General features: G+C 38.1%; 459 protein-coding genes, 12 tRNA genes, 1 rRNA gene, 1 other RNA gene, 13 pseudogenes, 2 riboswitches and 2 other annotated features (1 of these 490 only partly in view). Of the genes and pseudogenes, 110 read left to right on the top strand and 376 right to left on the bottom strand.

Translation table 11 applies throughout. The annotated features are described in order from the left end of the window. From FRX54_RS02400 to FRX54_RS02355, 10 genes are all read left to right on the top strand, one after another. Positions 1-696 carry the 3' portion of a phosphate ABC transporter substrate-binding protein PstS family protein gene (locus FRX54_RS02400; protein ID WP_146460627.1) on the top strand. Its footprint begins 171 nt before the window's first position, so the window shows 696 of its 867 coding nt (coding positions 172-867); the start codon falls outside the window, past its left edge; the stop codon is at positions 694-696. Position 697: 1 nt separating this feature from the next. Beyond that, entirely contained in the window at positions 698-1,633 is a 936-nt protein-coding gene (gene pstC, locus FRX54_RS02395; RefSeq protein ID WP_146460625.1) for a phosphate ABC transporter permease subunit PstC, read from the top strand. Further along, positions 1,623-2,507 (top strand): phosphate ABC transporter permease PstA, encoded by an 885-nt coding sequence (gene pstA, locus FRX54_RS02390; protein WP_146460623.1) that lies wholly within the window; start codon positions 1,623-1,625, stop codon positions 2,505-2,507. The genes pstC and pstA overlap by 11 nt, the downstream gene beginning before the upstream one ends. 9 nt (positions 2,508-2,516) lie before the next feature. After that, positions 2,517-3,320: a phosphate ABC transporter ATP-binding protein PstB gene (pstB, locus tag FRX54_RS02385; protein WP_146460620.1), complete on the top strand. Its 804-nt coding sequence runs from the start codon at positions 2,517-2,519 to the stop codon at positions 3,318-3,320. 12 nt (positions 3,321-3,332) lie between these two features. Then, positions 3,333-4,091 carry a phosphate ABC transporter ATP-binding protein PstB gene (pstB, locus tag FRX54_RS02380; RefSeq protein ID WP_146460618.1) on the top strand — a complete coding sequence of 253 codons (759 nt, stop codon included), beginning with the start codon at positions 3,333-3,335 and terminating at the stop codon, positions 4,089-4,091. 15 nt (positions 4,092-4,106) lie between these two features. Beyond that, positions 4,107-4,763, top strand: coding sequence for a phosphate signaling complex protein PhoU (phoU, locus tag FRX54_RS02375; protein ID WP_146460616.1), 657 nt, complete (start codon positions 4,107-4,109; stop codon positions 4,761-4,763). 69 nt (positions 4,764-4,832) lie between these two features. Further along, entirely contained in the window at positions 4,833-7,379 is a 2,547-nt protein-coding gene (locus tag FRX54_RS02370; RefSeq protein ID WP_146460614.1) for a M1 family metallopeptidase, read from the top strand. Positions 7,380-7,466: 87 nt separating this feature from the next. Then, positions 7,467-8,141: a response regulator transcription factor gene (locus tag FRX54_RS02365; RefSeq protein WP_146460612.1), complete on the top strand. Its 675-nt coding sequence runs from the start codon at positions 7,467-7,469 to the stop codon at positions 8,139-8,141. After that, positions 8,131-9,438 (top strand): cell wall metabolism sensor histidine kinase WalK, encoded by a 1,308-nt coding sequence (locus FRX54_RS02360; RefSeq protein ID WP_146460609.1) that lies wholly within the window; start codon positions 8,131-8,133, stop codon positions 9,436-9,438. Before FRX54_RS02365 ends, FRX54_RS02360 begins: the two co-directional genes overlap by 11 nt. Positions 9,439-9,491: 53 nt before the next feature. Continuing rightward, positions 9,492-9,686, top strand: a complete 195-nt coding sequence (locus tag FRX54_RS02355; protein WP_146460607.1) for a DUF3272 family protein — start codon at positions 9,492-9,494, stop codon at positions 9,684-9,686. Here the strand turns inward: FRX54_RS02355 and FRX54_RS02350 are convergent. Then, positions 9,661-10,422, bottom strand: coding sequence for a biotin--[acetyl-CoA-carboxylase] ligase (locus FRX54_RS02350; protein ID WP_146460605.1), 762 nt, complete (start codon positions 10,420-10,422; stop codon positions 9,661-9,663). The genes FRX54_RS02355 and FRX54_RS02350 overlap by 26 nt on opposite strands. A gap of 167 nt (positions 10,423-10,589) precedes the next feature. Here FRX54_RS02350 and metK point away from each other — a divergent pair, with 167 nt between their 5' ends. Together metK and FRX54_RS02340 are read left to right on the top strand one after the other, a co-directional pair. Further along, on the top strand, positions 10,590-11,777 hold the full coding sequence (gene metK, locus FRX54_RS02345) for a methionine adenosyltransferase (protein ID WP_146460603.1): 1,188 nt from the start codon (positions 10,590-10,592) through the stop codon (positions 11,775-11,777). 113 nt (positions 11,778-11,890) lie between these two features. Next, entirely contained in the window at positions 11,891-13,150 is a 1,260-nt protein-coding gene (locus FRX54_RS02340) for a UDP-N-acetylglucosamine 1-carboxyvinyltransferase (RefSeq protein WP_146460601.1), read from the top strand. 76 nt (positions 13,151-13,226) lie between these two features. Here FRX54_RS02340 and FRX54_RS02335 read toward each other — a convergent pair whose 3' ends face one another. Further along, positions 13,227-13,460 carry a GlsB/YeaQ/YmgE family stress response membrane protein gene (locus tag FRX54_RS02335; protein ID WP_146460599.1) on the bottom strand — a complete coding sequence of 78 codons (234 nt, stop codon included), beginning with the start codon at positions 13,458-13,460 and terminating at the stop codon, positions 13,227-13,229. A gap of 28 nt (positions 13,461-13,488) precedes the next feature. Next, complete coding sequence (locus tag FRX54_RS02330) at positions 13,489-14,730, bottom strand: aminopeptidase (protein ID WP_146460597.1); 1,242 nt, start codon at positions 14,728-14,730, stop codon at positions 13,489-13,491. A gap of 141 nt (positions 14,731-14,871) precedes the next feature. On the opposite strand from FRX54_RS02330, the gene FRX54_RS02325 reads away from it, so the two are divergent. From FRX54_RS02325 to FRX54_RS06310, 3 genes are all read left to right on the top strand, one after another. Beyond that, positions 14,872-15,003 (top strand): DUF4044 domain-containing protein, encoded by a 132-nt coding sequence (locus FRX54_RS02325; protein WP_146460595.1) that lies wholly within the window; start codon positions 14,872-14,874, stop codon positions 15,001-15,003. Between the two features lie 81 nt (positions 15,004-15,084). After that, entirely contained in the window at positions 15,085-16,395 is a 1,311-nt protein-coding gene (obgE, locus tag FRX54_RS02320) for a GTPase ObgE (protein WP_146460593.1), read from the top strand. Between the two features lie 14 nt (positions 16,396-16,409). Then, positions 16,410-16,562, top strand: coding sequence for a hypothetical protein (locus FRX54_RS06310; protein WP_186603316.1), 153 nt, complete (start codon positions 16,410-16,412; stop codon positions 16,560-16,562). Positions 16,563-16,628: 66 nt separating this feature from the next. Here the strand turns inward: FRX54_RS06310 and FRX54_RS02315 are convergent, their stop codons facing one another. Together FRX54_RS02315 and FRX54_RS06410 are read right to left on the bottom strand one after the other, a co-directional pair. Next, on the bottom strand, positions 16,629-17,264 hold the full coding sequence (locus FRX54_RS02315) for a copper homeostasis protein CutC (RefSeq protein ID WP_146460591.1): 636 nt from the start codon (positions 17,262-17,264) through the stop codon (positions 16,629-16,631). A gap of 13 nt (positions 17,265-17,277) precedes the next feature. Beyond that, positions 17,278-17,919 carry a hypothetical protein gene (locus FRX54_RS06410; RefSeq protein WP_261379610.1) on the bottom strand — a complete coding sequence of 214 codons (642 nt, stop codon included), beginning with the start codon at positions 17,917-17,919 and terminating at the stop codon, positions 17,278-17,280. A gap of 68 nt (positions 17,920-17,987) precedes the next feature. On the opposite strand from FRX54_RS06410, the gene FRX54_RS02305 reads away from it, so the two are divergent. From FRX54_RS02305 to radC, 6 genes and pseudogenes are all read left to right on the top strand, one after another. Then, complete coding sequence (locus FRX54_RS02305) at positions 17,988-18,539, top strand: GNAT family N-acetyltransferase (protein WP_146460589.1); 552 nt, start codon at positions 17,988-17,990, stop codon at positions 18,537-18,539. A gap of 61 nt (positions 18,540-18,600) precedes the next feature. Further along, positions 18,601-18,990 (top strand): annotated as a pseudogene (locus FRX54_RS02300) (family 1 glycosylhydrolase); the annotation flags it as partial. Positions 18,991-19,113: 123 nt separating this feature from the next. Next, positions 19,114-19,728, top strand: coding sequence for an SGNH/GDSL hydrolase family protein (locus FRX54_RS02295; protein ID WP_146460587.1), 615 nt, complete (start codon positions 19,114-19,116; stop codon positions 19,726-19,728). A 63-nt stretch (positions 19,729-19,791) separates the two neighbouring features. Continuing rightward, a pseudogene (locus tag FRX54_RS02285) lies at positions 19,792-21,180 on the top strand (6-phospho-beta-glucosidase). A 111-nt stretch (positions 21,181-21,291) separates the two neighbouring features. After that, positions 21,292-22,401, top strand: coding sequence for an AI-2E family transporter (locus tag FRX54_RS02280; protein ID WP_146460581.1), 1,110 nt, complete (start codon positions 21,292-21,294; stop codon positions 22,399-22,401). Between the two features lie 76 nt (positions 22,402-22,477). After that, on the top strand, positions 22,478-23,167 hold the full coding sequence (gene radC, locus FRX54_RS02275; RefSeq protein ID WP_146460578.1) for a DNA repair protein RadC: 690 nt from the start codon (positions 22,478-22,480) through the stop codon (positions 23,165-23,167). On the opposite strand, the gene FRX54_RS02270 is transcribed toward radC, so the two are convergent. From FRX54_RS02270 to FRX54_RS02245, 6 genes are all read right to left on the bottom strand, one after another. Then, the gene (locus tag FRX54_RS02270; RefSeq protein WP_146460575.1) at positions 23,154-23,864 is read right to left on the bottom strand and encodes a gamma-glutamyl-gamma-aminobutyrate hydrolase family protein; all 711 of its coding nucleotides are present in this window, start codon (positions 23,862-23,864) and stop codon (positions 23,154-23,156) included. The genes radC and FRX54_RS02270 overlap by 14 nt on opposite strands. Further along, complete coding sequence (locus tag FRX54_RS02265; RefSeq protein ID WP_146460775.1) at positions 23,851-24,501, bottom strand: redox-sensing transcriptional repressor Rex; 651 nt, start codon at positions 24,499-24,501, stop codon at positions 23,851-23,853. Before FRX54_RS02265 ends, FRX54_RS02270 begins: the two co-directional genes overlap by 14 nt. 115 nt (positions 24,502-24,616) lie before the next feature. Continuing rightward, complete coding sequence (locus FRX54_RS02260; RefSeq protein WP_146460572.1) at positions 24,617-24,964, bottom strand: DUF1831 domain-containing protein; 348 nt, start codon at positions 24,962-24,964, stop codon at positions 24,617-24,619. Position 24,965: 1 nt separating this feature from the next. Beyond that, positions 24,966-26,084 carry a cysteine desulfurase family protein gene (locus FRX54_RS02255; RefSeq protein ID WP_146460570.1) on the bottom strand — a complete coding sequence of 373 codons (1,119 nt, stop codon included), beginning with the start codon at positions 26,082-26,084 and terminating at the stop codon, positions 24,966-24,968. A gap of 4 nt (positions 26,085-26,088) precedes the next feature. Next, positions 26,089-27,069, bottom strand: coding sequence for a ribose-phosphate diphosphokinase (locus FRX54_RS02250; RefSeq protein WP_146460566.1), 981 nt, complete (start codon positions 27,067-27,069; stop codon positions 26,089-26,091). 76 nt (positions 27,070-27,145) lie between these two features. Continuing rightward, complete coding sequence (locus FRX54_RS02245) at positions 27,146-27,715, bottom strand: CYTH domain-containing protein (protein WP_146460564.1); 570 nt, start codon at positions 27,713-27,715, stop codon at positions 27,146-27,148. Positions 27,716-27,917: 202 nt separating this feature from the next. On the opposite strand from FRX54_RS02245, the gene FRX54_RS02240 reads away from it, so the two are divergent. From FRX54_RS02240 to FRX54_RS02220, 5 genes are read left to right on the top strand one after another with little or no spacing between them, the layout of a single operon-like run. Beyond that, entirely contained in the window at positions 27,918-28,592 is a 675-nt protein-coding gene (locus FRX54_RS02240) for a GTP pyrophosphokinase family protein (protein WP_146460560.1), read from the top strand. Further along, positions 28,567-29,409 (top strand): NAD kinase, encoded by an 843-nt coding sequence (locus FRX54_RS02235; protein WP_146460557.1) that lies wholly within the window; start codon positions 28,567-28,569, stop codon positions 29,407-29,409. Before FRX54_RS02240 ends, FRX54_RS02235 begins: the two co-directional genes overlap by 26 nt. After that, positions 29,399-30,295 carry an RluA family pseudouridine synthase gene (locus FRX54_RS02230; protein WP_146460555.1) on the top strand — a complete coding sequence of 299 codons (897 nt, stop codon included), beginning with the start codon at positions 29,399-29,401 and terminating at the stop codon, positions 30,293-30,295. The genes FRX54_RS02235 and FRX54_RS02230 overlap by 11 nt, the downstream gene beginning before the upstream one ends. Before the next feature lie 3 nt (positions 30,296-30,298). Next, positions 30,299-31,288, top strand: a complete 990-nt coding sequence (pta, locus tag FRX54_RS02225) for a phosphate acetyltransferase (RefSeq protein ID WP_146460553.1) — start codon at positions 30,299-30,301, stop codon at positions 31,286-31,288. A 51-nt stretch (positions 31,289-31,339) separates the two neighbouring features. Beyond that, positions 31,340-32,095: an SDR family oxidoreductase gene (locus tag FRX54_RS02220; RefSeq protein WP_146460551.1), complete on the top strand. Its 756-nt coding sequence runs from the start codon at positions 31,340-31,342 to the stop codon at positions 32,093-32,095. Here FRX54_RS02220 and FRX54_RS02215 read toward each other — a convergent pair. Then, a complete protein-coding gene (locus FRX54_RS02215) occupies positions 32,080-32,631 on the bottom strand; it encodes a TetR/AcrR family transcriptional regulator (protein WP_146460549.1) in 552 nt (183 codons plus the stop codon). The two genes, FRX54_RS02220 and FRX54_RS02215, sit on opposite strands and share 16 nt — an antisense overlap. A gap of 130 nt (positions 32,632-32,761) precedes the next feature. Here FRX54_RS02215 and FRX54_RS02210 point away from each other — a divergent pair, with 130 nt between their 5' ends. Beyond that, positions 32,762-33,115: a DUF1304 domain-containing protein gene (locus tag FRX54_RS02210; RefSeq protein ID WP_146460547.1), complete on the top strand. Its 354-nt coding sequence runs from the start codon at positions 32,762-32,764 to the stop codon at positions 33,113-33,115. Positions 33,116-33,216: 101 nt separating this feature from the next. Here FRX54_RS02210 and rpsT read toward each other — a convergent pair whose 3' ends face one another. Further along, the gene (rpsT, locus tag FRX54_RS02205; protein WP_146460545.1) at positions 33,217-33,468 is read right to left on the bottom strand and encodes a 30S ribosomal protein S20; all 252 of its coding nucleotides are present in this window, start codon (positions 33,466-33,468) and stop codon (positions 33,217-33,219) included. An 85-nt stretch (positions 33,469-33,553) separates the two neighbouring features. Further along, positions 33,554-34,471 carry a type I pantothenate kinase gene (gene coaA, locus FRX54_RS02200; protein WP_146460543.1) on the bottom strand — a complete coding sequence of 306 codons (918 nt, stop codon included), beginning with the start codon at positions 34,469-34,471 and terminating at the stop codon, positions 33,554-33,556. Positions 34,472-34,699: 228 nt separating this feature from the next. On the opposite strand from coaA, the gene FRX54_RS02195 reads away from it, so the two are divergent. From FRX54_RS02195 to nox, 9 genes are all read left to right on the top strand, one after another. Further along, positions 34,700-35,278: a class I SAM-dependent methyltransferase gene (locus tag FRX54_RS02195; protein ID WP_186652427.1), complete on the top strand. Its 579-nt coding sequence runs from the start codon at positions 34,700-34,702 to the stop codon at positions 35,276-35,278. Next, positions 35,278-36,555, top strand: a complete 1,278-nt coding sequence (locus tag FRX54_RS02190) for a pyrimidine-nucleoside phosphorylase (protein ID WP_146460773.1) — start codon at positions 35,278-35,280, stop codon at positions 36,553-36,555. The genes FRX54_RS02195 and FRX54_RS02190 overlap by 1 nt, the downstream gene beginning before the upstream one ends. Positions 36,556-36,574: 19 nt before the next feature. Continuing rightward, positions 36,575-37,237 (top strand): deoxyribose-phosphate aldolase, encoded by a 663-nt coding sequence (gene deoC, locus FRX54_RS02185; protein WP_146460539.1) that lies wholly within the window; start codon positions 36,575-36,577, stop codon positions 37,235-37,237. After that, the gene (locus FRX54_RS02180) at positions 37,143-37,613 is read left to right on the top strand and encodes a cytidine deaminase (protein WP_146460537.1); all 471 of its coding nucleotides are present in this window, start codon (positions 37,143-37,145) and stop codon (positions 37,611-37,613) included. The genes deoC and FRX54_RS02180 overlap by 95 nt, the downstream gene beginning before the upstream one ends. A 65-nt stretch (positions 37,614-37,678) precedes the next feature. Continuing rightward, complete coding sequence (locus FRX54_RS02175; RefSeq protein WP_146460535.1) at positions 37,679-38,728, top strand: BMP family protein; 1,050 nt, start codon at positions 37,679-37,681, stop codon at positions 38,726-38,728. 124 nt (positions 38,729-38,852) lie between these two features. After that, positions 38,853-40,385 carry an ABC transporter ATP-binding protein gene (locus FRX54_RS02170; protein WP_146460533.1) on the top strand — a complete coding sequence of 511 codons (1,533 nt, stop codon included), beginning with the start codon at positions 38,853-38,855 and terminating at the stop codon, positions 40,383-40,385. Next, a complete protein-coding gene (locus tag FRX54_RS02165) occupies positions 40,378-41,439 on the top strand; it encodes an ABC transporter permease (RefSeq protein ID WP_146460531.1) in 1,062 nt (353 codons plus the stop codon). The genes FRX54_RS02170 and FRX54_RS02165 overlap by 8 nt, the downstream gene beginning before the upstream one ends. Before the next feature lies 1 nt (position 41,440). After that, positions 41,441-42,406, top strand: a complete 966-nt coding sequence (locus FRX54_RS02160; RefSeq protein WP_146460528.1) for an ABC transporter permease — start codon at positions 41,441-41,443, stop codon at positions 42,404-42,406. A 127-nt stretch (positions 42,407-42,533) separates the two neighbouring features. Then, entirely contained in the window at positions 42,534-43,904 is a 1,371-nt protein-coding gene (gene nox / locus FRX54_RS02155; protein WP_146460525.1) for a H2O-forming NADH oxidase, read from the top strand. A 91-nt stretch (positions 43,905-43,995) separates the two neighbouring features. Here nox and FRX54_RS02150 read toward each other — a convergent pair whose 3' ends face one another. Next, complete coding sequence (locus FRX54_RS02150; protein ID WP_146460522.1) at positions 43,996-44,976, bottom strand: L-lactate dehydrogenase; 981 nt, start codon at positions 44,974-44,976, stop codon at positions 43,996-43,998. Between the two features lie 180 nt (positions 44,977-45,156). Here FRX54_RS02150 and gyrA point away from each other — a divergent pair, with 180 nt between their 5' ends. From gyrA to FRX54_RS02130, 4 genes are all read left to right on the top strand, one after another. Next, positions 45,157-47,604: a DNA gyrase subunit A gene (gyrA, locus tag FRX54_RS02145; RefSeq protein WP_146460519.1), complete on the top strand. Its 2,448-nt coding sequence runs from the start codon at positions 45,157-45,159 to the stop codon at positions 47,602-47,604. Between the two features lie 8 nt (positions 47,605-47,612). Then, entirely contained in the window at positions 47,613-48,350 is a 738-nt protein-coding gene (locus FRX54_RS02140; protein WP_146460516.1) for a class A sortase, read from the top strand. A gap of 75 nt (positions 48,351-48,425) precedes the next feature. Next, positions 48,426-48,827, top strand: a complete 402-nt coding sequence (locus FRX54_RS02135; RefSeq protein WP_146460513.1) for a VOC family protein — start codon at positions 48,426-48,428, stop codon at positions 48,825-48,827. Positions 48,828-48,894: 67 nt separating this feature from the next. Continuing rightward, on the top strand, positions 48,895-49,857 hold the full coding sequence (locus FRX54_RS02130) for a DUF1002 domain-containing protein (protein ID WP_146460510.1): 963 nt from the start codon (positions 48,895-48,897) through the stop codon (positions 49,855-49,857). Positions 49,858-49,867: 10 nt separating this feature from the next. Here FRX54_RS02130 and FRX54_RS02125 read toward each other — a convergent pair whose 3' ends face one another. After that, entirely contained in the window at positions 49,868-50,815 is a 948-nt protein-coding gene (locus FRX54_RS02125; protein ID WP_146460508.1) for an FAD:protein FMN transferase, read from the bottom strand. A 127-nt stretch (positions 50,816-50,942) separates the two neighbouring features. On the opposite strand from FRX54_RS02125, the gene FRX54_RS02120 reads away from it, so the two are divergent. From FRX54_RS02120 to FRX54_RS02090, 7 genes are all read left to right on the top strand, one after another. Next, entirely contained in the window at positions 50,943-51,521 is a 579-nt protein-coding gene (locus FRX54_RS02120; RefSeq protein ID WP_146460505.1) for a thymidine kinase, read from the top strand. An 18-nt stretch (positions 51,522-51,539) separates the two neighbouring features. Then, entirely contained in the window at positions 51,540-52,619 is a 1,080-nt protein-coding gene (prfA, locus tag FRX54_RS02115) for a peptide chain release factor 1 (protein WP_146460502.1), read from the top strand. Beyond that, complete coding sequence (gene prmC / locus FRX54_RS02110; RefSeq protein WP_146460500.1) at positions 52,619-53,473, top strand: peptide chain release factor N(5)-glutamine methyltransferase; 855 nt, start codon at positions 52,619-52,621, stop codon at positions 53,471-53,473. The genes prfA and prmC overlap by 1 nt, the downstream gene beginning before the upstream one ends. Continuing rightward, positions 53,442-54,062, top strand: coding sequence for an L-threonylcarbamoyladenylate synthase (locus FRX54_RS02105; RefSeq protein ID WP_146460498.1), 621 nt, complete (start codon positions 53,442-53,444; stop codon positions 54,060-54,062). Before prmC ends, FRX54_RS02105 begins: the two co-directional genes overlap by 32 nt. 78 nt (positions 54,063-54,140) lie before the next feature. Beyond that, positions 54,141-55,394 carry a serine hydroxymethyltransferase gene (gene glyA / locus FRX54_RS02100; protein WP_146460496.1) on the top strand — a complete coding sequence of 418 codons (1,254 nt, stop codon included), beginning with the start codon at positions 54,141-54,143 and terminating at the stop codon, positions 55,392-55,394. A 1-nt stretch (position 55,395) separates the two neighbouring features. After that, the gene (locus FRX54_RS02095) at positions 55,396-56,370 is read left to right on the top strand and encodes a nucleoid-associated protein (protein WP_146460771.1); all 975 of its coding nucleotides are present in this window, start codon (positions 55,396-55,398) and stop codon (positions 56,368-56,370) included. Next, entirely contained in the window at positions 56,367-56,981 is a 615-nt protein-coding gene (locus tag FRX54_RS02090) for a lysozyme family protein (RefSeq protein WP_146460494.1), read from the top strand. The genes FRX54_RS02095 and FRX54_RS02090 overlap by 4 nt, the downstream gene beginning before the upstream one ends. A gap of 25 nt (positions 56,982-57,006) precedes the next feature. Here FRX54_RS02090 and FRX54_RS02085 read toward each other — a convergent pair whose 3' ends face one another. The 4 genes from FRX54_RS02085 to FRX54_RS02070 all read right to left on the bottom strand — a co-directional run bounded on the left by FRX54_RS02085 (position 57,007) and on the right by FRX54_RS02070 (position 60,601). Then, entirely contained in the window at positions 57,007-58,725 is a 1,719-nt protein-coding gene (locus FRX54_RS02085; protein WP_146460492.1) for a phospho-sugar mutase, read from the bottom strand. 89 nt (positions 58,726-58,814) lie between these two features. Beyond that, on the bottom strand, positions 58,815-59,381 hold the full coding sequence (locus tag FRX54_RS02080) for an ECF transporter S component (RefSeq protein WP_146460490.1): 567 nt from the start codon (positions 59,379-59,381) through the stop codon (positions 58,815-58,817). Continuing rightward, a complete protein-coding gene (gene coaC / locus FRX54_RS02075) occupies positions 59,374-59,919 on the bottom strand; it encodes a phosphopantothenoylcysteine decarboxylase (RefSeq protein ID WP_146460488.1) in 546 nt (181 codons plus the stop codon). Before coaC ends, FRX54_RS02080 begins: the two co-directional genes overlap by 8 nt. Then, the gene (locus FRX54_RS02070) at positions 59,912-60,601 is read right to left on the bottom strand and encodes a phosphopantothenate--cysteine ligase (RefSeq protein ID WP_146460486.1); all 690 of its coding nucleotides are present in this window, start codon (positions 60,599-60,601) and stop codon (positions 59,912-59,914) included. The genes coaC and FRX54_RS02070 overlap by 8 nt, the downstream gene beginning before the upstream one ends. Before the next feature lie 129 nt (positions 60,602-60,730). Between FRX54_RS02070 and FRX54_RS02065 the strand changes: the two genes are divergently transcribed. Beyond that, positions 60,731-62,401, top strand: coding sequence for a formate--tetrahydrofolate ligase (locus tag FRX54_RS02065; protein WP_146460484.1), 1,671 nt, complete (start codon positions 60,731-60,733; stop codon positions 62,399-62,401). A 347-nt stretch (positions 62,402-62,748) separates the two neighbouring features. Here the strand turns inward: FRX54_RS02065 and guaA are convergent, their stop codons facing one another. Continuing rightward, positions 62,749-64,311, bottom strand: coding sequence for a glutamine-hydrolyzing GMP synthase (gene guaA / locus FRX54_RS02060; protein WP_146460482.1), 1,563 nt, complete (start codon positions 64,309-64,311; stop codon positions 62,749-62,751). A 162-nt stretch (positions 64,312-64,473) separates the two neighbouring features. Between guaA and FRX54_RS02055 the strand changes: the two genes are divergently transcribed. The 4 genes from FRX54_RS02055 (at position 64,474) to FRX54_RS02040 (ending at position 67,644) form a co-directional block, all read left to right on the top strand. Then, positions 64,474-65,172, top strand: coding sequence for a GntR family transcriptional regulator (locus FRX54_RS02055; protein WP_146460480.1), 699 nt, complete (start codon positions 64,474-64,476; stop codon positions 65,170-65,172). 54 nt (positions 65,173-65,226) lie between these two features. Continuing rightward, positions 65,227-65,559, top strand: a complete 333-nt coding sequence (locus FRX54_RS02050) for a putative DNA-binding protein (RefSeq protein WP_146460478.1) — start codon at positions 65,227-65,229, stop codon at positions 65,557-65,559. Between the two features lie 9 nt (positions 65,560-65,568). Further along, positions 65,569-67,131, top strand: coding sequence for a signal recognition particle protein (gene ffh, locus FRX54_RS02045; RefSeq protein WP_146460476.1), 1,563 nt, complete (start codon positions 65,569-65,571; stop codon positions 67,129-67,131). A 174-nt stretch (positions 67,132-67,305) separates the two neighbouring features. Beyond that, positions 67,306-67,644 (top strand): ATP cone domain-containing protein, encoded by a 339-nt coding sequence (locus FRX54_RS02040; RefSeq protein ID WP_146460474.1) that lies wholly within the window; start codon positions 67,306-67,308, stop codon positions 67,642-67,644. 43 nt (positions 67,645-67,687) lie between these two features. Here the strand turns inward: FRX54_RS02040 and pepF are convergent, their stop codons facing one another. Beyond that, positions 67,688-69,481: an oligoendopeptidase F gene (gene pepF / locus FRX54_RS02035; protein WP_146460472.1), complete on the bottom strand. Its 1,794-nt coding sequence runs from the start codon at positions 69,479-69,481 to the stop codon at positions 67,688-67,690. Between the two features lie 130 nt (positions 69,482-69,611). Here pepF and FRX54_RS02030 point away from each other — a divergent pair, with 130 nt between their 5' ends. The 5 genes from FRX54_RS02030 to topA all read left to right on the top strand — a co-directional run bounded on the left by FRX54_RS02030 (position 69,612) and on the right by topA (position 75,308). Beyond that, positions 69,612-70,322 (top strand): CPBP family intramembrane glutamic endopeptidase, encoded by a 711-nt coding sequence (locus tag FRX54_RS02030; protein ID WP_146460470.1) that lies wholly within the window; start codon positions 69,612-69,614, stop codon positions 70,320-70,322. Between the two features lie 149 nt (positions 70,323-70,471). Beyond that, the gene (gene ylqF, locus FRX54_RS02025) at positions 70,472-71,326 is read left to right on the top strand and encodes a ribosome biogenesis GTPase YlqF (protein WP_146460468.1); all 855 of its coding nucleotides are present in this window, start codon (positions 70,472-70,474) and stop codon (positions 71,324-71,326) included. Then, positions 71,316-72,074 carry a ribonuclease HII gene (locus tag FRX54_RS02020; RefSeq protein WP_146460465.1) on the top strand — a complete coding sequence of 253 codons (759 nt, stop codon included), beginning with the start codon at positions 71,316-71,318 and terminating at the stop codon, positions 72,072-72,074. The genes ylqF and FRX54_RS02020 overlap by 11 nt, the downstream gene beginning before the upstream one ends. An 81-nt stretch (positions 72,075-72,155) precedes the next feature. Continuing rightward, positions 72,156-73,010 carry a DNA-processing protein DprA gene (dprA, locus tag FRX54_RS02015; RefSeq protein WP_146460463.1) on the top strand — a complete coding sequence of 285 codons (855 nt, stop codon included), beginning with the start codon at positions 72,156-72,158 and terminating at the stop codon, positions 73,008-73,010. A 180-nt stretch (positions 73,011-73,190) separates the two neighbouring features. Beyond that, entirely contained in the window at positions 73,191-75,308 is a 2,118-nt protein-coding gene (gene topA, locus FRX54_RS02010) for a type I DNA topoisomerase (protein ID WP_146460461.1), read from the top strand. Positions 75,309-75,387: 79 nt separating this feature from the next. Here the strand turns inward: topA and FRX54_RS02005 are convergent, their stop codons facing one another. After that, the gene (locus FRX54_RS02005; RefSeq protein WP_146460458.1) at positions 75,388-76,287 is read right to left on the bottom strand and encodes a transporter substrate-binding domain-containing protein; all 900 of its coding nucleotides are present in this window, start codon (positions 76,285-76,287) and stop codon (positions 75,388-75,390) included. A 157-nt stretch (positions 76,288-76,444) separates the two neighbouring features. On the opposite strand from FRX54_RS02005, the gene trmFO reads away from it, so the two are divergent. Further along, positions 76,445-77,779, top strand: coding sequence for a methylenetetrahydrofolate--tRNA-(uracil(54)-C(5))-methyltransferase (FADH(2)-oxidizing) TrmFO (gene trmFO / locus FRX54_RS02000; protein ID WP_146460456.1), 1,335 nt, complete (start codon positions 76,445-76,447; stop codon positions 77,777-77,779). Positions 77,780-77,831: 52 nt separating this feature from the next. On the opposite strand, the gene FRX54_RS06305 is transcribed toward trmFO, so the two are convergent. From FRX54_RS06305 to FRX54_RS06405, 10 genes and pseudogenes are all read right to left on the bottom strand, one after another. Next, positions 77,832-78,551 (bottom strand): PASTA domain-containing protein, encoded by a 720-nt coding sequence (locus FRX54_RS06305; protein ID WP_186652425.1) that lies wholly within the window; start codon positions 78,549-78,551, stop codon positions 77,832-77,834. A 126-nt stretch (positions 78,552-78,677) separates the two neighbouring features. Next, on the bottom strand, positions 78,678-79,748 hold the full coding sequence (xerS, locus tag FRX54_RS01990; protein ID WP_146460454.1) for a tyrosine recombinase XerS: 1,071 nt from the start codon (positions 79,746-79,748) through the stop codon (positions 78,678-78,680). A 372-nt stretch (positions 79,749-80,120) separates the two neighbouring features. Then, positions 80,121-81,719 carry a cardiolipin synthase gene (gene cls, locus FRX54_RS01985; RefSeq protein WP_146460768.1) on the bottom strand — a complete coding sequence of 533 codons (1,599 nt, stop codon included), beginning with the start codon at positions 81,717-81,719 and terminating at the stop codon, positions 80,121-80,123. Between the two features lie 554 nt (positions 81,720-82,273). After that, a complete protein-coding gene (locus FRX54_RS01980) occupies positions 82,274-82,537 on the bottom strand; it encodes a type II toxin-antitoxin system RelE/ParE family toxin (protein WP_146460451.1) in 264 nt (87 codons plus the stop codon). Beyond that, positions 82,527-82,766, bottom strand: a complete 240-nt coding sequence (gene relB / locus FRX54_RS01975) for a type II toxin-antitoxin system RelB family antitoxin (protein WP_146460449.1) — start codon at positions 82,764-82,766, stop codon at positions 82,527-82,529. The genes FRX54_RS01980 and relB overlap by 11 nt, the downstream gene beginning before the upstream one ends. A gap of 529 nt (positions 82,767-83,295) precedes the next feature. Further along, the gene (locus FRX54_RS01970; protein WP_146460447.1) at positions 83,296-84,480 is read right to left on the bottom strand and encodes a site-specific integrase; all 1,185 of its coding nucleotides are present in this window, start codon (positions 84,478-84,480) and stop codon (positions 83,296-83,298) included. A gap of 14 nt (positions 84,481-84,494) precedes the next feature. Then, positions 84,495-84,722, bottom strand: a complete 228-nt coding sequence (locus FRX54_RS01965) for a DUF3173 family protein (RefSeq protein WP_146460445.1) — start codon at positions 84,720-84,722, stop codon at positions 84,495-84,497. A gap of 54 nt (positions 84,723-84,776) precedes the next feature. Continuing rightward, positions 84,777-85,645, bottom strand: a pseudogene (locus tag FRX54_RS01960) (replicative protein). Between the two features lie 231 nt (positions 85,646-85,876). Beyond that, positions 85,877-87,229 carry an ATP-binding protein gene (locus tag FRX54_RS01955; RefSeq protein WP_186652414.1) on the bottom strand — a complete coding sequence of 451 codons (1,353 nt, stop codon included), beginning with the start codon at positions 87,227-87,229 and terminating at the stop codon, positions 85,877-85,879. A gap of 47 nt (positions 87,230-87,276) precedes the next feature. Continuing rightward, a complete protein-coding gene (locus FRX54_RS06405) occupies positions 87,277-87,513 on the bottom strand; it encodes a hypothetical protein (protein ID WP_261379609.1) in 237 nt (78 codons plus the stop codon). 485 nt (positions 87,514-87,998) lie between these two features. On the opposite strand from FRX54_RS06405, the gene FRX54_RS01945 reads away from it, so the two are divergent. Then, positions 87,999-88,598, top strand: coding sequence for a hypothetical protein (locus tag FRX54_RS01945; protein ID WP_146460439.1), 600 nt, complete (start codon positions 87,999-88,001; stop codon positions 88,596-88,598). 238 nt (positions 88,599-88,836) lie between these two features. On the opposite strand, the gene rplL is transcribed toward FRX54_RS01945, so the two are convergent. The 6 genes from rplL to FRX54_RS01910 form a co-directional block, all read right to left on the bottom strand. Beyond that, the gene (gene rplL / locus FRX54_RS01940; RefSeq protein WP_146460436.1) at positions 88,837-89,205 is read right to left on the bottom strand and encodes a 50S ribosomal protein L7/L12; all 369 of its coding nucleotides are present in this window, start codon (positions 89,203-89,205) and stop codon (positions 88,837-88,839) included. A gap of 71 nt (positions 89,206-89,276) precedes the next feature. After that, the gene (rplJ, locus tag FRX54_RS01935; RefSeq protein ID WP_146460434.1) at positions 89,277-89,777 is read right to left on the bottom strand and encodes a 50S ribosomal protein L10; all 501 of its coding nucleotides are present in this window, start codon (positions 89,775-89,777) and stop codon (positions 89,277-89,279) included. A 26-nt stretch (positions 89,778-89,803) separates the two neighbouring features. Then, positions 89,804-89,932: a sequence feature (ribosomal protein L10 leader region), on the bottom strand. 85 nt (positions 89,933-90,017) lie between these two features. Then, on the bottom strand, positions 90,018-90,614 hold the full coding sequence (yihA, locus tag FRX54_RS01930; protein WP_146460432.1) for a ribosome biogenesis GTP-binding protein YihA/YsxC: 597 nt from the start codon (positions 90,612-90,614) through the stop codon (positions 90,018-90,020). 9 nt (positions 90,615-90,623) lie between these two features. After that, positions 90,624-91,835 carry an ATP-dependent Clp protease ATP-binding subunit ClpX gene (gene clpX, locus FRX54_RS01925; RefSeq protein WP_398586610.1) on the bottom strand — a complete coding sequence of 404 codons (1,212 nt, stop codon included), beginning with the start codon at positions 91,833-91,835 and terminating at the stop codon, positions 90,624-90,626. 208 nt (positions 91,836-92,043) lie between these two features. Further along, a complete protein-coding gene (locus tag FRX54_RS01915; RefSeq protein WP_146460426.1) occupies positions 92,044-92,547 on the bottom strand; it encodes a dihydrofolate reductase in 504 nt (167 codons plus the stop codon). A gap of 13 nt (positions 92,548-92,560) precedes the next feature. Further along, a complete protein-coding gene (locus tag FRX54_RS01910) occupies positions 92,561-93,400 on the bottom strand; it encodes a thymidylate synthase (protein ID WP_146460424.1) in 840 nt (279 codons plus the stop codon). Between the two features lie 186 nt (positions 93,401-93,586). Between FRX54_RS01910 and FRX54_RS01905 the strand changes: the two genes are divergently transcribed. Both FRX54_RS01905 and FRX54_RS01900 read left to right on the top strand, forming a co-directional pair. Next, positions 93,587-94,756, top strand: coding sequence for a hydroxymethylglutaryl-CoA synthase (locus FRX54_RS01905; RefSeq protein WP_146460422.1), 1,170 nt, complete (start codon positions 93,587-93,589; stop codon positions 94,754-94,756). A gap of 1 nt (position 94,757) precedes the next feature. Next, positions 94,758-96,044 carry a hydroxymethylglutaryl-CoA reductase, degradative gene (locus FRX54_RS01900; protein ID WP_146460420.1) on the top strand — a complete coding sequence of 429 codons (1,287 nt, stop codon included), beginning with the start codon at positions 94,758-94,760 and terminating at the stop codon, positions 96,042-96,044. Between the two features lie 73 nt (positions 96,045-96,117). Here the strand turns inward: FRX54_RS01900 and FRX54_RS01895 are convergent, their stop codons facing one another. From FRX54_RS01895 to udk, 31 genes are all read right to left on the bottom strand, one after another. Then, positions 96,118-96,576, bottom strand: a complete 459-nt coding sequence (locus tag FRX54_RS01895; protein ID WP_146460417.1) for a hypothetical protein — start codon at positions 96,574-96,576, stop codon at positions 96,118-96,120. A gap of 86 nt (positions 96,577-96,662) precedes the next feature. After that, positions 96,663-97,121: a hypothetical protein gene (locus tag FRX54_RS01890; RefSeq protein WP_146460415.1), complete on the bottom strand. Its 459-nt coding sequence runs from the start codon at positions 97,119-97,121 to the stop codon at positions 96,663-96,665. Between the two features lie 10 nt (positions 97,122-97,131). Beyond that, positions 97,132-97,287, bottom strand: a complete 156-nt coding sequence (locus FRX54_RS06455) for a DNA/RNA non-specific endonuclease (RefSeq protein WP_186652435.1) — start codon at positions 97,285-97,287, stop codon at positions 97,132-97,134. An 82-nt stretch (positions 97,288-97,369) separates the two neighbouring features. Then, positions 97,370-98,368, bottom strand: coding sequence for a type 2 isopentenyl-diphosphate Delta-isomerase (gene fni / locus FRX54_RS01880; protein WP_146460412.1), 999 nt, complete (start codon positions 98,366-98,368; stop codon positions 97,370-97,372). Next, a complete protein-coding gene (locus tag FRX54_RS01875) occupies positions 98,365-99,366 on the bottom strand; it encodes a phosphomevalonate kinase (RefSeq protein WP_146460410.1) in 1,002 nt (333 codons plus the stop codon). The genes fni and FRX54_RS01875 overlap by 4 nt, the downstream gene beginning before the upstream one ends. After that, positions 99,359-100,303, bottom strand: coding sequence for a diphosphomevalonate decarboxylase (gene mvaD / locus FRX54_RS01870; RefSeq protein ID WP_146460408.1), 945 nt, complete (start codon positions 100,301-100,303; stop codon positions 99,359-99,361). The genes FRX54_RS01875 and mvaD overlap by 8 nt, the downstream gene beginning before the upstream one ends. Further along, positions 100,285-101,160: a mevalonate kinase gene (mvk, locus tag FRX54_RS01865; RefSeq protein ID WP_146460406.1), complete on the bottom strand. Its 876-nt coding sequence runs from the start codon at positions 101,158-101,160 to the stop codon at positions 100,285-100,287. The genes mvaD and mvk overlap by 19 nt, the downstream gene beginning before the upstream one ends. Positions 101,161-101,309: 149 nt before the next feature. Further along, positions 101,310-103,718 carry a phenylalanine--tRNA ligase subunit beta gene (pheT, locus tag FRX54_RS01860; protein WP_146460404.1) on the bottom strand — a complete coding sequence of 803 codons (2,409 nt, stop codon included), beginning with the start codon at positions 103,716-103,718 and terminating at the stop codon, positions 101,310-101,312. Positions 103,719-103,741: 23 nt separating this feature from the next. Next, on the bottom strand, positions 103,742-104,251 hold the full coding sequence (locus FRX54_RS01855) for an N-acetyltransferase (protein WP_146460402.1): 510 nt from the start codon (positions 104,249-104,251) through the stop codon (positions 103,742-103,744). An 8-nt stretch (positions 104,252-104,259) separates the two neighbouring features. Beyond that, the gene (gene pheS, locus FRX54_RS01850) at positions 104,260-105,300 is read right to left on the bottom strand and encodes a phenylalanine--tRNA ligase subunit alpha (protein WP_146460400.1); all 1,041 of its coding nucleotides are present in this window, start codon (positions 105,298-105,300) and stop codon (positions 104,260-104,262) included. Positions 105,301-105,604: 304 nt separating this feature from the next. Continuing rightward, the gene (locus FRX54_RS01845; protein ID WP_146460398.1) at positions 105,605-106,480 is read right to left on the bottom strand and encodes a DNA/RNA non-specific endonuclease; all 876 of its coding nucleotides are present in this window, start codon (positions 106,478-106,480) and stop codon (positions 105,605-105,607) included. 5 nt (positions 106,481-106,485) lie between these two features. After that, a complete protein-coding gene (locus FRX54_RS01840) occupies positions 106,486-106,671 on the bottom strand; it encodes a DNA-directed RNA polymerase subunit beta (protein ID WP_146460396.1) in 186 nt (61 codons plus the stop codon). After that, positions 106,664-107,944, bottom strand: a complete 1,281-nt coding sequence (murA, locus tag FRX54_RS01835; protein ID WP_146460394.1) for a UDP-N-acetylglucosamine 1-carboxyvinyltransferase — start codon at positions 107,942-107,944, stop codon at positions 106,664-106,666. The genes FRX54_RS01840 and murA overlap by 8 nt, the downstream gene beginning before the upstream one ends. Positions 107,945-107,970: 26 nt before the next feature. After that, positions 107,971-108,204 (bottom strand): DUF1146 family protein, encoded by a 234-nt coding sequence (locus tag FRX54_RS01830; RefSeq protein ID WP_146460392.1) that lies wholly within the window; start codon positions 108,202-108,204, stop codon positions 107,971-107,973. A gap of 84 nt (positions 108,205-108,288) precedes the next feature. Then, the gene (locus tag FRX54_RS01825) at positions 108,289-108,708 is read right to left on the bottom strand and encodes a F0F1 ATP synthase subunit epsilon (RefSeq protein WP_146460390.1); all 420 of its coding nucleotides are present in this window, start codon (positions 108,706-108,708) and stop codon (positions 108,289-108,291) included. 12 nt (positions 108,709-108,720) lie between these two features. Beyond that, on the bottom strand, positions 108,721-110,127 hold the full coding sequence (gene atpD / locus FRX54_RS01820; protein WP_146460388.1) for a F0F1 ATP synthase subunit beta: 1,407 nt from the start codon (positions 110,125-110,127) through the stop codon (positions 108,721-108,723). A 25-nt stretch (positions 110,128-110,152) separates the two neighbouring features. Next, the gene (locus FRX54_RS01815; RefSeq protein WP_146460386.1) at positions 110,153-111,034 is read right to left on the bottom strand and encodes a F0F1 ATP synthase subunit gamma; all 882 of its coding nucleotides are present in this window, start codon (positions 111,032-111,034) and stop codon (positions 110,153-110,155) included. A gap of 11 nt (positions 111,035-111,045) precedes the next feature. Further along, positions 111,046-112,551, bottom strand: coding sequence for a F0F1 ATP synthase subunit alpha (gene atpA / locus FRX54_RS01810; RefSeq protein ID WP_146460383.1), 1,506 nt, complete (start codon positions 112,549-112,551; stop codon positions 111,046-111,048). 15 nt (positions 112,552-112,566) lie between these two features. Then, positions 112,567-113,091: a F0F1 ATP synthase subunit delta gene (locus FRX54_RS01805; protein WP_146460380.1), complete on the bottom strand. Its 525-nt coding sequence runs from the start codon at positions 113,089-113,091 to the stop codon at positions 112,567-112,569. A gap of 3 nt (positions 113,092-113,094) precedes the next feature. Then, the gene (gene atpF / locus FRX54_RS01800) at positions 113,095-113,589 is read right to left on the bottom strand and encodes a F0F1 ATP synthase subunit B (RefSeq protein WP_146460377.1); all 495 of its coding nucleotides are present in this window, start codon (positions 113,587-113,589) and stop codon (positions 113,095-113,097) included. A gap of 14 nt (positions 113,590-113,603) precedes the next feature. Next, a complete protein-coding gene (atpB, locus tag FRX54_RS01795) occupies positions 113,604-114,317 on the bottom strand; it encodes a F0F1 ATP synthase subunit A (RefSeq protein ID WP_146460374.1) in 714 nt (237 codons plus the stop codon). Positions 114,318-114,350: 33 nt separating this feature from the next. Further along, on the bottom strand, positions 114,351-114,551 hold the full coding sequence (locus tag FRX54_RS01790) for a F0F1 ATP synthase subunit C (RefSeq protein ID WP_146460371.1): 201 nt from the start codon (positions 114,549-114,551) through the stop codon (positions 114,351-114,353). 187 nt (positions 114,552-114,738) lie between these two features. Continuing rightward, complete coding sequence (locus FRX54_RS01785; protein ID WP_146460367.1) at positions 114,739-115,752, bottom strand: diacylglycerol kinase family lipid kinase; 1,014 nt, start codon at positions 115,750-115,752, stop codon at positions 114,739-114,741. A gap of 1 nt (position 115,753) precedes the next feature. Then, positions 115,754-117,712, bottom strand: coding sequence for an NAD-dependent DNA ligase LigA (gene ligA / locus FRX54_RS01780; RefSeq protein ID WP_146460364.1), 1,959 nt, complete (start codon positions 117,710-117,712; stop codon positions 115,754-115,756). 106 nt (positions 117,713-117,818) lie between these two features. Further along, complete coding sequence (locus tag FRX54_RS01775) at positions 117,819-118,964, bottom strand: mannitol-1-phosphate 5-dehydrogenase (protein ID WP_146460360.1); 1,146 nt, start codon at positions 118,962-118,964, stop codon at positions 117,819-117,821. A gap of 27 nt (positions 118,965-118,991) precedes the next feature. After that, positions 118,992-119,429 carry a PTS sugar transporter subunit IIA gene (locus FRX54_RS01770; protein WP_146460357.1) on the bottom strand — a complete coding sequence of 146 codons (438 nt, stop codon included), beginning with the start codon at positions 119,427-119,429 and terminating at the stop codon, positions 118,992-118,994. A gap of 1 nt (position 119,430) precedes the next feature. Then, complete coding sequence (locus FRX54_RS01765) at positions 119,431-121,392, bottom strand: BglG family transcription antiterminator (RefSeq protein ID WP_261379617.1); 1,962 nt, start codon at positions 121,390-121,392, stop codon at positions 119,431-119,433. Between the two features lie 18 nt (positions 121,393-121,410). Further along, complete coding sequence (locus FRX54_RS01760; protein WP_146460353.1) at positions 121,411-123,153, bottom strand: PTS mannitol-specific transporter subunit IIBC; 1,743 nt, start codon at positions 123,151-123,153, stop codon at positions 121,411-121,413. A 148-nt stretch (positions 123,154-123,301) separates the two neighbouring features. Further along, the gene (gene dnaX, locus FRX54_RS01755) at positions 123,302-124,966 is read right to left on the bottom strand and encodes a DNA polymerase III subunit gamma/tau (RefSeq protein WP_146460351.1); all 1,665 of its coding nucleotides are present in this window, start codon (positions 124,964-124,966) and stop codon (positions 123,302-123,304) included. Next, on the bottom strand, positions 124,966-125,463 hold the full coding sequence (locus tag FRX54_RS01750; protein ID WP_146460349.1) for a GAF domain-containing protein: 498 nt from the start codon (positions 125,461-125,463) through the stop codon (positions 124,966-124,968). Before FRX54_RS01750 ends, dnaX begins: the two co-directional genes overlap by 1 nt. A gap of 13 nt (positions 125,464-125,476) precedes the next feature. Beyond that, the gene (udk, locus tag FRX54_RS01745) at positions 125,477-126,100 is read right to left on the bottom strand and encodes a uridine kinase (protein ID WP_146460347.1); all 624 of its coding nucleotides are present in this window, start codon (positions 126,098-126,100) and stop codon (positions 125,477-125,479) included. A 94-nt stretch (positions 126,101-126,194) separates the two neighbouring features. On the opposite strand from udk, the gene FRX54_RS01740 reads away from it, so the two are divergent. Beyond that, entirely contained in the window at positions 126,195-127,277 is a 1,083-nt protein-coding gene (locus FRX54_RS01740) for a DEAD/DEAH box helicase (protein WP_146460345.1), read from the top strand. A 34-nt stretch (positions 127,278-127,311) separates the two neighbouring features. Here FRX54_RS01740 and FRX54_RS01735 read toward each other — a convergent pair whose 3' ends face one another. The 4 genes from FRX54_RS01735 to FRX54_RS01720 all read right to left on the bottom strand — a co-directional run bounded on the left by FRX54_RS01735 (position 127,312) and on the right by FRX54_RS01720 (position 132,202). Continuing rightward, a complete protein-coding gene (locus FRX54_RS01735) occupies positions 127,312-128,565 on the bottom strand; it encodes a polysaccharide deacetylase family protein (RefSeq protein WP_146460343.1) in 1,254 nt (417 codons plus the stop codon). A gap of 71 nt (positions 128,566-128,636) precedes the next feature. After that, positions 128,637-130,064 (bottom strand): NADP-dependent glyceraldehyde-3-phosphate dehydrogenase, encoded by a 1,428-nt coding sequence (locus FRX54_RS01730; RefSeq protein ID WP_146460341.1) that lies wholly within the window; start codon positions 130,062-130,064, stop codon positions 128,637-128,639. Positions 130,065-130,199: 135 nt separating this feature from the next. Next, positions 130,200-131,933 (bottom strand): phosphoenolpyruvate--protein phosphotransferase, encoded by a 1,734-nt coding sequence (ptsP, locus tag FRX54_RS01725; RefSeq protein ID WP_146460339.1) that lies wholly within the window; start codon positions 131,931-131,933, stop codon positions 130,200-130,202. Positions 131,934-131,938: 5 nt separating this feature from the next. Further along, on the bottom strand, positions 131,939-132,202 hold the full coding sequence (locus FRX54_RS01720; RefSeq protein ID WP_146460337.1) for a phosphocarrier protein HPr: 264 nt from the start codon (positions 132,200-132,202) through the stop codon (positions 131,939-131,941). Positions 132,203-132,534: 332 nt separating this feature from the next. On the opposite strand from FRX54_RS01720, the gene nrdH reads away from it, so the two are divergent. Genes nrdH through nrdF form a run of 4 tightly spaced genes read left to right on the top strand, consistent with a single transcriptional unit; the run spans position 132,535 to position 136,246 of the window. Continuing rightward, the gene (gene nrdH / locus FRX54_RS01715; RefSeq protein WP_146460335.1) at positions 132,535-132,759 is read left to right on the top strand and encodes a glutaredoxin-like protein NrdH; all 225 of its coding nucleotides are present in this window, start codon (positions 132,535-132,537) and stop codon (positions 132,757-132,759) included. Further along, positions 132,756-133,124 carry a class Ib ribonucleoside-diphosphate reductase assembly flavoprotein NrdI gene (gene nrdI / locus FRX54_RS01710; protein ID WP_261379608.1) on the top strand — a complete coding sequence of 123 codons (369 nt, stop codon included), beginning with the start codon at positions 132,756-132,758 and terminating at the stop codon, positions 133,122-133,124. Before nrdH ends, nrdI begins: the two co-directional genes overlap by 4 nt. Continuing rightward, on the top strand, positions 133,114-135,273 hold the full coding sequence (gene nrdE, locus FRX54_RS01705; RefSeq protein WP_146460331.1) for a class 1b ribonucleoside-diphosphate reductase subunit alpha: 2,160 nt from the start codon (positions 133,114-133,116) through the stop codon (positions 135,271-135,273). Before nrdI ends, nrdE begins: the two co-directional genes overlap by 11 nt. A gap of 13 nt (positions 135,274-135,286) precedes the next feature. Further along, a complete protein-coding gene (gene nrdF / locus FRX54_RS01700; protein WP_146460329.1) occupies positions 135,287-136,246 on the top strand; it encodes a class 1b ribonucleoside-diphosphate reductase subunit beta in 960 nt (319 codons plus the stop codon). Positions 136,247-136,320: 74 nt separating this feature from the next. On the opposite strand, the gene ftsY is transcribed toward nrdF, so the two are convergent. From ftsY to cdaA, 23 genes and pseudogenes are all read right to left on the bottom strand, one after another. Next, entirely contained in the window at positions 136,321-137,613 is a 1,293-nt protein-coding gene (gene ftsY / locus FRX54_RS01695) for a signal recognition particle-docking protein FtsY (protein ID WP_146460326.1), read from the bottom strand. Between the two features lie 2 nt (positions 137,614-137,615). Further along, positions 137,616-138,437, bottom strand: coding sequence for a Cof-type HAD-IIB family hydrolase (locus tag FRX54_RS01690; protein WP_146460324.1), 822 nt, complete (start codon positions 138,435-138,437; stop codon positions 137,616-137,618). A 13-nt stretch (positions 138,438-138,450) separates the two neighbouring features. Further along, positions 138,451-141,993 (bottom strand): chromosome segregation protein SMC, encoded by a 3,543-nt coding sequence (gene smc, locus FRX54_RS01685; protein WP_146460323.1) that lies wholly within the window; start codon positions 141,991-141,993, stop codon positions 138,451-138,453. A gap of 2 nt (positions 141,994-141,995) precedes the next feature. Beyond that, a complete protein-coding gene (gene rnc / locus FRX54_RS01680; protein WP_146460321.1) occupies positions 141,996-142,688 on the bottom strand; it encodes a ribonuclease III in 693 nt (230 codons plus the stop codon). Between the two features lie 122 nt (positions 142,689-142,810). After that, the gene (locus tag FRX54_RS01675) at positions 142,811-143,620 is read right to left on the bottom strand and encodes an MBL fold metallo-hydrolase (protein ID WP_146460319.1); all 810 of its coding nucleotides are present in this window, start codon (positions 143,618-143,620) and stop codon (positions 142,811-142,813) included. After that, the gene (gene vicK, locus FRX54_RS01670; protein ID WP_146460317.1) at positions 143,620-144,984 is read right to left on the bottom strand and encodes a cell wall metabolism sensor histidine kinase VicK; all 1,365 of its coding nucleotides are present in this window, start codon (positions 144,982-144,984) and stop codon (positions 143,620-143,622) included. The genes FRX54_RS01675 and vicK overlap by 1 nt, the downstream gene beginning before the upstream one ends. Beyond that, the gene (yycF, locus tag FRX54_RS01665) at positions 144,977-145,687 is read right to left on the bottom strand and encodes a response regulator YycF (protein WP_146460315.1); all 711 of its coding nucleotides are present in this window, start codon (positions 145,685-145,687) and stop codon (positions 144,977-144,979) included. Before yycF ends, vicK begins: the two co-directional genes overlap by 8 nt. Before the next feature lie 81 nt (positions 145,688-145,768). Further along, a complete protein-coding gene (locus tag FRX54_RS01660; RefSeq protein WP_261379607.1) occupies positions 145,769-146,785 on the bottom strand; it encodes a DUF3114 domain-containing protein in 1,017 nt (338 codons plus the stop codon). Positions 146,786-146,853: 68 nt separating this feature from the next. After that, entirely contained in the window at positions 146,854-148,797 is a 1,944-nt protein-coding gene (gene thrS, locus FRX54_RS01655) for a threonine--tRNA ligase (protein WP_146460313.1), read from the bottom strand. Positions 148,798-148,811: 14 nt separating this feature from the next. Continuing rightward, positions 148,812-149,132, bottom strand: coding sequence for a MazG-like protein (locus FRX54_RS01650; RefSeq protein WP_146460312.1), 321 nt, complete (start codon positions 149,130-149,132; stop codon positions 148,812-148,814). Between the two features lie 267 nt (positions 149,133-149,399). After that, entirely contained in the window at positions 149,400-150,731 is a 1,332-nt protein-coding gene (locus FRX54_RS01645) for a glycosyltransferase family 4 protein (protein ID WP_146460310.1), read from the bottom strand. A gap of 95 nt (positions 150,732-150,826) precedes the next feature. Next, complete coding sequence (locus FRX54_RS01640; protein WP_146460308.1) at positions 150,827-151,366, bottom strand: restriction endonuclease subunit S; 540 nt, start codon at positions 151,364-151,366, stop codon at positions 150,827-150,829. Then, positions 151,341-152,003, bottom strand: coding sequence for a restriction endonuclease subunit S (locus FRX54_RS06400; RefSeq protein WP_261379616.1), 663 nt, complete (start codon positions 152,001-152,003; stop codon positions 151,341-151,343). Before FRX54_RS06400 ends, FRX54_RS01640 begins: the two co-directional genes overlap by 26 nt. 672 nt (positions 152,004-152,675) lie before the next feature. After that, positions 152,676-153,320, bottom strand: a pseudogene (locus FRX54_RS06395) (class I SAM-dependent DNA methyltransferase); the annotation flags it as partial. Positions 153,321-153,332: 12 nt separating this feature from the next. Continuing rightward, entirely contained in the window at positions 153,333-154,574 is a 1,242-nt protein-coding gene (locus FRX54_RS01630; protein WP_146460304.1) for a type I restriction enzyme HsdR N-terminal domain-containing protein, read from the bottom strand. 122 nt (positions 154,575-154,696) lie between these two features. Continuing rightward, positions 154,697-156,526: a translation elongation factor 4 gene (lepA, locus tag FRX54_RS01625; protein WP_146460302.1), complete on the bottom strand. Its 1,830-nt coding sequence runs from the start codon at positions 156,524-156,526 to the stop codon at positions 154,697-154,699. Between the two features lie 82 nt (positions 156,527-156,608). Next, positions 156,609-157,229 (bottom strand): TIGR01906 family membrane protein, encoded by a 621-nt coding sequence (locus tag FRX54_RS01620; protein ID WP_315897722.1) that lies wholly within the window; start codon positions 157,227-157,229, stop codon positions 156,609-156,611. Then, positions 157,216-157,992: a TIGR01457 family HAD-type hydrolase gene (locus FRX54_RS01615; RefSeq protein ID WP_146460300.1), complete on the bottom strand. Its 777-nt coding sequence runs from the start codon at positions 157,990-157,992 to the stop codon at positions 157,216-157,218. Before FRX54_RS01615 ends, FRX54_RS01620 begins: the two co-directional genes overlap by 14 nt. After that, positions 157,982-158,716 carry an acyl-ACP thioesterase domain-containing protein gene (locus tag FRX54_RS01610; RefSeq protein ID WP_146460298.1) on the bottom strand — a complete coding sequence of 245 codons (735 nt, stop codon included), beginning with the start codon at positions 158,714-158,716 and terminating at the stop codon, positions 157,982-157,984. The genes FRX54_RS01615 and FRX54_RS01610 overlap by 11 nt, the downstream gene beginning before the upstream one ends. A 6-nt stretch (positions 158,717-158,722) precedes the next feature. After that, complete coding sequence (hemW, locus tag FRX54_RS01605; RefSeq protein WP_146460296.1) at positions 158,723-159,856, bottom strand: radical SAM family heme chaperone HemW; 1,134 nt, start codon at positions 159,854-159,856, stop codon at positions 158,723-158,725. Positions 159,857-160,466: 610 nt separating this feature from the next. Continuing rightward, a complete protein-coding gene (glmM, locus tag FRX54_RS01600) occupies positions 160,467-161,816 on the bottom strand; it encodes a phosphoglucosamine mutase (RefSeq protein ID WP_146460293.1) in 1,350 nt (449 codons plus the stop codon). Positions 161,817-161,866: 50 nt separating this feature from the next. Continuing rightward, positions 161,867-162,829 carry a YbbR-like domain-containing protein gene (locus tag FRX54_RS01595; RefSeq protein ID WP_146460291.1) on the bottom strand — a complete coding sequence of 321 codons (963 nt, stop codon included), beginning with the start codon at positions 162,827-162,829 and terminating at the stop codon, positions 161,867-161,869. Next, positions 162,822-163,673 carry a diadenylate cyclase CdaA gene (cdaA, locus tag FRX54_RS01590; protein WP_146460289.1) on the bottom strand — a complete coding sequence of 284 codons (852 nt, stop codon included), beginning with the start codon at positions 163,671-163,673 and terminating at the stop codon, positions 162,822-162,824. Before cdaA ends, FRX54_RS01595 begins: the two co-directional genes overlap by 8 nt. Before the next feature lie 105 nt (positions 163,674-163,778). Here cdaA and murT point away from each other — a divergent pair, with 105 nt between their 5' ends. Both murT and gatD read left to right on the top strand, forming a co-directional pair. Beyond that, a complete protein-coding gene (murT, locus tag FRX54_RS01585; RefSeq protein ID WP_146460287.1) occupies positions 163,779-165,122 on the top strand; it encodes a lipid II isoglutaminyl synthase subunit MurT in 1,344 nt (447 codons plus the stop codon). Then, positions 165,123-165,911, top strand: coding sequence for a lipid II isoglutaminyl synthase subunit GatD (gatD, locus tag FRX54_RS01580; protein WP_146460285.1), 789 nt, complete (start codon positions 165,123-165,125; stop codon positions 165,909-165,911). A gap of 44 nt (positions 165,912-165,955) precedes the next feature. On the opposite strand, the gene FRX54_RS01575 is transcribed toward gatD, so the two are convergent. From FRX54_RS01575 to dnaG, 14 genes are all read right to left on the bottom strand, one after another. After that, on the bottom strand, positions 165,956-167,971 hold the full coding sequence (locus FRX54_RS01575) for a hypothetical protein (protein WP_146460283.1): 2,016 nt from the start codon (positions 167,969-167,971) through the stop codon (positions 165,956-165,958). Next, positions 167,968-168,912: a glycosyltransferase family 2 protein gene (locus tag FRX54_RS01570; protein ID WP_146460281.1), complete on the bottom strand. Its 945-nt coding sequence runs from the start codon at positions 168,910-168,912 to the stop codon at positions 167,968-167,970. Before FRX54_RS01570 ends, FRX54_RS01575 begins: the two co-directional genes overlap by 4 nt. 9 nt (positions 168,913-168,921) lie before the next feature. After that, positions 168,922-171,345, bottom strand: a complete 2,424-nt coding sequence (locus tag FRX54_RS01565) for an LTA synthase family protein (RefSeq protein WP_146460279.1) — start codon at positions 171,343-171,345, stop codon at positions 168,922-168,924. Next, positions 171,342-173,096, bottom strand: coding sequence for a rhamnan synthesis F family protein (locus FRX54_RS01560; RefSeq protein WP_146460277.1), 1,755 nt, complete (start codon positions 173,094-173,096; stop codon positions 171,342-171,344). The genes FRX54_RS01565 and FRX54_RS01560 overlap by 4 nt, the downstream gene beginning before the upstream one ends. Further along, on the bottom strand, positions 173,096-174,502 hold the full coding sequence (locus tag FRX54_RS01555; protein WP_146460275.1) for a glycosyltransferase: 1,407 nt from the start codon (positions 174,500-174,502) through the stop codon (positions 173,096-173,098). Before FRX54_RS01555 ends, FRX54_RS01560 begins: the two co-directional genes overlap by 1 nt. A 12-nt stretch (positions 174,503-174,514) precedes the next feature. Continuing rightward, positions 174,515-175,738: an ABC transporter ATP-binding protein gene (locus FRX54_RS01550; RefSeq protein ID WP_146460273.1), complete on the bottom strand. Its 1,224-nt coding sequence runs from the start codon at positions 175,736-175,738 to the stop codon at positions 174,515-174,517. Further along, complete coding sequence (locus tag FRX54_RS01545; RefSeq protein ID WP_146460270.1) at positions 175,738-176,538, bottom strand: ABC transporter permease; 801 nt, start codon at positions 176,536-176,538, stop codon at positions 175,738-175,740. Before FRX54_RS01545 ends, FRX54_RS01550 begins: the two co-directional genes overlap by 1 nt. Continuing rightward, positions 176,538-177,470 carry a glycosyltransferase family 2 protein gene (locus FRX54_RS01540; protein WP_146460268.1) on the bottom strand — a complete coding sequence of 311 codons (933 nt, stop codon included), beginning with the start codon at positions 177,468-177,470 and terminating at the stop codon, positions 176,538-176,540. The genes FRX54_RS01545 and FRX54_RS01540 overlap by 1 nt, the downstream gene beginning before the upstream one ends. Beyond that, on the bottom strand, positions 177,460-178,617 hold the full coding sequence (gene cps2T, locus FRX54_RS01535; protein ID WP_146460266.1) for a beta 1-4 rhamnosyltransferase Cps2T: 1,158 nt from the start codon (positions 178,615-178,617) through the stop codon (positions 177,460-177,462). Before cps2T ends, FRX54_RS01540 begins: the two co-directional genes overlap by 11 nt. A gap of 100 nt (positions 178,618-178,717) precedes the next feature. Next, entirely contained in the window at positions 178,718-179,569 is an 852-nt protein-coding gene (gene rfbD / locus FRX54_RS01530; RefSeq protein WP_146460264.1) for a dTDP-4-dehydrorhamnose reductase, read from the bottom strand. Positions 179,570-179,621: 52 nt separating this feature from the next. Continuing rightward, positions 179,622-180,548: a glycosyltransferase family 2 protein gene (locus FRX54_RS01525; protein ID WP_146460262.1), complete on the bottom strand. Its 927-nt coding sequence runs from the start codon at positions 180,546-180,548 to the stop codon at positions 179,622-179,624. 6 nt (positions 180,549-180,554) lie between these two features. Continuing rightward, positions 180,555-180,887 (bottom strand): metal-sulfur cluster assembly factor, encoded by a 333-nt coding sequence (locus FRX54_RS01520; RefSeq protein ID WP_146460260.1) that lies wholly within the window; start codon positions 180,885-180,887, stop codon positions 180,555-180,557. Positions 180,888-180,928: 41 nt separating this feature from the next. Then, entirely contained in the window at positions 180,929-182,038 is a 1,110-nt protein-coding gene (gene rpoD, locus FRX54_RS01515; protein WP_146460258.1) for an RNA polymerase sigma factor RpoD, read from the bottom strand. Next, positions 182,035-183,810 carry a DNA primase gene (gene dnaG / locus FRX54_RS01510; RefSeq protein ID WP_261379606.1) on the bottom strand — a complete coding sequence of 592 codons (1,776 nt, stop codon included), beginning with the start codon at positions 183,808-183,810 and terminating at the stop codon, positions 182,035-182,037. The genes rpoD and dnaG overlap by 4 nt, the downstream gene beginning before the upstream one ends. 158 nt (positions 183,811-183,968) lie before the next feature. On the opposite strand from dnaG, the gene mscL reads away from it, so the two are divergent. After that, positions 183,969-184,322 (top strand): large conductance mechanosensitive channel protein MscL, encoded by a 354-nt coding sequence (gene mscL / locus FRX54_RS01505; protein WP_146460256.1) that lies wholly within the window; start codon positions 183,969-183,971, stop codon positions 184,320-184,322. A 166-nt stretch (positions 184,323-184,488) separates the two neighbouring features. On the opposite strand, the gene rpsU is transcribed toward mscL, so the two are convergent. From rpsU to FRX54_RS01460, 9 genes are all read right to left on the bottom strand, one after another. Then, the gene (gene rpsU / locus FRX54_RS01500) at positions 184,489-184,665 is read right to left on the bottom strand and encodes a 30S ribosomal protein S21 (RefSeq protein ID WP_000048058.1); all 177 of its coding nucleotides are present in this window, start codon (positions 184,663-184,665) and stop codon (positions 184,489-184,491) included. A gap of 161 nt (positions 184,666-184,826) precedes the next feature. Next, complete coding sequence (locus tag FRX54_RS01495; RefSeq protein WP_146460254.1) at positions 184,827-185,435, bottom strand: superoxide dismutase; 609 nt, start codon at positions 185,433-185,435, stop codon at positions 184,827-184,829. Positions 185,436-185,510: 75 nt separating this feature from the next. Beyond that, positions 185,511-186,545 carry a DNA polymerase III subunit delta gene (holA, locus tag FRX54_RS01490; protein WP_146460252.1) on the bottom strand — a complete coding sequence of 345 codons (1,035 nt, stop codon included), beginning with the start codon at positions 186,543-186,545 and terminating at the stop codon, positions 185,511-185,513. 94 nt (positions 186,546-186,639) lie between these two features. Further along, a complete protein-coding gene (locus FRX54_RS01485; RefSeq protein WP_146460250.1) occupies positions 186,640-187,083 on the bottom strand; it encodes a VOC family protein in 444 nt (147 codons plus the stop codon). Between the two features lie 80 nt (positions 187,084-187,163). Then, positions 187,164-187,364, bottom strand: a complete 201-nt coding sequence (locus FRX54_RS01480) for a hypothetical protein (RefSeq protein WP_146460248.1) — start codon at positions 187,362-187,364, stop codon at positions 187,164-187,166. Between the two features lie 228 nt (positions 187,365-187,592). Continuing rightward, on the bottom strand, positions 187,593-188,258 hold the full coding sequence (locus FRX54_RS01475) for a hypothetical protein (RefSeq protein WP_146460246.1): 666 nt from the start codon (positions 188,256-188,258) through the stop codon (positions 187,593-187,595). Positions 188,259-188,331: 73 nt separating this feature from the next. Next, a complete protein-coding gene (locus FRX54_RS01470; protein ID WP_146460245.1) occupies positions 188,332-190,563 on the bottom strand; it encodes a DNA internalization-related competence protein ComEC/Rec2 in 2,232 nt (743 codons plus the stop codon). After that, complete coding sequence (locus FRX54_RS01465) at positions 190,556-191,203, bottom strand: helix-hairpin-helix domain-containing protein (RefSeq protein WP_146460243.1); 648 nt, start codon at positions 191,201-191,203, stop codon at positions 190,556-190,558. The genes FRX54_RS01470 and FRX54_RS01465 overlap by 8 nt, the downstream gene beginning before the upstream one ends. Before the next feature lie 76 nt (positions 191,204-191,279). Next, the gene (locus FRX54_RS01460) at positions 191,280-192,020 is read right to left on the bottom strand and encodes a 1-acyl-sn-glycerol-3-phosphate acyltransferase (RefSeq protein WP_146460241.1); all 741 of its coding nucleotides are present in this window, start codon (positions 192,018-192,020) and stop codon (positions 191,280-191,282) included. A gap of 94 nt (positions 192,021-192,114) precedes the next feature. Here FRX54_RS01460 and FRX54_RS01455 point away from each other — a divergent pair, with 94 nt between their 5' ends. Beyond that, complete coding sequence (locus FRX54_RS01455) at positions 192,115-192,870, top strand: tRNA1(Val) (adenine(37)-N6)-methyltransferase (RefSeq protein WP_146460239.1); 756 nt, start codon at positions 192,115-192,117, stop codon at positions 192,868-192,870. After that, positions 192,854-193,129 carry a GIY-YIG nuclease family protein gene (locus FRX54_RS01450; RefSeq protein WP_146460237.1) on the top strand — a complete coding sequence of 92 codons (276 nt, stop codon included), beginning with the start codon at positions 192,854-192,856 and terminating at the stop codon, positions 193,127-193,129. Before FRX54_RS01455 ends, FRX54_RS01450 begins: the two co-directional genes overlap by 17 nt. 33 nt (positions 193,130-193,162) lie before the next feature. On the opposite strand, the gene FRX54_RS01445 is transcribed toward FRX54_RS01450, so the two are convergent. From FRX54_RS01445 to FRX54_RS01430, 4 genes and pseudogenes are all read right to left on the bottom strand, one after another. Then, positions 193,163-194,710 (bottom strand): DEAD/DEAH box helicase, encoded by a 1,548-nt coding sequence (locus tag FRX54_RS01445; protein ID WP_146460235.1) that lies wholly within the window; start codon positions 194,708-194,710, stop codon positions 193,163-193,165. Between the two features lie 210 nt (positions 194,711-194,920). Then, positions 194,921-195,514 carry a DUF4230 domain-containing protein gene (locus tag FRX54_RS01440; RefSeq protein ID WP_186652409.1) on the bottom strand — a complete coding sequence of 198 codons (594 nt, stop codon included), beginning with the start codon at positions 195,512-195,514 and terminating at the stop codon, positions 194,921-194,923. Positions 195,515-195,626: 112 nt separating this feature from the next. Next, positions 195,627-196,006, bottom strand: a pseudogene (locus FRX54_RS01435) (PH domain-containing protein). Between the two features lie 10 nt (positions 196,007-196,016). Then, the gene (locus FRX54_RS01430; RefSeq protein WP_146460233.1) at positions 196,017-197,561 is read right to left on the bottom strand and encodes a peptide chain release factor 3; all 1,545 of its coding nucleotides are present in this window, start codon (positions 197,559-197,561) and stop codon (positions 196,017-196,019) included. Positions 197,562-197,720: 159 nt separating this feature from the next. On the opposite strand from FRX54_RS01430, the gene FRX54_RS01425 reads away from it, so the two are divergent. After that, the gene (locus tag FRX54_RS01425) at positions 197,721-197,918 is read left to right on the top strand and encodes a hypothetical protein (protein ID WP_146460230.1); all 198 of its coding nucleotides are present in this window, start codon (positions 197,721-197,723) and stop codon (positions 197,916-197,918) included. A gap of 134 nt (positions 197,919-198,052) precedes the next feature. Here the strand turns inward: FRX54_RS01425 and murF are convergent, their stop codons facing one another. Continuing rightward, positions 198,053-199,423, bottom strand: a complete 1,371-nt coding sequence (gene murF, locus FRX54_RS01420) for a UDP-N-acetylmuramoyl-tripeptide--D-alanyl-D-alanine ligase (RefSeq protein ID WP_146460757.1) — start codon at positions 199,421-199,423, stop codon at positions 198,053-198,055. A gap of 102 nt (positions 199,424-199,525) precedes the next feature. Further along, a riboswitch (THF riboswitch) is annotated at positions 199,526-199,617 on the top strand. 36 nt (positions 199,618-199,653) lie between these two features. Between murF and FRX54_RS01415 the strand changes: the two genes are divergently transcribed. Beyond that, positions 199,654-200,208 (top strand): folate family ECF transporter S component, encoded by a 555-nt coding sequence (locus tag FRX54_RS01415; protein WP_146460228.1) that lies wholly within the window; start codon positions 199,654-199,656, stop codon positions 200,206-200,208. A gap of 39 nt (positions 200,209-200,247) precedes the next feature. Here FRX54_RS01415 and FRX54_RS01410 read toward each other — a convergent pair whose 3' ends face one another. The 16 genes from FRX54_RS01410 to FRX54_RS01340 all read right to left on the bottom strand — a co-directional run bounded on the left by FRX54_RS01410 (position 200,248) and on the right by FRX54_RS01340 (position 213,992). Then, positions 200,248-201,294: a D-alanine--D-alanine ligase gene (locus tag FRX54_RS01410; RefSeq protein WP_146460225.1), complete on the bottom strand. Its 1,047-nt coding sequence runs from the start codon at positions 201,292-201,294 to the stop codon at positions 200,248-200,250. 121 nt (positions 201,295-201,415) lie between these two features. Further along, the gene (gene recR / locus FRX54_RS01405) at positions 201,416-202,012 is read right to left on the bottom strand and encodes a recombination mediator RecR (RefSeq protein ID WP_146460223.1); all 597 of its coding nucleotides are present in this window, start codon (positions 202,010-202,012) and stop codon (positions 201,416-201,418) included. 14 nt (positions 202,013-202,026) lie between these two features. Next, on the bottom strand, positions 202,027-204,096 hold the full coding sequence (gene pbp2b, locus FRX54_RS01400; protein ID WP_398586674.1) for a penicillin-binding protein PBP2B: 2,070 nt from the start codon (positions 204,094-204,096) through the stop codon (positions 202,027-202,029). A gap of 59 nt (positions 204,097-204,155) precedes the next feature. Next, positions 204,156-204,584 (bottom strand): hypothetical protein, encoded by a 429-nt coding sequence (locus FRX54_RS01395; RefSeq protein ID WP_146460218.1) that lies wholly within the window; start codon positions 204,582-204,584, stop codon positions 204,156-204,158. A gap of 76 nt (positions 204,585-204,660) precedes the next feature. Then, complete coding sequence (locus FRX54_RS01390) at positions 204,661-205,353, bottom strand: phosphoglycerate mutase (protein WP_146460216.1); 693 nt, start codon at positions 205,351-205,353, stop codon at positions 204,661-204,663. Between the two features lie 83 nt (positions 205,354-205,436). Beyond that, on the bottom strand, positions 205,437-206,216 hold the full coding sequence (locus FRX54_RS01385; protein ID WP_146460215.1) for a nucleoside phosphorylase: 780 nt from the start codon (positions 206,214-206,216) through the stop codon (positions 205,437-205,439). 15 nt (positions 206,217-206,231) lie between these two features. Further along, positions 206,232-206,375 (bottom strand): hypothetical protein, encoded by a 144-nt coding sequence (locus tag FRX54_RS06300; protein WP_186603308.1) that lies wholly within the window; start codon positions 206,373-206,375, stop codon positions 206,232-206,234. A 69-nt stretch (positions 206,376-206,444) separates the two neighbouring features. Continuing rightward, positions 206,445-206,720, bottom strand: a complete 276-nt coding sequence (locus FRX54_RS01380) for an HU family DNA-binding protein (RefSeq protein ID WP_146460213.1) — start codon at positions 206,718-206,720, stop codon at positions 206,445-206,447. 113 nt (positions 206,721-206,833) lie between these two features. After that, on the bottom strand, positions 206,834-207,673 hold the full coding sequence (locus FRX54_RS01375) for a DegV family protein (RefSeq protein ID WP_146460211.1): 840 nt from the start codon (positions 207,671-207,673) through the stop codon (positions 206,834-206,836). A 212-nt stretch (positions 207,674-207,885) separates the two neighbouring features. Further along, complete coding sequence (gene recN / locus FRX54_RS01370; protein ID WP_146460209.1) at positions 207,886-209,544, bottom strand: DNA repair protein RecN; 1,659 nt, start codon at positions 209,542-209,544, stop codon at positions 207,886-207,888. After that, positions 209,545-210,375: a TlyA family RNA methyltransferase gene (locus FRX54_RS01365; protein WP_146460207.1), complete on the bottom strand. Its 831-nt coding sequence runs from the start codon at positions 210,373-210,375 to the stop codon at positions 209,545-209,547. Further along, on the bottom strand, positions 210,368-211,231 hold the full coding sequence (locus FRX54_RS01360) for a polyprenyl synthetase family protein (protein WP_146460204.1): 864 nt from the start codon (positions 211,229-211,231) through the stop codon (positions 210,368-210,370). Before FRX54_RS01360 ends, FRX54_RS01365 begins: the two co-directional genes overlap by 8 nt. Continuing rightward, positions 211,232-211,444, bottom strand: coding sequence for an exodeoxyribonuclease VII small subunit (locus tag FRX54_RS01355; protein WP_146460202.1), 213 nt, complete (start codon positions 211,442-211,444; stop codon positions 211,232-211,234). Continuing rightward, positions 211,422-212,762, bottom strand: a complete 1,341-nt coding sequence (xseA, locus tag FRX54_RS01350; protein WP_146460199.1) for an exodeoxyribonuclease VII large subunit — start codon at positions 212,760-212,762, stop codon at positions 211,422-211,424. The genes FRX54_RS01355 and xseA overlap by 23 nt, the downstream gene beginning before the upstream one ends. Positions 212,763-212,858: 96 nt before the next feature. Further along, positions 212,859-213,713, bottom strand: coding sequence for a bifunctional methylenetetrahydrofolate dehydrogenase/methenyltetrahydrofolate cyclohydrolase (locus FRX54_RS01345; RefSeq protein ID WP_146460197.1), 855 nt, complete (start codon positions 213,711-213,713; stop codon positions 212,859-212,861). A 48-nt stretch (positions 213,714-213,761) separates the two neighbouring features. After that, positions 213,762-213,992 (bottom strand): YkuJ family protein, encoded by a 231-nt coding sequence (locus FRX54_RS01340; protein WP_146460196.1) that lies wholly within the window; start codon positions 213,990-213,992, stop codon positions 213,762-213,764. Positions 213,993-214,234: 242 nt separating this feature from the next. On the opposite strand from FRX54_RS01340, the gene FRX54_RS01335 reads away from it, so the two are divergent. The 3 genes from FRX54_RS01335 to FRX54_RS01325 all read left to right on the top strand — a co-directional run bounded on the left by FRX54_RS01335 (position 214,235) and on the right by FRX54_RS01325 (position 217,366). Continuing rightward, positions 214,235-216,481, top strand: a complete 2,247-nt coding sequence (locus tag FRX54_RS01335; RefSeq protein ID WP_146460194.1) for an ATP-dependent Clp protease ATP-binding subunit — start codon at positions 214,235-214,237, stop codon at positions 216,479-216,481. A 74-nt stretch (positions 216,482-216,555) separates the two neighbouring features. After that, on the top strand, positions 216,556-217,002 hold the full coding sequence (locus FRX54_RS01330; RefSeq protein ID WP_146460192.1) for an NUDIX hydrolase: 447 nt from the start codon (positions 216,556-216,558) through the stop codon (positions 217,000-217,002). Between the two features lie 64 nt (positions 217,003-217,066). Beyond that, complete coding sequence (locus tag FRX54_RS01325; protein ID WP_146460187.1) at positions 217,067-217,366, top strand: DUF1827 family protein; 300 nt, start codon at positions 217,067-217,069, stop codon at positions 217,364-217,366. Positions 217,367-217,440: 74 nt separating this feature from the next. Here FRX54_RS01325 and ileS read toward each other — a convergent pair whose 3' ends face one another. The 18 genes and pseudogenes from ileS to FRX54_RS01240 all read right to left on the bottom strand — a co-directional run bounded on the left by ileS (position 217,441) and on the right by FRX54_RS01240 (position 234,454). Then, positions 217,441-220,230 carry an isoleucine--tRNA ligase gene (ileS, locus tag FRX54_RS01320; protein ID WP_146460184.1) on the bottom strand — a complete coding sequence of 930 codons (2,790 nt, stop codon included), beginning with the start codon at positions 220,228-220,230 and terminating at the stop codon, positions 217,441-217,443. A gap of 242 nt (positions 220,231-220,472) precedes the next feature. Then, positions 220,473-221,252, bottom strand: a complete 780-nt coding sequence (locus tag FRX54_RS01315; RefSeq protein ID WP_146460182.1) for a DivIVA domain-containing protein — start codon at positions 221,250-221,252, stop codon at positions 220,473-220,475. A gap of 10 nt (positions 221,253-221,262) precedes the next feature. Beyond that, the gene (locus FRX54_RS01310; protein ID WP_146460180.1) at positions 221,263-222,054 is read right to left on the bottom strand and encodes an RNA-binding protein; all 792 of its coding nucleotides are present in this window, start codon (positions 222,052-222,054) and stop codon (positions 221,263-221,265) included. Then, on the bottom strand, positions 222,054-222,305 hold the full coding sequence (locus tag FRX54_RS01305) for a YggT family protein (RefSeq protein ID WP_146460178.1): 252 nt from the start codon (positions 222,303-222,305) through the stop codon (positions 222,054-222,056). The genes FRX54_RS01310 and FRX54_RS01305 overlap by 1 nt, the downstream gene beginning before the upstream one ends. Before the next feature lie 3 nt (positions 222,306-222,308). After that, positions 222,309-222,878, bottom strand: coding sequence for a cell division protein SepF (locus FRX54_RS01300; RefSeq protein ID WP_146460176.1), 570 nt, complete (start codon positions 222,876-222,878; stop codon positions 222,309-222,311). A gap of 9 nt (positions 222,879-222,887) precedes the next feature. Continuing rightward, positions 222,888-223,559, bottom strand: a complete 672-nt coding sequence (locus tag FRX54_RS01295; protein WP_146460173.1) for a YggS family pyridoxal phosphate-dependent enzyme — start codon at positions 223,557-223,559, stop codon at positions 222,888-222,890. Between the two features lies 1 nt (position 223,560). After that, on the bottom strand, positions 223,561-224,859 hold the full coding sequence (gene ftsZ / locus FRX54_RS01290) for a cell division protein FtsZ (RefSeq protein WP_146460170.1): 1,299 nt from the start codon (positions 224,857-224,859) through the stop codon (positions 223,561-223,563). A gap of 28 nt (positions 224,860-224,887) precedes the next feature. After that, positions 224,888-225,115, bottom strand: coding sequence for a cell division protein FtsA C-terminal domain-containing protein (locus FRX54_RS06450; RefSeq protein WP_398586672.1), 228 nt, complete (start codon positions 225,113-225,115; stop codon positions 224,888-224,890). After that, positions 225,091-226,282 (bottom strand): annotated as a pseudogene (gene ftsA / locus FRX54_RS01285) (cell division protein FtsA); the annotation flags it as partial. The gene FRX54_RS06450 and the pseudogene ftsA, both read right to left, overlap by 25 nt. A gap of 141 nt (positions 226,283-226,423) precedes the next feature. Next, positions 226,424-227,509, bottom strand: coding sequence for a cell division protein FtsQ/DivIB (locus FRX54_RS01280; RefSeq protein ID WP_146460164.1), 1,086 nt, complete (start codon positions 227,507-227,509; stop codon positions 226,424-226,426). Positions 227,510-227,517: 8 nt separating this feature from the next. Next, positions 227,518-228,579, bottom strand: coding sequence for a UDP-N-acetylglucosamine--N-acetylmuramyl-(pentapeptide) pyrophosphoryl-undecaprenol N-acetylglucosamine transferase (locus FRX54_RS01275; protein ID WP_146460162.1), 1,062 nt, complete (start codon positions 228,577-228,579; stop codon positions 227,518-227,520). Then, the gene (murD, locus tag FRX54_RS01270) at positions 228,576-229,937 is read right to left on the bottom strand and encodes a UDP-N-acetylmuramoyl-L-alanine--D-glutamate ligase (protein ID WP_146460158.1); all 1,362 of its coding nucleotides are present in this window, start codon (positions 229,935-229,937) and stop codon (positions 228,576-228,578) included. The genes FRX54_RS01275 and murD overlap by 4 nt, the downstream gene beginning before the upstream one ends. A 103-nt stretch (positions 229,938-230,040) precedes the next feature. Continuing rightward, entirely contained in the window at positions 230,041-230,298 is a 258-nt protein-coding gene (locus tag FRX54_RS01265) for a DUF3165 family protein (protein ID WP_146460155.1), read from the bottom strand. Positions 230,299-230,322: 24 nt separating this feature from the next. Next, positions 230,323-232,164 (bottom strand): translational GTPase TypA, encoded by a 1,842-nt coding sequence (gene typA, locus FRX54_RS01260; RefSeq protein ID WP_146460152.1) that lies wholly within the window; start codon positions 232,162-232,164, stop codon positions 230,323-230,325. Positions 232,165-232,337: 173 nt separating this feature from the next. Further along, positions 232,338-232,730 carry a rhodanese-like domain-containing protein gene (locus tag FRX54_RS01255; protein ID WP_146460149.1) on the bottom strand — a complete coding sequence of 131 codons (393 nt, stop codon included), beginning with the start codon at positions 232,728-232,730 and terminating at the stop codon, positions 232,338-232,340. A 22-nt stretch (positions 232,731-232,752) separates the two neighbouring features. Next, entirely contained in the window at positions 232,753-233,718 is a 966-nt protein-coding gene (locus FRX54_RS01250; protein WP_146460148.1) for an ROK family glucokinase, read from the bottom strand. Beyond that, positions 233,693-233,917, bottom strand: a complete 225-nt coding sequence (locus FRX54_RS01245) for a YqgQ family protein (protein ID WP_146460146.1) — start codon at positions 233,915-233,917, stop codon at positions 233,693-233,695. Before FRX54_RS01245 ends, FRX54_RS01250 begins: the two co-directional genes overlap by 26 nt. Positions 233,918-233,998: 81 nt before the next feature. Continuing rightward, positions 233,999-234,454 carry a DNA starvation/stationary phase protection protein gene (locus tag FRX54_RS01240; RefSeq protein WP_146460144.1) on the bottom strand — a complete coding sequence of 152 codons (456 nt, stop codon included), beginning with the start codon at positions 234,452-234,454 and terminating at the stop codon, positions 233,999-234,001. A 98-nt stretch (positions 234,455-234,552) separates the two neighbouring features. On the opposite strand from FRX54_RS01240, the gene FRX54_RS01235 reads away from it, so the two are divergent. Then, positions 234,553-235,203: an A24 family peptidase gene (locus FRX54_RS01235; protein ID WP_146460142.1), complete on the top strand. Its 651-nt coding sequence runs from the start codon at positions 234,553-234,555 to the stop codon at positions 235,201-235,203. Between the two features lie 33 nt (positions 235,204-235,236). Here FRX54_RS01235 and trpX read toward each other — a convergent pair whose 3' ends face one another. From trpX to tgt, 3 genes are all read right to left on the bottom strand, one after another. Then, a complete protein-coding gene (gene trpX, locus FRX54_RS01230; RefSeq protein ID WP_261379615.1) occupies positions 235,237-236,226 on the bottom strand; it encodes a tryptophan ABC transporter substrate-binding protein in 990 nt (329 codons plus the stop codon). 127 nt (positions 236,227-236,353) lie between these two features. Continuing rightward, positions 236,354-237,544 (bottom strand): MFS transporter, encoded by a 1,191-nt coding sequence (locus tag FRX54_RS01225; RefSeq protein WP_146460139.1) that lies wholly within the window; start codon positions 237,542-237,544, stop codon positions 236,354-236,356. 186 nt (positions 237,545-237,730) lie between these two features. Further along, positions 237,731-238,873: a tRNA guanosine(34) transglycosylase Tgt gene (gene tgt / locus FRX54_RS01220; protein WP_146460137.1), complete on the bottom strand. Its 1,143-nt coding sequence runs from the start codon at positions 238,871-238,873 to the stop codon at positions 237,731-237,733. A gap of 129 nt (positions 238,874-239,002) precedes the next feature. Here tgt and FRX54_RS01215 point away from each other — a divergent pair, with 129 nt between their 5' ends. Then, entirely contained in the window at positions 239,003-239,770 is a 768-nt protein-coding gene (locus FRX54_RS01215; RefSeq protein WP_186652404.1) for a DUF975 family protein, read from the top strand. A 17-nt stretch (positions 239,771-239,787) separates the two neighbouring features. Here the strand turns inward: FRX54_RS01215 and FRX54_RS01210 are convergent, their stop codons facing one another. From FRX54_RS01210 to FRX54_RS01160, 11 genes are all read right to left on the bottom strand, one after another. Continuing rightward, on the bottom strand, positions 239,788-240,216 hold the full coding sequence (locus tag FRX54_RS01210) for a Fur family transcriptional regulator (protein WP_146460754.1): 429 nt from the start codon (positions 240,214-240,216) through the stop codon (positions 239,788-239,790). A gap of 127 nt (positions 240,217-240,343) precedes the next feature. Further along, positions 240,344-242,983, bottom strand: coding sequence for a DNA polymerase I (gene polA, locus FRX54_RS01205; protein ID WP_146460133.1), 2,640 nt, complete (start codon positions 242,981-242,983; stop codon positions 240,344-240,346). Between the two features lie 66 nt (positions 242,984-243,049). After that, positions 243,050-243,379, bottom strand: a complete 330-nt coding sequence (locus FRX54_RS01200) for a zinc ribbon domain-containing protein YjdM (RefSeq protein WP_146460132.1) — start codon at positions 243,377-243,379, stop codon at positions 243,050-243,052. Positions 243,380-243,392: 13 nt separating this feature from the next. Beyond that, the gene (gene glmS / locus FRX54_RS01195; protein WP_146460130.1) at positions 243,393-245,207 is read right to left on the bottom strand and encodes a glutamine--fructose-6-phosphate transaminase (isomerizing); all 1,815 of its coding nucleotides are present in this window, start codon (positions 245,205-245,207) and stop codon (positions 243,393-243,395) included. A gap of 175 nt (positions 245,208-245,382) precedes the next feature. Further along, positions 245,383-245,937, bottom strand: a complete 555-nt coding sequence (gene lepB, locus FRX54_RS01190; RefSeq protein ID WP_146460127.1) for a signal peptidase I — start codon at positions 245,935-245,937, stop codon at positions 245,383-245,385. Between the two features lie 164 nt (positions 245,938-246,101). After that, a complete protein-coding gene (gene pyk, locus FRX54_RS01185; RefSeq protein WP_146460125.1) occupies positions 246,102-247,604 on the bottom strand; it encodes a pyruvate kinase in 1,503 nt (500 codons plus the stop codon). Positions 247,605-247,637: 33 nt separating this feature from the next. Next, the gene (pfkA, locus tag FRX54_RS01180) at positions 247,638-248,651 is read right to left on the bottom strand and encodes a 6-phosphofructokinase (RefSeq protein WP_146460123.1); all 1,014 of its coding nucleotides are present in this window, start codon (positions 248,649-248,651) and stop codon (positions 247,638-247,640) included. A 70-nt stretch (positions 248,652-248,721) separates the two neighbouring features. Continuing rightward, a complete protein-coding gene (locus FRX54_RS01175) occupies positions 248,722-251,826 on the bottom strand; it encodes a DNA polymerase III subunit alpha (RefSeq protein ID WP_146460121.1) in 3,105 nt (1,034 codons plus the stop codon). A 90-nt stretch (positions 251,827-251,916) separates the two neighbouring features. After that, positions 251,917-252,651: a hypothetical protein gene (locus tag FRX54_RS01170; RefSeq protein ID WP_146460119.1), complete on the bottom strand. Its 735-nt coding sequence runs from the start codon at positions 252,649-252,651 to the stop codon at positions 251,917-251,919. 11 nt (positions 252,652-252,662) lie between these two features. Next, positions 252,663-253,361, bottom strand: a complete 699-nt coding sequence (locus FRX54_RS01165; protein WP_146460117.1) for an ABC transporter ATP-binding protein — start codon at positions 253,359-253,361, stop codon at positions 252,663-252,665. Further along, a complete protein-coding gene (locus FRX54_RS01160) occupies positions 253,358-253,729 on the bottom strand; it encodes a GntR family transcriptional regulator (RefSeq protein ID WP_146460115.1) in 372 nt (123 codons plus the stop codon). Before FRX54_RS01160 ends, FRX54_RS01165 begins: the two co-directional genes overlap by 4 nt. 109 nt (positions 253,730-253,838) lie before the next feature. Between FRX54_RS01160 and FRX54_RS01155 the strand changes: the two genes are divergently transcribed. Next, positions 253,839-253,910: transfer RNA gene (locus FRX54_RS01155), tRNA-Arg, on the top strand. A gap of 49 nt (positions 253,911-253,959) precedes the next feature. Here the strand turns inward: FRX54_RS01155 and FRX54_RS01150 are convergent. After that, entirely contained in the window at positions 253,960-254,595 is a 636-nt protein-coding gene (locus FRX54_RS01150) for a DUF3862 domain-containing protein (protein ID WP_146460113.1), read from the bottom strand. Positions 254,596-254,621: 26 nt separating this feature from the next. Then, positions 254,622-254,968: a transfer-messenger RNA gene (gene ssrA / locus FRX54_RS01145) on the bottom strand. 74 nt (positions 254,969-255,042) lie between these two features. Here ssrA and FRX54_RS01140 point away from each other — a divergent pair. Next, positions 255,043-255,636, top strand: coding sequence for a TVP38/TMEM64 family protein (locus FRX54_RS01140; protein WP_146460111.1), 594 nt, complete (start codon positions 255,043-255,045; stop codon positions 255,634-255,636). Between the two features lie 65 nt (positions 255,637-255,701). Here FRX54_RS01140 and rpsA read toward each other — a convergent pair whose 3' ends face one another. The 8 genes from rpsA to parE form a co-directional block, all read right to left on the bottom strand. Continuing rightward, complete coding sequence (gene rpsA / locus FRX54_RS01135; RefSeq protein ID WP_146460109.1) at positions 255,702-256,910, bottom strand: 30S ribosomal protein S1; 1,209 nt, start codon at positions 256,908-256,910, stop codon at positions 255,702-255,704. A gap of 123 nt (positions 256,911-257,033) precedes the next feature. Beyond that, a tRNA-Gln gene (locus tag FRX54_RS01130) sits at positions 257,034-257,105 on the bottom strand. Positions 257,106-257,130: 25 nt separating this feature from the next. Further along, positions 257,131-257,211: transfer RNA gene (locus FRX54_RS01125), tRNA-Tyr, on the bottom strand. 59 nt (positions 257,212-257,270) lie between these two features. Further along, on the bottom strand, positions 257,271-257,501 hold the full coding sequence (locus tag FRX54_RS01120) for a DUF2969 domain-containing protein (RefSeq protein ID WP_146460106.1): 231 nt from the start codon (positions 257,499-257,501) through the stop codon (positions 257,271-257,273). 216 nt (positions 257,502-257,717) lie between these two features. Continuing rightward, positions 257,718-260,132 carry a DNA topoisomerase IV subunit A gene (gene parC, locus FRX54_RS01115; RefSeq protein WP_146460104.1) on the bottom strand — a complete coding sequence of 805 codons (2,415 nt, stop codon included), beginning with the start codon at positions 260,130-260,132 and terminating at the stop codon, positions 257,718-257,720. Between the two features lie 14 nt (positions 260,133-260,146). After that, a complete protein-coding gene (locus FRX54_RS01110; RefSeq protein WP_146460102.1) occupies positions 260,147-261,292 on the bottom strand; it encodes a hypothetical protein in 1,146 nt (381 codons plus the stop codon). 33 nt (positions 261,293-261,325) lie between these two features. Continuing rightward, entirely contained in the window at positions 261,326-262,507 is a 1,182-nt protein-coding gene (locus FRX54_RS01105) for a hypothetical protein (RefSeq protein ID WP_146460100.1), read from the bottom strand. A gap of 38 nt (positions 262,508-262,545) precedes the next feature. Further along, a complete protein-coding gene (gene parE / locus FRX54_RS01100) occupies positions 262,546-264,489 on the bottom strand; it encodes a DNA topoisomerase IV subunit B (RefSeq protein ID WP_146460098.1) in 1,944 nt (647 codons plus the stop codon). A 101-nt stretch (positions 264,490-264,590) separates the two neighbouring features. On the opposite strand from parE, the gene plsY reads away from it, so the two are divergent. Next, entirely contained in the window at positions 264,591-265,232 is a 642-nt protein-coding gene (plsY, locus tag FRX54_RS01095; RefSeq protein WP_146460096.1) for a glycerol-3-phosphate 1-O-acyltransferase PlsY, read from the top strand. A 73-nt stretch (positions 265,233-265,305) separates the two neighbouring features. Here the strand turns inward: plsY and FRX54_RS01090 are convergent, their stop codons facing one another. The 10 genes from FRX54_RS01090 to add all read right to left on the bottom strand — a co-directional run bounded on the left by FRX54_RS01090 (position 265,306) and on the right by add (position 272,693). After that, positions 265,306-267,618 (bottom strand): 5'-nucleotidase C-terminal domain-containing protein, encoded by a 2,313-nt coding sequence (locus tag FRX54_RS01090; protein ID WP_146460094.1) that lies wholly within the window; start codon positions 267,616-267,618, stop codon positions 265,306-265,308. 86 nt (positions 267,619-267,704) lie between these two features. Further along, positions 267,705-268,358 carry a uracil-DNA glycosylase gene (locus FRX54_RS01085; protein ID WP_146460093.1) on the bottom strand — a complete coding sequence of 218 codons (654 nt, stop codon included), beginning with the start codon at positions 268,356-268,358 and terminating at the stop codon, positions 267,705-267,707. A 104-nt stretch (positions 268,359-268,462) separates the two neighbouring features. Then, complete coding sequence (locus FRX54_RS01080; protein ID WP_146460091.1) at positions 268,463-269,674, bottom strand: FtsW/RodA/SpoVE family cell cycle protein; 1,212 nt, start codon at positions 269,672-269,674, stop codon at positions 268,463-268,465. Between the two features lie 133 nt (positions 269,675-269,807). After that, positions 269,808-269,879 (bottom strand) — tRNA-Arg (locus FRX54_RS01075). A gap of 50 nt (positions 269,880-269,929) precedes the next feature. Then, positions 269,930-270,277 (bottom strand): 50S ribosomal protein L19, encoded by a 348-nt coding sequence (gene rplS, locus FRX54_RS01070; RefSeq protein WP_146460089.1) that lies wholly within the window; start codon positions 270,275-270,277, stop codon positions 269,930-269,932. A 122-nt stretch (positions 270,278-270,399) separates the two neighbouring features. Next, a complete protein-coding gene (locus tag FRX54_RS01065; RefSeq protein WP_186652399.1) occupies positions 270,400-270,729 on the bottom strand; it encodes a CrcB family protein in 330 nt (109 codons plus the stop codon). Continuing rightward, positions 270,729-270,920, bottom strand: a complete 192-nt coding sequence (locus tag FRX54_RS01060; protein ID WP_146460085.1) for a hypothetical protein — start codon at positions 270,918-270,920, stop codon at positions 270,729-270,731. Before FRX54_RS01060 ends, FRX54_RS01065 begins: the two co-directional genes overlap by 1 nt. Then, complete coding sequence (locus tag FRX54_RS01055) at positions 270,917-271,096, bottom strand: hypothetical protein (RefSeq protein ID WP_146460083.1); 180 nt, start codon at positions 271,094-271,096, stop codon at positions 270,917-270,919. The genes FRX54_RS01060 and FRX54_RS01055 overlap by 4 nt, the downstream gene beginning before the upstream one ends. A gap of 58 nt (positions 271,097-271,154) precedes the next feature. Beyond that, positions 271,155-271,598: a flavodoxin gene (locus tag FRX54_RS01050; RefSeq protein ID WP_146460081.1), complete on the bottom strand. Its 444-nt coding sequence runs from the start codon at positions 271,596-271,598 to the stop codon at positions 271,155-271,157. A gap of 63 nt (positions 271,599-271,661) precedes the next feature. Next, positions 271,662-272,693 (bottom strand): adenosine deaminase, encoded by a 1,032-nt coding sequence (gene add / locus FRX54_RS01045; protein ID WP_146460080.1) that lies wholly within the window; start codon positions 272,691-272,693, stop codon positions 271,662-271,664. 141 nt (positions 272,694-272,834) lie between these two features. On the opposite strand from add, the gene FRX54_RS01040 reads away from it, so the two are divergent. Continuing rightward, entirely contained in the window at positions 272,835-273,758 is a 924-nt protein-coding gene (locus FRX54_RS01040) for a bifunctional oligoribonuclease/PAP phosphatase NrnA (protein WP_146460078.1), read from the top strand. A gap of 99 nt (positions 273,759-273,857) precedes the next feature. Then, positions 273,858-274,100, top strand: a complete 243-nt coding sequence (locus FRX54_RS01035; RefSeq protein WP_146460076.1) for a type B 50S ribosomal protein L31 — start codon at positions 273,858-273,860, stop codon at positions 274,098-274,100. Positions 274,101-274,227: 127 nt separating this feature from the next. Here the strand turns inward: FRX54_RS01035 and FRX54_RS01030 are convergent, their stop codons facing one another. The 8 genes from FRX54_RS01030 to FRX54_RS00995 all read right to left on the bottom strand — a co-directional run bounded on the left by FRX54_RS01030 (position 274,228) and on the right by FRX54_RS00995 (position 283,665). Continuing rightward, positions 274,228-275,187 (bottom strand): metal ABC transporter substrate-binding protein, encoded by a 960-nt coding sequence (locus tag FRX54_RS01030; protein WP_146460074.1) that lies wholly within the window; start codon positions 275,185-275,187, stop codon positions 274,228-274,230. A gap of 100 nt (positions 275,188-275,287) precedes the next feature. Continuing rightward, a complete protein-coding gene (whiA, locus tag FRX54_RS01025) occupies positions 275,288-276,199 on the bottom strand; it encodes a DNA-binding protein WhiA (protein ID WP_146460072.1) in 912 nt (303 codons plus the stop codon). Then, on the bottom strand, positions 276,177-277,172 hold the full coding sequence (locus FRX54_RS01020) for a YvcK family protein (protein WP_146460070.1): 996 nt from the start codon (positions 277,170-277,172) through the stop codon (positions 276,177-276,179). Before FRX54_RS01020 ends, whiA begins: the two co-directional genes overlap by 23 nt. Then, entirely contained in the window at positions 277,169-278,056 is an 888-nt protein-coding gene (rapZ, locus tag FRX54_RS01015; RefSeq protein ID WP_146460068.1) for an RNase adapter RapZ, read from the bottom strand. Before rapZ ends, FRX54_RS01020 begins: the two co-directional genes overlap by 4 nt. 92 nt (positions 278,057-278,148) lie before the next feature. After that, entirely contained in the window at positions 278,149-279,495 is a 1,347-nt protein-coding gene (asnS, locus tag FRX54_RS01010; RefSeq protein WP_146460752.1) for an asparagine--tRNA ligase, read from the bottom strand. Between the two features lie 21 nt (positions 279,496-279,516). Continuing rightward, the gene (locus FRX54_RS01005) at positions 279,517-280,698 is read right to left on the bottom strand and encodes a pyridoxal phosphate-dependent aminotransferase (protein ID WP_146460066.1); all 1,182 of its coding nucleotides are present in this window, start codon (positions 280,696-280,698) and stop codon (positions 279,517-279,519) included. Next, the gene (locus tag FRX54_RS01000; RefSeq protein ID WP_186603304.1) at positions 280,695-281,168 is read right to left on the bottom strand and encodes a DUF5590 domain-containing protein; all 474 of its coding nucleotides are present in this window, start codon (positions 281,166-281,168) and stop codon (positions 280,695-280,697) included. Before FRX54_RS01000 ends, FRX54_RS01005 begins: the two co-directional genes overlap by 4 nt. A 37-nt stretch (positions 281,169-281,205) precedes the next feature. After that, entirely contained in the window at positions 281,206-283,665 is a 2,460-nt protein-coding gene (locus tag FRX54_RS00995) for a bifunctional DnaQ family exonuclease/ATP-dependent helicase (RefSeq protein ID WP_146460062.1), read from the bottom strand. A gap of 60 nt (positions 283,666-283,725) precedes the next feature. On the opposite strand from FRX54_RS00995, the gene FRX54_RS00990 reads away from it, so the two are divergent. Continuing rightward, positions 283,726-284,364, top strand: a complete 639-nt coding sequence (locus FRX54_RS00990; RefSeq protein ID WP_146460060.1) for an MBL fold metallo-hydrolase — start codon at positions 283,726-283,728, stop codon at positions 284,362-284,364. Between the two features lie 70 nt (positions 284,365-284,434). Here the strand turns inward: FRX54_RS00990 and FRX54_RS00985 are convergent, their stop codons facing one another. From FRX54_RS00985 to FRX54_RS00845, 30 genes are all read right to left on the bottom strand, one after another. Then, positions 284,435-285,667 (bottom strand): ABC transporter permease, encoded by a 1,233-nt coding sequence (locus FRX54_RS00985; protein WP_146460058.1) that lies wholly within the window; start codon positions 285,665-285,667, stop codon positions 284,435-284,437. A gap of 14 nt (positions 285,668-285,681) precedes the next feature. Continuing rightward, positions 285,682-286,368: an ABC transporter ATP-binding protein gene (locus FRX54_RS00980; RefSeq protein ID WP_261378946.1), complete on the bottom strand. Its 687-nt coding sequence runs from the start codon at positions 286,366-286,368 to the stop codon at positions 285,682-285,684. Between the two features lie 13 nt (positions 286,369-286,381). Beyond that, positions 286,382-287,608: an efflux RND transporter periplasmic adaptor subunit gene (locus FRX54_RS00975; protein WP_146460054.1), complete on the bottom strand. Its 1,227-nt coding sequence runs from the start codon at positions 287,606-287,608 to the stop codon at positions 286,382-286,384. Positions 287,609-287,767: 159 nt separating this feature from the next. Beyond that, positions 287,768-289,543, bottom strand: a complete 1,776-nt coding sequence (locus FRX54_RS00970) for a DUF262 domain-containing protein (RefSeq protein ID WP_146460052.1) — start codon at positions 289,541-289,543, stop codon at positions 287,768-287,770. A 71-nt stretch (positions 289,544-289,614) separates the two neighbouring features. After that, complete coding sequence (locus FRX54_RS06390) at positions 289,615-289,737, bottom strand: hypothetical protein (RefSeq protein ID WP_261379605.1); 123 nt, start codon at positions 289,735-289,737, stop codon at positions 289,615-289,617. Positions 289,738-289,886: 149 nt separating this feature from the next. Beyond that, positions 289,887-291,752 carry an ABC-F family ATP-binding cassette domain-containing protein gene (locus FRX54_RS00965; protein ID WP_146460050.1) on the bottom strand — a complete coding sequence of 622 codons (1,866 nt, stop codon included), beginning with the start codon at positions 291,750-291,752 and terminating at the stop codon, positions 289,887-289,889. After that, positions 291,745-292,953 carry a CCA tRNA nucleotidyltransferase gene (locus tag FRX54_RS00960; protein ID WP_146460048.1) on the bottom strand — a complete coding sequence of 403 codons (1,209 nt, stop codon included), beginning with the start codon at positions 292,951-292,953 and terminating at the stop codon, positions 291,745-291,747. The genes FRX54_RS00965 and FRX54_RS00960 overlap by 8 nt, the downstream gene beginning before the upstream one ends. Before the next feature lie 13 nt (positions 292,954-292,966). Then, complete coding sequence (locus FRX54_RS00955; protein ID WP_146460046.1) at positions 292,967-293,821, bottom strand: DegV family protein; 855 nt, start codon at positions 293,819-293,821, stop codon at positions 292,967-292,969. A 2-nt stretch (positions 293,822-293,823) separates the two neighbouring features. Continuing rightward, complete coding sequence (locus FRX54_RS00950; RefSeq protein ID WP_146460044.1) at positions 293,824-294,198, bottom strand: DUF1149 family protein; 375 nt, start codon at positions 294,196-294,198, stop codon at positions 293,824-293,826. Positions 294,199-294,281: 83 nt separating this feature from the next. After that, complete coding sequence (locus FRX54_RS00945; RefSeq protein ID WP_146460042.1) at positions 294,282-294,803, bottom strand: hypothetical protein; 522 nt, start codon at positions 294,801-294,803, stop codon at positions 294,282-294,284. A gap of 201 nt (positions 294,804-295,004) precedes the next feature. Further along, on the bottom strand, positions 295,005-295,841 hold the full coding sequence (locus FRX54_RS00940) for a hypothetical protein (RefSeq protein WP_186652378.1): 837 nt from the start codon (positions 295,839-295,841) through the stop codon (positions 295,005-295,007). Positions 295,842-295,950: 109 nt separating this feature from the next. Then, positions 295,951-297,213, bottom strand: coding sequence for an MFS transporter (locus FRX54_RS00935; RefSeq protein ID WP_146460038.1), 1,263 nt, complete (start codon positions 297,211-297,213; stop codon positions 295,951-295,953). A 290-nt stretch (positions 297,214-297,503) separates the two neighbouring features. Beyond that, a complete protein-coding gene (locus tag FRX54_RS06295; protein ID WP_186652374.1) occupies positions 297,504-297,674 on the bottom strand; it encodes a hypothetical protein in 171 nt (56 codons plus the stop codon). 493 nt (positions 297,675-298,167) lie between these two features. Beyond that, entirely contained in the window at positions 298,168-299,523 is a 1,356-nt protein-coding gene (rlmD, locus tag FRX54_RS00925) for a 23S rRNA (uracil(1939)-C(5))-methyltransferase RlmD (RefSeq protein ID WP_146460034.1), read from the bottom strand. Positions 299,524-299,610: 87 nt separating this feature from the next. Further along, positions 299,611-300,381, bottom strand: coding sequence for an acetyl-CoA carboxylase carboxyl transferase subunit alpha (locus tag FRX54_RS00920; protein ID WP_146460033.1), 771 nt, complete (start codon positions 300,379-300,381; stop codon positions 299,611-299,613). Then, on the bottom strand, positions 300,378-301,244 hold the full coding sequence (accD, locus tag FRX54_RS00915) for an acetyl-CoA carboxylase, carboxyltransferase subunit beta (protein WP_146460031.1): 867 nt from the start codon (positions 301,242-301,244) through the stop codon (positions 300,378-300,380). The genes FRX54_RS00920 and accD overlap by 4 nt, the downstream gene beginning before the upstream one ends. Before the next feature lie 8 nt (positions 301,245-301,252). Beyond that, positions 301,253-302,623: an acetyl-CoA carboxylase biotin carboxylase subunit gene (locus FRX54_RS00910; protein WP_146460030.1), complete on the bottom strand. Its 1,371-nt coding sequence runs from the start codon at positions 302,621-302,623 to the stop codon at positions 301,253-301,255. Positions 302,624-302,654: 31 nt separating this feature from the next. After that, positions 302,655-303,077 (bottom strand): 3-hydroxyacyl-ACP dehydratase FabZ, encoded by a 423-nt coding sequence (gene fabZ, locus FRX54_RS00905; protein ID WP_146460028.1) that lies wholly within the window; start codon positions 303,075-303,077, stop codon positions 302,655-302,657. Beyond that, the gene (locus FRX54_RS00900; protein WP_398586669.1) at positions 303,074-303,514 is read right to left on the bottom strand and encodes an acetyl-CoA carboxylase biotin carboxyl carrier protein; all 441 of its coding nucleotides are present in this window, start codon (positions 303,512-303,514) and stop codon (positions 303,074-303,076) included. The genes fabZ and FRX54_RS00900 overlap by 4 nt, the downstream gene beginning before the upstream one ends. Positions 303,515-303,542: 28 nt before the next feature. Beyond that, on the bottom strand, positions 303,543-304,775 hold the full coding sequence (fabF, locus tag FRX54_RS00895) for a beta-ketoacyl-ACP synthase II (RefSeq protein ID WP_146460024.1): 1,233 nt from the start codon (positions 304,773-304,775) through the stop codon (positions 303,543-303,545). Positions 304,776-304,814: 39 nt separating this feature from the next. Further along, positions 304,815-305,552, bottom strand: coding sequence for a 3-oxoacyl-[acyl-carrier-protein] reductase (gene fabG / locus FRX54_RS00890; RefSeq protein ID WP_146460022.1), 738 nt, complete (start codon positions 305,550-305,552; stop codon positions 304,815-304,817). 3 nt (positions 305,553-305,555) lie between these two features. Continuing rightward, the gene (gene fabD / locus FRX54_RS00885) at positions 305,556-306,485 is read right to left on the bottom strand and encodes an ACP S-malonyltransferase (protein WP_146460750.1); all 930 of its coding nucleotides are present in this window, start codon (positions 306,483-306,485) and stop codon (positions 305,556-305,558) included. A gap of 1 nt (position 306,486) precedes the next feature. Continuing rightward, positions 306,487-307,452 (bottom strand): enoyl-[acyl-carrier-protein] reductase FabK, encoded by a 966-nt coding sequence (gene fabK, locus FRX54_RS00880; protein ID WP_146460020.1) that lies wholly within the window; start codon positions 307,450-307,452, stop codon positions 306,487-306,489. Between the two features lie 93 nt (positions 307,453-307,545). Then, the gene (locus FRX54_RS00875; RefSeq protein ID WP_146460018.1) at positions 307,546-307,770 is read right to left on the bottom strand and encodes an acyl carrier protein; all 225 of its coding nucleotides are present in this window, start codon (positions 307,768-307,770) and stop codon (positions 307,546-307,548) included. Positions 307,771-307,832: 62 nt separating this feature from the next. Continuing rightward, a complete protein-coding gene (locus FRX54_RS00870) occupies positions 307,833-308,807 on the bottom strand; it encodes a beta-ketoacyl-ACP synthase III (RefSeq protein WP_146460016.1) in 975 nt (324 codons plus the stop codon). After that, on the bottom strand, positions 308,807-309,241 hold the full coding sequence (locus FRX54_RS00865; RefSeq protein WP_146460014.1) for a MarR family winged helix-turn-helix transcriptional regulator: 435 nt from the start codon (positions 309,239-309,241) through the stop codon (positions 308,807-308,809). Before FRX54_RS00865 ends, FRX54_RS00870 begins: the two co-directional genes overlap by 1 nt. 90 nt (positions 309,242-309,331) lie before the next feature. After that, a complete protein-coding gene (locus tag FRX54_RS00860; RefSeq protein ID WP_146460013.1) occupies positions 309,332-310,123 on the bottom strand; it encodes an enoyl-CoA hydratase in 792 nt (263 codons plus the stop codon). Positions 310,124-310,306: 183 nt separating this feature from the next. Further along, the gene (locus tag FRX54_RS00855) at positions 310,307-311,053 is read right to left on the bottom strand and encodes a 2-keto-4-pentenoate hydratase (protein WP_146460011.1); all 747 of its coding nucleotides are present in this window, start codon (positions 311,051-311,053) and stop codon (positions 310,307-310,309) included. 192 nt (positions 311,054-311,245) lie between these two features. Then, positions 311,246-311,518 carry a hypothetical protein gene (locus tag FRX54_RS00850; protein ID WP_146460009.1) on the bottom strand — a complete coding sequence of 91 codons (273 nt, stop codon included), beginning with the start codon at positions 311,516-311,518 and terminating at the stop codon, positions 311,246-311,248. Positions 311,519-311,672: 154 nt separating this feature from the next. Beyond that, positions 311,673-312,662: a rhodanese-related sulfurtransferase gene (locus FRX54_RS00845; RefSeq protein ID WP_146460008.1), complete on the bottom strand. Its 990-nt coding sequence runs from the start codon at positions 312,660-312,662 to the stop codon at positions 311,673-311,675. 179 nt (positions 312,663-312,841) lie between these two features. On the opposite strand from FRX54_RS00845, the gene FRX54_RS00840 reads away from it, so the two are divergent. Continuing rightward, the gene (locus FRX54_RS00840) at positions 312,842-313,150 is read left to right on the top strand and encodes a hypothetical protein (protein ID WP_146460006.1); all 309 of its coding nucleotides are present in this window, start codon (positions 312,842-312,844) and stop codon (positions 313,148-313,150) included. Positions 313,151-313,178: 28 nt separating this feature from the next. On the opposite strand, the gene addA is transcribed toward FRX54_RS00840, so the two are convergent. From addA to FRX54_RS00820, 4 genes are all read right to left on the bottom strand, one after another. Continuing rightward, a complete protein-coding gene (gene addA, locus FRX54_RS00835; protein ID WP_146460004.1) occupies positions 313,179-316,766 on the bottom strand; it encodes a helicase-exonuclease AddAB subunit AddA in 3,588 nt (1,195 codons plus the stop codon). Then, positions 316,756-319,929: an ATP-dependent nuclease subunit B gene (rexB, locus tag FRX54_RS00830; RefSeq protein WP_146460002.1), complete on the bottom strand. Its 3,174-nt coding sequence runs from the start codon at positions 319,927-319,929 to the stop codon at positions 316,756-316,758. The genes addA and rexB overlap by 11 nt, the downstream gene beginning before the upstream one ends. Before the next feature lie 70 nt (positions 319,930-319,999). After that, the gene (locus tag FRX54_RS00825) at positions 320,000-320,365 is read right to left on the bottom strand and encodes an OsmC family protein (protein WP_146460000.1); all 366 of its coding nucleotides are present in this window, start codon (positions 320,363-320,365) and stop codon (positions 320,000-320,002) included. Positions 320,366-320,371: 6 nt separating this feature from the next. Then, on the bottom strand, positions 320,372-320,884 hold the full coding sequence (locus FRX54_RS00820; RefSeq protein ID WP_146459999.1) for a QueT transporter family protein: 513 nt from the start codon (positions 320,882-320,884) through the stop codon (positions 320,372-320,374). After that, positions 320,882-320,980: riboswitch (PreQ1 riboswitch) on the bottom strand. It overlaps the preceding gene by 3 nt. Positions 320,981-321,008: 28 nt before the next feature. Between FRX54_RS00820 and FRX54_RS00815 the strand changes: the two genes are divergently transcribed. Beyond that, the gene (locus FRX54_RS00815) at positions 321,009-321,452 is read left to right on the top strand and encodes a GtrA family protein (protein WP_146459997.1); all 444 of its coding nucleotides are present in this window, start codon (positions 321,009-321,011) and stop codon (positions 321,450-321,452) included. 32 nt (positions 321,453-321,484) lie between these two features. Here the strand turns inward: FRX54_RS00815 and FRX54_RS00810 are convergent, their stop codons facing one another. The 7 genes from FRX54_RS00810 to FRX54_RS00780 all read right to left on the bottom strand — a co-directional run bounded on the left by FRX54_RS00810 (position 321,485) and on the right by FRX54_RS00780 (position 328,737). Then, positions 321,485-322,396, bottom strand: coding sequence for a YihY/virulence factor BrkB family protein (locus FRX54_RS00810; RefSeq protein WP_146459995.1), 912 nt, complete (start codon positions 322,394-322,396; stop codon positions 321,485-321,487). A 7-nt stretch (positions 322,397-322,403) separates the two neighbouring features. Continuing rightward, positions 322,404-323,264, bottom strand: a complete 861-nt coding sequence (locus FRX54_RS00805; RefSeq protein ID WP_146459993.1) for a methionyl aminopeptidase — start codon at positions 323,262-323,264, stop codon at positions 322,404-322,406. Positions 323,265-323,279: 15 nt separating this feature from the next. Then, positions 323,280-324,542 carry a DRTGG domain-containing protein gene (locus FRX54_RS00800; RefSeq protein WP_146459991.1) on the bottom strand — a complete coding sequence of 421 codons (1,263 nt, stop codon included), beginning with the start codon at positions 324,540-324,542 and terminating at the stop codon, positions 323,280-323,282. Further along, on the bottom strand, positions 324,535-325,089 hold the full coding sequence (locus FRX54_RS00795) for a GNAT family N-acetyltransferase (protein ID WP_146459989.1): 555 nt from the start codon (positions 325,087-325,089) through the stop codon (positions 324,535-324,537). Before FRX54_RS00795 ends, FRX54_RS00800 begins: the two co-directional genes overlap by 8 nt. Before the next feature lie 86 nt (positions 325,090-325,175). Next, on the bottom strand, positions 325,176-326,390 hold the full coding sequence (gene thiI / locus FRX54_RS00790) for a tRNA uracil 4-sulfurtransferase ThiI (protein ID WP_146459987.1): 1,215 nt from the start codon (positions 326,388-326,390) through the stop codon (positions 325,176-325,178). Then, a complete protein-coding gene (locus FRX54_RS00785) occupies positions 326,390-327,532 on the bottom strand; it encodes a cysteine desulfurase family protein (protein ID WP_146459985.1) in 1,143 nt (380 codons plus the stop codon). Before FRX54_RS00785 ends, thiI begins: the two co-directional genes overlap by 1 nt. Positions 327,533-327,591: 59 nt before the next feature. Further along, entirely contained in the window at positions 327,592-328,737 is a 1,146-nt protein-coding gene (locus FRX54_RS00780) for a glycoside hydrolase family 3 protein (RefSeq protein WP_261379604.1), read from the bottom strand. 116 nt (positions 328,738-328,853) lie between these two features. On the opposite strand from FRX54_RS00780, the gene FRX54_RS00775 reads away from it, so the two are divergent. Further along, complete coding sequence (locus FRX54_RS00775; RefSeq protein WP_146459983.1) at positions 328,854-329,267, top strand: DUF6556 family protein; 414 nt, start codon at positions 328,854-328,856, stop codon at positions 329,265-329,267. A 34-nt stretch (positions 329,268-329,301) separates the two neighbouring features. Here the strand turns inward: FRX54_RS00775 and gorA are convergent, their stop codons facing one another. From gorA to FRX54_RS00745, 6 genes are all read right to left on the bottom strand, one after another. Beyond that, complete coding sequence (gorA, locus tag FRX54_RS00770) at positions 329,302-330,654, bottom strand: glutathione-disulfide reductase (protein ID WP_146459981.1); 1,353 nt, start codon at positions 330,652-330,654, stop codon at positions 329,302-329,304. Positions 330,655-330,802: 148 nt separating this feature from the next. Further along, entirely contained in the window at positions 330,803-331,144 is a 342-nt protein-coding gene (locus FRX54_RS00765; protein WP_146459979.1) for a YlbF/YmcA family competence regulator, read from the bottom strand. Positions 331,145-331,161: 17 nt separating this feature from the next. Further along, entirely contained in the window at positions 331,162-332,325 is a 1,164-nt protein-coding gene (locus FRX54_RS00760; RefSeq protein ID WP_146460744.1) for a class I SAM-dependent rRNA methyltransferase, read from the bottom strand. Between the two features lie 84 nt (positions 332,326-332,409). Continuing rightward, positions 332,410-334,134, bottom strand: a complete 1,725-nt coding sequence (gene ezrA / locus FRX54_RS00755; protein WP_146459977.1) for a septation ring formation regulator EzrA — start codon at positions 334,132-334,134, stop codon at positions 332,410-332,412. A 91-nt stretch (positions 334,135-334,225) separates the two neighbouring features. Then, on the bottom strand, positions 334,226-336,178 hold the full coding sequence (gene gyrB / locus FRX54_RS00750) for a DNA topoisomerase (ATP-hydrolyzing) subunit B (RefSeq protein WP_146459975.1): 1,953 nt from the start codon (positions 336,176-336,178) through the stop codon (positions 334,226-334,228). 148 nt (positions 336,179-336,326) lie between these two features. Next, positions 336,327-338,180 carry a heavy metal translocating P-type ATPase gene (locus FRX54_RS00745; protein WP_261379613.1) on the bottom strand — a complete coding sequence of 618 codons (1,854 nt, stop codon included), beginning with the start codon at positions 338,178-338,180 and terminating at the stop codon, positions 336,327-336,329. A 182-nt stretch (positions 338,181-338,362) separates the two neighbouring features. On the opposite strand from FRX54_RS00745, the gene FRX54_RS00740 reads away from it, so the two are divergent. Next, on the top strand, positions 338,363-339,145 hold the full coding sequence (locus FRX54_RS00740) for a MerR family DNA-binding transcriptional regulator (RefSeq protein WP_146459970.1): 783 nt from the start codon (positions 338,363-338,365) through the stop codon (positions 339,143-339,145). Positions 339,146-339,624: 479 nt separating this feature from the next. Here the strand turns inward: FRX54_RS00740 and FRX54_RS00735 are convergent, their stop codons facing one another. From FRX54_RS00735 to FRX54_RS06270, 48 genes and pseudogenes are all read right to left on the bottom strand, one after another. Next, positions 339,625-340,128, bottom strand: a complete 504-nt coding sequence (locus FRX54_RS00735) for a PBECR4 domain-containing protein (RefSeq protein WP_146459966.1) — start codon at positions 340,126-340,128, stop codon at positions 339,625-339,627. A gap of 359 nt (positions 340,129-340,487) precedes the next feature. Then, entirely contained in the window at positions 340,488-341,237 is a 750-nt protein-coding gene (locus FRX54_RS00730) for an SH3 domain-containing protein (protein WP_146459963.1), read from the bottom strand. Between the two features lie 141 nt (positions 341,238-341,378). Next, positions 341,379-341,603: a phage holin gene (locus FRX54_RS00725; protein ID WP_146459961.1), complete on the bottom strand. Its 225-nt coding sequence runs from the start codon at positions 341,601-341,603 to the stop codon at positions 341,379-341,381. Beyond that, complete coding sequence (locus FRX54_RS00720; protein WP_146459958.1) at positions 341,596-342,024, bottom strand: hypothetical protein; 429 nt, start codon at positions 342,022-342,024, stop codon at positions 341,596-341,598. Before FRX54_RS00720 ends, FRX54_RS00725 begins: the two co-directional genes overlap by 8 nt. Positions 342,025-342,037: 13 nt before the next feature. After that, positions 342,038-342,403 carry a hypothetical protein gene (locus FRX54_RS00715; protein ID WP_146459955.1) on the bottom strand — a complete coding sequence of 122 codons (366 nt, stop codon included), beginning with the start codon at positions 342,401-342,403 and terminating at the stop codon, positions 342,038-342,040. Beyond that, positions 342,403-342,627, bottom strand: a complete 225-nt coding sequence (locus FRX54_RS00710; RefSeq protein WP_146459953.1) for a hypothetical protein — start codon at positions 342,625-342,627, stop codon at positions 342,403-342,405. Before FRX54_RS00710 ends, FRX54_RS00715 begins: the two co-directional genes overlap by 1 nt. An 11-nt stretch (positions 342,628-342,638) precedes the next feature. After that, complete coding sequence (locus FRX54_RS00705; protein ID WP_146459950.1) at positions 342,639-345,296, bottom strand: gp58-like family protein; 2,658 nt, start codon at positions 345,294-345,296, stop codon at positions 342,639-342,641. A gap of 90 nt (positions 345,297-345,386) precedes the next feature. Further along, complete coding sequence (locus tag FRX54_RS00700; RefSeq protein WP_146459947.1) at positions 345,387-347,597, bottom strand: phage tail spike protein; 2,211 nt, start codon at positions 347,595-347,597, stop codon at positions 345,387-345,389. Next, positions 347,598-348,320, bottom strand: coding sequence for a phage tail protein (locus FRX54_RS00695; RefSeq protein ID WP_146459943.1), 723 nt, complete (start codon positions 348,318-348,320; stop codon positions 347,598-347,600). Between the two features lie 3 nt (positions 348,321-348,323). Then, entirely contained in the window at positions 348,324-350,996 is a 2,673-nt protein-coding gene (locus FRX54_RS00690) for a hypothetical protein (protein ID WP_146459941.1), read from the bottom strand. Next, complete coding sequence (locus tag FRX54_RS00685; protein WP_146459939.1) at positions 350,956-352,590, bottom strand: phage tail tape measure protein; 1,635 nt, start codon at positions 352,588-352,590, stop codon at positions 350,956-350,958. Before FRX54_RS00685 ends, FRX54_RS00690 begins: the two co-directional genes overlap by 41 nt. A 66-nt stretch (positions 352,591-352,656) precedes the next feature. Beyond that, the gene (locus FRX54_RS00680; RefSeq protein WP_146459937.1) at positions 352,657-352,992 is read right to left on the bottom strand and encodes a hypothetical protein; all 336 of its coding nucleotides are present in this window, start codon (positions 352,990-352,992) and stop codon (positions 352,657-352,659) included. A gap of 90 nt (positions 352,993-353,082) precedes the next feature. Further along, on the bottom strand, positions 353,083-353,235 hold the full coding sequence (locus FRX54_RS06290; protein WP_186652365.1) for a hypothetical protein: 153 nt from the start codon (positions 353,233-353,235) through the stop codon (positions 353,083-353,085). A 35-nt stretch (positions 353,236-353,270) separates the two neighbouring features. Next, positions 353,271-353,576 carry a phage tail assembly chaperone G gene (gene gpG / locus FRX54_RS00675; RefSeq protein ID WP_146459935.1) on the bottom strand — a complete coding sequence of 102 codons (306 nt, stop codon included), beginning with the start codon at positions 353,574-353,576 and terminating at the stop codon, positions 353,271-353,273. 47 nt (positions 353,577-353,623) lie between these two features. Then, the gene (locus FRX54_RS00670; protein WP_146459933.1) at positions 353,624-354,208 is read right to left on the bottom strand and encodes a major tail protein; all 585 of its coding nucleotides are present in this window, start codon (positions 354,206-354,208) and stop codon (positions 353,624-353,626) included. 11 nt (positions 354,209-354,219) lie between these two features. After that, positions 354,220-354,609 (bottom strand): hypothetical protein, encoded by a 390-nt coding sequence (locus tag FRX54_RS00665; protein ID WP_146459931.1) that lies wholly within the window; start codon positions 354,607-354,609, stop codon positions 354,220-354,222. Then, positions 354,609-355,025 carry a hypothetical protein gene (locus FRX54_RS00660; protein ID WP_222430368.1) on the bottom strand — a complete coding sequence of 139 codons (417 nt, stop codon included), beginning with the start codon at positions 355,023-355,025 and terminating at the stop codon, positions 354,609-354,611. Before FRX54_RS00660 ends, FRX54_RS00665 begins: the two co-directional genes overlap by 1 nt. Next, positions 355,012-355,371 (bottom strand): phage head-tail adapter protein, encoded by a 360-nt coding sequence (locus FRX54_RS00655; RefSeq protein ID WP_146459929.1) that lies wholly within the window; start codon positions 355,369-355,371, stop codon positions 355,012-355,014. Before FRX54_RS00655 ends, FRX54_RS00660 begins: the two co-directional genes overlap by 14 nt. Beyond that, the gene (locus FRX54_RS00650; protein WP_146459927.1) at positions 355,349-355,561 is read right to left on the bottom strand and encodes a hypothetical protein; all 213 of its coding nucleotides are present in this window, start codon (positions 355,559-355,561) and stop codon (positions 355,349-355,351) included. Before FRX54_RS00650 ends, FRX54_RS00655 begins: the two co-directional genes overlap by 23 nt. After that, entirely contained in the window at positions 355,530-355,841 is a 312-nt protein-coding gene (locus tag FRX54_RS00645; protein ID WP_146459925.1) for a phage gp6-like head-tail connector protein, read from the bottom strand. The genes FRX54_RS00650 and FRX54_RS00645 overlap by 32 nt, the downstream gene beginning before the upstream one ends. 4 nt (positions 355,842-355,845) lie before the next feature. Next, a complete protein-coding gene (locus FRX54_RS00640; protein WP_146459922.1) occupies positions 355,846-356,967 on the bottom strand; it encodes a phage major capsid protein in 1,122 nt (373 codons plus the stop codon). A gap of 20 nt (positions 356,968-356,987) precedes the next feature. Then, positions 356,988-357,707, bottom strand: a complete 720-nt coding sequence (locus tag FRX54_RS00635; RefSeq protein WP_146459920.1) for a head maturation protease, ClpP-related — start codon at positions 357,705-357,707, stop codon at positions 356,988-356,990. After that, positions 357,694-358,836 (bottom strand): phage portal protein, encoded by a 1,143-nt coding sequence (locus tag FRX54_RS00630; protein WP_146459918.1) that lies wholly within the window; start codon positions 358,834-358,836, stop codon positions 357,694-357,696. The genes FRX54_RS00635 and FRX54_RS00630 overlap by 14 nt, the downstream gene beginning before the upstream one ends. Before the next feature lie 115 nt (positions 358,837-358,951). Further along, a complete protein-coding gene (locus FRX54_RS00625) occupies positions 358,952-359,356 on the bottom strand; it encodes a type II toxin-antitoxin system death-on-curing family toxin (RefSeq protein WP_146459916.1) in 405 nt (134 codons plus the stop codon). Continuing rightward, positions 359,353-359,613 carry an acyl-ACP desaturase gene (locus FRX54_RS06385; RefSeq protein ID WP_261379603.1) on the bottom strand — a complete coding sequence of 87 codons (261 nt, stop codon included), beginning with the start codon at positions 359,611-359,613 and terminating at the stop codon, positions 359,353-359,355. Before FRX54_RS06385 ends, FRX54_RS00625 begins: the two co-directional genes overlap by 4 nt. Positions 359,614-359,677: 64 nt before the next feature. Next, positions 359,678-361,324, bottom strand: a pseudogene (locus FRX54_RS00615) (terminase large subunit domain-containing protein). Beyond that, positions 361,317-361,646, bottom strand: coding sequence for a P27 family phage terminase small subunit (locus FRX54_RS00610; RefSeq protein ID WP_146459914.1), 330 nt, complete (start codon positions 361,644-361,646; stop codon positions 361,317-361,319). Before FRX54_RS00610 ends, FRX54_RS00615 begins: the two are co-directional and overlap by 8 nt. Before the next feature lie 138 nt (positions 361,647-361,784). Continuing rightward, positions 361,785-362,114: an HNH endonuclease gene (locus tag FRX54_RS00605; RefSeq protein WP_146459912.1), complete on the bottom strand. Its 330-nt coding sequence runs from the start codon at positions 362,112-362,114 to the stop codon at positions 361,785-361,787. 212 nt (positions 362,115-362,326) lie between these two features. After that, positions 362,327-362,917: a tyrosine-type recombinase/integrase gene (locus FRX54_RS00600; protein ID WP_146459910.1), complete on the bottom strand. Its 591-nt coding sequence runs from the start codon at positions 362,915-362,917 to the stop codon at positions 362,327-362,329. Positions 362,918-362,983: 66 nt separating this feature from the next. Beyond that, complete coding sequence (locus FRX54_RS00595) at positions 362,984-363,400, bottom strand: DUF1492 domain-containing protein (protein ID WP_146459908.1); 417 nt, start codon at positions 363,398-363,400, stop codon at positions 362,984-362,986. Positions 363,401-363,490: 90 nt separating this feature from the next. Next, the gene (locus FRX54_RS00590; RefSeq protein ID WP_146459906.1) at positions 363,491-363,784 is read right to left on the bottom strand and encodes a helix-turn-helix domain-containing protein; all 294 of its coding nucleotides are present in this window, start codon (positions 363,782-363,784) and stop codon (positions 363,491-363,493) included. Positions 363,785-363,889: 105 nt separating this feature from the next. Next, positions 363,890-364,135 carry a hypothetical protein gene (locus FRX54_RS00585; RefSeq protein WP_146459904.1) on the bottom strand — a complete coding sequence of 82 codons (246 nt, stop codon included), beginning with the start codon at positions 364,133-364,135 and terminating at the stop codon, positions 363,890-363,892. Positions 364,136-364,137: 2 nt separating this feature from the next. Beyond that, complete coding sequence (locus FRX54_RS06285) at positions 364,138-364,305, bottom strand: hypothetical protein (RefSeq protein WP_186652361.1); 168 nt, start codon at positions 364,303-364,305, stop codon at positions 364,138-364,140. Beyond that, complete coding sequence (locus FRX54_RS00580; RefSeq protein WP_146459902.1) at positions 364,298-364,639, bottom strand: YopX family protein; 342 nt, start codon at positions 364,637-364,639, stop codon at positions 364,298-364,300. The genes FRX54_RS06285 and FRX54_RS00580 overlap by 8 nt, the downstream gene beginning before the upstream one ends. A 130-nt stretch (positions 364,640-364,769) precedes the next feature. Further along, positions 364,770-364,928, bottom strand: a complete 159-nt coding sequence (locus FRX54_RS06280; RefSeq protein ID WP_186652357.1) for a hypothetical protein — start codon at positions 364,926-364,928, stop codon at positions 364,770-364,772. Next, a complete protein-coding gene (locus FRX54_RS00575; RefSeq protein WP_261379602.1) occupies positions 364,925-365,182 on the bottom strand; it encodes a DUF3310 domain-containing protein in 258 nt (85 codons plus the stop codon). Before FRX54_RS00575 ends, FRX54_RS06280 begins: the two co-directional genes overlap by 4 nt. Next, a complete protein-coding gene (locus FRX54_RS00570; protein ID WP_146459900.1) occupies positions 365,183-365,461 on the bottom strand; it encodes a DUF1372 family protein in 279 nt (92 codons plus the stop codon). A gap of 42 nt (positions 365,462-365,503) precedes the next feature. Then, positions 365,504-366,253, bottom strand: a pseudogene (locus FRX54_RS00565) (DNA-methyltransferase). 121 nt (positions 366,254-366,374) lie between these two features. After that, positions 366,375-367,469: pseudogene (locus FRX54_RS00555) on the bottom strand (DNA cytosine methyltransferase). Positions 367,470-367,697: 228 nt separating this feature from the next. Then, positions 367,698-368,198, bottom strand: a complete 501-nt coding sequence (locus FRX54_RS00550) for a MazG-like family protein (RefSeq protein WP_146459898.1) — start codon at positions 368,196-368,198, stop codon at positions 367,698-367,700. Beyond that, entirely contained in the window at positions 368,179-368,400 is a 222-nt protein-coding gene (locus FRX54_RS00545) for a hypothetical protein (protein ID WP_146459896.1), read from the bottom strand. The genes FRX54_RS00550 and FRX54_RS00545 overlap by 20 nt, the downstream gene beginning before the upstream one ends. Positions 368,401-368,403: 3 nt before the next feature. Further along, positions 368,404-369,211 (bottom strand): annotated as a pseudogene (locus FRX54_RS06440) (ATP-binding protein). After that, on the bottom strand, positions 369,212-369,961 hold the full coding sequence (locus FRX54_RS00530) for a conserved phage C-terminal domain-containing protein (RefSeq protein ID WP_146459890.1): 750 nt from the start codon (positions 369,959-369,961) through the stop codon (positions 369,212-369,214). Between the two features lie 3 nt (positions 369,962-369,964). Then, positions 369,965-371,296: a replicative DNA helicase gene (gene dnaB / locus FRX54_RS00525; RefSeq protein WP_146459888.1), complete on the bottom strand. Its 1,332-nt coding sequence runs from the start codon at positions 371,294-371,296 to the stop codon at positions 369,965-369,967. 2 nt (positions 371,297-371,298) lie between these two features. Then, on the bottom strand, positions 371,299-371,469 hold the full coding sequence (locus FRX54_RS06275; RefSeq protein WP_186652441.1) for a hypothetical protein: 171 nt from the start codon (positions 371,467-371,469) through the stop codon (positions 371,299-371,301). Further along, on the bottom strand, positions 371,466-371,756 hold the full coding sequence (locus tag FRX54_RS06435) for a DNA-binding protein (RefSeq protein ID WP_146459886.1): 291 nt from the start codon (positions 371,754-371,756) through the stop codon (positions 371,466-371,468). Before FRX54_RS06435 ends, FRX54_RS06275 begins: the two co-directional genes overlap by 4 nt. 103 nt (positions 371,757-371,859) lie before the next feature. Then, entirely contained in the window at positions 371,860-372,042 is a 183-nt protein-coding gene (locus FRX54_RS00515; protein ID WP_146459884.1) for a hypothetical protein, read from the bottom strand. A gap of 10 nt (positions 372,043-372,052) precedes the next feature. Continuing rightward, on the bottom strand, positions 372,053-372,226 hold the full coding sequence (locus FRX54_RS06270; RefSeq protein ID WP_186652352.1) for a hypothetical protein: 174 nt from the start codon (positions 372,224-372,226) through the stop codon (positions 372,053-372,055). Between the two features lie 427 nt (positions 372,227-372,653). Here FRX54_RS06270 and FRX54_RS00505 point away from each other — a divergent pair, with 427 nt between their 5' ends. Further along, positions 372,654-373,145, top strand: a complete 492-nt coding sequence (locus FRX54_RS00505; RefSeq protein WP_146459882.1) for a hypothetical protein — start codon at positions 372,654-372,656, stop codon at positions 373,143-373,145. Here FRX54_RS00505 and FRX54_RS00500 read toward each other — a convergent pair. Then, positions 373,117-373,269, bottom strand: coding sequence for a hypothetical protein (locus FRX54_RS00500; RefSeq protein WP_146459880.1), 153 nt, complete (start codon positions 373,267-373,269; stop codon positions 373,117-373,119). The two genes, FRX54_RS00505 and FRX54_RS00500, sit on opposite strands and share 29 nt — an antisense overlap. 80 nt (positions 373,270-373,349) lie before the next feature. Between FRX54_RS00500 and FRX54_RS00495 the strand changes: the two genes are divergently transcribed. After that, entirely contained in the window at positions 373,350-373,538 is a 189-nt protein-coding gene (locus FRX54_RS00495) for a hypothetical protein (RefSeq protein WP_146459878.1), read from the top strand. Here the strand turns inward: FRX54_RS00495 and FRX54_RS06265 are convergent. After that, the gene (locus tag FRX54_RS06265; RefSeq protein WP_186652349.1) at positions 373,535-373,690 is read right to left on the bottom strand and encodes a hypothetical protein; all 156 of its coding nucleotides are present in this window, start codon (positions 373,688-373,690) and stop codon (positions 373,535-373,537) included. The two genes, FRX54_RS00495 and FRX54_RS06265, sit on opposite strands and share 4 nt — an antisense overlap. Before the next feature lie 99 nt (positions 373,691-373,789). Between FRX54_RS06265 and FRX54_RS00490 the strand changes: the two genes are divergently transcribed. Next, complete coding sequence (locus FRX54_RS00490; RefSeq protein WP_146459876.1) at positions 373,790-374,047, top strand: hypothetical protein; 258 nt, start codon at positions 373,790-373,792, stop codon at positions 374,045-374,047. 213 nt (positions 374,048-374,260) lie between these two features. Here FRX54_RS00490 and FRX54_RS00485 read toward each other — a convergent pair whose 3' ends face one another. Beyond that, a complete protein-coding gene (locus FRX54_RS00485) occupies positions 374,261-374,467 on the bottom strand; it encodes an XRE family transcriptional regulator (RefSeq protein WP_146459874.1) in 207 nt (68 codons plus the stop codon). A 508-nt stretch (positions 374,468-374,975) separates the two neighbouring features. Here FRX54_RS00485 and FRX54_RS00480 point away from each other — a divergent pair. The 6 genes from FRX54_RS00480 (at position 374,976) to mnmE (ending at position 380,593) form a co-directional block, all read left to right on the top strand. Continuing rightward, the gene (locus FRX54_RS00480; protein ID WP_146459872.1) at positions 374,976-375,767 is read left to right on the top strand and encodes an XRE family transcriptional regulator; all 792 of its coding nucleotides are present in this window, start codon (positions 374,976-374,978) and stop codon (positions 375,765-375,767) included. A 412-nt stretch (positions 375,768-376,179) separates the two neighbouring features. Then, on the top strand, positions 376,180-377,106 hold the full coding sequence (locus tag FRX54_RS00475; protein ID WP_146459870.1) for a hypothetical protein: 927 nt from the start codon (positions 376,180-376,182) through the stop codon (positions 377,104-377,106). 10 nt (positions 377,107-377,116) lie between these two features. Continuing rightward, a complete protein-coding gene (locus FRX54_RS00470; protein ID WP_186652346.1) occupies positions 377,117-377,461 on the top strand; it encodes an STAS-like domain-containing protein in 345 nt (114 codons plus the stop codon). Further along, complete coding sequence (locus FRX54_RS00465; RefSeq protein ID WP_146459866.1) at positions 377,451-377,975, top strand: type II toxin-antitoxin system VapC family toxin; 525 nt, start codon at positions 377,451-377,453, stop codon at positions 377,973-377,975. The genes FRX54_RS00470 and FRX54_RS00465 overlap by 11 nt, the downstream gene beginning before the upstream one ends. A 122-nt stretch (positions 377,976-378,097) precedes the next feature. Further along, on the top strand, positions 378,098-379,159 hold the full coding sequence (locus tag FRX54_RS00460; RefSeq protein ID WP_146459864.1) for a tyrosine-type recombinase/integrase: 1,062 nt from the start codon (positions 378,098-378,100) through the stop codon (positions 379,157-379,159). 66 nt (positions 379,160-379,225) lie between these two features. Continuing rightward, on the top strand, positions 379,226-380,593 hold the full coding sequence (gene mnmE / locus FRX54_RS00455) for a tRNA uridine-5-carboxymethylaminomethyl(34) synthesis GTPase MnmE (protein ID WP_146459862.1): 1,368 nt from the start codon (positions 379,226-379,228) through the stop codon (positions 380,591-380,593). 802 nt (positions 380,594-381,395) lie between these two features. On the opposite strand, the gene dhaM is transcribed toward mnmE, so the two are convergent. The 3 genes from dhaM to dhaK are packed head-to-tail and all read right to left on the bottom strand — an operon-like array spanning position 381,396 to position 383,344. Further along, positions 381,396-381,770 (bottom strand): dihydroxyacetone kinase phosphoryl donor subunit DhaM, encoded by a 375-nt coding sequence (dhaM, locus tag FRX54_RS00450; RefSeq protein WP_146459860.1) that lies wholly within the window; start codon positions 381,768-381,770, stop codon positions 381,396-381,398. After that, a complete protein-coding gene (gene dhaL, locus FRX54_RS00445) occupies positions 381,763-382,344 on the bottom strand; it encodes a dihydroxyacetone kinase subunit DhaL (protein WP_146459858.1) in 582 nt (193 codons plus the stop codon). Before dhaL ends, dhaM begins: the two co-directional genes overlap by 8 nt. Positions 382,345-382,357: 13 nt before the next feature. After that, a complete protein-coding gene (gene dhaK, locus FRX54_RS00440) occupies positions 382,358-383,344 on the bottom strand; it encodes a dihydroxyacetone kinase subunit DhaK (RefSeq protein WP_146459856.1) in 987 nt (328 codons plus the stop codon). A gap of 169 nt (positions 383,345-383,513) precedes the next feature. Here dhaK and dhaS point away from each other — a divergent pair, with 169 nt between their 5' ends. Further along, positions 383,514-384,041, top strand: a complete 528-nt coding sequence (gene dhaS, locus FRX54_RS00435) for a dihydroxyacetone kinase transcriptional activator DhaS (RefSeq protein WP_146459853.1) — start codon at positions 383,514-383,516, stop codon at positions 384,039-384,041. Positions 384,042-384,050: 9 nt separating this feature from the next. Further along, positions 384,051-385,040 carry a DhaKLM operon coactivator DhaQ gene (gene dhaQ, locus FRX54_RS00430; protein WP_146459852.1) on the top strand — a complete coding sequence of 330 codons (990 nt, stop codon included), beginning with the start codon at positions 384,051-384,053 and terminating at the stop codon, positions 385,038-385,040. Between the two features lie 30 nt (positions 385,041-385,070). Here dhaQ and FRX54_RS00425 read toward each other — a convergent pair whose 3' ends face one another. After that, positions 385,071-386,066, bottom strand: coding sequence for an NAD(P)/FAD-dependent oxidoreductase (locus FRX54_RS00425; protein WP_146459851.1), 996 nt, complete (start codon positions 386,064-386,066; stop codon positions 385,071-385,073). A gap of 193 nt (positions 386,067-386,259) precedes the next feature. Here FRX54_RS00425 and lctO point away from each other — a divergent pair, with 193 nt between their 5' ends. Next, positions 386,260-387,396, top strand: a complete 1,137-nt coding sequence (lctO, locus tag FRX54_RS00420; protein WP_146459849.1) for an L-lactate oxidase — start codon at positions 386,260-386,262, stop codon at positions 387,394-387,396. Between the two features lie 32 nt (positions 387,397-387,428). On the opposite strand, the gene trmD is transcribed toward lctO, so the two are convergent. The 7 genes from trmD to FRX54_RS00385 form a co-directional block, all read right to left on the bottom strand. Beyond that, positions 387,429-388,151 carry a tRNA (guanosine(37)-N1)-methyltransferase TrmD gene (gene trmD, locus FRX54_RS00415; RefSeq protein ID WP_146460735.1) on the bottom strand — a complete coding sequence of 241 codons (723 nt, stop codon included), beginning with the start codon at positions 388,149-388,151 and terminating at the stop codon, positions 387,429-387,431. Next, entirely contained in the window at positions 388,141-388,659 is a 519-nt protein-coding gene (gene rimM, locus FRX54_RS00410; RefSeq protein WP_146459847.1) for a ribosome maturation factor RimM, read from the bottom strand. Before rimM ends, trmD begins: the two co-directional genes overlap by 11 nt. 99 nt (positions 388,660-388,758) lie before the next feature. Then, positions 388,759-389,004, bottom strand: a complete 246-nt coding sequence (locus tag FRX54_RS00405) for a KH domain-containing protein (RefSeq protein WP_146459845.1) — start codon at positions 389,002-389,004, stop codon at positions 388,759-388,761. Between the two features lie 10 nt (positions 389,005-389,014). Further along, positions 389,015-389,287, bottom strand: coding sequence for a 30S ribosomal protein S16 (gene rpsP, locus FRX54_RS00400; protein ID WP_146459844.1), 273 nt, complete (start codon positions 389,285-389,287; stop codon positions 389,015-389,017). A gap of 172 nt (positions 389,288-389,459) precedes the next feature. Further along, positions 389,460-390,296, bottom strand: a complete 837-nt coding sequence (locus FRX54_RS00395; protein ID WP_146459842.1) for an amino acid ABC transporter substrate-binding protein — start codon at positions 390,294-390,296, stop codon at positions 389,460-389,462. A 15-nt stretch (positions 390,297-390,311) separates the two neighbouring features. Beyond that, positions 390,312-390,941: an amino acid ABC transporter ATP-binding protein gene (locus tag FRX54_RS00390; RefSeq protein ID WP_146459840.1), complete on the bottom strand. Its 630-nt coding sequence runs from the start codon at positions 390,939-390,941 to the stop codon at positions 390,312-390,314. 9 nt (positions 390,942-390,950) lie between these two features. Continuing rightward, positions 390,951-391,592, bottom strand: coding sequence for an amino acid ABC transporter permease (locus FRX54_RS00385; protein WP_146459838.1), 642 nt, complete (start codon positions 391,590-391,592; stop codon positions 390,951-390,953). A 416-nt stretch (positions 391,593-392,008) separates the two neighbouring features. Here FRX54_RS00385 and FRX54_RS00380 point away from each other — a divergent pair, with 416 nt between their 5' ends. Both FRX54_RS00380 and FRX54_RS00375 read left to right on the top strand, forming a co-directional pair. After that, positions 392,009-393,130: a PTS sugar transporter subunit IIC gene (locus FRX54_RS00380; RefSeq protein WP_146459836.1), complete on the top strand. Its 1,122-nt coding sequence runs from the start codon at positions 392,009-392,011 to the stop codon at positions 393,128-393,130. A 20-nt stretch (positions 393,131-393,150) separates the two neighbouring features. Continuing rightward, positions 393,151-394,182 (top strand): branched-chain amino acid aminotransferase, encoded by a 1,032-nt coding sequence (locus FRX54_RS00375; RefSeq protein WP_146459833.1) that lies wholly within the window; start codon positions 393,151-393,153, stop codon positions 394,180-394,182. A 39-nt stretch (positions 394,183-394,221) separates the two neighbouring features. Here FRX54_RS00375 and FRX54_RS00370 read toward each other — a convergent pair whose 3' ends face one another. The 4 genes from FRX54_RS00370 to FRX54_RS00355 all read right to left on the bottom strand — a co-directional run bounded on the left by FRX54_RS00370 (position 394,222) and on the right by FRX54_RS00355 (position 398,862). Beyond that, positions 394,222-395,967, bottom strand: a complete 1,746-nt coding sequence (locus FRX54_RS00370; protein WP_146459832.1) for an ABC transporter ATP-binding protein — start codon at positions 395,965-395,967, stop codon at positions 394,222-394,224. Then, the gene (locus tag FRX54_RS00365) at positions 395,957-397,723 is read right to left on the bottom strand and encodes an ABC transporter ATP-binding protein (RefSeq protein ID WP_146459830.1); all 1,767 of its coding nucleotides are present in this window, start codon (positions 397,721-397,723) and stop codon (positions 395,957-395,959) included. Before FRX54_RS00365 ends, FRX54_RS00370 begins: the two co-directional genes overlap by 11 nt. A 118-nt stretch (positions 397,724-397,841) precedes the next feature. After that, positions 397,842-398,351: a VanZ family protein gene (locus tag FRX54_RS00360; protein ID WP_186652341.1), complete on the bottom strand. Its 510-nt coding sequence runs from the start codon at positions 398,349-398,351 to the stop codon at positions 397,842-397,844. Position 398,352: 1 nt separating this feature from the next. Then, positions 398,353-398,862 (bottom strand): YutD-like domain-containing protein, encoded by a 510-nt coding sequence (locus FRX54_RS00355; RefSeq protein ID WP_146459827.1) that lies wholly within the window; start codon positions 398,860-398,862, stop codon positions 398,353-398,355. A 181-nt stretch (positions 398,863-399,043) separates the two neighbouring features. On the opposite strand from FRX54_RS00355, the gene FRX54_RS00350 reads away from it, so the two are divergent. Continuing rightward, positions 399,044-400,264, top strand: coding sequence for a mechanosensitive ion channel (locus tag FRX54_RS00350; RefSeq protein ID WP_146459825.1), 1,221 nt, complete (start codon positions 399,044-399,046; stop codon positions 400,262-400,264). Between the two features lie 52 nt (positions 400,265-400,316). Here the strand turns inward: FRX54_RS00350 and FRX54_RS00345 are convergent, their stop codons facing one another. Together FRX54_RS00345 and ccpA are read right to left on the bottom strand one after the other, a co-directional pair. Continuing rightward, the gene (locus FRX54_RS00345) at positions 400,317-401,315 is read right to left on the bottom strand and encodes a glycosyltransferase (RefSeq protein ID WP_146459823.1); all 999 of its coding nucleotides are present in this window, start codon (positions 401,313-401,315) and stop codon (positions 400,317-400,319) included. Between the two features lie 63 nt (positions 401,316-401,378). Then, on the bottom strand, positions 401,379-402,383 hold the full coding sequence (gene ccpA, locus FRX54_RS00340; RefSeq protein ID WP_146459822.1) for a catabolite control protein A: 1,005 nt from the start codon (positions 402,381-402,383) through the stop codon (positions 401,379-401,381). 175 nt (positions 402,384-402,558) lie between these two features. Here ccpA and FRX54_RS00335 point away from each other — a divergent pair, with 175 nt between their 5' ends. Next, positions 402,559-403,638, top strand: a complete 1,080-nt coding sequence (locus tag FRX54_RS00335; RefSeq protein WP_146459820.1) for a Xaa-Pro peptidase family protein — start codon at positions 402,559-402,561, stop codon at positions 403,636-403,638. A gap of 123 nt (positions 403,639-403,761) precedes the next feature. Here the strand turns inward: FRX54_RS00335 and smpB are convergent, their stop codons facing one another. The 15 genes from smpB to rplU form a co-directional block, all read right to left on the bottom strand. After that, positions 403,762-404,229 (bottom strand): SsrA-binding protein SmpB, encoded by a 468-nt coding sequence (gene smpB / locus FRX54_RS00330; protein ID WP_146459818.1) that lies wholly within the window; start codon positions 404,227-404,229, stop codon positions 403,762-403,764. Further along, positions 404,192-406,489, bottom strand: a complete 2,298-nt coding sequence (gene rnr, locus FRX54_RS00325; protein ID WP_146459816.1) for a ribonuclease R — start codon at positions 406,487-406,489, stop codon at positions 404,192-404,194. Before rnr ends, smpB begins: the two co-directional genes overlap by 38 nt. A 75-nt stretch (positions 406,490-406,564) precedes the next feature. Next, positions 406,565-406,801 carry a preprotein translocase subunit SecG gene (secG, locus tag FRX54_RS00320; RefSeq protein WP_146459814.1) on the bottom strand — a complete coding sequence of 79 codons (237 nt, stop codon included), beginning with the start codon at positions 406,799-406,801 and terminating at the stop codon, positions 406,565-406,567. 46 nt (positions 406,802-406,847) lie between these two features. Beyond that, positions 406,848-406,994 carry a 50S ribosomal protein L33 gene (gene rpmG / locus FRX54_RS00315; protein ID WP_146459812.1) on the bottom strand — a complete coding sequence of 49 codons (147 nt, stop codon included), beginning with the start codon at positions 406,992-406,994 and terminating at the stop codon, positions 406,848-406,850. Between the two features lie 15 nt (positions 406,995-407,009). Next, the gene (locus FRX54_RS00310; protein ID WP_146459810.1) at positions 407,010-408,470 is read right to left on the bottom strand and encodes a helicase HerA-like domain-containing protein; all 1,461 of its coding nucleotides are present in this window, start codon (positions 408,468-408,470) and stop codon (positions 407,010-407,012) included. Between the two features lie 4 nt (positions 408,471-408,474). Next, the gene (coaE, locus tag FRX54_RS00305; protein WP_146459808.1) at positions 408,475-409,068 is read right to left on the bottom strand and encodes a dephospho-CoA kinase; all 594 of its coding nucleotides are present in this window, start codon (positions 409,066-409,068) and stop codon (positions 408,475-408,477) included. Beyond that, positions 409,068-409,892, bottom strand: a complete 825-nt coding sequence (gene mutM / locus FRX54_RS00300; protein ID WP_146459807.1) for a DNA-formamidopyrimidine glycosylase — start codon at positions 409,890-409,892, stop codon at positions 409,068-409,070. The genes coaE and mutM overlap by 1 nt, the downstream gene beginning before the upstream one ends. Before the next feature lie 134 nt (positions 409,893-410,026). Further along, positions 410,027-411,262, bottom strand: a complete 1,236-nt coding sequence (locus tag FRX54_RS00295; RefSeq protein ID WP_146459805.1) for an MFS transporter — start codon at positions 411,260-411,262, stop codon at positions 410,027-410,029. A gap of 166 nt (positions 411,263-411,428) precedes the next feature. Continuing rightward, the gene (locus FRX54_RS00290) at positions 411,429-412,295 is read right to left on the bottom strand and encodes an Rgg/GadR/MutR family transcriptional regulator (protein WP_146459803.1); all 867 of its coding nucleotides are present in this window, start codon (positions 412,293-412,295) and stop codon (positions 411,429-411,431) included. 51 nt (positions 412,296-412,346) lie between these two features. Beyond that, positions 412,347-413,246 carry a GTPase Era gene (era, locus tag FRX54_RS00285; RefSeq protein WP_146459801.1) on the bottom strand — a complete coding sequence of 300 codons (900 nt, stop codon included), beginning with the start codon at positions 413,244-413,246 and terminating at the stop codon, positions 412,347-412,349. Between the two features lie 9 nt (positions 413,247-413,255). Beyond that, a complete protein-coding gene (locus FRX54_RS00280; protein ID WP_146459799.1) occupies positions 413,256-413,663 on the bottom strand; it encodes a diacylglycerol kinase family protein in 408 nt (135 codons plus the stop codon). Continuing rightward, positions 413,644-414,141, bottom strand: a complete 498-nt coding sequence (gene ybeY / locus FRX54_RS00275; protein ID WP_146459798.1) for an rRNA maturation RNase YbeY — start codon at positions 414,139-414,141, stop codon at positions 413,644-413,646. The genes FRX54_RS00280 and ybeY overlap by 20 nt, the downstream gene beginning before the upstream one ends. 307 nt (positions 414,142-414,448) lie before the next feature. After that, a complete protein-coding gene (gene rpmA / locus FRX54_RS00270) occupies positions 414,449-414,742 on the bottom strand; it encodes a 50S ribosomal protein L27 (RefSeq protein WP_003032879.1) in 294 nt (97 codons plus the stop codon). A gap of 21 nt (positions 414,743-414,763) precedes the next feature. After that, entirely contained in the window at positions 414,764-415,108 is a 345-nt protein-coding gene (locus tag FRX54_RS00265; RefSeq protein ID WP_146459796.1) for a ribosomal-processing cysteine protease Prp, read from the bottom strand. A 15-nt stretch (positions 415,109-415,123) separates the two neighbouring features. Beyond that, positions 415,124-415,438, bottom strand: a complete 315-nt coding sequence (gene rplU, locus FRX54_RS00260) for a 50S ribosomal protein L21 (protein WP_146459794.1) — start codon at positions 415,436-415,438, stop codon at positions 415,124-415,126. A gap of 33 nt (positions 415,439-415,471) precedes the next feature. Beyond that, positions 415,472-415,545, bottom strand: a sequence feature (ribosomal protein L21 leader region). Between the two features lie 81 nt (positions 415,546-415,626). Here rplU and FRX54_RS00255 point away from each other — a divergent pair. After that, on the top strand, positions 415,627-415,953 hold the full coding sequence (locus tag FRX54_RS00255) for a DUF4298 domain-containing protein (RefSeq protein WP_146459792.1): 327 nt from the start codon (positions 415,627-415,629) through the stop codon (positions 415,951-415,953). Between the two features lie 23 nt (positions 415,954-415,976). On the opposite strand, the gene FRX54_RS00250 is transcribed toward FRX54_RS00255, so the two are convergent. Next, complete coding sequence (locus FRX54_RS00250) at positions 415,977-416,966, bottom strand: lipoate--protein ligase (RefSeq protein WP_146459791.1); 990 nt, start codon at positions 416,964-416,966, stop codon at positions 415,977-415,979. Between the two features lie 76 nt (positions 416,967-417,042). Beyond that, on the bottom strand, positions 417,043-417,426 hold the full coding sequence (locus FRX54_RS00245; RefSeq protein WP_146459789.1) for a helix-turn-helix domain-containing protein: 384 nt from the start codon (positions 417,424-417,426) through the stop codon (positions 417,043-417,045). A gap of 126 nt (positions 417,427-417,552) precedes the next feature. Between FRX54_RS00245 and FRX54_RS00240 the strand changes: the two genes are divergently transcribed. Beyond that, a complete protein-coding gene (locus FRX54_RS00240; RefSeq protein WP_146459787.1) occupies positions 417,553-418,878 on the top strand; it encodes an NtaA/DmoA family FMN-dependent monooxygenase in 1,326 nt (441 codons plus the stop codon). A gap of 41 nt (positions 418,879-418,919) precedes the next feature. Here the strand turns inward: FRX54_RS00240 and lpdA are convergent, their stop codons facing one another. The 15 genes and pseudogenes from lpdA to FRX54_RS00170 all read right to left on the bottom strand — a co-directional run bounded on the left by lpdA (position 418,920) and on the right by FRX54_RS00170 (position 435,633). Next, entirely contained in the window at positions 418,920-420,626 is a 1,707-nt protein-coding gene (gene lpdA / locus FRX54_RS00235; RefSeq protein ID WP_398586665.1) for a dihydrolipoyl dehydrogenase, read from the bottom strand. 91 nt (positions 420,627-420,717) lie between these two features. Beyond that, positions 420,718-421,788: pseudogene (locus FRX54_RS00230) on the bottom strand (dihydrolipoamide acetyltransferase); the annotation flags it as partial. A 68-nt stretch (positions 421,789-421,856) separates the two neighbouring features. Next, positions 421,857-422,106: pseudogene (locus FRX54_RS06445) on the bottom strand (biotin/lipoyl-containing protein); the annotation flags it as partial. A gap of 42 nt (positions 422,107-422,148) precedes the next feature. Then, positions 422,149-423,144, bottom strand: a complete 996-nt coding sequence (locus tag FRX54_RS00225) for an alpha-ketoacid dehydrogenase subunit beta (protein WP_146459781.1) — start codon at positions 423,142-423,144, stop codon at positions 422,149-422,151. Between the two features lie 49 nt (positions 423,145-423,193). Further along, complete coding sequence (locus tag FRX54_RS00220) at positions 423,194-424,162, bottom strand: thiamine pyrophosphate-dependent dehydrogenase E1 component subunit alpha (RefSeq protein WP_146459779.1); 969 nt, start codon at positions 424,160-424,162, stop codon at positions 423,194-423,196. Between the two features lie 230 nt (positions 424,163-424,392). Continuing rightward, positions 424,393-425,193, bottom strand: a complete 801-nt coding sequence (locus tag FRX54_RS00215) for an ABC transporter ATP-binding protein (protein WP_146459777.1) — start codon at positions 425,191-425,193, stop codon at positions 424,393-424,395. Positions 425,194-425,202: 9 nt separating this feature from the next. Then, positions 425,203-426,096, bottom strand: a complete 894-nt coding sequence (locus tag FRX54_RS00210; RefSeq protein ID WP_146459775.1) for an ABC transporter permease — start codon at positions 426,094-426,096, stop codon at positions 425,203-425,205. A gap of 76 nt (positions 426,097-426,172) precedes the next feature. Continuing rightward, a complete protein-coding gene (locus FRX54_RS00205) occupies positions 426,173-427,150 on the bottom strand; it encodes an ABC transporter substrate-binding protein (RefSeq protein ID WP_146459773.1) in 978 nt (325 codons plus the stop codon). Positions 427,151-427,167: 17 nt separating this feature from the next. After that, on the bottom strand, positions 427,168-428,130 hold the full coding sequence (locus FRX54_RS00200; protein WP_146459771.1) for an ABC transporter substrate-binding protein: 963 nt from the start codon (positions 428,128-428,130) through the stop codon (positions 427,168-427,170). Positions 428,131-428,559: 429 nt separating this feature from the next. Beyond that, on the bottom strand, positions 428,560-430,449 hold the full coding sequence (locus FRX54_RS00195) for an ABC-F family ATP-binding cassette domain-containing protein (RefSeq protein ID WP_146459769.1): 1,890 nt from the start codon (positions 430,447-430,449) through the stop codon (positions 428,560-428,562). Positions 430,450-430,514: 65 nt separating this feature from the next. Further along, complete coding sequence (locus tag FRX54_RS00190) at positions 430,515-431,228, bottom strand: M57 family metalloprotease (RefSeq protein WP_146459767.1); 714 nt, start codon at positions 431,226-431,228, stop codon at positions 430,515-430,517. Positions 431,229-431,332: 104 nt separating this feature from the next. Beyond that, positions 431,333-432,115 carry an alpha/beta hydrolase family protein gene (locus FRX54_RS00185; protein WP_146459765.1) on the bottom strand — a complete coding sequence of 261 codons (783 nt, stop codon included), beginning with the start codon at positions 432,113-432,115 and terminating at the stop codon, positions 431,333-431,335. 55 nt (positions 432,116-432,170) lie between these two features. Next, on the bottom strand, positions 432,171-433,832 hold the full coding sequence (locus tag FRX54_RS00180; RefSeq protein ID WP_146459763.1) for a ribonuclease J: 1,662 nt from the start codon (positions 433,830-433,832) through the stop codon (positions 432,171-432,173). A 176-nt stretch (positions 433,833-434,008) separates the two neighbouring features. Then, positions 434,009-434,767, bottom strand: coding sequence for an ABC transporter ATP-binding protein (locus FRX54_RS00175; protein WP_146459759.1), 759 nt, complete (start codon positions 434,765-434,767; stop codon positions 434,009-434,011). Continuing rightward, a complete protein-coding gene (locus tag FRX54_RS00170) occupies positions 434,764-435,633 on the bottom strand; it encodes an ABC transporter permease (protein WP_146459757.1) in 870 nt (289 codons plus the stop codon). Before FRX54_RS00170 ends, FRX54_RS00175 begins: the two co-directional genes overlap by 4 nt. 130 nt (positions 435,634-435,763) lie before the next feature. Here FRX54_RS00170 and FRX54_RS00165 point away from each other — a divergent pair, with 130 nt between their 5' ends. Next, a complete protein-coding gene (locus FRX54_RS00165; protein WP_146459754.1) occupies positions 435,764-437,428 on the top strand; it encodes an NFACT family protein in 1,665 nt (554 codons plus the stop codon). 17 nt (positions 437,429-437,445) lie between these two features. Here the strand turns inward: FRX54_RS00165 and FRX54_RS00160 are convergent, their stop codons facing one another. From FRX54_RS00160 to FRX54_RS00105, 11 genes are all read right to left on the bottom strand, one after another. Continuing rightward, positions 437,446-438,675 carry a tetratricopeptide repeat protein gene (locus FRX54_RS00160; RefSeq protein ID WP_146459750.1) on the bottom strand — a complete coding sequence of 410 codons (1,230 nt, stop codon included), beginning with the start codon at positions 438,673-438,675 and terminating at the stop codon, positions 437,446-437,448. After that, entirely contained in the window at positions 438,665-439,825 is a 1,161-nt protein-coding gene (locus FRX54_RS00155; protein WP_146459746.1) for an AI-2E family transporter, read from the bottom strand. Before FRX54_RS00155 ends, FRX54_RS00160 begins: the two co-directional genes overlap by 11 nt. Before the next feature lie 52 nt (positions 439,826-439,877). Further along, entirely contained in the window at positions 439,878-440,351 is a 474-nt protein-coding gene (locus FRX54_RS00150) for an 8-oxo-dGTP diphosphatase (RefSeq protein ID WP_146459744.1), read from the bottom strand. Positions 440,352-440,445: 94 nt separating this feature from the next. Beyond that, positions 440,446-441,363 carry an aldo/keto reductase family oxidoreductase gene (locus FRX54_RS00145; protein WP_146459741.1) on the bottom strand — a complete coding sequence of 306 codons (918 nt, stop codon included), beginning with the start codon at positions 441,361-441,363 and terminating at the stop codon, positions 440,446-440,448. 73 nt (positions 441,364-441,436) lie between these two features. After that, positions 441,437-442,522, bottom strand: coding sequence for an MmcQ/YjbR family DNA-binding protein (locus FRX54_RS00140; RefSeq protein WP_146459738.1), 1,086 nt, complete (start codon positions 442,520-442,522; stop codon positions 441,437-441,439). Between the two features lie 219 nt (positions 442,523-442,741). Further along, the gene (locus tag FRX54_RS00135) at positions 442,742-443,611 is read right to left on the bottom strand and encodes a response regulator (RefSeq protein ID WP_146459736.1); all 870 of its coding nucleotides are present in this window, start codon (positions 443,609-443,611) and stop codon (positions 442,742-442,744) included. 2 nt (positions 443,612-443,613) lie between these two features. Further along, the gene (locus tag FRX54_RS00130) at positions 443,614-445,713 is read right to left on the bottom strand and encodes an ATP-binding protein (protein WP_146459735.1); all 2,100 of its coding nucleotides are present in this window, start codon (positions 445,711-445,713) and stop codon (positions 443,614-443,616) included. Positions 445,714-445,728: 15 nt separating this feature from the next. Beyond that, a complete protein-coding gene (locus FRX54_RS00125) occupies positions 445,729-446,904 on the bottom strand; it encodes a DNA cytosine methyltransferase (protein ID WP_146459733.1) in 1,176 nt (391 codons plus the stop codon). Positions 446,905-446,971: 67 nt separating this feature from the next. Continuing rightward, the gene (locus FRX54_RS00120; protein ID WP_146459731.1) at positions 446,972-449,620 is read right to left on the bottom strand and encodes a valine--tRNA ligase; all 2,649 of its coding nucleotides are present in this window, start codon (positions 449,618-449,620) and stop codon (positions 446,972-446,974) included. An 11-nt stretch (positions 449,621-449,631) separates the two neighbouring features. After that, positions 449,632-450,342 carry a competence protein gene (locus FRX54_RS00115; protein ID WP_146459730.1) on the bottom strand — a complete coding sequence of 237 codons (711 nt, stop codon included), beginning with the start codon at positions 450,340-450,342 and terminating at the stop codon, positions 449,632-449,634. A 269-nt stretch (positions 450,343-450,611) separates the two neighbouring features. Next, the gene (locus FRX54_RS00105; RefSeq protein ID WP_146459728.1) at positions 450,612-450,866 is read right to left on the bottom strand and encodes a DUF1912 family protein; all 255 of its coding nucleotides are present in this window, start codon (positions 450,864-450,866) and stop codon (positions 450,612-450,614) included. Between the two features lie 90 nt (positions 450,867-450,956). On the opposite strand from FRX54_RS00105, the gene FRX54_RS00100 reads away from it, so the two are divergent. Beyond that, a tRNA-Thr gene (locus FRX54_RS00100) sits at positions 450,957-451,027 on the top strand. Between the two features lie 105 nt (positions 451,028-451,132). Here FRX54_RS00100 and FRX54_RS00095 read toward each other — a convergent pair. The 9 genes and pseudogenes from FRX54_RS00095 to rlmD (FRX54_RS00055) form a co-directional block, all read right to left on the bottom strand. Then, positions 451,133-452,128 (bottom strand): NAD(P)-dependent oxidoreductase, encoded by a 996-nt coding sequence (locus FRX54_RS00095; RefSeq protein WP_146459726.1) that lies wholly within the window; start codon positions 452,126-452,128, stop codon positions 451,133-451,135. Between the two features lie 18 nt (positions 452,129-452,146). Then, positions 452,147-453,217 carry an AEC family transporter gene (locus FRX54_RS00090; protein ID WP_146459724.1) on the bottom strand — a complete coding sequence of 357 codons (1,071 nt, stop codon included), beginning with the start codon at positions 453,215-453,217 and terminating at the stop codon, positions 452,147-452,149. A gap of 124 nt (positions 453,218-453,341) precedes the next feature. Continuing rightward, a pseudogene (locus tag FRX54_RS00085) lies at positions 453,342-454,190 on the bottom strand (VOC family protein). Position 454,191: 1 nt separating this feature from the next. After that, positions 454,192-455,034, bottom strand: coding sequence for an alpha/beta fold hydrolase (locus FRX54_RS00080; RefSeq protein ID WP_146459722.1), 843 nt, complete (start codon positions 455,032-455,034; stop codon positions 454,192-454,194). Positions 455,035-455,043: 9 nt separating this feature from the next. Next, positions 455,044-456,045 carry an NADP-dependent oxidoreductase gene (locus FRX54_RS00075; RefSeq protein ID WP_146459719.1) on the bottom strand — a complete coding sequence of 334 codons (1,002 nt, stop codon included), beginning with the start codon at positions 456,043-456,045 and terminating at the stop codon, positions 455,044-455,046. Continuing rightward, the gene (locus FRX54_RS00070) at positions 456,017-456,475 is read right to left on the bottom strand and encodes an Rrf2 family transcriptional regulator (protein WP_146459717.1); all 459 of its coding nucleotides are present in this window, start codon (positions 456,473-456,475) and stop codon (positions 456,017-456,019) included. Before FRX54_RS00070 ends, FRX54_RS00075 begins: the two co-directional genes overlap by 29 nt. Before the next feature lie 31 nt (positions 456,476-456,506). Then, entirely contained in the window at positions 456,507-457,271 is a 765-nt protein-coding gene (locus FRX54_RS00065; RefSeq protein WP_186652336.1) for a hypothetical protein, read from the bottom strand. A 123-nt stretch (positions 457,272-457,394) separates the two neighbouring features. Beyond that, positions 457,395-457,688, bottom strand: a complete 294-nt coding sequence (locus FRX54_RS00060; RefSeq protein WP_146459715.1) for a bacteriocin immunity protein — start codon at positions 457,686-457,688, stop codon at positions 457,395-457,397. 20 nt (positions 457,689-457,708) lie between these two features. Further along, complete coding sequence (rlmD, locus tag FRX54_RS00055; RefSeq protein WP_146460731.1) at positions 457,709-459,064, bottom strand: 23S rRNA (uracil(1939)-C(5))-methyltransferase RlmD; 1,356 nt, start codon at positions 459,062-459,064, stop codon at positions 457,709-457,711. A 55-nt stretch (positions 459,065-459,119) separates the two neighbouring features. Here rlmD (FRX54_RS00055) and recX point away from each other — a divergent pair, with 55 nt between their 5' ends. Together recX and FRX54_RS00045 are read left to right on the top strand one after the other, a co-directional pair. Continuing rightward, entirely contained in the window at positions 459,120-459,896 is a 777-nt protein-coding gene (recX, locus tag FRX54_RS00050; RefSeq protein ID WP_146459713.1) for a recombination regulator RecX, read from the top strand. 79 nt (positions 459,897-459,975) lie between these two features. Then, positions 459,976-460,509, top strand: coding sequence for a DUF402 domain-containing protein (locus FRX54_RS00045; protein ID WP_146459711.1), 534 nt, complete (start codon positions 459,976-459,978; stop codon positions 460,507-460,509). 121 nt (positions 460,510-460,630) lie between these two features. On the opposite strand, the gene FRX54_RS00040 is transcribed toward FRX54_RS00045, so the two are convergent. The 8 genes from FRX54_RS00040 to rrf form a co-directional block, all read right to left on the bottom strand. After that, positions 460,631-460,702: transfer RNA gene (locus FRX54_RS00040), tRNA-Glu, on the bottom strand. An 8-nt stretch (positions 460,703-460,710) separates the two neighbouring features. After that, positions 460,711-460,784, bottom strand: a tRNA-Ile gene (locus tag FRX54_RS00035). 28 nt (positions 460,785-460,812) lie between these two features. Then, positions 460,813-460,885: transfer RNA gene (locus tag FRX54_RS00030), tRNA-Thr, on the bottom strand. 16 nt (positions 460,886-460,901) lie between these two features. Beyond that, positions 460,902-460,983 (bottom strand) — tRNA-Leu (locus tag FRX54_RS00025). Positions 460,984-460,988: 5 nt separating this feature from the next. Beyond that, positions 460,989-461,061, bottom strand: a tRNA-Lys gene (locus FRX54_RS00020). Positions 461,062-461,093: 32 nt separating this feature from the next. Then, positions 461,094-461,166, bottom strand: a tRNA-Asp gene (locus tag FRX54_RS00015). Between the two features lie 4 nt (positions 461,167-461,170). Next, positions 461,171-461,243, bottom strand: a tRNA-Val gene (locus tag FRX54_RS00010). Between the two features lie 3 nt (positions 461,244-461,246). After that, positions 461,247-461,362 (bottom strand): 5S ribosomal RNA (rrf, locus tag FRX54_RS00005). Between the last annotated feature and the right edge of the window lie 11 nt (positions 461,363-461,373).

The following is a 461,373-nucleotide window of genomic DNA, read 5'->3' as shown; positions in this document are numbered from 1 at the left end:
GGTAAATACATCAATGTCCAAGGTGGTGGCTCTGGTACAGGTTTATCACAAGTTCAATCGGGTGCAGTAGATATTGGGAATAGCGACCTTTTTGCTGAGGAAAAGTCAGGAATTGACGCAGCTGCACTGGTGGATCATCAAGTAGCGGTTGTTGGAATAGTGCCAATTGTTAACAAAGCTATTACTGTTGACAATCTGACTGTTGAACAACTTAAACAAATTTTTACGGGTCAAATTAAGAACTGGAAAGAAGTTGGAGGTCAAGATTTGCCGATTACGGTTATCAACCGTGCTTCTGGTTCTGGTAGTCGAGCGTCTTTTGATGCAACAATCATGAAAGATGCCCAACCTCTTAAAGCACAAGAGTTGGATTCAAATGGTATGGTGCGTAGTATTGTAGCTCAGACTCCTGGAGCAATCTCTTATTTAGCTTTCTCTTATACAGATGATACTGTTAAAAAGATTAAGCTGAATGGCTATGAACCAACTTCAGAAAATGTTCAAGTTAATAATTGGCCAATTTGGTCTTATGAACACATGTACACCAAAGGGCAACCAACAGCCTTAACGAAGGAATTTTTGGACTACATGATGAGTGAAGAAGTTCAAAATACAGTGATTAAGGATATGGGTTACATTTCCATTAACGATATGAAAGTGAAAAAAGATGCCAAAGGTGTCGTAACGGAGAAATAAAATGTCTAATGAAATTTCAAAACGTTTATTATCAACTTCAAAAAATTCCAAACTGGAGAAGTTTGGTAAGACCATTACCTTTTTCTGCCTCCTTTTAATTGTTTTTGTGGTTGCTATGATTCTCCTTTTTGTCGCTCAAAAAGGTTTAGCAACTTTTATCAAGGATGGTGTCAATCCCATTAGCTTCTTATTTGGTACAGATTGGAATCCGTCGCAAACAGGTCCAGATGGTTTGCCGATCTTGGGAGCTTTACCTATGATTTTAGGCTCTTTCTTTGTCACTTTCTTGTCAGCCTTGTTGGCGACCCCATTTGCGATTGGAGTGGCTCTCTTTATGACAGAAATTTCACCTAAGCGAGGGGCAAAAATCATGCAACCAGCTATCGAACTTTTGGTCGGTATTCCGTCGGTTGTTTACGGTTTTATCGGCTTAACAGTTGTTGTGCCTGCCGTTCGTTCGGTATTTGGCGGTTCAGGATTTGGTATCCTATCAGGTGTCTTTGTACTCTTTATCATGATTTTGCCAACAGTCACTTCAATGACGGTTGATTCACTAAAAGCAGTTCCACGTCACTATAAAGAGGCGAGTCTGGCTTTAGGAGCAACTCGTTGGCAGACAATTTCTCGTGTCATTTTACAGGCAGCTAAGCCAGGGATTTTAACAGCAAGTGTCTTTGGCATGGCGCGTGCTTTCGGAGAAGCTTTGGCTATTCAAATGGTAGTAGGAAATGCGGCACTGATGCCAACTAGTTTAATCAGTCCGGCTTCAACCTTGACTTCTGTTTTGACTATGGGAATTGGTAATACGGTTATGGGGACTGTCCGTAATGATGCCCTTTGGAGTTTAGCCCTAATTCTTTTATTGATGAGCTTGTTCTTTAATAGCATGATTAAACTAATTACACGTCCGAAAGGTAAGAAAAACTATGTACGCTAAAAAAACTGATAAAATTGCCACAGGTGTTCTCTATGGTATTGCTGGCTTTGTCTTACTTATCTTGATAGGTTTAATTGGCTATATTCTAGTTCGTGGTTTATCACATATTTCATGGTCTTTTGTAACAGGTCAATCGAGTGCCTACAAGGCAGGTGGAGGCATTGGGATTCAGCTCTACAATAGTATTTTTCTCTTAGTGATTACACTTCTGATTTCTTTCCCCTTATCACTGGGAGCAGGTATTTATCTATCTGAATACACAAAGGCAGGTCCAATCACAAACTTGATTCGTAATGCCATTGAGATTCTTAGTTCGTTACCATCTGTTGTGGTTGGTCTCTTTGGTTTCTTGGTCTTTGTTGTTCAAATGGATTATGGCTTTTCAATTTTGTCAGGTGCTATGGCTTTGACTATTTTCAATCTACCAATGATGACCAGAAATGTAGAAGAAAGTTTGAAAGCTGTTCACCATACTCAACGTGAAGCAGGCTTGGCTTTGGGACTTTCTCGTTGGGAAACCATTATTTATGTGGTTGTGCCAGAAGCACTACCAGGTATCATAACTGGGGTAGTCTTAGCGAGTGGTCGTATTTTTGGTGAAGCGGCAGCTCTCATCTATACGGCTGGTCAATCAGCTCCAGCACTTGATTGGTCTAACTGGAATCCTTTAAGTGTAGCTAGCCCAATTTCTATTTTCCGTCAAGCAGAAACCTTGGCAGTTCATATTTGGAAGGTTAATGGTGAGGGGCTGTTACCAGATGCAGTACAAGTGTCTGCGGGAAGTGCAGTTATCCTATTATTCTTTATCCTTATCTTTAATTTTTCGGCCCGTTATCTTGGTCGAAAACTTCATGCCAAATTGACATCACAATAGAGGAGAATTATGGTCGAATATAATTGGAATGAAAAGCATATCATCACCTTTGATAAAGATAATGTCGCTCTAGAAACCAAAGATTTACATGTTTTTTATGGGACAAAAGAGTCAATCAAAGGCGTGGATATGCAGTTTGAAAAAAATAAAATAACTGCTTTAATTGGTCCATCTGGTTCAGGAAAGTCAACCTTTTTAAGAAGTTTGAATCGAATGAATGATACCATTGACATTGCTCGAGTGACAGGAGAAATTTGGTATGAGGGCTTAGATGTGAATCGTCCTGAGATCAACGTTTATGAGATGAGAAAACAAATTGGTATGGTTTTCCAACGCCCAAATCCCTTTGCTAAGTCTATTTATCGTAACATCACTTTCGCTCATGAGCGTGCAGGGGTCAAAGACAAGGCATTTTTAGATGAGTTGGTGGAAACGTCACTCAAACAAGCAGCTCTTTGGGAGCAGGTTAAGGACGATCTTCACAAGTCAGCATTGGCACTTTCAGGTGGCCAACAACAACGCTTGTGTATTGCAAGAGCGATTGCTGTTAAACCAGACATTCTTTTGATGGATGAACCAGCTAGTGCTCTTGATCCGATTTCAACCATGCAGGTAGAAGAAACCATGATGGAGTTGAAAAAAGATTATACGATTATCATTGTGACTCATAATATGCAACAAGCAGCTCGTTCAAGTGATTACACGGCGTTTTTCTATAGTGGTGACTTGATTGAGTATGATCAAACCAAGAAAATTTTCCAAAATGCAAACTGTCAGTCAACGAATGACTATGTTTCTGGACGTTTTGGATAGAAGGGGGATAAGATGCAAGATCCAATTTTACATATCAGCGATATTTCCCTTTACTATGGGAAGAAAAAATCATTAAATAATATTTCCATGGATATCTTCCCAAATGAGATCACGGCTTTTATTGGTCCATCAGGATCAGGGAAATCAACACTTTTGCGTTCTATTAACCGGATGAATGACTTGATTCCAAGCGTTACCATTACTGGATCGATTATGTATAAGGGACATAACATTTACAGTCCTCGGATGGATACGGTTGATTTGCGTAAGGAAATTGGCATGGTCTTTCAACAACCCAATCCGTTTCCAATGTCGATTTACGAAAACGTTGTTTATGGCTTACGTTTGAAAGGTGAAAATGACAAACAAAAGTTTGATCAAGTTGTAGAAACGTCACTCAAACAAGCGTCAATTTGGGACGAAGTTAAGGATCGCTTACACGATTCAGCCCTTGGCTTATCAGGTGGTCAGCAACAGCGGATTTGTATTGCTAGGGTACTAGCAACCAGTCCTAAAATTATCCTACTGGATGAACCGACATCTGCTCTTGATCCGATTTCCTCAAGTAAGGTTGAGGAAACCCTTTATGAATTGAAGTCAGATTATACACAGATTATTGTCACCCATAGTATGCAACAAGCCAGTCGAATTTCAGACAAGACAGCCTTCTTCTTGAATGGTGATTTGGTTGAATACGATGATACGAAAAAAATCTTCCTTAATCCAAGTAAGCAAGAGACAGAAGATTATATTACTGGTAAATTTGGTTAGAAAAAGGAGAATACTATGTTACGCACTCAGTTTGAAGAAGAACTAGAAAAATTACACAATCAATTTTATTCGATGGGAACAGAAGTACTTGCTCAAATCAATAAGACAGTTCGTGCTTTTGTGAGCCATGATGTTGATTTGGCCCAAGAAGTCATTGCAGAAGATGATGTGGTCAATGATTATGAGGTTAAATTGGAGAAAAAATCGCTTGAAATTATTGCCTTACAACAACCTATCGCTCAAGATTTGCGTAATGTCATTACTGTTTTGAAAGCGTCAAGTGATGTGGAGCGTATGGGTGATCATGCTGTTTCAGTTGCAAAAGCAACCTTGCGTATGCAAGAGGAAAGTAACTACTTGCCAGCTATTGAAGCAGAAATCAAGAAAATGGGACGTGCCGTTAAGGCCATGGTAGAAGATGCCCTAGATGCTTACGTCACAGGTGATGCAGATAAGGCTCGTGATGTAGCAAAAATTGATGCCGATATTGACAATTATTTCCGTAATATTCAAAGTCAAGCTATCGAAGAAATTCGTCAAAATCCAGACACTATTTTTGCTGGTAAAGAGTATTTCCAAGTCTTGCTGTATTTAGAGCGCATTGGTGATTATGCTAAAAACTTGTGTGAGTGGGTTGTTTATTTGAAAACTGGTAAGATTATTGAATTGTGATATAATAAAGACAAGTAAGGAAGTACAGTGGTTACTTCCTTTCAGTCTATATTAAAGAAGGAGAAAAAGATGGAAACCGTTGAGCATTTAGTCAAACGTTTTGTCCCTGAGCATTATGATATTTTCTTAAATATCAATCGAAAAGATAAAAGCTTCTCAGGTCGAGTTGCGATTAAGGGACAGGCAATTAAAGAAACCATTGCATTTCATCAAAAAGATTTGAAGATTGAAACGGTTCTTGTAGCAGGCAAAAAAGTGGAATTTGAAGTTAATCACGATTTGGAAGAGCTTCGTTTCCAGGTGGAGCAAGTTGGTCAACAAGAGCTTGAACTTACTTTTTCAGGTCATATTACAGATGGTATGACAGGAATGTACCCATCTTATTATACAATCGATGGGATTAAAAAAGAGGTGCTTGCTACTCAATTTGAAAGCCATTTTGCAAGACAAGTTTTCCCATGTCTTGATGAGCCAGCGGCTAAGGCGACTTTTAGTTTATCAATTAAATTTGATCAAGGCCAAGGAGAAGTTGTTCTCTCCAATATGCCTGAAATTGATATAGAAAAGCGTCAAGAAACAGGTATCTGGAGCTTTGAAACAACCCCACGTATGTCAACTTATCTACTAGCTTTTGCGATTGGTGAACTTCAAAGCAAGTTAACAACCACTAAGAGTGGTGTAGAAGTTGGCATTTTTGCCACCAAGGCACATAAATCCTCTTCGTTAGATTTTGCACTTGATTTTGCCAAGCGAGTTTTGGAGTTTTATGAAGACTACTTTGGTGTCCTTTATCCTTTGAAACAGTGTTATCATATTGCTTTGCCTGATTTTTCAGCAGGAGCAATGGAAAATTGGGGCTTGATTACTTATCGTGAAATTTATCTCTTGTCAGATGAGAATTCAACCTTGATGAGTCGTCAGCTTATTGCATTAGTGATTGCGCATGAAGTAGCTCATCAATGGTTTGGTAACCTTGTGACAATGACTTGGTGGGATGATTTATGGCTCAATGAAAGTTTTGCTATGATGATGGAAAATCTAGCTGTTGATAGGCTAGAACCTACTTGGCAAATTAGCAATGATTTTAAAATTAAAGAAATTCCCTCTGCTCTTAATCGTGATGCCATTGATGGTATCCAATCTGTTCATGTGGCTGTCAATCATCCAGATGAAATTCAAACGATTTTTGATGGTGCCATTGTTTATTCTAAGGGTAGCCGTTTGATGTTTATGCTTTATCATTGGTTGGGTGAAGAAGCCTTTGTTGCTGGTTTGCGAGATTACTTTGAGCAACATCAATATGGTAACACGGTTGGTCAAGATTTGTGGAATGCTTTATCTGGTCATTCGGACAAGGATGCAGCTAGCTTTATGGAGAGTTGGCTAGAACAGCCAGGTTTTCCAGTTGTTACAGCCAAGGTAGAAAATGATACCTTAATCCTTAGTCAAAACCAATTCTTTATTGGTCAACATGAAGCAAAAGGTCGTCTGTGGCATATACCACTTAATAGTAACTGGTCAGGTATTCCAGACACCTTGTCAAAAGCTGTTATTAAAATTCCTAATTTTAGTCAGTTAGCAGCTAAAAACAAAGGTGCTTTTCGTCTTAACCTAGGTAATACGGCTCATTTCATTAGCTATTATGATGGGCAGTTGCAGACTGATTTGATGGCTGATTTAGCTGAGTTAGATCAGATGAGTAAATTGCAAATTATCCAAGAGTATCGTTTACTTGCAGCTAGTGGCTTGATTTCCTATACCCAATTGCTACCATTTTTGACTGTTTTTAGTCAGGAGAGCTCTTATCCTATGCTATCAGCCTTGCAAGGACTTGTCTATAGCTTAAGAAATATCATTGATGAAGGCTCCGAAGCTGAGCAAGTTCTCAAACAACTTGTTATTAAAAGTTTTCAAACCAGCTATGAGCAACTAGGTTTGGTGGCTCAAAAAGATGAAGATGACGCTATTGAAAAAAGCCGTCATATCATGTTGAGTATGTTATCATGGGCCAATCATGCGGAAGTTGCGACTCGTTTGCAAGAGGTTTTTAACCAATATGCAGATAAATTGGATGAAATTCCAGCAGGGATTCGTCATGCTGTTTTGTCTAATCAATTAAGACGAGCTGAAAGTCAATCCCTTGTGGATCAATACTTAGAGCAGTATGTTCAAACAAGTGATGGTGTATTGCGTGTCGAATTACGAGCAGCTCTAGCCTTGACTCAATCAAAAGCTAGTCTTGATCAGTTAGTGACATCTCTAAACAATAAAGACATCATCAAACCACAAGATTTATCGAGTTGGTATTTGGCGTTATTGCAGTCAAACTTTGCTCAAGAACGCCTATGGACATGGGCAAAAGAAAATTGGTACTGGTTGAAGAAAACCTTTGCTGGTGATATGAGTTATGCTGATTTTGTTAGTGTTGCTGCTGCTTGCTTTAAGTCAGAAGAACGCTTGGCAGAATTCAAAGCTTTTTATGAACCAGAACTATCTGACTTGGCACTAACTCGTGAGATTGAAATGGGTATGCGTGAAATTCAATCACGAATTGATCAAGTGACTAAAAATAAACTCGAGTTAGAACAAGCTATTTTAGCTCACATAAGGGCCTAGTAGAAGAAGAGAGAGTTTGACTTCTGAACTCTCTCTTTAGTCTAGCTTAAGAAAAGTTTGTTAAACTTCTCGTTAGAAGGAGATACCATGATTAAAATTTTATTAGTTGAAGATGATTTAAGTTTGTCCAATTCAGTTTTTGATTTTTTGGATGATTTTGCTGATGTCATGCAGGTTTTTGACGGTGATGAAGGTCTTTACGAGGCTGAAAGTGGTGTTTATGATTTGATTTTACTGGATCTTATGTTACCTGAAAAAGATGGCTTTCAAATGCTGAAAGAGTTAAGAGAAAAAGAAGTCTTGACACCAGTTATCATCATGACAGCCAAAGAAAGTCTAGATGATAAGACCAATGGTTTTGAGTTAGGAGCAGATGATTATATTACCAAACCTTTTTACTTAGAAGAGTTGAAAATGCGTATTCAAGCCTTGCTCAAACGTTCTGGTAAATTGACGGATAATAATCTGAATTACGGCAATCTTGAAGTCAATACAAGTACCAATACCGTTTTAATTGGCAACCAAGAAGTTGAGTTTTTAGGTAAGGAATTTGATTTGTTAATTTATTTCTTACAAAATCAAAATGTCATTTTACCAAAATCTCAAATTTTTGATCGGATATGGGGATTTGACAGTGATACCACCATTTCAGTGGTTGAAGTCTATGTTTCCAAAATTCGTAAAAAGCTAAAAGGAACTGATTTTGTGAATAATTTACAAACACTAAGGAGTGTGGGGTATATTTTAAAGAATGCTGAGTAGAATTAAAGGGTTATCCAAATCTGAAAATTTTCCCTTTTTTCTCCACTTTTTAGGTGTTTTTACAGGGATATTTTTGGTCATGACGGTCATTATCTTACAAGTCATGTCTTTTGGAATCTATACCACTGTTGATTCCAATCTCAGAACGGCACAAAAGGATATTTCGTCTTATGTGACTTTGGCTATGATAAAAAATAGCTTTAACGCCATTACTGACAATAATAAAACAACAGCTGACGATCAGTCTAAGTTAATCCCACCTAGCGAAGTGATTGCTAATACCGATGTTATTTTATATAGCTCTGATGGTAATATCTTAAATACACTTGATACCTTATCAGGTCTTGAATACGTCAAATTGGACAAGAAAAATTTAGATAGTATTGTCAAAGTGTCCCTAACCAATATTTTGGGAGAAACCCTTGAGTATCGGACTTTGACGGTGCCAGTGAAGAACGTGATTTATCCTGAAGTGGCCTATGCTATGATTGCCATTAACACCAATCAGTTAGAAGAAGCTAATGATCGCTATACTAAAATGATTGTTATTGTCATGATAACTTTTTGGGTAGTGTCAGTGGGAGCCAGTGTTTACCTAGCCAAATGGAGTCGTCGTCCAATTTTGGCCAATTATGAAAAACAAAAAGCCTTTGTTGAAAATGCTAGTCATGAGTTACGTACGCCTTTAGCAGTTCTGCAAAATCGCTTAGAAACTCTATTTCGTAAGCCCAATTCAAGTATTATGGATAATACGGAAAATATCGCGTCAAGCCTAGATGAAGTTCGTAATATGAAATTGTTAACAACTAATTTACTTAATTTGGCTCGACGTGATGATGGCATAAAACCCGACTTAGAAACCTTATCATCAGACTTTTTTAATGACATTTTTACTAATTATCAAATGATAGCAGAAGAACAAGGTAAATTGTTTAAGGTAAATAATCAAGTCAAACATCAAGTTGTTTCAGATAGAACCTTATTAAAACAGTTGATGACGATTCTTTTTGACAATGCCATGAAATATACCGATAAAAATGATGAAATTGTTTTTGAAGTAAAATCAACAGATAAACATTTTTATTTGAGTGTGGCTGATCAAGGAATTGGGATTAGCTCAGAGGATAAAAAGCATATTTTTGATCGTTTTTATCGAGTCGATAAGGCTAGAACAAGGCAACAAGGCGGTTTTGGCTTAGGATTGGCTTTGGCTAAGCAAATTGTAGATTCGTTGAAAGGAACGATTACTGTTCAAGATAATGAACCTAAAGGCACCATTTTTATCGTTAAATTCTAGTAAAAAAGTAACTGGTTTTTGTTTTCCAGTTACTTTTTTGTTAGAATAGGATTATGACAATTTTACAATTTTTGTTGGTGGCATTTTTTTGTGCCTTAGAAACCATTTTTTTCAATCAAGCCTTATTTAATGGAGAGTATTTGATTGCAGCCTTTTGGGGATTTTTGCTCTATCGTGATCTTAGACGGGTTTATTTTGTGACAAAATTAACGGAAAGCCTGTTCACATTTCCCAAGAAGAAAGACTAATGTGATGACTGGAGAGACGTTTTTGGCTGTTATCAGTTAGTTGAACCACTAATTCTCCTTTTTGACTAATGTCAATCACAAGTCCTTCATAGCTTTTACCTTTGTCGGTAAAGCTTATTTTTTTATCCAAAACTAAAGATTTATCACGATAAACCCTAATTAAATCACGTTTTGGTGTATTAAAGAAAATTTGCCAAATCTCACTGATGAGCTGATTGCGACTAATGGGTGGTGTTTCTTGGAAAAGTGAATGAGCAATTTGGTTCAATTCAGAAGGAAATTCACTAATGAAAAAATTGATTCCGACTCCAATTAAGAGGTCAGTTACCACATCTTGTTCTGAGGATAAACTTTCGGTCAAGATACCTGCGATTTTTTTACCCTGGTAGTAGATGTCGTTGACCCATTTGATACCACAATCAATCCCAGTCAGACGCTGAATAGCCTTGACAATACTGGTTGCTGTCATCATAGTATAGACGGGTAAATCATCGTAGGAACAATTTGGTTTGAGGTGTAAAGTCATATAAATGCCACCTTGATTGGTATAAAAAGGACGACCAAAACGTCCAACAGCTTGTTCTTGTTGGGGAGCAAGGTAGAGAACTGGTAGCTGTTCTGCACTTTTTAGGTTTAGTTTGGCATCTAATTGGGTGGATTGGCTGTTGGAATTGATAGAGACCTGAAGCCCAGTAGCCTGACTAATTTCTTTGGCTGATAGATAATCCGTTTTCATATTCTAAGTATAATAAAAAATGACCGTAATAGGCAACTAAGAAAGCTAAATTTTGATAAAATATGTTAAAATAGTAGAGTTAATGAGTCCCGAAAAGGTAGTTGTCTAGATAGACAGCTAGTACTTTGTAACTTTTTAACAAGATTTATTAAAAGGGGGACATTTTTATGTCAGAACGTAAACTATTCACTTCTGAATCAGTATCTGAGGGACATCCTGATAAGATTGCTGATCAAATTTCAGACGCTATCTTGGATGCGATTTTAGCAAAAGATCCAGATGCTCATGTAGCAGCCGAAACGGTTGTTTATACAGGATCCGTTCATGTTTTTGGTGAAGTTACGACATCAGCTTATGTTGATATCAATCGCATTGTTCGTGATACCATTGCAGAGATTGGCTACACCAAAACGGAGTATGGTTTTTCAGCTGAAACGGTTGGTGTTCATCCGTCATTGGTTGAACAATCTCCAGATATTGCCCAAGGTGTTAATGAAGCCTTAGAGGCTCGTCAAGGTCAAGAAGATGCCCTGGATCGAATTGGCGCAGGGGATCAAGGTTTGATGTTTGGGTTTGCCATTGATGAAACACCAGAATTCATGCCCTTACCGATTTCTCTTTCTCATCAATTGGTTAAAAAATTGGCTGATTTGCGGAAGTCAGGTCAGTTGAGTTATTTAAGACCAGATGCCAAAAGTCAAGTAACGGTTGAGTATGATGAAAATGATCAGCCAATCCGAGTAGATACGGTGGTGATTTCAACACAACATGACCCAGACGTCAGTCAAGACCAGATCGCCAAAGATGTCATTGATAAGGTCATTAGAGCAGTAATTCCAGCTCATTATTTGGACGATAAAACTAACTATTTGGTTAATCCAACAGGCCGATTTGTTATTGGAGGTCCTCAAGGAGATTCTGGCTTGACAGGTCGTAAGATTATTGTGGATACTTACGGTGGCTATGCTCGTCATGGTGGTGGTGCTTTTTCAGGTAAGGATGCAACAAAGGTTGACCGCTCTGCTTCTTACGCAGCTCGTTATATTGCAAAAAATATTGTTGCAGCAGATTTGGCTAAAAAAGTAGAAGTTCAATTGGCCTACGCTATCGGTGTGGCAAAACCTGTTTCGATACGTTTAGACACTTTTGGAACTAGCCAAATGTCTGAAGAAAAACTGCAAGAAGCCGTACGTCAACTGTTTGATTTACGACCAGCAGGCATTATCAAGATGTTGGATTTGAAGCGTCCTATTTATCGTCAAACGGCTGCCTATGGTCACATGGGACGAACAGATATTGAGCTACCATGGGAGCGTTTAGATAAGGTTCAAGCTTTGCAGAATTATTTTCAATAAATAAAACAAGGAGGTATAGAACCTCCTTTTATTTTAGATAAATCATTTGTAAAAATTAGTGAAATATGATAAACTAGTAAAGTTGAATATAGTGTTAAGAAAGAATAGAACGTATGCGTAAGATTGTAATCAATGGTGGTAAACTTCTAAGTGGAGAAGTAGCGGTTTCTGGTGCCAAAAATAGTGTGGTGGCCTTAATTCCAGCTATTATTTTAGCAGATGATATTGTCACTTTGGATGGTGTACCAGCCATTAGTGATGTTGACAGTTTAGTAGAAATTATTGAAATTATGGGCTGTGTGGTCAAACGTGATGGTGAAACCCTTGAAATTGACCCACGAGGTGTCAAAAATATCCCTCTGCCTTATGGTAAAATCAACAGCTTGCGTGCCTCTTATTATTTTTATGGGAGTTTGTTAGGTCGTTTTGCAGAAGCCACAGTTGGCTTGCCAGGTGGCTGTGACTTGGGTCCTCGTCCGATTGATCTTCATTTGAAGGCTTTTGAAGCCATGGGAGCTAAGGTTTCTTATGAAGGTGAGTCTATGCGTTTGGCGACAGATGGTAGTCCACTTCAGGGAGCTCATATTTATATGGATACAGTGAGTGTTGGAGCAACCATCAATACCATGATTGCAGCAGCTAAGGCTCAGGGGAAGACTGTTATTGAAAATGCAGCGCGTGAACCTGAGATTATTGATGTTGCAACGTTGTTAAATAATATGGGGGCTAATATCCGTGGCGCAGGTACAGATGTCATAACCATTGAAGGTGTTAAACGCCTACACGGCACACGTCATCAGGTTATTCCAGATCGCATTGAGGCAGGAACCTATATTGCTATGGCGGCAGCTATTGGTCAAGGTATTCGTGTCACAAATGTTTTATATGAACATTTGGAAAGTTTTATTGCTAAACTGGAAGAAATGGGTGTGCGAATGACCATTGATGAGGATAGTGTCTTTGTTGAAAAACAAGATAATCTCAAAGCAGTGTCAGTTAAGACATCGCCGTATCCAGGTTTTGCGACCGATTTGCAGCAACCAATCACTCCTTTACTTTTGACAACTCAAGGTCGTGGTAGCATTATTGATACGATTTATGAAAAACGAGTTAATCATGTGGCTGAGTTAGCACGTATGGGTGCAGATATTTCAGTTGTTGGTGGAAAAACAGTTTACAATGCCCCAGATCAACTAACAGGTGCAGCAGTTAAGGCAACGGATTTGCGAGCGGGTGCGGCATTGGTAACGGCTGGTTTGATGGCTCAAGGAAAAACAGAAATTACCAATATTGAATTTATTTTGCGAGGTTATTCTAATATTATTGAAAAATTGACAGCTCTAGGAGCAGATATTCAATTGGTTGAAGATTAAAAAACTAGGATGAATTATCCTAGTTTTTTATTTTGTCATAAAAAAGATCAATGCGTTTTAACATCGACCTTTTTGGTTAGCGATTATCCTTAGGAATAAAGATACTTAGAATAATCACAGCACCAAGGATTGCTGGAAAGATTGGTCGTCCAGCAAGATATGGCCCCCAATCTCCTAAAAGCCATTGACCTAGACTAGCACCAATTAAACCGACTAAAATGCGAGTTAGACATCCGATACGATGGTTACGTTTGGTAATCAAACCAGCCAGTCCCCCAATAATAGTACCAACAATAATTGCTTGAATCATAATATTCTTATCTTTCTAATCTTTGTGTTTAGATAGCCCATTCGCCACCACGGAAGATTGGGACACGCTGACCATCAGCTGTAATCCCATCAATATCCATCTGTTCAGAACCAATCATAAAATCCACATGTGTTGTTGAACGGTTAAGACCAGCAGTTTTCAGCTCATCTTGGGTCATGTCAACTCCACCTTCAACACTGTGAGCATAGGCTGAACCGATGGCCAAATGATTTGAGGCATTTTCATCGAAAAGGGTATTAAAGAAGGTCAATCCTGAAAGAGAGATTGGTGTTTTATGAGGGACTAGGGCAACTTCCCCAAGAGAACGAGCTCCATCATTTTCTTCAATCAAGCGTTTAAGAGTTTCTTCGCCTTTTTCTGCCTTGACATCAACAATTTGACCATTCTTGAAAGTAAACGTCATGTTTTCAATGACAACCCCTGCATAGCTTAGTGGTTTGGTGCTAGTGACAACCCCATCAGCACGACGATAATCTGGAGCAGTAAAGATTTCTTCAGTTGGCATGTTGGCAATGAATTTTTCACCTTGAGCATTGAAACTACCCGCAGCTTCCCAAATGTGATTTTTTGGCATACCAAGAGTTAGATCGGTCCCTGGTGCGAGATAATGAAGGGCGTCAAACTGCATGTCATTAAGGATTTTTGCTTTTTCTGTTAATTTAGCTTCATGCTCATCCCAAGCCTTAACTGGATCTGCTTCATAGATACGATTCATCTTAAAGATAGCATCCCAAAGGGCATCCACTTGTTCTTCACGGGTTTCTAGATCAGGAAAGACCATCGCAGCCCATTCAGGACTAGAAGCTGCAGCTAAGTTCCAGCTAATTTTATTAGCTTGAGTAGCAATTCGTTGTTTTTCAAGAGCGGTATTGATGGCTTTAGTGGCGGCTGCTAGACGTGTTGAATCTACACTAGCATAGGCACTTGGGTTATTTGATAGAACAACTAAACGACTAGCCTTTTTGTCTAAAAAATAGTTAGATTTATCCACTAGGTATTGTGGGACAGTCGTCAAGCGTTCTTCAGCGGCATGTAAATAACGTTCTCGAGTAATGGCTTCATCAGTAAAGTCAACAATGACCTCACTCGCTCCTTTGGCATAAGCTTCCTTTGTCAATAGACGAGCCAACTCGTATTGACGGACATCAATGGTTAAACAAAGGGTATGTCCTTTTTGAACATTGACTCCTTTTGCGATTAGTAATTTTGCATATTTTTCGAGTAATTGATCAAAATTTGCTAGTGTCATAAGCATCTCCTTTTATGTGATAGGCTTAATATAGCATAATTTGGTAGAAATCTCAATTAAGAAAGCGTTGGGTAAGGCTTGAAAAAAAGTGTCATTCATGATAGGATAGTTAAAGAGTAAATTAAGAAAAGGTGAGAAATTATGGCTTTTGGCGATAATGAAGTAAGAAAAAAAACGCTTTTTGAAAAAATCACATTGGTTGTCGTTGTCATCATGCTTTTGATTACAATTGGTGCTGCTGTATTGACAGCTATTAGTGCGATTTCAGCCTAGTTTATCTAGGCTTGTTTGAACAAAGGGTGACAAATTGACCAAGTGATGTTTTGTCCCTCTTTTTTTGTATAGGAGAAATAAATGAGTATGTTTTTAGATACTGCCAAAATCAGCGTTAAGGCTGGTCGTGGTGGTGATGGTATGGTGGCCTTTCGTCGTGAAAAATATGTCCCAAATGGTGGTCCTTGGGGTGGTGATGGTGGCCGTGGTGGCGATGTTATTTTCATCGTTGATGAGGGCTTACGCACCCTGATGGATTTTCGTTACAATCGGAAATTTAAGGCTAAATCTGGCGAAAAAGGCATGACTAAGGGCATGCACGGACGAGGAGCAGACAATCTTTATGTTCGTGTGCCTCAAGGCACAACAGTGCGTGACGCCCAAACAGGTAAAGTGATTACGGATTTGGTGGAACATGGTCAAGAATTTATCATTGCCAAAGGTGGTCGTGGTGGTCGTGGAAATATCCGTTTTGCAACGCCTCGTAATCCAGCACCAGAAATTGCTGAAAATGGTGAACCAGGAGAAGAACGTGAACTGGCTCTTGAGTTGAAAATCCTAGCTGACGTTGGTTTAGTAGGTTTTCCATCAGTTGGAAAATCAACCCTTTTAAGCGTGGTCACGGCAGCCAAACCTAAGATTGGGGCTTATCATTTTACAACCATTGTACCTAATTTAGGAATGGTAAGAACCAAATCTGGTGATGGTTTTGCCATGGCTGATTTACCAGGTCTGATTGAAGGCGCCAGTCAAGGTGTCGGTCTTGGTACCCAGTTTCTTCGCCATATTGAACGAACTCGTGTTATTTTGCATGTCATTGATATGTCAGCAAGCGAGGGGCGTGACCCTTACGAAGATTACTTGGCCATCAATCATGAATTGGAAACTTATAACTTACGTTTGTTGGAACGGCCACAGATTATCGTTGCCAACAAGATGGATATGCCAGAATCTGAAGAAAATCTAGCCACGTTCCGTGAAAAATTAGCTGCTATTTATGATGAGTTTGATGAGCTACCACTGATTTTCCCTATTTCTAGTATTGCCCATCAAGGCTTGGATAATCTATTGGAAGCTACAGCAGAATTACTAAATCAAACTGATGAATTTCTGCTTTATGAAGAAGCTGATTTGGAAGAAGAAGTTTATTATGGCTTCAATGGTGAAGAAAAAGCCTTTGACATTTCTCGTGATGATGACGCCGCCTGGGTTCTATCTGGTGAGAAGTTAGAGAAACTTTTTGTTATGACCAATATGGAACGTGATGAGTCTATCATGAAATTTGCTCGTCAGTTGCGTGGTATGGGGGTTGATGAGGCCCTTCGTGAGCGTGGTGCTAAAGATGGCGACATTGTTCGTATTGGCAATTTTGAGTTTGAATTTGTGGATTAAAAAGGAGGATGATTATGGGTGATAAGCCAATATCTTTCAAGAATGAGGAAGGTCAATTTATCTCAGCAGCAGATATTTGGACGACTGAGAAACTAGAAGAACTGTTTAATACCCTTAATCCTAATCGCCAATTACGTTTGGCAAAAAATCATCAAGATAAAGAATAAGTAAAGCACCTAGAATAGTTATTCTAGGTGTTTTACTATTATCAGATATGATAGTTAAGACAAGATTTAGATGATTTTTGTGCCATGAACGATAGGTGTCCCAATTTGTGAAGCTAACCTGTGACAGTTTTGAGCAGTAACGCCACCCCCAATCATGATTTCAATTCTATTATTGGCATAATCAACTAAGGATTTGAGATAGTTAATATTATCAGTAATTGGCTGTCTAAGATTGGCTGAACCATGCATTAAGACACGAGTAAAGCTATAATCAATCAGTCGTTCTAAGGCTTGAAGCTGATCTGCTTTAGGAATAAGGTCAAAGGCCATGTGAAAAACCAGGGGCAATCTTTGAGTGCTTGGGAGTAAGGATTCAATGGCTAGGCAATCAAGTTGATTGTCTAGAGTTAGTAATCCCATGACTAGAGCGTCACTTCCTAACTTGATTGCTTTCAAAATATCAGTTCTCATCAGCTCTATCTCTTCTTGAGTATAGACAAAATCTCCCCCACGTGGTCGAATCATGGTGGCTAATGCAATACCCTTACTATGTAGAATTTTAGCAGCATATTCAATAGTTTGAGCAAAAGGCGTGACACCACCAATGGCTAAATGTTGGCACAACTCGACACGCGCTACTTGATGAGGGCTTAACTCCAAAAGATTTTCTACCGTTTCGGTACAAAGTTCCTTGATTAACATATTTTTTCCTTATTTAATTATCATCTTGGTTAGAAATAGAGGCTCCAGATGTCACATCAGACCATCCGACCAGTGCTTGTCCGCTATCATCTAAATAGGCTTTTAGAAGTGGTGAAATATCTTGGGTGTATTGAAAGATGCCTCGTAGTTTTTTTTGGTCATCATAGAGGGCTTGATAAGTTTGAATCAACCGTTGGTTGAAGCTATCTAGTGGAATTGGCAGATGAAGGCTATCCGTTTGGCTGGTCTTGATATCTGATAAGATCCAAGATTCCAATGGCTCCACATCATCGGCAAAGAAAAAACTACCGTCAGGTTGCCCATTACTGTACAGCACATGTCCTTTTTCATCAAAAATCGTTAGTCGCAAAGGTAGATAATTCAATAGCTCTTGCGTTTGCTTGTCAATAAATTGACGAATTTGCCTTGCGATTTGCCAAGGGTGTTCAGCAGAATTTAGTATAAGCAAAGGCAGTTCAGTTTCAACTGTGCTTGTGCTGAAAATGGCTTGATGAGTGTTAGTTATGTTTTGCGTAAAGTCATCAAGACTAGAAATAGTCAGTTGTAACAAATCATCAAAATAAGTTTGAATGTTTTGCCAAAAGGCCAATGTTTTTTCATCGCTATAAAGGGCGAGAGCGTTCAATCTTTTCATAATCTCATCTTACGTGTTTTTACCCAAAAAATCAACTAAGTGCTATAATAAAGACAAGAGGTGTTAAGATGAGTAAAAATCCTTGGCTTATTTTGGCTGAACATCAGATTATTGAAACACAACGACTGCGTTTGCGTCCACTTTCCCTAGCTGATGCAGAAGATTATCATGAATTTAATATGGATGACGATTTGTTAAAATATAGTTATATGGCCAGTCGCACCAAAGAAGAGAGTTTAGAAGAATTAGTCCTGTGGAATCTCAAAACTCCCTTGGGTCGTTATGGTATTGAACTGCTGAGTGAAGGTAAAATTATTGGTAATTCTAGTATTCGCTTGGACGACACAAACACCAAAGCAGAGATTGGAATTACCTTAAACCGTCATTATCATCATCAAGGCTATGCTAGAGAAACGCTTGCTGCCCTAAGAGATTTGGCGATAAGTATGCCAACGGTTAATTATTTGAAAGCAAGTTGTAACCAAGACAATCAGGCTAGCCGAGCTGTGCTAGAGGCCATTGGCATGAATTTGGAAGAAATTCTTGAGAACACGACCAGTCTTAGAGGTCATCAAATCACCACCTTAATTTATGGCTTAGATGTATCCAAAAACGCCTAGGTTTAGCCTAAGCTTTTTTGATGAGTTGATTTTTTCGATATTGGCTAGGTGTGACTTGATGATAGGCTTACGTCTGGTTTTAAATGATTTTTATGATCGCTATCAGTTGCCACTTTTTATTGTAGAAAATGGACTTGGAGCTAAAGATGTTTTAGTGGCGGGTTCGAATGGTCCAACGGTTGAGGATGACTACCGTATTGATTATTTACAACAACATCTTGTTCAAGTTGGAGAAGCCCTACAAGATGGGGTTGATGTGTTGGGCTATACCACTTGGGGCCCAATTGATTTAGTGTCAGCATCGACTGCTGAATTAAGTAAATGTTACGGTTTTATCTATGTTGACCGTCATGATGATGGCAGTGGTAGCCTAGCACGTTATAAGAAAAAATCATTCTATTGGTATAAAACTGTCATTGCCAGCAATGGAGCTAGTTTGTATCAAGATTAGTCACCAATCAATAGATTTCTTCAAAACTATAAAATGGGTCTTTTGTTTAATAGTGTTTGATATTGTATAATAGAGAAATAACATGATGTCATGTTAATGATTTTATTAAGGAGAGGAAAACTTATGTTAGAAACAGGAAATCAGGCTTTAAACGATTATATCATGCAACGTTTTCAAGGCTTTATACAAGACAATCAGAAAGAGAAAAAAGGCGGCATTGTTTTTGTAGGAGATTCGATTACTGAATTTTTCCCTTTAAAAAAATATTTAGGGCGTGACCATCATTTGATTAACCGAGGCATTGCTGGAACAGATACGGTTTGGTTACAAGAACATTTAGCAGAGCAGGTTTTAGCTGTAGAACCTAGTAAGGTTTTCTTGTCTATTGGTACTAATGATATTGGACGTGGTTATGACAAACAAGATACTATCGAGCGTTTTATTGACATCATCAATCAGCTTAAATCTGAAAATCCCTTTGTTCAAATTTATATCCTGTCAATCTTCCCTGTTAATGAATCAGCAGATTATAAAGAAAAGGTTAAGGTTAGAAACAATCAAGCCATTCAATCTCTAAACCAAGATTTATCCCTGTTGCCAGGTGCTGAGTTTATTGATTTGTATCCATTATTACTAGACCAAAAAGGGCAGTTAGCAGCTAATCTGACAACAGATGGGCTTCATCTGACTATGCCAGCCTATGAGATCATTTCTAAAAAACTAGCTCTGTATTTATAAACCAATTGATTTTTTGATATCAAAAGATAATTTAATCTTTTATCAATTATAAGGAGTAATGAGATGACAATTTATCCAGAATTTCCTAAAAATTTCCTTTGGGGTGGTGCTACGGCTGCTAACCAGTGTGAAGGAGCTTATGATGTTGATGGTCGTGGCTTAGCTAATGTTGATGTTGTGCCAATCGGTAAAGACCGTTTCCCCATCATAGCAGGTCAAAAGAAGATGTTTGACTTTGAAGAAGGCTTGCAAAGGAATCTATTGATTTTTATCATCGCTATAAGGAAGATATTGCCTTATTTGCTGAAATGGGTTTCAAAACCTATCGCATGTCAATAGCTTGGTCACGCATTTTTCCAAAAGGTGACGAATTAGAACCAAATGAAGCAGGTCTTGACTTCTACGAAAAAGTGTTCAAGGAATGTCATCAGTATGGCATTGAACCCTTGGTCACCATTACTCACTTTGACTGTCCAATGCACCTGATTAAAGAATATGGTGGCTGGCGCAACCGTCAGTTAATTGGTTTTTACGAACGTTTGTGTCGCACTCTTTTCACACGTTATAAAGGACTGGTCAAATATTGGTTGACTTTTAATGAAATCAATATGATTTTACATGCGCTATTTATGGGGGCGGGCCTTTACTTTGAAGATGGTGAAAATCAAGAACAAGTCAAATACCAAGCGGCCCATCATGAATTGGTAGCATCAGCCTTAGCGACTAAGATTGCTCATGAAATTGATCCAGAAAATAAAGTGGGTTGTATGTTAGCGGCAGGTCAGTATTATCCCAATACACCCCATCCAGATGATGTGTGGGAGAGTTTGAAATTAGATAGAGAAAACTACTTTTTTATTGATGTTCAAGCGCGTGGTGAGTACCCAAATTATGCTAAAAAAGAGTGGGAACAAAAAGGTATTAAGGTCAATATTGAACCCAAAGACTTGCTACTTTTGAAAGAGAACACGGTTGATTTTATTTCATTTTCTTACTATTCTAGTCGAGTGGCTTCAGCAGATCCAGCAGTCAAGGAAAAAACGGCTGGTAATATCTTTGCCTCAATCAAAAATCCTTATCTCACAGAGTCAGAGTGGGGTTGGCAAATTGATCCATTTGGTCTAAGGATTACCCTTAATACCATATGGGATCGTTATCAAAAACCAATGTTTATCGTTGAAAATGGTCTGGGAGCAGTAGATACGCCAGATGAAACAGGCTATGTGGCAGATGATTACCGTATTGACTACCTGCGTGAGCATATTAAGGCGATGAATGATGTCATTAACCAAGACGGTGTGGAACTTCTGGGGCTACACGACTTGGGGTTGTATCGATCTCGTATCTGCCGGTACTGGTGAAATGAAAAAACGCTATGGTTTTATCTATGTTGATCGTGATAATGAAGGAAATGGTAGCCTAAAACGTTCCAAGAAAAAATCGTTTGATTGATACAAACAAGTTATCGCAACTAACGGCAGTATGTTATAATAATGATAAAGGTGGAGAATACCTCTCACCTTTATTTTTGCTATTTTATTAGAGAGAAGTTTAGGATAAAAAATGATATTCAATCGTTCACGTTTTCTTTTTATTATTGTTAGTTTTGCAAGTTGCTATGCAATAATGACTTACTGGTCTGTGGGAGCCTCTTTGATCAATACCCTAAAAAATGCATTGATGCCTTTTATAACAGGTGCAGGTATTGCCTACGTGATTAACATTGTTATGAGTGGCTATGAAAAACTGTTAACTAAGCTGTTTAAAAAATCTTTTAAGGGGTTACGAGCGCTTAGTTTATTGCTAGCCTATTTAACATTTATTTGGGCCTTTGTTTTTATTTTTTCAATTGTTTTACCAGATTTGATTAGTAGTCTGAAACGACTTTTAGCCATTAAACCGTCTGATATTCAAAATATTTTGATGGAAGTTCAACAAAATGATAAGGTAACGAAACTTTTAGATTATTTAGGTGGCGAAGTCGTTATTAGTCAACAAATTTCTAGTTATAGTCAACAAATTTCTAATCAATTTTTAGGCCTACTATCAAACTTGCTGTCATCTGTGACAAAGTTTGCTTCAGGTTTGATGTCCTTGTTTGTGAGCCTTATCTTTTCTATTTATGTTTTATCAAGTAAGGAAAGTCTAGCGAGACAGGTAAATCTTTTGCTTGATACTTATTTAGGTCGCTTTGCTAAAAGTTTTCATTATGTTCGAGAAATTCTACATAAACGTTTTCGTGGTTTCTTTGTAAGCCAAACCCTTGAAGCAATGATTTTAGGTACTTTAACTACTATTGGCATGTGGATTTTCAAATTACCTTATGCTCCAACTATAGGTATTGTGATTGCCTTTACAGCGCTTATTCCAGTTGTAGGTGCTTATATCGGGGTCACAGTCGGAACGATTTTGATTTTAACCCAATCAGTGAATCAAGCGATTTTCTTTCTTATCTTTGTGATTATTTTGCAACAGTTTGAAGGCAATCTAATTTACCCTCGAGTTGTAGGTGGCTCTATAGGTTTACCAGGAATGTGGGTTCTATTATCCATTACTGTAGGTGGAGCCTTGGGTGGTATTCTAGGTATGCTTTTAGCAGTACCTCTAGCTGCAACCTTTTATCAGTTAATCAAAGATCAGGTGGTTAACATTCAAGCTAGAAAAAATAGATGATATTTGTAAAAAGCGAGCGTCCAAAAAAGGAAGCTCGCTTTTTCTTACGAATAATAAGATAGGAGGTAGATGAGTGATGTATGAGATTAAGTTGAGAAAAGATGTTCTTTTGCCCCGTGAGCGTCTATTAAACGACGGAGCAGCTCAACTAAGTAATCAAGAACTATTGGCTATTTTATTACGTACAGGTACAAAACAATCATCGGTTATTGAGATAGCTACAAAAATAATCAATAATCTTAATAATTTAGCTGAATTCAAAGAATTATCTATTCAAGAATTGCAGCAAGTGTCAGGAATTGGGCAAGTTAAGGCGATTGAATTGAAGGCAATGATTGAGTTGGGAAAACGTATTACTCAAGCAGAATATTTAAAAGAACATCAGATTTTAAGCAGTGAACGTATTGCTAAAAAAATGATGTTGGAATTTGGTGATAAAAAACAAGAGCACCTAGTGGCACTCTATTTAGATACACAAAATCGTGTGATTCAGCAAAAAGTGGTTTTTATAGGGGGAGTGAGACGCTCGATTGCAGAATCAAGAGAAATTCTTCACTATGCTTGTCGAACAATGGCGACCTCCCTTATTATCGTTCATAATCATCCGTCAGGTGCTCCACAACCAAGTGAGAGTGATATTAGTTTTACAGAAAAACTTCATCGTTCCTGTCAAGATTTGGGGATTATTTTACTCGATCACATTATCGTTGGCCAACGTCGTTACTATAGCTTTCGTGAAAAGGAACGCGTGCTTACAGGTGGTTAACAACATAGTCAAAAAGAGCTAAATCTTCTTGACGACTCTTGTGAAGCAATTCTGGATGCCATTGAACACCTAAAAAAGCACAATCAGTTGCAAGAACTGCTTCAATGGTACCATCCTTAGGATCACGAGCAATGACTTTTAGATTTGGTGCTAATTCTTTAATACTTTGATGGTGAAAAGAATTGATACTAGCTGTTTTTCCATAAATATCTGCTAAAATACTATCAGAATCTACCTGCATTTCTTGAGAGAGATAGTCAGAAGGGTGATCTTGCCAGTGATTTTCAATAGCTTGGTTTAAGTTACCACCGAGAGCAACGTTCATCAGTTGCGTTCCTCTACAAACCGAAAAAATCGGTTTTTTCTGAGCTAAGGCCTCTTTGATTAAGGCTAATTCAAATGCATCACGTTCTCTTAGAAAGTCACAATCGTCAGTTTGAATGGTTTCACCATAAAATTCTGGTAGAACATTTTGGCCACCAGTTAAGATAAGTTTATCAATAAGGCTGATATAGTGGGTAGCCTGTTCTGGTTTACCAATGGGTAGAATAAGAGGGAGGCCACCAACTCTTTTCACCCCCTCAACAAATCCAGTTGCCGTATAAGAAATATTGACGCCGTCAGGGGTCATTTGATCCAAGGTAGTCCGTTGATTACCAGTAATACCAATAATAGGTTGTTTGTTATTTATTGTCATTGTCGTCTTGATTCATAAAATAGAGAAGAGTCTGTAATTCGCTTGTTAAATCAACATATTGAACAAAGACATCTTTAGGGAGGTTAAGGTTGATTGGTGAAAAACTCAAAATGCCTTTGATTCCAGAAGCGACTAAAAGATCAGCCACTTCTTGAGCCTTAACACTAGGCACGGTAAGAATAGCTGTATGACTGGCTAAATGTTCAAGTTTTTCTTTGATGTCAGCAATATCATAAATAGGAATATTGTCAGGTGTCGTTTGTCCAATCAATTCATGTTCAGCCGTGTCGAAAGCCGCAACAATTTGCATTTTATTACGTTCGTGAAAACGGTAGTGAAGCAATGCGCGCCCAAGGTTTCCGACACCAATTAAGACAACATTTGTGATGGAGTGATCATTGAGAATGTCAGCAAAGAAATTCATCAATTTTTTGACATCATAGCCAAAGCCACGTCGTCCCAACTCACCAAAATAAGAAAAATCACGACGAACGGTTGCCGAATCAATACCAATAGCGTCAGCAATTTGACGAGAGTTAACTTTTTCAATATTTTCTGCATTAAGTCGTTTGAAGATACGATAGTAAAGAGATAAACGACGAGCAGTAGCATTTGGGATGCTTTTATCAATAGTCATAAATGTCATACGCTTTCTTTGAAATGTAATTTAGTTTAGATTCTATTTTAATGAAAGTTTGTGAATTTTTCAATAAAATAGCTTTGAGTTTAATAAAAAGCGCCGAAACGCTCTTTTAGACTGTGAATTTATCAAAAATCCCACGTTCTACCAAGCTATTCATGAGAAAGTAGAACTTATCTTGAAAAATTTTATGTTGTTCTGACTTGAAAATATTAACAGAACGAAGACCAGATTGATCTGTAATAGTCAATTTGAAACCTGTTAATTCTTTATTGACGATGATTTTTAGTGGGAAACCTTGATTGGAATTGGGGACTTCTTCTAACAATCGAGTCAGTTCATAATGTCCCATTTTATTTTCTGAGAAAGTTGTGTCACGCAGGGTATATTTTTTAATCTTAGAGCTGATTGCATACTTATATTGACAATCAGCCAGATGAATTTCTTGTTTAAATGCCATACTAATTTTTTATCACTTTCTTTAAGGTTTGAGCCAAAGCGAGAACTTCAGCAGAGGTATTGTATTCAGAGAAACTAATTCTGATGACTTCGTTTAGACGTGGGGAGGTCTTGCTATAGTAGCTAGTTATAACATGACTAGGTTCAATATTGCCTGCCGTACAAGCTGAACCTGCCGAGAGTGAAAAACCTGCCAAGTCTAGTTGCGTTAGCAATAGGGCATTGTTGGTGTCTGGAAAACCTAGGCTAAGAACATGTGGCAGACTGTTGGGATTTTGATTTAAGTAGTAGTTGATTCCCAGTTGCTCCAACTGACTCAGAAAACTAGCTTTCAATTCAGTGACATGTTCCCAGCTTTCTTTTTCTCTTGCTAAACTATCAATAAAGGCAGTAGTCATACCGGCAATGCCAATGAGATTTTCTGTACTGGCACGTTTGTTATATTCTTGTTGTCCACCATGTAGAAGTGGAGTTAGTTTGAGGGTATTGTGGTAGAGAAAGCCAGTACCTTTTGGGCCGTGAAACTTGTGAGCTGATGCTGATAGTAGGTCAATATGGAGAGGATTAGGTTGAAGTGACAACTTTCCCATAACTTGAACGGCATCGACATGAAAGACTGCTTGATGTTCAGTCAAGAGTTCTCCGATTTCTTTTATGGGATAAAGGTCGCCAGTTTCATTATTGGCATACATGATACTAACCAAAATAGTATCTGATTGTAAAGCTTCTTTGATCTGTTGAGCAGTAATGGTTTGATTGATGGGTTCTAAGTACGTGACGTCAAACCCACATTCTTCTAAGTAACTCATGGTATGTAAGACCGAATGATGTTCAACACTAGTTGTTATCAAGTGCTTGCCCTTATCTTGATTGGCTAGAGCATAGCCTTTGATGGCAAGGTTGTTGCTTTCTGTTCCACCAGATGTAAAAATCAGTTGATTATCTTTAACTTCCAGAGCTTGAGCTAGTTCTTGACGGCACTGGCGAAGGAGTTGATTGGCCTTACGTCCGTCTTGGTGTAGGCTAGATGGATTTCCAAAAATTTGGGTCATGACCTGGGTCATCTCTTCAATAACTGCGGGAGTTAAGGGACTGGTTGCTGCGTTATCAAAATAAACCATGAGCCTATGCGTCCTTTTCGTCAGCACGATATGAAAAGAGTGGGCTAAGTGGTTGTCGCTCTTGGATACGAATAATAGCTTCTCCAATCAACTGGCTTGCTGAAATGTAAACCAATTGGTCAGGTTTTGGATAAAGACTCTTGATGGAATCAGTCGCGATAATTTCTTTAATTGGAGCAGCATTTAGGACTTCGGCAGTATTTTTCGTTAGATGAGCATGACTAACGGCTGCATAAATTTCAGTAGCTCCACCACGTTCAACAATTTTAGCGGCTTCAGCCAAGGTTTTTCCAGTGTTTAAGATATCATCAATCAAAATGGCTTGTTTGCCTGCAACATCTCCAATGATGTAGCCTTCTTCACGATTGTCATCATTTTTGGCATAATCGATAATGGCAATAGGTGCGTTGAGATATTCAGCTAAACTACGAGCTCTTTTAGTGCCAGAATTTTTTGGACTGACCACGACAATCTCATCTTCAGAAAAGTTTTGGTTGATGTAACGTTTGGCAAAAAGAGGTGTTGTGACTAGATTATCAACTGGGATATCAAAGAAACCTTGGACTTGGACTGTATGTAGATCAAGAGTAAGGACACGATCAACACCAGCTTTAACAAGCATATTAGCCACAAGCTTAGCAGTAATTGGTTCGCGAGAAGAAGCAATACGGTCTTGACGAGCATACCCAAAATAAGGAATAACAACGTTGATAGTATTGGCACTCGCTCTTAGGCAGGCATCAATCATAATCAGTAATTCCCACAAGTTATCGTTAACAGGAAAACTTGTTGACTGGATAATGTATATGTCAGATCCTCGGACGCTTTCTTCAATGTTGACCATGATTTCACCATCGGCAAATTGACGTGAAGAGACCTTGCTTAAGGGAATACCGGCAGCAGTGGCAATTTTTTCAGCAACTTCCGTGTTAGAAGAAAGTGAGAAAAGTTTGACGGTTTTTGTAAAATGATTGTGATCAGACATCAATAAAAGGCTCCTTTTATAAAAAACTTCATTTTATTTTATCAAAAATAGCAAAAGATTTCAGTAAGTAACTATTTTAATTTTTAGGGAGTGTGCTTGCAAAACGAGCGAGTTTACTTTTTGCGAATTTGTAGTTGATGTTATATTTATCTAAAAAAGCTTGGAAATCAGCTTCGCCTTTACTAGCATCGTTAACTTCTAACTCTAATTCATAGTCTTTGATTTGGGCATAGCGATTGCTGTCTAAGGCAATCAACCCAATGTCAATCTGACTTTCACGGCGAATGGTGGTTAGGTTACCGAGTAGATTAAGTTTACTTAAATCAATCCCCGCATCCAAAATAGGTTGAGTGACTGTATTGATTGGAAAATGCCCTGTACGAATGAGTTCTTTAGCTTTTTCTAAGCTTAATTCAGCATTAAATTCTAAATTCCCAACGTCTTGGGGAATTTTAAGTGTTAATTCAGCAGACTGACTAAAGGTTCTAATTCTAAGTGATAGTCGATGTTTTTTGAGTTGAAAATCAGCTGTATCAAAATAATAATTGGTCTGGGTGATTTGAGGCACATGGCTAAATAGCAATTCAAGCCGTTTGAACTCATCTTTGGTTAAGAGGGTCTTATATTCAATTTCGAGATGTTTCATGGGTTTCCTTTCTTTTGAGCTGTTAATCTACTCATATTTTATCTTAAAGTTAAGAAAATATCATGTTTTTACTAGAGAATTATTGATTTGATTTCCAAAACAAGACGATAGAGAAAAAACTTAGACAGAAAGTGTGGTATAATGGTAAAAGTAGTTTGTTGGCTGACAAGACGTTCTGATGTTAAAAGGAGGTATCTACTTAATGGAAATTAAAAATTGGGAAGCCTTTTTAGACCCCTATATTCAGACGGTTGGAGAGTTAAAGATTAAATTAAGAGGCATTCGCAAGCAATTCCGTAAACAAAATCGCCATTCTCCCATCGAATTTGTCACAGGTCGTGTCAAATCAGTCGAGAGCATTCAGGAAAAAATGGTAAGACGCAATGTACCCATGGAGCGAATTTGTGAAGAGATTGAAGACATTGCAGGTTTGAGAATCATGGTTCAGTTTGTGGACGATATTGACGAGGTTTTGACCTTGCTTCGACAACGCGGTGATATGAAGATTGTGATTGAGCGTGATTATATCACTCACAAAAAGGAAAGTGGTTATCGTTCTTATCATGTGATTGTTGAGTATCCTGTTGATACAATTGTTGGTCCTAAGACTGTTTTGGCTGAAATTCAAATTAGAACCTTAGCCATGAATTTTTGGGCAACCATTGAACATTCGCTCAATTACAAGTATGGTGGGGATATTCCCAGTGATTTGCAAAAACGTCTGAAAAGAACGGCAGATATTTCGTTAAAATTGGATGAAGAAATGCGTAAGATTAGAGATGAGATTAAAGAAGCACAGCTTTTATTTGATCCCATTCATAAACGCGTCAATGATGGTGTAGGAAATAGTGATGACACAGATGAATTTTACCGATAAGGTTATTAAAGTAGCTATTATTTCAAATGGCAATTATCAGAGCCGAGGGATAGCTCATAAATTATTTAATATTTTACGCGACGATCAAGATTTTTATTTGACCAAGCGTCATCCAGATGTGGTTATCTCTATTGGTGGGGACGGGATGTTGTTGTCTGCCTTTCACATGTACGAGCGTTCTTTGGATACTATTCGTTTTGTTGGTATTCACACAGGGCATTTGGGATTCTATACCGACTATCGGGATTTTGAAGTTAATAAACTGCTAGATGATTTGCGTTCAGATCGAGGTGAAAAAATCTCTTATCCCATTTTACGCGTAAAAACGACGTTATCAGATGGTCGTGTGTTGACCTCACGTGCCTTAAATGAAGCGACCATCAAGCGTATGGAAAAGACCATGGTTGCCGATGTTTTGGTCAATCAAATAAAATTTGAGAGCTTTCGTGGAGATGGCTTATCGGTTTCAACCCCAACTGGTAGTACAGCTTATAATAAGTCACTTGGAGGAGCTGTTTTACACCCTACTATCGAGGCATTACAATTAACAGAAATTGCCAGCTTAAATAATCGTGTATTTCGTACCTTAGGCAGTCCTTTAATCGTTCCTAAAGGAGAAAAAATAGAAATTATTCCCAAACGTTTAGGAACGTATGTTATCGCTGTAGATAACAAAACTTATAAGCATAGGGATGTTGTTAAGATTGAGTTTGAGTTAGATCAGAAAAAAATTCATTTTGTTGGTTCCGACAGTCACATCAGTTTCTGGGAGCGTGTTCGAGATGCCTTTATCGGAGAGTTAGAAGATGAAGTTTGATTTTACTGCCCATCGTCCCTGTCAAGTTAAGAGTTTACTGAAGGAGCATGATGTTTCAAAGGCTCTTTTAGCTAAAGTTAAGTTTAAGGGGGGCAATATTTGGGTTAATGATGTGGAACAAAATGCCACCTATGTTTTAGCTGTTGGAGATAAGGTAACTATTGAGGTTCCAAATGAAGAAGATTTAGCGGGTAGTTTACAAGCTGTGGCGCGTGATTTGGCGATTGTTTATGAAGATGAACATTTTTTACTTCTCAATAAGCCCCATGGTGTAGCCAGTATTCCAAGTGTACTTCATTCTAATACAATGGCTAATTTCGTTAAATATTATTATGTAGCTAATGATTATCCTAATCGTCAGGTTCACATTGTCACACGATTGGATAAGGATACCAGTGGTCTTATGTTATTTGCTAAACATGGTTATGCTCATGCTCGTTTGGATAAACAATTACAAGCTAAAACAATTAAGAAACGTTATTATGCCTTAATTTCAGGCTCAGGAGAATTGGCCAGTCAAGGTGATATTATTGTTCCAATAGCTAGACCAGAAGATAGCATTATCACACGTTGTGTGCATCCAGATGGCAAGTATGCTCATACTAGTTATCAGGTTGTTGAAGATTTTGGTGAGGTCAAGTTGGTAGATATTAAACTGCATACAGGACGCACCCATCAAATTAGGGTACATTTCGCACATATTGGTTTCCCGCTACTAGGAGATGATCTTTATGGTGGACGTATGGATTTGGGACTAACTAGACAAGCTTTACATTGTCATCAACTAAGTTTTGTCAATCCTTTTACCAAGGAAAAACAAATACACACGAGTGACTTGACAGATGATATGGAAAATTTTATGATAAAATGGAAAATGAAAGGATAAAGAGTGATTATGGCATCATTATTTGAAACATTAAAAGAAAAAATTGTCGGCAAAAACATTAAGATTGTTTTTCCAGAAGGTAATGATTTGCGAGTGGTTACGGCAGCTGGACGCTTAAAAGCTGAAGGTTTGTTAGAACCGATTGTTTTGGGAAATACAAGTGACGTTGAAAAATTATTGGCTGAGGCTGGTTATGAGCAGTCAAACGTCACAATCATTGATCCAGAAAACTATGATCAATTAGCAGTGATGAAAGAAATGTTTCTTGACTTGCGTAAGGGGAAGGTCGAGTCAGAACAAGCTGACCGATTATTGAAAGATGTTAATTATTTTGGTGTGATGTTGGTTCAAATGGGCTTGGCAGCTGGTATGGTAAGTGGTGCGATTCATTCGACTGCAGATACTGTACGACCAGCCTTACAAATCATCAAGACAAAACCAGGGGTTTCAAGAACATCAGGAATTTTCATCATGAATCGTGATAGCACGAATGAACGTTTGGTTTTTGGTGATTGTGCGATTAACATTGAACCAAATGCGCAAGAATTGGCGGAAATTGCAGTTAATACAGCGGAAACAGCTAAAATTTTTGCTATTGATCCTTATGTGGCGATGTTAAGTTTTTCAACGATGGGGTCAGGGAAATCACCTAATGTTGATAAGGTAGTTGAAGCAACACGTTTGGCTAAAGAAATGGCACCTAACCTAAAATTAGATGGGGAATTACAGTTTGATGCAGCTTATGTAGCAGCCACTGCTAAAATTAAGGCACCAGATAGTCAAGTGGCAGGACAGGCAAATACCTTTATCTTCCCAGATCTTCAGTCAGGGAACATCGGTTACAAGATTGCTGAGCGTCTAGGTTCATTTGAGGCGATTGGTCCAATTTTACAAGGTTTGAATAAACCAGTTAATGACTTATCTCGTGGATCAAATTCCGAAGATATTTATAAATTAGGTATCATCACAGCAGCACAGGCTTTAGATAATTAAGCTAACAAAAAACTGGATGAATTTATCCAGTTTTTTCAATAAGGAGAAAAAATGAAAACAATTTTAGTAACAGGGGCATCGGCTGGTTTTGGACGAGCCATTTGTCAAGAATTGGTTCAATCAGGTTATCGCGTTATCGGAGCCGCTCGACGACAAGAAAAGTTAGAAGATCTAAAAAAAGAATTAGGTGAATCTTTTTACCCCTTATCATTAGATCTTACTAATAAAGCAGAAGTTGGTAAGGCATTGGCTCAATTACCTGAAAATTGGTCAATGATAGATGTCTTGATCAATAATGCAGGCTTGGCATTAGGATTGGATAAAGCACAAGAGGCAGATTTCAATGATTGGGAAACCATGATTATGACGAATGTTTTAGGCTTGTCATTCATCACTAATCAACTCTTACCTAAACTTGTCCTTAAACGCGGTCAAATTATCAATATTGGTTCAATTGCGGGTACTTATCCTTATCCTGGTGGTAATGTTTACGGTGCAACTAAGGCATTTGTTAAACAATTTAGTCTTAATCTACGTGCAGATTTAGCTGGAACAGGCGTTCGAGTGACCAATTTGGAGCCAGGTCTTTGTGGTGGCACAGAATTTTCTTTTGTTCGTTTTAAGGGAGATAAGGAACGAACTGAAAAATTATACGAAGGAACAAATAGCATTCAACCCGAAGATATTGCTAAAACGATTATTTGGTTGATTCAACAACCTCAGCACATCAATATCAATCGTCTGGAAATGATGCCAACCTCACAAAGTTTCGGAGCCTTACCAGTTCATATTCAAGAAGATAAGTGATAAGGTTTAATCATTTTAAGGAGAAAGTCTGCCATTTGGCTAGGGCTTTCTTTTTTTCCTTGTGAAATCCATGTTTGACAGACAGTGAAATAAGCACTCGAAAGATAGACGATACAATAATGATTTTCATGTGTTTCAAATCTATCTAAAAATTTAGAGCCTTGTATTTCTAGATCTTCCTGTACAAGTTCCTGAAATTTATAGCGCAAGAAATCATGAATTTCTTTACTTCCATTTGGTAGTAACAGAGTAGAAAATAAGGTTTCTTGATTTAGAATGTCAAAAATTTGGCAAATATTTTGATGTCGATTAGTAGTAAATTGAGCAAAAACAAGTTCTAGTTTTTGAAAAACACGTTGTTGACAGCAATCGATAATGTCATATTTATCTTTATAGTAATTATAAAAACTAGCCCGACTGATTTGGGCTTCTTTAGCGATTTGGCTGCTGGTAATTTTTGTTAAGGTTTGAGTCATCAATAGCAAACTTAGTGCATTTTCGATTTTTTTCTGACTCCGTTGTACTGAATTAATCATTTTATGCTCCTTTAATTAGACAGTTTTTGTTTTTTTGTCTAAAACTAATTGCTTTGTTCTTGTTTAATTCATAGATGCTTGTTATTCTATTATAGCACATCAACTATTTAACCTAAAAGGAGTATTTTTTATGTCAATTATAGCTAATTTTTTTGTTGTCTTAGTAGCCTTAGAATGTTTTTACATCATGTATTTAGAAACCGTGATAACCAGTTCTGCCAAAACTGCTAAAGTTTTTGGCATGTCACAGGAGGAATTGAAACAAAAATCACTCAATACCCTATTCAAAAACCAAGGTATCTATAACGGCTTATTAGGTGTTGGCCTACTATATGGTTTATTGTTTAACATTAGTTTTGTTCCAGCTATTTTAATTTACATTATTTTGGTTGCTAGCTACGGTGCTTTGACTAGCAGTCCTAAAATTATTTTAACTCAAGGTGGCCCAGCGATTTTAGCGCTTATTTTGGCTATTTTTGCTTAATTTTTAACCATTAAAAGCCTATGTATGAATAGGCTTTTTTGTTTCTTAAAATGGTCAAGTGATTCATTTGAATATAAAAAAACAGTCCTATGGACTGTTTTTTAGTTTGCTAATTTTGTAGCAAGACGTGCTTTGTCACGACTTGCTTTGTTTTTATGAATCAAGCCTTTTGACTCAGCTTTATCAATAACTGAACTTGCAGTACGGTAAAGTTCTTCAGTTGGGTTAGCTTCGAATGCTTTGATTGCAGTACGCATAGCTGATTTTTGTGCTGAGTTTTTAGCGTTTTGTTTTACGTTAAGTTCAGCACGTTTGATAGCTGATTTGATATTTGCCAATGTTTTCACCTCCATTTATACTAACCATCTTATTATAGCTGAAAATAATGTACTTGACAAGCAGAAATTATCATTTTCTATAAAATTATCACTGAGAATATTATTTTTTGAGAAAAATTTGTTCAATTTCATGATTATTTGATTTGTATAAAATCAGTTCAGCACGTTGTTTGGTTGGTTCGATAAATTCTTTAAGATTGATGAGATTGATCGATTGCCAAACATTTTTTGAAAAAGCTAAGGCTTCTTGACGAGGCATCTGTGTAAATTGATAATAATAGTTAGTTGGTTTGGTTACTGCTAGATCTAATAATGTTTCAAAACGTTCTAAGTACCAACGTTCAATAGCTTGACGATCAGCGTCGATATAAATTGAAAAATCAAAATAATCACTAATGTATAGATTTTGATTTTCTTGAGTTTGTAAAACATTGATACCTTCGATGATTAAAATATCAGGCACATCAATTTCTTCTTGATGATTGGGGATAATATCATAAATATCATGTGAATAAATAGGGATTGTTGTTTTTTGGTTATTTTTTATCTCATTAAGGAAATGAATTAAACGCTTCATATCATAGGATTCAGGGAATCCTTTACGCTGGAGTAAATGTTTCTTTTTTAAAATAGCGTTCGGATAGAGAAAACCATCAGTAGTTACCATGGTGACTGTACTTTTGGGAAAGGTTCGTTTTAATAGAAGGGTTAATAGACGACTCGTTGTTGATTTGCCAACGGCAACACTACCAGAAATACCGATGATAAAAGGTTTATTGGGAGTATGCTGTTGTAAAAAAATATTTTTCGAAAAATGAAGATCATCAAAATTTTTCTTATAAATTTGAATTAAACTCACCAAAGGAAGGTAGATATCTTTAACATCTGCAATACTAATTTTATCATTAAGACTTTTGATACGTTCTAATTCATCAGTTGTTAGGGGAATATGGTCAGTAGGGGATAGTAATTGTCGCCAACTCTGACGTGAAATTGTAAAAAAATTACTTAAATCCATAGTGTAAGAGAATTCCTTAAATAAAAATCGTATATTTGGTTTGTCTAGGCTTACAAACACTAATATTATAGCATAAATAAAAAGAAAACGCTTGATTGCCGAATGTTATCTCTTTGTAAGCGTCATTAAACTAACGAAAAAATGATTTAAAGCTTGTCAAAATCTTAAGATTATGTTAAGATAATTCTGTAAGAAAAATACAAGAGTGTATTGATAAATATGACAAATATGTATTATACAGAAAATCCAAATAGTCAACACGACATTCAAAAACTAGAAGTTGACTTATTAGGACAAAAATTTCATTTTTTAACAGACTCGGGTGTTTTTTCCAAGCGTATGGTTGATTATGGAAGTCAAGTGCTTCTATCTACTTTAACTTTTTCGCCAGGAGAAAGTGTCTTGGATGTAGGATGTGGTTACGGACCGTTAGGGATTAGTTTGGCTAAAGCTTATCAAGTGAAGTCAACAATGGTGGATATTAATTTACGAGCTCTAGATTTAGCAAGGCAAAATGCTCAGTTAAACCAAGTTCAGCCTAATATTTTTCAATCAAATCTTTATACGGAGGTAACCGGTAACTTTGATCATATCATCAGTAACCCTCCTATTCGGGCAGGAAAAGTAGTCGTCCATACTATTTTATCAGAGGCGATTCATTATCTGAACAAGGGCGGAGATTTAACCATTGTAATTCAAAAGAAACAAGGTGCTCCTAGTGCTAAGCAGAAAATGGAAGAAGTTTTTGGTAATTGTGACATTATTAAAAAAGATAAGGGCTATTATATACTTAGAAGTGTGAAATGATGAGAGCAGTAGATTTAATTCAAAAAAAACGTGATGGCAAAGAATTGAGTACGGAAGAAATCAACTGGTTGATTTCAAATTATGCTCAGGGACAAGTGCCAGATTATCAAATGTCAGCAATGGCAATGGCAATTTATTTCCAAGGGATGTCAGTTAATGAAATCCGTGATTTGACAATGAGCATGGTCAAAACAGGACAAGAAATTGATTTATCTTCTATTGAAGGGATTAAGACGGATAAGCATTCGACAGGTGGTGTCGGTGATAAGGTGACCTTGATTTTAGCTCCTCTGGTTGCCAGCTTTGGTGTTCCAGTTGCTAAGATGAGTGGTCGTGGTTTAGGTCATACAGGAGGAACCCTAGACAAATTAGAGTCGATTAAAGGTTATCAAATTGACCGTACTCAAGAAGAGTTTATTCAACAAGTGAAAGATATCGGTGTTTCTGTTATCGGTCAATCTGACCAATTAGTTAAGGCAGATAAATTACTTTACGCTTTGCGTGATGTGACAGCAACAGTTGATATTATCCCACTGATTGCTAGTTCAGTCATGAGTAAAAAGATTGCTGCAGGAGCAGATAGCATTTTGCTAGATGTGACAGTTGGTGATGGTGCCTTCATGAAAAATCTTGATGATGCTGAAACCTTATCTCGAACAATGGTCGCCCTAGGTAATGAAGTCGGTCGCAAGACAGTTGCAGTAGTAACTAACATGAGTCAGCCTTTGGGGCGTGCTGTAGGTAATCGCTTAGAAGTGTTAGAGGCACTAGAGATTATGCAAGACAAGGGTCGTGAAGATGTGACAGAGTTTATCTGTGAATTGGCTCAAGTTATGTTAGAATTGGCTGGACGTCATGAAGAATTGGCAACGATTAAAGAACATCTAGTCAATGGTCAAGCTTTGAAGAAATTCGAAGAAATGGTGGCTTATCAAGGTGGAGATTTGGAAGACTTGTATCGTCCATCGCAAGCTCAATACATTACTGAAGTCAAAGCTGAAAAAGATGGCTACATCACTGCTTTGCCAGCCTTGGAATTTGGCTTGATTGCTATGCGTTTGGGGGCAGGTAGAGCTGTCAAAACAGATGCTTTAGATTATGAAACAGGTTTGGTTTTCGATAAGAAAGTTGGCGAGTTTGTTTCAAAAGGTGATGTCGTTCTTAAGGTATATTCTAACCAAGAATTAGATCAAGCTGTCTTGGCTGATTGTCAAGCTAATATCACCATTGGTGACGTTCAAGAAAAACCAAAAGAAATTTTGAAAATTATTTCTTAGGAAAGAGGCAAAAGTAACTATGCAACTTAATAAATATATTGATCACACATTACTTAAACAAGATAGTACGGGTGAACAGATTGATCAACTGTTAGAGGAAGCCAAGGAGTACGATTTTGCCAGTGTTTGTGTTAATCCAACTTGGATTTCTCATTGTGCTAAAGCCTTAGAAGGTACAGACGTTAAAGTTTGTACAGTGGTTGGTTTTCCTTTAGGTGCAACTTTACCAAGTGTTAAAGCCTTTGAGACGTCTGAAAGCATTAAAGCTGGTGCTGATGAAATTGATATGGTTATCAACATCGGTGCTTTGAAGTCTGGCGATTTAGACTTGGTAGAGGCAGATATTCGTGCAGTAGTTGAAGCTAGTCAAGATAAATTGGTTAAGGTTATCATTGAAACTTGCCTCTTGACCGATGAAGAAAAAGTATTAGCTTGTCAATTATCTGTTAAGGCTGGTGCTGACTTTGTTAAAACATCGACTGGTTTTTCAACAAATGGGGCAACAGTAGCAGATATTAAGTTAATGCGTGAAACAGTTGGTCCAGAAATTGGGGTAAAAGCTGCGGGTGGTGCTCGTTCATTTGCAGATGCTCAAGCTTTTGTTGAAGCAGGAGCAACACGCATTGGAACCTCATCAGGTGTTGCGATTATCAAAGGAGAACAAGTTGATGGTGGATACTAAATTAGCAGAATTAGCTCAGAAAGCTAGTGGAAAAGCGTATGTTCCTTATTCTAAATTTCCAGTTGGTGCAGCTGTTAAAACAATTGATGGAGAAGTTTTTTTAGGTTGTAACGTAGAAAATGTAAGCTATGGTTTGACAAATTGTGGTGAACGCACAGCAATCTTCAAGGCAGTTTCAGAAGGCTATACTAACTTGTCAGAGATTGCAATTTATGGAGAAACAAAAGAACCAATCTCACCTTGTGGTGCTTGTCGTCAAGTTATGGTTGAATTTTTCGAACCAGATAGTAAGGTTATCTTAGTCGCTAAAAATGGTAAGACGGTCGAGATGATGGTCAAGGATTTAATTCCATATTCTTTCACAGATTTTAATTGATCTGTTTATTGAGTTAACTACTGTAACGTTAAGTTACAAAAAAATATTTAGGAGGGTTCATTCAAATGAACAAGAAACTTATTGGTGTTGGTTTAACGTCAGTAGCTGTACTAGGATTGGCTGCTTGTTCAAATCGTAAGGCAGCGTCATCTAGTGAAGCAGCAACGGATTTGAAAGTTGCAATGGTTACGGATACTGGTGGAGTTGACGACAAATCATTTAACCAGTCAGCTTGGGAAGGTTTGCAAGCTTGGGGTAAAGAGAATGGTCTATCAAAAGATAATGGCTATACTTACTTCCAATCATCAGGTGAATCAGAATTTACAACTAACTTGAGTAGTGCAGTAGATAGTGGTTATCAGTTAGTTTTCGGTGTAGGATTTGCTCTCTATGATGCAGTAGATAAAGTTGCTGGTGATAATCCAGATACTAACTTTGCGATCATTGACTCTGTTATTGAAGGTAAAGATAACGTAGCGAGTGTTGTTTTTGCAGATAATGAAGCAGCATATTTGGCAGGGGTTGCAGCAGCTAAAGCAACGAAAACTAAACAAGTTGGCTTCATCGGTGGTATGGAAGGTGAAGTTATCACTCGTTTCGAAAAAGGTTTTGAAGCGGGTGTGAAATCTGTAGATTCATCTATTAAAATTTCAGTAGAATATGCTGGTTCATTTGGTGATGCGGCTAAAGGTAAAACAATCGCAGCTGCTCAATATGCAGCTGGTGCAGATGTTATCTATCAAGCAGCAGGAGGAACTGGTGCAGGCGTATTTAGTGAAGCTAAATCAATCAACGAAACTAAAAACGAAGATGAAAAAGTTTGGGTTATTGGCGTTGACCGAGATCAATCTGAAGAAGGTAAATACACTTCTAAAGATGGTAAGGAATCAAACTTTGTTCTAGCATCATCTATTAAAGAAGTTGGTAATGCTTTACAATCAATCACAAACGAGACAAAAGATGGTAAATTCCCAGGTGGTAAAACAACTGTTTATGGTCTTAAAGATGGTGGTGTGAATATTGCTACAACTAATCTTGATGATGAGGCTAAAAAAGCAGTGGAAGATGCTAAAGCTAAAATTATTTCTGGTGAAATCACTGTTCCAGAAAAATAATGATGCATAAAGCGACCATTGTCGGTCGCTTTTTAAGAGACTGAGGTATTTATACCTCAGTAAAGCTTAGCAATTTTGCTAAGTTTTACTGACTGATAGATATTATGTTGAAAGGAAGATTCCTATGACTGAAAATGTCATTGAAATGAGAGAAATCACAAAAAAATTTGGTGATTTTGTAGCTAATGATCACATTAACCTAACGGTTAAAAAAGGTGAGATTCATGCTCTTCTTGGTGAAAATGGAGCAGGAAAATCAACTTTGATGAATATGCTAGCAGGTTTGCTTGAACCAACGAGTGGAGAAATTGCGATTAAAGGTGAAGTAGTTAAGATTGATTCGCCCTCTAAATCTAACAGCTTAGGAATTGGAATGGTTCACCAACATTTTATGTTGGTGGAAGCCTTTACAGTTGCTGAAAATATTATTCTTGGTAACGAAACCGTTAAAAATGGCGTTTTAGATTTGAAGAAAGCGACTAAGGAAATCAAGGAACTTTCTGAAAAATATGGTTTAGCCGTAGATCCTTCTGCTAAGGTAGAGGACATTACAGTAGGTGCTCAACAACGTGTTGAAATTTTGAAAACTCTTTATCGTGGTGCAGATTTGTTGATTTTTGATGAGCCAACAGCCGTTTTGACCCCATCTGAAATTCAAGAATTGATGGTAATCATGCGTAATTTGGTCAAAGAAGGTAAATCTATTATCCTAATCACACATAAATTAGACGAGATTAGAGCAGTTGCTAATCGTGTTACTGTAATTCGTCGTGGTAAGAGTATTCAAACGGTTAATGTTGCTGGAGCAACTGCTGAAGATTTGGCTGAAATGATGGTTGGGCGTTCTGTTTCTTTCAAAACGGCTAAAAAAGCTGCTGAACCAAAAGACGTTGTGTTATCAATTAAAGATTTAGTTGTCAATGAAAATAGGGGAATTCCAGCAGTTAAAAATCTATCATTAGATGTGAGAGCTGGCGAAATCATTGGTATTGCTGGAATTGATGGCAATGGTCAAAGTGAATTGATTCAAGCAATCACAGGATTACGCAAGGCGAAATCAGGAAGCATTAAAATAAAAGGACAAGAAATAACAAAAATGACAGCTCGTCAAATTACAGAGCTGAGTGTTGGTCATGTTCCTGAGGATCGTCATCGTGATGGTTTGGTACTTCCTATGACTTTGGCTGAAAATATCGCACTTCAAACTTATTATAAAGAACCTTTAAGTAAAAAAGGTATCTTAGATTATAAGAAAATCAATGATTATGCTAAGAAACTGATGGCAGAATTTGATGTTCGTGGAGCTAATGAACTAGTACCTGCCAAAGGTTTTTCAGGTGGTAATCAGCAAAAGGCTATTATTGCTCGTGAAGTTGATCGTAACCCAGACTTACTAATTGTTAGTCAACCAACTCGTGGCTTGGATGTGGGAGCGATTGAGTACATTCGTAAACGTTTGATTGCTGAACGTGATAAAGGCAAGGCGGTTCTTGTTGTGAGTTTTGAATTAGATGAAATTTTAGATGTTTCAGATCGTATTGCTGTAATCCATGACGGCCATATTAAAGGCATTGTAAAACCAGAAGAAACTAATAAACAAGAGTTAGGTATCTTGATGGCAGGCGGTGCTATTGACAAGGAGGTTAGTCATGTCTAAGAAAAATCAACAAATTATTGTTCCTTTAATTTCAGTTCTACTAGGCCTGTTGCTAGGTGCAGTAGTCATGCTTATTTTTGGATATGACCCACTCTGGGGTTATGAAGGTCTTTTCCAAGTGGCTTTTGGTAGCTTGAAAAATATTGGAGAAATTTTCCGTGCGATGGGACCACTTATTTTAATCGGTCTAGGTTTCTCTGTAGCCAGTCGTGCTGGATTCTTTAATGTCGGTTTGCCAGGACAGGCTTTAGCAGGTTGGATTGCTGCAGGTTGGTTTGCTTTGGAAAATCCTGATATGTCTCGTCCATTGTTAATCCTAATTACTGTAGTAATTGCGATGTTGGCAGGAGGTCTGTCAGGAGCTATTCCAGGTGTTCTTCGTGCTTATTTAGGAACTAGTGAAGTTATCGTAACCATCATGATGAATTACATCATTCTTTACGGTGGTAATGCCATTATTCAAAATGCTTTTTCTAAAGATTTAATGCGTAGTGTTGACTCTAGTATTCAAGTTAGTAGTAATGCTTCTTATCAAACAGAATGGCTATCAGCAATGACTAGTAATTCTCGAATGAATATTGGTATTTTCTTTGCCTTGATTGCAATTGCTGTTATTTGGTTCTTACTGAACAAAACAATTTTAGGTTTTGAAATTCGTTCAGTTGGTCTAAATTCACATGCCAGTGAATATGCAGGTATGTCAGCTAAAAAAACCATTATCTTATCTATGGTTATCTCAGGTGCCTTAGCAGGTCTGGGTGGGGTTGTTGAAGGGCTAGGAACGTTTGAAAATGTCTTTGTTCAAAATAGCTCACTTGCTATTGGTTTTGAAGGGATGGCTGTTAGTTTGTTAGCAGCGAATTCTCCAATTGGTATTTTCTTTGCTGCCTTGCTTTTTGCCATTTTGAGTGTTGGTAAGACAGGGATGACTGTGGCTGGTATTCCACCAGAATTGGTAAGTATTGTAACAGCTTCAATTATCTTCTTCGTTGCATCACATTATTTAATTGAACGATTTATGGCTTCACGAAAAGCTGGAAAAGGAGGAAAATAGGATGCCATCATTAAGTTTAGTAACAATTTTATCGCTCTTAGTATCCTCTATGTTAATCTATGCTGCGCCTTTAATTTTTACTAGTATTGGCGGGGTTTTCTCAGAACGTTCTGGAACGGTTAATGTCGGTCTTGAAGGGATCATGGTTGTTGGAGCCTTTTCTGGAATTGTTTTCAATTTAGAATTTGCTGATAGTTTTGGAAAAATGACTCCTTGGGTAGCTATGTTGGTAGCAGGTTTAGTTGGGTTAGTTTTTTCTCTTATTCATGCCTTAGCGACTATCAATTTTAGAGCCGACCATACCGTAAGTGGTACAGTACTCAATCTTTTAGCACCTGCTCTAGCGATTTTCTTAACTAAGGCTCTTTATTCTAAAGGGCAAACAGATAATATCCAACAATCTTTTGGAAAATTTACTTTCCCAGTTTTGTCAGATATTCCTGTTTTAGGTGAAATTTTCTTTACAAATACGAGTATCTTAGGTTATTTAGCGATTGCTTTCTCATTTGCTGCATGGTATGTTCTATATAAAACACGTTTTGGTTTACGTTTGCGTTCAGTTGGTGAGCACCCACAAGCAGCAGACACTTTGGGAATCAATGTTTACAAAATGCGTTATTTTGGTATTATGATTTCAGGTTTCCTTGGTGGTGTTGGTGGAGCACTTTATGCGCAATCAATTTCAGTAAACTTTGCCATTACAACAATCTTAGGTCCAGGTTTCATCTCCTTAGCGGCGATGATTTTCGGTAAGTGGAATCCAGTAGGTGCTATGTTGGCTAGTCTATTCTTTGGTTTATCACAAAGTTTAGCGGTTATTGGTAGTCAATTACCACTCTTGTCAAAAATTCCAACAGTTTATCTTCAGATTGCACCTTATCTCTTGACTATTGTGGTTTTAGCAGCTTTCTTTGGACAATCTGTCGCACCTAAAGCTGATGGAGTGAACTACATTAAATCAAAATAAAAAATCGGCATAACCGATTTTTTATTTTTTAAATAAATAACGTAAAATCTAGTCAAATTAGTGGAAAGCGTTTTTAAAAAATGGTATAATAAAAGAGTAAGAAAAAAATGAAAGTAGAGATTTTAAAATGAGTAAAATTGTTGTTGTTGGTGCAAACCACGCAGGTACAGCTTGTATTAAAACAATGTTGTCAAATTATGGTAGTGAAAACGAAATTGTTGTTTTTGACCAAAACTCTAACATTTCTTTCCTAGGTTGCGGAATGGCGCTTTGGATTGGTGAACAAATTGCTGGACCAGAAGGTTTGTTCTATTCTGATAAAGAACAATTGGAAAGTATGGGAGCTAAAGTTTACATGAACTCTCCTGTTGAGTCTATTGACTATGACAAAAAAGAAGTTCATGCAGTTCTAGAAGATGGAACAAAACATGTTGAAACTTACGACAAATTGATCTTTGCGACAGGTTCACAACCAATTCTTCCTCCAATCAAAGGTGCTGAAATCAAAGAAGGTTCTCGTGAATTTGAAGCTACACTTAAGAACTTGCAATTTGTTAAATTGTATCAAAATTCAGCAGACGTTATTGAAAAACTAAAAGATGCTGATATTAAACGTGTTGCTGTTGTTGGTGCAGGTTATATTGGTGTTGAGTTAGCAGAAGCTTTCCAACGTAAAGGCAAAGAAGTCATCTTGATTGACGTTGTTGATACATGTCTTGCAGGTTACTATGACAAAGATTTGACTGATATGATGGCTAAGAATCTTGAAGATAATGGCATCCAACTGGCTTTCGGTCAAACGGTTAAAGAAATCGCTGGTGATGGTAAAGTTGAAAAAATCATTACTGATAAAGCTGAGTACGATGTTGACATGGTTGTTTTGGCTGTTGGCTTCCGTCCTAATACAGCTCTTGCTGGTGATAAAGTTGAATTGTTCCGTAATGGTGCATTCCTTGTTAACAAGAAACAAGAAACAAGTGTTAAAGATGTCTATGCAATTGGTGATTGTGCAACAATCTATGACAATGCAACTAAAGACACTAGCTATATCGCTCTTGCGTCAAATGCTGTTCGTACAGGTATCGTAGCAGCACATAACGCTTGTGGTACAGACCTTGAAGGAATTGGTGTACAAGGGTCAAATGGTATTTCAATCTATGGCTTGCACATGGTATCAACTGGTTTGACACTTGAAAAAGCAAATCGTCTTGGTTTTGATGCTGAGGTCACTGAGTTTACTGATAATCAAAAACCAGAGTTTATGGAACATGGTAACTTCCCAGTAACACTAAAAATCGTTTACGATAAAGAATCACGTCGTATCCTTGGTGCTCAAATGGTAGCTCGTGAAGATATGTCTATGGGTATTCATATGTTCTCACTTGCTATCCAAGAAGGTGTAACGATCGAGAAATTGGCACTAACAGATATTTTCTTCTTGCCACATTTCAATAAGCCATACAACTACATCACAATGGCTGCTCTTAATGCAAAATAATTTAATCAATCTCAGCCAAAGAGCTGAGATTTTTTCTGGTTTAATGACTAATAAAAAACATCCTTAATTATTAAGGATGTTTTTTATTAAATTAGTTTTTACTAGCAGATGCAAATTCTTCTTTCGCAAATGCTTCATCAATAATATCTTTTAATTGTTTAGCAGAAGCTTGCATTTTTTGAAGTTCAGAATCGTTTAATGGAATATTGACTGGGTGAACAACACCGTGTGCACCTACAATAGCTGGTTGACCGATATAAACATCTTCAACACCTTCGTATTGTCCATCTTGATAAACTGAAATTGGAAGAACAGCTGATTCATCGTCAAGAATGGCTTTTGTAATACGAGCAAGAGCCACGGCAATACCATAGTAAGTTGCTCCTTTTTTGTTGATGATTGAATAAGCGGCATCACGCACAGAAATAAAGAGATCAATCAAACCTTGCTCATCAACGTCTTGGTTATCTTTTAACCATTGTTCTAGTTTAACACCGGCAACGTTAGCATGTGACCAAACTGCAAATTCTGAATCACCATGTTCTCCCATGATATAAGCATGGACTGAACGTGCGTCAACACCGATTTTTTCAGCCAAGGCCTGACGGAAACGAGCAGAATCAAGTGAAGTTCCTGAACCGAGAACACGTTCTTTCGGGAAACCTGAGAACTTCCAAGTCGAGTAAGTTAAGATGTCAACTGGGTTAGCTGCAACAAGGAAAATTCCATTGAAACCTGACTCAACAATTGCATTAACAACTTCTTTGTTGATGCGAAGGTTTTTTTCTACCAAATCTAAACGAGTTTCACCTGGTTTTTGTGGAGCACCTGCTGTCAAAACAACTAAATCAGCGTCATGACAGTCAGAATAATCAGCAGCATAAATCTTTTTAGGTGATGTGAAAGCAAGCGCATGGCTCAAATCTTCAGCGTCACCTTGAGTTTTTTCTTTGAAAATATCAATAATTCCAAGTTCTTGTGCAATACCTTGAGTAACCAAGGTGAAGGCATAAGATGAACCAACGGCACCATCGCCGACAAGGATAACTTTTTTGTGTTGTTTAGTTGTCATATTCTAAACATCTCCCTTTATATTTTATTGGATTTCTCCATACGAACCTTATTCTATCACTTTTTGTGAAAAATGTCATTAAGAAAATGAAAAATCCTCGATGAGAACGCTTACAGACCGAGGGTTTTAGCTTTTTATGGTATAATAAGAAGGTGAGTTTCGTGAGAAAAGAGGCAGAAAATGCAAGATAAAAATTTAGTAAATGTCAATTTAACAAGTGAAATGAAAACAAGTTTTATTGACTATGCCATGAGTGTAATTGTGGCTCGTGCCTTGCCTGATGTTCGTGATGGCCTTAAGCCCGTTCATCGTCGAATTCTATATGGGATGAATGAACTAGGGGTGACACCAGATAAGCCTCATAAGAAATCGGCTCGTATTACAGGTGATGTCATGGGTAAATACCATCCTCATGGTGATTCGTCTATTTATGAAGCCATGGTTCGTATGGCTCAGTGGTGGAATTACCGACATATGCTGGTTGATGGTCATGGAAATTTTGGTTCAATGGATGGTGATCGTCCAGCGGCTCAGCGTTATACTGAGGCAAGAATGAGCAAAATTGCTTTAGAAATGCTGCGTGACATTACCAAAAATACGGTTGACTTTGCAGATAACTATGATGGTAGCGAGCGAGAACCCTTAGTTTTACCTGCTCGTTTCCCTAATCTTTTGGTTAATGGGGCAACAGGAATTGCAGTTGGTATGGCAACCAATATCCCACCACACAACTTAGGAGAAACGATCGAAGCGGTCAAAATGGTGTTGGATAAGCCAGAGTCAACAACCCGGGATTTGATGACGGTTTTACCTGGTCCTGATTTTCCGACTGGCGCTTTGGTTATGGGTAAGTCAGGCATTCATAAGGCTTATGAAACAGGTAAGGGGTCTATTGTTTTACGAGCTAAGACAGAGATTGAAGAGATGTCCAATGGTCGTGAACGGATTGTCGTGACAGAGTTTCCTTACATAGTCAACAAGGATAAAGTTCATGAGCATATTGTTCGCTTAGCTCAAGAAAAACGTATTGAGGGAATTACGGCAGTTCGTGACGAATCTAATCGTGAAGGTGTTCGTTTAGTGATTGAAGTCCGACGTGATGCGTCAGCGAGTGTTATCTTAAATAACCTTTTCAAGTTAACCAGCCTGCAAACAAACTTTGGTTTCAATATGCTGGCCATTGAACATGGTATTCCTAAAATTCTTTCCTTGCGTCAAATTTTAGATAATTATATTGCCCATCAAAAAGAGGTTATTACACGTCGAACACAATTTGATAAGACCAAGGCAGAGCAACGAGCACATATTTTAGAAGGTTTGTTGATTGCTTTAGATCATTTGGATGAAGTGATTACAATTATCCGAAATAGTGAAACTGACGCCCTAGCTCAAGCTCAGTTAATTAAGCGATTTAATTTATCGGAACGTCAAAGTCAAGCCATTTTAGACATGCGTTTGCGTCGTTTGACTGGCTTGGAACGAGATAAAATTCAATCAGAATATCAGGATTTATTAGCCTTAATTGCTGATTTAGCTGATATTTTAGCTAAGCCAGAACGTGTTATTGCCATTATCAAAGAAGAACTTGAAGAAATCAAACGTAAGTATGCCGATGAACGTCGTACAGAATTGATGGTGGGTGAAGTTCTATCAATTGAGGATGAGGACTTAATTGAAGAAACAGATGTTTTGATTACCTTGTCTAATAAGGGCTATATCAAGCGTTTACCACAAGATGAGTTCCGTAGTCAGAAACGTGGGGGACGTGGTGTTCAAGGAACAGGAGTGAATGATGATGATTTTGTTCGTGATTTAATCTCAACCAGTACCCATGACGTTATGCTCTTTTTCACAAATAAAGGACGTGTCTACCGTCTGAAAGGCTATGAAATCCCTGAATATGGTCGCACTGCCAAGGGGCTTCCAGTGGTTAATCTGCTCAAACTAGAGGAGAATGAAACCATCCAAACGATTATGAATTTGAAGAGTGATGATTTTGCGAATAAGTTTCTTTTCTTCACGACCAAACAAGGTCTTGTGAAACGCTCAAGCTTATCAGCTTTTAGTAATATTCGTCAAAATGGTTTGATTGCCTTGAATTTGAAAGAGAACGATGAACTGATTAACGTTTTGTTGACAGAAGGCCAAGATAATGTTATTATTGGGACTAAATTTGGTTATTCTGTCCGTTTTGATGAAACAAAAGTAAGAAGTATGGGACGTGGTGCTGCTGGGGTCAAGGGTCTTAGTCTGAGAGAAGATGATTGTGTTGTCGGTGCCGCTCGTATTAACGACAGCCAAGAAGTGTTGATTATTACAGAAAATGGTTTTGGTAAACGAACATCAGCTAGTGAATATCCAACTAAAGGCCGTGGCGGTAAAGGAATTAAAACTGTTAACATTACCGAACGCAATGGTCATTTGGCAGGTCTTGTCACGATTACAGGGAATGAAGATGTTATGGTCATGACAACGACTGGTGTGATAATCAGAACCAATGTTCAAAATATCTCTCAAACAGGTCGTTCAACGCAAGGCGTCAAGGTTATGCGGTTGGATCAAACAGCCAAAATTGTCACTTTTACCTTGGTTGAGGCAGAAGAAACCGTAGAAATAAGTGAAGAATAGAGGAAAATATGGCAAAGAAATCAAGAAAAATTAGTAAATGGCTGCGTCCATTACTATTGAGCCTGATGCTAATTGTTGGATTGGCTCTGGTCTTTAACAAATCCATCCGTAATAGCTTAATCGCAGTCAATACCAATAAATATCAAGTTTCTAAGGTAACTAAGGAAAAAATTGAAGAAAATAAACAATCAGAAGGTAACTTTGATTTTTCAACAGTAAAATCTATTAGTACCGAATCTGTACTGGCTGCTCAAATGGAGGCTCAAGAATTACCAGTTATTGGTGGTATTTCTATCCCAGAATTGAATATTAACTTGCCAATTTTTAAGGGCTTAGACAATACTGCTCTGACTTATGGAGCTGGTACCATGAAAGAAGAGCAGGTTATGGGCGCAGAAAATAACTATGCCTTGGCTAGTCATAATGTCTTTGGATTGACAGGGGCTTCTGAGATGCTCTTTTCACCACTTGAGCGTGCAAAATTAGGCATGAAAATCTATCTAACGGACAAGGATAAGATTTATACTTATGTGATTTCAGATATTACAGAAGTGACACCAGAGCATGTTGAAGTTATTGATGATACACCAGGTGTTAAAAATTTAACCTTGGTTACTTGCTCAAATCCTGAAGCAACTGGACGGATCATTGTTCATGCCACTTATGAAGGAGAAGTTGATTTTAGTCAAGCTTCTCAAGATGTTCAGGATTCCTTTACAAAATCTTACAATCAGATTAGTTTGTAAAATCAATAAAAGACTGGATAAATCCAGTCTTTTATTTTGACTTATGATATAATAAAGAAAAGTTGGAGAATAAGAATGAAATTAGATGTAATTCATCATGTGGCGATCATTGTTTCTGACTATGACAAGTCACGAGATTTTTATGTGAATAAGTTGGGATTTGAGATTATTCGAGAAAATCATCGTCCTCATAAGCAAGACTATAAACTTGATTTGAAATGTGGGATGATTGAGTTGGAAATTTTTGGTAATAAGCTATCAGATCCCTCTTATCAATCTCCACCAAAGAGATTAGGCTATCCAGAAGCTGCGGGGTTAAGGCATCTTTGCTTTAAGGTGGTAGATGTCGAGCAAACCAAGAGAGAGCTGGAAGCCATGGGCATTTTTGTTGAACCAGTTCGCTATGATGATTATACTAATGAAAAATTAACCTTTTTCTTTGATCCAGATGGCTTACCTCTAGAATTACATGAGTGATTATTAAGAAAAAGATAAGTTTATTGTGTTATTGTAGTGTTATTTAGAAAGATTAAGGAGAATAATGATGAAATGGCATAAAATTTTGATGGCTAGTGCAGTGATTTTTACAACTAGCATGGCAACCAGTAATGTTCAAGCAAATAGTCAAGTCCAAACGGTTATTGATGAAACTTATGTGCAACCTGACTATGTCTTGGGGTATTCTTTAACTGAAGAACAAAAGGCGACAACGCTGAATTTGTTGGGTTACAATAGTCAAGACCAGCAACTTAAAACCATGACAACCAGTGCTTTTGCTCAAATCATGAATGTTGCTGATGATCCAAGTTTGCAGTTGTATTCTTCGGTGAAAATTCAAAAATTAGGTTCATCAGGCACACTGAAAGTCAATATCGTGACACCAGAAAATATTACCAAGGTAACAGAAAACATGTATCGTAATGCAGCTGTTACTTTGGGGATTGAAAAGGCAGAAATTACAGTGGCTTCTCCTATAGCCGTAACGGGAGAAAGTGCTTTAGCGGGTATTTATTATTCTTTGGAGCAAAATGGTGCTGAAATTGCGACAGAAAATAAAGAACTGGCTCAAGAAGAATTGAGTACTTTGGCTAATATTGCTGCTGAAAATCAAGATAAAGAGAATTTCGATGCTGATAAATTAAATGTGGCTTTGACAGATATTAAGCAGGCTGTTGCAGATGGTGGTTCTAGTTTAACCAAACAAGATATTGAAGAGATTGTTAACAATACTTTAACTAATTATGGCTTGAATACAAGTATGACCAGTAGTCAAATTACTTTAATTGTCAATTTTGCACTTAATCTATCAAAAAGTGGCGTGATTACAGATGCAGCTTTCAAATCAACCTTATCATCTTTGAAAGATAGTATTGTGGCTGAGGCAGGCTCGCTGTTTGACCAGGTGAATTTGAATTTTGATGCCAATGCTAGTATTGAAGAAAGTAAAAATTTCTTGGCTAATATTTGGCAACAAATCATTGCCTTTTTCAGAAACTTAATCAACTAATAAAAAAGTTCTAGACGCTTGGTCTAGAACTTTTTTGATAAGATTTTAGGCGATTTGAAAGATACAGTTGATTGTCTTTATCAATGATAATGCCTTCTAACTGTAGGTGTTGATTGATAAGATTCAGTGCCGTAGCAATAGGTAAACCAAATAAACGCGTACTCCAAATATCTGCTTCAAATGATTGAGGACTAATAATGGTTAGGCTTGCCATGTCACTGTCAATGGGAAAACCTGTCTGCCTATCTAAGAGATGGTGATATAGTTTTCCCTCAACCTGAAATTGTCTTTCATAAATACCAGATGTGACGATAGATAGATTTTTTATAGGTAGGGTCAATAAATGTTGACCACGATCTGCCTTGGGGTCTTGTATGCCAATGAACCAAAATCCACTAGGGTGATTGGGATTAGGTCCGTGAGCCAAAACATTACCACCCAAATTAAGCATGGCAGAAGTGACTTGTTCTTTTTTTAAAAATGCCATCAATTGATCAGCAATGTATCCCTTGGCAATAGCTCCTAAATCTAAAGACATATTAGGACGGTTCAAAGAGATAGTTGAGGTGTTTGAATCAAGCAATATATCACTGGCTTGGCTATTAAGTAGTGCTTTTTTAATACTGTCATGAGTTGGGAGATGGGCATCTGAAAAACCAATCCGCCAAGCATTGACCAAGGGACCGATGGCGATATTTAACTGGCTCTGGGGTGCCAGACTGTGTTGCTTTCCAATAGTAATCAAGTCAAACAAGTCAGGAGCGATAGTAAGTGGGCTCTGATAGGCTTTATTATGAATTGTTGTTAGCTCAGAATGCTTATCATAAGGACTAAACCGTTGGGCATAGTAATGTAATTGTCGGCAAGTTTCTTTCAGTAATTCATCACTATATTTATCAGTAATCATTAAGTCAATTTGTGTTCCCATAAGAGATAAACGAGTTTTAGCGAGTGTCATACATTTTAGTGTATCATAAAATGAATTTCTGTGATAAGCATTTTTTTATTTTATCCTTGCTGACTTATCCCAAAAAGCAGAAAATATGATAAAATAAAAGGAACTATGTTTTAGAATAGGAATGAAAATGGCACAGCTATATTACAAATATGGAACCATGAATTCAGGTAAGACCATTGAGATTTTGAAGGTGGCTCATAATTATGAAGAACAAGGCAAACCTGTTGTTATTATGACGAGTAGTTTGGATACACGAGATGATTTTGGAATTGTTTCCAGTCGGATTGGTATGCGTCGTGAGGCCCTGCCGATTGCTGATGATACTGATATTTATAGTTATATTGAAAATTTAGCAATCAAGCCTTATTGTGTCTTGATTGATGAGGCTCAATTTTTAGGCAAACATCATGTTTATCAACTAGCTCGTGTGGTAGATGAGTTAGGTGTACCAGTTATGGCTTTTGGTTTGAAAAATGATTTTCAAAACCGTTTATTTGAAGGGTCAGAACAGTTGTTATTGTTGTCAGACAAAATTGAAGAAATAAAAACCATTTGCCATTTTTGCAGTAAAAAAGCGACGATGGTCTTACGTACTGAAGATGGCAAACCAGTCTATGTTGGTAATCAAATTCAAATTGGCGGTAATGAAAGTTACACATCTGTTTGCCGCAAACATTATTTTAATCCAGAACCATTAACTATTTAAATTACAAAGGAGAAACGGATGAATATTTATGATCAATTACAAGCAGTAGAAGACCGTTATGAAGAGTTGGGAGAGTTGCTTAGTGATCCTCAAGTGGTATCAGATACTAAGCGATTTATGGAATTATCTCGTGAAGAGGCTAACACTCGTGATACGGTAACGGCTTATCGTGAATATAAACAAGTGATTCAAAATATTGCTGATGCAGAAGAGATGATTAAAGATGCTGGTGGCGATGCAGAATTGGAAGAAATGGCCAAAGATGAATTGAAAACAGCAAAAGCAGAAAAAGAAGATTATGAAGAAAAGTTAAAAATCTTGCTACTGCCAAAAGATCCTAACGATGATAAAAACATCATCTTGGAAATTCGTGGGGCAGCAGGTGGTGATGAGGCGGCTCTTTTTGCTGGTGATCTCTTAGCCATGTATCAAAAGTATGCTGAAAGTCAAGGCTGGCGTTTTGAAGTCATGGAAGCATCAACAAATGGTGTCGGTGGCTTAAAAGAAGTTGTAGCTATGGTATCAGGGCAGTCTGTTTACTCAAAACTCAAATATGAATCAGGTGCCCATCGTGTTCAGCGAGTACCTGTAACAGAAAGTCAAGGACGTGTCCACACATCAACGGCGACAGTTTTAGTGATGCCAGAAGTAGAAGAAGTTGAATATGATATTGACCCTAAAGATCTTCGCGTGGATATTTACCATGCTTCTGGTGCAGGTGGTCAGAACGTCAACAAGGTAGCAACAGCAGTACGTATTGTCCATTTGCCAACTAATATCAAGGTTGAAATGCAGGAAGAGCGAACGCAGCAAAAAAATCGTGAAAAGGCGATGAAGATTATCCGAGCTCGTGTTGCAGATCATTTCGCTCAGATTGCTCAAGACGAACAAGATGCCGAGCGTAAGTCAACTATTGGTACAGGTGATCGCTCAGAACGTATTCGAACTTATAACTTCCCACAAAACCGTGTGACAGACCATCGTATTGGTTTGACGTTACAAAAATTAGATACCATATTGGGTGGTAAGATGGATGAAGTAGTAGATGCCTTGGTTCTTTATGATCAAACTCAAAAATTGGAAAAATTAGCTAACTAATGAATTATGCAAGCTTACTAAATCATTATGGTGATCAGTTAGAGCTGGTTGGTGAAGAAAGAGAAGCTCTGAATTTTGTTTTTAGAGAAATGAAAGCTTGGTCTTACACTGAGTTTGTTCTTAAATTGTCCCAAGAAGTTGAACTTGAAGATGCTTCTATCATAAAAGAAATTTTTGAACAACTTTATAGGCACTACCCAGCTCAATATATTTTAGGAAAAAGTCAGTTTTATGGGCTAGACTTGATGGTGGATGAACGTGTTTTGATTCCACGGCCAGAAACAGAAGAATTGGTGGATTTAATTTTGGCTGAGAATTCTGCTGCTATTTTAGACGTTTTAGATGTTGGAACAGGCAGTGGCGCTATTGCTTTGAGTTTAGCTAAGACTAGAGCTGATTGGCAGGTGACTGCTAGTGATATTTCACAAGACGCTCTTGATCTGGCACAAACGAATGCTCAAAAAAATAACTTAGAACTTACTTTTGTTCGGTCTGATTTACTGACAAATATTGAAGGTAAGTTTGATATTATTGTTTCTAATCCCCCTTATATTGCCTATGAAGATAAGGAAGAAGTTGGGCTAAATGTGCTGACTTCTGAACCGCATTTGGCACTTTTTGCTGATGAGAAAGGACTAGCCTTGTATCGTCGTCTGGCTGAGATCAGTGCTTCTTACCTTAAACCAAAAGGTAAAATTTATCTAGAAATTGGTTACAAACAAGGACAGGCAGTGAAAGACTTGTTTACCAAATATTTTCCCAATCATAGAATTAGAGTCTTAACGGATCAATTTGGTCAAGATAGAATGGTGGTGGTTGATCATGAGTTTATTACTAGAACAACTGGTGACTAAGTTAAAACGAGGTGACGCTCTTGTTTTACCAACAGAGACAGTCTATGGTCTTTTTGCCAATGCCATGAATGAAACAGCAGTCAATCATGTGTACCGTTTAAAAAAACGACCAAGAGATAAGGCCTTAAACCTTAATGTTAGTAGCTTAGAGGACATTTTAGCTTATTCTAAAAACCAACCTGCTTACCTAAAAAAACTCTATCAGGCTTTTTTACCTGGTCCATTGACGCTCATTTTACTTAGTAACGATGCGGTGCCAACATGGATTAACTCAGGACTAGATACGGTTGGTTTTCGACTACCTAGTCACCCAATCACACGAGAAATCATTCAACAAGTGGGACAACCTTTGATTGGGCCATCTGCGAATTTGTCTGGTCAAGTCAGTGGTCGGGTATTTGAACAAATTATTAAGGATTTTTCTAATCAAGTGACTGGTATAGCTGATGATGCTGCAATTTTGGGAGTGGATTCGACAATTTTAGACTTGTCTAGGCCACAGGCTCGTATTTTAAGACAGGGCAGTATTACCAAGCAGCAACTGCTTGAGAAAGTACCAGAACTTGTTTTTGAAGAAGATAGTTTATAAGGTTATGTCATCAATCTAATTTGTGATTACAAGAGTGAACAGCTAAATAGACAATTTTTTAGAATTTAGGAGAAAAAGATGATTTTTGATAAGGAAAATTACCGAGATTTTGATCCGGAACTTTGGCAGGCTATTGATCAAGAAGGACTTCGCCAACAAGATAATATTGAGCTGATTGCCTCGGAAAATGTGGTCTCTAAGGCAGTGATGGCAGCCCAGGGTTCTCTATTGACGAATAAATATGCAGAAGGTTATCCTGCCAAACGTTATTATGGTGGCACAGACGTGGTGGATGTAGTGGAAAATTTAGCTATCGAACGTGCCAAGGAACTTTTTGGTGCTAATTTTGCTAATGTACAGCCCCATTCGGGTAGTCAAGCCAATGCAGCAGCCTATATGGCTTTGCTTGAACCAGGTGATACGGTTTTGGGAATGGATTTATCAGCTGGGGGGCATTTAACTCATGGTTCTCAGGTTAATTTTTCAGGTAAGACTTATCATTTTGTTGCTTATGGTGTTGATAAAACGACCGAACAATTGGACTATGAGGAAATCTTGTCCTTGGCTAAAGCACATCAACCTAAAGTGATTGTGGCTGGAGCATCTGCCTATTCTCGTACGATTGATTTTGCTAAATTCCGTGAGATTGCAGATCAGGTTGGGGCAAAACTCATGGTGGATATGGCTCATATCGCAGGTTTAGTTGCGGCTGGTTTACATCCAAATCCTGTTTCTTATGCTGATGTGGTAACTTCAACTACTCATAAGACCCTGCGTGGACCTCGTGGTGGCTTGATTTTGACCAATGATGAAACCTTAGCTAAGAAAATCAATTCAGCCATTTTTCCAGGTTTGCAGGGAGGGCCATTGGAGCATGTCATTGCAGCTAAGGCAGTAGCTTTCAAAGAAGCCTTGGATCCAGCATTCAAAGACTATATGAAAGCTGTTTTGGACAATAGTCAAGCCATGGCTCAAGTTTTTGAAAAAGACTCTGATTTTCGTTTGATTTCTGGTGGCAGTGACAACCATCTTTTCTTGGTTGATGTGACGAAAGTAGTGGAGAATGGAAAAATTGCTCAGCACATTCTAGAAAGTGTTAATATTACCTTAAATAAAAATAGTATTCCATTTGAAACCTTATCACCGTTCAAAACGTCTGGTATTCGTATTGGTACTCCAGCCATTACCAGTCGTGGTATGGGGATTGTAGAAAGTCAGACAATCGCCCATTTGATGATTAAGGCTTTGAAAGAAGCTGATAATGAAAACACCTTATTTGAAATTCGCCGTGAAATTAAGACCTTAACTGATAAATTCCCTTTATATGACTAAGATAGACGATTTTTACTTAAAAAAAATTATTATTCATCAATTTAGCACAGCTGACACAGACCTAATTTTGTCAGATAAGGAAATTGTTTTAACGCCTAAACTAGATGATTATTTTAGAAAAAAACTTGCCAAGGTTTTTTCTGATGAAGCCAAACGAGGTCGATTTTCATCTGATAGTCCATTTCTTGCTTATTTATCTGATGATTTTTTAATGACGTCAGTCAAGATTAGTGAGGTATGGAAAGAAGAATTTGTCATTAGTGAAGATCAAAAGGTCAACGACTTAATCTTTATTCAATTTGATCGTGAAGGTCAAGCTTATTTTGCCTTTTTACGCCTAACCCTTCGTGAACAATTAGCACATATTGGTCAAGAAGATCAGCCGATTAAGATTAGTCAAAATAACCTTCCTAGTCCTAGTCAAACGCCCGACGAAGCCTTGGTTATTAATCTTGATAGTTTAGACTATTATTTGATTGAGAAACGTGTTAAGTATAATGGGTCATTTGCTAATTATTTTTCTGAAAATCTCTTACAAATAAGCCCACAAGAGTCGGTTAAAAAGTCAATTAAAGTATTGGAACAGACGGCACAAAAAATAGCCAATCAGTTTCAACGAGATGATTTTGCATTTCAATCCAAGATGAAATCAAGCATTTATGATCAACTAGAAGAAAAAGCAGAATTATCACCAGAAGACTTGGCTAATCAACTCTTTGATGATAATTTAACAGCCCGCTTGACCTTTGTTGATCAGGTTAAAGAAAAAATACCAGAGCCAGTTAAACTAGCTGATATTGACCATTCTCGTCAGATTAAAAAGTTGGAAAATCAAAAATTATCTCTGTCTAACGGTATTGAGTTAATTGTGCCAAACAGGGTCTATCAAGATGCAGAAGTAGTTGAATTTATCCAAAATGATAACGGAACCTACTCGATTTTAATTAAAAATATTGAGGATATCAATAATAAATGAAAAAATTGTTTGGACGACTTACTTTCTTGTTCATCTTACTTGTTATGTCAATAGCCTTTGCCATAGTCTATCAAGATAGTCAGCGAGTGCTGTCTTATAGATCTTTGGTGAAAGAAGTTTTGACTAATCGTGAGATTAGCATTGATGAAGAGCTTGTTTTGGCCATGATTTATACCGAAAGTAAGGGAAAAGGACAGGATATTTTACAGGCTAGTGAGAGCCTGACTGGTCAAATTGGTCAGATTAGTAGTCCCAAAGCCAGTTTAGAAGTGGGGATTGATTTATTTGAACAAAATTTAAGCCTGTCCAGTCAGAAACAAACAGACAGTTGGACCGCAGTTCAGGCCTATAATATGGGCACAACTTACATTGATTATGTGGCTGAAAATGGAGGAAAAAGCACAATCTATTTGGCAAGGACATTTTCACAAGAGGTTGTAGCTCCGAGTTTAGGTAATACCAATGGTGACACCTATGCTTACTATCATCCTTTGGCGATTATGTATGGCCAACCTAGCCTCTATCAAGACGGAGGCAATGCCTACTATGCCGAACAAGTCAAACTCAATCGTTCCATTTTGAAAGTGATGGCATTGATAATCAAAAACTAGAAGAGTTTCAACTCTTCTAGTTTTTTTACTTGATAAAATCATTGATTTCTTGTTCAATATTAGCGATTTTTTCTTCAGCTTGAGCTAAACTATCACTCACTGTAGCGATATAGAATTTAATTTTTGGTTCTGTTCCAGACGGACGTACAGCAAACCAAGAATCATCGGCCAAGGTATATTTGAGCACATCACTTGGTGGCGTTGTTAGGCTTGTTACAGTGCCATCTTCATGAGTCGCTGTTTGTTGATCAAAGTCTTCAAATAAGCGAATAGCCGTTTGATTGAACTGACTTGGTGCTTGTTCACGGAATTTAGCCATGATAGACTTGATTTGTGCAGAACCATCAACACCAGAAAGTTCAATAGAAATTGTTTTTTCAGCAAAGTAACCGTACTTTTGATAAATTTGTTCAATACCATCAGCCAAGGTTAAACCTTTTGAACGATAGTAGGCAGCAATTTCAGCAACGAGTAGAACAGCTTGGATAGCGTCTTTATCACGTACAAAAGGCTTGATCAGATAACCAAAACTCTCTTCAAAACCAAACATATAAGTATGGTTATGATTTTCTTCAAATTCTTGAATTTTCTCAGCAATAAATTTGAAACCAGTCAAAACATTGAACATGGTTGCCCCATAGCTTTCAGCAATCTTAGTTACCAAATCTGTTGACACAATTGATTTTGCCAAGGCAGCATTTTCAGGTAGGGTACCAGCTTGCTTATGGGCTTCTAAGATATATTTGGCAATGATGGCTCCAATTTGGTTTCCAGAAAGGTTTTTATAAGATCCATCAGCTTGACGAATTTCAACGCCTAGACGATCTGCATCAGGATCAGTTGCTACTAATACATCCGCATTGACTTGACGACCTAATTCTTCAGCTAAGGTAAAGGCAGCTTGACTTTCAGGATTTGGCGATTTTACAGTTGAAAAATCTGGATCTGGCATGGCTTGTTCAGATACGATTTCAATGGATTCAAAGCCAGCTTGTGCCAATGCACGGCGAGTCAGCATTTCTCCTGTTCCATGCAGTGGGGTATAGACAATTTTCATGTCTTTACCATATTGTTCAATGAGATTTTTGTTAATGTTAACCGATTTGACTTCCTTAAGGTATTCAGCGTCAATGGCTTCACCAAGTATGTCAATCAGTCCTTGAGCTTTAGCTGTTTCAAAATCAGCGATTTTGATGGTAAACGGATCGTCAATAGAACGGATAAAATCAGTTAAGGTGGCTGCATCTGTTGGTGGCATTTGCCCACCATCTTCACCATAAACCTTGTAACCATTAAAAGGTGCAGGGTTATGGCTCGCTGTAATCATAATACCGGCAAAGGTTTTAAGATGGCGAACTGCAAAAGATAGTTCGGGTGTTGGACGTAGGCTTTCAAAAACATAAGATTTGATGCCATGTTGAGCCAAAACACGTGCTGAATCTTGAGCAAATTCTGGTGAGAAGTGGCGTGAATCATAGGCGATGGCAACGCCACGCTCTTTAGCTTCCTGACCTTTACTTTCAATCAATTTAGCTAGTCCTTCAGTTGCTTGACGAACAACATAAGTATTGATACGATTAGTTCCAGCTCCGATATAGCCACGCATGCCAGCCGTTCCAAATTCTAGGTTGGTATAAAAGGCATCTTCTTTTGTTTTTTCATCCATAGCTAGTAGTTCTTCTTTAAGATAGCTTGGTAGGTCGGCAGCAGCCAACCATTTGTCGTATTGTTCTTGATAAGACATGGATTTCTCCTCTATTTTAATATTGTAAATCGCTTACATTATACCATATTTGAGCAAAAAAATCATGGATTTGGCCATGATTTTTCGATTTATTTTAATTTTATTAAGCGTGGGACGATAGTAGCTGTGAAAAAACTAGCGAGTAACATTTCAGCCAAAGAATTGGTTGTTAAGATACTTGCCAAGAGAAGTTTGACATCACCATTATAACGTTCTGCAAAAAACAGAAATATTCCAGATAGGACGAAAACGGTATTGGTCAATGAGCCGAGAGCTCCAGATAAGATCAGTCCAACTTTATTTTTCATTAAACGATAGACTAAATAAGGACTAAGACCGATGAGTAGTCGTGGCACGATGGCAATAATGGCAGAATAGAGGTTTCCTCCTGCCACAAATGGAGAAAAGAGATAGCTAGCTGGAGAAATGACGAGACTATTTGTGATTAAGCTAAGTAAGCCCATGAGACCGCCAAGTAAGACTCCTGTACGCCAACCATAAGCAATAGAGGCAATGATGACTGGAATATGAACCAATGTTGGCTTAATAGGTAGTGGCAAAATACTAAAAACAGTCGTGGTTAAATACTGGATAACAAGCATCAATCCAAAGAAAATAGCAATTCTAGCAATTTGAGATGATTTTTTTTTATTCACTAAGTGTATCTTCAACTTTCTGTAAAATAATGTCAAGGTCAGCTAAAGCTCCCTGACCAATCTCTCCACAGGCTAATAAACTATTGCGTGGAGTGATTTCCTTATAACCAATTTCTTGTAGGATTTTAAGATTTTTTTGGGTAAGGGGATGGCAATACATCTTGGTATTCATGGCTGGAGCAATTAGTTTAGGAGTATCTGCTGGTAAGGCCAAGGCAGTCGCTGTCAACATATTACCAGACAGACCTTGAGCCAGTTGTGCAATCGTGTTGGCGGTTGCTGGAGCGATTAAGAAAAGATCTGCCTCCTTACCAAGATCAATATGATTGATTCGATTAGCCAACTTTTCTTCCATGATATCCAAATGAACAGGTTGTTTGGATAGGACTTGTAGAGTTAAGGGAGTGATAAACTGAGTGGCTGCTTGGGTCATGATGACATGAACCTCATAACCTTTCTTGGTTAGTTGACTGACTAAATCAGCCCCCTTATAAGCTGAAATACTGCCACTTAAAGCTAGAACAATGGTTTTAGCCATTTTGTTTCACCACTCTTTCGTAAATTGCTTTGGCAATCTCCTGTTTAGAATGAACTTCTTGATAACCATCTTTATCTAACAGGTAGGCCTTGTGCTGATCACCTGTAATCTGACTGAGATCATTAGCAACAATCAATTCTGCTTGATTGATTTTCAAACTTTTTTTGGCTATTTGGAGTAGCTCTTCTTGAGAAACATTAACCAAGAGCTTGAAACCAATCAGACGAATGGTAGGATTCCACTCTTTCACTTTACTGATGAGCTTTGGTGTTTTTTTCAAAAAAAGAACTTGATAGTCAGCAGCAGAAGAAATCTTATCTTGAGTATTTTTCTTGCTTAGTAATCGAGCGACATCCGTATTTTGTTTTAGCTCGTCAAGGTCAGTCATATAAATAGGGCTATAATCAGACACTGCCATACTATGAATTAAGACCTCGTGTTTAGCAACCTGTTCTTGTAAACAAACTTGCAAATCAGCGACTGTTTTCACTTCAATCAGTTCTAAGTTAGAATGAGGTTGGGGGCGATGACTATTTGGGCTAGTGATTAAGGTTACCTCATGATCATGGTCTAGAAAGGTTTGGGCAATGAGTTGTCCCAAACGGCCAGTTGCATGATTAGTGAGGCTGCGCACTCGATCAATAGGTTCGCTAGTGCCACCAGATGTTATCAAAATTTTCATATTCCATATTATACAAGAAAAAGCGAGTTTCGTAAATGTAAAACATAGAAAGCAAGATATTATCTAGGCATTTAACTGAGGATATGATAAAATGACAATATTAAATTGAAGGAAAAGGATGGGTTAGACATGAAAACAGATATTGAGATTGCACAAGAAAGTCGTCTGAAGCCTATTAGCCAAATTGCTCATCAGTTAGGCTTAACGGAAGCGGATTTAGAACTTTATGGTTCTTATAAGGCCAAATTATCTTTTGATAAAATCAAGACTTTAGAACATCAAGCCTTGGGTAAATTGATTTTGGTGACAGCCATCAATCCAACGCCAGCAGGGGAAGGCAAATCAACGGTGACCATTGGCTTGGCAGATGCCTTAAACCATCAAGGTCATCAAGCTATGATTGCCCTTCGTGAGCCGTCTTTGGGACCTGTTATGGGCGTAAAAGGTGGTGCAGCAGGTGGAGGCTACGCACAAGTCTTGCCTATGGAGGACATCAATCTTCATTTTACTGGAGATATGCACGCTATTACAACTGCTAATAATGCCTTGTCTGCCTTGATTGATAATCATCTTCATCAAGGTAATTCCTTGAATATTGATCCAAGACGGATTATTTGGAAGCGTGTTCTGGATTTGAATGATCGAGCTTTGCGTCAAGTGACTGTTGGTTTAGGAGGGCATTTGAATGGTATTCCTAGAGAAGATGGTTTTGACATTACCGTTGCTAGTGAAATGATGGCGATTCTTTGTTTGGCGACGGATTTGGTGGATTTGAAAAAGCGTTTGGGTCAGATTCTTATTGCTTATCGTTATGATCAGACCCCTGTATATGTTAAGGATCTAGCAGTTGAAGGTGCCTTGACCTTGATTTTGAAAGATGCGCTTAAACCCAATTTGGTTCAGACAATTTATGGCACACCAGCTCTTGTTCACGGAGGTCCTTTTGCCAATATTGCTCATGGTTGTAATTCCGTTTTAGCAACTAAAACAGCCTTACAACTGGCAGACTACACGGTTACTGAAGCTGGTTTTGGGGCGGATTTAGGAGCTGAAAAATTTCTTGATATTAAAGTCCCCAATCTTCCCAAGGCACCAGATGTTATTGTCATTGTAGCAACGGTTAGAGCTTTAAAAATGCACGGTGGTTTGAATAAGTCTGACTTGACCAAGGAAGACCTAATTGCTCTTGAAAAAGGATGTGCCAATTTGGAACGTCATATTAAAAATATGCAGTCCTATGGCATTCCAGTAGTGGTCGCCATCAATCAATTTGTTTCAGATACTCAAGCTGAACTGGCTTGTTTGAAAGCATTTTGTCAAAAACAAGGTGTCGCAGTTGCCTTAACTAAGGTTTGGGAAGAAGGTGCTAAGGGTGGTATTGAACTAGCTGATCTGGTTGTTCAAACGATAGAACAAGAAAGTAGTTCTTACCAAGCAATTTATCAAGCAGAAGATGACTTGGCAGAAAAGGCAAGAAAAATTGTAACCAAAATTTATGGTGGTCGTTCGGTACAGTTTTCAGCTAAGGCTCAAAAACAACTGGTTCAGTTTGAAAAAGATGGTTTAAGTTATCTCCCGCTTTGTATGGCTAAGACCCAATACAGTTTTTCAGACAATCCCCAATTTCTAGGAGCACCAGTTGATTTTGACATCACTATTCGTGAGTTTGTTCCTAAAACAGGTGCAGGATTTATCGTTGCCTTGACTGGTGACGTTTTAACCATGCCAGGTTTACCCAAAGAACCAGCCGCCTTAAACATGGATGTCACAGTGGATGGTAAAGCACTTGGATTATTTTAAGTGACAGTTTAGACAAAACAATATATAATAAAGAGGGAAATAGAAGTAGAAAAATATTGGGAACTACGCACCCTCAGGGTATCTGAAAAGTGGGGAAGTCCCGTCCCACCTATTCCTAAGCACTTAGAATACTAAGTGCTCTTTTGTTTGTCCAAATTGTACCTAAAAACATTGTATCACTTGGATTAGGCTGAGAAGTAAGAGAAAATTTATCAGTTAACGAAATATGGACTGGAATAAAAAGAGATAATGCAAGTTAGAAACGATTTTGACAAGACAAAAAATCCCTTGAGTTTACTCAAGGGATTAGTAATACGGGCGAATTTCATCGCAGTTCCTAGATAGCTTTATTCCCACTCGACAGTTGCTGGGGGTTTGCTGGTGATGTCATAGACGATACGGTTAACGTGGTCAACTTCATTGACGATACGAACGGAGATTTTTTTCAAAACTTCCCAAGGAATCTTAGCAAAGTCAGCAGTCATCCCATCAACCGAAGTGATTGCACGGATAGCTAGGGTATAGTCATAGGTACGACCGTCTCCCATGACACCAACTGAGCGCACACCAGTATTAACAGTAAAGTATTGCCAAATATCACGATCTAGACCAGCTGCGGCAATTTCTTCACGTAAAATGGCATCAGATTCACGGACAGTTGCCAATTTTTCTTCGGTGATTTCTCCCATGACACGAATGGCTAATCCTGGACCTGGGAAGGGTTGTCGCCAAACAATCTCATCTGGCATGCCTAGGGCCGTTCCCAAAGCTCTTACTTCATCTTTGAAAAGGGTATTTAAGGGTTCAATGAGCTTGAATTGCATGTCTTCAGGAAGCCCACCGACATTATGGTGAGATTTAATGGTTTGAGCAGTTTCAGTACCTGATTCGATAATATCAGTGTAAAGGGTTCCTTGAGCCAAAAAGGCAACATCATCTAACTTACTTGCTTCATCATCAAAGACATAGACAAATTCGTTACCAATGATTTTACGTTTTTGTTCTGGATCAGAAACACCTGCCAGCTTGTCTAAGAAGCGTTCAGCTGCGTCAGCCTTGATGATATTTAAGCCAAATTTACCGCCTAGCATATTCATGACTTGGTCGGCTTCGCCTTTTCGTAACAACCCATGATCGACAAAGATACAGGTCAGTTGGTCTCCAATGGCGCGTTGAAGCAGTACCCCAACAACAGACGAATCCACACCTCCAGATAGACCAAGCAGAACTTTTTTATCACCAACAGTTTGGCGAATTTTTTCAATTTCCATATCAATGAAATTATCCATAGACCAGTCCCCACGCGCACCACAGATATTGATCGCAAAATTGCGGAGAAGATCATTGCCATAAACAGAATGACGAACTTCTGGATGAAATTGGATACCATAGATTTTCTTGTCAGGATTTTCCATCGCTGCATAAGGACAGTCAACAGATTGACCAGTACGAACAAAACCATCTGGAATTTTGGTCACGGCATCGCCATGACTCATCAAGACTAATTGTTCAGCCGGTGTATCAGTAAAGAGCTGAGAGCTTTGATCTTGACTAAGGGTTGATTGACCATATTCACGATTTCCCGCATCACCAGCAGGAAGTACCTGACCACCAAGTGTATGCGTAATTAACTGCATACCATAACAAATACCTAAAATTGGAATGCCGAGCTCCAAAATATCTGGATCAATACTAAACGAACCGTCTGCATAGACAGAGTTTGGCCCTCCAGATAAGACGATACCGATAGGGTTTAGCTCCTTAACTTCCTGAGCTGAAATCTTATGGCTCATGAGTTCAGAAAATACCCCAAATTCACGGATACGTCGAGTAATGAGCTGGTTGTATTGACTACCATAATCCAAAACGATAATTTTTTGTAGCTCTGCTGATTGAGAAAATTCAGTCATGGTTAACCTTTCTTATTTACATCATTTGACGAAATGTCTTATCTCATTGTAACATATTTCATTCAATTAAAAAGCTCTTTTCTTGCTTTTCTTTCATCTCTTTTCTAAATCAAACCATAACATGCTATAATAAGAAGTGGAAAGTAAAGGAGTTTGAGCCAAATGTTACCAGCCTATATTAAAATTCGTGATGAATTAAAATCAGAAATTGATCAAGGAACTTGGAAGATTGGTAGCCGCCTACCTAGTGAACGTGACTTAGCCAGTCGTTTTGCTGTTAGCCGCATGACTTTAAGACAAGCCATTAGCGTCTTGGTCGAAGAAGGAATTGTTGAAAGACGTGTCGGCAGTGGTACCTATGTTGCCAACCAACGTGTACAAGAGCGCATGAGGGGAACCACCAGCTTTACAGAAATCATCAAATCGCAAGGAAAAACGCCCTCGACACATTTGGTGTCTTACCAACGTATTCTTCCCAATGAACAGGAAATAAAACACCTTAACATCTCACCAAATTCCCATATTATCCGTATGGAACGTGTTCGTTACGCAGATGACTTGCCTGTGGTTTTTGAAGTTGCCAGTATTCCAGAAAAGATTGCTAAAAAATTAGATAAACAAGCCATTAGTGAACATTTTTTCCAATCCTTGACTGAAGCAGGTTTTATTATTGGTAAAAGTAAACAAACCATTTCAGCCAAATTGGCTTCCAAAGAGATGGCACATTATCTAAATATTCAACCACAGTCTGCTATTTTAAGCCTCATTCAAACCTCTTACTTGGACGACGGCATTTGTTTTGAATATGTCCGTAGCCAATATGTTGGCGAGCGTTTTGAATTTTATCTTGAAAACCATTGATCCAAGTCACGATAGGAGTTTAATTATCTTGATAAATATGGTAAAATAAGGCTTATGGAAATTGAAAAAACCAATCGAATGAACGCTTTATTTGAATTTTACGCTGCCTTATTAACAGATAAGCAGATGAACTATATCGAGCTATACTATGCTGATGATTACAGTTTAACTGAGATTGCCGAAGAGTTTCAGGTCAGTAGGCAGGCAGTGTATGATAATATCAAGCGAACTGAAAAGATTTTAGAAGACTATGAGATGAAATTGCACATGTATTCGGATTATATCGTCCGTAGTCAGATTTTTGATGATTTGTTAGCCAAATACCCAGACGATTCGTATTTGAAAGAACAAATTATGACCTTGAGTCAAATTGATAATAGAGATTAGGAGAAAAACGTGGCATTTGACAATCTAACCCAACGCCTACAAGGTGTTTTCAAAAACTTACGCCGTAAAGGTAAATTATCCGAAAAAGACGTCCAAGAAGTGACCAAGGAAATTCGTCTTGCCCTTCTTGAAGCAGACGTTGCCCTACCAGTTGTTAAATCTTTTATTAAACGTGTGCGTGAACGTGCTGTGGGCCATGAGATTATTGAAACACTTGATGCGTCTCAACAAATTGTTAAAATTGTCAATGAAGAATTGACTGCCATCTTGGGAGCTGAAACAGCAGAATTAACTGTCTCAGATAAAATTCCAACCATTATCATGATGGTCGGGCTACAAGGGGCAGGTAAGACTACCTTTGCTGGTAAACTAGCCAATAAACTAATTAAAGAAAAGAATGCTCGACCAATGATGATTGCAGCGGATATTTACCGTCCAGCCGCCATTGATCAATTAAAAACTCTCGGTCAGCAAATCAATGTTCCTGTGTTTGATTTGGGAACCGAAGTGTCAGCTGTTGAGATTGTTGCTCAAGGCTTGACCCTTGCCAAAGAAAAACGCCATGATTATGTCATCATTGATACGGCAGGGCGATTGCAAATTGATGAAAAGCTCATGGAAGAATTGCGAGATGTCAAGGCTCTTGCACAACCAAATGAAATCTTGCTGGTTGTCGATAGCATGATTGGTCAAGAGGCTGCCAATGTTGCTTTTGAATTCAACCAACAACTAGATATTACAGGGGTAGTGCTAACCAAGATTGACGGGGATACTCGTGGTGGTGCAGCCCTATCTATTCGTGAAATTACTGGTAAGCCGATTAAGTTTACAGGGACTGGAGAGAAGATTACAGAGATCGAAACCTTCCACCCTGACCGTATGGCCAGTCGTATTTTGGGAATGGGTGACCTTTTAACCCTTATCGAAAAAGCCAGTCAAGAATATGATGAGAAAAAATCATTGGAACTGGCTGAAAAAATGCGAGAAAATACCTTTGATTTCAATGATTTCATTGAGCAATTAGATCAAGTGCAAAATATGGGGCCAATGGAAGATTTGCTTAAAATGTTACCTGGAATGGCCAATAATCCTGCCCTTGCCAACGTCAAAGTAGATGAAAAAGACATTGCCCGTAAACGAGCTATCGTGTCATCAATGACCCCAGCTGAACGAGAAAATCCTGAACTCTTAACCCCAAGTCGCCGTCGTCGGATTGCTGCTGGTTCAGGAAACAGTTTTGTCGAAGTCAATAAATTCATCAAAGATTTCAATCAAGCCAAGGGCATGATGCAAGGGATGATGTCTGGTGATATGAACAAAATGATGAAGCAAATGGGAATCAACCCTAATAATTTGCCAAAAAACATGCCTAATATGGATGGGATGGACTTGTCAGCTCTTGAAAGTATGATGGGGCAAGGTGGTATGCCAGACTTATCTGGCTTAGGTGATATGGACATGAGCCAACTTCTTGGTGGTGGTCTTAAAGGTAAGGCAGGTAACTTCCTAATGAAACAAGCTATGAAACGCCAAGTTAACAAACTCAAAAAAGCTAAGAAGAAACGAAAATAGTTAAATAGGCTCCAATGTAATTGGAGCCTATTTTATTACATAAATAAATCTATGTAATATTCCGCTTGCTTCGATAGCAGACTAGCTTTCTTTCGGGAAATTCTTTGATTATAAGTAAAAACATGGTATAATCAGACTAATAAACTACAAAAGAAATAAAAGGAGGACAATAACATGCAAATTACAAAACGTGATGGACAAATTGTAGAGTTTAATCCAGACAAAATCTACCAAGCAATTTTAAAAGCAGCTAAAACCGTCTATGTGATTGATGATAAATTGGCAAAAGATTTAGCACAAGTGACTAAAAAAGTTGTGATTGACTTAGAAGATGCACAAGTGGAGCGTCCAACCATCAGTATGGTCCAATCATTGGTTGAAAATCGTTTGATGGAAGCAGGCTATATCAATATCGCTGAACATTATATTTCTTATCGTTTACAACGTGATTTAGAGCGTAATGGCTATGGTGATAAGATTATTGTTCATCTTACTTTTGAACAAATTCGCTAATTAAAAAGATTGAGATAAACTATCTCAATCTTTTTTTTATTGATTAGGCAAGTAGATTTTCTAATTGGTCAACCAAAGAAGCCACATAAGCAATGGTTTCAAGTAGTGGTTGGTCAGTTGTGACATCAACTCCTGCATGTTGTGCTAGTTCTTGAGCTGATAGGCTCGCACCTAAAGACAGGGTATCTAGCCATTTGGCAACAACTTGTTCAGGATTCTCTTCCAGTTGTTTAGCCAAGGCTGTTCCAATGGTCAAACCTGCTGAGTAAGTATAAGGATAAAGACCAATGTAATAGTGTGGCTGACGCATCCAAATCAAACCAGCTTCATCACCAATGGCAAATTCATCTCCCCAAAATTGCTTTATCACATCCAATTTGATTTGACAAAGTATGTCACCATTTAGATACTCATTATTATCCAAACGGGTATAGACTTCTCGTTGAAAAGCCGCTTCAAGTAAATGGGTGACCATATTATGAAAATAAGTTCGACTAATCAATTCACTAATCAGGTAAATTTGGAAATCAGGATCTTGATTTTTCTTCAGTAGGCTATTACAAGTTAGCACCTCATTGGCAGTTGATGGGGCTTCAATAAAGTAGAGTGACGGCTCATAACTGAGAATACTCTGCTTTTTAGCCAATTGGAAATGACCTGCATGCCCCAGTTCATGAGCCAATACCAAAACCTCATTCATCAAACCAGTCCAAGACAGCAAAATATAAGATGGCCCACTATAAAGTGTTGCACAAAATCCACCTGTTGATTTTCCTTCATTTTGTGCAAAATCAATCCAGCGTTCATCAAATGATTGCTCAATCATTTTTTGATAATCTGAACCCAAAACACTTAGACAATCTAACAAGAATGCCTTAGATTCTTCTGGAGTAATGCGTTGATTGAAACTTGACGGCATACTGATTTTCAAATCGGCATGGGTAATTTCTTTCAAACCATGGGCCTTAGCAACTAGCTTAACATAGCGTCGCATGTGAGGGGCTAGCTCTTTCATGATAACATCTATCTGACGATCAAACAACTCTCGTGATACCTGTTGTTGGAATAACAAATAATCAATCGTCGATTCAAAACCACGCAGCTTGGCTTGAATTTGTTCATTTTTCATCTGAGCAAGTAAACTTGTGGCAGCGGTATTCTGATAGGTCTTTAAGGTGCGATAGAAGCTTTTAGCCGACTGACGACGAATTTCTTGATCATGACTGAGTTCATAGTCATTTTCAAAATAAACATAGCTGTTTTCATAGGTTTGCCCATTAACTTCAAATGACTCAAAAGTCAAATCTTCAAACTTGGTCGTATTGTAAGCATTATAGGGCTGTTGCCAAACAGTAGCTAGACTCGCTAATAGTTCTTCTTGAAGCGGGGGAAGTTGATGTGGTTTAAAATCAATCAACTGTTGAAAGTAAGCCTTCCATTGTGGCTGTTTGGAGATTAACTCTTCTAAAAAAGTTATTTCCAAAGCCCCTAGCTCAATATCTAAAAAGGCTAAACGAGGCAGGGTGTCTTCCATTAACAAATCAAATTCATTAGATAGACTTGCTGATTCGGTATTCATCCGATCCACTTCTAAGGGAAGAAAAGCATAATGGCTCAGTTGGTCACGCAAAATTGATAAGTTTTCAAAGTCTGTCAAAGCCGCAACAATAGCATCTGCTTGATTTAGTTTTCCTTTATAGTTGCTTTCAAACTCACCAACTGCTTGAGCATAATCTTTTAGTGCTTGTTGATAATCTGCATCAGTCGGAAAAATCAAACTGGTATCCCAAGTTAATTGAGTATCAACTTCTTGACGTTTAAGCATAGCTTTCATAATAGTCTCCTTTTCTCATTTTGCTCTCATTATATCATATTTTTCCCAATTATAATGTGGTATAATAGCATAACAAAGGTATCAAAGACTAGACGCCATATCGTTCATCAAAAATAGAAAGGTCACTCAAGCGATGAATTTTATGAAAAAACTAGCCAAGCAATTTGGCTTATTCCTATTGGTCTTAGTCATTAACAGTACTCCTTTGGTCTTAATGAGCCTCCAAAACACCTTATCTTTTCAACTTCAATGGGTAACTGGTATAGCTTACATACTCATCTCTCTTTTAGTTATCATCCTGGTCTGGAAAAAATATACTATCTATGAATCTGAACACGTTAAACAACTATCGTTTACTTGGAAGGATTTTGGACTTGCTCTGCTATTTTTCTTTGCCACTCGAGTCGTTGCCATTGCAGGTAGTCTGCTTAATTTTTATATCAATGGCAATGACACAACAGCCAACGATGCAGCATTGCTGGCTACGGCTCAGCAGTTGACAGATATGATTCCCCTTTATTTTATCTGTTTTCATCTAGCGATTGGGCTTTTTGCTCCTATTTTAGAAGAGCTAGTCTATCGTGGTTTTATTAGTAAGTACTTCTTCCGTGATAATCAAACTCTTTTACCTTTAATCGTGGTGTCAGCTTTATTTTCATGGCCTCATCTTTGGGCCTTTAATCTCATTGAGTTTATCATTTATTTTGCTCTGGGAGCTATTTTCTATCTGGCTTATGCACGTCGAAGAAATATCAAGGATGCGATTGCCGTCCACATCTTAAATAACAGTCTTTTGATTATTTGGTCGGTTATCAATTACATTCCTTCTCTTTTAGGACAATAATATAGGAAAACTTTCAGAAAGACTAGGAGTTTTCACATTTCTTAATATCAAAAAATAGGATATTTATGTTATAATAGTAACATAAATATTAAAGCAATTTATCCATAATTAGATTTATGGCTATTTATTATTGTGAAAGGAAAGATGTTATGGCAATGATTCAGTGGTTTCCTGGTCACATGTCCAAGGCTAGACGACAAGTTCAAGAAAATCTTAAATTTGTAGATTTTGTGACAATTCTAGTTGATGCTCGCCTGCCCCTATCCAGTCAAAATCCCATGTTGACCAAGATTGTTGGAGATAAGCCTAAACTCTTGATTCTAAATAAGGCTGATTTAGCAGATAAAACACAAACTAAAGAGTGGCAGCAGTATTTTGAAAAACAAGGAATTACCACGCTAGCCATTAACTCTAAAGAACAAGCTACTGTTAAAAAAGTAACTGAGGCAGCAAAGGCCCTGATGGCTGATAGGTTACATAAACTAAGGGAACGAGGCATTAAAAAAGAAACCCTGAGAACGATGATTATCGGTATTCCCAATGCAGGAAAATCCACACTGATGAATCGTTTGGCTGGTAAAAAGATTGCCGTTGTTGGTAACAAGCCTGGTGTCACTAAAGGACAACAATGGCTGAAATCCAATAAAGAATTAGAAATTTTGGATACACCTGGGATTCTGTGGCCAAAATTTGAAGATCAATTGGTTGGTTTGAAACTGGCATTAACAGGAGCTATTAAGGATAACTTGCTCCCAATGGATGAAGTCACCATTTTTGGTCTGAATTATTTTAAGGAGCATTATCCAGAACGGTTGACCCAACGTTTTAAGCAAGTCGATTGGGAAGTAGAAACACCAGAAATCATTATGAACTTAACGCGAAAATTAGGATTTCGAGAGGATTATGACCGTTTTTATCAATTATTTGTCAAAGAAGTCAGGGATGGGAAATTAGGTTATTACACCTTAGATAGAATTGGAGATTTAAGTAAAGATGACAATTAAGGAAGTTAAGGAAGAACTTAAGAAAATCACAACATTGACTGATAAACGTTGGAAAGAATTTGAAGCAGATGAGCGTAAGGGCGTCCAAACAGCCGTTAGTCAACGTAAAAAAGCTATTATCAAAGAAACTGAAGAATTTGAGCGATTAAAGGCTATGATGAGTTATGAGAAATCATACTGGGAAAAAGGCTATGAAATGATTGCGGGGATTGATGAAGTCGGACGTGGGCCATTAGCTGGTCCTGTAGTCGCTGCCTGTGTTGTTTTACCAAAAAATTATCAAATCAAAGGCTTAAACGACAGTAAAAAGATTGCTAAAAAACAACATCAAGCCCTATATCAAGAAATCATGGATCATGCCTTAGTCGTTGGCATTGGTATTCAAGAATCACAAACTATTGATCAACTAAATATTTATGAAGCAACTAAGTTAGCCATGCTAGACGCTCTTAACTCCATTCCACAACCAGATGCTCTCTTAATTGATGCGATGGAGTTGCCAGTTGATCTACCTCAAGAAGCTATTATTAAAGGAGATGCAAAATCCTTATCAATTGCGGCAGCATCTATCGTTGCTAAGGTGACGCGTGATCAGATTATGACCACTTATAGCGAACTTTATCCTGACTATCATTTTGAAAAAAATGCAGGCTATGGCACACCTGAACACCTAAAAGCCTTAGAGCAACACGGTGCTAGCCCAATTCATCGTCGCAGTTTTGAACCCATTAAAAGTATGGTAAAATAAACAAAAAAGACTTTCTAAGAAGTGACTTAGGAAGTCTTTTTCTATTGTTTTCTTACGAATATAAACATAAGGAGGTCAGACATGAATAATTTTGAACTTTATAAACTAAAAAAAGCAGGGTTAAGCAATCTCAATATTCTTAATATCTTAGCCTATCAAAAAAATCTAAACAAATCGCTGTCTTTGCGTGATATGGCAGTAGTTGCCAAGTGTAAACAACCCATTCAATTTATCGAAGCCTATAAAACATTAGAAAGTAAGTCCCTAAGACAGGAATTTAATCAATTTCCTTGTGTTTCTATTTTAGACAAGGAGTATCCAGACACACTGAAGGAAATTTACAATCCACCTGTCTTACTCTTTTATCAAGGCAACTTAGAGCTGTTACAGAAACCTAAATTAGCTATGGTCGGTGCTAGAAACTGTTCAAAATCAGGCACTCAAATTGTCAAAAAGCTGGTCAGCGAACTTGCCAATCAGTTTGTTATTGTGAGTGGTTTAGCGCGTGGTATTGATACTGCAGCTCATCTAGCTTGTTTGAAAAATGGCGGAGCAACCATTGCTGTGATTGGTTCGGGGCTGGATATTTATTACCCAAAAGAAAATCGCAGCCTACAGGATTATATTGGCAAAAATCATTTGATTTTATCTGAATATCCAGTTAATACGCAACCTTTACGCCATCATTTCCCTGAAAGAAATCGCATTATTGCAGGACTAGCCCAAGGGTTAGTCGTAGTAGAGGCCAAAAAACGTTCTGGTAGTCTAATCACTTGCGAACGTGCCTTGGAAGAAGGGCGAGAAGTTTTTGCTGTTCCAGGTGATGTTTTAAGTGGCTATTCAGATGGTTGCCATCACCTCATACAAGAAGGGGCCAAGTGTACCACCTCAGCTAGCGATATTTTAGTAGAACTACAAGTAGGAACATCACTATAACTGGTAGCGAAAAGGTAATTGATTTCAATAAAGAAAACTGATTGATTGCACTTTTATATTCAATAGTAGTCCACACTTTTTAACAGACTTCTTCTATATTAGGGTAAGTCTTGACAGTTTAATAAAAGTGGTATATTATACTATAAGTTTTAATTTTCAAAGAAAGTGTAGTCATACTCTATGGCAAGTACCCTTGCAACAAAAAAGAAAAGCACCGGTCGTAAAAAGACCACACCTAAAAAAAATTTAGTTATTGTCGAATCACCAGCCAAGGCAAAAACCATTGAAAAATATCTTGGCCGTCAATATAAAGTTGTAGCTAGTGTTGGCCATATTCGTGATTTGAAAAAATCAACCATGTCGATTGATTTTGACAATAATTATGAACCAGAATATATCAATATCCGTGGTAAAGGACCACTCATCAATTCTCTAAAAAAAGAAGCTAAAAATGCGAAACAAGTCTATTTGGCAAGTGACCCGGATCGAGAAGGAGAAGCGATTTCTTGGCATTTGGCTCATATTTTAGGGCTAGATAAATCCGATAAAAACCGAGTGGTTTTCAATGAAATTACCAAAGATGCCGTCAAAAATGCCTTTGTTGCTCCCAGAGAGATTGATATGGATTTGGTTGATGCTCAACAGGCTCGCCGCGTGCTTGACCGTATTGTTGGTTATTCGATTTCGCCTTTATTATGGAAGAAAGTTAAAAAAGGACTTTCAGCCGGCCGAGTTCAATCCGTTGCTCTGAAACTCATTATCGATCGCGAGGCAGAAATCCGACAATTCAAACCGGAAGAATACTGGTCTATTGATGGGATTTTCAAAAAAGGAACTAAGAAATTCAAGGCTAATTTTTATGGTCTAGATGGGAAAAAGTTCAAATTGGCAACAAATGAAGATGTTAAGCTAGTTTTAGCACGTCTGACTTCTGATAAATTTTTAGTCGAAAAGGTTGAAAAGAAAGAAAGACGACGTCATGCTCCTCTTCCTTATACAACCTCTTCATTGCAACAAGATGCAGCAAATAAAATCAATTTCCGAACACGTAAAACCATGATGGTTGCTCAACAACTTTATGAAGGAATTAACCTTGGAAGTAGTGGCCAACAAGGTCTGATTACCTATATGCGTACAGACTCTACTCGTATCAGTCCATTGGCTAAAGCTGACGCTGCTAAATTTATTACTGAAAAATTTGGTAAACATTATAGTAAAAATACTAACCAAACTAAAAACACTTCTGGTGCTCAAGATGCCCACGAAGCCATTCGTCCATCAAATGTTTATCAAACGCCAGAATCAATCGCAAAATACCTTGATAAAGATCAATTAAAACTTTATACATTAATTTGGAATCGTTTTGTAGCTAGTCAAATGACAGCCGCTATCTTTGATACGGTTAAAGTCACTTTAACTCAAAATCAAGTTATCTTTACTGCTAATGGTAGTCAAATTAAATTTGACGGTTATTTAGCTGTTTACAATGATTCAGATAAAAATAAGATGTTACCTGAGATGGAAGAAGGAGAAATTGTTCATAAATTATCACTTAATCCTGAACAACACTTTACTCAACCCCCAGCTCGCTACTCAGAAGCAACCTTGATTAAAACCTTGGAAGAAAATGGGGTTGGTCGTCCTTCGACCTATGCACCGACTCTGGAAACCATTCAAAGACGTTATTACGTTAAGTTAGCAGCCAAGCGTTTTGAACCGACTGAATTAGGTGAGATTGTTAATAACCTGATTGTCGAGTTTTTCCCAGATATTGTTAATGTGGCATTCACAGCCGATATGGAAGGGAAATTAGACAAGGTAGAGCTAGGAGAAGCTCAGTGGCAAAAAGTCATTGATCAATTCTATCATCCTTTTGCTAAGGAGCTTTCTAAGGCAGAAGAAGAAATCGAAAAAATTCAAATTAAGGATGAACCTGCTGGCTTTAGTTGTGATAATTGTGGACATGACATGGTCATCAAACTCGGTCGCTACGGTAAATTCTATGCTTGTAGTAATTTCCCTGACTGTCGCAATACCAAAGCTATTACCAAGGAGATTGGTGTAGCTTGTCCAACTTGTCAAAAAGGACAGGTTATCGAGCGAAAGAGTAAGAAAAATCGTATTTTCTACGGTTGCGATCGTTTCCCAGAGTGTGAGTTTACATCTTGGGATAGTCCGATTGACCGTTCTTGTCCTAAATGCCAATCTTATCTGGTTGAAAAGAAAATCCGTGGTGGTAAGCAAATTATTTGTAGTAATACGGAAAACTGCGACTATCAAGAAGCAAAAATAAAATAGGCCTTATTGCCTATTTTTATGTTACATAATTTTATTTATGTTAATAAATAAAAAACAGAGCCATTCTAGGCTCTATTTTTTACTCTGCACTATCAACATCACTGATGTCAATGGTTGGAATTTCTTGATCTGATTCGTAAGGCTTACTAACATCTTCGCCATAATACTGTTCAGCTAGTTTTTTAAGGCTACCGTCTGCTTTCATATCATACAAGACACGATCAATTTCATCAACTAGGCTGTCATCTTTATTACTCATAATAATCCCTTGTTGACTTGGGTTATAAAGAACATCGCTGACCATTACATTAAGATCTGGATTTTCCTTTTTCATTGCCTCAACAAACAATTTTTGAGAAATGTAATCGTTTGGAATAAAATCCGTACGACCATTAGCCACATCGTTTAGATAAACATCACCAGCAACGTTGTCATAAGTCACTAGCTCTGCCCCTTGTTTTTTAGCAATCTTCATGAAGTTTGTCCCAGCAGCACCAGCAGCCTTCTTGCCTTTCCAGTCACTTAAATCCTTAGCTGAAATACCAGAAGAACCATCGGCACGAACAATCATGCCACTAACACTGTATTTGTAAGCTTCACTAATATTATATTTTTCTAGACGATCTGGTGTGATGTCAAGGTTGTTAAGTGATACATCGACACGACCACTGTCAACAGCCGAAAAAGCCTGATCAAAACCAGTTTCAACAAATTTAACCTTGATTTTTAGACGTTGAGCAATCTCTTTCATCATATCAACTTCATAACCAACCAATTCTTTTTTATCATTATAATAAGAAGTTGGCTGATAAGTCATCGGTGTGGCAACTGTTAGTTCTCCTTTTTCTTGGATAAGTTGCCAAGTCGTTTTACTCTCTGAAGCAGTCGAAGTTGTTGACTGGTTGCTTGAGCTTTGGCTAGAGCATGCTGCTAATAGGGCAGTTATCCCTAACATTGCCAAAAAATTTCGTTTTTTCATAATAAGTCCTTTCAAATCTTAAGATAATCCCATTATATCTTAAAATTTAATCGCTTACAAGTTTTTTTAGCAGTTTCTCATTAAAAAACTGTAAAGTAATGGTCTTTTAGATTCAATTTTGCTATAATAAGCCAAGTGAAAACTAGGAGGAAAAATTGTGACTGCAACTTATATCAATGTTATTGGAGCTGGTCTTGCAGGTAGTGAGGCAGCTTATCAAATTGCTAAGCGTGGCATTCCTGTCAAACTCTATGAAATGCGTGGGATTAAAGCAACACCTCAGCATAAGACTGATCAGTTTGCGGAATTAGTCTGTTCAAATTCTTTGCGTGGCGATGCCTTAACCAATGCTGTTGGTCTTTTGAAAGAAGAAATGAGAAGATTAGATTCTCTTATTCTAAAAGCTGCAGAAACCCACCGTGTTCCTGCAGGTGGGGCCTTAGCTGTTGATCGTGACCATTTTTCACAGATGGTCACTGAAGAACTACATCAACATCCTTTAATTGAGGTAATGCGTGAGGAAATTACAGAATTACCAACCGATGCTATTACCGTTATTGCCACAGGGCCTTTAACTAGTGATCGTTTAGCTGAAAAAATTCATGCCTTAAATGGTGGCACTGGTTTTTATTTCTATGATGCGGCAGCTCCAATTATTGATAAATCTAGTATTGACATGAACAAGGTTTATCTAAAATCTCGCTATGATAAGGGAGAAGCAGCTTATCTCAACTGCCCTATGACCAAGGAAGAATTTATGGCTTTTCATGAAGCCCTAGTCAATGCTGAAGAAGCACCACTCAATTCCTTTGAAAAAGAGAAATATTTTGAAGGTTGTATGCCGATTGAGGTCATGGCTAAACGTGGCATTAAAACCATGCTTTATGGCCCAATGAAACCTGTTGGTTTGGAATACCCAGAAGACTATACTGGCAAACGTGACGGAGACTATAAAACGCCTTATGCCGTTGTCCAACTACGTCAAGATAATGCTGCAGGTAGCCTATATAATATTGTCGGATTCCAAACCCATCTTAAGTGGGGCGAACAAAAACGAGTCTTTTCAATGATTCCTGGTTTAGAAAATGCTGATTTTGTTCGTTATGGTGTGATGCATCGCAATTCTTACATGGATTCACCAAATCTCTTAACCCAGACATTCCGTTCAAAACGTCAAGATAATCTCTTTTTTGCTGGACAAATGACAGGGGTTGAAGGTTATGTCGAATCTGCTGCAAGTGGCTTAGTTGCAGGAATCAACGCAGCTCGTCTATTCAAGTCAGAAGCAGAAGTTGTCTTTCCACGAACAACGGCTATCGGTAGCTTGCCTTATTACATCACCCATACAGAAAGTAAACATTTCCAACCCATGAATGTTAACTTTGGAATCATCAAAGAATTAGATGGCCCACGCATCCGTGACAAAAAAGAACGCTATGAAGCAATTGCCCAGCGAGCCTTGACTGACCTCGAAACTTATTTAACTTATTAAGAATCAAAAAGGAGTTGTCACAACAACTCCTTTTATTATCTTCAAAATTAGACTACTTAAAGATTTTCCTTGTTTGTTTAAGAGTCTTTAATACTTTTTCCTGACGGTGTGCCTGTTTTTCTGCCCAAGCTTGTGCCAATGCTTGACTGGCTAATAAATTCTCTTCATTTAAATAACTCAGTTTAACCAAGCTTCCTTTTTTGATTTGATTTTTAACCAAGTTTGGCTTGGGTGACATGTTAATGACTTGATTAGGCTGATATTTAGCATATTCCTTGCTTGCTGGTAATAGCAGTGGAACTGGTTTCAAGTTCAATTCTTCAAGAATATCCTGAGCTTGCTCTAAAGGTAGGCCAATTAAGTCAGGTAGTGTCAGCGTTTCCTTGATTTGAGCTAAAAGATTTTGATCAAGATAGTAGAGTTTAATCAAAGACCCAATTGGTAATTTACCAGATTTGGGCGACATCTCAACCACTTCATTGATTTTTGCTTGTTGATATTTTTTACTAGGTTTGGCTAAAATAGTACTTACAATAAAACCTTGTTGTTCTAAGTGCGCCTTGGCTTCAAAGAGATCCATATGAACTAGATTATCCAAACGAACTAAGCTACGACGATGTTCATGATGACGATCTAAGGCTTTATCAATTAAGGGAATGGTACTATCGGTCACCTTGCTCACAATATCAACCGTATCTAAGAGCCCAAAAACCTTACTAACATTTCCCAATAATTTACCTGAGGTTTTTGTTAAATTTCCTGTTTTTTTCATCTCATTCTCCTCTTTCTATGCCTTGATTATACAAAATATCAGTCTTTTTGTCTTTTCTTGTGCTCCACTTTTAAAAAAAATCAGTCCTAAGCAGCAGATAATTATTTTACATAAATTTTATTATGTTTACAAGTTGTCCAAGGCATTTTTTTGCTCATCATCAACAATATGAGTATAAAGATCTGTGACTTGAGTATTGGCATGGCCTAATTGATGACTAACCAAAACTTGAGATTTTGTCGCATCATACAGTCGAGTAGCTAGCGTGTGACGCAATTTATGTGGGGTAACACGAACCTTAAAGTCAGCAGAGTATTTAGCCACCATTTTTTCAATGCTTGAAGCATCCATGCGGTTCACCTTGCCTGCATATTCTGATAAAAAGAGAGCTAAGTCAGTTTTATCAGCTTTATAACGTACTTGGCGAATCGCTAGGTAATTTTCCAAGTAAGGCTTAGCAAAAGCAGCAATATTAACAGAATCACGTTTCCCACCTTTTCTAATCACATCAATCACCATGATATTCATGTTAAGATCTTTAAGATCAAGATTGACTGCCTCTGACAGACGGACACCAGAAGCGAGTAGAAGGGCTAAAATAGCCAAATCACGCTCCTTGTTTTTTTGAAAAGAAGAACGAGCTCGAGGAGATAACTTGACAGCATAATCGTGTTCCACATGGTCTAAAAAGGCCATTGTTTCGTCTCCCAAAAATAATTTTTGCTTAATTTGTTCAGCCCTAGCTGCTAATGTTTCTTTTTTTTTCTTTGTTGAAACCTTTTTCATGACATTTCGATAGAAATAAGGTTCACCATTTTGATTTTCAACCTCTTCGGTCAAATACTTGTACAAGCTAGATAAGGCTGATAAGCTACGGTTGATTGTCGTTTGGGATAGACCATTTTTGTGGGTATTGGCATTTAACAAAGGACGTTCACGTAAATAAAGGATGAAAGCCTCCATATCTTTTTTAGTCAAATGCTCCAAAGTCTCTAAAGGAATCTCAGAAATAGTCGCTACCTGACTTAAACCAGAATCTAAAATCCAAGCAAAAAAACGTCGGTATTCTTTCAAATATTCATAGAGGGTTGTCAAGCTATAAGGAATTGCCAATTTTGACTGATAGTACTCCAAAACATACCAAGGCATCATCTGTTTCAAGTCATCAATTTTTTCGAGTAGTAGTTCACGACGCATAAGATATCCTCCATATTTATATAGCTAGTATAACATATACTTCATCATTTTTCAAGAAAATTATAGTTTTTCGGAAAGATATAAGGTATAAAATCTACAAAAATTATTTACTGCTAAATTTCCCTTATAAAACAACTGACTAAAACTAGTAAACTTAATCTTAATTTTTCTGCTTGTTATTAACTAATTACATTTTTCGACAATAAAAAATCCCCTCTGATATAGAGGGGATAGGGCATCAAATCATGATGTGATAGGAAGGTTCACACAACCTATCAACGTCGGCTCCTGCCTTATGACGTCCCATGCTCAATAATGATTTATTAACTAAATCATGTATCGACTCATCGCATGCTATTTATCATATCATATTTAAAGTAAAGGTGCAATAGTTTTAACGACATAACCAGTTAGTTTTGTTGCTAAGGGTTCTTCTTTTAAGTTTTCTAAGCTGACTTGACGACAGTGACTTAAGGTTTGCTGAACGTCTTGTTCAATTTGCTTGATTGCTGGGACTTTATAAAGATAGGTTGCACATTCAAAATGGTGATACAAACTACGATAATCTAGGTTAATAGTTCCAACAACAGCTTTAATATGATCACTAACAAACACTTTAGCATGAACAAAACCAGGGGTGTATTCATAGATTTTAACACCAGATTTTAACAAGGTTTTATAATAAGTCTTAGCCAAGGCATAAGGTACTTGCTTATCAGGAATACCAGGTAAAATCAAACGAACATCGACACCACGTTCAGCGGCAAACTTAATGGCATGCTCAAGCTCACTATTTAAGATTAAATAAGGGGTCATGATATAAACATAGTCACGAGCATGATTAAGCAGGTCAATATAGACATTTTCCCCTATCTTATCAGAGTCAAGAGGGGAATCACCATAAGGAATCACATAGCCATCTTCTTTTTTACTTGCTTCTTGATGCCTAGGCAGATAAGCAGAAAAATCAGGATTACTATCTGTGATTGACCACATTTGCAAGAATAAAACTGTAAAAGTATCAACAGCTTTACCTTCTAACATGATGGCACTGTCTTTCCAATGACCAAAACGTTCAATATGGTTAATGTATTCATCGGCTAGATTGACACCACCTGTGAACGCAACCTTACCATCAATCACAACAATTTTTCGATGATCACGATAATTATAATAGGTCGAAATAAAAGGAGAGATACCTAGAAAGGCCTTAGCCTTGATTCCCAAGGTTTCCAAACGTTTTGTGTAATCAAATGATAGCGTTGAAAACTCAATCATGCCATCATACATCACTCTGACCTCTACTCCTTCGCTAGCTTTTTTTTCCAAAATCGCTAAGATTTCCCCCCACATCAGACCTTCATCAATAATAAAGTATTCTAAAAAGATATACTTTTTAGCCTGAAAGAGTTGACGTTTGAGTTCAGCAAATTTAGCTTCACCACTAGGGAAATAAGTCACTTTAGTCCCTTGATAGACTGGAAAACCATCTCGAGTTCGTTGAAAATACTTGACAAGATTATAGGTAGTCGATTTTTCTTTTTTTAATTGATTGGTTACTTTAATATTATCAGATAAATAAGGCTGACTCATGGTCGTTAATTCAGCCAATCGAGTTTTTAAACCACGATAACCCCAATCAACTTTGGTATAAATCAGGAATAAAACGCCTAAAAGTGGCGTCAACATAATCAATAACGACCAAGTCAGACGAGAAAGGGCATCCATCTCACTATTGATTAAGTATAAAATAGCTGCCAAACCTAAGACAATTTCTAAGGCTCGGAAATAAGCTTGATATTGATTAAACCAAGAAAATGTTGCCATAAGAAAAAGAACTTGGATAATTAAGAGAATGGCAATCACGGTTGTTCGACTAAAAATTCCTCTTAATAAACTACGTCGTCCCTTATCTAATAAATACCTGGTCTTTAGTTTGTTCTTGTTTTTTTGATTTTTCTTGGTGCTCATTCTAATCCTTTCCATCATTTATGCTCCATAATATTTTATCATAATTGGACCATTTTTTGGAAAAAGAGGTTAGTAAAAATTAAAATAATCCAAGAATAGAATAGCTAACAATATCATGACTATTAAAACAACCGCAATAATTTGGACAAATAAAAATCACTTAGAATGCTCTAGGTGCTGAATTAAGTTTCCCTTAAAAACTACTTTGCTGTCAGTTGATTATTTTTTCTTAGCATATCAACCAATCTTCCTTCTCTTATTTTATATACTGAATCTCGTTTCGAAGATAGTTTATAGGTTTTTACATAGTTTTCCACGAATTTTTTATCCTTAAAAGTTCTAATCTCATCCGGAAAGAGCACAAATATTGAATAACCTATTTTCGTTAATTATTTATCACTGGCTGATTTTAAAAAAGAGAAGCTAACATTAAACATTGGGTGATGCAAGTATAAATGATTTTTTTACCCTACCCTTTATACTTTTAAACAGTTTTAGAAAACGCTCTTAAATCATTTTGTAACTCTAAACTTATTACATTTAAATGCGAATCCTTAATAAATATCTCGACGATGACCAACCGATATTGCCAAAACAACTAATTCATCGTCTATAATCTCACAAATAACACGATAATCACCAATACGATAACGCCATTGCCCTGAACGATTAGAGGTTAAACCTTTTCCTTTTTGTTTTGGATCAGACTGTCCATCAACATTTTTAGACAAGTATTTTAAAATCAGATTTGCTGTTGCTTTATCTAATTTTTGCAATTGTTTTTGTACTTTTGCAGATAAAATTACTTTATAAGTCAACACCTAACTCCTTAGCCATTTCTTCTAGAGTTATTGGGGCATAGCCATTCTTAATATCTTCAAGATATTCCTGATAAGCAAGCTCACCAACACGAGCATCATACTCATCTTCTAAAGCTTCAAGAGTTTTTGTACGAATCAATTCTGAAAGAGAAACTCCTTCGAACTTAGCCATTGCTTGCATAAATGTTTTATCTGCTTCAGAGACTTTCAAGGTAATTGTTGTCACATCGATTCTCCTTTTAATTTTTTAGTAATATCATTGTATTACCAAATAATCTAAAAAGCAAGCAAAAAAGCACTTAGATAAAATCCAAGTGCTTTAAGAGTAGTGGACGGTATGCCTGTTCCGTAATCTCATGTTATAAAACTGCGTAGCGACACTAAATTCTCTACTTCACTTCTCTTCATTAAGATTGTATCAAAATTACTTTTAATTGTCATAATTTTTCATTAATATCATTCTGATTATCTTATTAGATATTCTTATAGCTGCATATTCTTCTTGTATCAAGTCATTATCGAGTTGAGCAAGATTTGAAAATAAAATTAGTTGTCTGTTCTGTGTTCTTTCTAGTAGTTGATGTTTTAGATAATCTTTATTAATAATTTGCACCTTATCAAACAAAAAGAAAACCCACTACCCCGAAGAATAGTGGATTTATCATTTCAAGCTACTTGAGTAGTCACTCTATTATTTAAGAGTAACATAGGCGTTACTCCTTGAAATCGTTGGTATAAAGCGTTTTTCTGTTTAGTTAATTGAATGTGGGGGTGTCTAACGGGGTGTCAGATTTTAGCCCCTCTTTGTTTAATAAGTCGGTAATTTCAGACCCTATACTACTTTGATGAGCGTAATAATGCGAATACATGTTAAGAGTGGTTGCCTTATCAATCCGTCCTGACCTTTGCGACACCAGTAAGACATCTTTTTTCAATACGTTAATCATGAATGAATCGTGGGAATGGCGAAGCCCTTTGCCAGTGATAACAGGAATTCCTGCTTTTTCTGCGTGTCGTTTCAACATTCTACTCAAGGTACTTTTGACCATTGGCTCTCCGAATCTTGATAAGATGTAATCACTATCTGAATTAGCCACTTGAAGCTCTCGCCACCTGTTTAGGACTTTTACTGTTTCATCATCTAGGTCAACATATCGCATACCTGCTTCTGTCTTTGTTTGCTCTTTTCTGTGATAGATACCACCTTTTTTAGCTTCCAAAGTGGCATGAACAAAGATACGCTTGTTTTCTCTATCATAGTCTGACCAAAGCAATGCAAATCCCTCGCTGACACGGACACCAGTCATATAATAAAGCCAAACCGTGGTATATCGAAGTAAGTCTTCATAATCAGTTAGGTCAAAGGTTGTTAAAACTTTCTTGAACTCGTCAAACGTCCAGAATTTTGTATCAGGTCTAGCACCTTTTGGATTATCAAGACTCTTACAAGGGAAAGTTTTTATATATTCCATTCTCTCAGCGTAACCTAAACATTGTTTAAAACGTATCCAAACACATTTAGCGTAATTAGGGGCATAATTTTCAACCAACTTAAGCCGAAATCTTTCGCAATCTCGTGGTGTGATTTCCCTAAGTCTCTTCTTACCGAATTCTTTGATGAAGCTATCAAAGTGGGTAATAGCAGTACGATAAGTTGATTCCTGAACTGTCTGCTTATAGTATGGGATGAAAATATCTACTATATACTGTTCAAAGGTTAAATTGTAATCGGTATAATCAAATTTATCGTAAAATTCAATACGAGCCCTACACAGCTCGTCATAAGCCTGTTTCTCTGTTTTAAATGAGTTTCCCCATTGATCACGATAACGTTTGAAACGTTGACGTTTTCCAGTTGCTGAAGCCTTGAATTCCGTTTGGCAGTAGATACGACCTTTTTTGTCTCTAAAGACTCCTTTATATTTTTTATTTTTAGTCATTTCAGTTTTCCTCTCTATTGGGTCAACTGAAAACCTAAAAGCTCTTCGACTATTTCAATAGGAGCCAAGTCTAATCGTCGGTTGTTAAATGGCGATTTTTTTAATTTTAGCATATTATCCGAAGAATTACTAGTTTCATTAAATCGCTGGATTGCGATAGCCTTAGCTTCTCGGATAATTTGTTTTGAGCTAGTCATTGAAAAACCAAGTTCCATTAACTTTTTATGATTTATAGTTTTCATTTTTAGACCTCATCTTGTGTTATAATTGAGGTATCAGGAGATACCTACTTTATATCAATCTTCTGCGCTATTTTTAGCCCTGTCAGTTGCTCCGCTAAAAGTGTCTGACAGGCTTTTTATGTTGTCGTAAAACTCAGTCACATATTCCTTTTCACCGTAAGGTGTTTCGTGTCTGGTAGTCCTGGAAAAGTTAGGCGGGCTGTGAATATTAAACTTTTTCATAATTTCTCCCTTTGAAGTGGTTATCTCTAAAGGTTTTTCAATTCCTCTAGAGGTACGGTAAATTCTAACGCCTTTGGGTACATATAAAGCCTAGCCCCTTTCACTATGGATTTTTTATCGGAATTACTAGAGGAATCAAGTTGAAGATTAGAGAGATACGCTACTAGGTAGTTGCCGACCTTATCCGAGCTACGAAGACGCTTCGTTTTAGTGAAGCCTTTCGCCCATAGTTGTGATAATACATCGTTTGGAATAGTGAGTTCGGAATCGTTTTTCATAAGCACGTGCAAATGCCAACGCCGTGAGGCTTGTGGTTCAATTACTGCTATGTAATCAACCTTTCCAAATCCAGTACGAAGACGGCGCATAAATGCTTTGAAATCTTTATAGACAATATCTGGCTTCGTGATATGCTCACGATATGTTAGAGTTATCCAAAGTTGATTGTTTCCTCCAGTAAAATTATGAGCAACTAGACGGCGCAATTTTTTCATAGTTTGTTTCGCTGACTTCAGATTGTCTAAACGGGTGCTATTAGAAGTGTCCATGTCATGAATCTCTCCTGTTTCAAGATTCACGTAGCGTTTGCCCTCAATCACTTTTATAGTCTGTTCTTGTTGACCATTAGCAGTTGTCATTTCAACAGTATCGCCATAGATATAACTCTTGACGATTTTTTCGGAATCAATTATTTGAGTCATGATAGCTCTCCTTTTAATGTAATGTGCTTTTGTGAGACGCTTATCAAGTTAAAGCGTTAAATTTCCGATGATTAAATTCTGATTTATTCCATGATTTTGTTGACAACAGGTTCCCCAAGATGATTAAGCTGATTGTGTCGGCACGGACGAACAGAGTTCGACCGCACCGCCTCAACCAGTCTAAATTTATCTTAGCCTACTGTCCAACAAACTTTCACGGCATAAAAAAATTTAATCATCTGGTATCGCTTCAGCGTTATCCATACTTCTTGCAATGGCCTCCATGACTTGTTCTCTGTCTTTCACATAAGGAATCATGATACGCTGAACTGGTTGACCATATACCTGAGCAAATCCCTTACCAACTGGAGACGATTCAGGTTTGTCTGATTCATCGGTAATTTCAAAAATCATCCTAGCCCCTTCAGCGATGTTCCCACCAAGAGCTACTCTGATACTCAGGTTTCCTCGTCCTTCAGTACCCCCAAAATAGCTTGAATCAGCTTGTTGGAGTCCTACAATAAGCCGGTAGCCACCTTTCCCTGTTCCAAGGCTACGAGAGAGCCGTAGCATATCCTTAAATTGTCTTAAAAATTCGTCACGTTCTTTTTTAGTAGTGTAGCTCTCAACAAGGCTTGCTAGCTCATCAATGATGATATAGACGACTTTATCGCCAATATTCTCTACTCCAGTTTGGTAAGATTTGAACTGTTGATAGAGTTTCTCCCACAATATTTTAGTATCTTCCGCTGAGGCATAATGACTACTGATGCCATAAAATGAAGCCCAGTCCTTTCCCCTCTTGTAGTCAAGGATATAAAGTTCATCAACTTCATTTTTCAAAGAATTTATTAGCCACAGCCAGTAAGCTAAAGTTCCAGTTTTACCTGCGCCAGTACTTCCAACTAAGACTATATGACTCTTAAAATCAATCAACTGATGATTCCCTTTTCGATTAGCCCATAAGGGATATTTACCTTTCGTTTGTTCTCTAAGAGTTTCGCTATTACGATTGAGCAGAGAAATAGGAAGAGATTCCAGCTCTTTTTCACGCTCAACACGAGCTAACTCTGCAACTCTGCTCGCCTCATTCTCTACTATTTTGTCGATAAATAGTACTGGTACTGACCAATTAGAGGTTGTGCCAAAATTGTGTAAATACAATTCTCCGAGATTTCTAAAAGCCCAACCAAAATTCATGTTATAAGATTGGAGCCTCTCTGCGATGTCAGAGAGTTCGTTCTCTTTAGGTCTATACTTGAAATGGAGGACAAGACCATTATTAAACCAATTCCACCCTGCAAGAATACTCTTTAAATCCTCATCTGAATTTAAATCGACACTTAGGACAGCATTAAACCAATTGACAAACGAGTCATACCTTTCTTGTGATGTGGGTTCAGATACTTCTTGCTTATTCACTAACTGATTTTGAATAGAACTAATAATGGTCAGCACAGGTGCTATAGTAGTAGCTGCCAAACTAGCCACAACTTTCCCTAGTAAATCATTGCCTAACTCTTTTTCTATCCACTGATAAGAGGATATCCAGTTCTTTCTAAAGTCAGGAAATGTGATAAACATTATCAAAATGATAACGATAATTATACTCATATTTCTAACCTCTCAAATTACAATTCTATAGAGTCTTCGGCTCTAACCACTTGACCTGTTAAGCTGAGCTGATTCCGGTATTCCCCATAAATTGAAGCTTTCTCCACTTGGGTAATTTCGCAAGGAGTTACCATTGGTTGAAAATCAGAGTAATCACTAATTGAAGCGAATGGCACCTTGACGACGAGAAGCTCTCCTAGATTATTCTTGTCATTCGGATAGCTTGTGTCGTCAGCAAAAATTAGTAAAGACAATTTTACTCCTTTTTCGACCTCGTTCTCACCTTTTTCAATCCAGGGAGTGGCTGATACGAACCTAAGTTCTTTATTCGATAGGAATAAGGGAACGTTAAATTCTGTGAAGTGACTTAAATTTTTTAAAGCCATATATAATCCTCCTTTGGCTTTTAAGTTTTCCAAATAGGTGTAAAACCTGCTGAATTGGATAGTAATAATAGAATCAGCATTCTAAAACAATAAGAAAATGTCCGAGTAACAAGTTTTTGCTTGTTGGCTAGGATATGATAAGTTATACTTAACTTATCTGATTTAATCATAATACAGAAAAGTTTATAATGATAGACGGCAAAAAAAATGTCCGATTTATGGAGGATGAATATGGAGCACTTAGAATATTTTCAGGAACTCATCAATAAGAGATTAGAAAGAGAGTACAATGTAAAGACAGTTAACGGATTTATTAAAAAAAATATTCAGAGATATTAAAAAAACAATACGCTATGGATAAGCAAATCGGAGAGGTAACCAATCTTGAGAAATTTAGAGAAAAATATTTTAATACTGAAAATGATTTATACATAGATGATAGAACATTTAGACGGTGGCGGAAAAGACAGCTTAAAAATGGTTTACCGTCTAAATATTTCGATATTTTTCGTGATATGCCAGCAACTGAAAAATTATTTAATGAGTATTATTTGAAAAATTTTTCAGATTTGGTATTAAACCAAACTGAACAAATGTTCTTAAAAACTTGTTATGATTTAAGAGAAACACGCTTGCTTCAAATTATCGAGTATATATTGCCTATTCTAAAAAAGAAAGAAGATATGCCTTTTGAAGAGTATCTTGCAGAGTTTAAGAGAGCAGTTTGGGAATATGAAATATCTCAAGAGGATTTAAAGGAACATGAATTTGATGATTTACCTAGATATTCTTTTAATCGAAAGAGGTCTTCAATTTTAGTTTCTTATAAAATTGTAGAGGAGAAAACTGTTAAAAATTACATTTTGGAAAATAAAAAACAGCCAACAAATAGATTGGCTGAAATACTAAAACAAAATCATTTTCAAAGAGTCTTGAAAAATGAAAATTTGTGATGTTTACTTAAAGTATTTTATCAATTATTTAATGAAAAAAGATTAAAATAGAAAACCCCACCAAGAAAATTTTTGGTGGGGATATAAGCTATAACTCAAGAGTAAACAAAAACCCCCACAGCAATTTGTGGGAGTGTCTATGGGGGGATTTCAAATGAAACTTCCCATTTTTTAATCGCCTTAACTCAACGAAAAGGCTATAATACTAGGTTTTCAGCTTTAAACAATCAGTAATTGATTATTTAAGAGTAACTGAAGCTCCTGCTTCTTCAAGTTTAGCTTTGATTTCTTCAGCTTCAGCTGCTGGAACACCTTCTTTAAGCATAGATGGTGCACCATCAACGATAGCTTTAGCTTCTTTAAGGCCTTCACCTGTGATTTCACGAACAACTTTGATAACGCCAACTTTTTTGTCGCCAGCAGATGTCAATTCAACGTCGAATGAATCTTTAGCACCAGCATCATCAGCACCACCTGCAGCAGCAACTGCAACAGGAGCAGCAGCTGTTACACCAAATTCTTCTTCGATAGCTTTTACAAGATCGTTAAGCTCAAGGATTGAAGCTTCTTTAATTTCAGCAATAATGTTTTCAATGTTCAATGCCATTGTAATGTCCTCCAAATATGTTTTATAAATATGATAATTGTGGTAACACTAGGCTACCAAACTGCTTATAATTAAGCAGCACCTTCTTTGCTTTCTGCAACCGCTTTGACCGCGTACGCCACATTGCGAACTGGTGCTTGAAGTACAGATAGAAGCATAGAAAGAAGTCCTTCGCGGTTTGGCAATGTCGCAAGGGCAACGATTTCTTCCTTAGAAGCAACAGCACCTTCGATTGCACCACCTTTAATTTCAAGGGCTTCAGCAGTTTTTGAGAAATCGTTAAGGATTTTCGCAGGTGCGATAACATCTTCGTTTGAAAATGCAACTGCAGTTGGTCCTACAAAGACATTTTCCATACCTTCAAGACCAGCTTTTTCAGCAGCACGACGTAGGATTGAGTTTTTAATAACTTTGTACTCAACACCACTCTCACGAAGATTGCGACGTAGAACAGTATCTTGATCTACAGTCAATCCACGTGCGTCAACCACAACGATAGACGCTGCTGCTTTCATTTTCTCAGCAACAACTTCAACCAATTCTGCTTTTTTAGCAATACTTGCTTGACTCATTAGTTTTACCTCCGTTTTTATTTTGGCTAGGCACAAAAAAAGTGCCTAAACCCAGACACGAAAGTACAATACGCTCATAAATATCACGTTTTGTGCCTCGGTAGGATTTACGAGCTAGGCTCACCTACTGTCTTAGGTCAGTTTTATTTTAAAACCTCTATTATTATATCATTCTTTGTAAAAGCTGTCAAGGATTTTTATTTATTTTTTGAAAAAACTTCCTAAAAGATTAGGAAGTTTTCATAATTGCTCTAAAATGCTATCCCAAGCCTGGTCATAACCTTGTTTGGTTTCTGATGAAAAAACGATAAAGGTATCATTTTTATCAAAATCTAATTTTTTCTTAATTTCTGATTCGTGTTTATTCCACTTACCACGAGGAATTTTATCGGCCTTAGTGGCGACGATAATGACTGGAATTTCATAATATTTCAGAAATTCATACATTTGAACGTCTTCTGTTGTCGGCAAATGGCGAAGATCGACTAAGCTAACCACGGCTCTTAGATTATCTCTTGTGACCAGATATTCTTCAATCATTCTTCCCCATTTGGCACGTTCGGCTTTGGACACTTTAGCATAACCATAGCCTGGGACATCGACAAAGCGTAACTTATCATCAATATTATAAAAATTGAGTAACTGGGTTTTTCCAGGTTTACTGGACGTTCTAGCCAGGTTTTTACGACCTAATAAGGTGTTAATAAAACTGGACTTACCGACGTTTGAACGACCAGCCAAGGCAATTTCAGGCAAATCATCTTGGGGATAATGAGATTTATTGGCAGCACTGAGTTGGATAGTCGCATTATGGGTATTCAAATAAACTTCACTCATTCAACTCACCTATGCCGTTTCTAAGATAGGGCTATCAGTACCTTCAACGGCTGATTTGGTAATTCGTACCGTTGTGACATTTTGTTGACTTGGTACCTCAAACATGATGTCTAGCATGGTTTCTTCAATGATTGAACGTAAACCACGCGCACCAGTTTTGCGTTCGATAGCCTTTTGAGCGATTGCTTCTAGGGCAGCTTGTTCAAATTCTAGCGTGACACCATCATAAGATAATAAGGTTTGATATTGTTTAACCAAGGCATTGCGAGGTTCAGTCAAGATGTTAACCAAGTCATCTACTGTTAATTGCTCTAGAGCTGCTGTTACTGGTAATCGACCGATAAATTCAGGAATCAGTCCAAATTTTTGGATATCTTCAGCGATAATTTCTTGCATATAAGAGGCATCGTCAGCAATCTTGCGATTATTTTGACCAAAGCCAATGACTTTTTCACCTAAACGTTGTTTGACAATATCTTCAATGCCATCAAAAGCTCCACCCACGATGAAGAGAATATTTTTGGTATCAATTTGAATCATTTCTTGTTGAGGGTGTTTGCGCCCACCTTGAGGTGGCACACTGGCAACAGTTCCTTCAATGATTTTCAAAAGAGCTTGTTGCACTCCTTCACCTGATACGTCACGAGTAATTGAAACATTTTCACTTTTTTTGGCAATCTTATCAATTTCATCAACGTAGATAATGCCACGTTCCGCACGTTCAACATTATAATCTGCTGCTTGAATGAGTTTTAAGAGAATATTTTCGACATCTTCTCCTACATAGCCGGCTTCTGTTAAGGCAGTTGCATCTGCAATAGCAAAAGGAACATTCAAACTTTTGGCCAAGGTTTGAGCCAAGAACGTCTTCCCAGAACCAGTGGGGCCAATCATCAGGATATTTGATTTTTGTAAATCGACATCATCGTCTTCCCGGCTTTCTGTAAAGGTGATTCGTTTGTAGTGGTTGTAAACGGCAACAGCCAAGGCACGTTTAGCTCGGTCTTGTCCAATAACGTAGTTATTTAGAATCTCTAACAATTCTTTTGGTTTTGGCACTTCTGCCAAGTCGGCTAGAATGTCTTCTGCCAACTCTTCTTTGATAATTTCTTGTGATAAAGCCACACACTCATTACAGATATAAACATGCTTACCTGCAACAATTTTTCTCACTTCATTTTGATTTTTACCGCAAAATGAACAATTAACAATTTCAGTCATCGTATCTCCAGACATTTTTCACTTTCCTAATTAAATAATGTGCCATAAAAGGCATGAATGGTGTTGACAAGATTTGTAAAGGCATTTAATAAGAATAAAGTCCCTAATCCATAGCGTTTTTTCTTGATAGCTACTAGGGCGCATAAAACACAAATGCCACACAAAAAGGCGGTAAAGACACCGAAAACACTTCGTTGCATCCTAAAAATTACTCCTTATTTCTCTCTAAAACAACTATATGAAAATCATAAGCGTTTTTTTCATCTTTTTCATAAAATACATTTGATACTTGCTCAAAGGTAGTTAAATCTAGCTTTGGAAAATAGGTATCTCCGTCAAATTCTCCATCTACCTTGGTTACTATCAACCGGTCGTAATAAGGTTCAAACAAGCGATAAATCTCACTGCCCCCAGCAATATAGAGGTTCTTATCTTGTTTGTCAAACCATTCAAGAACTTCTTCTACGGAATGAAGTATCTGTACGCCCTGAGCTTGAAATGTCTTATCTCGGCTAAGAATTAAATTCGTTCGATTGGGTAAGGGACGTCCTCCCAAACCTTCAAACGTAACTCGTCCCATTAGAATAGCCTGTCCACTTGTTATGGCTTTAAAATGAGCTAAGTCTTTAGGAAGATGCCAAGGTAGGCGACCGTCTTTGCCAATTAGTCCCTTGTTGTCTTCTGCCCAAATAGCGCTTATTTTTTTTGTCATCAAGGCCTCATTTCTAAATTGCCAAGTCAAATGTTAACTGTGGTTTGATTGGGTCATAGTCCAGCAACTCAAAATCTTCTGGTTTGATCGCGAAAAAGTCGGTTTTATCTGGAACATTAAGTACCAATCTTGGTTGACACTGACTTGGTTGACGGCGTAATAGTTCTTCTGCCTGCTCAAATTGATTGTCATAGATGTGGAGATTATTAACAAAATAGAAGAATTTTCCTACCTGCCAACCAAAATGTTTGGCAATCATCATTTGCAAAGCCACATACTGCATGGCATTGATGTGATGAGCAACTAGCATATCGTTACTCCTTTGGGTTAATGTCGCATCCAGATAAATAACATCTCCAACCTGACGTACATCAAACATGGTCTGAAAGGCACAAGGCAAAAGCCCTTCTGATTCTTCAAATGCTTCATAGTCCCAAAGAGAAATCACATTACGGCGATTCCAAGGATTTTCTGCGAGTTGTTTTAGCAGTTTGTTGATAATGTCATGCTTTTTAACGACAGCACCATAACGTTGACCAATCGTACTCGTTTTGCCAACCTCCCAATCATTCCAATACTTGACCCCGTATTTGTCATTTAATAGTGACAAGTCGTTACTCTGATCTTGGTAAATCCAAAAAATTTCCTTGATAGCCGACTTTATCGGAATAGGACGCAAGGTGGTAATGGGAAATTCGCCTTGTGACAAATCATATTTGGCAAAAGCACCTGTGATATATTTAGAATGAGCAACACGTCCATCTTTATATTGGGGACGAGCTTGTTGACTAAAGACACCTGTTGTCATAATTTCTTTGATATTATCTTGAAATATCTGATCTGCTTTTGTCATGATTACCTCGTTTGTATTGATTACTTCTAGTTATTTTACCTAAATTAAATCAAAAAATCCAGTAAAAAAGATAGCTACCAATTAGCTTGACATCTCGAAGTTTTTTCAATGGCAAATGGGCTTTTTTATGTTAGAATTAAGAGCAACTAAATAAAGATAAACCTAAATGAGATAGGAGATAAAATCATGCTAATCGGCATTGATAAAATCGGTTTTGCAACCCCAAAATATCAATTAAAAATGACAGAACTGGCTATGGCTCGAGATGTTGAACCAGCCAAATATAGCGAAGGCTTGTTGCTAGACGCATTGAGCATTGCTCCAATTAGTGAAGATATTGTGACGTTAGCGGCCAGTGCAGCTCAAAGTATGCTCACTGATGAGGACAAAGAAAAAATTGACATGGTGATTGTGGCAACGGAGTCTAGTATTGACCAAAGTAAAGCGGCAGCCGTTTATGTTCATGCGTTGTTAGGCATTCAACCGTTTGCTAGAAGTTTTGAGATGAAAGAAGCTTGCTATAGTGCCACTGCTGCTCTCAATTATGCTAAATTACACATTGAAAAGTCGCCAACTTCTCGTGTCTTGGTTATTGCTAGTGACATTGCCAAATATGGTATTCAATCAGCAGGCGAGCCAACTCAGGGAGCAGGAAGCCTTGCTATGTTGGTCACTGCCAATCCACGAATACTGGCTTTTAAAGATGATAATGTCGCTCAAACTAGAGATGTCATGGACTTTTGGCGTCCAAATTATTCAGAGGTTCCTTTTGTCAATGGTATGTATTCGACCAAGCAATACTTAGATTCTTTGACAACTACTTGGGCAGAGTATCAAAAACGTACTGGTTTGACCATGGCTGATTTTACGGCTTTTTGTTTCCATCTTCCCTTCCCTAAACTAGCACTCAAGGGTTTAAACAAATTGATGACAAAAGACTTAGCTTTACCTCATCAAGAACAATTAAAGGAAAATTTTGAGCATTCGATCGCTTATAGCAAGCAAGTCGGAAACATCTATACCGGTTCACTTTACTTGGGATTACTTTCTCTTTTGGAAAATGCGAAAACACTACAAGCAGGTGACCGTCTTGGCTTTTTCAGCTATGGTAGCGGTGCTGTGTCTGAAATTTTTAGTGGGCTGTTAGTTGAAGGATTTGAGAATCAACTCTCATCGACTAGACAAAATGACTTAGATCAACGCACTCCTTTGTCTATCTCTGAGTATGAACAGCTTTTCTTTGAACAGGCTCAGTTAGATGAAAATGGCTCAGTTAGTTTTGCAGAGCACCAAACCAATACATTTAGATTAACTGGTATCGAGCAGCACCAAAGACAGTATAGCAAGGTGGACTAAGATGAACTGGACTGGATTTGCTAAAAAAACACCCCAAGAACGACAAGAACTGATGAAGCAGTTGCCTCATCTTTCTGACCAAAGTCGTGATATTTTAACCACTAATCAACAACTGCCACTTACTGTGGCCAATCAGATGACAGAACACGTTTTTGGTCAATTTAGCCTACCATTTAGTTTGGTGCCAGATGTTATGGTAGATGGCCACGTTTATCGAGTTCCTTTTGTTACAGAAGAACCTTCAGTGGTTGCAGCCGCTAGCTTTGCTAGTAAAATCATTAAGCGTTCGGGGGGCTTTGAAACGATCTTGCACAACCGCCAAATGATTGGACAGGTGATTTTGTATGATATTCCTGATTTAGCTATTGCCAGTCAGACAATTTTAGCCAATAAATCTGACTTATTAGAGCTTGCTAATCAAGCCTATCCTTCTATTGTCAAACGTGGTGGTGGAGCGTGTGATTTATCTGTTGAAACCTATCAAGTTGAACAATCCTTTTTAGCCGTATTTGTCACCGTCGATACCCAAGAAGCTATGGGGGCTAATATGGTCAATACGATGATGGAAGCTCTAAAACAGCCACTAGCAGACCTTAGTCAAGGTCAGTCTTTAATGGCAATTTTGTCCAATTATGCGACAGAATCCTTAGTCACGACAAAGTGTGCTGTTGACCTACGTTTTTTGAATCGTAATAAGGAAAAAGCTAAAGAAATTGCCCAAAAAATCGTTTTAGCGAGTCAGTTTGCTAAGCTCGACCCCTATCGAGCAGCCACTCATAATAAAGGGATTTTTAATGGAATTGATGCTCTGATTATGGCTTTAGGAAATGATTGGCGAGTGATTGAGGCGGCAGGACATGCTTATGCCAGTCATACGGGAACTTATCAGGGCTTGAGCACTTGGATCTATGAGCCTGAGCTAGAGCAACTCGTGGGAGAAATGACCCTACCTATGCCGACGGCTAGTAAGGGGGGCTCGATTGGCTTAAATCCTAGTGTTCAGTTGGCACATGATATACTTGGGCAAGTTGACGCCAAATCATTGGCTAGACTTGTCGTGTCTATTGGTCTAGCTCAAAACTTTGCTGCCTTGAAGGCTTTGGTTGATACGGGTATTCAAGATGGTCACATGAAATTACACGCTAAATCATTAGCCCTATTGGCAGGAGCTGATGACAAGGAAGTGACGCCGCTTGTCAAACAATTATTAGTTGAAAAACACATGAATCTTGATACGGCTACTGTTCTTTTAGAAAAACTGCGACAACATTCTAGTGAAAGAATTTAGTAAGAGTAATTCAAAAATAGTGAATAGAAAAAGTCTTATTTTTTAATAAGACTTTTTGTGTGATTATACAAAATTACAATCTCTGTGATTTGGCTTGCTCAAACCACTTCTCTATTTCTTCATATGGTGTTATTTGAACATGCAATGGAGCTTTTTCATAACGAGCTTCATAGCTATAAGTTGTTTGCCATTGATTTGATGTATGGTTATAGATAATCCATAACTCTGTTGGATAGGATTGCTCATAGCTCAAACATAATTGTTGTAAATCTTCTCCATACTCAAGACCTTTTGTAAGCATATCAAAGACGGTATCAGAAGAATTATCTATTTGCTTATCTGTATCAAAAAAATGATTTAACTCATGCCTGTCAATATAAGTGTCTTTAATTCGATAAAAAAGATCGAAACTTTGTACATATTTTTCTGTTACACAATAAATATAAACACCATCTACTTGATGATTCGCATAATTTAATGCTAAATCAATCATCTGTTTTTCAATGGATTTGAGTTTTGTTTCTAAAGTCATTGTTTGCTCCTAAGCTATCTCAAAGAAATGATATTTACTAAACTCTCTTGGAATACTATCACAAGAGAGTTTAGATTGATTAGCTTTTACAATCCTTGTGATTTGACTTGATCAAACCATTTGTAAAATTCTTCGTATGGTGTTATTTGGACATGCAATGGAGCTTTTTCATAACGAGCTTCATAGCTATAGGTTGTTTGCCATTGATTTGATGTATGGTCATAGATTACCCATAATTCAGTTAGATAGGGGCTATCGCTTGATTGATGTAAATCAATGATTTTAAAAATTAAATCTAAACCATCTTCTAAAAATTCAAATTGATAATCACTTGATTTATCTATTTGATAGTCTGAACTTAAAAAATCATTTAAAAAATGTCGTTCTACGTAATTATTTTGAATACGGTAAAAAGCATCAAAACTTTGTACCGTTCGTTCTAAAACAGCATAAATATAAATACCATCCACTTGGTGATTTGCAAAATCTAATGCTAAATCAATCATCTGTTTTTCAATGGATTTGAGTTCTGTTTGTAAAGTCATATACTTTCTCCTAGGGTTTTGAGATATTGGGAATATTTTCTAAAAATTCTTGACTATCAATTTTATATCTGATTTTAAACTCTTTAGGTCGTTTAGAGGCACCATCATATCTAAGTTTGATAGAAACTTCTACTTGCTTGCCTGCCTTAAGGGCATTACTCCAGATTCTTTCTAAATATTGTCTAGTATAAAAAAATTTAGTTCTTTCTATTCAAGTAGAACTAAATCTTAGGTTAATCAGTTTTATGCTAATTGGGATTGGCTGAGGCTAACTTACCGTAAAGTAAATAATTAACGGTTTTTAAGTCTTCAATCGTGCGACAATTTAAGGCACACATGATGCGTTTTAGGTCATCTTGCCATTGTTGGATAATCTCAATCACTTCTGCTACGTCTTTTGTTTCAACAAGTTCTAGGATAGGTCGAGATAGCCCGACTCCTTTAGCTCCTAAAACCAAGGCCTTAATCATATCAAGGGGATGACGAATCCCTCCACTAGCCAATAGCTCCACCTTATCAGACAAGTCATGAGCGTTTAGTAAGGCTTGAACGGTTGATTGTCCCCACTGGTCTAGGTAATGACGCCTTTGACTGCGTTGGTTTTCAATATAGGCAAAACTAGTTCCCCCACGCCCTGAAATATCAACGGTTTTAATGCCTAAATCATAAGCCTGTTGGATTGTTTTAACATCCATGCCAAAACCGACTTCTTTTAAGACTATTGGTACAGGGATATTTTTTACATATTCTGCCAAATGGTTTTTCCAGTGTGAAAATTGTCGCTCGCCTTCAGGCATTAACAATTCTTGCATGACATTGACATGAACTTGCAAAAATATAGGTTGCAAGGCCTCTAGGGCTTGTAAACCGGCTTGATACGGTTTATCTAAGCCGATATTAGTCGCTAAGAGTAAATCAGAATTCTCCTTTTTCAATTTAAAAGAAGCATCAGAAGGATTGTTTAAGGCAGCACTGTAAGAGCCTGTCACCAATAGAATCCCACAAGTTTCAGCAATTTGAGCCAATTTTTCATTGATAATTCTTGCTTTTTCGCTACCACCAGTCATGGCATTGATATAAAATGGATAAGCAAAATCATGGCCTGCAAAATGGGTAGATAAATCAATCTCTGCCAAATCATAATCTGGTAAGGAACAATGAATGAGCTCCACATCATCAAAACTATTATAAGGTGACTGATACGCGAGTGCGTGACGAATATGGTCATCTTTACGATTATTGGTCATGCTAACACCTCCTGCCATAATAACTCAATTCCAGCTTGCTGCCACTTTTCAATTAAGCAGCAACTACTTTTTGTATCAAACGTTAGGGCCACGCCACAATCACCCCCACCAGCTCCACTACTTTTAGCAACTGCCGTGAAATTTTTTGTTGCCCCAACCAGTTCTTGTAAAGTCTTTGAATAAATAGCAGGGTGAAGTTTTTCCAATAGTTGCCCAGCTCTTTTTAGCCCAACACTAACCAGTTCTTGATCAGCCTTTTTTAAGCCTTGCTCAATCTGTTCAACCACAATTTGAGTTTGTTCAAGAAAATCTGAACTAATTGATGCTTGAACTAACTCAATCATGTCTTTGGAAATCGCAGGTGTTCCTGTCCAACCAACTAAAAATTCACAAGGAAGTGTCACCTTAATTGGTCTAATCTGATACCCCCAATCTGCCGTCAAAACTGTTAATAATTCGTTTTCAGCAATCAATTTTCTGATTTTCTGACGATTAAAACTAGTAAAAGCAATGAAATCTTCATAGGCAATGCAAGCCAAATCGCCCATAGACCCATTATCTCCACGTTTTAGAAGCACATAGCTGGCCAAACGAAAAAGTAAATCTGCTGAAAGATGGATTTTGTAAAATTCCGCCATAGCTTTGATGGTTAGGATAATCACACTACCGCTAGATCCAATACCAATTTTTTTACCATTTTTTTCAAATTTACCTGAAATTCGAAGACGAAAAGGAGAAAGCGTGTGCCCTAATTTTACCAGGTAATCATTGACAATCGACACGGTTTCTTGTATCAAGGCATACTGTTTATCTGGATATAGATCGACACTATAATCAAACAGATCAGATGACAACTGATAATCTGGATTGGCTTGTATGGTTGCCTCCATCAAAATAGGAATATATTTAATCAAGGCAGTTTGACCAGGTGTTAAAACGGCATACTCACCTGCCAAGTATAACTTACCTCCTGTAGTCACATGATAGGTTTTAGTCATTAGGCAAATCCTTTGTTTTAGACACAATAATACGATAGTGTTTTTCAAAGAGTGGCACTAACTGATCAAGGTCTTTTTCTAGACAAAGAACCTTAACATTAGGTCCAGCGTCCATTGTAAAATAACACTCGTACCCTTTTTGGCGTAAGCTTTTAACAAACTCCATGGCCTGATAAGATTGCTCTGTTAGGTAAGAAAAGGCTGGATGGGCAGTTGTAGTCGTTGCGTGCATCGCCAAAGCATTTTTTTCTGTTAATTGACCAACTTTTGTAAACTCATTGGTTGCCAAAAATTCTAACATCATCTTATAGTCAGTAGTTGATTGCTCAATCCAGTCAGAAAAGTTTGTTGAAGTATCCATACAGCGTTTCATACCGTCACGACTAGAGACTGGTTTTTTCTGATCATTTAACACCAACATAATCATGGCTAATTTCAAATCTGTCTTAACTGGATAAATAGCACCTGTTTCCTTATCCCAAGCTGCCAAAGGACCAAAAAAACTACGAGCAGATGAACCAGAAGCAAACTTGGCTTCTTGGGCCAATTCGGCTCGACTTAAATCAGTTTTAAAAAAATCATTACAAGCCATAACCAAGGCTGATAACCCACTGGAACTTGATGACAATCCTGCTGCAGTAGGCATGTTATTACTAGTATCAACACGAACAAAAACAGGTTGATCTTGACGAAAACGGTCAATAATTTGACTGATTTTTTGATGTTCAAGATCATTTTGCAAAATACCATCAATATAAAATTGATCCGCTGAAGCATTGGAATCCAAGGCAGTCAAGCGTGTTTGAGTGTACATGTTTTCAAGTGTTAAAGAAATGCTGCTGGTCGCAGGCACCATATTTTTAGCATCTTCCTTCCCCCAATATTTGATAATGGCAATATTGGCATAAGACTTGACACTTACAGATTTCGAATCCATGTCTGACAAGCTCCTTCTTTTTTGAGATATTGGCTCAATTTTTGAGCGTTTGTTTTATTTTTTATAAGGGCAATGACACAACCACCTAAGCCACCACCACTCATTTTGGCTCCTAAGCTCCCATAGGCTAGAGCTTTTTCAACCAGATGATCCGCAACCTCGCAAGACACACCTAATTGGGCTAGTTGTTTATGAGCTTTTGTCATACTATGACCAAGTCTCTCTAACTCCTTAGCTTTAATGGCTTTTTCAGCAGTTAAGGTTAAATCACCTAATTGCTCTAAGTAAGGACTAGCTTTTTTCCCTAAATCTGCGATTTTTTGTACTGCTTCACTGGTATGACCATGAATACCCGTATCAGCAATAACTAAATAGGCTTCTAAATCGATTGATAGTGGTTCAAAACCTTGGTTTTTAATAAACTTAATAGCTTGATGACTCATACAAGTTTTAACATCTAAGCCACTAGGATTGCTATGAGCTATTTTTTCTGCTTGATTAGCTAGATTGGTCAAAACATGGTCTGGTAACTCCTCTTGAAAGTAATCAAAAACAGCTCGTATTCCTGCTAAACTAACAGCCGCCGAAGACCCCATACCTCTTTTTTCTGGGACTTGTGACACCAATTCATAACGTAATTGACACTCTGTTTTTCCTAAATAATCCTTGGCTAAGGCGATAGCTCGTGCCAAACTATTTTCTGCTTGAGGAACACTTTGATAAGCTGGTTTGATTTGACAAGTGACGTTAATATCGGTTAGGGGAAGAGCAATAGCTGGATAGCCATAAACAACAGCATGTTCTCCCATTAAAATAATCTTACTGTGGGATTTTCCCACTCCTAGACGTTCTTTCATTGTTACATTCTCTTTATATATGATCTTATCTATTTTAATATAAAAGCTCGAAAAATGCGACTACTAACTATAAAATAGAAATATTCCTTGTTCTTATTATTGTATCACAAAAAACCGAGCGGTTAAGCTCGGTTTAGCAGTTATTTTAACTAGCGGATTTCAGCATCTAGTTCTTCTTTGAGTGATTTAACAATCTTATTCATATAATTGAATACTTCTTCATCTGTCAGACTTGCTTCTGGATTTTGGAAAGTTAAGTTATAGGCCATTGATTTTTTATCCAAATCAATATTTTGTCCTGTGTAAACATCAAAGAGTTTAACCGCTGTAAGACGTTTGACTCCGGCTTTTTCAATGGCTTTGATAATGTCACCATGAGTTATTTCACATTTGACTAAGAGTGCCACATCGCGAGAAATAGCTGGATACTTAGTAATTTCGGTAAAGGTCTTATTGTTAGGTAACAATTGTTCTAACAGGCTAACATTTACTTCAGCCACATAAGTTTCTGAAATATTGTAGGCCTTAGCAGTCTGTGGATGTACTTGACCTAGGAAACCAACTAATTGATCTTGACAATAAATCAAGGCAGTACGACCTGGATGTAGCTCTGCTAACTCTTGACTAGCTACAAAATCAAATGTTAAATTTAATTTCTCAGCCAAGGCTTCAATCATTCCTTTCGCATAGAAGAAATCAACAGGAACTGCTTGTGTTTGGAAATCTTTATCTTGAACTAGACCAGTTAAAGCCAGGGCAAAATGCTCCAACTCAGTTGGTAACTCCTCTTTTACATGACCTGTTTGTTCAAAAACACGACCAAGTTCATAAAGTGACAGATTGGTATTTTTACGAGCGACATTGTAGGCTAGTGTTTCTAACATACCAGCAATCATATTTTGACGAAGAGCGGAACGTTCAGTAGTCATCGGCCACATTAATTCAGTTAATTGGCTAGGTTGTGGGGTGAAACTAATCGCTTTTTCAGGTGTCGTTAAAGAATAAGTAATGATTTCAGATAAACCTAAACCCTCTGCCACCGTTTGTACTTGACGACGCAGTTTTTGCATTTGAGTTAATTCTCCAATTGTGCCATCTGTTTCTGGTAATTTAGTTGGCAACTTATCATAGCCATAGATACGAGCAATTTCTTCAACCAAATCAGCTGGAATACTAATATCCCAACGACGTTTTGGCACGGAAACTGTAAACTCTTTTTCATTATTAGCTGTAAAATCAAAGTCTAGCTGACTAAAAATAGCCACAATATCTTTCATTTTGAGTTTTGTACCTAGACGCGTGTTGACATAGTCTAAATCAGTTGAAACATCAACTGGTTCTAAATCGAGTTGACCTGCTTCGACTCGACCAGCTAATACTTGTCCTTGACTTAGTTCTGCTAACAAACTAGCGGCAAAGTCCAATGCTTCATAAACATCAGCCTGATTGACACCTTTTTCAAAACGAGTTGAACTCTCTGAGCGTAAGCCCAGACGACTGCTTGTCTTACGAATAGATTGTTTTTCAAAAATTGCGACTTCTAGTACCACTCTTTGAGAGTTATCGTCAATTTCAGTATTAGCTCCTCCCATAACACCAGCTAGGGCAACTGGTTTGTCTGCAACAGTGATGACAATATCTTCACTAACTAATTCACGTTCTTCCCCGTCAAGTGTAACTATTTTTTCACCTGCTTTGGCTTGACGTGGTACAATCGTTTGGCCTTCAAATTTATCAAAATCAAAGGCGTGCATAGGTTGACCAAAATAAAGCAAGCAATAGTTAGTCACATCGACAACATTGTTGATTGGACGAATGCCTTGGTTCATCAAGAGATTTTGCAACCATTGTGGGCTTGGTTGGATCTTGACATTTTCAATAACTCGTGCTGAATAAAATGGCACTTTATCAGTTTCAAGAGTGATTGCTAACACTTGATTAGCTGCCTTTTCACTTTCGACAATTTCTCTTTTTGGAAATTTAACAGTCTTGCCATAAATAGCTGCAACTTCATGAGCAACTCCTCGCATAGAAAGAGCATCTGCACGGTTAGGCGTGATTGATAATTCGATAATTTCATCATGCAAATCAAGATAGGCAAGGGCATCATCTCCAACCTTGGCTTCAAGTGGCAAATGATAAATACCATCAGCATAAGATTTCGGAACGACAGAATCAGAAACGCCTAACTCACTCAATGAACAAATCATCCCTAATGATTCAAAACCGCGAATTTTTCCTTTTTTGATCTTGTAATTATCTTTAATTCGAGCACCAGAAAGGGCGACGATGACCTTAATTCCTGCTTCAACATTAGGAGCACCACAGATAATTTGACGTGGCTCATCATCTCCTGTGTCCACTTGGCAAAGATGAAGATGAGTATCAGGAATGTCTTCACAAGTAACAACTTGACCGACCACGATTTTTGATAGGCCAGCCCCTGCTTGACTAACTCCCTCAACTTCAATTCCTGTTGTTGACATTTTATCTGCTAAGTCTTGACTTGATACGTCAATATCAACCAAGTTTTTTAACCATTTATAATTTACTAGCATTTTTTTCCTTTCTTTTAATACAGTTATTTGAGAGGTCGGCGTAACAACCAATCAATATCAACGGTTTCTCCTGTGATAAACTCATGTTGGCTAAATTTTTCAAAACCATACTTGGTATAAAAGGCTTGCGCTTTATAATTATGCTCCCAAACCCCTAGCCATACCCAGTCGCAGCCAGACGCTTTAGCCAAGTCTAAAACAAATTCAAATAATTTTTTACCCAAACCTAGCCCTTGATAGCCTTTTTTCACATATAAACGTTGAATTTCAAAGGCATTGTCTAACTCTTGTTCCGTTTGGGCAGAACCTTGATTGACTTTGACAAAACCAACAGGTTGATGATCGACAAGTATAAAGTAATATTGAGATTCTGGGTTTCTTAATTCTAATGATAGGGTGTCTAAAGATAAGTCTGTTGCAAAGTAAGTTTGTAAATCTTCGTCTTTGATTGACTCTCCAAAAGTATCAGCAAAGGTTTCCATTGCCAATTCTCTTAATATTGACACATCTTTTTCTAAAATGTTAACAATCATCTCAACTCCTAAAATTGTTCAGAAAAACGGCTATCTCCTTGATAAAAACCACGAATATCATTGATACCATAACGTAGCATAGCAATACGTTCTTGCCCCATTCCAAAAGCAAAACCAGAATATTTGTTACTATCAAGACCACTCATTTCTAGAACGCTTGGATGAGTCATACCAGCACCTAAAATTTCAATCCATCCTGTTTTTTTACAAACTGAACAGCCTTTGCCTTCGCATTTAAAACAAGAAACATCCACTTCAACAGACGGTTCTGTAAATGGGAAGTAAGACGGACGCAGACGAATTTCACGATCTTTACCAAACATTTTTTGACTAATCATCAATAAAGTACCTTTGAGGTCTGCCATTGAAATCTTTTCTCCCACAACAAGCCCTTCAATTTGATGGAACTGGTGGCTATGTGTGGCATCATCGGTATCACGACGGAAAACTCGCCCTGGCGAAATCATTTTCAACGGTCCTTTGCTAAAATCATGCTGATCCATGGCACGAGCTTCAACAGGACTGGTATGTGTACGAAGTAAGATTTCTTCTGTAATATAGAAACTATCTTGCATGTCACGAGCTGGATGATTTTTTGGCAAATTCATTCGCTCAAAGTTGTAGTAATCTTTCTCAACTTCAAAACCATCGATAATTTGATAGCCCATACCAAGAAAAATATCTTCGATTTCTTGACAGGTCTGCGTTAAAACATGACGGTGTCCTAGATTTTGTTTGCGACCTGGCAAGGTCACATCAAGGCTTTCTTGCTCTAATTGGGCTTGAATCGCCATTTCTTCAACTAATTTAACACGTTCATCAAAGGCTGTCGTCAAAAGGTCACGCACTTCATTGACTTGTTTACCAACAGCAGGACGCAACTCATTTGGCAAATCTTTTAAGCCCTTTAGTAACTCGGTTAAACTACCTTTTTTGCCCAAAACCTGTACGCGTAAGTCTTGCAAATCACGGACATGTTTATGAGTCATACCAGCTAATTTTTCCTGCGTGCTACGTTTTAACTCTTCTAGTTGTGCTTGTAAATCCATATTTCCTCCAAATATTTAGTGGCTTAAACAAGAAAAACGTGCCAAAACTCCTAAGCGGAGCGTTGACACGCGGTACCATCCGTTTTTATCTAGCATAAAGCCAGACCTTACTTGTTTGATCTTTGATGTGAGTGAATTGGCTAAATTTTCCTTGAGTAAGCTTTCAGTCACGGCTTACACTCCCTAACAAGTTCCCTTTAGTTACTAATCTCACAGACCACTATTAAATTCCTTTTTATTCTATCAAAAAATAGCCAAGCTGACAAGTCAAAAAATCCATTAAAATGCCTAAATATACCCTAAGTTATGAGTTAACACTCACTTGTCCTGTTCGATAGTTAAAGGTCAGACCACTTTGAACATTAGGAATAAAAACATTAAATTCTAAGCTGCCATCTGAAGATTTAGCCTCCAAATGACTACCTGAAGCTAAAATGTTGTTGCCATCATAGATAAGAGTTACGCGATAACGAACTCGCTTATTGTTGTCCAAGGCACGACGAATAAGGGTTTCATAATAATTTTGTCCAGTTGAATCGGCTGTATCAGCTTGATTAGCCCAGGCAGCTTGAGTGGCAATATTTTCAGGATTACTAGCCGAAGCATCAAACCCCTTCAAACCACCAGTAATGGCATAGCCTAATAGATGACCACGATCGACCGCATGACTGTATTCACCAGCTAAATCATATAATTGGTTCCAACCTGCTGGTTTCCAAGAAGTTGACCCATTGCCTGTTTCTTCACGATTTTTATACTGACGCGTAGCTCTTGATAAGAGAGCATTGGCGACAGTTGGAACGGTTTTTCCTTGGACTTTTTTGGTTTGGTTAGTCGCATAGGGTAAACTAGCGACATCTGCTTCTAAAGAGGTTTTATTATCGTTAATGATAAATGCCCCAGCACCATTGAACTTAATTTTTGTTCCTAGCTGCTTTTTAACGGCTGGAGTTAGAACAGATCGAGCTAGACTTTCTGTCGGAGTACTCTCACTAGCTTTTGACCCATTATTTGTAAGGGATTGATTATTGGTTTGTCCTGTTACTTGGCTGATAATGGCTTGAACAGGATTACTAGCACTGTCCGTATTAACACCTAAATAGCCTAATCCCAAACTAGCTAAAACAGCAATAAGCGATAAGGTTGATTTGGCTTTTTTTCCAGATTTCATTTGAACCATTTAATTTATCTCCCTGCAAATTTATCAAAAATCGCTTGCCATTTATCTGGTGATAGAATAGCTAAAGGATTGCGACCTGTTCCTAAGACAGCATAGCCAATCATTAGGCCAATAGCAAAGCATAAAAGACTTAATAAAAACACGAGACCAAGAAGTCGAAACTGTTTTTTGACATACTTTCTTCTAGACATGTTCTACCTCACTAACACGTTCAATTTTAGCTCCCAGAGCCTTTAACTTTTCATGGAATTGGTAGTAACCACGATCTAAATGATTTAACTTAGTGACTTTTGTTTGCCCTTTAGCCACCATCCCTGTCAGAATCAAGGCTGCACTAGCACGCAAATCCGTTGACATTACTGGTGCTCCCTGTAAATCTTGTCCACCATGAATAATGGCTGTGTCACGCAGAATTTCTGAATGTAGTCCCATACGACGCATTTCTTCTAAATGCTGGAATCGATTTTCAAAAACTGTTTCAATCATGGTTGACTCTCCATTAACCACAGCCATTAAGGCTGTAAACTGAGCCTGCATGTCAGTTGGAAAACCAGGATGTGGTAAGGTCTTAACGGTTACAGGTTTTAATTTAGTTAAATCAGACTTGATTCGAATTCCATCTGCTTCTTCGGTGGCCTCAACTCCCATTTCTGTAAGTTTGGCGAGCAATGGACGATTATGTTCCCAAATCGCATCCTTAACTAAAACATCACCAGAAGTCATCGCCGCTGCAACCATAAATGTTCCAGCCTCAATGCGATCTTGTACCACATCATGTTCAGCACCATGAAGTCGTTCTACGCCTGTGATGATTAAGGTTTCTGTACCAGCTCCTTTGACATCTGCCCCCATTTTATTGAGCAAAACAGCCAAGTCAACAATTTCAGGTTCACGAGCAGCATTTTCAATCACAGTCACACCATCAGCCAAGGTAGCTGCCATCATTAAATTTTGTGTGGCTCCAACACTTGGAAAGTCCATATAAATATTGGCACCTTTTAGCTTTTCTGCTGTGGCAGTAATATCTCCACCCACTTGAGAAATCTTAGCCCCCATCAATTCCAAACCTTTAAGGTGCAAGTCAATGGGACGACTACCAATACTGCAACCGCCTGGCATCGATACTTTGGCATGTCCTTGACGAGCTAAAATCGGACCTAAAACGACAATAGAAGCTCTCATTTGACTAACATATTCATAGGGAGCTTCATCAAGAATTTCTCCAGTAGCATCTACTAAAATTTCTTTTTTTTCTTGATTAAATTCAAGGGCAATATTTAACCCTTTAACCACATTGTTCATGGTAAAAACATCTGATAAAATAGGGACATTTCGTAATAATGTTTTACCTTCTTGTGGTAAAATTGTAGCAGCTAGCAAGGGTAAAACAGCATTTTTTGCCCCTTCAATCGTCACTTGGCCTTTGAGACGAGTTGAGCCACCTTCAATAATAATCGTATCCATGATTTCTCCATTCTTTTTTCTTAAAGTTAATTGCGCCACATGATTAAGCGACTAAAACTAAGAACATCTAAAACAAAATTGCTGACTAAATAGCCTAAAGCAATACTTAAAAGCAAAATAAAGAGCCTTAATCTCCAGCCATTATCTTGATTAACCTTGATGATACGCGACCAATCAAATAATTGGTAAAATAATTGATGAAAAAGGCTAATAAAAATAAAATGACTAAAAAGATTGATGGTATTTTCTATTAGTTCCATGTTTTTATTATAGCAGTTTTAGAGAACTTCTCAAAATTTTTGACATTAAAAAGAGTAGGCAACACTTTGCCTACTCTTTTCTTTTTAACGATGATTACCAACACGAATACGGTTAATCGCACGTTGAAGAGCAACCTTAGCTCTTTCCATCTCATCCACTCGATGAGTTTTTTCAGCTTCTGCCAATTCTTTTTCGGCTCTAACTTTGGCACGTTTTGCCCGACTTAAGTCAATGTCGCAATCACGCTCTGCCGAATCAGCAATAATGGTTACCACGTTATCTTTTACTTCAATAACGCCCTTATTCACGGCTACCCAATCGACATGACTATCATGATCAGTTCGACGGATTTTCATCTCATGCACTTCTAACGGTGCAATTAAATTAACATGATTAGGTAAAATTCCCATTTCACCATCTGGTGTTCTAATGGAAATAAAGCTTGCTTTATGGTTGTAACGAATACCGTCTGGTGTGACAATTTGTACTGTCATTTCTGCCATAAGCCTACCTCACTAAAAGCCCATTTTATTGGCTTTTTCAATCACATCTTCAATACGTCCAACATTACGGAAAGCATCTTCTGGAAGGGCGTCATGCTTGCCTTCTAAAATTTCCTTGAAGCCACGAACTGTTTCTGCAACAGGCACATAAGACCCTGGTTGACCAGTAAACTGTTCAGCAACATTAAAGTTTTGTGACAGGAAGAATTGAATACGACGTGCACGTCCGACCAAGACTTTTTCATCATCAGATAATTCATCCATTCCCAAGATAGCGATAATATCTTGTAATTCACGATAACGCTGTAACACACGTTGCACTTCTGTTGCCACTTGATAATGTTCTTCCCCAACAATTTCAGGTGATAATGCACGCGAACTTGATGCCAACGGATCTACTGCTGGATAAATTCCCATCTGTGTTAAACGACGTTCCAAGTTGGTTGTTGAATCAAGATGGGCAAAGGCTGTTGCTGGTGCAGGATCGGTATAGTCATCTGCTGGAACGTAGATGGCTTGGATTGAGGTAACAGATCCTTTTTTAGTTGATGTAATCCGTTCTTGTAGTTGGCCCATCTCAGTCGCTAAGGTTGGCTGATAACCCACTGCAGAAGGCATACGACCCAATAGAGCTGATACTTCTGAACCTGCCTGAGTAAATCGGAAGATGTTATCAATAAATAGTAAGACATCTTGGCCTTCAACATCACGGAAATATTCAGCAATAGTCAAACCAGTTAAGGCAACGCGCATACGAGCACCAGGTGGTTCATTCATTTGACCAAAAACCATGGCTGTTTTTTCAATAACACCAGATTCTTTCATTTCCCAGTAAAGATCGTTTCCTTCACGAGTACGTTCACCAACACCAGTAAAGACTGAAATACCTCCATGTTCTTGAGCAATGTTATGAATTAACTCTTGAATCAAGACGGTCTTACCTACACCGGCTCCACCAAATAGTCCAACTTTTCCACCTTTTAGATAAGGCGCTAAAAGGTCGATAACCTTAATTCCTGTTTCTAAGATTTCTGATGAAGCTGATAGCTCATCAAAGGTTGGAGCTTTTTTATGAATTGCATGGCGCTCAACATCTTCATCAAATGGTTCTTCAAGGTCAATTGTATCTCCCAAAACATTGAAAACGCGTCCCAAGGTTTTAGGACCAACTGGTACACTAATAGCACGGCCAGTATCTAATACTTCCAAACCACGTGTTAATCCATCAGTTGATTCCATGGCAATGGTTCTAACAAGGCCTTCACCTAATTCAAGAGCCACTTCTAAAACAACCTTCTGTGTTTTATCCTTATCTTTATAGACAATTAAGGCATTGTTAATCTCGGGCAATTGATCCCCTGTTTCAAATAAAACATCAACAACAGGACCGACTACCTGAGCAATTTTACCTGAACTCATGTCTTTCTCCTTCTAACTAATACTTCTACTCCAAGGCATTGGCACCTGCTACAATTTCAGTAATTTCTTGAGTGATAGTAGCTTGCCTTGCACGATTATACTGAATGGTTAAATCATTGATAATTTGATGGGCATTATCCGTTGCTGTTTGCATGGCAGTCATACCTGCTGCATGCTCTGCCGTTTTAGCATCAATAATCGCACCATAGATTAAACTTTCTGTATATTGTGGGAGTAATTGTTTTAAAATTGCTTCTCTGCTTGGTTCTAATTCAAAGACAGCTTCTTTATTCTCTCTTGCTTCCTCTGCAATTAAATCAACGATGGGTAACATTTGTTGAACCCTGACTTGACTCGTCAAGCTATTGACATGATGATTATAGCAAACATAGAGTTTATCAAAAATTTCTTCTTGATACATCTCAACAGATTGAGAGATAATTTTTCTGACTTCTTCAAAGCTTGGCTGATCTTCTAAACCACGTAGTTCAAAACTAACATTCATTCCTCTAGCTTTAAAAAAGTCTGAACCAACACTACCAATAGAAATAATGGTATATTCATTAGGATTATTATCATGATAATCTGCAATCATTTCCATAACGGCTTTAAGAATTTTTGAATTATAGCCGCCAACCAATCCCTTGTCAGAAGTAATGACTAAATAAGCCGTCTTCTTAACAGGTCTAGCGACCAACATCGCATTATCAGAACCAAAAATTAACTCGCTTTTTAGCAAATCTGTCGTGATTTGGCGAACTCGACTGGCATAGAGCTGAAAATCTTTAGTCGCCTGCTCTGATTTCACCAATTTAGCAGATGACACCATACGCATAGCACTCGTAATTTTACTGGTTTTTTCAGTAGAAACAATTTTTCCTTTAATTTCGCTAAGAGATCCTGCCATCTGTTACCCCCTTAGTTAAAGTTTGATTGATTCTTAAATTCTTGAATGGCAGCATCCAGCTTGGTTTCTTCAGGCAAATCTTTAGTCTCACGAATTGTCGCTAAAAGATGCTCATAATGAGTATCAAAATAGTCATACAATGCCACTTCAAAAGCTAGAATATCCTGAACAGGAACACTATCTAAGAAACCATGCGTCAAAGCATACAAAATCAAAACTTGTTTCTCAACTGGAAGCGGCTTATGAAGTGGCTGTTTCAAGACTTCAACTGTGCGACGTCCACGATTCAATTTGGCTTGAGTTGCTGAATCTAAGTCTGAACCAAATTGAGTAAAGGCTTCTAATTCACGATAAGATGCCAGGTCCAAACGTAATGTTCCAGCTACTTTTTTCATGGCCTTAATCTGTGCTGAACCACCGACACGAGATACAGAAGATCCGGCATCAATAGCTGGACGAATCCCAGAATTAAAGAGATTTTCTTGCAAGAAAATTTGACCATCTGTAATCGAAATCACGTTAGTTGCAATATAAGCTGAGATATCTCCTGCTTGTGTTTCAATAAATGGCAAGGCAGTAATTGAACCACCACCCAAGGCATCAGATACCTTAGCTGAACGCTCTAACAAGCGACTATGCAAGTAAAAGACATCTCCAGGGTAGGCCTCACGTCCTGGTGGACGACGAAGTAATAATGAGAGTTCACGATAAGCTACCGCTTGTTTTGACAAATCATCATAAACAATTAGAACATGTTGGCCATTATACATAAATTCTTCAGCCATGGCAACCCCAGCATAAGGTGCGATGTAGAGCAATGGCGAAGGCTGTGACGCTGAAGCAGTCACAACAATTGTATAATCCATCGCACCGTACTGACGTAGGGTTTCAACTTGTGAACGAACTGTTGATTCTTTTTGACCGATGGCAACATAAATACAAATAATATCTTGCCCTTTTTGATTGATAATGGTATCAATCGCCACAGAAGTCTTACCAGTCTGACGGTCTCCGATAATCAATTCACGTTGCCCACGACCTATTGGTACCAAAGCATCAATCGCTTTAATCCCTGTTTGTAAAGGCTCTGAAACTGACTTACGTTGCATTACTCCAGGAGCCGGGGTTTCAACAGGACGAGTCGCTTGAGTTTGAATAGCTCCCAAACCATCCACTGCTTGCCCTAAAGGATTCACAACACGACCAATTAGTTCTGGGCCAACTGGTACCTCCATGATTTTGCCTGTCCGTTTAACCATATCGCCTTCACGAATGGCAGAAAAATCTCCAAGTATAATAATACCAACATCCGTTGATTCCAAATTTTGTGCCATACCATAGGTGCCATTAGCAAATTCTAATAGCTCGCCACTCATGGCATTATCTAAACCACGAGCACGGGCAATGCCATCACCCACATAAGTAATGACACCTGTTTCTGTGACATCAAAATTTGGCTTAAAATTCTCTATTTGTTGCTTAATTAAAGCACTAAGTTCTTGTGTGTTAATTGCCAAAAGTCACACCACTTTCTATTTTAATTTTAATTTGAAGTCTTGTAATTGACGACGAATACTTGTATCAAGCACCTTGTTGTTAGCTGATACAATAAACCCTCCAATTAAACTTGGATCAATATGCTCAATCAACTGACGAGGTTCCAGGTCGAATTTATGTTTAACCATTTTCAAAAGACGTTGCTTTTGCTTGTCAGACAAGGCTTGAGCACTGGTTAGATGAACATCAAAACTACCTCTGAGCTGATTAATTTTTGCAAGAGCCGTTTCAAAAATAGGAAAAAGAAGAGCTTCTCGCTCATTTTGTAAAATTACCTCAAGAAAATTTTTCAGATATACTGAACTAGACTCTTGAAATAACCTAACAAGCTTTATCTTAGCTTGACGATCATAAGATTGCCTAGCTAATAAACTCGGTAATTGATGCTCTTGTCCTAGTTGGATAAAGTTCGACAGTTCTTGATCAAGCTGTGACAAGCAATTTTTTTCTGTTGCAACCTCGACGATACTTTTTGCATATTGCTCAATGACCTGTTTCATTCACTATTCTCCCAACTGCTCCAAGTATTGATCAATCAATTGACTTTGTTTTTGCTGATCTAATTGCGTCAACATCATTTTTTCAGCTAAAGCAACGGTTAAATCAGAGATTTCTCCCTTAATATCGGCCAAAGCTTCTGTTTTAGACTGAATAATATCCTGCTCGGCTTGTTCTTTCAGTTGCTTAGCATCTGCTTCTGCTTGCTCAATTATTTTAGCACCTTGAAGTGCACCAGTTTCCTTGGCACTATCAATAATTCGTCCTGCTTCTTGACGTGCAGTAGCTAATTCAGCTTGACGTTTATCTGCAAAAACCTCTGCCTGACAACGTGCCGTTTCCGCACCATCAATATCTTGAGCAATCTTTTCTTCACGTTCTTTAAAAACAGCAGTCAACTGTTGCCAAGAAAATTTCTTGATTAAAACGACTAATAGAAGAATGGAGCCCAGCGTAATGATGATGTTACCAAGACTGGTCGCATTAAACAATAACGACATAGTTTATTCCTTTCTTATTCTTCTTCTGAATTGATTTTATTTCCTAAATAAGTTGACGACAGAATGATAAAGACGTATGCTTGAATGCATGAGATAAAAATCGAAAATCCTGCCCACAGCATATTAAGAATAAAAGCAAAAGGTGCCAAAACAATACTTGCACTTGGCATTTGTAAGATTAGACTGGTCATGACTTCACCAACAAAAATATTACCAAACAAACGTAATGATAGAGACAAAATGCTGGTCACTTCTTCAAGAATATTCATCGGTAACATGGCTGGATGTGGTTGTGTAAAACCAGCTAAATAGCCCTTCAAGCCATTCTTTCGAATCCCTTCCACATGGCAAATTACTGCTATGATACCGGCAAGGGTCAAATCAACTGCAAAAACAGAAGTTGGCGAGGTCCATAAATTAAAATGTTCCGTTTCTAATTTAACTAGTAAGCCTAGATTATTGGCAACAATGAGAAACAAGAACAAGACAAAGAAGAAAAGACTATAATTATCTGTATATTTTCCCAGTTTAGGACTAATGGTTTCACGCACAAAATCATAAAGGTATTCTATGACATTTTGCTTACCCTTGGGTTTGATGGTCAATTTTCTAGTGGACCAAGCAACTAGACCAAAAACGACTAATACTGTAATTAGCGACATGGCTAGAATGGTCAAATCAAACTCAATACCAAACAAGGTCATACTGGGATTGGTTAATGTTTCCAATTGATTCCCTCCTTGTTAATCTAGAAACTTGGTTTACTTGACCAAGAAAGTAAAGACGAAGAGAATGAAGAATGTTCCCTCAATAAAGGCTACACCTAAGAACATCAAGGCACGAAGTTTGTCAAACATCTCTGGTTGACGAGCTGCTGCCTTAGCAATATTGGCTACTAACAAGCCTTCACCAATACTAACACCCATTACTGCAAGCCCTAGGGCTAAAATCGCTAGATTCATTATGAATCCTCCTTTAGATATAATATTTTTTACTCTTTTAAGTCTAGTCCTATTTTTTAAAAATGTCAATCAAAATAGAGAAATAAAAGCCGTTTTTCTTTGATATATTAAACCTTTCCTGACCTTTTGAAAATCAAGGTCTGTAATCTTCTCTTTGATGATAAAAAGACAGAGAACTAGACACTTTCTAGTTCTCTGTCTCGCCTAAGTCTTCTACTTTATGAGCAAATTTTTCAGCTATTTCTTTTAATTCTGGGTCAAAACTGAGAGCTTCGCCAGAAATCTCGTCAGTATTGGCAAAAAAACTAATGTGATTTTTTAAGTTTCTCAATGTAATCGGTGCGTCCCCACCATATTCACCATCTAAGTTAATCATCATTCGCTGGTCACTTTGTGGTTCAATCGTTAACTGACTGGTCTTGATATATTCTACACGAGGATCTTCGATGTGCTTTCCTCCTTGAATGACCAAACTAATCAAGTGACTAATCTCTAAAAAGTTATCTGTCTTAACCAAGATTAAGGTGAAATTCCCATCATCTAATTTAGCATCGGGGGCGATTTGCTCAAAGCCACCAACTGAATTGGTCAGGGCAGCGAAAATCATAGAGACATCTCCTTCAAAAACACCATCATCATAAGTAATCTTGACTGGTGCATTACTAATTTGAGGCAACAGCTCTACTCCTTTTGCCAAATAGGCTAGGTAGCCAAACATGGTTTTCATATTACTCGGCACACTATAGGTCAATTCTGTCAAGCTACCTGTCGCTGCAATATTGATAAAATAGCTATCTTGATAGGCTAAGCCAATATCTTGATACACCAGTTGTTGTTTGCCGATGATTTTAGCGGCTTCAATCGGATTGTTCCGTGGAATTTTAAGGGCACGAGCAAAATCATTGGTTGTTCCAGTCGGTATAATGGCCATATGTGGGCGTTGTTTCAAGGGAGCAATACCATTAACAACTTCATTGATTGTGCCATCACCACCAGCTGCAATCACTAAATCAAAACCTGTCAGAGCTGCTCTTGTCGCTTCATCCATGGCAGAGTTAGGTTCTGCAGTTGTCTGAAAGGCTGACGCTTCATAGCCAAGCTGCTCCAAAATATGTAACACATCTGCTATATGTTTTTTCATGATTTCCTGTCCAGAAACAGGATTGTAGATTAAACGTGCTCGCTTGGTTTCTTGTACCATTTTATAATTCCTCTAACCATAATTCATTTTTAATGACCAGTCCTAGCTCTTGTGCCTTGGCTAACTTACTTCCAGAATCTTCACCAGCAATAACCAAATCGGTTTTTTTGGAAACACTACCAGTAACCTTGGCACCTAGGGCTTGCAACTTATCTTTAGCTTCTTGTCGTGTAAATTTTTGGAGCTTACCAGTCAAAACAACAGTCTGACCAGATAAGAGAGCATCTTGGACTATGCCTTGACCTTTGAAATGAAGATTAACTCCAGCTTGTTCTAATTCAAGTAGTAGTTGTTTTGCTCCTTCTCCTTCAAAATAGGAGACAAGTGCCTGGCCAACCGTTTGCCCCAAGCCATCAATATTAGTAATAGTAGCTTGATCAGCTCGACTAAGGCTTAACAGGTCACCAAAAACTTCTAATAATTGTTGACTAACCTTACTTCCAATATGCCTAATCCCCAAGCCAAATAGTAATTTTTCTGCTGAATTGGTTTTAGAGGCTTGAATGGCCTGATAAAGTTTCTCTGCCGACTTATCTTTTATTCCCTCTAAGCTCATCAAATCATCCACAGTTAATTGATAAAGATCAGCTACATCATGAACCAAGCCAGCTTGGAATAATTTGTTAATCACTGATGGTCCCATACCTGCAATATTCATCGCTTGGCGACTAACAAAATGAATCAAACCTTCCTTGAGTTGACTTGGACAAAGAGGGTTAATACAACGCAGGGCAACTTCATCTTCATAATGAACCAACTGACTTTCACAAGAAGGACAATGCTTAGGAATATCTAACGGTTCTTGATTAGTCCGTTTACTCATCACAACTTGTAGAACTGCTGGAATAATGTCACCTGCTTTATAGACCAAAACAGTGTCCCAAAGGCGAATATCCTTATCTTTAATATAGTCAACATTATGCAAGGTTGCTCTACTAACTCGTGTCCCTGCTAATGAAACCGGACTTAAATTAGCAGTCGGTGTCACAACTCCTGTACGTCCAACTGTCCAGTCAACACTTTCTAAAACAGCTTCTTTTTCTTCTGCCGGGAATTTATAAGCCACCGCCCAACGAGGAGCCTTAACTGTAAAGCCCAGTTCTTCTTGTATGCTTAACTCATTGACCTTAATAACAATCCCATCAATCTCATAAGGGAGTTGACGACGCTTTGTACCAATATCTTGAATAAATTGCCAAATGTCATCCATGGACTGAGAAACAAGATAGTTCTGATTGACTGAAAAACCGTATTGGGCTAACTCAGTGAGTACTGCTTCCTGACTTGATTTTGTGGTTTGACTTGCTTCTTGATATAAAAAACTAGCTAGTTGACGTTTGGCAACAATACCTGTATCCAACTGACGTAAGGTTCCAGCTGCTGCATTTCTCGGATTAGCAAACTCCTGTTCGCCTTGCTCACGACGCTCATTATTCAGTTTTTCAAAAGAAAGTTTGGGAAGATAAGCCTCACCACGCACCGTCAAATTGATCGTTTGAGGAAGTCTGAGTGGAATATCTTGAATACGACGTAAATTCTCAGTGATGTTTTCACCAATGACACCATCTCCTCGAGTCGCTCCTGCCTGTAACACACCGTCCACATAAGTCAAGGAAATCGATAAGCCATCAATCTTTAATTCAGCTAAATAAGAAACCTGGGGGAATTCTTTTTTTATTCGCTGATCAAAAGCGTCTAATTCTTCTCTTGAAAAAGCATCTTGTAAGCTATACAAAGGGTATTCATGAGAATATTTTTCAAAGCCCGTCAAAATAGGGCCACCTACCCGATGAGTCGGGCTGTCTGAGCGTTGATATTGAGGGTAAGCTGCTTCGAGTTCCACTAATTGACGATAAAGTTGATCATATTCATGATCTGAAATACTGGGCTTATCATCAGTGTAATATTCTTTAGCGTAGCGATTTAGTTGAGCTACCAAGTTTGCTATTTTTTTTTCCATAATGTTATTTTAACATAGAAAAAACTGGCAATCAAAAAACAAACGTTAGTTTATCGTCGTAAAAGACAAACCATCGCCCTTCTATGCGAAAGGACGATGATTAACGTTAATTAGCTTCTATTTTAGCAACAATTTCATCAAGTAACTCTTGATCGGCTAAATGAGTGACTTCCTTAACCACTTCTTTTAATGGTTTTTGAACAAGAAGGTTTTGCAATTGAACAGCTTGTTCGTCAGTAGCATCAGTGTAAGTAAAGGTATAAGCCACCGTTTGTAATAATTGTTGATAAGACAATCCTCGTTCCTTGAGTTCGCGAATTGGACGAATAAACCGTTCATCAAACCCAAGTTTTCGAATAGGAGTACGAGCCACTCGACTAATATCATCTACAATAAAAGGATTTTCGAACCGAGTTAGGATAACCTTGTGGTAGTCTGCTAAAGCAGACTCATCAAAATCCCATTTATTAACTAACAAACAACGGATTTCTGCTAAAACAGCTTCCACGTTACTTCTAACAGTGGCATGTTTTAAGGATTCTAAGATTGTCTTAGCTCCATAATAGGCACCTGTATAGGCTGCAGTTGCGTGGCCTGAATTAACAGAAAAAAGTTTTCGTTCAATAAATGGCTCTAAATCTGTCACATAATGAACATTCTCTAATTTTAAATCAGGATTTTTCATGTGATTGGTTTCTACTACCCATTCATTAAAAGGTTCTACAATCACAAATAATGGATCATCGTGGCTCTGAGCTGGAACGATGCGATCCACTGCTGAATTAGGAAAACCAATATAGTCTTTTGCAAAAGCCAACCCATCTTCTGATAAGTGTTTTTGCACTTCTTGATTTAGAAAATCAGACCCACCAATCATATTTTCACAAGCTAAAATATCTAAAGGTGTCGTATTTCCTATTGCTTGACGAGCCTCAATACCTTTTGCAATCAATTCAGCAATAAACGGCAAAATATTGGGGCCAATAGCTGTTGTTACAATTGATGCCTCTGCAATGGCAGCGACAACCTTTTCTGGATGTTTCGCATTATTGATACCACGCACACCAGACACTATAATATGGCGTTGCCCTTCTTCAGCAACTTCAATCTCATAAGTTCCACGTACATTCAAGGCATCAATAATCTTTTCATTAACATCAACAAAAGCGATTTCAAATCCATTTTCAAATAAAATTTCACCAATAAAGCCACGGCCAATATTGCCTGCTCCAAAATGAACTGCTTTTTTCATTTCCCTGTCCTCTTTCTTGGTAATCAATTAAGCGACGCTATTGAGTAGAGCAACCACTTCGTCTGCTGATTGTGCATCAGCTAATTTCACGACATTATCAACATCTGCACAGAAAATCGAAATTTTTTGAATAATTTCCAAATGTTCATCTCCAAGTCCTGCAATACCAAAAAGAATAGTGGCAACTTGGGGATCATCTTCGGTACCAAAATTAACACCTGTTGGAACTTGAACAATGGTAATGCCCGATGATAGCACGTCTTTTTTAGCCGCATCAGTTCCGTGAGGAATGGCAATAAAATTCCCCATATACACCGATAAGTCTTTATCACGCTGAATCATGGCTTCAATATACGATTCATTAACATGACCTGCTTCAAAAAGTTGACGCCCACAGTAACGAATGGCTTCTTCTTTTGTTGCAAAGGCTTGATTTAATTTAACTAGTTGTTTTTGAAATTCCATTTTAATTCTCCAATTTCTTAATTTTTTCAGTAAATATCGTATTGAGTAACTGATAGATAATTTCTTGATTACCGGTACGGTAAATTTCTGTATAAAGATTGCTTTCTATTATAGATTGACTGATCGCAGTCATTAACTCTCGAATTTCTTCTTTTTCTCCCATTTTTGTTAACATGACTAAAATTCGTCGAACGCTCTCATTTTGATAGTTCATCGAAACTGTAGGTACTGAGTCAGTTAAATCAGCAATTAGAAACTGACTTTCTGTCACCGTATGAGATTGGGTATGAATTAGAGCTAGATTGGTGTTTGGAATAGCCATTGGACTTAATTTAAAACGAGATAAAAGTTTATCAACAAGGTACTGACGATCGCCAACAAAATCCAAATGTTGTACAATTCTTTTAACAGATGATTCAAAATCTTTTGGGCTATCTAAAACAAACAGTTTGAAATGCTGTAACAGTTGGCTAGACGCTTCCAAGTATTTTTGCAAATCATAGGCCTGTTGTGGAATAAGATCGTGACGTCTAGAAATTGTCCGATGTTCCTGAATATCTTGAAGCGTTTTTTGTAAAGAGAGAATTTCTTGAGTATTGGGAAATGTAGAAATTAACTCAATGTCATGATTTGGAAGTGGCTTTGTCGTCAACCAATAATCATACTGCTTTCTGTCGATTTGAGATAAACTTGTTGTGCTTTTGACATCAATCAATTCAACAAAAGGGGCAATATTTTTGATTTTGGAAACCAAGACACTGACTGTCAAGGGACGTTCGTCTGTTACAAGTAAAAGCCGAATAGGATAAATATCTGGACTTCTTCTTAAACTGGAAGTAAAATGTAAGGTCACCAACTCATATTCAAATTCATTTTGCAGGAAGTTTGGAAAAATGTCCTGCATGACCAAGCTAATGATATGATATAAAAATTGATTTTGTTGGGTTTCTAAATAAGCGATAGGTAGTCTTACTTGTTCAGGAAATAGAATTGGAACAGCTAGACTGAGACGGAGATGATTGAACAATAATTTGAATAAAAGTTTATCTCGAAAAAAATCAATCTTTGTAAAACGTGAGACGGCATCAATTAGTTGAGACACGCTATAGTAAAACTCGCTATCAAATTTTTCTCTAAATAAAGGTACCTCTTGGCGTTTAATAATTAACTCGTCAAGTAAATTTGCAAAATAAATAATCTCTTGTAAATTGTAAAACTTCTTGGTAGCTTTAGCCAAATCAGCAAAAATTTTCTGTGAAAAATCCAAAGCTTCCTTAGAAACATTGACAGCTGTTAACAGTTCTTTTTGATTATCTGCTAAGCCTAATAGAATAATCAAAAATTGTTTCAACTTAGGATCAATCTCCCCCAGAGCCTGTTGATGTGTTTCAAAAGTAAGACGTGCCTGCTGAATTTGATGACAATCCAAGATTGAAAATCGACTATAGTTATCTTGCCAAAAATCCTGAATAGAAATCGCGTTACTAAGGAGAATGGCTAAACAACGCCGTTTTTGAATAGTTGCCCCTTCAATTTGATAGCCTTTTTTCCGATGGATAAAAAGTTCAAACTCTTTAAATCGCTTTTCAATTTCTGATATATCTTGAATCACTGTCACATTAGAAACACCAAAAAAATCTTGAAGTTCTTCATTGATAATAGGAGCTGAACTCGTCAGCAAACGATAAGTGGTTAAGATTAACCGTTCATGGCTATCATAAACGTCTATCGCTTGTAAATCAGATAACCGACTAACGTCTCCTATCAGATGATATTTTTTTCCTTCCTTGACAATTTTAATGTCTTGACTGGCTAAGGTGTCAGTTAGCTCCGATAGCGTTCGATAAACGGTTCTTGAGGAAACTTGTAAAATATCTGAGATTTCTTTCAATGAAAGCTTCCCTACTTGGAGGAAAGCTTTCACTAGTTGTTCTTCTCTTTTGGTTAGTAACATATTGTTTATTATACTATTTTTATCAAATTATTTGTGCATTCGCTCAACAATTTTATCATATTCTGGTGTTGTTACTAAACTATCTACAACTAAAAGTTGAGCATTTGGGGCAGCGGCTTGTACTTCTGACTGTTTAGCAATCGTTGTGACTACTAGAATATTTTTAGCATTATGCTCGTTTAATTGTTCATAAGGTACCGTAGCTACTGGAATTTGAATGCCTTTATTTTTGAAAATAGCTCGAAGAATTTCTTGTCCCATTGTGGCAGAACCTTGAGCTTTACCGTAAGCAAATACTACCTCATCGATATAATTTAAATCAACCTCTGATACTGACTCTACAGTGGTCACTTCATCTGTCATAAAATGCTGACCCGATAATTTTGCGATGATTTCGTCATATTTTGGTGACGTTAGGAAGTTATCTACTGCCACATGAGTAGCACTTGGTGTACGTTGGGCTGCACGAGCCGCCAATTCTTCTTGGGTAACGATGAGGACATTAGCTTCATCTGTTAAATTTGAAATAGCTTTATTGGTAACAGGAATCGTCAAGCCTGCTTTTTTAACTTTATCACGCAAGAGTGACGCTCCCATAGCTGAACTACCCATACCGGCATCGCAAGCAAAAATAATTTGTTTAACATTATCTGTTGAAATATCTGCTGAAATTGGTACTACTTGACCTTTAGCTTGAGCCTTAGCTGATTTTGTTGCTGCCTGAGCTTCAGCCAGTTTGTCATCATCTGATTTATCTGTTTTCAAAATGATTGAAGCAACTAAGAATGCCACAACTGCACCAACCAATACACCGGAAATAACTGAAAGATAGCTACCTTTTGCTGTCATTCCCAGAATGGCAATAATTGAACCTGGCGATGCAGCACCTGTCAAACCTGAACCCAATAGTTGATTCACAAAGGTACCAGACACCCCACCAGCAATAACAGCTAAAAACATCAAAGGTTTCATCATCACATAAGGGAAATAGATTTCATGAATCCCACCTAAGAAATGAATCACACTAGCTCCCCAAGATGATGATTTAGCAGATCCTTTACCAAATAGACCATAGGCAAGTAAGATACCTAAACCAGGACCAGGATTAGCCTCAATCAAAAAGAGAATAGATTTACCAGTTTTAGCTACTTGTTCTGCTCCCAATGGAGTGAAAATACCGTGGTTAATCGCATTATTCAAGAAGAGAATTTTTGATGGCTCAACCAAAACATTAGCCAATGGTAGTAATTTTGCGTCAACAATAGCTTGTACACCATTACCAATCCATTCAGTCAAGCTTGACACAATTGGCCCAACACCAAGATAAGCCAAAATAATTAAGACAAACCCAATCAAACCTGCTGAGAAATTGTTAACCAACATTTCAAATCCAGCACGGACTTTATGTTGGAAGCTCTCATCAAATTTTTTGATGCACCAACCACCAAGAGGTCCCATAATCATAGCACCAATAAACATTGGTACAGAAGCTCCTGCAATCGCTCCAAAAGTTGCAATGGCCCCTACAACTGCTCCACGTTGACCATGTACCATGTGGCCACCTGTATAACCAATTAAAAGTGGCAGTAAATAAGTAATCGCTGGACCAACCATTGCACCAAGTTGTTCATTTGGTACCCAACCTGTCGGAATGAACAGTGAAGTCAAAACACCCCAAGCAATAAAGGCCCCGATATTTGGCATCACCATGTTTGATAAGGACGTACCGAGTTTTTGAACTCGAACTTTAAAAGAAGATTGTGTTTCCATGTCTTCTCCTTTCTTTTTTCTTGATAATCTTATTATACCGAACCCTTGATGACAAGCAAACTCAAATCTTGTCACTTTTTTTATGACAAATTAAAAAGAAATAGTATCATACACTATTTCTTTCATTTTATTAAAGCGAATCTTCTATCTAATCATCAGTCAGGGTAATCTTATCCTTTAGAAAGGCAAATTCATCTGGAACCGTAGGCGTTTCGTCAACTGATTCTGATTGGTCGTTCATTTTTTCTTGTCGGTGTTTCTGAGCAAATTCCTGTCGAATTTGATTAAAATCTGCTCGAGGAACCGCTAAAATTTGGGGAGAAAAGCCTGCCGCCTGACTCATAATATTACCAAACATCAAATTTAAGTCACTTCTTTTCATCACCTGTTCAGCATTGAATGCCGCGTCAAATGCTAAAATCGCATGGTCTGCATTGGCTAAAACAGGTTCAGAACCTAATAACAGGGCACGTTCTTGAGCCGATAGACTCTCTAATATTTCCTGCCAAGCTCCCTTCAACGCTTCCAAATATTGACGCGATTGCTGACTATTTTCTACCGTTTCAGTCATAATCGTTATGATTTTAGTCTTATCAACCTTGAAAGTTGATAAAGGCAGTTTTTGTGGCGAAGGTGTACTAGTTTTCACTTGTCCTTTAGCAATGTCAACTTTCAACTGAGCTAGCTCTCGACGTAATTGTGTGACTTCTTCTTGAAGTTTTGAGAAGACTTCTTTTTTTTCTATATTAGGCAATTCTTGAGCCAAACGAATGGTCATCATTTCAGCATAAATTTTAGGATGAGAACTGGTTTTTATCTGCTGCAAACTGTCAGTTACTTGTTCAATCATGGCAAAAAGACGGGAATTGCTCAATTGCAAATTAGCTTGAAAACGTTCACTAACAACACCTAAATCTTGACCTTGCTTAACCAAGAGTAAATCCCTAAGATAACCTAATAAATCAGTTGCCAATCTTGTCATACTCTTTCCTTGATCAAAAATGGCTTCTAGTCTTGATAGGGCTGTCAAGCTATCGTTTTGAGCTAAACTAGCTACATATTCATCAAGTGCCAAAAGAGAAATACTTCCTGTTATCTCCTCTGCAACAGATAAGATCAAGCCCTGAGCGTCACTCAAACTCAAGGCCTGATCCAAAATAGATAAGGCATCCCTCATACCGCCTTCTGCTCTTTTAGCAATCATTTCAAGTGCCAAAGGATCATACTCAAGGTTTTCCTTAGCCAAAATCATAGCCAAATGCTGGCTGATGTCCTGACTTTTGATTGACTTAAACTCAAAACGTTGAACACGCGATAAAATCGTCGCAGGAATCTTATGCAATTCAGTTGTTGCTAAAATAAACACCACTTGTTCAGTCGGCTCCTCCAAGGTCTTTAAGAGGGCATTGAAAGCGCCTGTTGACAGCATGTGAACCTCATCAATGATATAAACCTTGTAACTCGCTCGACTAGGAGCATAGGTTGATTTATCTCGAATGTCACGAATTTCATCGACACCATTGTTTGAAGCGGCGTCAATTTCAATAACATCTTCCAAATTCCCTTTTGTAATATCTCGGCAAATATCACATTGATTACATGGCTCTCCCTCAATCTGATTTGGACAGTTCATCGCCTTGGCAAAAATCTTAGCAGCACTGGTTTTACCTGTTCCTCTTGGGCCAGAAAATAGATAGGCATGGCTGATTTTTTCAGTAGCAACAGCTTGCTTTAAGGCTGTTGACACGACTTCTTGCCCCACCATTTCAGCAAAGGTTTGGCTACGATATTTGCGATAAAGGGCTTGATACATTAAGCTTTTTCTCCAAACATTGCAAAATTCCACTCCGTTTTAGCCAAGAGAATATCGATAAATTTTGCCAAATATTCTTGATCTAGTGAATCATAATCAGCAATCTCGTGAGAATCTAAATCTAAAACACCTAATAACTGACCATCTTTGACCATAGGTAAAACAATCTCACTCATAGCCGCTGAATCACAAGCGATATAATTTTCATGCTCTTTCACGTTATCTACAATGAGCGTTTCTCTTTTTTCAGCCGACTCTCCACAAACTCCCTTGCCCATCGCAATACGAGTACAAGACACTTTGCCTTGGAAAGGTCCCAACACCAACTCTTTGCCATCGTAAAGATAAAAACCAGTAAAAACAGAGTTAGGTAAAGTTTGCATTAACATAGCAGACGCATTTGATAAATTAGCAAGGACATTATTTTCTGTATCAAATAATAGGTTCGCTTGAGCTAAAAGCAGGTCGTAATTTTCTTTTTTAACTTGATTTTCCATGTTCTCTCCTTTTTTATTCTGCGAGAATACTTGCAATTTTCGTATTAATCACATCAATAGCTACCACATTTGACACCCCTTCTGGAATGACAATATCTGCGTAACGTTTGGTTGGCTCAATAAATTGATGATACATTGGTTTAACCACACCAGTATATTGCTCAATAATACTATCTAGACTTCTTCCACGTTCTTGCATATCACGCTTGATACGACGAATAATACGAATGTCATCATCCGTATCAACAAATAGTTTAATGTCCATTAAATCACGCAGACGCTTATCTTCAAGTACTAGAATCCCTTCAACAATCAAGACATCTCTAGGTTCTTGACAATAGGTTTCCTCACTCCGAGTATGCTTGGTATAATCATAAATTGGAATATCTACTGATTCTCCCTGAGATAAAGCTGCTAAATGATCAATTAACAAATCCCTATCAAAAGCTAAAGGATGATCGTAATTCGTTTTAATTCTTTCTTCAAAGGTTAAATGACTTTGATCTTTATAATAAGAATCATGCTGAATCATAGCCACTTTAGCATCTGGAAAATTCTCTAAGATAGCATTAGAAACACTGGTTTTACCGCCACCTGAACCGCCTGTCACACCAATGATAATTGTCTTTTTTTTCATGTCTTCTCCATCTCTACACTAAAATCTTTCTCTCTATTTTATCAAAAATCATGATATAATAAAAGAAACAAAATAGAAAAATAAGGATTTTTACATGATTGATACTTTCCCACCTAGTTGGCAAAAGCAAATCCATTCACTCGGTTTCACTCAACTTACTCCTATCCAAGAACAAGCTTTTTCCCCTATCCAAAAAGGACAAAATTTGTTGTTAGTTAGCCCGACTGGTACTGGCAAAACCTTGGCTTATTTATTGCCTAGTTTACTTAAATTACAGCCTAAAAAAAGCCAACAATTGTTGATTTTGGCTCCTAATACAGAACTATCTGGACAGATTTTTGACGTAACTAAAACTTGGGCGGAACTTCTTAATCTAAATGTTCAACTTTTTATTTCAGGTTCTAGTCAGAAACGGCAGATTGAACGATTAAAAAAAGGACCAGAAATTCTTATTGGTACCCCTGGTCGCATTTTTGAGTTGATTAAATTGAAAAAGATTAAAATGATGTCAGTGGATACTATTATCTTAGATGAGTTTGACCAATTATTAGGCGATTCACAAGAACATTTTGTTCAAAAAATTACGCATCATGTTCCGAAAACTCATCAACTCATCTATGTCAGTGCTACACAAGCCATTGACTCAAATAAATTGTCAGAAAATACTCTGACGCTAGACTTATCTCAACAAAAACTAGATACGATTGAGCATTATTACCTAAGCATAGAGAAACGACAACGTCTAGACATTCTCCGAAAATTTTCCAACATCCCGAATCTTCGTGGATTAGTTTTTTTCAATAGTCTAGCAGATTTAGGAGCAGCTGAAGAACGTTTGCAATTCTCTGGAGCTAGTGTGGTATCACTTGCAAGTGACATCAACGTCAAATTCCGTAAAACGATTCTTGAAAAATTCAAAAATCATGAGATTTCCCTACTCCTTGCGACTGATTTGGTTAGTCGAGGAATTGATATTGAGCAACTGGAATTAGTGATTAACTATGACGTTCCTAGAGAGAAAAAAGATTACACTCATCGCTCAGGTCGAACAGGACGCATGGGGAAAAAAGGGATGGTCATTACCTTAATTAGTCATCCAGAAGACTTGAAAAAACTGAAGAAATTTACAACGGTTCAAGAAGTGATTCTAAAAAATCAAGAATTACACATTAAATAAAAAACAATCATGACATGAAGTCATGATTGTTTTTTTAATAACCGTATAACTCACTAATTGTGACAAATTTATAACCTTGCTCCGTCAAATAATCTAAAACGGCAGGCAATGCTTCAATGGTCGTTTGGTGAATGTCATGCATCAAAATCACACTACCAGGCTCTAAACCATTTTTCACATTTTCTAAAATCATGCTCGGATTGCGATTTTGCCAATCGTAAGTGTCAATCGTCCACATCACTGGTGGAAGTTTCAAGGCTGCTTTAACCAAGTCATTATCAGACCCATAAGGAGGGCGTACAAGTTTAGTACCTTCTCCGACAACATCTTTTACGGCATTACTGGTTTCATCTACAGAAGCCTTGATTTGCTCAAAGGTCATTTGGCTAAGATTGCTATGATCCCAACTGTGATTACCAATCTCATTGCCTAATTTTTTCATTCGTTTGAGAAGCTTTTCATTACCAGCGATATTTTTACCGACAAGGAAAAAGGTCGCCTTAGCCTTGTATTTTTCTAAAAGGTCTAAAGTTTTAGCTGTCAATTCAGCATTTGGTCCATCATCAAAGGTTAAAGCAACAATTTTTTCAGTAAAAACCCTGTTTTCTTTCTGATATTGCTGATAGGCTGCTAAATCTTGTTCATTCAGATAGTTACTATTGATGATATCGTAAAGATTTTTCAAAGGAAGCTTACGACCATCTGTAAAATTCAGATTACCTTTATGATAAGAAAATTTGTCTAGTTTAGAAACTGTCATTTCCGTCTCAGGATACAGGATTGCTAGTTCTTCATTAAGACGCTCCATTCCTGTGGTACTATCTGTGAAGAGTTGATCAAGCTGAAACAGTTGATTTTCGCCATTGATTTGATAATTGTCTAAATCTTTTTCTTGGCGATTTTTAACACCGAAAGCCCCAATATCATAGCTTACCTGTTTAACCGTGACCTCTTTGACATTTTTTAATTGAGTCGCCTTGGCTACTGGATAAACCAAGGTCAATTGGGGATTTTTTTTGTTATTTGGTAAGGCATTTTGATCAAGTAAAAGACTTTGATAAACAGAGGTTCCTTTTTTTGTCGGACTGAGATAATAAACTGGATTAATTTTGTCTTTATTTTGCTCAACAAGTTGAATGGGAAAACTCTTACTAGCTTCTACTTTTTCCGTATTGATGATTTGGTTAATCGAATAATTAACCTTCCAAGTAAATAAGGCATTCCATATCAATAAGCCAGCTAGTAATCCTAAAGAACTCACAAGAGCCATATCCAAATATTTTTTCATCTACTTTTCCTTCTAAAATTTCCTCGTCATTCTTTTATTCGCCAAAATCCTCCCTAATGATAAGCAATTTCTTACTGAATATCAAAAACTACTGATTTGACTTGAGTCATCGCTTCAATGGAATACTTGACCCCTTGAACACCGGCACCAGATTTTTTCGCCCCTAAGAATGGGAAATTATCTGTACCACGTTGAGTTTTGTTGTTAATATGAACTGTACCGACCTCAAGTTGTTCAGCAATCGCAAAGGCTTGAGGGTAGTTTTGAGTAAAGACAGAAGCTTGTAACCCATATTCTGATTCATTTGATAAAGCAATAGCTTCTTCAACAGTTGATACACGAATGATTGGTAATACTGGTCCAAAAGGTTCTTCCCAAGCCAAACGCATTTCTCTTGTGACGTTATCAAACAAAACTGGTGTAATCAAATTACCTTCACGTTTAAATTCAGTGAGAGCCTTAGCTCCTTTATCAGTAGCATCTTCCACTAATCCTTGAATAAAGTCAGCAGACGCTGTATCAATCAATGGTGTGATATCAGCATCTTCTTCTGGCATACCGATACTTAGCTTTTCAACTTCTGCCTTAATAAAAGCAGCTAGTTTATCAGCGACACTATCTATGACCAAAATACGTTTAACTGCCGTACAACGTTGACCAGAATAACCAAAAGCACCTGAAACAATGTGCTTAGCTGCTAATTCCAAATCGGCATCTTCTAAAACAATAGCAGAGTCTTTCCCACCCAATTCAAGCATGATTGGACGCATGCCTGCCAAACGACCAATTCGCTCACCAACTGGGGTCGATCCTGTAAAGTTAATAAAATTAACTGCTGGGTGTTCAACAATATAATCACCTATTTCTGACCCACGACCTGTGATGGTGTTAAATACACCTGCTGGTAAACCAGCTTCGACAAATGCTTCAGCTAGAAGAAGACCTGAAATAGAGCCTTGTGTTGGTGGTTTGAACATTACCACATTTCCAGCAATCAAAGCCGGTGCAATTTTAGAACCAGCCAAATTAACAGGATAGTTAAACGGTGAGATGGCTAACACAAGACCAACCGGTTCACGACGAACCATAGCAATTTTTTTCTTACTTGCTGCTTCAAAACTACCACCTTCTAAAACCTCACCAGACAAACGCACGCCTTCTTCTGCAGCATAACGAATAATATCAGCCGTACGTACTACCTCACTGATAGCTGCCTTGTAGCCTTTAGCGACTTCTTTAGATAAGATAGCTCCAATTTTTTCTTGATCACGAACCAAAATATCTGCTACTTTATGAAGGTAGGTAGCACGCTCAACATAAGATAAGGCACGCCAAGCCGGTAGTGCTTCACGAGCTTTGGCCATAGCTTGATCTACTTCTGTCTGGCTCATGGCAGGAACTGTACCTAGAGATTCATTGGTTGCTGGAGCAAAAATCTCAATTTCATTTTCAGAAAGTTTCCACTCGCCATTGACATAATTTTTATATTGTTTTGACATCATTGTCTCCTTTTAGTCATACTACTACCATTATAAAACTTTTTTGATTTGTTTTCAAAAAATAAAATTATGTTTCCTATTTAATGTAAAAAAGTTTAGTTCTAAATTGAGAACTAAACTTTTATAAATTTAAGACTAGTCAAAATTGACATATTCTTTTTCCAAAGCAAGTACTTCTTCTGCTGTTGAACATTCAGTCAAAGCACGACGAGCATATTCTTGCATTTTGCTTGTATCAAGTTTCTTCATCAAGCTACGTGTACGAAGAACAGAAGTTGCACTCATCGAGAACTCATCTAATCCCATACCAACAAGAAGTGGAACAGCTTGTTGATCACCTGCCATCTCACCACACATACCTGCCCATTTACCTTCAGCGTGAGCTGCCTTGATGACATTGTCAATCAAACGAAGAATTGATGGGTTGTAAGGTTGGTATAGATAAGATACTTGTTCATTCATACGGTCAGCAGCCATAGTGTATTGAATCAAGTCGTTTGTTCCGATTGAGAAGAAATCAACTTCTTTAGCGAATTGATCAGCTAGCATTGCTGCTGCTGGAATCTCAATCATGATACCAACTTGAATATCATCAGCAACTGCCACACCTTCTGCTAGCAAGTTAGCTTTTTCTTCATCAAATACTGCTTTAGCTGCACGGAATTCTTTTAGTAAAGCAACCATTGGGAACATGATGCGTAGTTGACCGTGAACTGAGGCACGAAGAAGGGCACGAATTTGCGTACGGAACATAGCATCGCCCGTTTCAGAAATTGAGATACGAAGGGCACGGAAACCAAGGAATGGGTTCATTTCTTTTGGTAGGTCAAAGTAAGGTAATTCCTTATCACCACCAATATCCATGGTACGAACAACAACAGGTTTACCATTCATGCCTTCAAGTACAGCCTTATAGGCTTCGTACTGCTCATCTTCTGATGGAAAATCTTGAGAATCCATGTATAAGAATTCTGTACGGTAAAGACCAACAGCTTCTGCACCATTATCATTGACACCTTCAACATCTTTTGGTGTACCGATATTTGCTGCCAACTCAAAGTGTTTACCATCTGCAGTAACAGTCTGAGCGTCTTTCAAAAGAGCCCACTCTGCTTTTTGTTTAGCATAGGCTTCACCAGCCGCCTTAAAGTCAGCGATTTCTTGTTCACTTGGATTGATAACCACTTCACCAGTGATACCATTAACCGCCAAAACATCACCATCTTTAACAAGTTCAGTAATATTGTTAGTTCCTAGTACCGCTGCAATTTCAAGTGTACGAGCCATAATCGCAGAGTGACTTGTACGTCCACCGATATTGGTTACAAAAGCTTTAACGAATTTCTTATCAAGCTGAGCTGTATCTGATGGCGTCAAATCATGAGCGATAACAATCGATTCTTCGGCAATTGTTGCTGGATTTGGTAATTTAACACCAAGAAGATGTGAAAGAACACGTTTTGCCACATCACGAATATCTGCAGCACGTTCTTGCATGTATGGGTTGTCTTCCATACCTTCAAAAATCATGATGAACATGTCCGTCACTTCTTTTAGACCTGCTTCTGCATTAACTTGCTTAGCACGAATCGTTTCTTTAATCTGACCAATCATTTCTGGGTCAGCAAGAACCATTAGGTGAGCATCGAAAACTGCTGCCGCTTCTTCTCCTAGGCTATCTACTGCTTTTTCACGGATAAGAGAAAGCTCGTTTTGTGAAGCTTCAAGAGCTGCATCTAAACGAGCCTCCTCTGCACTTGTATCTGAAACAGTTACTGTTTCAAATGATAAATCCGGTTGAACCAGTAAATATGCCTTAGCAACAGCAACACCATCAGAGGCAGCAATTCCTTTTAGCATATTTGTCATTTTGATTATACCAAACCTTCTTTTGTCATTGTTTCTTCGATAGCAACAAGAGCTTCATCAGCATCTGCACCTTCAGCTGAAATTGTTACATCTGCACCTTGACCAACACCAAGACTCATAACACCCATGATTGATTTAAGGTTTACTGCTTTACCTTTGTAATCAAGTGTAATATCTGAAGCAAATTTGCTAGCTGCTTGAACAAGCAAAGTTGCTGGACGAGCGTGAATACCTGTTTCTGCCACAATGTGGAAATCTTTTGAAGCCATAATGGTTCTCCTTTAATTATTACTAAAATTTCAGATTATCTATGATAACCCTTACAAAAAAATTATAGCACATTGCTATTTTTTTATCAAGTAGAAAAAGCAAATTATCATCTTAAAATGAAATATTTTCCATTCTTTTACAAGGTGTTTTTTCAAAAATCATAACCTTTGCTAGCAATAAGCATAGTAACGATAAAACACTATATCTTGTGCCTATTTATCTCTCCAACCACAAGATAAGCCAAAAACATTAGTTTTCCTAGTTGATTTTTATTTTTTTTTTAGGTATGATATTAAAGTGCTATCACACCTAACAGAAAGGAATCAATAACATGGCTAAAATTACTGTTTTTTCTAAAAACAATTGCATGCAATGTAAGATGACCAAACGTTTTCTTGAAGAAGCTGGAGCTGATTTTGAAGAAATCAATATTGAAGAACATCCAGATAAAGTGGATTATGTCAAAAGTCTAGGCTTCACTGCTGCTCCTGTAATCGAATCTGGAGATATTGTTTTTTCTGGCTTTCAACCTGAAAAATTAAAAACTCTACTATGATGCAGTTAGTCTTTTATTCACTGACAGGCCAGTGCCAACGTTTCGTCAAAAAACTAGGCTTGGAGCAAGTTGCTCTTGAATTAACCTCAACGACACCCTATCCTACATTTGACACTCCTTTTATTCTCCTTGTTCCTAGTTATGATCAGGGAGATGTTGAAGTGGTTGATGAGTTTTTAGCTGACAACTATCTTCATTGTAAAGGGGTCATTGGTTCTGGTAATCGTAATTTCGGTCCCGATTTTTGTAAAACAGCCCGACGCTATGCTCAAACCTATCAACTACCGCTTTTATACGAATTTGAATTTAATGGTACCGAGCAAGATGTCGAATATGTAAAAGGAATACTATCCCATGAGTCTTAAAAACCTTACTGATGTTTCTTATTTCCGATTAAATAATGAAATCAATCGTCCCATCAATGGACAAATCCCCCTCCACAAAGATAAGGAAGCCTTGAAGGCATTTTTCAAGGAAAATGTTCTACCAAATACCATGACTTTTGCAAGCATGACTGAGAAAATTACTTATCTTTTAGAACATGATTACCTTGAAGAAGGCTTTATCAAAAAATATCAGCCTGAGTTTATTGAAAAGCTCGCTCAAGAACTAAAAAATCAAAACTTCCGCTTCCAATCCTTCATGGCAGCCTATAAGTTTTATCAACAGTATGCTTTAAAAACAAATGATGGTAATTATTATTTAGAAAGCATTGAAGACCGTGTACTTTTCAATGTACTTTATTTTGCTGATGGACAGGAAGAGTTAGCTCGTGACTTGGCGATGGAAATGATTCATCAACGTTATCAACCGGCAACACCAAGTTTTTTGAATGCTGGTCGTAGTCGTCGTGGTGAATTGGTGTCTTGTTTCTTGATTCAAGTCACGGATGACATGAATTCAATTGGACGTTCAATCAATTCAGCTCTACAACTTTCTCGTATTGGTGGTGGGGTTGGAATTTCTCTTAGCAATCTTCGTGAAGCTGGTGCGCCGATCAAAGGATTTGCTGGTGCAGCTAGTGGTGTCGTGCCTGTCATGAAATTGTTTGAAGATAGTTTTTCTTACTCTAATCAACTTGGTCAACGACAAGGAGCTGGTGTTGTCTATCTCGATGTCTTTCATCCAGACATTCTTAACTTCCTTTCAACCAAAAAGGAAAATGCTGACGAAAAAATTCGTGTCAAAACACTTTCTTTAGGAATCACTGTCCCAGATAAATTTTACGAATTAGCTCGTAAAAATGAAGATATGTATCTATTCAGTCCTTATTCTATTGAACGTGAATATGGGGTGCCATATAGCTACATTGACATCACAGAAAAGTATGATGAATTAGTTGCCAATCCTAAGATTAACAAGACGAAAATCAAGGCGCGTGATTTGGAAACTGAGATTTCTAAACTACAACAAGAATCTGGCTATCCTTATATCATCAATATTGATACTGCCAACAAGACCAGTGCCATTGACGGTAAAATCATTATGAGCAATCTCTGCTCAGAGATTTTACAAGTGCAAACACCAAGCGAGATTAACGATTCCCAAGAATTTGTCAAAATGGGAACTGATATTTCATGTAACCTTGGTTCAACCAATGTCTTAAATTTAATGACATCTTCTGATTTTGGTCGCTCAGTGCGTACTATGACTCGAGCCTTGACCTTTGTCACTGACGCATCAAGTATCGAAGCCGTACCAACTATTAAACATGGTAATGAACAAGCCCATACCATTGGTTTAGGTGCAATGGGGCTACATAGTTATTTTGCCCAACACCACATGGAATATGGTAGCCCAGAATCAATTGAATTTACCCATATTTATTTCATGTTATTGAATTATTGGACTTTGGTTGAGTCTAATGCCATTGCCAAGGAACGTGGCCTTACTTTCAATAATTTTGAGCAATCGGCTTACGCTGACGGTAGTTATTTTGATAAATATATCACTGGTCAATTTGTGCCAAAATCTGAACAAGTTAAAGAACTCTTTGCTGGTCACTTTATCCCACAGGCTGAAGATTGGCAAGCACTGAAAAAAGCGATTATGGCTGACGGTCTCTATCATCAAAATCGTTTAGCTGTGGCTCCTAATGGCTCAATCAGCTATATCAATGATTGTTCTGCGTCTATTCATCCGATTACGCAACGTATTGAAGAACGTCAAGAAAAGAAAATTGGTAAAATCTACTACCCTGCTAGCGGGCTTTCAACCGATACCATTCCTTATTACACGTCTGCTTACGATATGGACATGCGTAAAGTGATTGATGTCTATGCTGCTGCTACAGAGCACGTTGATCAAGGTCTTTCGATGACACTCTTTATGCGGAGCGAAATTCCACTTGACCTTTACGAATGGAAAACAGAAACCAAACAGACCACTCGTGATCTTTCTATTCTCCGTCATTACGCGTTTAATAAGGGAATTAAATCGATTTACTATATTAGAACCTTCACAGACGATGGCGAAGAAGTCGGATCGAACCAATGTGAAAGTTGTGTCATTTAAAAAGGAGTTTGTCATGAGCTATTATAATGCAATTAACTGGAATGAGATTGAAGATTCGGTTGATAAATCAACTTGGGAGAAATTGACCGAGCAATTTTGGTTGGATACACGAATTCCTTTATCAAATGACCTGGATGATTGGCGTAAATTGTCAGCGGTTGAAAAAGATTTGGTTGGAAAAGTCTTTGGTGGCTTGACCCTTCTTGATACGGTTCAATCTGAAAGCGGCATGTCTGCCCTAAAAAAAGATGTCAGAACCCCACATGAAGAGGCTGTGCTTAATAACATCGAATTTATGGAGTCTGTCCATGCCAAGTCCTACTCATCTATCTTCTCAACCCTTAACACCAAGTCAGAAATTGAAGAGATCTTTGCTTGGGTAGCTGAAAATCCCTACTTACAGAAAAAGGCTGAGATTGTCAATGAGATTTACAAAAATGGCAGTCCTTTAGAAAAAAAAGTTGCCAGTGTTTTCCTAGAAACCTTCCTTTTCTACTCAGGATTTTTCACCCCCCTTTACTATCTTGGAAATAATAAATTACCCAATGTGGCTGAGATTATCAAGCTGATTATCCGTGATGAATCTGTTCACGGAACTTACATCGGTTATAAATTCCAACTTGGTTTCAATGAATTAAGCGAATCAGAACAAGAAAATCTGAAAAATTGGATGTATGACTTGCTTTATACCCTTTATGAGAATGAGGCAAATTATACCGAGTATCTCTACGACGCTGTTGGCTGGACTGAAGAAGTTAAAACGTTCTTGCGTTACAATGCTAATAAAGCTCTCATGAATCTGGGACAAGAACCACTCTTTCCAGACACAGCTAATGATGTCAATCCGATTGTCATGAATGGTATCTCAACAGGAACCAGTAACCACGATTTCTTTAGTCAAGTCGGCAATGGTTACCTGCTAGGAACGGTGGAAGCTATGAAAGATGAAGATTATTTGATTGGATTAGATTAAAATTAAAGAGAGCCAACAAAGGCTCTTTTCTTCTCTAAACAACAAAACTCCTTGAATGATTCAAGGAGTTTTATTTATACTAAGCCTGCAAGCAAACCTCTCACAAATTCTTCTGAATTAAATTGCCCAATGTCATCAATTTTTTCGCCAAAACCGATAAATTTAACTGGAATGTCTAATTCTTCGCGAATAGCCAAGACCACACCCCCTCGGGCTGTTCCATCTAACTTGGTTAAAATCAAACCAGTCAAAGGTGTCATTTTTGAAAATTCCTTGGCTTGACTCAGAGCGTTTTGACCTGTTGACGCATCCAGTGCTAAAAGGGTTTCATGTGGGGCATTTGGAAGAACACGTTTAATAATTCGTCCCATTTTTTCCAATTCTGCCATCAGATTATCCTTGTTTTGTAAACGTCCTGCAGTATCAATCAATAAAATATCAACGTCTTGGTCAATGGCTTGTTCCATACCATCATAAACCACACTAGCTGGATCTGATTTTTCTTTTCCTGTCACCACTGGAACATTAACACGTTTGCCCCATTCTACTAGTTGGGCAACTGCACCTGCACGGAAAGTATCGGCTGCCACCAACATGACTTTTTTACCTTCTTCCTGGTATTTGTAAGCTAATTTACCTATCGAGGTAGTTTTTCCGACCCCATTCACCCCAACAAACATCATGACGGTTAAGCCTTCTTGCAAGTTGATTTTTTCCTTAAATTGCCCATCTTTTTCATAGATGTCAACCAACTTTTCAATAATGACACGTCGTAGAGCTTCTGGTTTCTTGGCCTTTTCCAATTTAGCTTCAAAGCGTAGCTCCTCTACTAAATTAGTCGCTACTTTTACCCCAACATCTGAAAGAATTAAGAGTTCTTCCAGTTCCTCAAAAAATTCCTCATCTACCTGACGAAATTGGGCAAAAAAACTATTTAATTTTGCTCCAAAACCAGTCCTCGTCTTAGCTAGAGTTCGCTCATACTTTTGACTTTCTGTTTCAGGTTCGGTCATTGTCAATGACGATTCTTCTTCACTAGGTTGAACATCTTCTATCACATCAAGTGCTGCCTGATTATCCGTAGCCCTTCTTGAACTTAGCTCATCTTCAACCACTTCTATTGCTTCTTGAGATGAATTTTCCTGCTCAGATAATGTGCTTACTTCTGTTACTAGACTATCGGTGTCACCTTGAGTTTGTTCTTGCTCTTTTTCTGCAAATTCTTGACGCAGACGAGCCAACTTGGCCATGACATCTTCTGTTTCCACTGGTGTTTCTGCTACTACACTCTCCTCTTGGATAGTTTCGTCCATGTTTGGCACGTCGTCTTGATGACTGCTCCCAAATAATCGATCAAATAATCCCATTATTATTTTCCTTTCAAAATATAGGTTTCAACAGCTTCAGCTACCCCTGATTCTTCATTAGTCTTGGTTGTGACATGATTGGCTTTAACCTTAACTACTTGACTGGCATTGGACATGGCAATTCCTAGGCCTGCCCAGGTTAGCATGGTCAAATCATTTTCTTCATCCCCCATAGCCATCACTTGATCGGAACTTAAACCTAAATGTTTGGTTAAATGTTCCAAACCAACTGCTTTATGGATGCCTTTTGGCATGATTTCAAAAACAATATCGCGTGACTTAAAGAGTTCAAATCGTTCTGACAAATCTGCTGGCAAGTGCTTAATCTGCTGATCCAAGACACTTTGCTCACAAACAGATACCACTTTATTGATGACAACATCTTGAGGCAATTCAGCAAGGCTTTCAATTGAAATAAATTCCAACATTGGATTTGCCGTAGGATAAAGTGTCTGACGTGTGGCACTAGATAAACTATAGACAGTGCCACCACTTAAAATATCCATTGGTAAATCTAAGTCCATCAAGGCTTGATAGATAACGGGTAAATCATTTCTTGTTAAGCCACTCTTTGCTAAAATTTTCCCTGTATTGCTTTGAACCAAACCACCATTAAAGGTAATGCTATACTCATTTTCCCCCAATAAATCAAGTTCAGTCAAGAGATGTTCGATGGCCTTTAAGGGACGCCCTGTCGTGATAACAACCTTGACACCCAACTTTCTTGCTGCCTTTAGGGCTTCGTGATTAGCTTGAGTGACTTCTTTTTTACTGGTCAAAAGAGTGCCATCTAAATCCAAAGCTAATAATTTAATGTCTGTCATCTTCTCTTCCTTTCTACTTGCTCATCATCGTTTCTGCTTCAGTTAGTTTGACAGAAACTAACTTGGAAACACCCGATTCCTGCATGGTAACTCCATAAATACTATCTGCTGCAGCCATGGTGCCTTTACGATGAGTGACAACAATAAACTGACTTGATTTATCAAAACGGTTAAGGTAGTCACCAAAACGTTTAACGTTAGCCTCATCCAAGGCTGCTTCCACTTCATCTAAGATAACAAAAGGAATGGTTTTCACACGAATAATGGCAAAAAGCAGAGCTAGGGCGGTGAGTGCTTTCTCACCACCACTCATCAGGTTCAGTGATTGGATTTTTTTTCCAGGAGGTTGTACCGAAATCTCAATACCAGCCGTCAGCAAATCATCTTCCGTTAGTAATAAATCACTACGACCACCACCAAACATCTGCTTAAAGGTTTGGTGAAAACTATGACGAATAGCCTCAAATCTCTCTCTGAATCGCTCTTTCACTTCGTCATTCATTTCCTTAATCGTATCAGTTAATAGGGTTTTAGCTTCCATTAAATCAGCTTTTTGTTCTGAAAGAAAAGCCAGTCGTTGAGAAATCTCTTCAAATTGTTGAATGGCTTCTAGATTGATTGAGCCTAACTGTTTGATTTGTCGTATCAAATCAGCCAATATCTGCCTTGCCTCAACCACATTATCGAGGGGCTGACTAATTTTTTGAGCTTCTTCAAAACTGATTTGATAATCTTCTGCCAAACTCTTGGCTAGTTGACGTAACTTATCAGAGTAATGTTCAATGGTTAATTCCAATTGTGTCTGTTGGCGAATTAGCCCTTCATGTTGTTGATTGATCTTGGTTAATTGTACGGCCACTTCTTCTAAACTAGCTTCACAATCTTCTAAATTTAACTTTAAGCGAATAATTGCTTGTTCTGTTTCTTCTTTTCGATGACAAGCTTGATCTAAATCTGTTCTTAACTGCTCTAGTTTCTCTGGATTGAGTTTTTGTGTTTTACCACTAAGTTGTCCTTGAAGTTTCAATAACTCAGTGGTCACTTTCTCTAAATCAGCTAACAATCGTTTATAATCCTCTTGTTCAAACCTCAAGGTATTGAGCAAATCACGTTCAGCTAGTCTTGCTGCTGCGACTTGGTCAGTCAGATCATCTAATTGTTTTTGCACATGATTTCGATTTTCTTTAATCTGTTCTAATTGTCGAGAAAGGGCTTGTTTGCTCTCAGCTAGCTCTGATAAATCAGTTTTTAATAACGATTCTCTTTCTCCTAAAGATACTAAATAATCTTGATTCGTAATGGCATCGACATCACCCACAATTTGAGTCAGTTCTTGATGACGTTTAATCAACTGCTCTAACTCCAATTGAGCTTTTTGATGCCCCAAACGTGCTTGTTCTCCCTCTTCTTTAATCAGTTGAAGTTCTTCAGTTAAGGTTGACAAGTTCTCCTTAGCTTGTTTCAATTGTTCTTCTTTAAGAACAAGTTCTTCTTTTTGCTGCTTGATTTTTTGGTCTAATTGTTCTAATTCTGGTTTGATAAAGGTCATATTATTTTGACGCTGCGCCCCCCCAGCAAAAGAACCGCCAGTTCTTAATTCTGTGCCATCCAATGTTACTAGACGCACTTGATAATGGGTAAGTCTGGCTGCTTGATTGGCTTGATCAATCGTTTCAAAAATAGCAGTTGCCCCTAAAAGATTTGCAAAAATATTGGCTAGATTGGACTCATAGGTCACTAAATCATTAGCAAAACCTAAAAATCCTGGGCTTTGACGTAAGGTTTGTTCATGTTGTGGAGCAGGTTTTCTCCCCTTAATCGTTGTTAAAGGCAAAAAGGTAGCTCGTCCTTGACGACTTGTTTTCAAGGCTTCAATAGAGCGTTTTGCAGCTTGTTCATCAGCCACAATAATATGCTGGCTACTAGCCCCCAAGGCAACTTCTATGGCAGTTTGATAAGTTAACTCAAAACTAACATGCTCACTAACTGCTCCAATAATTCCACCTAAACGATCTGCCTGCTGCAAGACATACTTAACTCCTGCATAAAAATTACTATGATTTTTTAAGATACTCACCAAACTTGATTGACGTGCTTCTTTAGCTTTAAGTTGGTCTAAGAGAGCAAAAAAGCTAGTCTGCTCTTTTTCATAACATGCTTTTTTTTGATTCAACTCTTGAGTTAAGACTTGATAGCGATTACGAAGCTCTGTTAAATGATGCTCTTGTTTCGTTAACTTAGTTTGAGCATTAGTTTTCGCAATTTCTACTTCCTTTAATTCTTGACTTAATTTATCTAATTCAGCTGATTTTTGTTGAGAAATTTGAGTTTGACTAGCCCTTTCAGCTTGCAATGCTGTTAAATCATTAGACAGGTCTGCTTCTTTCTCTAGTAAACCAACAAACTCTTCCCGCAGATTTTCTATCAATTGATCTGGACTTATTGCATATTGTTCCTGTTGGTTAACTAGCTTATGCAATTCAGCTTGCTTAATTGTTAAGTTTTGTTTTAATTTGGTAATCAAGGCTTGTTTGTCATCAATCTGTTCTTGTAGCTGACCTTGTTGTTTCGTTAATTTGTCTGTTTGTTCTTGAAGTTGTTCTTTTTGTATGGTTTGTTGACTCTGTTCTAATTGAGCCAAATCAAGTTGACCTTCTAAATGTGAAGTCAGACGTGTCAATTCTACCAAATTATCTTGAAGCTGGTCTTGCTTTCTTGAAAGGGATTGACGCTTGTCTTTCTTTGTCGAATAATCAGCCTCTAGTTCTTCTCTTTCTTGATAATAAACGGCTAACTGATTTTGAACCTTTTCTAACTCATTTTGGGTATGAGTTAAATCCTGCTTGTAAGTAGAAACATCAGCAACCAATAAATCTAATTGAACTTGTTTACGCTTTTCATCCAGATCTAAGAATGCTTTGGCCACCTCAGCTTGCTTACCCAATGGTTTGACTTGCAAGTCTAATTCATAAATAATATCATCCAAACGATCCAAATTATCTTGAGTTTGGTTAAGTTTTTGCTCGGTTTCTTTTTTCCGTGTTTTATATTTCAAAACACCTGCAGCTTCTTCAAAAATAGCACGACGTTCTTCTGGCTTGCTATTAAATATAGCTTCTACTCGTCCTTGTGAAATAATAGAAAACGAGTCACGTCCAAGACCCGTATCCATAAACAGATCATGAATATCACGCAGACGAACCTTTTTACCATCAATGAGATAGTCACTATCACCATTGCGATAAAGCTGACGCTCAATGCGGATTTCTTGACCAGCATCAGCAATAAAACCATCTTGGTTATCTAAAATCACAGCAACTTGAGCATAATTTAAGGCATGACGATTCTCTGTTCCTGCAAAAATCACATCGAGCATCTTGCCACCACGCAAACTTTTAGCACTCGATTCACCTAAGGCCCATCGCAAACTCTCTGTAATGTTACTTTTACCCGAACCATTTGGTCCGACAATAGCAGTAACACCTTGGTCAAATTCAATCTTGGTCTTGTCAGCAAAAGACTTAAAGCCTTGCATTTCAATTGCTTTTAAAAACATGCTCACCCTCGTCCCAAGATAGCAAGAGCCTGTTTTGCGGCTGCTTGCTCAGCTAATTTTTTAGATTTCCCAGAACCACTACTAATCTGTTCTTCATTAACCCAAACTGTCACCTCAAAGGTCTTGGCATGGGCTGGTCCTATTTCTGAAACCACTTGATAATCAATGGATACTTCTCCTTTGGCTTGTAGGAACTCTTGTAAACTGGTTTTATAATCCTTAACCTGTTCAAAATTACCACGTTCAATTTCTGGAATCATCACTTGATTGATAAAGCGGGCAACGGCATCCACTCCCTTATCCAATAACACAGCTCCTAAAAAGGCTTCGAATAAGTCCCCTAAAATCGTCGCACGATCGCGTCCGCCAGAACGTTCTTCTCCTTTTCCGAGTTTAATGTAATCCGCAAAACCTAGCTGACGAGAAAAGCCTGCCAAACTCTCTTCACGAACAATCATTGAACGCAATTTGGACAAGTCCCCTTCAGGTTTTTTGGGATATTTACTGAAAAGGTACTGGGAAATCATTAACTGTAAAACAGCGTCTCCTAAAAATTCCAAACGTTCATTATGTGAAATCTTTAGGAGGCGGTGCTCATTGGCGTAGCTAGTATGAGTAAAGGCTGTTTCTAGCAAGGTTAAATCCGAAAAAACAATACCAAAATCATCTGCAATTTTTTGTTCAAGTGCTTTCATAGCTTATCCTTTCTAAATACCCTATTATTTCCATTATAGCAAAAATCATATAAAATTACTTCTTCTAATTGATTTATTCGTCAGAAAAAACTAGGATAAGTCCTAGTTTTATTAGTCTTTTATTAAATTCTAGTCAATGGACTGGCTGAATCAGGTGACGTGTCATAGATTTTAACATCCTGACCAACTGCAACGTCAGCCTGCATCAAAGCTGTTTTCATCGTCATGTGAGCCAATTCTTTAATATTATTTTCCTTACTCAAATGTCCCAAATAAATCTTTTTAGTCTGTTGCCCCATGGTACGCAAAATACTATCTGCCCCATCTTCATTTGACAAATGACCCTTGTCTGACAAGATTCTTTGTTTGGTTCGCCAAGGATAAGAACCTGCACGCAAAATTTCAACATCATGATTAGACTCAATCAGATAAGCATCTGCATTGGTTAGTAAATCTGCCATCCGATCACTAACATAACCTGTATCGGTTAACATGACAAAGGATTTATTGTCCCTCATAAAGCGATAAAATTGTGGGGCTACTGCATCATGGCTGACGCCAAAACTTTCAATGTCCAAATCACCAAAGGTAATCACCTGTCCTTGTTCAAAGACGTGTTTTTGAGCCACATCAAGTTTACCTAGCATATTATTTTCATCCATAATTTGCCAAGTTTTTTGATTGGCATAAATATCTAAATGATATTTACGAGCCAATACCCCGACACCATGAATGTGATCACTATGCTCATGTGTAATAAAAATAGCATCTAAATCTTCTGGCTTGCGATCGATTTCTGCCAATAACTGAGTGATTTTCTTACCTGACAAACCCGCATCTACAAGGATTTTTTTTTGAGGACTTTCCAAATAAAAAGAATTGCCACTGGAGCCAGAAGCTAAGATACTGTAACGAAATCCTTTTTCTTCCATTAGTCTAATTCTACATCCTCCCATTCCTCAAAACTTGTCTGTGCTTTTTCATAAGGTAGAATAATATTAAACGTAGAGCCCTTTCCTTCTTGACTTTTAGCCCAAATAAAGCCCTTATGTTGTTTGATAATTTCTTTAGCAATTGATAAACCAAGCCCTGTCCCACCTTGAGCACGACTGCGTGCCTTATCAACACGATAAAAGCGATCAAAAATCAATGGCAAATCTTTCTTGGGAATGCCCAGGCCTTGATCGGTAATTGATAGCATCAGACGATTTTCACTGGTTGCCATGGTGACAATAATCTGACCACCATCTGGTGAATACTTAATGGCATTATTTAGCAAATTATCCAAAACCTGTGTCATCTTATCAGTATCAATTTCCAACCAAGCAGGATTTAAGGGATAATCTCTGATGATTTCAAATCGTTTGCCATCACTATTATTTTGATTTTTTATCTGCTCAAAACGGTTAAGAATAGCTGTAACAAAGGCAGTGAAATTAGTCATTTCCACATTTAATTGATTGGCCTTATTATCAATTCGTGACAAGTTTAGCAAATCTGAAATCATTCGCATCATCCGATTGGTTTCATCTAAGGAAACCTTGATAAATTCTGGGGCAACGGGTTCATTTAAGGCACCATCATCTAAGGCTTCTAAGTAAGATTTAACAGAGGTTAAAGGGGTTCGTAACTCATGACTAACATTAGAAACAAACATCCGACGTTCCCGTTCTTCTTTTTCCAAATTGGTGGTATCATGTAGTACCGCAATTAAGCCTGACACAAAGCCATTTTCCTTACGGTTGAGGGCAAAACGAATCCGTAAAGTAATAAATTCGCCATTTTCATCTCGACTATTTAAAACCACTTCTGGTGTTTTTGTGATCAGATCTTGATAACTATAAGGATTATCACGACCTAAAATATCTAAAATCGACAAATCAAAAGCTTTTTCACGAGAAATATTAAGGTATTTTTCGGCTGTGGCATTGATCATGATAATACGACCAGTACGGTTGGTAGCTAGCACCCCATCGGTCATATAAGCCAAAACACTGGCTAGGCGATTACGTTCTTGAGCCAGACTGTCGTGGGTATAACTCAAAACATTAGACAAATCATTGAGATGATTGGCGAGATCTACCATTTCATGATCACCCTTAATTTTAGGCAAAGTATCACTGTAATCTCCAGAAATCATTTGCTTGACTTTAATATTTAGACTCTTAACATTTTGAGCGTGACGGTAATCTCGAATAGCCAACCAAATAAAATAGAAGGCTACAAAACTCAGTAAAAATAGTAAGGCTAGTTCAAACTGCGTTAAATTATTAATAACAAGATTTGTATCATTCATGAATTCTCATATAATAGCCCACACCCCGTCTCGTCATAATATAGTCAGGACGGCTAGGCGTATCCTCCAATTTTTCTCTCAAACGACGAATGGTCACATCAACGGTTCTGACATCTCCAAAATAATCATAGCCCCAAACAGTTTCTAAAAGATGCTCACGCGTCATCACTTGACCAATATGGTTGGCTAAGTGATGCAACAACTCAAACTCACGATGCGTCAATTCTAAGTCTTCTCCACGCTTTTGTGCAAGAAAGGCATTAGGAATAATCTCTAACTCACCTATGGTAATCTTGTCAACGCCAAGTTCACCTTGTTCTTCACTAAGAGCTGTTTCAATATTTTCAGTACGACGCAAATGAGCCTTGATACGAGCAAGTAACTCACGATTAGAGAAAGGTTTGGTGACATAATCATCTGCACCAATTTCCAGTCCAATTACCTTATCAAATTCACTATCTTTAGCTGATAGCATGATAATCGGCACATGGCTTGTTTTTCTGACTTCTTTAGCAACTTCCAAGCCATCCAATTCTGGCAACATCAAATCCAACACAATCAAGTCAGGTTCTTCAGCTGCAAAAATCTCCAAGGCTTCTCGACCATCAAAGGCCGTTAGTGTGTCATAACCTTCCTTGGTTAGATTAAACTTAATAATATCCGAAATCGGTTTTTCATCATCAACGATTAGAATCTTTTTCATCTAAATCCTCATTTCTACTGGATTTTATTTTTTTACATTATATCAAAAATACCGCAAGAAACCTATTATTTAACTAAGTAGTCAATTACTTCTACGTAAGAGCTTGGCAAAATGGCGAGTCGCCTGTTTCACTAATTGATAATTAGAACATCCATTTTCTGCATAAAATCCCTGGGGATTAAAGTAACTATGGCTGTAATTTGCTTGTCGCCTACGACTACGATTAGGGGCTTTGAAACCTTTCTTCATTTGCCTACGAAAGTTTGGGTCATGTGGACTGACAGGGTTAACATCGAGTTCCCAATGCCGTTTATTTGGCCTGCCATAATTAAAACTAGCCCCATTAACCACACCATTTTCAGTGATTGCTTGCGTATCCACTTCATTGAGAAAATTCCCTTGACTATCAAGGATAAACTCCGTATGAAAGTTAATTAGTACCTTAATATTGACTGAGGGATAGCCAGATGGGTACTGCTTTTTACCATCACTCAACTTAATTTTATTATGTAAACGAGCTGAATAAGACAAGCGATAACTAAAGCGTCGCCACCAAGGAAAAGTCGTCTTGAGATAGCTCGCCAGAGCCTCGGCATCTGTTCTTTGAGATTGACCAAAATGGTGACGAATATACTGGGCCTGTTGACTGGAAATAACATAGCGAAGCTGATGAATTTGCCTAGCCAACAAACCTTTTTGAACTAGCTCTTGATTTGGAAAGGCTTGATTGACCAAATTAGCCAAGTCCCACCAGAACGCATTATGGGGGGCTAGATTTATCGAAAAACGATTCACTAACGTCTGATTTTCTAAGATAGTTCCTGACAATTCTGCTGGAAAACGAAGATGTCGAACCAATAAACCCAACAATTCCTTGGCTGACAGATTTTCTTTTTCTATCTGCCACATCGTCATAAAATCAACTGCTCCCACCCTTAAATCCAACAACTCATTTTTAGATGAAAGAAGAGCTTTTAGGCTACTTTCAGACCAGCCCATATCCAAGAGTTCCAATAACTGTTGAGCCAAGGCATAACGCTTTTTCAGATAATTTTGATTAAACTCGTTAAGTCCAGTTTCTGATAGTAAACGCCACATAAACTTCTCCTTTCTATCTTATCTATTATACCATAGAAAAAGGAGCTGATAAATCAGCTCCTTCAAGTCTAGTCAACCACACGAGAATAGTTAGCAATATCTGCCAAAATATTATCAACAAAAGCAACCAACTCTTCTGTATGGGTTTCCTTGCTACCATAGCGACGAACATTAACTGCTTGATCCGCCATTTCCTTATCGCCAACAATCAACTGGTAAGGAATCTTCTTGGTTTGACTTTGACGAATCTTATACTGCATTTTTTCATTACGCTCATCAACAACCGCACGAATACCACGATCTTGCAGTGTCTTAGCCACTTGCCAAGCATAGTCAGCATGAGCTTCATTAGAAATTGGAATCACAGTCACTTGCGTTGGTGCCAACCAAGTTGGGAAAGCGCCTTTATAAGTTTCAATCAAGTAAGCTGTAAAACGTTCCATGGTCGATACAACACCACGGTGAATCATAACTGGACGATGTTCTTCACCATCAGCTCCAACATAAGATAGTTCAAATTTCTCAGGTAACAAGAAATCTAGCTGAATTGTTGATAGGGTTTCATCATTACCAAGAGCCGTTTTAACCTGAATATCTAATTTTGGTCCATAGAAAGCCGCTTCACCTTCTGCTTCATAGTAGTCTAATGCCATGTCATCCATCGCAGCTTTCAGCATAGCTTGAGCATTTTCCCACATCTCATCATTGTCAAAATATTTTTCCTTATCTTCCGGATCACGATAAGATAAACGGAATGAATAATCAGTCAAATTGAAGTCTGCATAAACATCAATGATTAGTTGCAAAGTACGCTTAAATTCCTCACGAATTTGCTCTGGTGTGACAAAGATGTGACCGTCATTAAGGGTCATTTCACGCACACGTTGCAAACCAGATAGCGAACCTGATTTTTCATAACGGTGCATCATCCCAAGTTCTGCAATACGAATCGGCAACTCACGGTAAGAATGAACATGGTTTTTATAAACTTGAATATGGTGTGGGCAGTTCATTGGACGCAAAACGAGATGTTCCCCTTCACCCATATCCATTGGTGGAAACATATCGTCACGGTAATGATCCCAGTGACCAGAAGTTTTATAAAGATTAACGTTCGCTAACGGTGGCGTATAAACATGTTGGTAGCCAGACGCAATTTCTTTATCTGTGATGTAACGTTCTACAGTACGACGAATCGTTGCGCCATCTGGCAACCAGAATGGCAAACCTTGTCCAACTTCTGGATTGACCATGAACAGATCCAATTCTTTACCGAGTTTACGATGATCACGTTCCTTGGCTTCTTCACGCATTTGAATATATTTCTTCAAATCTTTCTTATCAAACCAAGCTGTACCATAAACACGTTGCATCATTGGATTTTCACTCTTACCACGCCAGTAAGCCCCAGCAACATTTAACAGTTGGAATACTTGAATATGGCCTGTCGTTGGCACATGTGGGCCACGGCAAAGGTCTGTGTATTCTCCTTGGCTGTAAATGGTCAAGCCACCCTCATCTTCTGAATGTTCTTCAATCAATTCGAGCTTATAAGGGTCATTTTTGAAGATTTCACGCGCTTCTTCTTTAGACACTTCCTTACGGATACTTGGGAAGTTTTCTTTGACGATTTTACGCATTTCTTCCTCAATCATCGGTAAGTCTTCATTAGAAATTTGCCCTGCTGCATTATCCGTATCGTAGTAGAAACCGTCTTGAATAGCTGGTCCAACCCCTAAGTGAATATCTGGGAAGTGACGACGTGCCGCTTGAGCAAACAAGTGAGCTGCTGAATGACGCAAGAGATCAAATGCGTCTTCATGATCTGGCGTCACAATTTCCAAGCTACCATCTTCTGTAATGGCACGAGTGGTATCAATCAACTTACCATTAAATTTACCTGCAAGAGCTTTTTTAGCGAGAGAATTACTAATTGATTGAGCAATCTCAAACGTTGTTACACCAGATTGAAACTCACGAACCGCTCCATCTGGAAAAGTAATTTGTACCATTTATAGATACCTCCTTAATCTTTTTTAATTTGTAGTAACTGTTCCTTATCGTTCAAGAATGTTTCCATTTCTGTTTGAACATCAATATCTAATCGATCAGCCAAGGTGATCAACCACCAAATATTTTCAACCAGTTTTTGTTCTAGTTGATAAGGCGTTTCATCATAATATCGCCCTTGATGTGTCATAACCAAACGATTTAAGTTTCCGATATCATTCCCCAATGCCAGTAAATCTTCTTCTATCGACCATTCCTGACCATGATGACGTATTTCTAATTGCCGATAGGCTTGACGAATAGCTTGACAACGCTTAATCCAATCATCTGATACCATATCGTCTCCTTTAGTTTTATAAAACAAAAACGTCCTTACAAAAAGGACGTCGTAACGTGGTTCCACCTTAATTTGTGTGAACTTAGTCCACACCTCATTAACGGTTATAAGGTGACCACCCTTTTATGTTTTCATAAAATCAAGGGAAGAGTATTTACTCGCTAAGGTTTACGTCACTCTCAGCAAACGGACGCTCTCTTAGAAACCTAACACAAGAAACATGTTTCCACTTACATTATAGCACACCAATCAAAAAAATGGCAAGAACTAATCTAAAAAATCTTTGATTGAACGAATCATGTGTCTTGGAACTTTGACAACCTTAACAGATGTTCTAGCAGTTTTCTTCACCGCTTTCTTAGGTAAGCTCATGGCTGAACGAACTAATTTTACTGACTTCTCTGTTCGACTGCTTTCAATGGTCAATGAAATCGGAGTTGTTTTTTGCGACTTAGAAATCAAGACATCCAAATAGAACTGATAGATCGACTGACCAAAATGTTGTGCTGAAATCTGATAAAGTTTTTCATCCCACTGGGTCATGTCCTTTTCTGGTTTAACCAATAAAGCCTCTAAAATAGCACCTGCCAAGTCTTCTGGATCGGCATACAAGACACCAAACATTGAATCACTAATCAAGTCATCTAAGTAGGGATTAGTTTGAGCAATAATCGGCGTCCCACTGGCCAGACTTTCTGTATAGGTCAGTCCTTGGGTTTCACTGGTTGACGCACTGATAAAAAAGTCAGCAGCCTTATAATAAAGAGCCGTTTTTTCATGGGATATCATACCAGTAAAGACCACATGCTCCGTAATACCTAGTTCCTTAGCTTGAGCTTTCAGCGTTTCAAGATAAGGTCCATCGCCCACAACGACTAATTTAACAGTTTGAATTTGAGAAAGTACATCAGGCAGACTTGATAAAATCGCTTGGATATTTTTTTCATAAGACACTCTTGATAGGCTAAGCAACATCTTTTCATCAGCTTTTAGATTAAGCTCCGCTCTCAAATCAGCAATCATCTGTGGAGAAATATCATCACGACGATAGTTTTCTAGATAAATCCCTGTCGGAATAATACGTTTTGGCACCTTAATCTCATAATTGTTCATCAGATTAAGCACAATACGACTAGGACAAATCAAACCATCAAGATCCTTCAAATAGCCACGCATAATATACTTAACCATGCTCGGTCTGATAATCATCCCTTTAGCAATATAGTTAACATAATCTTCATACTGGGTATGGTAGGTATGAACTACAGGGATTTTTAAGGCTCTGCCCAATATTTTTCCTAAAACACCCACGTTAAACTCAGTCTGTGTATGGATAATATCAAGTCGATACTTTTTAGCAATCTTATACGATGACAAGAGCCCACGATAAGCCACTCGCCTATCGGTAAATGAAATAAAAGGAACGCTTGGTAAACGGATAATGGTTGGGTCATTATACGAACCTAAATTTTTATCTGTTGTGGTAAAAATATAAACCTGATGACCTGCTTCTTCCAAAACTTGTTTCAAGGTTTGAATACTAGTCGCAACACCCGACACCTGTGGAAAATAAGTGTCCGTAAATAAACCAATTCTCATCTGTCGCTCCTTTCCATTATGTTTATCTTATCATAAAGTGAATGAAAACAAAAGTCACAAAAAGTTTACAAGAAATATCAAAAATCTGATGCTTATTATGATGGATTAAGATAGTTAGATACAACACTTTCTTTTTGTTGTTGAATAGTATTGAGAAAGTCTTCTTCAATTTTTATCAAACTTTCTAAGTTTTCTATTTTAGTAATTATTTGCTCTTGTTTGTCGATCGATGGAAGCTGGATTTTTATTTTTTTTATATTTGGAACAGTTAACTGCGGTGTTAATCCTCCAGTGTTCTCTAAAGAAGTATTGCTTAATACATATTTTAAATATTTACCTTTAACCATATTTTCATTAGGGATAATTGTAATCAATCTTACAATTGGAGTAAACTTCTCTTCTAAATACATGACATGTCCTAAAGTGCCTCTCGCAGAAACTGTTATTGCAGGTTTTTGTTTTACTTTTGCAGTCTTACTAAAACCATAAAGTGCGTTTACTCCTACACCATTAGAATAGATTGGGTATTGATAAATTAGTGTTTTTTCTTTTGAAAAATCTTTTGGAGCATCTCCACCTGCAAAAATCTCTAAACTAATATTTTCTAGGCTATAGGTCCCCCCCCCCCCCGACAATTTCTAATTCTCTAAATATTTCTTCTATTTGTCGACGATAATCTTCGATTTTCATTCGTGAATTTTCATACTGCTCATCTAATTTCTCAACTTCTGCAATCAGTTGTTCTTGAACTTTAATAGGTGGTACAGGAATGAGAACATTATTTTTTAGAAATTTACTATTCAAACTTTTTCCAAATGCTTTATTCCCTACATTTTCCAAATCAAACAATTTAGAACTAAAATAGATAAATATATACTTATCTAGCAATCTACTATCTACTGGAATTAACCCAGCTATAGCTTCATTTGTATATAAGTCAACGCCTGCTATGGCTGTTTTCCCAATACTTAATTTAAAGCTCAGTAGTGTTGTACCCTTAGGTATAAGTTTAACATTTGATTTTTCTACTGCTTCATCAGTTATCATTTCCTTTGTACTAACTATATTATTACCATTCATTTCAGAAATAGAAACCCATGGATTATCCCCGCCTTGATAAAAAGCTCTATTTTTTCTAGACGGCGTACCGCCTATTTTTACATCTACAATATCTCCTAATTTTTCAACAGGATATTTACTATGTAACACTTGTTGTTTCTCTACACTTGTCTTAATCTGTGCATCAAAATTGATTTGAGTAAAATCAAGCATATCCACAAGCGATAATCTTGATACAAATTTTTCCAATTCTGCTGGAATTTCTTGGAATTTTCCTTCAAAATTATTTCTAACGACGGTATTGATTTTAGTTGTATCTTCTAAATCTAGTGGATTAAATAATGGTGTTTGAATATCATTCAATGCTTGATTTTTTGATACTTCCATTTCATCATCAGAAATTGTCACACCTAAATATTTTATCCCTTCACTGCCTTTACGTTTTGACCATTCATAGCCTAAAAATTGTTTAGCTTCATTATTTCCAGTTGGACTTTTTACAATGATAACATCTCTTCTCTGCGAAGTTGCCACTGCAAAATATGTTACTTTATCTTGTTCTCGTTCTTTTATAAATTGAAATTGTTCCTGCTTAAATTCAGCAGCCTGTTGCTCTTTACGATATTTATCCGTTAGCTTTTTCTTTAAAATACGTTTGGCAACCTCTGTTTTCTGAAACTCATCTATATAATCTTTAAATAAATCAACAGTTAATAGTTCAGATAATTCTCCTATTTGTAGTTCTATATACTTATCATAAGCAACAGCAATGTGTTGACAATATTCTTTTACAATATTTGTATCCTCTTCCAATACATCATCATTATTAAACCAACGCTCAATAGCATATTTATAGTTATCAAATTCTTTTGGGGGGTATTTTTTCTTTTGTAAAAATAGAACAACTGTATTCGTGCCAGTTGAACCAAACGTTTTAGAACCAAATTCAGTAATCGCAATAATATCAAAATTTTCTAGGATCATTTTTCTTGCTTTCACATACAAATTACCGTTAGATAAAATAGAACTTGGTACAATAATACCGGCTACTCCTTCTGATTGTAACAATTGCTCTGCTCTTTCTAGGAAAAATAATTCAATACTATTATTTGTATCAAAATTAGTCACTGATTTAGTTAATTCATACTTGTTTTTATCTTTTTCTGGTAAGGTTTCTAAAAAACCTTTAACTGAATACGGTGGATTAGCAATTAAAACTGAAAAACTGTTTGGTGCAATTTGAGAATGTTCTACTAATCCATCCCCATAGATAATATTGATTTCATCTTGACCGTACATAAAAGCTGATACCTTAGACACTTTTGACAGGCGATATTCTTTTTCAATACCATAAAGTTGAGCATAATAGTCTTTCAATTCTTTTTGACTAATCACTGTTTTTAATTGTTCAGCATATTCTGTTAAAAAATGCCCTGCACCACAAGCATAATCAATAACTTTTGGAATATCAGTTGTCTTATTAATATTCTTTATTGGTAAACTGGAAACAATAAATTTAACAATCGGTAATGGTGTAAAAAATTATCCTTCTGACTGTTTTACCCCATTATCTAAAAAACCTTCAAATAAATCTCCTAAAAACTGATTTTGTTCTTCTGTACGTAATTTCATTTCTTGAAACATTTGAACAATTTCAACTAAGACTTTTGAATTTTGGTAAAACAGTTGTTCATTGTAAACATCTAAAAACGTAAAATCATTATTTGAAAAGTATTTTAGTTCTTTAAAATACTTCAAAACAGCATCTTTAGCAGCATCTTTTTTAAGACGGAAAGCAGCTTCCACGTCTTTTTCAGCCACGTAAGAAACTTTCTCATTCAAAAACTTCTCCATACCAACTTGATACAGTTGTTGCAATCTGTCCACCAATGCAAAATAGGTATCATTGGCAACACCTTTCCAACTGAATTGTAAATCATCTTGATTTTGCTGTTCATCTACTATTTTCGCTAAAAATAAATTAACCAGTTTATCAAAAGCATTTTCACGACCACCAATATTATATTTTCTTAATATCGTAGCAAATTCATTATACTTCTTCTGCACTTCATCATGAGTAATCAATTTTAAATCACTTATTTTAGCTTTTTCTTTTAAAATTTTAAAAGGCTCAACCGTTTCTTCTAAAATTCCATTTGTTACATAATCATACTGGTAGGTCTCTCCCCAAATATCAAATTTATCATTTCCACCTTTTGCGTCTTTATAGCCTCTTGGCTTATCTAAGGTTGCTAAATAGTCATGATTATCTTTTAGTGTTATCGCTCGATACGTACGGCTAATGTGATTGCTCTTTATTTCAGAAGCATATAAAACCAATACTTGTGCCTTGTTTTCTTGCTTTTCATAAGAAAATAATTGCCCTCCGTCCCGTAAAGTATTTTTCCACTCTTTCTCAAATTCTTGTCCAAACGTTTTTACTTCAATAATTAAGAATGGATTACCTTCATTATCTTCAACTGTAATATCTGCATTACCTGATTTAGTATTATGCCCTAGCTTATAGCCTTTTTCTATCGAAATGTGATGAGGTAAATACCCTTGCTTCAACAAACCTACGATAGTCTCCAAAACAACAAAATTTTCTTCCGATGAAAAATTTGTTGTTGTTTCCCTACCAATTTCTTTAAGCTTGGGATAAATAATCTTTTTATTGTCGAAGTCAATTTCTATTTTATATGCCCCTATTTTCAATTCATAACATTTATTTTCTTTAACTGTCTCAAATTGTAATGCTTTAAGCCAAGGTTTTATATCTTTCACTTTTTTAGTTTCTCCCTAATTTCCCTCAAATAAATACCATTATATCACATATAACTTTCCCGTTCATTATCAAAAAATCTTATCTAAAATTAAAAAGTCTGAATAAAATCAGACTTTTTATATTATTTACTATCATCATCCATACTAAGCACACTCAAGAAAGCTTCTTGTGGGACTTCTACTGAACCGATTGATTTCATGCGTTTTTTACCAGCTTTTTGTTTTTCTAGAAGTTTACGTTTACGAGAGACATCTCCACCGTAACATTTAGCCAAGACATTCTTGCGAAGGGCCTTAATGTCCGTTCTCGCCACAATTTTATGACCAATAGCTGCCTGAATTGGCACTTCAAATTGCTGACGAGGGATGATTTTTTTCAGTTTTTCAACGATAATTTTACCACGTTCATAGGCAAAATCACGGTGGACGATAAAGCTAAGGGCATCAACCTTATCACCATTTAGGAGAATATCCATCTTAACCAAGCGAGAGGTACGATATTCAGAGATTTCATAGTCAAAGCTGGCATAGCCACGGGTTGATGACTTGAGCTTGTCAAAGAAATCAAAGACAATCTCAGCCAGTGGAATTTGATAAATAACATTGACACGATTATCATCAATGTATTCCATGGTCACAAAATCACCACGTTTACGTTGGGCAAGTTCCATAACGGCACCAACAAACTCCTGTGGCACCATAATTTGTGCCTTAACGTAAGGTTCTTCAATGCTATCAACCTTGGTTGGATCTGGAAACTCACTTGGGTTGGATACTTCAATCTGATTACCATCTGTGGTATTGACATGATAAACCACCGATGGTGCAGTCATGATTAAGTCAATGTTAAACTCACGCTCCAAACGCTCTTGAATAACGTCCATGTGAAGTAAGCCCAAGAAACCACAACGGAAACCAAAACCAAGAGCTTGAGATGTTTCTGGTTCAAATTGCAGACTGGCATCATTCAGTTGTAATTTTTCTAAGGCTTCTCGCAAATCATTGTATTTATTAGATTCGATTGGATAAATCCCTGCAAACACCATTGGATTCATCTGCTTGTAGCCTGCAAGAGCTTCTTGGGCTGGATTGTTGGCTAGGGTAACTGTGTCACCCACTCGAGTATCAGCGACTGTCTTAATAGACGCTGCAATATAACCAACATCTCCTGTTGCCAGAAAATCACGTCCCATAGCCTTAGGAGTAAAAATCCCAACTTCAGTCACATCAAAGGTCTTGTCATTAGACATCATCTGAATCTTATCGCCTGGCTTGACCATGCCATCCATGATACGAACTTGGAGAATAACCCCACGATAAGCGTCATAAACCGAGTCAAAAATCAAGGCTTTCAGCGGAGCTTCCACATCACCAGTTGGGGCTGGTACCTTTTCAACAATCTGCTCTAAAATGTCTTCAATCCCAATTCCTGCCTTGGCAGACGCCAAAACTGCTTCACTGGCATCTAAACCAATCACATCCTCAACCTCAGCTCGAACACGCTCAGGGTCAGCGGCAGGTAAATCAATCTTATTGATAACTGGCAAGATTTCCAAATCATTATCCAAAGCCAAGTAAACGTTGGCCAAGGTTTGTGCTTCAATCCCTTGAGCCGCATCAACGACCAAAATTGCTCCCTCACAGGCAGCCAAACTGCGTGATACTTCATAGGTAAAGTCAACGTGACCTGGTGTGTCAATCAAGTGGAAAATATAGGTTTCCCCATCTTTAGCCGTGTAATTCAACTCAATCGCATTAAGTTTAATGGTGATTCCACGCTCACGCTCCAAATCCATGCTATCCAGGAGTTGATCTTGCATTTCACGACTTGATACCGTTTCTGTTTTTTCTAAAATACGATCAGCCAAGGTTGACTTCCCATGGTCAATATGGGCAATGATGGAAAAATTACGAATTTTTTCCTGCCGTTTTTTCAAATCACTACTATTCATTTCTTATCCTTTACTATATCTTATCAATTCATTTTATTATATCAAAAAACTTACCTAATGACACTCCTTTACACAGTAAAGTCTATCTTTTTCGCCCCCAAAAATACAGTCCCCAAAAGACTAATTCATACAAGACGAAAAAAATGACAAAACAATGTAAGAAAAAGGTTTCTGGCAAAATTAGAATCACTGGATCTGTAAAAGGATTAAATAGCCAGTTGCTCTTGCCTGCAAAAAAGATTTGATGGAAAAGATAAAAGAAGGTTTCAAACCCAACTAACATCACAACAACTGCGATACCCAAAGGCAAAAGTGCCAAGCCTTTTATGGTCAGACGATAGGATTCAAAACTGGTTTGACGCCAATCTTGCCCAAAAAAGCGTATGGCTGGCCAAAGGGTTAACAAAAAAATGCCTTGAGTTAGTAAAAACAATCCTTTCACATCTGCAAAATGCTTTAAGCCTGCTTCTGACGATGGAAAATCCGTCATGCTTAACCTAGGCGACCAAAATTGAGTGAGATAGGTCATCAGTTGATTAAAATTGCTTAAAATCACTGATGGACTAAGCGACACTTGCTTAGGCAAATCTAGCCAACCAATCTCTAACGGAAATATCAGCCAAGCCAAATAAATGGTCGCTAGAACAAGACTCGCCAGTAAACATAGCAAGGTCAGATAAAATCGCCACTTACTCGTCATCATCAATAGACCATTCTGAAAGACTAGCAACCACATGGCTAGGTGCTTGTGGTAGGTTTGGCACTTCTTCTGGCTTAGTAAATCCTGTCGTCACTAAAAGGGTAGGAAAGCCATTATCCAAACCTGCTCGAATATCCGTCAAATAATTATCACCCACCATGACCGTTTCTTCTTTTGGTGTGCCTAAGCGTTGCAAGGCTTTTTCCATAATAATAGCATTGGGTTTTCCAATCACCGTTGGGACAACTCCTGTTGCTGCTTCAAGTAAGGCAAGCAATGACCCACCACCTGGTAAAAGTCCTTGTTCTGTTGGGATATTAAGATCTGGATTGGTTCCAATAAATCTAGCACCTTTTTGAATAGCTAGGGTGGCAAGAGCCAATTTGTCATAGGTGACTTGACGATCTAGCCCAACCACAACATAGGCTGGATTGTCCTTATCCTCTTGATAGCCTGCCTCAAAAATGGCAGACTTTAGCCCGTCTTCGCCAATGACATAGACTGTTTTAGCAAGATTAAGGTCATCCATATAATCCACTGTCGCCAAGGTTGCTGTATAAATCTGATCTAAATCCGTGTCAATCGCAAAGGTCTTGTTTAGCAATTCTTGGACTTGCTTCGGAGTTCGTGTGGTGTTATTGGTTAAAAATAAATGCGGTAGTTGTTTTTCTTGTAATCGATAGACAAAGTCACGACCGGCTTCAATCACTTGATTGCCTGTGTAAATCGTACCATCTAAATCAATTAAATAACCCTTATAGTTCATCTTTTTTCCATTCTATGATTGCTTTGGCGTGAGTTCCTTGATGAGAGGTGATGACATAATGACTGGTCAGCCCATCTTGCTGATAGTGAGTGGTTAGCTCTGTCTGTGCCTGTATTTCCTTTAGATAACTCAAACGAATGCGACTTGGATAATGATGTGTCAGAAAATCAAATGGCAGCTCATCATAGAACCAGTCCAAATAGCGTGTGTTATTAACATGCCCATTCAAATCCAAGTCAGAATACACTACTTGAACCAAGCGTGAGTGAGCTTTGGTTAACTCTGGATAAGTATAAGTTGGCAGACGCTTTTGCAGTTTTTCTGAGCCAAACGGGCTGATGATATCCTCTAACACACGATGAGGACGGCGACTTTGGTAATTCAACAAAACAAAGGTCGCCTGAATACTGACCAATAACTCGCCTGATTCTGATAAGATGTGAAAATCACGGTAACAAGTATAGGTTGTATAAGCCGTCGGCTCCGTCTTTATCCTTAACTGTTCATGATAAGACGGCAAACGATTGATTACCACATCATAAGCTGTCACTACCCAGACTAGACCGTATTCTTGAAATAACCACTGATCGCTAATTCCCAGTGCTTCTGATTGTTGAGTAGATACTTGCAAGGTTAAAGAAATCAGATGAGCTAGGCGCATTCTCCCATGACAATCCATCTGATAAAAAGGCACTTGCAACTGGTATTCAAATAGTTTTCCCATATCTTCTTATTCCAAAATAAATTTTTCAGCAACGGTATCTCCCAGAAAGAGACCCTTTTTCGTCATGCGAATAAACTCTTTGTCTGCTGACAATAGACCATCTGCTCGCAATTCTTCAACAATCTGACCATATTGTGCGTCAAAGGACACGCCAAACTTTTCCTCAAATCGCTTGATGGATACACCAGATTTTTTACGCAAGCCAAGGAAAAATTCTTCTTCCATTTGTTCATTTTTGGTCAAAAACTCTTCGGACAGGCGTGAATGTTTTTCTTCACGAATGGCCTTCAAATAGTGTTGAATTGGCCCACGGTTGCGATAACGCATGCCATTGATGTAGCCAGACGCCCCCGCTCCACAGGCAAAGTACTCGGCATTGTCCCAATAAACAAGATTATGGCGGCTCTCAAAACCTGGCTTGGTGAAGTTAGAAATCTCATAATGCTCAAAACCGTTGAGTTCTAGCTGCTCGATGATATATTCAAACATCTCGGCTTCTAAATCTTCCGTTGGGAGATTGAGTTTGCCCCGACGCATCTTGTTCATAAAGACCGTGTGATGCTCTAAAATCAAACTATATAAACTAAGGTGAGGAATATCCAAGGCCAAGGCTTTTTTTACATTTTCCTTGACATCTTCCATGGTCTGACGTGGCAGAGCATAGATTAAATCAATGGAAATGTTATTAAAACCAGCTTGTTTAAGGCTGTCAATGGTGCTATAAATCTGAGCTTCGTTATGACTACGACCAATCTGTTTCAAATGCTTGTCATTAAAGGTCTGAACACCAAGAGATACTCGATTGACTGCCGAATTTTGCATAACTGCAATCTTGTCAGGTGTCAAATCACCAGGATTGGCTTCAATGGTAAATTCTTCGAGCATGTCAAGATTAAGCTCCTTGGTTAAATTGCTCAACAGATAGTCTAATTGTTCGGCAGAGATTGCTGTTGGGGTTCCCCCACCGATATAAAGGGTTCTTAAATCATGAATATCATAAGTCCTAAACTCAGTCATCAAGGCTTCCAAGTAGTCATCAACTGGCTGATTTTTGATAAATACCTTAGAAAAATCACAGTAGTAACAAATCTGAGTACAAAAAGGAATATGGACATAAGCTGATGTTGGTTTGTTTAACATAGTTCTATTTTATCATTTTTAGAGCTAAATGCTAAGGAATTGTTTGAGTTAATCTCCTTTTTGCCTAAGTTAAGTTCCTAGACTGTCAAAAATAGCCTGAGTTGGCAAACTTGTACTATTGACCTTATCCCAATCACAAGTCTAGACAGTTAAAAAACTTTAGGATTGTTCGGGAATTACTGCTTGAACTGCTCTGCTTTTTTGGGCAAACACCATCACACTTTTAGACAGTAAAAAACCTTTGGAATTGTTCGGAAATTACTACTTGAGATTGTCTGCCCTTTTTGGGCAAACACCATCACACTTTTAAACAGCAAAAAACCTTTGGAATTGTTCGGGAATTACTGCTTGAGCTGCTTTGCCCTTTTTGGGCAAACACCGTCACGCTTTTAGACAGTAAAAAAACTTTGGAAACATTCAAGAATTACCGTTTGAGCTGCTCTGTCCAAAAAAAGGCAGACCTCAGCACACCTACTGAGTAAGCAAGTTCTTATCAAAAACTCTAGCCAGTAACCAGTTTACTCACCTATCTTTTTAAGGTGCTTCAATCTCTCTTTTATCTAGTGACTAACAAAAAATAGCCCACTAGATTTCTCTAGTCGGGCTATGCTTATTTTCCAATTTCAGCTTGAACAACTTGGGCAATGGTATCCACGTAATAATTGACTTCATCATCTGTTGGTGCTTCTGCCATGACACGTAAGAGTGGCTCTGTTCCACTTGGACGTACCAAAATGCGACCGTTACCTGCCATCTCAGTTTCCATTTTTTCAATAATGGCTGCAATAGCTGGCACTTCCATTGCTCGATGTTTCATTTGATTATCAACAGGAATGTTGACTAATTTTTGTGGGTAAATCGTCACCTCAGCTGCTAACTCTGATAAGGACTTACCTGTTTCTTTCATAATTTTGGTTAGTTGAATGGCTGTCAGTTGACCATCGCCAGTCGTATTATAATCCATGATAATCACATGACCTGATTGTTCGCCACCAAAATTATAGCCAGAGCGACGCATCTCCTCAACGACATAACGGTCACCAACTGCTGTAACAACCTTGTTGACCCCTTGACTATCCAAGGCCTTGTGGAAACCTAAATTTGACATAACTGTTGTCACAATGGTATTTTTAGCCAGTTGCCCTTTTTCAGACAGGTACTTACCGATGATGAACATAATCTTATCACCATCCACCAACTGCCCTTTTTCGTCAACAGCAATCAAACGATCACTATCTCCATCAAAAGCTAAACCAACTGCTGCTTGTTCGGCAAGCACCAATTCTTGCAATTGTTCTGGATGAGTTGAGCCAACCGCTTCATTGATGTTAAGACCATTTGGTGTTTCGCCAATCATGCTAAGGTCTGCTCCCAGATCCAAAAAGACATTACGAGCCGAAGCGACTGCTGCACCATTAGCAGCGTCAATCGCCACTTTCATACCATCAAGTGCAACCCCTGTCGAAGTTAGGAATTTTTCATACTTACGAATCCCTTCAGGATAAGCGACCAAGCGACCCAAACCTTGGGCACTTGGACGTGGCAAGTCATCTTGTTCGGCATCTAGGAGGGCTTCGATTTCAAGTTCCACGTCATCATTGAGCTTGAAACCATCACTACCAAAGAACTTAATCCCATTATCCCTAGCTGGATTGTGACTAGCTGAAATCATGACACCTGCACTTGCATTTTCAGTGCGTACAAGATAAGACACGCCTGGTGTAGCTAAAACGCCTAATTGATACACTTCAATGCCAACTGATAACAGCCCTGCAATCAAAGCCGACTCTAACATCTGACCTGAAATACGTGTATCTCGTGCGACAAAGACACGTGGTTGATTCACTTCATGTTGACTTAAAATATAACCGCCAAAACGTCCCAACTTAAAAGCTAACTCTGGTGTTAACTCCAGATTTGCTTCACCACGAACACCGTCTGTTCCAAAATATTTACCCATAATTGTTTACTGTGCGACTTGCACTTCCTCAACTTTCTATCTTACTAAATTTATTTTTTGACTGGTGATAACTTCACTTCAACTTGACTAATAGATGCCGTTATCCCTTCTGGTACTTGTAAAGATGTCATCTGAATAACTTCTTTATTCACACCTGTAATATCTACCTTGGTTGTAATCTCGTTAATCGTATCCAACTGTTCTTGACTACCTTGAATGGTTACCTGTTTCTCTGTTAGTTTATAAAGCACATTGGATAGACTTTCTTCCATTTTTCCAGATAACTCAACCTTGATTGGTACTGTCTTTGTGATAGCTTCTACATTGACGGTCAATTTTGATTTTGACGGCTCAATGATGCTTGGTAAAACCGTGCCATCAGCTGCCACTGCCTGCAAGGTCACTGCACCGCTATATTTTTCTGATAGAGTTACATCTTCTGGTAGTTTAGCAATGACTCGACTGACTTGATCGATTGTATTTTCATCGCTAGTCACTTCTACCTTTTTATCAGCTATATCAACATCTAACAAACGATAACCCTGAGCTAGATTTATGCTATCCATATCAACTTCAACATTGAAAGTTTTGGTTTTCTTCAATCCTAAGGTGACACTCATGCTGGCTGGTATGACCTTTGCTGTCATTCCACTAGGTAGATTTCTAACTTTTAATTCCACCTTACTCGTGCCTTCTTTGACATTAGTTAAATCAGCCACCACCTTAAACTTCCTCGTATCACTGTTGATTTCTGAATCCAATTTCACACGATTGGTCGCTGTTAAATAGACTTCTGCATCATAAGAATAACCCACGATAAAGTACTTACTATTGTCATATTGAATATCAATAGGAACATGTTCAATGGTATAAGTATAGGTTTCTGCTGATTCTTTGGTTGTATTGACCTTATTGCTATAACGTACCGACGTCGCTGTTAAAAAGAGCAAGAAGCTCAAGGCTAGCGATAACAGAACCATACTAAATTTGGTTTGGAAAAATCGTCTAAGCATGCGAACCTCCTAACAAACGAGACAACCAACTTATCTTTTTAGGTTTATCTGTTTTAAAGGTTTCTCGTAAGAGCTCTTCAAACTGTGTCAGAGTCAAATCATGGTAAAACTGACTCATGTGGGTCACTGAAATGCCACCCGTTTCCTCAGACACAACAATGGTAAAGGCATCAGATAGTTCTGACAATCCAATAGCCGCTCGATGTCTCGTTCCAAATGTTTTTGAGATGTCCATAGATTCTGACAAAGGAAGGTAAGAACAGGCTGTGACAATCTCTTTTCCCCTAATGATTACTGCTCCATCATGTAAAGGAGTATTCGGAATGAAAATATTGATTAAGAGCTGGCTGGAAATCTCAGCGTTAAGTGCAATACCAGAGGCAATGTATTCTTGTAGGGTTTGAGTTTGTTCAACTGCGATTAAAGCACCTATCTTACGTGGACTCAGATAGGCCACTGATTTCACAAAAGCCTCAATCATTTGATCCTCATCATTATCTACTTTTTGTTTCATCAAGATATTGGTTGTTCGTCCAAAACGCTCTAATCCAGCTCGAATTTCTGGAGCAAAAATGATTACAAGGGCAATAACCCCATAGGTTAAGACCTGATTCATTAACCAAGCTAGTGTGGGAAACCCAATAATTTCAATGACAAAACGTAACATAACAAAAAGAATAATCCCTTGAATCAAGGACATCAATTTTGTTCCAGCTAGGCTTTTGATAAAACGATAAATCAGCCAGGTTACGATGACAATATCAAATAAGTTTACTAAAATTGTCCATGGATCAGTAACCAAATCAGCCCAGAATCTAGCATCTAGTGCCAATATACTATTCATGCAACCCTTCCTTTCTCTTTTCAATCTACACTATTATGCTTATTATATCATTTTCTATGGAGTTTTTCCTTATCTTAATTCAAGATTTTGTGATAAAATAATGTCATGACAATAAAATCAACTTTTGCAAAATTAGCTGGGCAATCTGCCCATTTTATTCTTAATAAACTTGGTCGTGGTTCGACTTTACCAGGTAAAATCGCTCTGAAGATTGACAAGCATCTCTTGGATGACTTAGCCAAAGACTATGAAATCGTCGTTATCACTGGTTCAAATGGTAAAACCTTGACGACTGCTCTGACTGTTGGCATTTTACAAGAGGCTTATGGTCAAGTCTTGACCAATCCTAGTGGAGCTAACATGATTACAGGGATTACGTCAACTTTCTTGACTGCTAAAACTGGGGCTTCTGGCAAAAAAATTGCCGTCTTGGAAATTGATGAGGCTAGTCTGCCTAAAATTACTCAATATATCAAACCAAGTCTGTTTGTCTTCACCAATATTTTTAAGGATCAGATGGATCGTTACGGTGAAATTTATACCACCTATCGCTTTATCTTAGACGGAGCAAAAAATGCACCGGAAGCAACCATTTTAGCCAATGGGGATAGCCCACTCTTTCACCCTAGTAGCATGACAAATCCTGTCAAATATTATGGTTTTGATACTGAAAAGACGGCTGCTCATCTCCCTCATTACAACACCGAAGGAATTGTCTGCCCAGACTGCCATCAGATTTTGACCTATCAGCTCAATACCTATGCTAATCTCGGGGATTATATCTGTCAACATTGTGGTTTCAAGCGTCCACAACTTGACTATCGCTTGACCCAGTTAACAGAATTAACTCATGTGTCGTCACAATTTATCATTGATGGTCAAGAATATAAAATCAATGTTGGTGGGCTTTACAATATCTATAATGCCCTAGCTAGTGTTGCTGTTGCTGAACAGTTGGGAGTTTCTCCTGAAAAAATCAAGGCTGGATTTGAAAAGAGTAAGGCAGTCTTTGGGCGTCAAGAAACCTTCAAGATTGGCAATACCGATTGTACGCTTATCCTAATTAAAAATCCTGTTGGAGCCAATCAAGCCCTTGAAATGATTAAACTAGCTCCTTATCCGTTTACGCTATCTGTTCTATTAAACGCCAATTATGCTGATGGGATTGACACTAGCTGGATTTGGGATGCTGATTTTGAAAGTATTACTGAGATGAACATCACGCAAGTCTTTGCAGGAGGGGTTCGTCAGGCAGAAATTGCTCGTCGCTTACGTGTCACTGGCTATGATTCAGAAAAAATCCAAGCAACAGACAGTCTGGAAGACTTGGTTAACTTGATTAGCCAACAAGAAACACCAAATGCCTATATCCTTGCGACTTATACGGCCATGTTAGAATTGCGTGAGCTATTGACCAAGAAAAATGCTATCAGAAAGGAGGGGAACTAAATGACTTATACTTCTTTGCAATCACCAACAGACCGTGATTATTCCTACCAACTCAATTTAGCCCACCTTTATGGCAATCTCATGAATACCTATGGTGACAATGGCAATGTTTTGATGATGAAATATGTCGGTGAAAAATTAGGGGCTTCAGTAACGGTTGATATTGTTTCTATTGATGACCGTTTTGACCCAGACCACTATGACCTTGCCTTTTTTGGTGGTGGACAGGACTATGAACAAACCCTTGTTGCCAAAGATTTACCAAGCAAACGTCATGATGTTGCTCAGTTTATTGAAGACAACAAGGTCATTTTAGCTATCTGTGGTGGTTTTCAACTACTCGGCCAGTATTATATTCAAGCTAATGGGGTTAGAATTGAAGGAATTGGTGTCATGGGGCACTACACGCTAAATCAAGAAAATAACCGTTTCATTGGTGACATTAAAATCCACAATGAAGAATTTAACGAAACCTACTACGGTTTTGAAAATCATCAAGGACGAACCTTTCTTTCTGATGATGAAAAACCACTAGGTAAAGTTGTTTATGGTTGTGGCAACAACAAGGAAGACGGCACTGAGGGCGTTCACTATAAAAACGTCTATGGTAGCTACTTCCACGGCCCAATCTTAGCTCGTAATCCTCGCTTGGCCTATCGCCTAGTCACTACTGCACTTCGCAATAAATATGGTCAAGACATCCAGCTACCAGCTTATGACGACATCCTTAAAGATGAAGTTGCTCAAGAATACGCTGATGTCAAACAAAAAGCTGATTTTGAAGGCTAAATAAAATAAAAAAACTTCCCAAGTTAAGACTTGAGGAAGATTTTTTATAGATTGGGCTGATAACGATAGATACGATTCCCATCACTATCTTGATAAATTTCTTGGAAAGATTGACCAAATAAATCAGTTAAATTGCGATTGGTTAAAATATAATCAATCCCCAAATTATTTAATGTTGTCATATTAAGTGAGATCGTCACATTATCAGGTGCAGGATTGCTAAATGTCGTGGTTTCTGTTGTCAACAGATAACGTAGATGAGAATAACGGTTCCACTCTGTTTCATAGAGATTTTGTTCATCTAGCTTGGTCATTAGTTGACGATCAGGATAGAATCTAACACCATCAATAGATTTAGCACCAAAAATTTGTAGGTAATTATAAAAATTACCATTTTCACTCAACCACAAACCATTTGGATCTCGATTAACCAGGTTTTTTACTTGAATTGATAAGGCCTTCTCCTCGATAACGGCTGTTCCTTGCACCAAGGGATTGACTGTCATTCCTGATAAGACAATGAGACACATCAAAGCAAGGCTAGCTAATTTTCTATAGCCAAAAAATATCAAGAAGAAGATAAAAATGAACCAAAACCAAGCCAGACTTAGCAAAATAGAATCAACGTAATCTTGATAAAGCTTATTTCCCAGTAACAAGAAATAAGAGAGAGCTGAACAAATACCTAAAAGTAAGCCTGCCCACAGACTATTGACTTGATTTTTTTGTTCCCAAATATAAGACATAAACCAAATACTTACCCAAACAGAGATTACGGCCATAGCCTGCCACGCTCTACTAGAAGTTACATAGCTAAATAGACTTAATTTTGCTAAGATTTCAGGTAAGCCAATCAAAGCATAAAAGAGTAAGAAACTTGCTAAAACAATCAAGAACAAACCTAAGCGATTTTCCTTGATTTGCCAGAATTTCTTAGACGATTTCAAATAAAAGGGAAGTAATAATAAGATGAAAGGAAGAAAATGATAGGAGCTTGCTAATTCAACCTGATTAGAAAAACTTGGAATATTGAATGGTAGAAACACATTTAAGAGCATTTCAACCAGTTGGCTAAGATTTATTTCACCACCTGTTGAGATGCGACTTCCAGGATAAACTGTTGCTAGACTGGCTTGAATGGCGTCTCTACTTTGGTAAAGAGATAGACCAACGATTCCTAAAGACCAAACTAATGTAATAGCAATCATTAGCCAATCAAATCGTTTTATCATTTGTTTCTTATAGGCAGCTCTGAAACACCATACAGTAAATCCTAGTAACAGATAAGCAAAAGGTACTTGAAAAGCTGGATAAATCACTAGAACATAACCAATAATACCAGATCCTAGACAGGCAGAAAGAAATACTTTTTTCTTTTTACTTTTTACTTCAAAATAGTGATACATGCTGACCATGATCAGTAAGGCAAAAAAGACAATATCTCCTAGGTGCTGCATGAACCACCATTGAATCGTTGGGGTAAAGGTCAACCACAAACTACCAAGTAAGGACAGGTATTTATTTTTACGTGTTAAAATCATAGCAAACTCAAAAGCTAAAAGTAATAGAGCAATTAACTTAAAAGACCAATACCAAGCCAGTCCCCTACTGCTACCCAAGAAAAGAAAGCCCCAGTTAAATGGTTTACCGATTACAGATGGGTGCCAAACAGGTGCATTGTAGGCTACAATCATGTTTTGACCAGAAAGAGCATAACGATCATTGATTAACTGATTACCCGTATTGGCTTGAGATAAATAAAAACTAGTTTGCACAAACCATTCATCACTTCGAATTAATCTTGGTACTCCCAAGATAATCCCATCTTCTGAGTTGAACTGAGGTAACCATAAGTTAGCCTTTTCCCACCCTTTCAAATCACTAATCGTTGTCGTTTCAATTTTTTGACCATTACTGGCTTCTTGTAAGCCAAATTTATTCCAAACACTAATTGAGCTACCGTGCAGATTAAACATTAAACCTAGTAAAAAGGCAAAAACAGCAATATAATACCGCCACTTAATTAGTCCGTCAAGACTTGCTTTCAAATATGTTTTCATGCCTCTTCACTCTGGTACTTTTCATAGTACTCATACACTTTCAATTCATAATGCATGCGATTTTGACGAACAACGGTATCTAAAATGACTCCTGAAATAAAGAAGAGGCCTGCAAAAATCATCAGTCCAGTTGCTAAAATGGCTGAGGGGAATTTAGCAATCAAGCCTGTCCGAGTAAATTCGCTAATGACAGGCAGACCTACCAATAAGCCCAAAATGACAAAGATAAGAGATAAAAGACTAAAGAAAAGTAAGGGCTTGTAATCTTTGAACAGGTTAAAAATAGTGCGTAAGACCTTAAAACCATCGGAAAACGTGCTTAACTTGGATTCACTTCCTTCTGGACGGTCTTGATAGGTGATTGGTACTTCAACCAACTTAAAGCGTTTATCCAAGGCATGAATTGACAATTCTGTTTCGATTTCAAAGCCTGGCGACAAGACTGGAAAGGTTTTGACAAACAAACGATTAAAGCCACGATAGCCAGTCATAATATCTTCGTAATTTCCCTGATAAAGTCGGTTAATCAAACCCTTAACCAAATTATTGCCAAAATCATGGAAGCCACGTTTGTTTTCCTTGGCATAGCTCCCATTGGATAAGCGATCACCAATGGTCATATCAGCTTGCCCTTGTCGCAGAGGATCTAACAACTTGTTGACCTCATCTGCTGGATAAGTGTCATCCGCGTCAACCATGATGTAGTAATCCGCGTCAATTTCACGAAACATCGAACGCACCACATTTCCCTTACCCTGACGAGGTTCAAAACGAACCACTGCTCCAGACGCTTTAGCTAATTGGTTGGTCTTGTCCTTAGAGTTATTGTCATAAACATAAATGGTCGCTTGTGGCAATACCTTTTGGAAATCAGAAATAACCTTTTGAATGGTTACTTCTTCATTATAGGCTGGCAACAAAACAGCAATTTTTTCTTGCATTTTCTCTCCTTATTTAATTTCAAAAAAACTTGGTCTTGCTTTAATATAAGCCTTACCTATAGTCATATCATACTGCAATAGTTTCAGGTCAGCTTCCACTTCTTCTAACTCTTTTTCACTCAACTCCTCACGATTAAGCAATTGGGTCAATAACGCATAATAAGGGGAAACCTTGGCATTAGTATGAGCTAACAAGGCTGCTGGAAAATCATTCGAGCGAATAAGTGGGTACTCTAATTGTTGATTTTCTTGATTGTTCCAAATAAAATAATCGGTTTGATACTTGCTATCTGCTTGCTCACTAAACACTTGTTCTGGATATAAACTTGGCAAATGATCCCCATAAAAAACAACGGTTATCGGCTTGTCAATTTCTTGAAGAGCTTCTAAAAAAGCAATGGTGGCTTCATCTGTCTGTGCTAATAAACGAGCATAACTGGTTAGATTAGCATTTTCTTTTGCAGAAAAATTTTGTCCTGTCGCCATCACTTCTTCTGGTGTGCTAGCTGACCAAGGGACATGATTTTGCATGGTAATGACAGAGAAAAATTGACTGTTTTTTGTATCCAAACGTGCCAAAATATTATCATAAACCGTTTGGTCACTGATATTGACACCAGAACGACTAATGTCTATTAACTTATCTTTGCTATTGGTAAAGACTTGTTGGTCAAATCCTAGCTGCTGATAAATGAGATGGCGGCTATAATTAAGTCTATTTTCTGGATGAATGACCAGTTTATTTTGATCTTGATAAAGGTCACTAAGCGATGGAAATACTTTCATCTTAGGCACCACCTCAGTATAAAGAACAGAAACCGATGATGAAAAATTAGTCAAGGGTAGTCCTGTTAGAGATTGAAACTCCATATTAGCCGTTCCACCACCATAACCATCTGATGTCATTAAGCCAGATGTTGTTTCTTCTTTAATAGCGTCAATATTTGGTAACACACTGGCAGATAAATCAATACCATCTAAACGTTCCGGATTGGCTAAACTCTCACTAAGAACATAGATAATGGTTTGTTGATCAATCGCCTCAGTCCTGTCTTTGTTAATAGTTTCAGCTACTTGACTATATTTTTTAGCCAATTCTTCTATCTTAGCTTGGCTGTATTGACTTGGTTTCTCCATAATAGGTGTCGTCAACTGCTTACTCCAAACATAGGCCAGTGACTTGTAGCGAGCATTACTTGAAAATCCTAACCAGTTAATATTCAAGACCTTATCTAACTTGACCAGACTAGGTAGGGGATTGAGATAACTTGCATTACCAGAAATCAAGGCTACAAAGCTGACAAAGACTAAGCTACTTACCACAAATCGTTGCAACCAAGAAAATATTGGAAAGGATACTAAACATTTTTTTGCCTGATTATAGACTAAAATAAGCCCAAGCAAGGTTAAACAGGTTAGCCAAATCAAGGTCGGATTAACAAAACTCAGCAAGAGTCCTAATTGACGCAACCAAACAAAATCAATCAATAAGAGCGGCTCACTACGCATCGTTTCTTTAAGGGAATTGACCACTGATAAACCACTCCCCAAAGCAAAAATCAGAAAAGTTCCGGTCAAATAGCGATTGACGATGACGTAAATCAGCAAGGCCATACCAAAAAATATCACTAGTTGAAAACTAATCGCTCCAGGTAAAATATAATAATTGGCAATGCTCTCTGATTTTTTTACACCTAACTGAAAAGTATAGTTAAACAATAGGGCGAAAAAGGCACTAGAAGCTATGGCTAGGTAAGGTGTGGTAACAGCCATTCGTAAACTCTGCCAAGCTTTAGAAATAACAACAATCAATAAGGAAAAACATAACAGAGAACTTGTAACCTGTACCAATAACCCTAAATGATAACTGGCTAATTCATCAGCTACAAACAGTGGTCGTAAGGGCAACAACAAACTAGCACGGTATTGACTATCCTGTAGTAAAAAAGATGCACCTAAAAGATAAAACATAATCTTTTCATGACCAGTCTGATCTGGCAACCACTCTTTTTTATTGTATCGCATTAGCAGCCAATTAAGAAGACAGGCAGCCACTATCAGAACAAAAAGTGGTAAAAGAAAATTTCCCTGCCAAAACTGATTTTTTTGAAAATTCCCAAAGACAAAATCCTTATTGTTAAGTTGACGAGTGATTCTTAGAAAATAAGATAAGAAGAGATAGGACACATAAACAAGGCTTAAACTTTTGAAAAATGACCAACTCAACAGCTTTGGTAGATAAAGCACTAAGCCTAGACCTGAAATGTAAAGTAGCAAGTAGCTAAAATTTTTGATGCCAACCAGACCAGAATCCGTATTACTTGCTAAGACCGATAAGTTAATTAGTTGAAGATTGAAGTAAATACTTAGTAGGAAAATAATCAGCCCATGTAAGATAAACACCCAGTCCGTTGATTTTAAGAATTGCTTCATGACGACCACTTCCCAATTAGTCGCTTGACAATGTATTTAACAGCGCGTGCTGGTCCAATCACAATATATTTTAAAGCACCTTTAATCCCACCCATATAGGTAAAGTCAACATAAGTACTTGGAGCACTCCCTTGACGCTCATTGAGTAACTTATTGTCAATGAATGGAGTTAAAGGCATTGGGTTGGCTGCAATTCTAAAATCATAATGCTGATTCCAAGCAATATAAACTAGCAAACGTTCAATCGCATGGAGAATAGAATTTTGTGGTAGGGGTTCAGCTGGCACATCCGTATCTGTTAAATTCAATTCAAAAAGAGGTTGTAAAGCATCATACTTAAACCACACAAACGTCCCATAACTCATCACAAAGGTCTGCATGGCTTGAAAATCAATAGTCTTTTTCATCCCCATTTTTTGCCACAAATTATTCATTTCAGGGGCAATCAAATGCTCATTCCAGGCATCCACAATCTTATTATAACGGAAAAAACTAGGAATATCGGCAATCACCAAACCGATATTTTCCTTGCTTAGTTGAGCTAATATTTGATTGGCTGGTTTGATGAGCATCTCAATCAATTCCTGACGCCAAGATTGTCCTGCCCAAAAATCAGCTTCTTTTGATTTTTTAGTATGAAAATGTCCAACATAATCATAAGCAGATAGTTGCTCTTTTAATTTTAACATCGGTAACACATCACGGCCAATATTGCCAGTCACTATAATCTCAGCTTTTTGATTAAATGCCGCTAACACTTGTTTTATGTCTACTTGTTTTTCTACCTGGTCTGTCGTGATAAACAAATCATAAGAAAAGCTAAATTGCTTAAAGGCTTCTAAAAATTCAGCCAATAAATCAACATAAAAGACATGAAGGTGAACTGCTACTTTTTGATGTTCAAGAATAGGTTCTTGTACATCTGTTAGCTCAAGATATTTACGCCCCAACAAATAGCTACTGTCTGGTAAACCAACGTCAGACATGTGTGTCACAATTAGTTCAACAGGATAGCTTGTTGTTCGTTCAATTTCTGCTAGCAAGTAGGGACTGATATGCTGATTGGCATCAATGGCTTTAACCTTAATAAAGGGCACACGATTGTTCAAAATAGCTGTCGGATGATAGTATGAAAAATCAGGATGCAACATACCAGTCGTGTCTTCTTCCACCGTATCAAAAACGGTCTGATAATTGAAGCCCGCCTTTAATAAGGTCGTGGTTACTTGTGTTTCATAATGACTGATAACATCTGCAACATCTGTAAAATCCTTAATAGAAGACCAAAAATTGCGAAATACTGATGATTCAACGACGGTTTGCTTAAAACTGATAAAATAACTTTGAATATGTTCTGCAAAATCCTTGGTCTCACGATTGTTAGTCATACCCCAAAAATCAATTTCAGAAACTGCTTCATATTTAAGATAATAATCTTTCAAATCCCATAAAGGACCAAAACAAGTATCGTTCATAATGGTCACATTATCATACATTGTCAGATAACCAAACCCTAATCTCAGCATACCATCACGCCAAGCCGCAAAATCAAACCCTTGATTTTCTCGCTGAATAAACTCATCCATCAATCTTTGATCCACTAACTGTTGATAATCCATTTCTTGAATTTGACTATTAGAAATGAATAGAATCTTAGAAAACAACGGACGAAGCTGATTTAATTGATGGTAAACATGTGGGCTAACACGATTGTATTTATTAAAATGCACATATAAAAGCAAACGCTTCATTATTTTCTCCTAAAAAAGTTAATCAGCTTGGTGGGAATACGCCAACGACGAGAATGAACGACAGAATTATAACGAACAACCATTTGCTCCAACTCTTTTTTATAATACTGTTTTTCTGATTCCAACATAAGTAGCTGACGTTGACTGTTATCTAAATTTTGTTTAAGCTCTTGATAAGTCAACAAGTCTGAACTAAGTAATTTGACAATGTAGTCATCTTCAGCCACATCATCGACATTATACATCTGATAAGATAGGCTGAACTGCTTTTGTGGTAAATGACCTACATCATAATAAAGATAGGCATTCCCCTGATTGAAAAAATAAGTTTCTTGAAATCTAACACCATTTGTAAAATTAGGTAGTAGTTCTGTTTGATAACTATCATCAATAACACGAATATAACGATAAAAACTAGGTAGTTTAGATAAATCGATTCGTAAAGTGATAGCATCATCTGGCAAGGTAAAGGTCAAGGTATCCTGATAGGACATCGTGGTGGACAAAATCTGATTAGCATCAGATGCTTCCTTTTTTATATAACTAATGCTGATTTCTTGAGTACTTAGATGAGACACTGGATAGTCTTTTTGAGCCAAGGCCAAACTGAACTCATTATGTCTGTCTAGCAGTAATTTCAACATAGCCACCGTATCTCGCTTAGGGTACTTATCTAAATAATAGTATTGTGTTTGTAATAGGCGATCAAAGCGTTGTTGTAATTGCTTGAAAGTCTTAGGCCGTGAATCTGAGCCTTGATTGACACGATAAGCCACGGTCACTTCTGGCAAAAAGACAAACTCAGTCAGATTGAACAAGTCTAGTTGTAGATTAAAGGTATCATCTGCTGTGTCTTTGTCCTCTAGTAACATTTGATTAGCTTGTCGCATAACTTGGGTTTCTATCAACCAACTAGACGGTGCTGTAAAACCACGGGTGACCAGCATTTTTTCATAAGTGTCTGCCAAATCGACCACACCTTGTTCAAAAACACCTTGAGCTAAGACACGACCATTCTCATCAATGTAGTTAATATCTGTTCCACACCACTTAGCTGCTTGATGTTCAAGTAATTGAACTTGTTTGGCCAATTTTAAGTCATCAATCCAATAATCATCTCCATCACAACGAGCAATGTAATCTCCCCTAGCTTCTTGACAAATCGAAATCCAAGTTTGGTTAATCCCTTGATTTTCTTCATGATAAAAGGCTCGAATCAGCTCAGGGTATTTTTTCGCATAGGACTCAATAATCACTCTTGACCCATCAGTTGAACAGTCATCAACCAAAAGAATTTCATAATTAACTTCGTTTTGACCTAAAAAACTATCAATGGTCTGTTCCAACCACTGGGCTTTATTGTAAACGGTACAAATAATCGAAACTAGGGTAGGTGATGTTTTCATAACTTTCCTCAACTATTCTGACAAGATTTCCCACGAACCGTTGCGTTGAATAATACCAGAAGCAGAATCCAAAGCAGATAAATCATCTAGGGCAATATCATCACGATTAATCATAATAATTGGTGCATTACTAGCATTAGCAAATGCCAACATTTCCTTAGACGGACCAAGTATGGTCACCTGTAATTTCAACTTAATATCGTTAATATTGGGAATGTCACAAGTGTAACGATAAGACTTATGCCCTGTTCCCTTGGTCGGTATATCCCAAGCATTGTCATTATAAATCCAAATTTGGCGGTCAATATCGGTTAGGGAAAAAACAATGTGGGTATCAATATCGGTCAGCACATCATAGGAAATTTCAAAGCTAATCTTATCTTTCGGGGTCATTTGAGCTTGGGACAACAGTTTAACCTTGAGATTATCGACTTGTAAAATCTCTTCTACTGATTCCGTTTCTTCTTCACTGATTTCCACCACTTCAATTTGTACGGCATTGTCAAAACTATACTGATTGGCTACATCATCTGGTTCTCCATTAACCTTGATCAAACCATCTTCAATCAAAATAGCCTTATTACAGTATTTTTTTACTGCTCCCATGTCATGGGTCACTAAAATAGTTGTCTTGCCACTCGCTTTTCGTTCCAAGAAATAATCATTACATTTACGCTGAAAGGCCTCGTCACCTACGGCTAAAACTTCATCTAGAATGAGAATGTCACCTTGGGCCTTAATGGCTACTGAAAATGCTAGACGAACCTGCATACCACTTGAATAGTTTTTCAGCTTTTGGTTCATAAATTCTCGCAACTCAGCAAAATCAACAATGTCATCATACATGGCATCGACTTCTTCTGTGGTAAAACCTAACATGGCACCATTCATATAAACATTTTCGCGCCCAGTCAATTCGGGATTAAACCCAACCCCCAACTCGATAAAGGAAACCAACTTTCCATCAATCGTTACTTGTCCCTTTTCTGGTGTGTAAATCTGTGAAATGATTTTGAGTAAGGTTGATTTTCCTGACCCATTGCGTCCAACAATTCCAAAAAAATCACCCTTTTCTACCTCAAAGCTAATGTCTTTAAGAACATGGTATTCCTTGTAACCCTTAATTCCCTTGAAACGATTAACCAGACTGGTTCGCAAACTATGGGTACTTTCTGTTGGAAGTTTGAAAAACTTACTAACCTGCTCTACTTTTACTGCAATTTGCTTAGTTGTCATTAAAGAATCTCCGCGAATGTTTTAGCGTGTTTATTAAAATACCAAAAACCAAAAGCAAAAATAGCCACTGGTAAAAGGTAAGGAATTAAAAAATAAGGAAGTCTGACAATCTGCCAAACGGTTGTATTGGCTGGATTGATTAGCAGATAACGTAAATCTTGAATAATTTGCGCCATGGGATTGAGCATGACAATCTTGGCTGCCAGCATACTGGTATTTGAAATTTGACTAAGCGGGTAAATAATTGGTGTCGCATACATACCTGCCTGCATCAAGACTTCCCATACTGGACCAATGTCACGAAATTTAACGAAAAGAGCTGATAAAAAGAGAGCAATTCCCATAGCCAAGAGCGCCACTTCAAGCACTAAAAAAATAGATAACATGGCAGGCCATGTGAACTCAACACCGTTAATTAAGGCAAAAAGCATGACAACTAAAAGGTTAATACCGTAGTTAATCAAGGCTCCTACAACTGATGATAAGACAATGATACTTTTTGAAAAATTTAACTTTCTCAACAAATCACCACGGCTAACAATAGACATCATCCCCATGTTCGTCGCTTCAGAAAAGAAAGACCAAGTCACCATACCTAGAAGAAGCGCTACGGCAAAATGTGGCACATCTTGACCAAATCTCAAAAAATGAATAAAAACCACATACATAATAGCGAAAAGCATGACTGGTTTTAGAATAGACCAAAGGTAGCCAATCACGCTCCCTTGATAACGTAGCTTAAAATCAGTTTTGACCAATTCTTTTAATAAAATTCGATTTTCTTTTTTAAAGAAATCCATTATTTTCTCCTGTAAGCAAATTTTGTAACGATTAACATCCTAAAAATAAAGGTATGAAACCACCTGTTCTTAGCAAATTGATATTTTTTCAACAAACCAATGCGTTCTACCAACGGTTTGTCTAGCAACCCAACATACGCTTCAATTAAGTCACGATTGGGTTGAGATAAGTCTTTATCCAAAAGCAGAGCAGCTTGTTTTTGACTAGCTGTAATTAACCACCAATATTTAGTAAAAAACTTATGAGGTTGTAACCAATTTCTCATCCGCTTAGACCAAGTTCTAGCTCCTAAAACATTATCACTATGTTGACGATACAGTTCAGTCGGCGTATCTAGATAGACTAACTGTCCTAAAGCAGCAGCTAGCAGAGCCAAATACCAATCATGCATGAGCAAATTTTCTGTTTCCGTCCAATTCTGAGCCAAGGCATGATTGATCATCATGGTGCCACCTGTGACCGTATTTTCAGTCAATTCTTGTCGCAAGCTGGTGTTGGCATGATGAGATTGTGTCTTTATCATGCTAGGATACAAGACATTTAACTGTTCATCTACCACAGACAAGTCTGTATAAATGAGTAAAGGACACTCCTTGGCAAATTCTTGTGCTTTTTCTAGACAAAGTGATAATTTTTCTGGCAACCAGACATCATCTTGGTCACTAAAAAAATAATAATCTGCCTGTTCCTGTTTTAGCAACCGATGAAAACTCTTAATAACACCTAGATTTTTTTGATTAGGGTTTGGCAATAAACGAATACGTTCATCTTCTGCCATATAAGATTTGACAACATCAAGGGTTTTATCCGTTGAACCATCATCGCGAATCCATAACGTCCAATCGGTAAAGGTCTGTTGTTGAATACTTTCAATCTGTTGACCAATGAAAGATTGACCATTATAGCTGGCAAGAAGAATATTAACCTTCATCTAAAAACAACTCCTCATACTGTTCAACAATTCTTTCCCAAGTGTAAGATTCCCTCATCAACTGCTTGGCTTTTTGTCCCAAGGCTGAAAAATCAAGTTCTTTCTCATAAGCATCCAGTAAGTCTGTCAAGCTATCATTATCTTTTTTCCAATACAAAACCGTATCTTGAGCCACTTGGCGATTAAAATCCACATCTAAAACCAAGTTGAGATTGGTATGGGCGAGAGCCTCTAACAAACCTGGATTGGTCCCACCCACTTCATGCCCATGTAAATAGGCAAAGGCTTCTTGACGAAGATAAGTCAACAATTCTCGGTCATAAACTGTACCGACAAACTTAATTCTTCTATCCATATCAAAGCCTGTTTCTTGTCGCAAACGCTCAAAATATGGACTTTCTTCATGATTGCAAACAATCAAGAGATCACGCTGATTCTTGCTCTTCATAAAAGCCTTTATCATGTGGGCATAGTTGTTTTCTGGCACAAAGCGCCCCACAATCAGATAATACTCCTTCTCCTGACAAGACCAGTCGTCAAAAAAATCTCTAACTGTTTGACTATCTTTTGTCAGGGAACTTGCTGACAAATCTGTTCCATAAGCAATAAATGTCGTTTTAGCCCAAGGATATGCTTGCTTGATATAACTTTCAATTCCTTTATTGTCACAAATGACCAAATCTGCCGCCTGGGTCATCTTTTTCTCAGCATGCTTTAGATAGGCTTGAATAGGCTTAGACCATTTGGAACGTTTCCACTCCAAGCCATCTGAATTAACATAGAGCTGACCACCTACTTTTTTTATCTGGTGTGCAACAGGGCCTATCATTCCTCCTATGGTATTTCCCAAGATATAAAAAATAGGATTTTTGATTGCTTGTTCTTTAATCATATCCAAGGCGTAGGCTATCGCTTTAAGGTCATAGGCAATCACTCGAGCTGGACCAAAAAACTTGGGAACCTTGATGGTGAAACAGTCTGCTCCTTCGTACATAAAATGATGCCCTGTTTTATCATCTGTTAGACAAGCCACATGGTAACGAATCATCGGAGTTTGTTGATGTTTGACTAATTCTTCCACAAAAGTTTCAAAGCCACCATACTGGGCTGGCAACCCCCGACTCCCAATAATAAAAACGTGTTGCATGGCTCACCTCTTTTTCATTACAATCATAGTCTATTATATCATATTTTATCTTGATTCAAACCTAAAAAGCTAGAGCCTAAGCCCTAGCTAATATCACTAATTATTTAAGCTCTTGACGATAAAATTCTTTGAGTGCATCTTGCCAGCTTGGAATCACAAATCCTGTCGCCTTAGCTTTATCAAGATTAAGCGTCGAATTAAATGGTCGCTTGGCTTTAGCTGGAAACTGACTAGAATCAACAGGGGATACCTTGACATCATGATCTTTTAGAATCTCACAAGCAAAATCATACCAAGTCGTGTCTTCCTTAGCATCATTTGACAAATGGTAATAACCATAAGCCTTGCGATTTTCTGCTAAATAAGTCATAAACTCCGCCAGAGTGCGTGTCCATGTTGGACGTCCATGTTGGTCATTGACCACTGTTAATTCCGGGTGTTTGTCTGCCAAGGACTGCATGGTAAAGACAAAGTTTTTACCATACTGACCAAATACCCAAGCTGTACGGATAATGTAGTAATCATCCAAGTATTTTTCAACAAGCTCTTCACCCAAACGTTTGGTACGACCATACTCCGTTTGAGGATTTGGTTGATCTGTTTCCAACCATTCTTGATCAACCGACTTTTCTCCATCAAACACATAATCCGTAGAAATATAAACTAGCGTTGCCTTAAATTTGGCACAAGCCTTAGCCACATTTTCAGTACCCGTCACATTAATGGCATAATTGAGTTCTTTTCCCTCATCTTCTGCCGCATCGACTGCCGTGTAAGCTGCACAATGATAGACCAACGTTGGTTTGACTTGGGCAAATACTGCTTCGACTTTTTCTGCGTCAAGAATATCCATTTCAGCCACATCAACTGCTACATACTCTGCTTGACGTTCATCTAAAAGATGACAAAGCTCTGTCCCTAATTGCCCCTTACTACCTGTTACTAAAATCATGATGTTCTCCTTTAGCTCTTTTTTTCTATTCTACACTAAAAAAAGGATATTTTCATCCTTTTTCTTTAATAATATAGACAGGTCGTTTTTTAGTTTCAAGGAAAATCTTGGCAATATACTTACCAATAATTCCTAGACTGAGTAGCTGTAAACCACCGATAAATAAAATAATGGAAACCAAACTAGCCCAGCCAGTCACACTACCACCAATGGTTAGTTTACGAATCACCACAAATACAATTCCCAAAATAGAGGTCAAGAAAAATAAGGTTCCTGTCCACATTGAGAAATTAAGCGGGGCTTCTGAAAAGTTGATAAAACCATCCAAGGAATATTTGAAAAGACTCCAAAAATTCCAAGAGGTTTCACCTGCTACACGTTCCCTATTTTCATAACTGACATAGGTTACCTTAAAACCGACCCAAGAAAATAGCCCCTTAGAAAAACGATTGACCTCACTCAAAGAAAGGATACTATCGACTACCTGTCTAGTCATCAGACGGAAGTCACGAGCTCCATCTACCATTTCAGTATCTGAAATTTTATTGATTAAAAAATAGAAAGAACGTGCAAAGAAAGAGCGAATAGGTGGTTCACCCTTTCTATCTGCTCGTCTAGTGCCAACCACATCATAACCTTCTTGGATTTTTTGATACATCTCTACCAATAGTTCAGGCGGATCTTGTAAATCCACATCCATGACCGTAATTAAATCACCAGTTGCTACTTCAAGACCTGCCAATAGAGCTGCTTCTTTGCCGAAATTTCGTGAAAAAGATAGATAATGAACATTGTCAAACTGACTAGCTACATCACGCAGAACATCTAAAGTCTGATCTTTTGAGCCATCATTGATGAAAATATAATCAAAAGCCAATTCTTTTTCCATTTTTTTCTCAACCAATTGAGTGGCTGAGAGAAATGTTCTAATCGTTGCCTCTTCATTATAACAAGGCACCACTAATGATAAACGTTTCATCTCATCCTACCTTATTCCTAACGCAATGCGAGCATAGCGACTCAATTTTTCAGTTGACCAAGCTGGTATCCAGACTAATTTTACCTCTGTCTTTGTGACTTCTGGAATTTCCTTCATCACATCATAAATCTGGTCAGTAATCAAATCAGCCAAGGGACATCCCATGGTCGTCAGGGTCATGTCAATTTCTGTTTCACCATTTTGTTCAAAACGAATATCATAAATTAAACCTAGATTAACAATATCAATTCCTAATTCTGGATCTAAGACCAATTCTAATTGCTCTAAAATTCGATCTTTGATGTGAAGAATTTCTTCTTCCGTATATCTTGCTGACATTTTTCTCCCTTAATTTATTGATGATAGCACTAATTAACTGATTAGTCTTCCATAAAATCACGTAATTGCTTGCTACGACTTGGATGGCGTAATTTACGCAAGGCCTTAGCTTCAATTTGACGAATACGTTCACGCGTGACATTAAAGACTTTGCCGACATCTTCAAGAGTACGCATTTTCCCATCATCAAGCCCGAAACGCAAACGCAAGACATTTTCTTCACGATCGGTCAGGGTATCTAAAATCTCATCTAGTTGTTCACGCAAGACGACACGTGTCGTATAGTCTTCAGGATTTTCAATCACTTCATCTTCAATGAAATCACCCAAATGACTATCGTCTTCTTCACCAATTGGGGTTTCAAGAGATACAGGTTCTTGAGCAATTTTCAAAATCTCACGAACCTTATCTGGTGCCATATCCATACGTTCTGCAATCTGCTCCGGCGTTGGATCTTGCCCCAATTCTTGTAGAAGATTACGTTGTTCACGAACTAACTTATTGATGGTTTCAACCATGTGAACTGGAATCCGAATGGTACGAGCTTGATCGGCAATGGCACGCGTAATGGCTTGACGAATCCACCAAGTCGCATAGGTTGAAAACTTAAAGCCTTTTTCATAATCAAATTTATCCACAGCTTTCATCAAGCCCATGTTACCTTCTTGGATTAAGTCCAAAAACTGCATGCCACGACCAACATAGCGTTTGGCAATTGAAACAACCAAGCGTAGATTGGCCTCAGCTAGACGTTGTTTGGCATACAAATCACCCGCAGCAACTGCCACAGCCAATTCTTTTTCCTCTTCATTCGTCAAAAGAGGCACAACCCCGATTTCCTTCAAATACATTCTAACAGGGTCATTAACCTTAGCGGAATTACTCCCCAAAAGCTCTTCGTCTGTTAATTCTTCTGGTTCAACTTCTTCTATGACGTACTTAGTTGAAGGGTTACCTTGCTTATCTGTAATCGCAATACCGCCATCTGTCAAACGCTCTAACAAGTCATCAATTTGATCCGCATTTAAAGCAAAAGGAATGACCAATTTATCCGTGATCTCATCATCAACAGCCATACCAGCTTTTTTATGATGACGAATAAACTCTGCCACCTGCACATTAAAAGTTGTGATTTCTTTTGTTTCTGTCATAAGTCCTCTTTTTCCATTTGTCGTCGTTGGGCAATCATGGCTTCTAAATCCAAAATTGCCTGTTCTTGATTACCATAACGATTAGCCTGACGAATCCGTTCTTCTTGCTCTTTCACCTCTTTTTGTTGACGGTAATAATGCAAACGTTTTTCCAACTGGCTTAATTCTTCTTCACTAGGAGCTACTGGCAACTCTTGATCTAAAATATAATAATACATATCTTGTTCTGCTTGTCCTAATTGTTCCAAACGCAAGCGATCCAATTCACCCTCAGCCAAGAGAATATCATACAAGTGTTGAATTTCTTTAGTTTGAAATAAGTCTCCCTCATGATAACGAAAATCTTGTAACAGATAATCATGATGCAATAAGCGATGAAATAATTGCATTTCTGCTCGAATTAAGGGAGATAGTTGTCGGCTCTTAGGCAGTTCAACAAAGGTGGCTATGTCATTGCTAGTAGATTTACCTTGAGATTTTCGATAGCGCCACCGCTCTTGATTGACTGCCTGCTCTACCTGTTCATAATTAAAATCCGGTAGAAGCTCCACCATTTTGTGAATATAAGTTGTTTGTGCTGTAATGGACTGCTCTTTAGCCAAAAGCCTAGCTAAACGCTCAACATAGGTAATTTGAGCTTGCAAATTATCAATATTGTCAGGTAAGTAATGATGAATTAAAAACTCCATCTGACTAATTCGATTCTGCGTTAACAACTTAGCTAAATCTTCAGGTGAATTTTTTTGAACAAACTCATCTGGATCCATCTGCTCAGGTAAATGAACAACTTCTACCTTAAAACCTTCTAAGATTGGTAGGGCCTTAGCCACTGCTTCTTGACCTGCCTGGTCACCATCATAGGTCAAAATAATCTTTTTTGCATAAGGTTTTAGATGCCTAACATGCTCTGCTGTCAAAGCTGTCCCCATTGAAGCAACACTATTGACCAAACCCGCACGGTAAGCTGCAATGACATCCATGAAGCCTTCCATCAGATAGATTTCTTTTTGCTTTTTAGCCACCGCCTTAGCTCGATCAAGATGATAAAGTTCGTAGGATTTGTTGAAAATAACTGTCGCTCTGGTATTTTTATACTTGGCTTCTCCTGTCTGTTCTGCTTGCCAAATCCGACCAGAAAAACCAATCGTCTGTCCCTTATCATTGGTTAAAGGAAACATAATCCGATTTCTAAAGCTGTCAAAAACCTTGTTTTTATCCGTCAACTGGAACAGACCAGATTGGAAAACAACCTTTTCTTCATACTTTTGAGCAAGGGCTTGATAAAGGTAGTCACTAGCCTTAGGCGATAAACCAATCTTAAAATAAGCCAACAACTCATCAGTCAAGCCACGCTCATAAAGGTAGTTTTTAGCTGCTTGACCTTCCTTGGTCGTCATCAAAATTGCATGATAAAAATTAACAGCTTCTTCATGAATATCATAAAATTTTTGCTGGGGATTGGCTCGAAGTTTGGGTTTTTGTGCTGTAACAGTTGTCGTGATACCAACACGCTCTGCTAAAACTTGAACACTTTCCATAAAAGTAATTTGACGATAGTCTTCTAAAAAACGAAAAACATCACCAGATTTCCCACAACCAAAACAGTGGTAAAATTGTCGGTCTTCCAAAACACTAAAGGACGGTGTTTTTTCTTTATGAAATGGACAATTTCCCAAATAATGACGACCAGAACGAGACAGATTAACCACTTCGCCAATAACTTCTACAATATTGACTCGACTTTTAACCTCTTCAATCATCGCCTTATTCATTAAAAACACCTCCCCCACCCTAGCTTATTTTCATTTTACTTCTCATTATAGCATAGAGCAAAAAACTTGTAAAATAAAACAAACATAGGGCTTGCACACTCTACCAATTTCTTGTATAATAAATAAGAATGTTAAAAGAAAGGAGATTTGCAATCAGTATGTTAAAAGAACTTAAAGATTTTTTGTTCAAAGGAAATATTGTTGATTTGGCTGTCGCTGTGATTATCGGTGCTGCATTTAGCGCTATTGTGACATCTTTGGTAGCTGACATCATCACACCAATCATTGGTATGATTATTGGTCAACCAGATTTCTCAGGAATCATGCTTGGCTCTATCGCAATCGGTAAATTCATCAATGCAGTGGTTAACTTCCTTATTGTTGGTACAGTCATGTTCTTCATCGTTAAGGCTGCTAACAAAGCCATGAAAACTCCTGCAGAAGAAGCTCCAGCTGGTCCAAGTCAAGAAGAACTTCTTGCTGAAATCCGTGACTTGCTTGCTAAAAAATAATCAAGTTTAACTGATTCAAAACTCCCAGTTGTTCTGGGTTTTTTATTTTATCAAAATCAACGCTTAAAACCTCATCAACTACCACTTCATCTGGTATTTTTAGAAAAAACTGATGTTAAGATACAATAAAAAGACAGGGTAATCCTGTCTTTTATCTAACTCATGATTAGAATTTTTTACGTTTACGAGCTGCTTCTGATTTACGTTTACGTTTTACAGAAGGTTTTTCGTAGAATTCACGCTTGCGTGATTCTTGAAGTGTACCAGCTTTAGTAACAGAACGTTTGAAACGACGAAGAGCATCGTCAAGCGATTCATTCTTGCGTACAACTGTTTTTGACATGTGTTTCACTCCCCTCAATTTCAATGTAACATTTTCACGTTCCTTAATAGGATAGCTAATTTTTCATCTTTTGTCAACTATTTTCTATCTTATTTCTGATATTTCTCTCATGTTAAGCAAAAAGAGCTAATCAAAATTAGCTCTTTTAACAAATTATGATTTTAAGCCTTAGCTGCTTCGTAGAGTTCATTAACCTTTGTCCAATTGACTATATCAAAGAAGGCTTTAATATAGTTTGGACGAACATTGCGGTAGTTAAGGTAGTAAGCATGCTCCCAAACATCTAAACCAAGAATAGCTTGTTTGCCTTCCATAATTGGATTATCCTGATTACCTGTTGACATCACTTCCAATTTTCCTTCAGCATTAACCACAAGCCATGCCCAACCCGAACCAAAACGAGTTGTTGCCGCTGTTGTGAAAGCTTCTTTAAAGGCGTCAAACGATCCAAATGTCGCTTCAATATCTGCTTGTAACTCAGCTGACGGACTTGTTTTCTCTAAAGTTAACAAGTCCCAAAACAAAGCATGATTCAAATGACCACCACCATTGTTGATGACTGCTTGACGAATGTCAGCTGGAATACTCTTAACGTCTGCTAGTAAAGTTTCTAGGTCTTCACCAATTTCCGGATATTTTTCAAGTGCTGCATTAACATTGGCTACATAAGTCGCATGATGCTTATCATGATGTAGGGTCATTGTTTCTGCATCAATATAAGGCTCCAAAGCATCGTAAGCATAAGGAAGGTCTGGTAAAATAATCGCCATGTATTAGTCCTCTTTTCTTTTCTGATTTACTCTTTCATACTACCGAAAATTTTCCCATCTGACAAGTATTTTAACTTACTTGAGTTGACTGATCTTCAAAAGGGCCAAGTCAAACAAATAATCTTTTTCATAGCGTCCTTGCTTAATCTGATAATCCGTTTCAATCAAAATTTTCATGCTTTCTTGTAAAAAGTCTAACGAATAGTGCCTCATATCGCGCAAAGCAAATTTGACCTGATAAAGATTAACCTTGCGACCGAGATATTCAGACAAGTCTGAAATCAACTGATTCTCCGCTTCCCCCATTGATTGCAACGTTTTAAGTTGAGCAAAAAAACGAATTTGCCCTAACATAACTGCAATCAACTTAATCACATCTTCACCTTGTAAGGTCAAATCATGAGCCAATTCACGCGCTGACAATAATTTGGCTTGTAAGACAAACTGGGTTAAATCAAAAATATTATCCTGTAAATTCTTTGGTAATAAGTCATTGACATCCGTTGAGGTAATCTTTTCCTGCCCCTTATATGTTTTTAGAAAAAGTAGATTTTTCAAACTCGTACTAAAATCAAAATTCGATTTTAATAGTAACTGTTCTAAGGCTCCTGAAGTAAAAGTTAAACCTAAAGTTTGAGCTTCTCTATCGATATAGGCTCTTAATTCAGGCTCTTTTAGACTTTCTGCTTCAAATACCAAACCATCACGTTTAAGTAATTTGACCAAACGACGCTTACCATCCAACTTTCCTGCACAGCAAATAATCAAACGTGTGCTTACAACTGGATTAGCCAAATACGACTCAAACTGTTTCATTTCCGTATCCGTCAAAATATTTTTCTTATTGGTCGTCATATCAAAAAAATTGTCAAAAATAACAATTTTCTCATCAGCAAAAAATGGAAGGCTTTCCAAATCTAAGACTGCTTGCTCAAAACTTGTTTCCTCCAAATCAAAATAAGAATAGGTCAAATCACTCGCCTCAAAGCCAATACTGGCAAGCAAGGCTGTCTTGCACTCTTGGTATTGTCCCAAATCATCACCAGCTAAAACTAAAATGGGTGGCAATTGACTTGCTTTGAGTTTTTTTATCTTGTCCAATATTATCATAGGGTTCATTATAACAAAAATCAAAACAATTTTCTTCACTAAACCAACAAATTTTATGCAATAAAAATTCCCTCTAATGATAGAGGGAAAGGCTTTATTTATCTGCGTAGTATTCCTGACCAAAATCAGCAACTTCTGCGTTAATCTGCCAAGTGATGCCAAACTGATCTGTTAAGTTGGCATAAGCCGGTGACCAAGGTGTTGCTTGTAATTCCAAGTTAATAGCTTTAGCGTTAACCGATAACTTGCGATAAAGTTCTTCTGCTGTCTGAGCATCATCCGTTACTAGCGCAACCGAAATATTATCTCCCATGGTATAAGGCAGTTTAGGATCATTATCTGATAGCATAAAACGTTGGCCGTTTAGACGGAATTGAGCATTCATGACCAAATGTTGCATCTCAACTGGGCAATCCGGTAAAAAATCTTTGAACAGATTAACTTGTTCAACCGTTGCTCCCAAGGCTTCTTTATAAAACTCAATCGCCTTCAAGCCATCACCATTTGTTACTAAATAAACTTCCATTGCTTTTAACATCATTAATTTCCTTATCTAAATCACTAATTTTTGTTTCATTTTAACATAATTCCAACTCTCGACACAAGTAAAAACACCAACTAATAATCCGTATCTTCTGCAGCATCCCAAACATAACCATCTACAATGGCTGCTCTTTCTGTCATATAAATATAGTCATAAATATCTGTAACGCTTTTGACATCATCATAATAGTAATAATAGCCCGTTTTTGCATCTACATAAACATACTCGTCATAAAACCATTCATAACCCTTGTCAATTGCTTCTGATTCTAGCATGGCAAGATACTTATTACCATTCTCTTCAAATTCCTTATTGTCATCAAAATAATAATAACTAGACTTATCATCAACATAAACGATCTTAACATCATTTTCTGTTTCTGTGTTTGCCGAAACAAAAACCTCTCCTGTAATCTCACCAGTTAGGTAATCAATGGTTAATGTGGTGCGATATTATCAAGTGTGACTGTTGCGATACCATTGGCGTCAAAGTCTTCTTCGCCTTCAAGGTCTATTTTTTTCAAGCTTACCTTTTGGCGCCAAACCAACATAACGAAGCTTCACTTGACGTGGAACAAGCTCTTCCCCTTGATAAATCAACTCTATTTTGTAATCGATCATATAGGATTTGTTTTTGGAGAATTGTTTCTTATCTGAATTCTTTTGCTTCATCCACTCAACAAGAGCTTTTTCATATTGGCTAATACTAAACAAACCTGTTCGCTTATCAAGAGGAAAACCGTTATCTGTATAATTTGTAATTAGAGCATGATTTCTTGTAAGCATGGCTGTTTTGTCAAGATTAAAATCCCTAGTGCTCAATAATGACCTCTTAGACCACACTTCTTGTATATAACCTTGGTCTAATTCGATAGGGATTAGGTAACGATCATTATTGACTTGATATCCTGGCAAATCACAATCTTGCAAGGAAGATTCAGCTGGATAAGTTTCAGCAGCCTTGGACTCAGTATAAATACTTAATTGACCCTGTCCCCAAGTGGGACGACCGAGTTTGTCTAACTCTCCCAACTTAAAATAAGGCTTTGCTTTATAGGGTAACAGCCCCATATTTTCATAATCTTGTGCTGTTAAGGCTGTAACCTTGGTCGATAAGAGCAAACAAGCTATAAAAACGATAAATATCACTGGCTTAATAAACCGTTTCATCAGCATTCTCCGTTATGTTACCTAGTTTATAGCTTTATTTTAACATATTTTCAGTGAGCAAATTAGCAAAAAATTAACAAACGGTGTCAAGTTGCCAGTTATTTTGTCCAGAAAATCGAATGGCTCCCTGTTGGTCAGTGCGATAAATTTTTATAGCTCGTTCATTAAGACGGTCTAGAGTTTCTTGATGAGGATGCTGATACCGATTATTTGGACCAGCTGAAATCAAAGCAATTTTTGGCATCACCTTATCTAAAAAATTCGACGACGATGAACCACGACTGCCATGATGACCAACTTTCAAAACATCCACCTGTAAATTAGGATAGGTTGCCAGTAGCTCTTGCTCCCCTGCCTCTTCTAAATCACCTGTAAACAGAAAAGTCCACCCCAACAAGCGACCATATAAAACCACAGAGTCATCATTGCCGCCATCACCTTGTTTCAATGGAGCAAGAACTTGTAAGGCAGAGTTCATAATTGGTAATTTATCTCCAGCACTTACTGTTTTTACCTTACTATTCAAGCGACCTAAACGATTACGAAAACCTGTTTTTGTTAAACTTCCTTGACTGACCAAGAGTTGATCGACTTTAAGCTCTTTCGTTAACATTTCCAAATCCCCCATGTGATCTTCATGAGCATGGGTAACGATTAACTGATTGATTCGTCCAATTCCTCGACTTTTTAGGTACGGAATTAGACTGTCTTTAGCATTGACTGATTGAACTCCTTGACGCCACACTTCTTTTTTATTTACAGTCAAACGTCCCCCAGTATCAATCAAAATGGTCTTACCTGACATATCTCTGATTAAAATACTATCACCTTGTCCAACATTAACCATAGTAACTTCATTTTCCAAAGGATTTTTAACTAAGAAAAATAGCAGAGCTAATATGATACTAAAAACAATGACAAATTGTTTGTTTCGATAATAATCATAAAGAAAAGCTAAAATCAATAACACAACAAATAATAACCAAGCACTTGGACTTCCTAAAATCAGTGGTTTTGTCAACCAAGAACCAAATCCTTTCAATAGGCTTTCCAAGATGACAAATAATGGATTTAGCCAAGTTAACTTATAAATGGGAGAGATGATAAATGCTAGCGATAGCAGGGGCAAAATGACTTGGTCAAACACAAAGGATAAGAGAGCCGTTAATACAATCGACCAGGGTTGAAAAACGGAAAAATAAGTCAATAAAATAGGGACACTACCTAGACTAATGGTTAGCACTTCTGCTAATTTTTTTCTCATCTGATTTAATTGACTAAAATCCATCATACTGATGATAAACGCATAAGCAAAACTTAAAACACCTGCTGTCGTTAGTAAAACATTGGGCATAGCTAGTAAACAAATCAGTAAGGTCAAGGCAAAATTGTCTAGTTTTTTAAGACCCAAACGTCCTAAAAAAGCTTGCATCAGACTACGAATAACTGAAATTGAAAAACCAGTTAATCCAGCATAAAAGAAAGAAAATGGTAATTGCAACCCGTCAACCCAGTCCTGCCTTAACCCTAAACGCAAACAGATTTTACGAAAATAATGGATAAAAAAGCCCACTTGCATACCAGAAAGTGCAAAAAGATGAATAATACCAAGCTCTTGATAAAGGTCGCTCATCTCTGAAAAATCCTTATCTAAATAGCCAAATAGCAATCCTGTCATGTAATGACTCATAGGAGCTGGAAAACCTTGCTTAATGCTCACGATAGCCTGTCGTCGCCATTGATGCAGGTAATCAAGTAGAGATATCTTTTGTGTAATCATCATTTTTTTAATAGACTGGATACTTAAAATTCGATAAATGCCTTGATTTTTAAGATAGGCACGATAATCAAAACCAGAGAAATTTCTTTTTTCACTAGCTTGGCTCAATTCCCCTTCAACTTCTAGGGTCACTGTTTGACTCAAACGGCTAAAATATTCTTTTTCTTCAACTGATTTTAAAGTATAAAAGGCTTGATAACGCCAGCCGTCTGCTGTGGCTTGAAACGTCAGCCGATCACCATTGATACTCATGGTATCTGGAATCACTTGTACTTGATTGACTTGAATAGAGGCTTGCTTATCATTTAGTTCCATCTGCTGAAAATGATAAACAAAATAAAGTAAAAATCCTACTAAAAGAATTAAATTAGATACAAAAATTTTTAACGGATAAAAATACCATAAACCAATTAGGGCAATAGATAATAGAATACCTAAACCCAAAAAATGATACGCTAAAATAAGGTAACTTAAACACACCAAAAAAGTCAAATAAATCACAGGTAGTCCCAAAGATTTAATCAACGCTAATCAACTCCCTTAATTTTTCAAACGTTTTCTCTCCAATACCTGATACTTTTTTCAAATCATCCACAGTCTGAAAAGAGCCGTTACTCTCACGATAATCAATAATATCCTGAGCTCGCTTAGCTCCGATACCAGAAATGGTCTGCAAGTCACTAAGGCTGGCTTGATTGATATTGACCTTAGATGAAGCTAACTGGCTTTCCTCATCAGTCTTTGTTTGAGGTGTAATAACACTAATATTTTCTCCTTGACTTGCCACATAAATAACACTAGCATCGGTCAACTTTTGAGCTAAATTAACGGATTTTTTATCAGCTAATTCAGTCAAACCACCTGCTGCCTTAATGGCATCATTTACTCGGCTACCTGCGGGTAGTTGATAAACACCTTCTTTTTTAACTGCTCCCTTGACGTCAACCACTAAAACATCTTGCTCACTTTCAGAACTAAGACTGCGGTCACTAGTTAATACTTCCGTTTGTTCAACCACTTGATTACTCGAACTGGTCAACAATAGATCATCTTGTTCTTTTGTAGGTTGAAAAAAGCTAAAATAAGCTAAGAATAAAAAGATGACACCACCTAAGCCTACTAGTAAAAATTTTTTATTTTTGATTTCGGTTAATATGTGATCCATAAGTCCCCTCCTTATCCTTTTATTCGTAATCAAACATACAAAAAAGAACACCTGACATCAGGTGTTCAACAAGGATTTAGTTACGATGCTTATCAGGATTCCAAACAAAGCTAGCTAACCAGCTAAAAACAAGTGTCGACAAGACTAAAATGATTGCGACAAGAGCAGCTGGAATCCGAATCAGATACCATAAAACAGATGGTTTTTTAGGATTATGATAATTTTGATTTTCCTGATCTAATTGATCAAAAGCCGTTTGAATTCGACTAGCCACTTCTTCGACACCTACATTATCCATACGTTTAATGTCTGAAATGTCAATCGGTTCTCCAAAATTCATATCCACTCGCTCACGAGAAATCAATCCCTTTAAGGTCATTGGTCCAAGATAGGCTGATGGTACAATGCGAACCTTTGCCATCTTAGCAATTAAGGCAACACCACCTTTAACATCACTAGAATGTCTGCTACCACTTGGAAACATAATCAAAGAGCGTGAACTTTTTTTCAGCATATTGATAGGATAACGAATGGCTTCTTGACCTGGATTTTCACGATCAATAGGAAAGGCACCACACATACGAATCCACCAACCAAAAATCCGATTGGTAAATAATTCCTTTTTAGCCATAAAGATAAACTGTTTGGGACGAGCAGCAAAGGCCATAAAAACAGGATCCCACCAAGTGCGATGAGGGGCTACTAGGATATAATTTTCCTCGGCATCAGGAATCTTATCTTGATTATGATAATGGACGTTGCCATTGATAATCCAAAGTAAAAAGACCACTAAACCACGAAGATAGGTATAAAACATAGGTTTTCCTTACTTTCTTACTGAAATAACTATTCTTTTATTGTACCATATTTGAAATAAAACAACAATCAAGTAAATATGATATAATAAAGTCATGGAAAATCCGCATTTACTAGAAAATGAACGAATCGATCAACTCTTTTCAACTGATGTGAAAATTATTCAAAATCGTGACGTTTTTAGTTACTCTATTGACTCTGTCTTACTCTCTCGCTTTCCCAAATACCCACAAAAAAATGGTCTAATCGTCGATCTTTGTAGTGGTAATGGCGCAGTTGCCCTTTTTGCCAGCAGTCAGACTAAAAGTTCCATTCTGGCAATTGAATTACAGGAACGCTTGGCAGACATGGCAAAACGCTCTGTTAAACTCAATCAGCTAGACCAACAAGTAACTGTTGTTCAAGACGATTTGAAAAATCTACTTCAACACGTCCCACGTTCGCAGGTTGATTTAATCGTGTGTAATCCACCTTACTTTAAGGCTAGTGACACATCGAAAAAAAATCTATCTGAACACTATCTTTTAGCCCGTCACGAAATCACAACCAACTTAGATGAAATTTGTCAGGTGAGTCAACAAGGGCTAAAATCCAATGGTCGTTTAGCCCTTGTTCATCGTCCTGACCGTTTTTTAGAAATTATTGACACCTTAAAAACATACAAACTAGCCCCTAAACGCGTTCAATTTGTCTATCCCAAAAATCACAAAGAGGCTAACATGCTCTTGATTGAAGCCATTAAAGATGGCTCAATGGATGGCTTTAAGATTTTGCCACCACTGATTATCCACAAGGATAATGGCGACTACACAGATGAGATTTTTGAGATTTATTATGGTAAAAGAAACTAAAGCTTATCTTTATGTGCTACGTTGCCGAGATAATTCGCTTTATACAGGCTATACCACCGATATAAACAGACGACTAAAGACCCACCAAACAGGAAAAGGAGCCAAATACACCAAAAGTAGATTACCAGTGGAATTGATTTATTGGGAAAGTTTTGACAGCAAATCCCAAGCTATGTCAGCAGAAAGCCTGTTTAAACAAAAAACAAGGCGACAAAAGTTAGATTATATTGCTAGCAAAACTGCTTCGTTTAAAGATTAAATAAAAAGACAAGGCCTATTAGACCTTGTCTTTTTATTTATCGCCTTTGTTACGAATAACAAAGCCATTTTTCTTTTCACTAGAAGTACGATGAGGACGCTTATTGCCTTTATTTTCAAAATCACGACTATTTTTATTAGAACGACGTTTGAAATCACGGCGACCACCGTCACGTTGATCTGATTTGCGACCAGAACGTTGTTGATTTCTACCACCTTTATGACCAAAGCCATGACCTGATGGCTTAAATGGCAATGGTTTTTCACGAGCAATCTCAATCTCTGGCATCGTATCTGGGTCTTGAACCGTCAAACTCAAAATATAAAGTGCTAACTCTTCTGGCGTAAATTGACCAGCTAATTTAATGGCATCACTCTTGAATTTATCAAATCCAGCAGTGATTTTTTCATCTGCCAAATCACGAGCAATTTTTTTCAAAGCGACTTTCTTTTTAGCTTGGAAAGCTTCTTGAGCTGTTGCTGGTTTAAGACCTTTCATGCGTTTCTTGGTTAGATTCTCAATGATAGAGAGGTAACCCATTTCATTTGGTGAAACAAAAGTAATGGATTGACCATGCTTACCTGCCCGACCTGTTCGACCGATACGGTGAACATAGCTTTCTGGGTCTTGTGGAATATCATAGTTGTAAACGTGAGTCACTCCTGAAATATCCAAACCACGAGCTGCCACATCTGTTGCCACCAAAATATCTAATTCGTCATTTTTGAAATCACGGAGAACACGAAGGCGTTTACCTTGATCAAGATCACCATGGATACCTTCCGCACGGAAACCACGTAATTTCAAGCCACGAGTCAACTCATCCACACGGCGTTTGGTACGACCAAATACAATGGCTAATTCTGGCTGATCAACGTCCATCAAACGAGTCATGGTGTCAAATTTTTCTTGCTCACGCACACGAATATAGTATTGGTCAACCAACTCAGTTGTCAATTCCTTAGCAGCGATTTTAACATGCTCAGGCTCTTTCATAAAGGTCACACCGATTCGCTTAATCGCTTCTGGCATGGTCGCTGAAAAGAGCAAGGTCTGACGACTATCTGGCACACGGCTGATAATTGCTTCAATATCTTCCAAGAAGCCCATGTTGAGCATTTCATCTGCTTCATCCAAAATCAAGGTTTCAATATCAGACAGTTTCAAGGCCTTGCGTTTAATCAAATCCAAAAGACGACCTGGTGTTCCAACAACGATATGAGCCCCTGAACGAAGAGCCTTGATTTGTTTTTCAATACTAGAACCACCATAAACTGAACGAACCTTAACACCTTTATCACGACCAAAACGGAATAGTTCTTCTTGACATTGTACTGCCAATTCACGAGTTGGAGCAATAATCAAGGCTTGAATCGTATTATCTTCTGTATGAATCTTATTTAAGGTTGGCAAACCAAAGGCTGCTGTTTTACCAGTCCCTGTTTGAGCCTGACCAATGACATCCTTATTAGCAAGTGCAAGAGGGATGGTCATCTCTTGAATTGGTGATGGCTCAACAAAGCCAGCTTTTTCCACAGCAGATAAAATGTCTGCTGATAGGTCTAAATCTGTAAATTTCATAATTTCCTTTTCTAATAAAAGGCAGTGCGAAGCTGCCTTATGACGCTTAATTTTATAATATTCCCTGTCGGCAAAAGAGCTAAACACTCAATCACTAACTAAGTAACCTATCTAGTATAACACAAAGTCAACTAATTTGATAGAAAGAAAATGAGAAAAAGTCAATAAAGCGTTGTCAAAGAAAAAAGCACCTCTAGGGTGCTTGATAACTTATTTGAAAACAAAATCCAGTTCAATACCTGGGTTGATCGATTTGAAAAGAGTTCGATAGTAGTCCTTGGCAGCGATTTGCAACTGTTCTTGGTATTTCTCTAAATACTCTTTTTGCTCCTTATTACTCAGTGCTTTTGTTGCCAACTCACCTGTGTCAACATTTTTGGTAAAAACGCTAAGCAACTCTCCACTCGAATCATAGAGTTTATAAGGATCAACCTTGGCTTGTTCCACACCAATCACTTCAAACTTAGGTACCGTAATCTGATAACGATTATCACTAGTTTGACGAATTGATACAGGTTTTTTAATACCCAACTTAGCCTGGTAATTTAAGATGATAATAGTTTTTTTCTCTGTCAAAGGCAGATTAAACTTGGAAAAAAGCTTAACATTATTTTTTTGGGTTTCAATACGCTGAACACCCACATTAAGAAAGACGGTCTCCTTGACTTTTTCAATATACTGCACCACACTAGACGAGCTATTGTTCGAAGTAGTCCCAATGACACCTGTATAATTGAGAGTAAAAAATCCCCCGATCAATAAAGCAGCTAAAATAAATAAACAAACCATGGCTTTGCGTAACATTTTTTTCTCCCTGTGTCTTTTCTTTCATTATATCACCTTGTTCACGAAAAGTGATTTTTCAACTACAAGCTATTCTTAAAAACCTCAGTCGTATCACTGAGGTTTCTAAATATTATTTCAACACCGCTTCAGCTAAAGCCTGTTGAATTTGAATAACGTTTTTATCACGTTTGAATTGAAGCGTTTCAGCCGGTTCAACCCCTGATGAAATCCAAATTTTTAATTCGGCATCAAGATCAAAATGCCCTGAGGTTTCTACAGTAAAACGAGAAATTGAACGATAAGGTAATGACTTGTACGATGTTTTCTTGCCTGTCATACCCTGTTTATCTACTAAGATTAAACGACGCTCAGTAAAGACAATCAAATCACGCACCAAACTAAAGGCTAATTCAACTGCTCACCAGCCACTAAAATATCAGCCAATTCTCTCTCTACTCGATCATTATCTTTTTGCGAGGCATTGCCTAACAAACCTGAAAATAGTCCCATCTTATTCTCCTTACATTTTTTCTTCTAACTGCACATCTGGATATTTATCGGCAAACCAACGTAGAGCAAAGTCATTCTCAAAAAGAAAAACAGGTTGGTCAAAACGGTCACGTGCCAAGATATTACGACTCGAACTCATGCGTTCATCCAAATCTTCTTCCCTAATCCAACGCACGGTCTTTTTACCCATCGGCGTCATGACCACTTCAGCATTGTACTCACCCTCCATACGATGTTTAAACACTTCAAATTGAAGTTGCCCAACAGCTCCCAGCATATACTCACCTGTTTGGTAGTTTTTATAGAGCTGAATAGCTCCTTCTTGCACCAGTTGTTCAATCCCTTTATGGAATGATTTTTGTTTCATGACATTTTTCGCAGCAACTTTCATGAAAATCTCTGGGGTAAAGGTTGGCAGAGGTTCAAACTCAAATTTGTTCTTGCCGACTGTCAAAGTATCACCCACCTGATAAGTACCTGTATCATAGACACCGATAATATCACCAGCCACGGCATTTTCAACGTTTTCACGACTTTCTGCCATAAATTGTGTCACGTTCGATAACTTAGCTGACTTACCTGTACGAGATAGGTTGACGATCATGCCTTTTTCAAACTGACCTGACACAATTCGCACAAAAGCAATACGGTCACGGTGACGTGGATCCATATTGGCTTGAATTTTGAAAACAAAACCAGAAAAGTCTGTATTGAGCGGATCAATGACTTCTTCATCCTTTGTTCGATGACCGTGTGGTTCTGGTGCAAATTCCAAGAAAGAATCAAGGAAGGTCTGCACACCAAAATTCGTCAAGGCTGAACCAAAAAAGACAGGGGTCAACTCACCACCTAAAATCGCCTCACGAGAAAAATCATTTCCAGCTTCTTCCAATAATTCCACGTCTTCTAAGACTTGTTCGTAGAAAGGGTTATTGGCAAACAGACTAGCCCCTTGGTCAAAAGAAGCAAAGCGTTCATCACCTTTGTATAACTCTAAACGTTTGTTATACAAATCATACAAACCTTCAAAGCTCTTCCCCATGCCAATCGGCCAATTCATCGGATAACTAGCAATACCCAAGACTTCTTCTAATTCTTCCAACAAATCAAGCGGCTCACGCCCATCACGGTCTAATTTATTGATAAAGGTAAAGACTGGAATTTTACGATGCTTAACGACTTCAAATAATTTCTTGGTCTGAGCCTCGATACCCTTAGCTGAATCTACCACCATAACCGCCGCATCTACTGCCATTAAGGTACGGTAGGTATCCTCAGAAAAATCCTCATGCCCTGGGGTATCAAGAATATTCACTCGCTTACCTGCATAGTCAAATTGCATGACAGAAGATGTGACTGAAATCCCTCTTTGTTTTTCAATATCCATCCAATCTGATTTAGCAAAGTTACCAGTCTTTTTTCCCTTGACTGTCCCTGCCTCACGAATTTCACCACCAAAATAAAGCAACTGCTCTGTAATCGTCGTTTTACCAGCATCCGGGTGACTGATAATGGCAAAGGTTCGACGTTTTTTAATCTCATCTTGTAAAGACATCTTTTCTCCCTATTTTACAAATCATTAAATGATGTGTTCTGTATTGTCATTATACCCCAACTCTTAGCTTTTCGCAATAAAATAAAAGTCTTATTGTTGTCACTAACTAACTAACTATAAGATAATGCACTTGATTAATTAGAAAAAGAGAATAACACAATGACCTTAACCAAAAAACAATGGCTCGTTTTAGTCATTTTACTAGCCGTCACTAGCTATGGTATCGATACGAAAGTTGCTATCTTAGCAAGCTACAACGACTCGTTAGATGGTTATTCTCATTTTCTCTTGGTTTATAATTTAATTGGCCTTTATTTTATCCCATTTGTTTATGATCTCAAACCTGAGTTAGCATGATTTTTATTCTGTCATACTAATTGTTTGATTGGTTAATCTAAAACAATCTCTTGAAAACGACAACTTCTACCATTCATGGCCTTGATTTAATCCTTTATGTTCTTTTAGTTGCCAAAAATAAGAGCTAGTTTAATCTAGCTCTTATTTTCTAATACGTCTACAATTTTTGCCAAATTCATCGAGTTGCTACCCTTTAGAAGAATCTGATCATCCCTGTCTAGTTCTGCTACAATAGTTGCCACTAACTGTTCAAAATCATCTTGCTGGTCATTTTTAACAAAGTAATGAACAGTCCCTTGGGGAAACTTAGCAGCCGCCAAGTCAAATAGACCCTTAATATCTTGACCATAAAGATAAATCTGATCAAAATCATCAGGAGATAAACTATCAATCATGCTGTCATGAAGGGCTTGTGATGTTGGCCCAAGCTCTTTCATATCTGCTAAGACAACCAACTTGCGACCAGCTTCATTTTTAGGAATATTAGCAAAGGTTTCAAGAATCAATCGCATGGCAGTCGGATTGGCATTATAGACATCACTGAGAATGTCTGCACCATTACTAGCCTTTTTCCACTCTGTTCGGTTCTTGGTTAAGTTAAGGTGAGCCAAAGCTGAGATAATATTGTCTTGGCTAACCCCTTCTTCTAGAGCAATATAAGCTGCGATCATGGCATTCGTTGCGTTATACTTACCCGTCACAGGAATAGTTAATTCTTCCTCCAAAAAATTCACCTTAAATGTCAAGGACTCTTTTTCTTCAATCAAATCTGTCAAATACAAATCTCCCCCTTGACCAAAACGTTTAACCATCTGACCTTGAGGGATAAACTCATCCACAATCTCATCATTAGGGATTAACAGCAAGCTATCCAATGCCATGCCTTTTGTCAACTGCATCTTACCTTGAGCAATTTTTTGACGTGTACCAAAAAACTCCAAATGCGCTTCACCAATCAAGGTAATGGTTGCCAATTTTGGTCGAGCAATCTCTGACAACAGCGCAATATCACCTAAGTGGTCTTGCCCCATTTCTAAAACTAGCTTTTGAGTATCTTTTGGCATAGAAAGAATGGTATAAGGTAGTCCTATTTCATTATTGTAGTTCCCTTGCGTTTTATAAGTTGGATAAGTCGTTGCCAAAAGGTCAAAAATCATATCCTTGGTCGTGGTCTTACCATTAGAACCTGTCACCGCAATAACGTCAACCCCTGTCTTATCGATATAGTAACTTGCCAACGTTTGTAGAGCCACCAAACAATCATCAACCAAAAGATAAGGAACATCTATCAAATCTTTCTCAGATAGGGTTACAACTGCCCCTTTTTCAATAGCTAAGTCAATAAAATCATGACCATCACGCAAGCCTTTTAAGGGAACAAATAAATCTCCCTTTTCAATCAAACGACTATCAAACTCAATTTTATTGATTCGTAAGTCTGATAGTCGGCTGGTATCGTTTTTAGCTCCAATAACACGAGCAATTTCTTGTAAGGTTAAATTCATCTCAATCATTCTTTCTTTTTCTTTCTCTTTATTATATCATAAACTAGACTTGTCATTGGGCAAATATCTGCTATAATATTAAACGGTAGCCAAAGGCTACCTTACAGAGTAGATGATTCGCGTTAAGTGTGTGTGAATGGGATGTTGTCACACAACGAAACCTATTGGTGCGGTGAATCATTGCATCCGCTGTTATTTCCATAACAGCTCCACTTGTGAAAGGAGCACAAATGAACACTTTATTTTCTAGACCAAAAATGACTAGTCAACGCTTGGTAACCTTAGCCATGTTGGCAGCACTTGCCATTGTCATTAGTAAATTTTCCATTACGGTCATCCCCAACCAACTGGTTGTAGGTTTTACCTTTATCGTTAATACCATTATCGGTATGGTGGCAGGCCCTATTTGGAGCTTTATCACACTTGCTTTGATTGATGTCATCGATAACCTTAGTAGTGGACAAGGTAATTTTATTATTTGGTGGACGCTCATGGAAGCCATTGAAGGCTTACTTTATGGACTCTTCTTCCACGGTCATTTGCTATCAAAAACTAAAAAACAAGACTGGTTCAGAGTGACCCTAGCAGTTTTGGTAATCATGCTTTTTAGCACCTTCTTGATGACACCATTTTTGATTCAAACCTACTTTGGTACCCCTATTATCGCCCAGTATTTAGCTGGTCGGTGGTTGAAAATCTTTGAAATTCCTGTGCGTATTGTAGCCATCATGCTACTTATCCCACAGTTACAAAAAATTCCTGAATTAAGAAAACTCGTTAAATAAAAAACTCAGCGTATCATCCCTACGCTGAGTTTTATTATGTTAAAGCAAATGACTTTCTCGCTTATCAAACATTTCTTGAGCCAGTTGAACCAAGCGTTCAATCAAATCGCTATAAGCCAAGCCCATATTCTCCCAGAGGAGTGGATACATTGACCACTGCGTAAAACCTGGCATGGTGTTTAATTCGTTAAGATAAATCTTACCATCTGTTGTCAAAAAGAAATCACATCGAGATAAGCCGCAGCCACCAATCGCACGAAAGGCCTGTGCTGCATAAGCTCGCATCTGTTCCATAACTTGAGTATCAATCTTGGCTGGGATTTCCATGGTAATCTTGTTGTCAATATATTTGGCTTGATAATCGTAAAAGGCAACATCTTTAACCACTTCACCTGCTTCTGTAGTCTTCACATCACTATTACCCAAAAGACCAACTTCAATTTCACGTGCATCAACCCCTTGCTCAATCAAGATGCGGTTGTCATATTTCAGAGCGAGTGTAATGGCAGCACGCAAGTCAGCTTGATTGTCTGCTTTTGAAATACCAACACTTGATCCCATATTAGCAGGCTTGACAAAAACAGGATAAGTCAAGTTAGCTTCTACTTCAGCCACTTTTGCCTCTATCTCATCTCCTTCAAGAAAGACCACATAGGCCACTTGAGGAATCCCCACTGTAGCTAGAACTTGTTTGGTCACAATCTTATCCATGGCTACTGATGAACTAAGGACATTGGTACCGACATAAGCCATGCCAAGCACTTCTAGAAAACCTTGAACTGAGCCATCTTCGCCCATAGGTCCATGAAGAACAGGGAAAACAACCGCTCCTTCTTCATAAATGTCACTTGGCTTCACTTGTTGGCTTAAATTAACCGTATCATTGGTCATCAATTTTTCGTCTTGACCTGGCTGACTAGTAAATTCTTGCGTTTTGATAAATTGACCACTTTTGGTAATAAAATAAGTTTTTACAGAAAACTTATCATAATTGACTGCTCGCATCACACTTTCTGCCGATAAAACTGAAACGTCACGCTCTGCTGAACGACCACCATATAATAAAATTAAGCTTTGTTTTGTCATCTTTATCTCACTTTCTTTTTTGATTCGACTACCTTTATCATACCATAAAAAAAAAGGATTTTCAAAAATGACTTTTTAAAGCCCTTTCATACTAAATCAAAAAGACTAGGATAACCTAGTCTTACAACTGTGTCCGATTTTCAATAGCTCTCAGAAGCGTTAATTCATCTGCGTATTCAATGTCACTGCCGACTGCAAGCCCACGTGCTAGACGTGTTACCTTGATACCTGCTGGTTTTAATAATCGAGAAAGGTACATGGCTGTTGCTTCACCATCTGCTGTGGCATTGGTGGCGATAATTACTTCTTCCACTTGCTCGTCCATTAAGCGATTGATTAAACTTTTCAAGTTAATATCATCTGGACTGATTCCATTCATCGGTGAAATCAAACCATGCAGCACATGATAACGTCCCTTGTACTCTTGAATTTTTTCCATGGCAGACACATCTTTACTTTCTTCAACCACTAAAATCAAACTGGCATCTCGATTGTGATCTTGGCAAATATTGCAGGGATTTTCATCTGTTAAATTGCCACAAATCTGACAATATGTTAGTTCACGCTTGGCTGATAAAAGATTTTTAGCAAATTCATTGACCTCTTCATCACTCATGTTCAAAGTATAAAAAGCCAGTCTTGTTGCTGTTTTAATTCCGATACCAGGTAATTTTGCAAATGAATCAATCAACTTGGCAACTGGTGTTGGATAAAGCATCTTTTTCTCCTTTCTTAGTCAATCCCATAAGTATTAACATAAAGATTGATGATGTCACGAGTAATCTGATGACTGGTTTTTCCTGTCAAATCATTACTATGAGGTAAAACAACCGCAACGGCAACTTGAGGATTTTGACTTGGGGCATAAGCTACCACATTTAGATTGCTGGTCATGACTGACTTACCAGAAGCGTCAGTGACAAAAGCCTCGGCAGTTCCAGTTTTAGCTGAAATGCTAACATTAGCTCCATAACCAATTTCATTTCCAGTTGTAAAGCCATTGCCACCATAAACCACATTATAGAATCCTTCTTGGATCAGGGCCATTTCTTGAGCTGAAATAGCAACGGTATTAAGATTCTTGACTTCAGTAGCCTGAACTAACTGCCCCAAACCACCATCGTCTGTATTGTCATAAATTCCTTCGACCAAATAAGTCGCCAAGCGATTACCACCATTGGCTACAGTTGCTGCATATTGAGCCAGTTGCATGGTAGTATAATTGTCAAACTGCCCAAAAGACTCGGTCATCATATTAGCTAAGCTATAATCTTGTGGAATAAAACCTGCCGACTCGCCTGGCAAGTCAAGCCCTGTTTTGACACCAAGTCCATACTGAGCATAGGTCGCTCGTAACTTTTCCATAGCCGTTTGATAAACCGAAGCTTTCAATAAATCGCTAGTCATACCATCTTGCCCTGCCAGCTTTAGAGCAACCTGAACCATATAGGTATTAGACGAATACTCTAAAGCCTGAACTGCTGTGATTGGCAAGCTACCACCTGCCAAATCGGTAAACCAAGACTTAATGGTATCAATTTGTTGATCATAAAGGGTTTGATTCTCTGAAATCACCCCATTTTCCCAACCAGCTGACAAGGTAGCTCCTTTCACGACTGAGCCTGGTGTGAACACCTTAGTAATGGTTCCCAAGGCATCTCTTGTCAATTCTCCTGTTTGAATATTATGTTCTAGACCTGCCATCGCTAAAATTGCACCAGTATTGGGATTTAGAGCGACAGCATATATCCCTTCAGAATTAGTGACATTACCTGCCGCTAGCTCTTCCTCATAGTAGGTTTTTAGAATATCTTCAACACCCTCTTGGAAAGACAGGTCAATAGTTAATTTAATATTTTGTCCCTTTTGACCTTGACTCGTTTGCTGATCTGAAACAATTTGACCTGACTTATCTACTGTCACCTGACGAGTTTGACGTTGTCCTTGTAACACCTCTTCATATTGCTTTTCTAAATAACTTGTTCCGACCCGATCATTGAGTGCATAACCTTTTTTAAGGTAAGTTTCAGCTTCTTCTTGAGGCAAACCTGCTTGTTCTGTTGATACACGACCAATGATAGAAGACAAGGAGGTTTCAATAGACTGTCTTTGCCAATTGGTCTGAACTGAAATTCCTGGTAATTTAGCCTTATTGGCCGTCACATAGGCAATTTGTTCAGACGATAGATCACCTGTTGTCAAAAATACGGTGTCAAAAATACCTGCTCCGTTCAGCTGATTAAAGATGTAAATAATTTTCAATTCTTCATCACTATAGACTAAGGCTGACTCTGGCACTGCTGCCAAGACATTTTCATAAATGGTGGATTGGGTCAAGTAATTCCCTAATTGATCAAATTTTTTATCGTTAGGGAGTTGCTCAACCAATTCTTGAAAACGGTCTTGTTCCACTAAATAATAATCTTTTTTAGCCCGGTCTGATACCTGTGTTTCTGTCAAATCAACATAGCTTGACAAGTCCTGAGCCAATTTTTTCATGTCTTGTGCAGTCATGACATTATTCCGAGTAAAGGCTAGTTGCTGCTTGAGCTGATTATTAACCAAGGCCGTTCCCTTAGCATCATAAATCTGTCCCCTAGGACTAGAGGTAGTGACGGTATAGGTGGTTGAAGCCACTAATTTTTTTTGATAAAAAGCCTTATTCAATAACTGCATATCTGCTAAGCGTAAGACCAGTATTGAAAATAAAAAAACAATAACAAAAAAAAGAAGATAAATACGTTGTAATAGGGTGTTAGTTACTTTTGAATGTTTGCTAGCCATATCCTTACTTTCTAGAATTATCGTATGACTATTTTATCATAATTATCACAAAAAAACTTGTCAGTCAGACAAGTTTTTTAAGAATTAGCCAGATAGTTCTCGATAGCTGAAACATCTACTTTTTCGATATTTTCTAAACGTGATTCCTGCTTTTTATTGGCAAAATAGCCCAAATAAACTGGGGCTTTAATCTGATATTTTTTTGAAAATGCTTTATATTGCTTGCTATCAATACCAACAGTTTCAAGATAGTAAATTGGCAACTCCTTCGTATCTGTCGCCTCTTTCAATTTGGGAACAAACTTTAAAGCTGCATCACTATCTGGACGGCCGATTAAAAGATAAAAGGACTCTTTTTGTCGGATTTTGGTTTTTACTTCTCCAAGCTCTATCTTAGGGTAAGCCTGAATCATCTCTTGATAATCTTGATAAAGAGAATCTGCAAACACTTTTTGTGAAAAGATAAGGGTTAAACACGACAACAATAAGAATAAATATTTTTTCATTATTCTACCTCCTATCTTTTTATTCGCAGAAAAATAAAAGAACCTAAGTAGTAACTTAGATTCCTTTATTTTTTAATTATTTACCAAGGTAATACTCAGCTGTTACATTCAATTTATCGTCAAATTCAAAGACAAGTGGTGGGAAGTTTGGAATTTCCACATCCATGATTTCATCATCTGACAACCCTTTGATGTGTTTAACAAGGGCACGGATTGAGTTACCGTGAGCACCAACAAAGACGTTTTGACCTGATTTAAGGGCTGGTGCAATCTTGTCTTCCCAGAATGGAAGTGCACGCTCAAGCGTTACTTTCAAGTTTTCAGCGTCTGGCACAACCGAATCATCAAGAAGAGTATAGCGACGGTCTGCATGTGCTGAATGCTCATCATCTTTAGCCATTTCTGGCGGCAAAGTATCGTATGAACGACGCCAAATGTGAACTTGCTCATCACCGAATTCTGCGGCTGCTTCTGCCTTGTTTTTACCAGTTAAACCACCATAATGACGCTCATTCAAACGCCAAGATTTCTCAACTGGTACCCAAAGTTGATCAGCATACTCAAGTGCCAAGTTTGTTGTTTTAATCGCACGTTTCAGTACAGATGTGAAAGCTACATCAAATTCGATACCAGCTTCTTTGATCAATTTACCAGCATCAATTGCTTGTTGTGTTCCTTTTTCTGAAAGGTCAACATCTGCCCAACCTGTGAAAAGGTTAGCTTTATTCCATTCTGATTCACCGTGACGGGCAAATACTAATTTCACCATGTTATTTCTCCTTTATTTTTTGGTAATCCAAAGTAATACCCTTTCATTATACAAAAAAATTGTGAAAAAATCTACTAAAAATATTAGAATTTCTTGCCTTCAAAATGAGTCAAGGCAAACTCAATCATCAAATGACCAATCTTATCCTTTTTCTCCAAATCATCATGGTTAGACAAGGTTCTAGGATCCCAACTTTCATTGGCTAAACTATCAGCCGAATAAAAACAATGCACATGTTGAATCTGGCGAAAAGCTGCTAAGGCTGCTACTGCTGAACACTCCATATCCACACAAATAGCACCTTCTTGCCGACGCTTGGTGATTTTATTTGCTGTTTCTCGATAAATCCCGTCCGTTGTCCAAGCCTTACCCAGCGTATAGCTAATCTGACCTTGGTCTAAAAAGCTTTCTAGGGCTGATAGATGATCTTGATTGACTGGAATTTCACGACTAGCTGGTTGATAATGGTAGCTTGTTCCTTCATCACGAAGGGCGGCTGTCGGAATGATGAGACTGGTTTCTTCAATTTCTTCCAAAACACCACAAGTCCCAAATAGAACAAGGTTTTCCATACCCATATAAATCAAATCTTCTAGCACTGCCACACAACCTGCCGCTCCCACAAAAGCATTGAAAAAGCCAATTTTAATACCTTGGATGTCCAATTCATAAATAGGGATTTCAATACAGGCTAGTGACAAGCTAAACAATTCACGATGTGGATAGGAATTGAGCAAGCGTGAAAAAGTTTCACGAGCAAAGCAAGACACAAAGGTCTTTGGAAAATCTGGCATTCTCTCCCCCATACTATCAGAAGGATTAAGTACTGCCTGTTGATTCGCGTCAAATTCTTCTAAAATCATCACTGTTTTTCTTTCTTATTTTTCCTTATCATCACACTCTTGAGATTTATCGGTCAACATGTCCTTGGGTTTAATGAGATAGCTAGTAATTCCAACGATAATCATACGAAAGATAAATAAAAAGAGAATAATTGCAATAATCAGTTGTTCTGTGGTCATAATAGAGATAAACCTTTCAGATAGACAAAACAAGCCTAAGCAACGTTAGACTTGTTTTTGAGTTAATCATTATTTAACTGCGTCTTTTAGGGCTTTACCAGCTTTGAAAGCAGGAACTTTAGAAGCTGCAATTGTGATTTCTTTACCGGTTTGTGGGTTACGACCTTTACGAGCTGCACGTTCACGTACTTCAAAGTTACCAAAACCAATCAATTGCACTTTTTCACCAGCCGCAAGGAATTCTTCGATTGCTGCAAAAACTGCATCAACTGCTACTGCTGAATCTTTTTTTGTCAATTCTGTTGCTTCTGCAACTTTTGCGACTAAATCTTGTTTGTTTGCCATTAAACAAATCCTCCATAAATGTAATACATGCTATATCATACATTAAAAAGACTATCGGGTCAAGTATTTAATGCTATTGATTTAACAATATTATCAACCAAGGTAACTAAGGCTTAAGCATAATGAATCATGATAGCAAAGGCTCCTTCACCAGTATGCGTTTGAATAATAGATCCAGTTTCTAAAACAGAAATCTCTTGGGCTACGAATGGTTGTAGTTCTGCCTTTAATTGTTGAGCGAAATCCATATCACCTGCGTAAGAAATGGCAATTTCTTTAATCTCTTTCTCAGCTAGATTTTCCTTCAATTGATTGAGCCATTTTGTAAAAGTTTTTTGACCTCTACCTTTCACCAAAGTGTTCAATTGATGGTCTTTTAATTCCATGACAACCTTGATATTGAGTAGAGAACTAAGTAAACCTGTGACACGACCGATACGACCACCTTTGACGAGATTTTCCAAGGTCGATACCCCAATAAACAACTCTGTTTTATCTTGAATGGCCTTGACTTTTTCTAAAATCTCTTCTCTAATAACTCCTTCTTGTGCTAATCGTGCGGCTTCAATCACTTGAAAGGCCATGGCTTGATCGGTAAACATGGAATCAAGTACTGTCACATCTGCTCCAGCAAGAGCAGCCCCTTGACGTGAAGCCTCACTGGTTCCTGACAAGGTATGGGTTAAATGAATAGCAAGAATGTGTTCACTTCCTTTTTCTTTTAGTTCTTCATACACTTGAGCAAATAAGCCTACTGGTGGCTGACTGGTTTTCGGGAGTTCGCGTGATGACCGCATTAAAGATAGAAATTTCCCAGTTTCTTTCAAGTCATTATCGGAATAAACCGTATGACCAATAGTAACAGATAAAGGAACCACAATAATTCCTAACTGCTCAATTACTTCGGGAGCAATTGTTATAGAAGAATCTGTTACAATCTTGACATTACTCATCTTATCACTCGCTTTTCTTTTATTTTGTTACCCTGTTCATTATATCAAATCTTTTGCCAAACGACTATTATCATATCAGCCTAAAAAGCATTGATTTTAATTTACGAATAATTTCTCTTCAAGAATTTAATTATCAAGTCAAATATTGCTAAAACTGTTGCAAGCAATGGCCTTAATTCAAAAATAAAAGTTAGAGAAAAATTCTCTAACTTTTATTTTTTTAATAATTCTCTGGCTTGAATCCTAGCAGCGTCTGTAACATTTTGCCCTGCCAACATCTTGGCAATTTCTTCGACACGTTCTTCCGTTTCTAAAAGACGAACCACTGAAACAGTTGAGGCCTCACTACTTCTTTTTTCAATAAAGAATTGATAATCCGCAATAGCAATCACTTGTGGTAGATGAGAAATCGCTAGCACCTGCCCATGTTGACCAATTTTATAAATCTTTTGAGCGATAGCTTGGGCAACTCGTCCTGACACACCCGTGTCAACTTCGTCAAAAACAATACTGGTCTTATCTTCCTTACGAGAAAACGCTGATTTAAGGGCCAACATCAAGCGAGATAACTCTCCTCCAGAAGCTACCTTGACCAAGGGTTTAAAACCTTCTCCAGGATTAGTTGAAATGTAAAATTCTACTTGTTCATGACCGTCACGATTGAATTTACCTTTGCTAAAATTAACCTTGAAATCGGCCTTTTCCATATACAAATCTGCCAGTTCTTGCTTAATGTCAAGAGCTAGATCTTCAGCTATCTTGTGGCGTTCTTGGCTTAGTTGACTAGCCGCTGCGACCAATTCTTTCTCAAGACTTTTCAACTGACCTTCCAAGTCATCCGTTCCTAAATCATTACCTGTCAGATGATTATATTCCTTAGAAATACTGCTAAAATAAGTCAAAACATCGTCAACACTCCCACCATATTTACGAGTAATGCTGTTAATGACGTCAAGTCTAGTTTCAATGGTCATTAGTCTTTCAGCATCAAATTCTAAATGATCAAGTGTATCTGACAAACGTTTACTGACATCTTCCAAAACATAATAGGCTTCACTCAAATGGCTAGACATGTCCTTATAAGCCGTATCATAATCTTCCAAACTCATCAAATCATTCATAGCAGAACGGATATTAGCTAGGCTAGAAAACTCTTCATCATCTAAGAGTTGATAAGCACTAGTTAAAGTGTCTGCAATTTGTTTATGATTTAGTAATTTTTCACGTTCTTGCTCTAATTTATCATCTTCACCAGTTTGTAAATCTGCCGTTTCAATCTCAGCCAACTGAAATTCCAACATTTCAATTCTAGCCTTATGCTCTGCTTCGTTTTTTTGTTTATCGAGGACACGCTTACGTAAACGACGGTACTGATCAAACAGTTCTTGGTAATGTTTCTTGGTCTCAACAAACTCTTGATTGTCAAAACTATCTAGGAGAGCAATGTGCAATTGTGGCTTCATCAACTCTTCTTGGTCATGTTGACCATGAATATCTACTAAAAACTGACCAATAGCTTTTAATGTCGTCAAATTAACCATTTGCCCATTGACACGACTAACACTGCGACCATTGGCAAAAATCTCTCGGCGAATAATCAATTCATCACTCAACTCAATTCCATTATCCGCTAAGAGTTGGCTTAGGGCAGGATTTTTATCCAAAGAGAAAAATCCCTGAATTTCCGCCTTAGTCGCCCCATTACGAATGACTTCTGTGCTAGCCCTTGCTCCTAGCATCATATTCATGGCATCAATGATGATTGATTTGCCAGCACCGGTTTCCCCTGTCAGTACCGTCATGCCATTATCAAAGTTTAGGGAAATTTCTTCGATAATCGCAAAATTTTTAATCGAAATGCTTAATAACATCTACTTATCCTCTTCGGCTTGCTTAAATTGGGCATGAGCTGTTGCTACCACATCCTCTATTTGACTAGCTACTTGATTTGTTGGCAAATCTGACTTTTCTAAATGTAGAAGAAACTCAATATTACCATGCCCACCTTGAATAGGAGAAAAATCCAACTGACAGGCTGAAAAGCCCGTCGCCACTGCCAATTCAGTCACTTCTTGTAAAACACGTTCATGGATAGCAGGATCTTTGACAATGCCATTTTTACCAATCTGCTCTCGACCTGCTTCAAATTGAGGCTTAACCAAAGCAACGACTTGACCATCATCAGCTAAAATCTCATGTAAAGTAGGTAAAATCAAGGCTAGCGAGATAAAACTGACATCAATAGAAGCAAAACTCGGTTGTCCTTCAACAAAATCAGTTAACTGGGCATAGCGAAAATTATACTGCTCCATACTAATCACTCGTGGGTCTTGACGTAATTTCCAGACCAACTGATTGGTTCCGACATCAACCGCATAGACTAATTTAGCAGCATTTTGCAGCATGACATCGGTAAAACCACCTGTTGAGGCACCTATGTCTAAAGTGGTCAAGTCAGCAACAGACAAGCCAAAAACATCTAGGGCTTTCTCTAACTTTAACCCACCACGACTGACGTATTTTAATTTTTCACCCTTTAATTTTAATTCGGTATTTTCATCAATTTTTTCACCAGGTTTATCAAAACGCTGACCATTGACGGTAGCAACAACCAAGCCTGCCATGACACCACGCTTGGCCTGCTCTCTCGTATCAAATAAGCCCTGTTTATAGGCTAATACATCTACACGCTCCTTAGCCATGCCATCGTAACCTTTCTATCGTGTTTAAGATATCATCTGCTTGAAAACCTTGTTCTTGCCTTAATTCTGCAAAAATCTCTTGCACCCTATCCAAACTCTCATTTAAGATTTTTTTAGAGTTTTCAAGACCTAACAGACTAGGATAGGTTGATTTATCTGCCAACAAGTCTTTTTTCGGTGTCTTACCTAAGGTGTCAAAATCAGCTGTCACATCAAGGATATCATCTCTTACTTGAAAGGCTAATCCAACCAACTGACCAACCTGTCTTAACTTATCCAAAACTTCTGCTGATTGTTGAGCCATTAAACCAGCGGCAACAAAAGGAAAAGTTAAAAGTTGCCCTGTCTTGTTGGCATGAATTTTTCGCAAGTCTTCCAAATCAGGTCTTTTGCCTTCGCCAAGCATGTCTAAGGCTTGACCTGCCACCATCCCAAAACTACCTGAAGCCCGTGACAACTCACTAATCAAAGTTAAACGAACCTTTTCTGGTAAATCAGTTTCTGCCAATAGGGCAAAGGGATCTAAAAAGAGGGCATCTCCTGCTAAAATCGCCATGGCTTCACCAAACTGTTTGTGATTGGTCGGCATACCTCGACGAAAATCATCATTATCCATAGCTGGTAAGTCATCATGAATCAAACTACCTGTATGAATCAACTCAACACTGACTGCCACTTGATAATGGCTTTTTGTCAACTCAAGTCCAAAACCTTCCAAAACCTGCAAACAAAGCAAGGGACGAATTCGCTTGCCACCTGCCTTAATCGAATAGCCGATGGCTTCTACTAAATGCTCAGACACATTTGCTTGAGCATAGAAATCCAGCATAGCTTGATCAATTTTTACCATCTCCATCTAGTCCATCTCCACCTGACTGCCATCTGCTTGCATGACCTTAACCAAGGTTTTTTCTGCTTCTTGTAGGGTTGTTTGAAGACGTTTTGATAGGCTCATCCCCTTTTGAAATTCAGCCAAGGCAGTTTCCAAAGGCACATCTCCATTTTCTAACTTGGCAACAATACTTTCTAATTCTTGTAAGTCTTCTTCAAATGTTTTTTGCGTTGACATTTTTTACCTCCACTTCTAAATCACCATCTCGCATCACGATGGTCAATGCGTCACCTACTTTTATAGGGGTAACTGAATCAATAAGATCTTGATTTTTTTGGACAAGGGCATAGCCTCGCTCAATAATTTTTTGAGTATCTAACGACAGGAGTGCATCTTGGGCTTTATCAAAGCGTGCCACCTGTCTATCGTACTGATTGGCCATATTACTTTTCAATAGACGCTCTAATTGGGTCACCTTATCTTTTTGACTGGCTAGTTTAGCTGGTAACCCTAAAAAAGTCAAAGATTGATTGAGTTGTTGATAAATCTGCTGCTTGATTTGTAAAGTCTGATCCATTTTCTCAGACAATCGAGTCGTCAAATAATCCACTTTCTGTAAGTAACCATCATACAATCTTTGAGGCTGACGAAAAACAAGAGATTGACTCGAGCTCTGCAAACGCTGATTAGCTTGTTCTAACAGAACTTGCATGGCTTGATATAGGCGTTTTTCCCAATCCAACAAACCTGTAAGCAAATCTGTCTTAGTAACTGGTGTAGCTAATTCAGCCGCAGCTGTCGGTGTGGCTGCTCGTTGATCTGAGACAAAATCAGCCAAGGTCACATCTGTTTCATGACCCACACTAGAAATAATTGGCAAGCGAGATTCAAAAATAGCCTGAACCACAATTTCTTCATTGAAAGCCCAGAGGTCTTCAATTGATCCACCACCACGACCAACAATCAAGAGATCTAAGTCAGTTATTTGATTAGCCAAGGCAATGTTGTTTGCAACTTCTTTCGCTGCCCCTTGTCCTTGCACCTTAGTTGGAAAAAGTAAAACCTCTACTCCGGCAAAACGGCGAGAAATGGTCGTGATAATATCCTTGATAACTGCCCCACTAGGACTTGTGATGACACCTACTCTTTTGACAAAACGAGGAAGGACTTGTTTATGCTTATTATCAAAGTACCCCACAACTGTAAGCTTTTTTTTCAACTGCTCAAATTGAAGAGCCAAAGCTCCCATACCATCTGGCTCTGCCTTTTCAACAATAATGGAATACGAACCAGATGGTTCATAAAGCTGAACTCTTCCGATGATATTGATTTGCATGCCTTCTTCTAACTCAAATCCCAAATTTCGATAAATACCAGACCACATGGTTGCTTGAATGACTGCCTTATCATCTTTAAGCGAAAAATATTGATGATTGGGACGTTGACGAAAATTGGATACTTGACCAGTTAGATAAACCCGATCTAGATAGGGGTCACGGTCAAATTTCAGTTTTAAGTATTTGGTCAAAGATGACACTGATAAATAATCTGCCATGACAACTCCTACGACTTTTATAATCTATACCAGTATAACAAAAAAAGTGCCAAAAGGCACTTGTTGATTCAACTCTCTCAGCAATTTTTAGCTCTATTAGCTAAGCCCCTTATTTTTTGCAATCTGATAGGTCTGCTCCAAAAGCATAGTAATGGTCATAGGTCCCACTCCCCCTGGAACTGGGGTAATTAGACTAGCCACTTCACTAACCTCATCAAACTTGACATCTCCAACAAAACGGCCATCAGCTAGACGATTCATGCCAACATCAATCACGACTGCCCCTTCTTTAACAAATTCTTTTGTAACAAAGCGACCACGGCCAATAGCCACAATTAAAATATCAGCTTGTCTTGCCAATTCTGCTAAATTTTTAGTTCGTGAATGCGCAATGGTCACCGTTGCATTTCGATCTAACAACAGTTGAGCCATAGGCTTACCGACGATATTACTACGGCCAATCACTAAGGCTTGTTTGCCTTCAAGTTCGACCTTGTAAGTATCCAATAACTTGATAATGCCTGCTGGTGTACAAGGTATTAAACTCCCATGTCCTGACCAGAGTTGCCCCATATTCATAGGATGAAAGCCATCAACGTCCTTGTCTGGCGATATTGCCAACAACACGTCTTGATCATTGATATGATTTGGTAAGGGTAGTTGTACCAAAATCCCATGGCAAGTCCTATCTTGATTATAGTTCTCAATCAAGTCCAAAAGGTCACTTTGACTAATAGTTTCTGGAACACGAACAATCTCACTCTCAAAACCTGCTTTCAGAGCAGCTCTTTCTTTATTGCCCACATAAAGTTGACTGGCAGGATCATCACCAACCAAAATTACTACCAGTTTAGGAACAATTCCTGTTTCTGATTTTAATGTAGCGACTTTTTCAGCCAATTCTGCTTGCATCTGCTGAGCAACCGCCTTACCATCTATCAATCTTGCCATTTCCATCTCCTTCTAACAAAAAACACCTAACGGTGTTTTTGTGCGTGCTTAATAAAGTAAGTCATAAATTTCCATTGCAATCAAATCAATGCTATCAAAGGTATAGGTCTCACGCGCTGCAACATCACGCAGGGTAAATACTGCTCCTGTTTCTGGATCATGATTAAATGATACTTCAGCAACCACTACACCTTCACGTTCAAAATTACGTTTTAAATTACCACCATCAGTCGCCATCAATTCCAAGCGATTGATAATTCTTACCAAATGTGATTCCATGGTTTTCTCCTATTTTCTAAATACTACTTCTCTATTTTATCACAAAAATCAATAAAGACGCAAAAAAACAGGCGTTTTTTCCTTATCTTAGCTAAAAATAACTAACCTATCGGTAAGGAATAATCTTTTTACTTGCTTATTTACTTAATTGTTGTATAATAAAACTATAAAAGTTTGACCTTTTTTGACCAATAAAGATTCAGGCTTTTGAAACCAACTTCTATTGAAAAGAGGTACTGATTATGCTATGTAAAAATTGTAATCTAAATGAAGCAAGTATTCATCTCTATACGAGTGTAAATGGAAAACAACAACAAATTGACCTTTGCCAAAATTGCTACCAAATCATGAAAAGTCAACCAAGTCAGCAAGGAATGAGTAGCAATTCACTCAATCCTTTCTTTGATGATTTTTTTGGTGATTTAAATAATTTCCGTGCTTTCAATCAAGATTTACCAAATGCACCTAAAACTCAAGCTGGTGGGGGACGTTCTGGAAACGGTGGAAACAACCGTAACAACAAGCAACAAGCCCCACAACAGCCAAAAGGACTCTTGGACGAATTTGGTATCAATGTGACTGACCTAGCCAAACAAGGAAATATCGACCCTGTTATTGGACGTGACCAAGAAATCGTTCGTGTTATTGAGATTCTAAATCGCAGAACCAAGAATAACCCTGTTCTTATCGGTGAGCCTGGTGTTGGTAAAACTGCCGTTGTAGAAGGTTTGGCCCAAAAAATCGTTGATGGCAATGTCCCTCAAAAACTTCAAGGAAAACAAGTTATCCGTCTGGATGTGGTTAGTCTTGTTCAAGGAACAGGCATTCGTGGCCAATTTGAAGAACGCATGCAAAAACTCATGGATGAGATTCGTCAGCGACAAGATGTCATTCTTTTCATTGATGAAATTCATGAAATTGTCGGAGCTGGCTCTGCAGGCGATGGCAATATGGATGCCGGAAACATTCTTAAGCCCGCTCTTGCTCGTGGGGAGTTACAATTAGTAGGTGCTACCACTCTTAACGAATATCGTATCATTGAAAAAGACGCCGCCCTTGAACGCCGTATGCAGCCAGTCAAGGTCGATGAACCAAGTGTTGAAGAAACCATTACCATTCTTCGTGGTATCCAACCTAAGTATCAAGACTATCATCATGTCAAATACACAGATGAAGCCATTGAAGCGGCTGCTCGACTTTCTAATCGCTATATCCAAGATCGTTTCCTACCAGATAAGGCAATTGATTTGCTAGACGAAGCTGGCTCAAAAATGAACCTTACCCTTAATTTTGTTGATCCAAAAGAATTAGACAAGCGTTTAATTGAGGCAGAAAATCTCAAAGCACAAGCCACTCGTGATGAAGATTATGAAAAAGCGGCTTACTTTAGAGATCAGATTGCCAAATATAAGGAAATGCAGGAACAAAAAATTGATGACCAAGATATGCCAATCATCACTGAAAAGCATATTGAAGCGATTGTTGAACAAAAAACCAATATTCCTGTTGGGGACTTGAAAGAAAAAGAACAATCTCAACTGCTCAATCTCGCTGATGATTTGAAAAAACAGGTCATCGGTCAAGATGAAGCTGTCGATAAGATTGCCAAAGCCATTCGTCGTAATCGTGTCGGCCTTGGTAGCCCTAATCGTCCAATTGGTAGTTTCTTGTTTGTCGGCCCAACTGGTGTCGGTAAAACTGAACTCTCTAAACAACTAGCCATTGAACTCTTTGGTTCGGCTGATAGCATGATTCGTTTTGACATGAGCGAATACATGGAAAAACATGCTGTTGCTAAATTAGTCGGTGCCCCTCCAGGCTATGTGGGCTATGATGAGGCTGGACAACTGACAGAAAAAGTCCGTCGCAATCCTTATTCTCTCATTTTACTTGACGAAGTGGAAAAGGCTCACCCTGATGTGATGCATATGTTTCTTCAAGTTTTAGATGATGGTCGCCTAACTGATGGGCAAGGGCGTACCGTCAGTTTTAAAGATACCATTATCATCATGACTTCTAATGCCGGCACAGGTAAAGTAGAAGCCTCAGTTGGTTTTGGTGCTAGCCGTGAAGGACGAACTCATTCAGTCCTCAACCAATTAGGTGATTTCTTCAGTCCTGAATTTATGAATCGCTTTGATGGGATTATTGAGTTTCAGGCACTTAGCAAGGATAACCTACTCACCATCGTTGACCTTATGCTTGCCACTGTTCGTCAACGCCTAGCCAATAACGGCATTGAACTTGAAGTAACCAACAAGGTTAAAGAAAAATTGGTTGACTTAGGCTATGATCCGAAAATGGGAGCTCGCCCACTTCGCCGAACCATTCAAGATTATATTGAAGACGCACTAACTGACTTCTATCTTGAAAATCCAAACGAAAAACAACTCAAGGCTGTGATGACAAGCAATGGTCAAATCATGATTAAATCAGCTAAAAAAGCAGATAGCACAAAAGTTACTGAATCTTCCGAAATAACTGATTAAACTGAAAAATCTAGTCATTTAGACTAGATTTTTTAACGTTGACAGGTTATAATAAAAGGAAAAGGAGAAATGTAATGACCACAAGACCAACCTTTGGTATAAAAAAAGAAAACACAGACTATACCACACGACATGGTGTTTATGCTATCATTCCTAATAAGACAAATGATCAAATTATCCTTGTTCAAGCCCCTAACGGTTCTTGGTTTTTACCAGGGGGAGAGATTGAAGCTGGTGAAGAGCATCTGACTGCTCTGCGTCGTGAATTGATTGAAGAATTAGGTTTTACAGCTGAATTTGGACAATACTATGGCCAAGCTGACGAATACTTTTATTCTAGTCACCGTGACAAACACTACTACAATCCAGCCTATCTTTATCAAGTGACCCATTTCCAAGTGACACAATCTCCCCTAGAAGACTTTAATCAACTAGCTTGGTTTCCTGTTGACGAAGCGATTAACAAACTCAAACGTGGTAGTCATCAATGGGGGGTTAAAGAATGGCAAAAAAATCACTAATATGTTAACTTATTCACAAAAATATGCTATAATAAAACTATCAAAATCATTCGGAGATTAATTTATGCGACTAATCAATACCACAAGTAGCCATTCCGCTTTGGTTAAAAGCCAACTCACCAATACTGATGCTGAATTAGTTGAAGTCTATTCAGCTGGTAATACAGACGTGGTTTTTACCAAAGCTCCCAAGCATTATGAGTTGTTAATTTCTAATAAACATCGGGCCATCAAGGATGAAGAAATTGTGGCCATTCGTGAATTTTTCATGAAACGTAAAATTGACTCAACTCTCGCTCTTTTTGATCAATTACAAACCTTGCACACTCCTAATCTGATTGAAATTTCAATCCCAATCAAATAACCAAGAATCAGTTAACTGGTTCTTGGTTTGCTATTATCTGCCTAATAAAAAAGAATGACCTTTTGGTCATTCTTTTATTTTTCAAATCCCTGAGCCACTGCATCAACAAAATGTGTTTCTACAATCTCAGCACAATGAGCACAAATGTTGACTTGGTAAGAACGCTCTTGTGTTGACTCGTCAACTCGACGACAACGCTCACACACTTGACCACTTGCCGCTTCTACATTAAAGCTAACATTATCAACGACAACAGCATCTACTGGTGCTGATTGATCACTAAGAGTTAATTGTGACACAATCAACAATTGAGCAATATCTGATTCGAGAGATGTCAAAAGGTTTTTTACAGTTTCATCCGCATAAACCGTCAAATGAGCTTCTAATGATTTTCCGATAACTTTAGCATTCCTTGCTTCTTCCAAAGCTTTTTGAGTTTTGGTACGGAAAACTAAGAAGGCTTCCCATTTCTCTAAAATCTCGTCTTGGTTGTCAAATGTTTCCACTTCTGGCATTTCAGTCAACTGAACAAATTCTGCTGTTTCATGTTCCAGATATGACCAGATTTCTTCTGCCGTATGAGGCATGATTGGTGTCAAAAGTTTTGTGATTTTAACCAAAATATCATAAAAGACGGTTTGCATTTGGCGACGAGCTAGGCTATCCACTGCCTCAATGTAAACGACATCCTTGGCAAAATCCAAATAGAAGGCTGACAAGTCAACTGTAACAAAATTAACAACTGCTTTATAGATAGCTATAAAATCATAAGATTCATAAGCTGCGATGATACTTGCCACTAATTTATTAAATTTGATCGTCATGTATTGATCCACTGAACGTAAATCTTGATAGGCTACTCTATCTGTTTCTGGATTAAAATCAGCAGTATTTGCTAGAAGGAAACGTAAGGTATTACGGATTTTACGATAAGTTTCAGATACTTGAGCTAGGATATCCATTGACACACGAACATCATTATCGGTATCGACTGAAGTTACCCAAAGACGAAGAATCTCTGCTCCATATTGCTTGGCCACATCATTTGGTGAAATGATATTGCCTTTCGACTTAGACATTTTTTCGCCTTTACCGTCAAGAACAAAACCTTGAGAAAGAATTGATTTATATGGGGCATGACCATTAACCGCAACAGAAGTAATCAAAGACGAGTTAAACCAACCACGGTACTGGTCACTTCCTTCAAGATAAAGATCTGCTGGATATCCCAAATTTGAACGCGTATTCATCACGCCATTCCATGATGAACCAGAATCAAACCAGACGTCCATAATATCTGTTTCTTTGGTAAATTGACCGTTTGGTGAACCAGGGTGACTAAATCCTTCTGGTAAAAGTTCCTTAGCCTCACGTTCCCACCAAATAATTGAACCATGTTCTTCAAAAAGATTAGCCACATGGTCTGTTACTTCCTTGGTCATGATTGCCGTACCATCTTCAGCATAAAAGATTGGTAAAGGTACACCCCAGTTACGCTGACGGGAAATGACCCAGTCACCACGGTCACGAATCATGTTATAAAGACGCGTTTTACCCCAAGCTGGATAGAAATTAACCTTGTCAATCTCTGATAAAATATCTTGGCGGAACTGAGAAACAGAAGCAAACCATTGTGGTACCGCACGCCAAATGATTGGCTTTTTAGTTCGCCAGTCAAATGGATAAGAGTGAGAAATTTCTTCTTGTGCTAAAAGTAAATCTCCTAATTTTTCAATAACAACTGGTGTAATTTTATCGTAGAACTGACCAGCAAAACCAGGGCCAGCATTTTCTGTCATCATACCACGTTCATCAACTGTCACAGCAACTTCTAGGCCATACTTGATACCGACATTGTAGTCATCCTCACCAAAACCTGGTGCCGTATGGACAACACCTGTACCAGAATCAAGAGTCACATGTTCACCATTCATAACCAATTCATCCACTTCTTGATCCCATGGATGTTCTGTCACAATACGGTCTAGTTCTTTACCTTGATAGCTAGCCAAAACTTCCACATCTTCCCAAGCAAAACGTTCTACTAAAGAATTAAGTAAGTCAGCAGCAACCAGGAATTTTCGACTATCATTTGCTGATTTAACCACTACATAATCAAACTCAGGACCAACGGTCAACCCACGCGAAGCCGTTACTGTAAATGGTGTTGTTGTCCAAACTACAATATAAGTATTAGTATCAAGAAGACCTTTACCGTCTTTTACACGGTTGGCATAGTACAGCGATGTCGATACTAAATCATGATACTCAATTTCTGCTTCAGCCAAGGCTGATTCAGATGACCAAGACCAATAGACAGGCTTGGCTCCACGATAGATATAACCTTTGTCAGCCATAGCCCCAAAGACACGAATTTGTGCGGCCTCAAAATCTGGTGTCAAGGTGACATAAGGATTTTCCCAATCAGCTGCTACACCTAAACGCTTAAAATCTTCTCTTTGTTTATCAACTTGACTAAGCGCATAATCACGACACATTTTAAGGTACTCAACCAAGTCCATCTCTTTGCGTTTGACACCTTGTTTAGACAAAACTTGCTCAATTGGTAAACCATGAGTATCCCAACCTGGTACAAAGGGAGCTCGATAACCCATCATCGACTTAGCACGAGTGATGATATCTTTTGAAATTTTATTGAGGGCATGACCAACATGGATATTGCCGTTTGCATAGGGAGGGCCATCATGTAAAAAGAAAGTTGGTTTTTCTGCGTTCAATTCTTGACGTTTCTGATAAATAGCTGCTTCCTGCCATTTTTTTTGCCATTCTGGTTCTTTGTTTGGTAGGCCTGCACGCATTGGAAAAGCCGTTTTGCCTAAATTCAAAGTTTCTTTTAATTTCATATCATTCTCCTTTTCATATAAAAAGAGCTCCGTCAAAAAGGACGAAAGCTCGTGGTACCACCTTAATTCAGATAATACACTGATGTATTATCCCTCATCTTGTTGAGTAACGACAACAAACCGTCCTAACTTACTCTGATGTTCAGCTAGAATGCGACAAAATGATAATAATCAGTTGAGGGATTATAGGACTTCCACCATCTCCTATTCGCTAGAAATATCAAAAGATTATCTTGTTTTTGTTAATCAGCAATATTTAATTTAAATGTTTGTGTTTCCCCAAAAGATGGCTTAGGATTTTCCTTAACTTCTTCTACCACCACGTCTTCAGTCGCAACCGGTGTTTTAAGCTCTTGAGTGGTTTCAAGTTGCTTATTACTTTCTTCCATACGACGCTGCAATTCTGCAATCTCATCTGGTGTAAATTGACGTGTGGCATCCAATGAGTCTTCATCGGATTTCATTACCATTTTTTCATCTAAAACACTTTCTACAACTTCTTTAAAAGCCGATGTCGAATCTTGCAAATAAACGGCTGTCGGTTGTAAGAGTTCACTCCATTCTGGCGACATAATCAAACTATGTTGAGCTTCAATGGCAGCCAATAAGCGTTGATGAAAGACTCGACTTTGACGTTTCAAATCTTCAGTCTCAATCGCTACAACTTTTGCTTCATCAGCAGCATCACGAATAATCTGATTGCCTTTTAATTTAGATTCTTCCAACAAATTATTTGCTTGAGCAATAATGTTATCTGCTTCTACTTGAGCTGTTGATTTGATATTTTCAGAAGTTTCTTGAGCCAAAATAACGGACTGACTCAAAGACTCTTTAATATCATCAAAATAAGCTAATTTTTCTTCCAAAGACTTAATTTTATTGGCTTGTTCACGATTAAGACGTACCAAGTCCTCATACTCATCAGTAACCAAATCTAAAAAGTCATTAACTTCGTCTTCACTATAACCACGAAATTTTACTTTAAACGTTTTTTCTTTAATTTCTAATGCTGTTAGCGCCATACATTCCTCCTTATTTAGCAATCATTTGACGAATGATCACCTTATATTTTCCTTGTTTAGTCTGTCCTAAAATTTCTTTTATTTGAAAACGACCATACCCACGAATACTAATCAAATCTCCCAGTTTCAAATCTTGACTTCCACGTTGAAGGAGATGATAATTACACTTCACTTTTTCTTGCTCAATCAATCGTGTAATCGTCGTTCGAGATTCCTTTATCACCTTAGCTAATAGGGTATCCGCTCGAAAACTAATCGTTAAAATAAGTTGTTCGTCACTTGCTCCTTCTCCTACCAAACGTTCTTCAAGAGAAACTTCCCGAAAAGAAACTGGAACAGAAGCAATTTTTTCCACCTGATTTCTTAAATAAATCACTTTGTCTTGGTCCAAAAAAATCTGAACTCTTTTATCAACCAGCAAAATGTCTCCGAGCAGAGAACGTCTGATACCTAATTGATTAAGCAAGGCTCCTAAAACTTGTCGATGAGATAACGTATAAAATTTTCGTGGGTAATCAATCTCTACCAAAGTCAAATTAAAGTCTTCGACAGCTAACTCGTAATAATCAGGAGCAATAATCACTCTTACATATTCCATCGGTGCCATAAGTGTCGAAACAAAATGTTTGACTTGAGCCTGTCCTAAAACACTGAGTGCAATTTGTAACTGCCTTGGATCTAAAAATTCTGTCAATTGATAAGTATAGGTATTCTCCATCTTGGTGATTAAATCGCTAATCTTATCAATAAATACTTTTTCATCCGAATGAAAATGCTGATAAATCAATCTTTTATCTGTCATTACAATAAACTAATCAAAAAGGCACTTAAACGATTCAGTAGGAACATGACTAGAAAAATTGTAAAATCAAGACCTGCAAAAACTAAACGAAACTTTTTGAAGGGTGTTAATAGTGGCTCTACTAAACCAACTATTATTTGTCCCAGTTTCGTTTCATAAGCACCTGGAAACCAAGACATGATCGCGTAGATAAATAGAATATAAGAATAAACTTGAATTAGTCTTAAACTTACTAAAATAACCAAAACCATGTTTTATCTTCTCTTCATGTCATAATCAAAGGACTGATCTTGAGCAGTATTTGGAATTTGCATTTCTTCGACATCAACGACAACTGAAGCTGGTGTTAGTAGATACATTGACGAGCCTACTTTTTGCAAATTACCAGACAAGACTTCACTTGCCCCATCAATAAAATCAAGACAACGTCTGGCTTGAGTTTCCAACATGTATTGAAAATCAATCAAGACACATTCATTACTATTTAATAGAGCCACAATCTCTCGAGCATCTTCATACTTACGAGGATATTTGAGTGCAATTGTTACTGTCTCTCCCATGCTTTGATGTTGAACAGCTCTCAAATCTGCTTTTTGACTTCTTGTTCTGACGGTCTCTTGAGTTGACGTTTTCATTGTTGTTACTGACTCTCTTTGTGGTTGAGATATCTGTGGTCTCGGTGCTTGAGGACGAGGACGTTCTTGAGTTTCTTGACGATAAGATTTTGGAGCGACTTCTCTTTCCTGCTCAAATTCTTCAAGTTCACTGACCTCATCCGTTGAAAAATAAGAAATGATATTATTTGTAAAATCTTTTAGTCTCATTTCTATCTCCTATTCTTTGAAAAATGATTGACCAATTCTAACAAAGGTAGCCCCTTCTTTGATGGCCAGAGCAAAATCGCCACTCATTCCCATACTCAAATGCTCAAACGGCATCTGAGTGATTTTCTTTTTAGCCAAGTTTTCGTTAATCAATCTGGCTTGATGGAAAATCGCTTGTTTTTCGTCATCACTTGCCTCAAAAGGTGTCATTGTCATCAGTCCTACTAGAATAATCTTATCTAATTTTGCTAATTCTTCTAGTAAACCATCTAATTCTTCGACATAGAACCCATGTTTACTTGCTTCTCTTGAAATATTAACTTGCAAGAAACACTTGACTGGCTTAGTTGCACGTTTTTGAATTTCTTGTGCCAATTTAAGAGAATCTAGGGCATGAAAGTAATCAACATAATCAATAACATCTTTTACTTTACGCCGTTGAAGGCTTCCGATTAGATGCCAAGTTAAGGATTTTCCCTTAACTTGATGATACTTTTCGAGAAACTTATCAACACGATTTTCTCCCAGATGCTGAACACCCAAATTAACCAAGACTTGTGTCGTTGCCACATCTACATATTTCGTTACTGCAATCACTTCAACTGGTTGAGCCTTTTGTTCATCAGAAACCAAGACAGCTACTTGCTTCATGATTTCTTGTTTATTTTTAGCAAGATTCATCTTAACGATTTTTGAAAAATGGTGGTATTTCTAATTCATCGTCACCTTCAAAAGTAGTTTGTTGGAAACTAGACATAGTTAATTGACTATCTAACTCTCCTTCTGTAGGACGTGTAATCTGATCACGTTTTAAATCCCAGTTTCCAAATGATGATTGCTCACTTGCAGGTTTTACTTGCTTACTAGAAACAGAACTAGTTGGCATTTCACGAACTTCAGTCATATCAAAATTGTGGCGACGATCAAAGCCTGTTTGCACTGGTTCTTGTGTTTCTAGAGGTTGAGTTTGAGGACCTGAAGTAAATTGACGAGGCTGACGGAAATTAGCCACTGTTTCAACACGGTCTTTACCAACACCGGTTGCAACAACTGTGACACGAATTTCGTCTTTCATGCTATCATCAATCGATGTCCCTAACCAAATGTTAACACCATTACCTGCCGCTTGACCAACAATTTCAGATGCTTCTTCTGCTTCTGTCAAGGTCATGTCCAAACCACCTGTAACATTGACAATGACATCTTCAGCCCCATCAATCGTTGTTTCCAACAATGGAGAATAAATCGCCTTGCGTGCAGCTTCAATAATGCGTTCTTCTCCACTACCGATACCGATACCCATAAGAGCATTCCCCTTATTAGCCATCACGGTTTTAACATCTGCAAAGTCCAAGTTAATCAAACCAGGATTAGTAATCAAATCAGTGATACCTTGAACACCCTGACGCAACACATTATCAGCTTCACTAAGTGCTTCTAGAAGTGGTGTCTTTTTATCAACAATTTCCAATAAATTATTGTTAGAAATAATCAAAAGCGTATCTACTTGCTCACGCAATTCAGCGATGCCTTCGATTGCAAAATTACCACGTTTGTTTCCTTCAAAACCAAACGGACGAGTCACCACTGCTACTGTTAAAGCGCCCAAACTTTTGGCAATACGAGCAATCACTGGTGCAGCTCCTGTACCAGATCCTCCACCCATACCAGCTGTGATAAAGACCATGTCAGAACCCGTCAATGCTTCAACAATGACTTCTTCACTTTCTTCAGCAGCCTTACGACCAACTTCAGGCTGACCTCCAGCCCCAAGACCTCTTGTTAATTTAGGACCTAATTGAATGACTGTTTCTGCCTTAGACGCACTCAAGGCTTGAATATCTGTGTTGGCTGCAATAAATTCGACACCTGCTACACCTTCTTCAATCATGCGGTTGATGGCATTACCACCGCCTCCGCCGACACCAATAACCTTTATCACTGCCCCTTGAACAGACGCAGCATCAAATGAAAATACCATATTTTATTTCCTCATTTCAATCAAACTTTTAATCAAATAAACTTCCAAACACACCACGTACCCGATCGCCTAGTTTATCTTTTGATTTCTTTGGATTAACTTTTTTCGTTTTAATCGGTTGGGGAATGAAATCTTCTGGAGCTTGTAGCGGTGGACGAACACCAGTATCCAAAGTTTCTTCTTGATACATTGTTGGAGCTGGAACAGTCATTGACATCGTCGGACGTCCAACATCAGTTGGTTTACGTCTTAGCAATTCTTCACCCGTTACAGCAGCTTGAGCTAATAATTCTACTTCGCTCATTTTTCCAACATATTCTACCAAACTAATAACATTGGCAAACATTGGATTACGAATACCAACTTGATTAGGAACGTGTAATTTCACCTTTGTCTTAAAAACATCTTGTGCCAACTCAACAATTCCAGGAAGGATTGAGCCACCACCGATTAAAACAACACCACCTGGCAAATCAAGAAGACGACCACGTTCTAAATCTTGTTTGATTCGCTCTAAAATGTGGCGAATACGAGCTGAAATGATTTCTGACAAGTAACGTTCGGTAATTTCAACAGGCTCATCACTACCAATAACATCTACAGGAACAGTTTCTGTCAAACTCGTTGCATTAGTATCAGCACTACCAAAGTTAAATTTCAAGGCTTCTGCAATTTGCATAGAAGTTTTGAGTACCTTAGAAATATCTTTAGTAACATACTCACCACCTTCAGAATAGATGTTTGTATATTGCAACTCTTGTGCTCGCATAGAAGCTACTGTCGTTTGCCCTGCTCCCATATCAATAACAGTCGCACCAAACTCACGTTCCCCTTCATTTAAGACTGATTTCGCCATCGCTAGAGGGGAGATGATAATATTCTCAACTTGAATCCCTGCACGCTCCACTGTTTTTCTCAGATTATGTAAGATGGTATTAGGACCAGTATAAATCAAGCCACGCATCTCCAAACGGACACCCATCATTCCACGAGGGTCACGAATCCCTTGGAAACCATCTACGATGAATTCTTCAGGTACCAATGAGATGACCTCACGCTCAGGAGTAATGCTCTTGGTCAATGCTGAACGAACAACACTTGCCACATCCTCATCTTTGATTTCTTTTGATTCGTTTGGAACAGGAATCATCCCTTGAGTTGGCTCGATTTGTAACAGATTAGCAGGAAGTGCCACATTAACCTTATCAATGGTAATCCCTGCTTTTTCACCTGCCTGTTCAATAGCTGATTTAATCGAATTAGCTGCCGCTTCAATATCAACAATAATACCATCTCTAACACCAGTACTGGTAACATTACTCACACCGATGACATTCATCTCTCCTTGAACAAGCTCAGCAACTAGAACCTTGATTGAACTCGTCCCTATATCCAAACCTGTAAAAAAGCCATTTCTAGCCATTCACTTGACCTCGCTATCTTTTCAAAACTATGATTCGTTTATACTATTCAAAAATAGAATTACTCAGTGATTATTATATCATAAAAAACGTAAAATGATATCATTTTACGTTTTTTATTTCGATAAAATCTCTAGGCAGGCCTATTCTGCACTAAGATTTTCTTCAATTTCTGATATGGCAATCTCTACAGACACCTCTGAACTCATCTCACTTGCGTCACTACTTTCGGTTTCATCTGAAAAAATGCTTGATTCACTAGCCGATGTGTTTTCTTCTTGACGACTTTGACTTTGTGCTTCAAGCTCACTCGTTGTGCGATAAATCCCAACTTCCATATCAATGATACCTACATCAGTCAGCTGAATCATCTTGTTATAATAAGACAACTTCTTGGACAATTCTGATAAAGGAACCCTTACCAAATTACCATCATACATTTCCAACTGTAACAAGTCAGCTGTCGCTTTACTCGGTGTCAAACTCACATTTCTCACTTGACTAACAATTTGCTGGTCAACTTTCAGTAACTCTGCCACTAATTGCTTAATTTGTTTCTTATCTGTCAATTCAACAATTAAGGCCTCCCCTGTTAGGGCACCAGCATCGGTAGTATCAACACGTGTTCCGCTTTCTAAAATCGGTCGATAGCCCTCTTCTGTCAAACCGTAAGCATAAATTTGATATTCCTTGACCTTAATGTTGAAAATATTAGGAAATTGATAGCTAATCTTAGTCTCTTTGACCCACGGATTGTTCTTTGTGATAGCCTTTTCATAGATCTTAGTTTTCAAAAAAACACTGGTTAAATAGTCACTTTCCTTAATCCCACTTGCTTGGTTAACGTCTTGAGCCGTGGTTTGATCAACCCCTATCACTTGCAATACTTTTTGTTGGCTATAAGGTGTCAAATAAAAGACAGAAGCTAATAGCACCAACATAGCAGTCACGATAATGGGAACAACCTTAATGAAGGTTGTTCTTTCTTTTTTGATCGTTTGCTGACTTACTTTTTTGATTTTCTTCTTTGGTTTTAATTGACCAGCAGGCTTTTCTTCAGAAGCTGGCTGATTCATCAAAGATTTTCTTTTGGCCAATAAACCTTTTGCTGCTTTAGCCTTCATCTGCTCTTCTTGCTGCTTCTTCTTTAAAAACTCAATATTTCTTTTTTGCCAATCACTTAATTCTCTCTCAGGTGTTGCCTGATCATGTTTATTTTTTTTTGACATAATATCCCTTAATTTTGGTTAATATCTGCTTCCAACACGTTATAAAAATCAACTATTGATTTCAAATCTTTGGTTGTTGCCATAGCTTCTTGATAACTAGCTTGCTTGGTCAAAAGTTCAGCAATAGCTGATTCCAAGTTCTCTAAAGTCAAGTCTTCTTCAAGTAACTGTTTCGCATAACCTTGTTTCTCAAAATAAGCAGCATTTTCCAGTTGATCTCCACGACTAGCCTCTTTACCCAAAGGAACAATCACATGAAGTTTTTTCATCGCTAACAACTCAAATAAGGTATTGGCTCCCCCACGAGTCACCACAACATCAGCCATTGCCATCAAAGGTTGGTAAAGATCCGTTACATAATCAACACGGTAAAGATTTTTCGTGAGTTGGTTAAGGCTAGCATCACCAGATAAATTGATAACATTATAACGCTTAATCAATTCTGGTTCTTGGCTAATAAACTCATTAAAAACCTTGGCTCCGCCAGAACCGCCAACAAACAGAATGGTTTTTAATTGTGCATCAAACTGGTCGCGGATAAAATCAACTTGGGTCATGTCAGCACTGTCTTGATCAATTTTTGTGATTGCTCCAACATGTTCTTCCTTAGCTAAATTAGCTTGTTTAAAGGTTGTGTACATCTTTGTCGCAAATTTATAAGCGATTTTATTGGCCAAACCCATAGACAAATCTGACTCATGAATAAAGACTGGAACAGACAAAATTTTTGCTGCAATGACTGGGGGAACTGAAACAAAGCCTCCTTTTGAAAAGAGAGCGTTAGGTCGGATTTTAGCTACAATGACTAAAGATTGTAAAATACCATAGGCTACCTTAAATAAGTCTAGAAAATTCTGCCAACTGAAATAACGACGTAATTTCCCTGTCGCAATGCCATGGAAAGTTACTGAAAGACCCGATTGAATAATGGTTTGGTATTCAACACCATTTTTATCACCAATGTAGTGCACTTCCCAACCATCTGACAAAAATTTAGGAATCAGAAGTAGATTCAGGGTAACATGACCAACTGTTCCACCACCTGTGAAAATAATTTTTTTCTTGGTCATGCTTGTTCTCCCTTGATTTTTTCAACTGTTTGGATAAACTCATCTCCACGTTCTTCGAAGTTGAGGTATTGGTCCCAACTCGCGTTAGCAGGACTAAGCAAAACCACATCATCAGCACTAGCTAAATTAAAAGCTAATTCCGTAGCTTCTGCCACATTATCAGCCATTACCCAAGGCAGACCTGTTTTTTCTGCCAGTTCTTTCAAACGTGGAGCCACTTCGCCGATTAAAACTAACTGCTTAATTCCCTGTAAATCTGGCAAAAGCTCATCAAAAGCATTACCACGATCCAAACCACCTAGGATTAAAAGCACCTGCTTGTTATCAAAGCCTGAGAGGGCCTTTTGAGTCGCTTGAATATTGGTTGATTTACTATCATTATAAAAACGCACCTGTTTCACCGTTCCTAAATCTTGCAAACGATGCTTGACGCCAGAAAAACGAGTAATACCTTCTTTAATCGCTTGATTGTCAATACCAGATAATTTAGCCACTGCAATAGTTGCCAAGGCATTTTCTATATTATGAAGACCAGGAACACCAATCTCATCCACTGACATAATCAACTCATCCTTAAAGTAAAGTTGGTTTTCAAATAGATAGGCTCCATCCACTTTTTCAGTAACTGAAAAAGGAATAACCATTGCATTACTACTTTTAGCCAATTCCTTAGTCAACCCTTGTGTGACATTCAAAATCAAAAAATCTTCTTCAGACATTTGCTCTTGAATCTTCCACTTTGCTGCCACATAGTCGTCAAACTCACCGTGATAGTCTAAGTGACTTGCAACAAAATTAGTAATCACGGCAATATGGGGCTTAAACTCTTTGACACCCATGAGTTGAAAGCTAGACAGTTCTGTAATCATCACATCAGACGCCGTTGCTGTTTGAGCTACTTCGCTAGCAGGAAAGCCAATATTTCCTGCCAATAAGCCTGAACGCCCTGCACACTCAAAAACATTAGCAATCATGGTTGTTGTTGTTGTTTTGCCATTTGAACCAGTAATACCAATAATTGACGCCTCAGAAATCAAATAGGCTAATTCAACTTCAGTAAAAATAGGCAAACTCTTCGCCAAGGCAGCTACAACCATAGGATTACTGTAAGGAATCCCTGGATTTTTAACCATCAAGGCAAATTCTTCTTCTAATAATTCAACTGGATGATGACCACAAATCACTTTCATCCCCATGCTTAATAACTCTTTAGCCATCGGATTTTCTTCCAAAGCTTTACCATCATTAACCGTAACTAAAGCACCTAATTGGTGTAACAATTTAGCAGCTGCTAGTCCTGAACGAGCCAAACCCAGTACCAAGACTTTCTGATTTTTAAACCGATTAATCATTTTCATATCGTTTTTATCTCATTCTAATCTTTCTATTTCTATCTATTTTACCTTTAATTAAGGGAATTTTCAAGATTAAAGAAAAAGGAAGACCCGACAAGTCTTCCTTTCATTTCTTCGATTGATTTGATTTAGTAGTCAGAGCAAACATGTCTTTTAAAGCTAAAACACCTACCAAAGTCATTAACAAACCAACAAAAATCTCTGGTGGCGATTGACTCAACTGGGTAAAACTCAAGATAGCTAAAACCACAAAACTACCCACCAAACCCACAATAAAAATGATATTTAGGGTATTCTTGATTGATTTAGGTGCTGCAAAAAAATAGTAACCCAAAATCATCAAGGCAATAATGAGATAAAACATTAGCTCACCTCTTCATAAAAAATCTTATTCAGCAGATTTTTTCTTCTTGTTAGCCTTGTCACGCCCTTGTTTATCAAGAATCTGCTTACGCAAACGAATTGACTCAGGTGTCACTTCCATATACTCGTCATCATTCAAAAATTCAAGTGATTCTTCCAAAGTCAAAATACGTGGGGTCTTAATTACTGACGTTTGGTCTTTAGTTGCCGAACGCACGTTTGTCATCTGCTTGGCTGTTGTAATATTAACTGTCAAGTCATTATCACGAGAGTTTTCTCCGATAATCATCCCTTCGTAAACTTCTGTACCTGGATTAACAAAAATCGTACCACGTTCTTCAATACGCATGATTGAGTACGTTGTTGCTTTACCAGCGTCAATAGAGACCAAGGCACCACGGTGACGTCCACCGATTTCTCCTGGAACGACTGGTAAATATTGATCAAAGGTATGGTTCATAATCCCATAACCACGTGTCATTGATAAGAACTCAGTTGAGTAACCAATCAAACCACGCGCTGGAACAAGGAAAATCAAACGTGTTTGACCATTACCAACCATTTGCATATCAAGCATGTCACCCTTACGCTCTGACAAGGATTGAATCACGGCACCTTGATATTCTTCTGGAGTATCAATTTGAACACGCTCAAACGGCTCCATCTTGACCCCATCAATTTCTTTGATGATAACTTCTGGACGAGAAACTTGCAATTCATAACCTTCACGACGCATGGTTTCAATCAAAATGGACAAGTGCAATTCACCACGACCTGAAACAGTCCATTTATCTGGCGAATCCGTTGGATCAACACGTAAGGAAACGTCTGTCTGCAATTCTGCCAATAGACGTTCTTCAACCTTACGAGAAGTTACCCATTTTCCTTCACGACCGGCAAATGGCGAATTATTAACCAAGAAAGTCATTTGAAGGGTTGGTTCATCAATACGCAATACCGGCAATGGTTCTACTGCATCTGTCGGTGTCACTGTTTCACCAACAAAGATGTCTTCCATACCTGATACAGCAATCAAATCACCCGCCTTAGCTTCTTGAATTTCACGACGTTCAAGACCAAAGAAACCAAAGAGTTTCGTTACACGGAAGTTTTTCGTTGTGCCGTCAAGTTTTGAAAGGGTAACTTGGTCACCAACTTTAACACTTCCACGGAAGATACGACCGATACCAATACGGCCAACAAAGTCATTGTAATCCAATAGTGATACTTGGAATTGTAGCGGCTCATCTGAATTATCCACTGGTGCAGGAATATGATCGATGATGGTATCAAAAATTGGTGCCATCGTCGCTTCTTGGTCAGCCGGATTATCTGATAAAGACGATGTTCCGTTAATCGCTGAAGCATAAACAACAGGGAATTCTAATTGGTCATCATCTGCTCCTAATTCAATAAAGAGTTCAAGCACTTCGTCAACAACTTCTTCAGGACGTGCTGATGGTTTATCAATTTTATTGACTACCACGATTGGTGTTAGGTTCTGTTCCAAGGCTTTTTTCAATACAAAGCGAGTTTGTGGCATAGTCCCTTCATAGGCATCCACAACCAAAACAACACCATCTACCATTTTCATGATACGTTCAACTTCTCCACCGAAGTCCGCATGTCCTGGGGTATCCATAATATTGATACGAACATCATTGTAGGCAACGGCTGTATTTTTAGCAAGGATAGTAATCCCACGCTCTTTTTCTAAATCATTTGAGTCCATGGCACGCTCGTCCAAGGTCGTACGCTCGTCCAAGGTTTGTGATTGTTTCAATAATTCATCAACAAGGGTTGTTTTTCCGTGGTCAACGTGGGCAATAATAGCAACGTTACGGATATCTTCTCTTAATTTTGTCATGTTTTCCTCTTAATTCTTAGATTAACCCCTGTATTATATCATAAATTCTCTTAAATAAGCACTAGAAACCTCTTGTAAACGTTTTTTACTCAATTAAAATACGATAATTTCTTCAATCCTGTCCATTTACTCTCTTCATAAAAATAAAAGCCAGCCGACTAGACTGGACTTTTTCATGATTTAATTTTAGTTTCTTTTACCTTACCATCCCAATAGTCAAAACCATCTTTTAGAACATAAATATCTGTAAATCCTGCTTTTTTCAAAGTTAAAATACTACGAGCAGTATTAGCACCACGGGCATTTTCATACAACAAAACTGGCTTATCTTTTCTAAGAGCCGATAGGGAGTCCTTAAACTGAGCGGCTTGAAAATTCCTTGCTCCTAAAATATGTTTACGTCTAAAACTTTCACCATCACGCAAGTCAATTAACTGCCCCTTAGGCATTAGAGTTTTGAAAGTATCATTATCAACAAATTGAGCTGCTTGACGAACCCTGAAATAATTCCAAAGCAACCAAGCTATAAAACCTAGCAAAATTAACCATACCAATGCTGTTATCATCTTATTCTTCTCTTTCTATTTTCTATCCTAGCTGACGAACTAAACTTGCTGCACCAATGATACCTGCATCATTTCCTAGCTCTGCTAATTTCAACTGAGTGGTTTGACGCACTTGTGGAAAAGCATAACGCTTAAATTGAGTTTCTACACGTTGAAGCAAAAAATCACCTGCTGCAGAAACCCCACCACCAATAACAATGGCACTAGGATTAAGAATATTGCCTAGATTGGCAGCAGCTAAACCGAGATAGTTAGCCACCTTATCCACAATCTGATTAGACAAGTAATCACCTGCTTTAGCTTCATCAAAGATAATCTTACTCGTCACGTCATCACCATTGTCAATCATTGCTTTAATAGGCGATACTCCTTCATATTCTTCTGCTAAAAGCCTAGCCACTCGTACAATACCTGTCGCTGAAGCCACTGTTTCCAAGCAACCTGTATTACCACATGTACAAGCAAAACCTGTTTCAGCCGCTACAATCATGTGACCAATCTCACCACCTGCTCCAGCCACACCATGAATGAGGTTGCTATCAGCGATAATGCCGCCACCAACACCTGTACCAAGGGTCATAAAAACGACATCAGATTGATTATCACCAGCACCGACCCAAGCCTCTCCCAAGGCAGCAACATTGGCATCGTTATCAATAGCAAAAGGTAAGCCTAATTCGGTTTCAATCACTTGACCAATTTCTTGAGTCTTTGCCCAATTCAAATTAAAAGCACCTGTAACCGTTTTTTGCTCACGATTAACTGCTCCTGGGGAACCCATCCCAATACCGATAAAATCAGCCTTGGTCAAGCCATAAAGTTCCCAACGATGCTTAATAGAGGCTATAATATCTGGTAGAATATGACGCCCATCTTCTAAATTATTGGTTTCAATCGACCATTTGTCCTGAACGTCTCCTTCTTGAGTCACGATACCAAATTTAATGCTCGTGCCACCCAAATCAATTCCTAGTAATTTTCTTGTCATTTTCTTGCTCCTTTTCCAATCGATGCTCCCGTCGTAAAATCAACTCTGCTTGCAAATAGTTTTCCCTAGCTAACAAGCCATTTTGATAAAGACGCTCCAATTCAATCTTCATCATCTCAATATCATATAAGCGTTTGCCCAAATAAACAAAGATTCCAAATCGTTTGAGCAACTGTTGAACATCATATAAGTCTTTCATACCCTATTCATTTTAGCAAATTCAAGAACAGTTTTCAATGACCAAAATAGCCAGCTCCTTGTTAGGAACTGACTGCTTTTATTAACCTAATTCAGCTTTAAGCATCCAAATGACCTTATCTGCATCAGCTAGGGCATCTGCAAACAGACCATTAGCAACGGCTTCGCCTTCTTCATCCGTTACTTCTAAACCTTGATGATAAAGTTCTGCTAGATAAGTATAGACTTCAATCAATCGTGTCAAACGATCTGCCATTGGAACATCAAAACTACCTTTAACTTCTTCAAGTTTAGATACTTGATGATATTCTTCAAGAGTTGAGTATGGTGCACCACCCAACATAATCAAACGTTCACTTAATTCATCCAAATGACCATCTAATCCATCAATCAAAGCATCCATCTTTTTATGTAGGTAAAGGAAACCTTGACCACGCATATACCAATGTGCCTGACGAATAATTGAAATAGCCTTATAAATATCAGCTACTGCTTGGTTCAAAACTTCTTTAGTACCATCATAAGATCTTGTTGTCATTTGTTATACCTCTTTCTATTTTATGTTTTAATTATAATCGTTCTAAAAAACTTTGTCAAGCATTTAACTTTTTAAAACGAATTAGCGAATTAAAAAGTATGAAGACTATTTTAATTTTTTTCCTTGGAGCTAGCCTAGGCTCTTTTTTAGGGTTAGTTTTTGATCGCTTTCCAGAAAAATCTATTCTTTTTCCCCGAAGTCACTGCAACCATTGCAAAAAAATATTAACTGTTAGAGACTTAATTCCAATTTTTTCACAATTGATTAATGGCTCTTGTTGTCGATTTTGTCATGCTAAATTCCCCCTTTGGTATGCTGGACTAGAACTAACGTCTGGACTCGTTGCACTAGCTTGCTATACAGACGTCATCAGTCCTGCCCAGACCATCTTAATCTATCTCGGTTTAATCCTGACTTTATATGATTTGAAAGAGCAAGCCTATCCTCTTTGTATTTGGCTTATCGGTAGTAGTCTCCTTTTTTTCTTTCATCCTATTAACCAAATTAGCCTATTCTTTTTATTTTTGGCTCTCTTAGCGACTTTTCTTCCGCTTAAAATTGGCAATGGGGACTTTCTCTTTTTGGCTAGTCTAGCGTTTACTCTCGATTTTTATCAGCTACTTTATTTACTCCAACTAGCTAGTTTACTAGGATTAACTTATTATTTTATTGGCAAAAATAAGCACAAAAGTATTGCTTTTGTTCCTTTTCTTTTTCTAGCCTATCTTGTGGTTTTATGGCTAAGCTAAATAAAAAAGTTGGAACAAATTGTCCCAACTTTTTTATTCAATGATTTGACTAGCTGATGATAACACTTCTTCTGGAATTGAAATCCCTAACTCAACTGCAACCTTTTTATTGATCACTGGCTTACCTTCACTAAAAATCTCCACAGGAAGATTTGCAATTTTTTCACCATCAAGTACCTTGGCAACCATTTGACCAGTTGCTACACCTAATTGATATTGATCAATAACTACGGAAGCCAAGCCTCCTTCTGCAACCATAGTGTCCACACTTGGGAAAATTGGTTTTTTCGCTTCCTTAGTCACTGAAACAACGGTCGCAAAAGCACTAGCAATGGTATTGTCTAAAGGCACCCATAAGGCATCAACCTTGTCTAACATCACATTCAACGTCGTTGCAATTTCATTGGTTGAAGGAACAGCATAGGTTTCAACTTGGTAACCCTTGGTTTGTGCCATGTTAGCAAATTCTTCAACTTGAGATTTGGAATTATCTTCACTACTACTGTATAAAATCCCAATGATTTTAACAGATGGTGTCAAGGTCTTAATCAACTCTAGTTGACTAGCTATTGGTGTCTGATCTGAAACCCCTGTGACATTACCACTTGGTTTTTCCAAATCTTTGACCAAATTAGCACCAACTGGATCAGTGACGGCTCCCATAACAACTGGAATAGTTTTGGTCGCATTGGCCAAACCTTGAGCTGCTGGTGTTGCAATCCCAACCAAGACCTGATTGCCATTATTAACCAAAGTCTGACTCATGGTTTGAACCTTACTTTGATCGCCCTCAGCATTTAAAAAATCAATCGTGACACGTTTATCATCGTAACCCGCCTGTTTCAAACCTTCTTGAATACCAGCATAGATAGTATCTAAGGCCTCATGCGTAACATATTGCAAGACTCCGACCTTGACTTCTTCTTGTGCTGACTCTTGTTTTTTTTGTGAACTGAATACCCCAAAAATAATGAGGGCTAAAAATCCTAAACCTAATAAACTAAACAACCGTTTATTTTTTATCATATCTCTCCCTACTTTCCCTAAGATTATCTGATTAAAGTACAGATGTTTTTCTATTTCTGTTCAATGTATCATAATTCAACTAAAAAGTAAAGGTATTTCAGTTGATTTGAAAAGAAGCTTAAGATTAAGCCTCTTTTTTATAGTTGATGGCTAAATAAAAACCGACAAGTATGGTTAAGGCATTGATAGCAATACCTAAGACCAAGATATTTTGATACACACTTGGAATCAACAGAAATAAAATTCCCCAAAAAGCATACAAACTTGAATTGGTTGAATAAACCACTGCCATCTTATCATGATCATATTCTGCATAAATCAGTTTCTCAAAAATATTACCAGAAATCCCAATAATCACAAAGGTTAGGAAAAAGAGAAAAAGTTTAAGGTAGGGATTGGCTACTAGAAAAACCAATAATAAACACGTGCCTGAGATAATATAGTCCATAAAGAAAAATCGTCTTGGTGAAATCGATAGTTTAGGAGCGATAAAAGCCCCAAGCAAGTCCGCTCCACGCTGAACGGCTAAAACCAGTCCAACTAGCTGAATGGAAATTCCTTCTTGTAAAAGGTATAAGGGCATCAAGGTCAGCAATAAATCTGTTCCTCCACTTAGAAATGACTCTACCATAACAATCAAGGACGCATAAGGAGATGAGCGAAAAATGGCAATCGACTGAGCCAAATTTTCTTTTTTGTTAGGTTCCTTGTCAGCTGCCGTTTCTATCGTTTGCTTTGGTTTGAGTTGTATTCGACAAATAAAATAAATGGCAGCAATAAAAAATGGCAGGCTCAGTTGTAAAAGCACCTTATAGGAAATGACGGCTAACAAGCAAGACGCCAAAAAATTACTCAAAATATCTAACACATTAGACGTTGCATATTGGAGATCAATTGACTTATCAATCAAGTCGTCATCATTATCCAAGGTGTCTGGGATAATTTTCATTTGCATGGTATTTAAGCAAACAGTCACCAGATGAAATAGAAAGTTAAGTCCATACATCCAGGCCACTTGCCACTTAAACGTCAGGCAACAGATGATTGAGATAATCAAAAATAACTGGCTGACTTGAAAGGTAATCAACCAAGTCTTGTCTTGCTTAATCTGGTCAATCACTGGACCATATAAAAAAGAAGTCAACTGAGGAATCAAGCCCAGTAGGGCAAATAGAGATAAACTACCTGCATCAATCTGATAGACTTGAATTAAACCAATTGATAAGGCAATCCAATAAAAACTATCTGCAATATTACGACTCGACCGACTTAATATCAAATGATAAAAATTAGCCGTCAAGGATCTAAATGTCATAGCTTGCCACCTCCAATCAATCCTATCCACAAGATATGTTATCGCTTTCTTTATTATCATTTTAACATCTTACAACTTGTTGTCAATAGAAAAAACCACCCTTTGACGAAAGAGTGGTTTTGGAGATTTATGAAAAAGAAAAGTTTTAGGATATTTACATTATAGCTTCCTTAGCTTAAGTCAACCTTAAAAATTACGCTTAGAACGATTGTAGCCATATTGTTCTATAAAATCTTCTCTAAATTCCAGCAAATTGTCATCTAAAATAGCTTGACGCACACGTTTCATTAAATTAACCAAGAAATAAAGATTATGGTAACTTGTTAAACGAATACCGAAGGTTTCATCTGCTTTTAAAAGATGACGAATGTAAGCGCGTGTATAATTTTGGCAAGTATAACAATCACAGTTTGGATCCAGTGGACTGAAATCTTCCGTAAATTGAGCATTTTTGACAACCAAACGTCCCTGACTGGTCATACAGGTCCCATTACGCGCAATACGAGTTGGTAAAACGCAGTCAAACATATCAACACCACGAATGACACCATCAATCAGGCTATCTGGTGCACCTACTCCCATTAAATAACGTGGTTTATTTTCTGGTAACAATGGCGTTGTGAAATCTAGGACCGCGTTCATTTCTTCATGCGTTTCTCCGACAGCCAAACCGCCAATCGAATAACCTGAAAAATCCATGCTGACTAAATCTTGAGCAGACTGACGACGAAGATCTTCAAAACCAGCCCCTTGCACGATTCCAAAAATACCTTGGTCATGTGGACGACGGTGGGCATTCAAGCCACGCTCTGCCCAACGACTAGTGCGTTCAATAGATTTTTTCACATAATCATAGGGCTGATAAAATTGAGGGCATTCATCAAAACTCATCATGATGTCACTACCAAGATTGTTCTGAATGGCAATCGCCTTTTCTGGCGATAAAAACATCTTAGAGCCATTGAGATGATTCTTAAAAGTCACTCCTTCTTCTGTAATTTGACGACTATCTGCTAAAGAATAAACTTGGAAACCACCACTATCTGTCAAAATGGCTTGATCCCAATTCATAAATTTGTGCAGACCACCAGCTTGAGCCACCAATTCATCACCTGGGCGTAGCCATAAGTGATAGGTATTCGATAAAATAATCCCTGAACCCATTTCTTTTAATTCCTCAGGTGACTGAGTTTTAACCGTTGCTAAAGTTCCGACTGGCATAAACATAGGCGTCGGAAAAGTGCCATGTGGAGTAATAATTTCCCCCAAACGAGCCCCCGTGTGTTTCTCTTTTTTAATCAAACGATATTGAATTGGATGTTGCGTCATCTTATCTCCTTTACTTTGCAACTGGAAAATACAGTTCCAGGCTTTCTTGACTCCCATATTTTACCAAAAAAATGAACTACTGTCATGAGATATGATATAATGAAAATAAGACAAAAGGAGACTACTACCATGATGACCAATAAATCTATTCGCCAAGCAGCTAGGCATCAACTAAAACAAACACCAAATAAATACAAAATTTTCTTAACTCCGATTTTACTTATCCTTATCTATACAGGTATAGAAAGAATACTTTTACAAAACGAAGAAAATCTTACTTTACCTGGTTTTCGTTTTATTCCTTTATTCGCCATTCTTTTTACTCTATCAGCCAGTCTAACTATGTTGGATATTTGGCGTAAGAAACAAACCAGTCCAACATTTACAGATAGCACCAGAAGTTTTTCTTTATCTTATCTAGGGAGATACCTTCTTGTTTCTTTACTACACTATATTTACTTCATGCTTTTTTATCTTTTTTCTATAGTTATCTTAGGACTTATTGCTTTTGTACTCTACTTTATCATATCTAAAATATATCCAGTTGAAATCAATGATACGGTTCTTGATCCTATATTTGTCTTTGTTTTACTAATTGTTGTTATCATAGGATTAATGATGTATGGATTTTGGTACTATACCTTTTCTCAAGTTGAACTAATTCTTACTGATCAACTAGAATCAAATACTTATAAAAATCCACATCACGTTTTAATGACCAGTCGTCGTTTGATGAAAGGCCATCGAAAACAAGCCTTTCTCTTAGATTTATCCTTTATGCCTTGGCTTATCTTAAGTGTAGTAACTGCCAATCTTTTGATGATATATATTCTACCTTACTATACTACTGCCAAAGTGGTCTTCTATGATCAAGTCACAAAACATCACCAATCATAAAAGGCTTAGACAACTGTCTAAGCCTTTTTTTCTTGACATAAGGGACAAATCCCATAAATCATGGTCTGCGTTTTGGTAATCTTAAAACCTGTTTCAGCTTGAATAGCTAATTTCACATCAGGTAGGTTAGTTAACATGACATCAACAATTCTCCCACAATTTTGACAAATAACATGGGGATGATGATGACCTAAAAAGTCATAATAGCTGGTGTTATCTTGTGGTAATTTTAACTCACTAACAAAACCCTCATCAACCAGAACCTTGAGATTGTTGTAAACAGTCGCCAAACTCATACTAGGATAGTCTGGTAGTAAATCCTGATAAATCTTCTCTGCACTTGGGTGTTCATGACTCTCAACCATATAAGCCAAAATCGCCTTTCGTGTATCCGTCAATCGAATATGACGTTCTTTTAGCTCTTCCAATGTTTCTTCATAAATCATACGATCTGTTTCTGATAAAATGATCACAGCCACACCTCCCAACCTCTTTATTTTAATTTCATGTGAAGTAAATCAATCATCGACCAATTTATTGATACCTAAATTTCTTCAACAACTGACTAATGGTCTATTTTGCTTCGTACCAGGTTTGACCATAACTTTGATCAACCAAAAGTGGCACTGCCAGACTAACGGCATTCTCCATAGTATCCTTAACCAAGAGTTGAACTTCTTCTAGTTCTTCTTTAGGCAACTCCAAGACGATTTCATCATGCACCTGCAAAAGCATTCTAGCTTTCAACCCTCTTTCAGTCAGTTGTTTATCTAATTCAATCATAGCTATTTTTAGAATATCAGCGGCACTCCCTTGAATTGGAGAATTGATGGCAGTTCGTTCCGCAAAGCTACGCAGATTAAAATTACGCGAATGGATGTCTGGCAATTCACGCCGACGTTTAAAGATGGTTTCAACATACCCTTTAGTTTTAGCGTCTGCGACAATCTGATCCATGTAAGTCTTAATCCCTGGATAACGTGCAAAATAGGTTTCGATATAAGTTTTAGCTGCTTGGCGGCTAATGCCTAAGTTATTAGACAGACCAAAATCAGAAATCCCATAAACCACTCCGAAATTAACCGCCTTGGCATTGCGACGGTCATTATCGGTCACTTGATCTGGACTGGCAATACCAAAAACCCGCATGGCTGTTGAGGTATGAATATCCACCCCTTGCTTAAAGCCGTCAATCAAATGCTCATCACCAGAGATATGAGCCAAAACTCGCAATTCAATTTGAGAATAATCTGAACTCAACAATAACCAATCTGGATGTGACGGTCTGAATGCCTTACGAATCAAACGCCCCTGTTCTAAACGAATAGGAATATTTTGCAAATTAGGATCAGTACTAGACAGACGACCTGTTTGGGTTAAATCTTGTACATAACGTGTATGAATTTTATGATCGTCTAAAATATAATCTTGTAGACCAAGAATATAGGTGGACTGCAATTTAGTAATTTGACGATAATCTAAAATCTTTCTAACCAAGTCTGACTGATGAGCCAAACGCTCTAAAACATCAGCTGCTGTTGAATAACCCGTCTTGGTTTTCTTGGTAGCTGATAGCGGCAGCCCCATTTTTTCAAACAAGATAATCCCCAATTGCTTGGGCGAATTGATATTAAAAATTTCACCAGCCAAGTCATAGATTTCTTCTGTTAATTGATCAATCACCAACTGATTTTCCAAAGCCATCTCTTGTAAACTGGATTGCTCAACCTTAATACCTGCTATTTCCATCTTAGCCAAAACAAAAGCCAAAGGCAATTCCATCTCGTAGAATAAATCTTCCTGCTGATTATCTTTTAGAGCTTGACTCATTATCGGTTCTGTTTCTATCAGAACTTGAATCTTTCTTGCCAAATGAGCATGGAAGAGTTTATCTTCTGGTAAGGTACGTTTGACACCTTTGCCATAAACTTGTTCATCACTACTTAGTTGCCCCTTGCCGTATAGACGAGCAATGGTTGCCAAGTCATTATCTTCAACGGTGGATAACAAGTACTTGGCCAAGCGGCTATCATAGCTAGCCATTGGCAAATCAATGCCTAATTGATGCAACAAGACTTTGGTTCGCTTACTGTCATAAGTTTTGATCGGTTGCGATAACACTTTTTTAAATAAGTCTGTGTTTAATAAAGAAAGATTTTGACTGACATAAATCCTTTGTTCGTTTCCCCAAGCAAAACCAACAATATCTTCTACATGATAATTGTCATTTAAGATTTCAAAGTAAAAGAATTGGTCCTCTGAAAACATCTCAGTACTAAGATCTTCTGTGACTAATTGATAAGCAATCTTTTCTGCGGCTGGTTCTGGCAAATCCAAGGCTTGACGGAACTGTCTAAAGTCCATTTCCTCATAGAAAGTAGCAAGGCTGGTTAGGTTTGGCCCTTGATAAAGTAAATCATCTAAGCCAATCGTCACTGGTGCTTGGGTGTTGATGGTCGCCAAGGTCTTAGATAAAAAAGCCTGCTCTTTATCTGCGATTAAGTTTTCTTTCATCTTAGAAGATTTTAGCTCGTCCAAACGTTCATATAAATTTTCTAGACTGCCAAATTCATGCAAGAGCTTCAGACCAGTTTTCTCACCAATCTTAGTCACACCAGGAATATTATCCGACTTATCCCCCATTAGGGCTTTGAGATCCACAAATTGTTGCGGTGTTAAACCTAGTTTTTCCTTGAGATAGATCGGTGTGAAAGCTTCAAACTCTGCCACACCTTTTTTAGAAATCTCAACCACGGTATTCAGATCTGTAAGCTGAATCAAGTCCTTATCACCACTAACAATGGTAATCTCAAAAGGTTGATTTGACGCCTCTGCCAACTTGGCCATCGTACCAATAATGTCATCTGCCTCATAATTGGGCAAATCATAATAGGTAATCCCCAAATGGGTCAACATCTCACGAATATAAGGAAACTGCTCACGAAATTCTTCAGGCGTTTTTGCCCGACCAGCCTTATAGTCTTTAAATAAGTCTGTCCGAAAGGTCGTTTTACCAGCATCAAAAGCCACTAGAACGTGAGTTGGCTGCAAACGTTCCATCATGTGATCCAGCATAAGATGAAAACCGTAAATGGCATTTGTATGCAAACCAGTTTGATTTTTGAAACGATCTAATTGATTGTATAGGGCAAAAAAGGCTCTAAACGCGACAGATGACCCATCAATGAGTAATAATTTTTTCTTTTCTAACATGCTATTATTATAACATAATTTACCAAGCAGGAAAAAGAAAGAGAAGCACCTGCTTCTCTTTAACTTTTATAACTTTTTAACAAATTCTGATTTTAATTTCATGGCACCAAAACCATCAACCTTACAGTCAATATTGTGGTCACCCTCAACCAATCGAATATTTTTAACACGAGTTCCTTGTTTAATATCCTTAGGAGCTCCTTTAACTTTCAAATCCTTAATAACTGTTACACTATCGCCGTCTGCTAGGCGCGTACCATTGCTATCAAGAACAACTAATTCATCACTATCTTCTACCGTTTCATTTGGATTCCACTCATATGCACACTCTGGACAGATGTAAAGATCGCGATCTTCATAGACATATTCTGATTGACATTTTGGACAATTCGGCATGATTTTCTCCTTTTTATTCTACTGTAACTGATTTCGCAAGGTTGCGTGGTTTATCCACATCCAAACCACGTTGGAGTGACGCATAGTAAGCCACTAACTGAGTTGGAATAACCATAGCAATGCTAGATAGATAAGGGTGAACGCTACTCACAACAATATCATCATCTTCTTTGTTAATACCTTCTTCAACAATGGTCAACACATGGGCACCACGAGCTGCAACTTCTGCTACATTACCACGAACATGTGGTGCTAGGATTGAATTATTTGACATCAAGGCAATCACTGGCGTTCCATCTTCAATCAGTGAAATTGTCCCATGTTTCAATTCCCCCGCAGCAAATCCTTCACATTGAATATAAGAAATTTCTTTCAGTTTAAGGGCAGCCTCCATAGCGACATAATAATCATTACCACGACCGATATAAAAGGCATTGCGAGCTGTTGAGAGCAATTCTTCCACCTTATTGGCAATCATTTCCTTATCAGACAGACTGGCTTCAATAGATTGTGCCACAAGTGACAACTCATGAACCACATCAAAGGCTGCTGCTTTCGTATTATTGTTTGCTTGACCAACTGCCTTAGCCAAGAAAGCCATAGTCGCAATTTGTGCCGTATAGGCTTTGGTTGAAGCTACTGAAATCTCAGGACCTGCATGAAGCAACATCGTATGACTAGCTTCACGAGATAGGGTTGAACCTGGAACATTAGTAATTGTTAAACTTGGCAAGCCTAATTCATTCACCTTAACCAAGACTTGACGGCTATCAGCGGTTTCGCCAGATTGGGTTAAGAAGATAAACAAGGGTTTTTGACTCAAAAGCGGCATACCATAACCCCACTCAGAAGCAATTCCCAACTCTACTGGTGTGTCAGTCAATTCTTCCAAAAATTGTTTCGAAGCAAAACCAGCATGGTAAGACGTTCCTGCTGCAATAATATACAGACGGTCAGCTTCTTGAACAGCTTTAACGATAGCTGGATCAACTGCCATATTTCCATTTGCATCTGCGTAAGTCGAAATCAGCTTACGCATCACGCTTGGTTGCTCATCAATTTCTTTTAACATGTAGTGAGGATAAGTTCCCTTACCAATATCTGACAAATCAAGTTCTGCCGTGTAGGCCTCACGCTCCAATGAATTACCTGAGTAGTCTTGAACAGAAACACTATCCTTAGTCAATACTACCAACTCCTGATCGTGAATCTCCATGTATTGATTGGTTTCACGAATCATGGCCATCGCATCTGAACAGACCATGTTATAACCCTGACCAACCCCAATTAAAAGTGGTGATTTATTTTTAGCCACATAAATAGTATCCGCATCTTCCTTATCAATCAAAGCAAAGGCATAAGACCCCTTAATCAACTGAAGAGCTTGACGAAAGGCTGACAAGGTATCTAGGCCATCTTCTTCGACAAACTTACCAATCAAGTGAACAGCCACTTCTGTATCGGTTTGACCATTAAAATGATGTCCTGCTAGATAATCTTCTTTCAGTTCAGCGTAGTTCTCAATCACCCCATTATGAACCAAGGTCAAACGTCCTGTTTCTGATTGATGAGGATGAGCATTTTCTTCTAGCGGTTTACCATGAGTTGCCCAACGTGTATGACCAATACCACGGTCTCCCAGCTCTTGATTGCCAACTTTATCACGTAAATCAGCGATGCGACCAACCGACTTAATCAAGGCAGTCTTATCTCCTGCTGTCACAAAAATTCCAGCTGAGTCATAGCCACGATACTCTAATTTTTCTAAACCTTGTAATAAAATATCAGTTGCATTAGAATTTCCAACAACTCCTACAATTCCACACATATCATTCTATCTAGTCACTCGGACTATTTCTCCTTTATAAAATTGGTCTAGTCATTTTTATAATCATAAACTAACCCTTATCAGTATATTACTTTATAAAATCTTTGTCAAGAATTTCACGTATGTACAATTGGTCTAGTCATTTAAAGAAAAAGACCAACTCAGCGTTGATCTTCTATTCTGTCCGAATAAAGCCAAAATCATCCATGGGCCAGAGCCTAAATTCAACCACGCCCTTTATCTGACTTTTTTTGATCAAACCAAATTGACGACTATCTGCTTGATTCTTACGATTATCATTAAGAATGAGATAATAACCTTCAGGAATATTTGTTAGAGATTGTCCAGTCAGTGTCGTCAAATCAAAGTCCTCGGTAAAGCTAGGCGACATGTCACTGGTTACATATTGATTTCTTAAACTGGTTAAATAAGGTTCGTTCTCTGCTTGATTATTACGATAGAAAATATCATCCATATAAACAACAGAATCGCCTGCTTCTGCAATAAGACGACCAATATAAGTCTTACCTTCAACATCATATTGCACAAAATCACGCAACTTTGCTTGTTTCTTTTTATTGATAAGTACCAAATCACCTGTTCTTAAATAAGTATTGCTCTCCGCTTCTGTAATCTTGGCAGTTGAAAAGACAAACGTTCGTAATCCAAGAAAAACACCAGCTATTAAGAGTAAACCAAATATATTTCTGATAAAATCTCGTTTAAGCATCCTAGCCCCCTTATTCTTTTTCCATTTAACCATTATATCATGTTTTAATGGCATATTCTAGCTTATTATTTTTGAAAATAGAATAAACAAATTGTAAAGCAATACCCTTTTATCAATCATAAAAAGTTACCAAAATAAACTTTGGTAACTTTTAGATCATTTTATTATTTCACTGTGCGAATACGCATTGTGTTCGTACCACCAGAACCAACTGGTACACCAGCAACAATAACGATATTATCACCAGTTTCAACCAAACCTGATTCAAGTGCCATTTTCTCAGCCAAGTCAAACATATCATCAGTTGATGCAGGTTTAGCTGTCACAACTGGAATGACACCCCAGTTAATCATCAATGATTTTTGAGTTTTTTCATCAAAAGTCACTGCCAAGATATCTGCATCTGGACGGTATTTAGAAATCGCACGAGCCGTATTACCTGATTCTGTAATGGTCACAACCAACTTGATATTCATTGAGTTAGTTGCATCTTTAACAGCAGAGGCAATAACTTCTGTTTGATTGCTACGATCGTAGCTTGATGGATCAAGACGACCGTATTCGCTAAGTAGAGCTTGACCATTTTTAGCAACAGTTGCCATTGTACGCACTGATTCTACTGGGTATTTACCATTTGCAGACTCACCTGACAACATTGTTGCATCGGTACCATCAATAACCGCATTGAAAACATCTGATACTTCAGAGCGAGTAGCACGAGGTTTTTCAGTCATTGTTTCAAGCATGTTTGTTGCAGTGATAACAGCTTTACCAGCAGCGTTAACTTTCTTGATAATGACTTTTTGATAAACTGGAACCATTTCAAATGGTACTTCGATACCCATATCTCCACGAGCAATCATGATACCATCTGCTGCTTCGATGATTTCATCAAGGTTATCAATACCTTGTTGGTTCTCAATCTTAGCAAACAATTTAACATGACCGTTACCAGTTTCTTCACAGATAGCACGGACTTCTTCTACGTCTTTAGCTGTACGAACAAATGAAATGGCAATAAAGTTCAAACCTTGTTCAAGACCAAAACGAATATCAGCATTGTCACGCTCAGCAAGAGCTGGGAATGGAATTGAGGTATTTGGAATGTTTACACCTTTTTGTTTAGCGATAACACTATCGTTTTCAACTTCTACTTCAAATTCACGAGTGGCATTATCTTTAGCGATAACACGAAGGCCCAATTTACCATCATCAACAAGGATTTGTTGACCAACAGCCACATCATCAAAAATATCCAAACCACCAGCAACGTTGAGGGCAATCACATCACGAGTTGATTTAATACCTTGTTTTGTCGCAACACGGATTTTTTCACCAGTTGTGTAGTCGTACTCTTTTGCGTCACCTTCAAATAATTCCGTACGGATTTCTGGACCTTTAGTATCTAACAAGAAACCAACTTTTTGGTTAGCAATTTCTTCGGCACGACGAACGACTGCCATACGTTGACCTTGCTCTTCGTGGTCACCATGTGAAAAGTTAAAACGGAATACATTGGCACCTTCTTTAATCAACTGAGCGATACGTTGAGCTGACGCTTCAACATCAAGACTCTCACCCCAGTAACCATCTTCACCGAATCTTTTACCACCACGGAATTCCACCGCTGGACCAAGGGTTGCAACAATTTTTACACGCTTATTCATTTATTCTTTACTCCTATTTGATATTTTTATCGCTTAACGCGCCAAACCTTTATTCAATTTAGCAAAATCCAAACGGGCTTTATGTGGGTTATTAACCACAATCTTACCATCTTCAGTTAGGCTAAACAAAGCACCTTCTTCTGCTGTTCCAAGAATTGGACTTTCAATCAATTGCTCATTTTTCACACCAACAGCTAAACCACCTTTACCAGCTTTAAGCAATTCAACTGCATGTGATCCCATCCAAGAAGCTAAGACACGATCACGAGGGGATGGTGTACCACCACGTTGGATGTGACCCAAGTTTGTGATACGAAGATCGCTTGTGTCACCCGCTTCACGCATCTGTTTGGCAAATTCTTCACCACTCATCACACCCTCAGCAAGAACGATAATAAAGTGATCTTTTTTCTTCACTTCATAACCTTCTTTAAGGTTGGCAACAACTTCTTTCATATCAAATGGTTCTTCTGGGATTACAATAATGTCTGCACCAGTAGCAATACCTGCCCAAAGAGCAATATCACCTGCGTTGCGTCCCATAACTTCAACAATAAAGGTACGACCATGACTAAATGATGTATCACGAATTTTATCAATAGCTTCTGTTGCTGTTCGAACAGCTGTATCAAAACCAATCGTATAATCTGTTCCAACAATATCATTGTCAATGGTTCCTGGAATACCAATTGCTGGGAAACCATGCTCTGTCAAACGCATAGCACCATGGTAAGAACCATCACCACCGATAACAACTACACCTTCAATACCATGTTTTTTCAATTGTTCAATTCCAGCTAATTGTCCTTCTAACTTGGCAAATTCAGGATAACGAGCAGATTTTAGGAAAGTGCCACCATGTGAGAGAATATTAGACACACTCTTAGCGTCCATTGGGAAAATATCTCCCTCAACCATACCAGCATAGCCACGATTGATACCGTAAACTTCCATTCCTTCTGAAATTGCTTTACGAACAACTGCTCGAATCGCATTATTCATTCCTGGAGCGTCACCACCACTGGTTAAAACAGCAATACGTTTCATTTATCTTTGTACTCCTTTTTCTTTTTAACTACATCATTATAGCACATTCACAAGTAAAATTCTTCACTTTTTAGTGAAAAATCGTTTTCATCACATAAGTTTTTAATTTTTCTTCCATTTCTTTTGACTTGGAGACACGGTAATTTCGACTTCGTAAGGTTTCTTTCTCCTCCTCGTATCTTAAAATAACAGGAAAATCACCAGGATATTGAGCTAAAATAGCTGATATTTCGCGGTCATGATCATGATTAGCTAATTGAATCCAGAATTTTTCTGTAATGACAGGACTCACTAATTGAGCAATCAACTGCAAACGTTCCTGTCGTTCTTGCACCTTTCCTTTGATATAAACTATCTTTCCTTTTTCTAATTGTTGAGCTAAACGTTGATAATCATTTGGGAAAATAGTCACATCCAACCTTTTCACGCCATCAGTTAAACCAACAAACGCCATCAACTGACCTGTCGTCTTGGTGCGAATCTCTCGGATACTCTCTATCTGACCTAGAACCGTTACTGTGGTTTCATTGACCAAGTCATCAAAAGGGATATAGTGACCCGCTTGTTCTCTTAAAATTTGAAAAACTGGATGGGGACTTACCCCTACACCCAAAATTTCTTGTTCCATCTCGTACTTTTCTTGGCTTGAAAAGTCATTAGCCTCAGTCCAGTGATAAGATGACTGGGCAAATAAACTTCCTAATTGAGTCACAAAATTTAAGAGAGATGGCAAATTTTGTAAAATTTTTTGACGGTTGGGTTCTAAGTCATCAAATAGTCCTGCCTTAGTGATGGTTTCTAACAAATCAATCTTATGATACGACTCTGGCAAACGCATCAGAAAATCTTCAACACTAGTAAAAGGACGATTAGCATACAGCCACTGACTTAAATCTTGTCCAAGCCCCTTAATCCGTTTCAAACCTAAATAAATGCGACCATCTGTAACTGTATCATACTCACTAATATCATTGATTGAAATAGGAGCTAGTGAAAAACCTTGTTGTAAGGCGTCCCTGATATAATCACTATTTGAGTAATTCAACATAATGTGGTAAAAAGCATCTGGATAATGTGCCTTAAAATAAGCTAACTGAAAAGCTAAGGCCGAGTAAGCATAAGCGTGACTACGATTAAAGCCATAACCAGCAAACTTAGCCATGCGTTCAAAAATAGCTTGGGCAGTCTGTTGATCATGACCTTTTGTAATGGCTCCAGTCAAAAACTCACTAGCCATGGCTGCCATTTCTCGTTGATTTTTTTTGGACATGGCTCGTCTAAGCAGATCGGCTTTGCCAAGACTAAAGCCTGCATAGACCTGAGCAATCTGCATGACCTGCTCCTGATAAAGCATAATCCCATAGGTCGATTGTAGGATTGGATCAATCTCTGGTGATAAGGTTTCAACCCGTTCTTGACCAAACTTACGTTTGACAAAATTGCTAATGTAGTCACTTGCTCCTGGACGGTTTAGACTAGTTGTCGCTACAATTTCTTCAAAACAATGTGGCTTCACTTGTTTCAGCAGATTGATAGCTCCTGATTTTTCAAACTGAAAAATCCCCTTGGTTTGACCTTGAGCAAACAATTGCAATGTTTTAGAATCTTCTAAATCAATAGAAGCAATCTTTATTTCCTGACCATAGCGTCTTTTTACTTCTTCTGCCATTTTTTGAGCAAAAGTTAAATTACGCAAACCTAAAAAGTCCATCTTCAACAGGCCATTGGCCTCCACACTATTGGCATCAAATTGCGTGATCATCATTTCGTCACCAGACTTTAGGGGAATATGATTGGTCAATTCATCATCACTCATCACAATCCCTGCTGCGTGAATCGAGGTCTGACGTGGCTGTCCTTCAATGCGTTTAGCAATCGCAAATGCCTTTTGATACTCTTTTTTCTCCAAAATCAACTGGCGAAACGATAGATTATTTTGATAGACTAGAGATAAGGTATCCTTGAAACGAATTTTCTTACTCAGGACAGTCAAATCATACTCACTCGCCCCAAACCGCTTAAAGACATCTCGCAAAGCCTGTTTAGCCCCAAAGGTTGAAAAGGTCACAATCTGAGCCACATGCTCTTGACCATAACGTTCTTTGACATAATGTAAGAACGCATTACGATGAATATCTGGAATATCGATGTCAATATCTGGCATGCTGTATCGTTCTTCATTCAGAAAACGTTCAAACAGCAGTTGATTTTTCACAGGATCAATACCTGTAATATCTAAGGCGTAGGCAACTAAACTACCCGCAGCTGAACCACGGCCCATTCCCATGTAGTACTTTTGACGGCGTCCAAATCGCAAGAGATCCCAAACAATCAAAAAATAGTCATCAAAGCCCATTTTATGAATGACCGACAATTCCTTATCCAGACGCTCTTGGTAAACTGGTTGCCATAATTGTTTGGCTTTTAAGCCCAACTCAGCTTCTTGACGCAACTCTTGATGAGCTGGCACTTGCTGATTAAAACGAGGCAATTTTAGGTGGTCGTTCAACTGATAACTTATCCCTGTCACCAATCCTTTCAAATTGACTAGGCTTTCTGGAAAACGCTCCTGAAAATGCTCAGTCAACTCCTGTGCCGATAGCAAGACCTGCCCAGCTTGTACAGAACCAGCCTGTGCTAGACTGCTATTATCACGAATGGCATGCAGAACCTGTAATACTTCCATTTCTGATTCTTGATAATAGCGAACTGTCTGTAAGGGAATAATAGGCTTAGGATAAACGAGTTGTGGACTATCCAAGAAGACTCCAATCATATAATCAAAAGGCAGCTCCAACTGCTCAATCCCTTCAAAATAAGGAATGATAAGCGTTAACCCTTTTAAATCAGTGACCAAGTCTTCCTGAGTCAAACCACTGGTCATGACCTGAGTAGCCAATTTTAGCAAACGATGGTAGCCACGGGTATTTCGAGCCAATAGATAGACTGCACACTGCCTGCCTTCTATCGTCACGTCTGCCTCCATGCCAATAATAGGACTTAGCCCCAGCTTCTTAGCTTCTTGCATAAATGGATAAGCCCCATAAAGATTGCTCTTATCCATGATACCCACTTGCTGATAACCTAGCTCTTTTGCTCTTGTCAAATAACCTTTTAGGTCAATCAGACTGTCCATAAAACTATAGACGGTCTTTGTATCCAACTGCACAAACATAAGTTTTTCTCCGATTAGTATTTCTTTTATTATACTATGAATTCTCCCTAATTGCAGACAAAAATAGTGGAGTAACCAAACACCCCACTATTACTGTAAATTCAAACGATTTTTAATAATAAAATAAGTCATTCCATAATAAATCCCGATACAAACAACTGTAAACAAGGTCATCACAACCCAGTAGCTCGTTGTATCAAGAATGGCAATTTCCAAGAACTTATTGATTATAGCAGTAAGCACCAAAATCAAAAAATAGGCAAGAAAACTAATCAAAATCTGACGATTTCTAAATAAATGCCCGATAGCAATCGCCAAGTAAATGGTTAAGATTTCCCTACTCATTGCCAACAACCACTGGATTAGACTAACCGTCCAGTTGACAGAACTTATCTGCCCCCACAATAGCGTCCATGTCGAAATGTCAAATAACTCAAAACTAAGTCCAATTCCAATAAAGACCACTACGGCATTGAAACAAGACCAGAGTAAGGCAACCAAAACTTTTGACATCAAGATTTGATGCGTTGATACCGGCAAGGTCAGCGTTAAATAAGCCTGACGACCAAACATATCTTGGCTAAATCGACGACAGATAATAAATATAGTCGCAATCATCACTGCAACAAGTAGCAAAACAGTCGCAACAGCAGAAAAACTATACACCGTGTATAGCCAATTAGGTAAGGTAATAGATTGACCAAGAGTTTGAAATTCCGGCGTCAACCAACGTAAGATAAAAGCCATGACCAAACATAGAGCATAAAGCCCTAGATACCACTTGCTCACAGATTTTACTTCATACTTTAAGAGTTTCAAAAACATGACCGTTCTCCTTAAATCTTAAATCTTTCACGAAAGAGCTTATCCATTGACATGCCATAAGTCTGACGTAAATCATCGACAGCTCCTTGTAAATGAACTTGACCCTTGTCCAAAAAAATGACGTCATCCAAAACAGGCTCGACATCAGCAATCAAGTGAGTCGCAATCAACACAGAAGCGTCCTTCGAATAATTACTAATGATTGTCCTTAAAATATATTCTCGTGTCACAGCATCCACTGCAGCAATCGGCTCATCTAGCAAGTATAATTTCGCCTTACGACTCATCACCAAAAGCAGTTGAACCTTTTCCTTATCCCCTTTGGATAAATTTTTAAGATACTGTGTTTGGTCAATAGCCAAATCCTTCAACAATGCTTTTGCTCGCTCCTTGTCAAAATCCACATAGAAATCAGCAAATAAATTGATAATATCGACCACTTTCATATAATCTTTCAAGTAGGTCTGATCAGGCAAATAAGACACCATGGCCTTGGTTGCCACAGACGGAGCTAGTCCCTTAATTAAAATACAACCTTGATCTGCTGTTAACAATCCCATGATTAACTTCATCATGGTTGTCTTGCCACTACCATTTGGTCCTAATAAACCAATGATTTTACCTTCAGATAATTCCAAATTAAGGTTCGCCAAAACAGGAGAATTCCCATAGGATTTTGATACATTTTGCAAACTTAATAAAGTTGTCATGAATCGTCCCCTCCCAAATAAGATTTAACCTTACTCAAAATCTCAGCTTCCACAAAGCCGAAATCCTTCATCTTCGCTACAAATGATTGAATTTCTGTATGAGCCACATCATGACGAATATCTTTTAACAAGGACTTATTTTCAGTCACATAACGACCAGAGGTCCGTGTCGTAAAGACCAAACCTTCTTGTTCCAATTCCTTGTAGGCTCTTTGTGTCGTATTAGGATTGACTCCTACTTCTTCAGCCAATTCTCTTACTGTCGGTAATTGATCACCACTGGTTAATTGACCACTGATGATTTTCATTTTGATCCGCTGTGCTAACTGGATATAAATTGGCGATTTTTCATCAAAAATCCAAGCCATTTCCTAACCTCCTTTCACACAATTTCTATCTCATCATCTTATAATTTTTTTCATCTTTTATCAAGAGAAATCTCCTTATCCCTTAATTTTATGATATAATAAAAGACAGCCATCCTTAGTGTAATGGATATCACGCAAGATTCCGGTTCTTGAAATGGGAGTTCGATTCTCTCAGGATGGATACGTTTTCCATAATAAAATAAAGTTAGCTATTGAGCTAACTTTATTTTTTATCCTAAACCATTTTGAGTCTTTTTGACCAAGCCATTTTGCTCAAAAATCAATTCGATATTAGCAGCACTAGCATTGCCACCTTTTTTCAGTCCACTAGACCAAATAGCCTGAATACTGGATTTACCAGTTGACACCACTTGAGCCATAACGTCTGGACGACCCAATTTTTCAACAGCCTGATCAAAGCTCATACCTTCTGTTAAGGATTTATAGTCATCAAATGTAACACGTTCTTCTCTGACAAAATTAAAGTTAGAAATAGAGCGTGAAATGGCACTATTTTCAAACTGTTGTACAGAAAGCTCAACTTGATCAAAATTCCAAGTATAAACATCAACTGTCACATTTTCCCCAGCTTCTTTGGTCTCATGTTTGCTCGGTTGACCAAATAGTGCTATCAATTCGTCTAAATTCGACCCACCCTTAAAGTCATTAGCTTCCTCACCAAGTTTAATCTGCTCAAACTTCATTCTGACATCTTCATGATTAGACGTGCTTGGCTCAGTCAACCAAGATTGTTCAACCTGTAATGATTCCTTGGTTGTGACTTTTTGAGTTTGATTACTTGAACAAGCCGCTAATAACATGACTGACAGAGCAAGACCTGCTAAACTCATCACTTTTTTTGTCATATCTATCCTCTATCTTTAATAAAATTTTATGGAGCCGGTGGGAGTCGAACCCACGTCCAAACACCTGCCAACATATTTGTCTACAACCATAGGCCTTGTCTTCATTTAACAAAAAATTGACACAAGGCTCAAGCCTATCTTTTGCGAGTCTAATCATCTCTTTTTGGTTAGTTAGACCCTAACCAAACGTAGCTTGTTAAAATAAGACCTCTAATGAAACACAAGCCATTTCATAGCGGTCACGCCCGCTGGTTTTTAAGCAGCTAAAGCGTAAGAAGTGTTATTTTTTGCAGTTATATTTAACTGAACGGTTACGCCGTCACTCGAGTTGCAAAATATGCCTCATAATGCCTGTCGAATCCGTAACGACCCCAAAACATTACTTAACTAGTATATCAAAAACATTAAAAGATAGCAAAAAAATACTATTTTTGGTATGATAAAAGCATGTATAGATTTTGGCAAAAAGTATTTCAGGTACTTGGTTTTTTGACGTTAATTGCTTCTGTTGCCCTAGTTATCTGGTTATTTCAAAAAGGAATTTTAAATGACCAGAATGCTTTCAAAACATGGGTTCAGCAATATCAGGTCATGGCTCCTGTAATTTTTATTCTCATTCAGATTATCCAAATTGTTATTCCTATTCTACCAGGTGGTGTCACAACTGTGGCTGGCTATCTCATCTTTGGACCGTGGTTAGGGTTTATCACGAATTATATTGGGATTATGATTGGCAGTGTCATTCTTTTTCTCTTAGTTAGACGCTACGGTAAACCCTTTATCCATCTTTTTGTCAAAGACAAGGATTTAAGTAAATATGAAACCAAGTTAGAAACCAAAACCTATGAACGTTTTTTCATCTTTTGTATGGCATCACCTATTTCACCTGCCGATATCTTGGTTATGGTAACAGGTCTAAGCAAAATGTCACTTAAACGATTTATTATGATTCTCTTACTCACTAAGCCCTTATCGATTATCGGATATAGTTATTTGTGGATCTATGGTGGATCTTTCATTCAATATCTTCTTGGCTTATAGCACCAGTTAGCTGGTGTTTTTTATTTCCAACAAAAAAAGCTTGAATAATTCAAGCTTTTTCTTTATTACAATTCGATATCGCCAAACAAGTCTGCCATTGAGAAACCAGTTTGTGTTTCTGGCAATTCGTAATCACGTTTTTCTTGACGGCGTGGACGACGTGGACGAGATTGACGTTTCTCACCGTTGTCACCTTCAGTTTTTTCTTGTGCTGGACGCTCTTCAAGTGCTTTGATTGACAATGATACACGCTCATCAGCAGCGTTCACTTCAAGAACTTTAACAGTTACAGCTTGACCTACTGAAAGAGCATCTTTTGGATTTTCAACACGTTTGTGTGAAATTTGCGAGATATGTACTAAACCATCAATACCTGGCAATACTTCAACAAAAGCACCAAAGTCAGTCAAACGTTTAACAGTTCCTTCAACAACATCACCTGCAGCTAACTTTTGCTCTACGCCATCCCATGGTCCAGGAGTTGTTGCTTTAAGAGAAAGTGATACACGACCTTCTTCTTCATCAATAGCAAGCACTTTAACGTCAACATCTTCACCAACAGTAACCACTGATTTTGGTGAAACGTTACGCTCATGTGACAATTCTGTCACGTGAACCAAGCCATCAACACCACCAAGATCGATGAAAGCACCAAAGCTAGTCAAACGAGCGACTTTACCAGTAACAACTGAACCAACTTCAATCTTAGAAAAGACTTCTTGACGAGCTGCTGCTGTTGTTTCTTCTACAACTTCACGACGTGACAAAATGAAACGGTTTTCTGCTGCATTAACTTCTTTAATTTTTGCGTCAAATTCTTGACCAACGAAACGCTCAGTATTGCGAACGAAACGTGTATCAAGCATAGATGCTGGAATGAAACCACGAAGTCCTTCAAATTCAACTGAAAGGCCACCTTTAACGGCACGAGTACCTTTAACAGTAACAACTTCTTCTTCACGTCCAACAAGTTTGTCCCAAGCTTTACGAGCTTCTAAACGTTTTTTAGAAACTAGGAAAGTTACTGTATCTGTATCTTTACCTACAACTTGACGAAGAACAAGCACTTCTAGTGTTTCGCCAGCTTTAACAAAATCGTTGATGTCTGCATCACGCTCGTTTGTCAACTCACGAAGAGTTAAGACACCTTCAACACCTGTTCCTTCAATAACAAGGTTTGCTTGACCGTTATCAACTGTTAAAACTTCCGCAGTGACAACGTCACCTGGGTTAACTTCGCTAACACTATTTAGCAAATCTTCAAATTCATTCATTCTAAAAAATCCTCCAACAAAAGCTAGCAAAGCTAGCTTTTGATAACACTATATTTTTTCAAGGCAACCCGTAAGGACAATAAACTTTATCGCTGACGGTCTTAGGAAATCCTAATACCTCAACTGGGGTAGCTGGATTCGAACCAACGCATGAGGGAGTCAAAGTCCCTTGCCTTACCGCTTGGCGATACCCCAATACTTTCAGATTTTATCCTGAAAATGGAGAGAGAGGGATTCGAACCCCCGAACCCGAAGGAGCGGATTTACAGTCCGCCGCGTTTAGCCTCTTCGCTATCTCTCCTAAAACAAAATCTATTATAACATAGCTTTTGTTTTTATACAAGCCCTTTTTCAGATTTTTTAATGATTTAAGTTATAAAGTTCGATAATATGCCCAATCCCTTGATCAAAGGTCTTATAAAGACTATCGACTGCTCCATTTTTTAAGACGGCAAATTGTTTATCTAGTTCAACCAGCTCGCCAATGGTCTTTTTACCAATAACCACTTGATAACCTGCTACGTTTTGACCATTAACATCCAATTTGGCATCAAGGACTTGAACCTCAATTTTTTTATCTTTTTTACTCATGCTTGCCCCTTTCGTTTCTCATCCTATTTTACACAAAATAACCGCTACTGACAAGAACGAACTTGCTTTTCTCGTCAGTATCAACTGTTATCAATACCAACCTGTTAGTTGATGAAGTTGATTTTCCAGTCCTGGCAAGTAACGCAAACACAAGAAGAGAACAATGGCAATAAGTAAACAGACTGATACCAATTTTACTAATTTCATCATCTTCTCCTAGTTTAAGTCTAAGTAAGCCTTTACGACTTCATCACTCGCCATACTATCTGCAATAAAACTTCCATTGCTAGTACGATCAGATAAGGAAAGTGCTGCTACATCTACTTGATAAATTTGATTTGATTGGGTATGAATGATTAGTTCTTGTGGACTTGCTCCAACATTTCCTGCCATATAGACACGATGAGGCTTGCTTTTCAGCTCACGCAACACTTGTAAGCCACGCTTAGCTCGACCTGTTACAGCTAATTGCTCCACAGCAACTTTCTTCACACTACCACGTTGGGTTAAGAGATAAAAAGCAGTGGATTGGACTGGAAAGACAGCTTGAACATGATCGTCATCTTTAAGATTCACTCCCTTAACGCCCGCTGCTTTTAAGCCCAAGATTGGTACTTCACTGGCTTCAAAGCGTAAGCCATAGCCCATCCAGGTAAAGAGTAAAATTTCCTCTAATTGAATTGGGGCTAGGCTAAGCACACGGTCGCTTGCGTCTTTTAATTTCATAAAAGTCAACGATTTAGATTTGTAAGTTCGCCAAGGACTCAAGTCTTTTTGTTCAAAGCGTTTAATCTGACCTGCCTTAGTTGCCGTCAAATACAAGGCACCTTCTGCTACTTGATCTAGCAAGTCCACTGCAATAATCTCTTCTTCTGCTGCAAAATTGCTAATGGTTTGCGATAGGTGTTCGCCAATATCTTTCCAACGGCTGTCCGTTAATTCATGCACTGGGCGATAAATGACATTACCAAGATTAGTAAAAAGATAGAGATGTTGTGTTGTTTTGGCTTGGCTAAGGAAAATCAAATGATCATCTTCACGCTTGCCGACCTCTGCCACCGTTGAGGCAGCAAAGGAGCGTGGACTCGTGCGTTTAATATAACCTGCTTTAGTCACGCTGACATAGGTATCCTCAGCCACAATCAAGCTGCTGCTATCAATCTCAATCGTTTCTGCCTGCTCTTTCAACACTGTCCGTCTAGGATTGGCAAAGGTCTTTTTCACCTGACGCAGTTCTTTTTTCATGACTTGATAAAGGGTAACTTCATCGCTGATAATAGCTGACAAATACTGAATCTGCTCTTTTAGGGCCTGACTTTCTTCCTGTAAGGTCACAATATCTGTATTAGTCAAACGATAGAGTTGAAGCGTGACAATGGCTTCTGCCTGTTCTTCTGTAAAGGCGTAGCTGATCTTGAGATTTTCTTTGGCATCTGCCTTATTTTCACTTGCACGAATGAGCGCAATGACGTCATCCAAAATCGAAATCACACGAATTAAGCCTTCAACGATATGGAGACGCTTTTCTGCCTTTTCCTTATCAAACTGAGAACGGGCTAAAATAATCTCTTTACGATGAGCAATATAGGCTGACAAAATCTTATGTAAGCCAACTTGTCGCGGCGTGTAATGGTCAATCGCTACCATGTTAAAGTTGTAATTGACCTGTAGGTCGGTGTACTTGAAAAGGTAGTTAAGAATCGTCTGACTATCTGCGTCCTTTTTCAACTCAATAGCCAATCTAAGACCAGTGCGATCAGACTCATCACGAACTTCCAAGATACCTGGCACCTTGTTATTCAGACGCACTTCATCAATCTTCTTAACCAAACTCGCCTTATTGACTTCATAAGGCAACTCTGTTACCACAATCTGTTCCTTACCTGCCTTGAGTTTTTCAATACTGGTCAGACTTCTTAGCACCAAGCGACCTTTACCTGTTTCATAGGCTTTTTTCAAGTCTTCTGTCCCTTGAATAATCCCACCAGTTGGAAAATCTGGTCCAGGCAGTAAAGTCATCAGCTTGTCTAGGCTAGCTTTAGGATGATCAATTAGATGAATGACAGCATCGATAACTTCGCCCAGATTATGGGGAGGGATGTCTGTCGCATAACCTGCCGAGATACCTGTTGCCCCATTAACCAAAAGGTTGGGAAAGGCCGCTGGTAAGACTGTCGGTTCTTTTTCAGTATCATCGAAATTCCAAGCAAAAGGCACCGTCTTTTTGTCAATATCTTCCAAGAGATAACCTGCCATTTCTGACAGCCTTGCCTCCGTGTAACGCATGGCTGCTGGCGGATCGCCATCCATGGAACCATTGTTACCGTGCATTTCTACTAGAATCTCACGATTTTTCCAGTCTTGGCTCATACGAACCATGGCGTCATAGATAGACGAGTCGCCATGAGGATGGAAATTCCCCATGACATTTCCCACTGACTTGGCTGACTTGCGGTAGCCCTTGTCAAAGGTATTGCCATCTTTATTCATCGAATAAAGAATCCGACGCTGAACAGGTTTTAGTCCATCACGAATATCAGGCAAGGCCCGATCTTGAATAATGTACTTGGAGTAACGCCCAAAACGCTCTCCCATGATGTCTTCTAAAGACATGTTTTGAATGTTGGTCATGAACCCCTCTATTTCTAATTATTATCTGTTTCTTCACAAATTCTTTTTATTTCATTTTTTAAATACTTAGACATGTCTGTTTTCATGTATTGTTCCCAGTATTTAAATAACAAAAATTCACAAATAATTAATATTATGCAATACGGAAACAGGATTCTAATTGCATTAGATATGTAAGCATACACTATTATTATCGTTAAGAAAATTATAACATCATAGAAAAAATTACTACAGGTATACTTTATTATAAATTTATTATCTATTTTTATTTTTTTAGATAAGTTTAAGAATGTACTTAAATATAAAGTTAAATTGAGTAAACCAAACGTAGGCATAATGAGTATTTTCCACTCTGGAAACTTACAAATACATAAAATAAATAGCATAAAAATTATACGTTCAAAAGAAATTTTTATTATAAAATCCCCTATCTTTTTTATGAATTTTTTTATACATTGAGAAATTTTTCCAAATTTAGATAATAGCTTATCAATGATATCTAATACAAATACTATCATGTGAAGATTGCTATTAAAATAATTATCTATTTTTGACTTAGGAATTGAGGGAACCTCAACATCATGCTTTGTATACGAATACATAGAAAAATTTAATATTAACATTTCTATAACCCAATATTTTTGAGCTACTTTCTGTGATCTTTTATTAAAAAAACTCATAATCTCTATATAGAAACATACAATAGCTATTATCACTATAGCAACAACTATTATTCCTACTAATTTCGTATAAATTTGTATGATTTCATTATTCTTTTTTATTCCTTCATAAAACCATTTTAATATATTTGACAACATTGTTGTAAATATTGAAACATTTAGAATAGAAATAAATATATTAAAATATTTATCTTTAGATTTTTTACTTTGCTCTAATATTTCAAAATATTTTTCTAAATCAGATCTTGTAATCTTTTTTTCTAATAATTTTTGTCCTAATTTTTGAATAATATTTTTGATTTGTTCAGCATCTAGTTGTTTATCATTCAACCAATAATATTCGTTATACCACTCATTATAAATTCTATCAATGAGAGTATTAATTGGAGAATTTCCCATTTTTTTTAACTTATATTTTCCTATCCTTAAGGTTATATATACTATTAATAAAATAAAAAATATTATTGTTGCATTAAACATATATATTTATCCCTCCATATATATTTAAAAACATTATAAAGCATCCTTAATTTCTTTTTTTAGATCTTCCTTAAAATATGATATTATGGCTAAAATATCATCCACGATTTCTTTCTCTAATAAAAATACTTTACCTGTCTGCGGTTCTCTTACACTACGTAATAAATCTTTTTTCTTAGGCCAATTAAATTTACGAACTTGAGGGATAAAATAATTAGTTCCCATATATGGAATTCTAATAATGTTAGAATCTGGTATTTTGAATGACTTGTTAATAACAATTAAAGTAGCAATTCCCATGGCCTCTTCTCCTAAAACAACTATAATAAATGGCCTTATATCGTACTCCGACTTTTTATTAGAAAAATAACTGATTTGTTCTGAAATTCGATAAATATATTTACTATCAACGTTCAACTCTTTATTAAGCTTCAATATCTGTATATTGTCTGATTGAATTAAACTTTCAGAACTAGAAAACCTCAGAGGAGTATCATCTTTTGAGTAAATAAGATACAGTGTTGGATCATAACCAAAGTCTCCCTCAAATTCAATACTAGGGAATAAATGATAATTGTTACGATAAGAATTATTAATGGTAAACGTAAGGCTTGATGAAGAAGGTGAAATAATTTTTAAATTTTTCATCTGATACTTAGTAATAGCAGGTATAACTTCTTCCTCTTTAAATCCCTCTTGTTTTAGAAAAATAGCTAATTGATTTAACTCTTGTAGCAAAGTATTGATGTTTTTGCTCGTTTCACTTATTTCGTCCATCATTGCTTCTTGCAATGACTTATAAACAGAAAGATCCGCCTGCGGTAAATTCGAAATATTTCGAACACTTAATTTAATATCATTATTTAATTCATCAAGTAATTCTAAACAAAAATCACTATCGATGTTATCATTCCTAATAATCTCATCTTCCAGATACTTTTTATACTGCTTATAAGTTTGGTATTGACTATTCAGATCATATCTTATTTTTATAATTTCTTCTACAACTTTATATTTCTTCCAAAAATTTTCTATCATTTCAAAATTTGGATTTTCTTTATGACGACTCTTTAAATAATTTTTAAAGTCTTCAATACTCTTTATAAGATTATCTTCATTTTGGTTCTCTTGTAAACCTATTTTCTTTATCAAAACTATCAATAAGCTATCAGCTACTTTTCCAAAAATATATGATGTTAAATCCGACCCAATCATACAATTATCTTCTCTTTCATATAAAATTTAAAACAATACTAAAACACCGTCGCTTCTTCCAAGGTGAACTTGACATTGTCTTCAATCCATTGACGGCGGGGGGCTGGTTTGTCGCCCATAAGGACAGATACTCGGCGTTCAGCACGAGCTAAGTCTTCAATGGTCACTCGGATTAGGGTTCTGGTTTCTGGGTTCATGGTGGTTTCCCAAAGCTGATCTGCATTCATCTCGCCCAGTCCTTTATAGCGTTGGAGAATGGCACCCTTGCCAAAGGCTTGACGCAACTCTGCCAACTCACCATCGGTCCAAGCGTAGGCGATTTGTTGGGTCTTTCCTTTACCTTTACTCATCTTATAAAGTGGAGGAAGAGCGATATAGACACGCCCTGCTTCGACCAAGGGACGCATGTAGCGATAAAAAAAGGTCAGAAGAAGGGTCTGGATGTGAGCACCGTCTGTATCCGCATCCGTCATGATGATGACCTTGTCATAGTTACAATCAACCAGAGAAAAATCTGCTCCGACACCGGCACCAATGGTGTAAATCATGGTGTTGATTTCTTCATTTTTGAGAATGTCAGCCATCTTGGCTTTTTCAGTGTTAAGCACCTTACCACGCAAGGGGAGAATGGCTTGAAACTTCCGATCACGTCCTTGCTTGGCTGAACCACCGGCTGAATCTCCCTCGACCAGATAAAGTTCATTCTTTTGGGGATTTTTAGATTGGGCTGGGGTTAGCTTTCCTGACAATAGCCCCTTGTCTTTCTTGTTTTTCTTGCCATTACGGCTATCATCACGCGCCTTACGAGCCGCTTCACGAGCATCGCGTGCCTTAATCGCCTTGCGAATCAAGTTAGCAGCTAGCTCGCCATTTTCCATAAGAAAGAAAGTCAACTTATCTGTCACGATACCTTCAACCACAGGACGAGCCAAGGGACTACCCAGCTTATCTTTAGTTTGCCCTTCAAATTGCAAGTGTTCTTCTGGCACTAAGATAGACAGGACAGCAGATAGACCCTCACGATAATCAGACCCTTCTAAATTCTTATCTTTTTCTTTCAGCAGACCTGTTTTTCTAGCATAGTCGTTCATGACCTTGGTAATGGCTGTCTTAAAGCCTGTCTCATGAGTACCACCGTCTTTGGTGCGGACATTATTAACAAAAGATAGGATATTATCAGAAAAACCATCATTGTATTGAAGCGCCAAAGCCACTTGAAACTCCGACTGCTCCCCCTCAATCGAAATGACAGGGGTCATGGTTTCCTTATCTTCATTGAGATAGGTCACGAAATCTTCAACGCCTTTTTCATAGTGGAAACGTTCTGTCTGACCAGTTGTTTCATCTGTCAGAATCATGGTGACATTTTTTAGGAGAAAGGCAGATTCTTTCAAACGCTCGGCAATAGTATTGAACTTAAAGGTTATTGTGGAAAAGATACTCGCATCTGGTAGAAAACGTACAGTCGTTCCTGTCTTAGACTTGGCACATGTACCGATTTTTTCCAAGGTTGTCACGGGTTTGCCACCGTGTTCAAAACGTTGGCGATAAATCGCTCCGTCACGGCTGATTTCAACTTCTAGCCAAGAAGACAAGGCATTCACTACAGATGACCCTACACCATGCAGACCTCCTGAAGTCTTATAACCGCCTTGACCGAACTTACCACCTGCATGAAGCACTGTAAAGATGACTTCGACCGTGGGAATACCACGAGCATGAAGACCAACTGGCATGCCTCGCCCTTGGTCTGCTACACTCAGCGAACCATCTGCATGGAGTGTGACTGTAATTTCTTGACCAAAACCTGATAAGGCCTCATCGACAGCGTTATCGACAATCTCCCAAACCAAGTGATGCAAACCTGCTCCGTCTGTTGAGCCGATATACATTCCTGGACGCTTACGAACAGCGTCCAAGCCTTCTAGGACTTGAATCGCCTCATCATTATACGTTGTCATTGTTATGCTTTGCTTAGCCATGCTGACCTCCACTTTTTTCATACTTTCTTATCTTACAGGTTTTTAGCTATTTTTGCAAAGGAATTTTACAGTTTTTAGGAGTACTATGGTATAATAAACCTATGAATACCTTGATTTATCTTTTAATTGCCTATTTACTTGGCTCCATTCCAACAGGACTTTGGATTGGTCAGAAAATTTATGGCAAAAACTTGCGTGAGTTTGGCAGTGGTAACACTGGAACAACCAATACCTTTCGGATTTTAGGTAAAAAAGCTGGGACGGTGACCCTTCTTGTTGATCTCCTAAAAGGAACCTTGGCAACACTGATTCCTGTCTGGTTGGGGGGAAGTTGGTTATCTCCTATTATCATTGGCTTTTTTGCTGTGTTAGGCCACACTTTTCCTATCTTTGCTCAATTCAAGGGGGGAAAGGCTGTCGCTACTAGTGCAGGCGTTATCTTAGGGTTTGCCCCTCAATTTTTCCTTTATCTTTTGCTTGTTTTTCTATCCACTCTTTATCTAACCAGTATGATTTCTTATGCCAGTATCACTGTTGCTATCGCTGGCATACTTGGTATACTAATTTTTCCCATCTTTGGTGCCATTTTATCAAGTTATGATTTAATTTTTTCCTTAGTGATTATTTTAATGTCTGTTGTCATTCTACTTCGTCACAAGGATAATATGAAACGCATTGCAACAAAACAAGAAAACCTTGTTCCTTTTGGCTTAAACCTAACCAAACAAAAACCAAAATCATAAACAGATCACTAGTATTGCTAGTGGTTTTTTTTGCAACTAAAAAAACTAGACGATACCGTCTAGTTTTTTAAAGTTAATCTTCTTTTTTTGTGCGTACTCCTAATAGACCAAAGAGCATTAGACCAAAGCCCGTAACCACACTAATCAAAGAGCTTGGACTTGCTGTCATCGGCAGCATCTTATCTGTTTTATGTTCCTGTGATGGTTTAGCAACTGGGCTAGCTACTTTTGTGACAACCATTGATTTTGGAGTCATTGATGAATTGGCAACAGGACTTGTTGAGCTTGTTGTCATTTGACTTAAACTTGTTGGTTGTTCTGTTACTACTGGAGCAGAAGTAATTGCTTTTTCTTGTTCAACTTTAACGTCTGGCACTTGTTCTGATACTGGTGCTTGAGCTTTGTTAGTTTCTACTTCGACTGTTTCTACCTCTTCAGCTTCTTCTAACAATGCCATAAAATCATCCGTTGAAATTGACACCAATCGTTCGTTTGGATTGATGGCTTCATAAGCTGACCAGTCGATGACATCTGCATAGGTTGAAAGATAGTCTGCAAAAACAGTATCTAGAGATGGCCCTTCTTCACGAGAACCACCCAACATGGTATAGCCATCACCACCGGCAGCCAAGAAATCATTAGTCGCTAGGTAATAACGCTTCGTCATTTCTAACGGCTCATACTCATCTGTTTCAGGATTATAGATCGAAATAGCAAGAATGCGTTTCACTGCCTCTTGAGTGGTATCATAATAAACCAAAGCACCAGAAACATGTAGGAAGCCACCATTTGGCTCCAAGAGTGGTTGACCATTTTCATCTAGGACAGGTTCTTTGGTCTCAGCATTGGTTTGTAAAACAGAACCCAATGACTTGATAAACATAGCTTCAATTTCTTGACCTGTCATTTCAATTTGAGAAATGAAGTTACCAAATGGTAGAACTGCGATGACCCCACCCTTGGTAATTGGCTTATCTTTTTCCAAGGTCTTACGAATACCACCACCATTCATAACGGCTAGGTTAGTTTTATTGCTAAAACCTGTTTGACCATATTCGAGCATGGCATCTGTAATCAAGTTACCGATGTTGGTTTCACGAACACGAACATTCATACGATCAGCATCTAGCTCAACTGGGTTATTCGCGACAATAACTTCTGAATTTAGTTTTTCAAAATCAGCTTTGACTTGTGCCACTTTGTCTGCCACGGCGACATGAGGCACTGTGTCTTTCAAATCATTATAAGACAAAGACGTTGCTGTCATCTTATCTGGTGAAATCGTGATTTTCCCAATATTATTGAGGTAATTTCCTGTTTGTCCATAGACAACATTGTCACCATAATTAGCCGTTGCCAATGTATGAGAATGCCCATCAACAACAATTAAACGCTTGCCTTCTAGCAATTTACTTTGTGAGAAGGCTTCTGCCAACTTACCGCCTTGCCATTGTTCTAGGGTTGTTTGATCAATTCCCAAGTGTGAAAGAACAACATAATTTTTATATTCTTTACCCTCAGCCTGAGCACGAGCCTCTACTTCCGCAATGACTTTTTCTACTTCGGCAATCGGTTCTGTGAATGTGACACCTGGAATATTACGTGGGTGCGTCTTAGTCGTTGCTTCTGGTGTGGTTAGACCGATCACGACAAATTCATCACCAGCAACGGTTTCGTCCTTATCGACAATGGTATAAGGTTGCATCAGACGAACACCATCTACATAGATATTGGCACTAATGATTGGGAAGGTCAATAGTTCTTTGAAACGTTTCAACTGATCTAAACCAAAATCAAACTCATGGTTTCCGACAGTCATCGCATCATAGCCAATCTGATTCATCAGAGCAGCCATTTCTTCACCTTGCGTGCTATTTGTGATTGGCATTCCTTGTAGGGCATCACCACCATCTAAAAGTAGAGTTGGCCCTTGTTCACGGTACTCTTCAACCACGGCTGCTAGCTTAGCCATACCAAGCACACCACGACCTTCTTCCATGTTACCATGCATATCATTGGTATGAAGAATGGTCACATCTTGTGTTGGTTCTGACGTGGTTGTTGTTGCCATCATTTCTTCTTGAGCCGTTTCATCCAGACTAGTTGTCATCATCTCAGGAGATTCTGACACAGGCTCTGTCGTATCAGCTACTTCTTGAGAACTTTCTTCAGAATCTGAACTTGTCATTTCTGTTTCAATTTCAGATGTTTGGTTTGAACTCTCTGTTACTTGACTTTCTTCTGCTACCACTTGTTCCGTTGCCGCACTGGCTACTGGTTCTTCTGGCATCACAGGAGCCACTTCTTCTGCGTAGGTTTTATTAGCAACCAAGGCAGCGGAAAGAACTAACGTTGACAACAAGGGAATCATTCGCTTTTTATCCATCACAATCACCTCTTATAAATCTTAATACGCTTTCATCATACCAAAAACAAACATAGCTTGTCAATTAAAAACAAATCGTTTTACCTTTATTTTAACCAATCAATTGTTGATAGGTTCTGTTGGTTTAAAAAATCGTTGGTCTTAGAAAAAGGACGTGAGCCAAAAAAACCGCGATAGGCTGATAAAGGACTTGGGTGAGCTGATTCTAACACTAGATGTTTGGGATTACTGATTAGATTTTTCTTTCGTCTAGCATAAGCCCCCCAAAGAATAAAAACGACTGGGCTTTTTTTTTGATTGATGACCTTGATAATGGCGTCAGTGAACGGTTCCCAGACCTGATTCGCATGACCATTGGCTTGATGTTGAGGCACAGTTAAACAGGCATTGAGGAGCAAAACGCCTTGCTTAGCCCAACTGGTTAAGTCATGACTGTTGCGTTGCCCTAAATCATCAGCCAATTCTTTGAGGATATTTTGCAAAGAAGGAGGGGCAGACAGACTATCTGGCACGGAAAAAGACAGCCCCTGTGCTTGATTTGGACCATGATAAGGATCTTGACCTAAAATCACCACCTTAACCTCTTCATAAGCAGTGACTTGAATGGCATGAAAGACCTTATCCCTAGGGGGATAGACGATTCCTTCTTGATAAACCTTATCCATAAAGTAATTGATTTTTTGATAGTAACCAATCGGCAACTCTGCCTTGATTAAGTCATGCCAGCTTGAATGTTGCATTTTTTTCTCCAAAAAAATAAGTTTATTTGATGAAAGTATAGCTATTTTTAAATAAAAAAGCAAACTTCCACCAAATAAACTGATGTTATTATTGATAGCCAAGCCTAATACTTGTTAGAACGACGGAATCGCTTGGCAATTTCTTTTTCCGTCAATAATTGATTTTGATAAGACATGGATAAGACAAGGCCAACACCAATTAAATTACTAATCATGGAACTTCCTCCTTGTGAAATAAATGGCAGAGGAATCCCTGTTAAAGGTAGAATACCTAGACTGGCCCCGATATTTTCAAAAATATGAAAGAGAATCATCATGATAAAACCTGTGGCAATATAGGTATAAAAGACATTATTGCATAAAAAAGTGATTCGAATCATCCGATAAATCAACAAGAGATATAGTCCCAAAACAAATACCGAGCCAACAAAACCGAAATTCTCAGCAATCACTGTAAAAATCATATCACTTTCACGAACTGGAACAGCTAAGTCAAGCACATTAAATCCCTTACCAGTTAAGCCACCTGTACCAATCGCAATCATGCCTTGCGTTTGTTGATAAGCAATATCTTGAGCATAATCAAAGGGGTTAAGCCAGGCAGAAATACGGTTAATTTGGTAGGTGCTTATTCCCAAACGATAGAGCCACTCACGCCCAGCTTCAAAAGAAAAGACCGTGAGAAAGAGAGCCACAAAGGCAAACAAGAAACCAAAGATGGCACCAAGAATTTTCCAAGAAATCCCTGATAAAACCGTTAAGCCAAGTAAGATAGCAAGAAAAACAATAGCCGTCCCAAAATCCTTTTGAAACCCTAATAGGACTAAGACTGGCAAAGTTAATAAGGTATAATAACCTAATAAAACCATGTCTTCCTTAATATTTTCTTTGGAGCGTTTTTGATTGAACCATACAGTCAATCGAGAGAGGGCCAAAATGTAGGCAATCTTCATGAACTCCGACGGTTGAAAAAGCGTGATCGATCCGATGCTAACCCAGTTTTTAGCTCCGGTAGCTTCAACCAAACGAGGACTGAAAAAAATCAAAGGTAAAACCATAAGGCCCAGACCCAAGAGATAAAACCAAGGTGTTCCTTTCCAGAGGAAACTGGTACTAAAAAACATCACAATAAAACCAATGACACAGCCTAAAAGAACCCAAATCAATTGTTGCCCCAGTATGAACCAAACCATTTGAGGATAATCTGTATTCGTTGCTACATAAACGGATAACAGCCCAATTAACAACAAACAAAAGACGGGCAATAACAAGGAATAGTCAATACGACTATCCAGCGAAGGTTTTTTTCTCACAATAAGTCCTCATATCTCAATAGTTTAAAACAATAGAATAGTAAACTCGTCAAAAAACAATAAAAAATAGATTAAATCATGCCATGCTATTTTTCAATGATTGATTTAAGCTATTTTTTATTTTCAACTTCTATCATGTCCCCTGCAGGAATCGAACCTGCAACGACTCCTTAGGAGGGAGTTGTTATCTCCATTTAACTAAGAGGACTAAGTAAAAAATCTGCCACAAGAGCAGATTTTATTAGGAAGAAACTCTGATTAACGACGAATTTCTTTGATACGTGCCGCTTTACCTTGCAATGCGCGTAGGTAGTAAAGTTTAGCACGACGTACTTTACCGTAACGTACGACTTCAATCTTATCAACACGTGGTGTGTGAAGTGGGAAAGTACGCTCAACACCGATACCGCTTGAAATCTTGCGGACAGTGTACATTTCTGAGATACCTTGACCTTTACGTGAGATAACTACACCTTCGAAAAGCTGGATACGCTCACGGCTTCCCTCAACAACCTTAGCGTGAACACGAACAGTGTCACCAGGACGGAATGATGGGATATCTGAACGAAGTTGACCTTCTGTCAAACTTTGAATTAATGGATTCATTTAATTTATTCTCCTTCTCTTGCTAATCATTAGGTGCTTGTCCCAGCGGATTAGCCGTTTTTTGTATGTCCATTACATACGCTGATTATTCTATCAAACTATTACTTCATTTGTCAAGAATTTTACAGGGAAAATCCTAAAAAAATCATCAGTAATCCCCCTAGATAAGTCAACAAAAAATAAGTGATCACTTGCTTGTGATGGTCTGATCTATTCGATAATTCTACCTGAACACTTGAATAGGTCCCTAAACCACCAACCAAGCCAACTGTTAACATGGGTAAGTAACTGGCAGATGACAACTGCTTACTGGCATAAGCTAAAACAAAAGTCGCTAGTAAATTCGCCAAAAGGGTACCAAGTGGCAAATTAACTTTTTGATTAAGACCAGACAAATAATAACGCCCCATCGCCCCAAGTCCTGCAAAGACAGCAATGCCTACAAGTAACATCAATCTTCCCACCATTTTCTAACGACATAGCGACCTAAATAACAAGCTAGTAAGCCACCGAAAATATGCACTGTCCAAATTAAAATCATCTGTCCGTATTGATCTTGTTGAAATTGATCATAAATGACTAAAAAGGGACTTGCCATGGTGGTTAAACCACCAAAAAAACCAATTTGTAAGGCTTTAATCATATCTTTTTGGCTAAGAAATAACCTTCCAAACTCACTACTAGAAAAAAGACACCAAAAATGTTAATTAACAAGTTAGTCCAATCAGATACCAGCCACTGATTCAAAAAATAGCGGAGTAAACTTGCTAAAGCTGCTAAAGTAAAGATTGCCAGTAATAATTGTTTAGTATGTTTCATGTTTAATCTAAGTAAAAAGTAACCTCACTCCTTTGAGCCAGATTACTTTTGATTTCTCTTATGCCAACTGTTCAGACAAAAGCTGAGCAAAGTTTTCTAGTTTTTCAATATCTGTATCTTCGGCAGCCAAATCTACCTTGACTGAATCAGCTCCTTTGGTTGCCCCCGTTTGAGCAAAAGCTTCTTCAAAATCATCGACAGCTTTACAAAATTCATCATAGAAGGTATCTCCTGACCCAACGACGCCATAAATTTTCCCTGTCAAATCAAGTTCTTGCAAATCTTCGTAAAAATCAACGATTTCATCAGGTAATTCCCCGTCGCCATAAGTATAACTTGCCACTACCATGATGTCTGCATCTTCAAAATCACTCGCATCAACTGCTGTGCATTCATCAATATCAACAACATGTCCCAAGTCTTTTAACTTATCAGCAACAATATCTGCAATTTCTTCTGTATTGCCAGTCATGCTAGCATACACTATTTTAGCTAAAGCCATTTTATCCTCCTAAAAATATGTTATTTATTATATCATATTTCCATTGACTCAACAAGATCCTGTTTAAGATAGAAAATCTTCGTAACCAGCGGCTAATCGTTCTAATATAATTGCTTTTTCCTCTTGATGGGCAAATGAAGCTTCTATTGCATATCGATTGTATTGATAAAATTCGGAAATACTAGTATCAAAATATTGTGAAAAAGCTAGATATTCTTTATTCAAATTAGTTTGTGATACGGTTCGGTTATCTGTATTAATTGTCAACCTTGCTCCTGCTTTTCTTAGAGTAAGATAAGGAAATTCTTCTAAAGTTTTAGCTGCTTTAGTCTGCAAATTACTTTTCAAACACAATTCCAATGTTACCTCATTATCAATAAGTTCCTGAATAACTTTTGACTGATAATAAGATGCTGTACCATGACCAATACGTTTCAAACCTAGTGCTATAGCTTGACTAATATTACTAGGACATGGGCATTCGCATTCTCCAGCATGAAAGGTCATTGGAAATCCCATTTCTTGTATTTGTTCAATATGATTGGCTAATTTATCTGTTGAATAATCCTTTTCATTTCCAGCAAAATCACCACCAACAACTACCTGTCCTAAATAAGGTTTAGCTTGAGTAAATAATTTTGTCGTATAAACATCTGCAGTTTGCCTTAATCCACAGATTAATAATTTTGCTACTACATTAAATTCTTTTTGTGCAGCAATTAAGCCTAAAGAAACTGCTTCTATTGTATCTGATATTGTTAGACCTTGATTCAATGACAACTCTGGTGCAAAACGAACTTCAATATAGATAATATTATCTAACGCTGCTTGTTTAACCACATCATAAGCTGCTAAAGAAAGAGCTTCTTTAGTTTGTAACAAGGGATAGACCACTTCAAATACTTTCAAATAATCATTTAAACTATGACATGTTTGAGGTGCTGTTACCAATTGTTTCAAACTCTCATTGTCTTGTGGAAGCTCTACTTCTGCTATTGTTGCTAATTGTCGAATACACTCCAATGACAATGAACCATCTAAATGACAATGTAACTCTACCTTAGGTAGTTCTTGTATAATGAATTGATCTAGCATAAAATCCTCCAAAAATATTTTTGCTATTGTACCCCAAAATTAATCTTTTGACAATATTAAATGTTATCTTTTATTGACTACCTTAGTTTTTTGTTTAATCTATGTTATAATATAAAAAATATAGAAAGACTCTAACTTAATATGGAATCTATCCTAAAAAAAATCAAAGCCTACTCAACCATCATTATTCATCGTCATCAGCGTCCTGACCCCGATGCTCTAGGTAGCCAAGTGGGACTGGCTGAACTGATTAAGCATAATTATCCAAACAAGACTGTTTTGACGGCAGGTCTTGATGTACCTAACTTGATGTGGTTGGCACAAATGGACAAGGTTGAAGATAGAAATTATGAACATGCCTTGGTCATTGTCACCGATACTGCCAATACGGCTCGTATTGATGATGACCGTTATCAAAAGGGAGATTATCTCATCAAAATCGACCATCATCCTAATGATGAACCCTACGGTGATTTAGTCTATGTCAACACCCAAGCTTCTTCTGCCAGTGAAATGATCACTGAACTTGCCCTAGCTGCCAACTGGACAATGTCTGATCGTGCTGCTTATTTACTCTATGCTGGTATCATAGGCGATACTGGACGCTTTCTTTATCCTGCGACTAGTAGTCGGACCTTGGAAATCGCCGCCTATCTAAGACAATTCTCCTTTGACTTTTCTGCTCTAGCACGACAGATGGATAGTTTTTCCTTGAAAATTGCCAAGCTACAAGGCTATGTGTTTGAAAATCTAGAAATTGATGAACATGGTGTTGCCTGTGTCACTCTCACCCAAGAACGATTAGCTCAGTTTGGGGTGACCGATGCTGATACTGCAGCTATCGTGGGGAGCCCTGGTAAAATTGATAGCGTGCAGACCTGGGCGATTTTTGTCGAACAACCAGAAGGACATTACCGCGTTCGCTTGCGTAGCAAGGAAAAAGTCATCAATCAAGTAGCAAAAAAACATGATGGTGGTGGACACCCCCTTGCTAGCGGAGCTAATTCAGCCTCAGTCGAAGAAAATCAGCAAATCTATCGTGAGTTACAAGAACTTTTTCAATAAATCTCAGCAAAAATCTTGACAAAAAAAAATAATGTGGTAGAATGAAATGGTTAATAAACTATGGCTTAGAAAAGCTATGGCAGAAAGGAATTTTTTAACATGAAAAAAGACATCCATCCAGAATACCGTCCGGTTGTATTCCTTGACACTACTACTGGTTACCAGTTCCTAAGTGGTTCAACAAAATCTTCAAAAGAAACGGTTGAATTTGAAGGGGAAACTTACCCACTTATCCGTGTTGAGATTTCATCTGATTCTCATCCATTCTACACTGGTCGTCAAAAATTCACTCAAGCAGATGGACGTGTGGATCGTTTCAACAAAAAATACGGTCTCAAATAAGAAACCATATCAAACTAGGTTTGAACTTAACTCCTTTTCGACTTATCGAGAAGGAGTTTTTTGTTAAATAAAAAAGCTATTTTAAGAAGATAATCTTCTTAAAATAGCTGTCTCATCATTTATTTCATTAGTCCTTTTCATCCTCAACAGCTTTACTTGCACGATCCGTTGTTAAACGAAGGGCTTTAAGATTGGCTCGCATGACAGAGAAGTAATCTTGGCCTTTCTTGATTTCTTCTTGGGTTAGACTTTCCAAGGGGTTAAGTACAGCGATATTCAGATTGGCTTCACTGGCAAGTGTTCTAGCTAGATTTTTTGAGGCACTTTTTTCAAAATAAATATACTTAATCTCATATTTTTTGACATAGTCGATGAGTTGGATTAGGCGTTTAGCACTTGGTTCTATATCTGCTGAGATGCCTGTTATGGCAATTTGTTGCAGCTGATAATCCAAAGCTAAATAAGTAAAAGCGGCATGCTGAGTGACAAAGCTTTTCTGTTTGGCTTGTGAAAAAGCCACTTGATAGTCTTCATCCAGTTCTTTCAACTGTTTCAAATACTGGGCTACATTTTGTTCAAATTGAGAAGCTAAATCAGGATGTGCCTTGACTAAACTGTCTTTGATGTTTTCGACCAATTGAATCGCTCGACGTGGTGACAGCCAAAGATGTGGATCAACTTCATGAACATGTTCTTCTTTTTGATGTTCTTCTGGACTTTCTTGACTAGTCGCTAATATCATCTCACCACTAGCCTTAATCATATTCGTTTTTCTGCTACTATTGCTTTTTTCTAACTGAGCAACCCAAGTTTCCATACTTGGATCAAGATAGATAAAATCATCTGTTTTTTCCAACTCTATCATGATTTTCGTTGAGGGTTCAAAGTCATGAATTTCCATTCCAGGTCCAATCAACATGGTCACATCTCCTGTGTTACCAACAACTGCCTTGGTAAAGGTATAAATCGGATAGAAAGTGGTCATCACTTTAATAGGCTGAGTTTCTGCCAAAACTGAATAACTTCTAAAACCTAGGCTCATTAGAAAGAAACTCAATAAGGTACAAAATTGATAGAGGTGTTTCATGGTATTCTCCTTAATTGATTAACCAGTTAAGTATATCATCTTTTGCAAATTTTTCAAGAAAAATAAAAAAACTAGTCAAATTATTGGCTAGTTTTCTTAGTTATAACTCTTCTGCCAGCTTATTGAGCTTACGCAGCCTATGATTGACACCACTTTTGGTCAAGGGAAAATCCAAACTATCGGCTATCTGCTGAATAGAGTAATCAGGATGAGCCACTCTTACTTGGGCGATTTGTTGCAATTCCAAAGGCAAATTTTCCAAGCCAAGATTATCCATAATTTTAATGATATTGTTAATGGTTTTCATGCTGGCTGTGATAGTTTTAGCGATATTAGCTGTTTCAGCATTGTTGGCACGGTTAATATCATTGCGTGTTTCTCGTAACAGTTTAATCTCCTCAAAACTGCTCCAAGCTTCCATGGCCTTAATTACAATCAGAAAATCCATAATGTCCTCTGCTTTTTGTAAATAAGTAATCGCACCGTTTTTATGTTCCAAGACCTTGGCATCTAGCATAAATTTACGCATGAGCTTAGCTAGGTCTTGGGCATGATCCAAATAAACTGAAAATATTTCAAGTTGATACTTACCAGATTCTGGATCCCTTACCGTTCCTGTGGCTAGAAAAGCCCCGCGGAGATAGTCGCGTCCCACATCATCATCAGATAAGACACGTTTTTCAATACCTGTTGACAGACCAAAAAAAGCATCGGCTAATTGTAAATCTGCTAAAATGTGTGACACATCCTGACTCACCACCACCAAATAGACACGATTTTTTTTCAAATTGGTTTTTTGATGATGGGAAACTTCTGGCTCAATGTGGTAATAAGCCACTAACTGTTCATAAATATGACGAGCAATTTTAGCATTTTCAGTCATGATTGAAAGAGTTAAGCCGTCAGCAGTCAGGCTCAAATTACCAGACATTTTTACAAGTGCTGCTAGTTGTGCCTTATCGGGTTGGGGAAGCCCTAAAACTTCTTCTTTAATTCGTGTGGTGAAACTCATCTTGTCTTCCTTTAATTAGCTGCATCAATTCTGCCACAACTCGATTGCCATCATGAAAAGCTCCGCCATTTTTCAAGCGTAGAAAGTTAGAGGCGACTACTCGTTTGGTTAGTTTTTGTAAGCCTGTCAAATCATGCTCCACTTGCACCAAGTATTCATCAAAAGCATGGCTATTCATGTAGCCACTAGGAACAGGCTCGACATTAACCAAGACGGTATCAATAATATCTTGTCCCAAGTGCCGATTCAAGACAGCAACATGGTCACTGTCTTTGAAATGTTCCGTTTCACCATACTGGGTCATGATATTGCAAACATAAGCAACTTCTGCTTGTGTCACCAAAAGTGCTTCACGGATTTCTGGAATCACGAGATTTGGCAAAATGGAGGTAAAGAGTGAACCAGGGCCTAAGACAATCAAGTCACTCTCCATAATAGCCTTAACCACCTGATCGCTGGCTTTTGGTGTGTCATCATTATAAGTGTTAGTGACAAAAACATGATCAATCATGCCTTGATAATCCGAAATGCTACTCTCTCCCACCACTTCGTGTCCATCTTGGAAAACTGCATGTAGGGTCAAGGGCTGGTCGCTAGCAGGATAAATCTTACCTGTTGTATGGAAAAACTGGGTCAAGATTTGCATAGCCTTATAGGTTGACCCCTGCATCTCTGACAGACCTGCTATAATCAAATTACCCAAGGGATGACCTGCCAAGGGCCCATCATTTTCTTGGAAACGATACTGAAAGATTTGCTCGTAAAATTTGGGCATATCACTCATTGCCACTAAAACATTGCGAAGATCGCCAGGTGGTGAAATTTTCATGGCTGAACGCAGTTGCCCTGATGAGCTGCCATCATCAGCAACAGTCACAATAGCTGTAATATCAACATCTTCATGGCGAAGGCTACTCAAAATGACTGGAATGCCTGTTCCACCACCAATAACGGTTACTTTTGGTTTTCTCATGAGCGATTCACCGTTTCCTTACGTCGTTCACGGTCACGATGATTTTCATTAACCAACCAATTTTTCGACAAATCTTGAGCCAGTCTATGAGTAAAAGCCACACTACGATGCTGACCACCTGTGCAACCAATAGCCAGTGTCAAAATTGACTTGCCTTCTGCCTTGTAAGACGGTAAAATCGGCTCTAGCATTGCCAGTAAATGCTGGTAAAATTGCTCGGACTGGGGTTGCGTCATCACATAATCAAACACTTCCTTATCCAAGCCAGTCTGCTCGCGTAAGGATTGTTGATAATAAGGATTGGGCAAAAAGCGAACATCAAAAACCAAGTCTGCATCCAAAGGCAGTCCATACTTAAAACCAAAACTCATCACTTCAATACGAAAACCAGATTGATCATCCCATTGGCAAAATTGATCAAGGATGGTTTGGCGTAATTGACGAGGAGTTAATTCGGTAGTATCAACAACATGTTGACTCAGATTTTTCAAGGGAGCTAGCAACTCACGTTCACGGCTAATCCCATCTAATACCCTGCCGTCTGCTGCCAAGGGATGACTACGTCTCGTTTCCTTATAACGGGCAACTAATTCACTATCTGTTGCATCTAAGAATAGGATTTTGACAGCTAACTGAGCATTACTTTCTAGCTGGTCTAAAATTTGGCTCATCTCCTTGAAAAAAAGACGACTACGCATATCAATGACCAAGGCGACAGACTGGTAATCATCAGTCTGTTGAATTAACTCTAAAAATTTTGGGACCAAGGCCGGTGGCATATTATCAATGGTAAAGTAGCCACGATCTTCGAAGGATTGGATAGCTACGGTTTTACCCGCACCACTCATTCCTGTCACAATCACTAAATCAAGGCCTTTATTCATGACAACACTCCTTTCCTTATCTTTTCTACATTATAGCATAAATCAAGAATATCCGACGATAAGCAACGAAAAAAATCGCCGAAGCGATCTTTTTATGGTTTCAAACGATGTAACATGCGTGGGAATGGAATGGCTTCACGGATATGTTTCGTTCCTGCCACAAAGGTCACCATACGCTCCAAGCCTAGACCAAAACCTGCATGAGGAACTGATCCATATTTACGCAAATCAAGATAGAAGGCATAATCCTTAGGATCTAGTCCTTCTGCTACAATCTTGTCATATAATTTTTGGTAATCATCTTCACGAACCGAACCACCAATGATTTCACCATAGCCTTCTGGTGCCAACAAATCCGCACACAAGACACGCTCAGGATTGCCTGGCACTGGTTTCATATAGAAGGCCTTAAAGCTAGCTGGGTAGTTGACCACAAAAGTCGGAACACCAAAGTAGTTAGAAATCCACGTTTCATGTGGTGAACCAAAATCATCACCATGCTCTAAGTGTTCATAATCTGCATCTTCGTCTGCCTCATGCTCTTGCAAAAGACTGATAGCATCATCATAAGACACACGCTTAAATGGCTCTGCAATGTAGCGTTTAAGCGCTTCAACATCACGTTCTAGAATTTCTAAGGCTTGAGGTGCACGGTCTAATACCCCTTGAATCAAGGCTTTAACATAAGCTTCTTGTAAATCAAGTGACTGTTCATGACTCATGAAAGCATACTCTGCATCCATCATCCAAAATTCAGTCAAATGACGACGTGTCTTAGATTTTTCAGCACGGAAAACTGGACCAAAGTCAAATACTCGTCCCAAGGCCATAACCCCTGCTTCTAGATAAAGTTGACCCGATTGACTTAAGAAAGCTGGATTGCCAAAGTAGTCTGTTTCAAACAGTTCTGTCGTATTTTCAGCTGCATTTCCTGATAAGATTGGGCTATCAAATTTGACAAAGCCATTTTGGTCAAAAAATTCATAAGTCGCATAAATAATAGCATTACGGATTTGCATGATAGCCATTTGACGACGTGAACGTAACCACAAATGACGGTGATCCATCAAGAAATCTGTCCCATGTTCTTTTGGTGTAATTGGATAATCCACACTTTCTCCAACCACTTCCAAGTCCGTCACATCAAGTTCATAACCAAATTTTGAGCGTTCATCTTCTTTAACGATACCTGTTACCAAAACAGACGTTTCTTGGCTAAGGCGTTTAATCACGTCAAACTTGGCTGTTCCGTCTTCTTCACCATATTTTTCAATAAAATTAGGCTTAAAAGCAACAGCTTGGAAAAAGGCTGTGCCATCTCGTAATTGCAAAAAGGCTAATTTTCCTTTACCTGACTTGTTAGCCACCCATGCACCGATGGTCACTTCCTGACCAACATGATCTTTCACATCAATAATTGCAACATAATCTTTTGACATCATTTTTCTTTTCTTTCTATTTTAATTTTCCATAAAAGACTTAATGCGTTTAGCGGCTTCTGTTAAACTCTTTAAGTCTGTCGCATAACTTAGACGAATATGATTTGGTGCACCAAATCCTTCACCTGCAACAAGGGCCACACCTGTTTTTTCAAGTAAATCATTGGTTAAATCAACAACTTGCTCATAGCCTTTTAGTTTCATGGCTTCACTGACATTGATAAAAAGATAAAAGGCACCTTGAGGTTTAATTAAACTAAAACCTGGAATCTCTTGGATAAGTGGATAAATGGTATTTAGACGCTCTTCAAAAGCTTGACGCATCTTTTCAACCTCATCTTGTGGACCAGTTAGAGCTTCAATGGCTGCATATTGAGCAACTGTGGTCAAATTAGATGTGGTTTGACTGACGAACTTACTCATAGCAGAAATAATGGCTGCATTTCCAACTGCAAAACCAACTCGCCAACCTGTCATGGCATAGGTCTTAGACACCCCATTGACCACGACAGTTTGTTGCCGAATGGCTTCAGATAAACTGGAAATTGGAACAAACTCTGTTTCATTATAAACCAAGCGTCCATAGATATCATCAGCTAAAATTAAAACATCTCGCTCCACCGCCCAACGACCAATAGCCAATAACTCTTCACGACTATAAACCATTCCCGTTGGATTTGATGGTGTATTTAATAGCAAAACTTTCGTCCGCGAACTGACCATCTGTTCCAAATCAGCTACCGTAACCTTAAACTGATTGGTTTCATTAGTTTCAATAAAAATAGGATGACCCTGAGCCAAGACGACCTGCTCAGCATAAGATACCCAATAAGGTGTTGGGATGAGAACCTCATCACCTTTATCTAAGACAGCCATAAAAAAGGCATAGAGGATAAATTTAGCTCCAGTAGCGGCTACAATTTCCTTTGACGACACCTCATAACCATAATAATGTTTCATGTAGCTTGCAATAGCAGATTTCAAATCTGGTAAACCACTGGCTACAGTATAGTAGCTCGCTTGACCACTTACAATACTGTCAATGGCTTGTTTACCAATATTTTCAGGCGTTGGAAAATCAGGTTGTCCTAATGTCAAGTCAATAATATCCTTGCCCTGTGCTTTCAAAGCCTGTGCCCTAGCACCAGTAGCTAAGGTGGCACTTTCTTGCATGGTTTGGATTCGCTTGGCTAATTTGCTCATAGCCCCTCCTTCTTCACTAACTCACCTGAAGTAAAATCAATCAGATAGTAGGCTTTGTCTGACTTAACTTCCCAGATTGACCGTTCTTGATAACGACCAAATACTGCTTTATCAATAGTACCTGCACCATAGTCTTGAGCCTTGGCTACTGCCTCTTCCTTACTCAAGCCTGTACTTTGTGGAACCATATAAACCTGACCAGTTTCTTGGTTAATTGTAACAATGACCTCTTGGTCATCTTGAGTTTGACCATAAATAGTGTAATAGGTCATCTCACCACTGTAACGCTCTACCTGATTCGTCTGCTTTAATTGGGCAACTTCTTGGGCCACTTGTCTTGCTTGCTGACTAGCTAGCAAATGAGGACGCATAGCCCAATAAGCCATAATCATCACTGCAAAAAACAAGGAAAACAATAACAAAACAAAACCAAAAAGATACTGTTTATATAAGGGAATCGTTCTGTCCATAGTTTTCCTTTCTTTTTTATGATTGATACTCATTCTATTATATCAAAAATTCTGCAATTACTGGCAGAATTTTGATGAAATTTCCCTGCTCCAGTTGAAAATTATCTTCTAAATAATCTAAGATAGTAGAACTATAAGAACGACTTAACAGCCGTTGATCTAAAATCAAAATAGCTGACTTTTGCTCAGGACGGCGCTGGGAACGACCAAAGGCCTGAATTAAACGCAAGAGCATCATAGGTAGCGTATAACTCATAAAAGGATTCTGTCCCCTTTGTTCCAACTCTCGATAAATTTTTTGACTAAAACGATCCTTAGGGTTCTCAAAAGGCAACTGCGTAATGACCGTTAATAAGCGGTCTTGTTCTTTAAAATCTACCCCTTCCCAAAAGGTTCCCGTTCCTAACAATAGCCCATTTTTTTCACGGTCAAAACGTTTTTTCAAGCCAAAAGGTTGACCATTCTTATATTGACAAAGATGATTAACTTCAACTTCGTCTAATAAGTCAGAAACCTTCAACATCATTTTTTTTGAGGTAAACAAGGCTAGAATAGGGTAATCAAGTTGGACTAACTGGACCAATTTTTCAGCTAAAAATAAGACGTATTGTTCCTGTGATAAGGAGCGAATATCTGGTAAATCTCTTGGTAAATAGATGTGTTGTGTTTTTGTTCGTTCACTAGGCAAACGCTCAAAGTGATAGCTTTCTAGTTGTAACAGATCGGCTAGATTAACGTCCTGACTAATCTGCAAACTGGATGAAATTAAATAAAGTTTCTTTGGTTTGATAAGTTCAGTTAGTCGAACCAGCTCTTTCTGGCTACTATGGAGTATGATTTGGTATGGCTCATTTAGTTCATCTTTTTCCAGCCAAACCAATGGAAAATCTTCGGATAAGGCTTTAGCCAAAGGTTGTAATGCAACAAGATCCAATTCAGACAGATCTTGACGTAGCTTAGGCAAACGTAGTTCCAACTGCTCTTGGCAGTATGACTCGTTGCCATTAACCACTTGTTCCAGTTCGAATTGCAGACTTTCTAATAAGCGTTGTTGCAAATGATTAGTTATTTCGTCTAGTAACAACTTTATTTGACTCAGCAATTGAGTTAAATTTAGACGCTGATGAGTTTGTGCCTCCAAAGTTGCCAACATGGCCTGTGCTTCATCAATCACTAACACTTTGTTCGTGATAAAATTCTGACGCTCTTTACTTTCTTCTAACAAATAAGCATGATTGGTTATCAAAAGACGGCTAGTTTTAGCTTTTTCTTGAGCACGTCGCCAAAAATCCATTTCATAAAAAGGCGAGTACACATCTAAACGCCCATCATGTCGTAAGGCTTCAAAAAATGACTCCATCCCTTGTTGCTGTCTAATTTCATCTAAATCTCCCGTTTGCGTTTCAGCCAACCAAACGAGCACACGCATTTTATAACGATTCAATAAACGGTTGCTCTCAGGAGTTTCCAGACTCTTTTGGAAGTATTCCAGTTTAATATAATTTCTGGCAGCCTTGATGCTCTGACTGCTTAGGTTGAAACAGTTTCTTAGCCATGCTGCCTCTTGATAATAAAGTTGATCTTGTAACGTCTTGGTTGGTACGGCAACAACCAGTTGCTCTTTGAAACCTTGACTAAGTAAGGGAAGAAGATAACCTAAACTTTTTCCGATTCCAGTTGGGGCTTGAATTAAACTTGGCTCTGGCAATGCCAAGCCCTGCTCAATCAATTGAGCAAATGCTTCTTGCTTCGGTCTAACATCTAAGCCCAAAATCTTTAGATTATCAGTAAAATGTCTAGCCAACTCTTTTTCCTTAGCTAGAGATAGACTTTTTTTCAACATCAGATGTTCAACCAACTCATACTGATCAAGATCATCTTCTCTCATCTTCTCTTCCAAAATTTCATCAATAATGAGATGACTTTCATAAAGGAGATGATGTGAAAAAGTCTTTAAGACCTGCAAGGTCTGTTGGGGAAGCTGTCTAATTTTTTCTTGCAGCATTAAAAAAATTTCTGCCGTTGCTCGTGCATCTGCAATCGCCGTATGCGCTTGATTAAGCCTAACCTCCAAAGCACTGGCTAACTGAGCAAGAGAATATTTTTCCAAGGTTGGAAAAAAAACTTGACTTAATTCGACCGTATCAACTCGTGGTTGACGAAGTTCATACCCTTCCCAAAAGAGTTGCTCTGTTAATAGATTGGCATCGAATTTAACATTATGAGCAACAAAAATAGCATCCTTAATCAACTCATAAATACGACTAGCTACTTGCGAAAATTCTGGAGCAACTGACAACTGCTCATCTGTAATGCCTGTCAAACTAATAATATGTTCGTCCAAGGGTTGATGAGGATTAACATCTGTTTCAAAGGTTTCTGTGATTTGTCCGTTTTCAATAATGACAATTCCCACTTGGATAATGGAAGAATCAATCGCCGTTCCAGTTGCTTCCAAATCAACAACGGCGTACTTGCGCAGCTTATTCACTTTCATAGTGCCTCTATTATATCATTTTTAATCGCCAAATTGAGCTTTTTTTGATAGACTAGATGTATGAAAATTATAAAAACAGTTAATACTTTTGCGCGTGAAAACACCTATTATTTAGTCAATGACAAGGCTTGTCTTATTATTGATCCTGGTAGTGATACAGACTTCATCTGTCAAAAATTAAGAGAAATCAACAAACCCGTCGCTGCCATTTTACTCACTCATGCCCATTATGATCACATCATGGGAGTTGATGTGGTTCGAGAAAATTTCAACCAACCACCTGTCTATGTGTCAGAAAAAGAAGCAAGTTGGCTTTATACACCTCATCAAAATCTTTCAGGCCTTAGTCGTCATGATGATATGGCAGATGTTATGATTAAACCTGCTGATTATTATTTTAATTATGAACAGGCCTATAACCTAAGCGATTTTCATTTCTATGTTCTTGAAACGCCTGGTCATTCTCATGGTGGGGTCTCTTTTGTTTTTCCAAAAGAAGAAATCGTCTTTTCTGGCGATGCCCTTTTCAAAGAGTCTATCGGTCGAACCGATTTACCAACTAGTGATTTTGACCAACTCATTGCCAGTATTCAGACCAAACTCTTTACCCTCCCCAACCATTACACAGTCTATCCAGGTCATGGTTGGAGTACAACCATTGGTCATGAAAAAAGTTTCAACCCCTTTTTCGTCAAATAAAAATAAAGTCCTTAACAAATTTGTTAAGGACTTTTTGATATATATTATCTAAACTATCAAACTAAACTTGCTACTCATATCTCAAAGCTTCAATTGGATCCAACTTACTTGCCTTATTGGCTGGTAAAACACCAAAAATGATTCCCACCATGGCAGAAAAAGCAATGCTAACAAAAACAGTAGCCAAGGATATTTCTGGCTTACCAAGATTAGCAACCAGTCCTTCAATATTGCCCAAGGCATAAGTAAACAAATAAGCAATAATCAGTCCAATGAAACCACCTAAAATCGTCAACACGACAGATTCAATTAAAAATTGTACCAAAATATTACGGCGAGTTGCTCCCAAAGCCTTTCGAAGACCAATCTCTCGCGTTCTTTCAGTTACGGATACCAACATGATATTCATGACACCAATTCCTCCGACAAAAAGAGAAATTCCACCAATAAAACCAATAAACATGGTCATGGTGCCAACTTGCTGTTTGATTGATGCTAACATTTGAGAAATATCAAACATGGTAAACTCACCTTCTTTGGCATCAGATAACTCGGTTAAACGCTTAGCGGCCTGAGTTCCTAGCTCACTAGCCTGTAAGACATCTGGCACATAAAAATTAACTGCACCAATCTCATCAACATTAAATTCTGCGGCTAGTTGCGTGTTGGCTAAGATCGCGTTTCCTTCAGAAGTTGCTCCATAACTGGCTGAACCTGCTGCGGGATCTTTATAAACACCGACCACTCGGTATTGCTTATTGCCAACATCAACTGTTTTATTAAGAGCTTCTTCATACGAAGAAAATAATTTTTTTGCCAAGACCTTATCAATCATAATTAAGCGAGAAAACTGACTGTAGTCTGATGCGCCCAGTTGGCGACCTGCTAAAATCTTATATTTCTTTATCCCAAAATAAGTGCTAGTGACTCCTGTTAAAGTTACCTTACTAGATTTCTTATTCTGATAAGAGATAGCTTCTGTTGTCGTATTTGTCGCATAATAACCACTGATACCAGGAATTTCTCGAACAATTTGTTCTAGCCACTCTTCTCGGATCAAAGGGGGTTTGAGAGTTGATGACACATCTTCTGGAAAGAGAGCATTATCCCCTTTTTTCTGGTAAAACAAGCTAACATCATGTTGAAATTGTGACGCTTGTTTGGTAATGCTTTTAGTCACACCTGTACCAATAGCCATAACAACTGACACCGCAGCCACACCAATGATAACCCCCAACATGGTCAAGAAAGATCGCATTTTATGCCCTAAAATCGAGCTAATGGCAAATTTCCAATTTTGCATTGACTCCTCCTTCCCTACTCAATTCTTACACTGTCTGTTGTATCTGCTGTAATCTCACCATCACGAATGACAATTTTTCTAGTTGCATAGTCAGCAATTTCTGGCTCATGCGTGACCATGATAATCGTCTTGCCTTCTCTATTGAGCTGGGTCAATAATTCCATAATTTGATTACTGGTTTTAGTATCAAGAGCTCCTGTTGGCTCATCGGCTAGGATAATTGAGGGATTGTTAACCAAGGCACGCGCGATTGCCACCCGTTGCTTTTGTCCCCCAGACATTTCAGACGGCATGTGGTACATGCGATTTGCAAGCTCGACTTTTTCTAAAAATTGCTCAGCTAGCTCACGTCGCTTTCTTGCTCCTACACCTGCATAAATCAAAGGAAGTTCGACATTTTCTAGGGCATTTAATTTGGATAAGAGAAAAAATTGTTGGAAGACAAAACCGATTTCTTCGTTTCTGACCTGTGCCAACTCCACTTCTGGCAAATCTTCTACTTCATTATCAGCCAAATGATAAAGACCACTTGTTGGTGCATCTAAAAGACCAATAATATTCATCAAAGTGGATTTACCCGAACCAGATGGCCCCATAATCGCTAAAAATTCACCCTCATAAACCGTTAGATCAATTCCCTTAAGTACTTGTAACTCCTCTTCACCACTGCGATAAGACTTCGTGATTTGCTTTAAGGTCATCAAGGCTTTCGGTCTATCCTTCACTTGAACTTCCTCCCTCACTGTCAGCCTGAGCATCGCCTTCTGTGTCCTCAGAAGCGACACTTTCCAACACTTGACCGTCTTTTAATTTATTATCTGGATTGGTTACAACCACTTGACCAACTTCTAAGCCTGTATTGATTTCTTGCGAACGGGCATCAGCATTACCAACGCTGACTTCTTTTTTAGCGACTGTTCCATTATTTTCATCATAAACCCAAACATAAGATTTATCTCCCTCAACGACAAGTGCACCAATTGGAACAACAAAACCTTTCTTATCGTTAATGACTTCAACGGAAACAGTAAAGCCTTGCTTTAAGTCACCTAAATCACTTGTAATATCAGCTGTGTAATTATAAGTTGGGGTCGAATTGGTTGAGCCGCTTTCCGTTGGATTGGGGTAATTCGAAATCGAAGCAATGGTTCCTGTCCATTCTTTATCGCTATAAACCTTAGATTTAATTTTTATAGCTTGACCAACCTTAATATTAGCTAAGTCATACTCCGTCAGTGTTCCTTTGACTTGCAGTTGCCCCTCACTCGTGACATGAACAATGCTCTGACTTGTCTTAGAGGCAGGATCAATATTGTTATTAACCGCAACTACCGTACCAGAAACAGTACTGGTAATCACCGACTCATTCAAGGTAGCTTGAGCTTTATTGATTTCTCCTTGGGCATTAGCATAGGCATCATTAAGGTCTTGGAGTTGCTGCTCATAACTAGCTGTGGCCTGCATGGTTGGTGGTGTTGTCATCGTATAAGTTTCACCCGTTTCTGGATCTGTGGTCGTATTGGTTGTTGGGAGATTACCATAAGCTCTCAAATACTCAATCTGACGAGCAACCTTATTCAAATTACGAATAGCCGTATCATAGTCGGTCTGAGCCTTGGTAATATCATACTGCACCAACTGCTGACCTTCTGTGACCTGATCACCAACAGCTACAGTGGCAGTAGCACTTGTTCCTTTACTTGCATCGTAATAAACATACTGTTCAGACAAGGCCTTGACAGTACCAGATAACAAGGTCGCAGATGCTAAAGAACCTTCTTTAACATTAGCAATCTTATAAAGATTGTCTGAGGCAACATTAGAAGTTTGACTATTTTTAAAATAGGTAACTCCCGCAAAACCAATCAGGCCTAAAAGCCCTAGGCTAACTAAGCCCCACTTTTTCTTCTTCGACGTTTTTTTTCTATGTTTTCTTGACATAAAATCCCTCCTTATCTCGTACCCTTGTATGAGTTATATAATATAATTATAAAGTTTTGAAAAATCCTTGTCAATGATTGGCTGTTAAATTCATTATAAATTTACGCTATCTTTTGCATTCACAAAAAACTTCCCAGTTTTAAACTGAGAAGTTTATTATTAGTTAAATAAGAAATTAACGAAACGATCAGCAATTTTTTCTGTTGCTTTTTCAATATCTTCCTTATCCCAAGTATCTTTTGCATACTCAGATAAAGCCTGTGCTAAATGATAACGACTACCACGGTAGCCCTGACCACTTGTCACTTCGTTTTCTTTTTTGGTTCTAAACCAAGCATCACCAATACCACGGTTAATTTCTGCTTCTAATAAAATCTTGTTACCTAATTTTTCCGCATAGCTATAAAATTCATCTTGGTCAACAAAACCTGCATCTCGCATAATCGACTCACGATTTAGACCACTCTGAGGCATGATATGTTCGACATCAACCAAGCCATCTAATTTGAAAGGTAAGCCTTGCTCTTGACTGTAAAGGTAGTCATTAACAAAGACCAACGTTTTAGGTAGGCCACTCTCCAACAGGCGACTTCTAATATCTTCTGGAGTAAAGTGATGAGCAATGTGGTCTTTAACCTCTTGAATCAAATCAGACTCACTGTAAGTGTCAACTTGGCTATATTTAAGATTGATTTTTTCCAAAAATCCTTTGAAAATAGAGTGACTGTAAGAAAAATCTGTCACATCCAGAAGAATAGCCAGACGTAGTAAATAACTCAAGTAACGACTATCTGTCGAGCGATAAAAGAGGTAAGACGAAACAAAAGGTCTAAAATTACCATAAAATCTTCCCATAATCTGACCTAATTCGGTTTGCTCAAAACTCGACCAATTGCTTATAATTTGGTTTAACTCATTGATAAAGATCTGATCTTCTTTCAAAAGATAGGCACGTTTTTTGAAGAAGGCACGAATCCCTCGGTTATTAGTTTCTTTTTGCTCTTTAGCTAATTTCACAAAAATATAATAAGTCATGAGCAAATTTAAGTCCAAAGATGATTGATCCACCCGTTGAACCAAGTCCTTCCAAGAAGCTTCAAAATCACGTCTATCCTTAGATACTGCCGTTGCTCGAGACACCAAAACTTCGATAGCTGTCAGAGGCAAACCAGTACCGTTTAGGGAATTAAAAATATTGATGGCTTGATCCGTATTAAAACTGGTAATGGTAATAATTTGACAATGAGAGAGTAGATGAGTTGCAAAATCCCTAATTTGGGTGTTGGTCAACGGTTGACAATAATGATAAAAGTAACGGAAGTTTTTATAAAAATTGGTGTATTTATTGTCCTTGCGTCGTCCTTTAATCTTAATCACGCTCGCCTCAATGGTTGACAGGTCTTCACCTCTTAAAATACTATTCAAATCACTAGCATAAAGTTCGGAAATCGAATCATTTTTATACTTGATTTGATGGTCTTGCAAGTCATGTTGACCACGACGATAGTTAAAGGCATCCTCATCTGATAAATTATATAGCATAGTGACCGTTCTAGCTATTAAGCCCTTAAGCTCTTCCAATAATCTAGCATCTGCCAAAGACTCTTCTGATAAATGTGAGATTTCCTGCTTTAATTTCAACAAAACTGCCTTGAGCAATAACATGAAGGTTGTTGTTCGTTGCTGACCGTCAATCAAGGAAATTTCATGCTCTTCCCCAGATTCTTGAGCAATCAATACCGCACCAAAGAAATAGTTATCCTGTTCATCAGCACTAAAGTTTTCTTGATGATTCTTAATATCCTCAATCAACTGCTCACACTGTCCCACCTGCCAAGCATATGGACGCTGATAACTTGGGATATAAAATTCTCTTCGCTTACTAAAATAATCTTCAATATTCTGCAAATCTGGCTTAATATCATTTCTTACCATATCTTTTTCTCCTCAAAATAATTCAATAAAAAAATTCTCACAAAGGAGAATTTTTCATCAGCAAAAACAGCTTATCCTTTATAAACAACAGTGTAAGATGGATTGCCACCAGCCATATTTTCTGCCGTTTGTTTATCCATAAAAGGTCCCATAACTACATTACCAAACTGATCAACAACATACCAATTTCCCATTTAGTTCACCTCCTTTCCCAATAGTGACTTAATCTAAGTAATTGACAAAGTCAATTACTTAGATTAAAAAATACTGTAAATATATTTTAATTTTTTCTTCTTTCAACAATATAAAAAGAACCGCCATTTTGGTGGTTCTTGATAAACTATTATACCAACTCACTCAAATAGTCATAACGTTCATATTTGATTAAGAGTTGTTCATTTTTTTCATCTAATTGAGCTTGTAAATCAGCCAGTTGACCGTAGTCGCTACCACACTTGGTCATGGCTTCTTCAATAGCAGAAATCTCATCTTCTAATTGACTAATGTCTTCCTCAATGGTTTCCCATTCCTTTTGTTCAAAATAAGATAAGCGTTTTTTACTATCCTTACTTTTTTCAGTCTTTGGCTTTTCGAGTTTACTCACGTCTTGTTCATAACTAGTCTCAAAAGCCTTTTCATCCAAGTAATCCGTATAATTTCCAAAAAACTCTCGCATCTGACCATCTTCAAAGGCTAAAATCTTATTGGCAACCTTATCCAAGAAATAACGGTCATGACTGACCGTCAAAACTGACCCAGCAAAATCTGCTAAAAATTGCTCTAACACGGTCAAGGTCGCAATATCAAAATCATTGGTAGGCTCATCCAACAACAAGACATTAGGTTTTTCTAACAAAATTTTCAATAGATACAGGCGTTTTTTCTCACCACCAGATAGTTTCCCAATCAAACTACCATGACTGGCACGAGGAAAGAGAAATTGTTCCAATAAATTCGTGATACTGGTTGTTCCCACATCGGTTTTGACTTCTTCAGCCACTTCTTGTAGATAATTGATGACACGCTTATTTGGATCCATATCCTTGAGTTGTTGTGAAAAATAGCCCACTCGAACAGTTTCCCCAACAATGAGTTGACCACTGGATAAAGTTAAATCGTCATTGATGAGATTCAACAGAGTTGATTTTCCAACACCATTGTCACCGACAATGCCAATACGATCTCGATTTTGAATCAAAAGATTGAACTTGTCCAAAATGACCTTATCTGAGAAAGAAAAACTCGCCTCTTGAAACTCAAGCACTTTTTTACCAATCCGTGTCGTTTCAAAAGTCATACTCAAATCAGTAGCTTGTTGGTTGGTTTGCAAACCTTTTTTCAAATCATGAAAACGATTGATTCGAGCCTGTTGCTTGGTTGCTCGAGCTTGAGGTTGACGTCTCATCCAAGCCAATTCTTGCTTATAAAGTTGTTGACGCTTATGTAAATTAGCAGCATCTCGTTCATCTTGCTCAGCCTTTAATCTAACATAATCTTGATAATTCCCGTGATATTCTGTTAAATCCGCCTGTTCCAACTCAAAAATTCGAGTCGCTACATTATCTAAAAAATAACGGTCATGGGTAATAAAGAGAACGGTTTTTTTACTTTGATTGAGAAAATTAGTCAGCCAAGCAATCGTGTCAATATCTAAGTGGTTGGTTGGTTCATCCAATAGGAGTAAATCTGCCTCAGCTAGTAAGACTTGAGCCAATTGGACTCGACGGCGTAAACCACCAGAAAGATTACCCACCTTTTCTTGCAGATTCATGATACCCAATTTAGCAAGAATGGTCTTAACTTCACTTTCAATCGACCACACATCCAGGGCATCCATTTCTGCCATGAGCTGATCAAGACGACTCTGCTTAGCTTCAGTGTAATCCGCCATTAACCGTTCATATTCCTTAATGAGCTGAATTTCTCTCAGGCTTGACGACAATACCGTATCCAAGACCGTCGCTTGATCATCAAAATTGGGTTCTTGCGTTAGGTAAGCAATCTGATAATCATTGGCCTTACGAAAAGGTGACTGGTCGCCATCAAATCCCAAACGTCCTGATAAAACATCTAAAAGCGTCGTCTTACCTGTACCATTCACGCCAATCAAACCAATCCGATCTTGCTCATGAATAATAAAGGAAATTCGATTAAAAACGGTCTTTTCGCCCACACTCTTGGTTAACTGTTCGACTAAAAAATCACTCATCTAGCTCTCCTTTTACAAACTCAAAAATGGCCACTCGATCATTTGGTAAATTTCCCATAACAATTTGATCTTCAATCCTTGTCAACAATTTCCCTAGAATTGGACCTGCCTTGAGTTGAAATTCTTTCATTAAATCCCCTCCATTGACAACAATTTCATGTTTATCATGAATGATCAAACTGTCATTTAATTGCCAAATACTATCAAAATCAACAACCAACCCCAAGGCTTGTCGGAGTTCTTCTACTAGGATTAACTGAGCATAGCCATAGTCATAAACTTGTCGTTGCGTAAGTGGTTTAGTAGCCCGGTCATTATAAATGTTAATTAGCTGAACAACAGTCTTTTGAAACTGGACTGAGGTTTTCCATTTTTTCAAAAAAGGTTTCACATCTACTTCCAAATTGACCAACAAGTAAGCCCAGGCCTGTTCAGAATTTTTAAACTGAAACTCACTTGGCAGAGCAGCTAGCATCTGAGTCAAAGCCAACTTTTTGTGAGCCAAATCTGGTAAATAAAGATAGGCTTGACTAGCGATAAAAGCTTGCAAACCTTTTTGCCAGTAAGGAGCTGTCAATAATTTATCAAATTCAATGAACGAACGCTCCACCGATATTTTAGTCAAAAGAGGGGCACAGGCCGTCATGGCTGCAAAGGTGTCTTTTTCAATGTCAAAATTAAGATTAGCTGCAAAACGAAAGCCTCTTAAAATGCGCAAGGCATCTTCATTAAATCGCTCACTGGCTTGACCCACAGCGCGTAATAAACCTTGTTCTAAGTCCGCTAGACCATTGAAACGATCAATCAACTGACCGTCTTGATTTAAGGCAAAGGCATTTACCGTAAAATCACGGCGTTTTAAGTCCTCATCCAAAGAGCGAACAAAGGACACCTGACTAGGCCTACGATAATCCACATAGACATCTTCTGTTCGAAAGGTTGTCACTTCATACTCACCTTGATCCGTCAAGACCAAAACAGTACCATGCTCAATGCCTATATCAATGGTTCGCTCAAATATTTTCTTAATTTCTTGAGGATAAGCACTAGTGGCGATATCGACGTCATGAATAGGGCGATTCAAAAAAACATCTCGAACACTGCCCCCCACAAAATAAGCTTCATAACCAGCTTGACGAATCCTCTGTAATATCGGTAAAGCCTTCTGAAATTCAGAAGGCAAATCATTTATAATCTTCATGTTTTATCTTTCACTATAAGATATGTGGTGTTAAAGCAAGAGCAATCGTTCCTTGTCCCACATGGGTGGAAATCACACTATTCAAAAGCACTACTTTTATTTGTTCTATCTTATAACCTTGTTCTCTCAAAAGGCCTTGTAACTTTTCCACCTTGTCTGGTGCATTAGAATGGAGAATAAATAGCTCATAGTCTTGATCAGTCATTTGTTTTTCTAAAATATCAACCAAACGCTTTTGTGCTTTTTTCTCAGTCCTAACCTTATCAAACACCTCAATCTTACCTTCAGTTGTAAAATACAAAATAGGCTTAATATTGAGTAGATTTCCTAACAAAGCACTACCATTTGACAGACGACCACCACGCACAAGATGATTCAGATCATCCACCATGATAAAGGCACCTGTTTGCTCAATTTGTTGTTCCAGACGAGCTAAGATGCTGTCAAAAGTCTGTCCCGACTCAGCCCACATCAAAGCATTGGCCACCAAACTACCCAAGGGGGCACTGGTAATCTTGGTATCTGGAAAGGCTAAGGTTAATTGGTCATAATCCTCTACTAGATATTGGATATTCTGCCAAAAACCAGAAATACCGCTAGATAAAAAGAGTCCAATGACATGTGTGTAGCCTTCTGCTACTAGCTGATCCAAAGTGGCAACTAACTCTGATAAACTTGGTTGGCTGGTCGTTGGCAAATCAGTCGCCGTTGCTAAATAACGATAAAACTCATCCAATGACAAGTTTTTCCCTTCAACATAGCTCTGCTTATCCATGATGATGGGAATATCTAAACAAAATAGATTTTGAGCTTGTTTAACTTCCGGTTCTAAATAAGCTGACGAGTCCGTAATAACGGCTAACTTCATGACTAAAACTCCAATGTGATTCCTGGACGATCCAGTGCAATTTCGGTTACTTCATAGGTCAAACGTTGGAGCATATCCAATAGTGGTGCTGCTAAACTTTGAACCTCTTCTTGTGAAAATTCACTTGGTTCGTTGATGATTCGATTTTTAATGCAATTCATTTGTGACACAACTGCTGTCAAAACAAATTCTTCCTTAACAATAATTGACTGTAATACAGCAACAATTGTTGTTTCATTTTTTTCTTCATCTTTCTTAATCAGTTGGAAAGTCACTTCAGCATTTGTTTCAGGAGTACCATTTTCTTTTTCCCATTCCAAATTACGAGCATCATAATGATACTGGTTTAAGAATACTTTTTCACGAACTAATTCCATCATCTTCTCCTCTTTGATTTCAATATAATCTAGTATAGCATAGGACCGTTTATTCTTCAATCAAGGTCAAAATCCACCCAAGTCTAGTATTTTTTCTGAGGGTGTTTGGCAATAATCTCAGGGTATTTGGCTAGGGTTTTATCGCCCTTATCCGAAAGCGAATACCCACGCAAATCAAACTGCTTGGCCAATTCATCTTCTTGATAAGCAATGATCATGGCTTGATCTAGATCAGCTCGCTTCATTTTTGACAAACCAGCAACCTCTTTTTCTTTTAGCCACTGCTTTAGTTTACCTGCTGGCAAATGGCGCAACGAATCAAACGCACTATCTATTTTGACATAACCCTGCTTGATTAAAAATTCCAACTCTTTTTGAGCGTCAATACCATAGGTTGTCGCAAAATATTTGTGATGAGGGTAGTCTGTCGTGTAGGTGCCAAAATGCACACGCCACAACATAATGATGTGACCAGGCAACAAGCCCTCTTCCGTTCGCTCCATTGCCCATTTGGCAATAGGTTTTTCCAACAATTCTTGCTCATATTCTGGTGCAATATAAGGTTTTTCGGCATGATTACTATAAACTGTTTCAATTGTTTTCATTCCATCATTATACCATAAAAATCATTAAACTTGGTGGAGAGAAAAACTTCTCTTATCAAAATAAGAGAAGTTTTGTTGGCTATAACTTCGCCTGCCATTTTTGTGTCCAAACATGTTCGTTTGGAACACCATAAAAATCATCTTTTCCTTCTAGTTTATCAAGTACTTCATTCCTATACTTAATTCTGTTATCACTTCTTCTCACAAACAAATACCAAAACCATGACGTAAGCGTTGATCAGTATCTAATACTTGACGCTCACTGAATGTTTCAAAATCAGAAGTTGTTATATAATACATCCCTGGCGTTTGTTCTTCATGACCAACATATTGATCCATGTAAATCGTGTAGTCTTTAGTCATCTCATCTTGCAAAATAAAAGCACCCTCAATCCAACGACCTGTATTAGGGATTTGATTATAAACTTTAGACCAATTTATCAGATCTTGACTTTCCCAAAGTTCCAACTTCTTATTCTTTTCATCTTTGATCATCAATTGATAAACATCATCCTTAATAAAAATGTGTCCATCAATATAATTTTTGTCTTCTAAAATTAATTTTTGAGGTTGACCTGCTACCATTGTTTCAAGATTGATTGGAATGATATAAGGACTAAAAGATAATTCTTGCGTGCCTTCATAGTTTGCTTCCTGTCCACGATCATTAAGCGAAACAATAATCCAATCTTGACCAGACAAATCTGTAAAAAAGTCTGGTGCCCAAACATGTGGACTATTGGTATTGGTCAGACCTGCGGCAATTGAAAAATAATTAAAGGTTTCAAAATCTTTTGTTGTATAAATTGTCAAATCTCTTTTATCATCAACACTAGGATCAGTGATAGCAATATAGTAGGTTTCTCCTTTTTTTGTAATAGACGGATCACGACCAACAATACTCAGGGTTTTATACAGATTAAGATTGGTCGGACTATCACCTTGATAAATGAGAAGATTAGCTGGTTTTGTCCAATCCTCATGATGTTCAAAGAAAGTATAAAGATAAGTGCTAGAAACATGTTCTTCCATTTGCATATTTTTCTCCATTTACAATAATCTTATTTATGTTATTTTATATAAATTTATATTTACAGTCAACTAATATAAGAATAATGGTTCCTTATTAATTGTTATCAACATTATTTTAGTTAACGGATTGATCATTTGTTGTGGACTTTTTAGAAAATAATAGATAAATAAGTGCTAACAAAACAATTACTAGATAAAGCAAACTAATCTGCTGCGAAGATAGAGATAAGACTATTATTGAGAACAATGCTTTAGAGATAATATCTCCAACTTGAAAATAGGTTACCATACCACCAAAGATTGTCGCCAATTTATCTTCTTCAATATTATTGAAAACAAGTGCTCCCATTTTGGGGTTTAAGGCACTTACAAACAGGCTTGACAGAAAAGACATAAGTAAAATGCCAACTATATTTTGCAAATAAAGTGCCACAAAGAAGCCTACGACGAAGAAAAGATTGATTTTTAATAGGGTTGATATGGATAGACCTTTGAAATAATTGTTTGTCAAAACCAAAGCTCCACCTAAAATCCCACCTAAAACAGTACTTATCCCCAAAAGTGAAATGGTTGTGGCCTTATTGAACAAAATCAAAGTAGGCGTCTGAGAGAGATTGATGACCACTAAGGAAGTCATAATAGCTAAACTTCCATTGAGAATCGGAATCGTCAGCAAAACACTTTTTATGTCTTTTATCGAAAACAACTGCCTAACCGATAATTTCAAATCTAACACCAAGTCCGAAACGATGGTATTTAATTTGATTTCACTCAAGTTTTTCTCACTAGAAGCATGAGTCAGTTGATTTTTTACCGATAAGATAATCAAAAGACTGCATAAAAAACTCAAGGCATTGAGCATGGCTAAACTTGCATAGCTTATAAGAGTAAGCAAGAGAACACCTGTAACTTGAAACATAATAGCCAAAGTTGACGTCAGTGTTTGCCTAAAAGCAATCACTTCTTCTCTATCTGCTTCCTCTATGATTTGATTAGAAATTGGATAAAACAAACCATTTTCATACTGCCCTAAAATATCCGACACGAAATTCACCAAACTAGCAAATAAGGCAATCACTAAAGACGGTTGGAAGGTCATGGCAACTGCAACTGCCAGATACAATAACATCCTTAGCCATAAGGTTTTAATAATCATCCCGACCTTATTCATGGTTCTATCTGCCAGAAAACCAAACAGTATGGTAAACAATATCGGCAAGGTTTCTGAAAGGTTGATAGCAGATACGGCCAAACTACTATTCTTAATCTCAGTAATATAGGTCATCAAGGCGAGATAGTACACGGCATCGCCAAAATTGGATACCAAATCTGACATTAAAATTTTCATGTATAATCTGTTTCGTAAGATTTTTTTCATCATCTTCTCCTATCTAGACCTAAAGTCAAAGGCCTATACTATTAGCAAGAAAGTATCAACTAATTCCACTATCATTACGGTTTAACTTGCCAAGTCACAAATTTTTCAGCTAAATAGTACCAAATCAAATGATCACAATCTTCTAGAGTATCTCCTAGTTCATTGGTTTCTTCCGCGCCATACCAATCGTCAAATGACTCATCAAGTAGAACTACCTTTTCTTCAATGCCATTTCGCCATTCAAATCTCGATACATAGATACAACTTTCTTCTACTGCATACCATTTGACTTAATAGTCTAACTGGATCGATTTTTCAATGACAGGAATGGGATAGTCTCTTTTTGTCGCAAACTTAACTACATAACGACCATCTGAACACTCACGATAAGTAAAGCCGTATCCATAGTAAATATGTTCTCCATATTTTTCCCTATATTCGCCAATATCTATCACACCCACAATCTTGTTGAAACTAATATATGGCAGATCTCTTCTTTGATCTCCGATAGGATAAACATCAATAAAATATTTTTCTAAAAATTCTTTTGAACAAATCACTTGTTGGTAAGATAATTTATTCTCATATATTCTTGATTATTAGTTATTTTTGAAAAAATATCTTAAAAAAATTAATAACATTAAACATACCCCATTCAACAAAACCGTTTCTGTATTGTTTATAATATGATATCTCCTCAAGAAGAAGAGAATAATTATATACAAAACGATACTAACAATTCCTATTTTTTTAACATATTAAGCTCCCTTACTAAATAATAAAGTTATATAATAAGTAATACACACTATACCTAACATAATAGATACTCACAACATCAAAAACATTAAATAATACCAAATAATACTCTCCATTATCTAAATCATATTTTTCTTAACTTCAAGTGTTGTTTCTTAATATTATAGATATGATTGCTATACCTATCAAAATTTCATTCTAAACCTTCACGAGCAAGCTGACCACCTCTACATGATGTGTCTGTGGGAAGAGGTCAACTGGTTGGCTTTTGATGAGCTGGTAACCTAATTGGTGATAGTGCTTGATGTCACGCGCCATAGTCGCTGGGTTACAAGAGATATAAACAATCTTTTTAGCTCCCATTTGACTACTTGCATCAATGAAACTTTCTGTTAAGCCCTTGCGTGGTGGGTCAACAATAATCACATCTGCTGCAAGACCATCTTTTAACCACTGGGACATAACTTTTTCAGCAGGCCCTGCCTGATAATGAGCGTTACTAATGTCGTTACGTTTGGCATTGGCTTTGGCATCCTCTACGGCTTGCTCGACAACTTCGACACCATAGACCGCCTTAACATGCTTGGCAAAAGATAAGCCAATCGTTCCAATACCTGAGTAGGCATCAATGACCACATCACTCGGCGTCAAATCAGCAAATTCAATAGCTGTTTGATACAGTTTTTCAGCCATAGAGGTATTAACCTGATAGAAAGACTGGGCTGAAATTTCATAATGGTTGCCTATTAGTTGATCGCTAATGGTCGGCGAACCATACAAGGTGCGAAACGCTTTACCTAAAATCACATTGGTCTTTTGATCGTTGATGTTTTGAATAATCGACACCAAATTTGGAAAAGATTTCGTCAAGTGTTCAATCAATTGCTTAATACGAAAAATCTTTGGACGAGTCGTCACCAAGACCAACATGAGCTGACCTGAATAATGTCCACGCCTTACCAAAATATGACGAATCAAACCTGTGTGAGCCTCTTCATCATAGGCTTTTAAGTCCAAACGACGCAATAAATCACGGGTTGCATTGATTAGTTGATCAATCTCTGGATGTTGAATGTAATAATCAGAAAGGGGAATTAAATCATGTGACTGCTTACGGAAAAAACCTGTTTCTAGCTGACCATTGACACGGCGAACAGGGACTTGAGCCTTATTACGATAAGCCAAGGGCTTCTCCATACCCAAGGTGTCTAGGACTAGACTTTCTTTAAGCCCTGCAATTTTCGACAAACTTTTTCTAACCTGTTCTGCCTTAAATAATAGCTGCTGATCATAGGCTAGATGTCCCAAATCCGCAATACCTGTCCGCAAATAAGCCAAAGCCACGTCCTCTTGTCGATAGGGCGATTGACTAATCCAACGCTCAACTTTTCCATAAGAAATGTTCTTAGCTAATTTCAAGATTCGCATGTCAATTTCTTCATTTGGTAGAGCATTATCCACAAAAAAGACCTTGCCTTCATGTCTAACCACACCCAAACCGTCATGGCTCAAATCAGTCACTTGAACACCACAGATAATATCATTTTTTTGCATTTTTTTCTCCTTTTATTCCCCTTATTATAGCATAAAATCAAAAAGACTTTTACGTCAATAAGAAAAGGCTGGCTCTGCCAACCTCTCTTAATATTTTCTAAAGCGTTGATAACGTTCTTCTAAAAGCTGTTCTACTGGTAGTTTTGTTAGATGATCCAATTCTTCAATCAAACTAGCTTTCAAAAAGTCTAAGGTCTCACTGGTAAAATAACCATGCTCTGCAATAATCTTATCAATTACCTTCATCTGAAACAGTTCAGCTGCGGTAATTTTCATTAACTCAGCCGCTTCATTGGCCCGTGTACCGTCTTTCCATAAGATAGAGGCAAAACCTTCTGGGCTGAGTACCGCATAAATGGTGTGTTCCAACATCCAAACACGGTCAGCAACTGCTAGGGCTAAGGCACCACCTGAGCCACCCTCACCAATAATCACAGCGATAATTGGCACTTTGAGGTCACTCATTTCCATCAAATTTCTAGCAATCGCTTCACCTTGACCACGTTCTTCAGCCTCAATACCTGGATAAGCACCTGCAGTATTGATAAAGGTAATGACAGGACGACCAAATTTTTCGGCTTGTTTCATCAGACGCAGTGCTTTACGATAGCCTTCTGGATTGGGTTGACCAAAACGACGATTCAGATTATCCTGTAGATTTTTCCCTTTTTGAATCCCAATCACTGTCACTGGACGACCTGCCAAATAAGCCAATCCACCAATAATAGCTCCATCATCAGCCATCTGACGATCTCCATGTAATTCCATAAAATCATCAAACACTTGGTGGGCGTAATCAAGGGCTGTCAATCGACTTTGGTCTCTGGCTTCTTTTACAATTCTTGCAACTCGACTCATTTGACACCTCCATGAAAGGCTAGCAATTTCGCAATTTGTTCACGCAAGTCCATTCTTGGCACAATAGCATCAACAAAACCATGGGCCAAGAGAAACTCTGCTTTTTGAAAATCTTCTGGCAAGGTTTGACGCACCGTCGTTTCAATGACACGGCGACCAGCAAAACCAATCAAAGCCTGAGGTTCAGCCAGAATAATATCCCCTTCCATGGCAAAACTAGCTGTTACGCCACCAGTCGTTGGGTCCGTTAGAACTGTCAGGTAAAAAAGACCAGCATTAGAATGTCGTTTGACTGCTGCTGAGATTTTGGCCATCTGCATCAAACTCATAATTCCCTCTTGCATCCTAGCTCCCCCAGAGGCCGTAAAAATCACAACTGGCAAACCTTGCTTAGTAGCTAGTTCAAACAATCTTGTTATCTTTTCACCAACAACCGTCCCCATGCTAGCCATGATAAAGCGAGCATCCATGATTGCCAAGGCTAATTCTTGCCCCTTAATCTTAGCAAGACCAGTTACCACGGCCTCATCAAGACCTGTAGCTTTGCGAACCTGACGTAATTTCTCATCATAATTTGGAAAATTTAAGGGATTAGTCGTTTCCAAGCCAGTAAACAACTCTTCAAAAGTTCCCTCATCCACTGTTAAAGCTAGACGTTCTTGGGCTGAAATCCGAAAATTATAACCACAAGAAGGACAAATCTTTGCCACTCCCAAATCTTTTTGGTAGATGATATGCTTACAAGACGGACACTTGGCAAATAGCTCATCTGGAACTTCTGGCACATCACGAGTTTGTTTTTGACGCAAGGAACGGTTAGGACTGATACGAATAGATTTATCTTTTTTACTAAATAAAGCCATAAGACCTCCTAATTATCCTTTTGATTGTAAGCAGGCAAAAAGGTTTCCATCAAGAAAGATGTGTCATAATCCCCTGCAATCACACGTTTGTCGGAAATTAAATCAAGCTGAAAATCACTATTGGTCACCACACCTTCAATCTCTAACTCGTATAAGGCACGCTGCATCTTCATCAAAGCATCAAAACGATTATCCCCATGAACAATGACCTTAGCGATCATGCTGTCATAGTAGGGAGGAATCGTGTAACCTTGATAAACTGCCGAATCCACTCGCACACCCACACCACCACTTGGTAAATAAAGGTCTGTAATCTTACCTGGGCTTGGTGCAAAGTTAAAGGCTGGATTTTCAGCGTTAATACGACATTCAATAGCATGACCCGTCAAGCGAATCTCATCTTGACTGACGTTCAAGGGTTGCCCAGCAGCGATTTTGATTTGTTCCTTGACAATATCAATACCTGTGACAAACTCGGTAACGGGATGCTCCACTTGAACGCGGGTATTCATCTCCATAAAGAAGAATTGACCTGATGATTCATCCAAAAGGAACTCAATCGTTCCTGCATTTTCATAAGAAACGGCCTTGGCAGCCCTTACTGCAGCTTCTCCCATTTGCTGACGCAAAGTTTGACCAATGGCAATCGACGGACTTTCTTCTAACACTTTTTGATTATTTCGTTGTAAAGAACAGTCACGCTCACCCAAATGAACGATATTGCCATAACTATCACCTAAGATTTGCACTTCAATATGACGTGCTGGATAAATCACTTTTTCGATATACATGGCTCCATTGCCAAAGGCAGCTAGGGCTTCCTGGGAAGCCGATTCAAAGGCAGCCACCAAGTCTTCCTTGCGACTAACCTTACGAATTCCCTTACCACCACCACCAGCTGAGGCTTTTAGCATAACTGGATAGCCAACACTTTCTGCAATTTGAAGTGCCTCATCACTTGTTGTGACTTCACCTTCTGAACCAGGGATTACTGGCACATTGGCTTTTAGCATTTCCTTACGAGCATTGATTTTATCGCCCATCTTGTCCATGACTAAGCCACTTGGCCCAATAAACTTGATGTTCATTTCTTCACACATGGTAGCGAATTTAGAGTTTTCACTCAAAAAACCAAACCCTGGATGAATGGCTTCTGCCCCAGTCACAATAGCTGCTGACAAGACACTGTTCATATCGAGATAAGAATGCGTTGACTTGGCTGGTCCAATACAAATAGCCTCGTCAGCCAAAATCGTATGCAACGAATCATTATCCGCTTCTGAATACACTGCTACCGTAGCAATCCCCAATTCTCTTGCTGCACGAATAATTCGCACGGCAATTTCACCACGGTTAGCAATCAATAGTTTTTTAAACATGGAGGATAACTCCCTCTCTTTTTATCTTTGATTAACCACCAATTGCAAAGGTCAAAACACCACTGGCTGCTAATTGACCATCAACTTCAGCCTTGGCTTCAACCACTGCAATGGTACCACGACGCTTGATAAATTTAGCTGTCATGATGAGCTGATCTCCTGGAACCACCTGTTTTTTGAATTTGACCTTATCCATACCTGCATAAAAGACTAGCTTGCCTTGATTACCTGCTTTGGATAATTCTAAGACACCTGCTGTCTGAGCTAAGGCTTCCATAATCAAAACACCTGGCATGACAGGATAGTTTGGAAAATGCCCTTGAAAAAAAGGTTCATTGATGGTCACATTTTTTAGAGCAACAATTTCATCTTCTTTGACCTCTAAAACACGATCCACTAACAGAAAGGGATAGCGATGAGGTAGGGCTTCTTGAATCGCTTTAATATCAATCATTTAATGCGTACCAATCCTTTACCAAATTCAATCACTTCTTCATTAGTAACCAAAATTTCAGTCACCACACCATCACATGGTGCAGGCACTTCATTCATGACTTTCATGGCTTCAATAATCAGTAAGGTTTGTCCTTTGGTGACACGATCGCCAACAGAAACAAAAGCTGGCTTGTCTGGAGATGGGGCTAGGTAAGCCACCCCAACCAAGGGACTTTCAACAACGTCGCCCTCTGCAAATTCTGCCGCAACAACTACTTCTTCTGTCGTTTCAGCAACTGGTTGTTGGTTCTCTTGAGTAGGCACTGATTTTACTTCTTCTACTGGTTGAACAACTTGATTGGCAGTGACTTTAATGTCATTTTTACTAAAGCTTAGCTCGTCTGAACCATTACGATATGTAAATTCTTTTAGACTTGATTGGTCAAATTGTGCCATCAAATCTTTGATTTCTGCAATATTCACCTTAATCCTCCCAACGCTTAAAGGCGGTTACCGCATTATGACCACCAAAACCAAAAGTGTTTGACAAGGCATACTTAATTTCTGCCTCTTGGCCTTGACCATAAACGACATTTGCCTCAATATCTTCTGATAGTTCTTGTGTACCAGCTGTCATGGGAATAAAACCATGACGCATGGCTTCAATGGTCGCAATAGCTTCCACCCCACCTGCTGCTCCAAGTAAGTGACCTGTAAACGATTTGGTTGACGATACAGGAACTTGACGACCAACCACTGCAACAATGGCTTGGCTTTCGCCTTTTTCATTAGCCGGTGTTGAGGTACCGTGGGTATTGACATAATCCACATCTGATGCTGTAATACCAGCCTCTTCAATCGCTAAACGCATGGCCCTAGCTGCTCCAGAACCGTCTGGTGATGGACTGGTTTGATGATAGGCATCACAGGTATTACCGTAGCCAACAACTTCAGCCAGGATGGTTGCTCCACGTTTTTGAGCGTGTTCAAGACTTTCAAGCACCAAGACACCTGCACCTTCGCCCATAACAAAACCATTACGATCCTTGTCAAAAGGAATAGACGAACGAGTAGGATCTTCTGTTGTTGATAGGGCTGTCAAGGCATTAAAACCACCGATACCAATTTCATTGATGGTTGCTTCTGCACCACCCGCTAAGACCACATCTTGCAAGCCGAATTTAATTTCACGAAAGGCTTCACCAATGGCATCATTGGCTGAAGCACAAGCAGTAGTAATTGATTTACAAACACCTTGAGCACCAATACGAAGAGCAATATTTCCTGCCGCCATATTAGACAGTGCTTTTGGCACAAACATCGGCTGAATGCGTTTCATCCCTTTTTCATGCAAACGAATGATTTGCTCCTGCATTTCTTGAAGGCCACCAATACCAGACGACACAATGACACCTGTGCGTTCACGGTTGACACTAGCCATGTCTAACCCAGCATTCTCCAAGGCTTCTAAGGTTGCATAAATAGCGTAGATAGAATACATGTCCATCCGATTTTTGTCCTTGCGAACAAAATACTTATCAAAGGGAAAATCCTTAATTTCACCTGCATTATGAACAGGAATCTCTGATGTGTCAAAACGTGTAATAGGACCAATCCCAATTTGACCAGTTTCTAAACTCTTCCAAAATTCCTCAGGTGTATTTCCAATCGGTGAGGTCACACCATAACCTGTTACTACAACTCGATTAACTGTCATTTCTTTACCTTTTAATTTCTTTCATTCAGGGCTATAAGATTAGCCTTGCATGGTCATGCCACCATCAATAGCAAGGACTTGACCTGTTAGATACTCTTGTTCTGCCAAAAAAGTCACTAAACTTGCCACTTCTTCTGGCTTACCAATCCGTTTCATGGGAATTTGAGTAAGGGCTACTTCCTTGACCTTATCTGCCATAGCATCTGTCATATCTGACTCAATAAAACCTGGTGCCACCGCATTGACACGAATACCACGACCAGCTACTTCACGAGCAACCGACTTGGTAAACCCAATAAGCCCAGCCTTGGACGCTGCGTAATTAGCTTGACCAATATTACCAGTCAACCCAACCACACTTGATATGTTAATAATAGCACCTTGACGAGCTTTTGTCATCTGTTTTAGGACCGATTGTGTCATGTTAAATGCCCCAGTCAGATTGATTTTCAAGACAGCTTCAAAGTCATCTTCTGTCATCTTCAACATCAATTTGTCGTTGGTTATACCTGCATTATTGATCAAAATATCAACGCTACCCAAACTAGCAATAGCTTCTTCAATCATTCGTTTCGCATCTACTCCGTCAGCCACATCACCAGAAATCGCCAAGATCTTAACCTTATAAACCTCAAACTCTTCTAAAAGTTGAGCTGAAATTGGACGACGACCGTTCAAAATTACATTAGCCCCAAGACTAGCAAAACGATGAGCAACAGCCAAGCCAATTCCTCGACTTGAGCCTGTTATAAAAACATTTTTTCCTTGTAATTCCATTTATTAAATCTCCATTTTTGCCAATAAATCCATCAAACTAGACTCGTCTTCCACATGAGCTGACATGAGTTGCTTGTCAATCTTCTTAATAAAGCCACTCAAAATCTGACCTGGACCAATCTCGATAAAACGTGTTGCTCCCATGGCTCTCATTTGTTCAATCGACTCGTAGAAACGAACTGGTTCCATAATCTGCCGTGTCAAGAGTGATTTGATTTGTGATTGTTCCATCACCTTGGCCTCTGTATTACCAATCAAAGGAATAGCAAAGTCAGAAAAGGATACCGTTTCAAGAATCTTAGCTAATTCTTGACTAGCAGGCTCAAGCAAGGCCGTATGAAAAGGACCAGATACATTTAAGGGGATCAAACGTTTAACCCCTTCATTTTTCAGTAGTTCTACAGCTTCATTGACAGCTCCAATCTGACCACCGATAACAATTTGATTAGGGGTATTGTAATTGGCTGGACTAACCACTCCTTTGACTGACGCTTGACGACAGGCTTCTTCAATAGCGTCTACTGGTGTATTTAAGACAGCTACCATCTTACCTGTTCCTTTAGGAGCAGCTGTTTCCATCAGCTGACCTCGTTTAGCAACCAAGGGCAAAGCCTCTTCAAATGCTAGGCTACCTGAAGCGACCAAGGCTGAATATTCCCCCAAGGACAAACCCGCCACCATATCAGTTGACAAGCCTTTTTCTTGCAACAAGCGAAAAATCGCTACTGAAGTTGTGAAAATAGCCGGCTGAGTATAACGGGTTTGATGTAACTTATCTTCTTCACGATCAATTAAAAATCGTAAATCATAACCCAAAATATCATTGGCTTGAGCAAAGGTTTCCTGAACACAAGCGTATTTTTGGAACAGGTCATAAGCCATACCTAGCTTTTGTGCCCCCTGACCAGCGAATAAAAAGGCTGTCTTTCCCATACTACTTCTCCACATCTGACCAGCGACTGGCTTGCATTTGGATAATGTCTGCCGCACCATAATAGAGGTCTTTCAAAATGGCTTCACAGGTTTCTTCTTTATCAATCAACCCTGAAATTTGACCTGCCATAACTGAACCAAAATCTACATCACCATCAACCACCGCATTACGCAAAGCACCCGCTCCCAATTCTTCGATTTCTTGCTCATCTTTTAGACCACGCATATAATCTTGCTCGGCCTTGGCATAGGTGGTTGACAGTTTATTTTTAATGGCACGCACTGGATGTCCAACAATGGAAGCTGACACAACCGTATCAATATCCTTGGCTTTAAGAATCTTGTTCTTAAAATTTTGATGAGCATTGGACTCTTTGGCAACTGCAAAACGTGTGCCTACCTGAACAGCCTCAGCTCCTAGCATAAAGGCAGCCGCAACTCCGTAACCATCAGCAATACCTCCGGCAGCAATGACTGGAATATTAACCACAGCGGAAACCTGACGAACCAAGGCCATGGTTGTTAATTTACCGATATGACCACCTGCTTCCATACCTTCGGCTACAACAGCGTCTGCTCCTAATTTTTCCATACGTTTCGCCAGAGCTACGCTTGGAACCACTGGAATAACCACAATCCCTGCTTCATGGAATCGTTCCATGTATTTGCCAGGATTACCTGCCCCAGTTGTCACGACCTTAACCCCTTCTTCAATGACCAAATCAACAATGTCATCAGCAAAAGGAGAGAGTAGCATGATATTCACTCCAAACGGTTTATCGGTGATTGCTTTAACACGATCAATATTAGCTTTAACCACTTCTTTAGGAGCATTACCACCACCAATGATTCCTAAACCACCGGCATTTGATACTGCTCCAGCTAGATCACCGTCAGCAACCCAAGCCATCCCCCCTTGAAAAATCGGATATTTAATCTTTAGTAAGTCAGTAATTTTTGTTTTCATCTTGTAACATTAACCCTCAATCGGTAATTTGATTATCAAACTATATAAATAAGATTTAAGAATACTCTAAAATTAGAATATTCTTAAGCCACCTTATTTAGTTTTGTCTTCTACATAAGCAACTAGGTCGCCAACTGTGTTAAGACCTTCTTCAGTTTCGATTTGAATGTCAAAAGCATCTTCGATTTCTGAAATTACTTGGAATACATCTAATGAATCCGCATCCAACTCATCGAAAGTTGTTTCCAATTTTACTTCTTCTGTTTCTTTACCAAGTTCTTCAACGATAATTTCTTGTACTTTTTCAAATACTGCCATGTTTCTATTCTCCTTAAAAATAAATAATAATTTTATCTTGTGCTAGGCACAAGTTTTGATAACTACATTTTAACAATTAGACTACCCCATGTCAAACCTCCACCGAAGCCTGACAAAAGAATGGTCTGTGTCCCATCCAATCTGATACGACCATCTGCCACACATTCTGATAATAAAATCGGAATACTGGCGGCACTGGTATTGCCATAAGACATCATATTAGCTGGAAATTTCTCCAAAGCAATCCCCATCTTCTTAGACATTTTCTCCAAGATACGACGATTGGCTTGATGTAACAACAAATAATCTATCTGATTTTTGTCAATCGCCGAGCTATCAAGCAAAGTCATAATGCTTTTTGACACATCACGAATAGCAAAGTCAAAAATAGCTCGACCATCCATGGTTAAATAGGGCTGATTCTCTCCTTGAATCGAGTAAGGCGAGTTCAAAGCTGTCACACTAGATACCAGACCTTGACCACGACTACCATCAGAATTCAGTGATTCAGCTAAAAAATGCTTGGTGTCAGATTGTTCTAACAGTACCCCACCTGCCCCATCACCAAATAAAACAGCCGTGCTGCGATCCGACCAATCTAGCACCTTGGACAAGGTTTCTGCCCCTAAAATCAAGCCCTTAGCATAAGTCCCAGATTCGATTAACTTTTGTCCCATCGACAAAGCAAAGGTGAACCCACTACACGCCGCCGTCAAGTCAAAAGCAAAAGCATTTTTAGCAGCTAAACCAGCCTGAACTCGCGCAGCCGTTGATGGCATAAGAGAGTCAGGAGTAATCGTTGCTACAATAACAAAGTCAAGCTCCAAAGGATCCAAGTTTGCCTTGGCTAAAAGCTGCTTAGCCACTTCTAAAGCCAAATCACTGGTTGACTGTTCTCGACTAATACGTCTTTGCGTAATCCCAGTGCGTGAACAAATCCACTCATCACTGGTTTCCAAAATCTGAGAAAGATCATCGTTCGTCACGATTTGGTCAGGCACATAATGAGCAACCTGACTAATTTTTGCAAAAACCATTAGACTAAATCCTCCAAAAATTGATGAAGATTGCCCAAACCTCTAGTCAAAATATCAATCTCAGCTGGATCAAGATCCTCAATGATGTGAGTGACCATAGACTTGTGGAATTTGGCATGCAGACGATTCAGTAATCTTCCTTTTTTTGTTAGACTAAGGTAAACCACTCGTCGATCAACATCAGATCTGGCCCGTTGAACATAACCCTTTTTTTCAAGTTTGTTCAAACTAGTCGTGACTGTTCCCAATGTGACCATCAGCTCACGCGCAATATCACTCGGTGTCACTTGAGAGCCTTTGCCAATAATTTCAATCGTGTGCATTTCTTTGAGAGAAACATCATTGAATTGACTGGTTCGCAGACTCATCTCTTCAATGATTAGAATCCGATTAAAAATATTAACAAGGTATTCGTTTATTTGATCGTATTCCATGCTGATCTCCTGATTTTTGACAAAATTTGACTCTCAAATTATACCAACTTTTCTAATCATAAGCAACTATATGCTATGGTTTGCCAAAAATTATTGACCTGTAAATCGTGGACGACGACGTTCGGCATAGGCACGAACCCCCTCTTTGAAGTCTTCTTTGAATGCCAAGTTCTCTTGCAAGTCTAATTCTAACTTAGTATAGGCCTGCCAATCTTGAAATTCAGAAGCCCAAACCATCTCTTTGATAGCTCGATAAGAATTGATAGAGCCACGCAAGAGTTTTTTAATCAACTGAGTCGTCGTTTTTTCCAATTTATCAGCCGGACACATCCGATAGACAATACCATAATCAAGAGCTTTTTCAGCCGACAAGCCCTCACCAGTCATGGCTAATTGGGTTGCTCGGTTTGCTCCAACCGCTCGTGTCATCAAAAATAAGCCACCCGCATCTGGAGCCAAGCCAACATTGACAAAGGCTTGAATGAATTTGGTTTGCTCGCTTGCAATCACAAAATCTGCAGCAACAGCCATATTAGCTGCCGCACCAGCCACCGCACCATCAATACTCATGATGACTGGCTTGGGTAATTTTTTAATCGCAAATGAAATCTGATTAACCAAATCAGCAATTAACACCAAGGATTGCACATCGTCTGCCTCAACAGCTCGTTGCATTTCAACCAAATCACCACCGACTGAAAACACTTTGCCATTGGCCTTAATCATTAGGAGGCTGATCTGATCATCTTGAGCCACTTTATCTAAAACATCCAAAATTTCCTGACACATAGGAATGTTAAAACCATTAGAAACGTCTGGACGATTAAAAGTAAGTGTCGCCACTTGATCTTCCACCGTATAAATAATTCCCTTATAGGTCATCTTTTCTCTTCCTCCTTCCCCTTAAAATGATTTGATTTTCAAACCATTTTTCAGATTAACCTTATTCTACATTAAAAAATAAAGATTGGCAAGAAAAAAGTTTTATAATAAAATTATTTAGTTATCAAACAAAAATAGCAAGCGTTTTATCAACACTTGCTATTTTTGTGATTTTTCAAAACCTTATTCTGTCACAACTAGCTCAACTGAACCAAGATTGTCATAAACTGCCTTATATGTTCCAACTTCTAACTTCACTGGCATTACAAAAGTCCCTGATGAAACAAACATGCCTGCTGGGAGAGTCTTACCATGTTCAGCTAGGGTATCAACCAACCATTTAAGTGAATGAACAGGATGCCCCAAAACTTCTGTCGAGCGTCCTTCAGTTACCAACTCATCATTAAAGAAAAGTTGACCTGCCACATCTGCAATATCTTCCAAGCTCACTTTCTTAGCTTCCCCATAAGCTACACCACCATTAACCGCACCATCAGCGATAACCTCATACAAACTAGCTTTAGGGAACCAATCTTGATAACGCGCATCTGGCACTTCTAAACCAGGAGCTACTCTACACTTAGCCATTAGCTCTTCTAAAGAATCTGTTGGCAATAACTCATCTTCGGTTAAAAAGACCAATTCCAACTCTAAAAGCGGCTGATTGTAATCTTTTAGGGAGTAAGTGTGTTTCACAGTAACATCCGTCATCCCACCATAAAGCGGCGAATCACTGTTGAAAAGATCTTGTGTCTTTTGACTAGTTAAACTGATTTTATACCCTTTGAGTGTTTGACCATCTGCTTCTTTAAGAGCAAGAACACCGTCTTGGATAGCATAGGCTTCTTCCTTAGTTGTCGCTTCAACCTGCCCCAAGGGTAATGGTTGATTGGTTTTATAGGCTTGGTATAATTTTTCAACTGTTGTCATCATAATACTCCTTCATTTTGTTTTCATTATTATATGTCAAAAGATTTAGATTGTCAAGTTGTTTTCAGAATAATTAAACAAAAATAATAAATTGAATTATTTTAATAAATAAAAAGACACCAAGTTCTCTTCTTGATGTCTTTAAGGACTTTATTCTATTATGTTTGCTAGGGATGGTTTCATGTCTTTGTTTTATGGGCTACTAAATTTCTTCTTATTGACGAAATAAGCTCCTAGTAGAAAGGCAAGCATCGTCACAAGATAAGAAATCAGTAATCGATCGTGTAATAAAAAGGTTGTGTTTAATTCATTCGGCGTGATTTTACTGATAATCTTTACACCAAAAAGTGTGATAATCGTTCCACTCTTAGTGATCTGAAATAGTTCTATTAGTAAATCAATAACGACTAAAAATAGATAAAAGATACTACCACGCTTGATAAGGTGCAATAACTGCTTGTTCATGACTAGACTCCTTTATATTAGCGACAAAAATTTAGGACAGTTTGAAATCGTTTTCTAAAACTAGTTTACCACTTACACGTTTGCTTGTCTATTATTTCCCTTTGATAGCAAACAAAAAACTAGCTAGCAATAAGCTAACTAGTTAGGATAATGTTTAATTTGATAAACTATGAAACTCCAAAGTTTCACCGATTTCCGCTAAACGAGCTGCCCATTCTTCATGGGTCAATCCGTGCTCAACAACATAGCGGTTTCTTTCATGAGCACGACATTCTGCAGAACAACCACGAACATATTTATGTTCATTTTCTTCTGTTGAGAAGATTTGGCGATTACAGAATGGATTTGCACAATTAACGTAACGGTCACACGATGAACCGTCATACCAGTCCTTACCAATCACTGTTGGATCAACGTGGTTAACATCAACGGCAATACGGTCATCAAAGACGTACATCTTACCTTCCCATAGTTCACCACGCACTTCTGGATCTTTACCATAAGTGGCAATACCACCATGTAATTGACCAACATCTTTATAACCTTCACGAACCATCCAACCTGAGAATTTCTCACAACGGACGCCACCTGTACAGTAAACGACAACACGTTTGTCCATGAATTTTTCTTTGTTATCACGAACCCATTGTGGTAATTCACGGAAATTGCGAATGTCTGGACGAATGGCACCACGGAAATGACCTAAATCATACTCATAGTCATTACGCGTATCCAAAACGACTGTATTTTCGTCAAGGAGGGCTTCCTTAAATTGTTTTGGTGATAGGTATTCACCTGTTGTTTCCAATGGATTGATGTCGCTATCAAAATCATTATCTTCTAAACCAAGATGAACGATTTCTTTTTTATAGCGAACAAACATCTTACGGAAAGCCTGTTCATTTTCTTCGTCAATCTTGAACCACAAGTCAGCGAAACGTTCATCGCTATGTACCCAGTCCATATACTTTTGAGTGGTTTCATAGTCACCAGAAACGGTACCATTGATTCCCTCATCGGCAATCAAAATACGACCTTTTAGTCCGATTGACTTACAGAATGCCAAATGTTCTGCTGCATATTCTTGCGCATTTTCAATTGGCACATACTTATAATAGAGCAGTACTCTAATTTTTTCAGCCATGCTTATCTCCTTTAATCTTTGCAATAGATTGATAGATCAACCACTTTTATTTTACTATCTTTTGGTCAAAATTGCAAAGCCTTGCCAAACTTTTTTATCACTAATTCAAAAGGTGGCAAATCTGTTCGTTTTTTTGATTTTATGATAAAATAGGGGCAAACAAATCCAAAGGAGATCTCATGACCTACGAATTTAGCTTGGAATATGGAACCTATCCTGTCAAAAAGCCTGTTGTTGATTCACTGTTGATGTCTAAATACGAAGTGCCTGGTTTTCTAGTTGACAATGATCAACTTCATCAAAAGCTCCTAAGCATGAATCAACTTTTTCATGAATTGTTTCTAACCTTGGAATGTCAATCCCATTATATCGGACATGAATTTCCAGATAAGATTGCTGACATTCGCAAGCTCTATCAAGAAACCAGCCAAGAATTGATTGACAACTACCCTGACTTGAACTTTAAGATTGAGCATTTTTTACTATAAAAAGACTGAATAACATTCAGTCTTTTTTTTATGGTACTTGAACCACTTCTAATTGCTTGCCACCTAATAAAATGAGATATTTTTCAACGGTTTCAATCTGGTAAGATTGTGATAAGGCTTGGGCGTAGAGAGTCATTTGGTTACGGTAGCGATTGATCAAAACCTGTTTATCACTAAAACGATCGGTTTTATAATCAAATAGAATAATCCGATCATCTAGTACAAGATAACCATCCAAAATCCCACGAATAATATAATCTTCTCCGCTAGCTTCATCTTGATGTAACATGGAAAAAGGGGCTTCACGTTGAACAAGGTGATGATGTCTCTGTAATAACAAGCCTAAATCCGTTTGGAAAAAAGCTGCTAGCTTGCCTAAATCAATGTGGCGTTTCACATTTTTATCAACATCAAGCTGAGCTAAAGTGGTCTTAAGTTGAGATAAATCAACTTGTTCAGATAAAGGTAAGAGTTGCATAAGTTGGTGAGTAGCACTTCCCAAAGCTGCTGGTGACAGAGGTTTAGATGATTTAAAATCTGGAAGTGAGAAGTCAAGACGAATATCTTCCTTATCTAGTATGGCAACCCCCTCTAACTCTGTCACTGGCTGATAAAGGGATTTAAGTTGACTAGGTGTGCGAACACTAGGCAAGGTAATAGCTGCTTCAAATTTCTTATTATAGGTCAAGGCTGCTTCTAAATCTCTAAGTGCTTGAGCGAATTGAGCCTGAGAATTCTCGTTTAGAATTTCGTCAATAGTAAGTGGGCAATCATCTAGTTGACCAATCTTGTCTGGGGTTAAGTCATCCGGACCAACAAAATCTAAATTCAGAGCAAAATCTTTTTGAGGAAATGTGGCTAAGGTTGCTAGCAACAAATCTTGAAAGCTAGATGCACTCTGACGAACATTAACTGCCAAGTAGCCTTCTGCTGTCTTTGGTGAGGCTTCTCGACTGGTAAATTTTTCTTGACTGGCTTGACCAATCAAGTACAGTTTTTTCTTGGCTCTCGTCATTGCTACATAGAGCAGTCGCAAGCGTTCTGATAAATCCGCTAAATCATTTTGTTCTTTGATGACTTGATAAGCGAGGGTATCTAAGCTAACCGGTAAACTAGCCAAGTTGGTATCAAACTCTGCCTTCATATCTGCCACGTATTGTATTCCCAAACCTAAATCACGACTCAAGGTAAAGGACTGCCTTGATGATTGTTTGTTAAATTCTTTGGCAAGATTTAGAACAAAGACATAGTCAAACTCTAATCCCTTACTTTTATGAATGGTCATGAGATTGACGGCATTTTGATTAACAGGCAACTCCACATTAGCCAAATCATGCTGATTAGCTAGAACCTTATCAATCATTTGAATAAAGCGAGTTAGCCCTTTAAAGCCTGTTTGTTCAAATAGATGGGCACGACTGGCCAAAGCATAAAGATTAGCTTGTGCTTGCTGACCTTTTGGTAAAGCACCAACATAATCATAATAAAATTTTTCTTCATAAATCTGCCAAATCAGATGATATAGACGTTTAACCTTAGCAGCTTGACGCCATTTATCAAGGCAATGATTAAATTTTTTCAAGCGTTGTTCTAAATCCACATCAATCAAATCAATGGCTTCTCCCTCATGGGTAATTGCTAACTGTAATTTTTGATAAAAGGGGATTTTTTCCTTGGATTGCAGAGCGATTCTAGCCAAATCATCTTCATTAAAAGCAAACATAGGAGAGCGTAAGAGAGCCACCAAGGGATAATCATTAAGAGGATTATTGATCGTTCTTAAGGTATCGAGCATGACCATGACTTCAATCGACTGGAGGTAATTTTTAGCCTGTTCATCGACAACAACAGGAATACCATACTGGCTTAGAATCTTGGTTAGCTTGTCATTTGCCGTTCTAGAAGGTACTAATAAGCAAATCTGGTCAAAATTGACACCTTGTTGATGAAGTTTGATGATTTCCCTAGCAATCAAGTCAGCTTCGCCCACTTCTGACTGTTCGTCTTTTTGATCAAGGTCATAAAGATAAAACTGGGTCTGAAACTGTTTATCAGTCACCTCTTGGGCAGGACTTCCCACCAATAACTGATGACTTTGGTCATAACGAACATCGCCAATACTCTCATCCATCAAGCGACGAAAGAAAGCATTAGTTGTGTCTAAAACACTGGATTGGCTACGAAAATTTTCTTTTAGAAGAATCAACTGACCTTGATCTGGATTTGTCTGATAACGATCAAACTGTGACTTGAAAATATTTGGATCTGACTGACGAAAACGATAAATAGATTGCTTGATATCGCCCACCATGAAGCGATTACGACCATTAGACAATAAATCAAGTAAGCGTTCTTGCAAGTGATTGTTATCCTGGTATTCGTCCACCATGACTTCAACATAACCATCTTGAAATTGTTGACGTAACTGTTCATGATTTTCTAAAAGTTCAATAGCAAAATGAGAAATATCACTAAATTCTAGGGCATTTTCTTGAATTTTTAATTGTAAGAATTGTTGTGAAAAATCATCAATAAAATCTCGTAAGATGGCTAAAAGTGGGCTTGCTTGTCCTTGATAATTCAAAATCGTCTCTAAGTGACGAAAACGAGCCAGATGAAATTGTATAGCTGTATAGATGGGATAGGCAACTTTATTGACGGTTACTTCTTCGCCAGTTGGCAGTACTTGGGTTAAATGAGCAAGAAGTTGACTAAAGGATGACTTATCACCATTCAACAACTGTTCACGGGTTTCTCTAAGAGTTTGAATTTGTTGTAGGTGATTTTTATATTTCGCTGTTGGTTTGTTGGCTTTAGTCACTTGCGGATAGTCTGGCAGTTGCGTTAAGTTTTCCACAGCATCAGCTGTTTGCTCCAAAGTGGCAAGTAGTTGCTCCACCCAAGATTCTGGTAAGTGATCCAAATTTAAAAACTTGCTATGACCACTTAAAAGGATGTCTTTTATCCAAGCTTTTGGATTGGGCATACTTTGACTAAACTCATAAATGGCATAAACGACCTCTTGAAAAGCCTTACTATCCTTACGATTGGCTGAAAAATTACTAACCAAACGCACAAAATCTCGACTCGATTTTCCTTCTAGATAAGAAGGAAATAACTCACTAAAGACCTCATCTTGTAACAATCTGCGATCACTCTGCTCTTGTAAAATCCTAAAACGTGGCGACAGACCTAAAAGGTAGGCATACCGACTGACCAATTTATTGGTAAAGGCATCCATGGTCCCAATATCAGCTAGGGCGAGTTGTTGAATTTGTGTCGATAGGTGCTGACGCGTTTCTACATCTTCTGTTTCAGTCAAGGCTTGACTCAACTTTTTCTCTAAGCGTTCCTTAAGCTCTCCTGCGGCCTTAACGGTGAAGGTCGAAATGAATAGCTGATCAATCCGATAACCTCGACTGATAATGTCAAAAATTCGCTCAATCATGACAAAAGTCTTACCAGAACCAGCCGAAGCCGATACCAAAATATTTTTACCGTGACTATAAATCGCCTCAATCTGCTCTGGGGTTCGCTTTTGTAACTTATCTGAGCTTGCTTCAATCTGTTGAAGACTAACAATTTCTTCAGTAGTCAAAAATGGTTTAATCTTCATCTTTTCCCTCCATCAATCCTAATAAATAAGATTTACGTTTTTCTCCACGTTCCTTAACTCTCAACAAGGGACGAGCATAACTCATGTGTTGATCAGATGAAAAACGTGTAATATTTTTCAGTTGACGACCAGCCACACTAAGACCATCCTCTGTATAAGGGTTAATCTTAAAATGACCCGTTCGAATTTGCCGCTCTGCTGCTTGATACAGATTTTGATTATAAGCCAATAATCGATCGATATCTTTGGAGCTATATAGGTCTAATTGATAATAACCATTGTCCAGAAATTCTTTTTTATCTTCTAAAAACAGTCCCTTATAAGCCAAGGTTTTATAGGCTTTAACAATCAACTCTTCTTTTTTCTTGATGTTTTTTAATTTTAAGTGTGGTTCTGTTAAATGAAGATACATGGCTCCAAAAGGGTCTTGACCTGTCTGTTTCAAAGCTTGCAAATAAGTCACTAATTGAGTATCTAAACCATTATAAAAATCCAATAAATCAAAAGTCTTAGCACTAGATTTGTAATCAACAATTCCTTGACTGCCATCGAACAAGCCATCAAGACGGTCAATGATTCCCCTAACCTGTAATTGCTGACCCTGATTAAAGTGAAACGGAACTTCCTGTTTTAAGACGTGAATAGCCTTATTTTCTTCTAAGAAATTGGCAACACTGACTGCAATAGTTTCTAAAATACTTCTAGAAAACTGACCTTGAGCAGATTGTTGATAAAATGGTGCTAAAAAGCGATCCTGTCTGGTCTGAGCAAGCGCCTGACTGAAACGCTGATCAAAAGACTGATCCGACTGATCAGCCATAAAGTATTCTAAAACCTTATGCAGATAAGAGCCGTGTTGTCTTGCGTCTGGATAGATACTTTCTGGTTCTTGTAAACCTAATAAATAACGTAAAAAGTACAAATACTGATTATCGTAAAAGGTTCTTAAGGCTGAAACCGATAACTGTAACTGGTCTTTGGGTAACCATCTCTGCATGACTTCTGCTGCTATCGGAACTGTTTCCGGCAAGTCTAGTAGAGTTGTTTTCAAATCATTTTCTGTTAACTTTTGATGTAAAAAAGGAATCGCCTGTTGCCAAAAAGTCTCACGGTCATCTGTTTCAATCTCCAAATGATTGACTGCCAACAAACGAGATAACATCGCTTTGTAAGCACTCGAATCATTTTCGCCACTAAGTTTTTGTTTTTCAAGTCCTAATTCTTCTAAAAACTTCAGATAAGACGATAAGTCATCACTAGAAGCAGCGGATTGGCTAAAACTACAAACTAACTGTTGTCTAGCACTATTGAGTAACGAAAGCGCCAGATAATGATTTCGTGGACCATTTTCATGACTAACCACATCCAGTCCGACCTGATCTTCTTGCTGCTGATTTAATAGTAGCCGTTCGTCATCTGATAAAAGACTTTTATTTTGCTTAATCAAAGGAAAAACACTTTGAGTCATGCCTAAAGCAAAAATGAAGTGATTGTGATGTGGGGTAACTAAGTCGTAAGATTGGACTTTGACCACATCTACTGTAGCAGGAAGGGTACGATAATGACTAGCCTGCATACCACTTGATAAAATGGACAGAAAATCAGACACCGTCAGTTTACTAGACCCAAAGATTGTGTGGACTTGCTCTAATAAGCGACCAAAAGTCTGCCAAACCTGTTCTTGTTGTTCTAATTCTTCTTGACTCATGCCCTGACTTAGCCTTTGCATATTGTCCATGACATCAACTTGATTCAAAAAGTCATTAAACTTAATCAATAGACTAGTCGCTTTTTGTGATCGGCTATTTAAGAAGTTGGCTAAAGGAGTGATGATTCTTGTTCGCAAATCATTCAAAAAATCTAAGTCGTAGCCAACTTGTCCCTTAGCTGTGAAATTTTGCTTAAATTGGCGGTAACCTTTAACATCAGCATAATTAAGATAGACTTCAAATTGATCTAAATCCTCTAAATCAAACTGGCCATAAAGACCTGATTTCAAAAGATTAAGCAAGTCTTCTGCTCGATAATGATAGGTTTTCAGTCGCTCCAGGGCTTCAATAAAATTAACCAAAGGATGATCAACCATAGACTGACTGGCTGCAACATAGTAGGGAATATCAAACTGATGAAAAATTTTTTCTATCTCCAATTGGTAACTGGTCAAATCACCAACTAAAATCGTGACGTCTCGATAGCGCCAACCTTGATCAGATTGGACCAGTTGACGAATCGACTTGGCCACGGCTTCAATCTCATCTTTTGATTGAGCCGCTTGCCAAATTTGTAACTTATCTGGATTAGCTGATAGTTTAGGCAAAGAACCGACAGTGAAACTCGTCTTCATTTCTAAGGCTTGTGTCACAAGCTGACCAGATTTTGATTGAACTGAAGAAGTCAAATAAATTGGTCTAGTTTGATACTGGCTGGATAGGCCTCGTAAAAACGTCACACTAGCTTGATAAATATGACCATCAATATACTGAGCTTGATAGGCTTTTTGACTGGCATACACACCAACAATAACCTCATGACTATTAGCGTCTAAGAGTCTAACTAAGTCAGCTTCTTCTGCTGAAAAACGCGTAAACCCATCAATGATGATCACAAATTGACTCAGGTCAACTCGCCCAGCTAAAATCTCTTGACTAAGAAAGGCCAGCGAAGATTGTTGACTCAGATGATGTTCTACTAAAAAGTCATCAACAGCTTGAAAAACCTTAACCAAATCACTAGCTTTCTCTTTTTCTGCCAATCGCTCTAAATCCAGCCAATCTAAATGAGAGGTCTTGACTTCTTGATAAAGTTCCACCAGTTGCTGAATAAAGGCTTGATCTGTTCTCACTCGATGATAGACCTGCAAGTCACTATCAGAAAAATCCTGCAAAAGCTTATAAAAAATCATGGTCAAGCCCTGATCATCAATCGTCTCTTCTTGCTTGATGTTATTAAGTGTTAAATAACGAGCCATTTGGGCAAAACGGGTCACTGTTATCGCAAAAGATGCTCGTTCAGGTAAGAGCCTTAGCACTTGACCTTCTTTTTCAAATGACAGAGAATTCGGTGCAATATAAAAAACACGCTTGCCAGCCTTTGCAAGTGTCTTGGCTTCTTCTACTAAGAGTGGTGTCAATTCCTGCCAAATATCCGTATAAAGTAACTTCATGAACAACCTCGTTAATCTATTTCCCTTATTATAACAAAAAGAGCAAGAAGTTGGACTTCTTACCCTTAGCTTATACCTTAAAATCAATAACTATGGTCAAGTCTTCTCGCAAAAGTTTTTTCACTCGACAATGTTTATCAATATAGGCTGACAACTTATCTTGCTCGCTAGCCTCTAAAGCCTCTGGCAAATTGACTCTGACCTGAAAAAAATCTGTCTCATAGCGACTATCCACCGTAACAGGAACCTGTTTTTCCTTGTGATAGCGATAAAAGTAGCCCTGAAGACACATGGTAATACAAGCTACTAGGGCTATATTTAACAAGCTCATCGGCGTTTCACCATCCTTGGTTTGACCAAACAACTCAACAGATGTTCCGTAACCTTCTGAACGAACTCGGTAAAGGTCTTGTCCTATTATTTTAGTTTGATACATCTCATCCTACTTTCCAAAATGAAGTCGTTTGGCTAAACGTTCAATGATAATAGAGCCAACTAAGAGTGAGGCAAATTCTCCCAAGGCAGTTGTTAACCAAGTCAATAAGAAAGGCACCTTAGCGAGAATGGTTAATTCAGCTGCGACTGTCACCATAGATAGCGCAAAAAAGATTGAAAAATAGAAAAATGCCTTGTTAAATAGACCATTAAAGACACGCTCGTTGAGATAGCGATGGAATAGCTTAACACCTAAATGAACAAAAATTAGTGTTGATAAACCACCAACCAAGACGTCAATCAGACCATAACTGTAAAAGTTAGCAATCATACAGCCAAGTGTCACGGCATAAAGGTATTTGCGATGGTAGAAAGCTAGAAAGTTAAACATTTCAGCAACCCGAAATTGATACGGGCCATAACTAATCGCATTAAAAGGTGGAAGAATTGTCAAGACGATGTAAAGAGCCGCAATCAATGCAACATCAACATAGTCACGTGTGGTAAGTCGTTGTGTCATTATTATCTCCTTTAGTGGTAAAATCCACGTTTAATATGCTTGGTGAAAGGATAAGAAGCACCAAGGGTTGCCTTGCAACTCGCTCATTATAGCATAATTTAACAAAATATGATAGAGTAGAAATATGAAAAAATTACTACAAACTGAAGCTATTAAATATTTGATTTTTGGTGTTCTTGCTACTGTGGTTTACATGCTGACACGAGAAATCATTTTTTACCTAACCCAAGAACCAATTTTATCAGCCATTGTGGCCAATATCACGGCAGTGCTTTTTGCTTTTGTCACCAATGACCTTTTTGTTTTTAATCAAGCACATCAAGGTCGTCTTAATCGCTTTGGTAAATTCCTTGGAGCTCGCCTAGCTACCTTAATCCTTGATTTATTCTTGGCTTGGTTCTTTGTGACTGCTTTTCCACAGATTATTGGGCAATTTGTCAACGATAGCATTCTTTGGGTTAACCGAATTGAAACACTATTTTCTCAAGTCTTTATTATTGTTTTGAATTACTTCTTGAGTAAATTCTTTATCTTCAAAAATAAAAAACAAACAGAAAATCTCCACTAAACCAGTGGAGATTTTTCTTAATGAAGCAAACTTTAATTTTCGTCCTGCCGAGATTGGATGAGGGTTTTCACGTCTCCTCGACGAGCCTCGAGTTTGCCTTGAGAAAGTTTTTGTGTGGTGGCATTAAGAACAGCTCCTAAAATCAACACACGGGCTAAAACCATAAACCAAACCATAATCACAAGTGCAACAACAGAACCAAAAACCTTAAAATCACTCAACCTGTCCAACTGCTTACTCACATAAAAACCAATCATATTATTTAAAAAAAGTAGAACAAAGCTAGTCAAAAAAGTTCCTGGTAAAATATAGCGTAATTTTTTAATCTTGACATTGGGAAGAATAAAATACAAAGAGGCAATTCCCATCCAAACCAAGATGGCAAGCAATGGCTTGGTCAAGGTTAAGGCTAAATCAGCTAAATCTCCCAAAGGATAATGACGATTGATAACTTGTAAAATAGCTTCTGAAAATGTTGTCAACATCAAGGCAAAGGTCAAGAGAAAGAGAATCAGTAAGCTAGTTAAAATACCAATCAAATGGCTGATAAAAAAATCTCGATTATCTGCCGCTTCATAGACCTTATTGACTGCTTTTTGGAGAGAACTCAGACTTTTCGTCATGGTCCAAAATCCTGTCAAACTCGCCAAACCTAAAATACTACCCGCAGGCTTTGAAAAAATATCAACCACCAAACCCTTGGTCATTTGATAAATTTGTTCTGGAAGATTTTCCTCCATCAAGACCAATAAATCAGTTAGATTGATTGGTAAGTAGGGAAAAATGTTGGCTACGATAATCAACAGTGGAAAGACGGTCAGCATAAGATAATAGGCAACTGCCACACTAGACAGCTCCATTTCGGCACTTTGATAATTGGCTATAAAGACTTGTAAAGGCTGCCAAGAAAGGTAGCCTTTAATTTTATTCAATACTGTTTTCATCGATAGTCTAGTAGGTTTTTTCTTGACCCTGACTGGTTAAAATTTTTGGACCATCTTTAGTAATGACAAATTGATGTTCATATTGGCAAGACAAGCCACCATCTAAGGTCTTATGAGCCCAGCCCGTTTTCAAATCTGTATCAATTTCCCAAGTCCCTGTGTTAATCATAGGTTCAATGGTTAAAACCATGCCTTCACGCAAACGTAAACCACGACCTGCTACACCATAATGGGGAACTAAGGGATCTTCATGCATGGTTGGGCCAACGCCATGACCAACCAAATCACGAACAACACCATAGCCACGACTTTCAGCATAGTCTTGAATGGCTGCACCAATATCACCCAAACGGTTACCAACTTGTGCTTGTTCAATCCCTCTATACAGGCATTCACGCGTCACTTCCATCAAGTCTTTAACGTCATCAGACACTTGACCAACCGCATAAGCCCAACAAGAATCAGCCAAACCACCTGTATAAGACTGGGTATGTTGTTTCATCAAAGTAACATTATCAAAATCAAGTTTAGAAACATCTAAAACCGCTTTATCTAAGGGCTCACTCAAGACCATGTCCACCTTGAGTAAATCTCCTTCTTTTAAGATATAGTGACGAGGAAAGGCATGAGCAACCTCATCATTTAAGCCACAACAAGTGGCATAAGGGTAGTCCATCAGACTTCCTTCTACTCCAATTTGCAAAGGTAGAACATTTTCTTCCTTACAACGTTTACGAACAAATTCTTCAATAGCCCACATATCCAAGCCTGGTTTGATGAGTTGACGTAGAGCGATATGAATGCCTGTCAAAACCTTGCTGGCACGCTCCATAGCTTCAATTTCACGGGCTGATTTAATGGTAATCATCTAAAATAAACTCCTCTAAGTTACTTTACTGGTTATCATGGCTTTGGCAACTAATGTCTCATCAATAAAGATAGACAATTCAATGATATCTTGCCTTGTTGCCATACTAAGATGAGGCTGAATGAAAAGTTTGCTGCCTTGTTTCATCTCTTCTAACCAGTATATCATCATTTGCTCAATAATGATATGTTTTTTTCCGGCATCTTCCATAATTTTCTCAGCTAAGTCATTAACCGCAAGCAGTAAAGTAGCTTTCGACCACTCTCTTACTGAGTCAAAAAGGGAAAAACCATCTTTTTCTTGCAACCATGGAAAGTCAACAACAGAACGAGAGGAAACGATAGAAACTGACCCAGTCCAGTCTAAACTATCCATCACTTGTTTTCTAGTCACCAAGCCTAACAACAACCCCTTATCATCAACGACAGGTAAAAAAGCGAAGTCTTCTGCCACCATTAACTGCCCAATACTAGCTAAACTATCTTCCAGTTCTACACAAACAGGGTATTTCGTCATTACTGTTTTTAAGAACGCTTCTTGAGGGTAGGCAATCACATCACGCAAGCTAACCACCCCAACCAAATTTCCCTCTTGGTTAACCACTGGAAATCGCACACGTTTAGTCGTCTTTTGCAACTGAAAATAATCAGTAATGCGGTCTGTTTCATGTAAATAGCCATAAGTTTTCTTACTTTGATAAATATCAGCGACATGGCAAGTTTTCATAGGAAGATTTTGCTTAATAAAGGCTTGATTAATCAAACTAGCTAGGGTAAATGTATCATGTGAACTAACCAAAAGGGGTAAACCCAAAGAATTAGATAGCGCTTTCATTTTTTCAGAAATAGAATAGCCCCCCGTTACTAAAAGGGCATTGCCACTCTCTAAGACCAAGCTTTGAATGTCCTCACGATCACCAACAATGACTAAATTACCAGGTTTCAAATATTTATTTAACCCCTCAGTTGTCATGGCACCAATTAAAAACTGATTAAAACGTCCTGATAAACCTGCCTGACCAGCAACCACTTCTGCTCCTGTAATCGCCACCACATCTGCAAACCGTAATTGACTAGGGAAAAACTTGGCTTGACGATCAATTCTCACGGTACCACTACGATGATGGGTTTCAACTAGACCACGATTTTCAGCCTCCTTAATGGCACGGTAAGCTGTGCCCTCACTCACTTGTAAACGATTGGCAATCCCTCTGACACTAATGCGTTTGCCTACTTCTAGCTGCGTCAAATAATCTAAAATCTCTTGATGCTTACTCATAATAGTAATCTCCCTTTGTCATGCTAAAGAGCTTATAGGACTTGATTTGGCGGTTGTAACGATCACTCCCCTTGAATTGTTTCAGATAACGAAAACCTGCCTTTTGAGCCACATGTTGACTGGCCACATTTTCAGCATGGGTGATGATGAGCAATTCTGTCAGCAAAAATTCTTGAAAGGCAAGAAAAACCAAGGTTTTTAAGGCTTCGGTTGCATAACCTTGCCCCCAAACCTCTCTATCAATAAAATAACCCACTTCTGCTCGTTTTTCTTCTGGATTGATTTTTTCTAAGCGGATTGAACCAAGTAACTGATTGTTTTGTTTGTCTTCAATCGCCCAAATCCCCAAAGGATGTTTCAAAAAATCATGCACCAAAAGGTAATCACTCTCTTTTTGTGTTAGGGGAGCAGGAAAAATAAACGGCAAAGGCTCTTTTTGACCACTAATAGCGAAAAAAGCTTGTGAATCAGCAAAGGTAAAGGGGCGTAAAATCAATCGTTGTGTTTCAATCAAAGAAAATTTAGCCAAAGATGTCCAGATATCCATGTTTTCATTATAACAAAAAAAGAGAATTTTGTGTCTTTTTTCACAACATTTTAAACAAAAAAACTAGAACTTGTCTAGTTTTCATCTTATAACAATTGAACAATCAAATCTGTCACTTGATCTTGCTCAATTTGAGGTGTGATTTCCGTCACCTTAATTCCTGCCACAGCTCGAGCAACCAAACCCTCTACATCCAAACGTGCCTCATACTGCTCGACATTTTTCAGTTTTGGATTGGTTTTAGGACGATCTGGAGCAAAAATCGTACAACAATCTTCAAAGGGTTGAATTGAGATGTCAAAGGTATCAATGGCTTGAGCCAACTCAATAATTTCCAATTTATCCATGGTGACCACTGGACGAATGACTGGCGTGTTGGTTACCGCATTGATGGCTTGCATGCTTTCCAAGGTTTGACTAGCAACCTGACCAAGACTTTCACCATTGACAATAACCATGCCTTGACGTGCTTCACGAATGGCATCGGTAATTCGCATCATAAAGCGACGAGTCAAAGTCATCAGATAGGCTTCTGGTGTTTTTTCCTTAATTTCTTCTTGAATTTCAGTAAATGGTACCTCGATAAACTGAATATTACCACCAAATTTAGTTAATTGACGTGTCAAATCTTGAGCTTTTTTCAAGGCTCCTGGGCTAGTATAAGGAGGGCTAGCAAAATGTACCGCTTCAATTGCTACACCACGTTTAAGAGCTAAATAGCCCGCTACTGGTGAATCGATGCCACCTGATAACATCAGCATGCCACGACCAGACGTCCCCACAGGAAGTCCGCCTGCCCCTTTGATTTCTTCGTGAGAAAGATAAGCTGCATCGTCACGAATTTCAACTTTAAGATTGACATCAGGAGTCTTCATCTGAGCTTGAATTTTTGGCAAAACCTCAAAAACTGCAGCTCCTAAAAGTTGATTAAGATCACGACTATCTAATTCAAAACTGTGATCACTTCGCTTGGTTGAAATCTTGAAGGTTAATCCCTCATGATACAGGTCTTGCATAATAGTTTGCACAGCTTTTTTCAAAACAACAAGGTCTTTTTCAACCTTATAAACCGGAGAGAAAGCTTGAATACCAAAAATTTTGGTTAAATCTTGAGCCACCAGTTGATAATCTGTTCCATTAAGATAGATGTGGGTCCGATCTCGTGTTGCCCTAATACTAATATCAGGATAACAACTTAGGACATGTTGGATATTACGTCTTAATTGGTTAATAAAGCGCATACGGTTTTTACCCTTGGTGGATAATTCACCATAACGTACCATAATTTCAGCGTATTGCATTAGTTTCTTACCTTTCTTGTCTGCTGATAAATATCGCTAAAAGCTGTCAAAAACTGCTCAACTTCTTCTGTTGTCGTATCATAATCAAGACTGATACGAATAGCAGTTTCTGCTTCTGATTGTGGAATCCCCATGGCAATCAGTGTTCCTGCTGGTTTACCCGCTTTTGAGGAACAAGCACTGGTTGTAGAAACATAAATTCCTCGTTCTTCAAAAGCATGAACCAAGACTTCTCCACGCAGCCCTTTCAAGCCAAAGGTCAAGACATGCGGGGCAAAATGTTTGATACCTGAAAAAATCTGAACATCTTCAAATGTTGCTAGGCGTTCTAACAGGTGATTTCGCAAACCAACAACCTTTTCAAAGTCTGTCAAACGGTTCATGGCTAGACGCAAGGCCTTGGCTGTCGCAGCAATACCTGCCACATTTTCAGTGGTCGAGCGTTGATTATTTTCTTGACCACCACCAGTCAATAGCGGGGTTAATTTTTTACCTTTTTTCTGATATAAAAAGCCTACACCTCTGACCCCGTGGAACTTATGGCTAGAAAATGACGCAAAGTCCACACGTTCTGTCAAAAAACTAGCCACTGGTAACTTGCCCAAGGCTTGAACGGCATCCACATGAAAGGCTACAGTTGGTCTATTGGCCAAGACATCACTGATTGCCTGAATGGGCTGAATACTACCAATTTCATTATTAACAGCCATGACTGACACGAGAATTGTATCTGGTCGGAGCATTTGTTCCAGAGCTTCTACCTTCACAAAACCTGTTCGATCAACAGGAATAAAATCAACTTCAAAGCCCTGTCCTATCAGCCACTTAGCTGACTCCTTAACAGCAGGATGTTCAATGTCTGATACCAAGATGTGCTTACCGTATCTTGCCTTTTCAAAAGCCAAGCCCTTAATTGCCCAGTTATCACTCTCTGTACCACCAGAAGTGAAGAGGATTTCCTCACTTGATTTGCCTAAAAGACTAGCCACCTGTTGACGACTAGCTTCTAGTAATCTTGTTGCTTCTTCTCCCAAATGATGTAGGCTAGACGGATTGCCTATTAACTTTGACGCAACTTCATGATAGGTTGTCAGCACCTCTGGATCTGGGCTCGTTGTTGCTGCATTATCAAAATAAATCATAATTCACCTTTTTAATTTCAATACCTACCATTCTACCACAAGATAGACTGAGGCTCAACTTAGTTTATCTTGGATGACTTAGTCAATAGTCCCAAATCATATTTCCAAGCCAGCACTCGCTTGACCGATTCATCAATGCGTTTTTCTGTCAACTCTCCCTGTTCAATTTTTTCCAAAACATAAGGAATCTGACTTTGATAAGCCGAACTCATGATCATATCATTGCCTGCCAAGATCGCTTGATAGGCTGCTTCTTCTTGACTGATAAAATCAGCCAGACCTGCCATATCAAAATCATCGGTAATTACAACCCCATCAAAGCCTAAATCTTTCCTTAGTAGTTGATTGATTTTTGGTGAAATGGAAGCGGGTACCTCATCAATCTGAGTTAAGATATTATGAGTCACCAAAACACTGTCTGCCCCTGCCTTGATACCAGCAGCAAACACTGTCAAATCATAGGATTTAAGCTCTGTCAGACTGCGATTGTCCCAAATCATACTGGTATGACTGTCACCATTATCCCCATAACCTGGAAAATGTTTCAGCATTGAACCAAACTTATCCTTTTTCATTTGCTCAACTAGTTGCCTGATATAAGTCCTTGTTTTCGACAAATCAGCCCCCAAGGTACGATAATAGATAAAGGAATCACTATATTGTGCAATATCTGCCACAGGATAAAAGCCTGTCATAATCCCAACTGACTTCAACAAGTTAGCCTTTTCTTGACTATCTTCTAAAACCATTGGCAGACCACCTTGTTGATAAAGGCTCATTGGAGATTGAAAGGGAGTGTCCAAAATAGCAGAAATCCTAGTCACTGTCCCCCCTTCTTCATCAGACCCCACCAATAAGGGAATCTTACTTGCCTCTTGAAAACGATCAGTCAGAGCCTTGACACCATCCAAGTCCAACCCCTCATAATCACGAGCAAAAAGCATATAACCACCCAAACCATAGGTTTCCAAGTCTTCCAGGGCATTATAGACAGGCACTCGAGCAAAAAAGAGCTGACCAACCTTTTCTTCTAGGCTCATCTGTTTGAGCAAACGTTCGATTTCTTTTTCCTTTTGAGATTGCTGAGTAACGTCTTGATTGGCTGATTTTTGAGGACTAGCACTGGGCAATACTGCCGCATAAACCAGCAGTAAAAAGGTAAACACAAGTGCCAAACCTATCCTAATATCAATTATTTTTTTCATCATTTCATTATATCAAAAAACTGTGTGCCAACCCAGAAAAACAACCGATAACTTAGGCTTTTAATGGCATTTTTCATCAGAAAATCATATAATAACAGTAAGAAAAGGAGCTAATTATGACTACACAGTATTCACGAAAAGAAAAACAACGTCATGCTAAAACCATAGAGCCTACCAAGCATATCAAGACTGGTTTTACTGCCTTACAAAAAACGCTAGCTTTAATCGGTAGTGTCTTGAGTATCATCGTTGCTTCAATTACCATCAATAATGCCTTAAACGCCAATAAAACAAAACCTGAAACCGAACAGACCACAACTACTGTTATCCAATCTAATCCAGACAATACTGACTACAATAGTCAAGTTATCCCAAATAACAATCAAGCAACCACATCAACTGAAAATCTAGAAAATACCTCAGTATCAAGTGATATTTCTGAAACCGTACCTACATCAGCAGTTGAAACACTGCCAGCAGCTAGTCAGACAGAACCTAGTCTTAGTCAAGCAGACACCCCAGGGCAATAAAAGACTTACCATTTTTATTGGCAAGTCTTTTTTCTTATCTCATAGTGACAAATTCTTCAGAACCAGTTGGGTGAATCGCAACGGTCTGATCAAAATCAGCTTTGGTAGCTCCCATTTTAATCGCAACAGCAAAGCCTTGAATCATCTCATCAACTCCGTAGCCAATTCCATGCAGACCAATCACCCGTTCATTAGGACCTTGACAAATCAATTTCATCAAACAAGCTTGACGATGATCCGTTACAGCCGTGTACATAGACGTAAAGCGAGAACGGTAAACCTTGATGTCATCTTTTCCATATTTTTCAATGGCTGCTTCTTCTGATAAGCCAACCGAACCAATAGCTGGGTGGCTGAAAATAACCGTTGGCACATTGTCATAATCCATTTTTTCATCTGGTTTATGGTTGAACAAACGCTCAGACAGACGGCGACCTGCCGCAACAGCAACTGGGGTCAACTCCAATTTACCCGTCACGTCTCCTAGGGCATAAAGACCTGAGACTGCTGTATTTTCATAAGCATCAACCTGAATATAGCCTTTCTCATCAAGGACAAGACCTATTTTATCCAAACCAAGATTGGCTGTATTAGGACCACGACCAATTGCCCAAATAATCGCATCCACTGTTTCTTTACGTCCATCAGCCAAATGAAGCGTCAAACTACCATCACTTGCTTTATCAACCTGCTTTGGTTCAGCAAAAGTATGCAGGGTAGGCCCATCTTCAACCATTAAATCAACTAATTGGTCAACAATCTCCTTATCAAATGAACGTAAGGGACAATCTTGTCTGACAAAAAGATGAGTTTCACTGCCCAAGGCATGAAGGACACCAGCCACTTCAACGCCAATATAACCAGCCCCCACAACTGCCACACGTTTTGGTAATTGATCCAATTCAAAAAATCCATCGGAAGTCATCCCATACTCAGCACCTGGAATATCAGGAATAAGCGCATGACCGCCTGTTGCAATCAAGATATGAGGTGCCGTATAAATTTTTTCACCGACCTGTACACGTTTGACATCTACAAATTTGGCATAACCTTGCAGATAAGTCACACCATTGTGATTCAGACCATTTTCATAAGACTGATGAATCCGATCAATATAGGCTTGACGATTGGCTTTCAACTGCTTAAAATCAAAATCAATATTTTCCCCACTAAAACCATAAGAAGACGCATAACGGTATAATACATCCGCTACCTGTGCCCCATACCACATGACTTTTTTAGGGACACAGCCACGGTTGACACACGTTCCTCCCAAATCATTAGCTTCAATCAAAAGCACCCTAGCTCCGTACATGGCTGCACGATTAGCTGAAGCGATACCACCACTGCCAGCACCAATGACGATATAATCATAAGCTGTTTCCATTTCTTTCTCCTTATTTCTTTTTATTTTACCTTATCATAAAGACTATAAAATCTCAAAAATCTACTATGACTAAAAAGTTAGGACAAGCCTACTCAAATGCTCTCTTTAGAACACTAAAAATCAGGAAGGATAACTCCTCCCTGTTTTTTTATTTCACAAGATCATGAAGTGGTTTAAAAATGATACGCTCAATATCGGTCATGTAAACAGATAGACGTTGTTGGGCATCAAAATAAACTTTCAAAGTAGCATTTCCTTCAATTTTTTGTCCAAGAGCCTGCATGGTTTCTTGATCTTCTTGCGATGGCATTTGACCAGACTGTAATAAACCTTGCACACGATCTTGCACTTGAGTAAACTCATCCCAAAGAGCTTTTGCTTGACTATCTTTGGCAATTTCTTCCTTAGCTTTAGCGACATCTTGATATTCTGGCAAACTACGGATACCACGTTCCAACTCATTGGCTAAATCATAAACATTAACTGACATATCGTCTCCTTTATTTTTTATTGATTAACTTGTATTGTAAATACTTTAAGATAATTACTAGAGGGATCAGCTGAATTGACCCTAAAATCAACTGGTAGTTGCTGGAGAGCCAGATACTGATGGTTTACACCTACTAATCCCTTATCTAATTGTTTTCTAAATTGCTCAACTGACACATTACTGGCATTGGTTGAAGCGATAATCAAGCCACCTTTGTTCAGTAAGGGCAAAGAATCCTCAATCAAGCGATAGTAATCTTTGGCAACTGAAAAGGTTCTTTTTTTGTTACGAGCAAAACTCGGTGGATCAAGCACAATCACATCAAAAGTCAATCCTTTTCGTTTGGCATAGCGAAAATAATCAAAGACATCCATAACAACAAACTGATGATGTTCAGTGTCTAAGTGATTGGCAACAAAATGAGCAGTGGATAAATCACGAGAACGCTTGGCCAAATCAACTGACGTTGTGGAACTAGCACCGCCCATGGCTGCAGCTACTGAAAAAGCTGCTGTATAGGAAAACATGTTCAATAACGTTTTGCCTGCTGCTAACCCATCTACTAGACTGCCTCTAACCTCATGCTGATCCAAAAAGATTCCTGTCATCAAGCCATCGTTCAGAAAAACTTGATAACGAACACCATTTTCTAACACATGAAAAACATCTGGTGCTTCCTGTCCATATAGGTGGGCAGACTCATAGTTCAAACCTTGAAATCGAATTTTTTCATAACCACCTAGTAAGTTAGGAAAAACTGCTCTAAAAGCCTCAACAACCACTGGAGCCAAGGTATAGACAAAGTCATTATACCATGAAAACAAAGCATAGTCACCATAACAATCAATGGTTAGACCACCAAATCCATCTCCCTCTTGATTAAATAGACGGTAAGCTGTCGTCACGTTTGACTCCAGATAAGACTGACGTCTGACTTTAGCTTGCTCAAAAAGCTGACAGAAATAATCCCTATCCAAATCAATCAATTGCTCTGACAAAAACCAACCCAATCCCTTATTTTGCTTGGCCAAATAAGCCGTGCCCAACAATTGATTATTGGGATCATAAAGACTGACAACTCCATCTTCAGATGGAAGGCGAGGGAAATCTTTTTCTAATAAAAGACATCTTCCTTGTTTCAGTTTTTGAGCGGTCTGTTTACTTACCTGTAACGTTTTCATATTGTTATTATACATTTTTCCAAATCATCCTGCAACTTCAACACCTATCAAAAAAAGGTTAAATCGTTGATTTAACCTTTTCTTTTAGAAAGTAATTGTTTCCCGTGTTTTTTCATAAGATGAAACAAAACGATCGGTAACTCCTGGTTCAACCAGCTCCAAAGCATAAGAAATTTCTTCAAAGGCTTCTTGGTAGGCATAATCAACCTCAAACAATTTCAAGGCATGTTCAAAGCTGTTTTGAACGCTTGGTTCAAAGCTACGGTAGCGATTTGAATACTGCAACAACTGTTCAGTCAAGGTAGCCTGTTGGACTACTTGATAGGCTGTTTCTTCCAAATTAAACATGGCAGATTTGGCAACATCAAGTAAGCGACCAATGGTTTGAATATCCATTCTACCTCGGCTAAGCTCTTCCATCAAAGCTTCAAGCTGTGAACTGGTTGTAAAAAAGACACTTAGGAAATCTTGAGGGATACCTGGAAGATTACGTTTTTCCATATAACGTTTAATTGTATGCAATCTATTAACATACATATCAACGCCCTGACACGCTTCTTTTTCTGTCTGTTCAATTTTTTTCAAATCCTCAAAAACCTCTAGTTGCTCTGCCTCAACATCAGACAAGGTTTTCATGCTGCGAGTCAACAAGACTTGTAAATCGGAAAAAGGTAATTCCTGCTCTTCAAAATTATCAAGCGTTGGCTTAATTGCCTCGTCAATCTTCGTCACTTCCGTAGCAAAGTTACGAATTCTTGCACTATGATTGTCATTCAAAATGTATTTTCGAGATAAACGAGCCAATTCTGTTTCTAATTTCTCGTTATTTCCTTTTACATGAGCTAGATAATCTGGAATAACCTTGATGTCTTTTGTCACCTGCTTATGGGCTTGAATTTCTTTTTCAAAGGTATCATAAAGACTATCAATCTTGGTTTGAATCTCCTCGTTTTCTGAACGAGCACGGTTCAAATCCAAGGTCACCAATTCAGATGCGTTACTCCTAATGGCTTCACGAATTTGACGGAACTGGCTTTCAATGTCTTTTTCAGCAAAATGATAATTTTCTTCCAAAAGACGACCATAACCATTTTCCAGATCATCTAACTGATCAAGGAAGTCATCTTCTAACTTAGCAACAATAGCTGGAATTTGTTCTGTAATTTGACCCAAAGCAATCGTGTGTTCTTCTGCTCGATCAAGAATGACTGAGGCTTCCAAAGGATCCCCTGATGAATTTAGGGTAACAAATTGTGAAAATTCTGCTTCAATATTGCTTAATTGCTTTTGAATTTCAGGCATGGTTGACCCAAAATTGTCTGAATTTTCCTTAATAGATTCTTGTAGATTTTCATATAAATCAAGAGCATGTGTCACACGCGCACTGTTTTTTTCTTCTTGTTCACAAAGAACAGTCAAGCCATCACGAATAGCAGTGATATCTTCTTCAACTAAATCTAGCTGACTCTCAATTCTTGTGATTTCATTTTTGGCTCGAATAAAGTTAAAACTATCATTAAACTTTTCAACCTGAAGGGCGCTGGCATCCACTGTCGCCAAGGAATTTTCGGACAAATCTAACCATTTTTGTTCCCATTCCTTAAAATTAGCCTGACTTTGACCAACTAAATTTAACTGCTTGACCGCTTGTATTTCTTCATTGACTGGCAATGAAAAAAGGGTCTGTTTTCTTTCTTCTAATTTTGCAATCAGCGAGTCATTACGCTTTCGAATAATAACGCTAATTAGGTAAACAATAATGACAACTAGCACTATGGCTACCATTAGCAAAATGATTCCGCTAGACATTCCCTATCTCCTTAAATATTTGTTTTTCACTCATCAGACGACAATAAGCCCATTATAACACACTTGAATCTGATTTTCAAAATAAGCTGAACTAGATATCCAAGGTACTATAAATCGCATTTTCTTCGATAAATTCACGACGTGGTTCAACCTTGTCCCCCATCAACATATCAAAAATGCGATCAGCCTCTGCTGCATCATCTACTGAAACTCTGGCCATCAAACGTCTTTCAGGATCCATCGTGGTTTCCCAAAGCTGATGATCGTCCATTTCTCCCAGACCTTTATAACGTTGAACAGTCGGTTTTGAACGACCTTGACTATATTGGTCTAAAGCCTCTTTCAAATCTTGTTCTTGATTGGCACCAGGCTGAATGTAGGCCTTAATCTCACTACCGACCTTCACTCCATAAATTGGTGGCTGGGCGATATACACATAACCTGCTTCCAAGATTGGTCGCATAAAACGATAAATCAAGGTCAACAATAAGGTACGAATATGAGCACCATCAACATCGGCATCGGTCATGATGACTAATTTTTGATAACGGGCTTTAGCCACATCAAAATCAGCACCGAAACCAGTTCCCATAGCAGTAAATAGACTTCTGATTTCCTCGTTAGCTAGAATTTTATCCATGGTGGCTTTTTCGACATTCAAAATCTTACCACGGATAGGCAAAATCGCTTGAAATTCACGATTACGGCCAGACTTGGCTGAGCCGCCTGCCGAATCCCCCTCAACAATGAACAATTCGTTTTGACTTGGGTCATTTGATGAACAATCTGCCAATTTACCAGGTAGATTGGAAATTTCTAAACCAGATTTCTTTCGGGTCACTTCACGCGCGCGCTTAGCTGCAATCCGAGCTTTACTCGCTAAAATCCCTTTTTCGACAATCTTTTTAGCAATTTGTGGATTTTCTAATAAAAAGCGACTAAAGGCATCACTAAACAAACGATTAGTAATCTTGACCACTTCTGAATTACCTAGTTTCGTCTTGGTTTGCCCTTCAAACTGAGGATTGGGATGTTTAACAGAAATAACAGCTGTCAAACCTTCACGCACGTCTTCTCCTGTTAGATTATCGTCATTTTCTTTTAAAATCTTATTTTTTTTCGCGTAATCATTGATGACACGCGTCAGAGCCGTCCGAAAACCTTGTTCATGAGTTCCACCTTCATGAGTATGGATGTTATTGGCAAAACTAATCACCGTTTCATGGTAGCTGGTAGTGTATTGCATCGCCACTTCGACCGAAATTCCCTCTAGCTCACCATCTGTATAAATCGGAGATTCAAAAATAGTATCTTTATTGGAATTGATATAGTCAACATAGCTAACAATACCACCCTCATAGTGAAATGGTTTCACTTGTTCCTTACCGGAACGCTTATCTGCAATAGAAATCCTCAAACCACGATTAAGAAAGGCCAACTCTTGCACACGCTTAGCTAACTTATCAAAATCATATTCCGTTGTTTCTTTGAAAACCTCTGGATCTGGCGTAAAATGAACGGTTGTTCCTGTACGGTCTGTCTGACCAATCACAGCCAAATCAGCAACAACTTGCCCACGACGGTATTCTTGGAAATAAACCTTACCATCCTTATAGACTTTAACATCTAGTTGGGTTGACAGGGCATTAACCACTGAAGAACCTACTCCATGCAGACCTCCAGAAACCTTGTAACCACCACCACCAAATTTTCCTCCGGCATGCAAGACCGTAAAAACCGTTTCTACTGCAGGACGACCTGTCTTTTCTTGAATATCGACAGGAATTCCACGGCCATCGTCAATGACGGTAATGGAGTTATCTTTCTCAATAATAACTTCTATCTTACTGGCAAAACCTGCCAAGGCCTCATCAATCGAGTTGTCAACAATCTCCCAAACAAGATGGTGCAAACCCTCTTTAGACGTTGAGCCAATATACATTCCTGGGCGAACACGAACAGCCTCTAAGCCATCCAAGACCTGAATTTGACTGGCATCATATTCTTTGGCGAGATCTGCCATTTGTTTCTTTTCTTCTGTCATCTGAACAACCTTTTTTCCTGATAGTTTTACTGTTTATTATAGCATATTTTTAATAAAAATCATAGTGTTTAGTAAGAAGTAGCCACAAAAGCTTGATATTTTCTACAATGAAAAACTGACTACCTAAAACAAGTAGTCAGTTACAAATTTAGTTTCCTTTGAGTAGCAAACGTAGACTATTTAGTAATACAAGTAAGGTTGACCCTTCATGTAGTGTCACACTGGCCACCACTGAGAGATTACCAAAGAAAGTTAAGCCAATAAGTAGAAAGACAACGAGCATTGAAAAGACAATGTTTTGTAAAATAACGTTTTTTAAACGTTTCGATACTTGGTGGGCTTCCATCAGTTTCAACAAATCATTTTTCATCAAAACAACATCTGCTGTTTCAATCGCCACATCTGTTCCTTCTCCCATGGCAATCCCAATATCCGCCGTTACTAAGGCCGGTGCATCATTCACTCCGTCACCCAACATAGCTGTCAAACCATAGTTGGCTTGTTGAGTTTTGATAATCTCAGCCTTTTGCTCTGGCATGACATTAGCAGCGATGTCTGCGATCCCCAACTGACGTCCAATTGCTTCACCAGTCAGTTTAGCATCACCTGTAATCATTACCGTTCTCACGCCAGCTTTATTGAAATAATCAATGGCTGTCAAGGCACTTTCTTGAGGCACATCTTGAATTGCAATAAATCCAACGACTTGATTATCAATAGCCACCATAACAACCGTACGTCCTTGACTCTCTTCTTCCTCTTTAACCGTCAACCAAGTTTGAGAAATTGTTTCAAATGAACTTGGCTTGGCAATGCGGTAACGATACCCTTGATAATCTGCGATAATCCCTTCTCCAAGGCGAGTTTCGATCTCCAAACTTGGCACATCTACCACTAGATTAGGCATAAAATAATTCACAATAGCCGTTGCAAGAGGATGGTTGGATTGCTGCTCCATACCAACCAAGATAGCCTGTAATTCGTCATTACTCACCACATCTTGCTCAAAGCGATAGTCAACCACCTTTGGTTTTCCTTCTGTCAAAGTACCTGTTTTATCAAAAGCAATTGCTTTCAAGTCACTAAGGTTAGACAGATAAGCCCCACCCTTAAACAAGACTCCTTGACGAGCTAGGTTAGAAATGCCTGCTAGGGTCGCTGGCACTGCAGAAACAGCCAAAGCACATGGCGACGCTGACACCATAAAGGTCAAACCGATTGAGAAAGTCTTAGCCAAGGTCCAGTTAAAGACCAGTGGCCCAACAAACATCAAGGCAAGAAACACCAAAAGGACAATATTCACATAAACTGGTTCAAAAGCTCGAATACGACTTGCCGTTGGAGATAGGTTGCTTTGAGAAGCCTCTACCAGTTGCAAAATACGAGAAAAAACCGTGTCTGAACTATCCTTGGTCACTTCCATGACAAAGGTGCTGTTACCATTTATGGTTGAACCAAATACCGTATCACCCACTGTTTTTTCACGTGGAATTGACTCACCATTGATAGTAGATTCATCAATGCTTGTCGTTCCTTCAATGATTACCCCATCCGTTGGCACTTGACCACCATTCAACACCTGAACACGATCTCCGATTGCCAACTGATCCACCGGCACAACCTCCACATTACCATCACCAGATAGACGGCGTGCTTCAGTTGGATTTAATTGTAGCAATTTAGTGATTTCACGTTGGCTGCGTCCTTCCACATATTCTTCAAGGAAATGAGCTCCCGCAAAGATAAAAATCAACAGTGCTGATTCGGTCGCCTCACCCAGTAAAACCGCTCCAATGGCTGCTAAAGTCATCAAAATATGTGTATTTGGAGTGAATTTTCCTTTTTCCTTAGTTTTTTGAATGGTATCTTCAATTCCCTCCCACATAACATGGTAGCCTGACACCAACATAGCAACTGTTGAGAAAATCGCCTTAACCGTATCACTAACAGGTAATAATAATCCTAGAATAAAAATACCAATACCAACGAAAAACAAGACCATTGGTGATACTTTTAGCTTGCTATGGCTATGTTTATGGTTGTGATTATGTTTATGACTATGATTGTGATTATGTTTTTTCTCACTCATAAAAATTCTCCTTTAATCGAATAGCTTGGAAAAGCTTTCTTGATTTGTTATACTCTTATTATAAACTATACTGTAAAGGGAAGGTCAAGCATTTTATGGCAGATTTTCAACATTTTTTAACCATTGGTCAGTTAAGTAAATTTTCAGGCATTCATGTCAAAGCCCTACGCTACTATGAAAAAATCGGCATTCTATCTCCTAGTCATATTAACCAAGACAATGGTTACCGCTACTATTCTCATTCTCATATTCCTTATGTTGCCTTGATTAAGATGTGTGCGGATTATGGCTTGCCACTCAAGGATTTCAACAATTATATTCTTGACGCAGACACCATTGACATGAGCAAAATTATTCAAGAAGCTAGGGAGAAAATTACACAAATCGAAAAACAGGTTGAAAAAGACAAGGCCTATCTGCAAAATCTTCAAGATCAACTCCTACTATCTGAGCAACTTGACAAGACCCACAAGTCCCATTTGCAAGATCAAAATGATGACTTTCTGCTTTTTGATTTTCAAGGAAAAATCCTATCGGCTAACTACCACCAACAGGCTCGCCAAGCCTTACTCAAATTAGAAGAACAAGGCCTCCAATACGACAATCGTCTTGGCTGCTACTACACTTATCAAAATAAGACTTGGCAGCAATATTTAGCCGTCAAAGTCAAGGAATGCTTGAACCAGCCAGAGCGTCTTAGTATTTGCCTTAACCAAAAACATATCCATGCCGAACATATCCATCAGGATCAGATTGACCAACGACTCAAGCAACTACATCGTGACAAGGGCATTCAAAATTTTCTTATTCTAGAAACATTTGAAAATCCCTACCATCTTCGTTTACCACATTTGGAATTGCGTTATATTATGGTTTAGAAGAGTTAACCTAATCAAACTCTAAACTTAAATACATGATATAATAAACTATAACATCTAATCTTACTGATAACATTAAAGGAATACAAATGATCACAAAAGAATGAAATCAAGCAATTTCATTCTTTTTTATCTATTATAAATCTTATAACATCAATACTTTTAGAGTTTTTAATCTAATAAGATTTGATAATAATTATCAACTTTTGGGGCAAATTTGGGGCAAAAACAACAAAAAATTTACTTACTTAAATACTCCCAACATAATCAAGAAACTACTAGTGTTGAATAACACGAATCAAATTATTGTTATAGTAAGGAATATTTATTCTTTATAAAATAAAAAAACCTCGGTTTTAACCGAGGAATTCTGAATGTTAAGTATTTGGATGGTCAGCGTACCCAGCATCTCAGATACCCTTTATAGAGTGCGACAGGAACCTTTTCTGCCCTCAAATATCAATTTTCATTCTTATGTTCTATAACCATTTTATTTGAGTGATTTTTGTCTTTCTAACTCTTGCATATTTTTTGGCTAATGAGCGATGTAATGTCACTAATCTGTAGATACCTTCTTTAGATCTTCTTAATCCTAAAACAGTAACCTCACGCTTATTACCTTCAAAGAAGATTAAATCAAGATTCATTGTGTTACGAGATAAATCTTTACGAATAACACAATAATCTGTTGCCTGATGGATAAAGATATCAATAATAAATGGATACAATGAAATTCTTTCTTTAACTTCTCTAAAATTAGAATTTCCTTTAAAATTTTCAATAATAAAAGTTCCGACAATAATCTGCTCTATCGTCTTACTCGCATAATCATTTGTTAATTTATGAAGTCCTAAAAGATGATGTAAATCTGTAGTTTGAAAACTAACTACTATTTGAGATAGATTTTTGTAATTAGTGGAAACTTGGCATGATTTTCCGACAAATTTTTCTCGATAATCTTCAACAAGGTCTCTTAATTCCACACAAAACTCCACTATAAAATAAAAAAGCACGGAGCAGGTTTCGACCCCTGCTCATAGGTCAACGATTAGTGAAAAGTAATCACTAACTCCCCTTAGTGCTTCTTAGGCTTGTCACCAGGGAACAGTTTTTAAGCTCTGCCAAGCCATATAGCGTGCCTCTGCTATATGTCTATGTCACCATAGATAAATCACTCAGTTTAACGACTGATAGGTCGGAATAAAGGAAAGGGGTACTTACCATTCTTATTCATCCTCATTATGACATATCATATCGTCACCTGTCAAGAAATAGCTAGATAAAATGAGATAAAATAAAAAAGCAGTAGCCATAGACTACTGCTTTTAACCTTTCTATTCTATCACTTAAACGACCCAAACGGTGCAATGTTGCGTCCGTTCTTCTCTTTACCACAAGCGAGATAACGACGCTCTCCTGTATAGCTGACGTAAGAAATCCAAATGTAGCCGTCAGATTGATAAACACTATCGTAGTTGACGGTCATATTCTTACCATAGACTGCTTGAATATCCCCTGATAAACTTGGTTGATTTCGGACATTTAATGCTGCAACTTCTACAGTGAACGTTCCTTTTTCATCTTTGAGCTTTTGTGGATTGCTTGTCATCAACGGTTCATCAATAACTGGTTGAGCTGTGTCATAAGGTGGATAAAACCAACCAATCACACCAGTAAAATCTCGAGTATTATAACGAGCTGGACCGCCAAATTGCAGTTGATCATTGATGCCATCACCATTGACATCAGAATAGCCATCAATGTTTTGTTCAATCGTTCGCATACTATAGCCATCACTATCTTCAATCACTAAACCAGTATGACCAAAACCATGATCTGGCACAGACATGACAAAGACAGCTCCTGTTCGTGGGTTAGCTGCAGTTGGCATATAGTGACACTCAAATTTGTGGCTTTCAGCACTAGCCATCAAATCAATGGCATTGCCCCACAAGGCTTTACCAAAATATTTGGTCGTCACCCAGTTGACAATATCCACACATTGTGTCCCCCACATACCGTCAATATCTGCACCTTGGCCACTATCTGCCAAGCCTTTTGCCCAATTAACAACTTCTACAACACTTGTCATCTTCATATCCTTTCTAAAATTAAAAAACTTATCAGCCACAGGAAGTTCAAAAACTCCCAAATGGCTAATAAGTTACTGACTAAATAAACAATCGCTATGCCTGGCAACACCAAACATAGCATACTTAATATCACTTTGACATCATTTCGGTTTATCATAGCTCATGGCTCGCTCACTATCTGACAATCCTGCTGTCGTTGGATCGTTGATAATCCCAACCAAGACTGCAATAGACAACAAAGTATTGACAATCTCTGAGATATTGTCAGGCAGTTTGACACCCAGTTGTTGAGCCAATAATAGCAACAAGCCAAACAAAGAGAGCCAAAAGCTCTTTCGCCTGCATCTGACTTTCCAGTTAATCATAATGCTCCTCCTTAATTGATAGATGAGTAAAGTCTTCATAAAGTTTAGAAATATAGCCATTACCACCAAGAGCTTGATAATTGGTGTACATGCGACTAATGAAGTTAAACTCCTCACTAGTCGTGTAACCTCGGCTAACGGCTAGACCAATATCTTTTTTTAGACGATTATATAAAACAACCAGGTGACTCTCATCATGAAGCTCCAGCTTATCATTGACTTCTTTAACTTCCTGATTGTTTTGATGACCAATTTCCTTAACCTTGTCCACTTCACTTTTGATAGTGATGAGGTTACTTTTCAATTCTTCAAAACGTAATTTACCCGTACTTTCATTTGAAGAAGCCTTATAGCCAAAAAAAGCAGTCGCAATGACCCCAATAGTTGGGGCATAAGCAGTTATTAAATCTAGTAGATTCATCACATCACGCTTTCTAGTCTTCTGATCCAGTTGTTTCTGCTATTTCTGCTACATTAGGGTCTGACCAATCAGGACTACCGTTTTCATCGAATCGCATAATCCAGTACTCTTCATTCAACATATCTGTAATATTCACATTAGTCGTGATACTTCCCCATTGATTGAATACTGAAATGGTCTCAACTGTAATAAATTGACGTCGACCATTAACGATAGCAGGACGTTTTTGCATGTCAATAAACATATAAAAATCCTGTGTTGATGACTTACAACGAACAAACTCACTATTTTCCTTCATGTAGGTCAAAGCTGTTGCTAGATCAAAAGGTTGAGGTATTTCTGAGATATTAAGTAGTGTGCTTGTATTAGTTTCTTTCATTATTCTTCTCCTTCTTGAGTTGGTGTCGTTGTTTCATCAAGCAGAGCTTCCAACTCATCCACTCTTGCTTGAAGATATTGATTACTATCCATTAAGGACTGTTTAATTTGCTCTGACTCGGATAATTGAATCATAAGTAAATTTTTAGTTGTTAAAGCTGTCGCTAACTGTCCAGTCAAGTCCTCAATCGTTAAACTAAAAGCCTGTTGTGCCTGTTCGTCCATTATTTTTCCTCCTAACCAATTCTATCAACCCAACCATCATTACCTTTATAGCCCACATGTAAAGCTAAATCTTTTAACATTTGTGCTACACGTACACCTTGGACATAAAGATTATCACCATAAATTGACTCACCATAGATCGTCTTAAATTTATTCCCACCAGTCCCCAAGTGATGACGTCTCCCATTATCATTACTAGGATAAAAGTGAATATCTCCTGTTGGAGTATAAGTCTCTAAAATCCAAGGTGAACGTGTTTTACCTGTTGCTGTATCTTGGAAAGCAATTGTATCTCCAACCACGTCAATCAAGTCTGCTGTACTACCATCACTATGATTCATATTCCAGATTCGTAACCCTGCAAAATCACCACCTTCGGCACTTTCTGAGTTGCTTCGATTAGAACCAATAATCGTCTTGTTAGCCCGATAGCCTGTTTTACCATCTCGTGTAAAACCACCTGTCTCAAACTTGATATATTGATTGCCATAACCATTTACTTGTCGTCGTAAAGCAGGCGTTTCAGAAAAGAAATTGATGACTCCGCTATTCAAATCTGCCCGTAAGGCTCCATTTGTCGAAGCTAAAACACCTCCAACAATACGATTAGCTGATAAATCAATGGCTTGTACTTGACTAATAAAAGCATTCTTGGCAAATAGCTGTCCAAGATAGGCTTCGTTAGCCATCAACTTATTGAAAAAAGCTTGGTCTATTTGTAACTGATTAGCTGTAATTGAGTCTGCTGATAAGATAACTCCTGAAATACTGCCAGCTTCAAAGTTAGCTGTTTTTAACTTATCAATCATGGCGGACTTAATAACAGCATTATCAATTAAAGTATCCCCTGTAATCTGAGTAGCTCGTCCACTAATTCGATTATAACCATTAGCTCCAAGATTAATTCCTGAAATCAACGAACCCGCAGAAATCAAATTCCTAATCGCATAAGAACCAGCTAACGTTGTCATCTGCGTTTCTGTGGCAATCTGTTGAGAAGATGTATTATCTACAAAACTCTCTGGTGGCGTATCTCCACGAACAATCATCAACTGCCCAATTGCTACCTGACCATTACGTTCTAACCAAACATGCAAAGCATAGTCATCCGTCGTCACGACCGTACGATTGACAGTAAAGGTACCTGTAAAGATTTGACCACTTCCTGTTCGAGTCGGACGAATGGTGAATGACCCAATAGCTCCACCAGCCTTAATCTCAAAACCTATCGGCCTATCTGGCAAGGTATCTACCCACAAATTAACCCGATAACTCAATTTTTCGCCAGAAACAAACGTTTGAGTATGTAACGGCATTTGAAAACCACGCCAACCACTAGATGTCCGATTGGTTTGAGTAATGCGTAACAATTTATAATTGCTAGTCGTTGGTATCAGTGACAGATTAGAATTAGGCTCTCGTTCTCGATATTTAGAGTAAGAGGTCGGATCATAAACCAGGTTAGATGGACTTAGACTGGCAACTCGGCTCACCAAACCTTGTGCCGTTTGCACCACTTGGCTAATCGATTGACCTTGCTCAGCAATGGTTCGTTTATGGCTATCTACAGTGTCTTTAACTTCATGAAATTTAGTCTCTGTGACCAACTCCTTATAGCTAGGTTCCCAAACAGACAAGGGAATAGACCCCTTAGACAAGGTTGCCCAAGCTGCACTACCTCGACCAGTTGGCTCAATCGTAAAGAAAGACACTACATCACCAGCATTGAGGCTCTTGGTCAAGGTAAAGGTAGCCGTCCATGCGTCAATCTGACGGTCATAAGTCAGGTCAATCCATTGCCAACTATCACTGGCATTTCGACGAATGCCAAAGTTCAGCCGACTATTATCACTTCGCCACCATCTTGACGTAATAGTATAGGTTGACCCACTATACATAGGCTCACTGATCACAAAATCTTTCTGGTGCAGATTAGTCCAGCCACTGCCACTATCTACCAAAAGATTGCCTGAGTATTCTCTTAGCATTCTCGCTTCTGCCTGACTGATACGACTGGTTAAACCCTGTTCTGATTGCTCAAGTCTTGTGGTTAGCGTCCTTACCGTCACAAAATCCTTAGCATTGATTTGGCGTTCAACATCACCTTGAGTCTGATACCCCTTATTAGTGATGGCTTGCTCCACTTCCGTTCGTGATAGCTTAGTAACAATCTGACCTGCCAAGGTATCAATTGAGGTTTCTGCTGTTCTTAAACGGTCTGTTGCTTGATTAAAGTCCGTTTGCGACACCTTAGTCCGAATAGCGTCTGACGCTACTTGTAAATCGGCTTGAGTTTGACGAATACGCTGAGCATTGGCTTGAGCCGTAGCAGCTGCATTATTAGCATTGGTTTGAGCTTGTTCAGCAACTCCTTTTACTTGATCTACAACTGTCTTTTCAGCTTTAAGGGCTAGTGCTTTTTCAGTCTGGGTCAATGTCGTACCATAATTAGTCACCGTCTGACTCAGACGGTCATAATCAGTCCGAGAAACCTTTGAGCTAACTTCTCCCACTAACTGCTTAATCTGAGTATCTGCTTGACTGACCTTATCTTCGGTTTGACTAATCCGTCTTGAGAGTTGTTCCTGACCTTCTGCCGTTTGGGTAATAGTCGTTTTAACTGAACTAATATCCTGTTGAACATCTTCCAAGGCTGGACCAGCGTCCATATACTGGGAGCTTTTCGTTAATTCAACTTTCCTAAATGAAACAGAACCAATGGCAGAATAACCCAAAATAATACGTCGATGGCCAAAATCCTAAGTTTCTTTCAAGGTACCAGTGATACTATAACGTTTCCACTGTCTAGTAGCCGTCATCAGCTGATGACTACCTCCAAAATGCGTCACCGTATTGTTGTAATCAGCTAAGCCATTATCCCGTAATTCTAACCAGAACTGACCACTACCTGAATTGACTTTCACTTCAACAGATAAGGTGTAAGTTTCTCCAACGTCAAGCTCTAAAAGTGCCAAACTATCAGCCTCACCACCAAGGCGACTGCCACTATCTGAATGGATTTGATATTGCTTCCAGGCATTAGTTGTTCCAGAAACGGTATAAACACCATTAACAACTGCCCAATTAGCCTTAGTGGAATCACCTTGAGAGTACTTCCATAACCCTCGTGAAAAATCATAGTCTTCTGCATAGTTGCGACTACCAAAACGATTAGGGATTAACGCCTTTGTCTCACTAATCTCTGTGGTAATACGATTGCCTAATTGTGTTACTGCACTTTCTGTCTGAGAAAGTCGTTGCGTCGTTTGGTCATACTCACTTCTTTTCACACGTTGTGCAATCTGGTCTGCCTGCACACGCACGTCACTTTCAACCTGACTAATGCGTTGCTTAGTGGCATCAACATCCGTCTTTTTGGCCAATAATTGAATAGATTCCTTTGTTTTGACCAAATCCGTCTTAGTTTCTGATAATTGAGCATCTAAGACTGCTCTAGACTGACTAACCAGTCGCTGTGCTTCAGCAATCGCTTGACTCTTAGCAGTTGCTAGCTTGGTTTCCGTCGCTTGACGTTCCGTTGTCACTAATCTTTGAGCTTCAACTACTGCCTCTGTCTTGGCCTGTCTAGCCTTATCTAGGGCTTCTGTGACATCAGCCTTAGCTGACTGACCCAAACGTTTAGCTTCTTCAGCTAGGGATTGACTTGCTTGAGCTTTACTCAGTAATTGATTTAACTGCTGGCTTTGCTGGATGTAATTCGCTTGATAACGTCTATCTGCTTCACTAAATCGTGTTCCCAATTCTTGCTTGACAGCATCTATATATACTTGAGCAGTAGCCCGACTCTGATCAATCGCTTGCCTTAGTTCTTCTTTTTTCTGATTAAAATTAGTATCAAATGCTCTTTCCGCATTTTTAATGGCCCGCTCAAGAACTACTTCTTGACCCATGACCGTTTGATTAAAAATTGCATCTGCTGCTGCAACAACTCCACTTCCCAAACCTAGACCACCTATTCCAGAGTAATCATCAAAAGTTAAGGAAATATAAGTTTTAGTCAACGCATTATATTCATAAGCAATTGCCTTCTTACTCACGTCAATCTGATGTTTACGGCTCTTAATAGTTACCATATCGCCAAGATGGACTTCTTGACCATCTAATTCATAAGCTTCTATCTCTAGGCGGTCACTTACCTTATCAATACCTTCATACTTAAATTTACCCTCTGCCCATTTTCTCAAGTCATCTAGAGTTTTAGCGGTATTATTTTCATACTCTTTCTCATGAATATAAGGATAATGACCAATTAAAGGACTATCAACCGTCACACGAAGAACAGTATCTTCATCGGCTCCATCTTCTCTAAAACTAGATCTCGCATAAATCCGTGTCACCACTTCTTGAGAATTCTTCGTTCGTTGGTAAGATTTTAGATTTTTATGAGTCGTGATAATAACTCCACGATCAGCTCCACGATTTTGCTTAACTGACATGGCAAAATTATCCCGAACTAACTCACCTTCCCAAGTACCAATAATCGAGTGTTTCCCTTCCAACAAGATACTATACAAAGTCTTATCTTCAGTTGTATTAAAAGTATACTTAGTCATGATATCACTAACAAAAGAAAAATCAGCTATATCTGCTTTAGCCTGCTCAATCATTTGTGACAAAGCAACCCCACAAGACTGACTTACTACAGACATTGGCTTAATTGAGCGTTGCATAATATCATCTGAGATATGATACGCTGTAATCTCAACACGATCATCTTGCTCTATAGGTTTTTTAATCCGAAAAAGTTGTTCTCGCAAAATAGGAGTAGGTGCTTTTATCAGCATGTCCTCTTTAAGTAATTGATAAATACCAGAATCTGTAATAGGGTAGGTAAGCGTTAAAACAAAATCACCATTTAACTCCTCCTTAACTACAGCAGAGCTGGCCTCATGTAATGGAATCCCATTCCACTTCACTGTCTTAATAGATTTATCTAATAAAAAAAGCACTCATGCCCACCCCCAAACTGTTTCAAAAGTTAAAGTTCGAATACCTGGTCCCAAAACAACACCAATTGGTTGATTTTGACTAGCATCTATCGTGATAAAATCACCTTTCCACCTAACTAATTTTCCACTACTCGTTTTTAGACTTGGTTGGTCAGGATTATTGGTCATCACAAGCGATTCTGAGAACTTTTCAAGTACAATCACTTGCTCTCCCACCGTAAACGACGTCTCAGACGTGCTCTCACCTCTTACTATAATAGTCGGAAAAGCTAAAGCAGAGCCTTGAGGTCTTAACACGCCGCTTTTCATCAAAACTTGCCTATCTGTCGTCTTAAAAAACTTAGTTGGGTGGCAAATAAAAGTTACTTGACAAACTGTCAACATTGCTGTTTCCCTCACAGTCTTAATGCCCTCTACCTTATAACACCACCATCTAGTTGTCTTGATTTGCTCATTCTCAAGCCAAAACTTTTCTCTTGTAAATAAAGCCATAAAACGATTTAATTCCACTTCACTAGGATTGACCATTTGGAAAGTAAATTCTTTCTTGATTAAAGAACGACGCTTGTTAGTTTGCACAATTGCTCCACTAATACCTTCATGTTCCCACAATTGAGACTTACTTTCACTAAAATCAAATGAAGGAGACTCTTTAATAATAATTTGAAAAGGAAAAGACGATGTTCTCACACCGTCTATTACCAACTCATTAAACGTCGTCATCTTCTAAACTCCTCTCAAACGTGATTGACGTTGCAACTCCTCAGCCAGAAGCTGACCCACTCGCTCAGCCACCTCCTCATAGTCCATTGTCGCATAAGATAGTTGCCCACTTACATCAACTGAAATACGATCACGACTAGCTCTACTATCTTTTAAGATACCTAAGATTGACTTTAACAAAGTTACAATATCTTGATTATCTGACTTCACTAAAATTTGTTGGGATAGCGTTTGTTCAGCTCTATCTAATGACTTAAATAAAGGAGCATCAGCTGAATAACCAACTCCTTTAGCATACCTTGGGATATACTTACCCAGCATCAATGATCGAGTTTGTTTTGCAGGCAAAACCTTAGACCCTTTAGGCAAATCCATCAAGACATCACGTCCCTCTGGGATAAATGATTGTCCTGACGGTAAGGTAATCAACTCTTTATATAGTGAACCTTTTTGGTCATTGACAAGCGATAGACCACCTGGGTGATTAGCTGTTCCTTTAGCAAAACCTAGAGCTTTCCCGATTTGCTTAAAAATTGTTGTAATTGTTACAGTTCTATCTCGAACAGAATTGACCGAACTCCTGGCAGAAGCTACCCCAGAAGCTGTGTTATCACTAGCCCAAATACCAACTGGACTCCCCTGTCTTGGACTATTAACCGCTGCATTAGCAGATGCAACCGCTTGGCCAGTATTATTTTGAGCAAATAAACCAATCGGTGTATTCTGACGTGGACTATTGACTGCTGCTTGCGTTGAAGAAACTACTCCTGCTGTATTATTCTGAGCAAATAAACCAACTGGTGCATTCTGACGTGGACTATTGACTGCTGCTTGTGTTGAAGAAACTACTCCTGCTGTATTATTTTGAGCAAATAAGCCAACTGGTGCATTCTGACGTGGACTATTGACAGATACATTCGCGCTAGTCACTGCTTGACCTGTGTTATCTGTAGCTATCAAACTAGGTACATTCGTCTGCTTTAAACCATTAATGGCTGTACTAGATTCTAAAACCTTAGTCAACACATTATTACTATCAGCTTCTAAACCAACAGATTTCCCTGTCAAAGAGTTGATAGCCTGTTGGGCCTTACCTGCCTCACCACTAGCCAAATCCTTAGCTAGAATTTCTTTTTGAAAAGGTTGCAAAAGATTCCAAGTATCAAGTGCTCGCTTAGCACCATCAGCACTATTTAGAAAACTATTATTTTCTCCTAAAATCTTCTTCACCGACTCAGGTAAAGCATTCCATTGATTCAGCATAGTAGTTGATTCCAAAATCGCTACCAAAGCAGGACGATTATTTGTTACCAATGCTTTCTCACTAGGAGACAAAGACTCCCATTGACCATTAGCCTGTAGAGCTTCACCAACGGCAATCTTAGCAGTTGTTGTCATCCGTCCTTCTTTGAGAGATAATTGCATCGCCTCCCAACCACCTTCTGCCTGTAAAGCCTTAGCAATTTCCTCTGTTGCATTGGTTTTAACCTTTCCTGTCTTAGTATCAAGAACAATACTATTCCAGTAGGCTACTGCTGAACTTGCTTCGTCACTCATACCCTGCCAATAGGTTGACACCATAGAGGAAGACTTACTTGCAGTTGTAGCAGTTTCTTGCATTTTAGTTTGTAGTTGATCATAACTCAAACCAAGTCTAGTCATTTCTTTTTCAATCGTTGACCAATAAGCAGACTCTGCTTGGGCATTACCTCCAAATTTGACATTTTCAGCCATTTTTTTACGAATAGCTATATACTTTTCACCAAAGGCATCCATTCTGGCCGTATGCTCAGCCTGTAATTCCTCTAACTCACGATTATACGTCGCCTGACTAATCTTTCCCTCAGTAAATAAACGTTCTAAAGATGACTTCCGTTTATTGTACTCCTTATTTTCGGCTTCTAACCATTGCTTCGTTGTTGCCAATGCCTTAGTCAACTGGGTTTGATTCAAATCATCCAACTGACCATTCATGGCCTTAGTTATAGCTTCTTTTTCCTTACCCGAATATTTCAACTGACTGAGTTGTTCTTGAATAAGAGCCTGTTGAGCTGACAAAACAATAGCTTTTTCTTCTTCTGATAAGGAACGACGCTGACTATTGGCATTTTTATAGACATTGATAACGTCATCAGACATCTTACTGACCACACTTTTTGTCTGATTAGCCTTGTCTTTCATATACTGAATTTCTTCATCTGACAAGCCCAGCTTCTTGGCCAATTTTATATCCTTAGCTAAGTTTTTATCGACTAACTGATTAACTTCATCTCGTAGTTCAGAGAAAGCACGACGGACATCTCCGACTTCCTGACGTCCTCCATTACCAAAGGCTGCCATAGCTCTAGTACTCTCATCCACCTTTTCTTTAAAGCCAGATAATTCCTTAGCTTGAGCCTCATTGACTGCCGTTCCCCACTCCTCTGTCCTTTTCTTAGCATCTAGAGCCTTTTGTCCAAAATAAGCAATAGTCCCAACTGCAGCAACACCAGCAACAGCTAATGCACCCCAGCCAAGCGTTGCCATACTAAGACCACCAGATAGAACAGTTGAAGCAGTACCCGCTCCTTCCATTGCAACCTTGGCTCCTGTCAAAGTATCCACAGCAGCTTTAGCCTTGCCTATTGCACTTAATTTAGTAGCTAACTTCCCAAAAATAGAAAAAAACACTACCACCTACAGAGACAATATTTCCTAAAATATTTAACACTGGGTAGCTAATTGCCAAAATAGCTCCTATAGCAATTCCCCAACGTTGAGTTGATTCATCTAACTTACTAAACCAATTCACTAATTGGTCTGCTTTCTCTACAAAATAAGTTAAAATTGGAAGTAACTTCTCGCCAATGTTAATTTGGAGCACTTCCAAACTCGCCTTAAAACGTTCGACACCAGATTGGGCAGAACCTGACATTTTCTTTGCCAACTGATCCGTATAACCACCAGCATTCTTGGTTTCTTCAGTCAAACGACGTAGAGCAGCACCACCCTCATTAACCAAAGTATTCATTCCAGATTGAGCTTCCACACCAAAAGCCTGTGCAATTAGAGCAGCCTTTTGAGCATCAGTCATCCCTTCTGTATTTTGTCGAATTCGATCTAATACATCAGGTAACTTAATTGCTCCTGAACGAAATTCCTCTGCTGAAAAGCCTAATTTTTTAAAAGCATCCGCATTGGCTTTAGATGGATTCAAAAGTTTGGATAAAGCTCCACGCAAAACTGTACCTGCCTTTTGTCCTTCAATACCTGCATTAGATAAAATACCAACCGCAGCTGCTGTTTCTTCAACTTCCATACCTACCGAGTTAGCTACAGGTCCTACATATTCCATAGCTAATCCCATATCTCCAAAACCTGCTTTAGTCTTATTAGCTACAAAAGACAGGCTATCTGTTACTCGTTGCGTATTTTTCAACATTTGATTAGTGTCATTAGACACCAATCCAAATTGGCTCATGATAGAAGTAGTCGCTCCCATGACCGTATTAAAATCCTCGCCTGTAGCTTTGGTTGCTCGTAATATTGGTGGCATAGCTCCAACCGTTTGGTTAGCGTCTAAACCTGCTTTGATGAGTTCTTGCATCCCAACATTGATTTCACTAGTTGAAATACCATACTCCTTAGCCCAAGACTTAGATGAATCTCCTAGTTTCTTTGTTGCTGCATTTAGTTCCTGCGAGGTTCCTACCGTATCAGATAAGAGCGACTTAGTCACTTGCATCTGACCTCCAAAATCAAGAGCTTTTTTCGTTGCCAAAGCAAATCCACCTGATAGTAAAGTAGATACCGGAGCCATAGCATTACCCATATCTTGCAAACGACTACCCGCAGATTTAAGTTTATTGCCCCAATCAGTTAGTTTTAAACCTGTCTTGCCCCAAAAACTATTTTGCTGGTGAACTTGCTCCAACGCTCCCTTAACTTGGTTTAACTGTCCTCTTAATTGCTCTAGCTTAACATTTTCTTTCTGAATCTCAGCAGCTGCTCGCTCCCAACGAGATGAGCCTCGCTCTGTCGCATCTAACTTATCAAAATTGGTCTTTAACTGGCCCAAAACCTGTTTTTGTTTATCCAGAGCATTCTGCAAAGCCTTGTGCTTAGCTGAAAGAGCCGTAAAACTCTTACCATTGTTTTTAATAACTCCATCTAGTGCCCTAGCTTCCTTGGAAAAATATTGAACTGCTCGCTTACTAGCATTCAAATTACTGGCAAACTGCGAACTATCCAAACCTAGCTTGATATGCATACTCCCTAAAGGTGTTGACATTTTTACTCCTTTCCTAAATAAAAAACGACATTGTCCTTAGACAATATCGTTCTATTATTTTATTAGTTAATTTCCTTGGGCTGACTTGATTACACTGTCTAAATACAGCTCAGCCATAGAATATTCATGCTGATAACGCTTCACTTGTTCCCATTTTTCTTGTACCGTAGAATAAAGGATAACACCAAGTAGAAAAGAATAGAAAAAAGGTTCTAGTAATACAGGAATAACAAATAACCAAAACAAAAATTTAAAGTCATAAACACTCATTAAGAATGACCAAGAACCCCAGATAAAATTGATGATAAATATTAAACACCAAACACTAAGCCAGATGTAAGCTCTCTTAAGTTCTTTTTCTGTTCGTCTTAAATCTTGAGCTAATAGTTCCAGTTCACCCATTTCCCTTCACCTCGTTTCTTTATCTTTATTATACTACTCAAACTTGAAAAAGCAAGCGATTACTTAGGGTTTTATCAAATTTTTAACAAACTACAATTGACCGATAAAGTCGCCTAAATTCATGACATCTCGTTTGTCCTTCTCGACATCTGTCACTCTTAAAATAGCCATCAAATGTTCATAGTCTGTCGCCATTACATCACGAATACTCATACCATAATCAGAGCAAACAACAGCCTTCAAAAAAGCATCAAACTTAGTTAAACTCTCCTTTGCACTTAATCGCTCCCCTTTGGGTCATCTTCAGCTCCAATTAAACGAACAAAGATTTTACCAATAATCTCATTCAACTCAGCCATCTCCAAACCTTGATACATCAGCTCACTGTCAAGACCAGGAAATAAACTAGCGATAAATACTAATTGTTCATCCAACTTAACAGCCTCTGATAAAGCCAATTTCTCATCCTCATGACGAGCCACCATTTCCAAATACTCACGATACTTAGCAACAGGAATAAAATCATTTTCAAAAACAACCTTTTCTCCTTGTTGATTGCGTACTTTAATTTCTAAAGTTGCCATAAATCCTCCATCTTTCTTCAAAAAAAGAGGTGGAAACCCACCTCAACCTAACCAGCTGCCACCATACCTAGAAGAGCTTTTAACTTATTAAGTTCCGTCTCTTCACGACCGATATAGTAAGCCACATATTGTCCATTAGCTTCACCTTTTTCGCCTGCTAGAGCCGTATAAGTCAGTTTATCTGCACCAGGTTCATCAGTTTTCTCCTTGCGTGTCTCCGCACTAAATTCTTCTGCTGAAAAAGAACCTTTGAAAAATCCTAGATAAACAGGATTGCCTGCCAAATCCTCCGATTCTAGCAAAACAGAACAATAAGGTGCCTCTGTATCTGCTCCAATAAAGGACAGTTGACCCTCTTTCTTATAACCCAATAGTACTTCTCGCATTAAGAACGGTAAATCTAGAATTTCAAAATCCGCTGTCACATCGCCTACTCCCTTACGAGAAACATAATAAGCTATATTAGAACCATAAGCCTTAGTCACATCCGCAGCTAATCCCTTAATGTCAACCTTCTGCGTCGCTCCTTTATGCTCCTTACCTTCCACAACAAACAAGTTTTGGTCTGCTGTCACGGTCTCTTGACCATCTAGCACCCGAACTGTCATTGACTTAAAACCAACAAGTGTCATTTTCATTCCTCCTAAAAATCTTGATACAAGGGACTACTCCCTCGATAAGTCCTCACATCCACATAACGTTGAATGGAGGCAATATAATCTTCCAAATTACTAATAGCATCCGTAACTTGATAAAAACCTGCTTTTTCAAACAGCCCTTCAACCACTCGTTGCAGTTCCTTACACTCCAAGCGGTTACCACTTTCTACATTGACTTGAAATAAATAGCTCTTAGCCAAACTCTGATTAGAACCTCTAGCTGACTGAATTGGTGATTGAACAGGCTTAATGACAATACTGGCTGACTTAGTAGCCAAAGTTTCAGGACGCTCAAAAGATTTGATACACACCCTAGCCAAACGATCATCTGCTACCAAAACATCGTAAAGTTCAGACAACATATCCCTAACCATCAGTCACCTCCAAAACCAGCTCTCAACTTTGTAGCTATCTTTTCAGGGTATTGATTTTCTAAACGATTAGAAAAACGACGAATTACTCCAAAGCCCCTAGGATTTCGATTTCTATCATAACCTAGCTCATTTAGATGGACCAACTGCCATCGACTTGGAAATCCCTTGCCAAAACCAAGTTTGATTTCAGCACGACCACTAGCTCGACTGACTCCTGATACTACCACAGCATTAACCGTAGCACCTGTATCTTGATAACTGGACACTGCCTGCTTAAATTCAGGCTCAAGTTCTTGACCAACTTCACGAAGTGCTTTATTGCTAACTCGTCTTACTTTAGAGTCGCCTAATTTCCGCTCCATATTCGTTAAGACATCCTCTACACCAATCAGCTCAACACCACTAGCCACTACCATCACCTCCCAACACCAACACTAAAAAATCACGCTGATGAAAGTCAGGACGAATCGACACAATCTCCCATAAGTGATTAGAGAATCTTCTATCCATAATCTGGACAAAATGACGATTATCTAGCTGATAAGCCGTTAAGGGATCTCGAATTTTTAGTGTCAGACTTGCTCGAACTCCATGACCAGAAGCTACTTCCATATCTTTCAGGCTAGGATTATAAACTTCTGCAAAGGTTTCAAATAATTTTTCCGATACTTCATCACGACCATCGAGACCAGTCGCCACCTTAGCACCTAAAAAGACTACTGGAGTTCTCAAATCGCCATTAGTCGTCTCCTTGCGTGCCATCATCAGCTACCTTTTTACTAGTTCGACGTCCTTTTTTCACAGGTTCCCCCATATCCACTACCTCAATAAAACCTGGTAATTTTTGCTCTAGCTCAGCCAAACGCTCCTCAGATACGTCAAACTCATCTCCCACTTGACGAATAATTTTTTCCTTCAAGTCACGAAATACTTGCTTCGTTCTTACTCTCATTAATTTCCTCCTTTAATGTATGGGTTACTGCAAAACGATTCAATTCTGAAGCAAAAGCCGTCTCAAATAGCTCTAGTTTATCATTATAAACAAAACGAGAACGTTCTAAGATAAGCTCCTGACCAGACCCTGTTTTTCTAACTTCAAGACCAAACCGCTCATTAAGAGCAGACACAGAACCAGCCAAGATACGCCTTAAATTAGTATCTTCAGCATCATGAAAAATCCGCATCCGCTCCTTAAAAGCAGTTAATAACTCATCACCAATTTCTATAGTCATTAGCCTAAGCCTCAGGTAACTTATCTGGTACGTCCAAAATCCAAACTGCAGCTGCTCGCTCATCACGAGCACGACCATAAGCAAACTGCTTAGCCGTATAAAGAATCATATCCTCCAAAGCTAATGTTTCCATATAACGACCAATTTCGATGCCACCAGCAACATAGGCATCATAACGTCCTTTGACAAAGGTAGTCACTTGTTTTGCCTTCTGAGCAACACTCTCCACTATAGTCACATTATAAGGTAAAGCCGTCACATAAACACCTTGCAAGTTTAATGATGTGTACTGTTTTTTCACATCCCAAGCATCAGCTGGATTGACTACCATGACAATCTTGCCATCTACTTCTACAGACGTGTGACCATCTTCCTTGACCGAATGATGCTTATGAACTTTAGTCAACTCAGTAACTGTTGTTTTAGCATCTGCAAATGTTAAAGTTCCGCTAGGTGCTTTCTCATCATAGACCGCCTTTTCTCCAACCACCTTACCTTGCAATGATCGATTTAAACCAACTGGCTTACTATCTCCATCACCAGTTAGAAAAGCAGCTTCTAGAGCCACTGCAAAGGCTTCGTTGATTTGAGTTGTGACAAAAGTTTGAAGCCAAGCAGGACCAAACTTCTCGGCATCTTTAGGAATAACCACAAAAGCAGTTAATTTATGCTGAATAGATTTCGATTGATTAAACCGAGCAGTTAACTGCCCCTTAATCTCCCCATAAATCTCTCCCCACTGAGCCTGTCCAGCAACTTCAGCATCAATAAATTTCATGCGTAAACCAGCGTTTTTCAAGCCAATCTGTTCTAATAATGGATGTTTTGTTGTTAAATCTTCAAAGATACGGTCAACTGTCTCTTCAGGTAATAACTCAGCCAAACAAGGAGCCACTGTCTTATCAATCTCATTGAAAAACTGACGCTCACGAGCTGTTAATTTAGCTTCTGCTGGACTCATAGCTACCACTGTTTCAACTTCTGTACGAGCCACTTTCTTACTTTCTTCAAACATAGCATCTAACATCTGATTGTAAAGTTCAGCTTGAACTTCTTGTGATTCACCTGCTTGTACCACATTCACAAAACGTTGACGGATTTCATTAAATTTACTAGATAATTTCATTCTTTCTCCCTCTTATTTTTTCAAAACGAATAAGCACCAAATCCTTTATTTGATACTTTGTTAGTTGATTTTTTCTGTCTTTCAACCAATCTATTTTCAACTGCTGTCGCTAAACGATCATAATCAATCTCCTGTTTCTGATTAACTATACTTGCAAACTTAGCAATCACCTCACTAGGAATAATATTTTCTAAACCAGCCACGAGTTGTGGAGCTTTGACTACTTCCTCGAACATGACCACATCTGCAAAACCGTAGGCAACAGCCTGTTCAGATGTAAACCATGTCTCTTTATTCATCAAATCCAACAGTTCAGTCATCTCTAATTTAGTTTTCAACCGGTAACTATTCGCAATCGACTGATTATAATTTTCTAAAACATCTGCCTCATGCAAGAGTTTAATATGATCACCTTGGGTCGTTGTTGACACATTGTGAATCATCAACTGAGCAGTCGGACTGATTTCTACTCGATCACCAGCCATAGCAATAACAGATGCAGCACTTGCAGCAATTCCCACAATCTTAACTACCACTTCACCAGCATAGCTTTTTAACATGGTATAAATTTCACTACCTGCATAAACATCACCACCACCCGAATTGATAATGACTTCAATTGATGAACCATCAACAGGTAAAACCACATCTTTAGGAGCTGTTGCTGGCATATCCATCCAATCATAAAACCAACGGTCACTATCTGACACAATCGGTCCTTTAATCTCAATCTGTTTCATTTTCTCCTCCTTTCTTAGCAGTTTCTGTCACCTCATAATTTTTAGTGCGTATAATTTGATGACCTTCTTCAATCGGCTCATAACCCAACTCATGACGAACCTCGTTGATACGAAAAGCACCACTAGATACCACCTTATCTATATTTGATGACAAGTCCAATAAATCACGTTCAATCACATGACTAATTTCTAAACGATAACCTTGGTGATAATCATAAGCTGAAATAAAGTTAGCTGTCAGCTCATCTACCACCTTCTTAATCAATGGTTTTAAACAATCACTGACAAATGATTGCCGAGCTTGTTCAATACCTGCCACATCTCCATGCAATAAAACAGTGGGAATACCAATAAGATTAGCTACTTCATCTTCAAACTGGTACTTTAGACGCTTTAATTCTTCAACAGATAAGTTTGCCGTTGCTGTTTTATTAGTCAATTCTGCATAATCCACTTGATCAATCATTGGTACAATGGCCACAGACCTATCCTTAAAAGCCGTAAATAATCGTTCACTATACTTTTTCAGAGTCTCTGTTTGCTTAGCTGTAAACTGTGAAGCACCTTTAATATTTAAGGTGCCTCGAATTTGATTATTTCGAGCCAATGACTCTACCATACGATTATGCAATTTATGATAATCATCAAAAAGTTCTCCCAAGTATCTATCTAAATGACCGTTATTGTATTGGATAAAGATAACATCTGACCTAGCAAAAGAACGTTTGAATTGGTAATCTTTAACGACTACCGATTCAAAACGTTCCTCATACAAAGCATATTCACGCCGAATATAAGAATCAGCTACTAATAATTGATCATCATCCGATAAGACGATTAAGACCTCATTGGCCACAATCAAACGATAAACCACTCGTTGCCAAAATCGAGCAGCTCCTTCAGCTAGATTGGGTTTGACATTAATTAAGTAAGACCATGGATTAAAAACTCGCTCGCCATCTTTCAAAAATAGAAACTCAGCCTTTGAAAACAGACGAGCCATCAATTCAGCAGATTTATCAATAGCTAAAGACTTTAAGTAAATCTTCTGTGCTGATTCAATCAAATCATCAAAATCATCAAAAGCTGGACTCTTATTTCGAAAAGTAAACCAGTTCCAAAATCGCACCCCAATACCTCCCTCCTAATCAAAAAAAGAGACCGTGGGCCTCCTTTTCATTCATACTACCATTCTAACATATTAAAAACGACATATACGACAAAACACGACAAGATAGATTAAACTATTCTAATCTTTCACTTTTCTTCTCAATCCACTTTGACCACTTTTTCATATTTTCATCGGATAGAGGTTCCATAGCAACATCGACAGAAAAATCAACCAGTTCCTTTACTTCAGCGACTAAATGATAGCCATTTAATCTTAAAAATTTAATCAACGCATAAACCGCAGTTCGCTTGTTAGCATTAACAAAACAATGCTTCTTAACTAGTTGAACAAAGAAAATCATGGCTTTATCAAAAAGATTTTCGTACATCTCTTGACCAAAAACATCTAGTTGTGGGAGGTTTACAATCATATTCAAACTCGCCTTATCCAGTACTCCAACTGGTTCATTAGGTGAATAACGAGTAATCAATGCCTGATTTAGAAAAATTAAATCTTCCTCACTCAAATAAATTGTCATTTAGTCACAAGCTCCCTAAATACCTGGTCATACTCTGAAAAAATATCTTCCATGTCAACAAGCAATTCATCTTTCGTCACATAACGACTATCTTCCTTGACAACAGGAAAATCTTGAGTTTCCACCATCACTTCTAAAAACTGATTAAGTGCATCAGCCAAGCTAACTCCTTTTTTTTGAGCAACCTTCTTGGCTGCAGTCAAAATATCTCCATTAACCCTAAAATTAAACTGCTGATTTCTTACTAAAGTCCCCATATCAAATTCTCCTTCTTTGTATATACAATTATATCAAATGCCTATACAAAAAACAAGAAATTCGTCAAAACTCCCAATTCTCAATCGCTTCAAGAAAATCAAAAGCATTACCCTCGACAATACAATCTCGTTTATAGAGTGCTGCTAATAAGGCATGAAAACCGTCTGTTTTACGACGCACTTGTTCTTTTTTATCATAACGGATATTACCTGATTTATCCTTACGAACAAAGGTATTGTCCACATACCATAACATCATTGGATCTGTCCCAAAAACAAAACGTTCATTTTCAAAATTATCTTCAATAATCGGTGACATCTTCGCTTGAATAGCACCAGGATTTCTTAAAAATTCAAAAATAAAACCAGTTTCTTCTAATAATAGCTTCAAATAATCCATGCGATGACTATCTGCACAGACCACTTCAATTTGATAACCTTCTTCTCGCCACTTGACCAACTGATTGACCAACAAACTCGCTGAAATACTAGGCTCATCCACAAGTGTCACCAAACCTAGTTTTTCCCACTCCTCCAATGGAGCCTTAATGTTAAAGGTCTTAATAATCTCACGACGAGCAAAACTATGTTGCTTCCATACATACTCATCTCCCACCTTAAACAAAAGACCTACAGAAGCAAAATCTCGAATACTAGCAAAGTCAAATCCGGCCACACAAGACCGACCAGCTAATATTTCAGAAGGTTCTCGCTGAGTTGCTAACAACTTCTCACGACTAGTCACATCTTTTTCCAAATCCAACTCAGGAAAATTCATGTGCTTATTCATGAAATTCTTCCTAGCACTAGGATTCTCCACCAAATCATGATAATCATTCAACCGCTTATTAAACAAACGAGTCGCTCGTCGATTCATTGGCTTGGCAAAAACAGGATTAGCCTTCTCCCATTTTTCAAAATCATCTACCTCACTAGCTTCATCCAACTTGCAAATAAAAGGAAAAATACGTTCCTGACTTTCTCCCTTCAAAAAAGCCACACATTTGGCAAACAACTTGTCATAGTAACCATCACGAACGAAACCATTAGTCGAGATAAAAAATTCTCTTGGATGATCCACCTTACCCAAACCACCAGAAAAGACATTAACAATCGCCTCATCAACCATCTCATGTATCTCATCATAAATTACAGCACCCTCACGGCCACCGTCCTTAGTCTTAGCGTTAGAAGTTGCAAAAGCAAAAGTACTCTTAGTCTTACGATCAACAATCTTAGCCTTACCATTGACAAAAAACTTTTGTAAAACAGGTTTCTCATCGATCTTATAATGAGCCTCAAGAAAGCTCCGTTGAGCCTGATTCTCTGAGTTAGCCACAATCGTCACATCATAAAGTGGAATTCCATGCAAGACACTAATCAAAAAATTAGCCAAAGTTGTGATAAAACAATTCTTACCACCACCTCGTCCCATAGTCACAAAAAACTTCTCAAAAACTAAGTCACCACTCTCTTTGAAAAAACAAAAGACAAATGGAGCAATAAATTTTTCCTACTCATCTAAGGGAAAATAATACTTCTCCGAAAAATTCACATAGGACTCTATCAATTTCTCATCAAAATAAATATCTTCACGAACAAGCAAATCGCTCTTCAAATAGTCATAAAGCAATTTCCGTTCCTTATTGAATAAAATCTCTCCTCGTTCATACCTAGCAAGATAATCATCAATATACTTATGACTAACCATCTAACAATCCTGCACCTTCCTCTTGTTTAACTGGCGAATTTTCCACTGTAAAACTAAAGGATTTCTCAATAGCTAATAATTGAGCACTGATTTTTAGCTGAGTTGCAATAGCTGGATTCTCCTTAAAAAATGTTTGAGAGGCATTTCTCGTCTCAACAATCAGACCCAACTCATCAATTTCTTTTTGCAAGGCATAGTATTGCCTAACCAAATTCATATAACGACGAACCTTTTCTAGTTCCACAGCGTCTTTTCTCTTCTGACTAAATTGGGCTACTTTTGAAAGTAGCTGTTTTTCTAAATCTTGGATAATTTTTTCCATTTTATCCCCCCTCCTTTCAAAAATTTAATATTTATCTTGCTAGTCAACCCCTCCCACCGGTTCCCTGAGAAGTATTTTAACGACATTTATTTTGATGGGGGGTATGTAGGAAAAATAAAAATCACGTTCGAAAACATTTTATCCCCACCATTCATCTTCACGAAAAAATCGTTTTTTCTTAAATTCAAATCTCTGATGTCTTTGATTATGATGATATTTACATAATGTCCTGAGATTATCTATTTCCAAAGCTAATTCTGGATAATATTCTAATTCTTTGATGTGGTCCACTTCTAAAATAATTCTTTCTTGACCTAATGACTGAGATAGATTTGACGTCACCTTACCTTCAGATACACACCACTGACATTCATAATGATCACGTTCTAAAACTTGTTGTCGTAATCGTCTCCACTTTGTTGAATTATAAAACGCTCTACGATTTTCTTTTGATGACATCTCATTCATTTAACTTGCTTATTTCTCCCATAAATTAAATGTTAATTTGTTGTAACACAAGACATAACAACTAGACCAATTGCCTTTTTTAGTTCCTTGTTTTATATAAAGTATTGAACTCACTTTAGGCTTCATTCTCCTACTCTAACAAGGCTTACACTTACCTTCATAAAATGAGTTCACTCTCCTCTTAAAATAATGAACTGAATACAATCAAAAAATTAAAAACCCCCAAACTTGGCTATAGCCTTGTCTTGAGAGTCTTGATTTTTCCCAATATAACGCAATGTAATTGATTGACTAGAATGATTAAGCATATCCATCACAATAGCAACATCTTTTTGTTGTTCATAAATCATCATACCAAAGGTTTTTCTTAAAGAGTGTGTAGCAATATTTTCTAAGCCTAGTTCATTAGCTGCATTCTTAATAATCTTATAAGCTGTATTAGATGTAATATGTTGATGTCTTTTCTTATATTTCCCTTTGCCTTTATTCTCACGACTAGGAAAAAGATAGTCATTAGGTTTCATATCTCCCATATAATGTAATAAACGTTCTTTCAACTTCTTTGTCATCTTTCGTCTAGTATGTTTATCTGTCTTTTGATCATAAAAATCAATATGCCAACCATGCACATGTTTTCGTTGCAACTTAACAATATCACCTATACGAAAACCAGCATTAACACCAATTGCTACAAGCAAAGCATTTCTTTGCCTTACCCTTTCAGACCTAGCACTTTCTCCTAACATGTAATCAATCAATAACTCAACATCTGCTGGATTTCTAATCGGTTCTACTTTTACCACATAACTTCAACTCCTTTCTCAATACAAAAAAGCATTATCTAGCTAGACAATACTTTTAATAATTTCTTAGTTGACTAAGATTTTTTCTAACTTAGCCACTCCATTATCCTTAAAGCGTTGCAGTTGGCGAATGCTCCAATTTAACTGACGGCTAATTTCTAACCAGGTATAATTGTTTAGATAATACAAACGAATCACATTGCGTTCCAAATTATTATCCAAAGAGTCAATGGCTCTAATCAAAATTTGACGCTCACTATAAAGTTCAGCAATCTCCTTATTGATTCTATCTGTATCATCAATAATCTGCAAATTTAACTTTTCAGTAGCATTACCAAAATGAGTTCCTTTAGGCATATTCGTAAACTGAGGACTTTTCAACACCTTAGATCGTAAAGATACAATCTCTTGACGTTTAGACATGATTTCAATATCAATCGTTTTCAAATTTTTTAATCGATTTATGATCGTCATTTTGTTCATTATCAACCCTCTTTCCTAACTTTGGATGCTATCATCATATCAAAGAAAAAACGACATTTGGGACAAAAGACGACAAAATAATATATTACCTTACTTCCAACTAATCAACTTCCCATCGTTGTCATTATTCCAGTAAGGAGGCAAGCGTCCTTTATCAACCTCAATATAAGCTGGCTCTTCAGCCACATCAAGATTATCACTCCAACCAACTAACCATGCTGGATTTACATTATAGGTTTTAGCAATTTTCTCAATCGTATGGATAGATGGTGTTGTCCCTTGATGATAAGCTTCCAAACTACGTATAGATATCCCTGTTGTAACACTCATCTGTCTAACAGTAATACCTAACTGTTGACGTAATTCTCTAATCCTTAGTTCCATATATTCTCCTTTCTATATCCAATACATCCTACTGTCTCAATCATAACGATTAGCTCTGAAAAATTGCTTGACTGCTCTGATTAAAAACATAAGCAATCCCATTAATTACTCCTTTCTAAATGGTACTGGAAGTGGCATCCATGCGATAACATCATCGTCATATTCAGAAAAACCAACCCCACCATAACCATAATCATCAAACATATCAACGTCTATACGTCCATCACTAAGTGTAACAAGTACGTTTTCAAAGACATCTGGCACTTGACAATCAAACATGCAATCTAAATAAGGATAAAGTTCTTGTTCTTCATCAGTAATAGGTCTTGTTTTAATTTCAATCCATTCCATATTTACTCCGCCTTCCTATCTGTACTATCTGGAACATAAACAACCGTGTTAATTTTACGATTGATAATTTCTAGGTATTCTTTACGCTGATTTTCCATGATAGCTAACAAAATAACAACTAATGTCGTTAAAATCGCAATCATAACTTGGTAGATAGTTTCCTTAGTCAAAACCTACCTCCTCTAATAATTCAGGATTTTCATGACGATTTCCCACAATAGTTAACCCTTCCAATTTGTCAAATAAAGAAAAATATGCAGTAGTTTCAGGTTCTAAACTAGTTAGTCTCCATTCCCCAGAGTCACTTGATTTAACTAAATATTTCACAAGTCGATTATCCAAGCCATATGGGATAGTGACTATATCTCCCTCAAAAATCTCTTGACCGTTTTTATCTTGCATGTCCGTAGATTGCATAACACTCATTTCTTCTTCTCTTGCCGAAAAATTAACTCCGACCATTCTTTGTTTATCTTTTAACCACGCTCTAAATTTTGGCAACATCTACTACCACTCCTTTCCATTTTCTACTCGTTCCACCAGATAATCGCTACAGTAGCTTGTCTGATAGATGCTATCGTAGTCCGCAGTGCCTTCACGATACTTACAACCACATTCTTCACAAGATTCAATTTTAATCATTTTCCAATACTCTACCTATATTCTCCTCAAGAAATGTCAACAACAATCCCTCAAAATCATCCAAAGCTTTTTGATAATCAAGATTATCATTTCTACTAGCCAAAAATTTTTTTGCAAGCTTTATATGCCCATTAGTTAGCCCAAAAATCATTCTTCTTTCTCTATTTCTTCAATCAACCAATCTAAATGCTGACGTGCTTTTTTCAAATCTTCTATACCGTTCTTATTCTGAAAACGCAGAAGATATTTAATGACATTCCCCCAACAATAAGCCGACTTACCAGCTAGTCTGCCAATAAAATTATCAACAACTTGTATTGCTTCTAGTCCATGCTTGCCTTGATAGTGTTTTGGGTTTGTAATATCATCGTGTATCTCTATGCGATTAAATTTTCCAACTGTCACTTACTGACCCCTTTCTACCAAAAATCTCAGCACTTTATCGCCAAGCTCTATTTGTTCATATTCTTCCTTGGTCACTAGAAACTTACCGTAGCCCTTGATTGTGACAGTGTGCTTTTGCCCCTGCTGCTCTTTCTTGATAACTGTTCCAACTGGTGCCATAACTTCTATATGACTAGGATTTTTCTTAGATAAATCAACTAAAGCAAAGATAACCACTGCCACTTCAAACATGATCCAAAGAAGTCTAAGATTTGTTTTTGTTTGCTTGTTAAGTTTCATTCTCCCTCCAAAAAATCATAAATCGTTGTCTGTTCCCACTCATCAAAATAAACTGGTTTGAAAGGTTGACAACATCTGTTCCTTCACCGCCTTATAAAATTTCTTTTTAATTTCAAATCCATAAGCAGAACGATTCATTTCGATAGCTGCCCTTAAAGTTGACGCTGAACCAGCTACTGGATCAATAACCACATCACCTTCGTCAGTAAAAATCTCAATCAAACGTTTCAACACCGGGACTGGCTTCTGAGTGGGATGAATAACTGGATAAGAATTATCTTTTTCCCAAGGTGCATGATTAAGCACCATAGCACCACCATTGTTAAATTTGGGTAACTTGTCTCGATAAAGTACCGTTGCTTCTTCGACAGCTCCAACAATTTTCATATTTGCTTTGAGAACTTGTGGACTTGATTTCTTTGTAAAGTACAGCGGGTAAGCCTTATTGAAACCATGTTTTTTGCCACATGCTATAACCATGTCTCGCTATTGCCAAGCATGAAAAACAATCATAGCTGGAGCTTTCCCTTTTTCTTTTGGTTCTTTTCTTAACAAACGGCTACAAAAATCAAAAAAGTTATTGATTTTAAAGTCATTATCAGTATCAAAAAACGATTTTCCAGCTAACTGACTTTCTCCTTTCGAGTTATCCCCATCTTTGTACCATCTAGGGTCAGAAGCGTAAGCATTATTGCCTAGATTATATGGGATATCAGCTATGATAAGCTGTTCTCTCGGAATATTGTATCGCTTGGCATTTTCAAAATGATCATTGAATAATTCACATTTCATTCTCTCCTCCTATTTCAGTTATTACCAATTCAATCCGTGGATTTGGACTATAGACTTTTCTAGTCGTGTGTTCCACAATCAGATTATCATCTACCCATCGGTTCGATGTTTAGAACTAGTTTCATCCTCCTATCTCCATTCTACTTGCTATGGCATAGATTACATTAACTGTCACACTGTTTCCCGCTTGTTTATATAATTGAGCGTTAGAGTTAACTTCTTTTGCTCGATTGAAAGTCCAATCTGGAAATCCTTGCAATCTCCAACATTCTCTAGGAGTCAACTTCCTAATTTTACTACCTTGAGAAATTGCAAAAGTTCCCATTGTACTAAGACTACGATAACCATTTGCAGTTAAAGTGCCAATGTTATCTCTTTTTCTTTTGTTATACAGGTCATAAACAGCCAATAAATTATTTTCATGATAACTATTACTAGTTACTGTGGGTGCAATAGCATGAAAACAACCTTTATTATAGCCTCTAGCTTTTTGAATAATTTGTGGCACATTCTTAAAATAATGAGGAATTAAGATTTTCTGCCCTTCTCCCTTATTTGTTGTGATAGTTGGAGCTAAGCCATTAGCAGAATATATCTCACCATTCATCCCATTTCCTGAAGGATTAACATTTCCTATAGAGATTACTTCATTTCCAGTAACAACCGATTCGCCTTCTCGTCCGATAGGAAAAATTCTTCTGGTACCTGCTCCTCTAAGATGTCCAATAATGAAGACTCGTTCCCTATTTTAGGGGACTCCAAAATTTTTGCTGTTAAGCACTTGCCATTCCACGTTGTACCCCAATTCATCCAAGACTCCGAGGATTGTCTCAAATGTAGCTCCTTCGTCATGACTAAGGAGTCCTTTGACGTTTTCAAGGAATAGATATTTAGGTTTGAGAATAGAGGCGAACCGTGCAATCTCAAAAAAGAGAGTTCCTCGTGTATCTTCAAAACCGTGTCTGTTTCCTGCAATACTGAAAGCCTGGCACGGAAATCCTCCACAGATAATGTCCACACTTCCGATTCTTCGAATAGACTCATCTGTGACTGTTGTAATGTCATGTAGTTCTATTTCTCCTTCTGTACTATGTATTGTTTTATAACTCTTTCTAGCGAATGGATCAATTTCGCAAAAACCAACACATTTATGTCCTGCCGCCTCCATGCCAAGACGAAAACCGCCAATACCAGCAAAAAGGTCTAAAAATTTCATTTCTTTCCCTTTTTTGTCTTACTTATCAAAAAAATGCGACTGCCCTCTTGTGAGTTTCGGCTAAATACAGGCAGTCGCCATTCCTTACATCATTCATCAACAACTGATTCTTGACGCATTTTCTAGTTCGCTTTTAGCGTGGTTCACGGCACGTTAGGTTATTTATTTCTTACGTTGACTATATTTCATTCGTCTAGCTTGTTCTTGCATTCCATGAGACTTTTCATTCTAACCTCCCTTACTTTGTAAATCAGCTTCTTTCACAAAGACACCATCAATCATCTTTCCTTTTCTGTCCTTGATTTCCTTGTAAGCTATCGCCAAGCAAGTACCAGCGTTAGTCATGTTATGAATAGATATACTATGAATAACTGAATGTAACAGACTCAACTCAGGACGGACTTGAGGTGTCTGAGTTTCATTATGATAAATATGTTTGTGAAGTTTCATTGCTAATTCTCCAAGACTAGACACCATAAGCAATAGATCCAATTCCTGTGGACTAGCCTCAATCTGTGCACCATTTCTAACCTGCTGTTCCAAACCAATTAAGACAACCTGCATATCTCCTAACGCATCCTTAATCAACTCAGACTTACCTTTAGCAATACCTTCAAAAAGTTCACCTACTTCTTCCATCAACTTTTCAAATTGCTTAACAGGGTTTGCTTCATGTAAATTACGGTTAATAAACCATTGCTCAACTTTTTCAGTTAATTGTTCTGTCATCTCTTTCTCCTTTCTCAATTAAGTAATAACAATCACTTGATCCATAATCAATCCTAATAATCTCACCACTCCTGCTCTTACGAAAACGAGGTGAACTAATAGCTGAGTAACTTTCTTGATGTTGTTTGAGTTTATCAATAGCGTCACCAATCTTATCAAAGCTACCAATAAACGTTTTACGATAAGACAAAGTAAAGAACAATCATCAATACCTCCTATCTTGCATATCCTTTGGATAGACAAAACTATTACCCATTACACCTTCCAAGATACGACTTGATAAAGCACCATTTCCAAAGTCATCCGCATATAAATTTTTGATTTGTTCACTACTGAGATTAGTATTGATAATAGTGTTGTGCCGATTATCCAGAACTTCATACAGTAATTGATGTCGCCATTCGTTCTTGGCTTTGTTACCATCTTTACGACTTTCTTTACCAAGGTCATCCAAGAATAGATAGTCAACCTTAGTTAGAAGATCTACCATCTTAGCCTTAGAAAATCCATTATCTATACTAAAACTTTCCTCGACTTTGTTGAAAAGACTAACTACTGACACAAAGAGAATACTTCTAGGATTGTCGTAAACCTTAAACTGTTCATTCATAAACCTAGCTAAACCATAAGTCAGATGACTCTTACCAACACCAGAAGGACCAGTAACAATCGCATTACCAACACCATCCCTACGATAAAACTGTTCCATCCGCTTAACAAAGTTAATAAATCTCAGCCTTAATCTCGTAAGTCTCAAGGCTTTTAACTGTTAGCTTATCACTGACTAAACTATCACGATTAAAGACAGCATAAGTGTCAGCTAACTTGCTATTGATTTCTGATTCAGCCTCAAGTTTTTTTCCAAAAACTCCAATCGCTATCTTAGTACACTCAGGACACTGCTCCACTTTTTCTAACCTCCCCTTGATAGATACCAAAGTCATCCAAAGGTTACAACTGTGAATATCACAAACTTCCTCAAGCACTTGCTTGGTTTGAAAATGATTTTCCATCTAAAATCCCAACCTTTCATCAATGCTATCATTTACTTGTTGTGCTTTTTTAGGCATTGGCTTATTCAAATAGTTGTCCATCTTATTTCCAAAAAGCGTCTGCGGTTGCAAATATTGCTCATAGTCAGTTCCTTTCCAACTAGCGGTCATCACATCAACCACCTTTTTGAAATCATCCAAGCTATAACCTTCTTTCAATCTCGCTTGAATAACTTTCTGATGACTACGTGATTTAGCTTGAAAATTCTTACTAGCTACCTTGTTCAAGTACGCAAGGATTTCTTGACAAGTAAACAATATATTATTATTAATATCAGTCTTATTCTTATCAGTCTTTATTGTCTGAACTTTTTGAGGGTAGAGAGCCTTATTTTTTGCGGTTCTGCCTCCCAAATTTTGCGGTTCTGAACCACTTTCTGGCCCTTTGATGTAAAGACGATTTGGTTTAGTTAATCCTTGTCTTTCTTCATGCAAAAGTCCAGCGTCTTTCAGCTCTTTTTTTGTCTTAGTTACCGTATTCTCAGAACAACCCAATTCTTTGCAAAATTCACCATTAGTAAAATACATAAAAATCTGACCTTTAGTATCATGCCAGGCATTATCCAAAGATAAACTTAAACGATTAAAAAGCATAGCATACATGAGTTTAGCATTGCTCGACAAATTCTTGTAAGGTTCTTGAAAAAGCCATTTGGGTATCTGAATATACTGGTATTTCTCAACCTCTTTTTTGAAAAAAGTCTCAGTCATTTATTACTCCTCCTGTACACTGGAAAACTTGGTGTACTCCTTATGAAAATACAACCTGACTGTTCCCAAACCACCATGTCTATTTTTCTTGATAATCAACTCTGTCAGATTACTTTCTGGTTGACCATCTTGCTTATCTTGATAATAATCATCTCGATAAAGAAAAGCCACAATATCCGCATCTTGCTCAATACTACCTGACTCTCTCAAGTCACTCATAATCGGACGCTTATCTTGTCTCTGCTCAACACCACGACTCAACTGACTAAGAGCAATCACAGGAACTTTTAATTCCTTGGCAATAACTTTCAGCTGCCTTGAAATCTCTGACACTTCTTGCTGACGATTATCCGACCTCGAACCAGTAATAAGCTGAAGATAATCAATGATAATCAAACCAAGATTTCCCATTTCTTGAGCCAAACGTCGAACCCTAGCTCTAATATCAGTAATACGAACACCAGCCGAATCATCAATAAAAATGGGAGCTTCTGCCAATTGACTTTGTGCAAAAACCAACCTCTGCCATTCCTCTGTAGAGAGTTGACCAGTCCTAATGTGATGACTCATAATAGCCCCTTCACTAGCAAGCATACGCTCAACCAGACTCTCAGACCCCATTTCAAGAGAGAAAATAGCCACTGGCTTTCTTAACTTAATACCCACATTTTGAGCAATATTCAGTGCAAAAGCTGTCTTACCCATAGCTGGACGTGCAGCAAGGATAATCAATTGATCTTCATGTAGGCCTGTCGTTAATTTATCAAAATCATAAAAACCCGTAGCCACTCCCGTGATAACACTGCTTTGATTAGCACGTTCTGCAATATGTTCATGATTTTCCATCAACACATCATAAATCGGTCTAAAACTACGAGTATTGCTAGAACGACTAACTTCAAGCAACGATTTTTCAGCCTTAGCGATGATATCATCAATAGCCATCTCCTCGTCATAAGCATCTCCAATAGAGTCTGAGAGATTGGCGATAATACTCCTCAATCGTGCCTTTTTAGCCACAATTTTGGCATAATACTCTGCATGAGCACTGGTTGGCACTGCATTCAAAATATCAGTTAAATAAGCAATACCACCAATAGCATCCAAGCCTCCTTGACTATCTAATTCAGCCTTGACGGTTACAACATCAATAGCTTCTCCACGATTAGTCAATGTCAACATCGTCTTAAACAAAAGCTGATGAGCTGGCCGATAAAAATCCGCTGGTGTCAAGTATTCAGAAACTGTCACAAGTACTGCTGGCTTGATGAAAATAGATCCAAATACAGACTGCTCAGCAACGACATCTTGAGGCAATACACTTAAATCATTCATACCTACCACACCTTTTTCTTAATCTCCTGCTGCTTCATATAAGCATGAAAACGATCATAAACTTGACTATTTTCTTCCCAAGTTTGACGAGGTAAAACCACCTCATAGCGTTCCACTTCCTTTGGCTTAGCAAATAACCAATTAAACACTTTTTTCATCTCATTACCCTTCATACACTCAAACGTTGCCAATTTTTGGCATACCATTCAATCACGGCATCTCTTGGATACTTCTCACGACCTTTTCCTGTGATTCTTGGAAAATCAGGAAAACAATTAAATCTAGCGTCAAACGTTGTGACATCCATATTGCCACCAATCATTTGGCAGACTTGCTTTTTAGTTAACTCCAGTGGAAAATGCGTCCGTTCATAATTCAGTGCTGATTCTGAAGCTGATAAAGCTGCTGAGGTCAACCTATCTTGAAACTTCATTGTCAAAGACTCTAACAATTCATCCATAGTTACCACTACCTCTTTCAAAAATACCTACTTTATGCTATAATTAACTTGTTTTTTTTAGTAAGCCCATCACTCTTTGGATTCCCGTCCAAAGGGGCTTTTTTTATTTTGCCGATTGTAGAAACCCCATCATCAAATTATCTGCCGTAGGATTTTCCAAACGATCTAAACGTTCTCTTAATTCCTTATTTTCAGCTTTCAATTCCTTGATATCAGCTAAAATGCTAATAATATCTGATTCTGTAATTTCTAAACGATCTAAAACTGGTAATCTTACCTTATTCATTTCTTCCTCCTTAAAGTGTTATAAGCATATACCATATCAACGCAAGTAACGGCAACAAGCTCACTACTAATGCTAACCACTCACTAAGCTGCCAAACGGCCAAGCAAAACCATAATAGCCCTACAATCAGCCCTGCCAACAATGACGCAATCAGCCAAATTAAAATCAATGTTTCTAATGTCATAACCTTCCCCTTTCTAATGAATTCATAACAGATTTCTCCTTATCTTTCCCAGTATCAATACTGTTTCCCATACATCTAATCCTTCAAGGCTATCAATAATCAATGGACTAAGTGGATGATTTTTCTTTTGCCAGTTGGCTATTAGTTTAGTTGTCATTACTCTTCCTCCAAACTTGTCCAACTTTCTGATATTTTAAGTTTTTTATTAACTTTCAACTTTAAATCATCACTACCATGGCCATCTTTCAAAAGACGACTAACCATTGCCGGACTAACCCCAAGTACAATCGCAAAATCCGTCTGAAACCAAGCACGATCATGTAGCCGTTTTTTAACAATATCAATCCGTTTTTGATGTTATTGACTCATGCTTTATCTTTCTATTTTTGGTACAATTAACCTAGCATTACAGAAAGGAGGATAAACAATGAAAACTAAAGAAGTTCGAATTTTGGAAGCTTGCCATAAATTCTTAATTGGCATCACACAGTTTGAAAAAGAGCTTCAAGACGACTGTCTCGTCTATCAATATCATGGTAAAAATATAGTCTTTAATACTTATCAAGTATATGAAAATCTATCATTTACTGATTACATACCCAAATATAATTATCTTGACGATAAAAGAACTTACCTTGATAATAAACAAGATTTGATAAAAGCATTTCCAAGCAAAGAAGTTCTAAGAATCTTGCAAAGAATAGAGAACCCAGAACAAACTCGGATTCAAATCTTTAAGCTACTATCAGAAGTCACTCTTGAGCCTCTCACTGAACAATATCCAAATGTGAAAGAAGATAATTTTGGATACAATTTCTTCAATCTTGTAACCAAGGAAAGATACCCTATCTATCTTTTTTCAGAAAATGCTAACTTTGAGCTAGTTGCCATCACTCAGAAAGATGCCCTTCAAAATTAAATGTTCTTAGTTCGTGAGCTAACTTCTCAAGCTCACGAGCTTTTTTATTAAATTCATTACTAAGTTCAATAAACTTATCCAAATTTGTAACCTTAACAGTTACTGTCATTGAGTTAAATTCCATCTTCTCCCTCCTTCCATTAGTTTAAGTAATAATCCCTCACTCCCTTTGTGCTATAATGTTTGCAGAAAGGAGGTGGCAATATGATTATTGACGCAGAAAAATTCGCTCTTGCTGTTGTTTCTTCTTCAAGTTCAGAACTATCTATAAAAGAGAAAATCAAACTCTATGAAGATGCCGTCCAAACTGTTAAAGATTACAATCAACCACAGATAGAAAATCAACAGCAACAAAATATTGATAATGCTGAAGCATTCTTAAAAATATTTTAGTGAATGATTCCATGACTTTTCAATTCTTTACCAAGTTCGCAGTACCCTTTAGCAAGTTCGCACCTTGCTAGAGGGTCTTTTTCTATTTTTAGTTGATCTTCAATTTCCTTAAAAAATGTCAATAGGTTGTTCAAATAGACTGAAGCATTCATCTCCCCCCTCCTTTCCATTAGTTATAAGTAATATGTTTTGTCAATCCTTCTTTCTCTTATGCTATAATGACCTTATTATTATAGAAAGGGGGATAAGGTATGGAAAAGCAACATCTTGGCACATTCTTGAAACACCGTACGCAAACAATCGGTAAAACCAGTGTGCAAGCGAACTCTGAAGTAGAATATACTTTTATAGCTGGCAAAGACGAGCAAAGTATGGTTCAAGTATTAACTGTTCATAAAAATGGTTTAGTCATTCTAGCAAATTCTGAAACAGCAGAAATCTGGTCTAATAGAAAGCCTGTATTCTCAGAACAAGCCGACGTAACTGTTATCAGCTTTGAAAGTGAATAGTGCCAGTTTTTAAGTCAATAGAAAACCTATTATTGACTGATTTAAGAACTTGTTTCCGAACAGGTTCTTTTTTTATCTTTCTCATCTTCCCCTCCTTCCCAATAAGACTAAGTAAAGGGTTATGTCAAGACATAAGTCTTTACTTTTGATAGAACTAGTCTATCAAGGATTTTTGCAGAGTTTGGTTATCGTGTGTTATTTATGTCAACTTTTTTATGAAACTAAAATGGCTTCAAAAACCACTTTAGGTTCCACTCCCAAAATTCCAGCAAGTACTAACATTTCATTGCCATCAAATCGCTCTTTTGGTTTGCTTTGTTTTCTATAAAAGCCTGTACGAGTTAATCCCATTTTTTGGGCAATAACTTGTCTCTTTATACCACTGTTATCTAGAAGCTTTTCAAATTCTGTTTTGTCCATTGACCGTCCTCCTTTCTACAAGTATGACTACTTGAAAATACTAAGAAGAAGATTGATGATACTTAATACCGCTATAATAACTAACAATATTGTTCTTTGCTTTTCAGTCATCTTGCTATTCTCCAAGGGTTATGATAAACTTTAAGTAGTAGTAAACCAGCCCCCAGCTTTTCGCTGGGGCGGTTGATTTACTTACTGGCTATTTATGAAAAGTTCTCTTATAAGTCGTATAACTTCGATGACTGCCAAGACTATCGTTGCTATATCGCTTGTTGAGAGCTTTTCTTTTTTATGTTGCCTTCGTTTTTTCATAACCCTTGCTCCTTTCTATTTTTGTTAAGGTCTATCTCAACCTTACAACTATATTATAATCCTTTGTTTCCTTTTTGTCAACTATTTTGTGTCAAAAAAGTCAACTTTTTGAAAAGAAAATATTATCATGTTTGTTGACAAAAAGAAAACACAACTATATAATGAAAACAAGCAATACGATAAAAGGAGCTTTGTTATGGAAACTCAGATAGCTTTTCCTGCTATGGTAAAAGAATATAGAACTGCTAACAATCTAACCATGGAACAATTAGCTGACAAGATTGGCAAGACAAAATCAACAATATCAAAATGGGAAAAAGGAACGCGTTCTCCAAAAATTCAAGAAATCGAAGAAATTGCCAATTTTTTTAACGTTGAACCTGCTATTATGATGTTCGGTGCTATAACCACCGACACCCCCACACAAGCCCCTAGCGAGCTTGTCACGGCGATTACTGACACGGTGGTACAATTACACCCTGAACGCCAAGAAATCGTCCTAGACGTCGCTACAGAGCAGTTGGAGGAGCAAGAAAAAGAAAGCTCAGTTACTTCTATAATAGAAACAACTGAACTTGAAGATGATGAAGATAATTACCTTGACGAAGAACTGGTAGAATACCACGTCTATGAACGCCTATCCGCAGGACTTGGCACAGGCTATACAGATGATGGTAACTACGACATCGTCTATTCAGACCTAGACATCAACCACGACTTTGCCAGTTGGATTTATGGCGATAGCATGGAACCAAAATACCTTAACGGACAAGTCGCTCTCATCAAGCAGACAGGCTTTGACTACGACGGTGCTATTTATGCGATTGAATGGGACGGACAGACCTACATCAAAAATGCCTATAAAGAAGAAAAAGGCTTACGCTTAGTTTCCCTTAATAAAAAATACGCCGACAAATTCGCTGCATGGGAAGAAGAACCACGCATCATCGGCAAGATCGTCGGCCACTTCACCCCAATGGAGAGGTAAGAAATTAGTCCTATAACAACACAACCTAAAAACCATGACAGACGAAGCCATGGTTAAAGAAGAATTTTACAAAGCCGTAGGGGCGGAGTGAAAAGATTGGAAAATAAAAAAACGTTGATTTAACAACGTTTCTAGCTTATTAGGAATTTACTTGGAAAATAAATTATGGACATTTTATTAGAATCATTAATCAGAAGCGAAGATGAGATTATTGAATACAAAAATCAAACCTTCTCTAATCCGCAAAATGAGACAAACATCAGTGACTCGGTTACACACAATCGTCTGATAGACTTTTGGACTCCCGTTAGATATAATTCAAATTACCCACTCAACGTTGTTATTAATTATGGCCATGTTAGGCAACAGATTTTCCTATCTCTTAAGTTAGTCGATTTCTGGAGGTATGGTAATGACTGAATACGAAATCAAAATACCTAAAACATTAGATAATGAATACGATAATTTAAAAGAACTATATTTACAAGTAGATGAAATACTACCTCATGTTCAAACCGAAGACTATGTAACATTCAACTTTGAAAATATCCGTTGGATAAATGCTGAAATGACTGTCTATCTTGGAATGCTTTTTAGTGCTGTAAATAGCAAAGGTGGAAAAGTCTATGCCCTTTTGGAAAATCTATCTCTAAAATCAAAAGAAATCCTATTAAAGAATGGATTCTTGAAAAGCTTCGGATTGGATTACGAACTACTAGATACATACAATACTACCATTCCATTTTACCGCTCATCTATTGAAAAAATTGAACAAATTGACGAATATATAGACAAGGAACTATTAAGACACATCCAAACGAAAACATCAAGCGATTTTTTAGGGGAAATCAAAGAATCATTATTAGAAATCATCCACAATGTTCGTGATCACTCAGGATCTGATGTTATCTATATGTGCGGTCAACACTACCCTAGAAAGCCCTATGGAAGTCAAAAAGGTACAATTTCATTCGCTGTATCAGATAATGGAATCGGATTAATTAAAAACATAAAAACCAAGAAGAAACTGTATTCCACAGATACTGTTGATTATTTTGATTGGGCATTTGATAAAGGAACCTCAACTAAAAATAGATATGATAGTGGAGTGGGCTTATACGAATTAAAAAAGAAACTCTTGGGAAAAGGAGAAATTAAAATTATTTCTAACAACGGCTACTATCATATAGATAAAACTGGTTACACAACTTTCTTAGAATTCCCATTCGACATTGCAGGAACGCTTGTTATCATTACATTCTTTTTAGATGATTGTCAAACTTCCTTATTTTCTGATACAATGGATTTATCAGAACTACTAAATGAATGGTTTATTTAAAGGAGAAAAAATGGAAACACTTATAATACGAGATATCATCAATAGCAATTCTGCTAACATTGACAAAAAAGGAAATTTGGTTTTTCAAGCTATCAAAGAAAGGATAGAAAAAGATCAACCAGTCATTCTAGATTTTACAGGCATTGATACACTAATTACAGCATTCTTAAATTTAGCAATTGGTCAACTCTACGATCTAAGACCAGCAACTGAATTAACGCAATTAGTAAAAATAAAACGCGACACTGTCAGTGACTCCCACTTTCAAAAAATTGCACTGGTATTAACAAATAGTAAAGAAAAAAGGCAAGAGCTTGCAAATCTACAAGATGAGGTTATGGAAGATGGCTATTGATATTAATTTGAATTCATATACCTTATCTAGAGGGGAAACATTTATTGTTGATTCAAATATATGGATCTATTTGTACTCACCTTATTCGACACACAGCCATGGTTATGAAAAGTTTATATCCAATGCCCATACTAACAAGTGCAAACTATTTGTTAATTCACAGATTATCTCTGAATATATAAACGTCATTTGCAAAACAGCATACCGCGGATATCTAAGACAAAACCGCTTGAGTGCAAAGAAGTTCATATTTAAGAGAGATTTTCAGCAAACAAATGACTATAAAAAAATTTTTCAACTCGCATGTGATAGTGTAAAAAATGATATTTTATCTCAAAGTAAAATATTACCAATAAAACTTTGGCACATAAGAGAGAGCTTAAATAATCCTCATCAAATGAATGACTATAACGATTTAGTATATTCTAAAATGTTAATTAATAATATGAAAATCGTTAGTCATGATAAAGATTTTAAAAACCATCCTGAAAATATTGTTTGGTTACACTACTAAAAAAGCCCTACGCTCACTAGGTTTGGCGACTCTGAGCGTAAGGCGAATTCTGTATAGTAAAAACCTGCTTTCAGTAGGTCTCTTTACTATACCCATTTTATCAAGAAATGAGGTAAATAGCAATGGCATACTTTAGAAAGCGTGACAATGGTTGGGAATACCGTATCAGTTATAAAACACCTGATGGCAAATACAAGCAAAAGTCCAAATCTGGTTTTCGTACTAAAGCACTTGCCACGGCAGCTGCTATTGAAATGGAAAGACAGCTCACTCAAACTGTCAGCATCGACACCAACATCAGCTTTATCGATTACTTAAAAAACTGGGCAAATACTTTCAAAAAAAGAAATCTTGCCAAAGGCACTTGGCGAAATTATGAACAAACCTTTAGGATTGTTGAACAACATTTTGGTCAAACTAAATTGACTGCCATCACGACATCTACTTATCAACAATTTCTCAATACTTTAGGCAAACACTACTATCATGGCACAATACGAGTTATTCACCATCGTTTACGTTCTTGTGTCAAATATGCCCTAGCAGACCAACTAATCCCCTACAATTTTACTGATTTAGCTATTATTACTGCCGATAAAAAAGCCAAACCATTGGATGAAAAATTTCTTGAATTAGATGAATACCAGAGGCTACTTCAGCATCTCAAAGAAAATATTACAAGCCATCGCTACATACAACTCTACCTTATTGCCGTCACAGGATTACGCGTTTCTGAAAGTTTAGGATTAACTTGGGCAGATATCGACTTAGAAAATGGTATAATAACTATTAACAAAACATGGGACATCTATGACCAATCAGGATTTATGCCAACCAAAAATCCCCAATCAATGCGTATGATTCCCATTGATGAAACGACTTCCCAACTCTTACGTGATTACAAAAACAATCGTTGGCAGACAAACGATCTTGACCGTGTCTTTCTTGAACCCAACCAAGTTTGGCTTAATCGTGTGATTAAGAAAATTGTCGGAAGAAACGTACATGTTCACTCACTCCGTCATACTTATACAAGCTACCTCATTAGCCAAGGAGTCGAGTTAATAACCATTTCCAAGGTTATTGGCCATAAAGATCTGACTGTTACACTCCAAACCTATGCCCATCTCTTAGAAGATAAAAAAGAAAAAGATTTCCACACCATTCGTCAACTCTTTCAATAATTTGGGTCGGATTTGGGGCATAAAACAACAGAAACACTATAAAATCAAGGATAATTTAAGCATATTATGATAACAAAAGAATTTGATACCATCGCTGCCATTGCTACTCCCTTGGGGGAAGGGGCTATCGGAATCGTCCGTTTGTCTGGCACAGATGCCATTACAATCGCTAGCAAGGTCTTTAAGGGGAAGGACTTAAAACAGGTCACTTCTCATACCATCAACTATGGCCATATCGTAGAAAACAACCAAATCATCGATGAAGTCATGCTCAGTCTGATGCGAGCACCAAGAACGTTTACTCGTGAAGATGTCATCGAAATCAATACACATGGCGGTCTAGCAGTGACCAACCAAATTTTGCAACTCTTGATTCGCCACGGTGCTCGTCTAGCCGAACCAGGTGAATTTACCAAGCGTGCCTTTCTCAATGGTCGAATTGACCTCACACAAGCTGAAGCAATCATGGATCTCATCCGAGCTAAGACAGATAAGGCCATGTCAATTGCGGTCAAACAATTAGACGGCTCACTGTCTGATTTGATCAATAATACACGCCAAGAAATCCTGAATACGCTGGCTCAGGTGGAAGTTAATATCGACTATCCTGAATACGATGATGTTGAAGAAATGACCACGGCTCTCTTACAAGAAAAAACTCAAGAATTTGAAAAGCTGCTGACCAACCTGCTCAAAACAGCCAAACGTGGTAAGATCTTGCGTGAGGGTTTATCAACTGCGATTATTGGCCGACCAAATGTAGGTAAATCTAGCCTACTCAATACTCTGCTGCGAGAAGACAAGGCCATTGTCACTGATATTGAAGGAACCACTCGTGACGTCATTGAAGAATATGTCAATATCAATGGGGTACCACTGAAACTCATTGATACGGCAGGGATTCGTGAAACCGATGATGTGGTTGAGCAAATCGGTGTGGAGCGTTCTAAAAAAGCCCTCAAAGAAGCTGACTTAGTGCTTTTGGTCTTAAATAGCTCTGAAAAACTAACTCCACAAGACCATCAACTTCTTGAACTCAGCCAAGGTAGCAATCGGATCATTCTTCTCAACAAAACCGATCTACCTCAAGCTATCGAAAAAGAACAATTACCAGATGATGTGCTAAGCATTTCTGTCTTAACCAAAGAAAATATTGATTTGATTGAAGAGCGTATCAACCAACTCTTCTTTGACAATGCAGGTATTGTTGAACAAGATGCCACCTACCTGTCCAATACTCGTCATATCAGTCTAATTGAACAGGCTGTGGATAGTTTACAAGCAGTCAATCAAGGTTTAGAACTTGGTATGCCAGTTGATTTACTGCAAATTGATCTCACTCGCACTTGGGAAATTTTAGGGCAAATCACTGGAGACGCTGCACCAGATGAACTCATCACACAACTCTTTAGCCAGTTTTGTCTTGGTAAATAAAAAAACCAGAATCACTAAGTGGTTCTGGTTTTTAGGAGATTTATAAAAAGAAAAGTTTTAGGATGACTATAGTATAAGCCAGCTAGCTTAATCCTAACTTAAACAAATGTTATTTTACAATTGTTAGAAATAAAAATAACTATCAAATCAATCCCTCCACAATTATAATGGTCATAACACCAAAAAGAATTGAACTCTTCACAAGATTCTCCTACTTCGCCCATTTTGGGCACACCCCCTCACAACTGTGACGATGACAACTCCAAAAAGAACTGAACTCATCACAAGGTTTTTCTTCCTTGCCCATTTTGGGCACACCTCATCACAACTGTGATGATGACAACTTCAAAAAAAATTGAGCTCATCACAAGGTTTTTCTTCCTTGCCCATTTTGGGCACACCTCATCACAACTGTGATGATGACAACTTCAAAAAAAATTGAGCTCATCACAAGATTCTCCTACTGCGCCCATTTTGGGCACACCTCATCACAACTGTGATGATGACAACTCCAAAAAGAATTGAGCTCATCACAAGATTTTTCTTCTTTGCCCAATTCGAAGCTGAGTCGCTCATCGCTAGGATGATAATCACTCCGAAGAAAATTAACTCGCTCAATATTTTTCTCTGATTTGCCAAGAAAAACTCTTTTATAGTATAATGAGACTATTAAAAGGAGTAAAGAAAAAAGTTAGTTTGAACACAAACACAGCTACCACTGATTATGTATGCTTTAATCGATAGTCAAAATGATATCAATTAAAAGACGATTCCTAAATAGAAATCGTCTTTTTTGCTGCGTTTATTTTACGATTATCAAATCTTTTAGTTGCTCAAGAATGTCTTCTAAGCCAACTCCAGCTTGTAAAAGTGCTGCTGCAGCATAGGTCCCTTCCAAAACTGGCACATCTTGAATAAGCAAGGTCTTATCTGATAAATCTGCAACCATTTCTAAATTCATCCGAGCTGAACCTAGATCATAAAAAGCTAAAAGTTGCGAGCAAGGATTGTCTGCCACAATCGCTTCAATTTGTTCAAAACTAGTACCGATACTACCATCAAGCAAGCCACCAACATAGGTCACAGGCACATCTTTTGCTACTTGGTTAATGAGATTAACCACACCTTGAGCCAAGTCCTTAGAATGAGAAACCAGTACAATACCCAAATCAGTCATTAGCCACCACCACTTCTAAAAGCGAATCAAATAGCAAGGCTGACGAATAGGAACCTGGGTCAAGATGACCCACAGAACGTTCACCCAAGTAAGAGGCACGTCCCTTGGTTGCGACCAATTCTTTTGTTTGCTCTGCATAAGCATAAACTTTCTCGACACTTAAATCGCCCATTTTTAACGCTTCAATAGTTGGTTGCCACACATCAATCATGGTCTTTTCACCTAGACTCGCTTTTCCTCTTTTGACAATCATCTCAAGGCCTGATGTTAATAATGTGACTAACTGGTCTTCATCACTAGCTTTACTCATGCCAATAAATGCTGAACCATAAAGAGGACCTGAAGCTCCACCAACTTTACTCAACAATTGCATGCCAACGGTCTTAAACACTTCACCTGTATTGGTAAATTCATTTTGATTTAGAGACTCCATGACGGTAGCCATCCCACGCGCCATATTTCCCCCATGATCACCATCCCCAATCGGAGTATCTAATTCACTCAAGTAATCCTTATTCTCTTGAATCTTTTCATTAAAATGAGTCATCCAAGCTAATGCTTCTGCTACTTTCATCCACTACTCCTTTCTACCAAGCTGGTGTATTAACTGGACTGTTCAAGGCTTCTAGCCAGTCAGCTTCTAATTTCATCAAGGTCAAAGATAGGCCTGCCATATCAATGGCCGTCATATAATTCCCTAGTTTCTTATAAACCACTTTAATGCCTTTATCGGCTAAAAGATTAGCAACATCATGAGCAAACACATATTGTTCCATCAAAGGAGTCGCTCCTAAGCCATTGATTAAAAGGGCAAATTCTTGATCTTCTGTCACTTCGAAATCGACCAAGAGCTTATCAACCAATTCCTTAGCTAATTCTTTAGAAGGTTGCATTTTTTCTTTACGATAACCTGGTTCGCCATGAATCCCTACTCCATATTCAAACTCATCATCCGCAAGAACAAAGCCTGGTTTACCAACTTCTGGTACTGTGGCACCTGATAAGGCCAAACCAATCGTTTTAATGTTTTTAACCAAATCATCAGCCAAAGCCTTAATGTCAGACAAAGATTTGCCTTCACGAGCAGCATGTCCCAAAATTTTATGAACAAATAAGGTACCCGCTACCCCTCGACGTCCTTGAGTATATAAACTATCTTCTACTGCCACATCGTCATCAACAACAACGCTAGCCACTTCAATACCTTCTAATTCTGCTAATTCTTGTGCCATTTCAAAATTCATGATGTCACCAGAATAGTTTTTGATAACCATGAAAACACCCGCACCCTCATCAGCAGCCTTAATCGCTTCTAAAATTTGGTCTGGCGTTGGTGACGTAAAGACCGCTCCACAGACCGCAGCAGATAACATCCCTTCTCCAACAAAACCAGCATGAGACGGCTCATGACCTGAACCACCACCAGAAATCAAACCAACCCGTCCTTTTTTCTCTGCCTTACGCACCAGCACATCATAACCATCTAAACGCTCCAACAAATCAGAATGGACAAAACCAATCCCTTCAATCATCTCATTGACAACATCTGTAGGCTGATTGATAATTTTTTTCATGATAAATTCCTCCTTAGCATAAGTAATCATGTATTAACACTTTCATTATACTCATTTCAAGGTCATAAGATAAGGGACAATTTTTTTAATTTGTCCCTTTTAATCTTTTTAGACTGGCTTTTCGTTCAAATTTTGTTAAGATTAAACTAGGTCTTTTGGGAGGTTTGCCATGACATCATCTTTGATTACCAAAAAACGTATTGCTAAAGCCTTCAAAAATCTCTTGGCTACTCAGGATTTCCAAACCATTTCTGTTGTTGATATTATGAAACTGGCCAAGATTAGACGTCAAACTTTCTACAATCATTTTGTAGATAAGTATCAGCTGATGGACTGGATTTTTGAAAGTGAATTGCAAGAACGTATTACTGATAACCTAGACTTCATTTCTGGGCGTCAACTGTTAATGGAACTCTTTTTATATTTTGAACAGGAACGCTATTTTTATCTTCAACTCTTTGATAGCAGAGGGCAAAATAATTTTTACGACTATTTTGTCGGCTACTGTCAGATTTTGGTGACAAAAATTATTAAAGAATATGCCACATCAGCAAAAATGGCTGATCCGCAGTTCTTAGATTTTCATCAACATTATCATAGTCATGCTCTAGCTCAAACCATCAAGGACTTTCTTCATCACAAACAAGCCTTGCCCAAACCAGACTACTTAATTAGTGAAATTTGTGCAATAGATTAGGAGATTATTATGCCCTTTATTCATAATCATAAGGAAAATATTATTTCCGACTACTTGGCAGGTTGTTTAAGTCTTTATCCACACCTAGAAAAACACCCTAATCTGCCTTTGATTTATCATAAAAATCATGATGACAAAACTGTTCCTATTCTATCAGGTGGAGGAACTGGGCACGAACCTGCGCATATCGGCTTTGTTGGACAAGGTATGCTGACGGCTGCTATTTATGGTCCTATTTTTACGCCGCCAAGTGTCAACCAAATCTATCAAGCTATTCGATTCCTTGACAAAGGGCATGGCGTATTTGTCATTATCAAAAATTTTGAAGCTGATTACCTCGCCTTTAAACAGGCCATTCAAAAAGCTAAGGCTGATGGCCATGCTGTCAAATACATTCTTTCACATGATGATATTTCTATTATTCCCAATCATCCCTTTCAAATTCGAGGGAGAGGACTGGCTGGCACTGTTTTACTCCATAAAATCTTAGGCAGTATGGCACATCAAGGAGCAACATTAGAACAATTGGAACAAGAAGGTTTTGAATTGGCAACAAAAATTGCCACCATTGGCTTTGCGACCAAATCATCAACCAAACCACGAGCTGCCCTTCCCTTATTTGATTTAGAAAAAGAATTGATTTCTTATGGTAGTGGTATTCATGGTGAAGAAGGTTATCGAATTGTTCCTTTTGAATCCTCTGAAAAATTAGCTATTGAAATCATCAACAAACTTAAATTGCACTTCCATTGGAATCCACATGATCAATTTATCCTGTTGGTTAACAACCTTGGCACGACTACCGATTTAGAAATGGGAATTTTTCTCAACGACATCAAACAACTACTTGAAATCGAAGATTTGGACATTCCTTTGGTTAAGGTAGGTAAATACATGACTAGCCTTGATATGACAGGAATTTCGGTCAGCCTTTGTCATATTAGTCGGTTAAACTGGTTAACCCATCTACAAGAACCGACGCAGGCATTTGCTTGGTAAATAAAAAACTGGAATAACTTCCAGTTCTTTTTATTTAATCAAAGAAGTGGAATGAACCACTCGATTATCCCTATCAGGATAGATATAGTTGATGGCTTGGTTGACGGCTATCGGAGCTTCACCGAATCCTGTTGCAATCAAATCCACTCGTCCATCATAACTAGCAGCATCTCCAATAGCGTAAATGCCCTCTTGGCTGGTTTCAAACAAGGGTGACACACAAACACTAGAGCGTTTGGCCTCTAAATTCCAATTTTTCAAATTTTTATTTGACGTTGAAAAACCAAAACTGACAATCAAGGCATCTAGGGGTAAATCAAGGACTTCTTCATCCTTAACTTTCTGGACCCTCAAGGATTTAAGTTGTTGACCGTCACCTAGTAATTCAATAGGCAAATAAGGTGTTAAACGCTCAACCTTAGATTGTTCCAAGGCAGCAACGCTATGCTCATGAGCTCTAAAAGCATCTCTACGATGAACCAAGGTCACTGATTTCGCCAAATCTGCCAGACTATTTGCCCAATCAACTGCCGAATCACCACCACCACAAATGACCACATCTTTATCAACAAAATCCTCCAAATGCTTAACATGATAGTAAAGATTTTGTTCAGCATAGTTTTCTTCGCCTTCTAAACCAAGTTTACGAGGAGCAAAGGCACCATTGCCACAAGCTAAAATAATGGCCCTAGATTGATGTTGGTTTTTATCCGTTTCAATTACAAAGTGATCTCCGACTTTTTCAAAACTTTTAACTTCTTCTTTTAGGCAAATTTCAGTTGTTTCCTTGAAGCGTTCCAATTGTTCTAACAACTGTTCCACCAAATCTTTCCCTGAAATTGCTGGATAGGCAGGAATGTCATAAATCAATTTTTCAGGATAAAGGATAGCTGGCTGACCCCCTAGGTCTGCCAAACTCTCAATAATCTTAACTCGTAAACCACGTAGGCCAGCATAGAAAGCCGCAAACAAACCCACTGGCCCACCACCAACAATGGTAATATCAACAATCGTCTTATCGTTCATAATCATCTCCAATTTCTTTATCAACTTCTCTAGTATAACACAAATTCAAAGCCTCATCTTAACTGAAAAATTGTGAAAAAAATAATTTGAAAATTCCATAACCTAATCTGTTGACACCTTTTTTTTTTCATGTTAATATAACAATATAAACGTGAAAGCGTTACCAAATTAAATTATATTAGGAGGAAAGTGTATGACTTTCAAAACAAGTACTGCCGAAGGCCCAGTTAATTTTTATAATGTCTATGATTTAGAAAAAATGGCTCAAAGCGTTATTCCTAAAGGGGCATTTGGTTACATCGCTAGTGGAGCGGGTGACACCTTTACCCTTTATGAAAACATTCGTTCATTTAATCATAAGTTGATCGTTCCAGAAACCTTACGTGGCGTTGAAAATCCTGACACAAGCACTGTATTTGATGGTGATAAGCTAACTTCTCCAATTATCATGGCACCTGTTGCGGCTCAAAAATTAGCTAACGTTCAAGGTGAAGCTGCCTGTGCCAAAGGTGTTAGCGACTACGGTACCATCTATACAACAAGTTCGTATGCTTCAGCAGACCTTCCAGAGATTTCACAAGCTCTTAACGGTGCGCCACACTGGTTCCAATTTTACATGAGTAAAGATGATGGTATCAACCGTAACATCATGGATCGTGTTAAAGCAGAAGGCTATAAAGCCATTGTTTTAACAACTGACGCGACTGTCGGAGGTAACCGTGAAACAGATGCTCGTAACGGTTATGTCTTCCCAGTTGGTATGCCAATCGTTGAAGAATACCTACCACAAGGTGCAGGACAAACAATGGACTTCGTTTACAAATCAGCGAAACAAGCCCTATCTGCACGTGACGTTGAATTCATCGCAGAATACTCAGGACTTCCAGTTTATGTGAAAGGTCCGCAATGTAAAGAAGATGTTAGAATCTCACTTGATGCCGGTGCATCAGGTATCTGGGTAACCAACCACGGTGGTCGTCAATTGGATGGTGGTCCTGCGACATTTGACTCACTTCAAGAGGTTGCTGAAGCTGTTGACAAACGCGTTCCAATCGTCTTTGACTCTGGTGTGCGTCGTGGTCAACATGTCTTCAAAGCCCTTGCTTCAGGTGCTGATTTGGTAGCAATCGGTCGTCCAGCTATCTATGGTCTAGCTCTTGGTGGAAGTATCGGTGTACGTCAAGTCTTTGATAAATTGACAGATGAATTGAAGATGGTTATGCAATTGGCTGGTAAACAAACTATCGAAGATGTTAAGAACACAACACTTCGTGACAATCCATACCCATCTCCACTACCTTCTGAAGCAGCTCCGCTTAAGCTTTACTAATTTTCAGTACAACTAACATAAAAAGAAACCTTTTATTCAAAGGTTTCTTTTTTTATGTCTTCTAATAATTGACTTTCTTCTGCTGTCAGTTGATAATTTTCCAACAAATCCGGACGGCGTAAATAAGTTTTTCTTAATGATTCTTTCAGACGCCATTGACGGATATTTTCATGATGACCACTCATCAGCACATCTGGAACCACCATACCTTGATAATCATAAGGACGTGTATATTGAGGATATTCCAATAAACCAGATGAAAAACTATCATCTTGATGACTAACCTCTTTACCAATAACTGATGGAAGCAAACGAACTGTGGCATCAATAATGGTCATAGCTGCCAATTCTCCTCCTGTCAAGACAAAATCTCCCAAAGAAATCTCATCTGTCACCAAGGTCTTTATTCTTTCGTCATAACCTTCATAATGGCCACAAATAAAAATCAATTCTTCTTCTTGGGCTAATTCTTCAGCGTAAGTTTGATCAAAGGAACGACCGGCAGGATCCAACAAAATCACTCGTGGATTTTTTTTGTCAATAGCATCAAAAGCGTCAAAAATCGGCTGTGCCCTTAACAACATCCCTTGACCACCACCATAAGGCTCGTCGTCCACATGGCGTGCTTTTTCAGCATAATTTCTAAAATTATGATAGGTCACTCTGACCAGTCCCTTATCTCTCGCCTTGCCAACAATAGAATGTTCTAAAGGCGAAAACATTTCTGGAAAAAGGCTTAAGATATCAATCTTCATCATCTAAACCCTCTAACAATTCAACAGCTACTCTACCTGACGCCAAATCCACATCAAGTACCACTGATGGAATATAAGGTAATAACAAGTCACGTTTGCCTTGACGCTTCACCACCCAGACATCATTGGCTCCTGGTTGTAAAATTTCTTTTATTTCACCAATATAATTGTCTTGTTCATAGACTTCAAGACCAATGATTTCATGGTAGTAAAATTCGTCATCTTCTAAATCGGTCAAATCTTCTTCGGCAATTTTAAGAAAATGTTCCTTATATTTTTCCACTTCATTGATATGATAATGGTCTTTGAATTTAATAATGTCAAAATTTTTATGTTTACGATGACTAGCAATTTCCACGGTTTTAACCAAGTGATCATTGGCATCAAAAAGAGCTAACTGACTTCCTTTTTTGAAACGTTCGTCTGCAAAATCAGTCACACTCAAAACCCTTAGTTCACCTTGTAAACCTTGTGTGTTAACAATTTTTCCAACGTTAAAATAATTCATGCCATCTCCTAATATCTGTAAACTATTGTCTTTTTATTCTATCATGATATGCTTAAAAAGACCAGTCTAACCAAGAAAAAACAGCTCACTAGAGCTGTTTTAATTTGTTTTTTCATCAATCACTAGACGAACTTTCTTACCTTGAATTGGCACGGAATAGACAATCGATCTTATTGCAGAAATCGTTCGCCCCTTTCTACCGATAATACGACCAATATCTTGGGCATCCAAATCAAGATGGTATTCCAAAAATTCGGGAGTATCCTGTATTTTGATAACAAGTTTATCTGGTTGTGAAATCAGAGGTTTCACAATCGCAATAATGAGATTTTCAATCGTGTCCATAGGCTAAGAATTATTTAGAAAATTTTTGTTCGTGGAATTTCTTCATCACGCCAGCTTTTGAAAATAGGTTACGCACTGTATCAGATGGTTGAGCACCTTTTGACAACCAGTCAAGAACACGCTCTTCTTTAAGGCTAACTTGATTTTCTTCTACAAGTGGGTTGTAAGTTCCAACTGTTTCGATGAAACGACCATCACGTGGTGCACGTGAATCTGCTACGTTAATACGATAAAAAGGTTTTTTCTTTGAACCCATACGAGTCAAACGAATTTTTACTGCCATGTGTAAAATCTCTTTTCTATTTCTTTATTTAGGGAAAGTTCTCCCTCACTTAAATTAGTATAGCACAAGTAAAAAAGGGTGTCAAGAAAAAAACTTGACACCCTTTTAGTTTTATTATCAGAAAAGCTACCTTCTAAAAATTTAGAAGATAGCTTAAGAAATATTAAATTGACTAATTTTTTACTTGCTCAGTAGCAATGTCTTCACCGAACCACTTATCTGATATTTTTTGGAATTCTCCCGATTGATAAAGATCCTTGAAACCTTGATTGATTTTTTCAACCAAAGTCTTGTCTGCCTGACGTGCACCTACTGCAAAATCTTCACCACTATATTCACTAGCAATGATGTTGTATTGATCCAATTGCTCTTCTTTTTGCAAGTAGTAGTTAGCATAAACACGATCAATCAATAGCCCATCAATACGGTCATTTTTCAAGTCAATCAAGGCTTCTGTAAAGGTGCTGTACTGTGTAGCGTCTTGATCTTTAACTAAGTCTTTCAAGACTTGTGGATTATTTTGAAAGGCATCATAGCCGGATGAACCAGCTTGCACACCTAGAACCTTATCTTTCATATCAGAAAAAGAGGTGATTTTAGATGATTTTTTAGTGACCAAGACTTGTTCGTTATTCATATAAGGATTGGTAAACAGTACTTTCTTCGCACGTTCATCCGTCATTGAATAACCGTTCCAGATCAGATCAATCTTACCGTTTGTCAATTCTGTTTCTTTCAGATCCCAGTTAATTGCCTGCCATTTGACCTTAATCCCGTAAGATTCAAACAAGGTATTGGCTAAATCAATATCAAATCCAACATTTTGACCTGATTCATCTTCAAAGCCCATGGGAACAAAAGTGTTATCAAAACCAATCGTAATGGTTTTTTCTTTTTCATAACGTGACCATTGATCAGTTGTTATAGTCGAGCTTCCACTATTCTTGGCTTGGCAAGCCACTAACAAGAAACTCAAACCTAGAGTTAGTATTGCAAAGAGTTTTTTCATTTTATTGTCTTCTTTCTATTTGGGATAGACCTTGACAATGTCATCAGCAATATGCTGAGCAAAGTCCAAATCATGAGTAATGATTAACTGAGTGATGCCGGTTTGCTTATTTTGCAAAATCAATTGTTCCACCTCACGACGTAATTCAGGATCAAGAGCTGAAGTTGGCTCATCATAACCAATAATTTCTGGATCAATCATCATGGCTCGGGCTAGGGCTACCCGTTGCTTTTGACCACCAGATAAGGCGTGAGGGTAGTTCTTAACTTGATTAGAGAGACCAAGACGCTCTAACAGCTCCAATGCCTTTGTTTCCGCAGCTGCCCTAGACATGCCTTGTGTCTTAACAGGTGATAAGATTAAGTTATCTAAAACGGTCAAATGTGGAAATAATTGAAAATCTTGAAAAACAAAACCTAGCAATTGATTTTTAGTGAAATAATCTCGTCCTACTTCTTTTCCATTATGGAAAATCTGTCCACTATCAATACTTTCTAAACCAGCTAGCATACGAAGCAAAGTGGTCTTTCCTCCACCAGATTGACCAACAATAGCCAAAGTTTTTCCTTTTTCAATGGTTAAGTCAAAATTCTCAAAAATTTGTTTACTGCCAAAACGCTTGGCAATTTGTTTTAACACTAACATGATGTCTCCCTATTTGTAATAGTTATATTTCTTTTCAACTTGTTTAGACACCAAGGTCAATCCACCAATGACAATCAGGTAAATAGCACCTGCAATAAACATCGGTACTAAACTGGCATCACGGTTAGCTGCCGTCCTACTCGCCAAAAGCAAATCACCTACACCTAAGGTATAAACTAAGGCCGAATCTTTAACTAAAGTAATGACTTCATTAAACACACTTGGTAAAACCACCTTGGTCACCTGTGGCAAAATGACATAACGAATAGTTTGTAACTGACTGAGCTTAAGTACTTGAGCCGCCTCATACTGACCCTGAGGAATACTTTCAATACCACCACGAAATATCTCTGCAAAATAAGCAGCATAATTCAATGTGAAGGCTAAAATAGCTGCTGGCATCCGATCAAGTGTAATGCCAACATTTGGCAAAACATAATAGATGAAAATCAATTGCAAGAGCAAGGGGGTTCCTCGCATGATCCAAATATAGATAGTCAATAACCAGTTAAGAAACTTAATTTTCAGTTTCATCACAAAAGCTAGTATCGCTCCTAAAGGGACGGAGAGAACTAACACTAGCACAAAAATTTGCAAAGTTACTAAAGCCCCCTTTAATAAACTGGGCAAAACTTCAAATAGATAAGACATCTTTTCTCCTTCAGTGATAATCTCTACTATTTTACCAAAATAATCCAAACTTTGTAAAGTAAATCTTTTATTGATGCTCGTCAACTGATTTTGAAATACATTTTTTTCTGTACAATTTTCATACTAATCTGATGATTTTTCAAAAAACTCTTGTCATTCTGAAAAGTTTTTGCTAAAATACAATATATATTAAATTTTGATAATAACAAATTTTAGAAAGGAGCTTGCTATGATGCTACTAGTTGTCGCTATTATTCTTATTATTATGGTTGAACACGTTTATATCAGTAGTGGATAGCAACGCTTTTTTCTGTACACTTGTATGATAAAGCCAGTAGCTACTCACTTTGTAGCTACTGGCTTTTCTATTATCAAAATTTAATAGTGAATTTTTTATCAAATGAAAGGAAACTGTTATGACAGCAACAAAATCAACTCTTTCTGTCGGTCAATTTCTAAATAAAGTTCTTAACGGAACTGCTATCGCCGTAATCGTCGGCCTTATTCCAAATGCCATCTTGGCTGTTCTTTTAACCAGTGGCCTATTTCAAGGCAACAGCTTTGTAGCTACTTGGCATTCAGCCAACGTCCTCTTTCAAGCTACCATCCCTGCCTTAATGGGAACCTTAATTGCGCTTCAATTCGGATTTGATGGGCTGAAGGTCGGTGTCGTTGCTGCTGCCACCTATGTTGGTTCTGGAGTAACCAGTAAATCTGCCGTCGCAGCTGGATTATTGAGCCAACTTCAAGATAGTAAAGCAAATGAGGAAGTCATCCAAACTGCCACAACACTAGCTGGCTCTTTCTTTACCGCTGGAACTGGTGATATCATCAATGCCATGTTAGTGGCTAGCTTGACTGTTGCCCTCCTTCTTGCTCTTGGCGACAAATTAGGCTCACTCAATATCATCTTTTTACCAATCTTATCTGCCTTGGTAGGCACAGTTGGTCTTTACACTCTTCCTCATGTCAAAGGCATCACCACTCAAATCGGAGTTCTTATCCAAAACTTTACAGAACTTCAACCCTACTTGATGAGTATGTTAATCTGTATCTCTTTTGCTATCCTTATCGTCTCACCTATCTCAACGGTCGCAATCGGTTTAGCCGTTGGATTGACTGGTATCTCGGCTGGTGCTTCTGCCATGGGAGTAGCCGCAACTACGATGGTCTTAGTCGTTCATTCTTTCACTGTTAATAAACCTGGAGTGACAATAGCTGTTGCCCTTGCTTCGATGAAAATGATGATGCCAAATGTTTTCAAAAATCCTATCGTTTATGTCAATATCATCACTACAGCAGCCCTTTGCTCACTACTTGTTCCTCTTTTTAATATCACAGGAACACCTGCTAGTGCTGGATTTGGCCTTGTCGGTTTAACCGGTTTATTTGCCTCAATCAATGGTGGACTATCGCCTGTCCTAGCACCAGTAGTTTGGATTTTATTACCTTTGGCTATCGCTATCGCCACTCGCTTTGTTTACACTAAATTACTAAAACTTTATTCTGCAGAAGTCTTTAAGTTTGAAACAAAATAACAATCAAGGAGATTTATCTTATGACAACACCTGCTTCACAATTAGACTGGAACAATCTTGGCTTTGCCTATATGAAATTACCTTACCGCTATGTAGCACGTTACAAAGATGGTGCTTGGCAACAAGGAGAACTTACAGAAGAGGCTGACTTTAATATCTCTGAATGTTCTCCCTGCCTTCACTATGGGCAACAAGCCTTTGAAGGCATGAAGGCTTATCGTACCAAAGACGGTTCACTTCAACTCTTTAGACCTGATATGAATGCCGAGCGTCTGCAACGTTCAGCACGTCGTTTGCTCATGCCCCCTGTTCCTACTGACATGTTTATTGATGCTGTCAAAGCTGTCGTAAAAGCCAATGCCGACTATGTCCCACCTTATGGTTCAGGAGGCACCTTATATCTTAGACCGCTTTTGATTGGTGTCGGAGATGTTATCGGCATCAAGCCCGCACCTGAATACATCTTCTGCGTCTTTGCCATGCCTGTTGGCAATTATTTCAAAGGTGGCTTGACCCCAACTAACTTCTTGGTGTCAACTGAATTTGACCGTGCTGCTCCAAATGGTACTGGTGCTGCAAAGGTTGGGGGGAACTATGCTGCCAGCTATCTACCAGGAAAATTGGCTCAAGAACGTCAATTCTCTGATGTCGTTTACCTTGACCCTGCCACTCATACCAAGATTGAAGAAGTCGGAGCTGCCAACTTCTTCGGCATCACAAAAGACAATGAATTTGTCACGCCACTCAGTCCGTCAATCCTACCTTCAATCACCAAATATTCACTGCTTTATCTAGCTGAGCATCGTCTTGGTCTTAAAGCCATTGAAGGAGATGTGCCAGTAGCAGAACTCGATCGCTTTGTTGAAGCTGGTGCTTGTGGAACGGCTGCTGTCATCTCACCAATCGGTGGCCTACAAATCGGTGAGGACTTCCATGTCTTTTACAGTGAAACAGAAGTCGGACCTGTCACTCGTCGTCTCTACGAAGAATTAACTGGTATCCAATTTGGCGATGTGGACGCTCCTGAAGGCTGGATTGTCAAAGTTGACTAAAGTAAAAAATCTTAGATCCTGTGATCTAAGATTTTTTATTTAATTATCCATCATACCTGCTTGTAATTGATACATACGATGATAGGTTCCTTCTAGAGCAAGAAGCTCTTGATGACTCCCTTGCTCAATAATCTTACCTTTGTTTAAGACATAAATGCAATTAGCATCTTGAATAGTTGATAAACGATGGGCAATCGCAATGGTCGTACGGCCCTGTCTCATTTTCTCTAAAGATTTTTGAACAGTTTGCTCCGTTTCAGAGTCAATATTAGCTGTCGCTTCATCTAAAATGAGAATCTTCGGTTGGCTAGCTACTGTTCGTGCAAAAGCTAGTAGTTGCCGTTGTCCTGTTGAAAAAGTCGAACCACGCTCAGTCACAGGGTCATCATAACCTTTGGGAAGTTTTTGAATGAACTGGTCAGCATCAACAAATTTCGCTGAGGCTTTAACGTCTTCATCTGTCAAATCTTGGTACATTTTAATATTAGACTTGATAGTACCATGATATAAGAACGGGTCTTGCAAGACCAAACCAATCGTTTGACGCAAGGTTGCTTGATCGTAAGTTCTGATGTCACGACCATCTATCAAGACTTGACCAGATTGAAAATCATAAAAGCGCATGAGGACATTGATGATTGATGATTTACCTGAACCAGTACTACCAACAAAGGCAATGGTTTCACCTTTTTTCACACGGAAAGACACCTTATCCAAGATTTGATTCTTACCATCATAAGAGAAACTAACATCCTTAAACTCAATATCACCTTGGGTAATAATTGGCCCACTAGCTGATTGGCTGGGTTCGTAATCTTTACGGTCAATGAGGGCAAAAACACGACCAGCTGCTACCATTGACGTTTGTAGCGTTGAAAAGTTTTGGGTTACTTCAATCAAGGGATCAAAAAGACGATTAACATACTGAATAAAAGCATAAATCAAACCTGCCGTCACGCCAGATTCTTGCCAACTTAAACCAAAATAGAGCATAAGCAAGGCATAAGCCAATAATTTTAACAATGACATGGCTGGACGTAAAAATAAACTATCTAGCGCCATTGAACGATTAGCATAGGTCATATGTTCCTGGTTTATGTCTGAGAATTCTTGACGCAGACGCTCTTCTTGGCGAAAGGCTTGAATGATGCTAATTCCTTCAATACTTTCAGATAACTTACTATTGATGTCACTCAAAAGACTTCTAGTTTTCGAGATGACAGGTTCTGACAATTTACGATAAAGAGTTACTAAAATAAAAATACAAGGTAAAAGCATTGACACCAAGAATGTCAAACCATGATTGAGGCCCAGCATGGTATAAAAGGTCACAACAAAGATAAAAATAGCTGAAACAAAATTAGCTAAAATTCCTGAGAACATCTCACTGATAGCTTCAGTATCATTGGTAATTCTTGATACAATAGCTCCTGCTGGTGTTTGATCAAAGTAAGACATGCCTAACTTTTCCATATTAGCAAAAGCGTCACGGCGAATGTCTCTTACAATACTGAAAGAAACTTTGGCAAACAACAGATTACCAAGGTACTGCAAAAGCGTCTGTAAAAGATAAAGACCATAGTAACCCACTAAAATCAGCATGGCTGTTTGATTAAGATTAGCTAAAAAATGATCAATAAAATTAGAAGCCACCAAGGGAATCACGTTTTTAACAATAGTGGTCATCAAAAGTAATAACAAAGCAAAAAACGTTAGCAACTTATAGGGTTTTAAATAAGATAAAAGTCTTTTAAAGGTCTGCCATTGTTGGCTTTTAGAAGTCATCGCTACCTCCTTCTAAATCAAGCTGTTGACTCGCATAGGTTTCTGCATACCAACCTCCTTGGGCTAAGAGGTCTTCGTGACGACCTCGCTCAATAATTTGACCATCTTGCATAACTAAGATCAAATCAGCATGAACAACCGCACTCAAACGATGAGCTGAGATGATAGTTGTTTTTCCTGTACGAGATTGTTTTAGATTATCAATAATGGCGTGTTCTGTCTTAGCATCAACTGCCGACAAAGAATCATCCAAAATCAAAATGTCCGGATCCAAAATCATTGCTCGACTCATGGCAACTCGCTGACGTTGCCCACCAGATAAAGAAACACCTTTTTCACCAAGTAAGGTATCAAATCCTTCAGGCATGGCTTGAATATCCTCATGGACATGAGTCAACTTAGTAATAGCTTCAACTTGAGCCAAACTAAAGTCTGGATTAGCAAAACGAATATTATCGACAATAGACATGGCAAACAAGAATTGATCTTGAGGCACATAACCAATCAAAGAACGTAAATCTGTCAAACGATAGTCTTTAATGTTATGCCCTGCCAATTTAATTTCACCATCCGTGATATCAAATTCGCGCAATAGGGCTTTAATCAAACTAGACTTGCCTGAACCTGTTTGCCCAACTAAACCTAGTGTTTGACCTTTTTCCAAGGTAAAGTAAATATCTGACAAGGTTTTTTGTTCTTCATAAGCAAATTGGGCAATAGCATACTCCAAGCGACCATTTTTGATTTGTGACTGCGGCTTCTCACTTTCTTGCACATCTGACTCTTGAGCTAGGAGCATTTGAATGCGTTCATAAGAAACCTTACCTCTCTGCGTCATATTAAATAAGAAACCAATAGCCATTAGTGGCCAGACCAACATATCCAAGTAGGTAATAAATGTAACCATATCACCAATACTAACTTTTTGTTGGGCAACCATAAAACTACCAACTAAAAGGGTCAAGACATAAGTAGCACCAACAAAAAGTAAGACTAAGGGATCAAAAAGGACATCATATTTCATGGCTGTCATGTTTTTTTCAAACGTGTCCTGATTGATTTTTTGAAAACTCTCAAATTCTGCTGCTTGATAACCAAAAGATTTGGTAACTTTAACTCCCGATACACTTTCTTGAACACTATTATTTAGTTCAGAAAAGGCTGCATTAGCTGATTTGAAACTATCGTGCATTTTTTTTGATAGACGATTAGTTGCAAAAGCCATAAAAGGTAGCGGCAAGATAGCAATCAAGGTCATTTGCCAAGAAATATTGAAAAACATGGTAAATAAGGTAACCAAGGCTGTGACAGACGCATCTACGGCTGACATGACACCGCCACCAGCAAGTCTGGTTAAGGCATTGATGTCGTTGGTGGCATGAGCCATCAAGTCACCTGTTCGATATTTCTGATAAAAGCTAGGCGCCATTTTGGTAAATTGCTCAAATAAACGTTGTCGCATGATTTGACCCAAGCGATACGAAGTCCCTAAAATATACATCCGCCAAACATAGCGTAGCCCATACATCGCAAAAGCAGCTAAAAGCAAATAAAGCAATTGCCACAAAAGTGCTGGTTGGCTCAAATTTCGACTGGCAATCTGATCAACAATTCGCCCCATCACCATTGGTGGAATCAAGTTAATCACAGATACCAAACTCAAGGAAAAAATCCCAATCAGGTAGCGGCGTTTTTCTAACTTGAAAAACCACCAAAGCTGACCAATGATACTGGTCTCAAAAAACTTTCTTTTCATCGTATCTCCTTTTTTCATTTCTAAATAAAAATAGATAACTGACTGATTATACACCAAAGCGTGTCATTTATCAATACATAGAGATAAAAAGACAAACCTCGGTTGTTACGAAAAGTCATCAACGAGATTTGTCTTTCTTGTACCAATAATATTTCGTTAGCATAGCGTAACTTAGAGCTGCTAAAATGGCACCCAAAGTGTTGGTCCAAAGATCATCCACTTCAAAAACACGATTAAAATCAAAAAAAATGTCTAATAAAATCTGCCCTACTTCAATCAATAAACTAAAACACAGTCCCAATCGCCAAGCCTTAGCGTAGGGACTATAAGTTGGATACAAAAAAAAGAAAATTAAGAAAAAAGGATAAAGTAAAAAGATATTAGCTAGATTTTGTCCCAAAACCCACATCAAACTAAAACCATCTGTAATCTCAGAAAAGCGCAATAAGGTATTAAATGGTGTTAAAAGTAGAGGAACACGCCCAACATAAAAAATCCCTGGTGTTTTGACGCCACTAATGGTAGGCTGAGGAATAAAACACATCAAAGCAATGACTATAAGATAAAGCCCCAATAAAAACAGTAGAAATCCTTTTGCCTTTTGACTAATCGGATAGGGCCTTGTCAACTTAACCTTTTTTCTGACGAATAACAAAGTTTTGTTTTCTCTCCTCATATTGCTCTTTATTAGATAATTTATTATCTTTTTTACCAATCTTATTTCTTATCCGTGACCGATAAGACTTTTTGCGAGGCCGTTGACTTATAAAAGCTGGTTCTTCTATTGCTTCTTGAGGTTGATGATTGTAGAGAACAAAGTAGGCGCAACCATAATTACAAAATTCCTTTAGATAATCTTCCAAGTGATTCATATTGTCCAAATGATTTAGGGCCTTTTCTGGTCGATAAAATCCTTTAAGGCGTAGTTGATCATTTCCCCAATCTCCAACAATATAGTCATATCTTAATAAAATTGGCGAAAAACGTTGACTAAAGACCTGAGCATCAAAAGCATCACGATAATTGTCAACCAAATCAAAACTTAAATCGTCTGATTTAACAAGCTGCTCTAGGCAAACAAACTCTGGACCAGGAAATTTATTATAATTGTAAAGTTCAGGAGCAATTTCTTTTTTCATGACTCTTACTTTCTAGACGTTACTTTCGTTCTATTATACCCCATTTTTGATGATTTGTTATCAAGAAACCATGATTTACAAAATCTTTACCATTATATGACAATTAAAAGACAAATCTTTTGAGCTTCTAACTATTTTTTGATAAAATAAAAGTGTATCATAAAATTTTATGGAGGTCATTATGAATACATCTATTTTGGATAACGGTTTTATTCAACAAATCGTTTCTTATGTACCATCCGCTCTTCGTGTGATTGTACTTATTCTATTAGCTCTTATTTTGGCTAATGTTATCAGAAAATTAGTCATCAAAGGACTAACTGCAATTAAACCTATTAGCTATCTTAGCAAATGGGGCTTGGTCAAAGAAGATGCTGATGAAACTGGCTTGAAGAAAACAATTGGTCAAGTTTTCTATTTTGCTACAATTCTTTTCTTCCTACCAGCTATTCTATCTGGACTTGGTGTAGCAAGTGTTGTTGACCCAATTTCAAGCATGTTTGCTGAATTCTTTGGTTTCATTCCAAACATCATTGCAACAGGCTTCATCCTTTTCCTTGGGTTTTACTTCTGCAAGTTCATCAAAAACTTGATTAAAAATCTTATTATCAATCTACCAATTGATAAATGGATGACTAAAGCTCTTGGCCAAGACAGCAACACTGCTCTTACTAACGAAGCACAATTGGCTGATGTTCTTTCAACAATTGTTTATGTGTTGATCTTTGTACCAATCTTGGCTACTGCACTTGACACTCTTGGTGTAGCGGCACTTTCTAAACCAATCGTTGCCCTACTTGATCAAGTTGTTGGTTTCATTCCAAATCTTGTCACAGCAGTTCTGTTACTGGTTATCGGTGGTTTCCTTGCTAAACTAATTGGTAACCTTGTTGAAAAATTGCTTGAAACTTCAGGAATCAACCAATACTCTAAATACCTTAGCTTTGACGAGAAAAAAGCTAGCTACTCACTTTCAAAAATGATTGCTAACCTTGTTCGTGGTATTCTGGCAATCTTCTTCCTTGTACAAGCAATTGCTGTTCTTAACTTGGAAGTGCTTAACACGATCGGCTTCTCAATCATTGCTTTCTTGCCAGCTATCATCAGCTCATTGTTAATCCTTGCTGCTGCTGTTATCGGTGGTAACATCTTGGCTGACTTCTTCGGTAAAGTAACTAACAACAAGTTCTTGGCTGAATTAGTTCGCTACGGTTTAATTGTTCTTGCTGTCTTTATGACACTTGATCAACTTGGTATTGCTCAAACAATCGTTCAATCAGCTTTCACAATCATCTTGTCTGCACTTGCAGTTGCATTTGCTCTTGCATTTGGTCTTGGTGGTCGCGACTTTGCTGCTAAACAATTAGACAAGCTAGACAAAACAATTAACAAAGACAAATAATCCAATCTAAAAATCATCAACCTTAAGGTTGATGATTTTTTATATTATCAATTTATTGGTTTATTACGCTTTGATAAACCTTAACTAATTCTTGACCGATTTTCTCAATTCGCCGTGAACGTGCAACTTGATAACCTGCCTCTGTTTTTTGACTACGACCTAATAAAACCTTATTGATAGCTTCAACAAAACCAGACACATCTCTCGCTAATTCAGCACTCCTCTCATCAATCCACCCTTGATAAACTGGAATGTCACGCAGTATTAAGTGTTGGCGACTTGCTAAGGCCTCTAACACAACAATTCCTTCGGTTTCTTCCTTACTCGGAAAAAAGAAAGCATCTGCCCCTGTCATAGCGCCTTCAAACACATCTCCCTTGATATAACCCGCAAAAGTTACATTAGCTGGATGATGTTTATTGACCAGACGTCTGATTTTAGCTGGAATAACCCATTTATTCGTTTCACCAAACCAAATAAAACGAACATGAGGTAGTTGCTCAGCCACTTTTACAAAATCTTCGATACCTTTCCGTTTAAAGTATAAGCCTGCACAAACAACAACGGCTTGATCCTTAGTTAATTGAAAATAATCTCGGAAAATTGCTTCTTTATTTTGGCTTTCTTGATACCGACTAAGGTCAATCCCATTTGAAACCACAAAAATTGGTGTTTTAATACCATAGCCTGCAATCAAGGATTTAGAATAAGTCGTTGGGGTAATAATGGCATCAGCTTCTTGATAAAATTGACAAAGGTACCATTTAAATAATAGACTAATCAGATTTGAGCCAATAAAAGAATCTCTAAAGTCTTCTTCAGTGGAATGACCGTGCATGATAACTTTTTTACCTGCTCTTTTAGCAGTCTTAATCAACCGCCAAGATTTCCAACCATAAGTATTGATATGAACCAAGTCATAGTCATCGTTTGGATTGGTTGTATAGGCTTGTCCAACTGCCTGCAAGGCTTTTTCTTGATGTTTAATAGCGCGACCAATACCTGACTTGCGTAAATAATGCTCTGCTTCTAAATACAGTAATACTTTCATAGCACCTTCTATTATAACGCTTTTTGTTCCAATGGTAAATAAAAACAGCCAATGTGACTGTCTTTACTCCTTAGTTGTGCCACGTTTTTTAACCCGATGATTAAGAATGATTTCTTTTTGTTCTAATTCTTCTTTATTCATAATCTTGGTTAACATCCGCATAGCAATGGCACCTACATCATAAATTGGTTGACTAATTGACGTCAAATTTGGTCGAGTAAAGTTTACAACTTCAGAATCATTGCTGGTAATCATTTCAAAATCCTCTGGTACTGTTTTACCTGCTGCAAAAAGACCATTTAATAAACCAGCTGCCAAATCATCTTCTACTACATAGGCTGCAGTTGCACCCGACACCAATAAACGTTTAGCTAAATCAAAACCGTCTTGATAACGATAATTGGCTTCAAATACCAAAGCTTCTGTAAAGTCAAGTCCCTTAGCTTTCAAGGCTTCTTTATAACCCTGCAATCGAATCTTACCATTGATATCTTCCATCAAAGACCCAGAAACTAAGGCAATCTTGTCATGACGTTCAGCCAATAATTCAATCGCATCCTTAGTGGCTTGCTTATAGTCGATATTAACGCTTGGTAATTGATCTTCTAAATCAACTGTTCCAGCCAAAACAACTGGAGTTCTTGAACGACGAAACTCTGAGCGAACCTCATCAGTCAGATGGTGACTCATGTAGATAATACCATCAACCTGTTTAGAAAACAGCATATTCACCACATTGACTTCTTTTTCCGGATTCTCATCACTTGAAGCAATAATAATATCATACTTATACATAGTAGCAATGTCATCAATTCCTTTAGCCAATATTGAAAAATAAGAATTAGCAATATCAGGAATTACAACACCTACCGTTGTCGTTCTTTTACTAGCTAAACCACGCGCCACTGCATTAGGACGATAATCTAGACGTTCGATGACTTCCAAAACTTTTTGACGCGTATTTTCTTTAACATTCTTATTACCATTGACGACCCGGCTAACTGTTGCCATGGAAACACCTGCTTCACGGGCAACATCATAAATGGTTACTGTATCATCAATATTCATTTCTCTTTACCTTACCTTTCTAAATTGAAAATATCGCTTACATTTATTATTATAACACCATTAGTTTGCTCTTTCAAATAATAGAGCAGTAATTTTTGAGAATTTTACTTATTTTTTCAAGAAAAGCTTGCTTTTTCCTTTAATTTTTGAAAAAATAAAATCTAAGGAGGCTACTATGACAAAATTAGCTCATATTCAAACACTATTGAAAGACCATCATAAACAAGTTGCTATTTTTTCTAATCCTGTTACCATTAATTATCTGACAGGTTATTTCTGCGACCCTCACGAACGACAACTCTTCTTGTTTGTCTTTACTGACCAAGAACCTCTCCTTTTTCTACCTGAGTTAGATACCTTACGAGCTAGTCAGCAGATTGATTTTCCTATCGTGGGCTATGCTGATCATGAAAATCCTTGGCAAAAATTGCAAAGTGTTTTGAAAAACTTATCTTATCCACAACTTTTTGCTGAATTTAATCATCTGAATGTCAATAAATTTCAAGGTCTACAAAATATTCTCAAGGGACATTTTTCAGACATCACCCCACTAATCAACCAAATGAAGATGATTAAGTCAGCTGATGAGATTGAAAAAATGATGCTGGCTGGTCGTATGGCGGATCAAGCCATGGCAGTTGGCTTTGAACACATCAATCTTGAGCAAACCGAATTGGATCTTATCGCTCAAATCGAATTTGCTATGAAAAAGGCAGGAGCTGATCGCATGAGTTTTGAAACCATGGTTCTAACAGGTAAAAATGCCGCCAATCCCCATGGTATTCCAAGTCATCATAAAATTGAAAACCACGCACTTCTCCTCTTTGATCTTGGTGTAGAAACGCTAGGTTATACCAGTGATATGACGAGAACCGTAGCTGTTGGTCAACCTGATCAGTTCAAGAAAGACATTTATCAACTCTGCTTAGAAGCTCAACTGACGGCTCTGGATATGATTAAACCTGGTGTCACAGCAGGCGAAATTGATGCAGCCGCTCGCTCAGTGATTGAAAAAGCTGGTTATGGCCCGTATTTTAATCACCGTTTAGGGCACGGACTTGGGATGGAAGTGCATGAGTTTCCTTCCATTATGACTGGTAATAACCTTATTATTCAAGAAGGCATGTGTTTCTCTGTAGAACCTGGTATCTATATACCTGATAAGGTAGGCGTACGTATTGAGGATTGTGGCTATGTAACAAAAAATGGTTTTGATCTCTTTACACAAACCAAAAAAGACCTACTTTATTTTTAAGCTAAACCTGTAGTGGCTAACTACAGGTTTTTTCTTTCTTTTATCAGACAAAAAGACCATGAACATTGACGTTCATGGTCTCAACTGATTGTATCAAGTTTGATTGTTAATAAAATTTAGGTTCTATCTCTTGTTAACAGCTTTCATGACACGAGCAATTTCACGGTTTTGATCACGACGCTTAATACTCTCACGTTTATCATAATCATGTTTCCCCTTGGCTAAACCAAGTAACACCTTGGCAAAACCATCTTTCAGATAAACCTTTAAGGGAACAAGGGTCATTCCTGTTCCTTTTAGCTCCTGAGCTAATTTTTCAATCTCACGTTTTTTCAAGAGCAACTTGCGTGTTCGCTCTGGTTCTTGGTTCCAGATGTTTCCTTGCTCATAAGGGGTAATGTGAACATTGACCAGCCAAGCTTCACCATTTTTGATTTGAGCATAACCATCTTTCAATGTTATCCTAGCTGCACGGACACTTTTAATTTCTGTCCCTGTCAGCACCAAGCCCGCTTCAATAGTATCAACAATGCTATAATCGTGTCTTGCCTTCTTATTTTGTGCGACGACCTTTCCCTCGCCCTTTGCCATTTGAACCTCCTTTTTTTGTCACGCCCTTATAAAACGGCTTTTTCTCTTTCTGAGTTGATTTGGTTCTACCTTGTGATTTTGGTTTAGCTTTTTTCTTTTGCTTAGTCGCTACCTTTTCAACCACATCATAATCACTCGGTAAATACTCAAAGTCAATCGCCCCAGCTTCCTTATCAGCTTTAACTAACTTCACACGAATCTTTTGACCTGCCTTAAATACTTTACCAGATTTTTCACCTTGTAGGCTCATGGTTCTTTCATTGTAATGATAATACTCTGGCAAGGTCATTACATGAATCAAGCCCTCAATCGTGTTTGGCAGAGCCACAAATAGACCAAATTTCACTACGGTAGCAATGACTGCATCAAATTCCTGCCCAACATAACTTTCCATATACTCTGCTTTTTTCATGGCTTCAACCAGACGCTCTGCATCAATGGCACGACGCTCCAAACTAGAGGCTTGAGTGGCAATTTCTGGAATCACCTGATTGAAATGTTCTAGCTGTTCTGAAGTAATTTGTTGATAATCACGAATCAAACGATGAACCAATAAGTCTGGATAACGTCGAATCGGACTAGTAAAGTGAGTATAATAAGTCGCTGCCAAGCCATAATGACCATGATTATGTTCAGAATAACGAGCCTGCTGCATCGAACGTAGTAACATCATAGACAAGACATCACTACCTGGCTGATTTTCTACCTTCTTCATAAAATCTTGCAAGGCCGACTGAGTGATTTTATTGGCAGTTCCTTGAACTTGGACACCAAAGACACTCGCATAATCAATAAAGGTTTGTAATTTTTCAGCCTTGGGCTCTTCATGAATCCGATAAATAAAAGGTAGTTTAGCCTTAGCAAAATGCTCAGCGACGCATTCATTTGCTGCTAACATAAAGGACTCAATCATTCGCTCGGCTAGACCTCGCTCACGCAAGACCACATCAACTGGCATGCCTTTGTCATCGACGATGATTTTAGCTTCTGCCGTATCAAAATTAAGGGCACCTCGACGGTAACGCATTTCTTCTAAGAGATGATGTAAACTAACCATTTGATGCACACTATCAACAATTGGAGCATAACGAGTGAGTAACTCTTTATCGCCGTTAATCATTTGATTGACATCACTATAAGTCATACGAAAAGCTGACTTAATCACACTTTGGGTAATTTGATAAGAACGCACCTTACCCTGACGGTCAATCTCCATAATGGCTGACTGGGTTAGACGCTCAACATTTGGATTAAGCGAACAAATGCCATTAGACAGACGCTCAGGTAACATAGGCACTACACGGTCGGTTACATAGACAGATGTCCCACGAGCCAAAGCTTCTCGGTCAAGGGCTGAATTTTCTTTAACATAATAAGACACATCAGCAATGTGAACACCTAGCTCAAAATGACCATTTTCTAGTAGCTTGATATGAACCGCATCATCCAAATCCTTGGCATCTGCACCATCAATGGTAAAGGTCAGCTCTTGGCGTAAATCTACTCGACCTAATAAATCCGTCTTAGTTGGTGCATCTGGAACTGCTTTTGCTTCTGACAGAACATCATCAGGAAAGCTTGAAACAATATCCATTGATTCCAAGACTTCTAAAACATCAATCCCCACATCATCTTGATGGCCAATAATATCAACCAAACTTGCCACAAAATAGTCATGATGGCGACTTGGATACTTCTCAATATCAACCTTAAGCACTTCTGTTCCTGTTAACAACAAGGGCGTCTTTTTGATATAAATTCGTTGAGTAATTTTTTGATTTTTACTTTGGATATAACCCACATAGTTGGGTTTATCATCAGACAGTATCAATTTACCAACTAAACTGGTTAAACTACGCTTAACAATGTTAACCACACGAGCCTCGGCAGCCGTTCCTTTTAGACGATTGGCCACCTTTTTAATGACTACTTCAACCGTATCTCCATCAATGGCATGACCGACATCATTACGGCTAATAAAGAGATCGTCTTCTGCCTCATCAACGGCTAAAAAACCAAAACCAGCCTTATTCGCTCGAAAAATTCCTGTAATTCGGATGTCATCTACTTTTTTTTCTTTTTTTCTTAAGGCTAGCTGGCCTGTATCATCAAAACGTAGCAGACCTTGACTTTCCATTTGAGAAATTTCTTTGATTAGGCTTGGAAATCTCTTGGCTCCTGCCATTTCTAAGGCTTCTGCCAAGTGATTGACATCGCTCTTACCATTTTCTTCTAAATAACTAATAATTTTTTCTTTCATTGATTTCTTTCTATTGGGATAACTTGTGTTGATTTCTTATAGAAAAAGGGGTCAGACCAGATGTCTTGACCCTCTTTATTGACTTGATAAAATAGCAAGTGCCAAAGCAATCGCTAACCAGAAAAAGACAAGAATTCCAGTAAGACGCTGCATAAAAGCCTCAAAACCACGCGCTTTTCTTCGCTCAAAAAGTGCCTCTGACCCACTACTATCAAAAACATTACTACTTGGATTTTTTTGGGGTTGCATAAAAATCGCAATCACCAACAAGGCTGATAATACAAGTAGCAGGGTGAGTAACAAGTTATACATTCATTTTTCCTCCACTATGGTCTTGATTATTCTACCACACTTTCACTCAAGATTCAAGGTGAAGGGTTACTTTTCTCTCTTTGGGACAATACTTGAGCACTTGAATCTTGTCTGGGTGATTTTTTTTATTCTTGCTAGTCAGATAGTTTTTACTACCACAAGCACTACATATCAATGTGATTTTTATTCGCACGTCAGCTCTCCTGATTTACTTTTTAAGACCACCAAATAAGCCTCGAACCAATTCACGAGTCACTGTGCGTACGGCTGTATTGATAAAGGAATCTCTTGCCTTATCCAAAGTAAATTTTTGACGACGACCACTTGTTGCTTGTCGCTTAACCTGTTGGCTAGCTGCTTTTTCTGATTTTTGTCGTTCTTCAATAACTTTGTCTTCTTCTACTTTCTTAGCCAAAAGTTCATAAGCTGATTCGCGATCTAGCGTCTGACTATACTTAGCATCAAATGGTGATTGGTTAATTAAACCTTGCATATCCAAAGCTGACAAAGGTTCAAAACTAGATTTTGGTGGTAAAATATAGGCTCTTTCAACCATATTGGGTTGAGCTTGATCATTTAGAAATGACACCAAGGCCTCACCTACTTGTAATTCTGTAATCACCTTCGCCACATCCAAGTCAGGATTTTGTCGGAAGGTTTCAGCGGCTGTCTTAACGGCTTTTAATTCTTTTGGTGTATAAGCCCTCAAAGCATGCTGCACACGATTCCCCAACTGAGCCAAGACTGATTCTGGCAAGTCTAGAGGATTTTGTGTAATGAAAAAAATACCAACGCCTTTAGAGCGAATCAAGCGAACAATCTGCTCGATTTTATCGACAAATGATTTCGGAGCATCTTTGAACAAGAGATGAGCTTCGTCAAAGAAGAACACCAACTTGGGTTGCTCTAAATCTCCAACTTCTGGCAGAGTTTCATAGAGTTCAGCTAAAAGCCAAAACAAGAAGGTTGTGTATAAGCTAGGAGCATTGAAGAGCTTAGTGGCATTTAGAATGTTAATCACCCCTTGCCCTAACTGGTCAGTTTGCAGAAAATCCTGTAAGTCCAAGGCTGGCTCACCAAAGAAAAAGTCACCGCCTTCTTGTTCTAACGCTAGTAAACTACGCTGAATGGCAGCAATAGACTGTTTGGCCATGTTTCCGTACTGGCTAGAATAATGACTGGCATTATCTGCCACTTCACGCAAAAGAGCCTGTAGATCTTTCAAATCAATCAACAGCCAACCCTTATCATCTGCAATCTTAAACACCATGCTCAAAATACCTGACTGAGTATCATTAAGATTGAGCAAACGAGCTAGCATGATAGGTCCCATTTCAGAAATAGTCGCCCGAACAGGATGCCCTTCTTGGCCAAAAACATCCCAAAGACGAACTGGAAAGGCGTGGGGAGTATAATCACTGAGGCCCAACATCTCCAATCGACTAGCTAGTTTATCCGTTAAGCTACCTTCTTTTGCTAAATTTGCCAAATCTCCTTTGATATCTGCCAAAAAGACTGGTACGCCAGCTTGACTGAGAGATTCTGCAATGACTTTTAAGGTAACGGTTTTACCGGTCCCTGTCGCCCCTGCAATTAAGCCATGGCGATTGAGCATACTTAAATTGAGTGATACAGGTTGTGTTCCTTTTGCAATAACAATTTCTTTCATTCTTCTACCTTTCTAATGTTTCTAAAGCGAGATCAACTTGGGCATAGGTATTCGCTAAACTGCCATCATTGTCGATAAGGAGCTGACTTTTTTCTTTTTTTTCATCTAGGGAAAGCTGAGCTGCCAATCTACTTTTTGCTTCTTCTAGGGGCATAGCATTTCTTGCCATCAAGCGTTTTAACTGGGTAGGTTCTTGTACCATTACCAACCAAGTTTCATGACACCAACTGTCATAACCTTTCTCAAATAACAAGGGAATGTCTAGAAAGATTATCTGCTGCCTTTGTGATAACTTGTTTAGTCGAGTAGATAATTCTTGACGAATCACTTGATCTTGTAAGCTGTTAGATACAGCCAGCATCTCAGGATTAGAAAAGATCAACTGACCTAATTTCGCTCGGTTCAGCGACTGGTCTGGCAATAATATCTCCTGACCAAAGTAATCCACCAGGATTTGATACAGACGACCTCCTCTAGCCTGTAACTCGTGAACCACCTGATCAGCATCTAAAACGGCATACCCCTTTTCTTTCAGATAAGTACTGACGATTGATTTTCCTGAAGCAATGCCTCCTGTCAATCCAATTATCTTAACCATTACGACTCCTTTTGACATTGTGGACAAAAATGAGTTCCACGTCCACGAACTTTGATTTTTTCAATCAGATGACCACACCGTGAACAAGGCTGTTCTTCTTTACCATAGACTTGTAAATAGTTCTGCATGCGACCAGCCATTCCCAGAGCATTTTTATAGGTTCTGATACTAGAACCACCCTGTTCAATACCTAGTTGCAAAATACGGATAATCTCTTTGTGTAAAACCTTGATTTCTGACTCAGTCAAACTAGCACTGGCACGCTCTGGATGTAATCTTGCTGCCCACAACACTTCATCAACATAGATATTGCCCAATCCCACAACCAAGGTCTGATCCAACAAATGTGGCTTGATAATTTTTTTCGACTTCTGTAAACCTTGACTAAAGTCTGCCAACTTAAAATCTTCTGGAGTCGGCTCAGGGCCTAGACCTTTCTTATGAAAATAAGCTGCCTCGTCTGATTTGTCCAAATACTCCATCGTGCCAAACTTACGCACGTCATGATAAACCAAAATAGAACCGTCAGAAAGATAGAAGTAAACATGGCAGTGTTTTTGATCTTGGGTGACCTGTTCAAAACGCAGATACTTACCTTCCATTCGTAAATGGGAAATCAACAGCCCATGACTAAACTCAATAATCAGATACTTGCCCCTACGACGAACCGCCTCAACTTTTTGATGAGCTAACATGGTTTCGAGATTTTTCGCCCCTGTCAAGACCATTTTAGGAAAAGAGACACACAAACGCTCAATAGTCTTACCCACAAGCATAGGCTCTAGGCTTTGTCTGACACTTTCCACTTCTGGTAATTCTGGCATAAGATACCCCTTTCTGATGGAGTTATTACCCTTATTTTACCACATTTTTAGCATAATAAGATAGAACAAGCTAGTCTTTGTTAAAAGATATAACAGAAAATCAAACAATAGAAAAAGCCCTAATATGAGCTTTTTTATTTATTAACTTGTCGATTTATCAAAACCAAACCAAAAGCCACCAGTGAAAAACCAGTAAATACCAACCAAGTTAACCATAATTGATATAGGGCCAAGGCTGAAAAGACAAAGATTCCTAGAGGTAATGATAGAGTGAACATCAAGCCAAGAAAATTACTAGCTTGTGCCAAAGTTTCTGAAGGAATATTAGCCATAAGCAGGGCATCCAATTTTGGATTAGCTTTTCCCAAGAGATAAGACGCAAAGGCCAACAATAATAGAGCTAGGATTGGGGGTAAATTCAACAGATTTGACAACCCCATTAAGATAAACAAACCACTGTTAAGGACTAATAAAAAAGATAAGGATTGTTTAGCAAAGTAGTCTTTAGGGGTCAAACTCCCCAAGATAGCACCCGCTAGAAAAATAATTTGCACTAAAATCAAAGCCTGTCCATAAGGCAAACCAAAGAGCGACACCTTGAGCAGATAGAAGTTATAAATGCTCCCAAGACCACCACCCAAGGCATTTAGAACAAGAATTGACAGTAACAAACTAGCAAAAGATATCTGTTCTGAATTTTGGAAAATCTGCTCCATCATCTGATATAAGTCCTTAAGGCGTTGTCTTAACGGTATTTTTTCTCTTATCGTTGATACTGGTTGATGAGTGAGATTGTGTCGGTGACTATAAAGAATTAGGGCTGATAGCAAATAAAAAATGGCATTGACCCCTGCAACTAAAGCATAAGATTGGTTTGATATCGTTAAAAGCCAAACGCCTAAAAATTGACCTGCGATTTGACAAATATACGACAGAAATTGATTGAAAGAATAAGCCTCCATCAAATCATCTGTCGCGACATGCTCTTGTAAAATAGGCAAACGCAAACCAGACGCAAAATCACTCAAACAATCACTGATGACATTAAGCAGACAAATAATTGAAAACACCAAATAAGTTCCTTGATTGATGATTAGGGCAATAACGGTAAACAGAAGTGCCTGAACAAAACCAATCACAATCATCTTTCGCCCTTTGTTATCAGTCCTATCTGCCTTAACCCCCAACCAAAAGGTGAATAAAATAGGAATCATAGGCACCATATTGGCGAGAAAAATAGCAAGATTGGGCCTTGGTAAACTAGCTGCGTAGATAACAAAAACCAAATTATAAATATAAGCTCCCAAGGTACTAAAGACACGGGACAAACTCAACGCACGATATAAGGAATGAGATAAAAATAAATTCATGATTTTTCTCCTTTCTTTTGATACATCTAGTATAAGAGAAAATGATTAAAGACACACAAAGTTTTCATATTTGAATTGAGGATTTTTAACAAAAAAGAGCCTTTTCTTTATCGGAAAAGCTTTTGATGCGACTCATTTTTTTAGTGTCAATTTAGATGATTTTCATTTATTCAAACTCAATTAGCCAATGTTGATAAATTTTTTGGTAATAATCCGCACTACTATGGCAGTCCAAAAAGCGAAAGGTTTCAATGGCACGCTTGATTTGGACAGAACCTTTTTCTTTTTGACCACGCAGGTAAGAATGGTGTCCATCTGCAATACGATAAACAATCTTCAAATAAGTTTCATTTTCTTCAAAAAAACGAGCTTGAATCTGCTTATCAAAATAAGCCACCTTATTCAAATCATTTTCTTCCAAAGCCTTGAATAAACCATTAAGTAAAATGGTGTGAATCATATTACGATGTGAGGCTAACTCGTCGAAAAAATCAATCCTTTGCAACATCTCACGCGTATAACGAAAATAAGTCTCCAAGGATAAAAGAGGAGAAATATCCGAAAATATTTTCAACTCATACTCTCCCCAAATGTCAATTCTAAAGAGATAATCATATAAAAACGCTTGTTCGTCTTCATTGAAATCAACAGGCCTACCACTAGCTACCAGATAGGTTTTAAAGATTAAGGCTTTTAAAAAACTCTCTTCACGGTTGGTTTTTTGATAATTTTCTTTTTCTCTTTCATAACCTGTTTCCAAATAAGCAATATCTTCCTTGTCCAAGGCCTGCCAAATTTCCTTTTTTAATAAGCTAAATTCAGAAGGGTTAAAGCCTCGAACCAGATAGACAAATTCGTCCAGTTCCGTTCGAATATTCTCCAAGGCAGGAAGCAATTTTGAAATCGTTATATCTGAATCCCCATTTTCAAATTTACTCAACATCGAGTAAGACAGAGCTGTTCCTGCTGCTTCTTTGAGAGAAATCTTACGAGCTGTTCGTAATTCCTTGAAAATTTGTCCCGTTTCTATCATATCACCACTCCTTTTTGAGAAAAAAGCCGCTAAGTAGCGACTAATTTTTCTCTAATATTCTTTAGCATTGTAGCCAAAATCTGCCAAATCTAATTTCTTATCTCGCCAGTTCTTCTTGACCTTAACCCAAGTTTCAAGGAAAACCTTATCACCCAACATGAGTTCAATATCACGACGAGCCATTGAGCCAATCTTTTTAAGCATGGCACCACCTTTACCGATGATAATCCCCTTTTGGCTATCTCGCTCAACCATAATGGTTGCTCTCACATGAACCTTATCCGTTTCCAAATCACGCTTCATCGATTCGATAACCACCGCCACCGAATGCGGCACTTCTTGTTGCGTCAAATGAAGGACTTTTTCACGAATCATCTCTGACACCAAAAAGCGTTCTGGATGATCGGTAATCTGATCAGCTGGAAAATACTGGAAACCTTCTTCGAGATTAGCCACCAAAATTTCCATCAGACGATTAACATTATTGCCTTGTGTCGCTGAAATTGGAACAATTTCTTTGAAGTCCATCTGACTTCTAAAATCTTCAATCTGCTCTAAGAGTTGGTCTGGATGAACCTTATCAATCTTATTGATGACTAGGATAACTGGTACCTTGGCTGATTTAAGGCGTTCAATAATCATATCATCGCCCTTACCACGCTTTTCATCTGCTGGCACCATAAAGAGAACGGTTTCCACCTCACGCAAAGTGCTATAGGCAGATTCTACCATAAAATCACCCAAGGCTGTTTTAGGCTTATGAATCCCTGGGGTATCAATAAAAACAATCTGCTCTTGTTCGGTCGTGTAAATCCCCATAATCTTATTACGAGTGGTCTGTGCTTTATCACTCATAATGGCAATCTTTTGCCCCATCACATAGTTCAAAAAAGTTGATTTTCCAACGTTGGGACGTCCTAAAATTGCAACAAATCCTGACTTAAAACTCATGTTCTCTCCTTAATTTCCAAAAAACAAGTGCCAAATTCTCGGTAAAAAAATCATACAACCTGTGATAAGAGCATAAGCTGAAATAACTAAGACTGCTCCTGCTGCCATATCCTTAGCATTTTTTGCCAACATTGAAAAGTGATAATCACTGGCCAAATCAACGACATTTTCAATCGCCGAATTTAGAATTTCAAAGGCAATGACCAAAAAAATACTTAGCAGTAGAAAAAGCCACTCCACTCGAGAAATACCAAAAATAGCTCCTGCCACAACTGCTAAAATAGCTGACAGGACATGCTTTTTCATATTACGCTCTTCAACAAAAGCTGTTCCAATACCGGTAAGGGCAAATTCCAAACTAGCGATTAAATCGCGATTCTTCCATTTTTTAGGGGATTTATTCTCGTGTAAGACCATAAGCTGTTAATATTTCTTCCTGTAAACCAAACATTTCTGCTTCTTCTTCTGGACTATAGTGGTCATAACCATTGATATGTAAAAAACCATGAACAGCTAAAAAGCCCATTTCACGTTCAAAAGAGTGACCATACTCCTCTGCCTGCTCCTTTGCCTTATCAATAGAAATAAACAATTCACCCAGATAAACATCAAATTCAGCCATCATTTCTGTCAATTCAGGATTATCTGCCAAATCGTCTTCATCAAAAACAATCTCATCAGTCGGTTTATACTCCAAACTAATGACATCGGTCGGTCGATCCGTGTCACGATAAAGCAGATTTAATTCATGGCTACGCTCATTGGTCACAAAAGTGACTGCCATCTCCTTATCTGACTTACCCAACTTGTTTGCTGCAAAATCTAATAATTCTTGAGTTTGTTGTTTTATTTTATCCGAAATCTGACCTGTTTCGTCAATCATTTCAATATACATCTTCTTACTTCTTTCGTCATCTTTCCCTTATTATACCATATTTCAAGATTTCTTGAAAAAAAAGAAAGCGTTTGATAGTTAGAAGTGCTCTTATTTCTTAAAGAAATTGAAAACTTTCCTTTACAAATCATTTTAAGCTCTAAATTTTTAGATAAAATATCTTTTAATGCTGTTTGTTCTTCAAACCCCAATCATTTTAATAATGTTTTCTCATCCATTTATCATACATCTCATACTTATTTTTATAACGGAAATAAAACAGGCTTTCCGATAACTCGGAAAGCCTGTTATTAAGCTATTTCTAGCCTTATTTAGCGATTGGGTAAACTGATACTTGTTTTTTATCGCGACCTTTACGCTCGAAACGAACAACACCTTCAACTTTAGCGAAAAGTGTGTCATCTCCGCCACGACCAACGTTTACACCTGGATAGATATGTGTACCACGTTGACGGTAAAGGATTGATCCACCTGTTACTGTTTGACCATCAGCAGCTTTAGCACCTAGGCGTTTAGCTTGTGAGTCACGTCCGTTTGATGTTGAACCTCCACCTTTTTTGTGGGCGAAAAGTTGCAAGTTAGCAAGATTCATTTTTAACATAATGATAGTCCTCTCTTTAAGTTAATCTTGAGTTATAATCTTTGTTTGGACAAATTCTGGAGAATCAATCCCTAACTGATTAACTCCTAATTGAAATGATTCGTATAAGATACGAGCCGTTTCTTGTTGAGGGGCTTTCTCAAAATCTGAAAAATCGATTTGGAGATAACCGCCTTCTTTTTGATTTAAGTGATAGCTTGGTTGATAATCAGCCAGCACCTCTAAACCGTTCAATAAATTCAAACTAAGGGTGCTAACTGAGGCACACATGACATCATGACCGTATTCACCAGAACCAGCATGCCCAGTCAAAACCACTTTTAAGGGTTGACCAGAAACTTTTTTGATGATTTCTATCTTAATCATGTGCTAGACCAATGATTAAGCGTTAATCGCTTTGATAACCACTTTAGTGTATGGTTGACGGTGACCTTGTTTACGGTGGCTACCTTTTTTAGGTTTGTATTTGAAAGTAACAACTTTCTTTTGTTTACCTTGTTTTTCAACCGTTCCGACAACAGTTGCACCTGCAACTAATGGTGTTCCAACAACAGTTTTGTCACCACCAACAAGGACAACCTCGTCAAATGTTACCTCTGCGCCTGCTTCAACGTCAAGTTTTTCAACATAAATCGCTTGATCAACTTCAACTTTAACTTGTTTACCACCAGTTTTGATGATTGCGTATGTGCTCATGATGCACCTCCTATAAAATTTTTGATGAGGTTTCCCTCTGTGAAGACTCGCCTTGCATCGTGAGTGCAAAACTACTTGAAACGATGGTCGTGCGGTTGCACAGGACGTGCATTTAGTCAACATTTTCATTATAACATAACTTCATTTTTTTACAAGTATTTTATCTGGATTTTTGATACAATAAACACATGGAAACAATTGAACACATTAAACAAATGGAAAAAACACTCAATCAAGGGGAGAAAAGCCTTTCTCAAACATTAGCCAATTTAGAAGAAATCCAACAAAACCTTGACCATTATCAAACACTCTTTGCTTATTATCAAAGTCCAGAATGGTTTGAGCACTTCGTATTAGATGAACAAGGGAAATTACCTGTTGATTTGCCTCGTGGAGTGCTTTCAGAAGATGGTATTTACAACTTCTTAGCCACTTATGTTTCCTTGGCAGATAAACTCAAGGAAGTCAGTGACAAGATGAGCCAAAAATTAGACGAACTACGACCAAAAGATTGAAGTAGCAACTTCAATCTTTTTTATTAGGCAACAATGGCCTTTGCAACTTCCTCTACGGTCATTCCTGCAAAGTATTCGGCTAGATCTAGTGTTTTCAAGCGTGCTAACACATCATCATACTCATAGCGGACACCAACTAGAGCTTCTTCAACGTCAACAACATCTTTGATTCCAAAGAAATCCCCATAAAGTTTGACTGATTGAATGATGGACTTATCCACATTGGCATAGGTCGAAATCTTACCGGCAGGGTAGCGAACATCTCGTGAGATGGTATATTCTGGCGCTTGACCGTAAGTCCAATCCCATGTGGCGAATTTATCTTCTGCCAACTGTTTGATTTTGGCTAACTCATCATCTGATAGGACATATTCCGTCATCTCAGGATGCGTGTCTTTCATTTTTTGCAGCAATAGGTCTGAAAACTCGTTAACTGTAATTTTTTCTGGGAGCTGCTCCAGAATATTAGTGACTCGAGAACGGACTGATTTAACCCCTTTAGACTCAATCTTATCCTTACTCACCTTGAGGGCCTGGCTCAAAACACTCATGTCCACATCAAAAAGTAGGCAACCGTGATGCATCATTCGTCCCTTATAATAGGCTTGGGCATTGCCACAGAATTTTTTACCATCAATTTCTAAATCATTACGACCTGTAAACTCAGCCTTAACACCAAGGTCAGCCAAGGTTTCAATCACAGGAGCTGAAAAGGTCTTAAAATCAAAAGCACCTTCTTTGCTCTTGTTTGAAATGATGGTGTAGTTCAAATTGTTCAAATCATGGTAAACCGCTCCCCCACCTGACAAACGACGAACCACACGAATGTCATTGGCATCTGTAAATTCTTTATTGATTTCTTCAATAGTGTTTTGATGGCGACCGATAATAATCGATGGTCGGTTAATCCAAAGAATAAAGAGTTCTTCCTCTTCCATCAATTCACGAAAAGCATAGGCTTCAAGGGCAATATTGTAAGCCGTTTCATTACTAGTGTTTACGATATATTTCATAGTTCAACTCCTTTAAATAGATAATCTAAATATGATAACAAATTTTAAACCGATCCAACCAGCCATTAACAACATATTATTTGACTTGTTGATTTGTGACGGTGTCAGCTTCTAAACCATAAACTTCCCCATAAGCTATCATCAACTCCAAAATCGGAAAAAGATCTCGCCCCTTTTGACTTAATTGATAATCCACTCTTGGCGGCACTTGAGGATAGACTGTTTTGATCACCAAACCATCTGCTTCCATTTCTCGTAATTGCTTGGTTAAAGAGCCTTGGGACAAATTACCCAGATATTTTTGAATTTGGTTAAAACGTTTTGGACCGTCTATTAAAAAATCAACAATCAACCATTTCCAACGACCACTCATCAAATCTTGTGTGTATAACAGATAAAATAAGGGGCTGGGCTGACTTAAATCGATATTTTGAAATCCTTTTGGACATATTTTAGCCATATTTAACCTCTTTTTCTTCTTAGCCTAGCAACAAAAAAATGTACTAAGGTCAATTTTTTTGCCGTCTTCTCAGCAATCATAAAGTTTGTTATACTACATTTTATCATAACATAAGAGGAAGTAGAAATGATAAATAAACCGAAAAAGCAAATGAAAATTGTACTACAAATGGTGGCTGGCTATGGGGGAGAGTTTAAGACTTGGCGATTACCTGAAGCCAAAGCTGACGCTTATACTGATATGGACCTTTATGTCGAGTTGGCTCAGCTTGCTGAAAAAGGAAAAATTCATGCCTTATTTATGGCAGACACACCTGCTCTTGTTAATGACATTGAAGGAAATACACCTATGCACTCGATGGATCCCTTAATTGCCATGACATCTGTTGCTCGTGCTACTGAAAAAATCGGCTTGGTGGGCACTTTTTCAACGACCTTTAACGAACCCTATAACCTAGCTCGTCATCTGAAAGCCTTGGATGTGGTGAGTCATGGGCGAATTGGTTGGAATGCTGTCACAACCTCTACTCAGGCGACAGGGGCTAATTTTGGGCAAGCAATTCCAACCTATCAAGAGCGTTATGGACGAGCTCATGAATTTATCGAGGCAGTTCAAGGTTTATGGGGGTCTTGGGGACAAACAGCCTATCGTCACGATAAATCAACTGGTCAATTTGCTGATACCACACAAATAAAACCGATTCACTATCAAGGCGAATACATCAAGACTATGGGCCCACTACCCATTCCACCGTCAGAACAAGGGCAACCTCCTATTTTTCAAGCTGGTCCTAGCCCAGAAGGGATTCGATTGGCTGGACGATTCGCCTCTGGTGTCTATGCTAATCCCTTTACCATAGAAGAAGCTAAAGCTTACCGTCAAATGTTACAAGCTGAAGCTGAAAAAAATGGACGTGCTCCAACAGATATCAATAGCTTTACTGGGTTTATGTTTACTATTGCGGATAGTAAGGAAGAAGCCCTGGCACGCAGACGACAAATCCTAGCATTTGATCAAGAAGAATTAACACAACGACTGGCTTATCTAAGCGCCATGGTTGGTTTAAACCTTCAAGCACTTGACCCTTATCAACCCTTACCTAAAAACTGGCTCAATTTGGCTCAAGCTAACCCTGGTGATCCTCGTTCGCCAAAAGCTTTGGAAATACTCAAACAAGGCTATTCTCCTATCGACACACTGGCTCATGGTGTGATTAACTATCATCCAGTCGTAGTTGGTACGGCAAAAGATGTCGCTGATTTCTTACAAGAATGGTTTGAAGCTGGTGCTTGTGATGGCTTTTCAATTGTACCAGATCTAGCACATGATGGCATCAAATCTTTTGTAGAAAAAGTAGTTCCAATTTTACAAGAACGTGGCATTTTCCACGAAGATTATGAAGGCAGTACCTTAAGAGAACATTTGGGTGTGCCTTACCAATACGGCAAATGATATAAAAAAATCCTTTAGATAAGTCTAAAGGATTTTTATGTTTATTTACGTTTTGGTGGGTTATGAATCGCTTCGCCAAGCACATCTAGGAATGCTTCATACATCACTTCTGAGAAGGTTGGATGACCATGAATTGATTGAGCCACATCATCAACTGTTAATTCTGCTTCCATGATAGTTGCCGCTTCGTTAATCAATTCAGCCGCAACAGGCCCTACAATGTGAACACCAAGGATTTCATGGTATTTAGCGTCAGCAATGACCTTAACAAAACCATGTGCCTCGTTAGACGCAATAGCACGTCCATTACCAGTAAAGCTACATTTACCAATAAGGATGTCATTACCGTATTGCTCACGAGCTTGTTCTTCTGTCAATCCACACATCGCCACTTCTGGATGCGTGTAAACGGCTGCTGGTGTAAAATCAAGGTGTGCTTTACGGACATTACCACGCATCGCATTTTCAGCAGCAACCTCACCCATACGGTAGGCTGCGTGAGCTAGCATTTTAGTTCCGTTCACATCTCCTGGGGAATAAATACCTGGAATTGATGTTTCTTGATACTCGTTAACTTTGATACGACCACGATCCATGTCAAGATCAAGATTTTCTAAACCAGCTAATTGCGGCACACGACCAATTGATAAGAGAGCACGATCTGCCACTACTTCTGAACCGTCATTCAATTTCAGAGTAAGTTGATTGTTATTTTCAACGATTTCAGCAACACCAACAGATGTCTTGATGTTCATGCCTTTTTTAGCCAAGATTTTTTGTAATTCCAAAGAAATTTCCTTGTCCATGGCTGGAATGATACGGTCTGCCATTTCAATAACGGTCACTTCTGTACCATAGGCTGCATAAACCAAACCTAACTCAATACCAACGACACCACCACCCATAACAGCTAATGATTTCGGAATTTCACGCAAGTCAAGAATATCATCTGAAGTCATAACTAATGATGACTCAATTCCTGGAATATTGATGCGTGAAACTTTTGAACCAGTCGCAAGGATAATGTTACGTCCCTTAATCGTTTCACTACCAATCGTAACTGTCTTATCTGGATTAACTTGACCAAGACCATTAAAAATGGTCACTTTATTAGCTTTCAACAAGCCTTGAACACCACTTGTCAAGGTTTTAACCACTGAATTTTTGAAGTCAACGGTCTTATCCATATCAATCGTGTAGTTGGTTGATGCTAAATTGATACCTCGACCTGCTGCAATCTTCAATCCATCAAGAATTTCAGCATTTTTTAAATAAGTCTTAGTTGGGATACATCCCTTGTTCAAGCAAGTACCACCAAATTCTGATTTCTCAACAATGGCAATCTTACCACCTAGTTGAGCACCACGAATGGCTGCATAGTACCCTGCTGGACCACCACCAACAACGACAATATCATATTCATCATCTGCAAGTGGTGCCTTGTCAGCAACAACCACAGTTTCTTGCGCTGGAGCTTTTGGCACTTCCAGACCAGCCGCTTCTAGTTCTGCCGGTGATGCACTTTTAGTTCCTGCATCAACCACTTCTCCAGCCGCACCAATGTAACCAATAATTTCCGTAACTGGAACGGTTTCACCTGCACCACGGACGATTTTCAAAAGAACACCTGAATCTTCTGCTTCCAATTCCATATTGGTCTTGTCTGACATAATCTCAAGAAGAATGTCGCCTTCTTTGACTTCATCACCTTCTTGTTTTTTCCACTCGATGATTTCTCCTTCTTGCATGTCAACACCGAGTTTTGGCATGATAATTTCTACAGCCATTATTTTCTCACTTTCTATTTTTCAACTAACATTTTACCTTGGTTTCCCATCTTTAGATGAGCAATTCCATTGGATTTTCCAAAAGATTTTTCAAATCAACCATAAACTTAGCCCCATTCATGCCGTCGATGATACGATGGTCAATCGTCAAGCACATAGCCATAATTGGACGAATCACAACTTCTCCATCTAGGGCAACTGGTGTCGGTACTGTCGCTGCCACACCAAGGATTGCTGAGTTTGGTTGGTTAATAATTGGATTGAAGCTCTTTGTTCCAAACATACCCAGGTTGGTAATCGAGAAGGTTGAACCTGACATTTCAGCTGCTTTTAATTTACCCGTTTGAGCTTTTTTAATCACATCTTTTGACGCAACCACAAATTCAGACAAGCTCATCTTATCTGCACCATGAACAACTGGAACGACCAAACCATCATCAAGACCAACGGCAATACCAAGATTGACATACTTATGAATTTCAATTTCATTGGCATCGTTAATCAAAGACGCATTCATGTAACGATGTTCTGGTTTCATCAAAGTTTTAACAACTGCAAGACCAATTAAATCAGTAAAGGTTACCTTATTGCCAGTCTTTGCCATAATTGGTTCAAGGACTTGCTTGCGTAGAGCCATTAAGTTAGTCATGTCGATGTCGTAGTTAAGCGTAAAGGTTGGAGCAGTCAAGTATGAATTAACCATTCCTTTTGAAATTGCCTTACGCATTGGACTCATCTTGATAATTTCAATATCAGATGGCACCTCTTCTTTAACCGTTTCAACGACTTTGCTTACTGGGCTTTCAGCAGCGACTTCTTGACTTGGTGCAATGGCAGCTAAAATATCTTGTTTCATGATCTTACCACGTACACCGCTACCAACTAAGCTACTAATATCAACACCCTTGTCTTCGGCAATCTTACGTGCCAATGGTGAAATACGACCAATCGCTTGTTTAACTTTTTCAACATCTTCTTTGTGAATACGGCCACGAAGTCCAGTTCCTACAACAAGATGAAGGTTAATGCCCAAATCTTTCGCTAATTTACGAGCTGCTGGTGTCGCACGAACTTTCTCACCTTCTGCCACAGGAACTACTTCTTTACTTGTTTCAAGAACCTGAGCAGGCGACTCAACCTTTTCTACAGGATTGTCAGCCACCTTAGTTGGTTTTTCTGACTGATTGGCTTCGACCACTTCTCCAGCTGCACCGATGTAACCAATGATTTCTGTAACAGGCACCGTTTCACCTGCACCACGGACGATTTTCAAGAGAACACCTGAATCTTCTGCTTCCAATTCCATGTTGGTCTTGTCTGACATGATTTCAAGGAGAATTTCGCCTTCTTTGACCTCATCGCCTTCTTGTTTTTTCCACTCGATGATTTCGCCTTCTTGCATATCAACACCGAGCTTAGGCATAATAATTTCTATTGCCATTCTCTTTTCCCTTCTTTGTTATCTCACTTGTCTTTAACAAGCCTACTGCTTGTTAGCAATCTTATAGATAGCATCTTTAATCTTGGCAACATCTGGTAGGACTGCTTGTTCCAGAACACGAGCATAAGGTACTGGCACGTCTTCACTAGCTAGACGAACAATTGGATGATCAAGATAATCAAAAGCTTCACTTTCTGTCACCATAGCAGCAATTTCACCAATGAAACCACCTGTCTTATAGGCATCGTTAACTAGCATCAATTTACCCGTTTTCTTCACTGACTCAATAATCAATTCCTTATCCAAAGGCACAAGTGTGCGTGGGTCAACAACTTCAACATTGATGCCATCAGCAGCCACTTCTTCTGCGGCCTGTAAGACACGTTCTAACATACGACCGTAAGACACAATGGTCAAATCTGTTCCTTCACGCTTGATTTCACCCTTACCAAGTGGAATGTAGAAGTCCGGATCTTGGGTCACTTCTTCTTTTTTACCATAAAGTGCCTTTGGCTCCATGAACAAAACAATATTATTATCACGAATAGCAGATTTCAACAAGCCCTTGGCATCATTGGCATTACCTGGAGCAACGACCTTAATTCCTGGGATGTGAGCCAACCATGCTTCCAAAGACTGAGAATGTTGAGCTGCTGAACCGATACCTGAACCAGACGCCACACGGAAGGTAACAGGTGTTTTCAAACCACCACCAAACATGTAATTGTTTTTCGCACCATTATTCACAATCGCATCAAGAGCAATCGTGATGAAGTCCATGAAGGTCAAGTCAATAATTGGACGCAAACCTGTAATTGCCGCACCAACTGCTGCACCAGCGATAGCTGCTTCAGAAATTGGTGTGTCACGAACACGCTTTTTCCCAAATTCAGCTAGCATTCCAACTGAAGTACCAAAATCACCACCATAAATGCCGACATCTTCTCCCATCAAGAAAATATCTTCATCTTTACGCATTTCCTCACTCATGGCAAGGTTAATTGCTTCACGCAAAGCCATCAATTTAGTTTCTGACATGTTATTTCTCCTAATTTTTACTGTTAGTTTACTTACCTTAGTGTGCGTCTTAATCAACCCAAACGTCTTCAAACGCAACTGACAATTCTGGGTCTGGACTATTCACGGCAAATTCATAAGCATCGTCAACTTCTTTGACCACTTGTGCATCAATCGCATCTAATTCTTGATCAGTGGCAAATTTGTTTTCAGTCAAATAAGCACGGTATTTGAGCATTGGATCTTTTTTCTTCCACTCATCAACTTCTTCTTTGGTACGATAAACCCCAGCATCTGCTGTTGAGTGACCAAACCAACGATAAGAAACTACTTCAACAATAGCAGGTCCATTGCCACCACGCACATGTTCTACGGCTTTTTCCATTGTTTCATAAACTGCCAAGACGTCATTACCGTCTTCACAATAGAATCCTGGAATACCATAAGCTTCTGCACGCGTATAAAGGTGAGGGGTATTGGTTGCATTTTTAATATCCATTGAGATACCGTAACCATTATTGATGATGAAGAAAATCACTGGCAATTTCCAAGTTGCTGCCATGTTGACAGACTCATGGAATGAGCCTTCATTGGTTGCACCATCTCCTGAGAAAGCGACCGCAATATTATTTGTTCCCTTGTATTGTTGCGTCAAGGCAGCACCAACTGCTAGAGCGTAACCACCACCAACAATACCATTGGTTCCATAGTTACCTTTTTCAAAATCAGCCAAGTGCATAGAGCCACCACGTCCCTTAGACACACCTGTCACTTTACCAGCTAATTCTGCCATCATTGCATTCAGATCCATATCCTGAGCAATACAGTGACCGTGTCCACGGTGGTTTGAGAAGAAGACATCATCATAGGTCAAATGAGCCATCGCACCAACGTTGGCTGCTTCTTCACCAACTGAGAAGTGAGTCATCCCTTGAACGAAACCTCGACGAACAAGTTTGTTAATTCGCATATCAAATTCTCTGATACGTTGCATTTTCAAATACATTTCCAAATGCTTCTCTTTAGAAATCGTTACCATATTGGCCTCCATAAATTATTTTTACACTCTTATCATACCTTAAAAATTCACAAGACGCAATTATTTTTAATAGCTAAATCATCATCATGTAAAGGTTTACCAAGAAAACAAAAATAAGTTTTTCACAAACTTTTTTGATGGCTTAGATTTTCGCAAATGATTCCCCAATAAAAAAGATTCAAGTGGTTAAAAAATCACTTGAATCTGCTTTTTGATAGTTTCTGAAACCGTTACAAAATCATTTCATCATCAGTCAGTTGTTGGCCACTGTTTTTATGAAAGAGAGCCATTAAATCTTGAACCGTTAAATGCTGCTTTTCTTCACCTTGGACATCCACCACAATTTGACCACGATGGAGCATGACCAGACGATTACCGTATTGGATAGCATTTTCCATATTATGCGTAATCATCAGTGCTGTTAACTGATGACTTGTCACAATTTTTTGGGTTAAATCCATCACCATGTCACTGGTTTTTGGATCTAGGGCAGCCGTATGTTCATCCAAGAGTAACAATTTCGGTTTCACCAAGGAAGCCATCATCAAGGTCAAGGCCTGTCTTTGCCCACCAGATAAAAATTGGGTGTCAACCTTCATCCGATTTTCAAGCCCTAAACCGAGTTCCATTAAAGCTTCTTTGAAAATCTTGCGATCACTGTCTTTACCCCCCCAAGAAAGGCCACGAGAAAGACCACGTCGATAAGCAATCGCCATATTTTCCTCAATAGTCAAGCGTGAGGCTGTTCCCATTTTTGGATCTTGAAAAACTCGACTGATGTCTTTTGAACGTTTAGAGGCTGGCAGGTGTTTAATAGACTTGCCTTCTAGCAAAATATCGCCTGAATCAGGAAAAAGTGCTCCGGCTAAAAGATTCATAAAGGTTGATTTACCAGCACCATTACCACCAATAATGGAAATGAAATCTCCCTCTTTAACCTCAAGATTTAAGCCACGCAAGACATGGTTTTCATTGACTGTTCCTGCTTCAAAGGTCTTGTGAAGATTTTGAATCGATAAAAGTGTCGTCATAGGGTCCTCCTAAGCTTGTCCATTTATTTTTGGGCGACGAATATTAAGTTTTTTCTGCAACTCTGGCACATAAAGCACAGTCGCTAGCAAAATAGCAGAGCAGAGCTTCACTAAATCAGCGTCCATACCAGGAATTTCCAAGATAGCTAAGATAATCAAACGATAAATCACCGCTCCTAGAACCACAGACAGCAAACGCCAACCAAGGCTGAGATTACGCAAAATCACTTCAGCAATAATCACAGATGCTAAGCCAATAACAATTGTTCCTGTTCCTGAATTGAGATCAGCATAGCCATTGTTTTGAGTCAATAAAGCACCACAAAGAGCAATCAAACCATTTGAAATCATATAACCATAGATTTTCATGGTATTGACTTGAATGCCATTGGATTCGCTCATTGGAATATTGTCCCCTGTTGAACGGATAGCCAAACCAATTTGAGTATTCATAAAAAGGCTTAAAATAGCAACAACCAATAAAATCGCGACCACACCAATCACTAAAACGGAATTGGTTTTAGTCAGACCTAACCCTTGAAGTTGAGTTACTAAGGTTTCTTGTCTAAGCAGGGCGACATTGGCCTTGCCTAAGATTTTCAAATTGATTGAATAAAGACCTGTCAAGGTCACAATCCCCGTCAAAAGCGGCGGAATTTTTAATTTGGTATGTAGCAAACCAGACACCAAGCCAGCACCCATTCCTGCTAAGATAGACAAGAAAGTTGCTAACAAAGGATTAACACCATTGACAATAGCTGTTGCACAAACCGCAGCTCCCAAGGGATAAGCACCCTCAGCTGTCATGTCTGCAATTTCTAAAATACGAAAGGTTAGATAAACACCGATTGCCATGATCGACCAAAGTAGGCCTTGCGAGATGCTTGATAAGATAATATCCACACTTTTCTCCTTTTAATTTTGACAGTTAAGCAGGCACTGGTACCTACTTAGCTGCCCTATTCTTTTAATAGATAACTTATTTTGAAACAGATAGATTAGAAGTATCAATCCCTAACTGCTTAGCAATGTCTTGATTGACATGAAGATTGACTGTTTCTGGGTATTCAACTGACAACTCTGACACATCTGCTCCTTCAAGAACCTTGATTGCCATTTTAGCCGTCTGACGACCCAAAGCCTCATAGTTTGTCCCATAGGTCAATAAGCCACCTTGATCCACCATGTCGGTCGAGCCTCCAATAACTGGCACCTTATTTGCAACTGATAAGTCACCAATCATTGTCATCGTTGACGCAATGGTATTATCTGTTGGAACAAACACGGCATCCACATCCTTCATCAAGCTAGATGTTGCGTCTTGAACCTCATTTGTTGAATTGATCCCCTTAACCACCACTTGGTAGCCTGCCTTTTCTAGCAGTTTTTTAGCTTGTTCGACCTGCACTTCAGAATTACGTTCGCTTGTTGTATAGAGAATACCAACCGTTTTAGCTGTCGGTAAAGCTTGCCCCAATAATTCTATTTGTTTATCAATAGGGGCTTGGTCAGAAGTTCCTGATAGCAAGGTCTTTGGTTTATCAAGAGATTCAACCAAGTCAGCTGATAGAGGATCAGTCACTGCTGTAAATAAAATTGGCGTGTCTGTTGATGTCGTTGCCAAGCTTTGTGCTGCCGGTGTGGCAATCGCCAAAACCAAGTCATTTTTGCTGACCAACTGCTCAGAAATCGTTTGTAGATTGGCTTGATCGCCTTGGGCATTTTGATAATCCAAACTGATTTTTTCGCCCTCTTTGTAGCCATTGGCTGCTAATTCATCCACAAAGCCCTTACGTGCTGCGGTCAAGGAATCATGTTCCATGTATTGCAAAATCCCAACTTTAACAGAATCTGTAGAACTTGACTGACTACTTGTTGAAGAGCAAGCTCCTAAGCCAAGCAGAACCAAGCCTGCTAATGACATAACTGCCAATTTTTTTACTGTTTGATATTTCATATTCTATCCTCTTTTCTCTATTTTTCTAAAGCTTCAATATCGGCTGGATCAATACCAACCGCCTTAGCCATCTCATCATTGATGGTAATGGCTGCCGTATTTGGTTTTTGAACGGCTAAGTCAGCCGGTTTTTCCCCTTCAAGAATCTTCACAGCCAACTCACCAGCTTGTACCCCGATTGCCTTGTAATCAACACCGTAAGTAAAGAGTGCTGCATCAATCACTGCCGCATCACTAGCCATAGCTGGTGTTTTTTTCTCTTTCAAAATCTCACCAATCGTTGAGGCTGTTGCAGCAACGACATTGTCGGTTGGTAAGTAAATAGCATCAACCTTGTCAGCCAATGATGTCATCACTTGTTGCACATCATTACTAGAGGTCACTGTAGCTATTTCAACATTAAGTCCTTTAGCTTCAAGAGCTTTTTGGGCTTGCTTAGCCTGAACTTCCGAATTAACCTCACTTGAATTGTAGAAAATGCCCACCGTCTTGGCAGTTGGTACGACCTTGACCAACATGTCAATTTGTTTTGACACATCTGTCGCATCAATAGAACCTGTCATACTGCCTTCAGGTTTTTCTAAAGATTTTACCAAGCCTGCTTCAACAGGGTCTGTCACTGCAGTAAAGACTGATGGTGTTTCTGAATCTGCATTCAGTAGGGCTTGGGCTGCAGGTGTTGCAATGGCAAAGTTCAAATCATTTTCGCCAGCTAATTTGGCAACCATGGTTTGAAGATTGGCTTGATCACCTTGGGCATTCTGCACATCAAGGGTTAGATTGTCCCCCTCCTTGTAACCTGCCTTCTCCAAGGCTTCAACGAAGCCTTGTCGTGCAGCTGTTAAGGCCTCATGTTCAGCATACTGAATAACGCCTACCTTAACAGCATCAGACGAAGACGATTGGCTATTGCCACAAGCAGCTAAAGCAAGTACTGATAAAAATGTAACAGAACCAAAAATAAGTTTTTTAAAGATCATGATTATTCTCCTATAAAATAAATAAGTGAGTGATGGAACAAAAAGGGACCGCCTAGCATGCTATCTAGACGGTCCCTACACTTTTGTTGTATAGTAAAACAGATAAAATACTCTTTCTGTGCCATCTAGATTTAACATCTATGAGGCACACATCAAAACAACCACAGCCACATAGATACAAACTTACGTTCCCGTGTTTGTATCCATGTTGTTATACATGCCTACAAACACTATCTAAAATAGCTGTAGAAATAAGTATTGACTGCTTGATTTTGACTAGTCAGTAACATATCTGTTCTCCTTTCCCTTGTTTAAGATATAGTTATCATACCTATTTTTTTCTCGCTTGTCAATAGAAAAATCTTGTTTTTTCATTTTTTACTGATTTTAGAGCAAAAAACGACACTTATTTGAGATATTATTCGTTTTTTAGCTTAATTCCTCCACCAAAAACTCCCATTGGGTCATCAATTCTTCTTGTTCAACGGTCAACTGATTGACTTGTTCTTGTAGGTCAATCAAGAGTTGAGCGTCGTTGATTGCCAACATGTCTTGATTGAGCAGGTCCAAATCAGACTCTAATTGTTCTAGACGATCTTCTACTTGGACTAATTGGCGTTCTTTTTTACGCTTTTCTTTTTGCTCTAATTTTTGTTGCTGATAGTCCTGACTGGCTGCTACAACCTTGACTTGATTGTTTTCTTCTTGAATTTCCTGCTCTGCCTTTTTTTCTAAATAATAATCATAATCGCCTAAATAAAGTGTTGTTCCTGTCGGAGAGAGTTCGACGACCTTCGTTGCTACACGATTGATAAAATAGCGGTCATGACTGACAAAAAGTAGAGTGCCTTGGTAGTTGATTAAAGCGTCCTCCAAGACTTCCTTGCTATCAATGTCTAGATGGTTGGTTGGTTCATCAAGAATGAGAAAATTATTATTTTCCATGGAAAGCTTAGCCAATAAAACACGCGCTTTTTCACCACCTGAAAGCATGCCTACTGTTTTTTTCACCTCATCTCCTGAAAAGAGAAAGGCACCCAGACGATTGCGAATGTCTAGTTCTGGTGTTGTAGGAAATGCTGACCAAAGTTCTTCTAAAACTGTATTAGAGGGCGTTAGTGCTGTTTGATTTTGATCATAGTAGCCCACCTCAAGATTGGCACCAAAATGAGCCTGCCCTTTCAAGAAATCAATCCGACCTAATAAAGATTTAAGCAGCGTTGATTTACCAACCCCATTTGGACCAACTAGAGCAATGGCATCGTGTTTACGCACATCTATGCTAATCTCTTGAGCCAAAATCTCTTGATCATAACCGATGGCAACTTGATCTAGATTCAAGACTTGATTTCCCGACACCTTGTCAATCTGAAAGGTCATACTAGCTGATTCTTGATGATTTTCTGGCTTATCCAAGCGTTCCATTTTCTCCAGTTGCTTGCGACGAGATTGGGCACGCTTGGTCGTTGAGGCTCTTGCAATATTGCGTTTGACAAAATCTTCTAATTTGGCAATTTTCTTATTCTGCTTATCAAAATTCTTTTGCTCGGCGGCTAATTTTTCAGCCTTCAAATCCATGAATTTTGAATAATTACCAACATACATATCCAAGCCATTTGGTCTTAAATCTGCCGTCTTAGTGGCCACCTTGTCAAGAAAATAACGGTCATGACTGACAATCAAAAGTGCCCCTTGGTAGTTGGTGAGATAATTTTCCAACCAAGCGACAGTTTCAATATCCAAGTGATTGGTTGGCTCATCTAGCACCAGAAGTTCTGGTTTTTCAAGCAACATTCTCGCCAGAGCCAGTCGTGTTTTTTGCCCACCAGAAAGATCTGATACTGGCATATCCCACATGCTTTGGTCAAACTTGAAACCATTGAGCATCGCTTTCAAGTCACTTTCATAAGTGAAACCACCCTTAACCCTAAAATCTTCTGCCAAACTATCATAGGACGTCATCAAGTCTTGTAAGGCTTGACCAATCAACTCACTCATTTGCTCTTCCATTTGACGTAAGTTTTGTTCTTGCTGACGCAGGTCAGCAAAAACAGCCAACATTTCTTCAAAGATGGTACCTTTGGCATTAAATTGGCTATTTTGAGCCAGATAAGACAGTGACAAATCTCGTTTACAACTAATCTCTCCTGAGGTAGCACTTTCTTGTCCGACTAAAATTTTTAATAAGGTTGATTTACCTGCACCATTGCGACCAACTAGGGCAATGCGATCACGTTCATCAATTTGCAGATTGATATTTTGAAAAAGAACCTCTCCTGCAAAAGAGCGTTCCACCTTGTTTGCTTGTAAAATAATCATAGCTTTATTATAACAAAAAAGCCTAGAAAAGATGGGAAATTTATCATCCTTCTAGACTGAATTGATTAAGATTGGTATAACTCAACCAAGCTATTAACATCCGTTGCTTGAATACTGTAATTGGAACCCGATGACTGCATGACAGAAACTTCAGCATCGTTATGAGATAAACCAATCGCATGACCCAATTCATGCTCAGCAGTATTGACCACACGTTCAAAGGTATAACCATAAGTATCATTCAATAGATAATAAGCATTCAGTCGAATATCTGCATAAACAATACGCTTGGTTAAGGCATTGAGTTTCGTTTCTGCTACTCCTGCTGCTTGAGTATTGGCATCCATATCATCTCTAGCGATAATATCTGCTGTTTGCTCATCGTTGGTTAGCGTAAAGGTAAAGGCTCCTGTACTGTTCCAATTAGCAATAGCTGTCTGATAGGCTGATACTAGCGTTGGATCCGTTGATTGAATATAAATGGTGGCTTGAGGTTTTGACCACCTCACTCCTTCTTGATTTTGATAAAAATCTGTCGAGAGATTTTGTAAATTTTCGCGTAAATTAGTAGTATCTGTGGGGAAAATCTGTGAAATACCACTAACAACATTAGACAACTGATTAGCGAAGTCAGAGGTGCTATTATTGATATACCACCAGAAGCCCCATAAAATCAAAGCCAGTAAAACCGCAGTCTGAATCAATCGCCAGATTAAATTCCAAATCAAACGTATGATAAACCTAGGCAACCACAGTAAAGATTTTAGCAAATAAACCATTAGTTAACTCTTTTCCAGTGAAATTTCCTAAAACATGAGATTGATTATAACAAGATTGACCAGCAATTTCAACGAAAAAAATGACCTTTACAAATTTGTCATCATTATGACAAACGTTCTTCTTTAACGTAATCAATTGGTAACATTTCTAAAAAGACCTCTAATTGTTTTTCCCAGTAGTACCAATCATGCGTGCCATGACCAACCTGATAATCTAGGTCTATTCCTGCTGCTTGCAGAGCCTTAGCTCCTATCTGATTGGCGTCAAAAAGAAAATCTTCTTGCCCACACCAAGCATAGAATTTGGTTTGGTTATCGTGGTTTTTGACCATATTGACCAAGAAATGTTCTGATGTGTCATCTTGATTTTCCCCAAAAATCCCTTGCCAGTAAGCCAAATCTGACCTGGTTTGATCCTGCAGACTGTCTAAATCAAAAGACAAGGCTCCAGAAAATGAACCCGCATAAGCAAAACGATTGCTTAAAAGAGCTAATTTAAAAGCACCATAACCTCCCATAGACAAACCTGCGATAAAGGTTTTAGCACGAGATTGACTCATATTAGGGAAAAAGCGGTGCAAAACTTGAGGCAACTCCTTGGCTAGCGCATCATAATAAGCTAGACCATACTGAGTATTGGTGTACCAAGCCAAATCTGTTGACGGCATGACCACGATTAAATTGGTCTTGCGTACCAAACGTTCAATCGCTGTTCGTTTGAGCCAAGAATTTTCATTTCCTGCCATACCGTGCAAAAGATACAGCACAGGAATGTCTTGACTGGTTGCTTCTTCTTGGCTAAGGTCACTTGCATCAGGATAGATGACATTGACCTGTCGCATCATGCCTAACACATCTGAATGGTATTCAATTTTTAATAAAGCCATAAATCTGTCCTTTCTTGATATAAAAAGCTAGGAGCTTATTTCCTAGCTTATTCTTTTAGCGTACTTCCATAATGACTGGCAAAATAGCTGGTCGGCGTTTGGTCTGCTCAAATAGAAACTTACTGATACTATCACGAACTGAACCTTTCAATTCATTCCAATCAAAGTTAGGTTGGGCAAGGTAATCTTCAACAACCGTGTTGACCAAATCAGCACTTTCTCTCAAAATGTCACGACTCTTTTTAACATAGACAAAGCCACGCGTATGCACCTTGGCTCTTGAGATAATCTTACGCTCTCGTTTATTGACCGTCATGGCTACGATAAAGATACCATCTTCTGACAAAATCTTACGATCTCGCAAGACAATATTACCCACATCACCAATGGCATTGCCATCAATCATAACATCTCCAGCAGGAATCCCCCCTTCATGCAGGAAGCCCTCTTGATCATAGACCATGATATCGCCACGTTTCATGATGTAAATGTTCTCTGGTAAAACGCCAACTTCCTGTGCCAACTCAGCATGAGCCTGCAAATCACGATACTCACCCTGAATCGGAAATAGGTATTTAGGTTGAAGGAGGTTAATTATCAGCTGCAAATCACGACCATTGGCATGACCTGACACACGCAGATTTTGTGTGATGAGTTTAACTGAACCACCTGCCTTGTAAATCAGATTTTCAACTCGTGCCACCATGGCTTCTTTAGCAATGCTTGGTGTGGTCACGACATAAACCAAATCCCCGTCTTTAATTTGAACATAACGGTGACGCCCAATTGCCATCTTACGCAAGCCATTGATTGGCTCACCCATCTTACCTGTTTCTAGGATAATCAATTCATGGTCTTCAAAACGATTGATGTCCTTGGGTTTAATGATTAGGCGTTCGTTAGCCAAAGACAATTTTTTTAGACGCATGGCAGTACGAACAATATTTTCCGCATCAAAACCTGTCAAGACCACACGACGACCATTAGCTGCTGCTGCATCAAAGACTTGTTGAATTCTCACTAGATTACTAGCAACTGCTGCCACAATAATGCGACCATCCGCATCGGCGATGACTTGGTTCATCTCAAGACCAACTTCAGCTTCACTGGCAACTTGAACGGTACTAGAAGCATTGGCAGAGTCTGATAAAAGGGCTAGGACACCTTCCCGACCAATTTCTGCCAGACGACCTAGGTCTGTTTGATAAAGTGAACTAGCAGCTTGATCAAATTTGAAATCCCCTGTATAAACAATCTTACCTTCTGCTGTACCAACCACAACCCCTAAACTGTCTGGTATCGAGTGGGTCGTTTTGAAAAAGGAAATCGTTGCATCATCAAATTCAATTTCCGTTTCACTGTCAACAACATGAAATTGATTAAATTTTTTACTACCTTCATTATTTTTTACCACCAACTTGGCAAGTTCAATGGTGAGTTGAGAGCCAAAAACGGGCACCTTAACCTGTTGCAAGAGGTAAGGAAGAGCACCAATCGCATCGGCATGACCGTGAGTTAGAAAAATCCCTTGTACACGTTGTTTGTTTTCAATAAGGTAGTCAAAATTAGGAATGACCACATCAACCCCAAGTTGTTCATTTTCAGGATATTTCAATCCTGTATCCAAAATAAAAATCGATTCATTGACTTCAACTAGGTAGAAATTTTTTCCATTTTCTCGGACACCACCTAGAGCTATAATTTTAATTTGACTCATATCTTCTCCTTGTCTGTAATCTTATTATGCTTAAAATGACCAGTAGATTGGCTACTGGTATTATGACAAACGGTCCTTGGCTACGCAAGTCGATTTACTGTTATAATCTCTCCTATTATATCATATTTCACATGAAAATAAAAACTAACCTTTTTGTCAAAAGGTTAGTTTCTCTCTTAATCAAAAATGCGATAATAATCAGCAATACTCAGTTGAGCTTTTTCGTCTTTGTTCAAGTCTTTGACAATCTTACCATCTTTCATGACCAATAGGCGATTGCCGTATTTCAAGGCGTCTTCCATCTGATGAGTAATCATCAAGGCAGTTAATTGGTCTGTCTGAACAAAGTCATCGGTCAACTGTATTAACGACTGACTGGTCTTAGGATCTAGGGCTGCCGTATGTTCATCTAACAGCAACAACTCTGGGCGTTTGACGGTTGCCATCAAGAGACTAAGGGCTTGACGTTGACCACCTGACAATAGCCCTGCTGGCGTGTCCAAATGCTTGTCTAACCCATTGCCAATCTTGCCAAGTAGCTCCTGAAATTCACCCTTATATTCCTGCAATTGACGTGACACAAGGCCTCTTTTTTGCCCTCGAAACTTGGCGATGAGCAGATTTTCAGCCACGGTCATACGTGGAGCAGTCCCCATTTTAGGATCTTGAAAGACACGTGAAAGGTGGGCTGCTCGTTTTTGTGCAGATAGCTGCGTCACATCTTCTCCCATGATAGCAATGCTACCGCTAGTCAACATAAGTGTCCCTGCAATGACATTAAACAGAGTCGATTTTCCAGCTCCATTACCACCTAAAATGGTCAAAAAGTCCTGTTCATAAATGGTCAAACTAACATCGTCCAAAATGGTCTTAACTTCATCAAACCCATTATTAACCACGACACTAGCATTTTTCAATTCAATAATTTTTTTCATCGGGATAGGCTAACCCCTTTCAAGAATTTTTTCTTCAGCTCTGGAATCATCAAACAGATTGCCAAGACTAAGGCACTGAATAGTTTGAGATAGTTGGTATTGAAACCAAGAGCCACAACTAACCAAATCAGAGCCTGATAGCCAATTGACCCAACGACAAGAGAAATCAAACGTTCCAAAAGGGTTAAATTGGCTGATAAAACTACCTCACCGATAATGATACTTGCCAAGCCAATGACAATCACCCCAACGCCCTTAGACACATCAGCGTAGCCATCTTGCTGACTAATCAAAGCTCCTGCCAAGGCAACAATGCCATTAGAAACAACCAGTCCCATGACTTCCATTTTATCGGTATCAATGCCAAAACTACGAGCCATATCACGATTATCTCCAGTAGCGATATAGGCTTGACCCAAACGCGTATAGAAGAAATAAATCAAACCCAAAATCACCAAAAAGTTAAAAATCAAACCCAGAACCAAAAGGTTGAAACTATTGTCTAAAGGTAATAAGTCCGGCAAGGTAATGGCATCTAAAAGCCCCAAATTGGCCCTACCCATGACCATTAAAATAATAGAATGACAAGACGTCATCACCAAGATTCCCGCTAAAAGCGTCGGAATTTTCCCCTTGGTATAAAGAAGGCCTGTGACCAAACCTGCCAAACAACCTGCAAGAATAGCCATTAAGGTCCCTAAAAGAGGATGGACACCCTGTGTCATCAAGGTAACAGCTACTGCACCGCCCAAGGGAAAGGAGCCTTCTATTGTCATATCAGGAAAGTTCAAGATCCGAAAGGTCATATAGATCCCTAGACCCAAGACGGCCCAAAGTAAGCCTTGCGAAATGGTGGAAATAATCATACTAACTCCTTTATTCTTTAGTAGGACTATTGTAGCATATTCTCATCAGACCGTCTATCTCATCTCTTTGTCTATCTAGGCTCAGACATTTATGATATAATGATTAAACTAGACAAAAAAGGAGAATTGCATGTCTTTTGATGGCTTTTTTTTGCATCACCTTACCCAAGAACTTCAAACTCAACTGGTCGGTGGACGGATTCAAAAGGTCAACCAACCATTTGAGAGAGAGTTAGTCCTAACTATTCGTCACCATCGACAAAATTACAAACTGCTACTTTCTGCACACTCTGTCTTTGGTCGTATCCAATTAACGCAAACTGAGTTTCAAAATCCCAAACAACCCAGCACCTTTACCATGATTATGCGAAAGTACCTTCAAGGTGCTGTCATTGAGCAACTGAAACAAATTGACAATGATCGTATCTTAGAAATCAGCGTTTCCAACAAAAATGAAATTGGCGATCACATTGAAGTCACCTTAGTGGTTGAAATCATGGGCAAGCATAGCAACATTATCTTGTTAGACAAGGGACAAGGAAAGATTATCGAATCGATTAAACACCTTGGTTTTGCCCAAAATAGCTACCGTACCATTTTACCTGGTGCAACCTATCTAGCTCCACCACCAAAAAACAGTCACAATCCATTTACCATAGCTGATGAAAAACTCTTTGAGATTCTTCAAACACAAGACTTGACTGCTAACAATCTTCAGCAACTTTTCCAAGGCTTAGGACGAGATACGGCTAACCAACTAACACTTGCCTTGGATTGCGACCGTAAACTCAAGGCCTTTCGAGCTTTCTTTAACCAAGAAACTAAACCTACTCTGACCAAGAATAGTTTTTCGGCCGTCACTTTTTCAGACAACCAAAAATCATTTGCTGATTTTGCCCAACTCCTAGATTATTTTTATCAAGAAAAAGCTGAAAAAGACCGTATCAGCCGGCAGGCGAGCGACTTAATTCAACGGGTTCAGAATGATTTGGAAAAAAATCGTAAGAAATTGAACAAGCAAAGTCAAGAGCTAGCCGACACTGACTTGGCAGAAGATTTTCGTCAAAAAGGCGAACTACTGACAACCTATCTCAGTCAGGTTCCCAATAATAAGGATGAAATCATCTTAGACAACTACTATACCGGCCAGCCAATTACGATTGCCCTTGATCTTGCCCTCACGCCGAATCAAAATGCCCAGCGTTATTTCAAAAAATATCAAAAATTAAAAGAAGCTGTCAAACATCTCAAAGGACTGATTGAGGAAACCAAGGAAACGATTTCTTATCTTGAAAGTGTTGAAGTTGCCCTTGCTCAAGCTTCTTTGGATGATATTGAAGACATTCGAGAAGAATTGATTCAGACTGGTTTTATCAAACAAAAAAATCGTCAAAAACTCCACAAGCGTAAAAAACCTGAGCAATATCTGGCAACCGATGGTAAAACCATCATTTTGGTCGGACGCAATAACCTTCAAAATGAAGAATTGACTTTCAAACTAGCCAAGAAAGGCGAGCTTTGGTTTCATGCTAAGGATATTGCCGGAAGCCATGTCATCATCAAAGACAATCTCAACCCTAGCGATGAGGTCAAAACAGACGCAGCGGAACTAGCTGCCTATTATTCTAAGGCTCGTCTATCCAATCTTGTACAAGTGGATATGATTGAAGCCAAAAAACTCCATAAACCTACGGGAGCAAAACCTGGATTTGTCACTTATACTGGACAAAAAACCTTGCGAGTCACTCCTATTTCAGAAAAAATTCAAAGCATGAAACTAAACAAAAGAGATTGATAAAATATCAATCTCTTTTAATTGTCATCTAATAAGTCATACATTTCTGTATCATCAGGAACAAATGTCAAATACTGCTGAACCACCAAAGCCAAGTCTTTTTGATAGCCAAACTCCCTTAACAGATAGGCATAGTCTTTGAGAAAGTCAGGATTATTTCCCAAATCCTCTGTCAACACCTTATAAATAGCTAGAGCCTTATCTTCCTCATCACTAGCCTGATAGGCCTTGGCCAAGGTCCACTTGGTTAATGCCCAATCATTTTCCTCATCAACCAAGGCGATAATCTCTGAATAACGTTCTTGCTCCAAGTAAAGATTAGCTAGGGCTAGGACTACTTCTTCACGATCTTCCACCACGGCCTCTGCCTTGATGAGATAGTTTTCAGCTCCAACTTGGTCATGATTTTCATAAGACAACTGAGCAGCTAAGAGCAGTAATTGCCCGTCAAATTCATTTTTAGCTAGACCACCTTGAACGAGAATCAAGGCCTCTTCTAACTGGTGATTGGCATGAAGAGAACGAGCATAAGCTAACTCATAGCCTTCAAAATCAGGGTTCATGGTTTCTAATTGTTTGAAATACACATTAGCTCGTTGATAATCCTCTTGCTCACTCAAAAGACTGGCCAATTCAAAAACCGTCTGGTCATCATACTCAATCTCAACAGCCTTGGCTAAAAACTCAATCGCTGCTTCAATCTTACCCAAATGAGCATAAGAACGACCAATACGTTGATAGGTGGAAATCCCTGTCTCAGCTAGGATTGCTCGATTATCCAGTTGGGCATAAGTATCAATGGCTGCTTGAAAATTTTCCAAACGATACTCGATTTCAGACAAGCCTAGTTTAACCAGGGGATCAGCACTCAACTGACTGGCTAAAAGTAATTTTTCCCTAGCTACATCCGTCAAACCTTCACTATCATACAAGTCAGCCATGATCAGCAGACTAACCACATAATCCGGACTTGTCGAATCAACTTGATCCAGATAAAAGAAAGCCTCTTCTATCTGACCATCCTCAGCTGCAATTTCAGCCAAGCTCAAATAAACTTCTGGAAAGTCATTCTGAATTTGCTGATAAATGGCTTTGGCTTCTTCATAAAAGCCAATTGATTGCAAATAAGTCCCCAAGTCCAACAAGGTTTCTTGGTCATCTGAATGTAAGGCTCGCTGAAAATATTTCTTTGCTCGTGTCAAATCACCCATTTCCAAGGCTGCCAACATTTTTTCACTATTGCTCATCTTGACTATTTGCCTCCTCGTAAAGCCCACTAGCTTGTTTGTACCATTCAAACATTTCTTTGACCACTACCTTGACGGAAGCATAAAATGGAATTCCTAAAAAGACGCCCCAGACACCAAATATTGATCCTGAAATCAAGAGAATAAACATAATGGTAATAGGATGAATGCTGAGCTTGCTACCTAGAACTAATGGGGTTACAAAACGACCTTCGACCGTTTGTTCAATGGTAAAGACCAACAAGACCTTGGCTAGCATTACAGGTCCATCAACCAAGGCTAAAATCACAACAGGAATCATCGCCAAGAAACTTCCCAAGTAAGGAATCATGTTCAAAATACCTGCCAAAACCCCAAGCGTGAGAGCATAAGGGAGATTGATTAGGCTAAACATGATTGAAAACATGATACCTACGACAATGGCTACCGTCACCTGTCCTTGAACATAACCTGATAACTGTTCATTGATCCCACTTAAAATCCGAGTGGCTGACGGACGCATTTTGGTGGGGATAATAGAAACCAAGCCCGTTTTCATCTGCTGGCTATCTCTTAGGAAATAAAAGAGAATAAACGGTGCAATGATAATAGCAACTGCAACCTTGGCAATAGTCGCCGCTAAACTTCCCAGCCACGACACCGCATCTCGTGAAAAGGTCTCTGCATAATCAACAGCTTTTTGACTTAAATTATCCACGACATCTTCAAGTTGTGGACGGAAATTAGCCAAACGTGGATCTTGTAACAACTGAACAGCTTGTTTCTCCACCTGTCGAGTGTAGGTTGGTAAATTACGAATAAAACTCATCACTTGCTCTTGAGCCATGGGCACAAAATTGGCAAGTACCAGTAGCACACCTAATAACACCAAAATAAAAACAAAGGCAATCGCTGCTACACGCTGCATCCCCCTTTTTTCAATCCAAGTCACCATCGGCTCTAACAGATAGTAGAGAATGGTTGACATCACTAAAGGAAGCATGACGGCTGCCCCCAAGTAAAGGACTGACATAAAGACCGAACTAATTTTTGTAAATACAAAAATATTCAAAAACAGAAGCAACGTAATCAACAGCACAGATACTGCTTGATTATGTAACAACCATTTTGAAAACCAACTTTTATCAAACTGCTTCTCGTTTTGGCTCATAATTCCTCCATTTGATAACTAATAAGACACCTTGCTTTTTCTCTAAAAATCACTACTTATCATAAAAATAAACCTGCTGATCCAGTAACTGCCCATCTTGATAAGAAAATTTTGCAGAAAAGAAGGGGCTATCTTCTAAAATCCAAGAAAAGAGTTGATAATCCCCTTCCCATGTGGGCTTGGTCAAAACTTGATCGTAAGGTACCCAAGCTAAGTTGCCTTCTGGACAATCAGACAACAAGTCACCTGAAAATGCCGTCACTCGAAAAACGTAGGTGTACCAATCCTGATTTGGTGTAAAATTTGGAAATGTCACAATCCCTTTAAGGCTCATCTCTTCCACATTTAGCCCCGTTTCTTCAGCCACTTCACGCCTAGCACAATCCTCTGGACTCTCACCAGCTTCTAGCTTGCCACCAACAGAAATCCACTTGCCATAGTGAACATCATCTTGACGTTTATTACGATGAAGAAGGAGAAATTCCTTACCATTATCAATGTAACAAATGGTCGCTAACTTTACCATGAAACTCCTCCTTCTTTTTTTCCATTATATCAAAATGTCAACAATAAAACCAATTACAAAAAGACTTAACCCATGAGTTAAATCTTTTTGTTAATTATGGTAAAAACTTACCTGCTGCTAGATACAGGCGATACCATTCTTTACGATCCAGTTCAATCTCACTAGCCTTAGCAATATTTCGCAAGCGATCTGGATTCATAGAACCGAGAATGACTTGCATTTTAGCAGGATGACGAAGAATAAAGGCTGTCGCAATCGCTTCAACGGAGACACCTTTGGCTGTTGCTAATTCTCTCAACACTTGATTAAGCTCTGGATAATCAGGGTGGTCAAAAAAAGTACCTTTCACCAAATCAATCATAAACGGCGACCAAGCCTGAATGGTCACACCATGTAGGCGACAATAGTCCAAAATACCACCGTCACGATTTGTTGCTCCATCACTCAACATATTAACCTGTAACCCACTATCAATCATAGGTGTATGAACCAAACTAAACTGTAACTGATTGACCAAGAGTGGCTGATCCATATAGGCCTGCAAATGCTCAAACTGGTAACGATTGACATTACTCAAACCAAAATGGCGCACCTTGCCTTGCTCCTTTAGATAAGTAAAGGTTTCAGCCACTTCTTCTGGTTCCCAAAGGGTATCTGGGCGGTGTAAGACTAAAAGATCCAAATAGTCCGTCTGCAAACGTTCCAAGATACCATCAACAGATTGCAAGATATGCTCTTTTGAAAAATCAAAAAATCCCTGACGAATCCCACACTTGGACTGAATCATCAATCGCTCACGGTCAATCCCCATATCCTTAATGGCTTGACCAAACAATCGCTCTGACTGCCCCTTACCATAAATATCAGCATGGTCAAAAAAGTTAATCCCCAAATCTAAACTGGTTTGAATAACTTGTTTAGCTTCTTCCAAATCAAGACTTGCCATTCGCATGCAACCCAAGGCAAGACGTGAAACTTCTAATGCTGACTGACCTAATTGTAATGTTTTCATCAAAAACTACTTTCTTTATCAATATTGGCTTGGGATAAAGATCATTCCAAGCACTAGCTTTATTGTACCGTTTTTATTCTAACATATTTTTCAACAAAGGAGAGTCTTGAGACTTAATCACATCAATTAGACTCTGCGGCAGTCGCCTTGGCCCACGAATAGTTGTCAAACCATGTCGGCGTAAAACATCTTGATTAAAACAATCATCAGCATAGGTTTTTAATCGCTCCAACCGCATCAAATAGTTAATCGACGGATTGTCACGTTGACCTTGATTCCTAATATCTGCCTCTAAAACCCTACACAAATAACGCAAGGCACGAGTAGGTGCCGTCATGTAAATTAAGACAACATCACCTGCCTTAATCTTGGCCTTCTGAGTCCACTCAATGCTATCATGCTCAGCAAATTCACGATCAATGTCATAGTACTTAGGATTAGCAGGAATCACCCAAAAATCTGGCCCTGTTTCTTGTGCCAAAGATTTTGGTGTAACCAACTGGCGACTCTGATCCACCAACTCAAACAAGTCTTTATCCGACAGACTATCATCTAAAACCACTGAAATCCAGCTTTTCTTAGACATGTGGTAGGCAGGATAAATTCCCTCTTTATCCAAGTAAGCTGATAATTTTTGAGTTGGAACCTTGAGATTGATGACTTCAACACTTTGATTTGCCAAATTACCAGACACACCCAACTTAGCCAAATTCAAAGGAAAAATCAAAGCATACCACTTGCCCACCACTCGATAAGAAAAATAATTTGGATGTTTAACAAAAGGATAATCATAATCGTCGCCATAAGTCATTTTCAAATAATTGCCTAAGCGATTAGCCTGCTCTTGCTCAAACAACTGATCCTCACAACACGCTAAAGCAATCTCCTGTAAAACTGTTATATAGGCTTCCTTAACCTGAGTCACAAAAGCCCCCAACTGATATTCACGACGAATGGCTTCATAAGGCTCATCCATCTCACAGTCCCAAACCTGACCAGAAACTTGACCAGACGCTGACACCCAAACCCTAGCCTCAAAATCACCTGCTATCAAGGTTCGACGATAGTAAAAATCTTGCCCATCCATCACAAAACCAAAAGGTAACAAACGCTCCACAAGCACTCGTTTTTTAGAAAAAATTGAAGATTCTAGGGACATAAGTTCTCCTTTCTATACAGATTTCTTTTTCAACTAATATTTATTCTTGAACTTGAGAACTTATACACACACTTTCCATCAATAAAGCCAATTCGATCTACTTTACTAAATAATTCTAAAAGATAAATTCTTATAAAAAACTATTCCTTAGGATATATTAACCTCGTCGCCGAATATTTTTATAACTAGCTAAGATATATTTTTAATGGTTTTTATTATTTATTTTATAGGGGGCTGTAAATTTCCAGATTCAACAAAATCAACGAGTTCAGTAACAAGTTTACTAATATACTTTCTTTCATCATCTAGATTATCTTCATAAATAACTAGCTCGTTATCGGTATGCTTATCTTTTGAATAAATATAGTAGCCTCTTTCTGCATCAAATTTTTCTTCAGAATGGGCTAATAAGTTTCTTTTATCTACCAACTCAAGCCACTTTTCCTGAATCTGATCTCTTTCTTTACTTTTACTAGGATCAAATCTAAAGCGATTAAAAAATTCTCTAACCAACCACCTATATTCTTTAGACTCCACAGTTTTAATATACTGAGGATTCTTATCCTTCATATTTCGAATCAATTTTTCTCTAAGAATATGCTCTAACTTTGCATTTTCAAACATAAATCGACCACGAATGGCATTTAACTCATCCCATCTGCACAATATAACATCAATTGCATTTTCAAATAGATTTGCTTCATTCTGGTCTCCAACTGAAAAGAAAGTGAAGTTAGAAAAGATTCCAATATTTTTATTTCTAACTACATTTAGTATCTCATCTTTGATTGTCGAATACTCATTATTGGAATATAAAATGACAAATTGTCTATATCCATTACTTTCTCGTATTTTTTCAAGATAGGTTAATCCCGTTTCCTCCTTCTCTAAATTAAAATCAGAAATGAAAAAGTCATATCTCTTTACTGATACCAATTCGTCAATTGCATTTTCAAAAGTTGAGCATTCTTTAAAAACTGCTTTATATCCTTTATATTCTAAAATATCACTTACAATAAATTTTCTTTCTTCATGTGCATCAGAATCAAGTTCATCATCTAACCACAAAATATTAATATCTTGTCTCACTACTACTCCTTATTGAATACAATTTTAAAATCAACATAATTATTTTCTAATTCTAAAACTGTAATTTCCCATCCAAAATCCTGACAGATTTGTTTACAAATATACATGCCTAAACCTGTTCCTCTTCTCTTGGAAGTCACACCTAATTTAAAAATATTTTCCATTGGCTGAATTTCAATAGGTCCAGTATCAGACATTACATGCATTGCGCTATTGTCTTCTTCAAAGTAGAAAATAATATTATTAGCATTTCTATCCTGAGCATTGGTGATAAGGTTATCTATTAAAGTGCCAAAATCATATATATTAATCTTCTGTTCAACTTTACCAGTTCCAAGATTAATTTTCAATTTCGATGTGTCATTCACTGTATTGTCAATATAACTTTTGAGATAGGTTTTTATTTCAATTTTTTCTGTCTTACTGTAAGTTTCAAAATTAATTCTCAAAATCTGTTTTTTGATAGAAGATAATTTATCAGAAGTTCTTCTTAATTTATATATCGAATCAGCAAACTTTTCAAGCTCAGATTCATTCATTAAACGTATCATCTTTTTCACCGTTCCGTTTAACTCACTTCCAACTTTTCCAAGCTCATGAAACAACATATCTTGTCTCGCGGGTTTCGAACTATCAAGAAATTTATCAGTTATTTCTACTCTATTTCTTAATTGATCGTTCTCCCTAATCACCTGTTCTTTTTCTTTCTTAACAGCCTTATTCTCTTTAGTTAGTTCACTTGCAGTTTGTTTCAAATTCTTTTGAATTTCTTTTTTGTCGGAAACACTAACAGTCTCATCATTGAGTAAATCAAATTTCTTTTCTAAAGGCTGAGCAATTTTAGGTAATTCATAGAACTGTGGAGGTGTTGTAAATTTATGTTTTTTGAACCGATTAGTTAATTTTTCTACTACTCTATTATCATCGGTTTGAATATCATCGATATCACTATTACCAAACTTAACAAGTTGAACATAAGATTCTAATGGCCGTTGAATAAACTCCATATATAATTCTTCAAATGCAATCGTGTAGGCATTAGTTACAAACCCCCTATCTCGTGACGTTACTTCATTAAAATTATTTTCTAAGTCTGTAATATTGATCCAACCCAGTAATTCTCGATGACCTAAATAACGATTATAACCTTGAGTTTTTCGCAAATTTAGTCCAAATGAATCATAATCAACTTCCCCATACGGAAATATTCGAAAATTATTTTTATACAGGAATATTGAGCCATAATTTTTGGCCTCAATTCCCATAATTCGTGTAAAATTATGTTTCGCAGCAGTTGAAAGATAATAAATCTTAAAGTAAAGATTCTTTAATATCGTTGTGTTTTCAATATTAAAAGAATATATCATTTTTTCTCTATCAAATAGAGTGACGCTAATTTTTTTTTCTTCAACTTCACACTCTATGTGAATGGTTTTTTTATCTAGTACTGTAGCAATAGTATTACTAACATTTCTATCTATTTCTGCAATTTTTGTAGCAGAGGAAAAATATTGAACATTTATTTTTATTTTTCCATCATTAACAAAGGGATTTACTAGTCTTTGTAGTGCTGAAAAAACTTTTTCAACACGGTCTTTCGACCATTCATCACGTAACCCTGTAATTTTTAAAAGCGTCCCAGATTCTCCTCTAAATATACTGTTGATTTCTGAACCTGATTTGTAATCAACTTCTATCTTTTCAAATTCGTCTAAAGAATTTTTTTCAAATTCTCCCCAATCTATAATTAACTCACTTGATTCGTTATTTTTTTTACTTAATAATGTTAGTTTACTCCCTAGTCGATCACAGGAAAATCTACCAATTCCTTTTGAACCAGCATAAACACGGTTATTATTTTTCTTTTCAGAGTATGCAACAAACAACCAGTTATTTTCAATATCATTGCGAGTCATACCTTTACCATTATCTTGGATAATAATGGTATTTTCATGACTATTAATTATCAAATTTATCTCCGTTGCATCCGCATCGTAGCTATTTTTTACAAGTTCAAAAATAGCAACTAGTTCATTCGTAATTAAATCTTTTCCTATAATGTCCTTTAATCCAGAACTAATTTTAAAATGAAGCTTCTTCATATGACTCTCTCCAACTTAAAACTGCAATAATATTTCGCCTACTTGCTCTGCAAATAGCGGTGGAATTGCATTTGCTACCTGAGTATATCTAGGAACATCTTTCTTGCGACGCTCACCACCTGTCGTATATGGTCCTTTAAACTCATAATCATCTGGAAAACTTTGAATTCTTGCATGCTCTCTAACAGTCATTATTCTAGGCTCAGAATAATGAATGTAATCATCTGGAATAGATGTTATTGTATTACAAACAGAGTCTGATTTCAGAGGAGTTATGCCTCTTTTTTTCAAACCTTCAACAAGATTCATTGATGGAGTAATTCGTATAGCTTTATCTGAAACTATCATTAATTGTTCAAAAAGTTGTACCGTAGATTTCTTATGTTTTGCAAAACGATGACTATCTGGGACATTATCTTTTATTGTTTTTCTCATTAATCGTTGATAATTACTACCAATTTTACCATATAAACCATTTTTGAAATTTTTAGTATCTATACTATCAATTTGTCCCTGAGCTTTTGTTAAATCTCCAACAGCTTGAGATATCGTAATGGGCAACTCCAAACCTTTGTTATGTAGAAAATTAGGAATATGATTATACAACTTATCAAAAAATTCTTCTGTAATTTTTTCATCTTTGGAGGCAAACAAGATAAATCTTTTTCTATTCTGTGGCACTCCAAAATCTGACATTAATAATAATTTATAATCAACAAAATATCCTAGCTTTTCTAGAATTTTAATCAATATAGTTGAATAATTCTTTCTTTTTCCATTCACTTTAAAATCTACTGTAAATCCTTGGACATTCTCAAAAAATAGTATCTTAGGTTGAATTAATTTTACTATTTCAATATAAGAATACATCAACTTATTTCTTATATCATTTGTTTGGCGTTTCCCTGCCATTGAAAATCCTTGGCACGGTGGTCCTCCAACAATCATATCTACTTTTCCATTAAGTAATGCCAATTCAACATAACGCTCAGTTAATAACTCATTAATGTCCCAATTTTTCATTTCTAACCAATCTGGCCACTCAAAATGATTTTTTTTATCAATTAAATTATATTTCAATGTTGCAAAAGCATCCTGATTTTTTTCAATTGCAAAAATTCCTTTTAAACCTGCATTATATAAGCCTAACGACAAGCCGCCTGAGCCTGCAAATAAATCTATATATTTCATTTTAATCCTCGTAAATATTATACCACAAAACCCAGCCTTTTTAGGCTAGGCATCTGTTTATATTACCTTATCCCCCCAACTTCTCCATCTCTTTAATCCGCTCTACGGTGGCGTCATATTTGGTTTGGTAGTCGGTTTGTTTGGCTTTTTCTTTTTCGACGACTTCTGGTTTGGCATTAGCGACAAAGCGTTCATTGCTAAGTTTTTTGCTGACCATGTCCAGCTCTTTTTGCCATTTAGCGAGTTCTTTGTTAAGGCGTTCTAGCTCTTCTTCCACGTTGAGCAGGTCTGCGAGTGGGAGGAAGATTTTTGCACCTGTAATCACTGCTGACATGGCAAGTTCTGGGCTAGTCAAACTTGATGAAATCTCAAGGGTTTCTGGGTTAGTGAAACGCTTGATGTAATTGACATTGTTATTGAAGAATGTCTCCAAATCACTGTCACTTGTCTTGACCAAAATCGTAATTGGTTTACTTGGGGCAACATTCACTTCTGCTCTGCTATTTCGCACCGCACGAATCAAATCTTTCAGACTTTCCACACCTTTGTGGGCAGCTTGATTTTCAAATGTCGTATTAACAGTTGGATAGTCTGCGGTCACGATAGACCCTTCAGCATATTGTCCAAAAATTTCTTCTGTCACAAACGGCATGATTGGGTGAAGCAAACGTAAAATCTTATCCAAGGTGTAAAGAAGAACGGAACGTGTAATCACTTTTTCATCTTCATTATCGCTATACAAGACTTCTTTAGTCAACTCAACATACCAGTTGGCAAATTCTTCCCAAATAAAGTTGTATAGACTATGACCTGCCACACCAAACTCGAACTTATCAAAGTTTTCCGTAACCTTGCCGATTGTTTCGTTCAAATTATGGAGAATCCATTTATCCGTCACATTTCCAGCTTGATTTGCTACGACTTTTTCCACATTTGCCGTTGCCGCAGCCAAGGTCAAGCCTTCATTATTCATCAAGATATAGCGAGAAATGTTCCAGATTTTGTTAATGAAGTTCCAAGACGCGTCCATCTTTTCGTAAGAGAAACGGACATCTTGTCCTGGAGCAGAGCCGTTAGACAAGAACCAACGTAACGCGTCTGCACCGTATTTCTCAATAACATCCATGGGATCAATACCATTGCCAAGCGATTTCGACATCTTACGACCTTCTTCGTCACGAATCAATCCATGAATGAGAACATTTTCAAATGGACGACGCTCTGTGAATTCAAGTGATTGGAAAATCATACGAGATACCCAGAAGAAGATGATGTCATAACCCGTTACCAAGGTTGACGTTGGGAAATAACGTTTGAAATCTTCAGCGTCTTCATTTGGCCAACCCATTGTCGAGAACGGCCATAGGGCAGAGCTAAACCAGGTATCAAGCACATCTTCGTCTTGTACCCAACCCTCACCTTCTGGTGCTTCCATGCCGACATAAATCTCACCCGCTTCATTGTACCAAGCTGGAATTTGATGACCCCACCATAATTGGCGTGAAATCACCCAGTCATGGATATTTTCCATCCACTGCATAAAGGTATCGTTAAAACGTGGTGGGTAGAACTTAACCTGATCATCAGTAGCTTGATTGGCGATAGCATTTTTAGCCAACTGATCCATTTTAACAAACCATTGAGTTGATAGGCGTGGTTCAACAACAGCTCCAGAACGCTCCGAATGTCCCACTGAATGAACTCGTTGTTCGATCTCGACCAAGGCACCAATTTCTTCTAGTTTTTTGACGACTGCCTGACGTGCCTCAAAACGATCCATACCGGCAAATTCACCAGCTAGCTCGTTCATGCTACCGTCATCGTTCATAACATTGACCTGTGGTAGATTATGACGTTGACCGACTTCAAAGTCATTTGGGTCATGAGCCGGGGTAATTTTCACCACTCCTGTTCCAAATTCTGGATCAGCATGGTTATCAGCCACAATTGGGATTGGTTTATTCAGAATTGGTAGGATAACATTTTTACCAATCAAGTCCTTGTAACGCTCATCGTTTGGATTGACCGCGACAGCCACATCACCGAACATGGTTTCAGGTCGTGTGGTTGCGACCTGAAGACCGCGTGAGCCATCTTCCAGCATATAAGTCATGTGATAAAAGGCACCCTCAACATCCTTGTGAATCACCTCAATATCAGATAGGGCAGTTCTTGCAACGGGATCCCAGTTGATGATGAACTCGCCACGATAGATCCATCCTTTTTTGTAAAGCTCGACAAAGACCTTACGCACAGCTTGAGATAGCCCCTCGTCCAAGGTGAAACGCTCACGCGAGTAATCAAGTGATAGCCCCATCTTGCCCCACTGGTCCTTAATGGTTGCAGCATACTCATCTTTCCACTCCCAAACTTTTTCTAGGAATTTTTCACGTCCCAGGTCATAACGAGAAATACCTTGCTCACGCAAACGCTCTTCAACCTTAGCCTGTGTGGCAATACCGGCATGGTCCATCCCTGGTAACCAAAGGGTGTCAAAGCCCTGCATGCGTTTTTGACGGATAATAATATCTTGAAGCGTTGTATCCCAAGCATGTCCCAAGTGCAACTTGCCGGTCACATTTGGTGGTGGAATCACGATAGAATAAGGCTTAGCCTCAACATCTCCCGACGGCTTAAACACACCAGCCTCAAGCCAGTTCTGATAACGACCAGCCTCAACCTCAGCTGGATTGTATTTTGGTGATAATTCTTTCATGTTAGTTCTCCTTATTTAATCACTTCAAATTTTGCATTTTTATAATCAATATTCAAACGTAAATCTACATTTGGAACAAAAACATTAAACTGATCAACAACTCTATATGTTTCAGATTTTTTCATAAAAACAGCCCTAAGATGCATTCCTCTAGGAATTATATCATTTTTCTTATAAATCAAATTAACTCTATAGTTTACTACTAAATCAGTATCCTCAATCAATTTCGATTTTATATAGTTTTCATAAAAAGATTGATTTCTTCCTAATGAACCTGTATGGCTGCTTATATTACTCCATTCAGTTTGCGTGAAATATTTTCTTTCTTTATCAACTTTCCAATCTTCATCTTCAAAAAGTTCATAAGCTATTATATGGCCCCTATGTATATACGTATCTCCCTGTGCTTTATTTAAATTTTTATCCCATCCCACAGGTGTAATATGCTCTGAAAATTTTGGTCTTGATTTATTTTTTTCAAAAATTTTTGAACTTAACATCAGTTCACATCCCATAGGTAAATAATATTGTTTATTATCTTTATCTAAAAGTTTTGATTTACAAAATGATAATCTTTCCTCTGCAATTTTTTTATATAATTCCCTCTTTATTTTAAAACTTCCCTCCACATACTCTAAATCATTTCCAATTAATTTAATTAGCTCTACTTTCTCCATTCCTAATAGTTGATAAATTTCTTTTTCTTTAGGATATCTATTCATTTATTTTCTCCAATAATTATCGTTTTAAATTATAACTATAAATCAAAATCCCCGTCCAGCATACGCTAGACAGGGACGAAATTCATGTTATGATTTCCGCGGTACCACCACTGTTTCGGGACTGGCCCGCAACTTTATTATTACAACTTGAAACATCAGCAACCAGTTTTGACATTTGTGCGGGGTTCTCAGCTAGGACCGCTTTCTGTAACAAATGGGGTTCAAAACACCTCTGACTACTTTTATTTTAGCAGATTACATAACAAAAATCAATAATTTCTCGTGCCAAAAAGCCCATCTGGCAAATCATGAAAGGCCTTGCCATTTTTGTAATTGTCGAGCTTACCTTGTAAAAATTGGTAGGCATCTAAACGGCTTTCGTAGCGAATAATCGCATCCTTTGCTCGCTCATCTGCCTTAGCTTCAAATTCTTTTTGGCTTTCTTCCATAGCCACTTGATTAACCATGACCTGCATGGTCAACCACTCATCTAAATCTTTCAAAAATTCCTGTTCGACTGTCATAAAACCACTCCATTTCCTTTTAATTTATTATACCATAATTTGAACATAGGGCTTGCCTTGATACCAAAAATGTGATATGATTAAAAAGTAGCCGCTATAGTTAAATGGTATAATAGAGCAATGGTAATGCTCCGTTCCGAGTTCAATTCTCGGTGGTGGCATCAATAACCTCCTAAAAAAGCCTAATTTCATGGGCTTTTTTATTTTTTTGATTAAAATTTGGTCAAATAACTAAAAGCCAAGTTTATAATAAACTTGGCTTTTGTCTAAATAATTTGATTTTCTGTTTGACCTGTTGTGAAAGCCTCATGGAAATTTTGAAAACTAATGGAAATCATATCTTCCAAAGCTGGTTCCGTATAGGCTCCCATGTGGGGGGTAATCAACACACGTGGATAACGTTTAAGTAGTTCTTGATTGATCGGATCTGGAATCTCTGATATGTCTGGAAATACTTGACCCATGGTATTTGGCTCATCAATGACAACATCTGTTCCGTAAGATTCTAACTGTCCACTGTCTAGGGCAGCTAATAGGGCTTCATGGTCAATCAATTCGCCACGCGCCGTATTGATTAAAATTGCTGACTTTTTCATCTTGCTTAGGAAATTAGCATCAACCATCTGATCATTTTGCCCTGAAAAATAAGGAACATGAAGTGAGACAATATCTGATTGAGCTAAGAGTTCATCTAATTCCACAAAATCAGCAAATTGCTTGGCCACATCTGACGGGTAAGGGTCATAACCCAAAACCTTAGCACCTAAGCCCTTGTAAAGAGAGGCTTCTGTCACTCCAATCTTACCCATACCAACAATGCCAACCGTTGAACGATGTAATTCCTTACTAAATAGGCTTGGATAAACCTTAAAATCTCCTTGGGCTACCTGAGTGGTCGCCAGATTGGTATGGCGAAAAAGTTGTAAGGCCAAGGTCAAGGCCAGTTCTGCCACTGCATAAGGAGAATAGTTTGGAACACGAGCCACCATCAACTTCAATGCCTTAGCCAAGTCCATGTCAATATGATTGTAACCTACTGAGCGTGTGAATAAATACTTAATCCCATAGTCAGCAATGGTTTTTAACGTTGCGGCATCACACTGGCACATGCCACGAACTAAGACCGCATCACAACCCTTAGCTTCCGTGACATTGGCAGGCGATAAGAAATCACTAACCAGTTTCAATTCGAAATTATAACGATTTAACTGATGAAAATACGGTTCCTCAATCGGTCGAACACCATAACAAACAATTTTCACAAGTTACTCCTTCTATGTCTAAAACAAACCTGCTGAATTAAGAATACCCAAAATAGCAATCCATACAGGAATAGCAATAACTGCTGCCAAGGTTGACAAGAGTGACGCATTAGACGTTAACACTGCCTCACGATCATAACGAATGGCATAGGCTGCTGCTACAGTTGCCACTGGTGTTGCCATCATAATCACAACGGTAGCAATCGCTGCGTAGTTCAAGCTCAAAATACCTGTCGCATTCAGTAATAATAGACAAACTAGGTTAAGTAAAGGCACCATAACAACCTTATTAAATGAATAGTACCAACTCAACTTGCTTGAGGCTGCTTCTTTAAAAGAAATCGAACCTAAAGTACAACCAATTGACAACCAAGCTAGTGGTGATGCCAACTGACTCAAGTATTGCAAAGGCTTAGCCAACCAAAGTGCTGTTTGATCAATACGATAGAAAGCAACCGTCGTCATCTCACCTGTCGCAACACCATTTTTCAATTCAGGGACAGTCACTTGTGGCATTGACCCTTGAATCAACCAAAGGAAAAGACCGACAAATGTTGCAATCACAATAGGATTGATAAACATTTTCTTGATATTGCTAGATTCCATCTTCAAGCCTGACATCTTGATATAGGCATAAGAATAAAGGAAAATACGGTAACCAATATTAAAAATAGAGCTATAAATCACGCCTTCTGGGCCATAAATAGCCCCAACGATTGGAATACCAAAGAAAGTGGTTGAACCAAAAGTTGTCAAAATCGCCATAACTTCTTGACGAGATTTTTCTTCTTTTTTATAAAGAAGAGGTGTCACCAAAATCAAAATAATGTAGATGACAATTCCCCAAATCAAAAGTCCCAAACCTTGCTTGAATGTGTCTGGTTTAATGGGTTGCATGAAAGAGTTAAAAGCTAGGGCTGGAATGGCAACAGAAAGTACTACACTGGTCAAGATTTTACCAAAATTTTCCCCAAAAACGCCACGCTTACGCAAAAAATAACCTAAAAAAATAATAAAAATAGTTGATGAAATCGCACTCAGAATACTCTGATTGGTTAATGTTTCAACAATTGCCTGTCCTAAATTCATTAGAACCTCCTCTTTGTCAATAAATAATCTGTCCTTTTGAACATTGTTAATTCTATCACAAAAAGAAAGCGCCGTCAATAGAGATAGAGAATTTTTTCACAAAAAAAGACCACGACCTGTGATCTTATCCTTTTTCTAAAATTAACTTAAAACGTATGCCATCTGGATCTTGAACTATTACTTCTTGTGGAGATAACTCAAGTTGTAAATTCATACGCTTTGCTTGTTGCAAGCTATGATAGAAATGAACCATATCCTGATAAATAATGGTATAGTAAGCTAGACCTGGCAACAAGGTTTTCCTAGCCTTTAGCTCTTTCCCACCCCATTCATTAACGGCTAAATGGTGATGATAATGACCAGAAGCTAGCCAAGATGCAGACGGTAGGCTAAACTTATTATCCACACCTAATAACTGTTGATAAAACTGACAAGAGGCACGACTGTCCTTAACTGAAAGATGGACATGTCCCATCCTTGTTCCATGTGGCAAACGATAAGGCACTTGAGGCTTACCTAGATGATAAATTTCTTCTTCCACGAAGGGACGCGTATCTCCAACGATTTGCCCATTTTCTCGAATATCCCAATTAGACATGGGACGATCACGATAAACTTCAATGCCATTGCCTTCCAAATCTTCCAAATAAATGGCTTCGCTATAATCATGATCACTTGCTCCCACCAAAACAATCTTATTATCCACAAAATGCTTGAAAAGATTCGCTAAGTCCTACCTTTCTGGAACTAATAAAGCCAAATGATATAAACCATAACTTGCTGATGCTTGATCTTGATGTTGCGTCTTAATCAATCGAATCAACAACTCTTGGCCAACCCCTAAATCTAGTCTGTCCTCACGTTCGGCTAAAAGTTCCAAACCTAAAACCTGCTGATAAAAACGACCTTGTAACTGTAAATCTTTAACATAGAGGGCTACATGTCCCAACTTAAATAACGATTGATAAGTCATTTCATTTACTTTCATCTAAAAATGTTAATAAGTCTTTAGAGAACTGCTCAGCATATTGGAAAATCGACCCATGTCCTGCTTCTGGATAAATAATCAATTGACTATTGGCTAACTTCTTTCCCATCTCATAGGAGTTAGACGTTGGCACCTGCATGTCGTTATCTCCATTAACGACTAGAGTAGGCTGGGTAATATGAGCTAAATCATCAACTGGTTCTTTCCCCCAACTTTTGATCGCTTTTAACTGCTGCAAGAAACTAGGAACTGCCATTTTCCCATCCATAAAGCCAGGTTCTCTAGCAGCCATGCGTGTCAAAACTTGCTTAGCTTCTTCCGCACCCTTAGCATCATGATTATAAAAAATATAACGCTTAGGATCTACTCGTTCGACTCCTGCTTTTAGCATATATTTGAAGGTCTTTTCTGTGACTTTATCTAGTTCTAAACCACCACGATGACCAGTTCCTGCTAAAATCAATTTTTCAACCAAATTTTGATACAAACGAATGATTTCTTGTGCAATCATTCCTCCCATTGAAAGACCTAACAAATTGATTTTCTGATAACCTAAAGCTTTAATAATAGCAATTGCTTGCTCAGCCATAGCTGGAATGGTCTTACCAACCTTCCCTTGACTACCACCGACACCTGGTAAATCCAATAAGATGATTTCTTGTTTTTCAGCTAGTAAATCAATCAATTTAGGATCCCAATTATCCAAAGTTGCAGCCAAATGAATCAACATAACCAAAGGAAGTTTCGATTTACCCTGTCCCACACGACGATAAGCCATTTTTTGTCCCGAAAGCATCACATACTGATTTTTAGTTGTTAAATAACCCACTATTTTCTCCTATTCAAATCTTAAAACGGTTTTACCACGCGAACGACCATTAGCCACTTTATCCAAGGCCAGATTGACATCATCAAATACAAAAACGGTATCAATAGATGGTTTAATCTTTAACTGACTAAACAAGTTAGCTACTTCTTGTAACTGTTGCCCATTACTTTCCACAAAAATAAAATGATAACTTACCCCATATTGTTTCGCCTTTTTATCAAAAGAACGACCTGCCAAGGCAAAAAGTCCTTGTTTCCATAGTGGCAAGTTCATTCGCTTAGCAAAGGCACCGTTAGGCATACCACGCAAAGACACAAGCTGACCACCTTTTTTCATAATGCTCATTTGCTTTTCTGTTTCTTGGCCTCCCAAGGTATCCAAAACATAATCAATTCCCGTTAATAACGTCGTGTAATCCTCTGTTTTGTAATCAATAAATTGATCTGCCCCTAAGGCTAAAACTCGCTCTGCATTAGCACTATCACCATTAGTAATCACTTTTAAGCCTTTGGCTTTAGCAATAGGAATGGCCATCGCACCAACACCACCTGTCCCACCAGAGATAAAAATGGTTTTACCAGCTTGAGCCTTCATCAAATCCAAAGATTGCATAATGGTCAAGGCTGTCAAGGGAACGGCTGCCGCTTCCACATCCGTCAAATACTCAGGAACCTTGGCTAGGGCTTGACCATCCACTGCCACATACTCTGCAAAAGCACCGATACTCGTCAAGGGCAAACGTGCAAAAACACGATCACCTACCTTAAATTGACTCACCTGACTACCCATTTGCTCCACCCGACCAACCACTTCATTACCTGCAATCTGTGGCAGCTTGTAAGGCACAATCATCTTGACCTCTCCACGAGAAATCATATTATCTAAGGGATTAACACCTGCTGCTAAAACCTTTATTACAACTTGTTGGGGCTTAGGAACTGGCTTTTTAACTTCTGATAGACTTAGTTCTAAAGAATTTTTATCATAATTTGTTACTAGAGCTGCTTTCATTTTTATCTTTCCTTTCTTTTGTCTGATAAAGCCTATCAATGACATCTTGTAAATTTTGATGAGACAGCGACTTGGCCAAACTCATTTCGATGTCTTGAAAAAGTGGAGATAGGCTAGGTTCAATATAGCGCCCCACTGGACAATCTTGATTCCCATTTTGATGAATATCAAAAAGATGAATATGATCCAACTCCTGTGTCGCTAGATAAATCTCTAAGAGAGACATGTCTGATGCCAAACGGGTTAAGCTATAACCCGATTTGCCTTGCTGACTACTGATTAACGATGCTTGTTTCAATAAGCCAATCACCTTGCGAACATAGCTCGGATTCGTTCCAACGCTAGTTGCTAAAAAACTTGACGTTAATGGCTTTTGGCTTTCAGCAATCATACTCAATACATGCAAACCAACTGAAAATTTAGTATCCATTTTTTCTACTTTCTATTTAAACGACCATTGTTTATTGACGTTTACCATCTGCCACAAAGGTTAAAGTTTTATCAATCTGATAAGTGTGTAAGGCTGATACATAAGTTGTCAAAGTGACATTCAACTGAGGAGCTACCTTCTCATAAAAATCTTGTCGAGCTTCTTGATTTGCAAATCCTAAGATAACAGACGCATGCAGATGTTCTGATTTAGGATTGTCATGTGCGACATTTGGCGTATCCCATGTTTTTTCATTCCAAGGCATATAGACTTGCGAACGAACCTCTGTCACGCTATCTACTTCTGCCAACTGATCAATCAATTTTTCATTAACATACTGTCTAAAAGCATGACTGCTCACTCCTTCTTGACGACGTAAATATAACACATCACGCAGTTGACTGTCTTCTTTGTCTGTTGCTGTTAACCAACGTGACGAATAAGGAAGACCCATGTGCATTAACGTGCGACGAAAAACATTCACTTCATCTTGGAAAGCCAAGGCGGTTTGTTTACGACCAGCTAGTGGCGATAACATATTTTCAAAAGTAACTTCAGCAATTCCATCAATCCGACGATCTTCTGAAACCTGAGTTTCTAAACCATCAACTTGTGGCCAAAAACTATGCTCTGTTTGACTCAAATGTTGCTGACGATACTCCAATAAACCTTTCGATGCTGCAATAATCTGAGAATGTGGACCACTCCAATAATCCATTCCCTCCTGTCTTGGCTTATCATCTCGCATCCATAATAAAATCGATACTGAAAATTGTTTGCTAAATTGATTTTTCATTCTAAATTCATCCTTTTGAAAGTTTTGTTGTACTTGTTTATGATACAAGTATATATTGGGTCGTTAACTTTGTCAACTGTTTTAACTCAAAAATCTCCAATGACAACATTGGAGATTTTTATATCATTGATTAAATAAACTAAAGGCTACTTGAAGTAAGCCTCTTGCCTTACCTCGCTCTTGATGTAGCGATTTCTGAAACTTTTGAGCAAAATCAATCACTGACTTAGGGGCTTCATATCGATGAGTTAACAAATACAAGGAAACTTTTGATGTCAAAGACAGCATAATAGCGTCATCTTTTTTCTTTTGATACTCGCTATAACTTGTCAAAAAAAGTTGATACAGTTCTTCTTTTTCTTGAACAGCTGGATCTTGCAAAACTTCTAAGAACAAATCATCATAATAATCTGCCATAGATTACCTCTCCATCTCTTTTATGTTTTCTTAATCAATTTCACAACAGCCTCAGTGCGTGCCGTGTGTGGAAACATATCGACAGATTGAATATAAACCACTTCATAAACCTGACTTAGACTAACCAAATCTCTAGCCAAAGTTGAGGTGTTACAAGACACATAAACCATTTTTTCTGGAGCATAGGTCAAGATGGTCTTGAGCAATTTATCATCTAAACCTGTTCTAGGAGGATCGACAATTAAGGCATCTGCTCGATAGCCTTGACTATACCACTTAGGAATAATATCTTCTGCCTTGCCCGTCTCATAATAAGTATTAGTGAAACCCATCTTAGCTGCATTATTTTTAGCATCCTCAATAGCTTCTGGAATAATATCCATGCCTCGTACCGACTTAACCTTCTTAGCAAAGGCAAAACCAATGGTTCCAACACCACAGTAAGCATCAATAATATGATCGGTTTCTTTGACATCTAGAGCCTCGATCACCTGAGCATAAAGTTTTTCCGTTTGTTCTGGATTAAGTTGATAAAAAGCTCTTGGAGATAAAGAGAAATAATAATCTAAAACAGACTCTTCTATAGCTTTTTGACCCCAAAGAATTTCCGTTTTTTGTCCATAAATCTCACTAGTTCTCGCACGATTAAGATTAAGGGCAACTGTTTTAACTTGAGGAAATTTAGCAATCAAATCTTGAATAAGCGGAGATAATCGAATCTCTCTACTCGCTACAAAGATTAGTTGAAGCTCTCCCGTTTTCCTAGCACGACGTACCATAACCGTACGAACACCTTCTGCTCGTCTTTCCTGATAAATCGGTACCCTATGTTTTTCTAATAAGTGGACCACATGGTTAATGACAAATTGTGTTTCTTCATCTTGCACCAAACAATCTTTAATATCAATTAAGCGATGTGAATTTTCTGCATAAAGACCTGCTATTACTTTCTTACCAACTTGACGAATTTGAAATTGTAGCTTAGCTCGATAATGAGTCGGATCCGTCATCCCCAAGGTCTGACGAATCTCATAATTTTCATAACCCTCAGGCTTAAACTTCTTCAAGGCTTGACGGATAATATCATCTTTGAAAGCTAGCTGCTTGTCATAACGCAAGTGCATAGTCTGACAACCACCACAGGCTTCATAAATCGGACAAACAGGAGTGACACGAAATTTAGACGGTTTATTGATTTTTAGGATACTAGCTTCTACAAAATTTCGCTGAACCTTAGTAATTTGACAAAAAACTTCTTCTCCTTTCAAAGCACCCGGTACAAAAACCAAGGTTTTCTTGTAAAAACCAATCCCCTCACCATTGATTCCCATTTTTTTAATCTTGAGAGGAATTCTTTGTTTAACTACTAAATTCATCACACACCCCACCTTTTCTCACTTCTATTTTATCATTTTTTGTTACAATAAAGATATGAAAATTACCAAACTAGAAAAGAAAAAACGACTCTATCTCTTAGAACTAGATGAAACAGAAAAACTCTATATCACCGAAGATAGTCTTGTACGCTTTATGTTAAGTAAAGGCAAAGAGCTTAATCAAGATGAAGTTCATAAACTCAAAGACTACAATCAATTTTCACTAGGGCGAGGCTTGGCACTTTATTACCTATCATTTAGCCAACGAACTACAGCTCAAGTCAAAGCTTACCTCCATAAATATGATATTGACGAAGTAGCTAGTCAAAAAATCATAAACTATCTGACACAAGAAAATTTTCTCAACGATAGAACCTATACTAAACACTATATTGAGCAACAAAGTCAAAGCGGTGACAAAGGTCCCTATGTCATCACACAAAAATTATTACAAAAAGGCATTGATAAAAAGATTATTCAGCATGAATTAGAAGCTATCGATTTTTCAGCAAGTCTAGAAAAATTAGCCAATAAACTAGCCAAAAAATATAGCCATCGGCTACCTACTAAAGCACTCGAACAAAAAATCATTCAGTTGATTATCAATAGAGGATTCGATTATGCTCAAGCCCAAGAAGCCTTATTGACTTTAGATCTAACCAGCAATACAGAAGATGAATTAGAACTTCTTTATACAGAACTTGACAAACAATATCGTAAACTAGCAAAACGTTATGACGGTTATCAGCTTCATCAAAAACTCTATCAAAATCTGCTCAGAAAAGGTTATCAATCCCAAGACATTCAAACCGTACTCAAAGACTACAAATAAATCAAGTTTCAAGAGTGCTTTTTTATTGATATTATGCTAGAATAAAAAAGAATAGAGTCTTTTAGAAAGTTGGTAAATCATGAAATTACCTAAAGAAGGCGACTTTATTACCATTCAAAGTTATAAGCATAATGGGCATCTTCATCGTGCTTGGCGAGATACCATGGTACTAAAAACAACAGAACATGCTCTAATTGGTGTCAATGATCATACACTAGTCACTGAAAATGACGGACGACGTTGGGTTACTCGGGAACCTGCTATTGTTTATTTTCATAACAAATACTGGTTTAATATTATTGCCATGATTCGAGAAGAAGGTATTTCTTATTATTGTAATCTAGCCAGTCCCCATATTATAGACGAAGAGGCACTCAAATATATCGATTACGATTTAGATGTGAAAGTCTTTCCTGATGGCTACAAACGATTACTGGATATAGAAGAATACGAAATCCATCGAAGAACCATGAATTATTCAGCAGAGTTAGATTACATTTTGAAAGAAAATGTTAAAATCTTAGTTGATTGGATCAATCACCAAAAAGGGCCTTTCTCTCCATCCTATGTCAAAATTTGGTACCAACGTTATCTAAAACTCAAGAATCGTTGATCGTCGAAATATAAAATAGAGCAATGAAATCATTTCATTGCTCTATTTTATATTAACATGCTTAGAAAAAATAAACTAATTCATTTTACAAAATAAAAAAGCCCTTAAGGCTTTTAACAAACAGTCCGTACGGGATTCGAACCCGTGTTACCGCCGTGAAAAGGCGGTGTCTTAACCCCTTGACCAACGGACCATCATATATGGGCACGAGTGGACTCGAACCACCGACCTCACGCTTATCAGGCGTGCGCTCTAACCACCTGAGCTACGCGCCCAAATATTAAACTTAGTACCAATGTACTATGCCGGCTACATGACTTGAACACGCGACCCTCTGATTACAAATCAGATGCTCTACCAACTGAGCTAAGCCGGCCTATTATTATACTATATGCGGGTTAAGGGACTTGAACCCCCACGCCTCGCGGCGCCAGATCCTAAATCTGGTGCGTCTGCCAATTCCGCCAAACCCGCTTATATGACCCGTGCTGGGCTCGAACCAGCGACCCATTGATTAAAAGTCAATTGCTCTACCAACTGAGCTAACGAGTCTGACCTTTCCAAACAATCTCTTGTCCGAAAAACGGTCCCGACGGGAATCGAACCCGCGATCTTCGCCGTGACAGGGCGACGTGATAACCGCTACACTACGGGACCTTTATGGGAGTTAACGGGATCGAACCGCTGACCCTCTGCTTGTAAGGCAGATGCTCTCCCAGCTGAGCTAAACTCCCCTCGCTAAGCGACTACCTTATCTCACAGGGGGCAACCCCCAACTACTTCAGGCGTGCTAGGGCTTAACTGCTGTGTTCGGCATGGGTACAGGTGTATCTCCTAGGCTATCATCACTTAACTACTCTGATT

This window comes from Streptococcus sp. sy004 (assembly GCF_007859205.1).
Classification (GTDB): domain Bacteria; phylum Bacillota; class Bacilli; order Lactobacillales; family Streptococcaceae; genus Streptococcus.
The sequence above is the reverse complement of the archived record's forward strand: the minus strand, read 5'-3'. Positions and strand labels throughout refer to the sequence as shown.

Bases quoted from the DNA above. Each gene is read 5' to 3' on its own strand.
- pstC (WP_146460625.1), top strand. From the start codon at position 698: ATGTCTAATGAAATTTCAAAACGTTTATTATCAACTTCAAAAAATTCC.
- pstA (WP_146460623.1), top strand. From the start codon at position 1,623: ATGTACGCTAAAAAAACTGATAAAATTGCCACAGGTGTTCTCTATGGT.
- pstB (WP_146460620.1), top strand. From the start codon at position 2,517: ATGGTCGAATATAATTGGAATGAAAAGCATATCATCACCTTTGATAAA.
- pstB (WP_146460618.1), top strand. From the start codon at position 3,333: ATGCAAGATCCAATTTTACATATCAGCGATATTTCCCTTTACTATGGG.
- phoU (WP_146460616.1), top strand. From the start codon at position 4,107: ATGTTACGCACTCAGTTTGAAGAAGAACTAGAAAAATTACACAATCAA.
- FRX54_RS02370 (WP_146460614.1), top strand. From the start codon at position 4,833: ATGGAAACCGTTGAGCATTTAGTCAAACGTTTTGTCCCTGAGCATTAT.
- FRX54_RS02365 (WP_146460612.1), top strand. From the start codon at position 7,467: ATGATTAAAATTTTATTAGTTGAAGATGATTTAAGTTTGTCCAATTCA.
- FRX54_RS02360 (WP_146460609.1), top strand. From the start codon at position 8,131: ATGCTGAGTAGAATTAAAGGGTTATCCAAATCTGAAAATTTTCCCTTT.
- FRX54_RS02355 (WP_146460607.1), top strand. From the start codon at position 9,492: ATGACAATTTTACAATTTTTGTTGGTGGCATTTTTTTGTGCCTTAGAA.
- FRX54_RS02350 (WP_146460605.1), bottom strand. From the start codon at position 10,422: ATGAAAACGGATTATCTATCAGCCAAAGAAATTAGTCAGGCTACTGGG.
- metK (WP_146460603.1), top strand. From the start codon at position 10,590: ATGTCAGAACGTAAACTATTCACTTCTGAATCAGTATCTGAGGGACAT.
- FRX54_RS02340 (WP_146460601.1), top strand. From the start codon at position 11,891: ATGCGTAAGATTGTAATCAATGGTGGTAAACTTCTAAGTGGAGAAGTA.
- FRX54_RS02335 (WP_146460599.1), bottom strand. From the start codon at position 13,460: ATGATTCAAGCAATTATTGTTGGTACTATTATTGGGGGACTGGCTGGT.
- FRX54_RS02330 (WP_146460597.1), bottom strand. From the start codon at position 14,730: ATGACACTAGCAAATTTTGATCAATTACTCGAAAAATATGCAAAATTA.
- FRX54_RS02325 (WP_146460595.1), top strand. From the start codon at position 14,872: ATGGCTTTTGGCGATAATGAAGTAAGAAAAAAAACGCTTTTTGAAAAA.
- obgE (WP_146460593.1), top strand. From the start codon at position 15,085: ATGAGTATGTTTTTAGATACTGCCAAAATCAGCGTTAAGGCTGGTCGT.
- FRX54_RS06310 (WP_186603316.1), top strand. From the start codon at position 16,410: ATGGGTGATAAGCCAATATCTTTCAAGAATGAGGAAGGTCAATTTATC.
- FRX54_RS02315 (WP_146460591.1), bottom strand. From the start codon at position 17,264: ATGTTAATCAAGGAACTTTGTACCGAAACGGTAGAAAATCTTTTGGAG.
- FRX54_RS06410 (WP_261379610.1), bottom strand. From the start codon at position 17,919: ATGAAAAGATTGAACGCTCTCGCCCTTTATAGCGATGAAAAAACATTG.
- FRX54_RS02305 (WP_146460589.1), top strand. From the start codon at position 17,988: ATGAGTAAAAATCCTTGGCTTATTTTGGCTGAACATCAGATTATTGAA.
- FRX54_RS02295 (WP_146460587.1), top strand. From the start codon at position 19,114: ATGTTAGAAACAGGAAATCAGGCTTTAAACGATTATATCATGCAACGT.
- FRX54_RS02280 (WP_146460581.1), top strand. From the start codon at position 21,292: ATGATATTCAATCGTTCACGTTTTCTTTTTATTATTGTTAGTTTTGCA.
- radC (WP_146460578.1), top strand. From the start codon at position 22,478: ATGTATGAGATTAAGTTGAGAAAAGATGTTCTTTTGCCCCGTGAGCGT.
- FRX54_RS02270 (WP_146460575.1), bottom strand. From the start codon at position 23,864: ATGACAATAAATAACAAACAACCTATTATTGGTATTACTGGTAATCAA.
- FRX54_RS02265 (WP_146460775.1), bottom strand. From the start codon at position 24,501: ATGACTATTGATAAAAGCATCCCAAATGCTACTGCTCGTCGTTTATCT.
- FRX54_RS02260 (WP_146460572.1), bottom strand. From the start codon at position 24,964: ATGGCATTTAAACAAGAAATTCATCTGGCTGATTGTCAATATAAGTAT.
- FRX54_RS02255 (WP_146460570.1), bottom strand. From the start codon at position 26,084: ATGGTTTATTTTGATAACGCAGCAACCAGTCCCTTAACTCCCGCAGTT.
- FRX54_RS02250 (WP_146460566.1), bottom strand. From the start codon at position 27,069: ATGTCTGATCACAATCATTTTACAAAAACCGTCAAACTTTTCTCACTT.
- FRX54_RS02245 (WP_146460564.1), bottom strand. From the start codon at position 27,715: ATGAAACATCTCGAAATTGAATATAAGACCCTCTTAACCAAAGATGAG.
- FRX54_RS02240 (WP_146460560.1), top strand. From the start codon at position 27,918: ATGGAAATTAAAAATTGGGAAGCCTTTTTAGACCCCTATATTCAGACG.
- FRX54_RS02235 (WP_146460557.1), top strand. From the start codon at position 28,567: ATGACACAGATGAATTTTACCGATAAGGTTATTAAAGTAGCTATTATT.
- FRX54_RS02230 (WP_146460555.1), top strand. From the start codon at position 29,399: ATGAAGTTTGATTTTACTGCCCATCGTCCCTGTCAAGTTAAGAGTTTA.
- FRX54_RS02220 (WP_146460551.1), top strand. From the start codon at position 31,340: ATGAAAACAATTTTAGTAACAGGGGCATCGGCTGGTTTTGGACGAGCC.
- FRX54_RS02215 (WP_146460549.1), bottom strand. From the start codon at position 32,631: ATGATTAATTCAGTACAACGGAGTCAGAAAAAAATCGAAAATGCACTA.
- FRX54_RS02210 (WP_146460547.1), top strand. From the start codon at position 32,762: ATGTCAATTATAGCTAATTTTTTTGTTGTCTTAGTAGCCTTAGAATGT.
- rpsT (WP_146460545.1), bottom strand. From the start codon at position 33,468: ATGGAGGTGAAAACATTGGCAAATATCAAATCAGCTATCAAACGTGCT.
- coaA (WP_146460543.1), bottom strand. From the start codon at position 34,471: ATGGATTTAAGTAATTTTTTTACAATTTCACGTCAGAGTTGGCGACAA.
- FRX54_RS02195 (WP_186652427.1), top strand. From the start codon at position 34,700: ATGTATTATACAGAAAATCCAAATAGTCAACACGACATTCAAAAACTA.
- FRX54_RS02190 (WP_146460773.1), top strand. From the start codon at position 35,278: ATGAGAGCAGTAGATTTAATTCAAAAAAAACGTGATGGCAAAGAATTG.
- deoC (WP_146460539.1), top strand. From the start codon at position 36,575: ATGCAACTTAATAAATATATTGATCACACATTACTTAAACAAGATAGT.
- FRX54_RS02180 (WP_146460537.1), top strand. From the start codon at position 37,143: ATGCTCAAGCTTTTGTTGAAGCAGGAGCAACACGCATTGGAACCTCAT.
- FRX54_RS02175 (WP_146460535.1), top strand. From the start codon at position 37,679: ATGAACAAGAAACTTATTGGTGTTGGTTTAACGTCAGTAGCTGTACTA.
- FRX54_RS02170 (WP_146460533.1), top strand. From the start codon at position 38,853: ATGACTGAAAATGTCATTGAAATGAGAGAAATCACAAAAAAATTTGGT.
- FRX54_RS02165 (WP_146460531.1), top strand. From the start codon at position 40,378: ATGTCTAAGAAAAATCAACAAATTATTGTTCCTTTAATTTCAGTTCTA.
- FRX54_RS02160 (WP_146460528.1), top strand. From the start codon at position 41,441: ATGCCATCATTAAGTTTAGTAACAATTTTATCGCTCTTAGTATCCTCT.
- nox (WP_146460525.1), top strand. From the start codon at position 42,534: ATGAGTAAAATTGTTGTTGTTGGTGCAAACCACGCAGGTACAGCTTGT.
- FRX54_RS02150 (WP_146460522.1), bottom strand. From the start codon at position 44,976: ATGACAACTAAACAACACAAAAAAGTTATCCTTGTCGGCGATGGTGCC.
- gyrA (WP_146460519.1), top strand. From the start codon at position 45,157: ATGCAAGATAAAAATTTAGTAAATGTCAATTTAACAAGTGAAATGAAA.
- FRX54_RS02140 (WP_146460516.1), top strand. From the start codon at position 47,613: ATGGCAAAGAAATCAAGAAAAATTAGTAAATGGCTGCGTCCATTACTA.
- FRX54_RS02135 (WP_146460513.1), top strand. From the start codon at position 48,426: ATGAAATTAGATGTAATTCATCATGTGGCGATCATTGTTTCTGACTAT.
- FRX54_RS02130 (WP_146460510.1), top strand. From the start codon at position 48,895: ATGAAATGGCATAAAATTTTGATGGCTAGTGCAGTGATTTTTACAACT.
- FRX54_RS02125 (WP_146460508.1), bottom strand. From the start codon at position 50,815: ATGACACTCGCTAAAACTCGTTTATCTCTTATGGGAACACAAATTGAC.
- FRX54_RS02120 (WP_146460505.1), top strand. From the start codon at position 50,943: ATGGCACAGCTATATTACAAATATGGAACCATGAATTCAGGTAAGACC.
- prfA (WP_146460502.1), top strand. From the start codon at position 51,540: ATGAATATTTATGATCAATTACAAGCAGTAGAAGACCGTTATGAAGAG.
- prmC (WP_146460500.1), top strand. From the start codon at position 52,619: ATGAATTATGCAAGCTTACTAAATCATTATGGTGATCAGTTAGAGCTG.
- FRX54_RS02105 (WP_146460498.1), top strand. From the start codon at position 53,442: ATGAGTTTATTACTAGAACAACTGGTGACTAAGTTAAAACGAGGTGAC.
- glyA (WP_146460496.1), top strand. From the start codon at position 54,141: ATGATTTTTGATAAGGAAAATTACCGAGATTTTGATCCGGAACTTTGG.
- FRX54_RS02090 (WP_146460494.1), top strand. From the start codon at position 56,367: ATGAAAAAATTGTTTGGACGACTTACTTTCTTGTTCATCTTACTTGTT.
- FRX54_RS02085 (WP_146460492.1), bottom strand. From the start codon at position 58,725: ATGTCTTATCAAGAACAATACGACAAATGGTTGGCTGCTGCCGACCTA.
- coaC (WP_146460488.1), bottom strand. From the start codon at position 59,919: ATGGCTAAAACCATTGTTCTAGCTTTAAGTGGCAGTATTTCAGCTTAT.
- FRX54_RS02070 (WP_146460486.1), bottom strand. From the start codon at position 60,601: ATGAAAATTTTGATAACATCTGGTGGCACTAGCGAACCTATTGATCGA.
- FRX54_RS02065 (WP_146460484.1), top strand. From the start codon at position 60,731: ATGAAAACAGATATTGAGATTGCACAAGAAAGTCGTCTGAAGCCTATT.
- guaA (WP_146460482.1), bottom strand. From the start codon at position 64,311: ATGACTGAATTTTCTCAATCAGCAGAGCTACAAAAAATTATCGTTTTG.
- FRX54_RS02055 (WP_146460480.1), top strand. From the start codon at position 64,474: ATGTTACCAGCCTATATTAAAATTCGTGATGAATTAAAATCAGAAATT.
- FRX54_RS02050 (WP_146460478.1), top strand. From the start codon at position 65,227: ATGGAAATTGAAAAAACCAATCGAATGAACGCTTTATTTGAATTTTAC.
- FRX54_RS02040 (WP_146460474.1), top strand. From the start codon at position 67,306: ATGCAAATTACAAAACGTGATGGACAAATTGTAGAGTTTAATCCAGAC.
- FRX54_RS02030 (WP_146460470.1), top strand. From the start codon at position 69,612: ATGAATTTTATGAAAAAACTAGCCAAGCAATTTGGCTTATTCCTATTG.
- ylqF (WP_146460468.1), top strand. From the start codon at position 70,472: ATGGCAATGATTCAGTGGTTTCCTGGTCACATGTCCAAGGCTAGACGA.
- FRX54_RS02020 (WP_146460465.1), top strand. From the start codon at position 71,316: ATGACAATTAAGGAAGTTAAGGAAGAACTTAAGAAAATCACAACATTG.
- dprA (WP_146460463.1), top strand. From the start codon at position 72,156: ATGAATAATTTTGAACTTTATAAACTAAAAAAAGCAGGGTTAAGCAAT.
- topA (WP_146460461.1), top strand. From the start codon at position 73,191: ATGGCAAGTACCCTTGCAACAAAAAAGAAAAGCACCGGTCGTAAAAAG.
- FRX54_RS02005 (WP_146460458.1), bottom strand. From the start codon at position 76,287: ATGAAAAAACGAAATTTTTTGGCAATGTTAGGGATAACTGCCCTATTA.
- FRX54_RS06305 (WP_186652425.1), bottom strand. From the start codon at position 78,551: ATGAAAAAAACAGGAAATTTAACAAAAACCTCAGGTAAATTATTGGGA.
- xerS (WP_146460454.1), bottom strand. From the start codon at position 79,748: ATGCGTCGTGAACTACTACTCGAAAAAATTGATGACTTGAAACAGATG.
- cls (WP_146460768.1), bottom strand. From the start codon at position 81,719: ATGAGCACCAAGAAAAATCAAAAAAACAAGAACAAACTAAAGACCAGG.
- FRX54_RS01970 (WP_146460447.1), bottom strand. From the start codon at position 84,480: ATGACTAAAAATAAAAAATATAAAGGAGTCTTTAGAGACAAAAAAGGT.
- FRX54_RS01965 (WP_146460445.1), bottom strand. From the start codon at position 84,722: ATGAAAACTATAAATCATAAAAAGTTAATGGAACTTGGTTTTTCAATG.
- FRX54_RS01955 (WP_186652414.1), bottom strand. From the start codon at position 87,229: ATGTTTATCACATTTCCTGACTTTAGAAAGAACTGGATATCCTCTTAT.
- FRX54_RS01945 (WP_146460439.1), top strand. From the start codon at position 87,999: ATGGATAAGCAAATCGGAGAGGTAACCAATCTTGAGAAATTTAGAGAA.
- rplL (WP_146460436.1), bottom strand. From the start codon at position 89,205: ATGGCATTGAACATTGAAAACATTATTGCTGAAATTAAAGAAGCTTCA.
- rplJ (WP_146460434.1), bottom strand. From the start codon at position 89,777: ATGAGTCAAGCAAGTATTGCTAAAAAAGCAGAATTGGTTGAAGTTGTT.
- yihA (WP_146460432.1), bottom strand. From the start codon at position 90,614: ATGAGTGAAGTTTATTTGAATACCCATAATGCGACTATCCAACTCAGT.
- clpX (WP_398586610.1), bottom strand. From the start codon at position 91,835: ATGACTGAAATTGTTAATTGTTCATTTTGCGGTAAAAATCAAAATGAA.
- FRX54_RS01915 (WP_146460426.1), bottom strand. From the start codon at position 92,547: ATGACAAAAAAAATAAGCGCTATTTGGGCAGAAGACAACAAGGGACTA.
- FRX54_RS01910 (WP_146460424.1), bottom strand. From the start codon at position 93,400: ATGACAAAAGCAGATCAGATATTTCAAGATAATATCAAAGAAATTATG.
- FRX54_RS01905 (WP_146460422.1), top strand. From the start codon at position 93,587: ATGCTAATCGGCATTGATAAAATCGGTTTTGCAACCCCAAAATATCAA.
- FRX54_RS01900 (WP_146460420.1), top strand. From the start codon at position 94,758: ATGAACTGGACTGGATTTGCTAAAAAAACACCCCAAGAACGACAAGAA.
- FRX54_RS01895 (WP_146460417.1), bottom strand. From the start codon at position 96,576: ATGACTTTAGAAACAAAACTCAAATCCATTGAAAAACAGATGATTGAT.
- FRX54_RS01890 (WP_146460415.1), bottom strand. From the start codon at position 97,121: ATGACTTTACAAACAGAACTCAAATCCATTGAAAAACAGATGATTGAT.
- fni (WP_146460412.1), bottom strand. From the start codon at position 98,368: ATGACCAATAATCGTAAAGATGACCATATTCGTCACGCACTCGCGTAT.
- FRX54_RS01875 (WP_146460410.1), bottom strand. From the start codon at position 99,366: ATGACTAAAACCTATCATGTGACTACAGGAGGTAAGTTATACTTGGCA.
- mvaD (WP_146460408.1), bottom strand. From the start codon at position 100,303: ATGGATTCGAAATCTGTAAGTGTCAAGTCTTATGCCAATATTGCCATT.
- mvk (WP_146460406.1), bottom strand. From the start codon at position 101,160: ATGAAAGAACGTCTAGGAGTGGGAAAATCCCACAGTAAGATTATTTTA.
- pheT (WP_146460404.1), bottom strand. From the start codon at position 103,718: ATGCTAGTAAATTATAAATGGTTAAAAAACTTGGTTGATATTGACGTA.
- FRX54_RS01855 (WP_146460402.1), bottom strand. From the start codon at position 104,251: ATGATTGTTAACATTTTAGAAAAAGATGTGTCAATATTAAGAGAATTG.
- pheS (WP_146460400.1), bottom strand. From the start codon at position 105,300: ATGGATTTACAAGCACAACTAGAAGAGTTAAAACGTAGCACGCAGGAA.
- FRX54_RS01845 (WP_146460398.1), bottom strand. From the start codon at position 106,480: ATGGTTCAAATGAAATCTGGAAAAAAAGCCAAATCAACCTTATCGCTT.
- FRX54_RS01840 (WP_146460396.1), bottom strand. From the start codon at position 106,671: ATGTCTAGAAGAAAGTATGTCAAAAAACAGTTTCGACTTCTTGGTCTC.
- murA (WP_146460394.1), bottom strand. From the start codon at position 107,944: ATGGATACGATTATTATTGAAGGTGGCTCAACTCGTCTCAAAGGCCAA.
- FRX54_RS01830 (WP_146460392.1), bottom strand. From the start codon at position 108,204: ATGGAACTAATAGAAAATACCATCAATCTTTTTAGTCATTTTATTTTT.
- FRX54_RS01825 (WP_146460390.1), bottom strand. From the start codon at position 108,708: ATGGCAGAAATGACAGTACAAATTGTCACACCAGACGGTATTCGTTAC.
- atpD (WP_146460388.1), bottom strand. From the start codon at position 110,127: ATGAGTTCAGGTAAAATTGCTCAGGTAGTCGGTCCTGTTGTTGATGTT.
- FRX54_RS01815 (WP_146460386.1), bottom strand. From the start codon at position 111,034: ATGGCAGGATCTCTTAGCGAAATTAAAGGAAAAATTGTTTCTACTGAA.
- FRX54_RS01805 (WP_146460380.1), bottom strand. From the start codon at position 113,091: ATGAAACAGGTCATTGAGCAATATGCAAAAAGTATCGTCGAGGTTGCA.
- atpF (WP_146460377.1), bottom strand. From the start codon at position 113,589: ATGTCGTTATTGTTTAATGCGACCAGTCTTGGTAACATCATCATTACG.
- FRX54_RS01790 (WP_146460371.1), bottom strand. From the start codon at position 114,551: ATGAATCTAGCGATTTTAGCCCTAGGGCTTGCAGTAATGGGTGTTAGT.
- FRX54_RS01785 (WP_146460367.1), bottom strand. From the start codon at position 115,752: ATGGTACAAGAAACCAAGCGAGCACGTTTAATCTACAATCCTGTTTCT.
- ligA (WP_146460364.1), bottom strand. From the start codon at position 117,712: ATGGAAAAAAAAATAGCAAACTTGGTAGCTCAACTAAATCGCTACGCT.
- FRX54_RS01775 (WP_146460360.1), bottom strand. From the start codon at position 118,964: ATGAAAAAAGCAGTTCATTTTGGAGCAGGCAATATTGGCCGTGGCTTT.
- FRX54_RS01770 (WP_146460357.1), bottom strand. From the start codon at position 119,429: ATGGAATTTCAAAAACAACTAGTTAAATTAAATCAAGCCTTTGCAACA.
- FRX54_RS01760 (WP_146460353.1), bottom strand. From the start codon at position 123,153: ATGGAAACACAATCTTCTTTTAAAGTTCGAGTTCAAAAACTCGGTACG.
- dnaX (WP_146460351.1), bottom strand. From the start codon at position 124,966: ATGTATCAAGCCCTTTATCGCAAATATCGTAGCCAAACCTTTGCTGAA.
- FRX54_RS01750 (WP_146460349.1), bottom strand. From the start codon at position 125,463: ATGGAAAATCAAGTTAAAAAAGAAAATTACGACCTGCTTTTAGCTCAA.
- udk (WP_146460347.1), bottom strand. From the start codon at position 126,100: ATGAAAAAAAAGACAATTATCATTGGTGTGACAGGCGGTTCAGGTGGC.
- FRX54_RS01740 (WP_146460345.1), top strand. From the start codon at position 126,195: ATGATTGATACTTTCCCACCTAGTTGGCAAAAGCAAATCCATTCACTC.
- FRX54_RS01735 (WP_146460343.1), bottom strand. From the start codon at position 128,565: ATGAAAAAATATTTGGATATGGCTCTTGTGAGTTCTTTAGGATTACTA.
- FRX54_RS01730 (WP_146460341.1), bottom strand. From the start codon at position 130,064: ATGTCAAAACAATATAAAAATTATGTCAATGGCGAGTGGAAACTTTCT.
- ptsP (WP_146460339.1), bottom strand. From the start codon at position 131,933: ATGACAAATATGCTAAAAGGAATTGCTGCCTCTGATGGTGTTGCTGTT.
- FRX54_RS01720 (WP_146460337.1), bottom strand. From the start codon at position 132,202: ATGGCTTCAAAAGATTTCCACATTGTGGCAGAAACAGGTATTCACGCT.
- nrdH (WP_146460335.1), top strand. From the start codon at position 132,535: ATGGCTAAAATTACTGTTTTTTCTAAAAACAATTGCATGCAATGTAAG.
- nrdI (WP_261379608.1), top strand. From the start codon at position 132,756: ATGATGCAGTTAGTCTTTTATTCACTGACAGGCCAGTGCCAACGTTTC.
- nrdE (WP_146460331.1), top strand. From the start codon at position 133,114: ATGAGTCTTAAAAACCTTACTGATGTTTCTTATTTCCGATTAAATAAT.
- nrdF (WP_146460329.1), top strand. From the start codon at position 135,287: ATGAGCTATTATAATGCAATTAACTGGAATGAGATTGAAGATTCGGTT.
- ftsY (WP_146460326.1), bottom strand. From the start codon at position 137,613: ATGGGATTATTTGATCGATTATTTGGGAGCAGTCATCAAGACGACGTG.
- FRX54_RS01690 (WP_146460324.1), bottom strand. From the start codon at position 138,437: ATGACAGACATTAAATTATTAGCTTTGGATTTAGATGGCACTCTTTTG.
- smc (WP_146460323.1), bottom strand. From the start codon at position 141,993: ATGTTTTTAAAAGCAATTGAAATGCAAGGCTTTAAGTCTTTTGCTGAC.
- rnc (WP_146460321.1), bottom strand. From the start codon at position 142,688: ATGAAAGCACTTGAACAAAAAATTGCAGATGATTTTGGTATTGTTTTT.
- FRX54_RS01675 (WP_146460319.1), bottom strand. From the start codon at position 143,620: ATGGAAGAAAAAGGATTTCGTTACAGTATCTTAGCTTCTGGCTCCAGT.
- vicK (WP_146460317.1), bottom strand. From the start codon at position 144,984: ATGAATGATACAAATCTTGTTATTAATAATTTAACGCAGTTTGAACTA.
- yycF (WP_146460315.1), bottom strand. From the start codon at position 145,687: ATGAAAAAGATTCTAATCGTTGATGATGAAAAACCGATTTCGGATATT.
- FRX54_RS01660 (WP_261379607.1), bottom strand. From the start codon at position 146,785: ATGTGGCGTTTACTATCAGAAACTGGACTTAACGAGTTTAATCAAAAT.
- thrS (WP_146460313.1), bottom strand. From the start codon at position 148,797: ATGGTACAAATTACTTTTCCAGATGGAGCGGTTCGTGAGTTTCAATCT.
- FRX54_RS01650 (WP_146460312.1), bottom strand. From the start codon at position 149,132: ATGGTATCAGATGATTGGATTAAGCGTTGTCAAGCTATTCGTCAAGCC.
- FRX54_RS01645 (WP_146460310.1), bottom strand. From the start codon at position 150,731: ATGAGAATTGGTTTATTTACGGACACTTATTTTCCACAGGTGTCGGGT.
- FRX54_RS06400 (WP_261379616.1), bottom strand. From the start codon at position 152,003: ATGCTTGATTTTACTCAAATCAATTTTGATGCACAGATTAAGACAAGT.
- lepA (WP_146460302.1), bottom strand. From the start codon at position 156,526: ATGAATAGTAGTGATTTGAAAAAACGGCAGGAAAAAATTCGTAATTTT.
- FRX54_RS01620 (WP_315897722.1), bottom strand. From the start codon at position 157,229: ATGATGACGAGTAAGTGGCGATTTTATCTGACCTTGCTATGTTTACTG.
- FRX54_RS01615 (WP_146460300.1), bottom strand. From the start codon at position 157,992: ATGAACTATAAGGGTTATTTAATTGATTTAGATGGTACGATTTACACA.
- FRX54_RS01610 (WP_146460298.1), bottom strand. From the start codon at position 158,716: ATGGGAAAACTATTTGAATACCAGTTGCAAGTGCCTTTTTATCAGATG.
- hemW (WP_146460296.1), bottom strand. From the start codon at position 159,856: ATGTTAAACAAACCAACATCAGCTTATGTCCATATTCCTTTTTGTACT.
- glmM (WP_146460293.1), bottom strand. From the start codon at position 161,816: ATGGGTAAATATTTTGGAACAGACGGTGTTCGTGGTGAAGCAAATCTG.
- FRX54_RS01595 (WP_146460291.1), bottom strand. From the start codon at position 162,829: ATGCTTAGACGATTTTTCCAAACCAAATTTAGTATGGTTCTGTTATCG.
- cdaA (WP_146460289.1), bottom strand. From the start codon at position 163,673: ATGAATAGTATATTGGCACTAGATGCTAGATTCTGGGCTGATTTGGTT.
- murT (WP_146460287.1), top strand. From the start codon at position 163,779: ATGACAATAAAATCAACTTTTGCAAAATTAGCTGGGCAATCTGCCCAT.
- gatD (WP_146460285.1), top strand. From the start codon at position 165,123: ATGACTTATACTTCTTTGCAATCACCAACAGACCGTGATTATTCCTAC.
- FRX54_RS01575 (WP_146460283.1), bottom strand. From the start codon at position 167,971: ATGAAAACATATTTGAAAGCAAGTCTTGACGGACTAATTAAGTGGCGG.
- FRX54_RS01570 (WP_146460281.1), bottom strand. From the start codon at position 168,912: ATGCAAGAAAAAATTGCTGTTTTGTTGCCAGCCTATAATGAAGAAGTA.
- FRX54_RS01565 (WP_146460279.1), bottom strand. From the start codon at position 171,345: ATGAAGCAATTCTTAAAATCAACGGACTGGGTGTTTATCTTACATGGG.
- FRX54_RS01560 (WP_146460277.1), bottom strand. From the start codon at position 173,096: ATGAAGCGTTTGCTTTTATATGTGCATTTTAATAAATACAATCGTGTT.
- FRX54_RS01555 (WP_146460275.1), bottom strand. From the start codon at position 174,502: ATGAAAACATCACCTACCCTAGTTTCGATTATTTGTACCGTTTACAAT.
- FRX54_RS01550 (WP_146460273.1), bottom strand. From the start codon at position 175,738: ATGACAACTAAGCAAATTGCAGTAAAAGTAGAGCAGGTTAGTAAGTTT.
- FRX54_RS01545 (WP_146460270.1), bottom strand. From the start codon at position 176,538: ATGGATTTCTTTAAAAAAGAAAATCGAATTTTATTAAAAGAATTGGTC.
- FRX54_RS01540 (WP_146460268.1), bottom strand. From the start codon at position 177,470: ATGAAGGTTAATATTCTTCTTGCCAGCTATAATGGTCAATCTTTCATT.
- cps2T (WP_146460266.1), bottom strand. From the start codon at position 178,617: ATGCAACACGTTTTTATTATTGGGAGTCGGGGGTTGCCAGCCCAGTAT.
- rfbD (WP_146460264.1), bottom strand. From the start codon at position 179,569: ATGATTTTAGTAACAGGTAGTAAGGGGCAATTAGGGACAGAGCTTTGT.
- FRX54_RS01525 (WP_146460262.1), bottom strand. From the start codon at position 180,548: ATGAAACGTTTATCATTAGTGGTGCCTTGTTATAATGAAGAGGCAACG.
- FRX54_RS01520 (WP_146460260.1), bottom strand. From the start codon at position 180,887: ATGTCAGCAAGATATACGGAAGAAGAAATTCTTCACATCAAAGATCGA.
- rpoD (WP_146460258.1), bottom strand. From the start codon at position 182,038: ATGACAGAAACAAAAGAAATCACAACTTTTAATGTGCAGGTGGCAGAG.
- dnaG (WP_261379606.1), bottom strand. From the start codon at position 183,810: ATGAATAAGGCGATGATTGAAGAGGTTAAAAGTCGAGTCAATATTGTA.
- mscL (WP_146460256.1), top strand. From the start codon at position 183,969: ATGTTAAAAGAACTTAAAGATTTTTTGTTCAAAGGAAATATTGTTGAT.
- rpsU (WP_000048058.1), bottom strand. From the start codon at position 184,665: ATGTCAAAAACAGTTGTACGCAAGAATGAATCGCTTGACGATGCTCTT.
- FRX54_RS01495 (WP_146460254.1), bottom strand. From the start codon at position 185,435: ATGGCGATTATTTTACCAGACCTTCCTTATGCTTACGATGCTTTGGAG.
- holA (WP_146460252.1), bottom strand. From the start codon at position 186,545: ATGATAATATTGGACAAGATAAAAAAACTCAAAGCAAGTCAATTGCCA.
- FRX54_RS01485 (WP_146460250.1), bottom strand. From the start codon at position 187,083: ATGTTAAAAGCAATGGAAGTTTATTTAGTAACAAATGGTGATGGCTTG.
- FRX54_RS01480 (WP_146460248.1), bottom strand. From the start codon at position 187,364: ATGCTAGAATCAGAAGCAATTGACAAGGGTTATGAATGGTTTTATGAC.
- FRX54_RS01475 (WP_146460246.1), bottom strand. From the start codon at position 188,258: ATGAAACGGTTTATTAAGCCAGTGATATTTATCGTTTTTATAGCTTGT.
- FRX54_RS01465 (WP_146460243.1), bottom strand. From the start codon at position 191,203: ATGGATCACATATTAACCGAAATCAAAAATAAAAAATTTTTACTAGTA.
- FRX54_RS01460 (WP_146460241.1), bottom strand. From the start codon at position 192,020: ATGTTTTATACCTATCTTCGTGGTTTAGTGGTCTTTTTACTTTGGATT.
- FRX54_RS01455 (WP_146460239.1), top strand. From the start codon at position 192,115: ATGGAAAATCCGCATTTACTAGAAAATGAACGAATCGATCAACTCTTT.
- FRX54_RS01450 (WP_146460237.1), top strand. From the start codon at position 192,854: ATGGTAAAAGAAACTAAAGCTTATCTTTATGTGCTACGTTGCCGAGAT.
- FRX54_RS01445 (WP_146460235.1), bottom strand. From the start codon at position 194,710: ATGAAATTTACAGATTTAGACCTATCAGCAGACATTTTATCTGCTGTG.
- FRX54_RS01440 (WP_186652409.1), bottom strand. From the start codon at position 195,514: ATGTTACGCAAAGCCATGGTTTGTTTATTTATTTTAGCTGCTTTATTG.
- FRX54_RS01430 (WP_146460233.1), bottom strand. From the start codon at position 197,561: ATGTCTTTACAAGATGAGATTAAAAAACGTCGAACCTTTGCCATTATC.
- FRX54_RS01425 (WP_146460230.1), top strand. From the start codon at position 197,721: ATGACCTTAACCAAAAAACAATGGCTCGTTTTAGTCATTTTACTAGCC.
- murF (WP_146460757.1), bottom strand. From the start codon at position 199,423: ATGAATTTAACCTTACAAGAAATTGCTCGTGTTATTGGAGCTAAAAAC.
- FRX54_RS01415 (WP_146460228.1), top strand. From the start codon at position 199,654: ATGAACACTTTATTTTCTAGACCAAAAATGACTAGTCAACGCTTGGTA.
- FRX54_RS01410 (WP_146460225.1), bottom strand. From the start codon at position 201,294: ATGACAAAACAAAGCTTAATTTTATTATATGGTGGTCGTTCAGCAGAG.
- recR (WP_146460223.1), bottom strand. From the start codon at position 202,012: ATGCTTTATCCAACACCAGTTGCCAAGTTGATTGATTCATTTGCAAAA.
- FRX54_RS01395 (WP_146460218.1), bottom strand. From the start codon at position 204,584: ATGAAAAAATATTTATTCTTATTGTTGTCGTGTTTAACCCTTATCTTT.
- FRX54_RS01390 (WP_146460216.1), bottom strand. From the start codon at position 205,353: ATGGTGAAATTAGTATTTGCCCGTCACGGTGAATCAGAATGGAATAAA.
- FRX54_RS01385 (WP_146460215.1), bottom strand. From the start codon at position 206,216: ATGATTTTAGAAGAATTTGACGCGAATCAACAGGCAGTACTTAATCCT.
- FRX54_RS06300 (WP_186603308.1), bottom strand. From the start codon at position 206,375: ATGACCACAGAACAACTGATTATTGCAATTATTCTCTTTTTATTTATC.
- FRX54_RS01380 (WP_146460213.1), bottom strand. From the start codon at position 206,720: ATGGCAAACAAACAAGATTTAGTCGCAAAAGTTGCAGAAGCAACAGAA.
- FRX54_RS01375 (WP_146460211.1), bottom strand. From the start codon at position 207,673: ATGAGTAATGTCAAGATTGTAACAGATTCTTCTATAACAATTGCTCCC.
- recN (WP_146460209.1), bottom strand. From the start codon at position 209,544: ATGTTATTAAGCATTTCGATTAAAAATTTTGCGATTATCGAAGAAATT.
- FRX54_RS01365 (WP_146460207.1), bottom strand. From the start codon at position 210,375: ATGGCTAAGGAGCGTGTAGATGTATTAGCCTATAAACAGGGCTTATTT.
- FRX54_RS01360 (WP_146460204.1), bottom strand. From the start codon at position 211,231: ATGGAGATGGTAAAAATTGATCAAGCTATGCTGGATTTCTATGCTCAA.
- FRX54_RS01355 (WP_146460202.1), bottom strand. From the start codon at position 211,444: ATGTCAACGCAAAAAACATTTGAAGAAGACTTACAAGAATTAGAAAGT.
- xseA (WP_146460199.1), bottom strand. From the start codon at position 212,762: ATGGCAGATTATTTATCAGTGTCATCTTTGACCAAATACTTAAAACTG.
- FRX54_RS01345 (WP_146460197.1), bottom strand. From the start codon at position 213,713: ATGGCAAGATTGATAGATGGTAAGGCGGTTGCTCAGCAGATGCAAGCA.
- FRX54_RS01340 (WP_146460196.1), bottom strand. From the start codon at position 213,992: ATGGAATCACATTTGGTAAGAATTATCAATCGCTTGGAATTGATGGCG.
- FRX54_RS01335 (WP_146460194.1), top strand. From the start codon at position 214,235: ATGCTATGTAAAAATTGTAATCTAAATGAAGCAAGTATTCATCTCTAT.
- FRX54_RS01330 (WP_146460192.1), top strand. From the start codon at position 216,556: ATGACCACAAGACCAACCTTTGGTATAAAAAAAGAAAACACAGACTAT.
- FRX54_RS01325 (WP_146460187.1), top strand. From the start codon at position 217,067: ATGCGACTAATCAATACCACAAGTAGCCATTCCGCTTTGGTTAAAAGC.
- ileS (WP_146460184.1), bottom strand. From the start codon at position 220,230: ATGAAATTAAAAGAAACTTTGAATTTAGGCAAAACGGCTTTTCCAATG.
- FRX54_RS01315 (WP_146460182.1), bottom strand. From the start codon at position 221,252: ATGGCGCTAACAGCATTAGAAATTAAAGAAAAAACGTTTAAAGTAAAA.
- FRX54_RS01310 (WP_146460180.1), bottom strand. From the start codon at position 222,054: ATGACAGATAAAAGATTGATTTATCAGCATTTTCATTCGGATGAAAAA.
- FRX54_RS01305 (WP_146460178.1), bottom strand. From the start codon at position 222,305: ATGGTTTTGGTTATTTTAGTAAGTTTAAGACTAATTCAAGTTTATTCT.
- FRX54_RS01300 (WP_146460176.1), bottom strand. From the start codon at position 222,878: ATGAGACTAAAAGATTTTACAAATAATATCATTTCTTATTTTTCAACG.
- FRX54_RS01295 (WP_146460173.1), bottom strand. From the start codon at position 223,559: ATGAATCTTGCTAAAAATAAACAAGAAATCATGAAGCAAGTAGCTGTC.
- ftsZ (WP_146460170.1), bottom strand. From the start codon at position 224,859: ATGGTATTTTCATTTGATGCTGCGTCTGTTCAAGGGGCAGTGATAAAG.
- FRX54_RS01280 (WP_146460164.1), bottom strand. From the start codon at position 227,509: ATGTCAAAAAAAAATAAACATGATCAGGCAACACCTGAGAGAGAATTA.
- FRX54_RS01275 (WP_146460162.1), bottom strand. From the start codon at position 228,579: ATGACCAAGAAAAAAATTATTTTCACAGGTGGTGGAACAGTTGGTCAT.
- murD (WP_146460158.1), bottom strand. From the start codon at position 229,937: ATGAAAATGATTAATCGGTTTAAAAATCAGAAAGTCTTGGTACTGGGT.
- FRX54_RS01265 (WP_146460155.1), bottom strand. From the start codon at position 230,298: ATGTTTTATCTCATTATTGCCTTGATGATTTTGGGTTACTATTTTTTT.
- typA (WP_146460152.1), bottom strand. From the start codon at position 232,164: ATGACAAAATTAAGAGAAGATATCCGTAACGTTGCTATTATTGCCCAC.
- FRX54_RS01255 (WP_146460149.1), bottom strand. From the start codon at position 232,730: ATGATAACAGCATTGGTATGGTTAATTTTGCTAGGTTTTATAGCTTGG.
- FRX54_RS01250 (WP_146460148.1), bottom strand. From the start codon at position 233,718: ATGACAAGAAAATTACTAGGAATTGATTTGGGTGGCACGAGCATTAAA.
- FRX54_RS01245 (WP_146460146.1), bottom strand. From the start codon at position 233,917: ATGAAAGACTTATATGATGTTCAACAGTTGCTCAAACGATTTGGAATC.
- FRX54_RS01240 (WP_146460144.1), bottom strand. From the start codon at position 234,454: ATGACAACAAGATCTTATGATGGTACTAAAGAAGTTTTGAACCAAGCA.
- FRX54_RS01235 (WP_146460142.1), top strand. From the start codon at position 234,553: ATGAAGACTATTTTAATTTTTTTCCTTGGAGCTAGCCTAGGCTCTTTT.
- FRX54_RS01225 (WP_146460139.1), bottom strand. From the start codon at position 237,544: ATGACATTTAGATCCTTGACGGCTAATTTTTATCATTTGATATTAAGT.
- tgt (WP_146460137.1), bottom strand. From the start codon at position 238,873: ATGACGCAACATCCAATTCAATATCGTTTGATTAAAAAAGAGAAACAC.
- FRX54_RS01215 (WP_186652404.1), top strand. From the start codon at position 239,003: ATGATGACCAATAAATCTATTCGCCAAGCAGCTAGGCATCAACTAAAA.
- FRX54_RS01210 (WP_146460754.1), bottom strand. From the start codon at position 240,216: ATGATTTATGAAGAAACATTGGAAGAGCTAAAAGAACGTCATATTCGA.
- polA (WP_146460133.1), bottom strand. From the start codon at position 242,983: ATGTTAGAAAAGAAAAAATTATTACTCATTGATGGGTCATCTGTCGCG.
- FRX54_RS01200 (WP_146460132.1), bottom strand. From the start codon at position 243,379: ATGCCGAATTGTCCAAAATGTCAATCAGAATATGTCTATGAAGATCGC.
- glmS (WP_146460130.1), bottom strand. From the start codon at position 245,207: ATGTGTGGAATTGTAGGAGTTGTTGGAAATTCTAATGCAACTGATATT.
- lepB (WP_146460127.1), bottom strand. From the start codon at position 245,937: ATGCTTAAACGAGATTTTATCAGAAATATATTTGGTTTACTCTTAATA.
- pyk (WP_146460125.1), bottom strand. From the start codon at position 247,604: ATGAATAAGCGTGTAAAAATTGTTGCAACCCTTGGTCCAGCGGTGGAA.
- pfkA (WP_146460123.1), bottom strand. From the start codon at position 248,651: ATGAAACGTATTGCTGTTTTAACCAGTGGTGGTGACGCTCCAGGAATG.
- FRX54_RS01175 (WP_146460121.1), bottom strand. From the start codon at position 251,826: ATGTTTGTGCAGTTGGATACAAAGACCGTCTATAGTTTTATGGACAGT.
- FRX54_RS01170 (WP_146460119.1), bottom strand. From the start codon at position 252,651: ATGTTTTTGAAACTCTTAAAGTATGAAGTAAAATCTGTGAGCAAGTGG.
- FRX54_RS01165 (WP_146460117.1), bottom strand. From the start codon at position 253,361: ATGACAACTTTATTAAGTTTGCAAAATGTATCAAAATCCTATGGGAAT.
- FRX54_RS01160 (WP_146460115.1), bottom strand. From the start codon at position 253,729: ATGGCTTGGATTTTTGATGAAAAATCGCCAATTTATATCCAGTTAGCA.
- FRX54_RS01150 (WP_146460113.1), bottom strand. From the start codon at position 254,595: ATGACAAAAAAAGTGATGAGTTTAGCAGGTCTTGCTCTGTCAGTCATG.
- FRX54_RS01140 (WP_146460111.1), top strand. From the start codon at position 255,043: ATGTATAGATTTTGGCAAAAAGTATTTCAGGTACTTGGTTTTTTGACG.
- rpsA (WP_146460109.1), bottom strand. From the start codon at position 256,910: ATGAATGAATTTGAAGATTTGCTAAATAGTGTTAGCGAAGTTAACCCA.
- FRX54_RS01120 (WP_146460106.1), bottom strand. From the start codon at position 257,501: ATGAGTAAAAAAGATAAAAAAATTGAGGTTCAAGTCCTTGATGCCAAA.
- parC (WP_146460104.1), bottom strand. From the start codon at position 260,132: ATGACCAACATTCAAAACATGTCTTTAGAAGACATCATGGGAGAGCGT.
- FRX54_RS01110 (WP_146460102.1), bottom strand. From the start codon at position 261,292: ATGTTTAATGCAACAATAATATTTTTTATTTTATTAATAGTATATATA.
- FRX54_RS01105 (WP_146460100.1), bottom strand. From the start codon at position 262,507: ATGATTGGGTCGGATTTAACATCATATATTTTTGGAAAAGTAGCTGAT.
- parE (WP_146460098.1), bottom strand. From the start codon at position 264,489: ATGGCTAAGCAAAGCATAACAATGACAACGTATAATGATGAGGCGATT.
- plsY (WP_146460096.1), top strand. From the start codon at position 264,591: ATGAATACCTTGATTTATCTTTTAATTGCCTATTTACTTGGCTCCATT.
- FRX54_RS01090 (WP_146460094.1), bottom strand. From the start codon at position 267,618: ATGGATAAAAAGCGAATGATTCCCTTGTTGTCAACGTTAGTTCTTTCC.
- FRX54_RS01085 (WP_146460093.1), bottom strand. From the start codon at position 268,358: ATGCAACATTCAAGCTGGCATGACTTAATCAAGGCAGAGTTGCCGATT.
- rplS (WP_146460089.1), bottom strand. From the start codon at position 270,277: ATGAATCCATTAATTCAAAGTTTGACAGAAGGTCAACTTCGTTCAGAT.
- FRX54_RS01065 (WP_186652399.1), bottom strand. From the start codon at position 270,729: ATGTTACTTGTAGGCATTGCTGTCTTTGCAGGACTTGGGGCGATGGGG.
- FRX54_RS01060 (WP_146460085.1), bottom strand. From the start codon at position 270,920: ATGATTAAAGCCTTACAAATTGGTTTTTTTGGTGGTTTAACCACCATG.
- FRX54_RS01055 (WP_146460083.1), bottom strand. From the start codon at position 271,096: ATGAAACATACTAAACAATTATTACTGGCAATCTTTACTTTAGCAGCT.
- FRX54_RS01050 (WP_146460081.1), bottom strand. From the start codon at position 271,598: ATGGCTTTAGCTAAAATAGTGTATGCTAGCATGACTGGCAATACAGAA.
- add (WP_146460080.1), bottom strand. From the start codon at position 272,693: ATGCTAGATCAATTCATTATACAAGAACTACCTAAGGTAGAGTTACAT.
- FRX54_RS01040 (WP_146460078.1), top strand. From the start codon at position 272,835: ATGGAATCTATCCTAAAAAAAATCAAAGCCTACTCAACCATCATTATT.
- FRX54_RS01035 (WP_146460076.1), top strand. From the start codon at position 273,858: ATGAAAAAAGACATCCATCCAGAATACCGTCCGGTTGTATTCCTTGAC.
- FRX54_RS01030 (WP_146460074.1), bottom strand. From the start codon at position 275,187: ATGAAACACCTCTATCAATTTTGTACCTTATTGAGTTTCTTTCTAATG.
- whiA (WP_146460072.1), bottom strand. From the start codon at position 276,199: ATGAGTTTCACCACACGAATTAAAGAAGAAGTTTTAGGGCTTCCCCAA.
- FRX54_RS01020 (WP_146460070.1), bottom strand. From the start codon at position 277,172: ATGAGAAAACCAAAAGTAACCGTTATTGGTGGTGGAACAGGCATTCCA.
- rapZ (WP_146460068.1), bottom strand. From the start codon at position 278,056: ATGAATAAAGGCCTTGATTTAGTGATTGTGACAGGAATGAGTGGTGCG.
- asnS (WP_146460752.1), bottom strand. From the start codon at position 279,495: ATGTCAAAAGATTATGTTGCAATTATTGATGTGAAAGATCATGTTGGT.
- FRX54_RS01005 (WP_146460066.1), bottom strand. From the start codon at position 280,698: ATGAGCAAATTAGCCAAGCGAATCCAAACCATGCAAGAAAGTGCCACC.
- FRX54_RS01000 (WP_186603304.1), bottom strand. From the start codon at position 281,168: ATGGACAGAACGATTCCCTTATATAAACAGTATCTTTTTGGTTTTGTT.
- FRX54_RS00995 (WP_146460062.1), bottom strand. From the start codon at position 283,665: ATGAAAGTGAATAAGCTGCGCAAGTACGCCGTTGTTGATTTGGAAGCA.
- FRX54_RS00990 (WP_146460060.1), top strand. From the start codon at position 283,726: ATGAAAATTATAAAAACAGTTAATACTTTTGCGCGTGAAAACACCTAT.
- FRX54_RS00985 (WP_146460058.1), bottom strand. From the start codon at position 285,667: ATGCAAAATTGGAAATTTGCCATTAGCTCGATTTTAGGGCATAAAATG.
- FRX54_RS00980 (WP_261378946.1), bottom strand. From the start codon at position 286,368: ATGACCTTAAAGCAAATCACGAAGTCTTATCGCAGTGGTGAAGAGGAG.
- FRX54_RS00975 (WP_146460054.1), bottom strand. From the start codon at position 287,608: ATGTCAAGAAAACATAGAAAAAAAACGTCGAAGAAGAAAAAGTGGGGC.
- FRX54_RS00970 (WP_146460052.1), bottom strand. From the start codon at position 289,543: ATGGTAAGAAATGATATTAAGCCAGATTTGCAGAATATTGAAGATTAT.
- FRX54_RS06390 (WP_261379605.1), bottom strand. From the start codon at position 289,737: ATGGGAAATTGGTATGTTGTTGATCAGTTTGGTAATGTAGTTATGGGA.
- FRX54_RS00965 (WP_146460050.1), bottom strand. From the start codon at position 291,752: ATGAGTGATTTTTTAGTCGAACAGTTAACCAAGAGTGTGGGCGAAAAG.
- FRX54_RS00960 (WP_146460048.1), bottom strand. From the start codon at position 292,953: ATGAAGATTATAAATGATTTGCCTTCTGAATTTCAGAAGGCTTTACCG.
- FRX54_RS00955 (WP_146460046.1), bottom strand. From the start codon at position 293,821: ATGAAGTTAGCCGTTATTACGGACTCGTCAGCTTATTTAGAACCGGAA.
- FRX54_RS00950 (WP_146460044.1), bottom strand. From the start codon at position 294,198: ATGGAATTAGTTCGTGAAAAAGTATTCTTAAACCAGTATCATTATGAT.
- FRX54_RS00945 (WP_146460042.1), bottom strand. From the start codon at position 294,803: ATGAAAACAATTGAAACAGTTTATAGTAATCATGCCGAAAAACCTTAT.
- FRX54_RS00940 (WP_186652378.1), bottom strand. From the start codon at position 295,841: ATGCAAATGGAAGAACATGTTTCTAGCACTTATCTTTATACTTTCTTT.
- FRX54_RS00935 (WP_146460038.1), bottom strand. From the start codon at position 297,213: ATGAAAAAAATCTTACGAAACAGATTATACATGAAAATTTTAATGTCA.
- rlmD (WP_146460034.1), bottom strand. From the start codon at position 299,523: ATGCAAAAAAATGATATTATCTGTGGTGTTCAAGTGACTGATTTGAGC.
- FRX54_RS00920 (WP_146460033.1), bottom strand. From the start codon at position 300,381: ATGAGTCGAGTTGCAAGAATTGTAAAAGAAGCCAGAGACCAAAGTCGA.
- accD (WP_146460031.1), bottom strand. From the start codon at position 301,244: ATGGCTTTATTTAGTAAAAAAGATAAATCTATTCGTATCAGTCCTAAC.
- FRX54_RS00910 (WP_146460030.1), bottom strand. From the start codon at position 302,623: ATGTTTAAAAAACTATTGATTGCTAACCGTGGTGAAATTGCCGTGCGA.
- fabZ (WP_146460028.1), bottom strand. From the start codon at position 303,077: ATGATTGATATTAAAGCGATTCAAGAAGCCCTACCTCATCGCTATCCC.
- FRX54_RS00900 (WP_398586669.1), bottom strand. From the start codon at position 303,514: ATGGCACAATTTGACCAATCAAGTCTAAAAGAATTTACATATCGTAAT.
- fabF (WP_146460024.1), bottom strand. From the start codon at position 304,775: ATGACAGTTAATCGAGTTGTAGTAACAGGTTATGGTGTGACCTCACCG.
- fabG (WP_146460022.1), bottom strand. From the start codon at position 305,552: ATGGAATTACAAGGAAAAAATGTTTTTATAACAGGCTCAAGTCGAGGA.
- fabD (WP_146460750.1), bottom strand. From the start codon at position 306,485: ATGGGAAAGACAGCCTTTTTATTCGCTGGTCAGGGGGCACAAAAGCTA.
- fabK (WP_146460020.1), bottom strand. From the start codon at position 307,452: ATGAAAACAAAAATTACTGACTTACTAAAGATTAAATATCCGATTTTT.
- FRX54_RS00875 (WP_146460018.1), bottom strand. From the start codon at position 307,770: ATGGCAGTATTTGAAAAAGTACAAGAAATTATCGTTGAAGAACTTGGT.
- FRX54_RS00870 (WP_146460016.1), bottom strand. From the start codon at position 308,807: ATGGTTTTTGCAAAAATTAGTCAGGTTGCTCATTATGTGCCTGACCAA.
- FRX54_RS00865 (WP_146460014.1), bottom strand. From the start codon at position 309,241: ATGGAATACGATCAAATAAACGAATACCTTGTTAATATTTTTAATCGG.
- FRX54_RS00860 (WP_146460013.1), bottom strand. From the start codon at position 310,123: ATGACCTATAAGGGAATTATTTATACGGTGGAAGATCAAGTGGCGACA.
- FRX54_RS00855 (WP_146460011.1), bottom strand. From the start codon at position 311,053: ATGACAACAGTTGAAAAATTATACCAAGCCTATAAAACCAATCAACCA.
- FRX54_RS00850 (WP_146460009.1), bottom strand. From the start codon at position 311,518: ATGAACAAGCAGTTATTGCACCTTATCAAGCGTGGTAGTATCTTTTAT.
- FRX54_RS00845 (WP_146460008.1), bottom strand. From the start codon at position 312,662: ATGGCTGAAAAAATTAGAGTACTGCTCTATTATAAGTATGTGCCAATT.
- FRX54_RS00840 (WP_146460006.1), top strand. From the start codon at position 312,842: ATGACCTACGAATTTAGCTTGGAATATGGAACCTATCCTGTCAAAAAG.
- addA (WP_146460004.1), bottom strand. From the start codon at position 316,766: ATGAAGATTAAACCATTTTTGACTACTGAAGAAATTGTTAGTCTTCAA.
- rexB (WP_146460002.1), bottom strand. From the start codon at position 319,929: ATGAAGTTACTTTATACGGATATTTGGCAGGAATTGACACCACTCTTA.
- FRX54_RS00825 (WP_146460000.1), bottom strand. From the start codon at position 320,365: ATGTATCAAACTAAAATAATAGGACAAGACCTTTACCGAGTTCGTTCA.
- FRX54_RS00820 (WP_146459999.1), bottom strand. From the start codon at position 320,884: ATGACACAACGACTTACCACACGTGACTATGTTGATGTTGCATTGATT.
- FRX54_RS00815 (WP_146459997.1), top strand. From the start codon at position 321,009: ATGAAAAAATTACTACAAACTGAAGCTATTAAATATTTGATTTTTGGT.
- FRX54_RS00810 (WP_146459995.1), bottom strand. From the start codon at position 322,396: ATGAAAACAGTATTGAATAAAATTAAAGGCTACCTTTCTTGGCAGCCT.
- FRX54_RS00805 (WP_146459993.1), bottom strand. From the start codon at position 323,264: ATGATTACCATTAAATCAGCCCGTGAAATTGAAGCTATGGAGCGTGCC.
- FRX54_RS00800 (WP_146459991.1), bottom strand. From the start codon at position 324,542: ATGAGTAAGCATCAAGAGATTTTAGATTATTTGACGCAGCTAGAAGTA.
- FRX54_RS00795 (WP_146459989.1), bottom strand. From the start codon at position 325,089: ATGGATATCTGGACATCTTTGGCTAAATTTTCTTTGATTGAAACACAA.
- thiI (WP_146459987.1), bottom strand. From the start codon at position 326,390: ATGCAATACGCTGAAATTATGGTACGTTATGGTGAATTATCCACCAAG.
- FRX54_RS00785 (WP_146459985.1), bottom strand. From the start codon at position 327,532: ATGATTTATTTTGATAATGCAGCAACAACGAGCCCAGATCCAGAGGTG.
- FRX54_RS00780 (WP_261379604.1), bottom strand. From the start codon at position 328,737: ATGAAAAAAATAATTGATATTAGGATAGGTTTGGCACTTGTGTTTACC.
- FRX54_RS00775 (WP_146459983.1), top strand. From the start codon at position 328,854: ATGACTACACAGTATTCACGAAAAGAAAAACAACGTCATGCTAAAACC.
- gorA (WP_146459981.1), bottom strand. From the start codon at position 330,654: ATGGAAACAGCTTATGATTATATCGTCATTGGTGCTGGCAGTGGTGGT.
- FRX54_RS00765 (WP_146459979.1), bottom strand. From the start codon at position 331,144: ATGTCAGTTAATGTTTATGATTTAGCCAATGAGTTGGAACGTGGTATC.
- FRX54_RS00760 (WP_146460744.1), bottom strand. From the start codon at position 332,325: ATGAAAACGTTACAGGTAAGTAAACAGACCGCTCAAAAACTGAAACAA.
- ezrA (WP_146459977.1), bottom strand. From the start codon at position 334,134: ATGTCTAGCGGAATCATTTTGCTAATGGTAGCCATAGTGCTAGTTGTC.
- gyrB (WP_146459975.1), bottom strand. From the start codon at position 336,178: ATGACAGAAGAAAAGAAACAAATGGCAGATCTCGCCAAAGAATATGAT.
- FRX54_RS00745 (WP_261379613.1), bottom strand. From the start codon at position 338,180: ATGGTCTTGTTTTTCGTTGGTATTGGTATTTTTATTCTAGGATTATTA.
- FRX54_RS00740 (WP_146459970.1), top strand. From the start codon at position 338,363: ATGGCAGATTTTCAACATTTTTTAACCATTGGTCAGTTAAGTAAATTT.
- FRX54_RS00730 (WP_146459963.1), bottom strand. From the start codon at position 341,237: ATGACAAGTGTTGTAGAAGTTGTTAATTGGGCAAAAGGCTTGGCAGAT.
- FRX54_RS00725 (WP_146459961.1), bottom strand. From the start codon at position 341,603: ATGATTAACTGGAAAGTCAGATGCAGGCGAAAGAGCTTTTGGCTCTCT.
- FRX54_RS00720 (WP_146459958.1), bottom strand. From the start codon at position 342,024: ATGAATCTACTAGATTTAATAACTGCTTATGCCCCAACTATTGGGGTC.
- FRX54_RS00715 (WP_146459955.1), bottom strand. From the start codon at position 342,403: ATGAAAGAAACTAATACAAGCACACTACTTAATATCTCAGAAATACCT.
- FRX54_RS00710 (WP_146459953.1), bottom strand. From the start codon at position 342,627: ATGGACGAACAGGCACAACAGGCTTTTAGTTTAACGATTGAGGACTTG.
- FRX54_RS00705 (WP_146459950.1), bottom strand. From the start codon at position 345,296: ATGGACGCTGGTCCAGCCTTGGAAGATGTTCAACAGGATATTAGTTCA.
- FRX54_RS00695 (WP_146459943.1), bottom strand. From the start codon at position 348,320: ATGACGACGTTTAATGAGTTGGTAATAGACGGTGTGAGAACATCGTCT.
- FRX54_RS00685 (WP_146459939.1), bottom strand. From the start codon at position 352,590: ATGTCAACACCTTTAGGGAGTATGCATATCAAGCTAGGTTTGGATAGT.
- FRX54_RS00680 (WP_146459937.1), bottom strand. From the start codon at position 352,992: ATGGGTGAACTGGAACTATTAGCTCAAGATTTAAGACGAACAGAAAAA.
- gpG (WP_146459935.1), bottom strand. From the start codon at position 353,576: ATGGCAACTTTAGAAATTAAAGTACGCAATCAACAAGGAGAAAAGGTT.
- FRX54_RS00670 (WP_146459933.1), bottom strand. From the start codon at position 354,208: ATGACACTTGTTGGTTTTAAGTCAATGACAGTTCGGGTGCTAGATGGT.
- FRX54_RS00665 (WP_146459931.1), bottom strand. From the start codon at position 354,609: ATGGTTAGGGATATGTTGTCTGAACTTTACGATGTTTTGGTAGCAGAT.
- FRX54_RS00660 (WP_222430368.1), bottom strand. From the start codon at position 355,025: ATGGTAGTGGCTAGTGGTGTTGAGCTGATTGGTGTAGAGGATGTCTTA.
- FRX54_RS00655 (WP_146459929.1), bottom strand. From the start codon at position 355,371: ATGGCACGCAAGGAGACGACTAATGGCGATTTGAGAACTCCAGTAGTC.
- FRX54_RS00650 (WP_146459927.1), bottom strand. From the start codon at position 355,561: ATGAGAGTAAGAACGAAGCAAGTATTTCGTGACTTGAAGGAAAAAATT.
- FRX54_RS00645 (WP_146459925.1), bottom strand. From the start codon at position 355,841: ATGACTATAGAAATTGGTGATGAGTTATTAACTGCTTTTAAGGAGCGG.
- FRX54_RS00640 (WP_146459922.1), bottom strand. From the start codon at position 356,967: ATGAAATTATCTAGTAAATTTAATGAAATCCGTCAACGTTTTGTGAAT.
- FRX54_RS00635 (WP_146459920.1), bottom strand. From the start codon at position 357,707: ATGAAACAGATTGAGATTAAAGGACCGATTGTGTCAGATAGTGACCGT.
- FRX54_RS00625 (WP_146459916.1), bottom strand. From the start codon at position 359,356: ATGACAATTTATTTGAGTGAGGAAGATTTAATTTTTCTAAATCAGGCA.
- FRX54_RS06385 (WP_261379603.1), bottom strand. From the start codon at position 359,613: ATGGGGACTTTAGTAAGAAATCAGCAGTTTAATTTTAGGGTTAATGGA.
- FRX54_RS00610 (WP_146459914.1), bottom strand. From the start codon at position 361,646: ATGGAAAAAATTATCCAAGATTTAGAAAAACAGCTACTTTCAAAAGTA.
- FRX54_RS00605 (WP_146459912.1), bottom strand. From the start codon at position 362,114: ATGAATGAGATGTCATCAAAAGAAAATCGTAGAGCGTTTTATAATTCA.
- FRX54_RS00595 (WP_146459908.1), bottom strand. From the start codon at position 363,400: ATGAACAAAATGACGATCATAAATCGATTAAAAAATTTGAAAACGATT.
- FRX54_RS00590 (WP_146459906.1), bottom strand. From the start codon at position 363,784: ATGGAACTAAGGATTAGAGAATTACGTCAACAGTTAGGTATTACTGTT.
- FRX54_RS00585 (WP_146459904.1), bottom strand. From the start codon at position 364,135: ATGGAATGGATTGAAATTAAAACAAGACCTATTACTGATGAAGAACAA.
- FRX54_RS00580 (WP_146459902.1), bottom strand. From the start codon at position 364,639: ATGTTGCCAAAATTTAGAGCGTGGTTAAAAGATAAACAAAGAATGGTC.
- FRX54_RS06280 (WP_186652357.1), bottom strand. From the start codon at position 364,928: ATGATTTTTGGGCTAACTAATGGGCATATAAAGCTTGCAAAAAAATTT.
- FRX54_RS00570 (WP_146459900.1), bottom strand. From the start codon at position 365,461: ATGAAACTTAACAAGCAAACAAAAACAAATCTTAGACTTCTTTGGATC.
- FRX54_RS00550 (WP_146459898.1), bottom strand. From the start codon at position 368,198: ATGACAGAACAATTAACTGAAAAAGTTGAGCAATGGTTTATTAACCGT.
- FRX54_RS00530 (WP_146459890.1), bottom strand. From the start codon at position 369,961: ATGACTGAGACTTTTTTCAAAAAAGAGGTTGAGAAATACCAGTATATT.
- dnaB (WP_146459888.1), bottom strand. From the start codon at position 371,296: ATGAATGATTTAAGTGTATTGCCTCAAGATGTCGTTGCTGAGCAGTCT.
- FRX54_RS06275 (WP_186652441.1), bottom strand. From the start codon at position 371,469: ATGAAGGGTAATGAGATGAAAAAAGTGTTTAATTGGTTATTTGCTAAG.
- FRX54_RS06435 (WP_146459886.1), bottom strand. From the start codon at position 371,756: ATGGATGAATTGTTAGAGTCTTTGACAATGAAGTTTCAAGATAGGTTG.
- FRX54_RS00515 (WP_146459884.1), bottom strand. From the start codon at position 372,042: ATGAATAAGGTAAGATTACCAGTTTTAGATCGTTTAGAAATTACAGAA.
- FRX54_RS06270 (WP_186652352.1), bottom strand. From the start codon at position 372,226: ATGACATTAGAAACATTGATTTTAATTTGGCTGATTGCGTCATTGTTG.
- FRX54_RS00505 (WP_146459882.1), top strand. From the start codon at position 372,654: ATGAAAACTAAAGAAGTTCGAATTTTGGAAGCTTGCCATAAATTCTTA.
- FRX54_RS00500 (WP_146459880.1), bottom strand. From the start codon at position 373,269: ATGGAATTTAACTCAATGACAGTAACTGTTAAGGTTACAAATTTGGAT.
- FRX54_RS00495 (WP_146459878.1), top strand. From the start codon at position 373,350: ATGATTATTGACGCAGAAAAATTCGCTCTTGCTGTTGTTTCTTCTTCA.
- FRX54_RS06265 (WP_186652349.1), bottom strand. From the start codon at position 373,690: ATGAATGCTTCAGTCTATTTGAACAACCTATTGACATTTTTTAAGGAA.
- FRX54_RS00490 (WP_146459876.1), top strand. From the start codon at position 373,790: ATGGAAAAGCAACATCTTGGCACATTCTTGAAACACCGTACGCAAACA.
- FRX54_RS00485 (WP_146459874.1), bottom strand. From the start codon at position 374,467: ATGGACAAAACAGAATTTGAAAAGCTTCTAGATAACAGTGGTATAAAG.
- FRX54_RS00480 (WP_146459872.1), top strand. From the start codon at position 374,976: ATGGAAACTCAGATAGCTTTTCCTGCTATGGTAAAAGAATATAGAACT.
- FRX54_RS00475 (WP_146459870.1), top strand. From the start codon at position 376,180: ATGACTGAATACGAAATCAAAATACCTAAAACATTAGATAATGAATAC.
- FRX54_RS00470 (WP_186652346.1), top strand. From the start codon at position 377,117: ATGGAAACACTTATAATACGAGATATCATCAATAGCAATTCTGCTAAC.
- FRX54_RS00465 (WP_146459866.1), top strand. From the start codon at position 377,451: ATGGCTATTGATATTAATTTGAATTCATATACCTTATCTAGAGGGGAA.
- FRX54_RS00460 (WP_146459864.1), top strand. From the start codon at position 378,098: ATGGCATACTTTAGAAAGCGTGACAATGGTTGGGAATACCGTATCAGT.
- mnmE (WP_146459862.1), top strand. From the start codon at position 379,226: ATGATAACAAAAGAATTTGATACCATCGCTGCCATTGCTACTCCCTTG.
- dhaM (WP_146459860.1), bottom strand. From the start codon at position 381,770: ATGACTGATTTGGGTATTGTACTGGTTTCTCATTCTAAGGACTTGGCT.
- dhaL (WP_146459858.1), bottom strand. From the start codon at position 382,344: ATGAAAGTAGCAGAAGCATTAGCTTGGATGACTCATTTTAATGAAAAG.
- dhaK (WP_146459856.1), bottom strand. From the start codon at position 383,344: ATGAAAAAAATTATCAATCAGCCTACAGATGTTGTCAATGAGATGATT.
- dhaS (WP_146459853.1), top strand. From the start codon at position 383,514: ATGACATCATCTTTGATTACCAAAAAACGTATTGCTAAAGCCTTCAAA.
- dhaQ (WP_146459852.1), top strand. From the start codon at position 384,051: ATGCCCTTTATTCATAATCATAAGGAAAATATTATTTCCGACTACTTG.
- FRX54_RS00425 (WP_146459851.1), bottom strand. From the start codon at position 386,066: ATGAACGATAAGACGATTGTTGATATTACCATTGTTGGTGGTGGGCCA.
- lctO (WP_146459849.1), top strand. From the start codon at position 386,260: ATGACTTTCAAAACAAGTACTGCCGAAGGCCCAGTTAATTTTTATAAT.
- trmD (WP_146460735.1), bottom strand. From the start codon at position 388,151: ATGAAGATTGATATCTTAAGCCTTTTTCCAGAAATGTTTTCGCCTTTA.
- rimM (WP_146459847.1), bottom strand. From the start codon at position 388,659: ATGAATTATTTTAACGTTGGAAAAATTGTTAACACACAAGGTTTACAA.
- FRX54_RS00405 (WP_146459845.1), bottom strand. From the start codon at position 389,004: ATGGACACGATTGAAAATCTCATTATTGCGATTGTGAAACCTCTGATT.
- rpsP (WP_146459844.1), bottom strand. From the start codon at position 389,287: ATGGCAGTAAAAATTCGTTTGACTCGTATGGGTTCAAAGAAAAAACCT.
- FRX54_RS00395 (WP_146459842.1), bottom strand. From the start codon at position 390,296: ATGAAAAAACTCTTTGCAATACTAACTCTAGGTTTGAGTTTCTTGTTA.
- FRX54_RS00390 (WP_146459840.1), bottom strand. From the start codon at position 390,941: ATGTTAGTGTTAAAACAAATTGCCAAGCGTTTTGGCAGTAAACAAATT.
- FRX54_RS00385 (WP_146459838.1), bottom strand. From the start codon at position 391,592: ATGTCTTATCTATTTGAAGTTTTGCCCAGTTTATTAAAGGGGGCTTTA.
- FRX54_RS00380 (WP_146459836.1), top strand. From the start codon at position 392,009: ATGACAGCAACAAAATCAACTCTTTCTGTCGGTCAATTTCTAAATAAA.
- FRX54_RS00375 (WP_146459833.1), top strand. From the start codon at position 393,151: ATGACAACACCTGCTTCACAATTAGACTGGAACAATCTTGGCTTTGCC.
- FRX54_RS00370 (WP_146459832.1), bottom strand. From the start codon at position 395,967: ATGACTTCTAAAAGCCAACAATGGCAGACCTTTAAAAGACTTTTATCT.
- FRX54_RS00365 (WP_146459830.1), bottom strand. From the start codon at position 397,723: ATGAAAAGAAAGTTTTTTGAGACCAGTATCATTGGTCAGCTTTGGTGG.
- FRX54_RS00355 (WP_146459827.1), bottom strand. From the start codon at position 398,862: ATGAAAAAAGAAATTGCTCCTGAACTTTACAATTATAATAAATTTCCT.
- FRX54_RS00350 (WP_146459825.1), top strand. From the start codon at position 399,044: ATGAATACATCTATTTTGGATAACGGTTTTATTCAACAAATCGTTTCT.
- FRX54_RS00345 (WP_146459823.1), bottom strand. From the start codon at position 401,315: ATGAAAGTATTACTGTATTTAGAAGCAGAGCATTATTTACGCAAGTCA.
- ccpA (WP_146459822.1), bottom strand. From the start codon at position 402,383: ATGAATATTGATGATACAGTAACCATTTATGATGTTGCCCGTGAAGCA.
- FRX54_RS00335 (WP_146459820.1), top strand. From the start codon at position 402,559: ATGACAAAATTAGCTCATATTCAAACACTATTGAAAGACCATCATAAA.
- smpB (WP_146459818.1), bottom strand. From the start codon at position 404,229: ATGGCAAAGGGCGAGGGAAAGGTCGTCGCACAAAATAAGAAGGCAAGA.
- rnr (WP_146459816.1), bottom strand. From the start codon at position 406,489: ATGAAAGAAAAAATTATTAGTTATTTAGAAGAAAATGGTAAGAGCGAT.
- secG (WP_146459814.1), bottom strand. From the start codon at position 406,801: ATGTATAACTTGTTACTCACCCTGCTACTTGTATTATCAGCCTTGTTG.
- FRX54_RS00310 (WP_146459810.1), bottom strand. From the start codon at position 408,470: ATGAAAGAAATTGTTATTGCAAAAGGAACACAACCTGTATCACTCAAT.
- coaE (WP_146459808.1), bottom strand. From the start codon at position 409,068: ATGGTTAAGATAATTGGATTGACAGGAGGCATTGCTTCAGGAAAATCA.
- mutM (WP_146459807.1), bottom strand. From the start codon at position 409,892: ATGCCAGAATTACCAGAAGTGGAAAGTGTCAGACAAAGCCTAGAGCCT.
- FRX54_RS00295 (WP_146459805.1), bottom strand. From the start codon at position 411,262: ATGAATTTATTTTTATCTCATTCCTTATATCGTGCGTTGAGTTTGTCC.
- FRX54_RS00290 (WP_146459803.1), bottom strand. From the start codon at position 412,295: ATGATAGAAACGGGACAAATTTTCAAGGAATTACGAACAGCTCGTAAG.
- era (WP_146459801.1), bottom strand. From the start codon at position 413,246: ATGAGTTTTAAGTCAGGATTTGTTGCAATTTTAGGACGTCCCAACGTT.
- FRX54_RS00280 (WP_146459799.1), bottom strand. From the start codon at position 413,663: ATGGTCTTACACGAGAATAAATCCCCTAAAAAATGGAAGAATCGCGAT.
- ybeY (WP_146459798.1), bottom strand. From the start codon at position 414,141: ATGTATATTGAAATGATTGACGAAACAGGTCAGATTTCGGATAAAATA.
- rpmA (WP_003032879.1), bottom strand. From the start codon at position 414,742: ATGTTAAAAATGAATCTTGCTAACTTGCAACTTTTCGCCCACAAAAAA.
- FRX54_RS00265 (WP_146459796.1), bottom strand. From the start codon at position 415,108: ATGATTAAGATAGAAATCATCAAAAAAGTTTCTGGTCAACCCTTAAAA.
- rplU (WP_146459794.1), bottom strand. From the start codon at position 415,438: ATGAGCACATACGCAATCATCAAAACTGGTGGTAAACAAGTTAAAGTT.
- FRX54_RS00255 (WP_146459792.1), top strand. From the start codon at position 415,627: ATGGAAACAATTGAACACATTAAACAAATGGAAAAAACACTCAATCAA.
- FRX54_RS00250 (WP_146459791.1), bottom strand. From the start codon at position 416,966: ATGAAATATATCGTAAACACTAGTAATGAAACGGCTTACAATATTGCC.
- FRX54_RS00245 (WP_146459789.1), bottom strand. From the start codon at position 417,426: ATGGCTAAAATATGTCCAAAAGGATTTCAAAATATCGATTTAAGTCAG.
- FRX54_RS00240 (WP_146459787.1), top strand. From the start codon at position 417,553: ATGATAAATAAACCGAAAAAGCAAATGAAAATTGTACTACAAATGGTG.
- lpdA (WP_398586665.1), bottom strand. From the start codon at position 420,626: ATGCAAGAAGGAGAAATCATCGAGTGGAAAAAACAAGAAGGTGATGAA.
- FRX54_RS00225 (WP_146459781.1), bottom strand. From the start codon at position 423,144: ATGTCAGAAACTAAATTGATGGCTTTGCGTGAAGCAATTAACCTTGCC.
- FRX54_RS00220 (WP_146459779.1), bottom strand. From the start codon at position 424,162: ATGGTAACGATTTCTAAAGAGAAGCATTTGGAAATGTATTTGAAAATG.
- FRX54_RS00215 (WP_146459777.1), bottom strand. From the start codon at position 425,193: ATGACGACACTTTTATCGATTCAAAATCTTCACAAGACCTTTGAAGCA.
- FRX54_RS00205 (WP_146459773.1), bottom strand. From the start codon at position 427,150: ATGAAATATCAAACAGTAAAAAAATTGGCAGTTATGTCATTAGCAGGC.
- FRX54_RS00200 (WP_146459771.1), bottom strand. From the start codon at position 428,130: ATGATCTTTAAAAAACTTATTTTTGGTTCTGTTACATTTTTATCAGTA.
- FRX54_RS00195 (WP_146459769.1), bottom strand. From the start codon at position 430,449: ATGATTATTTTACAAGCAAACAAGGTGGAACGCTCTTTTGCAGGAGAG.
- FRX54_RS00190 (WP_146459767.1), bottom strand. From the start codon at position 431,228: ATGGTTTATTTGCTAAAATCTTTACTGTGGTTGCCTAGGTTTATCATA.
- FRX54_RS00185 (WP_146459765.1), bottom strand. From the start codon at position 432,115: ATGGCTTTATTAAAAATTGAATACCATTCAGATGTGTTAGGCATGATG.
- FRX54_RS00180 (WP_146459763.1), bottom strand. From the start codon at position 433,832: ATGAGTCAAATTAAAATTATAGCTCTAGGTGGTGTCCGAGAAAATGGA.
- FRX54_RS00175 (WP_146459759.1), bottom strand. From the start codon at position 434,767: ATGAAAAAAATTATTGAATTGAAAAATGCTAGTGTCGTGGTTAATAAT.
- FRX54_RS00170 (WP_146459757.1), bottom strand. From the start codon at position 435,633: ATGATTATTTCCACCATTTCGCAAGGCTTACTTTGGGCCGTCTTGGGT.
- FRX54_RS00165 (WP_146459754.1), top strand. From the start codon at position 435,764: ATGTCTTTTGATGGCTTTTTTTTGCATCACCTTACCCAAGAACTTCAA.
- FRX54_RS00160 (WP_146459750.1), bottom strand. From the start codon at position 438,675: ATGAGCAATAGTGAAAAAATGTTGGCAGCCTTGGAAATGGGTGATTTG.
- FRX54_RS00155 (WP_146459746.1), bottom strand. From the start codon at position 439,825: ATGAGCCAAAACGAGAAGCAGTTTGATAAAAGTTGGTTTTCAAAATGG.
- FRX54_RS00150 (WP_146459744.1), bottom strand. From the start codon at position 440,351: ATGGTAAAGTTAGCGACCATTTGTTACATTGATAATGGTAAGGAATTT.
- FRX54_RS00145 (WP_146459741.1), bottom strand. From the start codon at position 441,363: ATGAAAACATTACAATTAGGTCAGTCAGCATTAGAAGTTTCACGTCTT.
- FRX54_RS00140 (WP_146459738.1), bottom strand. From the start codon at position 442,522: ATGTCCCTAGAATCTTCAATTTTTTCTAAAAAACGAGTGCTTGTGGAG.
- FRX54_RS00130 (WP_146459735.1), bottom strand. From the start codon at position 445,713: ATGAAGAAGCTTCATTTTAAAATTAGTTCTGGATTAAAGGACATTATA.
- FRX54_RS00125 (WP_146459733.1), bottom strand. From the start codon at position 446,904: ATGAAATATATAGATTTATTTGCAGGCTCAGGCGGCTTGTCGTTAGGC.
- FRX54_RS00120 (WP_146459731.1), bottom strand. From the start codon at position 449,620: ATGAAAGAATTATCACCAAAATACAATCCAGCTGAGGTTGAGGCTGGT.
- FRX54_RS00115 (WP_146459730.1), bottom strand. From the start codon at position 450,342: ATGAATAGATATCCTAAAGAAAAAGAAATTTATCAACTATTAGGAATG.
- FRX54_RS00105 (WP_146459728.1), bottom strand. From the start codon at position 450,866: ATGACAGTCGAACAGGAATTTTTGAAAGATTTAGATGAGTGGTTGACC.
- FRX54_RS00090 (WP_146459724.1), bottom strand. From the start codon at position 453,217: ATGAATTTAGGACAGGCAATTGTTGAAACATTAACCAATCAGAGTATT.
- FRX54_RS00075 (WP_146459719.1), bottom strand. From the start codon at position 456,045: ATGAAAGCAGCTCTAGTAACAAATTATGATAAAAATTCTTTAGAACTA.
- FRX54_RS00070 (WP_146459717.1), bottom strand. From the start codon at position 456,475: ATGGATACTAAATTTTCAGTTGGTTTGCATGTATTGAGTATGATTGCT.
- FRX54_RS00065 (WP_186652336.1), bottom strand. From the start codon at position 457,271: ATGAAAAATCAATTTAGCAAACAATTTTCAGTATCGATTTTATTATGG.
- FRX54_RS00060 (WP_146459715.1), bottom strand. From the start codon at position 457,688: ATGGCAGATTATTATGATGATTTGTTCTTAGAAGTTTTGCAAGATCCA.
- rlmD (WP_146460731.1), bottom strand. From the start codon at position 459,064: ATGAATTTAGTAGTTAAACAAAGAATTCCTCTCAAGATTAAAAAAATG.
- recX (WP_146459713.1), top strand. From the start codon at position 459,120: ATGAAAATTACCAAACTAGAAAAGAAAAAACGACTCTATCTCTTAGAA.
- FRX54_RS00045 (WP_146459711.1), top strand. From the start codon at position 459,976: ATGAAATTACCTAAAGAAGGCGACTTTATTACCATTCAAAGTTATAAG.